The organism is Nitrobacter sp. CN101, assembly GCF_055390255.1.
Genome location: NZ_AP038833.1, coordinates 3,428,579 through 3,881,700 on the forward strand (window position 1 = coordinate 3,428,579; position 453,122 = coordinate 3,881,700).

The following is a 453,122-nucleotide window of genomic DNA, read 5'->3' on the forward strand; positions in this document are numbered from 1 at the left end:
CTGAGATTGTCGCGTCTCGTCCGCAGTGAACGCGCCAGCGGCGGGTACTTGATGTCGTTGGGATCGGAAACGAGCGTTCTCTTCTCTTCCGCCAGAATGTCGCAATCGAGTTGTCGGGCCGTCCCGTCGAGGTCGCTAATCAACGAGGCTACCTTGGCATCGTCGGAAATGCCGTCCGTCTTAAAACCGAAGCTTTGTGCCATTTGAGTACTCCTGACTGCACCGCCTTGATGCAACTCGAAGGCCCAACCCGGGCCTTTAGCACGACTTGGCAAGAAGGCTGCCAACTCAATGATCGAACGGCTGCCATCAGGTCATGTGCGGTTTTCTTCCGTGCGGCGGAACAGGAGATCGCACGCGCTGGACGACGCCGCGTCGGCTGCTACTAGGGCGATGTCGGATTCCACCGCCGGCTCGCACTCGAGATGGACGCGTGGCGAACGCTCCGACTCTTCGCAATGCTATCACGCGCATGTGTTAGAACGCCTTGATGACTGTTATAGACTGTTAAGGTTTCTCGCTGTTAAACGGAGACTGCGAAATAAAGCATGGAGGGCAACATGCTAGTCCCGAATAACGGCCATTGGGGAAGATCGAACAGCAGTCCGGGCGGCTGGGCTATGGTAGGCGCGGTTGTGGTGCTGATGGCTAGCCTCGTGTATTTCACGAACGGACGAAGCGGCCAAGCGATGCGTCATGGGCACGAGCAGCATGCTGCGGTTCACTTTCACAGATAAGCTTGAGCCCTGGGCACACGGTCAAAGCCGCCGGCCTGTGGCGCGAACTGAAGCTGCCCAGCTCGGTCCGATCTCCTAGCAATGAGGGGTAGACGAAAGCTCGCTTGAACCTTTTACCAGGTTCGAGCGACCTCATCATTGCTGGGGTATTTCAGAGTCCAGTGTGTATTAGCCAACGCCCCGGCAGCGAACATACTCCGCTGCGCGGCGTTGTGCACTGAACCGCCGAGGCGATTCCTGAGCGCTACCGGCTGGCGGACGCAGGTTGTTATTGGGCTCGTCGCCATCGCCAGAGCACCACGCCACCACACCCGCAAATGACGCCTGTCGAGCTGGCAACCCAATCGAGCACTCCTGCATGGCGCCCCGGGACCAACAACTGTCCGACTTCGAGGAGGGCGGCGTAGGCGATCATCGCGCATGCCAAACTTAGGAAGCGCACTCGCTGATAGGCGAGCGAAACAGCAATTGTCGCGAGGAGATAGGCAAAGACATGCTCGATGCGAGGGTTAAAACCCGTTCGGATCATCTCTTGTCCCGGCGTCCACGATGCAGCCATCAATGCCATGATGCAGAACCAGGCAAATGGCCTCAAAGCCGCGTTTATGAAGGCGGAGATATGACCCGGAACTTCGCGCTCATTCATGGCGGATTTTCCATTTCTGGGTACTGGCCTGTTTCCGGCCTCAGTGGCCTAAGTTGAAAACGCAGTGGCCTAATTTAGGTTTTGCTGGTGTGGTCGTGGTGCACCCGCACTCTGCGAGAGACATCAATCGCCTCAGTGGGCGGCCTCTTTCGTTTGTTGTAGCACCTGCGTTGCAGACTGAAACACCTCCGGATCGGCAGCGTAAGTTCACGGTAATTCAGGGTGGGAAGCAGGGATAAAGTTGCCCGGTCGGGGATCATTGCTTTGGTTGCGGTGTAAATTACCGCAACCAGGCTTTCGCCGATTCGCAAGACCGGCCGCCTTTTATTTAATGGGATTAAATAGTTATGGCGAAAACGCCCCTAACTCCGGCCACCCCAAAGCAATTGAAATTTGATCTCGGCATTCGAGTTGAGCGCGACGTTGGGGGTATCGAAATGGGCATCCTTGATAACGGGATGCCGTACTTAACCCAACGCGGACTCTCAACGATCTCCGGGGCTGCGCGATCAACCATCCAAGAAATCACAAAGGAGTGGGAGGATAGTTTTGGGGATACCATCCAACCTAAAGGCAGGCTTCACGTTTTTCGTGAGTATTTGGCTGCAGCTGGCTATAACGAGCCTCAACTTTACATGGAAATTCTGAAGGACGGCAGCCCACACTACGCCTATCCGGAACTAGTCTGCATGGCGTTTATCGAGTTCTTTGCGTTCGAGTCACAACGGCCTAATCAAACGGCGCTCGCAAACTATCGGCGGTTGGCTCGTTTTGGTCTTCAGAAATTCATCTACGAGGCCTTGCACTATGTCCCCGTTGATCGATGGACATACTTCAACGACAGGGTGAGTCTCCTCAACGACAGCGCTCCCGATGGATATTTTATCCTATTCAAGGAAACGACCGGTTTAGTGGTCGATCTCATAACAGCGGGACTGCCCGTCAACGACAAGACAATCTGACATCAGTGTTGGATTGCATTGGGGCCGTCGATGGACCGACAACGAGCATGACGCAAAGTTTGGTCAGCGAATTAAATTCGAACATGACTACCCTGGTTATTATCCTCAATCAGCAAGCAACCCACAGAAGCCATGGGCATACCCTGATGCCGCTCTCGGCGATTTTAGAGGTTGGTTTCGACGCGATTATCTCCGGACCAAGTTTCCTTCATATATCCTATCGAAGGCCCCCACTTTAATTGGAGGGCAGGATACGGCAGAGCGTATAGCGGCGATCTTCGAGGCTCCGAAGATCGAGAAATAGTAACCTGCTAGGTGGCCTACTTTGCCTCAGCGAGTGGCCTACTTCGGCTACTACCCCGCTCCGGCGGGGTTTTCTATTTCTGACCACGCCTACGCCGGCTAGATGATGAGACGCGCCGAAAGAGCGTTCACCGCCACAGCGCTCCCACACCTATTCGAACGCAACTCCAATTCGGCTCTGCTTGATCCAGAGGATTCGGCAATTGAGCACGACGCGACCATGCTCGGTCACAAGCTGAAACCGGTCGGGGACGCCGCCCGGATTCTGAACATCGATAGCAGCTCCATGAGCGGAGATATTTATGATGCTACAGCCGATGCTCATCCGACCGGCGCATATTTGCGCGGGGTGCTCAACTCCTGTCCTTTTCCGATCCTCGGTCATGACGACCTCCCTGCCGCCGAATTAGGGCAAAGGGGAAGTGGCAGAACAAGTACGCGAATCCGTACCGTGTGATCAACTCATGGGCGGCGATGATCCGCACGCGATCGCCGGTCAGGTGCGCTCAGAAATGGAACGATACCTTTGCGATCTGGAAGCGAGCAGCGGAGCAACAGGACAACGTCATTAAGGCCGCGCGGCGCGTTCTCATTGCAGGTTTCACGCATTTTTAGATTATCTTGTTGGGTTAAGCATACGGCAACTTGTTCGGGGACTACCCGGAAATTTTGATGTCGCTGGCGTAGCCTATCGCCCAATCTTCTTCGTCACGATTAGGAATGTAAGCGTGCGTTTGGCATCAACCATGGATATCGTTCTTATTTTATTGTCTATCAGCGCATTGATCGGCACAATCGCAGGCTTGCGCTTTAAAATCTTTGTCCTTGTGCCTATCTCGTTGCTGATTGTCCTGGTCTCGGCCGCTGTTCTCCGCACGCATGGTTTCGGGCCCGGGAGTGGGATTGCCATCATAGTCGCGGGTCTGGTTGTGAACCAGGCTGCCTACGTCCTTATTCAGATTGGCCTGGGGGCCAATGCTTCTCACCCATCACTTGATGACGTAACCGACGGCGAACCAACCTCCGACCGCAAGCAGGCTGTCGATGATGATCACGGCGATCAGAAGTCGCTCCCATCCCGGCCTCTTCTTCCGCCCAAACATTAGCGTGCGGCGTATTCCCCGATAGTTACTGTACCATTTTCGCTTGAAAAATGGACGTGTTGCATCCTGGTGAGACAATACTTGGGTCATAACAAAACACTTTGCGTTGTGATTTCACTGAACGGTCAGTTCAAAGCAAAGCGAGTGCCACATTCGTTCGTGATGGAAGCACTGGGGGAAAAGACCCTGATGCTCGGGGCCATTAACGAAAATTCCAGCGAACTAGGGAATCCCTCGTAAGAGGCTCGATTGACCCACCCCCCCGCTCCCGGCGGGGTTCTCTATTTCTGGCAACGGCTACACCAGCAAGATGCAAACCGCCGCCACAATGACCCGTACCTACTCAAAGGCAACTCCAATTTGGTTTTTCTTGATCCAGAGGACTCGGCAGTTGAGCACGACGCGGCCATGCTCGGTCACAAGTCGAAACCGGTCGGGGACGCCGCCCGGATTCTGAACATCGATAGCAGCTCCATGAGCGGAGATATTTATGATGCTACAGCCGATGCTCATCCGACCGGCGCATATTTGCGCGGGGTGCTCAACTCCTGTCCTTTTCCGATCCTCGGTCATGACGAGCACCAAATTTGAGCCGGCGCTTAGATGCGCAACATCCATTTATAGTTTTTCAGTCCGGAATGATTTCACGGTCAGGTGAGCCGAGGTAAACAAGCCGCGAGTTCGACCGGGCGGATCGAGACCAACGACATGCTGAGCAAGCTGATGGCTGCGGTGGTGGATGGGAATACGCACGCGGACCTATAGCATGCCCACCATCAACATCATGGGCGCGCAATGATCCGCGCGTGATTGCCGGTCGGGTGCACGCCGAAATGGACCGATATCTTCGCGATCTGGAAGCCGAGCAGCGTAGTTATCTGAGTGATTGAGACGGCGCTGCATTGATCAGACAAAAGCGCGTCACCGCGCCTTTCCATTTTGCCTATCATCTGCGGCGTGCCCAACTGGGAGCGGACGGCGGACGTCCGCTTTAGTGCGCATAACGGACTGAAGTCGGACATTGCCCCATGTCCGAAAAGGGCCATCAGCGGACACCTCCTGACGCGCTATCGCGCATCATGTTCATACACGCACCACCCCCGGCATGTTGTAGCTTCCGTCGATTAGCGCCGTGCCGGGGCCGTAGAAGCGGGCCGCGAACTGGAACCCGCCGCCCTTCGGCGCGGGCAGCCAGTTCTTCAGCTGGTTAGCATCCTTCGGCTCGTCGTTCTGTATGTAGATGACGAGTTTGCCGCCCTCGGTGTACAGCTTGCCACGCTTGAGCATGTAGCTGTTGATCGAATAGCGGTTGATCGGATTGTCGACGAAATAGCCCTCGTGATTGTAGAGCGGCATTTTCCAGAACTCTGTTACCGGAAGCATGTCGTTGAGGTCGAAGGTGATGGTGTAGCGGTGATCGCCGGATAACGGACGGCCCTGGGAGTCGTTAGCGCTGAGCGCCGCCGTGTGCGAGCGGGATGGAACAGGGCCGAGAACAGCGATCAGCCCGCATCCCGCACGCAGTACCCAATCGGTGTCCTTGTAACCGAGGTCGGTACTGAGCCGCCATCCTTTCATATCCTTGCCCAAGCCAAGGAATGCTTGCGTCGCCTCCTTGCGCCCCTCTTCGATGCCCGCATTGATTGCTGCCACGATGGCGGGCGAAAGCCCGGAAGGGTCGAACGGCGAGCCGGCCTTCAGACCGAGACGCTCGAACCGCGCGAAGGCGGTACGCTCGTGATATCCGTCCTCCTGTTTGGTGAAACTATTGTCGTTTAACACCAGGCTGACCCAGCGCAGAAAATCGACGCCGGCGAGCTTCCCAGGCTCCTTCACAGTCTCCATGCCAGGATAGGTGGGATAGTTGCCCTTCACGACCGGCACGTCTTCGGCACGGACCGTCTTGCGGCCTGCGGCTTCCCACGCGCCAAGCGACATGATCGTGATGCCGTCCTGGATTCCATTGACGATCCTTAGTTCGTCGGCTGTGTCATCCGTCAGTGCGATGCGCGCGGTCACGGCGACAAAATCCGACGGCGACTGTGTAATTTCCGCGCCGACAAAGCCGGTCGGCATCTTGCCGCTCCAGTTCGGCCCGATCAGCAAGCGTTTCAGAGCACCTGGCGTATTGAACTGACTGCCGATTATCATCGGCCACCAGCGTGCATAGTTGTCCGCGAACTGAAGGCTCCAGTAGTGGTCCCTGATTTCGGGGACCGTCACCACGACGGGCTCTTTGGACAAATCGAGCATCGCCGTGCCGTAGAGCGTGGTGGCGTTTGGTGTTGTAGCGAAGTGATCCGAAGCCACGATTGGCTTGCGGTACCAGAACAGGCGATTGAGGCCGACATACTGGGGGCTTTGCTCTTTTTGCACTGTGTTGTAGCGCAAATGATAGATCGCGACCGGATGCATACCCCAGAGGAACGCCTCCTTGGCGATGGGCCGCGCCTCTTCGGACGTGAGCGATGAAGCGGTCTGCGCGATTGCTGATTGCAGCGTAAGAGGCACAACGCCAGCTGCCGTGAGCGCAGCAATGGCTTCCCTACGGGTTCGATGCATCCTCACCTCCATCATGGTCGTCGACATTGCTTGATTCTAGGAGCGCCCTTTTCCAATTCCAATGGGTCCGGCGTCGGATTGAAGTTGGTTCCATGCCCGCTTTGGGTCATTCGCGTCGCTTTTGGCACGTCTGCCGCATATCCGGTTGCGGGGTGATCTCGGAAGTTCCGGTTGTCCAATTTTACCGGTGGAAGGCATCGGTTTGGCCGTGATTCAAGCGCGCCGACGAATTTGAAGATCGAGTACGGCAATGCAGCTATTCCAGCGGAGGCGAGTGAGACGAACAGCCGCTGCAATGACTTCGCTACGTCTCCCTTCACTTCGGCTGGTGTGATTAGTCACAGCGCGCTCAAATCAACTCGGCACTTCGCCGAACGCTTTCAGCAAAACCGCGTCTGCAAACTCACCGCATCCTTGATCACCGGTACGGCTAAATGCCACCGCTCCGATATGTCCTCAGTCCGCGCCATTCGCTCAGCACTTCGTATCGCCGCATTCGCGCTTGCGCATTCGCTGACCTCGCGCGGCTCAGGACCGTCTTCGCCAGCACCGAACGGCAACACGACGTAGTAAGTTACATCGGCCATAACGCGGTCACCTGAAACGCCCAGGCAAACACGATCGCTAGCGCTGCAACCCAACCGGCCCGTTGAATAATCCTCCGATCACGCCACGACAGTCGCTTGAAGTCGCGTTCGTTCGTCAGTTCATAGTTATCTTGCGAGCGCCAACCCATCACTCTCATCCCGAATATCGGTGGAAGAGATCGCGTCCCTATCATGTAGCACTTGAAGATAACTACATTCGAGCCCACTGGGGCTTTATCGATGCGGTTTGCAAAATGAACAGCATCCCATTTGACGGGACAGGCGAGCGCATCGAACGCGACGGCTCATGGTGCGTCTACGAGTTCGCGGTACAGTTAGACGCGATTCAGTTTTGGGACCGCTTCGACGGCCGCTGGCTTCGCGGCGAAGAGTTCATTTGTCCAGATCGGCCGAAGGGCTTGCCGAAGCTTCGCGAGCCGGTTGATACAGATCGGTTTGGAAGACGACCGGCAGGCCGGTAAAAGAGACGCCAAGACCTCTCCTTGATCACAGCAATTGCCCACTCCGCGCTTGATCTTTGACGACCAGTTCCAGAATTAACCCAGAACGCCGACATAAAGCTTAACATCAAGCGATCGTTGTGCGCACCCCATGAGATGCTAGGTTTCTTTCACCGGACATTGCCCTCAGTCCGGGTCTACCCCGGCGAAGTCGTCGACCGATCATATTCCGCTCGGCGGCTTCGTTTTATGCGGATTTAGCTCAGCGGCAGAGCGGCGCGTTTTACGACGCAGGTCCATGTTCGACTCATGGAATCCGCACCATTCCATTTGATGCAACCGAATGGCACATTCAAAACGACGGGACATTCCACCATTCTGAATAGGCGAGCCTATTCGCAAATGATATCCGAACGACGAAATCAAAAGGACCTAACCTTGTGCAATTCACCTGCCGCGCTTCACCAATCTGCGCGGTAGTCTCTCTATTTTGACTTTGAGTGCTGCGACTTCTGCGATCTATGTTTGACATCATCCGGCGCTGTGACGGAAGGAGCCTGCTGCGAAAGCTGATCAAAGCGTTTGTTCAGATTTCCAACGTCCGTCTGAAGAGCGTCTATCGTCGTTTTGACGGACTCAGAATTTGCCGTTGCGGCGCTGTCTATCTTTGTCTTGAAAGCGTCGAAATCCGCCCCCTTGAAAGTGCCCAACTGCGTTTGTATTGCCGCGAGCTGGGACCCCAGACCCTTAAGTTGTGCTTCGAGCTGAGAGGTGTCGAATGCCGGGGGATTCTTCATCTTGGATTCGACCTCTACCAAGCGCTTATCAAGCATGGCGACCGCATCTACTTGGGGAGACGCGACTTGTGCCTTTGCCTTCGGAGCTTCTGCTATCGGTTTCGACGGAAGCGCGTTGCCGCTGCTCCAAACCAAACCCACGCTGCCCGCGACAAGCAAACAGACAACGGTCATGGTCAAGATCATCAACCTATTGGCGCGGTCGTGTTCGTTCATCACGGCACCCTCCGTTCAAGCCAAGCTCAAAGTATGACCGATCTACGACATTTGTATAGAGTGCGCACGCATCTTCGGCGCGGCGCGAGGGCTCAGATTGGATGCTTCGTCGACGTGAGTTTATGCTGACCCCATCCAGAATCGCTTGATGCCAAAAGTCTACCATCGGCGCGAAGATCGGATAAGGAAAACCTCATGCTGGCGATCTCTATCTCAAGATTTAGGCGTCTCTTGATCGCAGCGATTGCCATGCTGGTTTCATCGCCCGCACTCGCGAGCACAATCACCGGGCAGGCATCCGTCATCGACGGCGACACACTCGAAATTCATGGGCAGCGTATTCGCTTATCAGGCGTGGACGCGCCCGAGTCCGATCAGCTTTGTCGTGGCGACGATAGCCTACAATATCGCTGCGGGGCCAAATCAGCTAACGCCCTTGATAGCTATATCGCGGGCAGGCCGGTTAGCTGCAAGGGCGTGGATGTTGACCGATATCGGCGCGTTGTCGCGATCTGCTCTGTCGGCGGACAAGACATTGGAGAGTGGATTGTACGATCGGGGTTGGCGCTTGATTGGCCTCGATACTCAAAAGGAAAGTATGCCAGCGCTCAGAAGGAAGCCAAGCGCGCGGGTCGGGGTGTCTGGGCTGGTAGTTACGTTGTGCCGTGGGACTACAGGGCGTGCAGGTGGGGCGGTGGGCGGCCGAGCGGGTGCTCGGATGAAACGAAAGGCGATTAATTCAATGAGTCAGCTATTTGAATCGTCACCTCGTGACTAACCCTTAGCGCTCAACGTTGACGCACATTGAACGTTCTCGACAGCAGCACCTTTCCCTTCTGACCAATCGTCATCGTCCAATCACCTTCCAAACGCGGGTCGGGATCATCATCGATACCTGTGTACCAATACCACGGCCCGGGAGGCGGGGCTTTAAGAAGCGGATTCTTTATTACAATGGTAGCGCGTTCGACCGAACCGTCTTCGCGCACTCTCGGTCGAATAATGGTTTGTTCAATTTCTAGACGCTGACCCGTTGGTGGCGTCGGAAAATACATCTTGTAACCAAAAGATACCCATTTACCCAAAGGAACGTCATTGCGGCGTTCCATGCTCGAAACATCAAAGTGTTCGGCATACAGAGATCGACCATCCCTGTCGTGGTCTCGGACATAGGTCTTACTGTTGGATTTATGAATGAGACCCCAGTCTTCGACCTTTGTAATCTGTGCGAAGCCCTCATCGGTGAATACCAACAGGTCAACACGTCCGTCCGTTCGAGCAAAGCCTTGAATATCAGCGCTTGCGGTTCTGGCGCGCTCAAGAATGGCGGAATTGGGTTGCGCACCCAGTCCAGCCTTTTGCGCAAAAGCTGCGGAAGCTTGTCGCGTGCGCGATGTCATCTGACCATTTGGCTCGCCGACTTCAAAGCCGAGTTGGTTCAACCGAAACTGAAGCTCAAAAATCTGATCCCGAGATAATTGTTGGCCAGAGGTCCTCTGCTCCAAAGCAGGCCGGTTGAGTGGAGCGCTAATCGTAAGGCTGCCCTTGTAGCGTTGAAATTCAAATATCTGAGGTGGGACTGATTCTGAAGGCTGAACACCATCCTTGAGGCAGCGAGCGTTGATCGTCGCCGAGTACGCGGTCCCGGACGAGGCGGTATCCTTCTTGGTTCGAATGGTTGTGGGGAGGCAGGTTCTCCCTCCCTCTCTCTCACTAAAGGTGAAGCCCCATTTTTCGATGGAGAGAATGTCGGTACATTTGCCTTCGTCCGTCCAACTCGGAATCGTGTACTTGGTTTTCCCCTCGAACGTGGACGGACTGCACCATTCGCCAACAAAGTCGATGGGCATTTGTATTTCGGTTGCGCCAGCTTGGCTGCAGACGCCTACGATCGCTGCTATACAGGAAAGTCTCACCAGTTTACGCATCGTCATCCGTTTTCCTCAAAGCAGGCTCAACAGACTTTACCGCGTAGCGCTTCTCTTCGACCGCAACGGCCGCATCGTCCGTTTTTCTAACGGCGGACCTTAGCCCAATATGCGATAGCTTTCAGCTCTGGGATTAGCGCCTTTACCAAAACTCATATCATCCCTAAAGTTCATTTCATTCCGTCTGCATCGAGCAGCGACATTGAGGAATTTTTGAATGTCGGGTTTTGCAAGATTTCCCATTTGGATAATTTGCGCAATATCGATATCAACCGCTACTGCGAATGCGCAAAGCGGCATTTACAAAAGTACATTAGCTGACTGCATGGCCGCCGGTTACGACCATGGTAAATGCGTGGATTACAGCTTTTGCATCGAAAGCCAGATGCGTCGTGACTTCACTGCAGCACAACAGTTAGATTATCTCGCCAACCCTAAGAAGCCAAGTTTCGCTGAATGGACGGAGCGAACCAAAAGGTATTGCATTGATGAAGCGCGCCTGCCTCCGGAAACTCCGGCAGCAAAGGTTGTGGCCAATGACCCCGAAAATACATTGTTAATATTGACGACAGCCGGGCTAATTAAGATTGCTTTGTTGCCGAACGCGTTTCCGAGACACATCGCGGGTCTCAAAGAGCTTGTTAGAAACAAGTATTATGACGACCGATCATTCGCCTTTAACGATATCAAGACTGATAGCATTGCCATACCCTATGATCCGGACCATAAGGCGATCACGATTTCCGAAGAGTCGTCTGGCGCCACCCTCGATCTTGGCGACGTCGCGATGCTCAACGATGGACACTTTTTCATATCCCGCCGCTACAACCAAAACCGCTTCGCTGTCGTTGGCCACGTAGCGGATGGCCTGCCCGTCCTCGGCAGCTTGAAAGCGCCTGATACTTCCAATCCAGTCTTTGGCTATCCGCCGCATCTGTATTTCGAGCCTGACCGAGTGTTGGCTGTACGGATTGCAGGTGACGCCAATTCTTCCGATATCGCAAAACTGGAGAATGGAATGAGCGACCGCATAGCGGTTCGGGCCAAGAAGAACGCCGAGCACGCAAGTCAGTATGGAATTGAAATGGGTCGACTGAACCAGATAATAAATAGCGTGCCCGGCAATTGGACCGCGACCCTAAAATCACCGGCTGGTCACGATGCGACGAGTACCTGGAAAATTACGAAAGAAGCCAACCCGATGGCTTCTTCTAAAATGACTTTATACTCGGCAGTTTCCGTGCAGGTTACAAACCAAGATGACAGGGAAAATAGCGTCCCTAACCGATTACAAGGCGCTATTGAGAAAGAGGACCTATCAGTTGGTGGATACTACAATCTTAATCTTGAGTCGGCTCCTGTCCGCTGCCGTGTCATCTGGAAACTCCATGCCAAAAGCCCGACGGAGTTCGACGGTGTTTGGAAAGCGGACCCTTTAGAGAAAAGATTTCTTTGTCCCAAAGCTCGTTCCGGGAGCGATTTGACCGGCACTATGCTTTTACAAAAAGAATGACTTCAAGTTGCCGGCACGTGAAAGACCGACCTATTGGCAAGTCCCATCGGGGCCAGAAAATCCTGTGGTGAGACCGTCATCGACTGAGCTGCGTTGTCCATCATAGTTTTGTTGGTTGCGCATTGCTTGCTGGAACTGATCACGTTTGCAAAGTCCCCACGTTCCTACTCTGGCGTTAGCCTGATTTACCGCCTCTACTCTTGCGATCTCTTCTAAGCTGTGAACGGCAGATGAACTTCCGCCTTTTGCGGCCTTATTTAGCCATTGCACTCCAAGCTGCTTGTTCTTTCCGATACCCTGTCCATTCCAAATCATTTCACCGAGGGCTGCCTCGGCTTCAACAAAATTCATTTTGGCAGCGCTGGCGAAGAATTGAACGGCTGCAGCCTCATCCCTTTCGACGCCCTCGCCATCCTTCAACAAGATCGCATAGACGTACATGCCAGGAGGGTAACCAGCATTAGCGGACTTTGCAGCCTCAGACGCGGCAAGCTCAACTTGATGAGCCGCGTAATAAGCCCGACTCAACCTGAAATGATCCTGCGGCGTAGCAAGAGGTGAAAATGCAGCCTCAATGCATGAAGGGAGAGCTTTCGACAGATCAATTTTATTAAGGTCTATGCCAGACGCTTCATGACCGCTTTCCAAGGGATCAGATGCAAAACGAGAACACTGTTCCGCCGAAGTTTCGGCGCGGGCCTGACCCAGCATACAAGCGAGGCATAAAGAAACGAACAGAATTATTCGCATTGTCGCGCCTGATAAATTACCGAGTTAATGAGTAAGTCTGCCATGTGTCCATCCTCTCTCAATTACTGCCGCTTCACCAGAGCGCCAACCCACGTTGAGCCTCGTCGACACCATGTGCGCAGTCGCGGCGAACGGTGGTCGAATTTAAATCCCCGCAGATTGACCAATCGAACAGGCTCATCTGCGTCGTCCGGACAAGGCCAGCTCCACGCCCGTAGCAGGGCTTTAATCTGCCATGCACCTCCGTTCGGATATCCGCCGCACGGACCTGCGAAGCTCGTAGCGAAGCGGACAAGCTCGCGCCCGCATAGTCAGGACAGACTGCGTGCTGGACCAGCCCAGCCCACGCCGATGCTGGGGGACCACTTAACTCGGATAATGCGATATCTTGAAGTCCGACGCGCTGGGCTGCGACTCGTATTCGACCATCGTGGGGCGGTAAAGCGCTTCGCGAAGCAGGTTCGCTGACACGGCACTGCACCGCTGCTTATTGTGCAACGAATGGACCCGAGATGGTTGCCGCCACCACTCAGAATGGCGCGCTAAAGCAGCGTCACCGCTAGACCGTCCAATAGTGCGGATGCGGATAGGATCGCGCGCGATCGCCCCAGTCGAAGGTCTCGTCGTCAAACTCAGACGGGCCAGCGCGCAGGTCACCCATCGTCAACTCGGTTTCATAGACCTGGCGCTTTGCATCATATTTGAGAGCGCTCCACAGGATCGGATAATGATGGTGGCTGCTGAGCAACCCACCGGTTTTGATCACCGCGTAAGCAACCGTTCCGCTCACCTTATCGAGCATCAAGCGCTCGATTATGCCGAGCTTTGCGCCATCCCAACTATGAACAGCGACGTGCTCCACGCGATCACTGGGAACCATGGTGTGAGGCATGGCTTCCTCCCTGTTCTGTTGCGTTTTGGGAATTATAGCGCGAACGAACCCGGCGCGCCTGCCGTATTGACACCAACCCACCCGCCGAGTTGCCGCAGCCGGACCCACCTTTGAATGGAGACGACTCGAGGCAATCGAGCCGGCCGTGGGCGCAAGACTCCCCCGCGTACACGCTCTCCTATGCGACAAATCGCCACGTGCGCACCCCATCTAACGGCCTCGGATGACGGATGGCCAACGGATGAATGCCCACACCCCTACCCACACCCCGACGAGAAGTACGACTATCGGCAGCGGGTTAAATTTTATCTATGTACTTGATTTTGTTGGTACAGTTGGGTGGGCTCGAACCACCGACCTCCTGTTCCACAGACAGGCGCTCTAACCAACTGAGCTACAACTGCATCATGCTCGCGCGCCCAAAACGCAATGCGAACGGGGCGGAAACTAGGTGCAACGCTCCGCTTTGGCAAGGCCACAACGATCCGTTATCGCGCACCGCCTAGTCGTTTCAGACAGCAATCCTTTGGTCGCTGCATCTTATCGCGAGCTTTGGCTCCACGGGAGTCGGGCGTGGGCACAGGCCGGATCTGATCGCGGCGGAAGCGACACTGAAAATAGCAAACCCGGACCGAGTGGCCCGGGTTGATAGATTTAGCGCGGACAGGCGTTTATCAGACGGTCGGTTGGAACAGTTTCGACGCGCCAGTCCTGATCGGCTCGGCGGTCTCCGCCGCAATTTTCTGGGTCAGTTCGGTCAATTCCTTGGCCTGGACCGCGAACGTTCCGAATTGATTGCGGGTATGGGTACTCCATAATTCGGTCGCATCAGACAACGATTTCGCGCCGACCAGGGCCTGCAAAAAATCGAAGCTGGCATTGGTATTGGCCTGACCGAAATCGAGCAGCTTAGCGGAATAAGCATGCGCCCCTTTAGTTGCAGCGTTAAACACGGCCTCAACAGCGCCGTTGCCGTCCTGCGCGGCTTCCTTGAACTTCGCGTAGTTATCGCGCGCCTGCAAAACACCCTTTTCGGCGAATGCACGCACTTCCTCGGGAACTTCAAAAGCCTCGGTTGGATTAGCCATGGCAGTCATCCTTTGCAGTTGGGAACGCAGTGTGACCTGCAACGACGATCGTCCTGCAACTCAGCTTGATTGCGAACTGATCAGGCCAGCATCTGATCCACTCTTACCATGACTTCCTTGTGCGGCGCAACAATATATTGCGACGCAAAACTTACCTCGCCGAGCGCGAAAACTCGAATAGCGGCCTTGGCCCCTTAGACTTGAGGCTTGCGGGTTCCCAAGGCGGCCCGGCCCATGCTCTGCCCTATTTCGCTGGCCTGCTCGGTCAAGGCCTTCATTTGACCCTGCACATACTCAGTATTCAGCCGCATCACCTCCGCGAGATCCCTCGCGCGGAGAAGTTGCTCGGCATAGTCCAGTGATGCGGTCATATTCTGCTGGGCAAAGGAGATTGCCTTGCTGCTGATATCTCGAACGCTATCGCGAACCGCCTCGTTGCGACCCTCGATCGAATTGGCGGTTTGCTGGGCACCGTCGAGAAAACTCTCAAGCGCCTTGCGTGCCTGCTCGAAACCTGCCTCCGCTAGCGACTGCATCTCGTTCGAAACTTCAAAATGCCGTCCCTGGTTGCTCATGGTCGCCGCTCCCTGTGGTGGTTCTTTCATGGGTCCCGGTCCTCCGGTCCCCGCACCACTCAACGTGCCACCGACCGCGGAGGTCCCATGACAACGGCCAAATTAAGGTTATCCCGGCTTTGTGCCGGGGATTTCAGGAGAGCCGCCGTGGACCTCCGACATGGCGGACACGATACTGACGATCTGTTAGGACTGCGGCCAATGAAAGCCGACATGCGCAGCCGCCGAAGGCAAAAGCCCAAGACATCTGACACGCGGTGCCCATGAACAGCGCCGATTTCCAGTTGCAGGGTATGACCGACCCACGGCTGGCCGTTCATGCGGCGGGTGCCCTGCCCGCGTGGCTGTGGTCGCTGGACGGCGCCTGCATCCTGTGGGCCAATCCGGTGGGCGTCTCTATTGTCGGGGCAACCAACACCTCCGCTCTTGCTTCACGACACGTCGACCCTGACGACCCGCGCCGACGGCAGGTGGTTCAGCTCGCGCGCCGTCTGCCGCCCACCGGCGCAGTGCAGCTAGAACGAATGCGGGGCTATGCCGGTCTAGGAAGCCTTCTCACCTGCGCCTGCTCGCGGCTCGAAATTCGGGGCGTTGGCAGCGCCATCCTCGTGAGGGCCGCTGAGCCGGCCGGTCGCAGCATGCCGCTGGTCGAACGATTGCAGCGACTGGTGGATGGCGTCGATATGCCGGTGGCTGCATTCTCGCGCGACGGCCGGTTCGTCGCCGCCAGCAACAGGGGCCGGCCGCTGTTCGGCATTGGCAGTCTCGCCGAGGGCGGGCTCAATGGCTTGCGCGATAACGCACTACGCGAGGGTCGCGCCGAGACCTCGGTCGGACTTTGGCGGTTGGTGCTGCAACGTGTCGGAAGCGGCGACGACATTGGACTTGTCGCCCTGCTGGAGCCGAACGTCTCAGATCGCTCTTCGACTCACCCGGCACCGTTGCCTGAACCGGAGGCCGAATTTCCATTGCGGAACACGGCGACCGTTCCGCCGCCCATGCAAGCCGTCGAGTCGCCGCCCGAGCCGGATAATAGTCCGTCGCGTGATTTTCCACCGCAGAGGCGCCACCATCCCTTGCGCTTCATGTGGCGGATGGATGCCGAAGGCCGCTTCTCGTTCGGATCCGACGAATTCACCCGCATCATCGGAATGCGAACAGCCTCAGGATTCGGCCGGTTGTGGAGCGAGATCACGGACGTATTCGGATTCGATCCTGAAGGCCGCGTTGCGAAAGCGGTCGAAACCCGCGACACTTGGAGCGGTATCACGCTCCTTTGGCCCGTCGATGGATCGGATGCACGTTTGCGTGTCGAATTGTCGGGGCTTCCGATCTACGACCGCTCACGCAATTTCGTCGGCTATCGTGGCTTCGGCGTCTGCCGCGATCGGGAGGGTTTGGCGCGGCTCGCAGCAAATCGGCGCCACGAATTTTCGTTCAGCGAGACCTCCCATCCGCCGCCGGCGGGCCCAGCGGGTTCAGCCGACACCGAGCCCTCCGAACTCTTGCAACAACCAACAGAACCGGACACCACCGTGGAAACGCCCAAGAATGTCCTGCCGTTCAGGCCCCCGGTCGACTTGAAACCGCCTCCTCTCACGCCTGTCGAAAACAATGCCTTCAACGAACTGGCGCGCCAGCTCTCGGCCCGGTTGGAGAGCGAGCCCGACGCCGCCGAGCCTGGAACTAACGCCGAGCAGCCGGTTGTGCAGGCACCGTCCGAAGTCGCCCAAACGCAGGTGGATGGATTGTCACCGCCCGAACCGACTCCGCAAGCCACCATGGCGCGCGACAGCCTCATCCTCGACTTACTTCCAGGCGGCGTAATGATCCACCGAGCTGGCCGCGCACTGTACGCTAACCCGGCGTTTCTCGCGCAGGTCGGCTACAGCAGTCTTCAGGCGCTGCAAGAGGCCGGCGGACTCGATGCCCTCCTGGTCCAAGCCGACTTGCCCGCTGCCGACAGCACGCCGCCCACCGGCTCTCCCGTCACGGTCTCGGCAACGCCACCGTCGGGCGCACCGCAACAGCCGATCACCGCCCGGCTTTTCGTGGTCCCCTGGGATGGCGAGCCCGCGCATGCGTTGATATGCGGCGGTGCATCGGCGCCCTCTCGCGTCGGCCATGCCAACGCCGAGGAGCTTGCCACCATCGTCGACACCGCTGCCGAAGGCATCCTGATGTTCGACGACGGCGGACACATCACTGCTTGCAACCGCAGCGCCGAAGCGTTGTTCGGACAATCCGGCGACAGTCTCACGCAGCGCAATCTCGCCGATCTCTTCGCGCCGGAAAGCCAGGGCGCGGTGCGCGACTATCTCAAGGGCCCCGTGGACGACTCCGCAAGCCTGCTCGATCACGGCCGCGAGGTGTTGGGCCGCGTGGGCGCGGACAGGCTGATCCCGCTAGCGATGACGATGGGCCGGACCCAGACTGAAGGTCCCAACTTTTTCGCCGTGTTCCGCGACCTGTCGCAGTCAAAGAAAATCGAGACCGAGTTGTCGCAGGCGCGACGGCAGGCCGAGCGCGCAGCGAATGCAAAAGCCGACGTGCTGGCGCGGATCAGCCACGAAATCAGAACGCCGCTGAACTCCATTATCGGGTTTGCCGAGGTAATGATCGATGAAAAATTCGGCTCGCTCGGAAACGAGCGCTATGTCGAGTACATGAAGGACATCCGTGCTTCGGGCGAACGCATCATCGCGTTCATCGACGACCTGCTCGACCTGTCGCGGATCGAGACCGGCAAACTTGATCTCGCCTTCGTGAACCAGAATCTCAACGAAATCGTCGAGCAATGCGTCGCCGTGATGCAGCCGCAGGCCAATCGCGAGCGCATCATCATACGAACCTCGCTTGCGCACACGCTGCCGCCGATCGTCGCGGACGCACAGGCGCTACGTCAGATCACGCTTAATCTCATCGGAAATTCGATCCATCTGGCCAATGCCGGCGGGCAGGTGATCGTCTCGACGACAATCAATGACTTCGGTGACGTGGCATTGCGCGTCCGGGACACCGGACACGGCCTCAGCGAAAACGAGTTGGCCGCGGCGACGGAGCCATTCCGCACACCGGCGCCGAGCGATCAGGCTTCGAAGAGCGCAGACGTCAGCCTGTCGCTCACCAAGGCGTTGGTGGAGGCCAATCGTGCCCAGTTCCACATCAAAACGGGGCCACACTCCGGCACGCTGATCGAAGTGGTATTTGCGCAAACAAACGCGCTATCCTAGAGCGTTTTCGAGCGAAGTGGAATCCGGTTCGCGTGAAGAAAACGCGTCAAATCTATGACTGAAACCCTGCGGCCGGGTCTGTAGCGCCTGACGCCATCGAATATCGGCTTCTGGCCGCTATCGCGCACCGTCCTCAGGCGCTCTGCAGCGCGACGCCGAATTCGGCTTCGGTCTTGGCCCTGACCTCGTCCAGCGTGACGCTGTCGGCGAGCTCGATCAGCGTCATGCCATCCTTGCCGTGCTTGTCGATGGTAAACACCGCAAGATCGGTAACGACCATATCGACAACCCTTTCGCCGGTCAGCGGCAGCGTGCACCGCTTGAGCAATTTGGGGCCATCCTTGGCGGAATGCTCCATCACGACGACGACGCGCTTGACACCGGCGACGAGATCCATCGCGCCGCCCATGCCCTTGACCATCTTGCCCGGGATCATCCAGTTGGCAAGATCGCCGTTCTGGGCCACCTGCATCGCTCCGAGGATCGAGAGGTCGATATGGCCACCGCGCACCATGCCGAACGAGTCGGCCGACGAGAAATAGCTGGAGGTCGGCAATTCTGTGACGGTCTGCTTGCCCGCGTTGATAAGGTCGGGATCCTCTTCGCCTTCATAGGGAAATGGACCCATGCCGAGCATGCCGTTCTCGCTCTGAAGCTGAACGTCGATATTGTCGGGAATGAAGTTTGATACCAGCGTCGGAATACCGATTCCGAGATTGACGTAATAACCATCGCGCAATTCCTTGGCGGCACGCCCTGCCATCTGCTCGCGGGTCCAGGCCATGGGGCTCTCCTGTCATATTGTTGTCGTTGCAAGGAGCTTATCGGAAGCGATCCAGCACTGTCCTGAGCCTAGAAGCGCCTATGCCGCCGGACGTGGACGGGTGTTGCGGAATTCGATGTGCTTCCTGGCGCTCCCCACCTCGACGATGCGCTTGATGAAGATGCCGGGAGTATGGATGTGATCGGGATCGATCTCGCCAGCGGGTACCAGATGCTCGACTTCTGCGATGGTAACCTTCGCGGCGGTCGCCATGATCGGGTTAAAGTTTCGCGCAGTCTTGCGATAGACCAGATTGCCAGCGGTGTCGCCCTTCCAGGCGTGGACGATGGCGAGATCGGCGAATAGCCCTCGCTCCATAAGATATTTCTGGCCGTCGAATTCCTTCACCTCCTTGCCCTCGGCAATGAGGGTGCCGACGCCGGTTTTTGTGTAGAACGCCGGAATGCCGGCGCCGCCCGCGCGAATGCGCTCAGCCAACGTGCCCTGCGGATTGAATTCAAGTTCCAGATCGCCGGCAAGATACTGCTGGACGAAAAGCTTATTCTCGCCGACGTAGGACGAGATCATCTTCTTAATCTGCCGCGTTTCGAGCAAACGGCTCAGTCCGATGCCATCGACGCCGGCGTTATTGGACACGAAGGTCAGATTTTTGACTCCAGAGTCACGAATGGCATCGGACAACGTTTCCGGGATGCCACACAAGCCGAATCCACCGGACATGATCATCATGCCGTCCCTGAGAAGACCATCGAGGGCCGATTTGGCGTCGGGGTAGAGTTTGTTCATAAGCTGCGACCTGCAAGGAGGAAGGCGCCGCTTAACGGCGCGCGGGCAGGGTTAAAGGGAAGTATTAGGCAAAATCCTCGTGGGGCGTCAATTGGAGCTATGGCCGGCTTGGCGGAACGAATTTGACATTCGCTATTCACATTTGCAGCAGCAAGACTCCCGCCGTAGCGGCATGTAAATGTCAAAATCGGACTGTCGGCGGCCTTGAAAGCGTCAAGAAAACCAATCAAGTTGCGGGCGCTGCCGGACGACGTTCGACCGGCCGGCAAGCGTCAACCAACCCCGGACATGTCATTGACGATGGCCCAAGGAATGAAGCGCCTGGGAATATCGGTCGCGGCCATTCTGGGAGTTGCGGTGGTCGTCCTGTCGGGGCTGATCTCCATGTCGCGACTGCTCGACCACGACGCCTTGCGAAACGCCGTCGAAAGTCAGATCCGCACGGTGACGGGACTCGACTTCGTCGCAGATGGCCGCATCGACGTCTCGGTTTTTCCCGGCAGCTATGTGTCCTTCCATGGTGTCCGCATCAAGGGTAGCGACGCCGAGGCTCCCGCACTCAGCGTCGATGTGCTGACCGCCAATCTGCGCCTGATTCCGCTTCTCATGCAGCATTTCCAGATCGACGACGTCATGATGCTGCACCCTCACATCCGCGTTAAGCGCGCTGCCGACGGCCATAGCAACTGGACTCCCTTCGTGGAAACGATTGCGCGAAATATGAAGCCCGGAGCCGACAGCCCGGTCTCGTTCTCGGAAATCCAAATCCAGAATGGTGAACTCAGCTATGAGGATACGGCCGGTGAGATTTCCGAAAACCTCCGCGACCTCGATCTGTCGCTGGCATGGCCCTCGATTTCCCGCTCGTTCGCAGCGACAGGACAGTTCGACTGGCGCGGCGAACGCGTCGACGGCAGCATAAGCCTCAGTGATTTTCTCGCAGCGCTATCGGGCGATCGATCCGGCCTGAAGATCAAGGTCGCCAGCGCACCGCTGAAATTCTCGTTTGACGGTACGGTCGCCAACCCGATCAGTTGGATGATGGAAGGTACGCTCTCCGCCGATAGCACTCGCTTGCGCGAGGCGTTGCGCTGGATCGGACAGCCTCCTCCCGGCGACGGCGGGTTCGATCGCTTCGCGCTCAAGGCGCGCGCCAGCATGATCGGCTCGTCGGTCGCGCTCACGAACGTCAACGTCGAAATCGATGGCAATGCCGCCGAGGGCGTAATGACCTACGCCAATAACGGACGGCAGACCCTGCAGGCCACGCTTGCCGCCGGAACGCTGGATTTCACCCCTTATGTCAAGACGATCCGGCTGCTCGCCGGCGGAGCCCGCGACTGGAACCGGCAACTGTTCGATCTGCATGCGCTGTCTGCCACCGACCTCGACATGCGGCTTTCGGCGGCAAAGGTCATCGTCGGCTCCACTAGGCTTGGCAAAACCGCACTCGGCGCCAACCTCCGCAACGGATCGCTCGCGCTCAGCATCGGCGAAGCGCAAATTTATGACGGTATCGCGAAGGGATCGTTCGGCATCTCGCACGCCGAGACGGCCGCCGATGTGAAGGCGCAGTTTCAGCTGATCGACGTCGATCTGCAAACCTGCGTCAGCGATCTGTTCGGCACCGGCCGGCTCTCCGGGCGCGGCAACCTGAATATTTCGCTTGAGGCCAAGGGATCGAGTCCGTACGGGCTGGCGCAATCGCTCGACGGGACGGCGGTTCTGACCGGCCATGACGGCGCGATCAGCGGATTCAATGTCGAGCAACTGCTGAAGCGGCTGGAGCGGCGGCCGCTCTCCGGCGGCGGAAATTTCCGCAACGGAAAGACACCATTCGACAAGCTGAATATCGCCCTCGATTTCGACGACGGGGTCGCCGTCGCGACGGACGTGCGCGTCGAAGGGCCGGCAGCGCGTCTCACCCTGACCGGCACTGCCTCGGTGCCTTCGCGAGACTACGATCTCAAGGGCGTCGCGAGCCTGACGTCGTCAGCGGGTGCCGACAATTTCGAGTTACCGTTCGTGGTCCAGGGACCATGGGACGATCCGCTGGTCTTTCCCGATCCGGAAAGCCTGATACGGCGGTCCAAGGCGTCGGCACCGCTGCTCGACGCGGTCAGGGACCGCAAAACCCGCGACGCGGTTCGCTCGGTGATCGAGCATCTAACGGATCAGAAGGCAGTTCCCGCGGCAACTGTTCCGGATACCCCGACCGGGTCCGGAACGTCGCGTACAAACTGACGTCGTCCGCAAGCCTCTTCCTCAATCCCAAGCCCTTCTTCAACCAACGTCTACAGGGGTGCGGCGCTTTCGCCTTGCCGGCTCGAGAGTTTCGAAGCCAGCGACGCGGCCACGATAACCACAGCGATCGATCCGACGATCAGCGTACAGATCGCATTGATCTCCGGCTTCACGCCAAGACGCACCTCTGAATAAATCCGGATCGGGAGCGTTGTGGACCCGGGACCGGTGGTGAAACTCGCGATCACCACGTCGTCCATCGACAGCGTAAAGGCAAGCATCCAGCCCGCGATGACCGACGGCAGGATCAGCGGCATCGTTACCTTGACGAACGCCCGGAGGGGGTCGCAGCCCAGGTCCATCGCAGCTTCCTCCAGGCTTCGATCGAGCGATCCGAGCCGCGACCGCACCACCACGGCAACGAAGCACATGGTCAGCGTCGTATGCGCGATCGTGACCGTCCAGAACCCGCGCTGCGCATCGACCGCAACGAACAGCAGCAACAAGGACAGTCCGGTGATCACCTCGGGCATCACCAGCGGGGCGTACAGCATTCCCGCGAACAGCCCGCGTCCATGGAAGGCGCCGGCACGCGTCAGGGCGACCGCAGCCAGCGTTCCCAGAACGGTAGCGGCCGTGGCCGACACTGCGGCAACCCGCAGGCTCATCGCAAGCGCGGACAACATCGCCTCGTCGTTGAAAAGTTCAACGTACCAGCGCACGGACCATCCGCCCCAGACCGTCACCAGTCGCGAGGCGTTGAACGAATAGATCACGAGAACAACGATAGGCAGGTACAGAAACGCCAACCCGAGCGCGAGCGCGGTAATGTTGAAAGGCGACAGTCTGGCGAGCACGGGCCTTGCCATCATCGCAGTTCTTCCAGCTGGCGACGCTGCACTCGCTCGTTAATAAGAAGCGGCGCCAACAGCAGCACCAGCAGCACGACGGCGATCGCCGACGCCACCGGCCAATCGCGGTTGGTAAAAAATTCCAGCCATAAGGTCTGCCCGATCATCGGCGAGGTTGACCCCGCGAGCAGATCCGGAATCACGAACTCGCCAACAATCGGAATGAAGCACAGCAGCGCGCCCGCGCCGATACCCGGCAGCGACAACGGCACCGTCACCAGCCAGAACGTGGTCAGACGCGAACCGCCGAGGTCAGCGGAAGCCTCAAGAAGCGCGGGATCCATTTTGGCCAATGTCGCGTAGAGCGGCAGGATCATGAACGGCAGATAGGAATAGACGATTCCGATATACATCGCCGCATCGGTGGACAGCCACACGACGGGAACGCTGACGAGGTGCAGCGCCATCAGCATGTTGTTCAGGATGCCATCGTGCTGGAGAATGTTGATCCACGCGTAGACGCGGATCAGAAACGAAGTCCAGAACGGCACGATCACCAGGATCATCGCAATCGGTTGCCAGCGTGCCGGCAGGCGCGACATGCCGTAGGCGATGGGATAGCCGACCGCGAGCAAAATCGACGTCGATATCAGGGCGACGACAACGCTTCGCAGGTAAGACAGGACGTAAAAATGGTCCGACGCAAGCAGCTTGAAATTTTCAGGCGACAGCGCCGCGATGGCTGCCTTAAGGGCAGCTATGCCCTCAGCCAGATCAAACACGGGCAGATAAGGCGGCTGCGCCATCACCGTGTGCGACAGGCTGATCTTGAGCACGAAGCCGAACGGCAGCAAGAAAAACAGCAACATCCACAGAAACGGCGCAATCGCCGCCCTGCGCGCGGAAACGGAGAAAAGACGTCGCCCGTTCATCGGTCAAGTACCATGCAATCGTCTGGCGCGAAACACGCCACCACGCGCTCCGCCTTATCGTAGGCGTCAACCTCCCGCCGAACGTTGTTAGCAACCGACGCGGACAGCAGCGCGCCGCGATCGAGCCTGACCTGATAGCGAGTCTGACCGCCAAGATAGCTGATGCCGGCAATGACGCCTTCCATGCGGTTGATCCCGGCCGCGTGGCCCGCATCGGATGTCGCCTCGCCTCGCGACAAGCGAACCTTCTCCGGGCGTATTGCAACGCAGACCTGATCCGTCGTTAGCGCCTGCACGGGTGCCGCAGCCGTCACCTGTCCCGCTGCTTGCGTTGCGACCGTTACGCGGTCGGCGTCGCACGACTCCACTTCGCCATCGATGATGTTGATTCCGCCAACGAACTCGGCAATCCAGCGAGAGTTCGGCGCTTCATAGAGCTGGCGCGGCGTCGCCACCTGTTCCAGACGCCCGGCATTCATCACCCCGATGCGATCCGCCATCATCATCGCCTCCTCCTGATCGTGAGTGACGATGATGAAGGTCATGCCGAGTTGGCGCTGCAGCCGCATCAATTCGGCTTGAGTGTTCTCGCGCAGTTTCATGTCGAGCGCGGCCAGCGGTTCATCGAGCAGCAATAGCCGCGGGCGTCGCGCGAGCGCGCGCGCCAGCGCCACGCGCTGCTTCTGACCGCCCGAAAGCTGCTCCGGCTTGCGCTTTTCCATGCCCTCGAGACTCACCAGCGCCACCATCTCCGCGACGCGAGCATCGATCTCGGCGCGCGACAGGCTCGCCCGCCTCAGCCCGAACGCAATGTTGTCTCGCACGGACAGATGGGGAAACAGCGCGTAGTTCTGGAACATCATGTTAACGGGACGCCGATGCGGCGGAACGCCGGATATGTCTTGACCACCGAGACGGATGCGCCCGCTGTCAGGCGTCTCGAACCCAGCCAACATCCGGAGCAGCGTGGTCTTGCCACAGCCGCTTGGCCCCAGCAGCGCAAAAAACTCCCCCGTCCTGATATCGAGTGACAGGCGATCGACAGCGGTAAACCCGCCAAAGCGCTTGACGACGGCATCGACCTGCAACAGCGGCAGGTCGGACGGAGCGACCGCATCGAAGGTAGATCTCGCTTCTTTCGTCATTCCATCCCGTCTCGTTTCGCGATGAAGGCTATAGCGTTTTCGAGGTGGATACCGGTTAGCGTCAAGAAACGCATCAAAACACAAAGATAGAGCCCCGCTTCTGATTCCATCAAAAGCGAAAGGCTCTAGCGATCCGATTCCAATGATCGCATCATCTACTTGCGAATATCGAAATCCAACGATCACCGGCAATACACGTTGGCGGCAGGGTTTTGGATGCGGCATTCGGGCTCGGAGATTGCACTCGCTCTGGCAATGCCCCTCGGGGTAACCCATAGATCGGAATATTGGTCGATGGTACAAACCTGTATCTTCGCGCCTGATTGAGGTTGGCTGGCAAATGCGCCCTGGATTGCCACAACCGATCTCTCATGATTAATGGTCCCGCTAGAGCATGATGCCGAAACATGGAGACCGGTTTTCGGACAAAACAGGCTCAATCGAAAGAGTAAAACAGAGTTCAATTCAACTCCGTTGAATCGGATTCCAAACGACGCACCGGCGCGAATTACGCGGGGCGATCAGAAAACAGTCCGGATTACGAATGGACAGGGTTGAATGCGTGGTCGTGGGCGCAGGCGTGATCGGGCTTGCGGTCGCGCGGCAGCTCGCGCGATCCGGCCGCGAGGTTATCGTTCTCGAAGCTGCGGACAACATCGGAACGGAAACGTCGTCGCGCAACAGCGAGGTGATCCACGCCGGTATCTACTATCCCGCCGGCAGTCTGATGGCGCAGACTTGCGTCAGCGGACGTCCCGCCCTCTACGCTTATTGCCGGGAACACGGAATTCCACACCGCACCTGCGGGAAGCTGGTGGTTGCGACCACCGAACGTGAGGTCGACAGGCTGTGGGCCATCAGAGCTCACGCGGAGGGCAATGGCGTCGAAGACATACAGTTCCTGAGCGGCGGCGATGCCCGCGCGCTCGAACCGGCGCTGCACTGCGTGGCCGCGCTACTATCTCCGTCGACAGGCATTATCGACAGTCACGCCTTAATGCTGGCCTTGCGCGGTGACGCCGAGCGGGACGGTGCGACGTTCGCATTTCTTACCCCCTTGTTGGGCGCCAAGGCGACGCCTCATGGGCTGGAAATCGAAACCGGCGGCGACTCGCCGATGACACTCGCCTGCGATCTGCTGATCAATGCCGCCGGCCTGAGCGCGCCGGCGGTGGCGCGCCGTATCGAAGGCATGCCCGGAGAGCGGATTCCACCGGCCTATCTCGCCAAGGGAAGCTATTTCAGTTGCAGCGTCCGTGCGCCGTTTTCACGCCTGATCTATCCGGTCCCGGAGCCCGGCGGCCTTGGCGTGCATCTCACGCTCGACCTTGCCGGCCAGCCCCGCTTCGGCCCCGATGTGGAATGGATCGAGATACCGAACTATGACGTCGATCCGGGGCGGGCAACCCAGTTTTACCCGGCGATCCGGCGCTATTGGCCTGACCTGCCTGACGGTGCCCTGATCCCCGCGTATTCTGGAATCCGTCCTAAGATCGTGCCGCCGGCGGTTGCGGTGCAGGACTTCATGATCGAGGGGCCCGCAGACCACGGCCTGACCGGGCTGATCAACCTGTTCGGGATTGAGTCGCCCGGCCTGACCTCGTCACTTGCGATTGCCGACCATGTCGCTGCCTTGGCCGTGAAATAGCGAACAAGGCTATTTAAAACAGGCAACAGCTATCGAGCGGAGCGTCCCCCTTTGGGCGATAGCTGGCACTATCGTTTGGGGCTCCGCCCGCGCGAACCGGCAGCAGCAGCAAAACGGCTACTGACTCCATGACCCTAAAAGTGAGAGGAGAGGTCGAGAGTTTAGTGGACGGTCCCGGCTGTGGAGAACTTGAGTCGTTCGATCTCGTCCTTGAGCATCAGTTTTCGGCGCTTCAACTCGGCAATCCTCGTGTCGTCGGTAGAAAGATGCCTGAGAGCATCGTGCAATTCGCTTTCCAGGATTCGATGTTTCCGTTCCAGTTCAGCGAGATGCGCCTGAATTGCCATTCGAACCTCCTAGGTGAGATTAGACCCCCAGATTCGCTCCGAACAGTAAAGTCTACATGAATGGCGACGACTGTCGATGGGACAGAAAGGCCCGTCGATCATATTTGTGAGATTCCAAAATGAACCCGCCCGCATGGAACCCGGCGACTTGCGCGCAGCGCGGGCACGGGAGATAATTCGCGGATCAGAAACTCCCCAACCCTTCGCAAACTCTTCGCGATTCAAGTCAGTACGTCATCATGACCGACGAAGAAGAGCGTGAACTCGGAGCCGAGCTCGCCCGTCTGCAACAGGAACACCGCGACCTGGATGCCGCCATAGATGCGCTGCATCAATCGCCTGCACCAGATCTGCTGCGGCTACAGCGGCTAAAGAAGCGCAAGCTACAGTTGCGTGACCGCATCTGCTTCATCGAAGACCAGATCACGCCGGATATTATTGCCTGAACGCCGAGCGCCCCCCGCGGTCGTCGGAGATGAACGTCAGTGCCTCCCCAACCGGCCGCAAGGCATGGCCCGTTCAACGACAGCGCCGCTGCGCCTTGCGAACATACATTTCGCAATCGGCCTGCTCCAGCGCGCTCGCCTTCGATGTGCGGTCCGAGCATGGCGACCCCGATCGAGGCTCCGGTTGTGATCGCCTCTCCACGGAAAGTCAGTGTCAGCCGGTCGATGGTTTCTTCGAGCATCGACGCCTTCGCTTTGGCGTCGGTCTCGCTGAGATTCCACAATAGCACCGCGAACTCGTCGCCGCCGAGCCGCCCTATCAGGTCGGAGGATCGCACGTCTCGCGACAGTGCCCCGACCACGGCTTTCAGCACCGCATCTCCCGCCGCATGACCGAAGGCGTCGTTGATGGGCTTCAAGCGATCAACGTCGAGCACGAACAACGCACCGCTTGCATGATAGCGTCGGATATAGGCTACCGAGCGGTGCAGCTCGCGTTCGAAGCCGCGACGATTGAGAACGCCCAAAAGATGATCGGTATCCGCAGAGGCCTCAAGATCCGCGATCCGCGCCTGGGCCGCCGCGAGCCGGGACTTGAGGCGGCGGATGGCCGCCCTATCATCTGCCGCCAGGTCAGATTTTGCCGTTTGGCGCTTGGGTCCGAGCGCTGCCAGCTGCGCGGCGGACGCTGCCTTATGATGACTAGCCTTCCGCTTGACGGTCGGGGACCGAGCCGCTTTAGGTGTCTTTTTCATCGTCGCAAGGCTTGCCGCCGTTCACCAAGAAAGGATAGTTCATTCCCAGCTGCTTGCCTCGTCAAGACGCCTTCCTATAATTCGGATCGATTTCTGGATTCCCGAACAAACAAATAGATAAATGACCGCCGTTGTCGCCATCATCATGGGAAGCCAGTCGGATTGGGAGACCATGCGCCACGCCGCGGAAACGCTGGCCGCGCTCGGCATCACCAGTGAAAGCCGGATCGTCTCCGCGCACCGCACACCTGAAAGACTGTTTACATTCGCCAGGGGCGCCAAGGCCGAGGGGTTCAAGGTCATCATCGCGGGCGCAGGCGGCGCGGCACACCTGCCCGGCATGACGGCATCGCTGACGGAACTTCCGGTGCTTGGCGTGCCCGTCGAGTCCAGGGCGCTTGCCGGGGTCGACTCGCTCTATTCCATGGTGCAGATGCCGGCCGGCGTTCCAGTGGGAACGCTCGCGATCGGCAAGGCCGGCGCCATCAATGCGGCGCTGCTGGCGGCAAGCGTGCTGGCGCTCAATGACCCATCGCTCGCTGGCCGCCTTGCCGCCTGGCGCAAGCGGCAGACGGATGCAGTAGCCGAGCGCCCGGAGGAAACAGCGTGATTGGTTCTCGGCGGCCGACGCTCAAACCGGGAGGCACCATCGGAATTCTCGGCGGCGGTCAGCTCGGCCGGATGCTGGTCTTGGCGGCAGCACGCCTCGGCCTCAAGTGTCAGGTGTTCTCGCCGGACCCGGACTCCCCGGCGTTCGACGTTGTGCAGAACGCTACCTGCGCAGAATACGCCGACGTCGAGGCACTGGAATTGTTCGCAGCCGATGTTGACGTGATCACCTATGAATTCGAGAACGTCCCAGCGGCCACCGCGATGATCCTCGCCGCACGTCGGCCGGTGCTGCCCGATCATCGTATCCTGGAAACGGTGCAGGACCGTTTGCTTGAGAAAAAATTTGTCGCGGGTCTTGGGATCGGTACTGCCGCCTATGCCGACGTGGCGTCGGCGCAGGGGCTTCGCGAAGCAATCGACGTCATCGGCCTTCCCGCCGTGATCAAGACCCGTCGCTTCGGATACGACGGCAAGGGACAGGCCATCATTCGCACGGGCGACGATCTTGATCAGGTGTGGGACGATCTCGGCACCAAGTCCGCAATCGTCGAGACCTTCGTGCCGTTCGAGCGCGAGATTTCCGTAATCGCCGCGCGCGGTGTCGATGGGCGTGTCGAATGTTTCGACGTAACCGAGAACGAGCACCACGATCACATCTTGAAATATTCACGCGCGCCGGCCGCGATTCCTGATGCGCTCGCCGTGCAGGCTCGCGACACGGCAGAGAAAATTGCTGTTGCCCTTGATTATGTCGGTGTGCTGGCCGTGGAAATGTTTGTGGTGCCCGGCGCGAGCGGGCCAACGCTGCTCGTCAACGAGGTCGCACCACGAGTCCACAACTCTGGTCATTGGACGCTCGATGGCGCCTCGGTCTCGCAATTCGAGCAGCATATTCGCGCAGTCGCCGGCTGGCCGCTCGGCAAGCCAGTCCGGCAGGGTAGCGCCGTCATGACAAACCTGATCGGCAAGGACGTCCTCGATTACGGGCGGTGGCTCACCGTGCCCGGCGCCGCCGTTCACATCTACGGCAAGGGCCCCCCGCTCCCCGGTCGCAAGATGGGGCATGTGACAGAGGTGAAGCGCCGCGACTGACAACGGTGCTTACGCCGAAACGCTCATCATGCCCGGAGACGAATCTTCGCATAGGAGAGGATTGCCGGGCCAAGCCCGGCAATGACGCTCAGGAATAACCCGCTACTTTCCCGCGACGACGCCTTCCGGCTCAGCGCTGAGCCCACGATAGACCACGCCGCCGATGATGCCGCCGATCAGCGGTGCTACCCAGAACAGCCAGAGCTGCTCCAGAGCCCAGCCGCCGACGAACAGTGCGGGACCGGTGCTACGCGCCGGATTCACCGACGTGTTGGTCACGGGAATGCTGACAAGGTGAATCATCACCAGCGCAAGTCCGATCGCCAGCGGCGCGAAACCCGCCGGAGCCTTGCCGTGGGTCGATCCCATGATGACGAACAGAAACATGGCCGTCATTGTCACCTCGGTGATAAAGCAAACCATGAGGTTATAGTGACCGGGCGAGTGCTCGCCATAGCCATTCGATGCGAAACCTTTGGTTACATCGAATCCTGCCGCACCGCTGGCGATCACATAGAGCAGCGCCGCGCCAGCGACCGCCCCGATCACCTGCGCAATGACGTACGGCACCACCTGCCCTGCCGGAAACCGGCCACCGGCGGCCAAACCCACTGTGACCGCTGGATTGAGATGACAGCCTGAAATATGCCCGATCGCGTAGGCCATGGTGACAACGCTCAGACCGAAAGAAAAAGCCACGCCCAGCAACCCGATGCCGACTTCCGGAAACGCGGCCGCGATAACCGCGCTGCCGCATCCCATAAACGTCAGCCAGAAAGTGCCAATCAGTTCGGCCGCGTATTTCCTGACATCCATGACACGCCCTCCTCGGTTGCGGGGGGATCACACCACCCGGATACAGGTCCCATAGAAACCCGATATGAGGCTTTCCTAAACCCCCAATGGTTGTTCTTTGGGGGAATTCCACCTGAATTTTCGGCTTTTTCCCCGCACCCAACAAATCGCCTATGGTGGACATCCGTGCCTTGATCTGATACATCGGCGCCCTTGACGCTGAGGGCTTGGCCTTTGTCGGCCTTCCGCTGTCTGAAAAATTCTTACCGTAATTGAAAGAGGATGCCGCGTGCAGGTTCTCGTTCGCGATAACAATGTCGATCAAGCTCTCAAGGCGCTGAAGAAAAAGATGCAGCGTGAGGGAATTTTCCGCGAAATGAAGCTCCGCGGCCATTACGAAAAGCCCTCGGAAAAGAAGGCTCGCGAAAAGGCCGAGGCCGTGCGCCGCGCCCGCAAGCTCGCACGCAAGAAGATGCAGCGCGAAGGTCTGCTGCCCATGAAACCGAAGCCGGTTTTTGGCGCCGGACCCGGAGTCGGCCGGGGCGGTCCAGCCGCTGGCCCTCGTGGACCGCGCTGAACAATTACTGCAAGTTCGATATTGAATTCAGCGCGGGCTTTAGGCCCGCGTTGTTATTGCTGCATGCTGATTTCTGTGACTACCGCGGCAGCACTGTCTCGACGACCGCTTTCGCGGCCGAGAGCATATCGTCGGCGACAGTCTGAGCCCGCGTCGCCGGCGCTGGCTCGTTGGCCTTAAGATCGAACGGCCGAGATGCTTGCGGGATATTTTCAGGGGGAACCGGCAGCCGCGCACGGTCGGCCTGGTCCAAAGGCGTCCCCTCCCCAGCTCCGGCCGAATCAAACCTGCTTGTTTCCACTTTGGGCGTAGACGCCTGGATCGCTGATGGAAGCGACTCCGCTGCCTGAGGTGCGGCATGCGTGACCTCTTGGTGTCGCGAAGGCGCGACCGACTGACGATCGGCATCCTGCTGCGCTCGATGAGGCCCCTCCGATCGAGGACGCACCGCCTCGACCTCCAAGGACGCCTCGGTCGGGTTGTGTAGCCGATCGATCGCGGCCCGCGCGAGATCGTTGGCATCTGCGGGCGAAGCTGCTTGTGCTGGAGCGGCCGGCATCGGCCTGACCTTGGCAGCCTTCTCGCGCTGCGGCGCTTGGTGCTTTTTCGTGTCGGCCAGCAAACTCGCCGCCCGCTTCTCGGCAGGTTTCGCTGCGGCAGCCTCGGATGGAATCTTCTCAGGCTGGACATTCTCGTCGGGCGCCTTGGCGCTTTCTTTCCCGGAATTACCGGCCGCCCGGACCTTGGCCTCGGAATCGGTGTCGCCCGCTTTGTCGGAAGTCGCGGCCGACGCCGCAGCCACCGGCGGCGTATCCGGCTTGACGGCGATGTAATGGTTCACAATGTAGGCGGCTGCCACCGTCGCAATGATGGAAGGCAATATTTTTTCAACAAAGTATTTCAGCATGATCGGCTTCTCCCGCGCTGTCTGTGGGAGAGTTTTTGGGCCGATTAAGGGATCAATCGCGACGGATCGGAGGCAAGTGGCGTTTCTTCACCATTTCGTGTTGCTTGATCCGGCGATTTGCCGACCTGTTGCGAGGGATCAGGGTGTTCAGGAGCGACGGTGAAGTCGTAACCCGACCGGACCCAAGCACGAAAGCGAAACCACCAGCGCGGTAAAATCCACGCCGGCAGCGGCATTTGGAAAGTTATCTGGCGCGCTTACTGGCGCTCTTTTTTGCTTTCTTCGCCTTTGCCTTCTTCACCTTTACCTTCTTCGCAGCTGTCTTCTTTTTGCTGGCAGTTTTCTTTCTGACGGTCTTCTTGGCAGCGAGAAAGGCACCGACTTTCTTCGCGGAGCGTCCGACCTCCCCAACCGCGGCGCGAAGCCGTGCCGGCGTCACCTTGAACTTCTTCGACCAGTAGCTGACTTCATAGGATTGGGTCAGCGCAATCAGTGCCCGGTCGTTCGTCGCACGTTTTTGCAGCTTGAGGTAGGCTTCGACTGTTTTGGCAGAGCGGCCGACAGCCTTAACTGCGGCCTTCAGCTTTAACGGCGTGACTTTGAATTTTCCGGACCAGTAACGAACCTCGTAGGCCTCACCCAACGCGATCAAGCGACCGTCACTTCCGCCGCGCTTCGCCTTGTCATCCGCCATACCGGCCTCCACTGTTGAATACCGCCGAATTACATCCCCTTGACGATATTCTCCGTCATCTTCTTGGCGTCGCCAAGCAGCATCATGGTGTTATCCCGATAGAACAGTGGATTATCGATGCCGGCATAGCCCGATGCCAGCGAGCGCTTGATGAACATCACCGTGCCAGCTTTCCAGACCTGCAACACCGGCATGCCATAGATCGGCGAAGACTTATCCTCCTCCGCCGCAGGGTTGGTCACGTCGTTGGCGCCGATGACGAAGGCCACGTCGGCCTGCGCGAATTCCGAATTGATGTCCTCGAGCTCGAACACCTCGTCGTAAGGCACGTTGGCCTCGGCCAGCAGCACGTTCATGTGGCCGGGCATCCGGCCTGCCACCGGATGAATCGCGTACTTCACCTCGACACCCTCCTTCTTGAGGTTGTCGCCCATCTCGCGCAGCGCGTGCTGCGCCTGCGCCACCGCCATGCCGTAGCCGGGCACGATGATGACCTTCTGTGCGTTCTTCATGATGAAGGCGGCGTCATCCGCCGAGCCGAGCTTGGCTGGCTTCTGTTCACCGCTGCCGCCACCGGCCGCAGCCGTCTCACCGCCGAAGCCACCCAGGATCACCGAGATGAACGACCGGTTCATGGCGTGGCACATGATGTAGGACAGGATCGCGCCGGAGGAGCCGACCAGCGCGCCCGTGATGATCAGTGCCGAGTTGCCGAGCGTGAAGCCGATGCCGGCCGCAGCCCAGCCGGAATACGAGTTCAGCATCGAAATCACGACCGGCATGTCGGCGCCGCCGATTGGGATGATCAAGAGCGCGCCGAGCAGAAGCGCCAGAATCACGATCAGCCAGAAATCGAGCGCGCTGCCGGACATCACCAGCCCGACGATGAAAAACGCCAGCGCGAGTCCGAGCACGATGTTGATGATGTGACGTGCCGGCAGGATAATCGGAGCGCCGCTCATGCGACCCGACAGTTTCAAGAACGCGATCACCGAGCCGGTGAATGTCAATGCGCCGATGGCAACGCCGAGCGACATCTCGATCAGACTCTGCGCATGGATGTTGCCGGGTGTGCCGATTCCGAAAGCCTCGGGCGCATAGAACGCGCCGGCGGCCACCAGCACCGCCGCCATGCCGACCAGCGAGTGGAACGCCGCGACTAGTTCCGGCATCGACGTCATCGGCACCCGGCGCGCGATCACCGCACCGATGCTGCCGCCGATCGCAACACCGAGGATCACCAGCACCCAAGCCACGGCGTCGGCGGGCGGATGCGCGGCGAGCGTGGTCGCGACCGCGATCGCCATGCCGGTCATGCCGAGGAAATTGCCTTTCCGACTGGACGCCGGACTGGACAACCCCCGCAGCGACAGGATGAACAAAACGCCGGCGACGAGATAAAGAAGCGCGGAGAGATTGGCGTTCATGGCGTCTGCTATCTCCCGGGCATTCCGTCATGCCCCGTCTTGCGTCGGGCATCCCGGCTTTTTCTTATCAATAGAACGCGGACATTCTGGTCATCCGCACGAAGACGCGCTTCAAGCGCACGCCCGATCATCACGACTTCGCTTGCCGACAATCGTCCCATCGCGGATCGGCCTACTTCTGCTTCTTCTTGTACATCGCCAGCATTCGCTGGGTGACGAGAAAGCCGCCGAAGATATTCACGCAGGCAAAAACCAGAGCGACGAAACCGAAGGCCCGCGCCCAGCCCGAGCCTTCTGAGATCATGCCGACGCCGACGGCGAGCAGCGCGCCGACCACGATCACCGACGAGATCGCATTGGTGACCGACATCAGCGGAGTATGCAGCGCCGGCGTCACCGACCACACCACGAAATAGCCGACGAATACGGCTAGAACGAAAATCGAAAGCCGAAAAACAAAGGGATCGACGGCCTGCACGACATGTTCCATGGAGGCATTCCTATTCGTCGTTTCCGAGCGTGCGAGAGGCGTGAATGGCAAACCCGGAAATGAACGCGCACGTCGTGTTCTCCGGAACAATCCGCTGACCGGCTGGGCTCATGATCATCATGCGCTTTTCGGCTGGAAATTCGGATGAATGATCGCGCCATTCCGGGTCAGCGCGGTGGCCTTGACCAGTTCGTCGTCCCAGTTCACCGCAAGCGCCTTGGTCGTCTTGTCGACCAGCGTCTCAATGAACGAAAACAGGTTGCGGGCATACAGGCTGGACGCCGAGGCGGCGACGCGGCCAGCGACGTTGGTAAAGCCGATGATCTTCACACCATTGAGATCGACGACCTTACCCGCCTGGACGCCCTCAATGTTACCGCCGCGCTCAACCGCGAGATCGACCAGCACCGAGCCCGGCTTCATCGAGCGCACCATCTCCGCGGTCACGAGCCTCGGCGCCGGGCGTCCGGGAATCAACGCCGTCGTGATGATGATGTCCTGCTTCTTGATATGTTCAGTGGTTAGCGCCGCCTGCTTGGCCTGATACTCTTTCGACATTTCCTTGGCATAGCCGCCAGCGGTCTGCGCGTTCTTGAACTCCTCGTCCTCTACGGCGAGAAATTTGGCTCCGAGGCTTTCCACCTGTTCCTTGGTGGCGGGACGCACGTCGGTCGCGGTGACCACGGCGCCGAGACGGCGCGCGGTGGCGATCGCCTGAAGGCCGGCAACGCCGACGCCCATGACGAATACCTTCGCAGCAGGCACGGTGCCAGCGGCCGTCATCATCATTGGAAATGCGCGGCCGAACGCCTCGGCGGCCTCGATGACGGCCCGATAGCCGGCCAGATTTGCCTGGCTGGACAGCACATCCATTACCTGGGCGCGCGTGATACGCGGCATCAGCTCCATTGCGAAAGCCGACACGCCGGCATCCGCGATCTTTTTTAGTGCAGCCTCGTTGCCGTAGGGATCCATGATCGCGATCACCAGAGCGCCACGCTTGTAGCGCGCCAGCTCGGATGCCTCGGGCCGCCTCACCTTAATAACAAGGTCGGCGTCTTTCACGGCATCGGTACTTACCACCGCTCCGGCGGCGGTGAAGTCCGAATCCGGCACACCCGATTTAGTTCCGGCGCCCGGCTCGATTGCGACATCCGCGCCGAGCGCCTTGAACTTCTTCACTGTATCGGGTGACGCGGCAACCCGCGGCTCCGACTCATCGATTTCCTTCGCAATCGCAATCTTCATGATGCCCCCCGCAGCCAACGGCCACGCACGACTAAAGCACCAGCCAGGTTGCTAGCAATGGAAATCCAGAACGGTCAGAAAGGTCGACCGGACAATCAGGTGAGGAAAATCGCCATCAACGAGACAATGGTGATCACGGCCGCGGTGCCGATCGTCCCAATCTTGATGAAAGCATTATATGTTCCCTCGTGCGCCGGGTAATCCATGCCGTCCGCCGTCGAGTAAACGATTTCGTTATGATCTGACACGTCAAGTCTCCAGCCAGGGTTGATCTTGCGATGGAGGAATTAGCGCAATCAGAGGGACAGAGCAACGGTGCGGCGGTCACCTTGGCGAAGTCATCGCACCTTTATGTATAAAATATACAAATCCGGCCCCTCGAACTCGCCGGAAGCCAAGTTTTCCTGGCTTACGGCCCGCCCTTCGCCTGATGATTTCAACGGATAAAGGGGCAGCACCCCGCCTGTCCGGAACCAGACCTCCCTTCCGGTTGCCTTACGCGTCTGTCGCGGTGGGCCGTTCGCGCCCTAAAGAATCCGCTTCCCGCCAGAAAATACACGCTACGATTGTAATTCAGCTCGGTGCCGGCTTCTGAGACAAGGCTGCGCCATTTTGCCGCGCAGCGCGGCGGCCGGCGAGCCAACCTATCCCATCCTCTCAAGCTCATCGATCATGCCGGCTATCACCGATAATCCGCCATCCCAAAATTGTGGATCCCTGGCGTCGAGCCCGAACGGCCTCAGCAGTTCGGAATAGTGCTTGGTGCCGCCGGCCGCGAGCATCGCCAGATAGCGCTCGGCGAAACCATCGGACGCGTGTTCATACACTGCATAGAGCGAGTTCACGAGGCAATCGCCGAACGCGTAGGCATAGACATAGAACGGCGAATGAATGAAGTGAGGAACGTACATCCAGAAGGTCTCGTACCCCGGCTTGATTTCGATCGCGGGACCGAGGCTCTCGCCCTGTACGCCAAGCCAGAGCTGACCGATGCGCTCTGCGGTGAGTTCGCCGCTCTTACGCTCGGTATGAACCGCGCGCTCAAAGGTGTAGAACGCGATCTGGCGCACCACGGTGTTGATCATGTCCTCGACCTTGCCGGCGAGCAGCGCCTGCCGTTGCTTCGCGTTCTTGGTCTGCGCCAGCAGGCGCTTGAAGGTCAGCATCTCGCCAAAGACTGACGCGGTTTCCGCAAGCGTCAGCGGCGTCGGCGCCATCAGCGCGCCGTTCTTTGCAGCCAGCACCTGATGCACGCCGTGCCCCAGCTCATGCGCCAGCGTCATCACATCGCGCGGCTTGCCCTGGTAGTTCATCAGCACGTAGGGATGCGCCGACGGCGTGGTCGGATGCGAAAACGCTCCCGGCGCCTTGCCAGGGCGCACAGGCGCGTCGATCCACCGGTCGGTAAAGAATCGCTCGGCAATGCCGGCCATCTCTGGCGAAAATTCGCCATAGGCGGACAAAACCATCTTGCGCGCATCGGTCCAGGGGATGACGCCGGTGGCGGCGAACGGCAGCGGCGCGTTGCGGTCCCAATGGGCGAGCTTCTTCTTTTTGAACCAGCGCGCCTTCAACGCATAATAGCGATGCGACAATCGCGGATAGGCCGCGCGCACCGAGGCCACCAGCGCATCCACCACCTCGCGCTCGACGCGGTTGTTCAGGTGGCGCGAATCGGCGACGTCGTGAAAGCCGCGCCAGCGGTCGGAAATGTCCTTATCCTTGGAGAGCGTGTTGGTGATGAGCGCGAAGGTTCGCTCGTTGGCCTTGAACGTCTTCGCCAGCGCCTGAGCGGCCGCTTTCCGCTTCTCCGGCGAGCGATCCTGCAACAGGTTCAGCGTCGGTTCGATCGCAAACTCCTTGTTCCCGACCCTGAATCGTAACCCTGCAATCGTCTGGTCGAATAACCTGTTCCATGCCGAGTAGCCGGTCTGCGACTTCTCATGAAAGAGCTGCTCGAGCCGATCCTCAAGCTGGTACGGCTTGTCTTTGCGACTATCCTCGATCCAGGGGCGATAATGCCCGAGTTCCGGCGCCTGCATGGCGCGCTCGATCACGTCGTCGTCGATACGGTTGAGCTCCAGCGGGAAAAATAGCAGATGTAGCGACGCAGCCGTCAGACGCTCCGAGACGTCGCCATAGAATTTCGAGATCGCGGGATCGATGCTGTCGCCAGCGTGTATCAAGCCTGCAAAGGAACCGAGCCGGCCCGCGAGATCGTCAATCGCCTCATAGCGTCGCACGGCTCCCGCAAGCCATACGCCGCCTTCAGGGCTCGACGTTTCCGTCGCGAGCTTGCCCTTGTAGTCTGCCTCGAACGCCTTGCATTCAGCATCGATCCTGTCGAGATCGCGCGCGACCTCGGGCGCATCAATCCCGAAATAGAGATCCGCGAGATTCCACTCCGGCAGACCTCCCGATTTCACGGCAACCGCTTTTTTGGCCGGCTTGCGGTGGGAGGCGGGTTTACGAGCAGTAGCGGATTTGCGTGAGGCGGAGGAAGTACGCGCAGCCATTATCGATCCAGACTTTCTCTATGAATACCGATCAACGGGAGAGCAGTTACGACATCATGATGGCACGGCGGCAAACCTTAAGAGCGAATTAATCACCGTCCGCCAGTGTGCCTCGATTCGGTACAGATAGTTGTAGTGCGCGGGGAATGCCATGACTGCCACGATTTTGATCGCCGACGATGACGCGGTGCAGCGTCGTCTCGTCGAGAACATGGTGCGGCGGTGCGGCTATGAAACGATGGTGGTCGAAAGCGGCGACGCAGCCGTCGCCGTAATGACGGCGAGCGACGGACCGGTAATCGATGCTCTTGTCCTCGACCTCGTGATGCCCGGCCTCGATGGCATGGGCGTGCTCGCGGGAATCCGCGAGGCCGGCCTCGCCATCCCCGTCATTGTCCAGACCGCACATGGGGGTATCGACAATGTGGTTTCGGCCATGCGTGCTGGCGCACATGACTTCGTCGTAAAGCCGGTCGGCATCGAGCGTCTTCAGGTCAGCTTGCGCAATGCGCTCAACGCCAGCGCACTGAAGAACGAATTGCAGCGCGTCCGTCACAGCCGTGAAGGTCGCCTCACCTTCGCCGACATCATCACCCGCAGCGAGACCATGGCCGACGTGATGAAGGTCGCGAAAAAGGCAGCAGGTTCGTCAATCCCGGTGCTGATCGAAGGCGAGTCCGGTGTCGGCAAGGAGCTATTCGCACGTGCTATTCACGGCACCAGTGACCGCAGCGCCAAGCCGTTTGTCGCGGTGAACTGCGGCGCTATCCCGGACAACCTCGTGGAGTCGATCCTGTTCGGTCACGAAAAGGGATCATTCACCGGCGCGACCGAGCGCCACACCGGCAAATTCGTCGAGGCTTCCGGCGGCACGCTGTTTCTCGATGAAGTGAGCGAGTTGCCGTTAGCCGCGCAAGTAAAACTATTGCGCGCGCTGCAGGAAGGCGCGGTCGAAGCGGTCGGCGGCCGCAAACCGGTCAAGGTCGACGTCCGCATTATCTCAGCCACCAATCGGCGGCTGCTGGATCGCGTCAAGGCCGGACAGTTCAGGGAAGACCTGTTCTATCGCCTGCACGTGCTGCCGCTGACGATCCCTCCGCTTCGGATGCGGCGCGACGATATCCCGAACCTGCTGCGGCACTTTCTGGCGCGCTTCTGCGCCGAGGAACACCGAACGATCAACGGCATCAGCGGCGAGGCGATGGCGGGGCTGTCGCAGCTCAACTGGCCCGGCAACATCCGCCAACTCGAAAACGCTGTTTACCGCGCGGTCGTCATGAGCGAGGGCCCGCATCTTGGCCTGTCGGATTTTCCGTCAACCGGTTTGCAACCCGCTACGGACATTCACCCGGATACGTACGCCGAAGCTGGCGAGCCACTGATCATGGAACCGGTTTCGCCGCGAACAGCATCGAACGTCGTAAACGGTAACGACATACCCCTTGCGCCTACGCCAGATCCCGGCAGCCTGCCATTGTTCACTCAAGACGGCGAAGTACGCCCACTCGAGGAGTTGGAAGCCGACATTATTCGCTTCGCAATCTCGCATTACCGCGGACAAATGTCCGAAGTGGCGCGCCGATTGAAAATCGGACGATCCACGCTTTACCGCAAGCTCGATGACATCGCCGCGAAAAATGGCATCGTCGCCGAAGAGGAACAGTAACGAGCTCAAGTGCGTTTTAGGTAAGTTCGGCGCGCGCATTCGAACCTGATCACGCGAGAGTGCGCGCGGGCGACTGAACCGTTGCGGCGTAGTGACAGACCAACGGAAAATACGCGTCAAAACAACACATCGCGTTGCCAACGATGTTTTTTTGAGGTCAGTTTGTCGTGAATCGCGGTTTGCGGCGTTGGCTGCCCGAATTCAGGCGTGCGAGTAGCAGCATCCGGGTGTCGTGAAGGCCAAACAAAGCCTCGACGGACACAGGACAAAAATTCACCAGATTGTTCCGTGGGGACAGTTTCACCCGAGGGTGCGAGAATGCGAGACTACCCGACTAACCGGACAGGATTCGATCGGATCCTGACAGTGCTTGCAGCCACCTTTTTAGCAGTTTCGACCTCGGCCGCATTTGCCCAGGTGGATGTCGCAAAAAAGAGCGCCTCCGAGCTCGCAATCGACGCAGCCATTCCCACGCCCGAGCCAGCCAACGTTCCGCCGCCCACGGCAGCCGATTTCAAGGCGGATGATGTGCCGCCTGCACCACCGGTGGTCCGCGAGTCGAAGCCCGGCGATCAAAAGACCGAGACGCGCGCAACCGATCCGAAGCCTGCCGATTCAACGGCAGCCGACACGGCCACCTCGCACTCTGACACAACTGCGAACGCAACCGCGTCTTCCGATGCGAAGCCCTCGAGCGTCCAGCCGGGCCCAAACCCCGAGACCACAGAAACGAAGCTTGACGAGCCCAAGACTACTTCCGCCAAACCAGATGACGTCACTGCGGCTCCGTCAAACGGCATCAAGACGAACGAAGCGACGAAGGATGAGCCGAAGAAGGACGCCACCGCGACGATCACCCCCGCGGCCGCGCCGCCTCACGCGGAGACCGGCGCCGCGACGGCCACCGATCAGCCGAGCGAACCAGTGAAGGCCGTGAACAATGTCCCGCCTGCGGATCAGCCGGTAGCCGAAAAGCTGCGCCCATTGCTCGATACGGAGGCGACAAAATTCTTTGACCGCAAGGCCGAGCGGGCAGCTATCGAGAAATTCTACACGGCGCGGAGCTATGCGCCACTATGGACCGAGGGCGGCACACTGAATGCGCAGGCCAAGGGTGTGATTGCGCGTCTCAGGGACGCTGCGGCCGACGGCCTCAATCCTGCCGATTATCCGGTGCCCAACTTTACTGCGGCGTCATCGCCCGACCAGCTGGCAGAAGCCGACCTGAAGCTGACCGCGAGCATGATGGACTACGCCCGTCAGGCCCAGAGCGGCCGAATGCATTGGTCGCAGGTCAGCGCTGATATCCAGTATCCCGAGCACCCTGTCGATCCCGAGCAGGTTTTGACGAACGTCACCACCGCCAAGGATTCATCCGCAGCGCTCGACAGCTACAACCCACCGCATAAGCTATATCGGGAGTTGAAGCAGAAACTGGCCGAGTTGCGTGGCGTGGGCGATGGCCCCGTCACACAGATCGCGGACGGCCCTGCGCTTAAATACACGCCGGAGCGTGGCAAGAAGCACCCCGCCGTGGTGATGGAAGATCCCCGCGTGCCAATACTGCGCGCGAAACTCGGCGTGACCGAAAACGCCAATGACACGCATTATGACGCGAAGGTTGCGGCCGCCGTCCGAAAATTTCAGGCGAATGCTGATCTCAAGGCGACTGGCGTGCTTGACGAGCGGACGGTCAAGGCGATCAACAGCCCGAAACGGGATCGCCAGATCGACAACATCATCGTCAACATGGAGCGCTGGCGCTGGTTACCGCGCGAGCTTGGAGTTCCATCGCTGGGCGACGCCTATGCCATCCTGAATATCCCGGATTATTCGCTCATGGTGATGCAGCATGGTGCGCCGATCTGGACCACCCGCGTCGTCGTGGGCAAGCCGGGAGTCCATGCCACGCCCCTTCTGACGGAGACGATGAAGTACATCACCGTCAACCCGACATGGAACGTACCGCCTTCGATCATCTACAAGGAATACCTTCCCGCCTTGCAGCAGGATCCAACCGTGCTGGAGCGCATGGGTCTCAAGCTGGAGCGTGATCGCAGCGGCGGAATTCACATTTCGCAGCCGCCAGGCGAGCGCAATGCGCTGGGCCGCATCCGCTTCAATTTTCCAAACAAGTTTCTGGTGTACCAGCACGATACGCCGGACAAACACCTGTTTGCAAAAGAAACGCGCGCCTTCAGCCACGGCTGCATGCGGGTTCAGAACCCCGACCAATACGCCGCTACGTTACTCAACATCGCCCTTCCGCAAGAGCATTACACGCCGGAAAAAGTCCGGAGCATGTATGGCCGGAACGAGTTTGACATCAAGTTCCCGACTCCGATTCCGGTGCACATCACCTATCAGACCGCGTTTGTGGACCATGCCGGCAAACTGCAACTTCGCGCAGATGTCTACGGCCGAGACGCCAAGATTCTGGCACTGCTCCAAAACTCCAATGGGCGCGATCTCGAAACGGTCATCGCTCATGCCCAGCCGAGTTATTCCCGTCCCAGGGGGAATATTCCGCAGCAAGGCGTGGCCTTCAATGAAAACCGCGGGTTTGGTGGTGGTTTCGACAACAGCGGCCCATCGTTCTTCGAGCGGCTGTTCGGTGTCCAGACCCCGCCTCCGCAGATGGACGACCGTCGCCGGCGGATATACGGGCGCTAACTCGCCTTTCACGAGCCCTCGAAAGCGGATTACTTGATTAAAAACAAGGGCGTCATCACCTGATGGCGCCCTTTTAACGTTAACCACTATCCACCCCTTCTCGATGACATGGCTCTTTTTTGCCACAGTCAGCGAGCTAATTAATCTTTAGAGCAGGAAGGTTAAGGTAAATCGGCGTTAACCGTCCTGCCCTACGACTTGGCTTATGCCCTTTCACATGGGGTTTTCGTGGAAGGGCTTTCCGACTTGATCGTCTTCCGGGTGGGCTCATACGTGCTTTCTGGTTTTGCACGCGGCTTGAAATCGTTGTCGATTTCACGGACGGGCTTCCGCATCGGCCTGTCGTCGCTTCTTTTGCTTGCAGGTGCTGGATCGGTGCATGATGCCACGGCGCTGAATGAAACGCGCACGCTGTCCTTTCATCACACCCATTCCAACGAAGACCTGACCATCACCTTCAAGCGCGACGGCCGCTATGACGAAGGCGCCCTGAAACAGCTCAATCACTTTCTCCGCGACTGGCGCAGCCAGGAGCAGACCACCATGGATCGCCATCTCTTCGATATCCTCTGGGAGGTCTATCGCGACGTCGACGCCAGGCAGCCGATCAACATCGTCTCGGCCTACCGCTCTCCGGGCACCAACGCCATGCTTCGCCGCCGCTCCAAGGACAGCGGCGTCGCGCGATTCAGCCAGCACATGCTGGGGCACGCGATGGACTTCTTCGTTCCCGGCGTGTCGCTCGAAAAAATCCGGTTCGCCGGACTGCGCCTCCAGCGCGGCGGCGTCGGGTTCTATCCCAAATCTGGTTCGCCATTCGTTCATCTCGATACCGGACATGTGCGACACTGGCCGCGCATGACCCACGATCAGCTAGTGCGTGTCTTCCCGAACGGCCGCACCGTACACGTTCCCTCGGACGGCAATCCCCTACCGGGCTATCAGATGGCGATGGCTGACATCGAAAAGCGCCGGCAGGCGGGTGAAGGGGGTACCGCGAACAGCAAGCCATCGAATTTCCTGATGGCGCTGTTCCGCGGCAAGTCGGCCGACGAAGATGACGAATCTGACGGCCCCCCGTCGGCGGAGCCAGATCAGCCAGTCGCCTCCGCGGCACCCACAGCCTCAGCAGTCCCGGTGCCGCGGCCGAAACCCGGGGCCTTCAAATTAGCCTCCGCCGACGTACAGTCAATTCCGGCGCCGCCGCCCGCCAAACATGCGGCGGACGGCAAACCTCAGACCCCCGCCGACATCATCAATTCCCGCGGGTTCTGGGATGAAATTCCGTCGGCCTCGAAGCAGGTCACGCCAAAGCAGGTTTTAGCCGCCGTGAGCGCGCGGCAGGCGGTCTCCGCAGCCGACCAGCAGCCGACCGACAATGTCTCTGATGCCTTACAGGCGCTCGCCTATGCGTCAGAGAATGACGTCCGCCGCGCGCGAATAGTCGCGGCGACGGCATCGATCCCGCCCATCCGGCCAGCGACCCTCCCCGCACGTAACCCGATGGCGGTGGACAGCGTGACGACCGTCGTGGCCAAAAGCGCTCAAGGCCAAAAGTCCAGCGTATCGATATCCCGCCGTTTAGCACGGGCGACTGCACGCGACAGCGACGCATGGATGCGTGCGATGATCCTTTCCCCGAGCGCGAGCCGCACAATGTTGGCGACGGTCATCGGCGAGCAGGACATGACGTTGATGCAGGTCTATTTTGATAAGCCGGACCGGATGATCACAATGGCTTTCTCAGACGATTCGCAGATGGGTCTGATCTGCGATCGATTCACCGGATCGGCCGTTGCCAAGTTGACCACGACCGCGCTCGTGGTGCGAGCGGCCTCGCCGCGCTAGGCCGCCGGCTCAAACTTCAAGCCCTTTCTCCAGGCCCAAAAGTCTCGTTTTGGGGTAGAGGCGACGCCTCGGAATCAAACGTCGACGTCTCACCTTGACTTAGTTCGGACATCACGACGGAAACATTTTCCCGGTCAGTTCGGCGAAATTGCCCACCCGTGATATCCCTGAAGGCAGATCGATTGGCGCAACAATACCAGTATCGAACCAGTAAACGTGCTGAAATCCGGCCGATGATGCTCCCCCTACGTCAGCCTGTAAGTCATCTCCCACAAATACCGCAGACTGCGCCTCAACACCGATCCTCGTCAGCGCATCTTCAAATATCCGCGGATTTGGCTTGCGCAAACCAACTCGTTCCGAGATGACTACTGCATCGACCATACACCCAAGTTCTAGGGCGTTAACTACGGCAAGCTGCATGTCTGAACGACCATTGGTAACGATGGCGAGTTTGAAGGCGTTCTCCCGAAGCTTACGCAAGAGCTCAGTTGCTCCTTCTCGCAGTCGGCACGACTTCGGAAATGAGTGCAGATAGTCCTTTAGAAGGCGTTCGCTGGCGTGTTGTGCTTGCGGAAACTCGCGGCCCAAGTCTTGATAGACTTGGTCCTTCCAAACCCGCCCACGCTGTTCGAGTTCTACAAAGCGTTCTGCGAAACGTGCTGCATCAGATGCTTGCATCGCCAGAAGTCGCCGTGCCTGAGAAGATATGAAAACTGGAATGGCGGCGGTACGATCGTGAAGAGTGTCGTCGAGGTCGAACAAAACAGCGCGCCGCAATTGCATCTCCTTTGCTGGGCCGAATCAGTCCCAGCACAGGGTAGCGGAGGTGCTGGGATCGGATTACCCCAGTTCGCACACCTCTTCTGGGGCTGCGCTTAAGTCCGACGACATCGTCGTCAGCTTCTACAGCTATAGGAATGCCATAAGGCCGCGCGATCCGAGCGGCCAGCCCCAGGCTGTTCGTCCTGCCGCCCTACAGTCTCGCTCCCAATCCGGTCGAGCAGGTCTTTGGTAGGCTGAGCCCATCGCTCCGAAAAGCAGCTGAACGAATCGTCGAAGCCACATGGAAGCGCACGTCGTCACCTTGCTGACCGCCGCCCAGCACCAACTACTTCGTCAACGCAGGATCTGCCTCAACGTGAGACAATCATGCTCTAAACACCCGTTTCACCGTTCGGACCGACGAAGGCGATACGGACCATGTTCGTCGCGCCCGGCGTGCCGAGCGGCACGCCTGCCACGATGATGATACGCTGGCCTGCCTTGGCGAATCCGTCGCGGAAAGCGATAGAGCCGGCCCGATCGACCATGTCGTCTTGGTCGTGAGCGTCTTCCGCGACCACGCAATGTACGCCCCAAGCCACGGCCAACTTACGCCCCGTCGCAAGGTTCGGGGTAATGGCGACCACCGGCGGCTTCGGGCGCTCGCGCGCCATACGCAGCGCTGTCGAACCCGAACTGGTCCAGCATATGATCGCGGAGAGATCGAGCGTCTCTGCGATCTGCCGGGCGGCGTCAGCGATGGCATCGCCAACGGTAGACTCCGGCTCGGGGCGCTGCGCGTTGAGCACGCCCCGATAGATCGGGTCGCGTTCCACCTCTTCACCGATCCGGTTCATGGTCGCGATGGCTTCGATGGGATATTTTCCGGCCGCGGACTCGGCGGACAGCATGATGGCATCAGCGCCTTCGTAAACCGCCGTGGCGACGTCGGAGACTTCGGCGCGGGTGGGCACCGGCGACAGGATCATCGATTCCAGCATCTGCGTCGCGATCACCACTGGCTTGCCGGCACGGCGCGCCATCCGCGTCATCTGCTTTTGCAGGCTGGGAACCTGCTCGAGCGGCAATTCGACGCCGAGGTCACCGCGCGCGACCATCAACGCATCGGCCATTTCGATGATTTCAGGCAGCCGGTCGATCGCTTGCGGTTTTTCGATCTTGGCCATCACTGACGCACGGCCGCGGATCACCTTCTTGGCTTCGGCAACATCGTCTGCTCGCTGCACGAAGGACAATGCAATCCAGTCAACGCCGGCTTCCAGCGCCGCATCGAGATCGGAGCGGTCCTTGGGGGTCATCGCCGACACCGGCAAATCGGTATCGGGCAGGCTCACTCCCTTTCGGTCGGACATCCTGCCGCCGACGACAACGCGTGTCACTGCGCGCTCGGGCGAAGTTTCCTCGGCAATCAGGCGGACCTTGCCGTCGTCGAGCAGCAAGGTGTGACCGGGTCGCAGCGCCGCCAGGATTTCGGGATGCGGCAGATGAACCCGGGTTCTGTCTCCGGGACTGCTGTCGGAATCCAGAACGAAGGTTTCGCCGTTGCTCAACTGGATCGGGCCGTCCGCGAATGAGCCGAGCCGGAGCTTGGGTCCCTGAAGATCGACCAGAATACCGATCGGACGACCGTAGCTGCCTTCGACGTTGCGGATCGTGGCCACCAGTTCGCGCATCTTGTCATGCGTGGTGTGGCTCATGTTGATGCGGAAAACGTCCGCTCCAGCCTCGAACAGGCGGCGCACCATCGCGCTCTCGGATGAGGCGGGTCCGAGGGTGGCGAGTATCTTGATCCGGCGTAAGCGTCTCATGGCTTGCGTCCGGGCAATGCGCCTGGCGTCAGTCCCGACGCGCCCGGAGACGTTCCGCCCGTGGAATCGGGCGCGCCCGGCATTTCACCTTGTGGCAACCCAGGCACGCGCTGTGGCCCATGTTCGCCGGACTCCGTCAATTGTACGGTCCACGCACGCTGATCTCCGGTATCTATCTCGAAGAAGCCGGTGCGGTCGAAGCCTCTGGCGAGACAATTGTCGGTGCCTTTGATTGTGAATTCTTTATCGCGCGAGCACATGAAAGCCTGTCCCGACCATTCGCCGCCGTGGTCGTAATCTAGAGCATAAATATAATAATAACGTGCGATGAGCGTGCCTCGCAGCAGCGTCTCGCAAGCATGCGATGAAACATTCCACCAGCCCTCGGTGGTCCAGCCATCCGCGTCCTTGTAGCCAAGGGCGATGCCGACGCGGCTGGAGGTATTATTGCAGAGCCGAAAGTCTGCAGCTGCGGGCGCCGACCACAGACAGACGACGAGGATGCCGAGGGCAGGCAAGAAGCCCGCGATACTCGCGCGCGGCGAGAACGTGGGAAAGAGGGGGTGGTCTGATGTGGTCATTAGCCGGGCAAATCGTTTCGCCGTGATTTCGCGTGACCTGCTGCGCCTGTCAACGGTTTGAGCTGGCTTTTCACGTCAAGGTGCTCATTTTCCGGCCTATGAACTCCTATTTGCGCCGCGATATGGTAAAATCCGTGACACGCTCAATTCAACTCAGACAGGCTATGGCGAGATCAGTGCATGACCATTGATGACAGAACGAGAACCGAACTGGAAGCTGCGGTATTCCGTCGGCTGGTCAAGCATCTACAGTCCCGTAGTGACGTTCAGAATATCGAATTGATGAATCTGGCCGGTTTCTGCCGTAACTGCCTGTCAAACTGGCTCAAGGACGCCGCTGACGCAAATGGCGCTGTCATGACCAAGGACGAAAGCCGTGAGGCGGTGTACGGCATACCCTACGAGACCTGGAAGGCAAAACATCAGGGCGAGGCAACGCCGGAGCAACTCGCAGCGATGAAGAAGAACCCGGGCAGTCACTGATTCGTTGGCGAGCGGCCTGTGGGTCGCTGTGGATGAGCGAGATGTCGCCTTGACGCCGAGCACGCCGCTCGGGAGTGTCGAGTTTCATTCAAATGTGACGGGCGGCCGGCGTATCCGAGCTCACAGTCCCAACGTCATCTTTCATAGCAGTCATCGTTCATATCAGGAGTAACAGGATGGCCATCGCTGTCGCCGCCACGGAAGAACCCGCGACCAGATTCGCGAAGGACCAGCTCAGGGCCATCATCGAGCGCATCGAGCGGCTGGAAGAAGAAAAAAAGACCATTTCCGACGACATTCGCGACGTCTACGCCGAGGCCAAGGGCAACGGATATGACGTCAAGGCGCTACGAACGATCGTGAGAATGCGCAAGCAGGACGCCAACGAGCGTCAGGAGCAGGAAACGATCCTGGAAACCTATATGCACGCGCTTGGAATGCTGTGAGGCGCGGGCGCGGTAAGCTGTCGACCTCCGGACTTGGTCGACCTCCGGACTTGCAGGAGTGTCGCGTAGAGTATCTACGGTTGCAATTTTAGGGCCCGTGCCCGGGTTTTCTATTCTGGCGTGATCGGCCAGGATCGAAACGGCTTACCTCGACCTCGTCCCTTATCCTCATAATCCACAGGAACGCGAATCGGCCTGCAGAAATTATTCACGTTCTTGGTGGAAAGTGGGACGACTTCAACCGGAGTGGAATCAGATGAGTTTTGAGGCAGGCGAAGCCGTTATAGATGAGATCGTGGCGTCATGCGACGGCGACATGCGCGGCGCGCTGATGGCGCTCCTGATGATTAACGAGAAACTTGAGGATGAACTGCAACGGCTTTATGCGGCAGTCCGCGAAGGCAATACGCTGCATTAGTGGCCTTCCTCACCGCTGCCCTTCATACTTGCACTGTTAGTCGATCGGGCGATCGTCAATGACTATCTTGGTTTAAATCCAGCGCTGGAGCGTAGCGAAACGCCCTGGGTTTCCGCCCCGGCGATCAGATATCGCGCCCTTCGACCTTCTCAGTCAGGCTCTTGACCAGTTCCTGCACTCTCTCGAGATAGGGATTGATCGCGATCGCCTTCCGGAAGGCGTCAAGCGCGCGCTTGTCGTCACCGAGCTCTTGCATGACCACGCCGAGACCTGCAAGCGCTCCGAAGTGGCGCGGCTCGCGGCTCAGTACCTGCTCGATATCCTCAAGCGCACGCTGATAGTCGTTGCGCATGTAGTGCAGGGTCGCACGCCGGCTCCATCCCTCAATATACTCGGGATGCAGCTTCAGAACCGCGTCGAGCAGCTTGAGCGCGACGTCGAGTTGTTTGGCGTCCGTCGCCGTTTTCACGCGTTGCATCAAAAGCAACGTCGTGTCGCTTGAAGACTGACTCCACAGCGCCAGGATTTGGGCTTCCACATGTCTGGCGCTCTCCTGGTCCGGCGCGGCCTTGAGAGCTCCCAGCAGAAAATCGAGTCCGCGAGCCGTTTCTTTCGGGCTTTTCGGCAGCCTCGATGGCGGCCGCGGCAGATCGCTTGGCCGAGTGGCCTCAGGCGGCGTGGCCTGCGGAGAGCTGCGCGGTGGGGCTTGAGCGGACGCGACGGCCGGCACCAGAGCCCCAGCGAGGGCAAGCATCGTTAGGACACAACCGATCGCGGAGATTCTCTGTTGCATTCACAAGCTCCGGAAATCGCGCGAGCTTGCCGAGTCTACACTACAGCGGTTCTCCGATCCACGGATCGATCCCACTCCGGCGTCATACTGAAGGGCTCGACCTTCTTCGCGATCAAGCCAAGCGTGAGGACAATCGAGGTGTTTTCCTCAACGTAGGACGCTATAGACACAATAAACCCCGGCAAAGCCGGGGTATCAACGAGCTGTGATAACGATTTACGGACGACGTGCCGTAACGGAATGTGTGTGAATCAACCCTGACGAGCCTTGAAACGCCGTTGTGTCTTGTTGATCACGTAAACCCTGCCCTTGCGACGAACCAGACGGTTGTCGCGATGACGGGAGCGTAGGGATTTCAATGAATTACGGACCTTCATGGAAACGTTCCTGATCTTTCAAAGTCCGTGTACGAAGGCCGAAAACAGCAAACGCAAGGCTCGCGGACAAACCGCTCGGGACGCGCGGTTCTAGGCCATCGTGCCGGGGACTGTCAATCCAAACAACCACCTGCATGTGAATTTCCAGCGTGCTGATCCTAATTTTCATGTCAGGCCCCCACACAAGCGTAAGCTAGGCGTGTGCGAGACGGGGCAGCCAAGCAGCCGCAAAACCAGATTGGACGGAGAACTTTCTCGGCAGTAGCATCTTCAAGCGCGCGCCGATGGCTCGTAGCGAAAACAAGGAACATCGCGAGAGCCAGACGGCGACGGACACATGTTTGGAGGTCCGTTATGAAATCGCACCGACTTCCCTTTGAAAACAGATGGACTAACGGCGAGCGCGCTTGGCAGTGGCATTGTGAACTGGAGCGGCTGGGAGTGTCCACGGTCAGGACCATGTTCGCCGATCATGAAATACATCGAAGCAGGAGGCAGGCGGTCGTATACGATATCCCGCCGGAATTTGTCCGGGACTGGCTGGCATTCCACGACCGGGACAAAACGAGGCGGCAGCGCCTTTGGCAACTGATTTTCGCCGTGGTGGCAATCGCCGCATTGGCGATCGCGGCGGCGGCCTTCCTGCGAAACATGACTTGAGTCCACCGACACCTTCGCAGCAGCAGGTTCCCGTCGATTCAATCTTGAATTGCTTTATCAAGGTTAACGATGCGCGGACATTCTCCGGTGCATAACCGGAACGATCCCTCGTGCGGCCATACACAAAGTCTCACTTTGGCCGCCAGCGAGGGGGGCTCAAATATGACCGACACAACCAAGCAGGACAACCAAATCGCGGAAACGCCTTTCGGCAAGCGAAGGATGAAACCCCGCGCCTGCATTGTCGAAAGCAAGCATCACGTACGATCCCTGCTCAGCGAAGCCCTCGAAGAACAGGGTTTCATTCCGCATGCCTGCGCAACGCTGGACGACCTCGATACTTCGTTGCGTTCCGATTTCCCCGACGCCATTGTCATCAGCTTCTCGATGAACGGCCTGGCGGTTTCGGACATCTTGAACCTGCTCGCGGTGCGAGCCTGCGCCGCAAGTGTGCTGCTGATCGGCCGGCCGGATGCGCCTGCCGTCAAGGCAGCCTGCGAGCTCGGAAAAAGTTTGGCGCTCGACCTGCTGCCGGTCCTGCCGACGCCTTTCAGCGACAAGGACCTGCACGCACGGGTCGCCGCCCTGGTGCCGGCCGAACCCCCATCACCACCGGTCGATGTGGCCGAGGCGCTCGGCGCCGGCTGGCTCGAACTCTGGTATCAACCCAAGATCAACGCGCGAAGCCTTTCGCTGGGCGGCGCTGAAGCACTGATCCGGATGCGCCACCCGAACTGGGGGATCGTGCCGCCAAGCCATTTCATTCCCGATGCGGATGATCCACACTTCCGCGCGCTGTCCGACTTCGTCATTGGCCGGGTTTTCCAGGACTGGCGCTATCTCGTCGCCAAGTCGGGGAGCATCCATATCTCCATCAACCTGCCCCTTGCCTTCTTCACGGACGCCAATGCCGTCGAAGTCCTGCGCATGCAGTTCCCGAATCATCCGGCCTTCGACGGCCTGACCGTGGAGGTTGATGGCAGCGAAGTCGTGCAGAATTTACCGCTAGCGGTAGAGGCTGCGCATCGGCTGCGGTTTCACAACATTGGCCTGTCGATCGATGATGTTGGCACGGAATGGCCGGCACTGGCCGCGCTGAACGAATTTCCATTCGCTGAGATCAAGCTCGATCGCAAATTCGTGGACGGCAGCTCTTCCGCGCGGCTCAAGCGTTCTGTCTGCCGCCAGATCGTCGATCTGGCCAAGAGCCATGGCGTCAAGACGGTGGCTGAGGGCGTCGAGACCCGCGACGATTTCCTGGCGATGCACGGCATCGGTGTCGATTTCATCCAGGGTTTTCTGTTCGGCAAGCCGATGACCACCCGGAAATTCGCACGCAACAGTCGTCAACGTCCGGCCTTCGTTCCTGTGGCCTGAAGTGGCGCGTATGGTCGGCGTCTGTCAGCACGGCCAGTGACTATTGGTGACTGCCTGCCTTCACCACACCTCCAGTTGCTCTTGCCGCGATACCATCGCTGGTCGCCTCGGCATTGGACTCGAACACCGCGCGGCACGGCCCAGCGAGCTGAGATTGATTCTGCCGCAGGCAGGCGACAATACGGCCAACGTCGGGAATCTCGCTGCCGCATAACTTGAAGACGTCCGGCGTGCAGGCCATCCTTTGGGCGAACGTGCCGCGATATTCTTCCGCGTGCGCGGCGGCCGCGATGCAGCCCGCCAGAATTCCGGAAAACAGGACAACTCCGTGCCTGAGCATGTGTCACCTCGTCCAATGCTTCACACGCCGAGACCTCCTCAAACCTTTGAGGCGACAGAAAGGTTCGTTTCAGGCAATAAAATGGGGGTAGCGTGACTTTGTCGAATGCGTCCGCGCTCGGTCGCTGCACAGCACTCTCCGCTATGTTATGTCGCGCGACGGGACGCACTTCCCTTGCGTCGTTTTGGACGGGCGAGTTGATCGGCAAGATAATCGACCAACACATCGACACGCGCCGGCCGCGGCCCGCCCGGCGGCATCACCAGATGAACCGCCCCCTCCACCTGCTTCCAGTCCTTCAGGAGGACTTCGACCTTCTTCGCGGCAATGGCATCGCCGACGATGAATTCCGGCAGGTCGGCGATTCCGAGTCCGGCGATGACTGCGGGCAGCAACGCCTCGCCGTTATTGACGCGCAGTTGACCGGATGGCCGCACGGTTGCCTCTTCGCCGCGCGCATTGACGTAGCGCCAGATTCCGGGCGTCGACAGATAGGCGTAGCCGAAGCAGCGATGCTGAGCGAGATGCATCGGATGCGTCGGCCTACCGTGCGCCTTGAGATAGGCCGGCGACGCAACGGTATGACGCGGCATCGGACAGAGCCGCCGCGCTAGCAGTGACGAATCGGGCAAGCTGGCGATCCGCACGCCCAAATCGAACCCCTCCCCGATCAGATCGACCATCGCGTCGCTGAAATGAAGATCCACCGAAACCTCGGGATACATCTCAAGGAAGCCAGGCAGCAGCGGTGCGATCACTTTGACGCCGAACGTCATGGGCGCCGCCAGTCGCACCAGACCGCGCGGCACTGTTGATCGTGCCAGCGCCTCGCTCTCGGCCGCTTCACCATCTGCGAGCAGCCGCGCGGCGCGTTCCGACAGATTCTTGCCGGCATCCGTCAGCGCCAGACGGCGCGATGTCCTGTTGAAAAGGCGGGCGCCGAGCCGCTCTTCAAGCCGACTGACGGCCTTGGAAACCGTCGCTTTCGACAGACCCAGATCGGCCGCCGCACCAACGAAGGACCGCAGCTCGACAACCTTGGCGAAGATCGCCAGCGCCTCGAAATCCGGAAGTCTCGCCATCACGCCGCCCTGCCCACCATGGGTATTTTTTAGAAACAATGAGTTTCAGTAGTTTCTATTTATATACTCATCCGGGAGGCATATTCCAATCCTCGAGCAAGGCCGGTCGGCAGCGCGGCAATGGGAGCCGCAAGGCCCGATGGTCACACGGATAATTGGAAAGGACAGGTCATGATCGAACTCAGACCCTTCAACAAACTCGGCTGCGCCGATCACGGCTGGCTGAAGGCCAAGCACCACTTCTCGTTCGCCAGCTACTATGATCCCAAGAACGTGGGGCACGGCAGCCTGCGCGTATGGAACGACGACGAGATCGAGCCGAACAGCGGATTTCCGCCTCATCCCCACGCCAACATGGAGATCATCACTTACGTTCGCGAAGGTGCGATCACCCATCAGGACAGCATGGGCAACCGGGGCCGCACCGAAGCGGGCGACGTGCAGGTGATGAGCGCGGGCTCCGGCGTACGGCACTCCGAATACAATCTGGAGCCTGTGAAAACCACGCTGTTCCAGATCTGGATCGAGCCAACGAAAGATGGCGGCGAGCCCGCCTGGGGTGCAAAGCCGTTTCCGAAAGGCGATCGCTCAGGCAGCTTGGTCACGCTCGCTAGCGGATTTAAGGCCGACAGCGATGCGTTGCCGATCCGAGCCGATGCGCGCGTGCTGGCCACCACGCTGAAGGCCGGTGAAAGCACAAGCTATCCGGCGGACAGAACACGCAATCTGTATCTCGTCCCCGCGGTGGGCGCGGTCGACGTCAACGGTGTGCGCGTCAACGCCCGCGATGGCGCCGCCATTCGCGACGAAGCGACCGTGAACATCACCGCGCTAGAGGATTCCGAGGTGGTGCTGGTCGACGCGGCTTGAAGCCGTCCACCCAGCGCAGCGAACGCGGATGCGCGGCTTGATCGCCGCGCATCTCCCCTCAAACGCAGAGACCCGAAATGGCAAAAGTTCTCGTTCTTTACTATTCCGCCTATGGGCATATCGAGGCGATGGCAAACGCCGTCGGGGACGGCGCCCGGGAGGCTGGAGCCACCGTCGATGTCAAGCGGGTGCCCGAACTCGTGCCCGAAGCCATTGCGAAGGCAAAACACTTCAAGCTCGATCAGGCCGCGCCGCTGGCGAGGATCGATGACCTCATCAATTATGACGCAATTGTCGTTGGCACCGGTACGCGGTTCGGACGGATGTCATCGCAGATGGCGAGCTTTCTCGATCAGGCTGGCGGCCTGTGGGCCAAGGGCGCGTTGCACGGCAAGGTCGGCGGCGCATTCTCGTCGAGCGCGACCCAGCATGGCGGCCAGGAAACCACGCTGTTCTCGATCATCACCAATCTTCTGCACTTCGGCATGACGATCGTGGGTCTCAATTACGGCTTCGCAGGCCAGATGGGCGTCAAGGAGGTTACTGGTGGCGCGCCCTATGGCGCGACCACCATCGCCGACGGCGATGGCAGCCGCCAGCCGAGCGCGAACGAACTCGCAGGCGCGCGCTATCAAGGCAGGATGATCGCCGAGACGGCTACGAAACTGCATGGCTGAGATCGCCGCAAGCCGAAGGGTTGCGGCTGCCGTGGCCAAGACCCTGCCGGTCGTGTATCAGACCCCGGAAACACAACCCACTCACGGAACGCGCCTTGAACCAGAATTCGACCATCAAGCCATTTCTCGAAGTGCTTTCGGGCCGCCGTCAGGCCGTGCCGCCGATCTGGATGATGCGGCAGGCGGGCCGCTACCTGCCGGAATATCGCGAGCTGCGCGCGAAAGCCGGCGGCTTTCTCGATCTCTGCTTCACGCCGGAATTCGCGGCCGAAGTGACGTTGCAGCCAATCCGCCGCTTCGCATTCGACGCGGCGATCATCTTCTCCGACATTCTCGTCATTCCCTACGCGCTCGGGCGCTCGGTGCGCTTCGAGGTGGGCGAAGGCCCACGGCTCGATCCGCTGGATACGCCGGACAAGGTCGCAGCGCTTTCGCGCGAAGCCGACATGACGAAACTAGAGCCGGTGTTCGAGGCGTTGCGGCGCGTCAAGCGCGAGCTCGATTCAAAAACAGCGCTGATCGGTTTCTGTGGCGCACCGTGGACGGTCGCGACCTACATGGTCGCCGGACAGGGCACGTCCGATCAGGCGCCGGCTAGGATGATGGCCTATCGCCACCCCGACATCTTCGCAAAAATCATCGACGCCATCGTCGATAACTCGATCCGCTATCTGCTCGGCCAACTCAACGCCGGCGCGGATGCGCTGCAAATTTTCGACACCTGGGCGGGGGTGCTGCCGCCGCGCGAATTCGCGCGCTGGTCGATCGAACCCACCAAACGAATTGTCGCAGGGGTACGCAAGCAAGTTCCGGACGCAAAAATTATCGGATTTCCCCGCGGCGCAGGCGCCCTATTGCCATCCTATATCGAGACGACCGGCGTCGACGCTGTCAGCATCGACTGGGCCGCAGAGCCGTCATTGATCCGGGACAAGGTCCAAAGCCGCGTCGCCGTTCAGGGCAATCTCGATCCGTTGGCGCTGATCGCCGGTGGTGCGGCGCTCGATCGCGCGGTCGATGACGTACTGACGAATTTTGCCGCTGGTCGGCTGATTTTCAACCTCGGCCACGGCATTCAACCGGAAACGCCCATCCCGCATGTCGAACAGATGATCCGTCGGGTGCGCGGGAGCGACGGGCGCCAATAGATCTTTGCCAATGTTCGTCGCGGGCCGAACCGTATGGCCCGTCGGCTGTGGGCTAGGCGACCGAATGGCCGTCACTTAGTATAGGGGCACAAGGACCGCAGCGACAACGATCCGAAGCGGTCCTCCAGCGAGGAGGACGCTCCCGCTTTTTTGATGAGGAAAACGATCCGTCTTTCCGCACGTTCGGTGATTTCCACGGAATCGCCGGTCTCCCGGATCAGGTTCGGAATATCGATCACCGACAGCGGGTCAGTGCAATGCACCTCCAGCCGTTCACCAGGCGTCAACGATTTCAACGCCTTACGGGTTTTGAGCGCCGGCATCGGGCACTTCAGCCCGGTCAGATCGAGTTTCGATATCAGCATGGGGCAAACATGGCGAATCCCGATGCGACCGTCAACCGGGGGACTGCACGTCCGTCTTACATTGGCTCCAATCCTGTTCCGATTCGGGGGGTGTGTTCCGGCTGATCACGTCCTATTGTCATGCGCACCGGATGTCCCATGACCAGTACCGACGCAGCCTCTCCCTTAGATTTTCCGCCGACTCCCGCTGTCATTCTCGCCGGCGGGCTTGCGCGGCGCATCGGGGGCGGCGACAAGCCGATGCGCGAAATCGGCGGACAGACCATCCTGAACCGCGTCATCGCGCGATTAGCACCCCAATGCTGCGGTCTCATCCTCAACGCCAATGGCAATCCCGCTCGGTTTGCGGCGTTCGGCCTGCCAGTGGTCGCCGATAGCGTGGCGGATTTTCCCGGGCCGCTTGCCGGAATCCTTGCCGCTCTCGACTGGGCAGCGGGGCAGCGATCGGGCATCCAATGGATCGTGAGCACCCCGGGCGATTGCCCATTCCTGCCACGCGATCTGGTGGCTCGGCTACATAACGCGCGGGGCGAACAGGATGCCGAACTTGCGGTCGCCGTTTCGGACGAGCGGGCGCATCCGGTGATCGGACTGTGGAATGTGAGGCTGCGCGACGAACTGCGTCAGGCGCTGACATCCGAAGGCGTCAGAAAGGTCGATCGCTGGACCGCACGCTACCGGCTTGCCGCGGTTTCATGGCCGACCGCGCCGTTCGATCCGTTCTTCAATATCAATACCACCGACGATCTTGCCGAAGCCGAGCGGCTCGTGGCGCTGGACGCCACCGCCGCATGAGACCGCCGCAAGCCGAACGTTTTCACCCTCAGCGGTCTCCGCCGGCCATAGCCTGACCTGTCTCCTGCCTGCGCGGCAGCTTCCAGTTCGGCCGGATGAAATGGCAGGTGTAGCCGTTCGGAAAACGCTCCAGATAATCCTGATGCTCGGCCTCGGCTTCCCAGAACGGTCCGGCCGGCTCAACCTCGGTGACAACATAGCCAGGCCAAAGACCGGACGCATCGACATCGGCGATGGTTTCTTCCGCGATCCGCTTCTGCTCGTCGCTCGTGTAGAAGATGGCCGAACGGTAGCTCGCGCCCTGATCGTAACCCTGACGATCCTCCGTGCTGGGATCATGAATCTGGAAAAAGAACTCCAGCAGCTGCCGATAGCTGATCGCTTTCGGATCGAAGTTTATTTCGATAGCCTCGGCATGATCGCCGTGGTTGCGATATGTGGCATTCGGCACGTCGCCACCAGTGTAGCCGACCCGGGTCGAAATCACGCCGGGATACCGCCGCAACAAAGCCTGCATACCCCAGAAGCAGCCGCCGGCAAGGACCGCGCGTTCCGTGGAAACCGTCATACCCGTCCCTCTCCCTGCTACTCCTGGTATCGTCCCGAAACTCTATCCGGGGTACGCATCCTTTCAAATCCGAAACTCGCCTCACGGCACAGCCTTCCGTAGCAAACTTCGGATTCGAAACATTGGCTGGTATCATCAACCGCCACCCACGTTACACCTGATCTGGATATGGGGCAGCCGGCGATCAAGCCGGTTTCAGGCCGGTCTTGCAAGTCAACACGGAAGGCGGGAGGACTTAAAGCCACCGCAAGGCGCACCACAAAACGGCGGCGGACGGACTATCCTGCCCATCGCATATTCAGGCTATCCTCGCAACCCGGATTCCCCAGTTGCATCACAGCACAGTACCGAGCTATTCGGAGAGTCCTCGAGACCTATTATTTGAGCCTTCAAATCAAGATGAGGACTGGGATGCCGATCAAGCTGGACGACACGAAGTTTGCCTTGGACGATCACGCCCCTTTGGGGAAGCTGTGGGGCAGACTGTTAATCGAGGTCGTGGATACCGAAACCGACATCAGACAGACCGTGCACCTCGAGGTTCTTCTCGAGAACGGCGAAAGAATCAACTTTCTCCAGTATGAAAAACTCGCCCGTCAAGAAGCCAAGAAGCTGCTCAATCAGGTCGCAGAGCAACTGTAATCCCCAGCGTCCGTTGAACGGATAATCTCCGCTTTCAAGCGCGCCGGGCCAGCGTTTCGTTCTGTATACCCGGGCGAGGTCTTTCATAATCGGCCTCGACGGAGTTCCTTGCTTGTGCATCGCCCAATACTTGCCAAGTTTGGGCGATGTCACACGTACCCGAGTCTCGTGACGAAAGGGCAGGTCTCGAGGAACGTTTTTTCCGTTTCCTCCTTTGCGCGTGGCCGAGACGCGTCCGGACGATCTGTACGGTTCGCTGCAAGCGCGCTGCAGCATGGTCCGCGGTCGGTTCCAGCATCTGCCCGTGATGGTGTTCGTCCATATCCGACCGCAGGTTCCGCTTTCAATCCGCATCGTCCCAGGATCGATTTGGTCCATGCCGGAAAATTGATTGGCATTGATGGTGACTGCGCGAGAAAGTGCAGGAACTATAATGTGTCGTCGATGTTAAGGCCGCAAATGTGTGATGCGAATTTGAGGAGCCTTTCATGTGCGATTACAGCCTGCATCACGTCTCATCGCGGCCTGCCCAAGTAGCTGACAAGCTGGTTACAATGGAGCTTGCGCGATCAAAGGCGCGTGGCTTTGCCGCCGTTGGCGAACTCGGAACCAAGCTTGTTGTTCACGATGACGCGCCTCAGGTAGCGGTCTGCCTACTTCCCGGAACGGAACTCGCTTTTGACGCTGCCGTCGAACATGATCGCGCTTTCAGTCCTAAAGTTTTGGGCGTGAGAATTTTTGGCAAGGTCCGCGTGAACTACAAGGTCGCCAGCTTTCGACAGGTCGACTTGGATGATCCGTACGTTCAACATGACGCCCTGGAATTCCCCAACGGGCAGGTTGTAAAGATCGACCGCCTGATAGCCGGTCAAACCGCCACGGTCCTACAACTGCCGGCCGTCTCACCGCGCAGCGACAACGACCATGAGCATGCTCACGCCAGACCTGTTGTCCCCTCGCATATGACCCGTCTCGTTTTGAACCGGGCGCCGCAGGAGTTTGGAGTGACGTCGATCCTGGTGCCCAACCAGGGCATGGCGACGTTATGGGACGCTTTCCGCAGCACGGCTATCAATCTCCAGCTCGTGTTGGCGCAAGCACTCCGGCGTGCGACTGCTCGTAAGCCTGATCTTGCGGAATTGCCTGAAGCGGGCCTCCATAGCAGCATGCCCGTGGTGACGTTACCGCAGAAACTCGCAAATCCGATGTCGGACATGAAGACCAAAGTTAAGTCTGCTGCTTAGCTGTCTTCTGCTTAGTCCACGTCAAGTAGCCGGACTGAGGCGCGGACGAAGTCTTCGTGGTGAGCCTGCGCCCCGAAGATATTCATGTAGCGAGGAATTGCAGGAGACTGCAGCGAAGCGATCGTCGTTCGCGCGGCAACAACAACGCAAGAGCAAGCCCGTCGCCCTGCTGGCCATACGGGAATATAGGGGCCGGGAATAGGGACGCATCTCGCGGCGAGATACGCCCCACTAGGAGTTTCGCACTAGCAGTCGCGAAGACGAGACACGCAAGCACGGAATAAGAACCACAAGCACGATCCAAAGCCAGTAAGCACAAACCGATACAAACCGATAACGCTGGGGGACAACGAGAACGAGCCATAGGACCGAAGGAGTACAGACATGGACATCCGAGCTCAAGTTTCGATGGTCTTTCACTTGGACAAGTGCATCGGTTGCCATACCTGCAGCATCGCGTGCAAGAACATTTGGACCGATCGCAAGGGCACCGAGTACATGTACTGGAACAACGTGGAGACCAAGCCGGGTACGGGTTACCCGACACGTTGGGAAGACCAGACCAAGTATCGCGGCGGCTGGGTGGTTGACGGTCAGAGGCAGAAGAGCCTTCGGCTGCGGCTGCAGGGCAAGTGGGGAACGCTGACCAACATCTTCTACAACCCCTATCTGCCGACGCTCGACGATTATTTCGAGCCCTGGACCTACGATTACCAGAACCTGATCAGCGCACCTTTGGCTGACGAGCAGCCGACTGCGCGGGCGATTTCGATGGTGACCGGCAAGTACATGGACACGATCGAGGCGGGACCGAACTGGGACGACGACCTCGGCGGTTCGCAGGTCTACGCGAACAACGATCCGAACCTTGACGCCGCCTCCGATGAGGAGATGCGTCAGATCAACGAGATCAACAGCACGGTCTTTTTCTATCTGCCGCGCATCTGCAATCACTGCCTCAATCCGGGCTGCGTTGCGGCGTGTCCGCAAGGCGCGCTCTACAAGCGCGGCGAGGACGGCGTTGTGCTGGTCAGCCAGGAGCGCTGCCGAGCTTGGCGTATGTGCGTGTCCGGCTGCCCCTACAAGAAGACCTATTTCAACTGGTCGACGGGCAAGGCCGAGAAGTGCATCCTGTGCTATCCGCGTCTGGAGAGCGGCCAGCCGCCGGCGTGCTTCCACTCCTGCGTGGGACGCATCCGGTATATCGGCCTCGTGCTTTACGATGCGGACGCGATCGAAGAGACGGCTAAGTCGCCGCAGGATCAGCTGGTGATGGCACAGCGCAACATCATCAAGGATCCGTTTGATCCGGAGATCATCGCGGCTGCAAGGGCCAACGGGATTCCCAGTGCGAAGATCACTGCGGCACAACAGTCGCCGGTCTACCAGTTCGTCAAGAAGTGGGGTATCGCGCTGCCGCTGCATCCGGAGTTCCGCACGTTGCCGATGCTGTTCTATGTGCCGCCGCTGGGGCCGGTTCTGGCCAAGGTGGAGAACGGCGTGTACGACAACATTGCTCACGAAGCGCGGCTGGGACCGTTGATGAGCTCGCTCGAACGATCACGCGTATCGCTCCGCTATATGGCGAGCTTGCTGGCGGGCGGTAATGAGGACATCATCCGCGGCGTCTACAAGAAGCTGGTGGCGGTGCGCGTCTACATGCGTTCGAGGAAGGTCAAGGACATTCCGGACGAGGAGGTGCAGCGGGCGCTGGCGGAAGGCAAGACCACCGCGGCGGAGGTCGAGGCGATCTGGCGGCTCACCTCGATGCCGACCTTCGAGGAACGCTTTGTGGTTCCACCGATGGAGCGTGAGACGGCGGTTGATGCTCTGTTCCCGCAGCTCGATCCGGTCTCTCACAACTATCCGATCCGCAAGGGTGCGGTCGGCGTCGGCTTCCACACCGATCCGGCAAGAGGACCATAGGCCCTCTTCCCGCACGGCAAGGCGCGAGACGGTTCCGGGTTATGTAGTCGGAACCGCCTCGCGGAAGTCGCCCAGGCACAGCACGTGCACTGTTTATGATCTTTGCTTATGATTTCTGTTGAGCGTGTGTGAACGCACGTGACGGTTGGTTCGCGCAGTAGCGTCCATCGGCACACAGGTGGATATCATTCACCATGAGTCAGTGAACTCTGAACGACGCATCACCCTCACCGCCTGCAACACCGACTCCGTAACTGGTCATGAGTGCTTTGCGCGCGTCTTCAATACGTCCAGCCTTGAACAAGACGTTCGCCAGCTTGCTGAAAATGTCCGGCACGCCCGGTTGTAGCCGAATCACCTCACGATACGCATTGGCGGCGTCGAGGTATTGACCCATGGCTTCGCAGGATTGCCCAAGCAAAAGCCACGGCTTGTAGGTATCAGTTCTCATCCGGGTGAGAAGCTTGAACACACGTTTTGCCGCTACGTGATCGCTCTTTCCTGCAAGAAGCTGACCGTAACGATGGAGCGTGTTTTCGTTTCGCGGATCGGTCTCCAGAATTTGACGATATGCGCGTGTTGCTTGATCGATCTTGCCTTCTTGATGAAGATCTGTCGCTTTCTTCAATGCGTCTGGGAGAGTCCGCACATCAAGTCTCCCGCCCAGATTGGAGCCGCTTCGCGTCGCGACAACGTAGCAATGAAGCCGTTGCTCCTTGACGCCGAATGAATATTTGTAGCGTTCGTTTCCACGAAGAAAATCGTAACGCTTCATTCCACAGGAAATGGCATAGCGAATGCTATGGCCGTGCAGGATAAGCCCAGGCTGCGGACCTGCAAAACTTTCGTCTCGTCCTGTTATGTAAAACAGAAGCGATTTTTTTTGCTCGTCCATCAGGATCGCGAGAGCGGCAAGGGGACGCTCGCCAAGCCAAAGCCTAGGCAGCAAGAGTAGCCCGCGTTCAAAGCTGCGCGAAAGCATGCCACGATGCCCACGGACAAGACTATCCGTAAGCTTGCCTTTTCTGGGTCGCCATTTGGTTTCCGAAAAACGAAGAAGCGTATTCAGGTCGGCCGCCACCGTTTCCTTGGTCGCGTGAGTAATGCGATATTCGCTATTGGTATCGGCCGCACGCAACAAGCGGCGCAACTTCTGCCGCGTGTTGGAGCTGATGGTTTCAAGATACGCGTCCCAGTCTTCCGGCAAGTCCACATATGGACAAATCGAGTTGTCGACCTGATCCGTCTTGTTGACGCGATCCGTCTGACTGATTGTGAACTTTGATTGAGAGAAGCAGGAACGAGTTTGCTGAACCGAACATCCGAACCGCAGAAATTATCGAGAACAAGATCGGCCCAGTTCATACGCTTGATTTGCTGCGCAAACGCAACAATCGCATCGGCCTCGGACTCGGGAATCGAAATAATCCCAGTGTAGTCTGCGGCGTGGCTACCAGCCATTCTAAGATCGTTGAACAGACGCCCTGTGGCGTCGATTCTCGTATCAAGCCGAAGTGGTCTGCCCCCTGAAAAGTGGTCCTCCCTGAATTAGGCTATTAGCCGTTAGAGAGGACATTGGAATGCCCCAGAAGAAGCACAAGGCGGAAGAGATCGTCGCGAAGCTGCGCCAGGTCGATGTTTTGCTTTCACAAGGCAGATCGGTTGGCGAAGCGGTTCGTTCGATCGGCGTGACGCAGTTCACGTATTACCGGTGGCGCAAGGAGTTTGGTGGCCTGAAGGGCGATCAGGTAAAGCGCTTGAAAGAGCTTGAGAAAGAGAACGACCGGCTGCGCAAGGCAGTGTCGGACCTGACGCTCGAGAAGCTGATCCTGAAAGAGGCTGCCTCGGGAAACTTCTGAGCCCTTCCCGCCGTCGCCGCTGCGTCGACCATGTCATGGTGAAGTTCTCCGTCTCGGAGCGCTTTGCCTGCAAGGTTCTGGGCCAGCATCGCTCGACCCAGCGCAAGAAGCCGCAAAGCCGACCGGATGAAGAGGCATTGACGACCGACATCATCAGTCTGGCCTTACGCTACGGCCGCTATGGCTATCGCAGGATCACGGCGATGCTGCGGTCCGAGGGTTGGACGGTGAATGCCAAGCGTGTCGAGCGTATCTGGCGGCGGGAGGGGCTGAAGGTTCCTCAGAAACAACCGAAGAGAGGCAGACTCTGGCTGAATGACGGATCGTGCGTCCGGCTTCGGCCCGAGCATCCAAACCATGTTTGGTCCTATGACTTCGTCGAGGGCCGGACCCACAATGGCAGGAAGTTCCGCATGCTCAACATCATCGACGAGTTCACCAGAGAATGTCTGGCGATCCGGATTGATCGCAAGCTCAACTCGACCGACGTCATCGACGTCTTGTCGGACCTGTTCATCCTACGCGGCGTGCCCGGCCACGTTCGTTCTGATAACGGGCCGGAGTTCATCGCCAAGGCAGTGCGAGAGTGGATTGCAGCTGTCGGCGCCAAGACCGCGTTCATCGAGCCCGGAAGCCCTTGGGAGAACGGCTACTGCGAGAGCTTCAACTCGAAGCTTCGCGACGAACTGCTCAACAGTGAGATCTTCTACAGCCTCGCCGAGGCCAAGGTCATCATCGAGGCATGGCGGCGCTACTACAACACCGAGCGACCACACTCATCGCTCGGATATAAACCGCCGGCGCCAGAGGCCATCGCCTGGCCTTCAAAGCCAGCCGGATCGCTTCCGCCAGCAGCGCAAGCAATGGCCGAAAAGCCGATTATGCATTAAGACTGAAACCGGACCACCTCATAGGGGCAGGCCAGACGCGCTCGACGAAGTTGGCCCTCGTGGAGTAGTATGGTGCGATTCCGAAGAGTCCGTTCAGGCCGTAATCGCCGCTGTCATAGTAAAAGCCGCGGATAAAAAGACCATCGGCGCCGCCGCCGGCCGGTTGAATAGCCCTGACCGAAGGATCGTTAGCCAGCACATCGCGAATCGTCCGCGCTTGCTGATTCTCCATGAGTTCAGCAGTATAGCTCGTCTGATTGAACGGCGTGTCCATCACGCTGCGGTTGCCGAGCATTCCAAGGCTTGCGCCTGTTGCAACCTGGCCACCGGCGTAGACGGGCGGCACGGTGCCGACCGTACCAGTTGAAGGCACCACGTAAGGGACAGGCGCCGTCTCGCGCGGCGCGGGTGGCGGCCACCCGTCTCTGGACGGGACTGGCTGTTCGGGTTCGTGACCGCTTGGCCGACTGTTGTGCTTTCGGCTTGGGTGCGACAATCGTCACAGGCGGCAAGTTGGACTGCTGCGCGCGCGCGGCTTGAATGACGCCGGACGAATCCACAGAGACGACGAAATAGCTCACCGCCCCCAGCGACGCTATGCTCACGATCGTCTTGGCTGAGAGCTCTCGCATGGTCCCCGTCCCCCTATTCGCTAAGCAATCCGAACCCCAGCGGGCTCGTAACATGAGAAATGATTCTGACGAAAGGATCGGGAACTAGAAACTATCAAAAGTTGTGAGAGGCCTTCTACTACTTCCACTTTGGTGCGCGTGCAGATTCACGATTCGGAATTGCTCCTGCTCGACACAACTAGACGCATTTTAGATTGCGACTGCAGACGAGAAGTCACTTCGGCGTACGAGCGCAGGACGAGAATTGGGCGGATTGAATGACCATTCGAAAATGGACCATCGCAAATGCAAGGGGCACCCCGCAGGGTGCCCCTTTTTTGCATAAGCTTGTTAACGGGAGGTCCTCAATCACATCCTGCAGGCAAGCCTTCGCGCCGCAGGATTAAAGCCAGTTTAGCGGACTGGTGATTGAGGGCCAACCGCAAGTCTCAAGGTATCCGATCCCACTTTAGTGCGACATGAAAACGGGAACGGTCATCGCCGAGAGCATTCCGCGCGTCACGCCACCGAACACAAATTCACGCAGGCGAGAGTGTCCATAGCCGCCCATCACGAGCAAGCTCGTCGAACCGCCAGCAACATACGACAAAATGGCATTCGCGACGTCCCTATCGGCTGCCGGTATCGTTTTCACGTTGACCTTGATATCGTGTCGAGCGAGATGCTGGCCGATTTCAGTTCCTCGAAGTACCTGCTTATTCGCGGTCTTTTCATCTTCAACAATAAGCAGCTCAACAGCGTTGGCTTTTTTCAGAAACGGCAACGCATCGTTGATGGCACGCGCCGCGGTGCGACTTCCATCCCAACAGCACACAACCTTCTCAAGCTTCAGAACTTCCCGCTGGTTGCTGGGAACGATAATAAGCGGCCGGCCGGAATCAAAGAGCGTCGTTTCAATTAGAATGCTGTTATTGATGCCCTTGTGATCATCGGATTGCATGACGATACTTAAATCAAAACACCGCGCCACTTCTGAAAACGTCTGAGGTGTTCCTAAAACGAGACGCGATTCAGTTGAGAGTTCGCCGCGTTTCATAGCCAGTTCAAAACGCTCTATTGCACCGCGCGCCTCTGCTTCACTCTCGGCAAATATATCGCCAAGAGCATCCGCGGGAATGTTCGCTTCGAAGTTAGATATAACGGCCGTCAAATGGGCGGAGAAAAGTTCGGCTACCGAAGCAGCAAAATCACGGGCGATATCCCGCGAGGGATCGCGCTCCAGATGAAGAATCATGTCTTTAGGCATAGAATTCGCTCTCCAATCTGAACCACCCCCCGCAGAATTATGATATCGAGCATCAAAGCAAGGTCAAAGCTTCAAACCTTCGAAGGTTTTTGCGCGATGCCTGGCGCCCTATCGAAAGCATGATCGATCTTCCCGAGACGAGATATGGTTTATCGTCCCGACGGAAGCAAAATAAGCATATAAGAGGTTCGTATGGCACACCGCCAGTAGCGGCGAGACTTCGCGGAAAATAAATGTATCGTTTCTAACCTTCCTGCGATCATTTTGGATCGATCAATCCTCGCCGGCCCTCCGTGCGGGAACCAGTGCATGCCGAGGTCATGTGGTGAGGACGCTGATAATCGACAACTACGATTCGTTTACCTACAACCTGGTGCACTTGATCGCAGAGATAAACCAGGAAGAACCCCTGGTCGTCCGCAACGATGCGATGACATGGCACGAACTCTCGCAAAGACGATTCGATAATATCATTATCTCGCCAGGCCCGGGGCGGCCCGACCGGACGGCGGATTTCGGCTTATCCAAGGCTGCGATCGAAGCGGCCGCCGTTCCCTTGCTTGGCGTATGTTTGGGACATCAGGGCATTGCCGTCGCGTCTGGCGCATCGTTGGCGCGGGCTCCATCTCTCGTCCACGGCCGCACATCCAGAATCGTGCACCGGGGGTCCGACCTCTTCGCGGACATGCCACCATTGTTCAATGCGGCCCGCTATCATTCTTTTGTGGTCCAGCGTCCTCTCCCGTCCACTCTTGAGGAAATTGCTTGGACCGAAGATGGCCTCGTCATGAGCATCGCTCGTCGGGGGCGGCCGCAATGGGGCGTTCAATTTCATCCGGAATCGTTTCTCACAGAAGACGGCCGGGTCTTGCTACGAAATTTTCGCGACCTTTCCTTTCGTTTCATGGGAAAAACCTCAACGCCACCGCCCGCAAGGCCGGACAAGCGGCGTACGACGGTGCCTACTGCCACGTCTCGCAAAGCATTCTGGCTCGAAATCTCGCGCGCGATTGACACCGAAGCGGTGTTCTGTTCGCTCTTTGCCGATCAGCCCTTTGCCTTTTGGCTCGACAGCAATCTTGCGGGGTCGCCGCTGTCACAATGGTCGTATATGGGAGATGCATCGGGGCCACATGCGGAAACGGTGCAGTATAACAGCATCGACCGAACGATCCTTATCGACGATGCTCGCGGGCGCCGAACCGAGAACGTCGATATATTCGAGTATCTTCAAAGGGAGCATCCGAGCCGGCCGCAATCGCCGCCGCCATGTCCTTTCGTCGGCGGTCATGTCGGGTGGTTTGGTTACGAGCTGCGACATGATTGCGGCTCGCCGACCACGCGGCGGGCTGCAACACCCGACGCCTTGTGGATCCGTTCCGACAGGTTCATCGCCGTAAATCATCTCGACGAAAAAACCTACATATGTGCGATCGATAGCCCCGGGGAAGCCGACCGCGCGCAGCATTGGATTCGTTCCGCACTTAAGCGGATCGAATCGGCGAACCGCCCGCCCCTGAATTTCCCTGACGTGATCGACCGGAGTCCGCTCGCGTTCGCCATGAAGAATGGAAGAGCGAGCTATCTCTCCAAGGTCGCCCGCTGTCTCGATTTGATCGCGCAAGGAGAGACTTATCAGGTCTGTTTGACCAGCGAGCTTTCCTGCACCGCCACAGTTGAGCCACTGCGAGTTTATCGCGCAATGCGAGGCGTCAATCCCGCGCCGTTTGCTGCGTTTCTCAAATGGCCCGGCGGAGCAGTCCTGAGCGCCTCGCCTGAGCGATTTCTTGCCGTCGATGCAGACGGCAACATCGAAGCAAAGCCGATCAAAGGAACGATCCGGCGCGCCGCCGATCCGATTGAAGACAAGAAGCTGGTCGAAATGCTGCGGACCGATCAGAAAAACCGGGCAGAGAACGGGATGATCGTCGACCTCTTGCGTCACGATCTGTCCCGCTGTTGTGAGACCGGCACCGTATCGGTGCCAAGTTTGTTTGACGTCGAAACATATCAGACCGTCCACCAGCTGGTCAGTACGATACGCGGCGTTCTGAAACCGGAGCATACGCTCATTGACGTGCTGCGCAGCGGCGCATTTCCGGGCGGATCGATGACCGGAGCGCCCAAATCCCGCACTCTTGAGCTCATCGATCAGTTGGAGCAGCGCGCCCGAGGTATCTATTCTGGCTCACTCGGCTGGCTGGGTGATGATGGCGCTGCTGATCTGAGTATCGTGATCCGATCCATCGTGCTGACAGATGGACGGTTCTCTATCGGTGCGGGAGGCGGAGTAGTTGCGGAATCCACCCCCGAGGGAGAATTTGAGGAAATGCTCTTGAAGGCCGAAGCTTCGATCCGATCAATCGTCATCGCCACATTTGGAAGCTTCAGCAAAGATCAATTTCGTCTGCTGGATTCCAGCGAAAGCACAGCGCAAGGCTGAGCACATCTGACGATCGCACATGCCACGGAAAAGCTGGTGTGCACCCGCTGGCCTTGCCTTCGTGGCCGGAATTTTCCGGCTGCGAAGATATCCTTCGCCGGCGGCATGACATGGACGAGGACCGCGGCGGCTCGACAGGGATAGCGTCTTTTATCCACACGCCTCACCTTGTCCACTGTGCTCGGCTGACGGCCTGAGACCTTTGATGGCGAGGCGTCATGAGTAGCAGTGAGGAGGTCCATCGAGGTTCGGATTGTAATCAAAGCACTTCTATTTTGTGAATCAAAGCACTTCTATTTTGTGAACGGAAACGCAGCTTGTGTGAACTATCGATGACAGCAGTTTAACAACACACCGAATTTCATCATCACCAACATTGGGAAAGCGCATCAGGAGTCGAGCCTTGAGATTTGCTTTCGTGATCTGCGCGGACACCGCGGCGCACATGTTGAGGAATTGCAATGAGGACGGGTTCGAATGGTGAATATCCCGCATCCCCGGGTCGCCTTTGGTGATTTGCCTGATCAGTTCAATACCGACGCAGACGAGGTCAGGCTCCCTCGGAAGACGCTGGCCGGTCTTCTTGATTTGTACATCTCCTCCTGGGATTTCGACGAAGATTGGTATCTCACAACTTACCCTGACATCGCGGCCGCTGTCAGCAGCACCCGGTTTGCATCGGGGTGGGCACACTTCAGATCGGTAGGATACCTTGAGGGGCGTCTCGGTTCTCCGACGATTGTAGACAGCGAATGGTATCTTGAGACCTATCCCGACGTTGCTCAAGCAATGCTTGAAGGCAAGATAGCCAGCGCTGCGGAGCACTTCGAAAACTTCGGATACGCAGAAGGCAGGCTGCCGTCCAACCCTGGCGTAGATGCACGGTGGTACGCCCGCCGCTACATGCACGTTCGCAAGCTCAATGAAGAGGAGAAACACGCGCACGACGACTTCGTCACGCGCGGCTACCGCGGGTTGGCGCTACCCGCTCCGCCCCGCTAAGCTTTTTGAGGGATGAACATGTTAGAAGCGCCGCTGCTTCCTGTAGCTCTTCGCAATTTTGACGAATCTCGATATCTGGAATCCAATCCACACGCGCGCCACGCGTTAACATCGGGCGAAGCCGCCAGCGCGCTCGATCACTATCTGCGATTCGGCATCGACGAGAACAAGCATTCTACTATCCGCCGCGAGCCGGGCGCTGTGGCATGCTCGGTCGAACGATACTTGGTCTCAGAGTCAGGGTTCTGCCTAATCATCGGCTGGCTCGCGGATGAAGGCTGTGAAACTCCGCGAATGAAGCTGATCGGGGGCGATTTCACTGTCGAGTTACCGCGAACCGCATGTTTTAGGCAAGCCCGGAAAGACGTCGAGCAACACATCCGCGAGGGCGCCTACGACTATGGGTTTGTTGGGTTCGGTCAGTCTCCCTCGAAGTCTCTTTTGAAGCAGCCACTTCTGTTTCAGGTGGCCTCCCTGACTGGGACGTTCCAGACAAAAATTACTCCAGATATCGTGTCAGACAAGCGTCTTCTAAATACGTTGTTGCAGATCATCGCTACCTGTGAATCTCATTCTGGAAAACAAGCGTCTCTGAATAGCTTTCTATGCGGAGCTTCGGGAACAGCTCTCATTCAGCTGTTTCGCTCTCATGTCGCATCCGCCGTGTCTAACTCTTACGTTGAGCGATTCAGGCCGCGCAAGGTATCAAGCTCATTTGTGACGGTGCTCTTTGGCTCGACCGAGCCGATTAAGCTTCAGCCGATGTTATTCCGGGAAGCGGGGATCGATTTCGGCGAATGGATCTACGTCTGCAACTCGCCCGAGGACGCGGACGAGGTGTTGCGGTACGCGCGCCTCATGTCGGACCTTTATGACGTGATGATCACTGTCATTGCTTTGGGAGATAACGCAGGCTTTGGCGCCGCAAACAATGCAGCCATCGATCACGCCGCAAGCAACCGCATCTTCATTATCAATCCCGATGTATATGCAATCCCCGCTTATGCACGCCAGATGAAGCAAGTTCTGGCGGATACCAAGCTGGGAAAGACGCTCTGGGGCGGATTGTTGTTCTATGACGATCACAATCTCATGCATTCAGGCATGTTCATCGATAAAGATGAGTTCGTCCGACGCAATTCTCTGAACCGCACCGACGACTCGGTGCTGGCACCATACGGACGCCTGCTGCGAGTCGAACATTTTGACAAGGGCGTGCCATTTTCCGAACCAGAATGGCAGAAGCCCAGGGCTGTACCCGCGATAACCGGCGCCGTAATGGCTTTTGAAAAGCCAATGTTTGAAAAGCTTGGAGGATTTTCTACGCGCTACATTTATGGCCACTACGAAGACGCCGACCTATCACTGCGTTGGAACGCTTCGAACGGGCCTGTTTGCGTACACCCGCAAATCCGCCTTGTGCATTTGGAAGGACAGGGTTCGCGCGCTCGCGGCGAAGAATATCGCGGCGCCTCCATGGCGAACCGCTACTTCTTCACCGCCGAACATGGCGCTTACTTCGACAAGCATCTCGCTAAGACAAGCAGGCGGACGCCATGAAAATTGTCTACGTTAGCTATCTTCATCCTTCAATAGCGCCGGGTGGCGCTCAGCAGGTGGCATACGAGATGTTTCAGGCTAGCCTGAAGCGAGGACACGATGCCTATTTTATCGCAGCGCTCGAAGCCAATCACGATCAGATCTACGGCAAACCCGGCGCCCCCATCGTCCCTGTCCAGGGCGAAGAACGGCAGTACTTTTATTTCCCGCAGTACTACGATTTCCTCCACCTTTCAGTTGGAGATTGGCGCTCGATCCAGTTCTTTCGTGAATTGATCGAGCGGATCAAACCAGACGTCATCCACTTCCATCACTACCACCGCGTCGGCGTGGAATCGATTCGTGCGGCCAGGATTGCGGCGCCTGACGCAGTCATCTGTTTTACGTTCCATGAGATGATGGCGATATGCATGGCGGATGGCCAGATGGTGAAGAGAGGCTCACGCGATCTCTGTCGATCGGCCTCTCCTGTTTCGTGCAACAAATGTTTCCCGGACCTTCGCCCCGAGTTTGTGACGCTGCGAGCCGCTCGTCTGAAGGCCGCTCTCGGGGAATGTGACGTTTTTGTTTTTCCATCCGAGTTCATCGCCGAACGATACGTTGAGTGGGGGCTACCTCAGGAGAAGTGCGTCGTCATACCAAATGGCCAAACAAACCTTGGTACGACATTCGACCGCAGTCAGCATTCGCGGCAGGTCAATCGCTTTGGCTTTTTCGGACAATTCATCGACAACAAGGGCGTAGACGTCATATTTGATGCCCTTCTGTTGCTTGGTAGAGAGCAGCGGCTTCCGGCACAAGGCATCGTCGTCGAAATAAATGGCGGCAATAAGCACTACGCATCCAGTGCCTATCTGGATCGGATCAATCAGCAGGTCGAAGAACTCCGCAAGTCCCAGTTCGGCAGGATCACCGTGCGTGAGAATGGAGCCTATGGTCGTGATCAGTTGGCCGAAAGGATGGCATCGGTTGACTGGGTGATCGTTCCGTCGACGTGGTGGGAGATCTTTGGTCTCGTTGTCTCTGAAGCGTGGATGTTCGGCCGGCCGGTCATCGCTTCCGCAATCGCGGGTCTGAAGGAACGAGTGATCCCGCAAAAGAACGGGTTTACTTTCTTGCCACGTGACGGCCGGTCCCTGGCAGGTCTCATGTCGAATCTGGTCGGAAACGAGCAGCAATGGATCGCAACAAACCGATCCATTGAACAGCCCTGGAGCGAAGACGAAATGCTGGACGCTCACCTGAGCCTTTGGAAGGAATTCTCACCTACTGTTTACGATCGTCGGCAGTCTGAGGCGGTGGCGGTCTAAGGCACGGAGGGACGGATCATTTCTTTCCATGAGCAAGTTTCAAACCGAAAGCAAGGCATCCGGTTCATGTCCGCAGCCATCGGCCTTTGCGACTCTCAGCAACACCTAAAGCATAAGATCGTCCTGGCGAGTATGAGTAAGCGAGTTCACACGTGAATCTAGCCGCACCTCTATTCAATAGTTCGCTTCCGGCAATCCGAACTTCGATCGCTGGGATATCCAATGCGAAATACGAACAGCTGACCGACGGTTCCAAGGAGATCTACAAACAGGTCCTGCGCATCTTCGAACGCCATAAGCTCGAATACTTCTTGTTCGCTGGCGCAATCGTCGGATACGTCCGAAATGGTCGTATGCCCCCGTGGAATGATGATCTGGATGTTATCATTTTCGAAGATCAGATTAAGATTTTCGAAGACAGGATCCTGCCGCTACTGCGAGAATGCGGCTACGCTTGCTGGCCGGTGGCAGCGCCCTATGCCGGCGGAGGGTACCACATCCTGGCATTACAGCAGGACGCAAACTCCCGTAATGCCTCCATCGAACTCGCAGACGGAATACAGGTCGTAGTGCCATGGGCGCAGATAGACGTATTCTACACAAGCGTTGATGAAGCGGGCTTTATAAGAAACCTGTCAAACTGGGGCATGTACCATACAAAGGAAGTTCCCGAAGCATGGGTGAGGCCGGGCACCTTTGTCCACTTGGATTCCTTTCGCGCTCGTGTCTTTAGCAACTACGAGGATGACATCTGGCACGAGTACGGGAACGTGGCCAAAAATATCGTTGTTCATTCCCACGATAAAGTCGCGCTCAAGTTGATGGGGTCCGACTGGGAGAAGTTCGAATTTGACTATGATGCTTTACTGTCTACGAGTGTAAGAGGCATACCACCGAGTTTGAGCCGAACGCGGCTTGCTGAATTTGTACCGGGTGCGGGCCAGCGGATTGAAGCGTCAGCTGACGCAAACTTCGACACCATTGCGAAGATGGTCTGCGAAGGTGGGTTTAGCGAAGTCACCCTGACCGGGGCTGACCAAAGCTTCTGGGTCTTGGATTTGAAACGTTTATTTCCAAGCGTAAAATTGGATGTTTTGATCAGTACTGAGAAGGAGGCGAAACGGGCGGTTCACCTGCGGCGATTCATCGATAGTGTAAAATGTTCCGATCCGGCAGTTCGTAAGATCTACGAGGATTGTCTGCTCGCCACCGATGCCACTTTCAACTCAAAGAGGGGTGATTCGACATGACCAACGTAATCACCTACGGAACCTTTGATTTGTTTCACGTGGGCCACGTTCGCCTGCTGCAGCGCCTGCGAAGCCTTGGAGACCGCTTGATCGTTGGATGTTCCACCGACGAATTCAACGATATCAAAGGGAAGAAATCTGTAATCCGCTACAACGAACGCGCAGAGATCCTTTCAAGCTGCAAGTATGTCGATCTGGTGATACCCGAAATGACATGGGAGCAAAAATGCAGCGATATCCAAAAGCACGACGTCAGAATATTCGCCATGGGCGACGATTGGGTTGGAAAATTCGATCATCTGTCTGCGGAAACCGGCTGCATCGTGACCTATGTGAGTCGAACATCGAATATTTCTACGACCGATATTAAAGGCTATTTGCGAAAGATTGATAACGATACGATCGCGTCGATGAAGAACAAGATCGATCATCTGCGTGCGCAACTGGAGAAGTATTAAGCGTTCCAACCTGGGCCAAGTGCTTGGACCCGTCCCGATCGTCGGATACGGAAATGAGAAAGCAGCGGCTTTTCGTTCGCTCAACAATTTCAGTTCTCTTACTGCTGTTCTCAGGAGCCTTTGGCATCCTATCAGCAACCGAGATCTGGATCGCGCCTCAAGCTTCCGTCCCTCCCTCTCCCCTCAATCGCGCAGTTGATTTTCTGGATATGTTCAAATCTGACGCCCCTTGGCGGAAGACGGCTCAGGTCATAAGCGTTTTCAAGCTCTACGGCTCGTATCTCGAACATGCCCCTCAGGATCAAGTGAACCTGATCGTGGAGAATCTCAGTAGTCGTCATATTTCGATCGCGGTTGAAGCGGGAGTAATGAACACCCCGGTGGCGAAGCCGGCATGTGGGGGACCTGGGGTAGAAGGTTACTCGACGATCTCCCGTGCGAAGTTGATTTCAGAAAAAGTCAAGAAGGCAGGAGGCTCGATCGCGTATGTCGCAATGGATGAACCACTCTGGTTCGGGCGCTATTACAAAGGGCTTCCCGGTAAGAAACCCGGATGCCGGCTCTCGGTAGAGGGGGTCATCGATCTCGTGATGCCCGTGCTTCGGGTCTATCGCGACGAATTCCCGACGGTGATGATCGGAGATATCGAACCGAGCGGCGTCGCATATCAGCCGGAATGGGAAAGTGAGACGCGACGATGGTTTCGCGGGCTTCGCGAACGTCTGGGATCACGTATCTCGTTCATGCAGTTGGACGTACCGTTTTCCGCCGGCTCACAACAGGTAGCCGCTGCGCTACGTTTTTATGATCAGCTGGAGGCCTTGCGTGCAGAGAACTTGGTAGGAGCTGTCGGCATAATTTATAACGGACTACCGACTGACCGCACCAACAGAGAGTGGATCGACAACGCGAAGAGCCATATCAAATTTTTCGAGGACGACCATAAGCTTCGCCCCCAACAGGCGATCATTCAATCGTGGGCACCGCGTCCAACACATGCTTTGCCGGAGACGAATCCGGAGAGCCTCACGAATCTGGCTCTATACTACGCCTGCCAGCTTCGTGGCCGTAAATGAAGGCTTCTCGCGCGCTCATAGTCAATCAAACGTGGCGGAAGTAATCAAAGGCAGTTGGTGATGGCAGGAAAGACGATCATCCACGGCGGAGGCCAGATAGACGGATATACACAAACGAATTCGATCGAAGCAGTCCTTGCTTCGCTCGCGTCTGGCGAGAGGCAGATCGAGCTCGATTGCGTCAAGTTGGCTGACGGCTTCGCATTGGCTCACGACGAAGCTGAAAGGAGATTCTACGGGGTAGAAAAGAAGTTCGCATCAATAACTCAGGATGAATTTCAGCGCCTGCGGGTGTTCGAAAGATTCAATCCTGTTACGTTCGATATGGTCGAACGACTGTTAGAAATTCTACCAGACACAAAGATAATCATCGACGCGAAGTTTCCGGATTTTCAGTTTCCCGATTTTTTGCAATTTTTGACAAACTGCCACGGATCTCTTCTGGACCGGCTATACTATCAGGTCTATCGACGTGAATGGGTTGATTTTTGTCGCCCGTTCGGAATCCGAAAGGTCGTGATAGCTTTGTGGAAGCACTACGACTCGGATCCCTACTCAGACGAGGCCTATGACTTCGCTCGCTATGCCGCATCAGAGTTGGATGCGCTCGGAATAAGTGTCAGATGGAAAATTCCTGGCAAGCAAGTCGAAAATCTTCACCGTGAGGGTATGACGCGCCTGACAAGTTTGGCCGACGTATACTTCCACGGCCAGGACATCTCTCTGTGTCGTGAGAAAGAACTGCTGGATGCAGGAGTCAATTTTTTCAGTTCATATTCGCTTGGCGCGTTACCGGACAGGTTCAATGCAAAATCTTACAAGAAGAAGCATGCCGATCTGGCACATTTGAGTGACATAGGTGCGGGTTGCCACTACCTGGAATTTGGCGTTCGGGAAGGCAGAGCAATTTAAGTCACTCCAACATACTAAAACCTTGGTGTAAAAGAGAAGAGACAGGTGATCCGCGCCGCACGCTTTTTCTCGACGCTTGACGCGCTGCCGTCCATGAATTCGTCGAATAACTCACTGATCGCCGGTCGAAAACAAGAAGCGGCAAGGGGTTTGCTCATCTTCGATCCTGTTTGCCGAGATCCTTAAATGACCACCTTCTCGATCGCCGAGCACGCCGCTCCCATCTGGCCGGCCGTCGTCGTTTCAGCGATCCAGCGATTAACCTCAGTCAAATTGAGTGCGTTGTCTCGGTGTATCCGTAGCTGGGCATCGGCGGAGCTGCCCCGCTCAAGTATTCTCTTGCAGTCCTCCAACTCCCGTTGACACGTAAGCTTCGCCGCATCTTCGGAAATTTGCTCAATCAGCGTCGATAGCACGTCGTGAATTTCGACCGGACCGTCTTTTCCCACAAACATACAGCTTATTCCATAACGTTGGGCTCGCCACTTGTTCTCGACCGCGATCGCACGATCGACACCCGTCACTCGTTTTGACAGCTCGGGCCGCTCGTAGAGGTAACGCGCAAGGGAGCGATATAGCGCCGCGATTGCCACAGCGTCGTCAACGTAAGTGCACACGTCAGGAGCACGCAGCTCCAGTGTCGGGTGTCGTGAAGATGGACGCAGTCCCCACCAGACATAGCTTTCGTCCGGCATAACGCCCGATTTGACGAGGGCAGCGACGTACTCTTCGAATTCCTGCTTGTTCTCGAATAGTTCAGGAAGGCCGCTGCGGGGTAACTCGTCGTAAGCGGCGAGTCGATAGCCCTTCAGGCCCGTGTCGGCCGAATTCCAGAAGGGAGAGGAGGTCGAGAGTGCAATGAAAATCGGGAGGTAGGGGATCATCGCACGCATCACCGCGAACCGCCGGTCCGCGTCGGGCAATTGCACGTGAACGTGCATCCCGCACAACATGTTCCGATGTCCAACCGCTTTGAAATCTTCGATCATCTCTTCATAACGCACCTTCGGACTGGGCTGCGAAAGCCGCCAGGAAGCTGTCGGGTGCGTAGCCGAGGCCATGATGATGAATCCATATTGAGATGCAACGGCCGCAACCTCGCGACGCAAAAACTTCAATTCCTCGCGAGCGTCATTGATATCACCATGGATGTTCGTGGCGACTTCGAGCTGAGCCTGCAACATCTCCCGCGTGGTCAGGCCGCCTGTGGACCAATTTGCAGCCTCGAACAGCTCATTGGGCGTCTGCATTGCGACTTCGAAGGTTTCTCTGTCCGCCAGGAAGTATTCCTCCTCGATACCGAACGAATACTCGCTGACTTCCTTACGCCCAGCGGCCGATCGGATGATGAGGTGACCGCCGTCGCGACTGAGGTTGAGACGCAGCGTTTTGAGTATTTTCGGATCAAGCTGCATGTGCCTGCAACCACGCTTCGAGAACAGCGGCCTGCCATAAGCGCGAGTGGTCCTTTGGGCTCATTTCAGCTTCGGGGTGTTGCAACATGTGATCGATAAAATCGTACCGATACAAACCTCTTTCCCTCGCTTTGGCGGATGTCATCGTATCGCGGACGAAGTCGAGGAACGGACCGTTCAGGTAACGCAGGGAAGGCAGTGGAAAGTACCCCTTCGATCGGTCGATGACCTCGCTCGGCACATAGCGCCGAGCCATTTTTTTGAGGATGTGCTTGCCGCCACCGCTGACTTTCAGTGCCGCAGAGAGGCGCGACGCAAGCGGGAGCGTGTCCAGCGCTTTGTTTGCATCGATCTGTATTTGCTCGTGCTTTGTCCCGAACCGTTGCGCGATAAGATCAGAATATCCGCACATATGTTGTCGTCGGAGCTCCTCGCGCCCTATTTACCTTTACCGGCGCCTGCGACAACTGTTTGAGCCGACCAGCGTTCCTTCCCGAGCTGCCTTAGTTCAGATGGGAGAAATGGAACGATATCGATTGAGCCTGACGCGGCTCCGATCAACACATGATTGGTGGGAACCTCCTCCCATCCGGATTCCCTATCGAGGGGCTCGGATGCGACAACAAGTCCATCGCCGGCGGTCCGGTAATACAACGAGTTGGCACTATCGTTCTCCGCAAACCTGAACGCGAACAGGTCGTGACCATTGGTCAGTGCCGATGTAAAGCGCACAGGCTCGCGGTAATCCTCTTCGTTCACCAACTTGCATAGTTCGGACATTACCCGGCGCGTTGCACCCACGGGATCTTCGACAAGCCCCGCGCCCATCATGGCAAGGAATACTGCCTCTGAGTCGGTCGTACCGAGCCGCGAAGGATAGAACTCGTCGGAAATCATACTTTCTACCCTCCGCCGGAGCCGGTTCCAGCTACCGATGAAGCCATTGTGCATGAACATCCATTGGCCGCACACGAACGGGTGGCAGTTCTGCCGCGTCACCGCCGTACAGGTCGCCGCCCTGACATGAGCGAAAAACATGTGAGACTGCAGATGGCGACAGAGGTAGCGCAGATTTTCGTCCGACCACGCCGGCCGCGTCTCCCGATAGAGACCGGGTTCCGGATGAATACCGTACCAGCCGAGACCGAATCCATCTCCGTTCGTTCGAGCGGTGGCCTCAAGCGAGCGCAGACTTTGAGCGATGAGAGAATGAACGGGCTCTGTGACGTATTGTTCGAAAGCCCGAGTCTCTCCTCGATAAGCGATCCACCTGCACATTGATGAGCCTTTTCTTCCACGTGTCAGGAACAAAGTCACAAACGTTGCTTAAGGAACAGTACGGGGCTTCAAGTTCCCTCTGCCGGAACAGCACGAAAATCCGAAATGCCCCCTTGCCTCATAGACATGGTGGGCTGGCGAGCCTACTTGGTTTACGGCCATCTCCAAACGAGATTGCGGCATTTGTTCGGACTGGTCGCTCGCGCGGCGCTGACGACCAAATCCATGCAATGCGGGGGAACGCCTGCGGGTTGCCGATCGTCGTCCTGACGGCTGGATGCAACCGAAGAGAGCTTCACCCCGACCGTCAGCAGTTTCGACACGCCGGGCAATTTTCTGGTCCGCAACCAGAAGGGAGTCTTCCGCACCTGGCTGTTCAAGCGGAATCCAACTTCTCTCTGAGCTTGAACCACAATATGCCGGACAGACAGCAGAAGCTCACGGCGTTCGCGATGACGATAACGACGTCGCGCTTGAGAACGCCGTAAACACCCACGCCCCCACGCCGGTGGTAAGAATGCTGAACATCAGGAGCGACAGATCCCCCGCCTTGCCGGTTTGCCAGCATTTCTTCAGTTGGGGAAAGTACGAGATCGATGTGCAAAAGGCTGCGAAGAACCCGACAAGGATAGTGGTGTCCATACGTCGCGGTGGTTCCTTTATCGGAACTCAAGAAAAGATTCCTTGTAGCGACACAAAGAATCTCCCAACTTGTCAAACTAATCTCAGCACTTTTCTGATCAGTTTACAGAACCAAAAGGCAGGATGGAGACGGTTTTACCGACATCGTCCAGAATGGTAATGCACATCCCGTTATCGGTCAGGTCGGGCGTATCACCCAGCATCTCTCGAGCCAAGAGTGTTCCGTACATAACGGCCTCCTCATGGGTCTGCAAGGGAACCGTGATGGGTTTCGATTTGCGCTCGGCTAGGTCTGTGATGATGTAACTGAAAATCGGCATGATGAGCGAATACCGCCTAGGTTCGTTGTTGTTAAAGGAGCGATGAGTTCACAAGGACAAGCAAAGAGGACCGCTAGAAGGCGTTGATTTCTTAAGGCTGATAAGTTGATGCCCGTTCGTGGGACAGGCTGTTGCTTTTGCTATTGATCGTTTCTTAGACCATCACGGGCTCCACCGCCAGCCGGATTGCATCGGCCTCCTCACGCGGATGGACATATTTTATAGGCTTCGACCGGCAACATCGGTCAAAGCCAAAGAGCGAGAACAAACGAAAACGCTCCCGCTTCCCGACGCGCGCTCTCGCGCGCTCCCTCGCATGCGTCCTAACCGTCCCCGTGACTATCGGCGCCGCAATTTACACCCTCGAAAAGGAGCGGACCGCGAGGAAAATTGTTGCCCGTCCAACAAGGGAGTTTCCTATGGCAACCGACAACCCACGTTCTACCGCGCAGATAGCCGGCCACCCTATCCATCCAATGGTAATAGCTTTTCCCATTGCTTGCTTTGTGTTGGCATTCGCTTCCGATGTTATGTCCTTTGTGCGGAACGGTTCTGGCCAGAGCACGTTCGCGCAAGAGCAGGCAAAGAAACTCAGATTGATCTACAAGGCCGGGAGACTGGATGGGACGTCGCTGAAAAGTTTGCTCGGCAGAATGATCTCGATATCCAAACCGTCTTCTGTACGAGCGCGGACGTAGTTTCCATGCAATTGTTGGTTGATCGCTAGATCCAGAAGCTTCGATCCGAAGCCGCTTTCGGCCGCATCAGAATGGCCGGTCTGCACTGGAGCCTTTTCCGTCCACTTGATACGCAGGCCGTCGATATCGCGACTGATATGGACTCCCAAAATGCCGTCGGCATGCTTCAACGCACCATATTTGGTGGAGTTAGTCGCCAGCTCGTGGAAAACGAGAGCCAGCGGTGTAACGGTTCCACCATTGACGAGGGCGTCATCACCGCCGACCGTGAAATGTTTGTCTCCCGCACTCTCATAAGGCCGAAGCAGAGCGCCGATAAGTTCCTTTAATGAAACCGATCCTCCCCGTGCAACCGACGTTGTGCGCGCGGTGCGGACAAGACCATGCGCATGATGCAATGCCGTGAGCCGGCTCCTTAGTATGTCTGCCAGCGGTTTCATCTCGGGTTTGTCACGAACTGATAAGCTGATTAGCCCGTTGACCAGCGTGAACAGATTTTTGATCCGGTGATCGAGTTCATTGGCCACGATCTCACGCTCAGCCGCGAGGTGTCTAAGCTGGTTCAGCATTTCATTTCGTGTCGCAGTCGTCGTGGAGATGACGAGAGGGGCCAGAGAAATAAGTGCAGCCCCCATGCTGATCGACAACACGAGCGATTGGTCGACATGTGAAACGTCAATGTAGCCCAGAGTTGTCGCTATGATCACCCATATGCAAAAGACAAAGGTCAGCAAGGCCGTCAGGAACACGCGATAGGAAATTGCGCACCAGAGAAGGGCTGGTACAGGGAATGCGAGGGCGCCCATTCCTCCGAAAAAGAGTCCCGTAACGGCCGAGAGGACCAACACAATAATCGGCGCTTGATCGTGAAAGGTCGAATGCGGCAGTTGAAGGCGCGCCCATTTACGGCCTTCCGGGTAAGACAGGATCATCGGCAAAAAGGCGAGCTGGTTTATAAGCTCAACTGAAAACCAGTATCGAAAAGAGCTGACCGCTGCCGGATCATAGAATAAAGGACCGACCAGGATCGACCCAACAATTCCAGCGAATATGGATGCGGCGCCGACCGCAAAAAGAAGGTAAAAAACCGAGGTCCGACGCTTCAAACGCTGGTCAGCCGGATCAACCCTGGAGAGCACGACATGGCCGACCGCCACGATACCGAAATTGTATGCAGCCAGCCCTGCACTCGTTATAGGGCCGTATTCGATAACTGGAACCGCAATAACAAATCCGACAAGACAGGCGACCCATCCCAGGGGATGCGCCAATAAAGGAAAGCGCACGAGCATGCCAAGCATGAATGCGTTGGCAGGCCAGATCAGCGACAAGACATTGTCGTTTGCCGTGCGAAAGCCGAAAATGCAGAGTACGGAGTACGCTGCGGCAAAAATGAGAAAGTAAAGCCATTCCGAGCGCGGATTGGTCGCAGTCTTGAACCAGCTTATCATCGTTACGGCTTTGGATCTCAGCTTCCTGCGCCAGTCTCAAGCTTAACACTGCACAGTGTGTCAATTGGGATTTATCAATTGAGCGTTGTGCCGAGTACTTTTGTACTCTCCCGAACCGCGGCAGCGATACTGCCCCGAGTTTTCGTCCGCTCCACACACCTGATGGGAACTTCTCAAGGGAGTCGATCAGAACTGGCCGTTCCTGCAGGAAATAGGAACAGGCGGGCAGCTGATACAATGGCGTGCCATTAAAAAGTTCCCGACGCGGCAGCTTGCGGCGATGTGTCATGTCAATCTGTACACGAAATTCGAACGCCCACAGGCTCAGGCGGGCGGCAAATTCTCAGAAGGCGTGAGCAGCGCGACCGGCAGGCTGGCGAACAGCTCGCGTGCTAGAAACGACCCTTGCGACAGTATGAACTCACGTCCGCTGAACAGCTCTGACCATCGCTGCGGAACGACCTCAGACGATAGAGTCAGAGTGCAGTCGCCCCATGTATCTGCCCCATGCCCACGGGAGGGGTACAAAGCCACCGCGGTCACCAGCGCGCTATCTTCGCTGGTGCGCATGAAGGCACAGAGGCGATCTGCCTGCGGACCTGTGCCGTGGAGCGCTTCGTACGAACCGTGCATGAAGAGTTCCGGTTCGCGACGGCGCAACGCCAGCGTCTCGGCAATGAGGCGGAGCTTTAAACGACCGTCACGCCAGTTTTCCAGAAGCTCTGGAAGATCACCCCTGCCCGATTCCACGGATGCCAGTGATGCTTTCCGGATGTCGTAATCAACGGGACGACGATTATCTGGATCGACCATGCTGAAGTCCCAGAGTTCCGCGCCCTGATAGAGATCGGGCACACCGGGCGCCGTGAATTTCAGCACAACCTGAATAAGGCTGTTGAGAGCGCCAAAGGTAGCCACGCGCTGCTGAAACGCGGAAAAAGATTCCAGAAAGGGATTGGTTCGCGACGTGTCCAACGCGTAGCGAATGAACTCTAATACGGCGTCTTCGTATGCGACGTTTGGCGCAGCCCAGGTCGTATGGACCTTAGATTCACGCATGGCTTTCGTTATGGCGCCTTCAATCCGCTGGCGAAAGGCATCCACTTCCACTGGATCGAGCTGGCCCGCTGAAAGTTGGGCCGGCCATGCCCCGAGCAGGAGTTGATAGAACGCATACTCGTCATTGCGATCTGGCGGCGCCGCGTCCGGATTTCCTGCGTTGCGTGCCCGGAGCATCCGGCTCCAAAGTGCAACGTGTTGGGCCCATTCGTCCGGTATCTCCGACAGCACCGCCAGCCGCGCCCGCGTATCCTCGCCACGCTTGGTGTCATGCGTGGCGGTACTCAGCATGGCATGCGGCGTTCGTTTCGCCCGCTGGACATTGGCGTGATGGAAGGCGGATATGCTTACGCTGAACTGGTCGGGGTGGCCGCCGACCTCATTCAGCGCCAGCATCCGGTTGTAGCGGTAGAAGGCGGTATCCTCGAGGCCCTTGGCCATCACGGGACCGCTATATTGTTGTGCGCGCATTGCGACGCGAACCACCTCCACGCGGCTGAATCCGCTACGCGGCTCGGCAACGAGGTCGCAAGTCAGGAGTTGGTGGAGGAAATCGAAAACGCTGGGGTCCAAGGCAGCACCATTGCGGCGGGCCTGAGCCATGGCCCAATCGATATCGCGGCGGTCTGCTTGGGTGGGCACGCTCCGTCCGTCAACATATGTTCGGTAGACGGGAAAGACGGCGATAATTTCTTTTAGCGCCCGTTGCAGGACGTTGTTGGTGAAGTCAGCGGTCCGCGGATTCGAGCGCGCCACCCGCGCGGCCTCCCTGGCCAGCACGTTCAGCTCGCTCGCCATCTCGTTCTCCATGATCCGCATCTTCGAATCGCGGACGATGGCGCTGAAGGAGGCCCGTTCACCGGTGAAGTCGGCGTAAAGGCGCGTGAGGTCCTCCTGACCCGCAGGATCGTTCAGCAGACCGGTGACGAGGTTAGCGAACTCGTAGCCCGTCGTCCCTTCGACATCCCAGTCATCACGCAGGTTTTCATGCGGCGCGAGGATCTTCTCGACAACGAGATAGAACGGACATGGCGCCTTTTCCCGCAGGCGCAAACAATACCCTTTCGGATCGAGAAGACCATCGACGTGATCCAGCCGGATTCCGTCGAGCACTCCTTGTTCGAGCAAGCGGAACACCAGCGAGTGCGCATGGTCGAAAAGCTGAGGGAGCTCCATCCGGATCCCAGCCAGATCATTAATGTTGAAGAAGCGGCGGTAGTTGATGTCGTCGGCCGCGACACGGAAATGGGCTGCGCGCCAGTGCTGGTCGCGGATCAACGCGTCAAGTTTCGACCAGCTTTGCAGTTCGCCAATCTCGCCGTTGAAACGGTCCACTGCGGCCTGGATCGCGACCGCCAGATCGGGGTTTTCTCTGACTGACCCGGCCAGCTCCAATTTGAGATCCGAAGCCCGGCGGACGATATGCGGCCGCCATGTCGAGATGTGCGCAAACGCGTCGCCAATGCGCTCCAGGTCCGGATGGTTATCGCCGAGGACGCGCTCGTAGTGAAGCGGGCTGATCGGAAGCTTGTGGTTGTCGTATGCCCACACGGCCAGCGAGCCGGCTTCCGCATCGAACCTGAGTTGGAGCGCACCCGACTGGAGTTCAGCACCGTACTGCTCGCCCAGGAAGGGGACCAGCAGTTTGCCTTGCAGGTAGCGGCGATCCGACTCCCAATCGATGTCGAACCAGCCTGCGAATTGCGAATCCGGGCCCCATTCAAGCACGTCCAGCCACCAGGGATTGTCCGCACCGCCCACGCCCATATGGTTCGGGACGAAATCAAGGATCTGGCCGAGACCGTTCTCCCGGAACGCGGCAACCATCCGCTCAAAGGCTGAGGTATTTCCGAGCTCAGGGTTCAGTTCGGTGTGGCTGACGATGTCGTAGCCATGCGTGCTGCCGGGGCGAGCCCGCAGATAGGGTGAGCAGTAGACGTGGCTTATTCCCAACCTGGCGAGATAAGGCGCGAGCGCCGCCGCTTGGTCGAAGCCGAAACCCTTGTTGAGCTGCAGCCGGTAGGTGGCGCGTGGGATCGGCTTGCGGTCAGGCTGGCCCTGTCGATCAAGAGTCATCCGGTATATCCACCGCCAATTGGGGGTATCAAAAGAGGGCCGGTACGTTGACCTGATCGACGAAGGTTGCCATGCGGTCGGTGATAGCCTCTTTCAACTTTTGGATGTTGCAAGAGTTCCCTACGCAAAGCCCGAGTGTCTGTCGTGCTTAGGCGAATTGCGCCGGCAAGAGTTACCCCCATCTGAAAGAAACGGGAGGCGCAGTCCCTGCGCGCATCCTACCGGTTATGTCCCGCAGAAAGTCTGCCGAACTTCTTCCTCCGGTTGGGGCGGCTTCGCATAGTCAGCAAACTTCGGCTGGTCGTCGAAGGGATGCGCCAGCACCTCGACGAGTTCGTGAAACTTCTCGAAGCGTCCCGCTTCAGCGTCCCGAATGACCGCTTCGATGCGGTGATTGCGCGGGATGAACATCGGATTGACGGAAAGCATCTCGGCGCGCCTCGCTTCGGCCGACCGCTCTTCAAGCGACAGGCGTTCCCGCCATCGTCCAGCCCATTCGTCGAAAGCGGATGGGTCTGTGAATAGCCCCCGTACGTCTACATCACCTTTGGCATGGGCGGCTACCTCGCAAAGGGCGCGGAAGGTCAACGTGAAATCCGCATCATTCTCCGCCATCCGGTCCAGGAGATCCGACGCGAGTTCGAGATCGCCTTCCACCGCGCGCGCGAGGCCGAGCTTCTGACGCATGCCTGCAAGGTACGCGGCATTGAAGTGATCATCGAAGCTAGCGATCGAGGCATTTGCAGCTTCAATCGCCTTGTCACCGCCATCCGCTATCAGCGGTAGCAATGTCTCGCCAAATCGGGCCAAATTCCATCCCACGGCGGCGGGCTGATTTGCAAACGCATAGCGTCCGAACTGGTCGATGTAACTGAAAACCTTGTCAGGCCGGTAGGCGTCGATGAAAGCGCACGGCCCGTAGTCAATCGTCTCGCCTCCAATCGCGGTGTTGTCAGTGTTCAGAACACCATGGATGAATCCAACAAGCATCCACCTTGCCGACAACCGGGCCAACGCCGCGACGACCGCGTCGAAGAAAGCCCGATATGGGTCCTCAGCCAAGCGCGCTTCCGGGTAGTGCCGGGCGATCGCATAGTCGGCCAGCGCGCGAAGGTTTTCGATGTCCCCCCGCGCGGCAAAGTACTGAAACGTGCCGACGCGCAGGTGGCTCGACGCAACGCGGGTCAGGATCCCGCCCGGCAGCGGCCGCTCGCGCATGACGTTTTCGCCGGTCAACACCGCGGCGAGCGAGCGTGTTGTAGGAATGCCAAGCGCGGCCATGGCCTCGCTGACGATATATTCGCGGATGACGGGACCGAGCGCGGCGCGGCCATCACCGCCCCGGGAAAAGCGGGTTCGGCCAGAGCCCTTCAGCTGAAGGTCGAATCGCTTGCCCGCAACGTCCACGACTTCGCCAAGCAGAACGGCCCGCCCGTCGCCGAGCTGGGGCACGAAGTCTCCGAACTGGTGCCCTGCGTAGGCTTGCGCGATGGGTTCGGATCCAGACGCGATCTCATTGCCAGAGAGGACAGCGACGCCTTCCGGGCTCTCGAGAAACTTTGGATCGATGCGCAGTTGGCAAGCCAGCGCGTCATTCACGCGCAAGAGCTTCGGCGCTGCTACCGCTAACGGTTTCACGCGTTGATAAAACGCCTCCGGCAACCGCGCATAGCTGTTGTCAAACGGAATGGGCCCTGCCGCGTCCGCGGACGTAGAACTTTCTGCAAGCGATCTCATGATTCTAAAGTCGTTCCTCTGTCCCAAAAAAGCAAGGTTCACCCGTTCCGGCCCCGACGTCTCAAACCCAGCGCATTGGCGCCAAGAGCAAGAATCGGCTTAAAAGTCCTTCTCCTGCAAACCTTCTTCTCGCAACGAAAATTTGGGAACGAACTCAAGCCTACGCATGTTCTCCTCCGCAAAGTTGGAAGAGCGCGATCATGGAGGCGCCAAGTGACGATGATTGACTGGCTCAAGAAGCGCTTAACGAACATCAGCTCAGCGCCCGACTCAGTGGCTTATGAGTTCGGCGGCGTTCAGGAATGGCCACTCGACTACGGCAACGATCAGCGGCTGGCCGAACTGCTCGCCAGTCGTCCCGCAAAGATTTTGGGACGATCTGGGCGCCGCGCCAAGCTTTAGCTGCTGGCAGCCCGCCTCGGAAAACGCCCGGATGGTCCGCACTCCGCGACGTATTAGCCTTGGTTGGTGTCACGCTGTGGTGGCTGAGGATTGTTTTCGGGGTTCGTATCGTACTTGGATATTCGCGTAATGAGCCCACTAGTAGTAAGCGGTTGCAGATCTGACTCCAAGCTATCAGCGATCTCCTTCGCATAGACCTCTTGACCCTCCACATAGAGCGTGAAGGATTTCAGATATTTTTCCTTCTTTGTCGGGTTCTGAATCGTTGCCTTGGTCCATTGATAAAGCGGATAGCCTTCGATGCCGCACTCTTCTGCTGCGGCGACATACTCGGAAAATGCATCGAACTGAGATTTTGGCACCGCGCGATGTCTGGCGAGAATATCCAAGAGGCGCGTTAGCGCCGGTTCTTGTACGTTTCTTCGTATCGATTCCGCGATGACCGAATCGTTTACATCGAACCTGACCTGATACTGCAACTGAGGAGCCATGCTACTCGTCTCGTTCTCTGATCGCCCCTCGCCACAAAGCCTAATGCTCGCTCATAACTATGTCCAGTAAGGAACCGGCTAACTGTACTGCTTGATCGGTGGAGGCAAAAAGCGCTTCGCACGGTCTGTGCGTTAGAGGCGCTTGCCGCAAGCCTCTTCAGGTATGGCAAGCGACTGGCGCTGGGTGAATTCGGTGTCGGACAGAGCCGTGAGGAAGGCGATCAACTGTTTCGCCTCGGCTGCCTCGTACGTCAGGCCGTGCTTGGCGAGAGCCTCATCGAGCGTCTGCGCCGATCCATCATGCCACCAGGGGCCGGTGAGCGCGACGTTGCGCAGCGATGGCGTCCGGAATTTGCCACGGTCGGCGTCGATCCCGGTCTTCTCGAACAGCCCCTGATCGGGGAGCGCGGGATCGGCCGGGCCAAGCCGGTGCATGGACAAATCCGTGAAGTTCGCTCCCGAATGACAGGCCGCGCAATCGCGGGCGAACAGCGCTGAACCAGCTTGTGCATTCGGAGTGAGCTGCTGCCGGTCCCAGGCGCTGCCATAAGAGATGAGCGTACGTTCGAAGCTCGCCAGCGCACGCGCCACGTTGGGAAAGTCGATGCGACCGCTGTTCTCGGGAAAGGCGCGGGCGAACATCGTCTGATAGCAGCTATCGCGTCCAAGCCGTTTACCGATCTCCGCTTCGCGCCCTGCCATGCCCATCTCGACCGGATGAGCGCCGAATACCGGGGTCGCCGCCTGCGTCTCAAGCGTTGTGGCTGCTGGATCCGCGAAGTTCAGCGGTATGAACCAGGCGACGTTGGCCAGCCCGGGAACATTGCGTCGCCCGGACTCGTCGGTCACTCCAGGATGAGTGCGATTGCCATCGGCGAAAGCGTGCTTCTGCTCGTGGCAAGTGGCACAGGACATCGAGCCGTTAGCCGAGAGATCAGCATCGTAGAATAGACGCCGCCCAAGCTCGACCTTGACAGTGGTCATGGGATTGTCGGCTGGAATCGGCGGCGCCGAAACGACGGCAGGCAGCGTCCAGCGCCATGTTGAAGTCTCTCGCGGTAGAAATCCGGCTGACAACAAACTTGTCAGCAGGAACCCCGCTGATAGCAACAGGAATGAGAAGCGCCGCGTCTGCACGGGATCAGGGCAAGCGCGCGAGCAGCACTGTCATCTGCGGCTGGCCATTGGCCGATATTTGCAAGACGTAAGGGCCGGGGGTGAGAGGATAATCCACCATCTTGCGGATTCCGGTGCAGTTCGGCCCATGCCCATGCGCAGTCGATTTCACGGCCTGCTCGTCCCGCACGAGATCGATCCAGGCGGCCGAATCGAGCGCCACCCGGTAGGTGCCGGCCTCGTGCACATAAATCAGCACAAGACCGCCATAGCTGACCGAGCCGCCCGGCTTCTCCGGGCGCAGCGGGTAACGCACATCAGGCGTCTGCAGCAAAGTGAGGCTTGCGGCCTGGCCGATTGGCAGGCGCGCGCGTGAGGTGCTCGTCTCGGTCTCCGCCGCCTTTAATTGGAACGGTGTGGTCCAGGGCGCCAGTTCGCCTGTCGGCACGACCGGAGCAGCACAAACCGGCGGCTTAGCAGCTTCCTGTGCCTCGATCGGCCCGGCTGCAACGGCGGCGAGGCCGAGCGCGCTCAGCGCCAGACCCCATGAAATCTTCCTGCGCATGTTTGCCTCTCGTCACCATTACCTGATTTATATTTGTATGAATATGACGCGTCGGCATTCGTAGCGCCGCACGCCTGAGGGCCAGTATGCATCTTCTCGCCGCACTGCCGCACCAAGCTAAAATATGGCCCGCACCTTCGCGTAGAAGGTGCGTCCTGGCTGCGGCAGTCCCCACACCAATTCGTAGTTCTGGTCGAGCAGATTCCTCACGCCGCCGGCCAACTCGACATTCTCGGTGACCTGGTAGTTGACGTTGATGTTGGCGAGCGTATAGGCCCCGGTGCGGATATAGAGATCGGGAAAGGCGGCGCGGATCGGCGCGTTCGGTCCCTGCGTGCCGACGAGGACATCGCTCCAGCGGTCGCTGGCGACCTCCAGATTCGGCGTGATAGCAAGCGGCTCGATCGGCCGCCATGTGGCATAGACAAACGCCTTCTGGGTCGGCACCCCGACCGGCCTGAATCCGGGAATTGATACGTCGCTGACGTTTCGCTCGATAAAGGTGTAGTTGCCGCCGATCATGAACTGCGCGGAGAGTTGCGCTTCCAACGACATCTCGAAACCGTAGAAGTGGCCTTGGTTGATGTTCTGCGTCTGCGACTGTGTCGGGCTGACACGGACCGCCTGAATCAGATCGCGCACGTCGCTGTAGAAGATCGCAGCCGTTCCCTTCAGGTTAGAAACAATCTGACCCTTCCAGCCAAGTTCGTAATTGGTGGCGCGTTCCGGACCCAGGTTGGGATTCGGAATCGCATTGCCAAAGCGCTGACTGTAAAGCTCGAAGATGGTCGGAAAGCGCGCGCGGTCAGATACGCTGAAATAGACCTGCTTGGCCTCGCTGTAACGCCAGATCGCTGCCGTTTGCCAATTCAAGGCATCGGCGCCGCCTTTGGGATACTCGTATAGTCCCCTTATGTCGTCGTACTCTTCAGCCTTGTCGATCTGATATTTGTCATAGCTGACACCCCCCACCAAATCGACGTTCGGGGTGACATGGAAAGTGTCTTCCAGCGCCGCCGACCACGTCGTCTGGTTCTGATGCTGCCACGGCTCGGTGGTATTAAAAACAGGACTGGTCGGACGGTTGTCATTCTGCTCGGTATGAAAATCCTGCCGATAGTGGAATGCCGCCTTCAACGTGTTCATCGGAATCAGTTCGGTGCCGGCCTCGACCGAGCCGCCGCGAGCGTTGTCGTTATACTGGCTGTTGAAGCGGCCGGGATTCGATTGCGACCTATAGGTGATGTCGTCATACGCCGAGAGCGCGTTGTAAAACTTGTTGTAGAAAAGTTTGGTCCTGAGATAGGAGGCGTCGCCGATCTGCGTGTTCGACAGAAAGGCCAGATTCTCGACATTCCATGCCGGCCAGAGCCAAAAGCTGTTCTGACTCGATGGCGGGTTGTTGTAGACATTCAGAGGCGCACCCTTGGAGCCGGACTGCTTGGTATAGTTGATGCTGTATTCGTCGGTGGCGTTGGGCGTGTAACCAGCCTTGAGGTTGACTCGCCAGTCCTGGGTGTCCGATCCGTTGCGCCGTCCGCCATCTTCCAGCGAGCCGGGGTAAGGACCCTGCGCTGGATATGGCGAATAGCCGCGCGATAGCGACCAGAAATTCTGGTCGAGTTGGTTGACGCTGCCCTGAACGTAAAAATTCTCCTGGCGTGAGCCGATCCTCGCGTAGCTGTTCCAACCCTGAAATGCTCCGCGATTGTCGAACATCGTGCCAGCGCGGATTTCAGACTCGAACGGCTTGACCGGTTTAAGCGACACCAGGTTGATGGCCCCGCCCATTCCGCCCGGCCCGTCCAGCACCGAAGCATAACCTTTTTGAATTTGGATCTCGGAAATGTCGCCGGTGAGGAAACGGCTAAAATCGAGCCGGTTGTCGGCTGGAAGATAGAGGCGCACACCGTCAATCATCAACGGTACCTGCCAGCGGCCAAAACCGCGCACGAAAATGTCGGTCTCGTTACGCTGGCCGGCGGACGATAGCGTGCCGTTAACACCCGGTACCAGGTTCACCGCCTGATCGAGTGTCTGCTTTTCGAAGGTCCACATCTGCTCGCGCGTCACCGTTGAACCGCCGACGCCGCCCCCGCCCGCACCCCCGTTCCCGCTTCCTCCGCGTGCCGCGCCCGAAACGTAGATCTCACCGAGTTGATAGACTCCGTCACGATCTTGGCCACGATCTTGCGCGCCCGCGCCGACCGTCATCGCAACAATCGCTACGGACGACAGGAGCGCGCCCCTGCCAATGAAATCCATTGATAGAATCATGGTCACCCCAAGCAATCGCTATATTTATAAAAAATATCGATACCGAGGATGGAGGTAAAAATCTCAGCGACATATTGACACATATATAACGACTGAGTTGAGCGACTCTTGCGCCGGATGTTTCAACCGGCGCGCGCAGCGGCCGCCTCGCTATAGTGGCACGGGTATTACCGTACACATCTTGTGGATAGCGGATAGCGCGACGTTCTCACTGTTCGCTTAGACCCCAGCATTGTCTCGATTTCATATCGGCGGACCTATCGAAATCAAAAAATACGAAAAGGCCCAGACGAGAAGCGCCGAGGCTCGACTACGGAAGTCTTTTTGTCATCGTAAAGGGATTGAACCCACGTTCCGCGAGGGCAGCCCACGAAGCTGCGCCAAGATGTGACAAACGGAAATAGAGTCGCGGCTTGGTCGGGTCGGTGTCCAACACGAACCCGGTCGGTAACTCGCGGACAGTCGAGGCATAGAACCCACCATCTGGCGACCTCTGTGATTCGATGACAGCCATCAACGACTCTGCCCTCTCAGTCTTGCCGAGCAATTTCATCAAGAGAGCCACTTGGCCCGTCCCTTCGGTCCACACACCGTCCCGATCTTCACCATAAGAAAAGCCTCCGCCAACACTCATTCGCTGTTCGGCGGTCGTCATTGCCGATGCAAATTTCCCGGCCGCTCCGTGAAGCGCTGTTAAAGGCCAGATCTGAGCATCCAGAGCCAAAATCGGATTGTGCGTGACGCCGTCTTCAGCTGTCCCTGCGGCGAAACAGGCGCATGCCGGATTCCACATCGTATTTACGAAGTACTCAGCAACCGTTGCCTTATCGCGCCAGCGCGAATCGCCTGTACGGATCGCAAGAAGGCCAAACGCAGCGGCGAGGTCAGTATTGTGTTCGGTCGATTTCCACGTCCGCACTTCCGGCGTCGGTTCGTGCCCAAACGTACCGCCCGTGAAACCGCCAGTACCGCGCGCATCGGCCCATTGCGTGACCCAGGCGCCAAGCCGTGCTGCACCATCGCGGAACCGAGAGCCGGTGTTCGCATCATCAATCGACAGCAACGCCAACATGGCCCATGCGATGTTACCAACATCGCTGCCCACCTGATATCGATCCTCTAACCATTTGTTCTGAGTATTGTCCCACCACCCTGGAAGTTTGACGGGGCCATTCGCCACCACACCCGCGGCGTAAGCGTTCCTGAGCCGTCCATCGTGCCAGGTGCGGTCGTTATCGATGGCCCAAAGAACCGCCGAGCCAATCCGATACGCTTTGTCCTGCTCACCGCAACCGACCAATGCGATGGCGGCTACCGCATTGTCATAGAGGTAGGCAGCGCCATGCAGAGGCCCCGATTCGACGGTCGGATAGCTGGACAGGAACAACGGCCCCGACGGCGGTGCCTTATCAATCAGACCAGCGAGGTATCCGCACGCTGACGCCTTTGGTGCTGCTAAAGCCTGTAGCGGAGCGGCGGCCATCATGATTGCGAAAGCCGCAACGACCCAGGTGTGAAGGCAGAGCCCGCGACAACGGGAAGAAAGCCGGTCAGGATCGAGTAAAATCATCGTGCCTTCATCTTCAATAGCAGCTTATGGCCCTTCTCGGACCTCGCACAATGTCGGCTTTTGTGCCGTTGTTGGGGACAAACGGACATCAAACGCGCCGCAACCAAGCTTCCTGATTTTACGAGGACACTGCCTCGTCAAAAGGCGTGGAGACCGCGTCAGCGCGCTACGATCAAACCTCTACTGGTTACGACGACCCAGCGACCGTCCTGCTTGCGGATCGCATCGACACGGCCGAGCCCCGGCACCGGATCGCCGGTATGAACCTCGTAGACGCCGCTCCGGCCTTCTATCAAAGCACTGCCATCCATGACGTCGTGCAAGACCCAGCCCTGGACTGCGGGCAAACGCGCGATGCTCGGCTTCGGCGCCGGTAGCGGCACCGGTTCGGCAGCCGGAATAGAGCCTGTCACGTTCGCTGCGGCGGTGGTTGCAGGTGCGGCCGGTGCTGCCGGCGCCGCGGCCGAATGCTGCTTGTCCAGCGCCTCCTGGAGTTTCGTCAATCTGGCCGCCGAGTCCGCATTCGCCTTCTCAATCTTACCCAGACGATCGTTGACCTTGGCGAACTGGCCGACATCGCCCTTGGTCGAACGATCGATGCCTGTTTTTAACGTGGCGATTTCGGATTCGAGCCGTCCGATGGTGCCTTCCAATGCCTGGGTACGGTCCGCAATCGCCGACGACTGTTGATCCGCAGTGCTGTGGCCGAGGCCGGATGTCGCGAGCGAACCGCCGATCGCGCCAATAATCGCGGCCAATGCCGCTATCGCTGCAATGGCGGTGAAACGCCGTTTGCCGAACCGGCCCAATGTCTGCGCGCCGCCGGCTGCCGTTGAATTCTGATCGTGGCCCGCGCGGTCCCATGCCTCGCGGTGGAACGGCGCGACGATCATTGTCTTGCCGGTTTCTCGCAGAGCGTCGGCCTTCGAAGCTTCCATCTCAACGTCGGGTTCGACCCGAGAGACTTCCGTTCTCGGCACTTCCGTCTCAACCGCGGGCTCGATCCGAGGTGCTATCGGCTTAGTGTCGTCGGGCGGCGGCACGGACAATTCCTGCCCAGGCACGAGTTTCGAAGGCTCGGCGCGCGACGACTCGTCCCCTGTCCCGCTGAATTCGATACCGTGCTCACCGGTGGTCCGCTCAGACGAATGGTCGCTCACGTTAGAAACCTCCATGACAGGTTGACCATCTGGTAACTTCATTGCTTGCGGAATCGTTACCTTCGGCACCATTGCGGAAATTTTAGGATTTTTTCCGACCGACAAGGCGGCTTAACTGAGTCAGCAAATGTCCCGGCCGCCATCGGTGCGAGAGTAATGGCGACGCCAATCAGATCACGACCGGCGCGTCAGGAAGCTCATTTGGGCCGGTCCCCTGCTTTGGGAAATGGTGTGCAAGTTGTCGCGAGATGGCTTCGATGCCCGTAACGGCTCCCGCCTCGAAATGACCTTGCTTGAATTCAGCCTCCATCTTGGCACAGACGGTCTTCCACACCGCTTCGCCGACCCTGGCGTGAATGCCGCGATCGGCAACGATCTCGACATCACGGTCGGCAAGCAGCAGATAGACTAGAATGCCGTTGTTGTGCGCGGTATCCCAGATCCGCAGATGCGCGAACACATCAAGCGCACGCGCCGGCGCCGGCTGATCGCGAAACAAAGGGATGCCATCGAGCGCGCCTTCAACGGCAAACACCACCTGACCCGAATGGGTCGCCTCTCCGGCGCGGATAGCCCGCTCGATGACCGCCATCACGTCCGGTGGGAAATGCTTTCGCACCCGCCAGCGGCTCCCGAGCAGATGCTTACCGATGCGTCCGATGCCCATGCCTACCAGCTCCCCGATGCGCCGCCGCCGCCGAAGCCGCCGCCACCGCCGCTAAAGCCGCCACCGCCCGAGAACGATCCGCCTCCCCTGCCGCCTCCGACCCACGTGCCGCCGCCCCGGCCCGCGCTCGAAACAATCACATCGCCGAACAGCGTGAAGATGAAAGCAAGCCCACCGGCAATGCCGGAGACAACGAGCGATCCGATGAACAGCCAGGCCAGGAAACCGACGATTCCCCCGACCGCCACCGAACCGAATAGCCGGCCGAAGACACTCCGGAAGATCCCACCGAGGACGAGAACGCCGACGATGACAAAGGGATTGAAGATATCCTCGATGCTGAAATTGTTCGCGTACTGTCCCTGTGGCTTTGGCGCAGGTAGCGGCTCGCCGTCGATCACGCGTAACATGCGATCGACGCCGGCCGAAATGCCGCCGGCAAAATCGCCGTTCCGGAACTTCGGCACGATCTCTTCGTCGATGATGCGCTTCGAGGTAAGGTCGGTCAGCGCGCCTTCGAGGCCGTAACCCACCTCGATCCGCAGCTTGCGATCGTTCTTGGCGACGATGAGGATCGCGCCGTCATCGACCTTCTTGCGGCCGATCTTCCATTGTTCGGCAACGCGGATCGAATATTGCTCGATCGTTTCCGGCTCGGTGGTCGGCACAATCAGCACCGCGACCTGACTGCCCTTGCGGTCCTCGAACGCTTTCAGATCTTGTTCGAGCGACGCCTTCTGATCGCTGCCCAGCGTCACGGTCTGATCGACCACGCGGCCGGTCAAAGGCGGCACCGCCACATCGGCGAATGCTGCGCCGACCCAACACAGCATCAGCGTCAGCAGCGCTGCCTTCAGGGTACGCATCATCGCCACCGGCTACGCCGGCTACTTCGGCGCGGCTGGCGCCGGATTGAAATCGACCTTCGGCGCGGTCGAGATGTCCTTTTCGTTATCAACCGTGAAATTCGGCTTCGTTTTGTAACCTAACGCCATGGCGGTCAGGTTGGTGGGGAACGAGCGAATGGTCACGTTATAGTCCTGTACCGCCTTGATGTAGCGGTTGCGCGCCACCGTGATGCGATTCTCAGTACCTTCGAGCTGGCCCATCAGATCGCGGAACAGCGTATCCGACTTGAGCTGCGGATAATTTTCGGTGACGACCAAAAGGCGCGATAACGCGCTGGAAAGCTCGCCCTGGGCGGCCTGGAATTTCTGAAACGCGGCGGGATCGTTGAGCACGTCTGGAGTCGCCTGGATGCTACCCACCTTGGCGCGCGCGTTGGTGACGCCAAGCAGAACATCTTTCTCCTGTTGCGCAAAACCCTTCACGGAATTGACGAGGTTCGGAATCACGTCGGCACGACGCTGGTATTGATTGACCACTTCAGACCAATCGGACTTGATCTGCTCGTCCTGCGACTGGATAGCATTGTAGCCGCAATTGGTCAGGCTCAGAGTTGCGAGCGCCGCCAGCACCGTCAAAAGCTTTCGCATCATATGTCTCCTGCCGACAACAGATTGGGAAACGTCGCGCGACCTCTCGGCCGTACAGCCGGAAGGTAGCAGATGCTAAGCGGGCCAGTCCTGTCAAATCCCTGCCACACGCGGAACTCGCCTGTTCGCCGAACCTTTCCGCCGCGCGGTATAATTCGAGGCATGATGACGACGGATATCGCGACACGAACCTAACCAGGTGTAAGCCGATGCATCTTCAATGGGGCGCGTCGGGATTCCAGCCGAGGACGACCAGCATCACGAAAAAGCCGACAACGTACGCGACCGCGATGGGCCACCCGTGCCTGACCCATAGCCCAACCGATTTCGCCTCGGGATACATGTTCGACAGCGCCACGCCTGCGGAGGAGCCAAACCAGATCATCGAGCCGCCGAAGCCGACAGCGTAGGCGAGAAAACCCCAGTCATAGCCGCCCTGCTTGAGCGCAAGCGCGGTAAGCGGGATGTTGTCGAACACCGACGAAACAAAGCCGAGGCCGAGCGCCGTGGGCCACGACGACGCCGGCAGCTTCTCGACCGGCATCATGGAGGCGGCGGTCACCAGCGCCAGAAGAAAGATCGTGCCCTTGAATGTTTCGGGCATGACCTTCCAATCCGGCGCGCGCAAGAAGGCTGTCAGCAAAATCGCCGCCCAGACAGCGAGCCCGAGCACGGGAAGCGTATCGAGCAACGCCGGGAATTTTAGATTGGCGGTCACATTCGCCGCCAGCGCCGCGATGAGGATGGCTGCAACGATGACGACTCTCGCGCCGTCCACGCGCAAGCCGCTCTGCGGATCTTTCACGACCGGCGAGAAGCGATGCTGTCGCATCGCGGCCGGAATCGCAAAGATCGCGAGCGCCACGATGGACCCGATATATGCCTCCAGCACACTGAACGGGCTGATGCCGTCAATCCACATCATCGTCGTTGTCGTGTCGCCGACCACACTTCCAGCGCCGCCGGCATTGGAGGCCGCGACGATCGCGGCCAGATAGCTGATGTGAACCTTTTCCCGAAAGACATGGCGCGCCACCGTGCCACCGATCAGCGCACCCGCGATGTTGTCGAGAAAGCTCGACAGAACGAAGACTATGATGAGAAGGACGACGCCGCCTTTCCAGTCATCGGGCAGCACGGCTGGCATCTCATCGGGAATCCGGCTCTCCTCGAAGTGCCGTGACAGAATGGCAAATCCCATCAGCAGCAGGAACAAGTTGGCCAACATGACCCACTCGTGGGTCATGTGATTGACAAGGCCAGCCACTCCCGTGCCGAACTTGAATCCGGTAAAACCGATCTTGTAGCCGACGATCACCGCAAGACCGATCAAGGCTATAAGAAGCGTATGGCGGTGAAACACCGCAATGCCGAGAAGAATACACGCAAAGAAAATGAAATCGAGGGGTATACCAACGATCAGAATCGGATCGGCCATCGTATTCTCAAATATTTCAGCGTCGACAAAGTGAGATCCGCACAGCGGACTCACGCGGGGGCCGAGGAAGGTGAAACCGGATCGCTACCGCAACGAATTTCGATCGTCTTCGCCTCTGACCTCGCGGCATGTGATCCCATGCCGGCTTGAGACGTTGACGGATAAATCAAACCGTCATCCGCTGACGAAGCGGCCATACTTTCCGCGGGAAAACAACAGCGCTTCATCCCGGTTGTAGCTATAGGCTTCTACGGCGCCGAGGAAGATGACGTGATCCCCGCCGTAATAACGATCGACGGTTCGGCATTCAAAGGTCGCAACGCTGTCCGCCAGAAGCGGAGCGCCGCCGAGACCTGGCTTCCAGTCGGTCCCCTCGAACTTGCGGCTTGACGGCTGCGCAAATTTATCCGCAAGCCCATGCTGGGAAGTTCCGAGGACATTGACCGCGAAGTGGCTCGCATTCTGGAATACCCTCATGTTCCGGGAATAGATCACTAGACTCCAGAGCACCAACGGCGGATTCAGCGAGACCGACGCGAACGAGTTGCACGTCAACCCGTGCGGTTTTCCTGCCTCGTCGGCAGCCGTGATGATGGTGACTCCCGTTGCATAAGTCCCGAGCGCGTTGCGGAAGTCACGCGGATCGAGAGTAGACTCCCCGCTCGCCAGCTCACGGGCCGGGTCCGGCGTATCGGGAAGTTCAGGACCGTCGGTCATCAGACGCCTCACAACGTCAGATTCTGTGACGGCAGCCCGAGGGCGACCCGGCCGTAATCCGTGCCCGCAGCATCGAAGTTGAATGCGATATGAGAGTTGATCGCGTTCGCATCGCGGAACTGGCGCTGCAGCGGAGCGCCGGCGAACAACCCGCGCGCGCCGCTCGACGCAAACAGCAACGAAACCGCCTCGGTGCACAGAGTCACAGCATAAGCGCCATCGCGCCGCCATCCGGTTTTTACCACCATGTCGGGGACAAGCCCGCGCCGCGCATCGGACATCGCTCGGATGCAGACCGAGCGCATGACCAGACGAGCGGCGTCGATCTTCGCGGATGCTTCGGCAATCTTGATCTGCGTGGACTGAAGATCGCCGAGCATGGCGCGACTGTAGGTGGTTGCGCGGTGCCGTGCGACCTCGATGTAGTCTTCGAGGCAGCCCTGGGCGTTACCAAGCGCCACCCCGGACAGCACGAACGGAAACAGCGCGAAAACCGGCAGGGCATAAAGCGGATTCGCATTGACGGCACTCCCGGGCGATGGACCACCGGCGATGTCCTCGACCGACAAGGTCATCCAACCTTCGACGAAGACATCGTCGACAGCAACGTCGTTCGAGCCCGTTCCTTTCAGGCCGGCGGCGTTCCACATGTCGATGATCCGATAATCTTCGCGGGGAATCAGAAAAATCCTGTACTCAATGCCATCGGCTTCATCATCGGATAAAACGATCCCCGCCAGCATGTTCCATGCACAGCAATCGACTCCGGACGAAAACGGCCAGTGGCCTTGCAGGCGGTACCCGCCCTCGACTTTCCTGGCACGGCCGGAAGGAAACACGAAGGATGACGCGATCAACGCGTTCGCATCCTTGGTCCAAACGGCATCCTGCGCGCGGCTGTCGAACATGCCGAGCATCCAGTGATGGCTCGCAAGGTTGGCCAGCGTCCAGGCCGCGGATGCGTCGGCCCTGGCAATCGCCTCGGCGCAGTCGACGAGCGCCACATAGTCGAATTCAGAGCCGCCGACCCGCTTCGGCTGCAGGATTCTGAACAATCCGGCCTCGTGGAATTCCTCCTCCGTCTCCGGCGGCAAGCGCCGCAACTCCTCGGTCCTGGCAGCCCGGTCACGCAGATCCGGCACGAGTGCTCGCGCCCGCGCTATCAAAGCCGCATAGGCATGATTGTCTGCATCAGACCCTGCCGGATTTGCAAGCGTGCCGGGATCGATACCTGCCATTCGACAATCCCCTGAAATTCGGCTGATCGACGTCACCCATGCAGCAGGCTTCGTGACCACTCCTTTCTAACTACAAGCGAGCAAGAGGAGGATCAACAACAGATGGCATCCGCCGAATCCGGCGGTTACTGCGCGGCGCCCCTGTGAGATTTTGCAATGAGCCCTTTGTCGAGTTCGATGCGACAGCCCGAGCTAGGGCTGGAGCGGTTTTTGAGCATGCAGGCGGTGATCCGGCCGATGTCCGGGATTTCGGAGCTGCACAGGCGGAATGCATCGCCCGTAGACTGTCGTTTCAGCGGTGAATGCAAAGCTCGGGCTCGCCAGCGCGGTCAGGGAAGTCGCGACAGCCAGGATCGTGGCGATTTGACAGACGGTTTCGGTGTGAACGACGGTCATCTGAAGCCCTTTGAGCTGGCCCTTAAGTCTGCGGCTGTTGTCGAGGCCGTACCCTGAACCATGGACAGACCGTGAGGTAAGTCACTCAAGAAATATGCAAGTTACATCAAGGGAATACACATGATACGCCCTGCGCCGACAGCGACCGCCGTCAAAGCACTGCGACAAATTGGCCTGTGGCCCGAGAGTTGTCCTTACGCCCCCTCTCATCGAACAACGTCGTCAAGCAATACGAGGCGCTAAAGGCCAAGTCATTTCAAGCGAAACGCGGCTGAACCGTCCTACATACAATAGGCGGAATTCAGCCTATTGTAGCTTAAGCAAACTTGCGCGCCTTTACGCGCACTGCACGGCCGGACCAGAAACGGAAAACCGTTATGGTCGGCTCCGCCATTCCTTTCTGGAATGCTGCATCGTCAATCCTCTGCAGTTTCGATAGGTAAAGAGCATGAAGACAATCCGCGTGGCAATTTTCTTCATCATCTTTTTATCCTGGATGCCTCTGCATGCCGCGACACCCGCGCCGGCGCCGGCACCGGGGAATGGCAAACCGGCGAGCCCGGCTGCTGCACCTCCCGCTCCCGCAGAGGATCTGCCGTCCGTCCCGGCGCCGGAGTTTCCGCGAGCGCAATCGAAACTCGACGAGTGGAAGCAGACGCTCGATCAGGTCGAGGCGACGCTGCGCGCCAAAGTCATTCACGACACCATGTTGAACGATCTTCGGGATCGATCCGCGACGGCGCAGCGCGAAGCACGCGAGCTGATATCGAGAATTACGCCTCGCCTCGAGGCGGCAAGCGCGCGCGCCGCCGAACTCGCGCCAAGCCCTGAAGCCACCGCTCCACAGCCCGACGACGTGAAACTCGAACGGGCCAAACTGTTGGCTGAGATCGCCGCAAGGCAAGGCGTCATTCAACAGGCCAAGCTCATCAACGTGCGAGCCCAGCAAACGATCGACGCGATCTCAGATCGGCGGCGCGCGGTATTCAACGAATCCGTGCTGCAGCGCTCCGCCAGCCTCGTCAATCCCACGTTCTGGCTCACGGCCGCGAACGCAGCTCCGATTGCCGCCGGCCGCCTGGTCGATCTGCTCTCCAAGTGGGGGCGCGTGCTATCGTCACAGCCGCTTCGCGCCGCGTCCGGCTTTGTTATCGCCGCCATCGTCGTGCTCGGATTCTTCCTGTCACCGGGCAGGCACTGGTGGTCAAGATGGACGACGCGCGATCCCGAGATCGCCAATCCCAGCGCGCTGCGGAAGACGGGTTCCGCGGCCGCGATCGTGTTCACCGATACGGCGCTTACGGCCGTCGCACTGCTTGTGCTGTACCAGGCGCTCCTGACGCTCGAGGTTCTCCCCGGCGACGTGACGCCGATCGTTCAGGCTCTGTTTCTGGGGATCACCTTCGGGTTCTTTTTTATCCGGCTGACCAGCGCGGTCCTCGCACCTGGCCGCCCATCATGGCGCCTGATCGAACTGGACAATGCCGCGGCCGACGGCCTGATTTCCTACTCGGTGCTGCTCGCCATGGTCACCGCGGTCGGCATCGTTCTCGACGCGCTCAGTCTGGCGATCGCATCGCCAATCGAGCTTACGATCGCAAGCCAGGCGATACTTGCAATCACGAAAGCGCTGCTCTTCATGGGCGCGCTGCGCGTTGCGGCCGCCACCGAAGCCGAGGAGGAATCCGCCGCACCCTCCTCCGCCCAAAGATCCGCGTGGCGCCTGCTGATTCCGATCGGCTGGATGATGGCCATGGCCGCCATTGTCGGGCCCCTCGCAGGATATGTCGCATTAGGCCGGTTCATCACGATCGAAATGGTCGTGATGATCGTCGCGCTCATGAGTTTCATCCTCCTGAGCCGGTTCTCGGCGGTTCTTATCAATACGACATTCGCTTTTAGCGGCGCGGTCGGCCGTTTTCTGCGGCAAACCGCCGGCCTCGGGAGCGGCGCGGTCCGCCAGATCGCTGCGGTGCTCGGCGGCCTCATCCAGCTATGCCTGATTGGACTTACCGCCTTTTTTATTCTCACGACGTGGGGAATTCGTTCCGACGACGTCGTCACGTCGATGTCGTCGGCGTTCTTCAGCTTTCAAATCGGCAACATCACCATTTCGCCGTCCCAGATTCTCGGCGCGCTTGCGGTGCTCACCATCGGTATCATAGCCACACGCGCGCTCAAGCGATGGCTGGAGGAGCGTTTCCTTCCTGAAACAAATCTCGATGTCGGCGTTCGCAGTTCGATCGGCACCGGCGCGGGCTATGCGGGGGTCATTCTCGCGACCCTGACCGCGCTGTCGTACGTTGGACTCAATTTGCAGAACGTCGCTATCGTGGCCGGCGCGCTATCGGTCGGTATCGGATTCGGACTGCAATCCATCATCAACAACTTCGTGTCCGGCCTGATTTTGCTTGTGGAGCGCCCGATCAAGGTCGGAGATCGCATCGAAGTCGGTACCCGCATGGGTGTCGTGAAACGCATCAACGTGCGCGCCACCGAAATCGCCACATATGATAACGTCTCGGTGATCGTGCCAAACGCGGAACTGATCAGCGGCCAGGTCGTCAACTGGATGCATGGAAGTTATTCGGCTCGTCTGTCCGTAACGGTCAGCACCTCCTGTGACGCGAACCCGGACAAGGTCGTCGAAATCCTGCTCGACATCGTCGCGCACCACCCCCGCGCCCTGAAGTCGCCTGAACCGTTTGCAATTCTCAACAAATTCGGTCCCGACGCGCTGGAGTTTGCGGTCTTTTTTCACGTCGCGCATATAGGCATCGACGCAGGAGCCGCCAATGAGGTCAGACTCGAGATTCTCAAGCGCTTCCGGACGGAGGGAATCGCGCTTCCGAACGCTCAACGGGACCTGTATATTGGCGACCTCGATCGCATCGAAGCTTTCGTGCGCGACCTGGCCGACAGCGCACGCTCCGGAGCGTCAGGACGGCGGATAGGTTCATTGGAAAGCTGACGTTCACCATCGAATGATGTATAGTTCGGCTTCCGTATCTTCGATCGTGAAATACCGAGCGTGAAATGCAGGCTTTATCCGACAGATCACTACCCTCACTGAGTTTGCGAATCGATCTGGATCCAAAGGGCCGCATCGGACCAGGCAAGATTCAACTGCTCGAAAGCATCCATACTTGCGGCTCAATTTCAGCCGCCGGACGTGCCATGGACATGTCCTACAAGCGCGCCTGGGATCTCGTCGATGAAATAAATCGCATCTGCCGGCAGGCGGCGGTCGCGCGGCAGACCGGCGGCAAGAACGGCGGCGGCGCGGTCCTGACCCCCTTCGGGGTCGCCCTGGTCGCTCGCTATCGCAAGATAGAACGCGATGCCGCCAGCGCGGTCCACAAGGAACTCGAGGCGCTGCGAAACGACATCCGGCACCCGAAGAAAAGCTCGGAACGAGACAGGGACGCCAAGGCTCGTTGATCGAGCCGCGCCGTAACGCCGAGCGGCCCACGTTTGCCGCACCGGCCGGCCGCATTCGGCGCTCATTTCCCCTGCTTCCCCGCCTGCAGCGCTCTGGCCTGATTTCGCCCAACGTGATATACTAAAAAATACAACGACGAAGAGCAGGCGGCCCGAGAGGTGATCGCAGGCCTCTCGGATCCGCCGGGGAATCGTTGACAAGCTCTGCTGCGACGTAAGAAAGGGACGGATCATGTTCGATGCCCAATGCGACCTCGCCGCTCTGGTCTATACGGAGGGAGAGAGCCCCGATGATGTCCTCCATGAATTTGCCTCCGATCTGAACGAGAGCGGCCACCTCGCGGTGGGCATTGTTCAGCTTGGTCGCCACCGCATTGATGCCGATCTGTCAGCAACGCTGATCCCGACCGGCGAGCAGCTTCGGCTCCATCAGAATCTCGCGCATGACCCGGCGAGGTGCCGGCTGGACATCGAACGGTTGACGAACGCAGGCGAACGAATTGCACGGACTCTCGACGACGGCGGGGACATCCTCATCGTCAACCGATTCGGCCGGCAGGAGCGTAAAGGCGGAGGCCTTGCCCATCTGATCGAGCGCGCGCTCGACGCCGACATTCCGGTCGTGATCGCGGTGCCGAGCCACTATTTTGCGGACTGGATCACATTTGCCGGCGGCATGACCGTCAAACTGCGTTGCGACCGGAAATCGCTGGATGCGTGGTGGAGACTCGTGTCGGCACCTACTGGCAGCCTGCGTCCACCGGACCATTTGACGGTCTGTGAAGTTATCAAATAGGCTGCTCGTTCCTCAAAGCCGCACGCATGATCGCGTGCGTGCTTGCAAGATCGAATTGAGGCTTGTCTGCCCGCTTAACTTCCTCGACACGATAACTCCTTGACACGACGGCAGCGTTTCCTTTGTAGGTGCCGCATGCCTGACCTTGTAATCGCGGTGGACGTCGGATCGAGCAGCGCGCGCGCAGGCGTATTCGACGCAGGCGGCCTCCTGCTGGCGCGCGCCGAAGCTCCGTTTGCGACCGCATATCCCAAAACCGATCATGCCGAGCATAGTTCGGATGAGATCTGGGCAGCGGTCTGCCACGCGGTACGCGGTGCCGTTGCGGCCGGACACATTGCTGCCGAAGAGGTCAAAGGCATCGCCTTCGACGCCACCTGCTCGCTCGTCACCCTCAACCGTGGCGGTCGGCCGGTTACGGCCTCCATCACCGGCGATGATCGCTGGAACGTGATCATGTGGGCCGACCATCGGGCCGCGGCAGAAGCGGATGAGATCACCGCCACTCGCCATCGCGTGCTTGACCACGTCGGCAATGTGATGTCGCCGGAAATGGAAATTCCGAAGCTGCTTTGGCTGAAACGACATTGTCCCAATGCCTGGCGCCGCTACGGGCTTATGCTTGACCTCACCGACTACCTGACCTGGAAGGCGACGGGCCGGGTCGCTGTCTCCACCTGCACCGTAACATGCAAATGGACTTATCTCTCCCACGAGCGGCATGGCTGGCAAAGCGATTTCCTGTCGCAAGTCGGGCTCGGTGACTTGCAGGATAGAGCGTCGCTTCCCGCCTCGACGCTGCCGATCGGAACAAGTGCCGGTCCACTGACTGCCGAAAGCGCCGACCAGCTTGGCCTGCCCCGCGGCTGTGTTGTCGGCGTCGGCGCAATCGATGCCCATGCCGGCGGTATCGGCATGCTTGGGAACCTCGACCCACCCGGCCTCAACGAGACTCTCGCCGTGATCGCCGGCACATCCTCATGCCACATGGCGGCCTCGCCCGACCCGAGGCAAATTCCCGGAGTATGGGGTCCGTATTACGATGCGATGCTGCCGGGCTACTGGCTGAATGAAGGTGGTCAATCCGCCACCGGTTCGTTGCTCGATCACATTCTCGACCTCCATGCCGAAGGCAGATCGCTTGGAGCGGACCGACATGCGGTGATGGCGGCACAAATCGAAGCAGCGCTGACGGAAAGCGGATTCACGTTTGTCGAGGATCTGCACGTGCTGCCGGACTTTCATGGCAACCGCTCGCCGCTCGCCGACCCGGAGTCAGTCGGCGTGATCCACGGACTACGCCTTGACGCCTCACCCATGTCGTTAATGCGGCTTTATTTCGCGACCGCTGTCGGCATCGCGCTAGGAACACGGCACATCATCGATGCCCTGAACGACGCCGGCTATAACATCGCCCATATCCGGCTGACGGGAGGCCATGCTGCGAGCTCGCTGCTGGTCCAGCTCTACGCCGATGCCGCAGGTGTCGCGGTTTCCCTGCCCGAACAACCAGACGGCGTGCTGTTGGGAACCGCATGTGCCGCGGCAGCCGGCTGTGGACTTTATCCATCGGTTACGGCGGCCGCAGCAGCAATGACCCGGATCGGTCGAACCGTGCAGCCAGCCCCTGCGGCGCTCGATTTCTTCGACCGGCGCTACCGCGCGTTCTTAATGATGCACGAACATCGCCGGGCATTGTCGCAGTTCGTGTGATGGGCAGCAAGATGCAGGAGCCTTCCGCTTTTCATTGAAGCGGTGAAAGGCTCTAGCGCTGCAACCGGACGCCGAGCATCACCACAGTCGCCACCGAACTTGCGCCGACAATATTCGAATCCAGCAGGTCGCGGCGCACCTGGGCCTTGATCTGGAATTCGCGGCTCAGCCTGTAAATGAGCTCCCCGGAAACCGAGTAAACTTGGTCGGAACGAGTCGACCCCTGATACTCTTGCGTCCCATAGGTGAACCTGCCGACCGCGGTCAGCCAGCGCCGGAAATCGTGATTGACCTCGAAAGTGTAGGTGCGTGTCAGCACGCCGGAGACACCCGCCACCATGGATTCATCGACGAAGGTCACTGTGGTGAACCTCGCCGTGGTCAGCGGCGTCGCGAACCAAACCAGCGACCCGCTGGTGAGCAGGCCGGTCAACTGACTGAGACTCGGGTCTGCATAGTTCCGGGCGGTATAGCCGACAGAGGCTTCGCCAATCAGTAAACGTGTCAATTCAAAGCTGGACCCGATCTTGGCGTAGCCGCCACGGGAGTCGCGCTGGAAGCCATTGCGATCGAATTGCGTGTCGCGGATTCGCGTGTCCGCCTCGACTTCGCCGAACGGCTTTAAGCCGGGCAATAGATCATAGCTCGCGCGCGCCACGGCGCCGTATTGATTGAAGTTGCGGTCATCGTTGGACGTCGATGTACCGTCCGTCAATTGCGAGTACTGATACATGGTGCGGTCTGCCATTCCGTTCAGCGAAACCTGCAGCCGGCTGAAGTCGTGTTCGATGCCGGCCGTTCCCCCGGTCGTTGCAAAGATCGGATACCTTATCAGACCGGCCTGGACGTTGGGACTGCCGGGATTGTCGGTGCTAACCCGCAATCGCACTTCCGAATTTATGCGGGTATCGTACCTGACGTCGAGACGTCCATCGACCCTGCCGATGAAGTCCGGCCGATCCACGTTCGTTGGCACCGATACGACCGACTGAGCCGAATTATTGACCCCCGGCGGGAAAGTTCTGCCAAATCCGGTGAAAGATCCGCGAAAATCGACAAGGAGGGAGTGTCGCGACCAGTTCGATGCAGCCACGAATTCGGGCGACAGCATATAGAACGCCGAGCCCTCCGGCCTATTGAAGCGACCGGGATTGGTGTTGTAGCCACCCCAAAGCTCGACTGCCGACTTCACGAGAAAGCTGCCGACGTAATTGCCCACGGCGCCGAACGGATCGTCATCGCGCTTCAGGCGGCGGCGCGTGGGCTGCCCCTCGACCCTCCCGGCCATCGCCGGGGCAAGCGGAGTCGTATTGGCGGTCGATGACGGCGGGATCGATAACGGCGGTGGTGGCGGAACGGGAACAAAGTTGCCCGGCCCCGGCGGTTGCTTCGGTTTCGGCGTGCCGGGATAAAGTTTCAGCTTCTTGCGCCGGCGATTGAGCGAATCATAGCCCGTGTCGTCCGCACCCGCCGCGGCGGGGATGTCGTAGGTGGGAATTCTGCCGATGCGGGAGGGAGCCATTGTTGACGGCGTCAACGCCACATCGCCGCCGGCATCCCCGGTCCGGCGCAAGGAAGGCTCCTGCGCTTGAAAAAGCCCGCCCCGAAGCGGAGTGACGGCATCGCCGGTGAGTGTCTGGGCCTCAACAGTCGCGTACCCCGGAACGATGAGCGCGAGGCAAACCAAAACCGCACGCCAGGTCGGCGCGCGCTGGCAAAAGCCCGTCGCTGGACCGGTAGACACGATCCCGAAAACTCCAAACAAAACATAAACTTAAAAAGCTCGCCTGAAGCGGGCGCGCTATCGTTAATGGAGTTAAAACAATTATGGTTAACGGGCCGTTGAGAATGCGAAGCTGCATCGCATCGCACAAGCAGGCGTGCTAAGCACAACGATCGGACCAAACATTGCTTCCGTGTCTCAGCGTGGAACCAGCATGACCTCATTTGAATCACGCACAGTGACACCCGCCATGACCGATCGGGCGAACGCCGCGATCGAGTCCGCATTGCGGACCTTCGAGGCGGAGGCTGGCGGCGTGGCGGCGCTTGCCGCGGCGCTCAGATCCGATCTCGGCCCCGCGTTCGCTGCTGCAACGGACCTGATCCGCAACGCCAAAGGACGGCTGATCGTCACCGGTCTCGGCAAGTCTGGCCACATTGGCCGCAAGATCGCTGCGACTTTTGCCTCGACCGGGACGCCTGCCTTCTTCGTCCATGCGGCGGAAGCCAGTCATGGCGATCTTGGCATGATCACTCCCGATGATGTCATCATGGCGCTGTCCTGGTCGGGCGAGCAGCCGGAGATGAAGAATCTCATCACCTATGCCAAACGTTTTCGCATCCCCCTGATCGCCATGACCGCCGAGCGCGACTCCACACTGGGCAAAGCCGCGGATGTCGCGCTGGTGCAGCCCAAGGCGCGCGAAGCCTGTCCGCATAACCTCGCGCCGACAACATCCTCGCTGATGCAACTCGCGCTCGGCGATGGACTCGCCATCGCGTTACTGGAGGGCCGAGGCTTCACCTCGGTCGACTTCAGCGTTCTGCATCCCGGCGGCAAGCTCGGCGCACTGTTGAAATACACCCGCGACCTCATGCACAGTGGCGACGCCCTGCCGTTGAAGCCGCTCGGCACAAAGATGTCAGATGCTCTGGTCGAGATGACGTCAAAGGGGTTCGGCTGCGTCGGCGTCATTGACGGCCAGAGTCACCTGGTCGGGATCGTCACCGACGGCGACCTACGCCGTCACATGGGACCCGACCTGATGACTGCTCGCGTCGACGATGTCATGACGCCCAATCCGAAGACGATCGGACGCGACCTCCTGGCGGGCGAGGCGCTCGAGATCCTCAACTCGTCGAAGATCACAGCGCTGATCGTAACCGATGGGAAAAAGCCGGTCGGCATCGTGCATTTGCACGACCTACTGCGCGCGGGCGTGGCTTGATCATCAAGCGAAGGAACCCCTCGCGGGGCCTTCCGAGCACTCTGCGGGGTCCGTCGCGCGCTACGGCGTAGCATCCACTGTCAGGCTCGCGCCGTTCGCCTTCACAATTTTCACCCGGCTGCCGGCCGGTGCATCCGGTCCTTCGATCCGCCAGATCGTATCGTCGATCCGCACCGTGCCCGTCCCATCCACGATCGGCTTCTCCAGCGTGAACACGCGCCCGACCAGCGCATGAGCACGCTTGTTGAGGAACGGACTGTCGCCGGCGCTCGAATTCGAGCGTGCCACCCGACGCCATAACGGCACCGCGGCGACTGCGAACACGGCAAACATCAAGAGTTGCGTTTGCCACGCTGGATCAATCAGGAACGACAGCACACCAACTAGAAATGCAGCCAGCCCCAGCCAGAACAGGAACACGCCCGGCACCAACAGTTCGAGGCCCATCAGAACGACGCCAAAGATCAACCAGTTCCAGGTTCCCAGCGACGCGAACATGTCACCCATAAACGCTCTCCTTCGCCCGGTTTATCCTATCCCTGCGAAGGGACCGAGGCCGGCGCACCCGCATTGGGCACCGCCCCCCTCCGTGCAGTCGCCGTAGCCGACGCCGCGCTCTCGCCGAAAGTTGCTTTCGCGATCTCGCCGATGCCGGCCAGGGACGCCAGCATGCTGGTGGCTTCCATCGGCAACATCACAATTTTCTGGTTCGGCGAGTTTGCAAGCTGACCGAACGCCTTGATGTACTTATCAGCGATGAAATAGTTGAGTGACGCTACGTCACCCTTCGCGATCGCCTCGCTCACCATGCGCGTCGCCTTGGCCTCGGCTTCCGCCGACCGTTCACGTGCTTCGGCATCGCGGAAGGCGGCTTCCTTTCGGCCCTCGGCTTCGAGAATCTGCGACTGCTTCTGCCCCTCGGCCTTGAGAATCGCCGACTGGCGCTGGCCTTCAGCCTGAAGGATGTCGGCGCGTTTTTCCCGCTCGGCCTTCATCTGGCGGCCCATCGCCTGCACGAGATCAGCAGGCGGCACGATGTCCTTGATCTCGATGCGGTTGACCTTCAGACCCCACGGAGATACCGCGGCATCGACGACGCGAAGCAGCCGCTCGTTAATCTCATCACGATGCGACAGCACCTGGTCGAGGTCCATCGAACCCATCACCGAGCGGATATTGGTCATTGTCAGCGTCACGATGGCTTGATTGAGGTTCGCAACCTCGTAGCTTGCCTTGGCAGCGTCGAACACCTGGTAGAAGGTGACGCCGTCGACGGTGACGGTGGCATTGTCCTTGGTGATGACCTCCTGCTTGGGAATTTCGATCACCTGCTCCATCATGTTGATCTTGCGCCCGACGCGGTCGATGTAGGGAACAATGAGATTGAGCCCGGGATCGAGCGTTCGTGTATACTTACCGAACCGTTCGATGGTCCAGTCGTGACCTTGCGGCACTGTTTTGACTCCGGCCAACAGCGTCAGGATCACGAGCGCCACCAAAACAATCGCAAAAATATCGAACCCGGTCATGAAACGCTCCCTGCGAGGCACCGTCCTTCAAGAACGCAATGCGCCCGCGCCACCCGCATAATGCAAAGCTGTGAACTCCCGGTTAGTCGCCACCGATAGATGTAAGGTTCGACTGAGCAAAATCGAGAGACAACAGAAACCATGGAGATCATGGTTTCTGGGTTCGCGCGCAAAAAGGGAGACGCACGCTTTAGAACGACTACAGACTTAACACCGTCGTTCCCGAATCCGGCTGCGGAGAACCGAAAATACCGGTGATCAGGATCAGCGCTCTGTGCCTTCGGAATGCAGGATGCAGCCTAGATCCAGCCCTGAAGCTCGCGCAGCACCAGCTTCCGGATAACATCCATACCTGGATCGCTGTCGTTCAGGCAGGGAATCGCACTGAACTCCTCACCGCCATTGTGGCGGAAGATTTCCGCATTCTCCTGCGCGATTTCCTCTAGCGTTTCCAGACAGTCGGCCGAGAAGCCAGGCGTGACGATGGCGATACGCTTAACGCCGTCCTTCGCCAGTTTCTCAACGGTCTTGTCGGTGTAGGGCTGCAGCCATTGATCGAAGCCGAATCGCGACTGGAACGTTAGCATCAACTTTTTCGCATCAAGCCCCATGCGTTTACGCAGGGCCTCGGTGGTCGCCACGCATTGCGCCTGATAAGGATCGCCCTTGTCGACATACGCCTGCGGCATTCCGTGGAATGACGCCATGATGATCTCGGGCGTGAACGAGAGCGAGGCGATATGCCTCTCGATCGAAACCGCCAGCGCGTCGACATAGTCGGGATCGTCGTAGTAGGGTGGCGTCACCCGCAGTGTCGGCTGCGCGCGCATCTCGCCGAGCACGCGAAATGCCTCGTCGCATACGGTGGCCGTCGTCGCGGCCGAATACTGCGGATAGAGCGGCACTACAAGTAACCTGTCGCAGCCCTGTGCCGTCAGCGCCGCGATGCGCGAATGCATCGACGGATTACCATAACGCATCGCCCAATCGACGACGACGTGCTCGTGGTCCGTGATCGCAGCCGCGAGCTTGTCGGACTGCGCGCGCGTAATGGTCTTGAGCGGCGACTCGTTCCGCTCGGTATTCCAGATCTTCAGGTAGTCGCGCGCCTTGCGGCGCGGACGGGTATTCAGAATGACGCCGTTCAGCGCCAGCTTCCAGATCAGGCCTTGCTTCTCGATCACGCGCGGATCGGACAGGAATTCCTTCAGATAGACCCGCAAGCCGCGCGCATCGGCGGTGTCGGGTGTGCCGAGATTGACGAGCAAAACGCCAACGCGCTCGCGCGGCGCACCCGCCGCGGTCCGACCCTTACCAATAGGAATAACGACCGTCATACCGTCTGGATTCGCGCGCCTGCCCGTTCTTGTCAAGCCCGCGCATCTGCCGATACTGTTGCGAAATTGACCGCGAAGGGGATTGCCATGACGATCGCCGAATGGTGCATCTTCGGTGCGGTCATTCTGTACCTGCTGACGATCGTACCGTTCAAGGCGCTGGGCTCTCCCGGTTTCGACAACGGCCGCCCGCGCGATCCGGGATTTTACGACGATCCGCTGCGTGCCCGAGCGCTCGGGGCGCACCTCAACGGCATCGAAACCTTTCCGTTTTTCGCGGTAGCCGTGCTGTTTTCGGAGTTTCGCGCCGCGCCTCAGCATCTGGTCGATGAACTGGCGGTCCTGTTCCTGATCGTGCGCGCCGCTTACGTTTTGACCTATATCGGCGACCGTCCGACGCTGCGGTCGATCCTCTGGAGCATCGGCTTTGCCATCAACACCACAATCTTCTTCCTGCCGGCAATCCGGCACTGGCTGCCTTCATGACACGCGCGCAGGCGGATCGAGTAGCGTTTTCGAGCGAAGTGGATACCGGTTCGCGTGAAGAAAACGCGTCAAAACAACACCTAGAGCTTCTCTACGCCGCCTGCGGCGTTTCCAGCAACCCACGTCGCCGCAACAGCGCCTCTGGCTCCGGTTTGCGGCCGCGGAAGGCGATGTAGGCTTCTGCCGGATCGCGGGAACCGCCCGACGAATAAATATCATCGTGCAGCCGCTTAGCCGTCTGCTGATCGAAGATGTCGCCGGTCTCCTCGAAGGCTCCGAACGCATCGGCGTCCATCACCTCCGACCACATATAGCTGTAATAGCCGGCCGCGTAGTGATCTCCGGAGAAGATATGGCCAAACTGGGTCGGCCGGTGCCGCATCGCGATTTCCGCCGGCATCCCGATCTTTTCCAGCCCGGCCCGTTCGAACGCTCCGACATCGGAAATCGCCGAGGCCGGCTGGCTGTGAAACTCCAGATCCATCAGCGCCGAGGCGACGAATTCGATGGTGGCAAAACCCTGATTGAACTGCCGCGCCGCAAGGAAGCGCTCGAGCAGATCGTCCGGAAGCGGCTCTCCGGTCTGGTAGTGTTTTGCGAACTGTCGCAGCACTTGCGGCTGTTCCTGCCAGTGTTCGTAGAGCTGTGAGGGCAGTTCTACGAAATCAGTAAACACGCTGGTGCCCGACAGCGAGGGATAAGTGACGTTTGAAAGCATGCCGTGCAGGCCGTGTCCGAACTCATGGAACAGCGTGCGCGCATCGTCCGGCGACAGCAGCGCAGGCTGGCCATCCGCACCCTTGGCGAAATTGCAGACGTTGATCACCAGCGGCGCGACGTCGCCGTCGAGCGTCTGCTGGTCGCGCAGCGTCGTCATCCAGGCGCCGGACCGCTTCGAGGCTCGTGCGAAGTAGTCGCCGTAGAACAGCGCCTGATGCTTGCCGGCCGCATCCATCACTTCCCAAACCCGGACGTCCGGATGCCAGGTCGGAATGTCCTTGCGCTCCGAGAAAGAGAGCCCGAACAGCCGATGCGCGCAATCGAAGGCCGCGGCGATCATGCCCTCCAGTGTCAGATAGGGCTTGATCGCGGCATCGTCGAAATCAGCGCGGATCTGGCGCAGCTTTTCAGCGTAGTAGCGCCAATCCCAAGGCGCGAGCGTGAAGTTGCCGCCCTCCTCCGCGATCAAGCCCTGCAAGGCATCGCGGTCGGCAAGCGCCCGCGCGCGGGCCGGCTTCCAGACCCGCTCCAGAAGACCGCGGGCGGCTTCCGGCGTCTTGGCCATCGAGTCCTCAAGCCGATAGACGGCGAAACTGGGGTAGCCAAGGAGTTGTGCGGATTCCTCGCGAAGCGCGAGAATCTCCACGATGGTTGCGTTGTTGTCGTTGACGTTGCCGTTGTCGCCGCGGGCGGTGAATGCCTTGTAGACTTTCTCACGCAGATCGCGGCGGCGCGAGCTCTTGAGAAACGTCTCCACCGAGGAGCGCGAGGTGGTCACGATGGCCTTGCCGGGCAGCACGCGTTCCTCTGCCGCGGCGCGCGCCGCTGCAGTGAAGCTGTCCGGCAGGCCGTCTAGATCATCTTCGCCGAGTTCGAGGAACCACTCCTGTTCGTCGCGGAGGAGATGGTGGCTGAAGGTGGTGCCGAGATGAGCCTGCCTTTCGTTGATCGCGGCCATCCGCGCCTTCGCGGCCTCGTCGAGACCGGCGCCAGCCCGGTGGAAGCGCGTGTAGGTGCGCTCCAGCAGTCGTAACTGTTCGGCCGTCAGTCCGAGCGCGGTGCGATTCTCGTGGAGTTGCGCGATGCGACCGAACAGCACCGCGTTCATCATGATCGGGTTCCAATGCCGCGCCAAACGCGAGGAGACATCCTTGTCGATCTCGAGCAGCTCCGGATTGGAGTGCGCCGACACCAGATTATAAAATATTGCCGAGACCTTCGCGAGCAGCCTGCCGGAGCGTTCCAGCGCGATGATGGTGTTGGCGAAGTCCGGTGCCGACGGATCGTGGGTGATAGCGGCGACCTCGGCGGCATGGTCGATGAACGCCTGTTCGAAGGCGGGCAAAAAGTGTTCAGGCCCGATCTCGCCGAACGGCGCGGTCTGGAAAGGCGTCTGCCACGCCTTCAGCAGCGGGTTGTCCGGGCCTGAGGCGGAAACGATAGGCGACGATTGAGGCGTGTCTGACATGGCGGTCCTGCTTTCGCCTGTTGCTGCACTTTTTTGCCGCGATCCAAAGGCACCAAAACTATAACACGCGATGGGGCTCTTTGGGGCTTTTGGCGCTTGCCGCGGCAGGCATTTTCGGAGACATTGCGGTCGCAACGGGATTCTCCGACATGGGCTCACAACCAACCCCTTCCGCCACACGCCAGATCATCTGGCCCAGCGTCATCACCGTCATTTCGGCTGCGATACTGATCGGCGCGGAAGTGTTCGGCGCAGCGTTCGCTGGCGGCTGGGCGCTCGCGATTCTGTTCGGACTGAGCGAGACGGAGGGCCATATCCTGCAAGCGGTGCTGTTCGTGATCGGCGTGTTCGTCATGATCAATTTCATCCGCGCCGCCCAACGCGTCGAGCCCTTCGTACGGCGAGCCTGAGACAAACCGCTGCGGCACAGGGTCAACCTGCATCCTTGGTACGCATCATCCGGCGTTTCATTAAACAACTTTAAACTCTTCATCATCGGCACACGAACGCGTCTATCGACGACGGCGTGGAGAAACAGCTTCGCTCCAAGAAAATTGTTGCGAAGCCTGATCAAAAGACTTATCTCTGCTCCTGCCCAATTTCGCACGTGCCTGTGGTCGTGTGTCAGTCGGTGGGTATCCGGACAAGAGGCCGGACAGCCGCCAAGGGTGAAGTGGCCGAGGGTCGCTCAGTCGATTGAGACTGAGAGGCCAGCATCTCTCTCCAGGGATGCCATTGAAGGCGCTTTATTCCTTGCAACCGTGACTGGCAGCCGGAGGCGAACCGGTGCACCCCGCTCTCAACGGGGGACGCGACTTAAAGCAACGACGGATCGGGCTTTTTTGGTCTCTACCGGCTTTCCACCGCCGGCGCGGGCTACTGAAAAGGCTTGTCCTTCATTGCCAGGTGTGCGGGCGGGATCATCCCACCCAATCCACGGCAGCACAGTTGATCTGAGCTCAAGGCGTTGTCGCGTCTCCATCGTGCGACGACGCCAGAACGTTCAGGCCGACGTCATTTTGAACGAGTCCGTCGCTGGACCGTTTGGAGGGTGCTATGACCGAACGCATTCGGGAATTCCTGCGCGACCGTCGCAGCAAAGGAGACGATACCGAGCCCTGCCTCGTGGTCGATCTCGACATCGTGCGCGACAACTACCAGACCTTCGCGAAGGCGTTGCCGGACTCGCGCGTGTTCTACGCCGTGAAGGCAAACCCTGCACCCGAGGTGTTGAGCCTGCTTGCCTCGCTCGGGTCGTGCTTCGACACCGCGACCGTCGCCGAAATCGAAATGGCGCTTGCTGCCGGCGCGACGCCGGATCGCATCTCCTTCGGCAACACCATCAAGAAGGAGCGCGATATCGCGCGCGCCTATGCGCTCGGCATTCGTTTGTTCGCGGTGGATTGCAATGCGGAGGTCGAGAAGATCGCCCGCGCCGCTCCGGGGGCGAAGGTGTTCTGCCGCATCCTCTATGATTGTGCGGGTGCCGAGTGGCCGCTGTCGCGCAAGTTCGGCTGCGATCCGGAGATGGCGGTCGAAGTGCTCGATCTCGCCAAACGTCTAAGTCTCGAGCCGGTGGGCATTTCGTTTCATGTCGGCTCGCAGCAGCGCAAGGTGAAAGCTTGGGATCGTGCTCTGACGATGGCCTCGCAAGTGTTCCGCGACTGCGGCGAACGTGGCATCAACCTGACCATGGTCAACATGGGCGGGGGCTTTCCGACGAGGTACCTGAAGGAAGTTCCGCCGGTCGTGCAGTACGGCCGGTCGATTTTCCGCGCACTGCGCAAGCATTTCGGCAATCAGATTCCTGAGACCATCATCGAGCCGGGCCGCGGCATGGTCGGCAACGCCGGCGTGATCGAGACTGAGGTTGTTCTGATCTCAAAGAAGAGCGTCGGTGACGAGAACCGCTGGGTCTATCTCGACATCGGCAAGTTCGGCGGCCTCGCGGAGACCATGGACGAATCGATCCGCTACGCAATCAGAACGCCGCATGATGGCGCCGAGATGACACCGTGCGTGCTGGCAGGCCCGACCTGCGACTCCGCCGACGTGCTCTACGAGAAGCAGCCGTATCCATTGCCCGTGACGCTCGAGATCGGCGACAAGCTGCTGATCGAAGGCACCGGCGCTTATACGTCGACCTACTCTTCGGTAGCCTTCAACGGCTTCCCACCGCTGAAGACCTATCACATCTGAGCGCAAGCTCTTCCTCTCCGTTCGCGGAGAGCTGAAAGAGAAACCGGAAGCCGGTCCACCGGCTTCCCCCCATCACAATGATTGCTGACAAACTCCGCGCGGCTATTCGAGTCGCCAGAGTGGGGATGACGCGCCATGAATGCTGTTCTCAAGAAAATCGCCGCCCACTGCGAAATTTCTTCCTTCGCGATCCGCGCCGAGCGCCCTTCCGACGTCGCCGCGCGCGAAGCATTGCTCGACGCAAGCTTCGGCGACGGCCGCCATGCGCGGACCTGCCAGCGCCTGCGTGAGGGACGGAATCCGGCCGAGGGTCTCGCTTTAGCGGCGGTTAGCAACGGCAAGCTGATTGGAACAGTGCGGCTGTGGCACGTCAGCGCCGGGGGCGTCGCCGCGCTGACGCTCGGTCCTCTCGCGGTCGCTGCATCCCATCGCAAGCTTGGCGTGGGCGCCGCATTGATGGAGCGCGCGCTCGAGCTTGCGCAGGCGCACGGCCATGGCGCCGTGATCCTGCTCGGCGATGCGCCGTATTACGCGCGCTTCGGTTTTTCGGCGTTCAAAACCGGCAGCCTTCTCCTGCCCGGCCCGTTCGAGCGCGACCGACTGCTGGCGGTCGAACTGCGCGAGGCTGCACTTGAAGGCGCTTCTGGCCTGATCGTCCCGACAGACGCCCGGGTTTCGAAAATGCGGCGAGCGCACGCCCGGGAAATTGCGCGGCCGATGCCGTGCGCGGCATGAACGCATCACGACCGACGATGCTCGTTTCAAGAGCGGGCGCGTGCAAACAACGCTTGCGCCGAGGACGGAATTCGACAAACGCCGTGCTCTCGCCGAGGGATACAATGCCCTGGTCCAGCCGGAGCATTGACTTCCACGCGGATCGCCCTACGTTGGCATGATCATGTCGAACGTTTGCAATAATCGTTTGTTGCTGCGCGCTGGTCACCTTCACGCAGGAAGGTGACCCGGGCGGACGTGTGCCGTCCGGGATTATCCAAGTTCGACCGCATTCCCACCTGACCATTGTTTCTTAGGCACATCGAGCGATGCCTTGCATCGCAAGTTGTGCCGCCGTCGTGGGTGATCGTCTAATCAACAGACGATCACTCGATACGACCAACTCGCGGTGAAAAGACATGCTCGACAATCTGCAGATACGCCTCCCCGCCATCGCCATTAGCGCACACGATATCGATCGCTTGCGGCACCTTGCCGAAGCTGCGATGGAGAAACATCCCACGACGGCAGAATTTCTCGCCCGGGAAATCGACCGCGCCGAAATCATTCCCGCAGGTCGCTCCGTCATCGACGACATCAGCGGCCTGAGGCGCAAGGTCAATCTCGTGACGATGCAATCCGAAGTGACGTTCGTCGACGACATCAGCGGCGAAAAGCGTAAAGTCGTTCTTGTTTATCCGGAAGACGCCGACGTCGATGCCGGCAAGATCTCGATTCTCACACCTGTCGGCGCGGCCCTTATCGGCCTGTCTACGGGACAGAGCATCGAGTTTCAAACCCCTTCCGGCGGATGGCGTTCGCTGACCGTGATCGCTGTCTGGTCGCACTGGCCAATGCCGGACCGTAAATAGCAGTAATGCGCCTGTCTCCACCCTATTAGGGGCAGGCGCATTGCGAGCCGCGTTGTCCAGTTCGCTTCAAAACGCTATAGACTTGGCGCATGACGGGCGGCCACCATAATGACCATTCCCATCATGCTTGTCATGGTCATGGCGGGCATGGTGACCATGGTCAGATCACGAATTTCGGTCGCGCCTTCGCGATCGGAATCGGTCTGAATGCGGCCTTCGTCCTGATTGAGGCCGGCTACGGCTTCGTTGCGAATTCCACTGCGCTGCTCGCCGATGCGGGACACAATCTGTCCGACGTGCTTGGATTGCTGGTGGCGTGGATCGCAGCCGTGCTGTCGCGGCGCCCGCCGACGCCGCGTCTGACCTATGGCCTTCGCAAAACATCGATCCTGGCGGCGCTCGCGAATGCAATCCTTTTGCTGATCGCATGCGGAGCGATCATGCTCGAGGCGATCCAGCGCCTGATCCATCCCGAGCCGATTGAGAGCCTGACCGTGATCGTCGTCGCCGCCACCGGAATCATCATCAACGGCATCACCGCGTGGCTGTTCGCATCGGGCCGCAACACCGATCTCAATATTCGGGGTGCCTATCTGCATATGATGGCAGATGCCGCCGTCTCGTTCGGCGTGGTTCTGGCTGCCACTGCGATCATGGCGACGGGATGGCTTTGGCTCGATCCGGCGATGAGTCTCGTCATCGTTGCGGTCATCGTCGCGGGCACATGGAGCCTTCTGCGCGAAAGTACCGCGATGACGCTGGCAGCCGTACCTTCGAGCATCGATCCGGCCGCGGTGCGCGCCTTCCTCGCCGGACATTCCGGCGTTGCCTCGATTCACGACCTTCATATCTGGGCGATGAGTACCACCGAAACAGCGCTGACCGCTCACCTTGTCATGCCGGCTGGAAACCCAGGCGATGCCTTCTTGATCGAAACTTGCCATGAGTTGCAGCATCGATTTGGAATCGGCCATGCCACGCTGCAAATCGAAATATCCATCGACGTCGAATGCGCGCTAGCGCCCGACCATGTCGTATGATTATGACATCTATGATCACATGACCGCGGCATGACATCGCGGAACCGCGCTGGGCCTTGATTTCATCGGCGTTTTATCGTTTTCAGGGATGCTCAGCGGCCGCTTTTTCCGGCCCGCAATTTCCCGACAACCTGGAGATATATGATGTCGTCCAATGCTTCGTCCGTGCATGCACGCATCACCGGGCCGATCGTCATGATCGGATTCGGTTCGATCGGAAAAGGCACTCTGCCGCTGATCGAGAAGCATTTCGAGTTCGACAAGTCGCGATTCGTCATCGTCGATCCGCATGCGGACGACACGCTGGCAAAAAAGCACGGCGTCAGATTCATCAGGCAGGCCATTACCCGCGACAACTATCATGATGTTCTGGTTCCCCTGCTGACGGAAGGCGGCGGTCAGGGCTTCTGCGTCAACCTGTCGGTCGATACCGGCTCAGTCGACCTCATGACCATGTGCCGCGAGATCGGATCACTTTACATCGACACCGTGGTCGAGCCTTGGCTCGGATTCTATTTCGACAAGAGCGCCGGCCCCGAAAAGCGTTCCAACTACGCGCTGCGCGAAACGCTGCTCGCGGCCAAGCGCAAGAGCGAAGGCGGCACCACCGCGGTTTCCACCTGCGGCGCCAACCCCGGCATGGTGTCGTGGTTCGTCAAGCAGGCGCTGCTCGACATCGCGCGCGATACGAACACAGCGTTCAACGAACCGAAGAGCCGCGAAGGCTGGGGCCAGCTCGCGCACAAGCTCGGCGTCAAGGGCATTCATATCGCCGAGCGCGACACCCAGCGCTCGAAGACGCCGAGGCCGATGAATGTATTCGTCAATACCTGGTCGGTGGAGGGATTCGTCTCCGAAGGAATGCAACCCGCCGAACTCGGCTGGGGCACACATGAAAAGTGGATACCCGAAAACGGCTGCAAGCACGACACTGGATGTCAGGCCGCGATCTATCTGCTGCAACCCGGCGCCAACACGCGCGTGCGCTCATGGTGCCCGACGCCAGGAGCACAGCACGGTTTTCTGGTCACGCACAACGAGTCGATCTCGATCGCCGACTACTTCACGGTGCGCGACGGCCAGAAGGTGATCTATCGCCCGACCTGCCACTACGCCTATCACCCGGCGAACGACGCGGTGTTGTCGTTGCACGAGATGTTCGGTGCGGAAGGCAAGATGCAGCCGAAGTGGCACATCCTCGATGAAACCGAGATCGTTGACGGCATAGACGAGCTTGGCGTGCTGGTGTACGGTCACAGCAAGAACGCCTATTGGTTCGGCTCGCAACTCTCGATCGAAGAAACCCGCCGCGTTGCGCCTTATCAGAACGCCACCGGCATGCAGGTCTCATCCGCGGTGTTGGCCGGCATGGTTTGGGCGCTGGAAAATCCGGAAGCCGGCATCGTCGAGGCCGACGAGATGGACTTCCGCCGCTGCCTCGAAATCCAGCGTCCCTATCTCGGTCCTGTAAAGGGCTATTACACCGACTGGACACCGCTGACCGATCGCACCGGACTCTTTCCGGAGGACATCGATACAGCGGATCCGTGGCAGTTCAGGAACGTTCTGGTTCGGTGATTCCATACCAGACACGAGAGAACAGCTAGCCGATACGCAGGCAGGATGTTTCGTCCTGCAGCTCTTGATGTCCGTTAATAGGTGGAGCGACCTTCTCTGCCGGCGCGGGAGGCAGCGCCGGTTGAGGGTTTGCGTGCCCCGCCTGATCAGCATTGGGCCGCGCAGGTTCAGGCGCGGGCGTCGTCGGACGGGTACCGCCCGGCTTTGATTCGGCCGGACCATTCTCTTTGCCGGCAGGCACAGGCGAGGTTTGCGGCGACGTAGCCTGCGCGATCACAATCTTTTCCTGCGCGAACGACAGCGAGATTTCGGGCACCATCATCGTACCGATCGCGACGATCAGCACGATCGCCAAGCCGGCTTTTGCATCGTTGTCTCTTCTCGTATCGCCGTTGCGCCCGCTCACCGCCATAGGTCCACCCGCTATTTGCACAAGACCAACAACTCGCCGCGCGCAAAGTTCCCTCTCGAGACCGACCCCAACCTCGACAAGCCTCGCAGCCTGACGCGAAGCATATCCCCGGGCTTGACCCGAGGATGGATACCGGTTCGTTCGAAAACGCTTCAGCTAGAGATCGACCAGCCCCGCATCGCCGTTCTGCAGGGCAAAAGCCAGCATCGTGCCCTTCGCATTCCATGCCAGCGCTGTGACAGCTGCACCACCGTCGTGGCGGACGACAACCTTGGCGCCGTTTGTGATCCGCACCATCAAGATGATGCCGTTCTCGTAGCCGGCGGCCAGAAAGTCCTGGGTCGGATGGCAAGCGACCGCAGTGACGCGGGTCTGCAACGGAGCCAGCATAACCGGCTCCTTGTCCATCGGGCCGTCTTTGCTGGCAAAGGGCCAAACCACCACCCGGTCCGCGCCAGATGTCGCCAGAAATTTTCCAGCCATGGCCCATGACATGGATTTGACGCGGCTGGGATAGCCGGTCATTTGCATATGCTGCGCATCGGCCAGCCGCCAACCATGCAGCGCCGGCTCGTGCATGGTGGTGACGATAAACCTGCCGTCGGGACTGAAGGTGACGCCGAGATGCGAGCCGGCCCATTCCAGCCGCTCTGGCGCAGCCGTCATGTTCGGAAACCACAGTGACACGCCGTTGTAGTGCGCAAGCGCGAGTCGTAAGCCCTTCGGCGCGAACGCAAGTCCTCCAACACTCGAAGGTGCTTCGATCGACTTTTCCTCACCCCTAAGGCCGCGCAAGAAAGCGGTCTTGCCAGCGGACCATGCAAGCGCGCCATCGTGGTGGACCGCGACGTTGTCGATCCAGCGGCGCTTTGCGTCGGTCACGAGAACCGAACTCTCGCCATTCATGTCGAGCGCGACAACCTTGCCGTCGTCGCCACCCGTGACGATCCGTTTACCATCCGAAACCGACGACAGGATCGCGCCGCCATGAACGGTCACCGCGACCTTCTCGCCGTCGCTGGCAACGAGCGTGATTGTTTCCTCGTCGCCGACGAACGCGGCGCGATCACCGATGAAGTAAAGATCTGCCACCGGCGAGCCGATGGTGACGGGACGCACGCGCTCGCCAATTGAGGCCATCGCGTGCTGCTGCTGAGCGGTGTCTTTCATCACGCTGCGATGCAGTTCTGAAAGCCTTCACGGATCAAGGCTTCCGGCAATTCGCGGCCAATGAAGACGACACGACTCTCCCGCTTCTCGTCAGGCTTCCATGCACGCTGGCGGCTGCCCTCCAGCATCATGTGGACGCCCTGGAAGACGTAGCGATCGTCGTCGCCGCTAAACGCCATAATACCTTTCGAGCGCAGAATCTTTTGTCCCTCCGCCGCCAGGAGCTCCTGCAGCCAAGGCATGAACTTGTCCTGCTCGAGCGGCTTGTCCGAACGCAGCGACAGCGACTGCATCTCCTCGTCGTGATAATGCTTATGGCCGTGGCCATGATCGTGATCGTGATGATCGTGACCATGATGGTCGTGGTCGTGATGGTCATGATCGTGGTGGTGGTGATGGTCGTGACCGTCATTCTCGAGGAAATCCGGCTCGAGCTCGAGGATCCGGTCGAGATCGAACGCACCGCGTTCCAGAACATCCGACAAAGCCACTTGGCAGCGCTCGGTGCGATGCAACTTGGCATAGGGGTTGATGCCGCGAATCCGCGCTTCCACCTCGGCCAGCTCCGGCGTCGACACCAGATCGGTCTTGTTCAAAACGATGACGTCGGCGAAGGCGATCTGGTTTTTTGCCTCGGGCGCATCCTTCAGCCGCTCGCTCAGCCACTTGGCGTCGGCCACCGTCACCACGGCATCAAGGCGCGCATTGTTCTGCACGTCCTCGTCAACGAAGAAAGTCTGCGCTACCGGCGCCGGATCGGCAAGACCCGTGGTCTCGACGATGATGGCGTCAAACTTGCCCTTGCGTTTCATCAGTCCTTCGAGAATACGCACCAGGTCGCCGCGCACCGTGCAGCAGACGCAGCCATTGTTCATTTCGAACACTTCCTCGTCGGCACCGATGATCAGATCGTTGTCGATGCCGATTTCGCCGAATTCGTTGACGATCACAGCGTATTTCTTGCCGTGATTTTCGGACAGGATGCGGTTCAAAAGCGTGGTTTTGCCGGCGCCGAGATAGCCTGTCAGCACGGTTACGGGAATTTTTGTCGAGGCGGAGGCGTTTATATCAGACATCAATGAACTCGGGGCTGTTCCGCTCTCCTTGCGGAGGGAGGTGGGGTTCAATAGCACGCGCAGCACTCGGCGACCACACGAGCCGCTTCGCGATCCTTCCTGGGGAAGGCAAGCCCGCGACTATTCCGCCAGCGCGCTCATCAACGCCTTTATATTATGCCGGACCATGGCAATGTAAGTGGGGGCGTCGCCCTTTTCATCGCTCAAACTGTCGGAATAGAGCGTCCCCCCGACCCGTGCCCCGGCCTCAGTGGCGATTTGGCTGATCAGCCGCGGATCGCTGAGATTTTCCAGAAACACGGCCGGAATTTTTGCGGTCCTGATCTGCGTGACCGTGGCGGCGATATCGCGCGCGCTCGCCTCACTGTCGGTCGATACGCCCTGCGGAGCGATGAAAGCGATGCCATAGGCCGCCTCGAAATAGGTGAAGGCATTGTGGGCCGAGATCACTTTGCGACGCTCTGGCGGAATCCGGGCCACTGCCTCGCGAACCTCCTGATCCAGCGCATCCAATTTCGCGAGATAGTCGGCGGCGTTGTCCCGATAGACCGCTTCGCCCGCGGGATCGGCCGCAATCAGTGCATCTCGAATATTAACGACGTATATTTTGGCATTGGCAACGGACTGCCATGCATGAGGATCTGCCGAACCCTCACCGTGCACCGTTTGACCGGCATCGGCCGCGCGCAATGGGACACCTGTGGTCGCGAATACGATCGCCGCGTTGCCGCCGGAGGCCTGCACCAGCCGCGGCAGCCAGCCTTCGAGGCCGAGGCCGTTGACAATGACCAGCCTCGCGGCCGCGACCTTTTTGGCGTCTGCCGGCGTCGGGGTAAACACATGCACGTCGCCGCTCGTCCCGACCAGCGTTGTGACACCGGTCCGCACGCCTCCAACAGCCCGCGCGAAATCGCCGAGAATCGAAAAACTCGCGACCACCGCAATCCGGTCATCGCTGTGGAGGTCATCGCTGCGGTCTTGGGCGCGGACGGGCGCGAGCGCTGCCAACACGATCGCGATCACCCATATTCCGAGACGAGACCGCGCCATGACGTCCACCATCACGCTTCGAGATGGGGCGCGGGAAAAAGCTGTCGCAGAATCCCGCCGACGCGTCCGAACAGCACAGACACGACATAAAACGCCGATGCCACCAGGATGATTGCCGGTCCCGAAGGCACCTTGCTGTGAAACGACAGCACCAGTCCGGCATAACCGGACAGCAGCGCGCTAACGACAGCGATCATCATCATGCCGGTAATGTCGCGCGACCAGAACCGGGCGATGCCCGCCGGCAAAATCATCAGCCCGACTGCCAGCAGGGTGCCCATGGCATGGAAGCCGTTGACGAGGTTAACGACGACCAATCCGAGAAATGCCAGGTGCGCCGGCGCACCGGCGCGGCTCACCGTGCGCAGAAACACGGGATCGACGCATTCGATCACCAGCGGGCGGTAGATCACCGCAAGCACCACAAGTGTCACGGTGGCATTAACCGCGATCACCATGAGCGTCTGGTTGTCCATCGCAAGGATATTGCCGAAGAGCACATGAAGCAGATCGATGTTGGTGCCTTTGACCGACACGATGGTGACACCCAACGCCAGCGACGCGAGATAGAAGGTTGCCAGCGAAGAATCCTCTTTCAATTCGGTGACGCGCGATACCACCCCCGCCAGAATCGCCACTGCGAACCCAGCAATTAATCCGCCGACGGTCATCGCGAACAAATTGAGGCCCGACAGCAGGAAACCGACGGCCGCTCCCGGCAGGATCGCGTGCGCCATCGCATCGCCGACAAGACTCATCCCCCTCAACATCAGGAACACGCCGATTGGCGCCGCCCCTAGCGCAAGCGCGATCGCCGCCGCTAGCGCACGGCGCATGAATTCGAAATCAGCGAAGGGAGCGACCAGCACGTCGTAGATCATGATGCCTCAAGCTGCGCGCGGCGGAACGTGCGCTGCGCAGGCAGCAGCGCCATCGTCGAAAGCTTCACACATCTGCCGGGCCAGCGACAGGTTGTCGGCCGTCAACGCCTGCGCCGTTGGTCCCCATGCCACCGCGCCGCGCGCCAGCAGCAGGGTCTCCGGAAAATTCGTACGTACCAGATCCATGTCGTGCAGCGCCGCGACCACCGTGCGCTTCTCCTCATGCCAACGCCGCACCAGAGCGAGCAAATCGGCCGAAGTCTTGGCGTCAATGGCGTTGAAAGGCTCGTCCAGGACGATCACGCCGGCATCTTGCAACAGCACCCGAGCGAACAGCATGCGCTGCATCTGCCCTCCCGACAGCGTGCCGATGGGGCGGTTTTCAAATCCGTTCAGGCCGACAACCGCAAGAGCTTCAACGATCCGCCGACGTTCGCGCCTGCCGAGTCCGCCGAACGCGCCGGTGGTTCGCCACAATCCAGAACCGGTGAAATCGAACACCGAAATCGGAAAGCTGCGATCGATCTCAGCGTTTTGTGGCAAATAGGCAATATCGCGGACGTCGAGATCGCCGAAGGCGATCGATCCCGCCAGCGGCTTCAGGATGCCGACGATGCCGCGAAACAGGGTGGATTTACCCGCACCGTTTGGACCGACGACCGCCAGCAGCGCGCCGGCCGCGATCTCACCGCTCAGATGATGCACGGCCGGATGCCGCTCATAGCCCAGCGTGACGTCACGAAATTGCAGTTGCGCTACCATCTCACGGTTGTCAGCAGTACGGCCGCCCAAAGTCCGACGCTGACCGCAAGCGCCGTTCCCAGCCGAGCAACCAGCGCCATCCGCAGGATCGACCACGGCACTGCCTGGGCCGGATGCGGCGAGGATGGTCCATGGGCGTGCCCCTTTGGGTGTCCATGCTCGTGAGCTTGACCATGGACGTGAGTGTGAGGAGGAAGCACCTGATACGCTTTCCGGCCCCGGACGAGACCAGGGAGCCAAATTGAGAAGTCCATGACCGTTATATTATAACATCACGGTTGGCTAGCAGGCAAGCCGGTGGCTTCGCGAACGGGGCGTCCAGCAGTCGTCGCGCTATGTCAGATGGACGGAGCAGCGCGAGACCGGCAAACAGGCCGAACGACCGATCCCGACCACGTAGATGGCTAGCCAGCCGATCTCGCCGTGTTCGTACAACAGCGGTATCGAGCGATGATGCGAGAAGGTGACGCAGCAGACCTCGCTGCGTCCAATCTGAAACATTGATGAGAAATATAACGAACGGGCATACCAACAAAAAAGGCGGCACTGCCATGCCGCCTTTCATGAGATTTTCCGCCTATAGATCAGACGGCCTTGGAGAACAGTTCGTCGACGTAATCCCAATTCACGAGATGATCGAGGAACGCTTTGAGATAGTCCGGACGGCGATTGCGGTAGTCGATGTAATAGGAGTGCTCCCAAACGTCGCAGCCAAGAATGGGAGTCGCGTTGTGAATCAGCGGATTCTCGGCGTTCGGCGTCTTGGACACTCCGAGCTTACCATTCTTTACTTGCAGCCACGCCCATCCCGAACCGAACTGCCCGGCGCCAGCCGCGGCGAAGTCAGCCTTGAACTTATCCAGACTGCCAAAATCCTCGATGATTTTCTTCTCCAGACGACCGGGCAGTTTGTTGCCACCGCCATTGGGCTTCATCCAGTTCCAGAAATGCAGGTGGTTATAGTGCTGACCGGCGTTGTTGAAGACGCCCACGGCCGCGCTCTTGCCGTATGAGCTTTTCACGATCTCCTCGAGCGACTTGCCCTCGAATTCGGTCCCCTTGATTGCGTTATTTCCGTTGGTCACATACGCCTGATGGTGCTTATCATGATGATATTCCAAGGTTTCTTTGGACATATGAGGCGCAAGCGCGTCATGGGAATACGGCAGGTTCGGAAGCGTAAAGGTCATGGGTTATTTGTCCGAATTGGTGGGAGATTGAAATTGAGACCAGAGAAAACCCCCGATCAGGAGTTTCCTTCGCCAGTACTACAATAGCCGTTACATACCATAACTTGAGAGTGGTCAACGCTGGGTATGCCAGTCTTGCAGGCCGCATATTCACGAGACGCGCAGCTCGCTGCTAACCCACCTCCTGCTGTTCAAAGAACTTGCCGCACGTATGACGTTGCATCACTCGGTTTTTTTGTTATGCCACCTAGGAAACTCTGGAGGTTGTCATGCTCGTGCGATCCGGCTTTGTCATCGCAGTTTTTGCCGCCATGTTATCTGTCGCCGGCGCACAGACACCGGCCGACCCCACCGGCATCTGGTTAACACAGGCGGGCGATGCCAAGGTTCGTGTCAGCAAATGCCGCAGTGGAATTTGCGGCGTCATTGTCTGGCTACGCAACCCGATCGATCCCGCGACCGGAAGACCTGCCGTCGATGACAAAAATCGTAACCCCGCGCTGTCCAAGCGACCGATGATCGGACTGTCGCTGTTCCATGGCATGTCGCAGACCGAATCTAACAAATGGTCCGGCACGATCTACAATGCCGATGACGGCAACTCCTATGCCAGCAACGTCTCTGTCGCGAGTCCCGGCGCGCTGCGCGTGGAAGGCTGCGTCGGCGCGTTGTGCAGCGGAGAGGTCTGGACGCGCTCTCACCGCTGAAGAACAAACGACCGACCTACCCTCGCCTTCAAAGCCTCGCAGCGCGCAGCCGCAGCGCGTTGCCGACGACGCTCACCGACGACAGCGCCATGGCAGCGGCGGCCACGATCGGGGACAACAGCAGGCCAAGAAGCGGATAGAGAACTCCGGCCGCGATCGGAATGCCTGCCGCATTGTAGATGAAGGCGAAGAACAGGTTCTGCCGAATATTGCGCATTGTCGTCTCAGAGAGACGGCGGGCGCGAGCGATACCCATGAGGTCGCCCCCGAGCAGCGTCACGCCGGCGCTCTCCATGGCAATGTCCGTCCCGGTGCCCATGGCTATGCCGACATCGGCGGTGGCAAGCGCCGGCGCATCGTTGATGCCGTCTCCAGCCATCGCCACGACACACCCCTCATCCCGAAGTCTTGCGACGACCGCGCTCTTCTGCTCGGGAAGAACATCCGCCTCGACATCGGCAATGCCAAGCTGCCTGGCGATCGCATAGGCGGTGGTGCGATTGTCGCCGGTCAGCATGATGACCTTAATGCCGTCTTCTGCCAGCGCTTTCAGAGCCGCGGGCGCTGACGCTTTCACGGGATCGGCAATCGCGAGCAGCCCCGCCAGCTTGCCATCATGTGCGATATTGATGACGGTGGCACCGTCGGCGCGCAGATCTTCGGCCAATGCCGCCATGCCGTGAACGGCAACATTCCGGGATTCGAGAAACGCGGCTGAGCCGATCAGCACAGTTTTTCCCGCGACCTTTCCAGTCACGCCCTTCCCGGCCGGCGCGTCGAACTCCTGCACGTCGTTCAGCACCAGATTGCGGTGCTTCGCCGCAGCTACGATGGCGTCCGCCAGCGGATGCTCGCTGGATCGCTCGACGCTTGCAGCAAGACGCAGCAGATCGTCTTTCTCGACACCTTCCGCTACCTCGATTGCGACGACCTTGGGCTTGCCCTCGGTTAAGGTGCCGGTCTTGTCGACCACCAGCGTGTCGACCTTCTCCATGCGCTCGAGCGCTTCGGCGTTCTTGATCAGGACGCCAGCCTGCGCGCCGCGTCCCACGCCCACCATGATCGACATTGGCGTGGCGAGCCCGAGTGCACATGGACAGGCGATGATCAGCACGCTCACCGCAGCAACCAGACCGAACGCCAGACGCGGCTCGGGGCCAACGATGGCCCAGACCGCGAACGCCACCGCAGCCGCAGCGATGACGGCGGGCACGAACCAGCCGGCCACCCGATCGGCCAAACGCTGGATCGGAGCGCGGGACCGCTGCGCCTGCGCTACCATCTGTACGATCCGCGACAACAGCGTGTCGCGTCCGACCTTCTCAGTCCGCATGACGAAGCTGCCAGACCGGTTGATGGTGCCAGCGATCACCCGTGCCCCCGCTTCCCTGGCAACCGGCATGGATTCACCGGTCACCATGGATTCATCGAGCGACGAGCGACCGTCGACGATAACACCGTCCACCGGCACCTTTTCTCCGGGTCGAACCCGGAGCCGGTCACCGACGGCCACGTCGTCAAGCGCCACGTCGTGATCCGCGCCCAGCTCATCAATGCGGCGCGCGATCTTCGGTGCAAGATCGAGCAGCGCCTTGATGGCTCCCGACGTTGCCTCGCGCGCGCGCAACTCAAGCACCTGCCCGAGTAGCACCAGAACCGTGATGACCGCCGCCGCCTCGAAATAGACCGCGACCGCGCCGTCATGCCCGCGAAAGGCCTGCGGGAATATCGCGGGCGCGAAGGTGGCGGCAAGGCTGTAGACGTAGGCGACGCCAGTGCCCATCGCGATCAGCGTGAACATGTTGAGATTGCGCGTCGTCAGCGATTGCCCGCCACGCAAGAAGAACGGCCAGCCGGCCCAGATCACCACCGGCGTCGCGAACGCGAGCTGAATCCAGTTCGATAATGTTTGCCCGATCCAGCCATGCGCTCCGGCAATATGCGCACCCATGTCCAACGCGATCACAGGCAACGCGAGGATCAACCCGATCCAGAACCGGCGCAACATATCCGCGAGTTCAGGATTAGGCGCGTCGTCCAGGGACACAAGTTCAGGCTCCAGCGCCATGCCGCAGATCGGACAGGCGCCGGGGCCAACCTGGCGGACTTCCGGATGCATTGGGCAGGTGTAGATGGTGCCTTCCGGCACATCCGCCGGCGGCGCCTTGGACTTGTCGAGATATGACTGCGGCGCCGCGGCGAATTTGGTTCGGCAGCCGGCAGAGCAGAAATGATAGGTCGAGCCATGATGATCGAAGCGATGCTTGCTGGTCTGCGGATCGACCGTCATGCCACAGACCGGATCGAGAACTTTTACGTCGGCCGCATGGGCGGCCTGACCATGGTGTTGCTCGTGATGACGTGCGTGAGCGTCATGGGTATGTGCCGTCGCAGCTTCCCCACCGCAGCAACTCGCCTCACTCGATGCGGCGGGGGGTGACGCAGTCTGCTTCTCCGCACTGCAGCCGCAGCCATCTCCATTTTGGGACTTTGCTTGCCCTGCTGTGTTCATCCGGACCTCCGCAGTCCCCTTGCATCATATACCCCATGGGGGTATATACGCGGCATGCGCGATAATATCAAGATATCCTGCCGAAAGCGCCTCAGCCGGATCGAGGGCCAGGTCCGCGGCCTATCCCGAATGGTGGACGAAGACCGCTATTGTATCGACATCGTGACGCAGATATCCGCGGTGCGCGCCGCGCTCCGGCGCGTCGAGGAGGAAGTGCTGAAGGATCATGTGGCGCATTGCGTCGAGCACGCGATCACAAGCGGCAACAAGGCCGATCAGCGGCGCAAGATCTCCGAGTTGATGGCCGTCATCGAGCGGACGAACCGATAGTTGAAGAGATATTGCCGGCGTCCACCCGGTGCGCGAGATCGGATGCGCCAGATCAGATCGATGCGGTATCTGAATCTTCTCGAAGTCGCCCTGCCCAATACATTCTATGTTGCAGCTTCGCCTTCACGGGCCGGGACAGGACGGACACCGATGCAGAAATTCCCATCCTCGATGAAATTCCCACCGCGTCGCTTTCGCGGGAGCGCTCATGACAGGACGGCACCGTTTTTGAATGGGGCGGGACAGCGAAGTGACAAAGGAGTTGTCCGTGTCGATATAGGGATCGGCTCTGCGCAATCCGCCCGGGTCGATGCCGATGAAGGATGCGAAGAGCGAGGCAATAGCCTTCCAGTCGTGAGCATAGGAATAAGCGAGCTGTCGGATCTTGGTACGAACCTGCTGCAGCGGAGGGTGAACGGTCCGTGCTTCGCCCAATACCAGGCTCCATTCGAAGCCACCCAGGCGGAAAGCCGACTCTTACAAGGAGTGGGCTACGCGCACTTCGCGATCCGGATATTATTTGCCACGGGCGCGAGCCGCGGTTCGTGCAGGAGAATGCGTGGATTCATGAATCGGTTTTTCAACGTATTCACTCGATCCCGGCTTATCGTCCGGAAAATCTGCCGAAGCAATCTCGAATCGTCCCGCTCGCGATCGGATCGGCAGCACGACCGGCGAACGGATAGATCCTGAAGCCCGGAATTTCCGATGCACCTGCCGCACTGCAACCGTAGCAGCGCGCCGTAAAAGCCGCGCAGCTAAAACCACACCCGCCTTCGCAAACCATAGGATTTCTGCATCGACCAGCACGCGAGACCTTGGCACAGCACCGAGATGTGGCCTGCTGCCGGTTTCGTGGACACCGAGATAAACCGAAGCCGCTGCTTCACCACATGCGCGGTGACGCCGATCTGGCCGCAATCCTCCGGTTTGTGGCGGGCAAGAAAAACCCCGACGTCCTTTCGGAAGTCGGGGTTTTGGACGACCTGCTATCGCAGGCATCGGTGGTTGCGGGGACAGGATTTGAACCTGTGACCTTCAGGTTATGAGCCTGACGAGCTACCGGGCTGCTCCACCCCGCGTTAAACTTTTGCTCGCCCTCGAAATCATGCCGGGCAGCAATCCGTCGACACCTAGGCGCCGATCAATTCTCGTCCGGTAGGTGACTGAGAAGGCAACTCGGGCGAACGCCCTAGTGCGAAACCACGTGTACCAATGCACACTCGCTTTGGAAAGGGCTGCGCCTCACATTTCCTGACTTTTATAGGTCCGGACGACAGTTCATTTCAAATTCGATTGGCTTCCTCGATGATACGACTCAATTCTGTTCACGCGCAGCGAAACCGCATTTTAGAAACGAGGTTATACCCTCTCGCCTATCTCCCTCGGCATGCGATGTTAGGCTACGCGCCGGCCGCTCCGTAAATTTCAAATCGAAGCACTACTGGTGTCCGAATCCGAAATCAACATCGGCAAATGCAATCCGCGCGGACGATCCATATGACCCTCAGCGAGAGTTGAGCGCTGGAATCAGATCGCGGGCGAGTTTCCTAACGAGACCGATAAACGCTGCCGTCCAAGCCAGCAAAGCCACATAGACGCATACATCCGCGATAGGCCGTAGGAACTCCAGCCTCATGGCACTGGACATCTCGTAAGTGCAGACGGTGTACATCCCCAATGGAAAGACCGCACTCCAATACGCTGGGTCGTACCTGAGAGGGAAACGCCGATAAACATGCCGCCATACAAACAGGACGATAAGAAGCGGTATCCACCACGTGCCGGCAGCCCAGAAGAAAATCGTAAACCCCTTGAGAAAGGGAAGTAGCTCCTCAAGGAACCACGCATCCGCCGCATTCTCAATCAGCACCGAGCCAGCAAGCGTTGAGATAGCCATCGCTCCCATGTTGATCCAGTACGAGGGCACGAAATCGGCAGGCGAGAACTTAAAAAACATATAGCGATAGAAAATAAGCGAGATGATCGAGATGTACATCATGCCGCCCCACAGCAACATCGAAAGCGCCAGAAAATTGACGTCGAGCCGGAGGGGTTGATGAATATGTCGTGCGAGTAGCGCGCTCAGGAGAGCGATCGCCTGGGTCGAAACAACCGCAAGCAACCAAGCCCCGGTGATTCCCTGATCAATGGTCGGCTTGGCTTCCATAATCGTCAGGTTTGCAAAAATTGTGTAGGTCAGGATAATCCAAAGGAGAATACCAAAAATCCAAAGTCCCATGGCAACGTCTAATGCGCCAGCGAGTATGAATTGGTTCGCCATCACCCCCGTGGCAGCCACCGCGGAAAGGAATCCAGGCGCAGAACGATGGTCGGTGAGATCGACAATCAGTGCTCGACGGTAGCGTATGAGTCGCCACGACGTGAGAATCCAGAGCGCTACAAATTGTGTTGTATTCAGCCAAAGAAGAGCGACGGCGATCGGATGAAATCCGGCCCGCTCCGAAGCAATGGAGACGATCCCAGTAGCCATCACCAACGCAAAATAGGCTGGTGAAAGGCGGCGGGCGCCGCGCATGCGAAGCCGAAAGCGACGTTTAGGTGAGTCGAACGGCTGCACTAGACTTCACTAACCTTGGGCTTAGACACCGTTGTGACGCCACACCGCCCCCCTTTCCCGGGGGCGGTGTGAATGGTTGACAGGCAAACCTCTCAGGATCGCCTAGATAAAGGATTCAATGGGCAGGAACGGCTTCGGCGATCTCAGCACTGATCGGCTTCACATTCCTGAAGCCAACTCGCGAGAACGAAACATAAAAAGCCGCCATATTCATTAGTGCCCAGACAACAAAGCCGAGCGTGTACCCCCCTAACAGGAAGTTGCTGGCTGCCAGAACAGCGGTCATCGTGAAACCGCAAGCCGCGCCGGCAGCTTTGGCCAATCCACTGACTGCGCCAACTTGTTCAAAGTACATCGGGATTAGCTTGATGACCACTGCCGCTGACGCGCCCGACAGCAACGCCAGCCCATAAATGGCGACCAACTCCAAGCTCAGTGACATCTGCAAAGCCATCAGCACGGCAAGAACAGACATGGCACCGAACATCCAAGTCAAAAGGGAAAAAACCTCATAACGGTCAGCCAGCCAGCCCCCGAGCGGTCGGGTAGCTGCCACGCAAACCACCAGCAGCGGCGTGTAAAATGCCACTGCCGAGGTCGCTTCCACGTGCCAATGATCGACGAGATAGGTCGGCATCGTCGACGCGAAAAACACCAAGGTGCCGAACGCCACCCAATAAAGGCCAGGCACCAGCCAAACAACGACGCCCGAGCGGTAGACAGCCAAAATCTCCCGCGTCGACGTATTCTTAAGCTTCTTGTGCGGCGCATCAGACGTGAAAAACATGTAAACCACCGCCATTAACAACGTCGGAATGGCGAAGATCGGGAATATGATACGCCAGCCATCGGGATCGTTCGCATCTGCAACGCTCGTTATGACGAACGTAACAGCCATCATACCAAAGGTAATCCCGATATTTCCCAAGGCAAAAAGGCCCAAGGCCATACCCTGTCTGGACTTGGGATACCACGACGACACGTGAGCGTTACCCACCACGAAGGTCGCACCACCAAGTCCTAGCATCGACCCCAGGAATAGGAAGGAATAGTAGCCCTCCGCAAAGGTTCCGAAAATCAGAACCACTGAAAGGCAAACCAACAAAATCGTAAACACAGTTCGGCCACCGAACTTGTCAGTCCAGATACCTAGCGGAATACTGACAGCAGCGGCGAAAAGCGGCTCCATCGCAGCCAAAACAAGCACTTGAGTGCTCGTGAAATGGTACCACTCAATCAAAAATGGGGCGAGCGCAGAAAACATCCCCCAAATAGCGAACCCAAGCGAAAACGCTAAGGTCGAGATCCACAGCACCTTCGCATTGCCTTGCGGCTCGCTTGGCGTATCTACCTTGCCAACTGAATGTTCCACCGGTAGCTCCTACCTAAGAAATAATCTATCTAGCTGATTGCGTTGCTTCTCAAAAATCAGGTTAGTACCCGGATCCTGACCTTAGGCTACCGGCTCGCCGCGCTGCTAAGCCAACGGGATCCGCTCTGCTCTAACTTCTCAACCGACACGTCAACTCATAATTCTCGCCGGCGAGCGAAACTCGCCGGCGAGAATACTTTTTTCTCTTTTACCAGAACGTAACTATTACGCCAAGCGACTAGTGGGCAGATCTCACAGTGTTTCTGATCTGGATCTGGTACGGCCGCCACAAGTACCAGAAGGGGAACATGATCAAATGCACGAGCCGCGAGAACGGAAACAGCGAGATCACCAAGAACCCGGTAAGCATGTGCGCTTTAACAGGAAGCGGCAGAGCCGACACATAGTGAGTTTGCGGATTCAGAGATACCAGCGAAATCAACCACGGCACCGCAGTATCGATGTACCAGTCAGCTCCCCAGCGGTAAGCCAGAGAAACCCAGAAACCAAGTGCGACCTGTACAAGCAGCGCGACCAGCAATATGCCGTCCATCGGGCTGGTAACGGCAAGAATCCGCTCCGTTGTGAATCGGCGCACAATCAAAACGCATAGGCCTATCAGCGCAGCAAAACCGAATGCAAAGCCAATCAGCTCGACAGTGTATAGTGCTGTCGGCGTAGATGTAAGGCTTGACCACATACCAGGAACAAGAAACCCGATCATATGGGCCAGCAGGACAACTACAATACCGTAGTGCCAAGGCACGGAGCCCCAAAACAAACGGCGGTTCTCCAGAAGCTGGGACGACAACGTTGAATAAGAAAACCGATTTGTGCGGTAGCGATGAACACCACCGATAACCGCCACCACGATCGCCAAGTATGGCAGAACCGCGAACAGGAATACGTCATACATAGAATTTGCCTCCGTCACACATGGGATATTCCTCTCACGCTCGCCAATCCAGCAGGTCGTCTGCTGCGACCTCCGCAAGTGGCTTATACACCTTGAAATGCTGCCGGCCGGCTTGGGTCCAGAATACGACATGCGTTTCTACTGGCGGGCAGCCCGGATCGGAACAAGGAAGTTCCGACACCATGATCGTCTCGTCCTCGTCAAGATTGAATCGCTCTCGGGTCCAACCAAGGACGCGCTCCTGCTCGGCTGAGCGGTCAGCACCCTTCTTCGTCATACCCTCACTTAGCAAAAGCCGTAATGAGTCGAGCACTTGATGATATGGGTGCGCGCGTTTCTCCGCCTCTTCCACATCATAATCTTCGCTCATGGCCAGCAAAAAGCCACCCTCCAGCACATCGCCCTGGCCTTGGCCCTTGAGTTGTTTACGATCGTCTTCCTGACTCTGCCCCTCAACCAATTTTCGTGCTTCGCGCTGCTGCGCCTTTAGCTGCTTTCGCAAATCACGATCATCCAGCTTCGCACGCTCAATTCCAGTATCGCCATCAATGTCCGCTGGTCCGTGTTGATGACTTTCAGTTTCCGGCTTCGTCGTCATACGCTCAAGTGCCGGCAACAGCCCTTTGCTCAAAAGAGCATCGACGTCCTCGCCCTCGTTCTGCGCAGCGAACCGCAATACGATCGACAGGCGGTCAGGCATTTCCGAAGCATCGGGCTCAAACCCACTTACGCGATAACTTTTTTTAAGTTCGACCAAAAAAACACTGCGTTTGTAGTTTTCACCGAAAAGCTGATAGCCCACATAAGGATGGCATATTGAATTCAGATCAAAAAAGCCGCTATAAACTTCCTGCAGCTTTCCTACCGGCGTCTGCTCGGCAAAATCGCGGAAGCTTGCCAACAAAGCCGCGGCTTGAGGCTGCACAGATTTCACCAGCGCCACGCATTCGGCAGCCTTATGCTCTAAACCTGCAACAGGATAATCGAGGATGTCAGCAAACAACCTCAAAACCTTGGCGCGGTTCGAATACAAAACCTCTGCACGATGCGAAAAACGACTCATGATTTTTTATGTCGAGCCTTAGGATACTGAACACATTATATAAGACAGTCTTCCTATTTCAGACCATCTTAGAACCACGCGAGGCGGTTCCGACTACATAACCCGGAACCGTCTCGCGCCTTGCCGTGCGGGAAGAGGGCCTATGGTCCTCTTGCCGGATCGGTGTGGAAGCCGACGCCGACCGCACCCTTGCGGATCGGATAGTTGTGAGAGACCGGATCGAGCTGCGGGAACAGAGCATCAACCGCCGTCTCACGCTCCATCGGTGGAACCACAAAGCGTTCCTCGAAGGTCGGCATCGAGGTGAGCCGCCAGATCGCCTCGACCTCCGCCGCGGTGGTCTTGCCTTCCGCCAGCGCTCGCTGCACCTCCTCGTCCGGAATGTCCTTGACCTTCCTCGAACGCATGTAGACGCGCACCGCAACCAGCTTCTTGTAGACGCCGCGGATGATGTCCTCATTACCGCCCGCCAGCAAGCTCGCCATATAGCGGAGCGATACGCGTGATCGTTCGAGCGAGCTCATCAACGGTCCCAACCGTGATTCACTAGCAATGTTGTCGTATACGCCGTTCTCCACCTTGGCCAGAACCGGCCCCAGCGGCGGCACATAGAACAGCATCGGCAACGTGCGGAACTCCGGATGCAGCGGCAGCGCGATGCCCCACTTCTTGACGAACTGGAAGACCGGAGACTTTTGCGCAGCCTCAATCTTCGAATCCGGAATCCCGTTGGCCCTTGCAGCCGCGATGATCTCCGGATCAAACGGATCCTTGATGATGTTGCGCTGTGCCATCACCAGCTGATCCTGCGGCGACTTAGCCGTCTCTTCGATCGCGTCCGCATCGTAAAGCACGAGGCCGATATACCGGATGCGTCCCACGCAGGAGTGGAAGCACGCCGGCGGCTGGCCGCTCTCCAGACGCGGATAGCACAGGATGCACTTCTCGGCCTTGCCCGTCGACCAGTTGAAATAGGTCTTCTTGTAGGGGCAGCCGGACACGCACATACGCCAAGCTCGGCAGCGCTCCTGGCTGACCAGCACAACGCCGTCCTCGCCGCGCTTGTAGAGCGCGCCTTGCGGACACGCCGCAACGCAGCCCGGATTGAGGCAGTGATTGCAGATGCGCGGCAGATAGAAAAAGACCGTGCTGTTGATCTCGTTGATCTGACGCATCTCCTCATCGGAGGCGCCGTCAAGGTTCGGATCGTTGTTCGCGTAGACCTGCGAACCGCCGAGGTCGTCGTCCCAGTTCGGTCCCGCCTCGATCGTGTCCATGTACTTGCCGGTCACCATCGAAATCGCCCGCGCAGTCGGCTGCTCGTCAGCCAAAGGTGCGCTGATCAGGTTCTGGTAATCGTAGGTCCAGGGCTCGTAATAATCGTCGAGCGTCGGCAGATAGGGGTTGTAGAAGATGTTGCTCAGCGTGCCCCACTTGCCCTGCAGCCGCAGCCGCAAGCTCTTCTGCCTCTGACCGTCAACCACCCAGCCGCCGCGATACTTGGTCTGGTCTTCCCAACGTGTCGGGTAACCCGTACCCGGCTTGGTCTCCACGTTGTTCCAGTACATGTACTCGGTGCCCTTGCGATCGGTCCAAATGTTCTTGCACGCGATGCTGCAGGTGTGGCAACCGATGCACTTGTCCAAGTGAAAGACCATCGAAACTTGAGCTCGGATGTCCATGTGTATACTCCTTCGTTCCTATGGCTCGTTCTTATGACTTCATTTTTCGATTGTCGTTGCGCACTTATCTGTTGCCGTTCTCATCGACAGTGTCGGGCGCAGGTGGTTTTGACGATTCAACGCCTCGCTTGCGACGTGAATCCACCGTCGCTTGCGCGGCAGCCAACGCAAGTCCATCACCCATGCTCGCTATTGTCGGATCGATATGCTGGTGTCCCGCCGGAGTTGGAGCGTCGCGTACCGTCACGATGCTACCCTCAAACTCGAGCGTCATACCGGCAAGCGGGTGATTCGTATCAACTACTACATACCCGTTATCCTCATCGACCTCGGTAACGATCACATTTTCAACTCGACGTTCGTCGTCGCTGTGCGCAAGAAAACACATTCCCGGCTCAATTTGATCTACACCGCCAAACGTTTCAGCCGGCACTCGTTGCTGCAACGCCTTGTCGCGCTCTCCGTAAGCCTCTTCAGGCGGCAACGTCACTTCAAACCGTTCGCCCGCAGCCTTACCCTCGAGCGCACGCTCAAGGGCAGGCAGCAGACGTCCACTCCCGTGCTGATATTCCAACGGTTCATCGCCCCACACAGCTGACCGAATGTGACGAATTTGACCGTTAGTCCGCAGAGTGTAGTTAATGGTCACGTATTTCCCGACGCTAACCCGCTCAGGCGCACCGAAATGCGCCGGAGCCGATTCATGATCGTGATCATGGTCGTGATCATGATCATGATCGTGATCATGCGTCGCGATATCGCCTACCATTCCAACTTCTCCATCTTACGCACGACGACATGGGTGTCGCGTGTGAAGATACCAGTCGGTCCCCAGTAGTTAAAGCCGTATGTAAACTGAGCATATCCACCGGCCAAGAACAATGGGTTGATACGAGTACGCGTCAGACTGTTGTGCCCACCGCCCCGCCACTTGCGTTCCTGCGACTTAGGAATGTACACCGTACGCTCAACTGCGTGGTAGTACATGCAAGTGCCCGGCTGAATTCGGCGGCTCACGTTGGCGCGCGTTACGACCACACCGTTGTCGTTGTAGACCTCGACCCAGTCGTTATCCTCAATACCGACCTTCTCCGCATCTCTATCATTGATCCACACCGGATCCATGCCACGAGATAGCATCAGCATACGGTGATTGTCTTTGTAAGTAGAGTGAATATTCCACTTACCATGCGGTGTGATGTAGTTCAGAACCAACGAACGATCATCAACCCGACTCTTAACAATATCACCGGTCTTGCGCGGATTGAGCCGCGGCTTGTAAGTCGGAATATGCTCACCAAAGTCAAGGTACCACTGGTGATCGAGGTACAACGACTGGCGACCAGTCAGCGTACGCCAAGGCACCAAACGCTCGACGTTCATACACCAGGCGGAATACGCACGACCATCGTTGGTCATACCCGTCCAGCAGGGACTTGTAAGAATTCGTCTCGGCTGACGCGTCAGATCGTAGAAGGTCGAAGAGACGCCCCTAGTGGGCTCCGCAATATCGACTAGCGGCAGACCAACATGATGCTCCTCGTTATGGAAGCCCTGATAGCAGACCTCGCCGTTTGCCTCTGGCGCACACATCAACAAGGTGTTGCACGCGTCAAGCACATCTTCCAGACTTGGATACCGCTTGCCACCCCATTCCACACACCGCATATGCCTCGCATCAGGCATCGGCATGACGGGATTATCAAGCATCTGGTCGTACTGCTTCTTGATCGGAATGTTCACACCGACCGCAGAAACGCCATCCTCGCGAGCCTTCGGACCGAACGAAATGAACTTGTTATACAAGTTCGCATAATCTCGCTCGACCACTCGTACGTGCGGGAATGACTTGCCCGGCACCGGCTTGCACTCACCTTCAGCCCAGTCGAGGATCTCCGGCTGAGCCAGCTCATCAGGAGTATCGTGCATGAGTGGCTGAACAACCACGTCCTTAACCGGCTTCGAGAACGCTAGCGGAGCCAACTCACTGACCTTTTTGGAGATCAGCTTGAAGATTTCCCAGTCCGTCTTCGATTCCCACACCGGTGGAACCGCTTGCCCAAGTACGTGCAAGAACGAGTGCAAGTCTGTCGTATTAAGGTCGTTCTTCTCATACCAGAAGGCAGTCGGAAGCACGATGTCAGAATAAAGTGACGTTGTGTTCATACGGAAGTTAAGATCGACAACCAAGTCGTACTTTCCGCGTGGCGCCACGTCACGGTACTTCACCGTATGCGTTTTGCCTTTAGCACGGTCCTCGGCAATCGAGTTATCGTGAGCTCCGAGATAATGCCGCAAGAAGAACTCGTGGCCTTTAGCGCTCGACTGGATCGCGTTACCGCGCCAGATGAACCACATCCGAGGCCAACTCTCGTCAGCATCCGGATCATCGATCGCGAAGTTCACCTTCTTACTGGCGACCTGATCGACGACGTGCGTGACGATATCCTCAGTGCTCTTCGCACCCGCACGCTCGGCTTCAGCGGCCAATTCGATTGGGTTACGGTTGAAGTGCGGCGTGAATGGCATCCAGCCAGAACGCACCGACTTCGCTTCCAGGTCTATCGCATGACCCTTAGCCCATCGCGGATTCGGCGCAGTCAAGCCGTACTCCGTAAACTCCTGCTCGTAGCGCCACTGACAGCTATGAGCATAGTGCCAAGTTGACGACTGCACGACGCGCGGTGGCTTGGTCCAATCGAGCGCCATCGCAATCGTATTCCAGGGCGCAACGGGAGCAAGTTTTTCCTGACCGACGTAGTGGTTGATACCGCCGCCGTTGACACCGCAGCAACCGCACAGGATCAAGGCGACTGTCGCAGATCGGTAACAAAGGTTATTGTAGTACCAGTGGTTGGCGCTGGCGCCCACGATAACCATGGACTTGCCGTTCGTGAGTTCTGCGTTGGTCGCAAACTCCCGCGCGAACCTTATCGCCGTCTCACGGCCGATACCGGTGTGACGCTCCTGCCAAGCTGGCGTATAAGGCGCGTCCTCATCGTCGTAGCTGGTTGCAAACGAGCCTTCCAGACCGCGGCTATGGCCGAACTGAGACATCATGATGTCAAAGCCGGTCGCAACGAGCACCTCGCCCTTGTCCGTAGCGATGCGCTTAACCGGAACGCCGCGCGAAACGACGCTACCATTCACGAAGTCATCGAACCCAACCTGCACCACACCATCGGATTTATCGATAAAGCTCAACACCGGATCGATCGGACTGTTATCCAACGTGTCTTCAGCAGACAGATTCCACTTACCATGCGTAGAACCCCAACGGTCACCGACCTGGCCCTTGAACGCACGAGGCTCACCAGTGCCGGCATCAAGCACCAGCATCTTCCAGTCGCCGTTCTCGACGTCCTGATAGCGTGCAACACGCTTAGCGCGCAACAACCGGCCTGTCTTGTAAGTGTTCCCATTGGGCTCCAGTTCGACAAGGAACGGAAGGTCAGTGTAGCGCTTCACATAATCGATGAAGTACGGAACCTGACGGTCGATATAGTACTCCTTGAGGATAACGTGGTTGGCCGCCATCCAAAGAGCAGTATCCTGACCCGCTTGAAGCGGAATCCACTCGTCGCAATACTTAGCGATCTGACTGAAGTCAGGCGAGAGAACCACAAATTTAGTACCCTCGGTCCGCGCCTCTGCAATGAAGTGCACGTCAGGGGTACGCGTCATGTTCATGTTCGCAGCCATCGAAACAATGAACTTACTGTTGTACCAGTCTGCGCTTTCGCACACGTCGGTCTGGTCGCCCCAAATCTCCGGGAACGACGTCGGCAAGTCGGCGTACCAGTCGTAAAAGCTCATGTTTACGCCGCCGAAAAGCTGAAGGAAGCGTGAACCCGCAGCATACGACAACATCGACATGGCCGGAATGGGCGAGAAGCCCATCACCCTATCCGGACCCCACTTACGGGCCGTATATAGAGCAGCCGCAGCAATCAGCTCGACCAGTTCCACCCACTTGGCACGGCGGAAGCCACCCTTGCCGCGCGCCTTCTGAATGCGAAGCCGCTTTTGCTCGTCTCCAACCAGGGAGGCCCAGGCCTGCACCGGATCAGGATTTGACGCCTTGGCTTCTTTCCAAAGGTCGTAAAGAGGACCGCGGATATATGGGTACTTCACCCGGATCGGGCTGTAGACATACCAAGACGCAGAGATACCACGCTGGCATCCACGCGGCTCGTAGGGCGGCAGACTGCGCTCAAGGAGCGGATAGTCAGTCTGCTGCATTTCCCAGGTGATGATTCCGTCTTTGACGTAGATCGCCCAGGAGCAGCCACCGGTACAGTTAACGCCATGCGTACTGCGGAAGACGTTATCGTGAGACCAGCGGTTGCGGTAAAACTCTTCCCACTTGCGCTCCCGGGGATTAACGAGGTCAAGTATCCAGCTCATCAGTGTCTCCTCGGTGCGTTCGTCCGGCCGCGCGGCCTATTACTATTACCGTCAGTTCCCTTAAACCTTCCGATCCAACCGTCGGAATACATACCCGTAAACCAACCGCCGTGGTAGGGACCCGTGCTTCGTCCGGTCGTAGGCGTAGCCATCATCGGCCGCCGTACACCAAACTTCAGGCGATTCCGCCATCTGAAACCAGCGATCAACAACAGAATCACAGCACCCAAGCCAGTCAACCCTGCCAGCTGCCAGATTGCTGAAGCCGTACGTACGGCCAACCCTTCCTGAGCAAGGAAGGCAGCAACGTCTGCCCGCTCCTGCGGAGTCGGCGGCTGCTTCGTCCAGACTGCTTTCATGGTCGGCGTAGGCAGACCAGCCAGCCAGGAAGACAGTCCGCTAGCTCCACCAAGTCGCTTTGCCACAGTGGTCAAATCAGGAGCAAGCGCACCACCACCGAAAGCTCCGAGGCCGCCGGTGCTGTGACACGCCATACAAGGAGGACCGCCATTAGCGAAGCGATCATTACCGGTGAAGAGATCCTTGCCCTTTTCGGCATCACCCTTGAGGGCCGGCGCCGCAGCAGCTGAGGACCCTCCACCGCCACCCGTCTCCAGGAAAGCAATGATGTTGTCGACCTCAGCAGTGGACAACCCCAGATTGGGCATCTCCATGCCGTTGTATTTACCGAGCAGCTCAACCGCGACCGGATCTTTCTTAGCGATCATCGCGTCCGGCTTAGAGATCCACTCATGCAGCCATTCGGAAGGACGCTTTTTCGTAACGTCTTTCAGGTCGGGACCAACAAGATCCCCCCCGCCTATGCTGTGACATGCACTGCACGTCTTATCGTCGAATAATTTCTTACCGGCCGCTGCATCGGCTGCGTTAGCCACTGTCGGCAACGCTGCCCATATGGCTGTCGTAGCTAGCGCAACAACGGGCATAAATCGCCACGACGCTAGGGGCTTTTTGCTCATGATCCCTCGTCCTCAGATCCATATGATCGGGCGGGCATTAAGTTTTGTTAGATAACAGACGTTTCCCGCTCGTGACCCGTCGTTCTCAGACCCACATGATCGGCGACGGTAGGTTTATGCTAGACTAGAATCGTTAGAAAGCGCAAGGGCGTTGATCCTCGAAATGAGCATTTTTTTCGTCTTACGGAAGCAGTGTTGGAAGAACACGACCAACTATCTTTTGTTTCCGATTCAATGACGCAGTGCACCCTCAGATTATGCTTCCTGTTCAGCTAGCAAGCCCATCTACAATGAACAGATATAATGAACAAACCACCTACGACGAGACGCGCCAGACTCAATATTCGGCAAGCAGGCTGGCGGTGGTCAGCGATCTCGTAAGAAGCTGTTTGCTCCACCGCTCCACCGCTCAACCGCTTGCACGCCGGTTCATTTTGTCGCGGCCCGTCGGGACGGTGACCGAAGCATCAACCAGATTCCTGGAACCTGATTGTCGTGACGAGACGAAGACCGTTAAAGGCAACCCAAGTACCAAGGTCGCCCAAGTCCGACCTCACTGCGGCGGCTGTCCAGCAATCCGTATTCAGTCCGAATTACATTGAAGCCCGGCACGGAATCCTCGATCATGCGTCGGAATGTCCCTCCCCACGCCTAGGAGACTATCATGGCTAAGTCGCGCTTGCCCGCGTTCCTGCAGGACCATCCGGGTCTTGGCAGTTTTGGCAACGTGGAAGTGCCGCGACTGAAGCTGCTTCAGGCTTCATCGCCCGAACTTGCCCAAGCCGAGGACGCAAAAGAAGGTGAGTTCTGGCACAGCCTGCTGGGTCGCAGCATCGGATCGTCCATTCGCATCTGCCCGGTTTTTATCAACTGGTGCTTCATTTTATGGCGTCCGCGGGAAGCCGGCGGCGGAATTCTTGCGCGTGCGGACGATAGCAAACATTGGGCTCCCGCCGATGCTGAATTTACGGTCAAGCTCAAAAGTGGCGATGAAGTCACGTGGAGAACTGGCCGCACGGTGACGGCATCGGGTCTGAATAAACGGGGCAGCTATAATCCGAACGATCCCAATTCACCGCCTGCCGCCACGCGCTTGTATTCGGTCGTATGTTCGTTTCCGGATCACCAAAATTGGCCGCCCGCGGTGGTGAATTTGCAGCGAACGTCCGAGAAGGCGGCGACCAAGCTGATCGATCAATTGAAAGTCCTTCGCGCGCCGTCTTTTGGAGTCATTTTGGAGATGGCCTCCGTTAAAGATGAGTCTCCATCCGGCGAGTTCTATAACTACGCGTTCGAGCTTTATGGGCCGGTGGAAGACAAACCGTTCTACGAGGAAAACTCCAGGCAATACCGTTTTTTCATCGAGCACGGACTCAAGGTGAAAGACCTGGAGGGCGCGCAAGATGACTAGCTTGACGAGATCGTACCAACTTTGATGCGCTCGTGAGGGGATCGTTCCAGATCGAGCCCGCTCTACCGGTGTCTTCCGACAGGCATGAATGCGCCGATCGCGCGTATGATTTGGCGCAAACGTGGATTCCATAGAAACACAAGTGCACGTGGATCAGGCAAGCCGACGCTCAGCCTTCGGGCGGTTACGGGACATCGCTTTTGCACCTGGAGAACGGATGCTCTCCGGTTTCTCTGGTTTGGACAGGTCGCGATGGCCGATCCTGTGGATTGTCTGCTTCTTCCTGGTCCAGGCTGTGCCTGCGACGATTATCCGCGCTGCCAACCTTGAGGAAGGACGCATTATCGCCATCGCGCGCGGGGCCTTGGAAGCAGGTCATGGGCTGACCCCCTTCGTCTACGGCGAACGGTTCGCGGAGCGACCGGTTTTATTATCCTGGATAGCTGCACTCTTTGGCGAAACAACTGGCGGCGTCACGCTATGGTCGCTGCGCATCCCCCACCTTTGCTTTTTCCTCGCCGGAGCGTTGCTGATCTACAGTTTGCTCAGATCTGTTGCTGGCAAGAGTGCCGCGATTTTCGGCGCACTTTGCTGGATCAGCATGCCCGTTGTCGCGCCAAAATTCATCAATGCCGAACCTGACGTCGTTCTCTCGGTCTTGCTGTTCGGCGCGTTTTACGTGTGGTGGCAGGGAACTCGCGATGAGAGACTAACCATCGGACGATGGCTCTGTATCAGTATGTTGATCGCACTTGCCGGCCTGACGAAGGGGCCGCAGGAAGTTGCTTATTTCACTCTTGGTGTTGGCGCTTACATCCTTTTGAAACAGCGCGATCAGATTCCAGCATTTGTCGCGGCGAACATTGGCGCCGGGTTAATCATTGGGGCCTGGTATGGCCTCGTTTATAAGCCGGGTGATGTCGGTACCTGGGAAGCCCATTCGCGTCTGACGCAGACGACTACCGGCCTGACGACGATTCTCGGACATATGGATTTCGCCAAGAGCCTGGCTGTTGAGTTCCTGCCGGGCTCCATCCTGATAGGCCCCGCAATCATGATCGCCGTCCGCAGATGGCGAGATAATACTCAGCATGACCTGCTGCTTGCCGCGGTCCTTTACTCTGTCGCTTGCACCTTCGTTCTCCTGGTCTGGCCGGGCAAAGTGGCTGCACGTTATGCGATGCCAGGAACCATGACGTTAGCAGTGATTTGTGGGCTGATGTTTGAGAACTGGCGCCACAGCCATCCCAGGGTCATCGTGTCTGCACTGGTCGTGACCTGTATGATTTTTGGCGGGCTGCTGGTTAGAGGCTGGATGGTGATGCCCATCGCTCTGCACCTCTTTCAGGAGAGCCGTCTGGCGGGCCAGGCGATCGCTGCCGCCCTTCAGGAGCGACCTCTCTACATAGCAAACGGAGATTCGACCGATCACAACATGCTGGTTTACGTGAGAGAACCAATAAGCGCAGTCGCGTTAGACGATCTGGCTAAACTGACCACCTCGGCCATCGCAGTTTTACGTCCCGAGCATCAGCGCGCCGTGCTTCAGATGAGGCCCGAGTTGCAGTTTGTCGAAAAGGGTAATGTCGTCTCCGGTAAAACTCGCTACAACATCGTCGAGATCATCCCTCCAGGATGAACCATGCAGATTTCACGAGCGGTTGCGATCATGTCAGTCTCCGGTCCGACACACTGTCCGCGGCGGCAGTCACGTCCGCCCAAATTCGGACCTTCGTCGGCTACCATCCGTTGTCAGACGGACGGCGGTTCGTAGGCGCAACCTGCCTTCGACCTCCAGCGCAGATAAACGACGGCACGATGATAATTCATCAGTATTTTCAAAGTCTTGTATAGCTACTGCGGTCATCCCAGCGACCCCCCCTGCGATTTCAATTGACCTCGTGGCCCTACTCAGTACTCTCGAAAGACTTGAGTATGCACCGTCTGATTTTGTCACGGACCGCGGCAGCCTCTCCCTGTCCGAAGACCAATTGATATGCTCGGTAAGCTGACGATTGACGCCCTGCCGTTTTATAGCGGCGTCGCCATGGCAGGAGCGCTGACCGTCGTGTGCGGCGCACTGGGCGTGGTCGCAATCATCACGCGGCTCGGTCGATGGCGGTTTCTGTGGTCTGAATGGCTGACGAGCCTCGATCACAAGAAGATCGGCATCATGTACGTGATTCTGGCGCTGATCATGTTGGTGCGCGGCGTCGTTGACGCACTGATGATACGCACCCAGCAAGCATTTGCATTCGAACCGCACGGCTATCTGCCGCCGGACCATTTCAATCAGATCTTCACGTCCCATGCCACGATCATGATGTTCTTCGTGGCGATGCCGTTTGTGCTTGGCCTGTTCAGCATCGTTATTCCGCAACAGATCGGTGCGCGCCGGGTCGCGTTCCCGTTCATGAATGCCGCAGGCCTATGGCTGACAGCATCAGGCGCGACATTGGTGATGATCTCGCTCGTCGTCGGCAGATTCTCTTCCGCCTATTGGACCGCGTATCCGCCCCTATCTGGCGTGCAGCTCAGTCCGGACGTCGGCGTCGATTACTGGATCTGGGCAGTCTTGCTCAGCAGCGTCGGCTCGATACTGGCGGGAATCAGTTTTCTCGTCACGATCGTCAAACGGCGCGCGTCAGGGATGCGATTGATGATGATGCCGCTGTTCACCTGGACGGCGCTATGCACCAGCATACTGATCATCTTTGCCTATCCATCCCTGATTGTTGCCGCTGCGCTGCTTGGCCTCGACCGTCATCTCGGCACGCAATTTTTCGCTGGCAGCGACGGCGTCGCGAACTATGTCAGCCTGTTCTGGATCTGGGGACATCCACACGTCTACATCCTGATTTTACCGGCTTGCGGCATCTATTCGGAAGTGGTGGCAACATTCTCGGGAAGGCGATTGTTCGGCTATGCGCCGCTTGTCTATTCCATCATCGCCATCACCGGACTGTCGTTAGTCGTCTGGCTGCACCATTTCTATACAATCGGCTCTGGCGCCGACGTGAACGCCTTCTTTGGCCGCGCGGCTCCGCTCATTGCCGTGCCCACTATCACGACAATCGTCTGCTGGTCGCTCACGATCTATCGCGGCCAGGTAAAATTCTCGGTGCCGATGCTTTTTACGCTCGGGTTTATCGTCACGTTCCTCATAGGCGGTATCACGGGCTTTTTGTTCGCGGTGATACCGCCTAGCATCCACGACACCACGTTCCGAGTGGCCCATTTCCACAACCTGCTGATCCCCGGCGCGTTGTTCGGCTATTTCGCCGGCTATCAGTACTGGTTCCCAAAGGCGTTCGGCTTTCGTCTTGAGGAAAAGTGGGGCAGACGGGCCTTCTGGTGCTGGATCGTCGGCTTCTGTCTGGCCTTCATGCCGCTGTACATTCTCGGCTTTATGGGAATGCCGCAGCGCCTCAATCGCAGCGACGTCGCCGATTGGCAGCCATATCTTATCGTCGCCCAGGCCGGCGTCCTCTTCATCGTATGCGGCGTCGCCTTCCTGGCCATCCAGATCGGCGTCAGCATTCGTGACCGCAAAGCGCTTGCTGCCTCAAGCGACGATCCATGGAACGGCCGGACACTCGAATGGGCGACCGCCTCCCCGCCAGCGACCTACAACTTCGCCGCTGTGCCGCACGTGGAGGGCATTGATCCGTGGTGGACCCTGAAGCAGGCGGGAACTTTGGACCACAGGTCCGCGCGCTTTCATGACATCATCATGCCCGGCAAGAGCAGCGCGGGAATCATGCTTGGCGCGATGTCGTTCGTGTTCGCCTTTGCAATGATCTGGCAAATCTGGTGGCTGGCCGCCGCTGGCGGGCTAGGCATTTTTGCCGCGGTACTCTCGCAGACGTTCCATGATCATGCCGGCCAACGTATCCCCGCGAGCGAAGTCGAGGCGATCGAAAGCCGGCGTGGCGTCTCGCCTGCACTCGGACGTGGGGCGCGGACGTGACAGATGCCGTCATCACCGCCGATCATGGCGATGAAACCAATGCCGAATCAGCCCAACGCGCTATCGAGGAGAAGACCTACGGCTTCTGGCTCTGGCTAATGAGTGATGCGATTGTCTTCGCGCTGCTGTCCGCGATCTTTGTTGCGATGGCGCGAAATACCGCAGACGGATCGACCCACACGTTATTCCTGCTTCCCCGCATCTTCGCGGAAACCATGCTCCTGCTGGCAAGCAGTGCGACCTTCGGCTTCGCCAGCGTTGCGATATCAGCCGGGCAGCGCCGGCGCGCGATCGTCTGGCTGGGGATGACCTCTATTTCCGGGCTCAGCTTCGTCGTCATGGAGATCTCGGAGCTTTATGGCATGGCCATCGCCAATGCCGGCCCGTGGCAAAGTGGCTTTCTTTCTGGTTTTTTCGCTTTGATCGGCACCCACGGAGCCCACGTCAGCTTCGGCCTGGTTTGGATTGTCTTGCTGGGATACGAAATCGCATTGCGCGGACTCACCCCCATCGCCGCCTCGCGCCTTTATCGCCTGGGCCTGTTCTGGCATTTCCTCGTTATCGTCTGGATCAACATCTTCTCATTCATTTACTTGCCCAGGCTTCTCTAGCATGGCAGCAGCGCCGCAATCGTCTGAAAGGTCAAACGTTTACGTCGTGGGGGTGTCTCGATGAAATCGTACCTCGTCGGCGTCGTTCTCGCGTCGATGCTGACCGTGATTCCATTCGGCCTCGTCGCCACCCGCACGTTGCCTCCGACACAAACCTTGGTCGTCATCGCCCTCGCTGCGGTTGCGCAGGTCGTTGTCCACTTGCGGTACTTCCTGCATCTCGACTTGAAATCATCGTCGCAAGACAAACTGATCGCGCTCTGCTTCGCCGCTATCGTGCTCTTTGTCCTCGTCGGCGGTACGGTTTGGATCATGTTGATCGGTTCCCGCACGGTGTAGTCGGGTGATGCCACCGCAATATCTTAAAGGCCCGCAAAACTGACGACGATCGGAGCGCGGCCACCTTGATTGCATCCGCGATCGCCAGCGATACACAGACAGGGTCAAGGATCGAAGGGTATTGGCCAGCTTGCCAGCGCTCGAACCCTGGCCCTCGGTGTTGTCGAGTGTCGGCCAGTTAGGACAACATTCGGATCACAGCCGCTCCTTTTGCTGACCTGTAGCTCCGACATGCTTGAACAGCCCCTGTCGGGTAGCCCCGCTTGGAAGGGCTTGCGGGCCGCACGTTTTGAAACGCAGAGCCGGCGACGGAACGAAGCGACATCGTGTCTGCGAATGGGGAGACATCCGAGGTCGATACGCATTGAAACGCTTACTGTTGGAGCCCGAGACGCTTTATCGACCGCGCTCGCGGTTTGGGCGAGCCGACATCCCTCAACAATTCCACAAGAACTCGCAACTCTCCTACCAAAACAATCAGTTGCGTGGTCGCTCGGTCAAAAGCCGCCGAAGCGATCCGAATCGGTCCAGCACATCACCGAGATGTTTGCAGAGATCATCACGCCGACGACATATGAACGGCAAAGCATCCGTGGCGATTCGGAGAGAAATTGCGAGCTACGTCGAGCGGTGCTGGCTGCGCCACCAAAAGCCGAAAGTGAAAAGCACAGCTGCCGCGAGACCGAACCAGGTGATGGCGTATTGAAGGTGATCATCTTTCAAATGCACATCGAGCGGGCCAGGCTTGGGAACGCCGCTCGCAGGTGCCGGCGTCTCAAGGTCGATGTAAAACGGTGCGACGTTTCCCCAGCCAAGAGCCTGTGCCATCGCGCCTATGTCGCGCGAGAACCACAGCCGCTTGTCGCGACTGGCAGACGCAGTCAGGGCGCCAGCTTCTTCCGGGAAGCGGAGATAACCCGTCATCGCCACGGACTGTCCCGTCACCAACGGTTTCACCGCACGATCCTGCTGGTTGCGATCCTGCGTGGTGTTCTGCACGAAGCCCGTATTAACAACGAGTACGCTCCCGTCGGCCAGTCGCGCGGGCAGGAATGCCCACGTGCCAAGCCCAACATCCGGGCGCACAGCCGAGCCGGAGCTGTAAACCATTGCGTCGGGTCGCGCTTCGTAGGTCGCCGAAAAGCTCACTCGGCGAAATTCATCCCTGGCCGACGATAATCTCGCCCAGTCTGCCGGCGGGTACAAGGCGATGGGCGCGGTGGTCAATCGCTCGGTGAGCGCTGCTATCAGCGCGTGCTTTTCGGACCCGCGCCGCAACTGCCAGACGCCAAGACCGACGAGCACGGCGACCATGACCAGCGCAACGAGGCCGAGGCCGAGACCGGCGCTGCTACCGCGACGGCGGGGGGCATTCATGGACGATTACGAGAGACTACGCGTCCCTCAGCAGCCTTGTGATGGAACTGGAGGCTGATCAGGAGCGATTTCATTGCGCGCAAGGGCCACAGCGTCACAGCGAGGACTGTTGGGATCCAGAGGGCTGCGTGGATCCAGAGGGATGGCTGATACTTGACTTCGACGACGAGTGCGGCGGCGACGACGATGAAGGCGCAGTCCTGTTCGCAAGCCTCGCAGGAGGGCCGCAGGGTCAGGAATCCGGAGAAGAGTTTTCCCTTGCCGCAGCGCGGGCATTTGCAGGCGAGCCCGCCCAGGATGGTCTGGGACAATGTCGGCCGAGCGAGATGGGACATCAGCGTTTCTTCCGAAAGAGAAAAGGGCGGCCCCCGTCGGCCGCCCTTGATCTTGATGTATTGAGCGGGCTGGTCCCGGTCAGTGCGCGGCGTGCGCCATGGCCGCGGCGCCGTTGCCCCAGACATAGATACAGACGAACAGGAACAGCCACACCACGTCGACGAAATGCCAGTACCAAGCGGCGAATTCGAAGCCGAGGTGCTGGGAGGGCGTGAAGTGGCCCGCATTGGCGCGGAACAGGCAGACGATCAGGAAGATCGTGCCGACCAGCACGTGGAAGCCGTGGAAGCCGGTCGCCATGAAGAAGGTGGCGCCGTAGACGTTGCCGGCGAAGCTGAAGGCGGCGTGATGATACTCATAGGCCTGCACGCAGGTGAAGACGGCGCCGAGCGCAATGGTCAGGATCAACCCCCACTTCAACCCCTTGCGGTCGCCATTGAGCAGGGCATGGTGCGCCCAGGTCACGGTGGTGCCCGAGGTCAGAAGGATCAGGGTGTTGAGCAACGGCAGGTGCCAGGGATCGAAGGTCTGGATGCCCTTGGGCGGCCAGACACCGCCGAACAGCGCGTCGCGCGTCATATGCACGGGATCGCCCGGGAACAGCGCGGAGTTGAAGAAGGCCCAGAACCAGGCGACGAAGAACATCACCTCGGAGCAGATGAACAGGATCATGCCGTAGCGATGGCTGATCTGCACCACGCGGGTGTGATCGCCCTTGTGCTGGGCTTCGCGGATCACATCCGCCCACCAGCTCGCCATGGTGTAGAGCACGCCGATCAGGCCGGCGCCGAAAATGATCGGAGCCGCCGCGGTCAGATGATGCATCCACAGGATCGCGCCGACGGCCATGATGAAAGCCGCGGTCGCGCCTACGATCGGCCACGGACTCGGGTCGACCAGGTGGTAATCGTGCTTGACTTGCGCCGTAGCCATTGCGGTCTCTCTCCGTTAGCGGTGCCGGCGGTATTGGGCACCTATTGATCTCAAAACAAAACGCGTCGGTAACAAAACGCGTCGGCCCTCAAAGCTCAGATGCTTCCCCCTGGCCTGTCCGGCTCGTTGGCCGCCACCGGCTTGGGCGCGGCCTTCTTCACCGGAAAGAAGGTATAGGACAGGGTGATGGTATTGACGCCGTCGTTCTCGCTGTCGGCGGCGAAAGCCTGATCGACATAGAAGACAACGGCCATCTCCCGCTTCTCACCGGGCGCCAGGGTTTGCTCGGTGAAACAGAAGCAGTTGATCTTGGTGAAATAGGATCCGACTGTCAGCGGCGTGACGTTATAGGCCGCCTGCCCCATGGTGGTCGCCGCCACCTCGTTGGTGATGGTGTAATGGACGGTGGTGACCTCGCCGACCCGGACCTTTATCTCGGTCTGTTCCGGCTCGAACTTCCAGGGCAGCCCGCCGGAGACGTTGGAGTCGAAGCGTACGGCTACCGTGCGCTCCAGCGGCTTGGACCGGGGGGCCTCCCCCGCCACCTGCGTCGTTCCGTTGAAGCCGGTGACGCGGCAGAACCAGTCGTAGAACGGCACCGACGCATAGGCAGCGCCGACCATCAGGGCGACCACCAGGCCGCAGGCGGCGCCGACCTTCACGTCGCGACCAACGCGCGACGTCGCCTTCGGCCGGGCCGAGGCTGCGGTGGCGGGTTGCTGCGGGTGCTGCGGCGCGTCCGTCATCTCAAATCACATCGGACGGACGAGAACGCCCGGCCCCTTGATGAAGGTGACCGCGAAAAACAGCAGGACCATGAGCCCCAGCGCCCAGGCGATCGCGATCGACCGTTCGCGCCGGCGCTTCTTCTGGGCCTCGGTGAGAACGATCCCGTCTCCGTCCGGCTTGTTGTTGCTGTCCATCGGTCCATGCGCCCTCTACCAGATCAACGGCGCGATGGCCTTCGCAACCACATCGAGCAGCAGAACGGCAAACAGCGCGAACAGATAGAGGATCGAAAAGGCGAACAACCGCCGCGTGGCGCGCAGCGCTGTGCTGCCGGTGCGATGGCGATAGACATTGATCGCGAACACCAGCATGCCGGCGCCGAGGATCAGCGAAGTGACGCCATAAATCCAATCGAAGTAGCCAAGCGGCCAGGGCGCGGCGGCGACCGCCACCAGCACGATGGTATAGAGCAGGATCTGCAGCCGGGTCGCATCGGGACCGGCAACCACCGGCAACATCGGCACGCCGGCGCGGGTGTAGTCGTCGTTGCGGAACAGCGCCAGCGCCCAGAAATGCGGCGGCGTCCAGAAGAAGATGATCAGGAACAGAAGCAGCGGCTCCACCGACAGCGACCCCGTCGCAGCCGCCCACGCCACCACCGGCGGCAGCGCACCGGCGGCGCCGCCAATCACGATGTTCTGCGCGGTCCGCCGCTTCAGTCCCATCGTGTAGATCACAACATAAAAGAAGATCGTGAAGGCGAGCAGGCCACCGGCATACCAGTTGACCAGAGCGCCGAGCGTCATCACCGAGAAGAACGACAGCGTGAGGCCGAACCCCATCGCCTCGCCGCGGGTGATGCGGCCGCGCGGGATCGGCCGGTTGGCCGTGCGCGACATCAGCACGTCGATATCGCCTTCCAGCGCCATGTTCAGCGCGCCAGAGGCACCGGCTCCGACCGCGATGCAGAGGATCGAGATGAAGCCCAGGACCGGGTGAACATGGCCCGGCGCGATCATCAGCCCAACCAGCGCGGTGAAGATCACGAGCGACATCACCCGTGGCTTCAGCAGCGCGAAGTAATCGGCGACACTCGCCTCCGAGATCCGGGGCGGCAGTTCAACGGCTTTTTGATCAACAACCGACACGATACACCCGCTTGTTGGGTGCGCGGCGCGTCGAGCGCGCCGCGCACAGTCACATTACTGCACCTTCGGCAGGGTGGAGAACTGGTGGAACGGCGGCGGTGACGACAGCGTCCATTCCAGCGTGGTTGCACCTTCGCCCCACGGATTGTCCGCCGCCTGCTCCTTGCGAGCGAAGGCGTCGACCAAGCCGTAAAGGAAGACCACAGCGCCAAACCCAGCGATAAAGGCACCGTAGGACGAGATCTCGTTCCAGCCCGCGAACGCATCCGGATAGTCGACCGAGCGCCGCATCATGCCCTGCAGCCCAAGGAAGTGCTGCGGGAAGAACAGGACGTTGGCGCCGATGAACATCAGCCAGAAGTGCAGCTTGGCGATGGTCTCGTTGTACATGTAGCCGGAGATCTTCGGGAACCAGTAGTACCAGCCCGCGAAGATCGAGAACACCGCGGCAATGCCCATCACGTAGTGGAAGTGCGCGATGACGTAGTAGGTCTCCTGCATCACCCGGTCGACGCCCGCATTGGCCAGCACCACGCCGGTCACGCCGCCAACCGTGAACAGGAAGATGAAGCCGATCGCAAACAGCATCGGCGCCTTGAACTCGATCGAGCCGCCCCACATGGTGGCGATCCACGAGAACACCTTCACGCCGGTCGGCACCGCGATCACCATCGTGGCGGCGACGAAGTAAGCCTGCGCCGTCGACACCATGCCGACCGTGTACATGTGGTGCGCCCACACGACGAAGCCGATGCCGCCGATCGCGACCATCGCATAGGCCATGCCGAGATAGCCGAAGATCGGCTTCTTCGAGAACGTCGAGATCACATGGCTGATCATGCCGAAGCCCGGCAGAATCAGGATGTACACCTCGGGATGACCGAAGAACCAGAACAGGTGCTGGAACAGCACCGGATCGCCGCCGCCGTCGGCAGCGAAGAACGTGGTGCCAAAGTTACGATCGGTCAAAAGCATGGTGATCGCGCCCGCCAGAACCGGCAGCGACAACAAGAGCAGCCACACCGTCACCAGGATCGACCAGACGAACAGCGGCATCTTGTGCAAGGTCATGCCAGGTGCGCGCATGTTGAAGATCGTGGTGATGAAGTTGATCGCGCCCAAAATCGAGGAGGCGCCGGCCAAATGCACCGCGAGGATCACGAAATCCACCGACGGTCCGGGATGGCCGCTCGTCGACAGCGGCGCATACAACGTCCAGCCCGTGCCCGCGCCCGACGCGCCCGGCTCACCTTCCACGAACGTGGAGGTCAACAACAGCGCAAACGCCGCTGGCAGCAGCCAGAACGAGATGTTGTTCATGCGCGGAAACGCCATGTCGGGCGCTCCGATCATCAACGGCACGAACCAGTTGCCGAAGCCGCCGATCATCGCAGGCATCACCATGAAGAAGATCATGATCAGGCCGTGCGAGGTCACAAAGACGTTGTAGGTATGCGCAGGATCAAAAACCTGCACGCCGGGATACATCAGTTCCGCCCGGATGCCCATCGACATCAGGCCGCCGATGATCCCCGCGACGATGGCGAACACCAGGTACATAGTCCCGATGTCCTTGTGATTGGTCGAATACGCAAAGCGCCGCCACCCTGTCGGGTGGTGCGCATGGTCGCCATGATCGTCATGGCCGTGGTCGTGAGCATGTGCTGCGGTTGTTGCCATTGTCTAATCCTGTCTTTCGTCCCTTGAAGTCCTTCGAACGAACCTTGGCGATGTCCCTTGGGGCGAACGTCCCTTTAGCGGTTGTCGCCCCGTCGAAATCGCCCAACGCGACGCCTAGCGCATCACGTCGGCAGCTGACGCCACCGCGTTCGCCGGGTTCGAGGCAAACTTCTTCTTCGCGGTTTCAATCCAGGCCGCAAAATCCTGCTCGCTCACCACACGAACCGCAATCGGCATGAAGGCGTGATCCCGCCCGCACAGTTCCGAGCACTGGCCGTAGAACACGCCCGTCTTGGTGGCCTTGAACCAGGTCTCGTTGAGACGGCCCGGGATCGCGTCCACCTTGATGCCGAACGCCGGAACGCCAAACGAATGAATGACATCGGCCCCGGTCACCTGAACCCGGACAATCTTGTTCACAGGAACAACCAGCTCGTTGTCCACCGCAAGCATCCGCGGCTGCTTCTCATGCGCCATCAGCGAGTCAAACTCGAACTTGCCGTTGTCCGGATACGCGTAGCTCCAGTACCACTGCTTGCCGACCGCCTTCACCGTCAGATCGGCCTTCGGAAGGTCAAGCTGCTGAAACAAAAGCCGGAACGACGGAACCGCAATGCCAACCAGGATCAAAACCGGAATGATCGTCCACGCAACTTCGATCATCGTGTTGTGGGTCGTCTTCGACGGAACCGGATTGGCCCGCGCGTTGAAACGCAACATCGCCACAACCAGCAGACCCGTCACAAACAGCGTGATCAGCGTGATCACAATCAGAAGCCCGCTATGCATGCTCGCGACGCTCTCCATGACAGGCGTCACACCCGTCTGAAGTCCAAGCGCCCACGGATGCGGCACACCCAGCTCCTCCGCCGATACCGCACCACTCGCGGCAAGCGCCGCTCCGCCAAACGCTAATCCCAGAAACCGGCGGCCAAACCGGCGGCCAAACTGGCCCATCGACATCTTCATGCCGCTCGCGCTCCTTGTCATAAACCCGCACAAGCACCTGACGGCCTTTGATACGGGCCTAACAAGCGCGTTACGTACCGGCCGTTTTCTTAAAGGAGTATATTTTAAGATGCAAGCGCCGTTCATGCTGCTGTGCGGCAACAACGAAAACGTTCCAATCGCGAGAACTGATTGCATCTTTGCGCAGTATCAAACATCTCGTCGAGGTTTTTACGTCGATACGTCATCTCGATCGTACGATCAGCGACCGCAAATCTTCTTACTCTTTCTTGACCATGTGCTGAATTCTAGTCATCGACGCAAGCGGTGGCGGCGTTGCTGAAACATTTACCGAAGCGCAACGCGGCGCCTCGGCCCCTTGGAACTTGATCACAACTTGAACTTGATCAGAGCATGTCTCGTTCGCAAGCTTTGACAAACTGAGGATGCGGATGCCGAATGACATCTCCTGTCCTGACTTCTCTCGTATCTCTTGTCGTGACGCTCGATCTTGGAGCAATGTAAAATGCTCAGCAGACCACGGACCGCAAATGCCGTTCGCCGGACAACCGCTTTGGATCACTCAATTCTACACTGGTAGCCACCCATGACGATTTGTATGCGATCCATCGCTACCGTGCGCAGCCGGTTCACAAACGAGGTGCGAATATCTCGCCGCGACATCGTCGCGGAAATCGTCGTGCGTGAGGATCTTGCGGAGGCGCTGACTGGCATTGAGGAATGGTCGCATCTGATCATCCTCTTTTGGATGGATCAGCTCGCCGGCAAGCCTGTCCCATTAACCACGCACCCTCGGCATCGCACCGACCTGCCGGAAGTGGGTGTATTCTGCGCCCGCGGCCCGGAACGACCCAATCCGGTTGGACTGGCCGTTGTCGAGTTGCTGAAGCGCGACGAAAATATTCTGACCGTCAAGGCTCTGGACGCCTACGACGGCACTCCCGTGCTCGATATCAAACCCTATGATGCATTTGACGCCATCACCGAACTTCGAGCGCCGCAATGGTGGATGACAGCAACGGGCCGGTTAACGCCGTGAGCGACACCGACTTTTCATGAGAACATCGCTCGGCACTCACCCGACGAATGTACTCTATGGCTCTATGGCATGGGCGATCAACGCGACCGCGGGCCCGTCGGAGCCGACTGGCGCCATTGTCGCGACAAGCTAATGAGTCGTTCCCGGGAAATCGTCCCGCCGTGATAGACCGCGCGCGACACGGCGTTCGCGCCGAGCACGGCATCACCAAATTCGTGCCTTCGCAAGAAGGGATGATGCGGCAGATAGATTTGCACCATCGCTCTGTATTTTCCCATGTCAGACGCCGAGAGCCTGACACGGCCGGCGCCCTCGAGCGGCTTCGACTCGATATGTTGTGCAAGGAGCGCCAGTTGCTCCTCTACATCATAAACCGCGTTCGGCAACGAGGACTCGCATTGATCTCTCATCCGATCACGCAACTTGTCCTGTTCGCGGCACAGTATCTCGTACAGAACCGCCTCGACCACTCCCCATGCCTCGCGGCCACGGTTTGCTTTAAGGTTTCTGGCGACGGTTGTGAAATCGTCGATCACAGCTAGGATCGACCCTACCGCAGCAAGCAATGGCGCGTAGCCCGCGAATACCTTGCCTCTTCCATCGTGCCACAGTTCGCCCGCCGACAAGCCAAGCGCAGATTCGATCGCATCAAAGAAAGTCGATATGAAATCCTCCGCGAGGTCCGGATGCTCCAGATAGTGTGAGCCTGGCCTGGCGGCCGCCTTGGCATAAGCGTGGATAAGTTGCCGGGCCCCCTCTTTGTCGTAGAACTCGACGTTGGCCGTGACGTGCTTAACTCCAGGCGCGGTACGTTCAAATTGCTGTCGCGCCAGCTCGATCGACTCGAACCGTCCCAACAGGACCAGTTTGGGCCTTGATGTAACACGTCGGTCTCTCTGCAATAATTCGACACTTGATCCGAGAAACTGCTCGATCCCGGTCTCGTTCGACAGCAATCTCCCTTCGTCAAGAGCGTCGACAATGACGGGAATCCGCCCCTCGTGAAACGCCGCTATCGGTTCGCTCTTATCGGCGGCCTCCAGATCGGCCAACAGGGCATGGAGCGATCCGGCGGAAACGGGCACCTTTGCCAGATCGAGAATCGGGATCTCGAGCTGCGCTGACAATTGTCTTGCCAGCGTACTCTTGCCGGTCGCTGCAGACGCCTCGATCAAAATGATCTCCTTCTCCAGAACCGCCCGATCGCCCTCCTCCGTTTCGAATCTCGGTGGCACAAACGGGGTCGGCGGCTCCGCGATGAAGAGAGATCCGGTCTGGTCAAGCTTCGGAAAATGGACGGGCCGGTTCAATGCATCAACGAGTACGCTCAGCGCGGTATCCGGCATCAGATGACCTCTTGGGGTGAAGGTGGCACGTTTACAATCGCAAACCTTCGGGTTCAATGAATAATCCGCTGCCGAAGGCCAACCCTGCGCAACACGCTCGACCCGGCCGTGGAATGCGCCTCCTCCCAAGTCGAGGGCTTGACGCAATAGTCGGATGCAATTCGCTGAGGCATCACCAAAACGATCACTCGTAGCGAATAAGGCGGCCAAGCGTCCGTTGTTGCTCCGCAACATAGTCGTATATCCGTCGCTGCCTCATTCCGGAGTAATTGACGGTAATAGTGAAGCACGGGAACGAGCATAACCGGCGTAAAACGAACCCGACGGGATTGTACGCCGGCACGAATCCATGTCATACTAGGCTATGCTTAAAGGTTGGAAGATCAGCACCGTGAGGCCGGGCAGAGGCGCCAGCGGCGCGTTACGCCGGGAATACATCCTTGTCGCCATCGCCGACAAGGACGCGGCTGTTCGCGCGGTCAAGGAGACCCTCCCTGACGCGGAGATCAAGGTCGATTCAGAAGCCACTCCGGAGCTTCTTGCCGAATATCAGGTCATCGACGGCGAAATGGTTGTGCTCGCCGACTGAGCTGATCCGGGAAGGGCATGCTCGCATCCCCTCTTGTAAGCAGCGAATTGCAGAAGCCTGAGAATGCGGTGCGAGAATAGTTCCGCGATCATAAGGTTGTAGCTGACAGCCGATTTGGCGCTTTTGGATGGATCAGCCATAAGCGAGCCGAGGTTTATGTTCGGCGTTTACGATATTTGTCGTTTTGGTTGCGAGACGGGTCCAAATGAGGTTCCGTAAGGCGCCGGGATCTCCAAAATTCTTCACGGCAGCAGAGAAAAATAGTTTCCCACGTCGATCGACGGCGCGGCGGGAGCAACGGGCCCGGCCAGAGCCGGCGCTATTTCAAGACACATCCGGATCAGGTGTCGATCGCCCTCATGGACAAGCCGTACTCGCCTGTGATTAAGGCTGATGTCGGAGCCCCAGAAACACCTGTCTTAGGAGAAAATAGCCGATGCGATACCGCACCAACCAGGGACTGCTGATAGAGGCCGAAACGTCGGCCGGTGCAATCCGCCGCCTGCGAGAGTCGAGCTGGAACGAACAGAACCTCAGCGATGAGGCGTACATGGAAGCGGTTGCGGATCGCATGTTCCAGGAGGGTATCCACGTTTCAACGCTCAGCCCGGACATGTTCATTGCCGGGTTATTGAGGGGCGGACTACTCACGCGCGAACCGGATGATACGCAGCCGGATGCGGCGAACCAGGAGGCCGATCGCAAGTAGGGCAAAAAATCGGCTGGCTTCGGTGCCAGCCTGGCAGGCTCGCCAGGAAAATTGTTACGCTCTGACGGGTGTCCGTGGAGCGAGCACCCGAGAAGTCGGCCCCCTTCGTGCCTCTTCTGCTTGCTATTGCGCAGACCCACACCAAGCCTAGCTTCAGCGGAGCGCGAGATCCGGCAGCCCGCGCAAAATCAACGTCGGCGCTCAAAGCAAGCGATGGCCGCCAAACCAACGCGAGGGAACAATCCCTCGTGATGATTGATGCAAAGAGGCTGGGTGCCTATATAGGCGAACCAGCGGAGGAACAAAATGACTGACAAAATCCCGGTCACCGTGCTGACCGGCTATCTTGGCGCCGGTAAAACCACACTGCTCAACCGTATCCTTTCGGAAGAGCACGGAAGAAAATACGCCGTTATCGTCAACGAATTCGGGGAAATCGGCATCGATAACGACCTCGTCGTCGGCGCAGACGAGGAAGTGTTTGAGATGAACAACGGTTGCATCTGCTGCACCGTGCGCGGAGATCTCATGCGCATCCTGGCCGACCTGATGAAGCGGAATGGCAAATTCGACGCCATCATCGTCGAGACCACGGGCCTCGCCGATCCGGCGCCGGTGGCACAGACCTTTTTCGTCGATGAGAATGTCGGGAAGAAGACCAAGCTCGACGCGGTCGTGACCGTCACCGATGCCAAGTGGCTCAATGACCGGCTCAAGGACGCTCCGGAAGCCAAGAACCAGATTGCCTTCGCCGACGTGATCCTGATTAACAAGACAGATCTCGTTTCGCCCGACGAACTCAGCGAAATCGAAGCGCGCATCCGCGGCATCAATCCTTACGCGAAGTTGCACAGGACACAGCGAGCGCAGATCCCGCTCAACGAGATTCTAGAACGCAACGCCTTCGATCTCGACCGCATTCTTGATATCGAACCGACCTTCCTCGAAGGCAAGGACCATGATCACGATCACGATCATGACCATGACCATCATCATCATGGCCATGATCACGACCATCATCATGACCATGATCACGACCATCATGGCGGGCTCAAGCACTACCACGACGAGGAAATGCAATCGATTTCGCTCAAAACCGACAAGCCACTCGACGCAGACAAATTTTTTCCTTGGGTCGAGGATCTCGTGCAGAAGGAAGGCCCGAATATCCTGCGCAGCAAGGGCATTCTTTCCTTCAAGGATGAGGATCGGCGCTTCGTATTCCAGGGCGTGCATATGATTCTCGACGGCGACCATCAACGGCTCTGGAAGGAGGACGAAAAGCGTCAAAGCCGGATCGTTTTCATCGGCCGCAATTTGCCCGAACAGATGATCACCGAAGGGTTCGAGAGCTGCGTCGCTTAAGCGAGGCCCGGCCGCGTGCTGTCACGATGAGAGGGTGCGGCACGGGCCGCACGTTGCGATGATTCTGGATCGATCGCCCCAAGAAACGCGATCGATCCCATTACTCTAGACCGGGATGCGGACGGTTAAACAGTAAAACACGTCCCCTCATCCCGGCCCAGTTGCGGGCGTACGATTGTTGACGTCCTGTCTAACCGTGCCGACGATGCCTGGCGCTTGGACGACTTGCCGTTTTCTCAACGCGGATGCCGCAAAGCGGCCGGAGTCGGAATACGCACCGGACGCAGTGGATCGATACCGGGAAGAGCGGCCGCAATTGACATCGAGCGAAGTCCTTCCAAGCCGAGAACCTGGCACCTCGCGAACAAGTTTGATGGCGCCAGCAAGGATTGAAAATTCCGAGGAGCCAATCACTGCGAGTCCTCACTTGTTTTTCGTCCGCTGGTAAAGATGCCCTGCGCGAAAGGCTGCCCGAGCGCCAGTGAAACGGGCTTGTAGGACGATGCTCAAGTAGAGGATTCAACACTGTTGAATCAGGCTCTCCTGCGTGCGTTGCAGATCGCGACAACGGTCGACAGGGCTTGTGAGGATGTTGGTCCCGGACGAGGGCAGCCCTGGCTTCAGCAAATCGCAAAAGCCGAAACGGGCAATGAGCCAAGTATCCGCAAGGCCGCGCTTGTTACGAAGTCGATCGCGGATTGCGTACGATTACACGCGATGCAGCCGCGCGCGCCATGCAGCGCAAGCGTCGAGGCTCAATCAGGGTGCTGAACTACGCGAACCCTACTGATGTCTATTCGCCCTTCGAAAACACTGAAGCCGAGCTTCAGCGCCGATGACCGGGCGAATAAACAATCTTCTGAGAGCTTGCGATTAGAGCAGCGCCAGAGAACGAGGGCGGTTGCAGCCCACCAGCTATGGCGCTTATGGTTCCTCGGAGGGCCTGGAAAAAATGATAAGCAAAAATCCGACCACAGCCATCGCCGCGCCGTAATAGACCCATTCGGTATGCCTGACTATGATGCCATCGGCAGGATAGCCGTAAAAGCGGAAGCCCTGCCCCATAAAGCCCAGTCCGGCGATCAAGGTGATAACTCCGACGATTCTGAATAGAGCGTGCATTCTAAGGCGTTATCCCGGATTATTGAATGAGACCAAAAGCGAGTATGCCATACTATGCGGCCTCGGCCTTCGCTTCAACTCCATTTACGATCGGGACTTCTTCCTCCCCAACACGGTAAGCCCGCATTGAGGAGAGGTCATCTTGGTGAGCTATTCAATCAGTGAGAAATTGGCGTTCATGTGCGCTCTGGATGAAGCCTGAAGAGGTTGTCTCGGTTTGAGCGAGACCACTGATGGTGGCTTTGAGTACTGTAGGGTCAGTGCCCAGTTGTAGATGTGTGTCCACATTGGCAGATTCTGAGGTCGACGATCGAGGTTGGTATCCCCGAGCGTAGGCCCATGCCCTGAGAGCGGCCTGGATGAATCGCTTGGTTCTGGCGCGTACTTATTGTTGCTCGAGCTTATCCCGGCGCAGGCGGAGCTGATTGTTGGCGACGTGCAGCAAGGCCCGTCCCATAGGGCTCTTTGTGACTGATAACGCTCAATTGCGTCGTCAGGACGATGTCACCAAAGGCGCGGCGCGAGGATCGTGAACTTGACATTGAAGGAGCTTAGCGAGCACCGTATTGCCTGTGCTAGGCGCTGTGCTATGGCCCGCTTTCGTCAAAGCTGCATCATCGCGCCCCAATCATCGCACCTCGGACTTCTGACTGGTCGTGTTGTCGCTTCGCGCTTTTGACCCGATGCGTTATCGCAACAGATATCGGTGCGAGCATGTTGTTCTGGTTGCTGCCTGACAAAGGTCAGAACCGTGTGCGATTGGGAAGAGAACTAGAACGCGATCAAAGCCGCTCGACTCCCGCGTTCATATCCGAGAGATTTTGAGCCGACGTTTCCTACGTTGGCGCTCACATGAACTTATCGGTCGGGATGAACTCGCGCCGCTACGCGTTGCATCGTGTGTTCGGCTTTCGCGTACCCATCGCCGCGTGGTTGGCACCGCCCCATTCATAAGTCTGACCGTCTTGATGACGAGTTCGGTCAGCGAAGACTTGCGGTCACCATCAACCACGAGGGCAGAGCGTGATACGCATCGCCCTATCGACGGGGTCCCATCACCTATCTTCTGTTATTGCTCGTTCGGTCGCATGCGCAACCATCTGGCGCCACGCTTTCACCAAAAAAATTAGCGCCCGCTTCTCCGCGGGCGCTAATTGATTTCACTAAAGCGCTCAGCCCTGTCAACTAAACAGCAGTCGAGGCAACTAGACAGACGAACCAGCCCTGATCTTCTTCTCTGGAGAAGCAGCCGTCGATGTCACTGTGGGCACGCCGTTCTCGAAGCTTACCTCAGCACCCATGCCTGCCGCCATTTCACCTTCAAGAATCGAAGGCTGCTTCGGCGCGGTGAGACGCTGGAACGACTCTGTCAAAGCGCTCGACAGGTCAATGGCCCTGCCACGGACTGAATCCCACAACATTACCATGCCCTGGTTAGGCACGAACATTCCTTGCCTGGCAGAGCGGTTCAAGGCCAGACGCGCATCGCGCGCACGCCGACGTCCGGTATGCTCGTGTTCGTGTTCGTGTTCGTCCTGAGCATTGACCGGCAGCTGCAATACCGTAGCGGTCTGCCCCGCCACAAGCTGAGCAACCTTCAAAACCTGTCCATTCGGAAATTCCAGTGCGTCGTGCTGGACGTACGGATTATCCGTATCGACTTTACGGAAGCTCGCGACCTTGTGATCAACACGAGCTTTGCCCGCAAACTTTATCCCAAGAAAGCTCCGGTGTTGCTCAAACTGAACATTCTCATCAAATGCGAGTTCCGTTCCAGGTAGCAAGCAGACCGCCAGCTCAGGCGGGCTGTCATGAATTACAAGCTTGGGACCGAGCTCGCCCACGGCGGCAAAGCCGCGCACGTTCGATTTTGCGAGCTCCATAGTGACCAGCTTATCGGCGACCTTGGCAGGCCGCGAAGAGACGTGATGCAGACTGTAGTCGCACATGAAGGGCTCCTCTGGTTGGGACTACGCATTACCGCACATCAATACAATACCAACGATGTGAACTCGTTCCGCCAAACTTCCTACCTTGACGGCTGCGCATTAAGTCCAGCTAATCCAACCATGCTAAATTGGTACAGTCCAAAACTTACCATGGTAGCGACGTTCGCGTCAACTCAATTTCCCCAGCCCACTTCGTCCATCCGAAGCACAATTCTGCTTTAAAATCAGCGGGTGGGGCCCACGCGCTCGACCAAATCCCTACTGTAGCCCACAGGCAAAAGCCGGGACATGGTTAGAATTGCTCCAGAATTTCGTTCCACTAAATTCTTCTCGGCGATCGCGCCGGGGGAACTCGATCCCGTAAGAGTCGAGATGCGGCGTGTTCCGTGGCCGAACACATTCTTGCGATCACTCACGCCCCCGTGCAATCTCGTCTTAAAGGCTGGTCGCGGCTTGGCGGCACAATGTCGAGATGCCGCAAGGCTAATGCTGCTTGCTGCTTGGATAAGGCGGGCAACTACGCTATGTAAGTTAAATACGCTGGCCTAGGAACTCCCAGTCGGCGAGCCGCTTCAAGAGACGTGCGGCGGAAGACATATCCGAATTCGAACCTAGCGAGCCGAACTGGGTGGACCTGGGTCAAAGCTTGGCGCGAGCTTTCGCCACAGCGCAGGAGTTTTTGACATGATGAACGAGGCGAATGTGGCTGGAACCGAAAGCGCCTGCCTGGTCGAGGCTCGCGCGGGTGACGCGACGGATCACTCCTCAAACACTCCGCCTGACGAAATGGCACGGATGGGCGAAGAAATCATCGCCGCGCTCAAGACGGTCTACGATCCGGAAATTCCGGCTGATCTCTACGAGCTTGGTCTGATCTATAAAATCGCAATAGACGACGATCACGTGGTCAGTATCGAGATGACACTGACCTCCCCAAATTGTCCGTCCGCGGCGGAAATACCTGGCCAGATAAAGAACGCGGTGAAAGGGGTTTCGGGCGTGCGCGATGCCATGGTCAACATCGTCTGGGAACCGACGTGGGACGCCAGCCGCATGTCAGACGAGGCGCGCACCGTCCTCAACATGTGGTGATGGCCCGCGCGGACTCGGAATTGATTCGTAAACACATCGCCGGCACCGATCGAGCGATCGATATTCGCCAGCGGTTCATTTCTCCCTCAGCATGCAGTGTGATGGCTCGGCCTCGCTAACCTGCAGAGCAGCCCGGAACCTTTAGAAAAGGGACCTTATCAGCGGCCCGGCAGCGGCCGGATCGACGCAAAAAACAGATCTTTAAGACCGAAAAGGGAAGCTTGCATTGCAGCCAGCCCCTGCAATCGCAGCTAGTGGCCCATCGCTTGGCCGTCTCAGTGATTTACGGACTAGACCATAGCGATAGAGAGCGAGTGGCAGCCGTTAGCGTCAATTCGTAACGGCGTATCCGCTTCCGCTAGCCGCCTACCCTCGCACTAGACTCGCTGCGAGAGGTTCTCGAGGAAATCAAAGCTGCGGCAATGATCTGCCCCAGCCTTCTCTTGGCCTCGACTTTCTCTTTGGCAAAGTGCAACGCCCGCCAGCAGGAGCCGGCGGGCGTTGCGTTTGACTCACTCTGGCGGTGACCCCGAGCAGAATGCTCGCGAGCGCCATCGAGTTCGGGTCATGCAAGCCTTTTAAATCCCGAGGCTTGCATGCAAGACGGCCTACTTCGGTAGCGCCGCCGGACTCTTGGAAAGGGTATTGAGATAGGCAACCAAGTCAGCGCGCTTGGTCTCACTCTTCAACCCAGGGAAGCCCATGGACGTGCCCTTGGCGTAAGCCTTCGGGTCATCCAGCCACTTGTTGAGTTCGGCAAAGGTCCACTTGCCGCCAGCCTTGCCCTTCAAGGCAGCTGAGTAGTTGAAACCTTCCTCCGAAGCGATCGGCCGATTGACAACGCCATAAAGGCCCGGCCCAACCTTCTTGCCCTGGCCTTCCTCGATGGTGTGGCAACTCTGGCACTGCTTGACGAGCCCGGCACCGCGCTCGGCAGAGGCACTGGCTAGCACCTTGTTGAACGACTCCGCGTCACCGGCGCTCGACGCGGCTGCGGTTTCCTTGGCCTCGGCCTTATGGCTGGCTTCAGCGTGCGACGACTCTGGCGCGCTGAACGATTCGTCGAGGATGCGTACCGTTTGCACAAACAACAATGTTCCCAGCAGCGCGCCGAGAATCGCGTTGGACCGGTTCGAATGCACTGTATCACTACCAGAGCTCATTACTAAAATACTCCCAGCGGTATGAAGGAGCCAAAGAAACCCGGGAGGTCCCGGACGAACTGAAAAGATCGATGGCTGCGGCACCCCCGGCTCATCAATCTCGAACAGCCCCACTCTAGCCCGTTTCGCGTGCCTAAAGGGAGCGGCGGGCACACCCATACCAAATAGATGTATATCGTGCAACGGATTCGGCCCGGCGTTGAAGGCCGCCGGATCTTGCCCTGCGAATGCCGCTTTTGACTCGCGCTCTTGGGCCTTTACTCTTGTATTATCCTCAGCTTGCCCACATTCGCATGCAGTCGAGATGCGCCCTCATGTTGCAGCGCAACTGCAAGATCGATGGTGATGGATTTGAGCGAGGCGGCGGCGATCACAGCCAGGGTGCAAGTTTGTCCATTGCAATGAGTTGCTCGACTTCGATGCGCGGGCGGACCACCGCATACTGGTCTTCTTTGACCAACACCTCGGGGATCAGCGCGCGGGTGTTATAGGTTCCTGACTGCACTGCTCCGTAAGCACCGGCGGTCATGATCGCGAGAAGGTCGGCGGCTTGCGGCTCCGGCAGATTGCGCTCGATCGCCAGATAATCTCCTGTCTCGCAAACCGGACCGACCACATCGGCAACCATCACCGTGGCATCCTTGGATGCTGCGCGCACCGGCATGATCTGATGATAGGCCTCGTATAGCGTCGGGCGAATGAGGTCGTTCATGGCCGCATCGATGATGACGAAATTCCGGGCATTGCCATGCTTCACGTAGATTACGCGCGTCACCAGTATGCCGGCATTGCCGACGATCATGCGGCCCGGCTCGAACATCAGCGTGCAGTCAAGATTATGGGTCACGCGCTTGACCATGTCGGCATAGGCAAGCGGTTCTGGCGGCGCCGATCGGTCCTCGTAATAGGGAATGCCGAGGCCGCCGCCAAAATCGACATGCGAGATGACGTGACCGTCGGCGCGTAGCGTGGAGACAAAATCCGCCAGCAGACGGAAGGCTGTTTCCATCGGACCGAGATCAGTAATCTGGCTGCCGATATGCATGTCGACGCCGGTGACCTTTATTCCGGGCAGCTTCGCCGCTCTGGCATAGACTGCACGCGCCTGGGTGATCGGAATGCCGAACTTGTTCTCCAGTCTGCCCGTTGAAATCTTGGCATGAGTGCCTGAATCGATGTCAGGATTGACACGGACTGATACGCGCGCGGTGCGACCCGTTTCAATCGCAAGCCGGGACAGCAGGTCGAGTTCTGGTTCCGATTCAACATTGATGCAAAGAACGTCCGCGGCCAAAGCCGCGCGTAGTTCGGATTCGGTCTTGCCGACGCCCGAGAAGAGAATCTTGCTCGCCGGAATGTCCGCAGCGAGCGCGCGCTTAAGTTCACCGCCGGAGACGACGTCGGCTCCCGCTCCGAGCTTTGCCATGGTTCGCAGCACCGACTGATTGGAATTCGCCTTCACGGCGTAGCAGACCAAATGGTCGGTCCCTGCGAAAGCCTCGGCAAATACGCGGTAGTGCCGTTCCAGCGTAGCCGTCGAATAACAATAGAACGGCGTGCCGACGCCCTCGGCGAGCATTGAAAGATCGACGCCCTCGGCGTGGAGCACGCCGTCGCGATAATCGAAGTGGTGCATAAAACTAGTTTCCCGAGTCCGACGTTCGCTTCACCAATGTCGCACCTTCCCTAGGGAACTTCGGATTCAGAAGGACACCGGTTGCGCTTCTGTTGTGATCTCGGCTCATAGGAGTGCAGAGATCATGAGGCAAACGTCTGAACCGCCACGGCCGCATCTCAACGGCTGTCGAGCAGCGGGTCGAGGATGAAGGATTTCTTGGTGCCCTTGGACGCAGCCGGATCACTGTTCATCCCGTAAGACGGATCGAACAAGTTGCCCTTGGCCGCAGCATCGCGGGTATGGTCCTCGGCCGCCGCTGCAGCACGCGACTGCTCTGACGCGGTTGGCGGCAGATCGAGGCCACCCTTGCGCCCGCAACCGGCCAGCACGAGCGTAGCGGCTGCCAGAAAAACCAGTGCCCATCTCGCGGAGACGGAGCTTGAAGTGCTGTTCACGGCGATTTCCCCAATCGGCGGCACCATACAAAGAATGCCCTGCCCTGGCGAGCCCCGGAGGTCCAGAAAAATTCGAGTCGACTTTGGATCAGCCCAATTTTCGCTATTTTTCCAGCCGCTTGAGCCAGGCCTCGGCTTGCGCGTGAACATTTTTCGGCGCGGTCCCACCGTAGCTCGTCCGGCTTTTCACCGATGCCTCCACGGATAGCACCATAAGGGCGTCGCGGGTGATGCGCGGCTCCACCTCCTGCATCGCAGACAGCGGCAGCTCATGCAGGGCGACGCCCTGCTTCGATGCAGCGGCAACGATACGCCCGGTGACGTGATGCGCATCACGGAACGGCATCTTCAGCGTCCGGACCAGCCAGTCTGCGAGATCAGTCGCGGTCGCATAGCCGTCGCCGGCCGCGGCCTTCATCCGCGTCTCGTCAGGCACGAGGTCGGCGACCATGCCGGTCATGGCGCGGATCGCCAGCGAGAGCGCGCTGAACGCCTCCATCGCACCCTGCTTGTCTTCCTGCATGTCCTTTTGATAGGCCAGCGGCAATCCCTTCATCACGACCAGCAGCCCCGTGAGCGCTCCGACGACGCGACCGGTTTTGGCGCGCACCAATTCGGCAGCGTCCGGATTGCGCTTCTGCGGCATGATCGACGAACCCGTGGTGAACTTGTCGGAAAGTCGCACAAGGCCCACCAGCGGCGAGGTCCAGATCACCATCTCCTCCGCGAAACGCGACAAGTGCGTCGATGCGATCGCCGCGGCCGATAGTGTCTCCAGAACGAAATCGCGGTCGGAAACCGCATCAAGCGAATTCGCCATCGGGCGATCGAACCCGAGTCCCTTCGCGGTGGCATGGCGATCGATCGGAAAGGATGTACCCGCCAGCGCGGCCGCTCCAAGCGGGCTCTCGTTCAAACGCTTGCGCGCATCGGCGAAGCGCCCGCGATCACGGGCTGCCATTTCGACATAGGCCAACAGATGATGACCGAAGGTCACCGGCTGAGCGGTTTGCAAGTGCGTAAAACCCGGCATCACCGTCCCTGCAAACTCCAGCGCGCGCGTCGCCAGAACCTGCTGAAAGGCATCGAGCGCAGCGTCGGTCTCGTCGATGACGTCGCGAACATAGAGACGGAAATCGGTCGCGACCTGATCGTTACGAGAGCGCGCGGTATGCAATCGTCCCGCCGCGGCACCGATCAGTTCCCCGAGTCTGCTCTCCACATTCATGTGAATGTCTTCGAGCGCTCGCTTGAAGTCGAAGGAATCGTTGCGGATCTCTGACAAAATCGTGTCTAGACCCTTGCCTATTTTTTTTGCATCATCCGCCGCGATGATGCCTTGAGCGGCAAGCATCTCAGCATGGACCTTTGACGCGGCGATGTCCTGAGCGTAGAGGTGGCGATCCACGTCGATTGAGACATTGATCTCCTCCATGATCGCATCGGGTCCTTCGCCGAACCGGCCGCCCCACATCTTGTTGCTCATGCCGCGCGCTCATTTTCATCATGCTTGCCGGACGATCAATCCCGTCCGGTTGGTGTAGTCGTCTGAAGCCGACGCCTGCATACCCGTATCTTATACAGGATGACAAACGATATGACCGATACCCCCACGCCGCCTCATCGCGCCGAAAGCAGGCTTCCCATAGGCCCGTTGGTCGCAGTCGCTATCGTCGTAGGGGTTACGGCCACGCTTTTAGGTATCGGGCACCTCAGGAACGCGAAGTCCGCCGCTCACGCCTTCGTACCCTGCGGTACGGCGGTGGAACTGTCCAAAAGGCTCGCCCCGCAGGCCACAGGCGAAGTGGCTTCCCTGACCATGGCATCGAAACCACGTCAGATGCCGGACCTGGCCTTTACGGATGGCGACGGCCAACCCAGGAAGCTTTCGGACTGGCAAGGGAAGATCGTTCTCCTGAACCTATGGGCAACCTGGTGTGTGCCCTGCAGGACGGAAATGCCGGCCCTAGACCGACTTCAGGGCAAGCTTGGCAGCGATAAATTCGCCGTGGTCGCCATCAATATCGACACCCGCGACTCCGACAAACCGAAGGCTTTTTTGAAAGACGCCAACCTGACTCATCTGGGCAATTTTCATGACGACAAAGCGTCCGTTTTTCAGGCGCTCAAAAGCGTTGGCATGGCGGTCGGCATGCCTACCTCGGTGCTGATCGACGGCCACGGTTGCGAAATCGGCAACATGGCCGGACCGGCTGAATGGGACAGCCCCGACGCGATCAAACTGATTGAGGCATCGTTGGCGCAATAAGCCCGGTTCACCACTGACCGGCAAGCACAACAACGAACGGACGGGTCCAGATGCCCGCAGCTGCGGCTCCCCTGAGCGCAACGGAAAGGAATTCCCATGCAGTATGTTGACGGATTCATCGTTCCGGTGCCGAAGAAGCGTCTCAATGCCTACCGCACCATGGCACGTAAGGCCGCCAAGGTCTGGCGCGAACACGGCGCGCTGGATTATCGCGAATGCGTGGCGGAGGACGTCAAGGTCGGCAAATGGACGTCGTTTCCGCGCAGCGTGAAGCTGAAGGCGGGCGAAACTGTGGTGTTTGCCTGGATTACCTACAAGTCGCGCAAGCATCGCGACAGGGTCAACACCAAGGTGATGAAGGATCCGCGCCTCGCCGACATGATGGATCCGAAGGCGATGCCGTTCGATGCCAAGCGTATGATCTATGGCGGCTTCGAGGTATTCGTCAGCGCGTGATCGACGCAGATGCAAAGGAAGAATCCAATGACAGGACATGGTCACTTTCACTGGACTGAATTCGTCACCCGCGACCCGGAAAGATTCAAGACATTCTACGCCCGAACGGTCGGATGGACCTATGAGGCACAGACCCAACCGGATGGCGAATGCTACTGGGTGGCGCTAGCGAATGGCGAGCCGGTCGGCGGAATCTTCCCTACCAACCGTCCCGGCCTGGAGGGCGTTCCCGATGGCTGGATGCCGTATCTCGCCGTCGACGACATCGATGCGCGCGTCGCGAAGGCGGTGGCCGCCGGCGCACAATTGATGAAGCCGATTTTCGATATTCCAAATGTTGGCCGGCTGGCGATCCTGATGCAGCCGGGCGGCGTCGGTGTCGGCTGGATCACACCGACACAGAACCAAAGCCCGAAATCGACCTAAACTGAAACGTCGAGATGACCGCCGATGCCCGGCGCGTTGTTCGTTGCCGGGCTGGTCTGCGATGGGACGAGCAACTGAAGCACCTGCGCCTGGGCGTCGAGGCTCATCTTCATGACCCGGTTCGCGATCTGCGATTGCGTATTGGCCGCCATCATGCCGGCCGCTGCCGCAACTAAACCTACATACATGTGGACAGCTCCACGGCCCGTTCTAGAGGCGTTTTCGAGCGAAATGGATACCGGTTCGCGTGAAGAAAACGCATCAAATCAAAACATAGAGTCTTTCACCGTTTCCGTGAAAGGGTGCAAGACTCTAGCGAACTACGGTTAACAAATCCTAGCGGAACGGCGGAGCGATCAGCGCGTGGGAACCGGCTTTTCACCGCGATAGTCGTAGAAGCCGCGCTGGCTCTTGCGCCCGAGCCATCCAGCCTCAACGTACTTCACCAGCAACGGACAGGGCCGATACTTGGAGTCGGCGAGTCCTTCGTGCAGCACCTGCATGATAGACAGGCAGGTGTCGAGCCCAATGAAGTCGGCGAGTTCAAGTGGACCCATTGGGTGATGCGCGCCGAGCCGCATGGCGGCATCGATCGCCTCGACGTTGCCCACGCCTTCATACAGGGTGTAGATGGCCTCGTTGATCATCGGCAGCAGAATGCGGTTGACAATGAAAGCCGGAAAGTCCTCCGACACGGCAATCTGCTTGCCGAGCTTAATGACGAATTCCTTGGCCGTATCGAATGTCGCATCGCCGGTCGCGATGCCCCGAATGAGTTCGACCAACTCCATCAGCGGCACGGGATTCATGAAATGAATGCCGATGAACTTTTCCGGCCGGTCTGTCGACGCGGCCAGCCGCGTAATCGAGATCGATGAGGTGTTGGAAGCGACGATGGCCTCCGGCTTGAGCACCGTGCACAGATTAAGAAAAATCTTCCGCTTCACTTCCTCCTTCTCGACGGCGGTTTCGATCACCAGATCGCAATCCGCCAACCCGTCGAAAGTTTGGGTTTGCGAAATCCGCGAAACCGCTTTTTCGCGATCGTCGTCGGTAATGATCTTCTTCAAGACCTGGCGGGACAGGTTCGCGTTGATCGTCGCCATGGCCGAGTTGAGCTGATCGGCGGAAACATCGTTGAGCACGACGTCGAACCCCGAAAGAGCGGTCACATGCGCAATGCCGTTGCCCATCTGGCCCGAACCGATCACGCCGACTTTTCTAATCATTGCCGCATCTCGTCATCTCACCGGTCCTGAACCGCGCAGACCGCGGCGCACTCCATTCTTGCACAAACCCCGGCTGAAGTCCGTTGCTCCGGGAGCACTCCTTGGATCATCGTTAGCGGTCTAGCTTTCCCAGTTCTTCCGTAAGTTCAGGAACCGCCTGATACAAGTCAGCCACCAGGCCGTAATCCGCAACCTGGAAAATAGGCGCATCCGCGTCCTGGTTGATCGCCACGATGACCTTGGAGTCCTTCATACCGGCGAGATGCTGGATCGCACCGGAAATGCCGACGGCGATATAAAGGTCCGGCGCCACTACCTTGCCCGTCTGCCCGACCTGCCAGTCATTTGGCGCGAAGCCCGCGTCCACGGCGGCTCGCGACGCACCAACGCCGGCGCCGAGCTTGTCCGCCAGCGGCTCGATATACTTGGTGAAGTTGGCGCTGCTTCGCATGCCGCGGCCTCCGGAGACAATGATCCTCGCCGAGGCCAATTCCGGGCGATTATTCCTGGCAACCCGCTCGCTGACGAAACTCGACAGCCCCGGATCAGCCACCGCGACGATGGTCTCCACGGAGGCGCTACCGCCCTCACCGGCCGCGGCAAAGGTCGATGTGCGCACCGTGATGACCTTCTTGGCATCCCTGGACCTGACCGTCTGAATCGCATTGCCAGCGTAGATTGGCCGCTCAAAGGTATCGGGCGCGACTACCGTGATGATTTCCGAGATCTGCATCACGTCGAGCAACGCCGCAACGCGCGGCATCACATTCTTGAAGCGAGAGGTTGCCGGCGCAATCAATGCATCATAACCAGACGCCAAGGAGCGGATCAGCGCGGCGAGCGGCTCGGCGAGATCGTGGCCATAGGCCGGGTTATCCGCAAGCAGCACTTTCGCGACGCCCTTCAGTCTCGCCGCGCTCTCGGCGGCGCCCTTGGCGTTCTCACCCGCGACAAGCACCTCGACCGGCGAGCCGAGCTGAATGGCAGCGGTCAGTGCCTTGCTCGTGACATCCTTCAGCGACGCGTGGTCATGTTCGGCGATCAGCAACGTGGTCATCAGATTACCCCGGCTTCGTTCCTGAGCTTGGACACCAGCTCGGCGACATCCTTGACCTTGACGCCCGCCTTGCGGCCCGGAGGTTCGGTGGTCTTGAGGATTTCAAGGCGCGGCGCGAGATCGACGCCGTATTGGTTGGCAGCCCTCATAACGATCGGCTTCTTCTTGGCCTTCATAATGTTCGGAAGACTGGCATACCGCGGCTCGTTGAGCCGCAGATCAGTCGTCACGATCGCCGGCCTTTTCAGCCTGACCGTCTGCAGCCCGCCATCCACTTCACGTGTCACATTGAAATAGGTCCCATCGACCTCGAGCTTTGACGCAAAGGTTGCCTGCGCCCATCCAAGTAGCCCTGCCAGCATCTGGCCGGTCTGATTTGAATCGTCGTCAATGGCCTGCTTGCCCAGAATAATCAGCCCAGGGCCTTCCTCTTCGACAACCGCCCTGAGGATCTTGGCAACCGCCAGCGGCTCGACAGGTTCATCGGACGTGACAAGGATGCCTCGGTCGGCGCCCATGGCGAGACCGGTGCGGATCGTGTCCGCGGCCTGAGACGGGCCAATCGACACCAATACGACTTCGGTGGCCTTGCCGGCTTCCTGAAGGCGCAAAGCTTCCTCCACCGCGATTTCGTCGAAAGGATTTATCGACATCTTGACGTTCGCAAGCTCGACGCCAGATCCGTCGCCCTTGAGGCGAATCTTCACATTGAAATCGACGACCCGCTTGACCGGCACCAGAATCTTCATCGACCTCTCTCGAACCGAGCGTTGGTTGGATCAACCGCGAGTGTGAGCTTCGGCGCGGAACCTAAAGGTCCGGTTTCCAGTGGTCAACGCGGGAAGGCCAAAAAACGCAGCCTCAATGGTCCCGGCGCAGCCAGGAAGCTATCGGGTCGTGATCATCTATTTTGACCGGGCACCCAGAGCACGTCGCCCGCGCCCTTGGCGTTCATAAAACGGCTGGCCACAAATAGAAAATCCGACAAACGGTTCATGTATCTTACGGCGGCATCGCTGACCGGTTCACCGGGCTGCGCAGCGAGTTCCACCATCATGCGTTCCGCGCGGCGACAAACGGTTCGCGCCGAATGGAGATACGCCGCGGCGGGCGTTCCCCCTGGCAGCACGAACGATGTCAGATCGGGCAGCCCTGCATTGAGGCTGTCGATATCGTTCTCCAGACGCACGACCTGGCTGGACACCACGCGAAGCCGCTCGGCTTTGCCCTCGCGTTGAGGCACCGCAAGGTCAGCGCCGAGATCGAACAGATCGTTCTGAATGCGGCCTAACATCCCATCAAGATCGGGCGCGCCGGAAAGATGCAGCCGGACCACGCCGATCGCGGCGTTGGTCTCGTCAACAGTCCCGTAGGCGCTGACACGGAGATCGTATTTCGGGCGTCGCTCACCGGTGCCGAGCGCGGTCGTGCCGTCGTCACCTGTGCGTGTGTAGATTCGGTTGAGAACGACCATCGGTGCTCCGGTGCCAGGCTATCAATCCGTCACTGCCCAAGCATCCAGATCGTGACCATGGTGAGGATGATCGCAACGAACTGCAGGACAACCCGCATTCGCATAAGCTTCTGCGAGAGGTTGGGACTACCGCCCCGCATCATGTTGACAAGACCCATCACCAATACAGTAGCGACCGAGGCCACCGCGACGGGAACCAATACCATGCTGAAAAACACTGTCATGGTTCATACATATCATCGCAACCGCGGCTGCGCCATTGTTGGCAACGAGATTCAATTCCACGCAACAATCTGGTCTTTTATGTATTGATATCAGATAGTAAACGGTGCCGAGGTGGCGCTCCTCGACGTTGTCAGGGTGAAACGTGAGACAAATCCGATACCTCTGTCTGGTCGGAACGGACGCCTTCTACACGTTTCTTGCCGACGACGGCTGGGCAATCGCAAGCCATATCGCGCTATCGGCGCTGATGGCGCTATTCCCGTTCCTGATTGTCCTGACGTCCCTGGCGGGCTTCTTCGGATCCAAGGGGCTCGCCGACCAGGCGGCAGACCTGATGCTACAGATTTGGCCGGATCAGGTCGCCAATACGTTGTCGCGCGAAATCCATGACGTGCTGACGACATCGCGCGGCGATGCGCTGACAGTCGGTCTCGTGCTCGCGGTCTACTTCGCATCGAACGGCGTCGAAAGCCTGCGGGTCGCCTTAAACCGCGCCTATGCGGTGATCGAGATGCGCCGCTGGTACTGGCTCCGACTGGAATCGATCGGATATACGCTGGTTGCCGCGGTGACAACGTTGGCGATGGCGTTCCTGATCGTGCTAGGTCCGTTGATCATCGCCGCCGCGAAACGCCATATCCCGCTGATCGTCGAATCGAATGAGAGCCTGCTCAACCTCGCCCGCTATGGCATTACCATCCTTGCGATGTTTGCCGCGCTGCTGATCCTGCACGCGTGGCTGCCGGCGGGTCGGCGATCCTTTCTGCAGATCATCCCCGGCATCATCTTCACCATGCTGGCCTCACTGATGTCGGGCGTCGGCTTCGGCCTTTATCTTGCACGCTTCGCCAACAATTACGTCACAATGTATGCGGGCCTCGCATCGGTCGTCATCGCGCTGGTGTTTCTCTATTTCATCGCCGCGATCTTCGTTTTCGGCGGCGAACTGAACGCGGCGATCATCAAGTCGAGGTTGCCGCGCGGCGTTTCGCTTCAAGCAGCGCAGTCGCTAAAGCCCGAGGAGAAACAGGCTTGACCAGAAACGCGTTGCCGCCGGCTGCGCGTGATGCCGCCTCATCGTCGCTCCTGCCGGATACGCCGATGATGGCAACGCGCCCCACGGGCGCATCAAGCGCCCGGATACGTCCGATCGCCTCAATCCCAGTGATCCCAGGCAGCACCATATCCATCAGCACTGCATCGAATCCTCCTTGCGCGATGCGCTGAATGGCATCCTCGCCTCGTCCGACGAACTCGGCCTGATGACCAAGTTCGGTAAGAATTGTGTTGAGCACGACGCGCCCGAACGGATTATCCTCAACGCTGAGAACGCGGAGTCCGCTCGAAACATCCGAAGACCTATCGAGGTCGTCGCCAGGCTGTATCGCTACCGGTCCCTCGGCTGGCGTCAGCAGAACGGTGAAGGTGAACGTGGTGCCGCCGCCGCGCCGCTGCGTCGCCATAACATCTCCGCCCATCGCGCGCGCCAGTTGCTTCACCGAGGAGAGCCCGAGGCCGGCGCCGCCGAAGCGCGATGCGATAGAGACATTGGCCTGCGAGTATGGCCGGAACAGCCGCCGGATTTCGGCGAGAGACAAGCCGATCCCGCTATCGGATACCACGAAGGTCACGCCGATTTGTTCTCCTGACCGCCGCGGCGCCGTAACCTTGAGGACGACGTCACCCTGCTCGGTAAACTTGATCGCATTGTCGATGAGATTCTCCAGCGCCGCGCGCAGGCGAACGGCATCGCCGGTCACGAACACCGGCAATCTGTCTGAAATTTCGACAGCAGAGCGCAGGCCCTTGGCCGTTGCGCGGCCGGCCAGCGAATCGCCAGCGTTGCGCGCCAGCGCTCGCAGATCGAAGAAATCCTGCCGTCCGCCCGGCGCCGAACGGCGGCTTCGCGCCGCATCGACGAACAACGTCGCCAGACTGGCGAGATGGTCAGCGCCGGCCTTAATGGTCTCCACCCAGCGTCGCTCGCGCTCGCCGAGATCGGAGGTGGCGAGCAGATCACTGATGGCGAGAATCCCGGTAAGCGGTGTACGCACCTCATGCGCAAACGCGGCGAGCGCATCCTCGACGACGCCAGACGTTGATTGAGAAGACGGCCGCCCGGTCTTTGCAAGCTTCGAGGACTTCTTCAGAGCCCGCTTTTTCGCCGGTCGCCTTTTAGGCTTCGGCGACCTGCGCAACCCGCGCGATGTCGGCGCCATGATTTTGCTTTCCCCACCCCGCGCCAGCATGCCACGGCTCGAACGCGCGAGTCACGTCGGGGATGGTTTGTCGTGCAAAGATGCTTTACGGCCAACCAACGCAGCCGCGTTGCGGCAGTTTCAAGGCAGGCCGACAAAGCTGCGGACCTTCCCGGGCGTCATTCCGCGGATGCGTAGCTCCCTCAACCCGATCGCCTCTGACGACTTGGACAACTTCTTCCCGTCGCTATCGCGGATTAGATCGTGGTGGTTGTAAACCGGCTGAGGCAAGTCCAGGATTTTTTGCAGCAGCCGGTGCACGGCGGTCGACCCGAACAGGTCCTGCCCGCGCATCACGTCGGTAATCCCCTGGAGCGCATCGTCGATCACAACCGACAAATGATAGCTGGTCGGAATGTCTTTCCGGGCGAGAATGACATCACCCCAGACTTCTGGCCGCGCGAGAACTTCGCCGGTCTCCCCGTCCGGGCCGGAGCCCCGCTCGATCCACGTGAGACGGCCTGCGAGCCGGCACGCCGCCTCCATATCCAGACGCAACGCGAAGGGCGCGCCGGACCGCAGCCGCCGTTCGCGCTCAGTGGCCGCGAGCGATTTCGCTGTACCCGGATAAAGTGGTACGCCATCGGGATCGCGCGGCCAGGCGCCATCTACTTCGCGAGCTTTGACGAGCGCCGCAATCTCGGCGCGGCTCTCGAAACTCGGGTAAAGCACTCCAAGCATAGCGAGGCGGTCGAGTGCTGCGCGATAATCGGCAAGGTGCTCGGACTGCCGCCGCACCGGAATCTCCCATGAAACGCCAAGCCAGGCGAGGTCTTGGTAGATCGCCGTTTCAAACTCGGGACGGCACCGGGTTGCATCAATGTCCTCTATCCGCAGCAGAAATCGGCCTTTCCTCCGCTGGGCGGATTCAAAATTCATGAGCGCCGAAAAGGCGTGTCCGAGATGCAGAAAACCGTTCGACGACGGTGCAAAACGGAGAACGGGTGGCGGCATTGATCTTTGCTTGCATAACCGACCGTGACGCTGAAGTACTAACGAATGACGGTCCGCCTGGAAACCCAATCCGACCTTGACGACGCGGTCAGCGCGTTGGTGAAGCAGGATTCGCGGCTGAAACCGATCCTCGCGCGCACCGGCCTTCCCGCCCTGCGCCGGCGCGAGCCTGGTTTCGAAGGTCTCGCCGCAATCGTCTGCGGCCAGCAATTGTCCACCGCAAGCGCCGGCGCGATCTGGGGACGACTCAGCGCCGCCTTCGAGCCATTCCATCACGACGCGATTCGCACGGCGCGCGTCGACCGACTCGGCCGGCTGGGATTGTCGGCGGCAAAGATCGCCACGCTGAAGCTGCTCGCGCGCGAGATCTCGGCGAGCCGACTCAACCTGGACGTGCTCGCCGAAGAGGATGCCGACGCCGCCCATGCGACGCTGGTCCGGCATCGCGGCATCGGACCGTGGACCGCGGACGTTTATCTGCTGTTCTGCCTTGGCCATGGCGATGCCTGGCCGGCCGGCGACGTCGCGCTCCAGGAGGCGGTCAAGGTCGGCCTCGGGCTGACGAACCGGCCGACGCCGAAACAGATGGCGTCGCTCGCGGAGCCATGGCGACCCTTGCGCGGCGCTGCAACGCATTTGTGGTGGGCCTACTATAAGGTTATCAAGCGCAGAGAAGGTATCGTTCCCGAACCGAAGTAGACGGGTTATGTTTGGCTTCGGCAGCGCGGGCGACCTGCGCTCGTGCGCAAGATGGGAACTTATCGACCGAACGCAGATTATACCGACGGGCTGTAAAGTTAAGCGTCGGGAAATGCCAAAAAACCATAATCATAATAACAACAAAGGCCTGTTCGACAGCGAGCATCGGATTCTTGTTCAAGGGGTGATCGACTACGCGATCTTCATGCTGGATCCTACGGGGACCATCATCAACTGGAACGCGGGTGCGGAACGTATCAAGGGATATCGTCCCGACGAAATCATCGGCCAGAACTTCGCGCGTTTTTATACGGACTCAGACCGCGCCGCCGGGCGACCGGCCCGGGCTCTAAACATTGCCAGTTCCACGGGGCGATACGACGAAGAAGGTTGGCGGGTCCGTAAGGACGGTTCCTTTTTCTGGGCCAGCGTCATTATTGACGCCATTCGCGACGACTTCGGAAATCTCATCGGTTTTGCAAAGGTCACGCGGGATATCACGGAACGCCGTGAGGCCCAGCAGAAGCTTGAGCGCGTGCAGCGGCAACTCGCGGAATCGCAGAAGATGGATGCGCTCGGCCAGCTCACGGGCGGGGTCGCTCACGACTTCAACAATCTGCTGATGATCGTCAGCGGCAACATCCAAACATTGAAAAAGATTGTCGAGAGCGAACCGAAAGCGCTGCGGGCGGTTCACGCCATCGAGACAGCAACCAAACGCGGGGCCACGCTCACCAGGCAACTCCTGACGTTCTCCCGGCGACAAAGCGTCAACCCCTTGCCGACCGATGTCTCTGAACGCATTCAATCAATCACCGACGTTCTCCGGAGCGGCCTTGGCAAGGCGATCACCCTGCATATCGACACGCTCGACGACGCGTGGCCGGTCACGATCGATGCAACCGAATTCGAGACGGCGCTGCTCAACCTGGTCATCAACGCGCGCGACGCTATGACCGATGGTGGGCAGGTCATCGTGAAGGCGAGAAACATAACCAAAATGGACGAGCCCGAAGGACGCTATGTCGCCATCTCAGTTGAGGATACCGGAGACGGTATTCCGACAGATATCCTTGCAAAGGTGTTCGACCCGTTCTTTACGACGAAACCCGCCGGAAAAGGAACGGGTCTCGGATTATCACAGGTGCATGGTTTCGCTCATCAAGCCGGAGGGCATGTCGGCATCGAGAGCGAGCTCGGTTATGGTACCACGGTTACGCTCTATCTTCCGCCCACCGAAACGCTTTGCGCAGAGGAAAGCGGGTCGAGCCGTCGCGGCACGAGAGCGAGAGGTGGCACCGTCCTGCTCGTCGAAGACAATCCGGATGTCGCGGAGGCGAGCGCGGGACTGCTTGAACAGCTTGGCTATCGCGTGCGAGTCTCCAACAATGCAGAGGCTGCGTTGTTAGAGATCGAGCGTGATGGTATCGATTTGGTCTTCACCGATATCGTGATGCCGGGAAAAATAGATGGTCTCGGTCTGGCCAAGATGCTCCGCGCGACGTATCCACACTTGCCGGTGTTGCTGGCCACCGGCTACAGCGAAGCTCTTGCTGGACGCAAGCTGGACTTTCACGTTCTTCGAAAACCCTACGAAATTCATGAGCTGAGCCAGGCTCTCGCCAAGCTGTCCTCCTAGCGATTCCGCAACAAGGGTTAGCGGTTTTTGCTTCTTGCCGCGCCGGGGGTGGAGCAGGCCCAGACCAGCTGACAAGCTGGCCCAGCAGAAAAGCCGGGCTTACGCTCTTCACAATCCCGTCACGCTGACTGTACTATGCCATCGTAAGCCGCCTCAAAGCCGATGCGGCCAAACATGGAACTGGAGCGTGCTTCGCAAAAGTGCCGGTTTGCGATCAGAGTGCGCTCAGTCATAGATATTGGATGCATTTTCCGCGGCAAACCGGCGTTTCACTTTGTCGGGAAAAGTGCTCTGGAGGCGCTAATTGAACGCGCATGTCTCGCAGGGCAGCTGGCCGGTGCTGGTCCTGAACGCAGACTTCCGGCCGCTGAGTTACTATCCGCTGTCTCTTTGGTCGTGGCAGGATGCGATCAAGGCGGTGTTCCTCGATCGCGTCAACATTGTTGAACACTACGACCGCGCGGTGCGCAGCCCCTCGTTCGAAATGCAGCTTCCGAGCGTGGTGTCGCTGAAGTCTTTCGTGAAGCCGTCGACCCACCCCGCCTTCACCCGCTTTAATGTATTCCTGCGCGACAGGTTCATGTGTCAGTATTGCACAGCTGTCGAGGATCTCACCTTCGACCACATCATTCCGCGCAGCAAGGGCGGTCAAACCACCTGGGACAACGTTGTCGCTGCCTGCTCACCGTGCAATCTGCGGAAGGGCAACCTGACGCCACAACAGGCCGGGATGTTCCCGCGTCAGGCACCATTCGCGCCGACCGTGCATCAGTTGCACCGAAACGGCAGGTTGTTTCCACCGAACTATCTGCACGACAGCTGGTTGGACTATCTCTATTGGGACACCGAACTCGATCCTTAGCCGCAACGTCGCCATGCCGCTTTCACGGAGAACGCCTGGCCCACAAGCTGATTGCTCGCATAAGGCATTACTACATCTTCTGATGCCTACGAACGGCTGTCCGCATATGCACCGCACGGAGAATCCGCATGGCTTCATTGACCGAATGGAAGGTGCCAAGCTCCGCCCAGCCGCGTCCGGAGGACTACCGCTTCGATCTGGACCGCGCGCTGTCCACCGTCGTCGGACTGCATTCTATTGTACCGCCCGATGCCCTCACCGCGGACACCCTCGGCACCGAGCGCGCCGGGAATGGCGTCGTGATCGCCGATGGCCTCGTTCTGACGATTGGCTATGTCGTCACCGAGGCGGAATCTGTATGGCTGCATCTTGCGGACGGCCGCGTGGTGCAGGCGGACACGGTTGGCGTCGATCGGGAAAGCGGCTTCGGTCTGGTACAAGCCCTCGGTGATCTCGATCTTGAACCGCTGCCGCTAGGCTCGTCGGCCGCCGCCAAAGTCAATGACCCGGTCGTGGTCGCCGGAGTCGGCGGACGGTCCCGTTCGCTCGCGGGCCAGGTCATCTCAAAGGAGGAATTCGCCGGCTACTGGGAATACCTTATCGACGAAGCCATCTTCACTCGCCCGGCGCATCCCAATTGGGGCGGCACCGGCCTGATCTCGGCAGCTGGCGAATTGATCGGGATCGGCTCGTTGCAGCTCGAGCGGGAGGACGCTCGCCGGAACGAGCATCTCAATATGAACGTGCCGATAGATCTGCTGAAGCCCGTTCTCGACGACCTGCGGAAGTTTGGGCAGGTCAACAAGCCGGCCCGACCCTGGCTCGGCATATTCACCGCCGAGATCGAAGACAGGGTGGTCGCCGTCGGCATCGTGCCAAAAGGACCGGCAGACCGCGCCGAACTGCGCGCTGGCGACGCGATCCTTGCGGTGAAGGGAGAAAAGGTGTCGGACGCGGCCCAGCTCTATCGCAAATTGTGGGCGCTGGGTCCCGCCGGCGTCGATGTGCCGCTGACGCTCCATCGCGAGGGAGACACCTTCGACGTGGTGATAAAATCCACCGACCGTGCCCGGATGCTGAAGAGGCCAAGACTTCACTAAGCAAGGCTACACTAACCGAGGCTCCGCTGATCACGGCGTCGTGCGCCTCATGACGCTGTCTTGTCGGAAGCCGCGCCAGTCCGCCATCTGACTTTTATTGCGTTGATGCGTTTGGAGAGATGCCAAGCAGACCTGAAAGGCGCGCGCGGGGAGCCGCGAGATCGGCCAGCGTATATCCTTCCAGAACCTCCATGAAAGCCTGTTGCGCCCGCTCCAACGCGCGCTTGAGCACGCAGCTGGGATTGATCATGCAGGGCGCGTTAAGCGGCTTCAAGCACGACACGATCGCCATATCCGGCTCAGTCGTACGAATGACCTCTGCCAGCCCAATCGTCTCGGCGGGCTTGGCGAGGCGCAGTCCGCCGCCGCGGCCGCGTACGGTTTCGATATATCCCGCTACCCCCAATTGATGAACCACCTTCATCAAGTGAGCCTCGGAAATCTTATAGCTCCCAGCAATCTCTGCGATTGTCGACAGCCCATCGGACCTGAGCGCGAGATACATCAGTACCCGCAATGCGTAGTCCGAATAGGTGGTGAGGCGCATGCAGATTTTCCCGTGACGACGGTCACGCAAAAGCTATATTTTAGATATTGCTTTTGCGCAACTGCACATGTATGGACATGCTGACTTTTGTAAAGGAGCGTTTCATGCGCGAGAACGCCACGATCAGTGACACCGTCGCAAAGCCTTTCCTGCTGCCGGGGACGGTCGTCTGCAACGCTCTCGGAATCCGCAATAACTCCGGGGATTATTCCCACCTGGTCCGCATGTTGGTTAATTCACTGATTTGGACAGTGGCCGGAGTCATCGTCATGGCTTTTCTCGCATGACACTCGTGTCCGACAAGATGGATCACGTGACCGAGGACGGCATTCGCCAGCTCGTCGACGCTTTTTATACGAAGGTGCGCGTCGATTCCGAGTTGGGGCCGGTTTTCGAGAACAAGATCAAGGATAACTGGCCCCACCATCTTGAGAAGATGTACGCGTTCTGGTCGTCGGTCATGCTGACCACCGGCCGCTACAAGGGCAACCCTATGATGAAGCACATGGTGATACCGGGCATGAAGCCGGAGCTGTTCACCCAATGGCTCGCACTGTTCGACGAGACCTGCTGTGAACTGTGCGACGAGCCGATCCGCGCAGCCTTCAAGGAAAAGGCCGAACGCATCGCTGAAAGCCTGAAAATTGCGGTGTTCTACCGGCCTGACCGGCCGTGGCCGCCGCAGGCTTCCACGAATGTGACGTGATCCGACGAACTGACGCTACACTAGAGTCCAATTCAACTGCGTTGAATCAAACTCTGTTCATTCTTTCGATTGAGCACGATCTTATCCGAAAATCGGTTTTGCGCTGGTGCGGTCCTTCGGGTCGGGATCATGCTCTAATCGTTGCTTTCATTTTGTCTTCGTAGCCGCTGCTTTGCGCGCATCCGCGATGGCCTGACCGAACTGCGTCGTGGTCAATACGCCAGGCACACGGAATTTCCCGATAATAAACGCGGGCGTTCCGTTGAATCCGAAGGCGATCGCCTGATCATTGTTACGCTTCAGAATGGAGTCGATCGCGCCGGCGTTGGCGACCATGTCCTTGGCCGCGCGATCGACATCGATCTTCGCATCTGCCAGCAGTTCGCGAACGTGCGGCTCGGTCAAACGTGAACTGGTACGGATCAGAGCTTCGTGCGCGACAACGAATTTACCCTGATACTTGGACGCCAACGCCAGACGCGATGCATAGACCGAACTGGGACCAAGGATCGGCCAATCCTTGAGAATCAGCCGAACCTTGCCGTCGTCATGCACCACCTGAGCAAGCTCCGGCGCAAGCTTGCGGCAATAGGAACAGTTGTAATCAAAATACTCGACGATCGTGATATCGCCATGCACGTTGCCCGCCGCCGGAATCTCCTGATCGCGCAACACTTGTGCTTCAGTCAGAACTTCGTCAGAGGTCTCGGCAAGCGTCGGCGCGCGCGTCAGACCTGCCGTGACCACTCCCAGGCCGAAGGCCCGCAGCAGCCCGCGTCTTGTCGAATTGCCGGACGTGTCCTGCGATTTTGGCATGATCGATCAGACGCCCTTGAGCCGCTTGCTACATTCGCTGTAGTAGCCGCCGCCCTTCATGATCCATTTCAATCCGCCATTGGCGTTGGTGGTCTTGTTGGCCTTGTATTGATCAAGGCAAGTGTGCCTGCGCCCCTTGCCAGCTGATTCGCTAGCATATTTCGGCGACACCGCCGATGGGAAAACCGCGTTGCCGGCTGACGTAGCCGAAGGAGCTGCGGTCTTGGGCGCTGGCGTCTCGGCTGCCTCCGGGGCAGTTGCCGCCGCTCCGCACTGAGCCTTGCGGAAGTCGTTCCACTTCTGACCGTTGAGCGTGCCCGCTGATTTCGCGGCCTGATACTTTGCGCTGCACTCCTGCGCGGTCAGTGCTTTGGCGGGCAGTACCGAAAGTCCAAGCAGACCGGACACCGTCGCGGCGCCCAGCAGTTTCAAATAACCTGTCATGTGTTTGTCCTTCCCGGACATCGAGGATGGGCCGACATCCTAGCGTCGCCGACGGCCGTTTCAACGCCGCGCCCGGACTGACTCCAAAAAAATGCTTCATGTGGGGATCGGCTCAAGGCCGTTCAGCCACCGTTCAGGCCGGCTCCGCGACGTTGAAGCCGTTATCAACCTGAGGAATTTTTCATGACCACGTCTTCCCGCTTCATCGCGATCCTCGCTGGGTCTCTGCTGCTCGGCGGCACGGCATTCGCCCAGACTGCCGCGCCTACCGCACCCGCAACGCCCGCACCGACTTCAAAGATGGCGCCCGCCACCAAGAAGGTCCAAAAGCCGCGCACCGCAGCTTCGCTCGAATGCTCGAAAGAGGCCACCGCCAAAGGCCTGCACGGCAAGGAACGCAAGAAATTCCTCTCCGGGTGCAAGGCCAAAGCGGCCAACCCGAACTGATCCGCTCGCCCGATAGTGTCGACAGGTCACCCAACCTGCGACACTATCGGGCTTGCCATCCGCCAGCCTGATCAAAATGTTCGACCGCAAGCGAGTCCGGGGTCGGTTCGCGTAAAGAATGCGGCTCAAAACAAGCTACTGGAGCCCTACCTTGATGCCATCAAGGCTGGATGTCGCTGGAGCGCGATGAGCGGGATGCGAGCGGAAAGCCGCGACACACTTTTCATCCCGTACTGCACAGAGTTTACCTGACCTTGCCTGCCAAAGCTGCGATGCCCCACCCCGAGATTACCGCCATCAGCAGCGAGATCAGCGCATTGTAGCCAGCCAGCGACAGGCCGAGGAAGCGCCACTGCACCTGGTCGCAACGCACCACCTTCACTCTATCGAGATTCTCAAGCAGACTTCCCTTGCCCAGATCGAGCACCGTTCCGCTGCACTCGGTCGGCCCCAGCCAGAAGCCCCATTCCACCCCGGCGTGATAGGCGCCGAGCCCGGCGTTGACCAGCACAACCAGCGTAAGAACGGCGAGAGGCGGTATAATGAGGCAACGTGGTGCGCCCTTCGCGAGGGCAAATGCCACGAGCAGGCCGAAGGGGACCGCAAAATAGTAGGCATAGCGCTGCTCTAGACAGAGCGGACACGGCAGGATCTCCAGCACGATCTGAAAGAACCACGCGCCTGCGATTGTCGCCGCGGCGATGAAGGCCACGGCCAGCGTCGCCGCGAAGGCGGTTTTTCTACCGACTCCGGAGGCGGATTTCACGACAGCATCGAGGGTCACGGCTTCCTCCGGCGAAGTACTTGGATTGCACCATGCGTCCTAGCTTGCGAGCCTTGCCGCTGTCGAGCCGGCAGCCATCACACTGCAGTGTTTCGAGACCAAATGATCCTGTTGACGGAGGACGCTTGGCGCACCGGGTTGACCGGCAGGGATCGGCCGCTATAGTCCGCCCCGCTTCGCAAGACTACCGCCTCACTCGGCGCATGACTCGCGAATGCCCCTGTGGCGGAACTGGTAGACGCGCTCGACTCAAAATCGAGTTCCGCAAGGAGTGCTGGTTCGATTCCGGCCAGGGGCACCACGAAGCAGCTCCCAGACGTTCATCACCGTTCGTGATCACACAAAAGGCTGCGAAATCGAGCCCGTTGAGGTTCTGGCGCTCCTTGAGCCGGTCGAGGCAGCCGGGAAATTGGAGACGGCAGCCCGTGTCCGGGGCACTATCGGCGCGGTGTTTCGGCACGCCATCCAGACGACGCGGGCAAAGGCCGGTCCGACGCAAGTATTGCGAGGAGCCATTGCCACGCATGAGGTCAAACCACGCGAAAGCCGCAGGACACAGGTCCCAGATGGCTGCCGCCACAGCTGCTATATCTCACGAGGATGAGGCCACCTCGCGCGGCTGTGTGAGATGTCGGCGCCTCGAACGATGGTGGCCAAGCGATCCGGGGCCGGAGCACCTTATGGCTCACGTGGTCCTTCGAATTCGCTTTCGAAGCGCAGATGCTTCACGCTTCGGCCATGACGCCGCACCAGTTTGAGGGCCTCTATCCCAACCCTGATGTGCGTTTCAACATAGTTTGCGGTCACAACCAAATCCAACGCTTCGGTTTTCACACCCTCAGGGATCATAGGCTGGTCGGAAACGAGAAGCAGCGCACCGGTCGGGATGTGGTTAGCGAATCCGGCGGCAAAGATTGTTGCAGTCTCCATGTCGATCGCCATGCTCCGTGTGCGACGCAACTTCTCCTTGAAAGCATCATCATGCTCCCAGACACGACGGTTCGTTGTGTACACGGTGCCTGTCCAATAATCATGACCCAGGTCGCGGATCATGGTTGACACTGCGCGTTGCAGTTGGAATGCGGGCAGCGCAGGAACCTCCGGCGGCAGGTAATCGTTCGAAGTGCCTTCGCCGCGAATGGCCGCAATGGGCAGAATGAAATCGCCAGTCTGATTCTTGCGTTTCAAGCCGCCGCACTTTCCGAGAAATAGAACAGCCTTCGGGGAAATGGCGCTCAGGAGGTCTATCACGGTCGCGGCATTCGGGCTTCCCATGCCGAAATTGATCAAGGTAATGCCATCGGCAGTCGCGTTGGGCATCGGTCGATCCGTCCCCTTGATCGATACCTCGTGCTGAGCGGCGAACCACGCGACGTAGCCGCCGAAATTCGTCAAAAGAACATATTGTCCAAATTCGCCAAGCGGCGTGCCCGTGTAGCGCGGCAGCCAATTTTCGACGATGTCCTTTTTCTCTTTCAGTTTCTGCTCCCACGTCAGATAGGACCGATATCCGAAGCTGAATGCGAGTTTCCGCTGAAAGACACGGAATGGATCGTCAATCAGCCCACGAATCCTGCGGCTAGCAACAATGCTTCATTAGCTGATCCGAGACCGCACGCATACCGCGAAACGTTCATGCGTGGGATTCGCAGAGAGGGACCAAGGGCGGGCGCTGGTCTAAGTGGAGGAAGACGATGGATGGGCCGAAGGGAAAGGCCCGTAGCCTTCAAGCGGTTGTGAACCGCGCTATGTCCACTAGTGCGCAGAACTCCGCTTTCGAATACGCGATGGTGACTCATCACCGCACGGATCGCGGCTCATATCGGTGATGAGAACGCCCGATTGCGCTCCCGCCTTCCTCTCACGGACAGGAGCGTGCCATGCAGATCCGGCGTCGTTTCAAGCAGACCACATCGCTTCAGGACCGTCTTTCGGACTTCATCGCGGGCGCACAATCTGAGGCGGACGATGGGCCGGGCGGTGCGGATCACTACGAGTTGCTGAAGAAAAATCGGCAGGCCGAAACCGCCGCAAACATCGAGAGATGGGCGACCTCGCCCGAACTGCAGCCGCCGAAGTAATGGGAACGGAGACGGGCCCTCGACGTTGTCTACCCGCGATGAAGTTTGACAGACTTTGCCCGCCGCGGCCCTCGAGCCCGGCGGGTTTTTCTTGCCGCGCGATAAGTTGTGGTACGAAACAATCGCTTTGCGCCGGCGTTGCAACGCATGTCGCGCTATTTCCTTATCGCTATGGCAGGAGGCTTGGCGGCGCTGATCGCGCTGCTGCTCGGCTTAGGCCCGTTCTCCAAGCAACAGACGCCAAGCGGAGAGGTATCTCCCGCGAAGTACATTTCTATCCCTGACTGAAACGAGAGATACGCTTTGATACGCAGGGTTCAGCTTTTTACGGTGGATCGGAAATAAGAGAGATCAGAACCAATCGTTTGGTTCTCTCCGAAACTACTTCCGGCTTTCAAGCTGACCCTCGTAGCACTTATCGATTTAGCTTCTCCGATAACACGTGTATTTTAAGGTCGTTCGCGTAGACCGCATAAACGAATTGGCGAGAGAAATGGCGTTGGGCTTTGCTTCTTAGAGGCTTGGAAACGTCGCGGGCAACCGTCTAGCTTCGACTCTCCGGCTCAGCCCCGCCTCGTCAGGTAGGCTATGTAATCGGGGTCCCAACCTTTCATATGCTTGAGCAAAGCCTGGCGCCGCTGGTCGGGCATGCCGGGGCCGTGCTCGAGGAAGTCCTGAATTGCCCTCTTGAACTCCTCCACCTGCGGCTCCTCTCCCGTGACCAGGTCGCCGTACTCCGCCATGATGTCCAGCACGCGCTCTTCTATGTCATTCATCGCCACGGTCCTCCCAACGCTCCCGTCCATAACCGCGCGCCTGTGCGGCTAGTTCCGCTTGCTCCGGAAGTCATTGAACGAAGCATCGATCAGAAGGAGCTTGTCGAGCACGATCAGCTGCCGCTCCTCTCGCGTGCCGGGTCCGCTCTCGAGAAACGCCTCCAGGGTGTCCTTGACCTGCTGCACCTTCGCGTCCGTGCTTTCGGGGCCGTCGCTGAACCGCGCCAGTATCTCCTGAATCTGCCGTTCGTGATCGTCGCTCATCTTCATGCTCCTGATAGCCTGTTTTCTTAGATAGGGGGCACCCGCTACGAGGCTAGTCCTCCGTTGAAAGCGGCGCACCTTCACACATCGATTGCCCATAGCAGAAGGCACTCGCGGAATTCGAGGGCTTTCTGCGTTATCGGTCTACGGCCTTGGACACCAGTAGCGAAGTCGCATTTGCCAACTACGGCAGCGCGGCGCATTTCATGGGCCGTCACTTGCTTCACGCGGTCATACAAACCGTCAGTATGTTGGCGAATATCAAGGGGCAGTCCCGGGTGCTTCGCGTAACCGAACCGGCTTCTTTTCCTGCGTCCAATACACCCAAGGACTTCTACCGCGCGTTGTTTGCGGTTGCCCAACCGAACATGCTGCGGACATGCCCAATTCGAATGGCCCAAAGCGGACAACGGGCCAACACGCAGCGTGCCGCGTCTTACCACCAGCCTCCTTGCATCGGAGGGAAGAACTGACCGCCGCCCCTGCGCGTATTGCTCGGGTGGGGATTCGGATTGCGCTGGAAAAAGAAGCCGAAGCCATCGTCTCCCTGCGGGCTACCGTTGTTCCAGCCGCTGTCGTCCGCCACGAGGACCTCGCTCGGCTTGCGCGTGATGAAGCCGCCCTGCGGCTGGTCGCTCAGCACCGCAACAAACTCGGTGCGATAGTTCGTCTCTTTGCTCAGCGGCTCGTCGGAGACGACGATTGAGGATCGCGGCAATGCGGCCGGCGCGATGCGATCGAGGACTTCCTTCGGGATGGTGATGCGGTCGAGCGCGTTTTTGGCGTCATCCCCAGTCTCGATCGTGACGGCGGTCCAGCGCAGGCCCGCATCGTTGCGCGCCACCGCCGTGAACACGTGCGTGCCCAGTGGTGTGCCGGGATCGCGGATCGTGACCGGGACCTCGATTGTTGCATCGAATACCTCGCCGCCTCCGTCCGGTGCCGGTTCATGTGTGTTGCGCCGAACGTAAAGCGTTTGCGTCGCCCGACTGATGTAGATCGAGACCGGCTCGAGCGCGAGCTTCGCGTCGAGCGCCGCCTTGGCGATACCGCCCTTTTTTGTCTGAGCCGCCTTGGCCGCTTCCTTTGCGGTGTTGGCTGTGTCGAGCTTTGATTTCGCGTCTGCCTTGGCGGCGTCTAACTGGGTCGCCAACTCCGCCGCTTTGGCAACGGCCTTTTGCTTACGGTCTTCAGCCTTCGTCCTGGCTTGATCGGTCTTGGCCGCGGCCAGTGCCTTGTCGGCGGATACAACTGCGGCGTCGGCCCGGGCTTTGAATCGCTCCAGCTTGCGCAGAGACGCTGCGAGCGGTGCCACCTCGCGAGCCGCTGTGGCCGCAATCTTTTTGGCCTCATCGGCCGCCTTGGCAGCCTCGGTGGCTTCGCGGGCGAGCCTCTCGGCAGTCGCTGGAGCATCTGCGATGATTTCCGCCTTCGGCATGAAGAGCGATAGCGTCGGATGAGAAAAGTTGACCGGGGCCGCATCGTCCGGCGAGATGATCACGCGCATCCCGATCCGCGTCTTGTCAAACAGCTTCTCCGCAAAGCCATAGGGCATTCTCACGCAGCCATGTGAGGCCGCATGACCAGGCAATGGCCCGCCATGCAATGCAAGGCCGTTCCAAGTGATGCGCTGCATGTTCGGCATCCAGGCATCGTCATACATGCTCGAGTGGTGATCCTTGTCCTTCTCTACGATGGCGAAGACGCCGGCCGGCGTCTCGCGCTCCTTGATGCCGGTCGATACCGGGGCGCGCAGGATCCAGCCCTCGGTGTCATAGAACGTGACCTGCTGGCTCTTGATGGACACGATTGCCATGATCGGCTCGCCTGCCTCGCGCGGCGCCGTGGTCTCGGCGGGTTGCGCGCGGCGCACCTGTTTCGCCGTGGCTTCAGCAATCGGTGCGATCAGCGCGGCCATCGCCGCGAACATCACGACGGCCGAACGTCCCCAATGGTGCATCGCCACTGTAGATCGCACCAACGTCAATCGATTCACCATTCCATTCCCCGTCGCAACGCATGTCCGCTACCGTGACCGATCTCACAGATAGCCGACTCGTGAAAAACAAGCATGCTCGCAGCTGAAATTGGCACAAAACGGACAAAGAGCGTTCGCAAGCCTTCAGTTGCACACAGGCAACACTTCGGGGAAAAGGACCCGGTCTGCCCGGTTACGCCATTGCGCGGCTATTTCCTTCCCGAAACAATCGTCGCGTCCACATCCTCGGCTATGTAATCCGGTTCCGATGAGGCTGGCATGATGAACCCGCGGCAACTTTCAACGCTGACGCCCGCCTTGCTATGGGTCGTTTTCGCGGCAGGTATTTACGCTCTGCTTGCGATGGGATCAGAGGCACGCCAGACCACGGGCGGAGCGACACCCACTATCAGCACGCCTTCTTCCTCCGCTGCACAGGAACTCACCACTGCATTGCAGCCGAGCTCAATGTCTCGTCACGATCTGAGTCAAACCGATCAGCAACCCCCTTCGAAATCTCATGTGGCGATGACCGAACTCTCGCTTGCGGGAGATATCGCCCACGAACCGATGGCACCTGTCGAAATCTCGCCTGCCGAACCAGCGTCCGTGCAAATTGCAAGCGCGAACCCGTCGGATATCGAACCTGTCGATATCAACAAAGCCACGAAGTCCATCGAGATGGTCGACGAGTGCCAAGTCGTGGACATCTGCGTCGATCGCTATCTGTGGGCGCTTTATCAGCGCACGCCCAAGGAAGATACTATCAGTATCCGTGAATGGAAGAGCGTCACGATCAAACGGAAGGGCAAGAGGGTGAGTGTTTCCAGAGCCTTCACCAAGCTTGTCGATCAAAATTTCGGGTGGAAGGATCCGAAGGCGGCGGAACGCGTCGGCATGTCGATGATGGAGTATGTGATCGGCGGCATGGACCGGAGCTTCAAACTAAAATTGTTTCGTATGTTTCATGCGGCGGAGGCAGCGGGGCTTTCGCCCGGCATCACCAGCGCATTCCGTGACGACTACCGCCAATCGATCGCAAGCGGCCTCAAGGCGGCGAGCAACAGGTCGTATCATGGCGGCAGCTTGCGCGGTGGCTACGGGCATGGGCTCGCGGCCGATGTGGTGAGCGTCGAAGGCGGAACGCGCAATCAGCGATTTGCTTCCTCGGAAAGATTTTGGAAGTGGGTCGATGCGCACGGGAAGGAGTTCGGAATCGGGCGCCCATATCTCGGCAGGGACCCGCCGCATGTCGCACCGGTCGACGGCCAGGAATATGCGAAGCATAGCGGCGGTACAAAACAAGCGGCATCGGACGCCAAGGAGACCGGCCTGAAGAAGAAGGCGAAGGGCGTGGCCACACGCGATCACTCACGCCGCGCCAAGCGCCCGAGAACTGCAGTCGCCTCAAAGCCGAAAGCGAGCTGAGTGGCTTGGCCGATATCAGGCTCCAAATGAAATCTGGGAATCCGTAGCGTCCGTTGCTGGCCCTCTTCGGACCTGACGCGGTGTCGAGGTTGAGCCCAAGGCCCGGATAAGGAAATTTGCATTGTCGTCGCCGGCCCGACGGAAAGGTTATTGTAAAAAATATTCAAATATAATCAGATAGTTATTACATAATTCGTTTCCCGCCAGAGCAACAGAAGCTTCTCCGCTACCGTTCGCTCAGGGGCTGTGGGTATGCCCTTTCACAGCCGCAACAGATACCCAGACAGGTCCACGCGACTGGGCCGTTGATGTTCAGCGACAGCCTAAATATGCACCCTATCTGGAACGCCGCGGTCCGAGCTATATATTTCCTGCGATACCAACATTGGAGTGAATAATGAAAAACGTAATTGCAGTAGCTGCCCTGGGCATCGGGCTGGCTTTTGGTTCGGCTTCCGCTTCGTTCGCCGACAATGTCGACGGTGGCGCTCATCCGCGGAGCGGAGTGCCCACCGTCGCGGAGCACGGAGCCAGCACCGCCAAGGGAGTAAGCAGGTCCCAAACACCGCATGTGTCCGACACAGACGGCTATCATATGAAGCAGAATCATACGACGAAACATAAGAAGAAGAAGAAAAGCAAGAAGTAGGCGGACTCATCGACATTGATGATCTACTGGTCGCGCGAATTGTAGCGCGGCCAGTTCACGTCACCCATCCCGTTAGTCGGCTGATGCCGAAGCGGAGTGTGAGCCAACCAAGGCACGCGGGCCGATGGCCTGTCTACGAGTGATGACCTTCCCCGGCAGTCAGCTCGCAGAAGACCCCGGTTTCGTTCCAAACGAACGCCTTTTTTCGAACCTTTTTTGGGCTCGGACCGGGGGAACGAAAACGACGATCTCCGACTTTGCTCCCCGTGTTTAAAGGTCGGAGGAGAAATTTATGGCCCGTTCGTTGATCAGAGCCGCAGCGATTTCAGTTGCGCTGATATTGCCCGCATCGGTCATGGCCCAGGGTGTGGTTGGAGGTATGGAACATGGCGCGCGCGAGGGTGATCGAGCAGCGGGTCCGGTCGGTGCCGTGGTCGGTGGGGCCGTCGGGGCCGTTACTGGCGGTGTAGCCGGCGTGCTCGGCATCGATCAGCGTCCGCGCTTCCGGCAATACGTGGTCGAGCAGCACCATCCGTCATTTCATTATCGTGAACCGATGCATGTTGGCGTCGTCCTGCCGGATAGCGGCCTCACCTACTACGATGTGCCTGCCGAATATGGTGCGCCGCACTATCGATACACCGTTGTGAACGACCAAACCGTGCTGGTCGATCCGCGGACGCATAGCGTGGTCGAGATCATTGACTAGGTGATCGATCCGGCCGGCTGCCGGGTGTGCCCGCTCGCTTGCTTGACCCCTGAAGACTTGCTTCGAATGGAGACCACCGGACTTCCCAGCGGGATTCCGTTCGAGGTGAGTGCCGGCTTGAGGTGCCTGCTGTCATCTGCACGAAACTCCGGCGGCCGCTTTGATAGAGCCGTAGTTAGCTGCAGTGCAAGCGTCGGCATCCCCCCAACCGAGCAAATGCCATTGAGATCACCAAGAGAGGGAGGCTATTATTGATCCGGGACAAGCCGAACGGAAGGTACGACCATGACCAACGAAGACCAGATCACTGGCTTCATCAAATACCGGGGAAAAAGACGGATATACACGGCAGACTATGAAGCCGACAAAGGTGACGATTTGGTCCGCCTGTTTCCTGAGAACTTCACGGCTGCAGTGCCTGCGATCAAGAAACTGCCGGATTTATCGTACGAGGAAACCGCGCTCTACCTGTTAAAAAAAGTTATCGACGAAGAGATCGAAAAGGCCGTGGGACAGTCCAGGCCTTTTTATTCGTGAACGCATTCCCCGCCTTGACGATATTGCCAAGACGCTATCTGCCGAGAGGAAATGAAGCCGCATCTGAAAAGCCGATAAATCGAGAACTTTCCACCCTCATTGCGGATCGGTCCTGATGCATCCAGGCAGGATGGAGAGATGAAAAGGATCGAAAAAGAAGACCAAAGACGCGGGACCGTCACCTATCAATTAGACGACGGTCGTTACGTGACGCTCGATGAAAACGCTGTGGCGCAATTTGGAGCGGATAATCTCATCCAATGGCTGGGTATCGAACGTGTCCCAGTCATGCACCACGGTCGTCGTGTCGGGACGCTCCCGGCAGACTTTGAACCTCTCAACGCCAAAAATATCCACCCCGGTGATTTTAGGCGCGAAGGCGATGGTTGGGTTGCAGAAGAAAAGCTGGCTCTGGAGGACCTGGACGCTGTCGTGGGATTTGAGCGGGATAAATGACTCAATCAGCTTCCTGATAGCGGTTCCAGCCCTATGATTCCGGGACGTTCGCCCTAGATTCGGGCCCATGGACCTTTCTCTCCGCCCTACTCTCAACGCCGGCGACAAGTTGGCAAACGATTATTGCGTGATCCACGACGGCCGACCGGTCGGCCGGATCAGGCTCGCGGGGGAACGGTCACGGCAGAGTGTTGCCGCGTGGGAGTGGTGCATCAATCCGCCTCTTCCCGCCGTGGTGCAGCGGCAAGGCTGTTGGCCTTGAGGGCCGGAAGGAGGAGTTCAGGGCCGCGTGGGCGCGGTTCTATGCGTCTCTGACGCCTGAGCGGATCAGGCGCTGGCATCTCATTGAGGACATGGGCACGTCGAATGAGTGGTGGCTGGAATAAGCCGGTCCCCTTGCCGATCAAAACCGGTGATGCAAGGTCTACGTAGGACCATCAACCGCCCCTAGCCGCCTTGATCGCGGCAACATCGATTTTCTTCATATGCATCATCGCTTCAAACGCGCGTTTTGCTTCAGCGCCGCCGGCAGCCAGCGCCTCGGTCAGTACGCGCGGCGTGATCTGCCAGGAGATGCCCCATTTGTCCTTGCACCAACCGCAAGCACTTTCCTGACCGCCATTGCCGACGATGGCGCTCCAGTAGCGGTCGGTTTCTTGCTGATCGTCCGTGGCGATCTGGAATGAGAAGGCTTCGTTATGCTTGAACGCTGGTCCGCCATTGAGCCCGAGACAGGGGATACCGGCCACTGTGAATTCGACTGTCAACACGTCGCCAGCCTTGCCGGATGGGTAATCGCTGGGAGCACGGTGAATGGCACTCACCGAGCTGTCAGGAAAAGTCTCGGCGTAGAACCGGGCTGCAGTCTCGGCGTCCTTGTCGTACCATAGACAGATCGTGTTCTTGGCGACGGTCATTGCTTGTCCTTTGCTTTTGAAACCACACCCCCGGTTCCCATGCATTTGTGGTCGGTTCACAGCCGCCTTAGCGAGATACGCGAACGTAGAATGGCATATGACGTTCCTCCAGCAACACGCGATCTACAACCAGGGTGCACCCAGTCGCGGTCAACAATCTCGACCTGAGCTTCGTCAAGAGGAACGCCGAAGACATAAAAGCCCCGTATGGTAGCCTTTTCGCGTCTTCAGAGCTTCAAGAATGAGCGGACGGGTTGGCTGGAGCGCGAGGAATCGAGTTCACGCTCTCCCGGTCGAACGGAATATCTGATGCTGCTCGGCAAAACCGCTCCGCGTCATGCGATCATGCTGACGAGTGCTTCTGAGGAGATCAGGAGCTTTCCGCCCTCCACCTTCAGCGCAAAGGTGCGTACAGAACCCTCGTCGGCCCCAACAGCCATGCCTGTCTCGAGCGAGATGACCCAGTTATGCAGCGGACAGGTGACCTGAGCGCCGTGCACGATCCCCTGGCTAAGCGGGCCTCCCTTGTGTGGACAGCGGTCCTCGATAGCGAAGAAGCGATTTTCGATAGTGCGAAACACCGCAATCCGCCCCTGCGGCGTCGCTACACAGCGCGCGCCGCGAAGAGGGATATCTGCCGTTTGGCCAATAGCAATCCAGCTCATCGCGCTCCCCCCGCCGCAACCGGAAAACCGATAGTCGCCATCGGCCGGAATTCGTGCTTGTCCTTGCCCGATACCCGTTCGGACCATGGATCGACCTGCGCGAATTTCTGCGAGAAGACAAAGCGTTCGAAATAGGCTTCGCGCCTCTCGCGATCGTCCAGAATCTGGCGGCGGATCTCGTCAAGACCGACGCGCTTGGCCCACTTGTAGATACGCTCAAGATAGCGCGCCTGCTCGCGATACATCTGGACCAGCGCCACGATATGTTCCAGCGCCTCGTCCTCGGTTTTCACCAATCCCAAAATTTCCGTGCCCTTGATGTCGAGGCCCGCCGCGCCGGCGAAATGGATCTCATAGCCGGAGTCGACGCAGATCACGCCGACATCCTTGCAAGTCGCCTCGGCGCAGTTGCGCGGACAACCCGAGACCGCCATCTTGACCTTGGCCGGAGTCCACGAGCCCCACATGAATTTCTCGATGCGGATGCCGAGCCCGGTCGAGTCCTGCGTGCCGAAGCGACACCAGTCGGTGCCAACGCAGGTTTTTACTGTGCGCAAGCCCTTGGCATAGGCATGACCCGAGACAAAACCGGCTTTGCCGAGATCAGCCCACACCGCAGGCAGGTCTTCCTTCCTGACGCCCAACATGTCGACGCGCTGGCCGCCCGTGACCTTCACGGTGGGAATGTGGAATTTATCGACCACGTCGGCGATGGCGCGCAATTCCTTCGCGCTGGTGACGCCGCCCCACATGCGCGGTACAACCGAATAGGTACCATCCTTCTGAATGTTGGCATGGACGCGCTCGTTGACGAAACGCGACTGATAGTCATCGGCGTATTCGTCCGGCCAGTCGCATACGAGATAGTAGTTGAGCGCCGGCCGGCACTTTGCGCAGCCGCATGAAGTCTTCCATTCCAGTTCCTGCATGACGGCAGGAATGGTCTTCAAACTCTTCGCCTTGATAAGCCGGCGGACATCGCCATGTCCGAGCGTGGTACAACCACACATTGGCTGCACGGCGCCGGGATTGTAGCCGTCGCCGAGCGTCAGCGTCATGAGTTGTTCGACGAGACCCGTGCAAGAGCCGCAGGATGCGGATGCTTTTGTGTGGGCGCGCACGTCGTCGAGCGACGTCAGGCCTTTGGCCGTGATGGCCGAGACGATCTTGCCCTTGCAGACGCCGTTGCAGCCGCAGATTTCTGCATCATCCGGCAAGGCTGCGACCGCCGCCATAGGATCGAGGGACGTGCTCCCCTGACGGGATTGACCGAAAATCAGCGTCTCGCGCATCTCCGAGACATCTGTCCCCTTGCGCAGCATATCGAAGTACCAGGCGCCGTCCGCGGTCTCGCCGTAAAGGACCACGCCGACAATGCGGTTGTCCTTCAGCACGAGCCGCTTGTAGACTCCCGCGCCCGAATTCCGCAGCACGATATCTTCCCGATCAGGCGCGTCGGTGAAGTCGCCCGCCGAGTAAAGGCTCACCCCGGTCACCTTTAACTGGGTCGCTGTTTCGACGCTGCGGAACGTCGCTTCGACTCCTGTCAAAGTCTTCGCCGCGACTTTGGCCATGTCATAGAGCGGCGCGACGAGGCCATAGCAAATGCTGTTGTGCTCGCAGCATTCGCCGAGGGCGAGGACATTCCTATCAGAGGTCAGCATCTGGTCGTCCACGACGATGCCGCGCTCAACATGGAGGCCCGCATCGGTTGCGATCCGCGCCTCCGGGCGGATGCCGACCGCCATCACCACGATATCCGCCGGATAAAGGGTGCCGTCATCGAGCAGCACCGCTTCGGTTCGCCCGTGGCCAAGGATCGCGTTGGTCTGTGCCTTGCAGTGAATTTTGATTCCGCGGCTCTCCAGTTCCTTCTGCAAGAGATAGCCCGCCGCCGCGTCCAGCTGGCGCTCCATCAGGTGGCCCATCAGATGCAGGACCACCACCTCCATACCATGGAGCCTGAGCGCCGCCGCGGCCTCCAGTCCGAGCAGACCGCCACCGATGACGACAGCCTTGGCGTCCTTTTTCTTGGCTGCGGCCACCATCGCCTGCACATCGTCATAGTCGCGAAATGCCATGACGCCCGGCAAGTCCCGCCCGGCAACGGGAATCATAAAGGGAGCGGATCCGGTCGCAATCACTAGCCTGTCGTAAGGAGTTTCGCTGCTCGCCGAGTGCACCGTCTTCGCCGCACGATCGATGCGCGTAATCGTCTCGTCGAAGCGGCATTTGATCTGGTGGGCGTCATACCAAGCCGCATCATGCGTGACGATCTGATCGAACGACTTCTCGCCTGCCAGCACAGGCGACAACATGATGCGGTTGTAATTTCCGCGCGGCTCCGCTCCAAAAAGGGTAATGTCGAAACGTTCCGGGTCAGCTTCGAATAGGTGCTCGAGCATCCGTCCGGAGGCCATACCTGCGCCGACGATGACGAGCTTCTCTTTCTTGTTCATCTTGATTTGCTCCGTCGTCCTTAGCTAGCGAGAGCCGTCGCAGATCACTAACGCAAGACTCGTGCCAGTCCTAAAAATGCACTACGCTGCCCTCAGAACATTGCCGAGATCGACCGCACCCAGAAACGACCGAGCACAGGATCGCTCGCTACGGGAGCAGATGGTGCTGAAAGATTGTGCAACGCAACATCGGCTATCAGGGACGTCCGCCACCGCCGTTAACTCTTAGGCAAGTATGGGAAGCGCTGGAGACAGTCACCTTTGGCTTGCCTGCCTTACACTTTTCATCTTGCCGCCTTGCTGAGGTCAAACCCAAAGCCTTCATCTCGACATATAGACCAGCCGGAACCCGGCCGCGCAACATGTAACCTGGAACTCAAATGCTATTCAGATCACAACCTGCTGGTCCTCAAGCCGATCCGCACGACGCGATAGCCGCGCAACTTCGCGACTTGGCGCCGCGAATCACGCGTGATCCTCAAATTGAAGCCAATCACGAGCCGTCACAGGTTGAAGAGACGTCGCTATCGACGGCACCATCCCTGCCGGCAAGCGAACCCTCGTTCCACCCTGCGCCGTCGAACGACAACGTTGACGCACTCCTAAAAGATATCCCCCGCGCACGGTCTTATCGCGGTGTCTTAACCGTGCTGTCGGCCATCTGTATCGGCGTTGCCGCAAGCGTGGCCTGGCATTCCTATGGTGAAGAGGCCAAACAGAGGCTTTCGAGTCTTATACCGCATCTTTCAATGGAGGCTCCTGCCCCTACGCAGGGCGTAAATGCAGTTGAAGCGCAGGACACGGCGACCCAAGCCGCCGCGCCTCAACCAAATGCCGAAGCGGAACCTGCGCAAGAGACTGCGACCGCAGCCCAGCCATCAACACCGTCGACGGATCCCGTCACGCCCCCGACGCAAGCTGCACCAACTCAAGCTGCGCTTCCGGCCGAAATTGCACAGTCGCTTGAGTCAAACGCAAGCGAGATTGCTGCGCTGAAAAGCGCGGTCGAGGATTTGAAAGCCAGCCAACAGCAACTGCGCCGAGAGATCGCAACGGCCGCAGAGCGCGAGGCTCACCCCAAGCCCCCCGTGCAGCACCGGGCTAAGTCTGTTCCACCAAAGCCACAACGCCCCTCGCCTCAAGCGGCAACATACAATCCTCCTCATCCGTCCCCTTCGCCGCCATCGGCGACCGAAAGCCGGATCCCCCCGCAACGCGACGCCTACATTCCGTCCCAAGCGCCGGTACCCGCCCGACTTCCGGCACAGCCTGGTGACGACAGCGCTCCCCGTCCGCCGATGCCGGTGCGGTAAACGACGCAAGCCCGAACGCGACGCAACTGGCCGGCATCGCGACATGCCGGAGTAACCGGTCCGGGCACGCAAGGGATTATCCCCTGTGGAACATGTGCGCCGGGATCGCGTTATAGCCCGTCCTTCTTTACTGGCGGGGGTATCGGATGGCTCGGTCAAACAGTGCTCCGGCAACCGCTTTATTTCCCGGCTTGATCACCATTGAGCTGACGGTCAACGGCACCAAGGAGAAGCTCGATATTGCTCCTTGGACAACGTTGCTCGATGCATTGCGAGATCGTCTTGGCCTCACGGGCACCAAGAAAGGCTGCGACCATGGCCAATGCGGTGCATGTACGGTGCTGGTTGACGGCCGACGGATCAATTCCTGCCTGACGCTTGCGGTGATGAGGGACGGCGCCGAGGTGACCACCATTGAGGGTCTTGCGACCGATGGTGTCCTCCATCCCGTGCAGCAAGCGTTCATCGATCACGACGCGTTCCAGTGCGGTTACTGCACACCGGGACAGATTTGCTCGGCGGTCAGCCTGATCGCCGAAGGCAAGGCGAAGACGCCCGATGATATTCGCGAACTGATGAGCGGAAACATCTGCCGCTGTGCGGCCTATCCGAACATCGTCGCTGCGATTCAGCAGGCCATGGATGCGTCATGAACAATTTCCAGTACTCGCGGGCAACGGATGTTGCTGACGCCCTGAGCCAGATTGCGGCTGATGCGTCGGCAAAGTTTATTGCCGGCGGCACCAATCTCGTCGACCTGATGAAATACGACGTCGAACAACCCAGCCGGCTGATCGACATTTCGCACCTTCCTCTCGCCAAAGTCGAGGAAACGACCGACGGCGGCGTGCGCATCGGTGCGCTGGTGCCGAATTCCGATCTCGCCTGGCACCCACTGGTGGTGGAACGTTATCCGCTGCTCTCAAGCGCTATCCTCGCCGGCGCCTCGGCCCAACTGCGCAACATGGCGTCCACCGGCGGCAACCTGCTGCAGCGGACCAGATGCTTCTATTTCTATGATGTCGCGACACCATGCAACAAACGCGAGCCCGGTTCCGGCTGTTCGGCGAAAGACGGCATCAACCGGATCAACGCGATCCTCGGCACCAGCGATGCCTGCATCGCCACCCATCCCTCCGACATGTGCGTCGCGCTGGCGGTGCTTGATGCCAGGGTGCATGTCGCCGGCCCCAACGGTGAGCGCGCCATTGCAATGGCGGATTTCCATCGCCTGCCCGGCGATACGCCGCAGCGTGACACCAATCTCGATCCGAAAGAAATCATCACGGCCATCGAACTGCCGGCGCAGGGCTTCAACACGCACTATACCTATCTCAAGATCCGGGATCGTCTGTCCTATGCCTTCGCACTGGTCTCTGTGGCGGCGGCGCTCAAGATGGATAACGGAACGATTCGCGACGCGCGGCTGGCGCTCGGCGGCGTTGCCCATAAACCGTGGCGGAATCCGGAAGCCGAAGCGGCATTGAACGGACAGCCCCCCACTCACGATACCTTCGCTCGCGCGGCCAATGTCGTTCTTCACGGGGCCAAGGGTTTCGGTCACAACACCTTCAAGATCGACCTCGCCCGGCGCGTCATCATCCGGGCGCTGACGCAAGCCGCGAACGGCACACCGCAATCTCAATCGGACAAGAAAATCGCATGAGCCGGTGCTTCACCCTCATCAACCGAGCACGACCATGACGACCTATATCGGTACGGCGACATCGCGCGTCGATGGGCGCGACAAAGTCACGGGCGCCGCTCGTTACGCCGGCGAGTACGGCGCACCCGATCTTGCACATGGCAGCGTGGTCGCTTCGACCATCGCCAAAGGCCGTATCAAGCGGATCGACACCAGCGAAGCCATGAAGGTGGATGGCGTCCTCGTCGTCCTCACTCATGAAAATCGGCCGCCGATGGCCGATAGCGACAAGGCATACGAGGATGAAGTCGCGCCCGAAGGCTCGCCCTATCGTCCGCTTTATGATGACGAAATTAAATTCAACGGCCAGCCGGTCGCGCTAGTGCTGGCGGAGGACTTCGAGACCGCGACTTACGCAGCGTCTCTCGTGAAGGTCGACTACGATGAGCAACCGCATGTCACCGATCTGGAGCGCCAGCTCGCCAACGCCGTCGCGCTCGATCCACCGGCCAAACCGCGTGGCGACGCGGCCAAGGCGTTCGTAACGTCGGATATCAAGCATCAGGCCGACTATTCCGTGCCCATCGAGCATCACAATCCGATGGAGCTGTTCGCATCGACCGCCGTGTGGCACGACGGCAAGCTCACGGTTTACGACAAGACGCAAGGGGTACAGAACGTTCAGCGCTATCTATGCGGCGTGTTCGAGACCAGGCCCGACGAAATCCGTGTGATGTCGCCGTTTATGGGCGGCGGCTTCGGCTCCGGTCTGCGGCCGCAGTATCAGGTGGTGCTCGCGGTGCTAGGCGCCCGCGTGCTCAAGCGCTCGGTCCGCCTCGTCCTGACGCGGCAGCAAATGTACATGATCGGCTATCGCCCGGCGATGGTTCAGCGTATCCAGCTCGGCGCAAAACCGGACGGCACGCTGAATGCGATCACACACGACGCCACCACGATGACGTCGCAATACGAGGACTTTTATCGTAATGAGACGACATGGTCCGGTCTGCTCTACAAGAGCGAAGCCGCCAGTTACGCGCACAGCCTAGTCCGCCTCGATCTTCCGACAGCGTGCGACATGCGCGCGCCGAGCGCGGCAACCGGCGTTTACGCGCTCGAAGCGGCGATGGACGAACTTGCGGTTGCGCTGAAGATGGATCCGCTCGAACTGCGGCTGAAGTGTTATTCGGACAGCGACCAGTCTACCGGCCTGCCCTTCAGCAGCAAGAACCTGCGCGAATGTTACAGCCAAGGTGCGGACGCGTTCGGCTGGAACAAACGCAGTTTCGAGCCTCGATCGATGCGTGATGGCAACGATCTGATCGGCTGGGGCATGGCCACGGGCATCTGGGAAGCGCTGCAGGTACCTATCACGGTGCGGATCACGCTGACTGGAAACGGCCACGCCGAAGTGGCGTGCGCGACGTCGGACATCGGGACCGGAACCTACACGATCATGGCGCAGGTCGCCGCCGATATGCTCGGCCTTCCGATCGATAACATCACTGTCAAGCTCGGGGACTCGACGTTGCCACCGTCTCCTGTCGAAGGAGGGTCGTGGATCGCCGCGTCGGTTTCGAACGGCATCGTTACCACTAGCAACGCCATCCGCGATGAACTCCTGAAGATGGCGCAGGCCATGCCGAACTCGGTGCTGAAAGGCGCGCAGGCCGACGACGTGGTGCTGACCAACGGCTCGATCATGTCCAAGACGAATCCGCGCAGCACCGTCATGGTCGCGGACGCCATGCGTCAAGCTGGCATCGAACGCGTCACTCAGGAAAAGGCCACAGAATTTAAGAAGGGAGGCAAGCACGCCCACAACACTCATTCAGCAATCTTTGCCGAAGTAAAAGTAGACGAGCAGTTGGGAGTCATACGCGTCACTCGGCTCGTCAGCGCGGTCGCTGCGGGACGCATCCTCAACCTTAAGACCGCGCACAGTCAGGTGATGGGCGGTATGATCTGGGGCATGGGAATGGCGCTGCACGAGGAAACGCTCATCGACCACCGCTTCGGCCGGATCATGAATGCCAATATCGCCGAGTATCATGTGCCGGTGAATGCCGACGTCCACAACGTCAAGGTGATCTTCGTCGATGAGCAGGACGACATCGTCAACCCTATGGGCATCAAAGGGTTGGGCGAGATCGGCATCGTCGGCGTTCCTGCGGCGATTGCCAACGCTGTCTATCATGCCACAGGCAAACGGGTGAGAGATCTTCCGATCACTCTCGACAAGTTAGCACGAGACGCCTAGGCGCAGGTCATCTGCGTAGCTAGCGAGCGCAAGCCGACAACTTCTTGATCTCATATACTGAAAGCAACGAGACCGAACTTTGCTCGCAGGTTCTTTTTTTCCGACTTTGATAAAGTCTTCCCGTCGCAAGCGACATGAACTTCTATATGAAAAAGGCCGCCCGCTGGGGCGGCCTTACCATGGCTAAAGCAGCCCATCAGGTGCCGCCGCTGTATCCGGTTTTCTCTTGGCCCTGAGGCTTATTGTCAGGCATATCTTCCTGGACGCCCTTCCGGATTTCGGCCTTCTGCTTGGTTTCCGTCTGCTGGCTTGCCTTTTGGCCTTGATCGCGCTTCTGGTCCGGATTTTTCTCATTCGGGTTGGTCATTGGAGAACTCCTTCCTTTGTAAAGGACAATGGGTTCCCCTCTAGATTCGTTCCGATGAAACTTCGTGTTGGCAGTTTATCCTCACAAACGTCAAAGAAAGAAAAGCGACCGCGCAAGCACAACGGTGCAACGTCAATTCGTCATGAAGCAGTTCGCAGGACGCTAATGTGCAGGGAGCGCCTCTCTCTGACGGCGACATTTCTGACTTCCCTATTTCTGTCGCGGCTGGATCAATTCCTGGCCCACCGAGACAAATTTCGTTCTAACTAATAAAGGTCAGGCAATCTTTCGCGGTAGCCCTCCGTAACTCTGGCGCAACTCGCGTGAGGATGCGGATCAGAAGCTCACCCGCACAATGTTCTTCAGCGCCTCATAAACTGGCCGAGCCCGTTGCCGTTGAGATATTCGATCGTCAGTTCGCGGGCTGGCTCGTCACCTGCTCGTTTGAAAGTAACCGACGACAACGAACCGTCGGTTTGGTTTTCGCTGGAAGGGCGGACCGAAAACACATCACCATCCCAGTGCGTCAGCTCATAGGGTTGGCTCAAATGGCCGATCTCTAATTCTAGATGACCATTTGCATCGACGATCTCGGCGTCTCCGAAGTAAGGATTGCCGTAGCGACCAACATAGGATGAAGAACGCGCAGCCGGTGCTGGCGCGGTGAGTGGCGACTTGCCGACGAGATCGCCCGCCGGCGCCGTGAGCTGCGTCATAGCCGCGCCATAAGCAGCAAACCAATCCCGCGTCACCATCCCGAACTGGACAATATCCGTGAAAGAGGTGCCGACCGCCTCCGCTGCGCCACCTGGTTCTGCATTGGTCAGCACGACAATTCCAATCCCGGCCGAGGGGATGATCGCGTAATAAGTCCCGGCACCCAGCGCGAAGGCTCCGGAATGACTGATCGTTGTTCGGCCCGCCGGCGTGATTCCGACGCCGAATCCATATCCGTACAGGCTGGGCCTCGCATCGGCTGAAGGGGAGTGAATAGAAACGACTTCGGCCGTCATGGCTGGAAGCAGCGCATCTGCCGGAATGATCTGCCGGCCTTCGAATTCGCCGTTCTGCAGCACCAACGCTAACCATCGCGCAAGATCGTTTGCCGACGAGCTGACGCCGCCTGCGGCTGACTGCGCATCGGGCCGGCGTTGATATTTGGGCTGGAAGCCGTTGCCGACCTTTACATGTCCAATGGCGCGATTGGTCTGCTTTTCGAAATCAGCAAAGCGCGAGCTGGTCGCGCTCATGCCGAGCGGTTTGTAAAGAACCTCTTCAGACAGGCTTTCCCAGTCCTTGCCCGATGCGGCAGCAACGGATTCCGCCGCCGCCATCAACCCGAAGTTTGTATAGGCATAGACGTCCCGGAAGCCGCGAAGCGGTAGCAAACGCAGGCGCTCCAGCACGGTTCGACGATCATAGCCGAGATCCTCGAGATCATCGCCGGCATGCTGCGGCAAGCCCGAACGATGGCTGAACATATCCGCAATGGTGACATGCTGTGTCACCCACGGGTCCATCAACTCGAACCAGGGCAAGTGCGCTTGGACAGGCGTATTCCACTTGACAACGCCCGCACCGACCTGGCAGGCCACGACGCTAGCCGCAAGGGATTTCGAAAGCGATGCGATCTGAAAAACGGTATTCGCGTCAATCGGCTGGTTCTCGCCGACTTTCCGGACGCCAAAGCCCTTCGCGTAGGCGACCTTGCCATCATGGACCACCGCGATCGCCATGCCCGGAATGCCGCTCTTCTTCATGACGTCACCGACGATCGCGTCGAGGCTCGTGATCGCCTTCTCGATCTGACCATTGGTAATGGGTACGCCGGAGGTCTGAGGCGGTGAAGTCTCCGCAAAACTCGATGTTGTCGCGCACGCCCAGACAAGACACGAAGCTACCAGCTTGACGAGGATTGCTCTCAGGCGAAATGCGACAACAGATTTCTGCAAGAACATATGCGGCCTTCAGATGTTTGTACCGTCACTTTGATGCATGATGACGTTTGCGATGACCATCGGTCCACTGCAATCACAAACGCGAAGGCTTTCATATCCTTTCAGAGATGAACCTCGGGCAGACGCGATGCCCGCCTGCTGCGTCGCGTATGGGGTTACGAGCGGGTTTATCTCAATCCCAAGGGCGAGCGCCGGTAGCCACTATCGCGAGCCTCATTCCTGCACACGAAGCTGCCGGTATTTCCCGACGCATAGCGTCGTTGGCCTTTTAGGTAATAGCGTTCTTTTCTGAAATCGAGCCAGACGATCGTATCGCCGGGACAATTGCGTTGCGCTTGGGATTCATACCGGAACGGCGTGAGAGACTGCGCGATCGCGCCATTTGCCGCACATGAAATGAGGATCACAAGGGCAGCGGAATAACCGTAGAAGTTTAACCGCATGTCCTGCATGTTTCGTTGACCTCGAACCGCGAAGGCCCAGCTTCAACGTTGATAAATCTAGAGAATTTCGCGCAACCGTTGTTTGTTTTGTATCAGGTTTTTGTATTTTCACAAGTCAGACGGTTACTCCGCAGCTCAGAGGGACCGCCAGAGCCCGTCGGGACCATGAGCTCTCGACTTTTAACCTACGATTGAACAGGCGAAGCACCGCGCAGCTTTGCGAATAGTGCTGCGTTGCGCTCAGTTCGCTCCTGCCGCACAGTTTCGATTTTAATCACCGCTTCTCGGAACGACTCCCTGGGCGTGTAATGCTCAGGTCGTTCCGGGAGGGGAATCTTGTATTCCCGGCAAAGTGCGTCGATCAAATCCAGCGCCTTCAATCCGAGTTTCGACCAGTGCTCTTCACGATACTCATAGTATTCTGAGTAGTGCGGTGGGAACGAAAAGTCTGCCGTGGAGGCAAGCCCTTCTTTGATGCCGTCGAGTTTGTTCGGCATAGAGAGCAACTCGAACATCAGACTTCGCGGAAGCGCCTTGTAGTCGCCGTCTGCTGGAAGCGTGAGCGTCGGGTCAGCCACGGTGTTCTCTGTGATGCCCTCACTATCCTCGGTGAGAGGGTCATGGACTGCATTGTAACACGCGGCCACCAGAGCATCCAAAACAAGCACAAGACGCATGGCGAGGTACTCTGCATCTTTGCGCTGCTTGGTCGCAGCAAAGCGCGCTTCTTTGAGCCACGCTAACAAGGTGGCCGTAAGTTGCCCGACTACGGCAATAAGGCCTCCCAGCGCCACCTTACCAATGTCAGACTTCCAAAATTCGAGCATAACATTCTATTCCCCTGTTTCGCTGTCCTCCTCGCTGCTTCAAAAATTAAAGCGGCCAGCGAAAATTACTGGCCTGCCCCTATGAGGTGGTCCGGTTTCAGTCTTAATGCATAATCGGCTTTTCGGCCATTGCTTGCGCTGCTGGCGGAAGCGATCCGGCTGGCTTTGAAGGCCAGGCGATGGCCTCTGGCGCCGGCGGTTTATATCCGAGCGATGAGTGTGGTCGCTCGGTGTTGTAGTAGCGCCGCCATGCCTCGATGATGACCTTGGCCTCGGCGAGGCTGTAGAAGATCTCACTGTTGAGCAGTTCGTCGCGAAGCTTCGAGTTGAAGCTCTCGCAGTAGCCGTTCTCCCAAGGGCTTCCGGGCTCGATGAACGCGGTCTTGGCGCCGACAGCTGCAATCCACTCTCGCACTGCCTTGGCGATGAACTCCGGCCCGTTATCAGAACGAACGTGGCCGGGCACGCCGCGTAGGATGAACAGGTCCGACAAGACGTCGATGACGTCGGTCGAGTTGAGCTTGCGATCAATCCGGATCGCCAGACATTCTCTGGTGAACTCGTCGATGATGTTGAGCATGCGGAACTTCCTGCCATTGTGGGTCCGGCCCTCGACGAAGTCATAGGACCAAACATGGTTTGGATGCTCGGGCCGAAGCCGGACGCACGATCCGTCATTCAGCCAGAGTCTGCCTCTCTTCGGTTGTTTCTGAGGAACCTTCAGCCCCTCCCGCCGCCAGATACGCGCGACACGCTTGGCATTCACCGTCCAACCCTCGGACCGCAGCATCGCCGTGATCCTGCGATAGCCATAGCGGCCGTAGCGTGAGGCCAGACTGATGATGTCGGTCGTCAATGCCTCTTCATCCGGTCGGCTTTGCGGTTTCTTGCGCTGGGTCGAGCGATGCTGGCCCAGAACCTTGCAGGCAAAGCGCTCCGAGACGGAGAACTTCACCATGACATGGTCGACGCAGCGGCGACGGCGGGAAGGGCTCAGAAGTTTCCCGAGGCAGCCTCTTTCAGGATCAGCTTCTCGAGCGTCAGGTCCGACACTGCCTTGCGCAGCCGGTCGTTCTCTTTCTCAAGCTCTTTCAAGCGCTTTACCTGATCGCCCTTCAGGCCACCAAACTCCTTGCGCCACCGGTAATACGTGAACTGCGTCACGCCGATCGAACGAACCGCTTCGCCAACCGATCTGCCTTGTGAAAGCAAAACATCGACCTGGCGCAGCTTCGCGACGATCTCTTCCGCCTTGTGCTTCTTCTGGGGCATTCCAATGTCCTCTCTAACGGCTAATAGCCTAATTCAGGGAGGACCACTTTTCAGGGGGCAGACCATACTGACGAGCATTCGGGCCATCTTCCCGCTTCCACTCCTCAATTAATGCGTCAACCGTTACGTTCGGTCGAAGGATTTGCCCGCCGCGAATGTAACTTGCACTTTCACCTGATATTGATGAGTTGTAGAAAAGGTCCGGAGCATCGAAGTGGCGTTCGGAGTGTTCCCAATTAGTGAATGATTCCGGTAAGAACCGGGTCAGATCGAACTTCCGATACAGAGCGTATCCACCTACTGCCATAAATTCCGCCAACGGCTTGGCCTTGATCAGCACGAGTGTTCTACCGTGGTTGAAATCACCAGCGCCAGCGTCGCGAAATACCTTGATCACTTCTTCTAGGTCACCCTCCGAATTTAGGCGACAATACGCGCTCCGCTCAGCAATGAAATGCAAGCCAAGCGAGTGAACAAGCTGCTGACTAAGCTCAATCGGCGGATTGTAATTTGACATACCGTCAAAGGACCGCCGAAATACAATCGGCTCTGCCCTATGAAGCGGGTGCTCTTCAGGTAGGTCGAAAGGCGGTTGAAGGTACATCCTGTGTCCCTGTCCTCCGCCCCACGCTTTCTGAATGCACCACGCTTGATCGACGTAAAAGCTAGTATCGTACAGCTTGTCCTTGTCGGGATTGGCGAGGTTTGCCACGCGCGCAAATATCGAAATGATCAGCAAGCTTTGGAAGCTCGCGTAAAGGATCACGAAGTCATGCTCTTCCTCTGTCAAGAGGCGCACGCCATCTCGTTCTGCCCCTAGAAGCCAATCCTTGTCGGGTCCAGAGGGACTTACATGGACAGCGCTAAGGCGCTCATAGAACTTTCGCTCTTGCATAGGGTCTTTCCAGTTGCTCACCACGGACCTTGTGAGAGTCTTCCGCAGCAAGCAAGCCAATGCATTGTGGAGTGCCTGTGCTTATGAAGCGGATGTTGCGTATGTACACAAAATGATCTAATGTTCATTAGGTAAATATGTGTTCATAGGATTATAGTCATGGCGTCGGGAAAATTCGTTTCTTACCTTCGCGTGAGCACCGACAAGCAAGGGAAGAGTGGCCTTGGCATTGAAGCCCAGCGGGAAGCCGTCACGAGCTATCTCAATGGTGGCCGGTGGACGCTCATGGCTGAATACGTCGAGACGGAGAGCGGGAGGAAGTCGGACCGCCCTAAGCTGGCAGCTGCGCTCTCACACGCGAAGGCCATCGGGGCCAAGCTAGTCTTTGCAAAGCTAGACCGCCTCACACGCAACGTGGACCTCTTACGCTCCCTTGTGGCTAGCGATGTGGACCTCGTGTTCTGTGACCTTCCCAGCGTCCCTCCAGGCCCCATGGGCAAGTTCCTGCTGACGCAGATGGCATCCGTGGCTGAGCTGGAGGCGGGCCTGATCGGTGAGCGCACGAGGAAGGCATTGGCCGCTGCAAAGGCCCGAGGGGTAAAGCTAGGCAACCCCAACGGTGCGCGTGCCCTTCGTGGAAAGCAAACCGGCAACGCTGAAGCAGTCGCTAGGATCAAGGAGAAGGCCGCACAGCGCGCTTTGGACCTCCAGGGGATCATTGCGGGCATCAAGCGCTCAGGCATCACAAGCGTTCGTGCCATCACTGACGAACTGAACAAGCAGGCTATCAGCGCACCTCGTGGTGGCGAGTGGCATCCAACCGCCGTCGCACGGTTGCTCAATCGCTTGCCTAAGCCTGCTTAGCCAGTCCATTGCCAACATTCTAGAACGAGCTTGAGAGAGGAGCATTCATCATGACAGTAGGAACGGTTTTAGCGTTGCTCGGTGTCGTCGCAGTGTCATTCGAAGCACCTGTGGCCGCTCCGGTACTTTGGGTGCTGGCAATCTGCGTGATGTGGCACGGCGGGTAGAGGTCGACCTCGCAATCTGAAAAATTTGGGTCCCCTATTCACACCGGACCCTAAATTCCCCGCCCTGCCCGGCCCAGCTTCAAACTATTCGGCTTTAAGGGCGCGCCGCCGCCAGACTTACGGCTGCAGTGTCATGGTCTCAGCCCGTAGTGCAAGCGCGGGTGGGCCTTCGGTGCTGACTAGCGCTCCCTAGCGGACCAAGACGACTGAGCCGTTTCAAGGTGTTGGCCTGAGGTGAGACCCGGAGGCGTTCCACGGGATTCTTATACTTTCCAATACGCGTGGCTCACCGTTATGAGAGCTGTCGCTTCAATTTCAACTAATCGGGACTCGGCGATCCAACCACTGAGCGCCCGGGTTGTGTGTGGAGGCCGTAGTCGTGAATAAGTGACTCGCTGTTCTCCGAGGTAAGGCGCACACTCTTCAAATCACCGAGCGGCTCTTGGCTTTTATCGGTGACGAGAACGCCGTTTGCGCTCCCGCCGCCTACTCAACCAGGGAGCATCGCCATGCAGGAGCATGATTCCGTTTACGGGAAAACCTTTCAAGATCGACGGGCCGAGGACGCCCGCCGCCTTAGAGAGGAAGCTTCAAAAATCCCTGACGGCACGGCTCGCAATCTTCTTGTGCAGCAAGCTTTCATAGCAGAAACCGCTGTGAATGTGGACCGGTGGCTATCATCCCCGCAGTCGCCGAAAAAGGTCCCCATAATGCTGCATGTGGCCGATGCGCTTCGGCGGGCCCGTGCGCTTCCGGTTGGCGCAGCGAGGAACGACCTTCGCCAGTTAGTAAGAGGATTGCGGGACCTTCACCGTGCAGACGACGCCGAACGGCCAGCCTGATTGTCACAGGCATTTCAAGGGTCACAAACGCGAAGGGTAGGGCGTGACGGCTGCGAAAGCAGTTTCCCCCGTACCCCGTCCGCGAGGCCACCCCTTGCGGCAATGGGAGGAGGGGTTCAATCTACGGCCTTCTCTGATACGGACCACGCCTCATGATTTCGATCCCATTGGTACTCGTATTCGTTGGTGCCATGCTGTACTTCGGGGCGAAGACCGTCCTGGGCTGGATGCGGCCAAAGCGCCGTGAGTGAGACGCTAGGCCGCGTGCTCTTTGCGCTTGGCGACCTTGGCAATCGTCGCGCGGCTGCATCCGATGGTTTCTGAATAGCGCTTTATAAGGTACGCTACCCAACTGGGTCCCATCGGCCTCAATTTGCGCAGAGCCTCATTGATTTCGTTGGGTATTCCCGAAGTCATCAAGCACTTAGCTGGTGAACGGTTGCACTTATAGACCAGAGGGCTGCCGTCTGATGCGCCCGACCTCGAATTACAGCGAACGCCCTTATTGAAATCGTTCGGAAATCCCGAATCTATCAAGCACTTAGACGCCAACGTACCGGCATTCTGACCGAAGGCGCAACTCTCCATCTGCCCATCTGCGTCCGTATCGTCGCGAGCACAGACAGTGCAATCCCGCGCGGCGCAAAATGGCTCTATTTGAGCACCTTCCGCTTCGATACCAAACACTTACCCGGGTTCAGCGCCCACTTCTGTAGGAAAGCGCTTCTGTACCCGAGGAGCACGCAGGTCCCACCGATGGACCACACAAGCTGCTCCTCGCCTCACCACATCCAAACTCAAACCATCAAGTGAACGAACCATCATCATTGCAAACAGGGCCATCACAAGCCCCGGACTTCAAGCAGGTCCGCAGTTACCTTCGCAGCATCAGCCAACGAGAAGCCCTCGGTGATTTCATCAAAGCGGGCTGGACTCCATCCGAGCTAGCGGAGTTCGCACGTCAAATCTTCCTCGCACCCGGCAAAACCTTTCCGACAGCCGCGTCCTATCAATACGCGATGGAGAAGGGCTGCGAGCATCCGTTTGCGAAGGAGACCTTGGTGTCCCTTCGTGCCCCAGGCTTCACCATGCCGCCATTCAGTCGCCCTGAGCCGAAGGAGTACGACTGGGACGACCCTGACAATCCGAAGCATTCGGCTGAATTAAGAGCCGAAATCGAATTGATGGCGCGTCTCTGGAGAAACCGTGAAGCTAGTTTCCGAGAAGAGCCGTGGCCCAGCGAGTACCCACCGATACCAAGGCTGCTCTGGAAGCGTCTCTTCCGAATACGCAATCGCTACCACTCGCTCGAGAACACCCTGCAGTTCCAAGGGCTACTTGGATACAGCGCGCCTTACACCGAAGAAACGGCGACAACCAACGCACCTACGAGCACATCGGATGAATGCTGCATCTGAGATAATTTCATGCGCGGTGGAAGAACATGGACGTGCAGCGTTGATGTTCTCGGGAGGACTGGAGAGCTGCCTTTTGCTCCACCTAGCCTCCCCTTGGCGCGAGAAGGTCACTGTATATGCGTTGCGCACCAATCTAGACTTTCCGCATATGATCGAGTTCGTCGACCAGAAATTGACGGACTGGTCTCACCGAGTGATCCAGGTGGACCTTACGGCCTCCTTTCAGCAGTACGGGCTTCCTTCCTCGGTGGTGCCCGTGGATCACATGCCGGATATGGCGCAGCGGCTTGCGTTCAATCAGCGGCAGCCATTGATCCAGCCGTGGCTCACGTGCTGCTTCATCAATCGCACAAAGCCTTTGCTCGACGCGGTCCACGCTGATGGATTGCGTGCCGTAGTGCACGGTCAACGCGCTGGGGATTTTGAGAAGCTACCTACGACGGGCCCGAAGATGCCGTCTCATCCCGAATTGGAGCCTGTGTATCCCCTTTGGCCCATGTCTCGGACTGAGGTGTTCGAAACTGTGAAAGCGCTGGGTATCAAAATTCCCTACCACTACAAGGAGTATCCATCATCCTTAGATTGTTCGGTGTGCCCTGCGTCTCTTACGTCCGAGCGGCGCGCTTGGATGTCACAGCGCTATCCTGCGTTTCTTCAGGGCGCTGAGGCTCTGGAGAAAACAATACGAGGGGCTGTCATGACTGCAATGGACGCTGACAACACCTCCTGTTCACGAGAGGAAACACAGAAGATTAGCTGTTGAAATTAGTTGCCAGTTTGGCGGCTATTGGGTCGCTCGGCTAAACGACGTGCTACTCCCCGCTCGCTGTAATGCGGAACGGAGGAATATCGCGATGGAGACCCCGAGCAGCCCAACGTTGATACCAAAGGACCAACGCATGTTTCGGCGGCTTTATGCTGCCCTAAAGCTGCTGATCCCAATGCACCGTCGCATAACGACGACTCAAGCGAGGACCTTTCTTCACGTGGCTTTTGAAGAGGGACTGAGCGTATCAACCCTGGCAACACGCTGCGGTGTGCGGACTCACACCATCTCCAAGCACCTTCGTGACCTTGGACCTATCAACCGCCGTGGTGAACCGAGCTTAGGTCTGATCGAGGCAATCCAAAAAGCCCATCACGACCAGAGGGAATACTTCGTGATCCTCACGCCTCGGGGAGCATCGCTAGCTCGAAAGATGTTCGCGATCATGCGCCATGGGTTTGCCCCTAGTGACCCACCACAGCTCCGGTAACGAATGCCGAGGAATTCCTAGGTAGCCCAGGGATGCCTGGGAAGCCTCAGGATGCGTGTTGCATCCTTGGATGCACCAAACAAGCTATCGCCTACCAGAACGCCTCAGCGAGTCTCCCTGATCCCGTGTGCTGTGGTGACACTAGTAGGTCCTAAGGTATCCACGGGGAGCCCCTGGTGGTTACACCGGAGCCTCCTCAGTCATCGCAGTGGTGTACCCGGGTTTAACCGTTGCGTACTTTGGGAAGCCTTGGTGTGAACACCAACAACACCAAACCTCTGAATGCCCCTCAGAGGGCTCAGGGGACTCACTGATGCGTTTTTTATTGTTGATGGTGTTGGGGAGTACCAAGGCTTCAAATCGAGTCCTGAGGGCTCCCTGAGGCCTGCTTAGGCCCTCTACTTAGCTAGCACCCACCCGGTTTGTAACTTTATTTGCAGCGTAGCTGAACGCATCAGTTCTCCGACAATCTCCCCCTCAAGGCCAACCTTAGTTGTTCTCTTAGAGAGAAAGGGGGGAGCTTTCTTCAATCATCAAATTCCGACACCTCCTAACCGTCCTTTGGCCGGACCCATGGTCGTGTCAATTCCGAGTACAGGATAATTCTGCTTATGCAGACCTCCATAGACCAGCACGGGCTCGCTCTCGTGCCGTCGCAACTCTTCCTGAGCCGTATGGTTCAACACTGGTCCCAAATCTCTAACGGCAAGATGCCCGATACGCCGGTCCTGCGAGAGGCTTGGTCCATTTTCGATATTTGGTGCCGAGACCTCATCATCAATAATGCAAGCAACAACCCGTTCAAACCTTCAGTGGTCCTTCCGTTGCCTACAGGTTCAGGTAAGACTGAAGGCACGTGTGTTTACGCGGCGCTCCAAGCCGATACCAACGCGAAATGCGAGAGTAACCCTGTAGGTGTTCTGATCATAACACGACTGATCAAGGACGCTGAGGGATTGGTAGCCAAAATCAATTCCATTGCTGGGCGCTCGGTAGCGGTCACCAGCCACACAGACCATAAACTCAAGTCATCCGAGATGTCCCGTGCGGACGTTCTGGTGATTACCCATGCGGCCTTTATGCGTGCCTGCTGGTCTTTTGGTGCTGGCAATGAGAGCCGATGGGATGCTTATCATTCATGGGATGGTGGCAAGCGTCATCTCATTGTGGTGGACGAGGCGCTGTTGAACTCCGTGAGCCACCACAGGGTCACCAGCAAGGATATCGAACTGGTGCTGCGAGCAATCCCGCACGAGAAGAGAGACAATTTCGGCGGTGCCATTAAGACGCTCACCATGCTGCAGGACTATCTTGATAAGCAAGAACAGAAACATGTCCCCGGCGATGATCAGACCGTGCCGCTTTGGGGAGAGGGCTCACCGCGACATGCCTTGGAAATTGCGGCCCTACGGGATGCACTAGGCTCTTCGGAGTTCGACCCCAACCTATTCGCGGAGGACGCCGCACACAATGTCTCGACTGTCCTTGAGGCTGCTCAGGTGATGTTGGAGGAGTTCGCCTACTATCGTCACAGCGGCGCTCAACATACACTGAACTCAGCCCGCTACCTTATTCCTAAGGGAATGCCTGGGGTGCTCGTGCTCGATGCTACCGCCCGCTCTAACATGACGTATGAGCTGTTGGGCGGTGGCGTGATGCTCGCTGACGTGCCGTCCGGCATCCGCAATTACGACAACGTCACTCTGCACGTGGCACGCACCACCTCGGGCATGGGCAAAACGAAGATGGAGAAGACCAAACACACGCGAATGCCACGCTTAGCTGCTGAATTGACCAAGGAGCTGGGCAAAGACCGCAAGGTCTTCCTTTGTGTTCACAAGTGCGCAAAGGATTTGGCGCTCACGTACAGCACCGACGCCTTGCCTCTTGGCCTGCCCCTATGAGGTGGTCCGGTTTCAGTCTTAATGCATAATCGGCTTTTCGGCCATTGCTTGCGCTGCTGGCGGAAGCGATCCGGCTGGCTTTGAAGGCCAGGCGATGGCCTCTGGCGCCGGCGGTTTATATCCGAGCGATGAGTGTGGTCGCTCGGTGTTGTAGTAGCGCCGCCATGCCTCGATGATGACCTTGGCCTCGGCGAGGCTGTAGAAGATCTCACTGTTGAGCAGTTCGTCGCGAAGCTTCGAGTTGAAGCTCTCGCAGTAGCCGTTCTCCCAAGGGCTTCCGGGCTCGATGAACGCGGTCTTGGCGCCGACAGCTGCAATCCACTCTCGCACTGCCTTGGCGATGAACTCCGGCCCGTTATCAGAACGAACGTGGCCGGGCACGCCGCGTAGGATGAACAGGTCCGACAAGACGTCGATGACGTCGGTCGAGTTGAGCTTGCGATCAATCCGGATCGCCAGACATTCTCTGGTGAACTCGTCGATGATGTTGAGCATGCGGAACTTCCTGCCATTGTGGGTCCGGCCCTCGACGAAGTCATAGGACCAAACATGGTTTGGATGCTCGGGCCGAAGCCGGACGCACGATCCGTCATTCAGCCAGAGTCTGCCTCTCTTCGGTTGTTTCTGAGGAACCTTCAGCCCCTCCCGCCGCCAGATACGCGCGACACGCTTGGCATTCACCGTCCAACCCTCGGACCGCAGCATCGCCGTGATCCTGCGATAGCCATAGCGGCCGTAGCGTGAGGCCAGACTGATGATGTCGGTCGTCAATGCCTCTTCATCCGGTCGGCTTTGCGGTTTCTTGCGCTGGGTCGAGCGATGCTGGCCCAGAACCTTGCAGGCAAAGCGCTCCGAGACGGAGAACTTCACCATGACATGGTCGACGCAGCGGCGACGGCGGGAAGGGCTCAGAAGTTTCCCGAGGCAGCCTCTTTCAGGATCAGCTTCTCGAGCGTCAGGTCCGACACTGCCTTGCGCAGCCGGTCGTTCTCTTTCTCAAGCTCTTTCAAGCGCTTTACCTGATCGCCCTTCAGGCCACCAAACTCCTTGCGCCACCGGTAATACGTGAACTGCGTCACGCCGATCGAACGAACCGCTTCGCCAACCGATCTGCCTTGTGAAAGCAAAACATCGACCTGGCGCAGCTTCGCGACGATCTCTTCCGCCTTGTGCTTCTTCTGGGGCATTCCAATGTCCTCTCTAACGGCTAATAGCCTAATTCAGGGAGGACCACTTTTCAGGGGGCAGACCAAGCGGCTGACATAGATCACAAGCGCGTAGAGGGCCGCGGACACGACAAGAACCGCATAGAAGAAGATCGCGGGCGTGCGCAAAGGAACACCCAGAATATCCGGACCCATCACATTGCGAATCCCTTCATAGCCGTTGAGAAACTCGACGTTGGCCTGCACGAAGAAGTAAAAGCTCACTGCGATCGCGAGCGTGATCATCAGCAGATAGATCTCGCGTGTTCGTACCGCGACGGCACCGATCACGCCCCCCGCAATAGTCGAGAATACAAGCGCCAGAGCGATGGCAAGCGCATAAGAAAGCTGGAGACCATTGGCCGGTATGGCATCCGGCACCGTCACGGCTACCGTGTATCCGGCAACGCCCGCGGCAACTATCTGGGCAAGCGAGATGAACCCGCCATAGTGAGCAAGAAACGTAAGCGAGAGCGCCACGATGCCGAAGACCATAGCCCGCACGAATATGTTGACCGTCCAGAAATCCGGTAGCACCGCCGGCAGCGAGACAAGGACGATCAGAAGAAGCGTCGACGTCAAAGCCGGCGAGGCCAAGACTCGCCCGCTGAACGCTGCAGCTGTGGAAACCGCATCACTCATGAGAACTTTCTTCCCAACAGGCCGCAAGGCCTGAATGCGAGCACTGCCACCATGATGAGTAGCGTGAACATCACGGAGTAGGCCGGAAACAACGACTGTCCGAACTGCTCGGCCATGCCGAGCAGAAGGGCACCAAGCGCCGTCCCGGGCAAGGATCCCATGCCACCCACGATGACAACCACAAGTGAGGTCAGCAGGAATTCGATATCCTTCTCCTGACCGAAAGGTTGTGCCGTGCCGCCTACAACCCCGGCCAAGCCGGCGAGAGCAGCGCCGATTGCAAAAACGACAACAGAGACGAACGGGACGTTGACGCCTTGAGCCGACAGCATGGCGCGATCATCGACACCGGCGCGCACGACGATGCCGAGCTTGGTTCGCTGTAAGATCAGCCAGAGGCCGAAACCAACGCCGATCGCCACCACCACCTGAAACAGGCGAAAGGTTGAATACTGACCGCCTTGCACGAACGGGACCGGCACCGACCCAAACAAAATGTCGGGCGCGTAGAATTGCTGACTCAGTCCGCCAAAAATCGCCAGAAGCTGGTCTGCAACGATGATGGAGATTCCGATCGTCACGAGCGTCTGGCGCAACTCTTGACCCTGCATCCAACCAAGAAAGACAACCTGCAGCACGATGCCAAGAATCGCCGATGCGGCCATGCCAACGACCAGAGCTACGATCCAGGCATATGCATTTCCGTCATCGTAAAGCGGATAAAAAACAGCGACGCCGGCGTAGGCGCCGACAAGAAACAGCGTTCCGTGCGCCATGTTCACCGAGCGCATCAGACCGAAGATCAGCGAGAATCCGATCGCCACAATGAAGTAGAGAGCGGATACGGTAAGACCGTTGAGCGCCACCGTGAGAAACAATTCGAGGTTCAAGCTTCACGCTCCACCAATCGGACTCATCGCACGCTGTTTTTGTGCGCGCACGTTTTATAGCAAACAGACCGCAGATTTATTTTACGTATTTTGCTTGTTGTTAAGTAATCTTGTCCGTCTGACTATTCGGCGCTCATACATAATCTTCTTTTGAGATCGGACGTGACGCCAATCAGATTCGAGCGCTCAAATGGCAACCGGCGTTACGGAAGCCAATGCTTCTTCGGACTCGGTCCTGAGAAACAGGTGGCGTTTCAGACGTAACGGACACCATCGACGATCCTGCTTTAGTATCTCGCAATTCAACCGGTCGATTTACGGGGTGATCGATCGATGATCGCAATTTGCAAATGGGCGCGCATCGACATGCTCTTCGCAGGATACTCGCGGGGCTGATGCTGAAAAAAAACAATTACCAAACGTTTCAACGATCAAATCGCGGTCATTCGCTAGTTATAGCTTTCTGCGACAGAGTTATTCTTATTTTTCCAGGCAGCTTGACCCCCGTTCGAACGCGTGGCTCGATTGCAGGAGTACTTGGCACAGTCGTTGAAACGGATAACACGTCCATGGCCGACAACTACATTATTGAAACGTCTCAAGGCGCGGCGGGCCTAGTCGTTCGCAGCGGTCGCGGTTTCATGTTCTTCTCAGCCAAAAAGGAGTTTGACGTTCTTGAAGGCCAGCTGTTCACGAGTCCCGCGCGAGCCGTCAAGGCTGCGATCGGACACGAAACGAGGCGAGGAGCTCGGTTTACGACATCCGCGAAATAAAGCGCGATGTTCTGCGTTGGAACGTCAGTAAGCCACAAGACGTACGGCCGGCGCTTCTCGCTATCTCAGGCCTGTCATGACAGAGCTCACGCCGCTTCTTGGACTGCTCTTCGACGATGCTTCGATTACCCTCGACGACAAGTCGCTGTTGCCTCAGGCAATCCGGCGTAACGGTCAGGAGGAGGCGGTCGGTCGCCTCAGCGGGGAAATGCAAAGTATCGCTAGGCAGCGTTCACGCTCATGCGATTGTTCGCCCGCCCATTGCCTGAGAATTCTCGGGCTAACCGACCCCGTAGCATAGCTAGAACCGCTGCCTCCTGGTAGCGATACTGCTTTCTGCCTTTCGCGTCGCGGCCCGTGTCTTGAAGAATGTGCCCATACGCAAACTTGATGCGATAGCCAACTCTTACGGACGATTTCAATCCTGCCTCAGACTTGGCCCTCCGTCTGGCGTCATATGCCCTTGCGCCGAGTGCGCTGGAGCACCTTGGACACAGTCGTCTCGATTGTCAGCTCGATATTCGGGTGAAGCGCTAAATGCTGATACCAATCCGAATAGTTTATTAATGTTCGTCCCTTAGCGCCTAACGTATGAATGGCTGGTTCACATCGAAAGCCGCCGAACCCTCGGTTCAAAGCTGGGCCCGAGTGATCCTGCTGACGATCGCCGGGACGCTCTGCTGCGTCGTCTTGGCCTTTACGATCGACAGCTACTCCTTCAAGGAAGGCGTATGGAGATTAGGGACCAGCCCCGAGAATGATGTGATCATTCCCCTGCTGATCGCGCCGCCGTTCTTTTTCTACCTTCTCAGCAAATTGCGCCAGCTGGCAATCGCACATAAGCAACTGACAGTCATAGCCTCAACCGACGGCCTGACATCCTGTTTCAATCGCGCTGCATTCACGACCCTGGTAGACGCCTATCTTGAACGGGTGATCCAGCAGGAAAGGCGCTGCGATGGCGCGCTGCTAGTCATGGACGTCGATCACTTCAAAAACGTCAATGACAATTTCGGTCACGATGCAGGCGACGAGGCTCTCAAACTGATCGCTCAAAGCATCAGATCGACGCTGCGCGAAGTAGACCTTGTCGGTCGCATGGGCGGCGAGGAATTTAGCGTGTTCCTTCCAGGCATTGCCTCGGACCGGGCCGTCGTGGTCGCCGAGCGAATCCGGGAAACTGTGAAGGCTGCGGAATTTTGCTTCGAAGGGGTTTCCTGCGATCTCTCGATCAGCATCGGCGGAGCGACCTTTGTCCAAAGAACATCGTTCTCGGAGCTATACAAGCTCGCCGATAAACAGCTCTACGATGCAAAGCGGAAAGGGCGAAATCGAGTTGAGCTTTGTCAGTTAGCCAGCAGCGCTCCACTTTCAGCTGCGCATTGAACAAATCAGCGCGCGTATGACGAAGCGTATATGCGCCGCTGTCGGCCATAGCCAGTGTCATAGCCAAGTCTCGACTTGCGCAGCAGCCCGCTGGCGCATCAATCCCTATACAGACCTGGCGATCGTGCGCGAGCCGGGGCAAACGCAGAGCACCCTGTTCTGCGCTGGCCTCCTAAAAGCCAAGCATGCACTGCTGCGTTGTCACCTCGGCGCCGGGCCAGGCTGGGAGTTGATCGCGTAAATATCTGCTCGTCAGGTATGCAGGTGTCAAAAACCCGCTAAAATTCAAAGCAGGGAGCGAACGTGGCTTTGACGTAGCGGTTAGGGCATTCCAACGACCGCACGCATCGCTGTAATATCAGTCTCCGTGCCCGCAAACATCATCAGCGAAAACGCCACATCCGTCAGGTCACGCCTCAGCAACTAATCTACGGCTACAATCGAACCCTCGACCTCGCCGAAGCCGACGCGATAGCCGTCGCCCTGACACCAGCCGCGAATGCGGAGCGAGTCGCCGTCTTCGAGGAACGAACGGCGCTCGCCACCGTCAATCTCAAGCGGCATGGTCCCATTCCAGCTCAGCTCCAACATGCTGCCGCGCTCGGCCTTTTCGGGGCCGCTGATGGTGCCTGACCCCAAAAGATCGCCGACATTCATTGCGCAACCTGAAGAGGCATGATGCACGAGCTGCTGCACTGACGACCAGTACATGTATTTGAAATTGGTCCGGCAGATTCTGGCCGACTTTGCCATCTTCTCCGTTCGTAGGTCTACCTCGAGCCGTATGTCGTAATTGTTCGGTTGTGTCTGGTGCAGATAAGGCAACGGCTTCGGATCCTGCGCCGGACCATGAACCCGAAACGGCTCCAATGCCTCGCGCGTCACGATCCACGGGCTGATCGAGGTGCCGAACGCCTTCGCCTGAAACGGCCCCAGCGGCACATATTCCCATTGCTGGATATCGCGCGCGCTCCAATCATTCAGCAGCGTGAAACCGAAAATCATTTCTTCTGCTTGCTGTTCGGTCAACATCTCGCCGATCGCAGAGCCCTGCCCGATTACGACGCCCATTTCCAGTTCGAAATCGAGTCGCTTACACGGGCCGAAGTTCGGAAGCTCCGCCGTTGGCGATTTCAACTGCCCGCGCGGGCGGCGGATCGGCGTGCCGCTGACCACGACGGTCGATGCCCGGCCATTGTAGCCGATAGGAATATGCAGCCAGTTCGGCAGCAGCGGATTGGTCTTATCGCGGAACATGGTGCCGACATTGGTGGCGTGTTCCTTCGAGGAATAGAAATCAGTGAAGCCTGCGACGCGGATCGGCATGTGCATTCGCGCGAGATTCTGAGGTGCAAGCGCGCGCATGCGCAAATCCGTGTTGTCGCGCAGTTCCGGATTATCATGACGCAGCAATTCGCTGATCCGTCCGCGCGTCTGCGACCACATCTTCGGTCCGAGCGCCATGAAGGCATTCAGCGAAGGCTCTGCAAAAACTCCGCTAACCCCGCCGCAACGGATCAGACCGGCGGATTCCAGCACGGCGAGATCGAGAATCTGATTGCCAATCGCCACGCCAACGCGCAACTCCGGCTGCTTCGGTGTTGAGAACATCCCGTAAGGCAGGTTTTGTATCGGAAAGTCGGATACCGCATCGACTTCAACGAAGGTGCGGAGCTTGGGATCGTTCGGGTGCATTTTTTCATCCGGATTGCTCTTGCTTACTATTCTGCGCGGCGCTCCCGGCCCAGTTCAGCAGCGGCTTCGGAAAGTCTCGTCGAGATATTTAATGATCGCAATCGACTGCGCCAGTTCAGGATCAGCGCTGACCTCGGCAGCCAGCCGGTTCAGCCGAAATGGCACGAATTTGAACAGGTCGATCGTCGCAACGGATGCCGTGTCGGCGGCAAGATTCATCGGCACTTTCATAGTTGCAGTTGCGACCATTTTAGCGATGGTCTAGCCTCTTTGCCAGATTTTCAACTGCGACGGAGCTTGATCCGGAGCGACCATGACCCAGCGGTCTGTCAGGCAATTTGCTTATCGCCCGCACCCCGATCAGGAGCGCACTGAAGGTAAAGCTGCGCACCATCCGGTCATCATCGTCGGTGCCGGGCCGATTGGCCTCTCACTCACGATCGATTTGGCACAGCGCGGACAAGCCGTCGTGCTGCTTGATGATACAGACAGGATCGGTGACGGGTCGCGGGCGATCTGTTTTTCCAAGCGATCGTTGGAATTGTGGGATCGCCTCGGTGTCGGCGAACGGATGGTCGAAAAGGGAATTGCCTGGAAAGTCGGCAAGATATTCCTCAAGGACGAGATGATCTACCGGTTCGATCTGTTGCCCGAAGAAGGGCACAAGATGCCGGCTTTCATCAATCTTCAGCAGTACTATGCCGAAGCTTATCTGGTCGACCGCGTTCAGGAATTGCCGCTGATCGATCTGCGCTGGCGAAACAGGGTCGTTGGCCTAGAGCAGCACAACGACCACGCCGTTGTTGAGATTGAGACTCCGGACGGACGATACAAACTGAAATCTGATTTCGTGATCGCCTGCGATGGCGCACGATCGGCCTTGCGGGGTTTCGTGGGTGCGGAATTTTTCGGCGAATCCTTCAACGATCAATTTTTGATCGCAGACGTAAAAATGACGGCCACGTTTCCAACCGAACGCTGGTTCTGGTTCGACCCGCCATTCCATTCCGGACAGTCCGCGCTGCTTCACCGCCAGCCTGACGACGTGTGGCGCATCGATCTGCAACTTGGCCCAGACGCGGACCCCACCGTCGAACGGCTTCCGGAGAATGTGCGGCCGCGGATCGAACGCATGCTGGGACACAAGGAATTCGAATTCGAATGGATATCGATCTATAAGTTTCAATGTCGGCGCATGCAGCGGTTTATTCATGGACGGGTTATCTTCGCAGGTGACTCCGCTCACCAAGTCTCCCCGTTTGGGGCACGGGGTGCGAATTCCGGGCTCGAAGATGCCGAAAACCTTGCCTGGAAGCTCGCTCTCGTCTTGCGGGGCAAGGCCGCGGTTTCTCTGCTTGATAGTTATGAGAGCGAGCGCAGCGCAGCGGCGGACGAAAATATTCGCGCGTCGACTTGCTCGACAGATTTCATTGCCCCCCATTCAAACCACGAACGGCGGATGCGCCATGCCGTGCTTCGACTTGCCAAGGAGGTCGATTTCGCCAGGTGCATGGTGAACGGCGGACGGCTAGCAACACCGTCAACTTACAATACGCCATTGTCTACGAGCGACGTCGACACATGGCGAGCCGGCCCACCTCCGGGCGCGCCGATCGTGGACGCGCCTTTGACGACTACGAACGACGACCGTATTTATCTTACTGAAGCTTTCAAAGCAGCCTGCGACAATTTTGTTCTGCTGGAATCCGGAAACGGATCGGCTCTCGATCCGCTTGATTGTCACTGCATCAGCATCGGACCCAATGCACCACTCCGCGACACATCCGGACTGTTCGCGAAGCGCTATGATGCGTCCGATGGGGCCGCCTATTTGCTTCGACCGGATGGATACGTTGCGGCGCGGTTCAGACATCCCACGTTACCTGTAGTGCAAGCCGCAATCGCGCGGGCGAGTGCGCTAATCGAGGGCATGCCATGACGCTTTCGACGCAGTCCAACTTTCCTGACCCGGACGCCGCTTATCGCCTGGTGGTCGAGGCGCATCGTGGCCTGAGCGATGAGCAGAGCGCGTCGCTCGATACCGCCCTCGTTTTGATTCTTGCCAATCATATCGGGGATGTAGAGGTCCTTCGCGAGGCGGTTTTGCTAGCAAAACGACGCCTCGGGAATGATCAGTGCGGGTGAGTGGAGTTCGAAGACGAAAGAAAACAAATGAGCGCCAAGGGTTTCGCTTCCACGACCGATACGGCGGAGAAGAAAATCACATTCTCCGAAATCGGCCCCGACATCTATGCGTTCACCGCCGAGGGCGATCCAAATACGGCGGTCATTGTCGGCGACGACGGCTGCATTGTGTTTGACGCGCAGGCGACGCCCGCGATGGCTAGCAGCGTCGTCGAACGCGTCAGGACCGTAACCGACAAACCCATCAAGTATGTTGTTCTATCGCACTACCATGCCGTGCGCGTGCTCGGCGCTTCTGCATATCACGCACAGGGAATCGTCGCCTCGAAAGAAACGCACAGGCTGATCGAAGAGCGTGGACAACAGGATTGGGAATCTGAGTTCGGCCGGTTTCCACGGCTATTCCGTGATGCCGCAAGCATCCCGGGTCTGACTTGGCCGACACTTACGTTCGAGACTGAGATGACAATCTATCTCGGCAAGCGCGCGGTGAGGTTGATGCATCTGGGTGCCGGCCACACATCCGGAGATATCGTGGCATGGGTCCCCGATGCGCAAGTGATGTGCTCAGGCGATCTGATCGAATACCATTCCGCTTGCTATTGCGGAGATGCCTATTTGCGTGAATGGCCGACGACATTGAATGAAATTCTTAAATTCAATCCCAAGGCAGTCGCTCCCGGCCGCGGCGACGCCCTCAGTGGTCAGTCCATCACACGGGGGGCAATAGCGATGACACGTGATTTCGTCACCGCATTGTACGGCTCGGCAGAATTGTCCGTCGCCAAAGGGCACAGCCTGAAGGAGACGGTCGCCGCGACACGCGAAATCATGGACCCGAAATTCTCGACCTTCGCCATTTATGAACACTGCTTGCCGTTCAACGTCTCCCGGGCTTTCGATGAGGCATCGGGCATCGACAACCCGGTGATCTGGACCGCGGACCGTGACCGCGAGATGTGGGCGGCCATTCAAGGAGGATAAGGCGATGAACACCAATTTCGCTCCTGTCGCCGTCAATCGCAGCAGTGCCAACGTGACGCCCGGCTATATGTCGGGCTTTGGCAATAGCTTCGAGACCGAAGCACTACCGGGCGCATTGCCGATCGGTCGCAATTCACCTCAACGCTGCGCCTACGGATTGTACGCCGAACAACTGTCCGGCTCGCCGTTCACCGCGCCGCGCGGCGCCAACGAACGCTCGTGGCTTTATCGTATCCGTCCCTCGGTTCGTCATTCGGGACGTTTCGTTAAGGTCGATGCAAGACTCTGGCGCACAGCGCCGTGCCTCGAGCACGACATGCCGATCGCGCAACTGCGCTGGGGTCCTACGCCCATCCCAGAGGACGAGCTGACTTTCGTGCAGAGCGTGCGGACGATGACCACCGCGGGCGACGCCCACACCCAGGTCGGCATGGCCGCGCATATCTATCTCATTACGAAATCCATGGTCGATCAGCATTTTTACAATGCCGACGGCGAGATGCTGTTCGTACCGCAGGAGGGTAGCCTTCGCTTCGTCACCGAATTCGGCGTGATCGATGCCGAGCCGCGCGAAATTGCCGTCATTCCGCGCGGCGTCAAGTTTCGCGTCGAAATTCCATCCGGCCCTGCGCGCGGCTATCTGTGCGAGAACTACGGCGGCGCGTTCACGCTGCCTGAACGCGGACCCATCGGCGCGAATTGTCTTGCCAATTCACGCGACTTTCTTACCCCCGTCGCCGCTTATGAGGATAGCGACAAGCCCACTGAGTTGTTCGTGAAATGGGGTGGAGCGTTATGGTCCACGGCTCTGCCTCACTCACCGATTGATGTCGTGGCGTGGCACGGCAATTATGCGCCCTATAAGTACGATTTAAGGGCGTTCTCGCCAATCGGTGCAATCGGCTTCGATCATCCCGATCCATCGATCTTCACCGTGCTGACATCGCCTTCGGAAATCGCCGGCACAGCGAATATCGATTTCGTGATTTTCCCGGAGCGCTGGGCGGTCGCGGAAAACACGTTTCGTCCACCCTGGTATCATATGAACATCATGTCCGAGTTTATGGGCTTGATCTACGGCGTTTACGACGCCAAGCCGCAGGGATTCCTACCTGGCGGCATTAGCCTGCATAATTGCATGCTTCCTCACGGGCCCGACCGCGAGGCGTTCGACCATGCCAGCAATACCGAGCTCAAGCCCGTCAAGCTAACCGACACGATGGCCTTCATGTTCGAAACACGCTTCCCGCAGCGCGTGACCGAATATGCCGCAACATCCGACGCGCTGCAGGACGGCTACGCGGATTGTTGGCAAGGGCTTGAGCGCCGTTTCGATCCGACCAGGCCGTAAGGTGCAACTCGAGATGAACAACAGCGACGCTTTGCTATACGGATACTTCCGGTCAACCGCAGCCTACCGCGTCCGCATAGCGCTCGGCCTCAAGGGATTGAGCGCGGAGACCAAATTCGTACATTTGCGCAAAGGCGAACAAGCCCAGCAGGCCTATCGCGACATCAACCCGGCTGGACTGGTGCCCTATTGGATCGAAGGCGACTTTCGTCTCGCTCAATCACTCGCGATCATCGAATATCTCGATGAAACGCACCCGGCTCCCCCTCTGCTGCCATCCAGCCCGAAAGCACGCGCTATCGCGCGCGAAATCGCACTGGTGGTGACAAGCGACATTCATCCCATCGGAAACCTTCGTGTTTTGAATCGGCTGGCCGAAATGGGAGTCGATGAGGCCGCCCGCACAACATGGTCGCAGCACTGGATCAAAGTCGGATTCGAATCAATCGAAGCCCGTCTTGCGCACCTGCCGGGGCCATTTGCGCTCGGTGAACAGCCGACGGTAGCCGATATTTGCATTATCCCGCAGGTGTTCAATGCGCGACGTTTCGGTGTTGATCTTTCTCCATACAAACGAATCCTTGAGATCGACGCGACAGCCTCGGGTCTCAAAGCATTTGCCATGGCCGAACCAGGCCGTCAGCCCGACGCAGAATAGACCTCGAAAAAAAGGAAAAAATTATAGCTAATTGACAGGCATTTCCTCGTTCAGAGCCAAGGCCGCTGGTGCTTAATGCAACACGTCCGCGTCCGATCAATCGGAACTCCGCCAGATTATTGTTAAACGTTTCGCCGTAATCTGGAGGGAGAAGTGATGGGAGAATGATTGTGGTTCAACACTCTCACGGGCAGAATGATCTCGGTGAGGTAGAGGTAGTCAAATCCGAAACGGGATTCATTCACTACGCGCTCGATGTCACGGCCATCGTGGCCATTACCAATGTTCAGGGCACAATCACACACGTCAACAATAAATTCTGTGAAATTTCGGGCTATTCGCAGCACGAACTTATCGGGCAAAATCACCGACTCCTGCGCTCGGATGCTCATGACAAGGCGTTCTTTCGCGAAATGTACCGGCAGATCGCCCGAGGGCAGGTATGGCGCGGCGAAATCTGCAATCGTCGAAAGGATGGGACAACCTACTGGGTCGATACGACTATCGTTCCCCATCTGAATGCCGCCGGCAATCCGGATAGTTACACATCTATTCGCTTTGACGTTACGAGGCGCCATCAGATTGAGGAGGACTTGCGCCAAGCCGTCAGTACAGACGCCTTAACCGGCACTGCCAATCGAAGACGGTTTCAGGAGTATCTGACAGCCACGCTCGAACTGAGCAATTCCATTCACACTTCGGTTTACCTGGCCCTGATCGATATCGATGCCTTCAAAGAAATCAACGATACGTTCGGCCATGTTGCTGGCGATAATCTCCTCAAAAATTTTGCAGAGCGGCTTCGCGCTTTTGAGGCGGAGGATATTTTCATTGCCAGGCTTGGCGGCGACGAATTTGGAATCGTGATATCTGACAAGGCGTGTGCAGATGTTCCAGCTCTTTTGGACGAGGTGCTGGACAGTATCAAACAGCCTGTTTGGCTAGGTGATATTAAACACCGATATACGGCTAGTATTGGCGTGGCCGCCTTTCCTATGGATGCCAAGACACCTGATGGGCTTTTCAAGGCCGCCGATATGGCGCTTTATCACTCAAAAGCTTCAGGGCGAGATCAGCGCCAATGTTTCGCACCGCGCCTCCAATTAGCAGTCGAATACAAAAGCGCGTTGCTGCAGGCTGTTGAGGCGGGTCTCGATCGAAACCAGTTCAGTCTCCACTATCAAGCTGTTGTACCAACCGTTCCCGGCAAGTCGATCTCGCTCGAAGGCCTGCTGCGATGGCAGCATCCCGAGCGCGGTCTCCTCACGCCCGGTGCATTTCTACCGGAGATCAATGATCCTGGGCTGGAGTCGGAAATCGGAATGTTTGTTGTCGAACGAGCATTCAAAGACATGGCATGCATACTGGAGGAAAGCCTTCCTGTGGACCGCCTTGCCATTAACGTGGCGAATGCGGATTTTCGATCCGACCGGTTTGTAGATCGATTTTTCGAACTTTCGGCCCAGACCGGCATCTCACCCGACCGGTTTTGCGTCGAGGTCGTTGAACAGGTATTTCTGGGGACCAATTTCCAGAGCTTTCAAGACCGCCTATTACGTCTGCACGATGCCGGCGTCGAACTCGCGCTCGATGACTTCGGAACAGGCTTTGCGTCCCTTACCCATCTCCGGCGCATACCGATCGACCGTGTCAAAATAGACCGAGGGTTCATTTCCAGCCTACCAGCGAGTGGAGAAGACTTGGTCCTTGTCAAAGGTATTATTGATATCGCCCATGCTCTCGGTAAATCCGTAACGGCTGAGGGAATCGAGACTGAAGAGCAGGCGACGCTTCTTCAGCAACTCGGTGCCGACGGCCTTCAGGGTTGGTATTTTTCCAAAGCCTGTACGATGGAGCGCTTGCGTTACGTGCTGCTCCAGCTGTTGCGCAGGTCGAGATATAGCGATAATCCGCTTCAAATAGTTGCGCCTAGGAGTGCTTAGAACCGATCCCGTCTGCCAGCCCTTTGAGGTCATATCATCGCTTCAGCTTCTTTCGGGTTAAGTTGCCGCGCCAGAACTGTCCGCCGTCAGATGATCTGACGGACTATTTGGACCAGCGGGACTAGAGGCTGCTGCATAGCTTTGCTCCGATCCAGATACGGCGCTTTCGGCGATGAGGTTTGCGGAGGGGTGATCGATAGTGCAGCGACGAGTGGCAGGCATGACACTCGATACCAATGAGTTTGCAGCATTCGCTTCGAGATTGTCGCCTACGATTTCGCTTGAGTTTGAATTTTCGAGTGCGGCTGCAATTCAGCAGGATTATGCTCCGATGCTCGAAGGCATGGTTCTTAAGCGGTTTATGTCGATGAACCGGGCAGGCAGAGGGAGACTCATTGCATGCATTTGATGACACTGGAGCGCTTCGCCGGTTGCCTGGGGCAAGGGTTCGACGTCGATTTTGGAACGACATCGGTTGCCTTGACGTTGTCGGAAGCGCGCCCCTTGTCGCAACACGGCTTCGCGGCCACGATGCGGCAGCCTTTCTCTCTACTGTTTCGCAGCGAATCGCCTGTTGTCCTTCCGCAGAAGATCTATCGCATGACGAACGCGACCGTCGGGCCGATCGAGATATTCATCGTGCCGGTGGCGCGCGATCGGCAAGGGATCGTCTACCAGGCGATTTTCAATTGACGGCAGGCAAAGCAACCTGTCGCGTTTCTGGAGACCATACCATCCGCGCGCAAACCGGTTCTTCGCGCGCAACCTCGCGAAAGCCCAGCCTGCGATAAAACCGCTGCGCCCCTTGATTTTCACAGGCAACGTGAAGCACGACGCTCGCGGCAGCCGCGGCTTGCGCGTGTCGCTTAAGGGCTCGTATGACCGTGGATCCAAGACCGGCATTGCGCCGCTCCAATGCAAGACCGATATCGACGATACGCCAATGGTTATGGCTAGCGTCGAGATAGAGCCGGCCGGCTGGTGTCCCTTCCCACAGGATCATCAGGAAATCCGCCTGCGGAAAAGTTGCGACATAGGAACGATGCTGGAGATCGAACTGCTGGTCCAGAAGTGCGCGCACCTGTTCGGCAGACCAGCCGAGCGACGCGAACTCGTCGATGCGGAACGAGCAATACAGTTCGCGCAGGAAAGTCAGGTTATCGCGCGTGGCGCGCCGAAACGTGACTGGCTTGGCGCAGACAGGAATATTGCCATCGCGCGCCGGAAAATCCGGCAGGGCCGGCGTATCAGGCAACGGCGTCGCCAAACGATGGAAAGACGCCAGACAGTGCGATGCAGAAATTCATGGCGAGGTAAGGCTGCCGGTTTTCGTGCGGCTGGTTTCCGCCCGCCACGCCACCCATGCTGGGTGAGAACTGCGTATTCGCTGTGCCGCTCGAACTGAAAGGCGTGCTGTTTTGCGGAACGACGAGCGATGAACCGTTGGCCGGCGCGCCCGTGCGCTTGCTCGTGTCGGTCTGGTTGTAGACCGTGAATGGATGAGAATGCGACGGCATCTGGTCCGCCGTTAATGTCACGCTGTTTTCACCGAAGGCTTCACCGATACTACGCGGCGTCAGACCCGCGCCCTGGCCTTGATTGCAGCCGGTGCGGCCGGCGAAGTTCGGCAGCATAAAGGTCGTCGTGCCGTCCCCGCCATACGCCGTACCGAGGAGGGAAAAGAGCGCTGTATTCTGCCGAATGGCCAAAGTTGCTCCGTTGCACAAAGCCCAGTTACGGGGTGCATAGTTGAAGCCGAATATCTGGATCTGACCGATGAATGGTTCCATGGCGGCTGCACCTTCGAAAGTTTGGATAGGGCGGACGAACTTAGCCCTGGCTCGGGAAGATTCCGTTATAGGCGATGCAGAACTGTACCGTCAGCGTCGGCATGAGATTATCATGTCCAACATTGCCGCCGGCGACGGAAGTCGATGTTGGAGCAGTCGTGGCGGCGGCGGCGCCAGTCACATCGTTGGTATACATGGTATCGCCCGAGACCGCTCCGAACTCGACCTTCTGCGTGATCTGGTCGGAATTGGCCGCTCCGGTTGTCGCGACCATCGGATGATCGTGTTGCGGTATTTGCGTCGATAGCAGGGTGACCAACTCGCTTCCGCCGACCTCGCCTAGAATGTGCGGCGATAGTCCGGGGCCGGAGCCGTAGTGAATCGGAACTCGGCTGCTGAGGTTTGGCAGCGCGAAGGTGGTCACGCCATCGCCGCCATAGGTTGTCCCGATCAGAGTGAAAAGCACGTCGTACTGAGAGATCGGTTGGAGCGAGCCGTTGCAGGGAAGCCAGCCATTCGGAACGCGGGAGAAGCCGAGCAGCCGGATTTCTCCAACATAAGGATCACTCATTGTCCGCTCTCAAATCAGTTAAACGTGCGTATCAGGTTCGGGAAGGGAATATCCCCGTCAGCGCGATACAGAAATTGATCGCGGCGTAAGGCTGCATATTAGGGTGCGCCTGATTGCCGCCAACCGGCGCAATGCTCGCTGTAGCCAGGGTGACCTCGGCGGTTCCGGCGGGGCCGTAGATCGGCGCGCTGTTCGTCGCATAGAGCGCATTCGCCGGACTGCGTTGACCGCTCTGAGCGTTCGTGCCTGCGCATTGATGGACGTGCGACGGCAATTGCGCTGATGTCAGCGTGACGTTTTCCGTGCCGCCTTTTTCTCCGAGCGCATACGGAGAAACCGGCCAGTTCGGATCGAGGGACGGACCGAAGCCCACCGGCACTCGTCCGCGCAGGTCTGGAAGGGCGAACGTAATTGTTCCGTTGCCGCCATAGACTGTGCCCAATAGGCTGAATAACGCTTGGTTTTGCGCGATCGGCAGGATCTGGCCATCGCACTGGGCAAGGCCCTTCGGTGCGAAGGGAAAGGCGACCGGCATCACCTGGCCCATAAATACTTCTGACATGCTGCCCCCGAGCATTGGCGATGTCGCATATGCCAGCGCCAACGTATTCTAGCAGTTTTGCGCAAATGCGGGAACCTTGCAAGCATAACGTTTGTTCACTTGTTTTTCTATAAATGCGCGATATTTTCCCTTTTGAACTGATACTTGGCTCGTGTACAACTTCCACTTGTCGCACGGGACCGACGTCGATAGGCCGCAATGTTAGCGGGTCCGGTCGGGATTGAGCTTAATCGTCCCAAGATCATTGCAGCGGACGTTTGCCGAGCCTTCCAGTGCGACACCTGCGATGCAGGAAGGGCGGGGGCAATGATGGACGACCGATCTAGACGCCTGCGCTTGTTGTGGACCTCGAGGGAAACTTTCCGTCGCCTGCTGTCTGTCCTGGCGCGGTCACGGCTCATTCACATGCCGTGCCTCTGGCTCGCGCTATCTGCCTTGATCCTAGCGATGCCGAATGCGGCCAACGCAGCGTGCGGTACACTCAATGTGCCCGACGCGAACACCTCGCCCGCGACCTCGCCGATGGCGTCCGGCGGCTCGATCACCATCACGCTCGGTACGCTCTGTGATCCCTTTGGACTGAACCCTTATCCGGATACTGTCGTCGCTCCGTTCTCGTCGCCTCCGTCTCATGGCACGGTGAGCGTCCAGGCTGGCGCGGGCATCGTTACCTACACCAACAACGGCGACGGTGCGACCAGCGACAGTTTCGTCCTGACCGATGCAAGCGACAACCCGTTCACCATCAACGTCGCGGTCGCCGTTCCCACGAGCCCGATCACTGTCTCACCCTCCTCGCTGCCAACACCGAACGTTGGCGTCCCATATAGTCAGCCGCTGAGCGCGAGCGGCGGCACGGCGCCATACGGCTTCGTCCTGACCAGCGGCTCTCTGCCGCCAGGCCTGACCTTTGCCGGCAACACCGTCTCGGGCACGCCCAACCAGGCCGGCTCCTATTCGGCCACCTTCACCGTCACCGACAACGCCAGCCTGACAACCACAAAGTCCTACTCAGTGACCGTACCCAACCCGTCGTCCGGGATCACGGTCGGGGCGCCGCCCGTCGCCAACCTGAACGCACCCTACAACCACAGCCTATCTGCATCGGGCGCGCTGGCGCCTTATACCTTTTCGATCCAGAGTGGCGCGTTGCCACCGGGCCTCTCGCTGGCCGGCGGCGTCATCAGTGGTACGCCCACCAGCGTCGGCACCTACAATGTCGACCTTGTCGTCACCGACAGCAGCCCCAACCTGGGCGGGGCATCACCGGGGCCTTACTTTCGGGTCGTCCCCACCTCCATCACGGTGCAGAACGTGCCGCCGGTCGCGAACCCCGTCAGCGCGACGGTGAGCTACGGCAGCACTAACAACCCGGTTACGCTCAACATCACGGGCGGTACGCCGACGTCGGTGGCCGTCGGTACGCAGGCCACCCACGGCACGGCGACCGCCGGTGGCACGTCGATCACTTATACGCCGACTGCCGGATATGCCGGCCCGGACAGCTTCACCTACACTGCCACCAACGGGGCCGGAACGTCCGCGCCGGCCACGGCAACGATTACGGTGTCACCGCCGACCATCACCTACGCCCCAACGAACCCGCCCGCCGGCACCGTCGGCGTGGCCTACAGCCAGTCCATCGCGGGCGCGAGCGGCGGCACGGCGCCCTATACCTACGCGCTGGCCTCCGGCGCCTTTCCTGCAGGCATCACGCTGCAAAGCAACGGTACGCTAAGCGGTACGCCGACCGCTGCCGGGACTTTCAACTTCACGGTCAGAGCAACGGACAGTTCGACAGGAACGGGTCCGTTCTCATCGGCCCCCGCCAATGTGACGGTCATTATCAATGCCGGGGCGCCGACGGTCAGTTCGGTCGCACCGAACAGCGGCTCGACGGTCGGCGGCACTTCGGTCACGATCACCGGCACCGGCTTCACGGGCGCAACGGCGGTGACATTCGGTGGAACGGCGGCGACGGGCATCACCGTGGTCAATGACACGACGATCACTGCGTCGACGCCGGCGCACGCGGCGGGCGCGGTCGCGGTCGCGATAACCGCGCCCGGCGGCACCGGCTCCCTTCCGAATGGTTTCACCTATTCGGCTTTGGCCCCGTCGGTCACCTCTGTCGCGCCGAACACCGGCCCGGCAACCGGCGGAACGTCAGTGACCATCACCGGCACGAGCTTCACAGGCGCAACAACCGTAACTTTCGGCGGCGCAGCCGCGACGGGTGTCACCGTCGTCAACGACACCACCATCACAGCAACAACGCCGGCACACGCGGCGGGCCCTGTTGCGGTCGATGTAACCGCCCCCGGCGGTACCGCTTCCCTTCCGAACGGTTTCACCTATTCGGCTCCCGTGCCGACGATTACCTCGGTCGTGCCGAACAGCGGTGCAGCGGCCGGCGGAACGGCAGTGACAATCACCGGCACCGGCTTCACTGGCGCAACGGCGGTGACATTTGGCGGAACGGCAGCGACCGGCGTCACCGTGGTCAATGACACCACGATCACCGCGACGACCCCGGCGCATGCGGCGGGCGCAGTCGCGGTCGCGGTGACCGCGCCAGGGGGCAGCGCCAACCTACCGAACGGCTTTACCTATTCCGCGCCCGTGCCGACAATGGCCTCGGTCGCACCGAACAGCGGTCCGACGGCCGGCGGCACTTCGGTGACCATCACCGGCAGCGGCTTCACGGGTGCAACGGCGGTGACGTTCGGCGGAACAACGGCAACGAGCTTCACCGTCAACGGCGACACCACGATCACGGCGACCACGCCAGCGCACGCGGCGGGCGCAGTCGCGGTCGCGGTGACCGCCCCCGGCGGTACCGCTTCCCTTCCGAATGGTTTCACCTATTCGGCTCCGGTACCGACGGTAACAAGCCAAACGCTTCAACTCGCCGCCGGCGCATCGGGAACGGTGAATTTGACGCAGGGAGCGACGGGGGCCCCCTTCACCGCCGCCGCGATCGTGACATCACCGCCGGCTTCGGATGGCACCACGAGCATTGTGCAGAACGGCGCCCAGTGGCAGCTCGTCTATGCTTCTGCAGTAAGCGCCGCCTCGACCGTCATCGTTCGCTATACGCTCTCAAATGCATCGGGAACGTCGGCACCCGGCACGGTGACGTTCACGGTCGTCGCACGCCCGGACCCCTCGCGAGACCGCGAGGTCATCGGTTTGCTTAACGCCCAGGCGCAAAGCGCCAACCGTTTTGCGCGGTCGCAAATCACCAACTTCCGCGACAGGCTCGAACAGCTTCACGACGATTCGAGCCGTGAAGCGACATCGATGAATGTGCGGCTCGGCGCCCCTCAAGACCCGGCCGATCCGAACGCTTTGGGTTATGCCCGGGAAACCAGTCCCTATGATCCGACCCGTAATGCATTCGCCTACGCGCCAAACGATACCGGCAATTCAAGGCCGGCAAGCAAAACGCCGCCGCCCAAGAGCGGGTCGCCGAGCGACCTCGCCCTGTGGACCGGCGGGTTCGTTAACTTCGGCACGACGAACAGATACAATATCGGCCTTGGCCACACGCTGATCGGCGTCAGCGGCGGGGCGGACTACCGGTTCTCGCCCGGATTTACCGCGGGCATCGGTCTTGGCTACGGACGCGACTCGGTCGATGTCGGCACCAACGCTACGCGGAGTAACGGCCAGGCTTTCAGCACCGCCATCTACGGCAGCTACCACCCACGAAACAACGCGTTCATCGACGGCCTGCTCGGCTATAGCGCGCTGGATTTCGGCAGCGGGCGGTTCGTAACGTCGACCAGCGGCATGGCGACCGGCGATCGGTCCGGCAACCAAGTGTTCGGCTCGATCATCAGCGGTTACGAATACAAGAACAACCGTCTCCTTGTGTCGTCCTACGGCCGCATGGAAGCCGCGTGGACACAGCTCAACGCCTTCACTGAAACCGGCTCTGCTTCCTACGATCTCACCTTCGGCAAACAAACCCTAAGCATGCTGGCGGGCGTCGTGGGAGTGCGTGCCGAATATGCCTTCCTTCGGGACTGGGGCATTCTGAAAGCACGCGGCCGGCTGGAATACACGCACGACTTTACCGGCTCGAGCTTGGCGAGCATGGGCTATGCCGATCTCAAGAACGGCCTGCCTTATACGCTCGGCATTAATGTCTTCACCAGAGACTACGTCGCGGTCGGCCTCGGCTTCGACGCCCCGGTCGGCAACGGTGCCACGCTCGGCTTCGACTACACCACCGCGCTCGGCTTTCAAGGAACGACCCAGATCCACAACTTTGCACTGCGATTGGGCGTAAAGTTCTAGAGTTTGATGGATTTAGGTTTGGTCATATCCGACGTTTGCGACCACCAGCGCAATGCGGAGGACATCAACCGACTCCGGCATCTGCCCGAGCACGACGATGCCGATCAGCGTGGCGGCAGCAATGACAGCGTGAGCGCACGTTCGAGGGCTACACCGTCCGCATCGAGCCAAGGAATCGAACTGGCTCCCCTGCTCCTGACGGCGCGTTCATCCCGATGTTCCGTCTGTATTGGCCGAAGGGAGAACCCTCCATCGGTACTTGGTGGCGCCCGTCATTCAGAAGAGCTGAATCGAGTTGGATCAGCACTCGACGCAGTTCCTCCGGCTTCTTTGATCAGCGATGCGTAGAGCATGCCGCCCTGTATGGGCATCAATATGCCGTAGAGGCCCGTCAGCCCGACGACCGCCGCCGTGAACCCGGCCTTGCTCGGCTCCGGTCCATAGACCGTGCCGGGCGTGATCCAGCCTCCGGCGTTGAAGCCGGTGTTGCCGACGAAGCCCGCCCAGTCCTGGTCCTCGTCGTGGTTCTGCACGAGACTGCCGATCACCGGCGCCTCCCAAACGATGTTGATGATCATCTCGCCCCAGGGCGAGAATTTCTTCCAGCCTTGCAGAAAGCCTTTCGTGACGCCTTCCTGGTATTTGCACAGCCCCACATCGACGAAGGTCTTGATCGTGCCCACCGCCATGACCGCCGTGTTCATTTTCACATCCCATGTCGCCTTCGTGCCACCGACGACCTGCCCGGTGATGTCCGGGGCCACATAGGGCAGGTAGGACACCGCGTAGAGCGCCGCAAACACGACCGAATCCTGTGTCTCCGCTTTCAGCGCGCCGAAAACCACGACCCCGATGGAGCCGATCGTCGCCGCCAGCCCGCCGGTGAGATCCAGGATAGCGGCCAACCGGTTGGACACGGCCTGCGGCGAGGCCGCTTGCGCGCCCAATCCCTCCGCGCGCGCGGCAAGCGTCGGCGTCTGCTGGTTCTGATACAGCGCCTGGATATCGGAGAAGCTCTGCGCATCGATCAGCGAGGTCGTGAAGCTGTCGTCAGGGAAACGCGTTTCCTGGGAAACGATTTTGACCACGATCGTCACCGGGATCGCCGCGATCAGGCAAGCGAGATCGAGCAGGCTGAGCTGGTCGCCGCCACTGATCTTCGAGTACAGCCAGGACAGAACCGGAATGTCGAGCGGTGCGTCGAGGAAATCCGCCACGCCTTCCGCCAGGGCGGCCAGGATGTCGATGATCGCCACCGTCAGCGTCTCGACCGTCTCAAGCAGCAGGTCGAACAGGATAGCCACGACCTTCTTCACCGCTTCCAGCGGCGTCATCGTGTGGATCTCGTCGATGACCTGGGTCTTGATCGCCTTGTAGGCGGACTTGAAGTTGTCCTCCTCGGATCGGAACGCCTCGGTCAGCGCCGCCATCAACTGGTCCGCGACGCTGCTGCCCGGCGCTGCCGGCGAGTACGAGGTCGCGGCGCTGCTTCCGCTGGACTTGACGTGTTGAGCGCCGTAGTTCGCCTGCGGGGTCGAACTTCCTTGCGGCGGCGCGTTGTTTTTCGACAGGCTGGCCGCGCTGACGTTGTTGTCGGGCACCAATCCGGCCCAGGTGTCGACCACGTTCTGAACCTCGGTGAAGCCGGCCTGGATATCCGCCTTGACCGTCGCGATGCTGGCGATCGCCTCGGCGATGTAGCATTTGAAGATGTTCTTCAGCACCTTGTGGGTGCGCACGATGTCGTTCCACGAGAAGATGAAGCCGACCCATTGGACGATCTTGTCCCAAGCCACCTTGATCGCGTTCAGGATGAACTGGATCCCATGAGCGACGTCGTCGATGGCCTCCATGACGAAGTGATACAGCTTCTCGCCGATCTGGATGAAAAAGTGCGTCACGTCGCCGATGGCCTGCACGAAGAACTTCTTCACCTTGTCGATCGCGTGTTCCAGCCACTTGAAGATGTCGCCCGCGAAGGCCTCGATCGCGCCGCCTATGCCGCCCAACTTTCCGGCCGGCAACGCAGTGGCCAGCCCGGCCGCCGCCATCTGCTGCGATCCTTCGAAGTAGGAAAGGTTGCCATTGTCGAATTTGATGCCCCACACGCTTCCCTGGGTGGCGTCGAAGGGCTTTGGCGCGGCGGCCGTCCGCGACAGCAGCGACTGCGCGCCGCTGGACGATGTTCCGTTCTGCGGCAGCGTCGCAGCGGTTTTCACGAACTGCGCGATTCCCTGAGCCACCGCGTCGGTATTGCCGGAAGCTGTTCCCGCGGGCACCAGCGGCGTGGTGTTGCCATTCTCGTCGGTGACCTGCACCGCCGCCAGTTGCGCGCCGTTCTGGATGCCGCTCATGCGGTTGATGGTCGCCAGCATCGGGTTCACGTTGACGAGCGATCCGTCGCCTTGCGCCAGGTTGAAGCAGATCGCGCCCAGCGTCTGCGTCTCCTGCACGATCGTCACCGACCCTTGCATGTCGGCGGTCACCGGCAACGCTATCGTCGGCGAAAGCTGCATGTACACATCTTCGATGTAGACGCCGCAGGGGCTGGTCGAGGTGATCGTAAACTGCTGGCCGACGAGAGGGAGCTGATTCTCGTCCACCACCGCGACGCGCGTCGTGTAGGTGTAGAATTCGCAGACGTCGTCGATCGACAGGGCCGGCAGCAGGATCGACGACTGCCGCCATTGCGTGGTGACCGGATCCTGCTGCAGCTTCACCACTTGCTGGCCGCTGGTGTGCGAATAGAGCACGCTGGCGCCGGTGCTCAGATCGAGCATCGTGGCCAGCTGATCGACGCCGGTCAGCAGGGGAATGGGTGCCGACCACCCGGTGGGGTCCGATTGTGAGCCCAACGCGCAGCGCGAATAAAAGACGACGCCAGCGTCCGTGCGTCCCCAGATACTCAGTTGATTGCCGGCCAGGTTGGCCCCCAGCGACACCACATCGACGATCGAGTCATCGGAGATGATCTGGATGCCCGAGGCGCCGCTCGCCTGACCAGCCGCCGGGAACAGGTAAATGCCGCCCGTCGCAGCGACATAGAGATCCGTGCTGCCACCGGCGCCGGTCGGCGTGGTCGACAGCGCCGAAGCGCCTGCTGGAACCGTCAGCTTGGTAGCCGGTGGCGGTCCCGGGAAAATGCCGCGCCACGGCGTGAACGTCAGCGATACGCCACCGCTCAGCGAGTAGAGCTGGTACAAACCGCCATACTGGGCTCCGGCCGGAGCCCCCGTCGCTATATCGTTCAGCGTGTCGAAGTTTTCCGGATTCGGGAATACGGTCCAGACATTCGAGGTCGCCGTCAGGTTAACGATGTAGTCCTGGATGAAGCCGGTGCTCGCGCTCACTAAACCGGCGAGTACATAGCCCGCCTCCGCAGAATCCGGTCCATCAGGAATTGTCACATAGGCCAGGTTGAGTACCGTCTGGGGATTTGTGCTGTCGTCATAGGCGCGCGCGACCCAGGTCCGATTGGCCGATGACTGCATCCAGGGCGCATTGGGAGCATTCGACAACCCGCTCATCACGAATAGCGCATCGCTGTTAGTCTCGGCCACGTGCACGATCTGCGCGATGGTGATGTTGGCTGTCGTTGGGTCCTGCGCCACGGCGAACGACTTCGCCGAGATCGTCTGCCCGGGGAAATTCGCCCCCAGCTCCGTCGTGAGATCGATGGGGGTCCAGCCCGTGGCGACCGCGGTCTGCTCCGCGTTCAAATACAGGATGCTTGTATCGCCGATGCCGAAAAACAGCGACAATCCGCCCGAGCTTTGCAGCACATCGAACGCGGATTGGTCGGACAACACTTGGGCCGCCTTGTGCGACTTCATCAATTCGGTGGACGGGTTCAGTGTGAACATGGCGGTTCTCTCTTCAAGCGTTCGCGGTCTTGGCGACCTGGGCTCGGTGCGGCGCAAAGCGGCCAGGGGTCTGTCGAGATTCAGGCTTGAGGAGCCGAAGAGTTTTTCGAGAACCGAAGCGAGTACACATAGAGGTACGTAAACATCGGAAAAGAAAAACGCCGTTTGCAGGCCCTCGGAACCTGTAAATGAATAGACCCTAGACCGAGGCGGGCTCGGCCGCTGCGGGGGTCTGGTAGGTAATGTCAGCCGCCAGATCGTCGGTGGCGGTGAACGTTGTATCCTTGAACAGGAACGTTCCTCCGCCAGGAAACACAAAATTGTTCGCGCCCTGGATCGCTGCCACCAACGCCGGCTGGATACTGTTCATCACCTGCGATTGCACAGTCCCGCGAATGTCGCCGGGATCATCGACGAATTGCTGGAACGCGCCGCCGACACTGCTAAAGAACTTGTCCCACGCACTCTGATGTTCCGGCGCGACGGTGGGAGGGCTGCTGAAATTCGCATTCTGGATCGCGTAGTTCAGCTGACCGTTGTTCGACGGGTCCATTTCGAGCAGCAAGTCGACGCTCCAGGCGTAGGTGGTCGGCGGCATGATCACGTCGAACACACTGCCCATCACCGAAGAGTCGGTCTGCGCGGAAACGACCGACGAACCCGCGATCGTCACCAGCGGCCCGCTCAAGCTCACTGAACAGGTTGAACTGTAGGTCAGGGTCACCGAGCACGTTCCTCCGACGAAGCTAGTGTTGTCGGAAGCTTGCGGTGAGGCGTAGGAGAAGTTCGCAACCACGCCGTCTTGTGGCGGATTGACCGGGGTGAACGTGTGGCTGACCCCGGCATTGAGCTGCATGGTCTGGTCGTACACAGTCTCGTTGCCGTTGGCCTTCACATAGGCCACCGGCGAGATCGATTGCAGGATCGGACTGAGCTGGTTGATCAGGAATCCGACGTATAGCCCCGCTACGGATCGCCATGGCGCCTTGTTCGAGCGGAATATCGTTGCTGTCGACATCCACGAAGTTGAACGGAAATCCATCCGGCGGCTGTGGCGGCAGCGCCCTCCCGCTCACCATCAGCAGGTAGTTGAGGGTATCGGCTTGCGGATCTGAGTGTTGCCCGTTCGCGTCGGTATAGGGCGAGACGCAGAAGTCGAGTGCCGTCGGCATAAAGGTCGGAACCAACGCGGTGTTCAACCCCGCAGCCACCACCGAATAGCCAAAAACGATCCCCTTCTGCGCCTGCAGACTGGCCAGGTAGCTACGCATGATCCCCTGAAAGATGCTTTCCGCGAAGGTGTTCATGCCGTTTATGTTCTGAAGCGAGTCGAACACGGCAGTATTCAGGTCGATATAGAGCTGCTGGATCGAGAAGATGTTCGGGTCGAGCCCAGTGGTAGCTTTCTGAATGGTCGCCTGTGCCGAAGCGGGCAAATTCGACAGAGCCGCGCTCACTTGGCTCAGGTTCACCTGAAAAGAAATGATCCACGGGCTGCCGCCCTGCTGCGTGATGTCGAATGTCGGGGCCACCGTCGACTTGAACTCGGCATTGCTGAAGGTGATGTTGTAGAGCACCGTCTGCGGTCCGATCTGCGAGTTCAGGACCACCATGTTCACCGGGTTGCCATTGGCGTCGAGCGTGTAGTCGAGCGTCCCGGTGAAGATATACACAGCGTTTTCGGGCGTCGTCGGCACGTAGTTGCCGTTGTTGTCGACCGTATAGTAGAGAGCCACCTGCTTCTGGAGCGTGCTCAAGAAGACGGCCAGCATCTCGTTGATCGTATCCTGGGTGACCGCAACCACCGTGTCGTAGCTCGTCAGGGTAATCTGGCTCAGGCCCATTGGATTCGCCTACTTTCGATGCGCTGATTGGCCAGACCTTAACTACAGACGGTTTCCTAAGGACGGAATCGAAAGTGTCGAATTTATTCGAGTTAAATCACGATGATTTTCGACACATGACTTTGGGCTTCCTTAAACGAACGACACAGGGTCAGCGGGTGAAGGTGCCCGCAATCAGGGAATTGCGCACTTAAGCACGCGCTGTCTTTTTATTCATCGGTTTGTCCGCCGACGAACCGTTCAAAAGTGTTATCGAAACCGCGGGCAGGCTCATCGCCGCTGCATAGCTTCCCGGATTCATGCGCCAGTACAGAACGACAACAACGGCGACTGAAGCGAGGTGCAGCAGCCAGCCGGCCATGAAGCTGCCGGTGAGATCGTGCAACATCGCGACGATCCATGGCGGCAGCGCCGTGATCAGGAAGCCGCCGCCCTGCATCAGCGCCGACAGCGCCCCGGCCTCGGCCGGATCGGCTAGGTGGTCGAGCGCCACGATCATCGATATGGCGAAACAGCCTCCTAGTCCCGCGCCGAGCAGCATTGCCGAGGCGAGCGGCGCCACCTCGGGCCAGAACGCCAGCGCAGCGAAGCCGGCCGCCTGCATCGCCAGCGTTAGCCACAGCCACGGCCGCCGGTCCTCGCCCTTGGCGAGCATGGGTAGCACAAGCGCCGCGAGAGCCTGGCACGCTGCCATGATCGCCAGCAGGCTCCCGCTGGCTGCGGCGCTCCATCCGTGCTCGCGATAGAAGGGAGCCAGCCACGCCACGACGGTCGAGTAACCGCCATTGACGAGGCCGAAGCACGCCATCAGCAGCCAAACGCGCGGCCGCCTCAGCAAGACCATCGCACTTGCGCGGCTCTGCCGCGCGATGGTGTCGCGCGGCAGACAAAACGCCGCCAGCGACAGTGCTAGCACAGCCGGAACGACCATCCAGGCAAGGCCGACGTGCCAGTCTCCGGCGGCTGCCGCGATCAGCGGCGCGGCCTGCGCGCCGAGCGCACCGCCGCCCATCAGCATCGCCGAGTAAAGTCCCATGACGACGCCGACATGACGCGGGAACTGCTGCTTGATGATGCCGGGAAACACCGCCTGAATAACCGCCACGCCCAGACCGAGCAGCGCCGCCGTTCCGACCATCTGCCAGCCGTTCGTCGCGAACAGGCGCAGGCCAGAGCCGAGGACGAGCACCACGAGGGAAACGATAACCGAGCGCCGCGCACCGATGCGGGACTGCAGGAAAGGCCCGGCAAAGGCGAATATCCCCATCAGGAGCATCGGCACCAGCGTAAGCAGCGAGATGCCCTTCAGGTCGAGGCCGGTCTGCGCGCTGATATCGGCTGCCAGCGGCCCGATGCCTGTGATGAACGGGCGCAGATTGAGCCCGACAAGGGCGACGGCCGCGAGCAGCAGGACACGGCCGGTTGTCGTTGCGCGTGTCATTGCCCTACCCTCCGCTGCGCGCTTGCGCCCATTGTTCATAGAGATCCGTCTGCTCCTCCGGCCGCACTGGCACATAGCGGATCGCTATGGATTGCTCAGGGAAAGGTCTGGCAAGGTCTTCGTAAACCGCCGCGCTAGAAAGCCCGAACGGTGCGCCATCTTCATTGGAATAGGCGTAGAATACCTTGTCGACGCCGGACAGCCGCATCGCTGCCATGCACATCGGGCAAGGGTGACCGCTGGCGTAGACGGTGCAGCCGCCGAGGTCGGGCGACCCGAGCTTGCGACTGGCAGCACGGATCGCTGTCATCTCGGCATGTGCGGTCGGGTCGTTAGCCGTGTGGATCTCGTTCACCCCGGTAGCGATGGACAAGCCGTCCCTGACCACCACTGCGCCGAACGGGCGGCCGCCCGTGCCGATATTGGCGCGGGCCAGTTCGACGGCTTCGCTTAAGAATCTCACTGCATCGCTCGCCGCGTCGCTCATCTTGTCATTCATGGCGCCTTCCTTCGTCAGTGTGCTCCGGCGACGGCGAGAATCCGCTCGATCGCATCGTGGCCGTACGCGCGGGCGTGCTGGAGCGGCGTCACGCCCTTGCCGTCGGCCAGATTGACATCGGCCCCGGCCTTGACGAGCAGATCGACGATCTTCTGGTGCCGCTTGCCGCCGTCGCCGAGGATGATCGCCTCCAGTAGCGCGGTCCAACCGAGCCTGTTGACGTGATCGACATCGACTCCCGCTTCAATCAGCGTGCGCACCGTCTCGACATGACCGCGCTCCGAAGCCGGTATGAGCGCTGTGCCGCCGTAGCGATTGACGCTCTTCAGGTCGGCACCGTGCGCCAAAGTCATCTTCAGGATGTCGAGATGGCCGCGCGCTCCGGCATAGAGATACGGGCTGTCCTCGATCTTGTCCTTGGCGTTGACGTCGGCGCCAGCCTCGATCAACGCCCTAGCCGCCTCGATTCCGTTGACGTGGGTTGCAACCAGCAGCGCGGTCGCTCCGCTGTCGTCGCGCGCATCGATCTGCACGCCGTCCGCGAGACGTATTTTAATGGCGGCGACATCATTCTTGCCCGCCGCCAAAAACAACGAGGTTCCACGCATGGTCTCTCCTGCCGCAACGAGAGGGGCGGCCGTCAACAACAGGGAAGCGACACCTACAAGGACGGAACGTCGAAGCATCGTCTGTTTCCTGTGATGATGGAGTCAGGTTGCCTGCCCCACGTGATCGCCGAGGTTGCCAGCCATGACGTCGAGATAGGACGGGAAGCATGTATTTGGAAATTAAATATTCAGATCAACTATATTATGGTTATAAATGATCGATCGTTCCAATCCGTAAGCCTGCTCCAAGGTGGAAAATGCTCGATCCACGACTTCTTCGCGCTTTCACCGCCATCGTCGACGCGGCCAGCTTCACGCTGGCGGCGGAACGGCTGAACATGACGCAATCCACCATAAGCCAACAGCTCGGCCGGCTCGAAGACGCGGTGGGATTGAGGTTGGTCGACCGCGCGGCGCGACCGGTCGAGCCGACGGCAGCCGGCGAACGACTCCTGGGTTATGCCCGGAGAATCCTGGCTCTCCAGCAAGAGGCGGAATCAGCTCTCGGCGATCCGGCCGGCACGACATCCATCCGTATCGGCGTTCCCGAGGATATCGTCAGCGCCGCGATGGCAAAAGTGTTCGGCGACTTCGCGAGGCGCCACCGTGAAATCCAACTGGACGTGACCGCCGGCTTGAGCCGCGATCTGACCAGGCGCTATCGCGCCGGCGAGTTCGACATCGCGATCGTCAAGGAGGCCAAGGCGGAACCCGATTGCCGCGCGACGTTCCCCGAAATCATGGCATGGTTCGAACGCACTGACGCACCTGATGCGTGGCCCAATCCGATCCCGCTGGTCGCTTTTCCCCCGGGCGGCCTTTACCGAGAGGCAATGTTCGAGCGCATCGAGCGCGAGCAGCTTGGCTGGTACATCGCCTTTTCCGGCAGCAGCCTTCACAATGTGCTGGTCGCGGTGGAGGCCGGGCTCGGCCTGTCCCTTCTCCCGAGGAGCGCGACAGTCGGATATCACGTTCGGCAATATGCGCCTTTCGGCACGGAGCCTGCGATGGCCGTCTCCATCTACGCCTGGGAACGCGCAGGACCCGCGTCGGAACTGGTCGAGCAGATGGAAGCGATCCTCGCTGCCAGATGCGCCCGGCGCACATAGGATACTGCCTTAGAACAACAACATGCATTTCATGTCAGCCGTCCAACAAGCCGGCAGCAGCTCGTATTTAGAATCCTGCAACCCTAACGGCGCGCTCCGTTTAGCATGCTCGCGGCCCCTCCTTCGCCGCAACGCCTTCCGAGCATTTCTTTAAGCGCTCGATGATCCATCGCCCGGCCGGTCCTGGAGGTTCGCCTTCCCGATAAACAGCAAACATGGGAAGAGGCAGCCCTCCAGGCGGCGCCTCTTCGATCGAAAGCTCGGCGAGCCGTCCTTCGGCAATATCCCTTGCCACGGTGTGCAGGGGCATGCCCCCAAATCCCAGGCCACTGACAAGGAAGGCATGTTTCGCAAAGAGGTCCGCCAGGCGCCAGGTAGACGGCGACATCACGCCGATGTTGCGGCCTTCCGTGAGCGTGGATCGATCCGTCAGGACCAGCTGCACATGCCGCGCCAACTCCTCTTTCGGGATAATGCCACGGTAGGATGCAAGAGGATGGCTCGCTGCAGCAACCATCATCAGTTTGACATCGAACAGGCGCTCCTTGATCAAACCGGTTGGAAGCGTCGGCAGAGAACCCACAACACCAAAACTCGCTCGCCCATCCAAAACCGGCTGCACCGCGCCACCGAGCGCCTCGACATAGAGACGCAACGGCGTCGCCGGAAACTGGATACGAAATTCTCGCGCAGCCTCGGCGATCACCTCTATCGGCAGAAACACGTCGAGGACAGCCGTCAACTCGGCCTCGAGCCCGCCAGCAATCCCCTTCGCCCGCGCCTTCATGGCGTCGACGCCGGTGATTACCGCGCGCGCATCCGCCAGCAGGACAACACCTTCCTTCGTCAGCCTGGGATAACGCCCCGCACGATCGAACAGCACGACGCCAAGCTGAGCCTCCAGACTCAGAATCGCTTCGCTCACCGCTGACTGGGTTCTTCGCACGCGGCGCGCTGCGGCCGAAAAGCTGCCTTCATCGGCAGAGGCCACGAACATCCGCAACTGGTCGAACGACACGCTTTCAAGCATCGATCACTCCATCGGTGCAGCCGATAGATAATATCAAAATATACTGGCTCCACCCGATATAAACCATCCCTCATATTGTGCGTGAAGGCAACGCCGCTGCCCAAGCAGCCGAAGGAGCACACGATGACACTTCGCATCCACACATTCACGCCGGTCCGTCTCGGACGCTACGTCTTGCAAAACCGTCTGGTCATGTCCCCGATGACCCGAAGCCGCGCCAAGCCCGACGGCACACCGGGAGACCTCGCGGCCGAGTATTATGCGCAGCGCGCCGGCGTCGGCCTGATCGTCGCGGAAGGCACGCAGCCTTCGGACGACGGGCAAGGCTACCTGACGACGCCGGGCATCTACACAGCGGCGCACGTCGCGGGATGGAAGAAGGTGACAACGGCCGTGCATAACAAAGGCGGTCGAATCTTCATCCAGCTCATGCATGCCGGGCGGATGTCGCATCCCGACAACACGCCGCACCATCGCCAAGCTGTTGCGCCATCCGCAATCGCACCCGCATCGCAGACGTTCACCGCAACAGGGATGCAGGAGATTCCGGCGCCGCGCGCATTGTCGACTGAAGACATCCACCAGACCGTTGCCGACTTCCGTCACGCGGCGCGCGCGGCCATTGAGGCTGGCGCCGACGGCGTCGAGATCCACGGCGCCAACGGCTACCTCGTTCAGCAGTTCTTCGCCCCGAACGCCAACACGCGCACCGACCAATATGGCGGCTCGATCGAGAACCGCACCCGCTTCGCGATCGAAGTCACCAAGGAAATCGCAGAGGAAATCGGCGCCGACCGGACGGCCATCCGCCTGTCTCCCGGATCACCCCTCGGCGGACTCGACGAGGGAGCGAGCGGTCCCGATCTCTATCGCCATCTCGTCGCCCAACTCGACAAGCTCGGCCTTGCCTACATCCACGTCATGCACAACGGCAACGATAGACTGATGGCCGACCTGCGCGCGCGATGGAAGCAGGCGCTGATCCTGAACAGGCCCGGACGCCCGCGCGAGCAAATCGGCGCTGATGTGGCTTCGGGACTGGCCGACCTTGAGGCTTACGGCCAGATGGTGCTGGCCAATCCTGATTTCGTCGCGCGGCTCAAGAGCGATGCGCCGATGAATCAGGCGGACCACACCACCTTCTTTGGCGGCACCTCACAAGGCTACACCGATTATCCCGCGCTTGAGGTCGCCGCCGCCTGAGCCTCGCGACGTTGTCCGTCACAGATCGAGCTGCGCAGCGCGGGCAGTTCAGGACCGCCAAGCCCCAACTCAATAGAACGTTCCAATTCCAGGAGCCATTGCCATGAGCATTATCCGCTATCTTCCCTTCGCCGGTCGGCTGATGATCGGTCTTCCCTTTGCAATGAGCGGCTTGAGCAAGCTCAGTGCCTATAGCGCCACCACCGCGATGATCAGCGCGGTTGGCTTGCCAATTCCGCCGCTTGCCTATGCGGTGACCGTGGCCGTCGAGCTTGGTGGCGGCCTACTTCTCATTGCCGGGTATCACGCCCGCGCCGTCGCCGCCGCCCTTGCCCTGTTCTCGATCGCAGCGGCACTGTCGTTCCACAGCAACTTCGCCGACCAGAACCAGACGATCCATTTCCTCAAGAACGTGATGATGGCAGGCGGGCTTCTGCAGATCGCGGCATTTGGCGCCGGCACATTCAGCATCGACAACCAGCGCAAGGCCGGTGGCATAGGTTCAAGCCTCGCAGCGACCGCCTGACCACCCGCCACGACGTTCTTACTCGGGGTTTCGACCGTGACGAACCAAGTCCGATCGCAGACATCACATTGGGACCGTTACCCCGTCGTCGAGGCCGCCAACCCGCCGCGAAGTGTCAAGCGCGACGCCAACAGCGTGCGCAACCTTCTCGCCACCATCACCACGCCTGCCGTCTTGGTCGGGCACTCGCATGGCGACATGGATATCAGCGGCGCAGCGAACGACATGGCAAACATGACCTACGTTGTCGCCTTCGGAACGGTTCAGCCGGGCAATCAAAGCAATTTCGACGAATAACTTTGCTTTAACTTCCCGGGCTGCATCGCCATTCAGGCCTTTTGAAAATCGTTCAAGGAACTTAGTTTCGTTAAAGGAGTACGCTAACGTTGGGAGAAATCATTATGAAAATGCTTTCGCTCTGCGCGATGGCAATAATCTGTTTTGTTGTCCTATCGCATACCGCAAACGCGCGATCGGCTTATGATGGTTCTTGGGACCTCGTCTTCGTGACGCAACGAGGCGCGTGCGATCCTACCTACAACTTCACCGTCAATATTTCTAACGGAGTTGTGACGCATCCTAATCTCGTAAGGTTCAGAGGATACGTCACGAAATCTGGCGCGGTTCGCGCTTCGGTGACCGTTCAGGATAAATACGCCTCCGGCTCCGGCCGACTCTCCAGTGTTTCTGGCCGCGGGACATGGAACGGCCACGCGGGGAATGAGCGATGCTCGGGCTACTGGGCCGCGCAACGAAGTTGATATCTTCAAGCCCCGGCATCTTGCCGCCGACAGTGCCTATGGCTCGGCAGCGAACCCCGCTTGGCTAGTCAAGGAGCGGCAGATCGATCGAGTCGCATATCCCGATGTTCGGCAAGTTGAACCGGACCGACGGCACATTCTCGCGATCTGACTTCGTCGCGGATCGCAACCATTACACCTGCCCGCAGGGCAAGTTGCTGGTACAGTTCAGACGGACCTACGCAACACCGCGCTCAGGCATCACCAAGGATGGGACGCGACTCTACCGCGCGGGAGCAAGTCCGACTGCCAGGGCTGCACATCCAAGGAACGGTACTGCCCGAACACGCCGCAAAACACACCTGCTACTTCGCGCTCGCTCCTGCAAGAAAAGGGAGGCGTCTTGCTGAGAATCGTCGCGGCTACCGCGTATCCGAACTCGCTCCACGTCTTCGGCGAGGCGTTTCGATGTAAACGTGCCATGACGGCGACGCAGTTATGAAGGATGTTGCGTCGTGTCGGCCGTACCGCGGCGGGAGAAAGTTGACGCAATCCAGCGCACCAAGACATAGAATAGAGGCGTGAACACGAGGCCAAACAGCGTAACGCCAAGCATTCCAAAGAAGACGGCGGTCCCGAGAGCCTGTCGAAGTTCGGCACCTGCGCCGGTGGCGATCACCAATGGTACGACGCCAAGGATGAACGCAATCGAGGTCATCAGGATCGGGCGAAGCCGGGTACGCGCCGCCTGTACTGCTGCATCCCAGCGACTGGCGCCGTCATTCTCCGCTTGCCGGGCAAATTCGACGATGAGAATGGCATTCTTTGAGGAGAGGCCGATGAGCACCACAAAGCCGATTTGAGTGAGGATGTTGTTGTCCATGCCGCGCAACAGCACGCCGGTCACTGCCGCAAGCAGGCACATCGGCACAATCAAGATTACTGCAAGTGGCAGCAATACACTTTCATATTGTGCGGCCAGCAATAGAAACACGAACACCACCGCAAAGCCGAATGCGACAACGGCGGTATTTCCAGCAACTTTCTCCTGCAAAGCGATCTCGGTCCATTCGAAGCCAAAGCCGGACGGCAAGTTCTTGGCGAGAATATCTTCCATAGCACCGATCGCCTGGCCGGTCGAAAACCCTGGGATCGTGGCACCTTGCACCTCTGCGGCGGGAAAGAGATTGTAGCGCGGGACGCGGTACGGCCCGGTAATGTCGCGGAAAGTCGCAACCGCACCAAGCGGCACCATTTCCGCCGCGTTCGAGCGGGTCCGTAAGGCTTCCACATCGCGCGTCGAAAGCCGGAATGGGTTGTCGGCCTGCGCTGTCACCCGATAAGTGCGCCCCAGAATGTTAAAATCATTGACATAGGTCGACCCCATATAGGTCGACAGCGTGTCGAAGAAACGCGATATCGGCACACCGAGCATTTCGGCCTTCGTACGGTCGATGTCGGCAAAAACCTGCGGCGTCGAGGCGTTGAATAACGTAAAGACCTGAACGAGCCCAGGAGTCTTATTGGCCAAACCAGTGATCGCATTGACGACTCGCTCAAGCGCACGGGGGCCGCGACCGCCGCGATCTTGGACATACAATTTAAAGCCGCCGCCCGTGCCGATGCCGGGGACCGAAGGTGGTGGAATGACTAGAACGAAAGCCTCGCGCAACGCTTGCATCTGCGCGCGCAGATCATCAAGGATCCTTTCAGTCTTAAGCTTATCTTTTTCCCGTTCTTCAAAAGGCTTGAGAGTGACGAAGATGACGCCGGAATTGGGAGCGTTGGTGAAAGTCGCGCCGTCGAACCCGGCGAAAGTCACGGTGTGGGCGACTCCTGGCCGTGATAAGAGACGGTCCGACGCCTTGCGCATAACGGCGTCGGTGCGTTCGAGACTAGATCCCGGCGGCAAAGTGATGGCCGTGATGAAATAGCCACGATCCAGCGGTGGGATAAACCCAGACGGCGTGCGAGACATTTGGAAGTAGGCCAGGCCAATCAGACCGACATAGACTAGGAGCATCAACGCCACGACTCGCACGATCCGTCGTGTCAATCCCGCATAACCGTTCGAAAGCTTCTCAAACCCATTGTTGAATACGGTAAAGAAGGCATTGAACGGTCGGCCGATGGTCATCCAAAAGCCAGGCTTTTCCTCATGATCATGCGGTCGCAGAAACAGCGCAGCTAGCGCTGGCGATAGCGTCAATGACACGATGGCCGAGATGATCGTGGAAGACGCAATGGTGATGGCGAATTGTCGATAGAACGCGCCGGAAATGCCAGTGATGTATGCGGTGGGAATGAATACAGCGCAAAGAACCAGAGCAATTGCAACCAGTGCGCCACCTACCTCATCCATGGTTTTGTGTGCGGCGTCACGCGGGCTCAGGCCCTGGCGAAGATAACGTTCGACGTTCTCTACCACGACGATAGCGTCGTCCACTACGATGCCAATAGCCAAGACAAGTCCAAAGAGAGTCAGGTTATTCAGCGAGAAACCAAAGGTGGCCAACACGAAGAACGTACCGATCAGCGACACCGGAATAGCGACCACAGGAATGATCGCGGCGCGCCAGGTCTGCAAGAAAAGAATGATGACGAGTACGACAAGAACCAGTGCTTCGAACAAGGTCTTGATCACCTCGTGAACTGATTGCTCGATAAATTGGGTGGTGTTGTATGCGATGCGGTAGCTAAGACCGGGGGGAAAATTCTTCGCAAGGTCGTCCATCGTCGCGATTACAGCGGCTGCGGTCTTGAGCGCATTTGAGCCGGGACGCTGGTAAATGCCGACTCCGGTTGCGACCTTGCCGTCAAGATAAGCATTCGTGGTGTAAGTATAAGCGCCCAGTTCCACACGGGCGATATCCCGCACGCGCGTCACCCGGCCATCCTGATCCGTCGCGACAATGACCTCGCTAAACTGCTCCGGACTGGAGAGCCGACCCAATGTCTGCACCGCCAGCTCGAATCCAACCGGCGACTTCGCGGGCGGCTGATTGATCGCGCCAGCGGCAACCTGAATATTAGCGCCACGCAATGCGGTGATCACATCGCTCGCGGTCAAACCGCGCGATTGCACTTTGGCCGGATCAAGCCAAATGCGCATGGAATAGTCACGCGCGCCGAACACGATCGTATCACCAACCCCGTCGACCCGGGTTAGCACGTCTTTAATATTGATAGTCGCGTAGTTCGAGATATACGCTTGGTCGAGCGTGCCATCGGGCGAAATCAAATGAATCACCATCATCAGGTCAGGTGACTTCTTTTTGACGGTTACGCCGATACGCTGCACCTCTTCCGGCAAACGCGGCAACGCGATCGAGACTCGATTCTGCACCAAGACCTGCGCGTCGTCGATATTTGTACCGGGTTTGAAGACGACGTTAATCTGTGTCGTGCCGTCGCCCGTCGATTGCGACACCATGTAGATCATGTTGTCGACGCCGTTGATCTCCTGCTCTATTGGCGAAGCCACCGTATCCGCCGCGATATCCGCCGCGGCGCCAGCATACGTCGCCGTCACCTGGATAGTGGGCGGAGCGATTTCAGGATATTCAGTAATCGGAAGCGCGCGAAGAGCGATCGCACCAACAAGCGTCACGATAATTGAAAGCACGCTAGCGAAGATTGGTCTGTCGATGAAGAAATGAGAAAAGCGCATTCGAACCTCACCACCCCACGCCGAGCGACGCTTATTTCGCGGCGGCCTTGATCGTTCCGTCCTCGGCCTCGACCTTTTGTCCGGGCCGCGCGCGGGCTAAACCTTCGATCACGATACGGTCATTTGGCGCAAGGCCCGAGCGAACGACGCGCAGTCCATCGACGATCGGGCCCAGTTCTATTTTCTTGACGCCAACCGTGCCGTCTTCAGCGACCGCGAATACGATCTTGCTCGCCTGATCGGACACGATCGCGCTATCCGGAATCAGGAATGCTTCGCTGTTTCCGCCGTACAGCCGCAGCCGTCCAAAAAAACCCGGCGTCAGCAATCCATCCTTGTTATCGAAGATGGCACGACCGCGAATCGTACCTGTCTTCGGGTTAATGGCGTTATCGACGAAATCCATTCGGCCCGTGTGCTTGAAATCAGTCTCGTCGGCGAGACGAACGGAAACCGGGTTCTCCACGTCGCGCGACGATTGTCGCCCTCCGGATGCAGCAAGACGCAGGTAGTGCAGAAGATCAGATTCGCTGCCATCGAATATGAAGTGAATGGGATCAAGCGAAACAATTACGGTCAGCAACGTCGCCCCGCTCTGCCCACCCGTGATTAGATTTCCGGCATCGACGCGCCGATCGGAAATACGCCCGGCTATGGGGGCGCGGACCTCGCTCCATTCGAGGTTGAGCTCGGCTTGTTTGAGCGCAGCTTCTGCCGCGCCAACTCCGCCTGCGGCCTCGCGCTGCGTGGACCTTCGCGTGTCGAACTCACGCGCGGTTAAGGTCTGATGGCTGATTAGCGGCGCCCCCCGCTCCACGTCGGCCGTGGCGATATCAAGCTTGGCTCGCGCACGTTCGAGATCGGACTTAGCCTGATCGACCGCGAGTTTATAGGGCCGCTGGTCGATCACGAACAGGAGATCACCTTCTTTGACAATCTGACCGTCCTTAAAATGAATGGAGTCTATGAAACCGGAGACGCGTGCACGAACAACGACTGTCTTCAGCGCTTCGAACCGACCAGTGTATTCATCCCATTCGGTAATCGACTTCTGAATTGGTTTCGAAACGGTGACGGATGGCAGCGGAGGAGGATTGGTGCTCGCCGCCGGTTTGGCGTCACAACCGGAAAGCAAGCCGGCCAGCAACAAGGCAAATATTAAAAATGGAGCTCGTACCATCAGAGCCACCTCCAACACGCGTCAGTCCCAGCGAGTGTTTCGAAATATTGTAGTGAAAGCGAGTCCATTTTCAGTTTGTTCATTCTGCACTCACGGCCACGCCATCCGTAGTCGTCGCATTGACGGCCAGAGCGGCTTCTTAGCGGTTGAGGTTCGTGACGATAACGGTCCTGTCTTGCAAGCGCGCGATCTGACTTTTGGATCGGCCGGTCCTGCTTAACGCCCCCAACCATGAGGCAGCGGTAGCTAAGGAGGGTGGGTCAATCACGCATGGGCAGCAACGCACTAACCGTCGCCTGAGCGAAAAGGTGAGTACGCGGGCAGGTCATTTTTACAACCAACCACTGACGGATGTATGATGCACCTACTCGAAGGTTTCCGGATCAAGAAAGCAGTCAGTCCGTGCAGAGAGGAAGTTAGGCAGCCTTCCGCAAGCGTGTCGCGGTGCATGCTGTCCTTTATCCGCAGCCTTTCGGGTTGCAAGCAGAATGGAATTGGGGACGGGGACCTCAGTTAAACGACCCTCAGAGGTTGATTACGGACTCCCCGCTGAACGGTGGGTATGTCCAGGCCACATACAAATACGATGGTGGACCTTGGGGAATCATGTTTCCGTTCGTCAAATGGCAATACTACGAGGGCGGTCAGAAATTTGAGCGCAACGCCCCGAGAAACCTCGTCAATGACTGGGAGTTTGGCGTGGAATGGCAAGTTACCAAAGCAATTGAGCTCACAGCTGAGTATCACATGATGAATCGTACCGACGTCCTGAATACCCCTTACAACCAATTCAGGGCTGATGCCGTGAGAGTCCAGGTCCAGTGGAATTACTGACTCTTAGAAAAGCTGCCCGATCATTCCTGCGCGGCGCCTGAACCGGAAGGGCTTGGTTGTGCTCTTCAGCCGACATCGGCGGGCAGACACGAAAGGATAATTCCCGCAACCTATGAGGGCGAGTGTGATTAAAAACAACAAATACAGCAAGATGGCCTTTGGCTCGTCCGGCGGTTGCGGGCCATTGGGCTCTAAACGCGCGTGAGCGGCATGTCCGAATATCTCGGCGGGGCCACGGTCCTGACCCTAGACGAGAGCCGCGTGGATTACTTAGCCCGCTTTTCATCGAGGCGGCGACGCCACGAGTACTACTCGAGAGTGACCTCTCCGGATTAGACCCCACAAAAATGCAATCGCAGCGATTCGATATCCTTTCAGCTCTTTTCTTTGCAGCGCCCGCACTGAATCGGGGCGTCGGCCGGAGACTTTCGGCATTTCAATTGCCTATGACCATGAAATGGACTCGCGGAGGCGAAGCTGAATGCACAAAAGCCCGCTATTGGCGGGCCTTTCGTTAATTCTTCGGAGATTTCCAGAAAAAATCAGACTGCATGGCTGGCGATGCCAGTGATGCGCAACTAAATCTCCCTCGAAACTCGCTGCCAACAGGGCTTTACAGGGAATTTCGTCAGTTTAGCCCGTGAGAGACTAGATAAGATAGTAAGCGTCCATTTCTCGCACCCTTGTTCGATCGTTAGCGACCCCGATCTGTTCCTGTCTTCAATTTGAAGATGGAGAGAACAGCATGACGAGCGAACATCGAGGGTGGAGGCGTCAAGGCGAGGATTTTTGGCGGGCGCATCACGAGGCATGGACGCGTAGCGACTTGAATCAACGTCAATATTGTGAAGCGCACGGCATTCCGCTCAAGGCGTTTGGCAACTGGCGATCGTTGTTTAAAGTGGAGCCACAGCCGCCCAAGCGGAAGCTGTTGTATCGACGACGCCCCTTAAGTCCTCCCCTTAGTCCGCCGTTAAGTCCCCTCGTAAGTCCGGGGTCTTATCCCTCCTCGACGGCAGCGGAGCCCATTGTTCCAAGACCACGTGAAGGGCATCGGCGACGGTTCAGCGAAGCCGACAAGCGTTGGATTCTTGAAGAGATGATACGGTCCGGCGCGAGCGGCAGCGAGATCTCGCGCCGCTACGGCATCGCTCCGCGCGTTCTGCGCCGATGGAAGCAGGACGTTGCCGCAGCGAAAGAGCTGGGCTTCGTCACTGTGCAGATCGCCGACGGAGCGACACCTGCGGCCGAGAGGGCCATGCCATGACGGCCTTGCTTCCTCCAAACGTAAAGGTGCACCTGGCTCTGGGCTACATCGATATGCGCAAAGGCATCGACGGTCTCGCGATGCTGGTGCAAGGCGTCCTGCACCAGGATCCATTTACCGGACATCTGTTTGTCTTCCGAGGTCGCACCAGGGCCAACCTTATCAAGATCATCTACTGGGATGGCACCGGCTTCTGCCTGTTCACAAAACGGCTCGAGCATGGTGTCTTTCTGTGGCCGCCGAGCATTGCGCCTGGCGAAACGCTGTCGTTGACCTCAGCACAGCTGTCGCTGCTGATCGAAGGTGTCGATTGGCGCGCGCCTGAGCAACGCTGGCGTCCGGCAATTGCCGGATGATCTGCGACCGATTGACTCGACGATGCAAGAAATGCGGCGAGAACGGTGCGAGTCAGTTAGATTCTTCTCGTATGAACGTCGATCTCGCCGCACTGCCCGACGACGTGGAGACGCTGCAAAAGCTGGTGCGTTCGCTTGTAGCCGAGCGCATCAGCCTCAGCAAGGCGAAGGCCGAGATCGAACGGCTCAATCTCATCATCAAGAGGCTGCAGCGCAACCAGTACGGCCGCCGGGCTGAGCGGCTCGATGACGAGCAGTTGCAACTCGGCTTCGAAGACCTCAACGCCGATCTTGCGCGCGTCGAAACTAGCCTTCCGCCTCCGCCAGCCGAGAGCCGTCCCCCGAGGACCCAAAGCGAGCGCCCGAGCCTGCCGGTGCACTTGCCCCGCGAGGATGTCAGGCTCGATGTTGAGCATCAAACCTGCCCTTGTTGCGGCGGCATACTGCACTTGATCGGCGAAACGACGAGCGAGATGCTCGACCATGTGCCGGCGCGACTGCGGGTCATCCGCATCGGCCGGCCGCGCTATGGCTGTCGGGCCTGCGGGACTATCCATCAAGCGCCAGCACCAGAGCGGCCGATCGCCAAGGGGCTGGCCTCCCCGGCTCTGCTCGCCCATGTTCTGGTCTCCAAATACTGCGATCACCTCCCGCTCTACAGGCAGAGCCAGATCTTCGCCCGGCAGGGCGTCACGTTGGACCGCTCGACCTTGGCGAACTGGATCGGCGGCGCCTGCTGGTGGCTGGAGCCCCTTCAATCCAAGCTCGCTGAACACATCTTTGCATCGCAGAAACTGTTCGCCGACGACACGCCGATCCCGGTACTCGATCCCGGCCGCGGCCGCACCAAAACTGGCCGGTTGTGGGTGTACGCCCGCGATGACCGGCCTTGGAACGGACCGGATCCGCCAGCCGCGGTCTATCTCTACAGTCCGGATCGCAAGGCTGAGCGTCCCGCTGCTCATCTGGCCAACTTCAGCGGCATCGTTCAGGTCGACGGTTATCCCGGGTTCGATCGGCTTCGCGACGGCGGTACCATCCAGCTCGCAGCTTGTTGGGCTCACGCCAGGCGGAAGTTCTACGAGGTGCAGCAGGCGACCGCCTCGCCTGTCGCGACCGAAGCGCTGCGACGCATCGCCGAGCTTTACGTGATCGAGGCCGCCATCCGCGGCCAGACCGCGGAAGCACGGCAAAGCATGCGTCGATCAAAGTCGTTGCCTCTGGTCACGGCGATGAAAGCATGGCTCGAAATGCAACTCGCCCAAATCCCGCCGCGCGGCGGGCTCGCCAATGCCACTCGCTATGCCCTGAGCCGCTGGGATGCTCTTTGCTGCTTCCTCAATGACGGCCGCATCGAGCTCGACACTAACACCGTCGAACGCGCCATTCGTCCGGTCACGCTCGGACGAAAGAACCACCTGTTCGCCGGACCAGATGGCGGGGCTCAGCGCTGGGCCACAGTCTGCTCCCTCATCACCACGGCAAAGCTAAATGACGTCGAGCCCTTCACCTATCTCAAGGACATCCTTGAACGCATGTCGGCCGGTCATCCCATGAGCCGGCTCGATCAGCTCTTGCCATGGAACTGGCGCCCGGCAACTATCCTCAACTAAGATAACGTGTCAGGAATAGACGCTTACCGTTGAGCCGTTGAGTGGCTTCGAGGTAGGCGTAGAATTCTTGCACGCTTGTTTGGGGCGCGCAGGATCTGTTCTCGTTCTCCATTTTTTTGATGGGGAGAGTGAGATCGCGAACGAGAACGGAGCTTGGACACGTCAAGGCGAGGCGTTCTGGCGGGCGCACCATGAGGCTTGGAAGCGTAGCGACTTGAATCAGCGTCAATATTGTGAAACGCAAGAATATTATGACAGATCGTTGATGCGTTGTACATTTAAATTGATGTTTGATACTAAATTTCATATGGTTAAAGCATATTCACTGATCGGAGTTGCCAGAATTCATGATTTCCGCCAGTCAACTCAGGGCCGCCCGTGCGCTCTTGAATATAGATCAACGGCAAATGGCTGAACTGGCAGATCTTTCAGTTCCGACTATTCAACGCATGGAAGCTAGTGACGGCGTCATCCGTGGCAATGTCGATTCCCTGATGAAACTGGTTTCAGCTCTGGACAACGCGGGCATCGAGTTGATTAGTCCGGATGGTCAAAGCTTGGCTGGCGGTCGGGGCGTCCGGCTCAAGGAACAAGTCACGAAGCCAAAGATAAAGCAACCAAAGCCTTTCTCGTCGAGGCCCTTGGAACGAACTCGATAATCTGAAGTGGCCTCCCTGAAGTATGATTTTCGGATGTCCTTTGCGGGCGTCAAACCTTCACTGAGCGCTTCGCTTGAGGAGTGGTTAACGCCATCGGCGCGACGTGGGCCGGGATTGCCCGCCGCTTACGCTCGTATCCAGCCAGCCTTGCGCGGTTCTTCGCTCAATGAATGCGCCCGCGTTCACCACCGTACGCTCCTGCGCAAACAATGGGCACGGGCGCATCCGTCGTTTCACGTCCCGTAGCTACGACGCCCACAACTCCAGTACTGTTTCGATCGACCCGCTCGTCGTCCATGATCGACGTCGAATCATGGTGATGTAGCGAGTCAGAACTCGCTAATCAGGCTATTTTGATCTGCTACTGTTCGAAAAATTGGTCATTTTCGGACAGAAAAACGGGGTGCGGCCACAATGGCTGATCTCCGCAGGGCTATCGCCTTCTCTTGTCCGTCAATTGCTCGACAACGGCAGGCTGCGACGTCTCGAACACGCGACTGGCAAGAACGTCGGACGCTACTACCGACTGGACATCGTCGACAGACAGGATGGCGTCCTCGTCCGCGACCAGGCGATTGGCCTGACGCAAGCGAATACGATCCAGCGCGTTGCGGATCGAGCGTGCGTTGGAGAACAAGGGCTGCGCCTTGCGCAACGCGATGTAACGTACAAAGGCGTCGCGGGCGTCAGAGGTGAATTTATAGTTCATGTGACGCAGCATCACCTCCGCGATCGCGAGCAACTCCTCGTTGGTGTAGTCGGGGAAGTCGATGTGATGGGCGATGCGCGAGCGGAAACCGGGATTGCTGGAGAAGAATTTTTCCATACGGTCGGCGTAGCCGGCGAGAATTACCACCAGGTCCTCGCGTTGCGACTCCATGACCTGAAGCAGTATCTCGATGGCTTCCTGGCCGTAGTCACGCTCGTTGTCGGGCCGATGAAGGTAATAGGCCTCGTCGATGAACAGCACACCGCCCATCGCCTTTTTCAATATCTCCTTGGTCTTCGGCGCGGTGTGGCCGATATACTGTCCGACCAATTCATCGCGCGTGACCGACACGACATGGCCACGGCGTACATAACCCAGCCGATGGAGAATATCGGCCATCCGCAAGGCAACGGTGGTTTTGCCGGTACCGGGATTTCCGGTGAACGACATGTGCAATGTCGGGATCTCCGACGTCAGTTCCATTTTCTTGCGTATCCGCTCGACGAGGAGCAGCGACGCAATCTCCTGGATTCGTGTCTTGACCGGCTTGAGACCGATCAGCTCTTGATCGAGCTGCTTGAGTATCTCGCCGATTCCAACGGCCTCGAGTTCCTCGCGAAGGTTGACTTTTTCTTGCATCGAAGATGGTCCTGATAACCTCGGTCGGGAGCTTCTTTTTTACGACCGCTCGCGAGAAAACCGTTCGGGGAGAAAGGCTCCGCCGTCACGAGACGACGGAGCAGTACATCCGGGCTGGACGACCGAAAGGATAAATCGTCCAGCCTTAGCCGGTGGAATCATGATGAATAGCGCTGACCTTCGGAACGTTCGGCCACCGCATAGGAAGTCGTGGTGTATCGGACGTTGCGACCATCGGATTCCTGGCGCTCGAGCCGGAAGCCCGGCTCGTTCTTGGGCCTGTTGACGATGAACGAGATCTTCACCGACTCCCAGCCAGGACTGGAATCGAACCCGGAGATCCGGATGTAGCGGTCGCCATAGACCTTCCGGCACTCCTTCAGCTCCATCAGCACGCCTGCCGCGTCCGGCAGGTCGAACATCGGCAAATTCCACATTTCCCAATAGGTATTGCGGGGATGCGGATCGTCGGTGAACTCAATGTTCACCGCCCACTTCTGGCTGAGGCAGTACTGGATCTGCCGGGAAATCTGATCGTCGGTCAGATCGGGCAGGAACGAAAAACAACCTTGAGTAATACGCATGATGTCCTCCATTACGCCGCAGGAACGGCGGTCGGCACGTAGTCGGGAGCGTCGGTCGAGGCGTAGTCGAAGGTGACGTCCTTCCACACCTCAAGCGCCTGCTTCAGCGGCGTGCAGCTCGCGGCTGCCTTGGCCAGGATCTCCGGCCCTTCGCTGACGTAATCGCGACCTTCGTTGCGAGCGAGGATCATCGCTTCCAGCGCCACACGATTCGCTGTCGCACCGGCCTGGATGCCCATCGGGTGACCGATGGTGCCGCCGCCGAACTGCAACACCACATCCTCACCGAGGTGCTGGATGAGCTGGTGCATCTGGCCGGCATGGATGCCGCCGGAAGCGACCGGCATCACCTTGTTGAGGCTCGCCCAGTTCTGGTCGAAGAAGATGCCGTGTTCGAGCTGGGTCGGGTTGTACTCCTCGCGGCAGATATCGTAGAAGCCGCGCGTGGTAAGCGGATCGCCTTCCAGCTTGCCGACCACGGTTCCTGCGTGGATATGATCGACGCCGGCGAGCCGCATCCATTTGGAGATGACGCGGAACGACACGCCGTGACTGCGCTGCCGCGTGTAGGTCGAATGACCGGCGCGATGCAGATGCAGGATCATGTCGTTCTTGCGCGCCCAATTCGACATCGACTGGATCGCGGTGTAGCCGATCACCAAGTCGATCATGACAACCACCGAGCCCAACTCTTTCGCGAACTCAGCGCGCTCGTACATGTCCTCCATCGTCGCCGCAGTGACGTTGAGGTAGCTGCCCTTGATCTCTCCGGTCGCTGCCTGGGCGCGATTGACCGCCTCCATGCAGTAGAGGAAGCGTTCTCGCCAGTGCATGAACGGCTGCGAGTTGATGTTCTCGTCGTCCTTGGTGAAGTCGAGACCGCCTTTCAAGGCCTCATAGACCACGCGGCCGTAATTGCGGCCGGACAGGCCGAGCTTCGGCTTGACGGTGGCGCCGAGCAGCGGCCGACCGAACTTGTCGAGGCGCTCGCGCTCGACGACGATGCCGGTGGGCGGCCCCTTGAACGTCTTAACGTAAGCAACGGGCAACCGCATGTCCTCGAGCCGCAAGGCCTTGAGCGGCTTAAAGCCGAACACGTTGCCGATGACCGACGCGGTGAGGTTGGAAATCGAACCGGGTTCGAACAGGTCGAGATCGTAGGCGATATAGGCGAAGTACTGGCCTTCCGCCCCCGGTACCGGGTCGACGCGATAGCACTTGGCGCGGTATTTTTCGGCTGCCGTGAGGCGGTCCGTCCATACCACGGTCCAGGTCGCCGTCGAGGATTCACCAGCCACCGCCGCCGAGGCTTCGATCGGATCGACGCCATCCTGAGGCGTAACCCGGAACAGGCAAATGACGTCAGTGTCCTTCGGCGTGTAGTCCGGCTCCCAATAGCCCATCTTCTTGTAGGACATGACGCCGGATTTGTAGCGGTCCTTACCGCGAACGGTCATCGATTTTTCGTTTTGGACGTTCATATATCTCTCCTTCTTCTCTCTGTGATCCGCGAAAGTTCCGGATCGAATGTCACGCCGCGGCAACGGCCGTATCAGCGATGCTTGGATCAAGTTTGCCCGTACGATAGAGCTCGGCCATCTCAGCCCGTGGGTTCACCTTGATTTTTGAGGCATTTCCCGCTGTGCAGCGATCGGCTCCTTCTTGAAGCTCCATCCGGGGATTGGCGTGAGTCTGACGATCACCACTCGCCAGGAGATACGCAGGCCTTGCGTGGCTATGCGCTTCGCGATCGTGGCCTCCTCCCGACATCGAACTGGACACCCACTTGATCGCGACCATCGGGCTTCCGGACTAGCAGCGAGCGACCTGGCGCGGCCTTCCTCGAAAAGGTCGATCAGCTAGGCAACTGAAGCATAAAACATCGTATCTTCAAATGAAGAATTAATGTCTTCAACCAAACACATAGTGCCTTAAACAGAATATTCAGTGTTTTTTATAGCTATTCACGTGCTTAGAATATAAAAAATGATATACTAAACACCAATTGTTATTTCTTATATAATGCATCAGACTCGCTTATGTATCTGACACTCAGACAGCTCCAGATCTTCGACGCTGTGTTGCGTCGGCGGAGCTTTACGCGCGCGGCCGAAGCGCTGCACCTCACCCAGCCGGCGGTCTCAATGCAGATGCGACAGCTGGAAGAGCAGATCGGCGTGCCGCTGTTCGACCACGTCGGGAAAAAGATCCACCCCACCGACGCGGGTCGCGAGTTGCATCGCCACGCCACGCTCATCGGCGCCAAGATGCGCGATCTCGAGTCTGCGATGGAGGAGTTCCGCGGCGTCCATCGCGGAGAACTCGACCTCACCGTGGCGAGCACGGCCAACTACTTCATGCCAAAGCTCATCGCAGCTTTCTGCGCCTGCCATGCCAGGGTGCAGGTCCGGCTGCAGGTGTCCAACCAGACGCATATCCTCAAGACGCTATCGGCGGCGAACCAGGACCTGGCCATCATGGGGCAACCGCCAGAGAACGCCGAGCTCGTCGCGCGCGCGTTCCTCGACAACCCGCTGGTGGTCATCGCTTCGCCCGAGCATCCGCTGGCCGGACGCCGGAAGATTCCGCTAGTGGAATTGGGTCATCAACCGTTCATTACCCGCGAGCCCGGCTCCGGCACGCGCAACGCCGCGGAGCGTCATTTTTCGCGTCTTGGGGTGGAATTCCACTCGGTGATGGAGATGAGCAGCAACGAGGCCATCAAGCAGGCTGTCGAAGCCGGGCTGGGGCTGGGCATCCTGTCGCTGCACACTCTGGAATTGGAGTTGGTGACACGCCGCCTGGTCACCCTCGATGTGAAGAGTTTTCCCATCGTGCGGCAATGGTTCGTCGTGCATCGCAAGGGTAAACGCCTATCGGCGGTGGCGCAGTCCTTTCTAGCGTTCATCACCCAGCAAGCGCGGCCGCTGGCCTCGCCCAAGCAGTCATCGATCCACTCAGGGCTACAAGCCTTTCGTCTTCAACAATGAGCGCGCCGCTCGTTGCCCAGGCTCAGGAGGATCTCGTCGCATGAATGCGATCAAACTGCATCCGCTGAAAAAACTGGAAATCATTCTCGCCGGCGAGCACAAGGAATTCGCTACCGACTTGCTCAACCGCGCCGGGGTGAAGGGTTACACCATTGTTGGCAATCTGTCGGGCAAGGGCAGCCACGGCCTGTACGAAGGGCACCTGATGTTCAACGAGGACGACGTCCTCATCATGATCATCGCTGCGGTACCGCAAGGCTTGGCCGATTCGCTGCTCGATGGTTTTCAGCCGTTTTTCGACACCCACTCAGGTGTGATTTTCGTCAGCGACATCCAGGTCTGCCGCCCGACCAAGTTCATGGTGGCCTGCCCTCATGAGGTGGCCCGGTTTCAGTCTTAATGCATGATCGGCTTTTCGACCATGCTTGCGCGGCTAACAAAGCCCAGCCGGATGTCTCAAAACCGGGCTGCATTACAGAGGATCGCGGATATGAACACGCGTAAACGCCTTCAGTCCCTGCGACGAGAAGCCAGCCCGGTTGCTGTGGCGGCTCCCGAGGCGACGGCCATGCCCGATCATCCGGCGTGTATGATCGGCGGCGGGCAGATGTGCGAGCATGCGCTGGTTGATCGCGATCTCAATCGCATGCTGTTCGATTACGAACGGACCGTGCGCTCGCGTTTTACCCGCATCGTCGATGTACTCAAGCGTATCTCGACGTATCAGCACGACGAGAATTTTATCGGGCGGGCGCAGCAGCTTACCCGCGAACAACTCGGCTTCGATCTTCCGACGCAGGTGCTCGAGGACGCCTGGGTGTGTGGGCTGGATTTGTCCACGCTGCATTCACGCTGCATATTCAGCTCTTTGAAGTTGAGCGTCGATAACGCGCCGACAGAGCAGGCCGGCTGGCGCCAACGTCTCCCGCTCGATGAGAATTTTCTGCGTTCGTGCGGCTACCACACCGTGGACATCAGCCCGTGTTCCGACGGCCGGCTGCAGGGCGTCGGCGCCTATGTGCTGCGCATTTTGCCTGGGCCAAATGTGCGGGTGAAGGGGTATGCCGGTGCACTGTTTAATGTCGAAGCCAATGTGTCAGACTGGGCAGAGCGCGAAGTCAAGCGATTGTCGGGGGCTATGGTCGATGGTGACCGCCTGAACTACCTCAAGATCGCCGTTTATCATTTCAGCAGTTCCTCGCCCGACGGCCAGGGTTGCGCTGCTCACGGCAGCAACGACCGTCAGGCCATAGAGGCGGCACTGCAGCGCCTGCACGAGTTGCGAGCGGCGGTCGACCAGACTTTCGGCGCGGGCGCCGCGCCAGATGTGTTGCTTATCGGTGTTGACACGGATCTGGATGCGCTACGCATCCATCTGCCCGACGGCTTCGGCGAAGTCAACGTGCACCGCTACTTCGACACCGCGCAGGTCTACCGCGACACCCTCGGGCTAGCGCCCGATGCCGCGCGGGCGCATATCGCCGAGACCGTCGCCGTTGCCGAGGGCATGAATGACGGGAGCCAGGGCACCGGCCGAATGCACGAGGGTATGCGCCGCCTGGTGCTGGCGCTGGCTGAGGCCAACCTATCGCAAATCGAATACGTCATTGAGCACCACACCGGGCGCTACGCGACCATCGGGCACGACGAGGAGTACATCATCGCCGGGGAGAAGCTGCGGCCGCTGCAGCTGCGCAATCTGTTTTATCTCGCTCACCTCAACACCATGGAGGAAGGCGCGCCGGACATGGATGTCGGGATTGATATCTTCACCAAGCTCAACGCCGCGCACGGTCTGCCCGTGCCGGTTCTGGTGCATTTCGAATATGATGCACGAGTTCCCAAGTCGCGCGAGCGGGCGATCGCGCGGGGTCGGCGGGTGCGTGACGCGATCGAGTCGCGCTACCCAGTTCTGGCCACCCGGGGTCTGCTCAATTGCGCGATTGCGGTGAGCGAACGTGGCGGCGACGAGCGCTGCGCTTTCGTCGCCGACGACGCTGTCGACGATCATTGAGGACGTATGAGCCATGAAGATCATGCGTGTAAGTACCACCCTCGTGTCGACCAATCGCATCCATGCCATGGGTCATCGTCCGCTGCTTGTCGTGCAGGAAACGCCGAATGGACCGCGCAGCGTCGCGGTCGATGCCGTCGGCTGCATCCCGGGCGACTGAGTAATTTGTGTCAGGTCCTCCGCGGCGCGCGATGCGGCAGGGGCCAAGAAATTATCCGTCCGATCTGACCATCGTCGCATCACGGGCTAGCGTCGGCATCTGTTCCTGGCTGCCGAGATCGACCTTTAGGCGGCTCACCGGTGCCTCAGCTGCCCCGAGTTATTCCGTCTGCTGGGAGGTGCTCACCCCGGAGACATCCTCCTCGTAGAGCAAGTGGACCGCCTTACCGCCACCGACTGGGACGGCTCAAGGCTGAGCTTACCGCCCGCCGTGTTCGGGTGGTGGCGCTAGACCTTCGACCTCGTGGATGATGGCAACCACCTCCACCGATGATTTCACCAGCCGCATGTTTGAGGCCATCAACGGGATGCTTTTAGACATGCTCGCTGCTGTTGCCCGCAAGGACTATGATGATAGCTATCGGTCAGTCATGGAGCGCAGAGAGCCACCGGATGCAGCCGCGCAACGATTGCGAGGTGGCCAAGCGTCAAGAGCGAGCGGCCTAGCGGCGGCCCTTTGGCCGCACCCAGTCCAGGATTTTCCCCGCTGCGAGAAACAGAATAACGCCAGCAAATACGAGTGTGAAAAGGATCGAAATCATGGGGCATGGTCCGCACAGGAGAAGGTTGTAGACACCCTCCCTCCACCGTTACCACAAAGCGGGGACCTCGCGAACGGGGGCACGGGGGAAACCCCCTTCGCAGCCGTCACATCCAAAACGCGGGCGTCAAATGTTTGCACACCGACTCCTCGGTGACGGCTGAACCGTTTTACCGGAGTCAGGGATACAAGGTCACTGAATACTGCCACCATTGCTGAACGGTCGCTGGTCAGTGGCATGTGTAACGATGAAGAAGATGCTCTGACATGCGGGTGAGCCAAGCGGATTGGAAAGCATAAGCAATCCTTGGAAGGCTTTCTGGTCTCACCTCCGACTAACACACCTACACCACCCCATCTCAATGCACTGCCTATCGCGATCCGGCTCGTGCGGCGCTTGCGTAGCAAACGCCCTTCCCAGAGGCTCACCACCAACATGATGATCGTAGTGAGCGAGCCCATGGTGAGCATGGTCGATCAGAGGGTAAGGGCGCGGTCAATAAGACGGAGGTCGAGAAAACCAGTGTGTTTCGTCGGAGCTCCGTTCCGACGCCGATTGACACACCAGCGCCATCATCACCACCAATCTGGCATTCGGCGAATGGCTCAGCGTCTTCGACGACGCCAAGATGACACCCGCGTTGCTCGACCGGATCCCCATCATTGCAAGATCGTCGAGACCTGAAACGAATCTTGGCGCTTCAAGAGTCACTCACAGAACTAAAGCCGAAAACCTGATCAAGCTGCGCAACCACGACCAGCTTCGCCTGATCGGGTGCTAATCGGCATGCCCTTCGGCACCTCGAACTGGAGAGAGCGTTGCGCCGATGATGTCTAATATATTTAACCTTATGCTTGATATATTAGTTAGTAGGTATAGATGTTCAATACGGATCTTGGCAAACTTTGAGGGGATAAGCCCGCTCGGCATCTGCGCTGCCTCTAAGGGTGTGGTCTGGACGGCCGCGGCCCGATAGTCGCTTTTGGTGCGCTTGCTAAGAGGTGGACGCGTCACGCATCGCATCACGTCTCGGGTAAAATGGCTTGCATTAGCATTGCGAGTTGGCTCGGTCAGTTACTGTCCCGCTCGGAGCGCAGAAAGCTAGAAATGGTAATCAATGACAAGGGATTCACGCAAAGATGCCTTCACCATATTCCACTGGGTTGTTGTGCCGATGCCCGCGCTGCGGCAAGGGGAAGCTCTTCGACGGATTCATGACGTTGAAGCCCGAATGTAATTCGTGCGGTCTGAATTTCAGCTTCGCAAACGTCGGCGACGGGGCCACCATATTCGTCATAATGATCGCGGGTGCCATCGTCGTCACCGCCGCTCTATTTACTGAAGTCAAATATCAGCCGCCGTATTGGGTTCACGTGGCGCTTTGGATTCCGTTGATCCTGATCGTGACGCTTTGGCCGCTGCGGGGGCTGAAGAGCCTCCTTGTATCGCTGCAGTATCACCACAAGGCATCGTAAAGCGAGGCTCATCCCCCGCGCCTACGAATAGCTCCGGACGTAGGCCTGAACGTTTATTCCGCTCAAGGCGTTTGGCAACTGGCGATCGCTGTTTAAAGTGGAGCCACAACCGCCCGAGCGGAAGCTGTTGTATCGACGGCGCCCCTTAAGTCCTCCCCTTAGTCCGCCCGTAAGTCCGGGGACTTATCACTCCTCGGCGGCAGTTCAGCGACAAGCGCTGGATCCTTGAAGAAATGATGCGGCCCCGGGCGAGCGGCAGCGCGCGCCGCTATGGTATCACTCCGCGCGTTCTGCGCCGATGGGAACTCAACGAGTTTGATCGCACTTGGCCAGCGAACCTTGAGCGTCCGATCTCTATTCCTTCCCCGCAGTGGGCAAAGACGACACCGACCGCCATTCGCTCGGCGAGCGTCCGGTCAGCTTTTTGAACGCCCGGCTGAAGGCCGCTTCGGATTCGTAGCCGACCGCTTCGGCCACCGCGGCGACCTTGGCGTTGGTGTCTGTCAGCTGTTTGGCCGCGAGCTGCATGCGCCATTGCGTCAGATATTGGATCGGGGGATAGCCGGTCAGGTGCGCGCAGCGCTCAGCTAGCGCCGAGCGCGATGCGCCCGCTTCGGCAGCTAGCGTCTCGAGGGTCCAGGCGTTCGCCGGCCGAGCGTGCAGTAGGGTCAACGCGCGGCCGACGAGCGGATCGCGCAGGCCCGCCAACCACCCCGTGTTGCTGGCGAGCTGGTCCATATGCATGCGGATCACTTCGACGAACATCAGCTCCGACAGGCGGTTGAGAACACTCTGGCTACCGGCGCGCTTGCTGTTCGCCTCCCTCGTGGCGAAGCGAATGAAATTATCGAGCAATCCGTCCGACGGGCCCGCTGTCCCGCCCCCACAGCGGATAAAGCGCGGCAGCGAATCGAGCAGCGGATTGAACGGGCGCACGTCGCAACTGAAAAAGCCGCAGATCAAATGGGCGTCGCTTGGGCCTCCGCTGCCGGTCGTAAGCTTGAACGGCAACGCATTGTCGTCGGCCGGCCGCCGGTGCAAGGTCCAGTCTGGCTCGGCGCGCATACCAGGTTCGCTCGACAACGCGTGACCGTTGCCGTGTGGCAAGACGGCAATGTCGCCTTGCCTAAGCCGGACTGGCCCGAAGCTGTCGTCATCGACGAGCGATATCCAGCACGTGCCTTGCGTGACCACGTGATACTCGATCGCATGCTGCGCGCCGGGCGTAACGTCTTTGGCGATCTGGGCCGAAGGCGGCGCTTCCGCGACCCACGGCGACGTCGCGGTAACGTCGAAGAACACCGAGCCGGTCAGGCGCACGGCCGACAGCAGTTCCGACAGCACGTCCGTGCTCATAGGCAACGTTCCAAAGCCGGCCTGGAGGCGGGCGGATGGCAACGATAACAAGTCTGGACGCGCGAGCAAGAAGCTCGGTAGCCCAGTCATTCAATCAAAACGACGCAGACGGTATCAACAGGTGCACTTGCAAAGGCTCCCACGGCCGCATGCCCGCGAATCTCGCTGCTAGGCATGCCGCGTGGCGCCCTATCGTCAGGGAGGACCACCATGACTACCGTCATCGATTGCCATTCGACCGCTGCTAAGGCCACACCGGACTTCGAAGCCCTCAAGGGCAAACAGCACGCCGCCTGGTCGTCGGGCGATTACGCCCGCATCGGCGTCACTCTTCAGATCGTCGGCGAAGAGCTGGCCGAAGCGATGGATCTGCGTGCGGGACAGAAGGTGCTCGATATCGCCGCGGGCAACGGCAATGTCACGCTGGCTGCAGCGCGGCGGTGGTGTCACGTAACATCCACGGACTACGTGGAACCGTTGCTCGATCACGGCCGCCAGCGTGCAGAGGCGGAAGGCTTGCGCATCGATTTCCGCATCGCCGACGCTGAGCATCTGCCATTCGAGGATGGATCGTTCGATGCCGTTGTCTCGACCTTCGGCGCTATGTTCAGCCCGGACCAGCATAGCACCGCGTCCGAGATGTTGCGGGTGTGCAAGCCCGGCGGCAGGATCGGCCTGGCCAACTGGACGCCCGACGGCTTCATCGGCCAGATGTTCCGCGTAATCGGCAAGTACCTGCCGCCGCCGACCGGGGTCAAATCGCCGGCTTTATGGGGCACGCGCGCGTGGGTAGATCAGACATTCGGTGCCGCCGCGTCGGTGATCGCTGCCAAGCCGCGCATATTCAACTTCCGCTACCACTCGCCGCATCACTTCCTCGACATCTTTCGCGAATATTACGGGCCGCTGCTTAAAGCGTTCGAGGCGCTCGACGCATCTGGCCAGAAGGCACTCGCGCGCGACATACTCACATTGATCGGCGATATGAACCTGGCGAGCGATGGTACCATGGTCGTGCCAGGCGAATATCTCGAAGTCGTCGTGACGCGACGGTGAACGCCGGACACGACCGGAGCAGCAATCCACACGATGGCAAGCCAGTGCCGAGTGCTACTGAGATTCAACAATTACCACGGTCGTGAGATGATCATCACGCCGACGTTGGAGAAGCGCGAAGTCTTAATTTCGCGAGCCCGACCGAAGCCCCCCTCGTTACGAGGACCCGCTTAACGGTGTGAGGTTGCCGCCCGCGTTCGCGGGAGGAAAGTGGCACTGGCCCCGGTCATAAGCAAACCTGCACACCCCGTCGAAATCGGCGGGGTGGTGCGTCGCCGGCCGCCGATCTAGTGGACCACAAGAACCGGAATATGCGCAGTAGAAACAACCTCGGCAGTCTGGCTGCCCAAAAGGACCCTCTTGATTCCACGGTACCCGTGCGAGGCCATGACGATCAGATCACAATCATGCGTTTTCGCTGCATCAACGATAGCTGCGGCCGGTAAGGCATTTGGGATATGGAGCGTCTCGACCGTCAGTCCCATTTCTTCTGCTGCCGCTTTCGCTGCGGAAAGGATAGCTTCTGCATGCCGTGTGTTGGCATCTTTAAGCCGATCCGGGTCCATTCCCGCCATGCCCCATCCGCTTGCGCTGATGGACGGAACTGGAAATGGCTCCGTCACAGTGATGATTGTAACCTTGCTGCCGTTTTCGTCGGCCAGCGCCAGGCCATGGTCGACACCTTTCTGTGCCAGTTCGGAGCCGTCAGTGGAAATGAGAATATGAGCGTACATGGGTAGTGCCCCTCGCACTCAGAAATCCTGCGACGATCATAGCAATCACATCTGACCTCAACAAGGAGCTGCTGTGCCGGCCGCTTGGTTGTCGCAGTTTGACAACGCGCAATGCAGCCATTGTCTTTTGCTACGGCCTCGTGCGCTTGCGTGTGTGGCCTTGAACCTTTGTCAGGTTCGATCGACTCATTTATCGTTGGGGATTTCAGGGCCCAGTGTGTATCAGCCAACGCTGCCGGCGAGCATATTCTGCCGCGCGGCGCTGTGTGTTTTGTGGCGTTAGCAGCCAAAGCAAAAACCGTCGGCGCGTAGCTCTGCATCAATCCGCGGGCGCCCTCCCTGCGGGCACGACTTCCAACGCCAGTAGCAGCGAAAGCCCGCCCTCTACCGACGCACGAGGGTCTCGGACCGGATGATGGTAAGAACCTTCAGGATTGAGGGCGACGCCGGTTCCAGAAAGCTGTGTCCCACCGCGCGGCGGCCGCATAGCGAGCCGCAAGGGCTGGCACGTAATCAGCAAAGCCCTGCGCCGCGATCATCGCGTAGCGCTTGCGAGCGAGTTCATCCCGGCCGTCAATCATATCCGACGCCGCATAGGCGGCGAGGATGCCCGAGCGCAGCGCGTGAACGATCCCGCGCGACGACAGCGGATCGGCGGTGAACAGGGTATCGCCCGCTGCGACCCACCGCTCGCCCGCAGCCTGATCGAGTGTGGCTGTCCCCGCTGACTTTACCAACCTTGCGGTTTCGTGTGCATCAGGCGGCACAAGCGGCGCGATAAACCGTGTTACCGCCAAGGCGCGGTACCAGTGTTTTGACTGGCGCAGTTCGCTGCCCAGATCCGGATCGGTCAGACATGACACCACCCGGCATTGATCGGGCAAATCGGCGCTGTACCACCAGCCCTCAGGGCGAGCCTCGATAACCATTCGGCAATCGCCCGGCGCGCGGTCGAAGAAGCGGGTATAGGCCACAAGGTGGCTGTGAACCCGAAGCTTCGCGCCAAAGGACCTGGCGAGCCTCCAGTTGCGGCCAGTTGCCCAGATCACGGCGCTGGCGAGAATCTCTCCATCAGCCAGATCGAGCCGCCAGGCCCGGTCTTCGCGAACCGCCGAGCGTACCGCGCTCCCGATTCGCACCTCGGCGCCCGCTGCGTTCGCCGACCGTACTAGCAGCCGATCGAACCGCGCCCGGTCGAGTTGCCAGCCGGCGCCCTGAGCGGAGAACATGCTGTGCCGCTCGTGCGATGTTTCGCCACTCCATGCCGCAACGACCGCGCGGCTCCTTACAAACGCCTCGGCCACGAACGATGTCCAGACGTCGAGCTGGCGCAGTAGCCCTTGCGCCACTGCCGGCAAAATCTCGCCTGGTTTCGGCCGCTCGTGCCACCCCGCCTCCAGGAGCACGACGCGCTTTTGGGGCGCGTGGCGGCGCAGTGTCAGAGCCGCCGCAGCGCCCGCCGGCCCGCCGCCTATGACAGCGAAATCAACCTGCTCGGACGGCATAGAACGATGCCACCACTCCTGCGGGGTTGGTGCTGCCGCCGCTGCCCGAATGGGGTATAGTGCGCACCACCGAGCCAACGATCGCAGGTACTTCGAGCCGGTCAGTGCTATTCGGCCATACAGGCACAAGCCAGCCGATATAATCGTAGATCCATTGCTCGCCGTCGACCACGCCCTTGCCCTGGAAGCGCACCTGCATGGGCGAACCGAAGCCAAAGCTGCCACGTAGATTGAGCGACCATCCAGGTCCGCCAATCGTCCCCGAAAGCTCGGTTTCGGACTGCTCCACGATCGCCAGCGTGCCCTCGCCGAAGAGCAGGTCGTTGGCTGCCTTGCCGAGATCTGGATCGTTGAGGAAGCTGCGATAGCTCCAGTTGCCGACAAAGGGATTGGTCATTCGTCATTCTCCCGAGTCTTCGACGCAGATGTATTTGACGCCAGGCGAAGGCTGATCGAGGCCTCCCCCAGGGTTACGGACGACGAAGCCGAGTTTCGACCACTCGCTCACCATCTTCAGGTCGCCGGCCAGCGTCTGCGGAATGCCGCGCGCCCAGCTGCGCAACTGGAAATCGCTGCCGACAGGATAGTAGACCTGCATCGGCCGGTGCGCCGGCCACCACAAGGTCTCCCAAACGCGCCGCTCGCGCTCCAGCAGCTTGTTGCCGACGCTGTCGGGATAAAGAACGTTCCATTCCTCGTAGGTGACGTCGATGGTCTGAGTAGAGCATTCGTTGAAATCGGCCTGCCACGGCAGCCCGCTGAGCTTAGTGAGATCGCCAGGCTGCAGCCCGATATCGAAATCGCTGCCTTGCGACAGCGGGTCGGATGCATAAGCGATGTAGCCCTCTTCGCTAACGCCCGCCCCCCACCGATTAGCATTTTCCTGCGCCGCGGTCAGAGCGAAACTGTACCATTCAGGGTCAGCCTTGATCCGGTAGGGCTCGCGCCAGATCGCCGGGTTGCGGATGATCCATGTCACTTCGCCCCCAGGGCAGAAAGCGCCGCCGAGCCCGTTCGATAGCACGCCCTGGTCAAGACCGCGGCCGCCTGGCACATTCCAATCCTTGTAGGGCTGCCACGGATCGATCGCCGGCGCGAAGCCCGCATCCACTTCGTCGATGAAGACGCCAGCTGCCCATTGTCGCAGCAGGAAAAGCTGCGTGTCCGTCAGTCGCAGAAACTTGCTCACCGTTTTGTTGGTGATCGGATTATCGCCGGCAAGCAACGGCATCAGCGGCAGGTGATAGGTGCGCGTCGCGGGGTTGGCGTCGAGATGGAACAGATTCTCCTCGCCGGGTTTGCGCAGCAGATCGAACAGATATTGCCGCGCGGAGCGGCCGGGATCGGTGACGGCATCTTTCGCCGCCACGGCAAGCGCACGCTCAAGCAACTGGCCGGAGCGGTATTCGAGCGCCAGCCGGCGCAGAGCTGCTTCAATCGGTTCATCAGGATCGGTACTTCGGTCCGGCTCGGCTGGTTCCTGCCGCGACGAAGATCGGGCGAGCGTCAGCTTCCGCTTGGGCGGCGGCGCGGCAACCGCAGCGATGCGCTCAATCACGCCGGCGACCGCCGCATCGAAAGCGTTGCGTGCCTTCACGTAGGCGGCGTCAGCTTCTGCGTCGTTGTCGGCGAAGACCTTTTGCCAGCGCGCGGTGTAGGCGCGTGGCGTTTCACCATTGTCAGGTGGGCAGACCGTCGCGGTGAACGTCGCTGCCGCCATCCTGAGCGCAGCAGCGACATCGCCGACCACGGCATCATCCGCCGCGCCGGGGGCCTGCGTCGCATCGAGCAGCATAAGGCTCGGCTCGACTGCGACCTCAAGGAGACGCCCGCTGACATGATCGTCCTTTGAACGCGCCTCCTTCTGCGCCAGCGCGCGCGGCGCGATCCGTGGCGGGATGCACAGCCGATAGGGGTCGAAAGTTCCCCGGCTCGACTGGTTGTGCGGAAAGTTCGATAGCTGGAGGATGTTGGTGAAGTAGGAGAATTCGTCGGCGCGAAACAGGATCGGCCAGATGTCGCGCCAGAACCACGGGCGATAGGCTGGGTTCCACTCAACCGATCCCGCCTTCCAATGAAGCAAGGCCGCCGTATCGGTAGGATCAATCTTCTGCGGCGCGTCGAACGTTCCGGCGGTGCCGTACATATCGGTGCGATAGGCAAATTCGCGGATCGACATGTCCTCGACCACATCTTCAAGCGTGATCATGTCGAGCACTTCCGGCGCGTAGCGCGGATAGCCGACCAGCACCCAGGCCGGATATTCGACATCGATGTAACGTAGTGCCTGGACGCGCTCCTCCATCATCACCAGCCGCGCCATCACCGGTCCGTCCGAGATGTCGTCGAACCAGCCATCGCTGTTGGCGTAGGTCTCGATGCGCGGATGGCCGAACCCGCTCAGGAACGAGCCGCTGTTGCCATGCCCGCCAAGCACCAGCAGCCGTCCGTTGTCGTCCGTCATCATTTCGCCGAGCGTGTCGATGTCGTGCGGCACCATCCCGGTCGGCGGGAAGGTGGCGGCGTAGGCCGGATTGGCGTCTCGCCCGAAGCTCGCCTTGCGCCGCGCCGTACAGTCAACGGCCTGGGGACCAGCATCGATGATCAGTTTTTGCCGCTCCACCGGATCGGTGATGGCGGCATTGCGCAGTGGCGTGTCTGCGGGGTAGCCGGCCTCGCCGCGTAGGCCGTCGAACGTGAACCATGCCGCCTTCTTGTTGGCGAGCTGAACGCGCCACTGGATATCGACCAGCTTGCCACGATTGCCGCCACCCTCGACGTGATCGCCGATCTTGAGCGGGATGCCTTGCGGATTGGCCGCGTCATAGACGAAGATCTGGAAACGCGCGGCCTGGCGCTTAATGCGACCCTTGTTGTCCTTGAAGTGCTTGATCGGTGCATCGCCTGTGGCAGCGTTGCCGTTGGCGTCGCATTCGATCGGCAACTGTGCCGGCTTTTCCGGCGAGATACAGAAAGCCTCGGGGCTGTCGCCGAGCCGGGCGATGCCGATAGCCGGGTGGATGCGATAAACTATTGGGTCGGCCAAATTGATTTCCCCCTGCGCCCGCGCCGGCCGCGTCATCGATTCAATCGAGAAAGTTGAGCGAGACCCCGTCGAGCCTTAGCAACTCGCGGTCTTCCTCATAGGAGGCGCCGATCACAACCAGGATCACCGTGAGGCTGGTGGCGCCGGCCGCGATCAGCCGCCGTGCCGCGCGGGTCACATCGATGCGGTGGTTGCGCGGCGTGTTCATGCTGCGCTCGCGAAGATCGAACTTGCGGTTCTCCGCTGGCGGAATTTCGCAATGTCCTGGCCCGCCGAAACACTCACCATGGCCGAAGACTGCGGCGTAGCCGGCATAGCCCGACACATCGAGCGGTGTACTGGCGTCGGCATCCGGCGTGTTGAGAAACACGCGGATGAAGCATGAGCGCGGCAGTTGTGGCACGCGGTGCAGCCGCACTTCGGCCGAGCGGAAAGTCTTCGTTGCATCGGGTACGGCAATCGGCGCCGAGACGAAGCGTCCAACAGGATTGGTCAATCCTACCGGCATGAGGCATCCGCCGCGAACATACTCATAGCCGAAGCGATTCATGTCGAGCGTATCGCGCACGGCGTAGCTCCACGGCGTGAGAGCAGAATCGAGATCGGCCGGCAGGCCATCCGGGTGATCCTGCTGCCAGCGCCACCAGAGCCGGTCGATATTCGCGTGCACGGGCCAGAAGATCGGGTCGTAGGACGCGGTCAGGTTCGAGAACATGTCGCCGAACTGGGGCTCCGAATAGAGATCGTCGCGCTGGTGGAACTTGCGGCCGGCAACGCGCACCGCGCTGTTGCGGTCGGCGGGAGCATCGGTCGTGAACGCCGGGTTCATGCCTCCGGTCCAGATATGCATCGTGTTGTGCGGGTTCTGGTCCAGGAATCCGAAGCTGTCGACATAGAGGCTGCCGCCGCCGAAATCGCGGAATGTGCGCAGGCTGAGAATCTCGTCGATGTCTTCCTGTGCCGGATAGTGGTAGTGGATGACCGTGTTGATCGTGCCTTTACCGAATTGGCCGGAATAGCGCAGCGGATACCAGAGCGAATTGGCTTCGAGCAGCGCGTCAATCAGCCTTTTGCGGTTCTCTCCCTCCACATAGTCCTTACCGCAAGCTGCGCTGACCGCATCATAGACTTGCGTCGGATTGGCCCACAGTTGGCCCACCAGCGTGTTGACCTTGGCCGGGAAGCCATGATCGCGCAGGAAACGAACCGAGGCATCCGTCAGGAACCCCTTGAATGCATCGGGAAGGATCGCGCCATCGGCCGGGTTCTCCGGCTTGTAGCGCGGGGCCGGAAAATCCCACCACGGCATAGTCACATCCGGGCAAAAGTCCTGCAGGGCCTGCTCGAACTCATAAAGATACACGCGATGCCATGGCAGGAAGCGCTCCCAGCCATGCTGACAGTGGTTCTGGTGGATCAGGGCCAGATTGTTGTAGCTGCGCTTGTCACCGATCCATTTGTTGAGCTTGTAGAGTTCGCGAAATGAGTAGCGCAGCCGCTCTTTCTGCGGCTCGTCCAGCACATCGACATCCATTCGCTGCCGCAACTCGCCTTTGGCGTAACGCCACGCCGCCGGATCGGATGCCGGATCGAAGACAGGACCGGCAAGTCCCTTTACCTGGATGCGAGCCTCGGTCGCCACGCTCACTTCACCGGCGAGCGCAACCGACCCGATCAGCCCCTCGGGACAACCTTCCTCGATCCACGTCTCGATCCGGTCGATGTCCTCATCGGCGACCGGCGAGCCACCCCAGGGCAGTCGAGGAAACTGCTTCCCGTCAAATGGTGGCAGTCCGCGCAGCCCGCGGATTAGCGCCGATCGCGCACCACGACCCTTGGCATCGCTTTTACTGCAGCAGGTGGTGGTGAGCGGTGCGACCAGCGGCATCCCATACAACTGGAGCGCCAGGAATCCCGGTAGCGTCAGCCCTGTCAGGCTGCCCGGTCCCTTGGTACCACCCGCCGCCACGAGAATCGCTTCAACATCGCTCCATGTAAATGGCGCAGGCAAATCTGGCTGCTGCGCTTCACTTGTGGCCACTGTGACCACCCATCCGCATCTTCCCTTCCGTCTGCACCGCGTCACTCTGCGCAGCGGTGTTCACCTGATCAGGAAGCACCACGGAAACGTTCTGCATCATGCCCTGGTCCTCATGATCGAGGATGTGGCAATGCAGTACGTATTCGCCGATGTAGCGCTGGTAGCGGGTGCGGACCTTGATCGTGTAAATGCCGCCGGGAGCCGACGCTGGAGGGATCAGGCTTTTGATCCACAGCGTATCCTTCCAGACGCCCCTGAGCCCCGGATATTGCGGATCGGGGGGCGTGCCGCCAGCATCGTCTATCGCACCCGGTGCGCTGACATCCTTGCCGTTGGGATCGAGGATCGAGACGATCTGGAACGGATTGACGTGAATATGGAACGGATGGCTGACGAAATGCGACTGCAGCGTCCATTCCTGCGCTTTGCCGAGCGGCAATGAGCGGTCGATGCGGGTTGGATCATAAGGCTTCACATCGGCCGTGTTGAGCGTGTTGCCAACTTCGAACTTTACGTCCGGTCCCGTCGTGTCGATGAAAAAGGTCAGCTCTTGTGTACCGCTACCCTTCACCTCCTCGTCGGTGATGTCTGGGTGCGGCGTGAAGCTGGTGAACTTTGTTCCTTTTTTGAGATCCGCAATCACCGTCGGCTTGATGTCGTCCGGCATGTTGGCGTTGGCCAAAGCCAGCAGCTTGCCGTTGATGTGGGATTCAATGTCCTTGACCGGCGTTCCCGCGGCGACGTCAACCACCGCCAGCAATCGCGGTCCGACATCGAGCCCGTTGACCGCACCCGATTTCGGTGCGGAGGAGTCGATCACGCAGTACCTTCCGGCTTCGGGAAACGCGACAAGCGCGTCAAATCGGTAACCAGGCTGGAAGGTCGCGAGCTCGGTCATTTGCCCCGCGCTCATCGTCAGGCCGTCCGCCGCGACCAGCATATAGGGGATCGGCGTGGTGCTGCATGTATCCTTGATGAAATCGGCAGTGGCGTCCGCCTTCAACAATGTTTTCGTTCCCGGCTTCAGCTTGCCGTCACGTACCTTGAAGAATTGCAGACTGATGGTATCGCGCACGCCGGCATGGATCATGCGCCAGCGCTCGATCTGGCCCTGCTTCGCCTTCAGTGGATTGTCGGGATCGAAGACAAGTCCGTTGAGCGAGGTATAGCGACCGGACGCGGGCCAAGTCCCCGGACCGAACTGATCATAACCCTCGATGCCGCCGACATCGCCCGGATCGCAGATATAGCGGCCATCGGCATCCTTCTTGATCGGGCCGAGTTCGCCCGGCTTGGCTGCAGGCCCGCGGCAGGCATACTGAATCTGCTGCATCACCAGCACCCGCTCCGGGATCGCCGAAGTCGGAATCAGTGTATCGAGATCGCCATGCGCGGTTGAGGTCGGTTTACGGTCGCCGCGAATGATGAGAGCGCCAGCCATACCGCTTGAGACTTGTAGCGCAGTCGAGCCATGGCGGTGGGTGTGGTACCAGAAGGTGCCGGACGGATGATCCGACGGGATATTGTATTCGTAGGTGAACTGCGTCTGCGGGTTGATTGACAGCAGGACGTTATCGCTGTTGCCGGTTGGGCTGACCCACAGCCCATGACTATGAAGATTGGTGCCGTTGAAGCAGTGGGGGATGTCGGGCATCTGCGCGCCCGGCATGCAGCCGGGATCGCCAGGTTGCGGCCCCGCCGGCAACGTGTTGTCGAGGTTGATGCGTACTGTATCGCCGGGAACGGCCTCGATGGTTGGCGACACATAAGGCGCCTTGGGATCGACGCCCTTGCCGGTATAGCCGCGCAAATGGACTTTGTCGTATCCGCCCTTGGACGGATTGTAGATCTGGTTATCGATATATTCGATCTTGAGATTGAGCTGGCGATCGCCGCGCACGGGCTCCGTGCTGCCGGGCAGCGGCGCGGCCGGTGCCATCTTCTTGAAAGTTGGCTTGGCAATCGGCGCCCGCTCGTCCTGCAGCACAGGAGGATTGACGATTTGGGCGGCTGCGGGAAACGCCGCGACGAGCCCCAGGCCACTGACGAAAACACCCGCGAAAAATCTGGCGTGCGCCGCCGATCCGCCACGCAACATGGGACCTCCCTCAACTGCCTTTAGGTTGAATTTTATATTTATTACCACCTAAAGTATAGTGCGCTAAATCTGGAACCCTGTCCAGATTGAAACGCACTAACGTCGGCGATAGCCGCAACTACTTGTTCAGTGCCGACCGGCTGAACCAGCTGAGCCACAACGATGGGAGGTTCGCGGCTTCTGTACAGGCCCGATGTCGGATTGCAGTTCCAGGAGGTCTTGCTGGACGGCGCGTGCCGCGATGCGCTCGATCGTCCGATAGCTTGAAACCAGAGAAACACCGAATGGCGTCAGTACTGATCCGTCGCCTTTGTTACCACCGATGTGTCGATCCACGGCCTTGCGGCCGCATATGTGATTGATCTCGTCTACCAGATCCCAGGCTTGTTTGTACGACATATCCATTGCGCGCCTGGCCGCCGAGATCGAGCCGCAGGCTTCGATGGCCTCAAGCAGTTCAATTTTGCCGGGGCCGATGCGAACATCCATCGCAAGATCGATGCGAAGAGACAGGGAACGCGGGGACGTCGCGTGCTTATGCATATCACGGTCCGCTTCAATCGATTTTATGAGCCGAGACGTCGGCTCACAGCCGTTGCTGCCGACGTTGCCGAGGCAAGCCGAACATCGTGTCCTGCTGAATTCAGACGACAGTCTGGTCGGCCCGCTTCCGCGGTTTTGTTCCGTTGAAGTTACCATGCGGCTCGGAGGTTTCGAGCGTGCCGGCCTGGGCCGAAGCGATCAGTTCCTTGGTGCGACGAATTTCCGCGGCGGCGCGATCGAAATAGCTGTCGAGCGGGTCGTAAAGCAGAACGCCCTTCTTCAGCGTGATTCTGCGTGATGGCCGATTTTCTCCGGACCGCTATGGATAGCCATCTGCGGATCTTTTAGCTGAACGGTAAATCGAATCGGAGAATTGACCGCCCCCGGGCAAAACGCGCCGGCGGTGGAGAGGGAGACCAAATCTATAGGTATCGCCCTCATTCACATACGTTCGCTGACGTTCAAGAAACACCCGCATTACAGGCGCAAACTGTGCGTCGGAGTTCTCGCGCATTCGTTCTAATCAATCTGGACGGCTTTGCCCTCCTCCTTCCACAGGCGCTTGCTGGCATTTCACCGGGCAACGTGTGGATCAACAGGCTCCGGAAATCCTGATGACCGCGGCCAGGCACGATACGCAACTGGTGCATCGAACACGGCATTGGTCGCCGGGTTGGTGGTCGTCAATGGTTTGTCAGCAAGGTTGCGCTCTTTCGCCGAGGGCACTCAAAGAATTGATGATATTTGTCCATTTTATCATCAGTTTGTATAAGCCATTAACTCACCAACATAGTTCCTCCGAACCTTGCTACCTAGGCTCAGGACTCATTGATCAGAGCCAAAAGATGACGGCTGCAGCGATGCAGATGGCAGACATGAAGGTATGTGAGCATCGATCGTAGCGGGTGTGGATGGCGGCGCCAGTCCTTGAGCCTGCCGAACGCATTTTCGATCTTGTGTCGTTGGCGATAGAGCATGCGGTCATGTTCGATCGGCTTTGCGCGGCTGGCCTTCGATGGGATGCAGGCCGTGATGCCGCGGGCCGCGAGCGGCTGGCGGAACCAGTTGGCGTCGTAGCCCTTGTCGCCAAGCAACTGCTTCCCGGGCGGCAGCGCATCGATCATCAAGGCCGCCCCCTTATAATCGCTCATCTGGCCTTCGCTGAGCAGCATGATGACAGGGCGTCCCTGACCGTCGCAGACGGCGTGCAGCTTGGAGTTCAAGCCGCCCTTCGTGCGCCCGATACATCGGGGAACAGGTCCTTTTTTAAAAGACTGGCGGCGGTGCGATGCGCCTTCAGATGCGTCGCAGACCGTTTCTGATGACGAAGACGATGCCGCTGATCACCCGTCGATCGTCAACCCTCGCAATCCCGTGCGACAGCGGAAAATACGGCTCAATCCGGCGCATCTGCGCCTCCGACAGCAACAACAAATCGGCCATGGCGATGTCCCCCAAACATCGCCATTGAATCAACCCGCCAGTCCTCTCGCAACAGATTTAATGGGTCCTGAGCCTAGCTATTGCGGCTGATTACAAAAATGCACGTAGGTGAAGTTTTATGATTGGCTGGGCCCCGCCGCTCCTTAAGCGGGTGTCACCGATCCGGTGCAGCTCATGGAGGTTAAAGTGAGTGACCAAAAATCCGATGCTTTGCCAAGGCTTGCTCCCGGTACTGTGACGCACCTTGTCACCCACTTCGCGGAAGTTTATGGGGCCGAAATACGCCGATATCAGACATGTGCTGGCACCGCCATGAGCTTCGGCAATCGCACCAGATTGTAAGCGGCGGCTGCGAAGGTGAAGGCCCATCCGACGCGGTCGCGGCCACGGAAGCGGGTCTTGTCCTGGCGGGCAACCATCTTGATCCAGCCGAACGCTTCCTCAATGCGCTTGCGGAGACGCTGGCTGATGGCATAGCCGCGGTGTGCCGCGTCGTGCGCCCGTCGATCGCCGAGCTTCGGCTGCTTGTGTTCTGCGCCACGTGCGGCGTCACCTTCATCGCGCGCAACTCGTTGACGAAGTCCTCCGTGTCATAGGCCTTATCAGCGCCAAGTGTGATGGCCAGGGGCCGGTCGGCGCGAGGTTCGATCATGTGCAACGCCGCCACCCGCTCGGCATGTCCGCCGGCCAGCGTCAGGCAGGCGTCGACCAACAGGCCATGGCGGTTCTCCATCAGCCCATGACCCATGAAGCATAGCTTCGCCTCCTTGCCCTTGCCCTTCTTGTAGAGCCTTGCGTCCGGATCGGTGGTCGAAGCATGCGTGTCGTTAGTCCGCTTCTCGCCGTGGAAGTCGGCTTCGGCATTGCGCCCGACGCCGCCGGCCGGCGGCTCGCCAGAGCCGTCCTTCGGTTTGACGCTCTTCGTCGAAGCCCAGGCCTCGATCAGCGTGCCGTCGACCGAGAAGTGATCGCTCGACAGCAGCTTCTCCACCTTGGGCTGGGCCAGCACCGCACTCAGGAACTTGGCCGCGATGTCGCCCTCAAGCAGCCGGTCGCGGTTCTTCGAGAACACCGAATGGTCCCAGGCTGGATCGTCGACGCCGATGCCCACGAACCAGCGGAACAGAAGGTCGTATTCCAGCCGCTCCATAGGCAACCGCTCCGAGCGGATCGAGTAGAACGCCTGCAACAGCATCGCCCTGAGCAACTTCTCGGGTGGGATCGACGGCCGCCCGAGTGGCGAATACAGCGCCGCGAACTCCCGCTCCAAAGCGACAAGCGCTTCATTCACAATTACCCGGATGGCGCGAAGCGGGTGATCGCGCCGAACCCGCGCCTCCAGATCAACGTAGCTGAACAACTCGCCAGTCAGATTGTCACCACCGCGCACCCATCAGATCCAAATCGCTTCAAAGCCAATGAATCATGCTCACAGCTCGGCCGCGACTGGCCTTTTTCAACAGCCTGCTAGGCACAACTATTTGAAGCGCATTATCGCTATATCTCGACCTGCGCAACAGCTGGAGCAGCACGTAACGCAAGCGCTCCATCGTACAGGCTTTGGAAAAATACCAACCCTGAAGGCCGTCGGCGCCGAGTTGCTGAAGAAGCGTCGCCTGCTCTTCAGTCTCGATTCCCTCAGCCGTTACGGATTTACCGAGAGCATGGGCGATATCAATAATACCTTTGACAAGGACCAAGTCTTCTCCACTCGCTGGTAGGCTGGAAATGAACCCTCGGTCTATTTTGACACGGTCGATCGGTATGCGCCGGAGATGGGTAAGGGACGCAAAGCCTGTTCCGAAGTCATCGAGCGCGAGTTCGACGCCGGCATCGTGCAGACGTAATAGGCGGTCTTGAAAGCTCTGGAAATTGGTCCCCAGAAATACCTGTTCAACGACCTCGACGCAAAACCGGTCGGGTGAGATGCCGGTCTGGGCCGAAAGTTCGAAAAATCGATCTACAAACCGGTCGGATCGAAAATCCGCATTCGCCACGTTAATGGCAAGGCGATCCACAGGAAAACTCTCAACGGCGAGAAACGATCAAACGACAGACAATCCAACTTCGGCGCTTGCAGGACCGCAAAATCGCCGCATAACATCAACCAGAGGCCGACACTCCGCTAGAGCGATACGCCTTCTGTGCCAAATCTGCTGACGACGGATATCCCTCATGTCTCGTTTCGGGGTTTCTTCCGATAGACGTTTGTGGGACGCCGCTATTAGCCTCAGTGGGCCGGCAAGTCCGGATGCCATGCTGTAATTTCGGAAACGACTTGATGGTAACGGTGAAGTGCAGGATTGAGTGCGTGATGACTGTTTCGCGCTGTCTTGCCCGCGCCCTCTCAGCGGACCTACCTGATGGTAACAAGCATGACATCTGAATAAAAGTCCATATTCACCAGCCGTTCTCATTCATGAAACGCGGGAGATATCGATGTCCGATCTGGTCGTGATTGTCTATCCGTCCGAAGCAAAGGCAGAAGAGGTTCGGCAGCGCCTATTATCTCTTCAAAAGGAATACCTGATCACGATCAACGATGCCGTGATCGCAGTGAAGGGGGCCGATGGCAATGTTAAGCTCAACCAGCTTGTTAATACGACCGCAGTAGGGGCCGCTTCGGGCAGTTTCTGGGGACTTTTGGTCGGTCTTGTCTTCTTGAATCCGTTGATCGGCGTGGCTGTCGGAGCAGCATCGGGGGCGCTCGGAGGAGCGCTATCGGACTTCGGCATCAACGACTCCTTCATGAAGCAGCTTTCGGGAAAGATCGATGCCGGGAGCGCAGCTCTGTTTTTGCTCATCAAGAATATGACAGCGGACAAGGTGCTGCGAGAAATCAAGGACTCCGGCGGAACGGTCCTGCAAACGTCGCTCGACGATAACAAGGAGCAGAAGTTACGCGACATCCTCGCAAAGGCCGCGGCTTCTGCGCCGCCAACACCCTCAGCCGGGTTCGGCTAACGATGGGAAAGCTGGAGCGACGTTGTCATTATTCGAGAGAAAGATCGTCGTCGTTGGACGGCTGGTGCGAGGCGTGCCTCTTATGCGCAAGTGGTCAGACGCTTGCGCATAACGAGCTGACAGTCCTGAGTTATTAGGTGTTTCTGCTCTCATGTTGAGCGTCGTGCTTCGGAATCAGTCTGCGGCCGTGTATGTTGAACTGCTGGCCTAATCCGGAGGGCCCCAAACGGACGACGCCGATCGCAGCGTCGCACTTCCTGACCGTTGAAATATTGTTGTGAAACTGCGCGTGATCAAAGTTCCCACCCGTGGGGGAGTGCCCATGTCGGATTCAGCTAAAGATAGAGATATTCTTGATCGGCGCGACTTCATGACCGGCTCCATCGCTGCTGCTGGGGCGGCGGCCATCGTCATCGGGGAAGCCGCCACCGCGACCGCGCAGCAGACCTCTGGAAAAGAGGAGGCGAGGGGCGGGACCATCTATACAGGTGAAACGGTTCAGGAAAGAAAGGTTGTCAGCCGGCTTGATGTTGCGGATCTCGAGCCCGGAAAAAAACACCAGCTCTATTTTCAAGGTGTGCAGGCGCCGGGCGGCCAGTACTGGTACGTGTCGGTCGTCGTCGCCAAGGGCGCTCGACCCGGCAAGCGTTTCACGTTGACTAGCGGTGTTCATGGCGATGAAATGAGCTCGATCCGCACGGTGCAAGCCGTGATGGAGCAGCTCGATCCGAAACAGATGTCCGGAACGGTCATGGCAGTGCTGGACATCGCGCGACCGGCCTTGGAGAGCATGCAACGCCGGTGGCCCAATTCTGGGCGCGGCATCGGCCTCATCGACATGAATCGCGAGTGGCCGGGAAACGAGAACGGGGCGAGCGCCACGAGTCGTCACGCCGGCCTTCTGTTCAACCGGCTTCTGAAACCGAATTCCGACCTTGCGATCGACTTCCATACCGGAGCTACGGGTCTGGAAATCGCTGCGTTCATTATCGGCGATCGCAGCATCCCCGACGTGAAGACCATGACGGACCTCTATCCCGTCGGGCAAATGTGGGACGATGCGGCCTATCCCGGTGTTCTGCATAATGCGTTCGTCGACGCCGGCATCCCGTGCTTCACACCTGAAGTTGGTGCCGCGCGGATTCTCAATGGCGACATGATCGCCCTGTTTGTCGAAGGCACCACGAACGTTCTGAAACATTACGGTGTGATCGGTGGCGCGATTGGGCGAACCGCGGCGGATGCCGGCATGAAGATCGGTAATGGGGCAGCTCCGATCATAGCAATCCACGGCGGTCTCGTCGAATATCTGGCGAAGCTCGACGAGGAGGTTAAAGCCGGCCAGAAGATTGCCGTGCAACGAAACATGTTCGGCGAGACCGTTGCAGAATACGTTGCTGCGCAGAACGGGATAATGGCGGCCTATCGCACCGACTCGATGTCGGAGCCAGGGAACATATTGGCGTTCATTATGGTCCGCGAGCCGGATAATCCTGCTCGGCATGGTGTGCATGCCGATACTGAACACTCTTATCCAGAATAATGGATCGTCAAGATATGGAAACAAGGGTGCCGAGGTTACCACGGCGACGGCGGATGACTCTCGCTAATGACGATTTCGCCTCCACTAAATGAGGGGCAGTCGATGAACGACACCGTGCCAAATCCGAGTCGATTTGAAACCGGTCACAGCGTCCAGCTTCTCCTTGCGGTCTTTCTGATAACCGCTGCGCTTTACCTTGCGCGACCATTGTTTGAGCCCATAGCCTTCGCACTCTTCGGTATGGCGCTCGTTTGGCCGATTCAAAGGGCACTTGAGGCAAGGCTTTCGAAGTTTGCCGCGTTGTCTCTCACTATTCTTCTGACGCTTGTCATCATGCTCGTGTTCACGATGGCTATCGTCTGGAGCATTGATGACGTGGTCCACTGGACAATCGCCAACATCGCGAGCATTCAAGCCCTTTACGAGCGATGGACCTTGTGGTTGGCCGATTACGGAATTTTCATCACGGAAGGGGTCGGTCAGTACGATGCCAGTGCGTTCGTCGGCATCCTTCGGACGATTGCATCTGGAGCGAATTACTTTTCCGGGTTCAGCATTGCTGTATTTCTCCTGCTGACGTTTGGTCTGACGGAACTGGACGATTTCAGAACGCGACTGGACTCGCTGGCACCCAAGATCGGGCAGGATATTTGTCGAACGACTGCAGAGATCGCCGGGAAAATTCGCAAATACATGATGATACGAACCACGGCCAGCATAGTAACGGGCTTGGCGGTCTTCGCTTTCACGTTCTCGATCAGCCTCGACCTGGCAACCGCCTGGGGGATCATCTCGTTCGTATTGAACTATATTCCATATGTCGGCACGCTGGTTGCGATTGTTCTCCCGGTGCTTTTCGCCAGCGTGCAGTTCGAATCCTGGCAGATGGCGCTATTTGTATTCTGTAGCCTGTACCTGATCCAATTTCTGATCGGAAGCTATCTAGAGCCGATCATCGCCGGCAGAACTCTCGCGATATCGCCGTTCGTGATGCTGGTTGCATTCTTTTTCTGGGCATTTCTCTGGGGAATACCAGGTGCGTTCATAGGCATTCCCGTAACAATCGCGCTCCTGACGATTTGCGAACAACATGCCTCACTGAACTGGCTGGCGAAATTGCTTTCATCGGGTTGAGGCGGTCACGCCGGCAAACGACAGCTAACATCGCGTGGGGCAGCGGCTGAACGCTTCCTTCTCTCGGTTGGTAATGGCTCCATCGCGCTCCGCTGCGGACGCTGAGAGGCGTCTGACCAGGACTTCTGCTGATTTTATTCCACGCTTCCTAGGGAAAATCCCTGATGGGCAAGACGGGTGTCCGCATCTAGGGTTCTGGGTCACTCGAGGTGGAGGCGATCATGAGAATTCGAACTGTCTGGGGTGGCTTGATTTTTAGCGGATTGATCGCCGCAGTTCCTGTGAGCCCGTCTTTGGCGCAGTCGAACGGCCATGGCGTATCCCCAACAAAGAAATCCGCCATGCATACTTCCGAGAACGTGGCCCGTCATACACACCATTCGAGCAAGCACCGCTATTGGCGGCATCGCGGCGGCAAACACCCACACTTTGGCAGCCGTCGTATTCGCCGTTAAAGTCGGCTCCGATTTCAGATGTGTCGCCGCTCGGCAGGCTGACCGATTGATGAACGACATGAAAACAGGCAGAATGTTCCCATCGGCGATAATCCCCAGCAAGCCGCGCGAATCGTCAATGAGGCACCGATGGATGAAATTGAAGCTACACGAGACGATCGAACGAACCCTTCGGTGGCGCGGTCACCGGTGACCCGCTTCGTTAGGGAGCAGTTTCCTTTTATCGTTGCGCTGGTGTTGTCTATCGCCGGGGTCGCGTATACGAACGCGTCGCGCCAACCCCTCGTCGGTTATTGGGAGTTTCTGGCGCTCGCGATCGGCGTCACCGGCGTGATCAGCAAGTGGTCACAGGTGCACAGCAAAGAGGCACGATGGCAACTCGTCTGGACCCAAGCGCTACACTGGATCGCTGTCTTAGTTGCGATGAACATCATATTGCTGTCGGGCGTTAGTCAATTTCTGGCGACACCAGCAATCAGTCTTGTTCTCCTTACGCTGCTTGCGTTGGGGACATTCCTCGCGGGCGTGAGCCTTCTGTCGCTGCAGACCGCTTTTCTCGGTCTTGCGATGGGCGCAGCGGTTCCAATGATATCCTGGCTGAAACAATCTATTCTCCTATTTCTGCTGGCGGCTGTCTTTCTGATCGGCCTCGGCATCACGTTCTGGTTTCGCAATAGCGGTCAAACGAGCGCCGCATCCAGCCGACACAAAAGCCCCGATGAGATTTAGATGATGATGAGTCAGCGTCTCGCGACCATTTGCGTGTCTGCTTTGATTTGCGTCGTTGCTCTTCCCGCCCATGCGGAGAGATTTAGGGTCGGCAGGCTTTTGTGCGCCAGTACACCGCGCGTTGGACAAGTTTTCGGCTCGGCGCAGGACTTGCGTTGCGTATTCCGGGCGGGAAACTCGGGGCGGCAGTACGTTTACGAAGGGAGGATCCGGCGCGTCGGTCTTGACCTCGGAGTGACCAGCGGAGCTGTCCTTTCGTGGGCCGTTCTTGCTAGGAACTCACGCATCGGTCCCGGCACACTGCGCGGCAATTATGTGGGTGTCAGCGGTAATATCGCATTTGGGCCGGGCTTTGGGGCCAACGCACTGATCGGTGGATCCCGCCGCACGATCATCCTCCAACCGCTATCGACCGAAAGATCGGTCGGGCTGAATTTCGCGGCAAGTGTTACCAATCTGACGCTCAGTTCAAGTCGGGCACGTTAGATCGGTGCACAATCCAACGAATGTTCCACCGTGCGAATGATCGCCCCAGGGCATCATATAGGTCTGGTGGCGGATCGATCTCATCGCAGCCGTGTTCGCAACTCCCTTTGCAGCGATCGCAGAGGTTACATAATTACGAGGGGCTTCATGGGAGCTGCAAAAGTAGTGAGTGCGCCCCGCATCATGGTGGTCTGCCCCCTGAAAAGTGGTCCTCCCTGAATTAGGCTATTAGCCGTTAGAGAGGACATTGGAATGCCCCAGAAGAAGCACAAGGCGGAAGAGATCGTCGCGAAGCTGCGCCAGGTCGATGTTTTGCTTTCACAAGGCAGATCGGTTGGCGAAGCGGTTCGTTCGATCGGCGTGACGCAGTTCACGTATTACCGGTGGCGCAAGGAGTTTGGTGGCCTGAAGGGCGATCAGGTAAAGCGCTTGAAAGAGCTTGAGAAAGAGAACGACCGGCTGCGCAAGGCAGTGTCGGACCTGACGCTCGAGAAGCTGATCCTGAAAGAGGCTGCCTCGGGAAACTTCTGAGCCCTTCCCGCCGTCGCCGCTGCGTCGACCATGTCATGGTGAAGTTCTCCGTCTCGGAGCGCTTTGCCTGCAAGGTTCTGGGCCAGCATCGCTCGACCCAGCGCAAGAAGCCGCAAAGCCGACCGGATGAAGAGGCATTGACGACCGACATCATCAGTCTGGCCTTACGCTACGGCCGCTATGGCTATCGCAGGATCACGGCGATGCTGCGGTCCGAGGGTTGGACGGTGAATGCCAAGCGTGTCGAGCGTATCTGGCGGCGGGAGGGGCTGAAGGTTCCTCAGAAACAACCGAAGAGAGGCAGACTCTGGCTGAATGACGGATCGTGCGTCCGGCTTCGGCCCGAGCATCCAAACCATGTTTGGTCCTATGACTTCGTCGAGGGCCGGACCCACAATGGCAGGAAGTTCCGCATGCTCAACATCATCGACGAGTTCACCAGAGAATGTCTGGCGATCCGGATTGATCGCAAGCTCAACTCGACCGACGTCATCGACGTCTTGTCGGACCTGTTCATCCTACGCGGCGTGCCCGGCCACGTTCGTTCTGATAACGGGCCGGAGTTCATCGCCAAGGCAGTGCGAGAGTGGATTGCAGCTGTCGGCGCCAAGACCGCGTTCATCGAGCCCGGAAGCCCTTGGGAGAACGGCTACTGCGAGAGCTTCAACTCGAAGCTTCGCGACGAACTGCTCAACGGTGAGATCTTCTACAGCCTCGCCGAGGCCAAGGTCATCATCGAGGCATGGCGGCGCTACTACAACACCGAGCGACCACACTCATCGCTCGGATATAAACCGCCGGCGCCAGAGGCCATCGCCTGGCCTTCAAAGCCAGCCGGATCGCTTCCGCCAGCAGCGCAAGCAATGGCCGAAAAGCCGATTATGCATTAAGACTGAAACCGGACCACCTCATAGGGGCAGGCCAGTCCGTGCAAGAAAGATCTCATATTGGCTATATGCCATCTGCCCCTGTTCCGAGCATCATACATGCACCCGCCTCATTGCGGGGAACATCAGGTTAACGACCTAGTCGACGACAAGGATTCCCATTCGGTCTAGTACTCATGCTTCCTGTGGTTTGCGCGATGTGGGATTGTCGGTCCCCTCGCGCGCGCCGAACCACGCGATATAAAGCGTCGGCAAGAACACGAGCGTCAGGACCGTTGCAACCAGCAAGCCGCCCATGATCGCGAATGCCATCGGTCCCCAGAACACCGTCGGCGCGATTGGAATCATGCCAAGCACAGTCGATACGGCGGTCAACATGATCGGCCGAAACCGAGAGCTGCTGGCGTCAACCGCTGCATCCCACGGCGACTTGCCCATGGTGCGCTCGGCGTCGATCTGACCGATTAGAATGACCGCATTCTTGCTGATCATGCCGAGAAGCGCGAGCACACCGAGAATCGCGACGAAGCCGAGTGGCCTGCCGGACAGCATCAACGCTGCAACGACACCGATCAGGCCGAGCGGCGCAACGCTCAGAACCATGAATAGTCTCGGAAAGCTCTGGAGCTGCACCATGAGGACCGTGAACATGACGAACAGCATCACGGGCACCACGGCTAGCACGGATGCCTGCGACTTCTGGCTCTCCTCAACCGTGCCACCCACGACCACGTTGTAGGACGGGGGCAGCGTCTTCTTGAAGTTCTCGATCGCCGACGACAACGACGTGACGACGCTTTCCGGCAACTTGTCGCCGACGATGGCAGCCTGGACCGTCAGGGTCGGGATACGATCCCGCCGCCAGATGAGCGGGAACTCCTGGTCATATTCAAAGGACGCAAACTGGCTGAGAGGAACGGTTTGTCCGCTTGGCAACGCCACTTGCAGATTGCGCAGGCCATCGAGCGAAACTCTCTGCTCGTCGGTCGCGCGCACCACCACATTAACCAGATAGATATCATCACGGACCTGGGTGATGGGTGTGCCCGTGATGACTGCGTTCAGGACGGTCGCGATCGCCTGCGAGCTGAGACCGAGAAGACGCGCTTCGTTCTGGTCGACGCGGATCCGCACCTGCCGATCGGGCTCCATCCAGTCGAAATTCATCTGCTTGGTGTCCGGACTGGACGCAACGATCTGTCCGACCTTGAGCGCTATCTCGCGTACCCGTTCCAGGTCAGGCCCACTGACCCGATACTGGATCGGCCATCCAACCGGTGGTCCAAGCTCGAGCGGCGAAACGAACGCAATGGCCTTGGGAAATTCCTGCGCCAACAGCTTCTCGAGCTTCGAATGCAGGCGTTCGCGTGCGGCAACGTCCTTCGCGATCACCACGGTCTGCGTGAAGAAGTCGTTCGGGAGCTGGACGTTGAGGGGCAGATAGAAGCGAATAGCGCCGCGTCCGACATAGGTGCTCCATCGCGCCACATCGGGATCGGCCATAAGCGCGGCATCCAGGCGCTTCGCGGCGGCCTCGCTCGCGTAGATCGAAGCGTTCTGCGGCAGGCTGACATCGACCAGTAGTTCCGGACGATCCGACGACGGAAAGAACTGCCGCGGAATCAATGGCATCGCAAGAACGGAGGCAACGAAGAGCGCCACCGAGATCGCGATCGTTAGCCATTTGGCGCGCATCGCGAACGTCAGGAAGCTCCGGTACATACCGAAAATCCTACCCTGATCCGCCGAACTGCTCTGCTTGGGCGGAACAAGGATCGCAGCACCAAGCAGTGGCGTGAAGATGACCGCAACGAACCAGGACACCAGCAGCGCGATTGTAACCACGGCGAAAAGCGAAAACGTGTATTCGCCGGCCGAGCTTGCCGCAAAGCCCACCGGGATGAAGCCCGCGATCGTCACCAGCGTGCCCGCGAGCATCGCCATCGCATGGGTTCTGTACGCGAAGGTTGCCGCCTCGATCTTGCTGGCGCCCTCCGCCAATTTGGTGAGCGTCGCGTCGGTCGTCGTCATCGCATCGTCGACCAGCAATGCAAGCGCGATGATCAGCGCGCCAAGCGATATTCGCTGCATGTCGATGCTAAGCAAGCCCATGATCGGAAACACGATCGCTAGCGTGAACGGTATGGCGAGCGCGATGATCAAGCCGGGTCGCACGCCGAGGCTAATGAAGCTCACCACCATAATGATGGCGATTGCCTGAATCAGCGAGACCATGAACTCGCGGATGGCGTGGTCGACCACGACGGGCTGGTCCGCGACCAGGCTTGGCTCGATTCCGATCGGGAGCTCCGCAGTGATCTGTGCCATTGCCTTTGTGATGTTGGCACCGAGCGCAAGGACATCCCCGCCATCCCGCATGGCGATTGCAAGTCCTATTGCCGGCTTGCCGTTGACCCGAAACATCGGATGGGGCGGGTCGGTGTATCCGCGCCGCACCCGCGCAATATCGCTCAAGCGAAGCATGCGCCCACCCGCGGAGAAGTTGATGTCGGCTATATCCTGCTCGGACTGGAAGCTGCCCGACACACGAATCGAGATGCTTTCCGCGCTCGTGGCGATCGTTCCCGCCGGACGCACGATGTTTTGCGACTGGAGCGCCGCAATGAGGGCGGACCGATCGACTCCGAGGGCCGCAAGCTCTTTGGTGGAGAACTCGACGAAGATCACCTCGTCCTGCTCGCCCAAGAGCTCGATTTTCGACACGTCAGGCACGAGAAGCAGCTTTGAGCGGATATCCTCGACGTGATCGCGCAGCTCACGCTGGGAAAATCCGTCGCTGGTAAAGCCGTAGATGATACCGAATGTATCGCCGAATTCGTCATTGAACCCGGGCCCGATCACACCGGCGGGTAGCGTATGACGCATGTCACCGATCGACTTGCGCACGTGGTACCAGGTGTCGGCGACCTCTTTCGCGTTTGCGCTCCCGTTCAGATTCACGAAGACGGTCGAGACCCCCGCCCTCGTGAAGCTTCGTAGGAAGTCGAGATGCGGCGTCTCCTGCAGGCGTCGTTCGAGACGCTCCGTCACCTGCTTCATGGTGTCTTCCACGGATGCGCCGGGCCAGGCGGCCTGGACGACCATGGTCTTGATGATGAAGGCGGGATCCTCGTTGCGGCCCAGCTTGAAATAGGACAGCGCACCGGCGACCACCGCGATGATCATCATGTAGACGACCAACGAGCGGTGCTTCAGCGCCCAGTCGGAAAGATTGATTCTGTTCATTGTTCCGACCCGAGAACGCGGACCTTCTGACCCGGATGAAGCGCCTGGACGCCGGCGGTAACGACGATCTCACCGGTGTCAAGCCCCTGAGAAATGACCACTTGAGCTTCATCGAACCGAAGCACGTCCACGTTGCGCACCGCGACCGTATTGGTAGCCGGATCGACGATCCATACAGCGGGGCGCTGGTTCATCCTGGTCAGGGCGGACGATGGAATATCGATCATCGGCCCCGCACTCGTGCTCACCCGCCCGACAACCGTCGCGCCCAGCCGCATCGCCGGCGGGGGGTCGGTTAGCCCGACCCTGACCTCGAAGGTCCGCGTCATGGCGCTGGCCTGCGCGGCGATCTCGCGAATGCGCCCTTTCGCGTTTATTGTCGGATCATCAGCCAGGCTAACTTCGACCTCCGGATCGGCGGATGCCGACCTGACCAATTGGGAGGGGACGTCGAAGACCGCATCGCGGCCGTCTTGCCGCGCGATCCTCGCAATCATCTGCCCGACCTGGACCACCTCGCCGGCCCCCGGGCCGGTGGCGGTTATCACGCCGGGCGCATCGGCCGTCAGTTCGGTGAAGCCGACGAGATCATGTGCGGCACTGAGTTGCGCTTCCGCCGCGTCAACCTGCGATTGCGCGGTTTGCTGCGCCTGGGTCGCAACTTCGAAATTGGCGCGCGTTGTCCAGCCCTGCGCCAGGAGCGTTTCCTGACGGGTGAAGTGGTTGCGCGCCTGCGTCAACTGCCCCTGGGCCGCAGCAAGAGCTGCCTGAGCCTGACGGAGCCCATTCAGCTCGTTCTGCGGCTCCAATCGCGCCAGCACCTGGCCTGCTTTGACCCTGTCGCCAACCTTGGTGTCGTTGTTCAGCAGCCGCCCGGAGATTCGGAACGCAATGTTCACTTCATCTTCAGCTTCGATCCGTCCGGAAAACGTCAAGGGTGTCGTGACCTTGCGCTTTTCCACGGTCGACGTGCGCACTATTCGCGGGGCGGGTGTGTCATTCTTAGCCTCTTCTCTCCCGCAGGCTCCCAGCGTCAACGCACATGTTGCGACCACGAGTGCCATCGTCGGGATTTCGTAAGGGATCGTTCGAGCGCCGCGCGTAACCATGATGAGCCCTTCCGGTTTCCGGAAACATGCCATGCGGCCTCCGGAGGCCCTGGCGGCATCCCCGGTACTTTCCGCGGCAGTTTCCCGGTAGCCTTCCCGAAATGAGCGACCTCGCCCATCGGTAAATCTACCGGTGGCACCGGATGCAATCTTGGTCAGCCGTGGGACGCAGGCAAACATCGGACGCTGACGCGCGGCCGCAAGGCACCCAGGGTCGAGGTTTAGGGAATTCCTGAGGTTTGATCAGGCAATCACCTGATACCCCTGCTCCCATCAACGGCTGCATAGTGGGCAAAGGTCCAGAAGGGATTATTGAGGCTTGTTAAGGTCGCGAGGTCACTCGACGTAACTTTGACGCCGAGTGTGAGACCACTAGCGATCACCGAGACGCCGGAAATGGAGCTGAAGACGCATGGGGTTACACGCGGCTTTCCGAGCGGCATGGTTCCTCTGCCTCTGGCTCGTGCTTGCGGGAGCTGATCCTGCAGACATTCCTGCCGCGGCCGTCGCGGTCACCGCCGCGACCTGGACAAGTTTGCGTCTGCTCGAGCCCGGCACCTCGCGGCGCTCGCTTGGCGCCATCTTCCAACTGGCGGTGCTCTTCCTGTACCACTCCATCGTGGCCGGAGCGGACGTCGCAAGGCGCGCCCTCGATCCCCGGCTGCCCCTGCGCCCGGGATTTGTCAACTATCCAACCGGCCTGCCGCGTGGCATGCGCCGCAACGTATTTACGACGCTTACCAGCCTGCTACCCGGCACGGTGCCGGCCGGAGATGAGGAGGGACAGCTCATCTATCACTGCCTCGACGTTGAACAGCCCGTGGCAGCAGAGCTTGCTGCAGAGGAAGCGGCCTTGGTTCGAGCGCTCTACAATGACTGAGTTCCTGACTGCCGCGGTCGGCTTCATTCTGGCCTTGCTGGCGCTCGGGCTGGTGTCGATTCTGCGCGGGCCGGGAGACGCTGACCGCATGATGGCGACGCAACTTATCGGGACCGGCGGTATTGCAACGTTGCTGCTGCTCGGTACCGTCAGCGCCGTACCGGCGGCAATCGACGTAGCGCTGACCTTGGCGCTTCTCGCCACCTTCGCATCCATCGCGTTCGTCAAGAAGGGGCTCTCCCGCCTCGAAGCCGATGGCTCCGCATCGACGGAGGTTGAATGAGCGTCGTACTCGACATGATGACTGTGGCGGCGGTGGCGGCGGGCGCGTTCTTCTTTTTGGCCGGCACGGTCGGCCTGCTTCGCTTTCCCGATACGCTGACGCGTCTCCACGCGCTGACCAAGGCGGATAATCTCGGCCTCGGTCTCGTCGTGCTCGGGTTACTGCCGCAGGCAGGGAGTGTTCGCGATGGGTTGAAGCTGGTCAGCATCTGGTTACTCGTGCTGCTCGCGGGTGCGACGGTTTCGCAACTGATCGCGCGCACTGCGCGCCAGGGCGAATCGCGCAGATGAGCATCACGACCATCTTCGAGATCCTGCTCGCCGCGGTGGTGCTGGGCCTCGGCATCTGGACCATCGCCGTGCGCGAGACCTTTTCGGCGACGGTGGGTTTCGTCACTTACGGACTGCTGGTCGCACTCATCTGGGTACGGCTCGAGGCCGTCGACGTGGCGCTGACTGAGGCCGCGATCGGCGGAGGGCTCGGCGGCGTATTGCTGCTGGGCGCGGCCGCCCGGTTGCGGGATGCCGACCTAATGGCGGGGGAGGCGCCGGGCAAAATGCTGCGCGTGAGCGCGGCTGTGCTATCGGTGCTCACGGCCGCTGCGCTGGCGGGAGCGGTCCTGCTCCTACCCGATCCGGCTCCAACGCTTGCTCCGGCCGCTCTTGCTAATTCCTGGGCGACGAGTCTGGCCAACCCCGTCACCAACGTGCTGATGGCGTTCCGCGCCATGGATACAATGCTCGAAAAAGTCGTGCTCTTGCTGGCCATCATCGGCGTCTGGTCGCTTGCACCTGACATCGCCTGGGGTGGCCATCCCGGGCCGCGTCACCAGGCGGATCCGCGTGGCATCCTCGCATTTCTCGCGCGCCTGTTGCCACCGGTCGGCATTGTCGTCGGAGTCCATATCCTCTGGACCGGCGCCAACCATCCTGGCGGAGCTTTCCAGGGTGGCGCGATTCTCGCGTCCATGTGGCTACTGGTCATCATGGCCGGGCTAACCGACACGCCACCTGTAAGCCGCCGATGGCTACGGTTCATCCTTATTGCCGGGCCAAGCCTGTTCCTGGTCGTCGGCCTTGGGGGACTCTGGTTCGGCACCGCATTCCTTTCTTATCCGCCGTCGATGGCCAAGCCACTGATCCTTGGCATCGAGGTCGCGATGATCCTGACGATCGCAGCAACCCTCGGCCTGCTGCTTGCTGGCGCGCCGGAACGGAGTGCGAAGCTATGAGCGCAGTGACCGTGTTCGGATTGTGTGCCGCAGCTGCGGTCGGACTTGGGCTCTATGGCGTGATCACCAATCCGCAGCCACTTCGCAAGATCATCGCCTTCAATCTGCTCGGCAGCGGCGTATTCCTTCTGTTCGGCATCGTTGGACGGCGGGGTGCAACGGCGAGCATCGGCAATGACCCGGTACCGCAGGCCCTGGTGATCACCGGCGTCGTCGTCGCGTTTTCCGCAACCGCCTTGGCGATCGCGCTGCTGCTGCGGTTGTTCCAAACAACAGGCTCCACTTCGTTGCGCATTGGCGTATCGCCGGGCGCCGGCTCCGACCCGTCCGGTGGCTGATGCTGCCTCCCGCCCCTGCGCTTGACGCCATGACGACCACGAGCGGTTTCCTGCTGGTGCTGTCGATCGTCGTCCCGGTCGCAGGCGTCTTACTGGCCTTCATTCTGGGCGACCGCTACGTCAAGCTGGTCGCCTGCGGGATTGTCCCGCTCGCGTCGGCGATTGCGATGGCAATCCTCTTCGCGCTTCCGCAGAGCAACGGCCCCCTCGTTTATCTGCTCGGCGCCTGGCCGCCGCCACTCGGAGTGGCGCTGCGTGCGGACGGATTGTCGGCAGTGATGCTCGCTGCGACCGCAGTCGTAGTCTCAGGGGTCGCTATCTTTGCCGCTTCCGATTTCTCACCAACTTCGACCCAAGCCCGCACGCCATTCGCGTTCTGGATCTTGCTGCTGGCGATCTGGGCGGCGCTGAACACGATCTTCCTGGGTGGGGACCTCTTCACCCTCTACGTTGCCCTGGAACTGCTGACATTCGCCGCGGTGCCGTTGGTTTCGCTCGACGGCCGCGCCGAGACGCTGCGCGCCGCGATGCGGTATCTGCTCTTCGCGTTGCTCGGCTCGGTTCTCTACTTGATGGGCACGGCACTCATCTATGGTCTCTACGGCACGCTCGATATCGTGCTGTTGTCGCGTCGCGTCGGCGCAGAGCCGATCTTGCTCGTCGCAGCCGCGTTAATGACGACGGGTCTTCTGGCCAAGACCGCGCTGTTCCCGTTGCACCTTTGGCTGCCGCCTGCCCACGCCGGCGCACCGGCGGCCGCCAGTGCGATCCTGTCCGGCCTAGTGGTGAAAGGATCTTTCTTCATCGCCGTTCGGATTTGGTTTAACGTCATGCCTGGCCTGCCTGGCTTCGCCGCCACACAGTTGCTCGCCGCGCTGGGAGCCGCTGCGATCGTGTTCGGGAGCGTCGTGGCGCTGCGGCAGGAACGCCTCAAGCTTCTGATCGCCTATTCGACCCTGGCCCAGATCGGCTATCTCTTCCTGATGTTTCCGCTCGCGTTCGATGCCGCGGGCCGGTTTCAGAATGGTGGCGCCCTGGCTGGCGGTCTGCTTCAGGCCATCTCTCACGCCACCGCGAAGGCCGCGATGTTCATGGCTGTCGGATCGATCTACGCGTCGCTCGGCCACGATCGCATCACGGCGCTGCGCGGTGCGGCAAGGGCTCTGCCCCTAAGCGTTCTGACCTTCGCGCTAGGCGGCATCGCGCTGATGGGCGTACCGCCGAGCGGCGCATCCCTTGCGAAGGATCTACTACTCCGGTCTGCCGCGGACAACGGGCAGTGGTGGTGGGGGATCGTGCTCCAGACGGGCGAGATGTTTACGGCTGCCTATGTCGTGCTGGTTCTGGCTCATGCACTCGCGCCCTCGGACAAGCCGATCGCCTTGGCCGGCTCCAAGCCGCGCATTCGGGACGCAGCGCCGCTTATCCTGGCGCTATGCTCGCTATTGTCGGGCCTCGTGGCTTGGGGGTCATACCTACCGATCCCGCACGACATAAGATCAGACCTCCCCAGCCTCGGGACGTTTTCCAAATTGCTTTTCCCTGTCCTGGGAGGAGCGATCCTGGCGATCCTCCTCAGCCCCTGGCCGCATCCGCTCGCAGCTTCGACCGCCTCGAAGGCCCTCATGATCGTGGCCGGTCCCTTCCGACGCGGTGGCCTCGCCCTCGGCACCCTTGTCGAAAAGGGCAACGAGGCTCTTTGCCAGTGGCCTGCGGCAAGCATCTCCCTTCTCCTGCTGGCGCTGATGTTTGGCGCGTTGATGCTCGCGGCCATTTGAGAAAACGGACACGTGATCTCCAACGACACGCGGATCGTGCCGATCGGACGATCGGGAACGTTCATCCCCGCGCCGGAGGGATTTTTGGGATATCCCACAAACGAACCCTCGACTGGTCTCGGCCATCGCGCCCGCGCGGCGTCGTTTCGGTCGACAGGGATCGATATAAAAAAGCCAGGGGACTTCCATGTCCGACCTAGAGCATTTTTCGATTAGGTTGCGTTCGTATCCAGCGGCGGCGAGATAATCTTGACATTCATCGGGTGAGAAGCGTTTGAGAGCGTTTGCGATTGCTTGCCAGAGGTCTGTCATGGTGCGCGCGGCAGCGGTGCGCAACAACGCCTTCAATTTAGAGAAGACCATCTCGATCGGGTTAAAGTCCGGACTGTAGGGCGGGAGATAGAGCAGGCTTGCTCCGGCCGTCTGAATGGCCTCTCGAACGCCATGGACCTTGTGAGCGGGCAAGTTGTCCATGATGACGGTGTCGCCCGGCCGCAGCGATGGGACGAGCCATTGTTCGACATAGGCCAGGAAAGCATCGCCATCCATGGGGCCGTCCAGAACAAGCGGAACGATCAGACCGTCGGAGCGCAATCCAGCGGTGAATGTTGTCGTCTTCCAATGTCCGTGTGGGACGGCAGCACGGCATCGCTCGCCGCGTGGCGAGCGCCCGTAAAGCCGCGCCATTTTGATGTTGGCGCTGGTTTCGTCGATGAAGACGAGGCGCTCAACGGCGAGAGCTTCCTGGCTTATGGTCTGCCCCCTGAAAAGTGGTCCTCCCTGACTTAGGCTATTCGCCGTTAGTTGAGCTGCCCCGTTTTGTGGTCCAGATGTCAGGCAATTTCTCGAGCTGTTTGAGTTTGTCGTGCGAACTCGTTCGGCGTCAAGTTGCCGAGCGAGGTGTGGGGCCGATCATTGTTATAGTGGCACCTCCATTCCTCGATCCGTTCGATAGCGTCGGCCATCGACAGGAACCATGAGGCATTCAGGCACTCCGCCCGGACGCGACCGTTGAAGGCTTCGCAAAACGCATTGTCCGTTGGCTTTCCGGGTCTCGAGAAGTCGATCTCGACGCCATTGTGATAGGCCCACTGGTCGAGCATCTTGCCGGCGAACTCGGGGCCATTGTCGCAGCGAAGGGTCTTTGGCTTGCCGCGCTCCCTTGCCAGCCGCTCAAGAACCTCGACGACCTGGAAGGCCCTGAAGTTCGTTCTCGGAACGATCGCAAGTGATTCTCGGGTGTGGCAATCGACAACGGTCAAAAGCCGGAACGGGCGGCCGTTGAACAACGCATCCGACATGAAGTCCATCGCCCAGCAGTGGTTCACGGCGGCGATCTTTGGCCGATCGGAACGATAGCGCCAGGCCCGTTTGCGCTTCGGCGTTTTTATCCTGATCGACAGGCCTTCTTCGCGATACAGCCGGTAAGTGCGTTTGTGGTTCAAGCGATAGCCCTCGCGCAGCAGCAGGACGTGGAGACGCCGATAGCCGTAGTGCACCCGGCTGGCCGCCAGGTCCTTAAGCCGAATGCGCAGCTCGGTTTGCGGATCGCCGCGCGACTTGTAGCGTTGTGAAGAGCGATGAAAGCCGGTCGCTTTGCAGGCCCGTCGTTCGCCAATATCGTAGACCTTCTGCAGATGGAATACGACCTCACGTCGGACGGCGGGCCTCACCATTTTTTTCGCAGGACGTCCTGCAACATCGCCTTGTCCAGCGTCAGATCCGCCACCACACGCTTCAGCTTCGCGTTCTCGTCCTCAAAGCTGCTTCAGCCGCCGGATCTCGCTCACGCCCATGCCGGCATAGACTTTGATAAAATGTCGGCTCCGAGACCCCCATCTTCCGGCAAATCTCCTCGATCGTCGTCCCGCTCTCTGCCTGCCTCAACGCAAAGGCAATCTGTTCCTCCGAAAACCGCTTCCGTTTCATGGCATCCGACCTCCGTGGGGTTCAGAATGCCCGAAAAAATTGCCTTCAACATGAACCAGCTTCGTGGGTCAGGATCATTACGAGCAGGTCTTCGCCAAGCTCAAGACCCTGCTCCGAAAGGCGGCTGAGCGAACCGTCGAAGCCACATGGAGGCGCAGCGGCGCCTTATTGGATCGCTTCACCCCGCAGGAATGCGCCAACTACATCGCCAACGCCGGATACGCTTCGACATGAAACAATCATGCTCTAGTGGCGATCGTCTATCCATCGGAGGCCAAGGACGTGCGTCAACGGCCCATCAAATTGCAGAAGGGGTATCTGATCTCCATCAATGACGCCGTCATCGCCGTAAAAACCGATTCCGGCGACATAAGCTCAACCAGTTCGTCAACACTACGGCGATGGGTGCGGTCTCGGGAAGTTTCTGGTCGGCGTGCTCCTCGTCAACCCGATCATCGGCGCCGCGTCTGGCGCGTTGACGGACTTCGGCATCAACGATGCCTCCCCGGCAACGCCGCCCTGTTCGTGCTGATCAAAAACATGACGGCGGAGAAGGTGTGCTCAAGGAAATCCAGAACGCCGGTGGCGGCGGGCTGAAGACGTCCCTGGACGTAACCAAAGGAGAAGGTCCTGCGCGACGCGCTGACCAGTGCAACCGACCGGTCGGCGACCTGAACGATCGACTCGCTTGTCAGCGTCGGCCTCCGGCGAGGCGCAGCAGCATCATGAACAAGTTGATGAAGTTGAGGTAGAGTGACAGGGCAGCGATGACGGACTTGCGGCCAGCCGCGGTCTCGTCATCCCTGCGGTCATACATCGCCCTTATCCGCTGCGTATCGTACGCGGTCAGGCCGGCGAAAACGCCAACGCCAATGACCGAGATCAGCCAATCGAGTCGGCTCGACCCCAGGAAGATGTTGACCAGGCTCGCGATGATCACGCCGACCAGGCCCATGAATAGGAAGGTGCCGAACCCGGACAGGTCGCGTCTGGTGGTATAGCCAAAGAAGCTGAGTGCACCGAACATCGCCGCCGCGACGAAGAAGACCCGTGTGACCGAGGCACTGGTGTAGATGTGCAGCAGCGTCGAGAGCGACACGCCGACCATGCCGGCATAGACGAAGAACAGAAGCCGTGCGGTAGAGGCCGACAGCGTATTGATGCGCGCGCTGATGAAAAACACCAGTAGGAGCGGCGTTAAGATGAAGACCCACATCAGCGGATTTTGCAGCAAAGCGTCACCCGTGAGCTGATAGGGCAACCCCGCAACGGCGGCCGTCAAACCGACGCCCGCCGCCATGTAATTGTAGATCCGCAGCATGTAAGCTCGAAGTCCGGCGTCGATCGCGAGCGCACTGCCATCGGAGGCCGACAAATCTCCGCCTAATCCGATGGCATGCGTTACTTCTTTCAGATCGTCGACTAGCCCCTCGCCGGATCGGACCAGATATGAGTATCCCGACGAGGACACCGCTTCTCCACGCAAGGCGCATTGCGGCCGAGCTCACGAAGGCCGGAGAATTCTTCCGGTCGAGCTTCGTGCTGGTCGCGCGGGTTGCCATTCACGGACGTCGCCTCGCGATCGAGACGCCGCCCCTTCGCGGAGACCTAGCAGGCTGTTGAAGAAGTGTTCGGTCTGGCTTTGAGGATGGCTTGATCGCCGTTGTGATAGGCGAATGCGATCTGGATTGAGCCGTTGAGCAGTTTGGCGTGGCCGTGAGACGGCGCGGTCATGCTGGCACCGCCATGAGCTTCGGCAATCGCACCAGATTGTAAGCGGCGGCTGCGAAGGTGAAGGCCCATCCGACGCGGTCGCGGCCACGGAAGCGGGTCTTGTCCTGGCGGGCAACCATCTTGATCCAGCCGAACGCTTCCTCAATGCGCTTGCGGAGACGCTGGCTGATGGCATAGCCGCGGTGTGCCGCGTCGTGCGCCCGTCGATCGCCGAGCTTCGGCCGCTTGTGTTCTGCGCCACGTGCGGCGTCACCTTCATCGCGCGCAACTCGTTGACGAAGTCCTCCGTGTCATAGGCCTTATCAGCGCCAAGTGTGATGGCCAGGGGCCGGTCGGCGCGAGGTTCGATCATGTGCAACGCCGCCACCCGCTCGGCATGTCCGCCGGCCAGCGTCAGGCAGGCGTCGACCAACAGGCCATGGCGGTTCTCCATCAGCCCATGACCCATGAAGCATAGCTTCGCCTCCTTGCCCTTGCCCTTCTTGTAGAGCCTTGCGTCCGGATCGGTGGTCGAAGCATGCGTGTCGTTAGTCCGCTTCTCGCCGTGGAAGTCGGCTTCGGCATTGCGCCCGACGCCGCCGGCCGGCGGCTCGCCAGAGCCGTCCTTCGGTTTGACGCTCTTCGTCGAAGCCCAGGCCTCGATCAGCGTGCCGTCGACCGAGAAGTGATCGCTCGACAGCAGCTTCTCCACCTTGGGCTGGGCCAGCACCGCACTCAGGAACTTGGCCGCGATGTCGCCCTCAAGCAGCCGGTCGCGGTTCTTCGAGAACACCGAATGGTCCCAGGCTGGATCGTCGACGCCGATGCCCACGAACCAGCGGAACAGAAGGTCGTATTCCAGCCGCTCCATAGGCAACCGCTCCGAGCGGATCGAGTAGAACGCCTGCAACAGCATCGCCCTGAGCAACTTCTCGGGTGGGATCGACGGCCGCCCGAGTGGCGAATACAGCGCCGCGAACTCCCGCTCCAAAGCGACAAGCGCTTCATTCACAATTACCCGGATGGCGCGAAGCGGGTGATCGCGCCGAACCCGCGCCTCCAGATCAACGTAGCTGAACAACTCGCCAGTCAGATTGTCACCACCGCGCACCCATCAGATCCAAATCGCTTCAAAGCCAATGAATCATGCTCACAGCTCGGCCACGACTGGCCTTTTTCAACAGCCTGTTAGGTCGCGCGGCCAGTTTGAGGAGAATTCGTCGCGGCCGCAGCGTGTCACCCTGGAGACATTCGTGACTTCGTCGATCAGAGTCTCTCTCAATTGGCTGTTGCTGGATTTTCAGTCTCAGCATCAATGCCGAGATTCATACCGCTGGAATGAAGCGGCACGAATTGCCAAGACCGCCAAGGCCTGTGTCCAAATTGCGCTGGGCATCGCTGTTAAATACCCACCTTCAAGGCTTCGCCGAATCCACCCTCTTCCAGGTCTGATCGGGATCGAACAAACTGATGCGATTGGCGAGTACTTCCGTGCTTTTACCAAGATCCTTTTGATAGACAGTGCCGGCGTGATTGACCATGAAGGTCATGACACCAGAGTTTCCGTATTCGGCAGGATAGGCAATCAGCGCGAAACCACCGATCATCTTGTGCTTGACGACGTAGTCAAGTGCGCCTCCCGGTGCATCCGGCCCCTGCGCCCTCAATATTCGAAAGACGTAACCGTGATACGGGGCGCCTTGCCCATCAACCTTATAGCCCTCTGATGATGCCCGCGCCGCCAGCTCACCAAGCGGACTTGGATCGCCATCGTCGCGCCAGAAAAGGCCATCCTTCTTGCCTGGGGTGCTGACAATGCGTTGCGCGTAAACGCCAACACCTTCGCCTGTACGATCTTTCTCGGCATATTCGTTCTGGGCATCCACGAAGGCGAGAGAGGCCTGAATCGCATCCAACTCATTGCGCCCAATGCGGCGATAAAGAATCTCAAGACGTCCGGCGGAGGTGTCGAATTCCCAGCCGCTCTTGCTGTTGACAAGTGGAATTGGGAACGAAAATTCATCGGCGCCCAAAATGAGCGTAGCTTTCTTGTTTCCCTCAGCCTTGATCGAGTGCTTGGCATCGTAAGCGGAAAGAAAACGCTCACGTGTCTCTTTGTCAGCAACGCTATCACCGGATTCGACCACGTCTTCGGCACGACTGCCAAGGACTTTCAGAATGGCGCTTGTCGTGCCGGTCTTGACCGCCGCCGCCAATCCCGCCGCCGCATCTTCCGGCGAAGAAAAAGCCTGCTGAGCCTGACTCACGCCGACCGACAGCGCGACAACGATTGCTATCGCGCCTGTCGAAGCGGCGCGGGACATCCACATTGATGTGATCATGGCGACACCTCGCGCAGCGCAGGAATTTTTGCGCCTCCAGCAAGCCAGTCGCTGTAGGTTCGCAGCTTCAATCCAAGCTTCTCATAGTAGACTCTGAGGTAACCGTCGCTACCACGGGTCACGGCTTGCGGCATCAGATTCTGCACTTCCTGCGCGATCACACCAACATATGACTTGCTGCTACCGAGATAGCTGAAGCGGTAGTAACCAAGGCCGTTGGTAAGATAACCCAGCAGTACGAGGTGGTGTTTCAGTTGGACATCGGACCGCCGTCCACCGCCGCCACGGAAGCCGCCACCGCCACCCCGGAAGCCACCGCCACCGCCGCGAAAGCCGCCGCCGCCATGAAAGCCGCCTCCACGGGCAAATCCACCGCCACGTCCGGCAAAGCTGGCAGCACCTCCTCCTCGCCCGCCAAGGCTTGCATGACCGCGAGCCGAAGCCGCGGAAGCAGCCCTGCCCGACGATATGTTCATGGCACCGCCACGATTGCCGCCACCGCGCGCCGCGCCGCCAGCACGGTTGGCAGCCCTGTTACCTGCTTTGGCACGGTCGCCACCGCCGCCCCTGGCGCGATCGGCTGCGCCCGGTCGATTTCCACGATCGCCGCCCGGCCGGTCGCGTGAGGCCGCACGGTCGCCTGCACGATCTCCGCCGCCAGGTCGATCCTGTCCTGGACGAAGCACCTGCTGCCCACCGCGGCCCCGAAAATCCATGCGGTTCGATGCGCCAGCCCTCAGATTGTTGTTGCCGAAGCGCTGCTGAACATTCGCGTTATTGTACCGCACACCCTGACGATGCACCGAATTGTGCTGCCAGCTGTTTCCGACGTTATTTATCCGATTGTAGTGGTTGACGTAGAGATTGCGGTTACCCCAATTGAATCCGCCACCCCAGTAGTTACCCCAGCGTCCGATAGCCCAGCCTGCACCGAACGCGAGCCCCGTCGCGATCACACCCGCGCCGATATAGGACGGATACCCGAAGTAATAGGGTGGATACGCTGCATAGGGCCAAGTTCCGTAAACCGCGGCGGGATCGTAGTACGGCACGTACATCGTGTTGGGGCTGGTCGACTCGATGACAATCGCTTGCTTGCCTTCTTGCGCTTGAACGCTCACCTTTTGCTGCTTGGTGGTAACCAGCTTCTTGTTGTCATAGGCTTTGGAGCGAAGGCGTTGGATTGCATCCATGACATCGGCTTGCTGCGCGAGAACGGCATCGCCGAGACTCTTGGTCCAGTCGATCTTGTCGCTCATCATTGAAATGACATCTGGAGTGCTTGAAAGCGCTTTGACGCTGTTGTCCCACGATTGCTTTTCAACCTCCTTCTTCAACGCATCACCTTTCAGGGTTTTGCGTTCCTTGAGCCAGCGATCGGCCTGCACGACCTCCAGCGGATAGGTTGATGCCGCCAGTACATTCGCCAGCAGTTCATCGGGATAGAGCGCAATCGGGGTAGCCAGCGCCTCGAGTTGCTCAGGTTTCAACAGCTCTGCATCGGGCACAGATTTGGTGGCTTGCTGCGGCGTACCGTTTGGATCCGGCGGATTATCGGCCGTTTGGGCCGAGATGGCGATCGGATCCGCCATTAGCAATGCGAGCGCGATCAGGGCCTTACCGCAGCGAAACATCACACCTCTCCTCGGGTTCCTCGCTACAAAAATGGAGCAAAGCCGAGCTCGTTCTTTGATAAAGATCAACGAAACGAACAGCACCGTTCTTCTGCGGGGCGAGGGTTGCCTGGCTGCAAGTCTCAGACCGAAGTAGCTTGATCCTGAAGAATTGGAAGCCTAAGCGTGAAAAGTGCGCCGCCGGGTGACTGATTTGCCGCAGAAATCTGTCCGTGATGTGCTTCGACAATAGAACGGACGATTGCAAGTCCCATACCCATGCCCTGCGGTTTCGTCGTGAAAAACGGATCGAAAACCTTCGCAAGATCGGCGATCGTGATACCGGGGCCGGTGTCGCTGATACTGACTTCCGCCCAAGCGCCCGAGCGCCTTGTGGTTACGCTGACTTCTCGCTCTATTGCCTCCGCTTCGGATATTGCATCCATCGCGTTGATCATCAAGTTTAGAAAGACTTGTTGTAAATGAACAACGTCTCCCATGATCTTCAGGTCGATCGATTCCGTACTACATTTCAATGCGATATTCCGCTCACTGCCGACGGTCGCGATAAACCCCATCACCTGCTGTACCGTCTCGTTCAAGTCGATACAGGTAATCTCAAATGGTGTTTTCTTCAGCACGCTGCGTAGCCGACGTATCACCTCGCTGGCGCGCTGATCGTCACGCCTGATGTCAGCAAGAATTTCCTTCACCTCATCGAGATTCGGTGAGGGACTCTTCAGCATGAGCTCGGCTGTCTCGGTGTTGGTGAGAATCGAACCAAGCGGCTGGTTCAACTCATGCGCGATAGAAATCGTCAGCTCTCCGACGGTCGAATTGCGGTTGATATGGGCAAGATCGGTCAAGCGTTGGAGCGATTCGACTTCGGCAAGACGGCGACGACGACGCTCATGCAGCAGTCCGCTGATCAATGCTCCCTGAATCAGAATTACGGTCGCAATCAATAACAACTGCCAATGATTGACCTCCCATATGCGGGGCTCGCGAAACAAGACTTCGCTTCCTGGAGGCAGGTTGCTCTCGCTGATACCCCAGCGCTGCATTTCGCGCCAATCGAACTTCGGATTGGAATACTTGATCGCAGCCGGCCTTATATCGCGAGGTTTTTCTCCGTTCAGAATACGTATCGCCACAGCGGCTGTGAGCCTGCCAATTTCGATAACGGAATACATCGGCCCGCCGACAGTCTCATTGCCAAAAAAACCATCGTCGTAAGAAAAAATCGGAGCATTGGACACTGCGTGAAGTTGCTGAAGCGCGGTATTCCCCTCGTAAGAGACTCCAGTTGAGTCGACGTTCATCAGATGCCAGAAAATAGCTGTTTTCGGCGGCAACGTTTCGCTTTTCTTCAGAAAATCCTGGAACGCAATATCATTGGGCCAGATGAACTCAACCTTCTTCTGGACAGATGCCGCGTCCTTGCGGAGTTCGCCGAGCCAGAATTTCTCGCTGGACGACGTTCCGTTCAAAACGACAATTCGCTCCGTGCCGGGAAGAACACGAAGGATCGTCTCGAAAGAAAGACGAAAATCGTGAGAAACAGCAATGACGGTGTCACTATCCGGCAAATCCGAGAACTGGATACGACGTTGCTCGACCGCTGTCAGTATCAAGGGAATTTGAGTGAACAAATGTCGGCGGTGATGCTGAACAAAATTCGAGGCAGGAGCGCCGATGGCAATGACAATATCCGGAGGGCGTTCGGAATAGAGCGCATTCAGGTAGTCAATAAACGGTGGCCCAGGATTTTCATCGCCAGAACGTGCGGAAACCATCGAGTGGTCCTGAATATCGATCTGCCACGGCGACAACTGCTCCAGATTCTCCCGAATGGCTTTGGCATACGTCCCCCATGGTCTGAAATCTCGTCCAAAGGAATGCAGGATCAATACCCGTTTGATCTCGCGAGTCTGACCGCTGCGCGCAAACTCGGACGGGATGATCGTCCAAACCAGCAGACAGACACATAGACGGGTAACAAGACCCAGCCAGGATGGGTTAGTCGCTGCCATCGGGCGCGTCCATTCATCCTCGTACCCGGCTGCCCGAACGACTGTCTTGCAGCACGTTTCAGTGCAGGCGCACTACCGTCAACGGTCTCAGCCGAGCCGGACGAGACCGTCAACCAAAGCGTCGCGATCCGACCGTGGGCTTCCACGACCTCTACGCAAGTGGCATCATAGTATGCGCCTGTGGCACTGACCGCAACACGCCGTGCAGTCGCAAATACAGCGCGCCGACCCACATAAGTCGGCAATCAGAAAGATGCCCATCACCGCTAACAAACACCGGTTGCGCTCGCGGTAGCAAGATAGAAAAGCACATGGTGCGGCGCCATGGAATGTATCGCTTCGTTCAACTCTCCTCTCCCCGACTTTGGCCTCAGACTTTAGCGTGCCCGGCAACCATGGATGCGAATTTGTTGATTTGAATCAAGGTAACGACGTCGACCCGGCCTAGCCTCGTCATGACAATACATTCGCCAGGAGTTTCTCGTCATGCCAGGCAGCATCGATGACCTCATCCCCAGCGCGCAACAGATCCGGAAAGAAGCGGCCCTCAAGGAAGCCGAAAAGGCGGATCAATATGCCCGCCTGGCAGCTGCCGCCCAAGCCGAGAAACATGCACTGATCGAGCGGCTCAGTCGTTCATCCGGCAAATCCGAGGAGGAAAAAATCCAGCTCGCCTCGACCGTCATCCAGCGAGCAGTCCGAAACGGACTAACCGAAGTGCAGGTGTATCGGTTCCCCAACTCGCTATGCACGGATAAAGGCCGAGCCATCAATCAGCAGGAGGCCGGCTGGGAGAACACACTGACGGGGATTCCGAAAGAAATATTCGAGCTCTGGCGCGACTATCTGAAACCGCGGGGTTATCGCATCAGTTACCAGATTATTGATTACCCCGGAGGTGTCCCTGGCGACATCGCCGTCACTATCTCCTGGGGAGACTAGGAACGGTTGGTGGAGCTTGGTCTGAAGCAGCGGAAGGTAAGCATGTCAGCCGACGCGGACACGCCACGGATGAAGCGCAAGGTCTATGAAAAAGAGCTGGAAAAGCTCCAGGTCGAGCTTTGCTATCTTCAGGAATGGGTGAAGGCAAACAAGATTCGAGTCATCGTCCTGTTCGAGGGCCGGGATGCCGCCGGCAAGGGCGGCACGATCAAGGCGATTACGGAGAAGGTCAGTCCGCGCGTGTTTCGCGTTACCGCCTTGCCAGCTCCGTCCGACCGGGAAAAGGCACAATTATTTTTTCAACGCTACATGCAGCATTTTCCGGCTGCAGGTGAAATTGTGATCTTCGACCGGAGTTGGTACAATCGCGCCGGCGTGGAATATGTGATGGGCTTTTGTACACCCGCCGAGCACAAACGATTCCTTTCACTCTGCCCCCAGATGGAGAAATATATCATCGAAGGGGGCATCATCCTGATCAAACTCTGGCTTGAGGTCGGAATGGACGAGCAGGAGCGTCGCTTCAAGGCGAGAATCGACGATCCGCTGCGGCAGTGGAAGTTGAGTCCGATGGATACTGCATCTTACCAACGATGGTACGACTACTCAGAAGCGCGGGACCTGATGCTGAAAGCAACCAGCACGAAGCAATCGCCATGGTACATCGTTCGCTCCGACGACAAGCGTCGAGCCCGACTGAACTGCATCGCGCATCTGCTGGAGTTGATTCCGTATAAACGGATACATAAAAACAAGGTCAAGCTGCCAAAGCGCTCCGCGAAGAAGCGCCTTGACGACCAGGCGGGCCTGCGTGGGATGACGTTCGTGGCAGAACATTACTGAGTGGACCAGGTCGCCTACTGCGCGGTCCGACTGGTTCGCATCTGTTTCAAGCTTATCGATACCCCGCCGACAGCGACCGACATTTCGGCACCTACCCTCGGGCCACTCAGTTGCAAAATCACGCCATTGGCGTTTTGCAATTGAACTCCGCCCGCGCCAACCGCTAAGGCGCCCCCGGCTCCGACGGCGGTGTACCTGCCCTCTATCGAAGCCGGCCCTTTCAGATTAAGGGCTCGTCCAACAAGTTTGGTCGTCGAGGCTCCGATCGTAAAGCCGACACTCATGCCCGAGACAGTGAATGGATAGTGAGTGCCCCGGAGCGTCAGTACGCCCTCGCCGCCACCGACTCCTACAACAAACCCGCCTTTGGTAAAGATCACCGCAACGCGCCCTGTTTCAGCGCGAGCGGCCGTACTGATGGCAGCCGCGCCCACGAGCAAGACTAACAAGGCGGAGCTCGCGCTAAATTTCTTCATGATATCTTTTTCCCTCTTAATCTCGTGACACGACTGGCCAAGCTGCGGCAAATGCCAAACTGCATCATGCAACTTGGTGTCAGGCACATCCAGCCGGAGATCCTTGGCTGCAGGAGTCACCGGGTGCTGGAGCATCGGGTTCGACCACCGTCAACTCGGGAGGAACTTACTATCCAAGCGGCCGTTCGTCCCGGAGACCGGATTGTTTGCTAACATTGTCCTCGCTCAACACGCTGTCGAGCGTACGGATCCATTCGCTACTGTCCGTCTTCTCCGCCAACCCTTCTGCTCGCAGCAATTCACGCAACTGCGCGTGAGCGCCGACAATGCAGAACGTTATTTGACGCGACGCCAGCTCATCATGAAGATCCAGTAACATTCGCGCACCCGCCAGATCGATGTAGGGAGATGCCGAAAGATCGCAGGCAACCAGCCTGACGTCAGAGACCATTCGCAGCTTTTCCAAAACGGCCTCCAGAATCGTCTCGGCATTGATGTAGAGCAACGAGGCTTCAGGGCGGAACGCAATGACGCCAACCAGCGGCGTCACGCCCTCATGCCTGATGCTGTCGGAATAGCGGCCCGATCCAGGAAGCCGTCCGAGAAACGCTATGTTGGGCCGCGACGCTCGGATAAGCAGTAGGAGGATGGATGCGAGAGCTGCAAGCAGAACACCCTGGAGAATCCCAAGCAGCAAGACGGATACGAGGGCAATGGCCGCGGCATAAAAGTCGATACGACTCACTTCCCACATGCGAAGCAGCGCGCGGACGTCGACCAGTCTGTAAACTGCAGCAATGACAACTCCAGCCAATACTGCTCGCGGAAGGTTGGTCAGCAACTCCGTAAAGAAAAGCAGGCAGAGCGCGAGGGTTAGCGAGCAAAATAACAATGCCAGGGGCGTTCGCGCACCAGCCGTGTCATTGACGGCGGACTGCGACAATCCACCTGCGACGGGATAGCCGTGACCGAATGCAACTGCGAGGTTGGCAGCCCCAAATCCCAGAAATTCTTGTCGGACGTCAATACTATATCCATGCTTCGCCGCAAAACTCCGCGCCGCCGAAACGCCTTCTATATAGGCCAGCAGCAGACACCCGGCTGCTATTGGAAATAATTCCTGGAAATCTAGCATTCCGAAAGTTGGCACCTCGAAGGCAGGCAATCCTGGCGGTATCTTCCCGGTGACAGGGACACCCATTGCCGGAAGCCCTAACAAAGTTGCCATCAGAATCGACAATGCCAACACCATAAGTCCGACGGGTCTGCCCGTCAGGAATCGCTCGCCAAGGAGCAGGAGCACGACCGACGCAATTCCTATTGCCAATACAAGTGGATTGATGTTGCCGATCTGACCTGCAAGCCGAATTGCACGGTCAACGAAGTTGTGCCCGCCACCAGCTACGCCGAACAGGTTCGGTAACTGACTCACTATAATTGTAAGCCCCGCCCCCGCCTTGAAGCCGACAAGAATGCTGTCGCTAACTAGGCGCACAAGAACGCTCAGCTTGAAAAGCCAGGCAATCAGGCAAAGCAACGCCACAGCGAATGCCGAAAGACTCGCGATCTGAGCGAAACGCATCGCGTCTCCCCCTGCCAGGGCCCCGACACTGCTGGCGATCATGAGCGAGATTGCGGAGGTCGGACCGACAGCAAGCTGGCGGGATGACCCCATGAGAGCATAACCTAAACCGCCAAGCAGATAGCCATAGATGCCCACCTGCGGCGGCAACCCGGCAAGGCCCGCATAGGCCAATGACACCGGGATCGCGTAGGCGGCGAGGGTCACTCCGGCGATGGTATCATAACGCAACCAGGACAATCTGTATTCGGCAAGCCACGTCAACGGCGGGAAAACCCCTATCCAACCCGCTCGCTGAAACGCGCGCAACGTCATAGGTGTTCCTTGTTGGGATGTATCTCGCGGCGAAACAAGACGATCAGCAAGGCACCCGCCGGGAGACCAGGAACGAGATTGGGTACGCCCTTCGTTGCACAGACGTCCACGGCCGCCCTACACGAGTTGTAGCAAATCCTGACGGCATAGGCGGCGCGTCGAGCCCGACGCGGATTGATCTGGATCAAGCTCTCGACGAATTTCCTGAATATCCGAGATGATCAAGGAAATGCTCCTGGAAGGAGCTGCGGCCGGAATTACGACGTCGTTGCCACTCGATCGTTTCGCTTCCATCGGCAAGAGCGCGGCGAGCAGACATTCGAGCAGGACGCCAACAAACGAATCAACCGATCGCGCTAGAATGACGCTTCCCGCACTTTTTCGACCGGCTCGATTAGCGATCTTGCCGAAAATGGCTTGGTTAGGTACGCGATACATCCCGATTCGATTGCGGCTGAGCGTTTTGCGTCACTGTCGTTTCCGGTAATGAAGATCACTGGCAGCTCGACACCTCTGCCGGCGAGTTGGCGACGCAAGTCTATGCCTGATTCTTTGTTCAGATCGATGTCAAGGATCACGCAAAAGACGTCGTCGAAATCTGCATGACGCAGCAGCGCAGCGCCGGATCCGAACAGTGTTACGTTAAAACCGTGCTCCCTCAACAACCGCTTCATGCCTTTGAGCATTGACGGATTATCGTCGACGACAAGAATTGACTTTGGATTTTGGCATCATCGGCCTCTCAGGAAGCTGATGAAGGCCCATCGCGCATTCGTTCAGATGCCTTGTCTGCTAATATTCATATTGTCCTTTCGTACATGGTACGCGACGTAAACGTTTTTTGCGAACAAAGGCTATCTGCTTGAATTTTCGTTTGGACCGATCAACCCAAGCCGTTCCGCGATCAAAACCAGTTCTGCGAGCGAGTGCACTCGCATCTTTTCCATCACTTCATGGCGATGCGCTTTCACAGTGCGTTCGGTTGTTCCAAGTTCTCTGGCAACTTGCTTGTTGATCTTTCCGCGCACGATCAAATCGAAGACCTGTCGCTCGCGGGGCGTCAATCTCGTAAGAAGTGCGAGACTCGCATCAAGCTTGCTTCGTTGGCTGCGGACCGACTCATGGCGCGCCAAGGCGCGCTCGATCGCCCCTATCAGTTGCTCTGATGATACCGGCTTGATCAGGAGATCTTCGGCACCTGCTCTGATAGCTCGTACGGTCGTCGGAATGTCAGCATAGCCGGTGACGAAGATGACAGGCAACATCGAATGAAGCTCGATGAGACGGCTTTGCAATTCTAGCCCGTTCAGTCCGGGCATTCGAACGTCGAGCAAGACGCAACCGGGTCCTTCAGAGCCCTGCAGACGATCCAGCAGTGTCTGAGCCGACGAATGCTTCTCAACTTCATAGCCAGCAAGCTTCAGGCGGCGTTCGACTGCTGTACGAAACGAAGCATCGTCGTCCACAATATAAACAACGCTAGACAAGTCCGCCTCCCAGCCGCCACCCTGGCCGATATCGGGCTCCCAGAATCACCCAGGGCATTTGCAGCCCAAGGGGTCCGGTTTTCATTTTTTCGGACATCCTATTGCAGACCTGTCCCTAGGTACAATGTCCCTTCAGACAATGGTCAAGAAACAGGTCTTAGCGGAAGCTTCTCGGCCACGGCAAAAAGCCTTCCTCCCACGGAAACATATTCTTAGAGGCAGACCATATCCAACAACCAGTTACACAGGAGTTGGCCATGTTTGTCCGCATCACCAACGATTTGGCGTATCGCGCCATCTCTCTCGGCGAACTCGGAATAGCGGGTGATTCAAATCAAAAAGTAAGTTTAAACGAATTTACCTACAAGAAAGGCTCTGAAATCTATGGGGAAAAGGAGCCTGCGGACTATGTCTATCAGGTCAAGGCGGGCTCGGTGCGAAGCTACAAATTGCTTCCAGACGGTCGCCGCCAGATCGGTGCGTTTCACCTCGTCGGCGACATCTTCGGACTGGAAAACGGAAGCGAGCATCGGTTTACGGCAGAGGCGATCGTGAACACCACGGTTCGCTTGATCAAACGGCGGAGCCTCGAGATGATGGCAGAGAGCGATGCCATGGTCTCGCGGAATCTCCTCGGCATGACCACGGAAAATCTGGAGCATGCCGAAAATCACATGCTCCTGCTCGGCCGAAAGACCTCTCTGGAGCGGGTCGCGGCCTTCCTGGTCGAGATGGATCGACGACTTGCAGCAGCCGGCGTCATGCCACTGCCGATGTCGCGGCGCGACATTGCCGACTATCTCGGGCTGACGCTGGAAACGGTATCGCGTGCCCTATCGCGACTGCATGAACTCGGCATCATCGGTTTCATAGGCACCAATCGACGTCAGATCACCCTTCTGAATCGAAGGCAGCTCGCTACCCTCGATCTGCAAAACTGACTCCTTGAGCGCCGATCGACGCGAGGATCTCGCGATATACCGGAAATGGGCGGGACGATGGACCTCATGAGTGGTGCGAAGCGCGTTATCGTCGCCATGCAGCACGCCGCGAAGAGGCATTCGACCATCGTCAACGGGTGCATCCTGCCGCGACTTCTCCCGTGAGTTTAGCATCGTCACGTTCCAGAAATGCTTGCGTTCCGACGTCCCCGATGCTGACGAGATTGCGCGCCGTACTTCGATTGTCTGGCATCCGAAGTTCAGGAATCATGATGCTCTCTCATGCCTAACACCCGGCGATGGCCTCTCCAGCAGCAACGACAGCGTGTGCTTCGCAATCATCAACTCCTCGTCGGTCGGTATGACGTAAACTGGTATGCGGCTGTCAGAACCGGATATCAGGGGCACGTGGCGGGAATTTCCGATGGGATCAAGCGTAGCGCCAAGCCACCTCAGTTGATCGACGATGCGGGTCCGAATTCGCATCGAGTTTTCGCCGATACCGGCGGTAAAGACGAAGGCGTCGAGACCCTGCAGCGCGGCTGCTAGCATGCCAGCATGGAGGCCGACCCGATAGACGAAATAATCAATCGCCAGTTTTGCCTTGGAATCCTCGCTCGCCTCCAGTTCGCGCATATCGTTGCTGACGCCCGAGATTCCCTTCAGTCCGCAATCCCGGTAAAGGAAGTCCTGTACTTTAGTAGGTGACATTCCCTTCTCTGAGATCAGATAGAGCACGACACCGGGATCGATTTGGCCTGGCCGCGTTCCCATAGGTAGCCCGTCGAGTGCCGTGAACCCCGTGGTACTCTCGATGCTGAGTCCACCCTTCAACGCGCACATCGAGGCTCCACTGCCGAGATGAGCAACGATCACCCGCCCCTTGGCGATCTCGGGCGCGACGTGCGGCAAAGTCTTCGCGACATATTCATATGAGAGACCGTGAAATCCGTAACGCCGCACACCCTCGGCATATAATTGGTGAGGAATTGCATAGTGGTCAGAAACAGCGTCATGCGTGCGGTGAAACGCAGTATCGAAACAAGCCACCTGTGGGAGTGTTGGAAAATTAGCGAGAAGTGACCGGACGGGAGCCAAATTATGCGGCTGATGAAGCGGGGCCAGCGCTACAAACCGCTCCAGCTGGGCTACGACGCCATGATCGATCAGCACCGGCCCGACGAAGTCCGGACCGCCGTGGGCGATGCGATGACCGACAGCCATCGGGCTAATGCGGAGTTCATCCCGCAGCCATCCGCCAGCAACGCCCATTGCGGCTGAGACGTCCGAAACCAATTCGATCGGATAGGCACGGTGGGCCAGTGGTTCGCCACGCACGCCGCTCGCACGTAGGCGGGGACGGCTGCCAATTCCGTCGATCTGGCCATTGATCTGCCGGCGTAGCCTCCCTTCTCCTTCGATCGAATAGATCTGAAACTTAACGCTTGAGGAGCCTGCATTGACGACGAGAATAGTATCCATAGCGATCACGCGGAAACTGTTGAAGTTTTCTAACGTCTAGCACTCGCATCGAGAGCCGCAGCGAGTCGGCCTGGTAACTTCGATCACACATGGCTTGCCGGCGGCTTGCGGGTAACGGCTGATGACACTCTCGATCAACATGCTTCGGCGCGCGATACGCCTGATCGTTTGTCCAGGTATCAGCTCGGGCAGGAAGCCGATCAGATAGCCGGGAGGACCTATTTTCATCGCAACGCCAATTTCGTTGTCTGCCCTGATGTCTCGACCTCGCTATCGTGCAATTCATTCAATGAGCATCGAGGTATCGAGCGTTGATTTAGGTCAACGTTCGATATTCAGCCCGACAATGGCGCTGTATCGGCGCGATCGCTACGTATCCAGGCCACCGTCAATTCCCAGGCCAGAGAAAGAATGATCGGTCCGACAAAGAGGCCGACCATTCCATGCGCAAGCGTTCCTCCGATCACCCCGACAAAGATGACGAGTGTCGGAGTGGTCAGGCCACGCTTCATTACCAGCGGTTTCAAGATGTTGTCGATTACGCCGACGAGCCCCAGGAACACGGTCAGCAGAAGCGCTGTGGTGAAATCCTTGTCCGTCCATATCCAAATGACCACGGGAACCAGGACGATTGCCGCGCCGACTTGAATGATCGACAGGATCATAACTGCGAAGGCCAACAAACCGGCGCTTGGAATACCTGCCAGCTTGAAGCCAATGCCGGCCAATAAGGACTGGATGATTGCGACGCCGATGACGCCCTGGGAAACCGCGCGGATGGTCGCACCCGCCAGTTCGAGGAAATGTTCGCTCTGCTCAGGCACGATGCGATAGAGGAAGCTCTTGCCTGCCTCTGCAAGCTGCGAACCGTAGGGGAAGAGAAACCCGGCCAGCGCTACAGACAGGATAAACTTCAGCAAACCCATGCCGGCATTGCCGGCAAGAGCTAGCAAAACGCCTGCCAGTGGCTTCAGATAAGGAGCCACCTCACGCAAAGCAGCTCGAATGTTGCTGGATGCCTGATTCCAGAACTCGTAAAGACTCGGGCCGATGAGCGGCCAGTTATTGATGCTTTCCGGCGGGGATGGAATCACGAGGTTACCAGCACCCAGATTTCCAGCGAACTCCTTCACTCCGTCCAAGGCACTCAAGCCAAGCCAGGTTGCTGGTCCGATGACAATTCCGAGATTGATGAGGGTGAGAATTGCCGCTGCGAGCTTTGGACGACAGCCAAGAAGCTTGGAAAGAAAACTGAAGACAGGATAGAGCGCAACAGCAAGCACGATGCTCCAGGCCAAGACAGGCACAAAAGGCCGGATCAGAAGGATCGTCCAGTAGATCAGGAAAGCAAGCAACCCGAGGCGGATCACAAGCTGAATGACGTCGTCTCCGGGCAAGTACTGGCGAAAGGTTTTCAAGGACGACCTCTTTTGAGGGCGAGCATATCGTCGCCAAGCTATCGGCCGCAGGTCAGCCTGGCGTCGGCAATCGCGACCTTGCAGGTCAAGCCGCGCAGCACGCTTGTCTTGTTTGCATCTGTTCCCGCTTGCAAGCGGGCCGCGATGAGCGTGGTGGCCGGCTGCGCCGTTGTCGCAACGGCCCATATTGGGGAAGGAATCGCATCGCCGGCTTTGATCTAGATCAACTGTCTATCGACGGCCGCTCTCCGGCGTACCCACCAATCCTATTCCGTCAAGATAGCTATTCGGCCGTGTAATGAGCCCCGATGAGGGTCTCATGCTCATCTCTCGTCAGGAACAATTGGCCTAACGTTCCAGATGTCGCGACAGTACTCCCGGATCGAGCGGTCGGATGAGAAGCGACCGACTCGCGCGCAGTTCAGAATGGACATGCGCGTCCATGCGCTCTGATCGGAGTACGCTCGACCGACGCTTTGTTGGCATTCCACGTAGGCCTGATAGTCGGCTAGCAGCATGTAGTCGTCGCGGGTGATCAGCGATTCGACGAGAGGCTGGAAGAGTGCGCGATCACCATTCGAAAAGAACCCCGAACTGATGAGATCAATCGCTTCGCGCAGCTCCGAATTTGATTCGTAGAATTCGCGCGGCGCGTAGCCCCCAGTCTTCAATCGCTCGACCTGTGCGGCCGTCAGACCGAACAGGAAGAAATTCTCGGGACCTACGGCGTCGCGGATCTCGACGTTGGCGCCGTCCAATGTGCCAATTGTCAATGCCCCGTTCATGGCGAATTTCATATTGCCTGTGCCAGACGCCTCCTTGCCTGCTGTGGAGATTTGCTCTGACAGATCCGCGGCGGGATATACGCGGTGACTGTTTTTGACGTTGAAGTCCGGCAGGAACACCACCTTGAGAGCCTGAGAGACGACCGGGTCCTGATTGACGGCTGTCGCGACTGAGTTAATCAGCTTGATGATGAGCTTGGCCATGCGGTATCCCGGAGCAGCCTTGCCGCCAAAGATGACCGTTCGGGGAATTTCCGCGGCGCTGGAAGCACGCCTTAGTCTGTTGAAAAGAGTGATCAGGTACAAAACGTTCAGGTGCTGACGCTTGTACTCGTGCAGCCGCTTGACCTGAATGTCGAAGAGCGAGCGCGGATCAACGATGACGCCGGTCCGTTCCTTGATGAGAGCCGCCAGCACACGTTTGTTATCGGCCTTAACGGCTTGCCAATCTTTCTGGAAGTCGGCGTCTACAGCTAACGGCTCGAGGTGTTCGAACTCCTTCTCCAAATCTGCTAACCATCGGTCACCAATCTTCCGGGTAATCAGAGCGCTCAGGTTCGGGTTGCTCAGAGCGATCCAGCGGCGCGGCGTCACACCATTGGTCACATTGAAAAATTTTTCCGGCGCCACTCTGTAGAAGTCGCTCAGCACCGTCTGCTTCAGAAGCTCGGTATGGAGGGCCGCGACACCGTTAATCGCGTGGCTGCCTACGCTGGCGAGATGCGCCATGCGTATATATTTTCCTCCCGTCTCGTCGATCAGCGAGAGCCGCCGGAGGAGCTGATCATCGCTCGGATAACGCAGCCGAATATCGTCCAGGAAACGACGATTGATCTCGTAAATGATCTCCAAATGGCGCGGCAGCAGTCGGGCAAACAACGGTAGCGGCCATCGCTCAAGCGCTTCGGCCAGAAGCGTGTGGTTCGTGTAGCCGCAGGTCTGCTGGGTGATAGCCCAGGCCTGATCCCATTCCATCGCGTGTTCGTCCACAAGGAGCCGCATCAACTCGGCGACGGCGATAGAGGGATGCGTATCATTCAACTGCGCGGCCCAGTATAAATGGAACTCGTGGAGCGGCTTGCCGCGCAAGATGAGCAACCGGATCATGTCCTGGAGCGAGCAGGACACGAAGAAGTACTGCTGCGACAGCCGCAGCTGTTTCCCGGCTTCGGGTTCGTCATTCGGATATAGAATCTTGGTGATGGTTTCCGATTCAATCTTCTCGTCAACCGCCCGGTAATAGTCGCCGACGTTGAATGCTTCAAAATCAAAAGATTCCGTAGCTTCGGCCTTCCATAAGCGCAGCAGATTTGTGGTGGGCGCACGATAGCCTGGGACCGGCGTGTCGTAGGCGACGCCCTTGACCACTTTCTCAGGAATCCAGCGTACGCGCCAACAGCCGGCCTCGTCGCGGTAGCGCTCCGTGCGTCCGCCAAGCTTCACATCGAACGCGATCTCGGAGCGAATTATTTCCCAGGGATTACCAAAGCGTAGCCACTTGTCCGTCAGTTCGATCTGCCAGCCGTCACGGATCGCTTGATCGAAGATCCCGAACTCGTAGCGAATGCCATAGCCGATCGCAGGAACGTTGAGCGTCGCGAGCGAGTCCATGTAACACGCGGCCAATCGGCCAAGACCCCCATTTCCTAACCCGGGCTCCTCCTCTTGGTCCAAAAGGCTCGATAAATCGCCCTGCCCCACTCGCGACAACGCATCCTCTACTGCTCGCCAAATACCAAGATTGACGAGGCTATTTCCAAGATGCGGACCGGTCAGAAATTCCGCAGAAAGATATGCAACGACCTTGGCGTCCGGATTCGTTTCGGTAATGGATTCCAACGTTGCTACGTAGCGCTCCATCATGCGATCGCGAACGGTGTAAGCGAGGCACATGTACCAGTCGTTCCGTGTCGCGTATCGTGGCAGTTTTCCAAGAAGGCAGTGCAAATTCTCGATTAAGGCTGCGGCGATTGCATCCGCACCGAGTCCGGTGCGAACGTTCGTGAGAGCGATCGGGCTGGACGAGTTGACTCCGGAATGACTCGCGGTTGCAGATCCCATAGGTCCGTCCTCCATGCTTGGCCCAACCGTTATCCCCCCTCAAGACACCAGATCATTTGCAATCATCCTCGAACACGGTTCTCAGCGGCATTAACGCAACGAACAGGCTACGGACTTCAGGCGATAATGTCGACAACGGCTCCTCCGGCATCAATCAGATGAGTCCGTTCGATGCCGGCCCGGGACATCAGCGTTCGTATCCGCAATTGATCCATCAGGCTGAAGGCCGTGGACAACGCATCCGCAGCCGTGGCGGTTTTTGCAATGGTGGTGACGCTCCGATAGAGATGGCCGCAAGTCCCCAACACCGGATTGAAGGGATGATTGAAGCGGCCTGCTGGATCAAACCGAAAGCCTTACGCACCGGAGGTCGAGACAGCGCGGTCGACGATTGGAAGCTCGCTCTTGATTCGCGTAAAACAGTCCCTGCGCGGAAAGCCTTCGCGGAATGGGCCAGATGTTGGCGAATTCGCCGCTCACAGCGGCACCTCCCCTCATTTTCAGGCGCAATCTATAAATATCTATAAATAGAGAAGATTGTTCAGTTGAACTAGATCAAAGGGACGCCAACCGTGCCGTCTAAAAGATCAATCGATTGACGATTTATGACGTTCGCGGGAAGGACTGAATCTGAAAGACTGATTGGTCGGCCTCTCACATTCGCGAACGGAATCAGCAGCAATCGTCAATTTCCGGGCGGGGTTCGCAGAACTCGATGCCCAAGCCATCGCCGAGGCACTTGCGGATGCGAACTTGACGGAGGCGAAAAATTCCGGCGATGAGGAGCGGGTCGATCTGTTACAGCGCCTCGCGATGAAAGCGATAGCCAGATTGGCCTGGTTGCGGTCTATGGCTGACTGAACCCTGAATGCTTTATTTCGGCATAGGATCAGGACCACCTCGTATCCCACCGCAAACGCGACGATCTTGATCGGTTCTCTCCAAAACCAGATCGCGAGCGCAACAAGTTCGGGATAAGCCGCAACGTGGCTACAACTAGTCCACCATCGCCTCCCCGCAGTCGCGTTCTGCAATCGCTTTTCGACGTGACGTTCGATTTCGCTGCAGCCCTGACTGGACTGCCTAACCTGATGACGGCAGCCGACGTGTGCTTTTCGATTTCCTTCGCGCGCTCGGGCGCCGAGACTTCTTTGGTTTCTACCTGAGGTTTGAAAGCTGCCCACTTGCCAACCTGAGTCAGTTGGCAGATTGTGGGTAACTGGTCAGCCGTAGATCAAGATCAGTTGGATTCGAATAAAAGACTCGATCCGATCGACAGCCGGGGGGTTCTTATGGCGGCTCGCGTGAAGATCTGGTTTTCCTGCCTGTTTCTCGTTTCATCCGCCGCTCTGGCGCAGCAGCCACCCACTATTCCAGTAAGCGTCGTGCCGGCGGAAAAGACGGCATTGGCCGACACAACCCGTTTCGTGGGCAGGATTGAAGCCATTGAGCGCGTCGACGTGCGCGCGCGCGTCACCGGCTTTCTGGAGAAGGTCGAGTTCAAGGACGGCGACCGCGTGAAACAGGGCGCACCTCTCTATCAAATCGAGAGGGGGCCGTTCGAGGCCGCGGTCCAACAGGCAAGGGCGGCCGTCGACAAGACGCGCGCTCTTCTGGAAAATGCCAATATCCAAAAACGACGCGCTGATGAATTGATAAAGACGAGCGCAATCTCCCAGGCCACACGCGACGACCGCACTGCATCCGCGCGGGAGGCCGAAGGGAATTTTGCTGCCGCCGAAGCGGATCTCAAGACGGCAGAGATCAACCTCGCCTACACCGACATTACGTCGCCGATCGATGGACGGATCGACCGAACTGCTGTCACGCGCGGCAATGTCGTCGGGCCGAATTCGGGCGTGCTGACCACGATCGTCAGCTCTGACCCGATGTACATCGTCTTTCCGGTCAGCCAGCGCGAATTTCTGCGGCTAGCGGAAGAGGGGCGCGGTGCCGGGAAAAAAACCGCGAAGGACTTCAACGTCAGCATTCAGTTTTCAAACGGCGCGACCTATGGCGAGAAAGGGCAGATCGATTTTGTCGACGTCAAAGTCGACCGGGCGACCGACGCGGTAACGGTGCGCGCCAAGATCGCTAACCCGAATGGCGAACTTGTCGATGGCCAACTCGTTCACGTCGCCGTCGAGAGCGGCAAACCCGAGGAGCGAGTCGTCGTCCCACAGGCCGCCCTGATCGCCGACCAGCTTGGTACCTACGTATTCGCCATCGAGGACGGCAAGGCCGTGGTCAAACGGGTCAGGCTCGGACCTATGAAGGGTGGCTCGGTCGTCGTCCTCGAAGGATTGACCGGTGGCGAGATGGTTGTCGTTCAGGGCGTGCAGGGCCTGAGACAGGGCGCCGCCGTCACGGCTTCGCCGGCCCAGCCCCCTGTTCGCGGGCTCTAGCCATGCTGTCATCCATCTTCGTCGAGCGTCCGCGTCTGGCCGTTGTCATTGCCGTTGTCACCGCCATCGCCGGGCTGGTCTCGCTGCTTGTGATTCCGATCGCGCAGCTTCCGAACATCGTTCCGCCGCAAGTCTCGGTAACCGCCGTCTATCCGGGCGCGTCCTCGCTGGTCGTCGATTCCACGGTCGCTCAGGTGATCGAATCCCAGGTCGTCGGCGTCGACAAGATGATCTACATGAAGAGCATCTCCGGCAACGATGGTAGCTATTCGTTGTTGGCTTCGTTCGAACTCGGCACCGATCCCGATATCAACACGGTCAATGTCAATAACCGTGTTCAGATCGCACTCGCCAAGATGCCGGAAGAAGTCAAGCGATCGGGCATTACGGTGAAGAAGAAGTCGTCCGCGCTTCTCGCCGTTGTCGCGGTGTATTCGCCGACGCAGGCCTACGACGAACTGTTCCTGTCCAACTACGTCACGATCAATCTGCTGGACCAGATCCGGAGCACACCCGGTGTCGGCGACGCCCAATTGTTCGGTCCGCAGGACTATTCGATGCGGGTCTGGCTCAAGACGGATCAATTGACCGGCCTTGGGCTGACCACCAGCGACGTGATCTCGGCCATCCAAACGCAGAACGTGCAGGCGGCCGTCGGGCGAATCGGTGCGCGTCCGGTCTCCGACGACCAGCAACTCCAGCTCAACATCCAGACCAAGGGAAGGCTCTCCTCAACGAAGGAATTCGAACAGGTCATCATCCGGAGCAATCCCGACGGATCGGTCCTGCGCCTCGGCGATATCGCCCGCCTGGAACTCGGCGCCGCCAATCTGGACAGGTCGACGCGCCTGAACGGCGCTGCGGCGACGCTGATCGGAATCTATCAGACTCCCGGCGCTAACGCCCTCCGGAGCGTCGACGCGCTCAACAAGCTATTGGCGAACAATGCCAAGTCGTTTCCGGAAGGCGTGGCTTGGAAGGCCACCTATGATCCAACTGTTTTCGTCAGGGCGACGATCGAGAAAGTAAAACACACCCTCCTCGAAGCCGCCCTGCTGGTGCTGCTCGTGGTCTTCATCTTCCTGGGGAACATCCGCGCCACCTTGATTCCAATGATCGCCGTTCCCGTCAGCCTGATTGGCACCTTCATCGTGCTCAACGCTATCGGGTACTCCGCCAACACCGTGTCGCTTCTCGCGATGATCCTGGCGATCGGCATCGTGGTGGACGACGCCATCGTGGTGGTCGAGGCAGTCGAACAGACGATGGAGGCGCATCCCGAGCTGTCGGCCGGAGAAGCAACCAAACTCGCGATGCAGGGCATCTTCGCGCCCATCATCGCAATCACACTGGTGCTGCTCGCGGTGTTCGTGCCGGTCGCCTTCATTTCCGGGATTTCCGGCGAATTGTTCCGGCAGTTCGCGGTCACGGTTGCCGTCTCCATGTTCCTGTCGGCTATCAACGCGCTGACGCTATCGCCGGCTCTCTGCGCAGTTCTGCTGAAGCCTCATCACGGACCGAAACGCGGCTTGATGGGGAGGTTGAGCCGGGGAATCGACGTCGTCCGCGATGGCTACGGTTTGGCCGTTGCGCGGCTGGTTCGGCTTGCAGTTGTGGGGATCGTCGTCGTTGTGGCAGCGTTTGCCGGCATTGGGCTGCTTGCGAGGGTGACCCCGACCGGCTTCATCCCTTCCGACGATCAGGGTGCATTCTTCGTTGTCGTCCAGCTGCCCGACGGCGCCTCGATCGGGCGCACATCGGAGGTGGTGCGGCAAGCCGAGGACATTCTCAAGAAGGAAAGCTCGATCGCCGATGTAAGCTCGATCATCGGATTGAACTTCGTCGACAATTACTCCCAGCCAAACTCCGGCTTCCTGATCGTCACGCTCAAGAATTTTGAAGAGCGTACGAGAGCTACCGAAACGTCCGATGCGATCATCGCGCGGCTCGCACCCGCGCTGCGCAGCGTAAGGGGAGGCAGCGCCGTTCCACTGGCGCCGCCGCCGATCATCGGCCTCGGCACCGGCGGCGGTTTCAGCTACGTGCTGCAGGATCTGCAAGGCGGCGAACCTGCCAACATGGCTCAGGTGCTGCGCGGGCTGGTGATCGCAGCGAACCAGAACCCGCAGCTCTCGCGGGTATTCACGACCTTCTCGGCGACCAATCCATCGGTGTTCCTGGACATCGACCGCGACAAGGCGCGCATCCTCGGGATTGAAATCAACTCGATATTCCAGGCGCTGCAGACCTCGCTCGGAGGCTTCTACGTCAATGACATCAACCTGTTCGGTCGTACCTGGCAGGTTCAGGTGCAGGCGGAGAGCGAGGACCGTTCCTCCGTCGAGGATATCTACCGCATCAATGTGCGCGGCAAGGACGGACAGATGGTTTCACTGCGCAGCCTCGTTGAGGTGCGCATCGCGCTCGGCCCGCAGGGACTGATCCGCTACAATAATACACGTGCCGCGACCGTTCTGGGTGGGCCGGCTCCGGGCGTGTCCTCGGGGCAGGCGCTCGCCGCGATGGATGCGGTGGCGGCGAAGACATTGCCATCCGGATATCGGGGGTCGTGGACCGACATCTCGTTCCAGGAAAAGCGGGCGGAAGGGCAGACCCCGGTTATCCTCGCGTTCGCGTTGTTGTTTGCATATCTCTTCCTTGTCGGGCTCTATGAGAGCTGGACCATACCGGTACCGGTCTTGCTGTCAGTCTCGGTCGGCGTGGCCGGCGCCTATCTGTCTATCCTACTCGCCGGGTTGACACTGGACCTGTACGCACAGATTGGAATGATCGTTCTGATCGGCTTGGCGGCGAAGAACGGCATTCTGATTGTTGAGTTCGCCAAGGCGCGGCGCGAGCAAGGTCACCCGCTGCATCAGGCAGCAGTCGAAGGCGCACGGTTACGATTTCGGCCGGTCATGATGACGTCGTTTGCCTTCATTCTAGGACTCGTTCCCCTCGTCATAGCGTCCGGCGCCTCCAAACTTGCGTTTCGCAACGTCGCCACTCCCGTCTTCGGCGGTATGCTGGCGGCATCGCTGATCGGAGTCTTCGCTATCCCTCCGCTGTATGTTCTTTTCCAAGGCCTTCGCGAGCGGATCAAGGCAAGGTTTGGAAGCAAGCCGGGTTCGCACACAACCGCCGCAGACCATTGAGTCTTGTCGTAGCACTTCCCTCCTAACGTCGACCGACCCTTCACCGCCGCTAAGCCTATGGAATTAGCGCGAGGAGTATCCATGAGTGAAAAGTTCCCCTGTCAATGCGCGTGGTTTCTGCCCCGCCTTATCCTTTTCCTTTGAAGCGGAAGACGACGGGCAGCGTGAAGCTCAATCCTTCGTCCGCTATCAGCGGCGGGGGTGGCGGCACCGGATCGGACCGGTGCATCATGGCAAGTGCGGCGTTGTCGAAGACCGGATCACCCGATCCCTTCACGATGGTGGCCGACACGACATGGCCGAGGCGATCGAGCACGAAGTTGACGAGAATCTCGACGTTTTTCTGGATGTGTTCAGGCGGATAGCGCTTGTGCTTGTCGAGATGAGCCACCAATTCCTTCTGCCAGGTGGCCAGGATTCGGCGCGCGCTTGCGCCGGTGCCTTGCTGCGGCGCGACCGAACGCTCCGATTCCTGGGCATTCTCAACGCTCGGCATCGCGGTCGCTTCAGAGGCCGCCGATTCCTGCGAGGCCGTCGTCGGCTTCGCAGCCTTTTCGGGGTCGTCATCGACCGGCTTTTTTGAGTCGGTCTCGGTGACGATCCGATCCGGTTCAGCGGTCTCCGTCGGCGTGTCCTTGGGCAGATCGGTTTCCTTCTCGACCGCCTTCTGCTCGGCAAGCGCGGGCGAGGCGACGGATGCGTCGGTGTCCGGTCCGGGCGGAAGGTCGGTCGCCTCCCGATGCGGCGAGGACAGATCGAGTCCGATCTCGATCGCCGGCGCGCCGAGATCATCGTCCGACTCATCGGTTTGCATGTGAGCCACCGCCAGCGCCACGCAACCGAGATGGATCACGAGCGCGGCAGCCGCTGACAAAGCCCAAAGACGGCGGGACGGCGGTGGCTCTGCGATGATCTCAGACATGGTCAGGGCTTTGCGCTAGCCGCGGCCGGAACGGACTGGGCGTCCGGAACACCCTCGAGCGCAACCAGCTTGATTTTCGTGAAGCCGCCCACGCGCAGGATCTCCAGCACGTCCATCAGGTCGCCGTAAGGCACCGCGCGGTCTGCCCGCAGAAAGATGAAACTGTCCTTGGTTATGTTCGGCGTGCTGTCCAGCGTCCGCACCAGATCGACGCGCTTGACCATGGTCTCGCCGATGGCGACGGCAAGATCGGCCTTGATGCTGACATAGGTCGGCTTGTCAGGCTTCTTCTGCGGTGTCGCACTCGACGTCGGCAGGTTGACCGGAAGATCGACGGTCGACAGCGGCGCCGCCACCATGAAGATGATCAGAAGAACCAGAATGACGTCGATGAACGGCGTGACGTTGATCTCGTGCGCTTCAGCGTAATCCTCGTCGTCGTCGAGGCCGCCTTCTGCAATCGATGCGCCCATCGCCTACTCCGCCGCGCGCGACCGCGCCCCGCCGATCGAACCGACATGCGTGCGATCAAGATCGCGCGACAGCAACCGGCCGGCCGATCCCGATGCGCGGCTGACCAGCTCGACGTAGCCTTTCGTCAAGCGTGCGAAGTGATTGTAGATGATGACCGCGGGAATCGCCGCGACCAGACCGAGCGCCGTCGCGAGCAGGGCCTCGGCGATACCAGGCGCCACCACCGCGAGGTTCGTGGTCTGCGACTTCGAAATCCCGATGAAGCTGTTCATGATGCCCCATACGGTGCCGAACAGACCAACGAACGGGGACGTCGCGCCGATCGTCGCAAGCAGCCCCATGCCGAGCCGGATGTGGCGGGATTCAGCGCGGACGATTTCAGCGAAGTTCGACGCCGCTCTCTCCTTGATGCCGGCGTCGCTGGAAATTCCGGCCGACAGCCGCGCCTCGTGCATCGCCGACGCCAGCAACGACGCCAGCACGCCATCCTTTGCGCCAAGCGCCAGCTGCGCTTCCGCCAGCGAGCGTGACTCGCTGACCTCCGTCAGCGCCGCGCCCAGTTTGCGCCGCGCCAGCGACAGCTCCACCATTTTCGCGATGCAGATCGTCCACGTCACCAGCGAGGCAAACGCAAGACCGATCATCACCAGCTTGACCACAATATCGGCCGACATAAACATCGACCACGGAGACAGGTCGTGAGGTGACGCCTGCTCCAGCAGGTTAGCGCCGGCGTCACCGGCGGGGGACGGCGCGGCCTCAATGGAAGACGGTCCCGATGCGCTGGAGACCGACGAGGGCGCATGAACCGTCGTTGCCGGCGCAGACAATGCCGGCGTCTGCGCGGATGGTGCCGTCGGATGCGGCGCACTGGTCTGCTGCGCAATCGCGGGGGAAACCAGCGACAAGACAGTCAGCGTGACCGCAAGCGAAATCGTCCTCAGCGACGCTCTAAACATCACTGCGTTCACATCTCGGCTCAACAGAAAACAAGATCATAGATGCCGACCAATTTACCATTTCAGGGATCATCAGCCCAAAGCGTTCGACAAGGCTCTGTAGCGCCGTCCAGATCGAAAAAACAGGCTGCGTGTACGGGCACTCCTACCATGCTCCGCTATCAGAAAAAAGACGATACAAAAGCTAGAGCGCAGACCGACGGCTCGTCCTTGGAAACCGTGGTTTTCTTCGACGACCACCTGCCGTCATACACTTCCCGGTACGATAGAAAGCGTTGTCGACAGATCGGTGCAAAAACACGCAGGGCATTGTCGGCGCAAATGCAGAATAATGTCCGTCAAAGCGCCGTAGCGATACAGCGGCGAGAAAATCTGCGCCGATTTGAAATTACAATGGCCATGAGAGCTGCTATCAACACATAGGATTGGTCGCCACTTTATCGATACCGTCATCCGCGACGAACTCCTTTACCAACGAACATCCCCGCTTTTCGAGCCACAGTTCGATCTCGATTGCGGTAACGATTCCGACACCGGGCTCCATGAGCAGCTCCTCACGGGTGTAGGAGGAAGCGATCCTAATAAGGCGTTGGACTCGGTTGCCGACTGTTCTTCCGCTGAGATGAGCATGGCGACCGTTCAACAGCGCAATGACAGCCCGCCGGGAGAGATCGCGGCGCATGACTCCCGTACGTATTTTGGGACCGAGCGCACGGACATCCGCCTTCGATATGTCGAGCTTGCGAGCAATTTCGGTCCGATCAAGTCCCATCGTCAACAGCACAGCGATTTCGTCACGTAGTTGATCCAGGACCTCGCCCCAGGAATATCGGCCGGGAGCGAACTTCCGAGACGATTCAGATTTCTGAGCGGCAGCTGGATGCAGATGCATAAGAGTTGACCTTCCATTCCATCATCGGCCTGATCTTCGCGTCTTACGCGCAAGCAATTTTCAAGAATAAGCGAACCGGAAGTGACGGTTTTAGCATCGACCGATCGAGATCGATTCACCCTCGCGGATGACCTGGCTATCCAACCAAGACAATCACCCATCTAGGGCTGCCTTCTTCTAAGTTGGTCAGTTGTCCCGACGTTGCTTTCGTGCGGCATCAGCGGCAGACAACAGCGCCGAGGCTAACTCTTCTGCCATTTTCGGAGGCACAGCGTATGGCGCTGCCAGAGCGGTAGAGCCATCGAGAATAACAAACACATACTCCTGACCGGGGACGTTCGAAGCCGACCAAGATTGCAGCCCTCGAAAGCTAAATACTAGTTTCTGCGGTCGTTGCCTGATCGACACCTCTTGTTTGACTCTTCCAAGCGATGCCATAAGCGCGTCCAAATGGTCGGCGGGCATAGATACCGTAATCTGCTCGCCCCACCTGCCATCGAACGTCAAACTCAACGATGAGCCGTCTACGGTGACGTTATGGTTTCGAAGACCAAGTATCTCGCTCATCGAACAACCACCATTTGAACAGCCGATGCTCGGCGCCACGACTGCTTCAAACGGTCAGAATCTCGCTGTGGCCTGCAGCCGGAACACACGCGGTGATCCTGGAGTGATGTTGTTGTTCCCGTCTGCTGTCGAGTAGTATTTTTGATCGAACAAGTTCTCGATGTTCAGCTGAGCGCGCCACGTCGGGTTCAAAGTCAGGATGACTGCGGCGTCAACACGCGTAAATTCCGGAAGGCGGACGGTGTTGTCGGATGAGGCAAAGAAGTTCGAATAATGGATCACTCCTATGCCACCAGCCCACATGGGATCGAACTGATATTTGTTCCAGACAGAGAAGGTATTGTAAGGAACCAGCCCTACGCGGTTTCCGGCAACGATTGTTGCCGAAAGATTGTTTGCAATCCGCGCATCCGTGTAGGAATACCCACCAGTGACCTGCCATGCATCTGTGATGTAACCGGCAAGGGACGCTTCAAAGCCTCGCGTTTTGGTCTGCCCGTTGAGGAGAAAAAACCCGATATTGACTGGATCCGCGATACGTTGGTTGGTCCGGTCGAGATCATACACTGCCGCAGCGAACTGAAGGCGAGGCACGATATCGTATTTGACCCCGATTTCGGTGTTCACAAATTTTTCTGGCGGTGCGATCACCAATCCGGGATTGAGCGCGCTGAATTGGTCTCCAGCGCTCGGCAGGTACGACACACTATAGCTGCCGTAGATCGACAGATTGTCTATCGGTTTGTAAACGATACCCGCACGCGGCGACACAAGATCGTCGACCCGGCCTAGCACCACGCCGGTCCGCCGATCTCGTGACGAGAGGTCGAAATGATCGAACCGCACGCCAGCGATCAATTGCAGATAGCGGGTGATTTCAATCTGATCCTGAAGGAAGGCTGCGCCAAGATTGAGGTTGTAGGTATTGTTTGCATCCGTAGTGCCGTTGTTTCTGAACGTCACGGGGACATAGGAAACAGGATTTCTTGGATCGACAGTGATCGTCGTATCCACGCCGTTGAAGAAGCCGGTTTGACGATAGTTCAGACCGCTCTGACGACCGAGCTCTTCTCCGAACAGGACCGTGTGGCGCGTCCAACCGGCATCGAACTTGTAGGTTACGTCTGTCCGATTGAAGAGGTTGGTTCGGTCCGTTTCGTTATTGTAGGATGAAAGATTGCTGGATGTACCAGCAAGGTTAACCGCGCCCGCATTGGCGCCGCCACCCGGAAAAACGTTCTGATAGAACTTGTTGTAATTCGCCGCTTGAGTAGCGTTACGGACCGTGAATCCGTTTTCGAAATCGTGCTCGATAATCGCCATACCAATATCGACGTCAGCGATTGAATAGCTCAGAAGAGGATTGCCAAAGTACGTCGATTGCGCCGTTTGGTATGGAAAACGCGGAAAAGCGTTGCCTGGGCGGATCTGCGAAGGGATACCACGATCAACCGTCCGATTATCGTGCAGGTGCTCATAGCTCAACTTGACCGTCGTGGTATCGTTTGGTGCAAAAGTGACGGTCGGATTGACGGCCCAGCGATCGAGATGGACAAAATCTCGGTAGCTGCTCGTGTTTTCATACATTGCATTGAAACGGGCCGCCCAATTCTCATTGATGGCCTGCCCGATGTCGGCCGTCATGCGCGCGCCCGGATAGGAATTTCCCCAGACCGTGAACTCCCGAATCGGCGTGCCATCGGCCTCCTTCAACACTCGGTTGACCACACCGCCACCGCCGCCGCGTCCGAAGATCATGGCATTGGGGCCCTTCAGAACCTCAAGCCGCTGAAGGTTGTAGACGTCGCGGAAATACTGCACGTCGTCCCGAATTCCATTTGTGAAGAAATCCGCATTGCTCCGCTGCCCTCGGATTACGAGGTCGTCTCGATGGGATTCGCCTTGATGGTAGATCACGCCCGGCACGTAGCGCGTGGCCTCGCCGATCGACAGGATGGCTGTGTCCTTGATGAATTCCTTCGTCAGCACGGTGACCGACTGGGGGATGTTGATGAGAGGTGTGTTCGTCCGTGTTGCAGTGGTCATGCTCTGGGTGATGTAACCAGATTGCCCTGTTTTAGCGTCCTGGCTGTTCACGCTCGGCATATGTTGAGGCGTGGGCGTGGGCGCGGAAACAGCAACTTGCCGGGTCGGCCTGGCGGTTCTCGGTGCAGCAGTTGACGCGCGACGACGCCGGGTCTGTGTCTGTGTTGGCGCATCAATCGTCACCTTCGGCAAGGTCGTGTCGGACGATCGCGATTCTTGTGCAAACGTGGTGCCGCCGTCCGCCAACATTCCGGCGCCAAACGCGACCACGGCACTCGTTGAAAGAAGAAATGAGCGCCGACCAAAGCGCGCGACCCAGCAACCTACGTTAGTCATCACGATGTATTCCCCCGAACCCCGATAAATTCCCGCATGCTTCTGCAAGAGTAGAATTAGGTGAAGATTAGACCAGATTTAGAATGTCTCTAGGCCACGATCAAGCCTATTGATCGAGCCCGAAAACCCGCTCTAAGCGAGTGGACGTTCGCAAATAGCGATTGACTTTCGAACCCAACCCACAAGCCAACGGTTACAATGCGCCTGCTATTGATCGAAGACGATGCGATGTTTGGCAAAGCGCTGGTCCGAGGCCTTGGGCAAAACGGCATGACTGTGGATTGGATCCGCGATGGGGCCGACGGGTTAGCTGCGCTGACGCGCGCAGAGCACGCCGCCGCGCTACTCGATATCGGGCTTCCGGAGATGTCGGGATTCGAAATCCTGAAGGCAATGCGACGCAGCAGGAGAATGCCGCCCATCCTCATCATAACGGCGCGAGATCACGTAGAGGATATTGTGACAGGCCTCGATCTCGGCGCCGACGATTACCTCATAAAGCCGTTCGACCTTCGTACCCTGCTGGCCCGGATTCGAGCCGTGGTTCGACGAACAAATGCTCGAACAAGCGCATTGATGACCAGCAAGGACATCACTTTACATCCATCCACTTACGTCGCGACCTTCCGAGACGTCGAAGCAACGCTGTCCGCCCGTGAGTTCTCGGTGTTGTATGCTCTGATGGAGCATCCCGGAACCATTCTGTCCCGCTCGCAAATTGAAATGCGAATTTACGGCTGGGGCGAGGAAATCCAGAGCAACGCCGTTGATGTCGTCATACACGGCCTACGAAAGAAGTTCGGCAAGGACTTGATCCACAACATCCGTGGAGCGGGCTGGGTGGTCATCAAAGGCGAGTCATGAATTCGCTGCTGAGGACAATACTCGCTCCGATCACGGCATTGCTGGCAGCTTTCTGCTTGGCTGCCGCAGCCGCATCTTTCGTCTTAGTAACCTACGAAGCTAACAAGTTCCTCGATGCTCAGTTGCAGGAAATTGCAATCAATACCAGTAAAAAAACGCCAATGGACTTTGAAACGGAGGATGAAGACCGGCTCGTGGTCCGCGTCTGGGATCTCTCTGGGGCCATTGCTTACCACGGCGGACCTTCAGTCGACATACCTTGGACGCACCGACCCGGCTTGGCCGATGCTGTCGTAGATGGTCAACTGTGGCGAGTCTATCGATGGAGCACTGCCCACCACAACGCTCTGATTGCTCAAGCCTGGAGTGCCCGCCGCGAGATTGCGGCGTTTGCTGCCACGGGCGCCGCACTTCCTTTGCTACTGGCCGTGCCGCTCGCATGGCTTCTGATACGTTGGTCCATCGGACGAACCCTGCGCGAATTTCACCGCCTATCATCCGCAATCGGCAACCGAAGCCTCGAGGTGCGCGAATCCCTTCAGCCCAAGGATATACCGACCGAGATCGTTCCGCTCATTGCAGCAATCAATCAACTTGTGGAGCGCTATCGTCAGGCATTGGAAACCCAGCAACGTTTTGTTGCCGACGCCGCTCACGAACTCCGGACACCCCTTGCAGCGCTGCAAATACAGACCGACAATTTGCTAGCATCTGATCTCAGTGAACAATCCAGAGAATTGGCAAACGAGCTCGGTGATGGGGTACGACGATCGTCTCATTTGGCACACCAGTTGCTGGAAATGGCCAGATCTGAAGGCAGTCCAGCGGTCCGCAATCGAACAATCGACCTTGCCGCTCTTATCACCTCAATCTTGACAGAGTTTGTCACCTCGGCGTGTGCAAATGGGATCCATCTCGAGAGAGACATCGTAAATCACGCATCAGTTGATGCAGACGATATCGCGGTTCGAAAGATTTTGTCGATTCTTATCGACAATGCGATTTGCTATTCATCGCGGGACAGTGTGGTCACGGTTAAACTCTCTCTCACTGAAAATCAGCCCCGAATAGATGTATTGGACAGCGGACCCGGCATCCCCAATGATGTCATGCCTTTCATCTACGATCGTTTTTATCGAGGCGCGCCGCAGGAGATTGAAGGGAGCGGTCTTGGTTTGGCGATCGCCAAAGCGGCTGCGGATCGCAACAACATCCGGCTGGTCCATCAGAGACGAGCAGACGTTCAAGGCACAGTCGCCACAATGATTTTCAACCAGTGTTCTGCGTAGACGACAGTATCCTTCAGCGCGAGTCGGCCTGCGTTCACGCTTCACCCGGGACACCCGAAACTCACGATTTTCGTTCGTAGAATCGATGACCCCATGATCTACTTTTTTCTTTTTGTTGCAGCGCTTACTGCGTTTTCTCTCAGTGCATTTTGTGGCGGTGGCGCCGGATTATTACTAATCCCAATCCTTGGCTATGCACTCCCGCTAAGCCAGGTGCCAGCAGCGCTTACCCTTGGAACAGCAACAAGTTCCTTTTCCAGAATCTGGATATTTTTTAACGTCATCCGTTGGGATATCGCCAAGTTGTTCTTGCCGACGGCTATGTTGGGAGTGATTTTAGGCGCGAAGATGTTGAGCTATCTTCAACCGATGTATCTGGAGTTGTGCATCAGCCTATTTCTAATCTCCAATCTTCTTTGGCTCTTTAGAAAGCAGGAAACAAAACATACCGCATCCGCATCGCTCACTGTTCCACCGTGGCAAATCAGACTGGTCGGCCTTTTGGCAGGTTTCATTTCTGGTCTGACAGGTGCGGTTGGTGTCCTGTTTAACCGGTTTTATTTTCGCTGCGGTTTAGACAACGATGAAATCATCGCCACCAGAGCCGCGAATGAAGTCCTACTCCATTTGATCAAGCTCTATCTTTATGCGTCATTGGGCTTGTTTCATCTCAAAACCATAGAAATCGGCTTGCTCGTGGCGCTGGCCGCTGTTCTCTCCTCTGGCTTAATGAAATTCGTCTTGCCTAGAGTATCCAGGGGACTGTTCATGCGAGCTGGATATACTGCCATGGTACTTTCTGGCGTATTGATGCTGAACCGTGCGGTTGTCGATATTAAACTTGCAAATGATCCCGATCTAATAGTGACTATCAAGGCTAAAGAATTAAGCGCTCGCTTAACTTGGAATACCTTGGTCTATCTTGCGGAGCTTAGGTACGACGAAGGCTTGGAAATCGAGAACGCTGTTCCGCTGTCATCTCTTTCGCTCGATCGACAACGCTACGTTCAATCTTTGCAAGACGGCGCCGAAAAAATCGGTATCGAAAAGGTGTATGCTCTGAAAGGAATATCGTATGAAGCCTATTATTTTGATCGCCAGAACCGTTTGATTAGCAAAATCAAATTCGACTGAGAACATCGGTCCAGGTGGCGCAGAGAATTGAAGCGGCTAAGCTCGCTGCGAGCGCAATTTGAGAAAAATTCACCGTCTATAATCTGCCCCTCGCTACCATGTTGCGGCTATCGCATCATGTTGAACTGGCGCATTCGAAACTGTCCATGGTGCGCGAGTTCGTCCGCTTCACGGTAGCGGTAACGAGGACAACGAAGCCGCTGCAATTGAAAAATTGGCCTCGCGACTCCGCGGCTGCATGATTGAGCCGGCGACTACTGTGTTGGCGCAGGCGTTGTTGCAGGCGACGCTGGAGACGATGATGTAGTCGGACTGAATCCGCCGAACATATAAATGAGCGCTATAGCGAGAAAAATCGCTGCGGCGAAGCCCATCGCTCCGAGGCTTAGGGCTCTCCGATTTCGTAGTCCTCGAAGCATTTCCGTCGCCCCCCAAAATCAGAAAATGACATGCGCCGCATTGCGACCCAACGTCCGGAGCGGTCTACTGCTGCTTACCCCAAATGAAGAACAGTTGAGTAAGTCGCAGCTGTAAGGTGCATCTAATTGATATATTTACGTAAATTCCAGCGTCATTCTCGCTATCGTCATCTGGTGCGGGTTCGGATCGGTGTGTCTGCTTCGTGGCGCCAAAGCCGACATGTCGATCAAAACCGTCAAGAAGTAGATTTGGGTCGCGACCTGCGTTGATGTGCGGGCCGGGGGCCGCCACCGGAGAGGCAATGCCGAAGCGGTCGCAAGGGCGGCTGGGGTGTCTGAGCGGCAAATCAAAGACGCACGGCGATGTCTCACGTCCTCTAGTAATTCACCCAATATCTCGACGCGCAGATAGCCAAATAAAATGCAGCCAAAAGGCCAAAAAGACCACTTGCAAACAAGAGGCCACCCTCGATCAAAAGATCACGGAAAGCTGGCGCAGCGTCTTGTTCTATCGCCAGCGTGATCCGCTTGCGCCTTTTGAGAGCAAGTACAGCGAAGGCATATGAAAGGCCCGCTGTAGTAGACACATACGCTATCTGTCCTATCACCTTGCGTCTCCTTCAATGTGGTCGGGTGCTGATTGCAACCAGCCTAGCACATCGCACATCAGGTTTGGGCTATTTTGCTCGTCGCGAGCTTCGACAAAAACCCGCCGGCAAGGGAGACCCACCGGCGGGTCTTTGGTCGGAGACCACAGCCCATCCCGGATGACCTAAGATTGGGCTGCGCACCCCGTCCGAACAAATAATAACCGATGCATCCCGCAGCACAAACTCACTGAAGAGTGAGCAACCAACATCAGAGATCGGAATTAGAATGGTCTTACAGGTCGCGGCAAGGCCAGGTTGCTTGCCCTTGCGTCTGGTCTTGATCGTGATCGTTTCCGAAGGGACGAACTCGCGCCTTCCGGCGGTCAGAGATCAGTCCACGAAAGGGAGACGACGAACATGGCCACTTATTATCCTATCGACGACACCTCACACCAACGACCAGGAGCGGTCGCCGCAGACGGACAGGTGATCCGGCACATCAGCTTCTCCGACCTGCTTGATGCGTTGCGGCTGGGCTGGGAAGACTTCAAGGCGGTTCCCAGCCACGCCATCGTCCTTTGCGTTATCTATCCCATAATCGGAATTCTGCTGTGGCGTATGGTGCTCGGCTACTCGGTTTTGCCGATGATGGTTCCGATCGCCGCCGGCTTTGCTCTTATCGGGCCATTCGCGGCGCTTGGACTTTATGAACTGAGCTATCGGCGCGAGCTCGGTATGGACGCGTCAGCCTGGCACGCATTCCGCGTGCTGCGGGCGCCATCGTTTGGATCGATGCTTGGACTGGGCGCGCTGTTGCTCGCTATTTTTGTCGCTTGGGTGGTAACGGCGCACGCGATCTACGTGTCCACCTACGGCGATATCCCGGCTTCGGCAATTCCCGACTTCTTCACGCAGGTCTTCACCACGTCCGAGGGCTGGCGCATGATCATGATGGGCGTCGGCGTCGGGTTCCTGTTCGCGGCCGTTGCCTTGTGCATCAGCATTGTGTCGTTCCCGCTGATGCTTCATCAACACGCCGACATGAGCGATGCCATTCTGACGTCGATGCGCGTGGTCGCGAAGAATCCAATCGCGGCCGTGGAATGGGGTCTGATCGTTGCTGTCCTGCTGACGCTCGGGTCGATTCCCTTCTTCCTCGGTCTCACGGTCATCATGCCGTTGCTGGGTCATGCGACGTGGCATCTCTATCGCAAGGCGATCGAGAGTCCTTTAACGTCGTCAGCGCATGAGCCCGAGCAAATTGAGAGAGAACAGCGTTACGCGGCCGATTTCCCGTCCGTCTTGTTGCCCCCTTACGGGCGCAAGCACCGGTTCTTCGATAGTTCGGATTGATGGAAAGAGGTTCGCTCTCGCAAGAGCCGTCTCGATGGCAATCGAGGCGGCTGGTGCGCGCGGATCGCTCAACACAGACTCCAACCGATCATCGTCTTCAGATAGTCTTGGAAAGCCCCGCTCCGGCGGGGTTTTCTATTCCGGCCGCAAATGCGCTTCGATCAACTCACGAGCTGTTTCGTAGACATGTTGCACAGCAGGATCGGCACCCTGTTGCATTTCAAGCAACATCAGGGCGTTTTCATAAATCTCCGTGGCATCTTGCTGAGTCAGGACGCCGCGGTTGACCAGCGCAGGAATGAGCGACGCCAGAAGCGATGACGAAACCAATTCGGACGCGGCAACAGATTCGAGCGGGTCTAGGTCAGGCACTTTTCGCCTCCAGGGTTGCGGCTCCGCTATTGCTTTGACGTGGGTTTTCTAAGTGGGGCTGTCAATTACCGAATTTGATGCATCCGTTAGCAGGAGCTTACCGTTATCCACGCTGATCAAGCCGCGCTCTGCAAGCAACGTCAAATCATCGCTCGATGGCGCGAGCAGCTTGCGCCCCGCTCGGATGTCACGCAACACCCAGCGAAGTCTGATTGCGGTATCAATGGGGAGGTCGTGGAGAGATCTCGGCCCCGCTGGTTGGCCTTGGCCTTCATCATCGCTCATCGAATCCCCTTGCGCGTCCTCGGCGGGGTTTCCAGGTTCTGTGCCGAAACGGTACTTGCAAACCGCCGTCCGCATCACCGATCACTTATTCGTAGGGAGATCGCAGATCCCCGTGCCCCGAATAAAAGCCCATTCTCGTAGTGTCTACGGTCATGCAGCTAAATCGATGATCTCCGGCGCCAAGCGCGACAAACGTCAGCGTTTGCGGAACCAAGCTGCGGTGTCGCTGCGATACGACACGAGCCCGTGTACGAAGATGGCACCTTGTTTGCCGCTCGATTCTCTCCTACTTTGACCGCAATGAGCCACAAGCGGCACCTCCGATTTCTCCCTCTCGCAAGAACACTCATGTTTCTGGCGGTGGGTGCGCTTTTGCTTCAGACTATGTTGATGTCGATTTCTCAGGCTTCGGCTGCCTCTGGCGTACTGCCTGAACCAGCCGTTGTCCTGAACGGTTCCATGCACTACCACGGCCACCTCGCAGGTCATGTGCATGTCCATCATGGTGACATCGCCGAGGGCCACGTTCACAGCCCAACCGATCACGACCATGATGGCGCCCTCCCGCCTTCGTTCTGCATGCTGTTCTGCGTGTCCGTTACCATTCCGACTGCACCCATTTTGGCTGATCCGTCTGGGTTTGTTGGCGTTGCCCAACTGCCTCCATCGGAGCGCGCGGACGGCATCGATCCGGGCGCTCTGATCCGCCCGCCAAGTACCCCCAGCATCGCGTAGTCCGGGCGGCCCTTTCGGCTGCCGCAAATTCGCGTGTCTGAAGGGGTTTTCAATGTTCCTGAATCAATGCTGCCCGCGTGGGCAGTTCGTAAGGCTTGGCGCCATTGGATTTGGCTGTCTGTTTGCCTTCGTGCTCAGTCTTTCTGTTTCGGCCGCCCATGAGGGGCACGATCATGGCGACGATCAAAAATCGGCAGCCGCCTCGTCTGCGTTTCCTCGGGTGACGGCGCAATCTGATCGCTACGAGGTCGTCGGTATCCTGAAGAACGGCAAGTTTTCGATATTCGTCGATGACGCGGTGTCCAACCAACCGGTCACGGATGTCACCGTGCAGGTCACGATCGGTGACACGGAAGCCATCGAAGCCGAGCGAGGCCCGAACGGCTATACAATTCCCGCTCCTGATCTGGTCCGTTCCGGATCGACGGAGATGATCTTCTCGATCAATGGTGGAAAAGGTGACGACCTGCTCGTCGATTCCTTTACCCCCTCCCAGCCGATCGAACCGAACATGCGGCGCAATTCGACACGGTTTTCTCCGATGGGGACCGCGGGATCCCTTGTTTTCGCGGGAATCATCCTCGGGCTGCTGTTCGGCTATCTGAGACGTCGAGGACGGCGCAACGCGTCCTACATCGCCGGGCTGACATCTGGAGCTTGCGTGTTTCTGGCAGCCGCCGCATCCGCCGGATTGCAGAACGCAGGAATGTCGGCCAGCACGCCACAGCTACAAGCTCAAAGCGATGCCCCACGACGGCTGCCGGACGGCACCGCGTTTGCTGCCAAACCGACGCAGCGCCTACTTGATATTCGCACGGCTACCGCCGAGCCCCGAACCGCACGGCCAGCATTTAACTTGATTGGCCGCATTATCGGCGATCCAAACCGCAGTAGCATTGTCCAAAGCATTTACGGCGGCCGCATCGTCCCCAACGACGGAACGTTGCCGCGTATCGGGCAGAAAGTCACCAAGGGAGAAACGCTTCTCCGGATCGAACCTTATCTGCCCGTGGCAGACCGCACGACGATTTCCGAGAAGATGGGGGAAATCGAGCAACTCATCGCGGTCGCCGAAACCAAGATCAAACGTCTGCGGCCATTGGTTGAACGCGGTGCGGCACCGATGGGGCAGCTCAACGATCTTGAGAGTGAACTGGCAGGATTGCGGGCCCGACGCGAGACCATACGCAACTCTCGCGGTGACTATGAGCTTTTGCGGGCATCGACCGATGGCGTCATCACAGCGGCCAAGGCCGTGCCTGGTCAGGTCGTTCAGGCGCAAGACATTCTGTTCGAAATCGCCGATCCTCAAGGACTCTGGGTCGAAGCATTGGCCTACGACGAGCTTGATCCCGCGGGTCCTGTCCAAGCGACGGCGTCAGATTCGGACGGCACCTCGTTTCTTTTGTCCTATCTCGGAACCAGCCGCGCCCTGAGACAGCACGCGACCGTGGTTCATTTCTCCATTCCGGAACCTCTTTCGGGCCTTCGCATCGGCCAACCCGTCACCGTGCTCGTCCAGGGCGGCAGGGTGAAGCAGGGTTTGATCTTTCCACGCGATGCCGTGGTGAAGAGTAACAACGGCGAGAGCGTCGTCTGGGTGCATGTCGCCCCTGAACGTTTCGAGCCGAGACCCGTCCGGATAGAGCCGCTCGATGCCAAAAACATAATCGTCACAGCCGGCCTCAATGCCTCCGATCGGGTCGTCGTGCGCGGCGCGGACCTCATCAACCAGATCCGCTAGGAGCCATCATGTTCAAGCTCATCGTGCAGACAAGTTTGCGCAATCGCCTGTTCGTACTGGCAGCAGCGGCAGTCCTGATCGCTTACGGCCTGTTCGTGCTTCCGCGCATCTCGATTGACGTCTTTCCGGATATCAACCGACCGACAGTCAGCATCCTGACCGAGGCGGAGGGGCTTGCCCCGCAAGAAGTCGAGCAACTCGTCACGTTTCCAATCGAAACCTCGATGAACGGCATGCCCGGCGTCCTCCGCGTCCGTTCAGTCTCCGGCGTAGGGCTTTCGGTGGTTTACGTCGAATTCGATTGGGGCGTCGATGTCTACCGGGCGCGTCAGTTCGTTTCGGAACGCCTCGCGCTGATCCGCGAGCAATTGCCCACATCCGTGAATCCACGAATGGGTCCGGTCACCTCCATCATGGGCGAGATCATGTTGATCGCGCTCACCACGGAGGGCAAGGCGTCGGCGATGGACGTGCGTGAGATCGCCGATTTCGTGGTCAGGCCGCGGTTGCTCGCCATTCCGGGCGTCGCTCAGGTCATCCCCATCGGCGGCGAGGTTCGGCAATATCGGGTGACGCCGAACGTTGCCACGATGCAGGCCCTTGGCGTCACACATGAACAGATCGAGCGAGCTGTTACACGTTTCGGCACCAACACCGGTGGAGGATTCGTTGATCAGCACGGCCGGGAATTCCTAATCCGGAACGTGGGGCTAACGAGGAAGATCGATGACCTTGGCAATACCGTTGTTGCGGGCCGCGACCATCAACCCATTTTGCTGAAGCAAGTGGCGCGGGTCGATTTCGCTCCGCGCGTCAAGCGAGGCGATGCCGGCTACAACGGCAAGCCAGCCGTCATTGTAAGCGTCCAGAAACAACCCGCGTCGGATACCGTGGTACTGACCCGCGAGATCGAAGCCACACTGCGAGATTTGCAGCTTACGATGCCTGCTGGAATCTCCGTCACAAACGTCCAGTTCCGGCAGGCCACGTTCATCGAGACCTCGATCCGCAATGTCGAGCGAGTCCTCGTTGAGGCCTCGATCGTCGTCGCCGTGATCCTCTTCATTTTCCTGCTCGATGCGCGTGCGACGGTCGTATCATTGACCGCCATCCCGATATCGATCCTGGTGACCGCTCTGGTTTTCGGCGCCTTCGGACTCACTATCAACACGATGACGCTCGGAGGCCTCGCGATTGCGATCGGCGAACTGGTTGATGACGCTGTCGTCGACGTCGAAAATATCCTACGACGGCTTCGGGAGAACCGCGCGCAGCGCAATCCCCGACCCGTTCTCGAAGTAATCGCGCAAGCGAGCCAGGAGATCCGCTCCGGCATCGTCTATGCAACGATGATTACCGTTCTGGTTTTTGTGCCGTTGTTCGCGCTTCCCGGAATCGAGGGGCGGCTGTTCACCCCACTCGGTATCGCCTACATCGTTTCCATATTGACGTCTTTGCTGACGTCGGTGACCGTTACACCCGTCCTCTCCTACTATCTGCTCTCTGGAAAGGCTCGTTCGCGCGAGCGCGACAGCATCATCGTGCGAATGCTGAAGCAAGGCAATCGGCGGCTCCTCGCCTGGGCGTTCGATCGCTGGAGACTCGTTCTCAGCGCAGTCAGCATTGCGGTTCTGGTTGCTGGATATGCCGCGGTCATGTTGCCGCGCAGTTTCCTCCCGCCCTTCAACGAAGGCACGCTGGTGCTATCCCTTCAGTACAATCCGGGCATTTCGCTAGTGGAGTCGAATCGTCTCGGCCTTTTGGCCGAACAGCTTCTGTCGCGCGTGCCGGAGGTGAAATCAGTCGGACGCCGAACCGGCCGTGCCGAACTCGATGAACATGCCGAGGGCGTGCATTACAGCGAGATTGATGTCGATCTGACTCCATCGACACGGCACAAGACCGATATCTACGCTGACATCCGGGACAAACTGTCAGCCTTACCCGCCTCCGTCGCAATCGGACAGCCAATCAGCCATCGGCTTGATCATTTGCAGTCCGGCGTTCGCGCCCAGATCGTCCTCAAGATCTATGGGCAAGACCTCGATACGCTGCGCCAGTTGGCGGAAACCACCCGCCAGCGGTTGTCACCAATCTCCGGGCTGGTCGATCTCCAGGTGGAGAAGCAGGTGCTCATTCCGCAGGTACGGATCCAGGTTGATCACGAGCGCGCCGCCCTCCACGGCCTGACGCCTGCGGCAATCACGCAGGCACTGGACACCCTCTCGAATGGTCGCAAGGTCTCGCAGATCGTCGACGGCAATCGACGCTTCGATGTCGTCATGCGTTTGTCCGATCAGAACAGGTCGACCAGCGGCCTCCGGGATCTCCTGATTCCGACGTCGTCCGGGTTCATCCCCTTAAAGGAGCTCGCGGAGGTCACCGAGACCGACGGACCGAACCAGATCCAGCGAGAAGGCACGCAACGCAGAATCGTTGTTTACGGAAACGGCGACGGACGCCGCGACATGACCGAGATCGCGTCAGACATCCGGCGCGCCTTGGCCGAGATCAGCTTCCCGCAGGGTTATACGACCAACCTCGAGGGAGCGTTCCAAGCACAAGAGGTAGCGGCATTGCGGATTGGCATTCTGTCGTTGGTGTCGCTGTCGATGATTTTCATCGTTCTTTACGGGCGATACCGATCGGTTGCGCTAGCGTTCATCATCATGGGTGGCATCCCCCTGGCGTTGATAGGTAGCGTGATCGCCTTGACCATCACGAGTGAGCCATTGTCGGTCGCCTCCATGGTCGGCTTTATCACACTCGCGGGCATCTCGGCCCGCAACGGCATCTTGAAGATATCCCACTACGTCAATCTTGCGCTTCATGAGGGTGAACGCTTCGGCCGCCGCCTGATTGTGCGCGGCAGTCTGGAACGGTTGAGTCCCGTTCTCATGACGGCGCTTTGTGCAGGCCTTGCACTGACGCCTTTACTGTTCGGCACCAATGAGCCTGGCCGAGAAATACTTCATCCCGTTGCTGTCACGATCTTCGGCGGTCTGCTGAGCGCAACGGCCCTCGATACCGTCGTAACGCCTGTCCTGTTCCTGTTATTCGGCCAAAAACCCTTGAACCGCCTTCTGACCGAACACACCGCAACTTCCGAACTAGCGGAAGCCTTCTGACCCTCACCCAACCCCAAACAGAGAAATGCAATGCAGAAATATATCTTCCTGGCCATGATCGTCACCCTGGCAGCCTCTGTCGGCCCAGCTACGGCCCAAACGAAGAAAGGCAATAACGACGGTCCGGTCGTCACCTCGCAGGGACATGCGATCGAGTTCGTCCACAAGGGAGGGGAGATGATCTTCTATATCGGTGATCATGATGGATCGCCCCTGCCGACCAAGGAGATGAAGGGCCGCGCAACGGTCCAGCAAGGCGGCAAGACTGTCACCGTGCAGCTCAAGCCAGTTGATCCTAACATGATGGTCGGCAAGGCCGAGACCGAACTGGCGCCGCAAGTGCGGGTCGTGTTCTCGGGCAACGTGCACGGTCATTCCCTAACCGCTCGATATACGGTCGAATAAGCGATTGTTATTGCGAGAGTAGCCGCAAAAATGGTCGGCGACTGCCTCATGTCCCGCGCCGTTCGTTTCTTGTGACCATGGACCTGATCCGGGCGTTGGCAGCGATCGCGCTGCCATTCGTAATGCAAGTCTGCTGGCCTCATTTGGCGAGCGGGATGCGTGGAAATGATCTACTTCGCGTGAGCGCAGAAGCGCGCGGCGTGTGTCCGGCAGCCGTCCACATGGACCTTGCTGGCGGTGCGATATCGAGTCCATTGACTTGCTGCCGTTTGCACGAGCACGTCAACGGCGGAAGTTGCTGGGAATAAAGAGGCAGCGGGCGACAAGCCTGCGAACCGCCCGACGTCGGAACGCTGACCGGCGTCGAAACCACGGGAGGGAGCACATGGAGACGGCACGCTCGATGACGGCTGGTAGTCCGCTCAAGCCGTTCTACAAGCATCTCTACGCCCAGGTGCTCACCGCCATCGTGCTTGGCGTCCTGCTGGGGCATTTCTACCCGCATCTCGGAGAGGCCATGAAGCCGCTGGGCGACGGATTCATCAAGCTGATCAAGATGCTGATTGCGCCGATCATTTTCTGCACCGTCGTGCACGGCATCGCCGGCATGGACGACATGAAGAAGGTCGGGCGCGTCGGGATTAAAGCACTGGTCTATTTCGAGGTCGTCACCTCGCTCGCGCTAATCGTAGGCCTGATCGTAGTCAACATCCTGCAGCCCGGCGCCGGCATGAATGTGGACACCCACGCGCTCGATACCAAGTCGATCCAAGTCTACACCACGAAGGCCGGCCAGCAGGGTACGGTTGAGTTCCTGATGCACATCATCCCCAATACGGTGGTGGGGGCCTTCGCGGAAGGCGAGATCCTGCAGGTTCTGTTGTTCGCGATCCTGTTCGCCTTCGGCCTGTTCATGATGGGCGAGCGCGGCCGTCCCGTCCTGGCTTTTATCGACATCGTCTCGCATACGTTCTTCGGGATCGTCGGCATCATCATGAAGGCGGCGCCGATCGGTGCATTCGGCGCGATGGCGTTCACCATCGGAAAGTACGGCGTGGGCGCTCTGCTCCTGCTAGCGAAGTTGATGGCGTCCTTCTATCTGACCTGCGTGATCTTCGTGATCTTCGTGCTGGGCGGGATCGCGTGGCTCGTCGGCTTTAACATCTTCAAGTTCATCAACTACATCAAGGAAGAACTTCTAATCGTGCTCGGAACATCGTCATCGGAGTCGGTGCTGCCGCGCATGATCGAGAAGATGGGAAATTTGGGCTGCAAACAGTCGGTCGTCGGCCTCGTGATCCCGACCGGCTACTCCTTCAATCTGGACGGCACCTGTATCTACCTGACCATGACGGCTATCTTTCTTGCGCAAGCGACCAATACCGAACTGACTCTTTGGCAACAGCTCGGCATCATCGGCGTGTTGCTGCTCACCTCGAAAGGCGCCGCCGGTGTGACCGGATCTGGGTTCATCGTGCTGGCCGCGACGCTCGCGTCCGTCGGCACAATTCCAGTTGCCAGCATTGCGCTGATCCTGGGGGTCGATCGCTTCATGTCCGAGGCGCGTGCGCTGACCAACTTGGTTGGCAACGGTGTCGCCACCGTCGTGATTGCCAAATGGGAGAACGCGCTCGACGAAGAGCGCATGCACAGGGTACTCGATCAGAAACCGGAACTCGAAGCGTCCGAGCCCGAAGTCGCCATGGGGCCGCCCGATCCGTTGCTGCCGCAGGCACCGACCACCCATACCACATCCTGAGGCAGCGCGCGTCCCCAGCTTCTTGTGTGGCTTCTTGATCGACGACCTCAGGCCAGTCGAACATTGTCCGCGTTAACCGTATCCCCAAATCTTGTCGCGTAACCGCGACGGCGGATCAACTTCTGCCGCTAAGCCGCCCCATTGGATCTTTGCAATATCTCTCGACCTTTGGGAGTTTTTTCCGACGGCCTTTGAGTAAGGCTTTCCTCTTCGGGAGCGTGAAATCAGATGAAAGTGGCTCTCGTCCTTGTTGGTCTCGATACACTCACCACAATGAAATTCGAGACACCGCCGTGCACGACAAAGCGGATGAGCGAGCCGTCCGCTGATGGACTATCCCAAGCATTGAATCTTTCAACGCGATGGCAAACCTAGCCCAACGATTCATTTGGATCGAGCTTGCCTGCGGCAACTCGCGGACCCTCGCACATACGTCCGAGCAAACAGGCCGTATTGATGAAATACGGCCACCTCGTCCCGACGAGCGTGGGTACGTTGTCGCGGCGAGGGACTGGCTGTCGGCGGAGTCCATCACGCTCGTTCTTGGAGTGGCAATTGGTCTGGCTTTCGTCGTAAGTTTCGTCCTGTTTCGTGACACCCAATTGAACGGGACAATCGACAAGGCGGTCACGAGGGCTTTGGTCGAGCGCATTATTATCGCCGAGTCTAATGGTGACGCGAATGCAAGGAACAAGCGCTCGAGCGCGACGGGTGCCGCCCAGTTTGTTGACGACACGTGGCTCGAAGCCATTCGTAGGCATCGACGCGATCTGATTGCGGGGCGCAGCAAGAAGGAAGTTCTGGAGTTGCGGCGAGATCCCGAGCTTACGCGAGAGATTGCCGCGCAGTTGATCGACGAATATGCCGCGATGCTAGACAAGCGCGGTCTGCCGATTACGCCCGGTTCTCTTTATCTTGCCCATTTCGCGGGACCCGCGGGCGCCGTGGCGCTATTGTCCGGCGCAGAAAATGCCGATGCTGCTTCCCTTATGGCTACCGCTGACGCGACGGGTCGGACGACACGCGAAAAAATCGTCAACGCCAATCCGTTCCTCAAGGTGCTAACCGCCGGCGACATCAAGAGGTGGGCCGACCGCAAGATGACACCGATCAATTCTCCAGGGCGCTTGTGAGAAGTTCCACCCGCCGCGCTAGTTCCTCGGAGAAGGGCGTTTTGAAGAGGATGCCCTTGGAAATTTCGTTGTCACGCTTCATTTGCTTGGCGGTGTCCATGCCCCCGCCATTGATGGAAGCCTGAGACTTGACCCGGCCTTTGGAAGCTTGAGACTCCTCGCTCGTGGCTGTTACCGGCGGCATTGCCATCTTGCTCGGCGACTCCGCGGCCGCCGATGAGATGAAGCTTGCCGACCGGGACTTCGTAGGCAAGGGTAACTCCCCGAGCAGCGCCTTGCCCTTCGGCACCGTCTTGCTACCTTTCTTCCGCTTGGCCATCGGTACCGCCGAGGTCAGGTCAGTCCGACCCGGCGTTCGAGCGCCAGGTCGGCCGCTTTTGTCAGTGGATTACGGAGCTTGTTTCGTCGTGGAGAAGAAAGAGACCATCGCGCATCACGAGGCAGGACACGCCGTGATCGCACGCGTGCTGGACATCCCGGTAAGCTACGCGACCCTCGATGCACTCGACGGCGCTGGCGCCGTCGTGACGACGTCCAGCGCGACCCACCTCGCCCTGGACGACCTCGAGACGCCGGAGAAGTATGCCATTGTCGCGCTGGCCGGCCCGCAGGCCCAGCATCACTATCGTCCCATGTCCCTCGCGGCCCAGAATCACGCGTGCGAGGGTGGTTGGCGCGTGGATCGCGCCAACGCGACCAGCCTCCTGGCGATGCTGGTTTTGCGGCAGCACGGCAAGCCGGCGGTGCCGGGCAGCTACGTTGAGTTGGACGGCCCCGAGACAGAGGAGTTCAGCCGCCTATTCAGCCGTACAACCCAAAAGACTGCCGATCTGGTCGAGGAAAACTGGCCTGCAATCCAGCGCGTCGCTGCGGCCCTGCTAAGCCGTCCCGGGCTTACCGAAGACGATATCGACGCCCTAATCGCGGCGCACGACAACTAGATCCTAATGCATATTGGCATCTCACGGCCGCGGCGCACGCCTGTTCGAGATAGCGCACAATTAGAATGGGAGCGTCACGTGCGAAAACCAGCGTGTGACATAATCGACAATCTCCGCCACTCGCTTCACGACTGGCGGGATTAGAAGCGCTCCACCTGCAGCGACCGCCGTTCCGGCCGCCACGCCGAGGGTCTTTCCAAAATGGCCCACCATGTGCAGGGCACACCTGCGCAAGCAATGCTCGCAGCTCGTCCAATCGATCTTGAATCGCGCGGCGTTGAGAAACGTAACCGCCGCGATGATCGTCCGGCGCGTGAACGCGTACATCTCTCAAAACGAATTATAGCTTCTTGTGGCGATCGGCGAGCGCGGTCAGGCGTGCGCGCCCAATCCTTCGAGTTGCGCATCGACGAATTGCGTAAGTTGCTGCCTGAGATTTGGCGATGGTACGGCGACCATGCGGTCTTCGAGCCCGAGCGAAATGATCCCGTGCGTGGCTGAAAACATGGTTCGCGCGATCAACAACAGCTCATTGGGATCGCGCTTCGATAAAAGCCGCGAGAGCGGCGAATACATCAGCGCGAACGCCTCCATGACCATATCGAGAATATCTTTGGGAAATGGGCGGTTTTTCTCCATACGATGCTCAAATAGCGATCGGAGCAGATTCGTGTGCTCCGCGGCGAACTCGAGATAACCGGTCGCCAAACCATGGAGCTGGGCGCGCGGATCGTCGCTGGGAACCATGCGTAGTTTCGATGTGAGCAGCTGAACCGTCTCGCGGTTCACGGTCAGAATCAGGCCGTCAAAGTCACCGAACTCATTGTAAACGCTCCCAATCGAGCATTCCGCGGCTTCGGCAACGTCTCGAACTTTCAATGAAATCAGTCCCTTAGACGCGATAACGCGCCTTGCGGTATCGAGCATCAGTGTGCGCCTGCGACTTTTTTTCTGATCGCGCAAAGATTCTTCTTGAACAATGTTCATTTTTCCCGTACCGATTTTTGAACAATGTTCAAAATAGCAGGAGGCCCTTGAATATGCAAACGGTCGTTCTTGAAAACATAGCTCTTACCGCTGTCGACGATACCCATGCCCTCGCGACCGGCGTCGGCAGGATTGCTGTCAAACTCGTCATGAAGCTCCTCCTATCTCCAATCGACCGGATGGCCCAAGCCAGCGACGTTGCGGGCGTGCTGGTCCACCGCCGCAAGCGGCAGCAGGCAGGAAAACGACGTTGCCCGTTTTCTTTCGGCCACCTGAAACACCTGACGTGAGGCCGACCGATGCGCCAATCCCTCTTCCGACTGTTCGACATACTGAGTGACCTGTATCGGCAATCGTTATCCCCGATAACAAGCCTGAATCGTTCACTGGCGGCGGCTCATCAGTCTCACATTGCGGCTCGGCGCGCGCTTGCGATAGCGATCGCCGAGGAAGCCCGGGAAGCAGATCGCCGCCGCGTGCTCACGATCAAGACACAGGATCTGGAGCAGCGTGCCGTCGAAGCGCTCCGGGCCGGCCGCGACGATCTGGCAACGCAAGCTGCCGAAGCAATCGCAGCAATATCCAGCGACATCCGTGCCACGGAGCAGGCTTCAAAGCATTTCGCTGCGGAAGTTGCCCTCGCTCGCCGCGAGGTCGATGCTCAACGCCGACGTTTATCGGATCTCGATCGCGGCCGCAGAATGGCCCGCATCGATAGCGCTCTGACCGGCACCATCCACGGTTCGGAAACGGATCTTGACAGCTTCAGTGAAGCGGAAGTCGCGTTGGAGGCAGTCAGGGCAAACAACCAAAACGCTCGTGCCATAAGGCACGAAATGTCCCGACCGGCCGAGCATCTGATCGAGCGGATGTCGGAAGCCGGATTTGGTCGTCCAACCCATATTCGCGCATCCGATGTTCTGGCGCGACTTCGCAAGGCTGCCGAGCAGCCGGTTCCAGCTTTGATTGAATCCAACCTGAAGTCTTAACGAAGGAGCTACTATGTCACAGCATATGACGCATTCCGATCGTCCCACCAGCGCATGGGTCAACTTTTCCTACATCTGCTTCGTAGCATCTGTCCTGATGGTGGGTGGGGGTATTTTCGCGCTTCCGCTGGATTGGTGGACACGCGCCTACTTCGCAATGGGAATGGGGATGTTGATTCAATCCTGCCTAACGCTCGCCAAGACGGTTCGTGACCTTCACGAGAGCAGCCGCATGATCAACCGGATTGAGGAAGCGCGGACGGAAAAGCTTTTGAGCGCCGAGCGGGCTTGACACCAAAGTCTCTAAACCGCGGCACACCCGTCAAACTTGCCTTTTTGCAATTCAAAGCCATCACAGGAAGCCAATGATCCGGGAACTGATGTCATCACGCCGTTTTGCGCCGTTGTTTTGGGCTCAATTCTGCGCCGCGCTAAATGATAACGTTTTGAAGAACGGCCTTGTCATCATCCTGCTGTATGGGGCTGCGACAACGCAGGGCGGCGGCACTCTGGTGACGATCGCCGGCGCGGTTTTTATTTTTCCCTTCTTCGTACTCTCGGGCCTTGGCGGCGAACTCGCAGACAAATACGTCAAGTCCGTCGTGGCGCGACGGTTGAAGTTCGTAGAAATTTTCGCCGCCGCTTTTGCTGCTGTCGGATTCTTCCTGCACTCGATCCCGCTTCTATTCCTGGCGCTTTTTATGTTCGGGACCGTTGCCGCGCTTTTCGGCCCGGTGAAATACGCCATTCTGCCTGATCAGTTGTCGGTCGGAGAACTTGCGACGGGTAATGCGCTGGTGGAGGGCGCGACTTTTCTCGCGATCCTGATCGGCACCATCGCTGGCGGCTTACTGGTCTCCAGTACGGCCCATATGGGCTGGGTCACCTCCGCGATCATGCTGCTTGCGTTCCTGTCATGGGCGTTCGCTTCCCGCATACCGATCACGACGCCATCGGCGCCTGAACTAGCGATAACAGCCAACCCCTGGACCTCGACCCTTCGTCTGCTCAAATCACTTTATGCCGAGCGGCGGCTCTGGGATGGCATGCTGATCGTGTCGTGGTTCTGGCTGGCCGGCGCCATCGTGCTGTCGCTGCTGCCCACTTTGATAAAGGATATCATCGGCGGCACCGAGACTGTCGTGACAATGTGCCTCGCGATCTTCGCCATTGGCATTGCCGCGGGTTCGCTGTTTGCCGCCCGGCTTTCGCATGTGAAGCCGAACCTCGCGCTGGTCCCGATCGGCGCGATCGTAATGGGCATTTCCGGCCTCGGCATCGCATGGGTGGTGGGTCACGCCACGCCGGCCTCCGGGGTCACGCCGATAGCCTTTCTTACCTCGGTTGATGGCCTGTGGATCGTTGCCGACTTCGCGATCTTCGCCTTCGGTGGCGGCCTGTTCGTTGTCCCCTCCTTTGCCGCCGTACAGGCGTGGTCTATGCCGGCCGAGCGCGCTCGCGTGATCGCGGCCGGCAACATCCTCCAGGCTGGCTTCATGGTGGCGGGCTCGCTGATGGTCGCGCTGGTTCAAGCTGCCGGGCTTTCGATCGCATGGATCTTCTTTGGCCTCGCGCTCGCGTCCTTCGGCTCGATCTTCTTTGTTCTCAGTAAATGGGGCAAGGAAGGCGTCCGCGATTTCGGTGCGCTGTTGTTTCGAGCGCTCTTTCGGGTCGAAGTACGGGGGTTGGAAAATCTCCCCGAACCTGGCACCCGCATGCTGATTACCCCCAACCACGTCAGCTTGGTCGACGGCCCGCTGGTACATGCGACATTACCGATTGACGCCAGCTTCGCGGTCGACACCGGAATCGCAAAGGCATGGTGGGCCAAGCCGTTCCTTCGACAGATCAGACACTACACCATGGACCCGTCCAGGCCGCTTGCAGCACGCGACCTCATCAAGCTTGTCGCGTCCGGCGAGCCGGTCGTCATCTTCCCGGAAGGCCGCATCACGGTCTCTGGCTCTTTGATGAAGGTTTACGACGGTACCGCAATGATCGCAGACAAGGCGGACGCCGTCGTGGTGCCGGTGCGGATCGAAGGCGCCCAGCGCTCATATCTGAGCTACCTGAAGAACGGTGAGATCAAGCGCAGTCTTTTCCCGAAAGTCACGATCTCCATCTTGCCACCGGTGAAGCTGGCGATTGACCCCCTCTTGAAGGGTAAGGCGCGGCGCAATGCTGCCGGTAGCGCTTTGCAGGACGTCATGATCGACGCCATGGTAAAGAACGCGATGCTGGACCAAACGCTGTTCGATGGACTGGCACACGCGCATCGCGATCGCGATACCGGCAAGCCTATTATTGAAGACGCGCTTGGCACGTCCTTGACCTACCGTAAGTTGATCCTTGGCGCGCAAGTATTGAGCCGCAAGCTCGAACAAGGCACATCCATCGGCGAGAATGTCGGCGTGCTGTTGCCGAACTCGGCCGGTGTGGCGGTCGTATTCATGGCGCTTCAGACCATCGGCCGCGTGCCGGCGATGCTGAACTTTTCGACCGGCATCTCGAACGTGCAAGCGACGATGAAGGCGGCGCAGGTTCGCACTGTCCTCACGTCGAAAGCGTTCGTTGAGAAAGCCAAGCTCGACAAGCTCGTGGCGGCGGTCGCAGGCGAAGCCCGCGTGCTCTACCTCGAAGACATCCGGGCCGGGATTGGCTTTGCCGACAAGCTGGCCGGCCTGTTGGCCGGGTCCGCGCCCCGAGTTGCGCGCAAGGCCGATGACCCGGCGGTCGTGCTGTTCACGTCCGGCTCGGAGGGGACGCCCAAAGGTGTGGTGCTGTCCCATCGCAATATCCTCGCCAACGCATCACAGGCAATGGCGCGCGTCGATGCCAACGCCAATGACAAGGTCTTCAACGTCCTGCCGGTGTTCCATTCCTTCGGGTTGACCGGCGGCATGATGATGCCCCTACTGACGGGCATCCCGATTTTCATGTATCCGTCGCCCCTGCACTACCGGATCGTGCCCGAGTTGATCTACCAAACCGGCGCCAGCATCCTGTTCGGAACCGACACCTTCCTCGCGGGCTACGCACGTTCGGCTCACGCTTACGATTTCCGCTCGCTGCGGCTGGTGCTCGCGGGCGCGGAAGCCGTCAAGGACCGGACGCGCCAGATCTACATGGAGCGCTACGGTTTGCGTATCCTGGAAGGGTACGGCGTCACCGAAACCGCGCCGGTGCTCGCCATGAATACGCCAATGGCAAATCGCCCGGGCACGGTCGGCCGGTTGTCGCCGCTGATGGAGGCGCGCCTCGATCCTGTCCCTGGCATCGAGGAAGGCGGACGTCTTTCGGTTCGCGGCCCGAATGTCATGCTCGGCTATCTGCGTGCGGAGAACCCGGGCGTGCTGGAGCTCCTGCCGGGCGGATGGCACGATACCGGCGACATCGTCAGCATCGACACTGCCGGCTTTATCACGATCAAGGGTCGCGCCAAGCGCTTTGCCAAAATCGCCGGCGAGATGGTTTCGCTGTCGGTCGTCGAAACGATGGCGACCGCCCTCTGGCCACAAGCAATTTCGGTCGCAGTTTCGATTCCCGACCAGCGCAAGGGCGAGCGGATTGTGCTGCTCACGACCCAGAAGGATGCCAACCGTGCCGCGATGCAGCGCCACACCAAGGCGTCAGGACTATCGGAATTGGCTGTCCCCGCCGACATCTGCGTAGTGGACAAGATCCCACTGCTTGGCTCTGGCAAGACCGACTACGTGGCGGCGACAGCGCTCGGCAAGGAGACGGTACGGATAGCCGGGCGCGAAGTAGCGTGACTGATACACCTTCATCAGGTGTAGTTCTCCTCCATGGCCTGGCAAAAACGCCACGCTCATTCAGGCGAATGGAACGAGCGCTGCAAAAGGAAGGCTTCGCGACGCTGAACCTCGCCTATCCGAGCCGAAAATATCCGCTGGAGGTACTCGTCGAAAATGTTCACGCTGCTATTCATCCGTTTGCTATGCAGACGGACGCGCTTCACTTCGTCACACACTCCATGGGTGGACTACTCGCGCAATTCTATCTGGCAAGATATCGACCGATCCGGCTACATCGCGTCGTCATGCTCGGCCCACCGAATGGCGGCAGCGAGGTCGCGGATTTTCTAAAGGAAACTGCGCCTTATCGTGCATTTTATGGACCTGCCGGCCAGCAACTCGGGACGAGCCGGCTGCAATCTTCCGAGCGGCTTCCGTTGCCGGATTATTCTGTTGGGATCATAGCGGGAAACAAAACGATCGATCCGATCTCGTCCTTCTTTATTGTACCGCAGCCAAATGACGGCAGAGTTTCGGTAAAGAGCACCAGACTAAAAGGCATGAGCGACCACATCGTACTTGGCGCAACGCACTCCGGTTTATTGAGACACCAGAGCGCGATCAATCAGACTCTTTCCTTTCTGCGTGATGGCCGATTTCTCCGGACCGCTATGGATAGCCATCTCCGGATCTTTTAGCTGAACGGTAAATCAAATCGGAGAATTGACCGCCCCCCGGGCAAAACGCGCCGGTGGCGGAGAGGGAACCCGCCATAATCGGGTGATGCTGTTGCGTGATATTGGACCTGCGCAGCCTGATCTGACGGATGTTCACGGAGCTTTTCCGGTCGCGAGCATTGTTAGGGGACCCGCGGTTGCTGGAAACTTTGCGTAGCATCGGTGACCACCGCCTCCCGAGACGGGACAGCTCATCGCCCCGAGTCCAGTTCCTTGGGTAGAGCTCGCGTGCCGGCCCGCGCAGATGATGGCTTGCACCCGCAGCAGATGATGGCTTGCACCCGCAAGTGAGTCACGCTTTACCCCTCCTATGGGTTTCTACCGACCTCGGAATGCGTGGTGAGCCGTTCGTTCGTCTGGCTTGTGATGAACTCGATTACCTTCAAGAGCCCGCATAAAGAGTTGCTTATGCAATTGGCGTCGAACTCATCTCGAATTCCTATACGCGTTTGCGCTAGCCACTGAGACACCCGGAGTATGTCGAGAGCTAACGGGCATTTGCCGTTAACGGGCGTCCTCGTTGCACTTGAATGCAAACATGGAACTCGGCCTCGACGTGTCAATCGCGGAGTAAGGAAGATCATGAGGCGCGCTTGGACTTGTCTGAAAGAAATAGATGCAATGATTCGTTGCTCGATCCTGTTGGCCGCGCTGTTCTCCGGCCCCGCCTTCGCACAGGATGCCGTACCAACAGCGTCTGTGGCCGATGCGCCGATCTGTACCGACCGGCCGACCAAGTCCAACTTCGCCTGCACGGTCCCCAAGGGGCTGGTGCAGATCGAAGCGGATGGTTTTACCTGGCTGAACAACACCGCCGGAGGTAACCGGACCGATCAGCTGCTGTTCAGCAATCCCACCGTGAAGTATGGCCTGACCGATAGCTCTGACATCCAGCTGAACTGGGTACCCTTCACGCGGGTGCGGACCGGCGATGCTGTCGGCAATGTGTCCACCCAGTCGGGCATCGGCGACGCAACCGTGCGGTTCAAGCGGCGGCTCACCGGCCCCGAAGGCGACTTTCAACTCGCCGTTCTGCCGTTCGTGAAGTTGCCCACCGCACCCGCTGGTATCGGCAATGGCAAGGTGGAGGGCGGCATGGCCGTGCCCATCAACATCAGTGTGCCAGACGGCTGGACGGTGACGCTGGGACCGCAACTCGACGTTCTTGCCGACTCTGATGGACAAGGCCGGCATCTTGGCGCGACGGGGCTCGTGAACGTCGCGAAGCAGATCGGCAAGTTCACGATCTACAATGAAATCTGGACCAGCCAGAATTTCGATCCTGCCGGGACCGTACAACAATACAGCTATGATATGGCTTTGGTCTGGCTACCGCAGCCGACGCTGCAGTTTGATATCGGCGTCAATATCGGTCTCAATCGCAACACGCCAGCCATAGTAAGCTACGTCGGCGTCTCCACACGCTTCTGATGAGGTTGCCATGCTCGTGCATCTTCGCCGAGCGATGACCGTGTGGTGCTGTACACGGCATTATCGGTCTTTGCTAAGCGACCATCGCGCTATGGAAGGCAACCCCATCTTGTGCCTGACGAAGCGCCCGGAGCGCTTCCGCATTTCTCAATCTGCGAGCGACCGCAGCGAGCACGTTCAGATCTTCGCCGGATGTCGCTGTCGGCAGAAGAAGCAGAAACACGATATCCACGGGCTCCCCATCGATAGCCTCGAAATCAATCGGCTTCTGAAGGCGCGCGAGTACGCCAAAAGCGCTCCTAAGACCCGGAATCCGTGCATGGGGAATGGCAACCCCGCCGCCTACGCCGGTCGACCCAAGCCCTTCGCGCTTTAATATCTCGCATGAGATCGTCTTCTCATCGAAGCCGACGGCTACAGCCGCACGAGCGCAAAGATTGCTCAACAAACCGGTTTTGGTTGACGCCTGGACGTCCACGAGAGTGTTTTTCTCCGAAAGATAATCGGCAAGTTGCATTGCGTTTTCCATATTGTTTTTCTATCGCAAGCGATGATCGTGGCTGTCAGTCCGGTGAGCGAAGCCGATAGCCGATCCCGGTTTCGGTTAGAATGTATTGAGGGCGCTCAGGGTCCTTTTCGATCTTCTGTCTGAGCTGACGGACATAGACGCGTAGATATTGCGCGTCTGTCATCGAATCCCATAGCTCCCCGAGCAGAAACTTGTGTGTCAGCACCTTACCCGCGTGCTGCACCAGGACACGGAGCAGATCATATTCCTTGGGCGAGAGCTTTGCCTCTTTTTCGTCCATTTTAACAATGCGCCGAACGAGATCGACGGAGAGGTCACCCACCTTAAAGATTGGGCGTTCGCCCTGCGCCTGAAGCTGGTGGCGCAGTGCCGCACGCATGCGTGCGAGCAACTCTTCCATTCCAAACGGTTTTGTCAGGTAGTCATCAGCACCGCAATCGAGTGCCTGGACCTTCCCAGCTTCGTCGCCGCGACTTGAGAGGACCACGATCGGAACGAATTCGCTGCGGGCGCGGATCATCCGCAAGAGTTCGTGTCCCTGGATGTCCGGCAGCCCGAGGTCGAGAATGATCAGATTGGGCTCCTCCTTGAGCAATTCCAGTGCGGTCTTCCCGTTCGGCGCCTCGATGATCTGGTAGCCTTGTGTCGTCAATCCCATGCGCAGCAGCTTACGAATCGGCGGTTCATCATCGATGATGAGAACTTTGGATGCAGGTGCGTTCATGCTGCGGTATCCAACGGCTGGGATTGGAGTGGAATCGGCAGGCGGATGGTGAAGGCTGCACCCGACCGGTCTGGCCGATTAGCCGCGACGATCGTGCCGTTCATCGCCTCGACGAAACCGCGCGAAATGGCCAGTCCAAGGCCGGTTCCAGCGCGGACCTGATCTGTCTTCTTCGCGCGGTAGAACTTGTCAAAGATATGCTCGAGATCAGCCTGTGGGATGCCATTGCCTTCGTCGACGACCTCGACAGATACTTCATCGCCATCGCACCAACTCTGAATGCGGATCGCCGTGTCCGGCGGGGCATATTTTGCAGCGTTGTCGAGGAGATTGAACAAGACTTGCTCGAACAGAACCGCATCGATTCCAACCATCGGAAGCTCAGGCGCCAGTTGCACATCGACCCGATGATGAAGAAGAATCTTGTTGGCGCGCCGCAGCGCGCTGCCGATGATCTCACTCACATCATGCGGAGCCAAGTTCGGCACGACCGCTCCAGACTCAAGCCTGGTCATGTCGAGAAGATTGGCGATGAAACGATTGAGCCTTTCGGACTCGTCGATAATAGTCGCGAGGAGATCCGCCTTTTCGATCTCGCTCAACTTGCCCGACAGATCGCGCAGCGTTCCGGCCGACCCCAGAATCGCCGCAAGCGGCGTCTTGAGGTCATGGGAGATCGAGGTGAGCAGCGCCGACCGCAACCGATCGGTCTCGACCGATCTTTTGACGCGATCCATATCCTCGACCAGATGAACGCGCTCGATGGCCAATGCGCTCTGGTCGATCAAAGCGTCCAGCAGTCGGCGCTGGTCGGGCGTGAACAACGGCCCTGACCGATCGCTATCGATACCCACGACGCCGATGGGGCCGCGACCTGTGCGCATGGGCAGGAATAGCCATTTAGCCCCGGGCAGCGTGTCTGAGGCGCGACCCGCGGGACGGTCATTCTGCCACGCCCATTTCGCTGCACCGATGTCCGCTTCGTCCAGCGTATCTTCCGGTGGGTAGCCTGCCTTCACGACAATGCTTCCCTCCTCTGGCAGGAGGAGGACCACCCGGACCTTAAGCATCAACGCGGTCTGGTAGGCAGCGGCCCAGAGCACGTCATCTAGCGTGCCGACGCCCGCAAGCTTGCGGCTGAAGGCGTACAAAGATTCCGTGGTGCGGGCGCGTGTTGCCGCCGCAATGGCCTGAGTGCGGACCCTACCAGCGACATTGGAGACGAACACCGCCATGATAACGAAAAAGGCAAAGGCGACGATGTTCGTCGGATCGGAGATCGAGAATGTATATAATGGCTCCATGAAGAAGAAATTGTAGCTAAGGGATGCCGCGACGCTGGCCAGGAGAGATGGCCAGAGGCCGAAGCGCACGGCAACGGCGACAATCGCCGTCAGAAAGACGAGATCGACGGTCTCGATGCCAACGAGTGGCAGGATCAACTTTCCGACCGCGAGTGCCCCGGCGACCGCCGCAAGCGACGCCGCAAAGGGGAGCGGATCCGCAAACTTTGGCTTCGGCGTGGTCTTCACAGATTTCTTCGAAACGATCTCTCCTGAGGTCTCGTCACCACCGATCACATGGACGCTGATGCTTCCAGAGCGACGAACCAGGTCATGCACGATCGAGCCATGCAGGATTTCGAACCAGCGCGAGCGGGTCGACTTACCGACGATGATATGGGCGGCGTTGCTGGACTGCGCGTATTTGACTATGTCGTCGGTGATCCGCCGGTCGCCACCTGGGATGGTGTTGGCATCGCCGCCCAACGTCTGCGCGAGGCGCAGCGTATCGGCGATACGATCTCGCTCCTCCTCGGTGAGCTGGAGGCTCCGTCTGCCTTCGACCGACAGCGCGATGAATGATGCATGCAGGCGGTCGGCGAGGCGTTTGGCGTAGCGCACGAGTCCGGCGGCGCGGGGATCCTCGCTGACGCAGACGAGCACGTGCTCGCCGGCCGGCCATGGACCCTGGATGGCACGCGACCTCATCTCGGTGAGGAGCTGCTCGTCAACGCGCTCCGCGGTACGACGCAGCGCAATTTCCCGGAGTGCCGTCAGATTCGCCGGCGAGAAGAAGTGTTGCAGGGCACGCTCGGCCTGCTTCGGAACATAGACCTTGCCGTCCTTCAGGCGGTCAATCAGGTCGTCAGGCGTGAGATCGACCAGCTCGATGGCATCCGCCTCGTCGAAAACGATATCTGGAATGGTCTCGCGGACACGCACATGGGTGATCTGCGCGACCACGTCATTCAAGCTTTCGATGTGCTGGATGTTGACCGTGCTGTAGACGTCGATGCCGTGGCTCAAGAGCTCCTGCACGTCGAGATAACGCTTCGGATGGCGGCTGCCCGCAGCGTTGGTGTGTGCGAGCTCATCCACGAGCACGATCTGCGGCAACCGCGCAATGACCGCATCGATATCCATCTCGTCGAGATGCTGCCCGCGATAGTCGGTCTGCCGGCGCGGAATGACCTCGAGGCCTTCCAACAGGGCGGCCGTCTCCTTGCGGCCATGCGTCTCCACCACACCCACGACAATGTCATAGCCATCGTTCTTACGGGCGCGCCCTTGCTGGAGCATTTCGTAGGTCTTGCCGACGCCGGGAGCGGCGCCGACGAAAATCTTCAGCTTGCCGATACGTCTATCCTCACGCCGGGCAGCCTCCAGGAGGGCCTCCGGCGACGGACGTTGATCGTTATCGAGATTCTGTTCTGCCATCAGGTTCTCCCGGATGGCCCACGCGGCCAGTCGACTCTTATCGCGCCACGGCCTCATCCAGGGCAAGGTCGAGGGCGAGAACGTTCACGCGCGGCTCTCCGAAAACCCCCAGAATCCGACCTCGGATATGCTGGTTGACCAGCTCGCGGAGCTGAGCCTCCGGGAGGTTTCGCGCCTTCGCTACGCGGGGAACCTGGAAGAGCGCTGCCTCCGGAGAGATGTCCGGATCGAGACCGCTGCCCGTGGTCGTCACAAGATCGATCGGAACCGGCATACCGGGGTTCTCCTGCCTGAGCTTTTCGACGTCGGCCTGTACGCGCTCGATGAGCGCCTTGTTGGTCGGGCCTAGGTTTGAGCCCATCGAATTGGCCGCATTGTAGGGTGCCGGAACGGTCTTGGAGGAATCGGCGGGATCAGGACCGAGAGTCGCCGACGGCCGCCCGTGGAAATAGCGTTCGCTCGTGAATTGCTGCCCAATCAACTCCGAGCCGATGACCGCACCGTTACGCTCAATCAGGCTTCCTTGCGCCTGATGGGGAAAGATCGCGCCGGCGATCCCCGTCATGGCGAGAGGATAGATGAGGCCCGTGATCACGGTAAGTGTGATCAGGAACGTGATGGCGGGACGGATTTCTCTCAGCATGATGTCTCTCCTCAGGCGAGGTGCAGGGCCGTGACCATGAGATCGATGGCCTTGATACCGATAAAGGGGATGATGACGCCGCCCAGGCCGTAGATCAGCAGATTACGGCGAAGCAGCGGGGCGGCGCCAATTGCCCGGTAGGCCACGCCTCTCAGGGCGAGCGGGATCAACGCGATGATGATCAGCGCGTTGAAGATGATCGCCGACAAGATCGCGCTTTGCGGACTCGCGAGATTCATGATGTTGAGTGCGTTCAATTGTGGATAGAACGCGACGAACATCGCCGGGATGATGGCGAAGTACTTCGCCACGTCGTTGGCGATGGAGAAGGTGGTCAGCGCACCGCGCGTCATCAGGAGCTGCTTGCCGATCTCGACGATCTCGATGAGCTTGGTCGGGTTAGAGTCGAGGTCGACCATGTTGCCGGCCTCGCGGGCCGCCTGGGTGCCGGTGTTCATGGCAACGCCAACATCGGCCTGGGCAAGCGCAGGCGCGTCATTGGTGCCGTCGCCGCACATCGCGACAAGCTTGCCTTTGGCCTGCTCGTCGCGGATCAGGCGCAGCTTGTCTTCGGGGGTTGCCTGAGCGAGGAAGTCATCGACACCCGCCTCGGCCGCGATCGCGGCCGCCGTGGTCGGGTTGTCGCCGGTGATCATGACCGTGCGGATACCCATGCGCCGCAGCTCGGCGAAGCGCTCGCGAATGCCTCCCTTGACGATGTCCTTGAGATGGATGACGCCGAGAAGCCTGCCATCCTTTGCTACGGCAAGCGGAGTGCCGCCGGATTTGGAGACGGCTTCGGCAATCGCGTTGACCTCGCGAACGACGTCGGCACTCACGGCTGACTGCAGGACCCGCACAGCGCTACCCGCGGCCAGCGTTGGCGAGCCGTTGAGATGGCTGAGAATCGCGTCCACCGCGCCTTTGCGAATCCACGAGCCGTCAACCTCCATGCCGCTCATCCGGGTCTGGGCGGTGAAGGGAATGAACTTGCCGTGCAGCTCGGTCAGGTTGCGCTCGCGAATACCGTGCTTTTCCTTGGCAAGCACGACAATGGAGCGACCCTCGGGAGTCTCGTCCGCGAGCGAGGCAAGCTGCGCGGCGTCCGCGAGTTCCTGTTCGCTGACTCCTCGAAGGGGCTTGAACTCGGCAGCCTGCCGGTTGCCAAGCGTGATCGTGCCGGTCTTGTCGAGCAGGAGCGTGTCGACGTCGCCGGCCGCCTCGACCGCACGGCCGGACATGGCGAGCACGTTGAAACGCACAAGACGATCCATGCCGGCGATGCCAATGGCCGACAGCAGCGCACCGATCGTCGTCGGGATCAAGGTCACGAAGAGTGCGGTCAACACCACGACGGAGATAGCACCGCCGGCATAGGCGGCATAGCTCGGGATCGTCACGGTCGCGAACACGAAGATGATGGTGAGCCCGGCCAAGAGGATGTTCAGCGCGATCTCGTTCGGCGTCTTCTGCCGCTCGGCGCCTTCCACAAGCCGGATCATGCGGTCGATGAAGGTCGAGCCAGGTGCGGCGGTGATCCGCACGCGGATCCAGTCGGACAGCACCTGTGTGCCGCCCGTAACAGCCGAACGGTCGCCGCCGGACTCACGGATGACGGGTGCAGATTCGCCAGTGATCGCCGCCTCGTTGACAGAGGCCACACCCTCGATCACCTCGCCATCGGAGGGAATGGTGTCGCCGGCTTCCACGAGCACGACATCGCCAACCTTGAGGCTCGTGCCAGGAACCTGTTTGGAACTCTTGCGGTCGGTCCCCGTGAGAAGCTTAGCCTGGGTTTCCGTGCGCGTGCGCCTCAGCGAGTCCGCCTGTGCCTTGCCGCGGCCCTCGGCGACGGCCTCTGCGAAGTTGGCGAACAGGACCGTGAACCAGAGCCACAAGACGATCTGGAACGTGGAACTGACGTTCTCCGCGCCCGTCACGATGTCCTTTGCGAAAAAGATCGTTGTGAGCGCCGAAACGACGGCAACGACGAACATCACCGGATTTCTAGCGAGACTCCTGGGATTGAGCTTCTTGAAGGATTCGCCCAACGCAGGACCAAGGATGCGGGCGTCCATCATGCTCATGGGTTTCGACCGGCTCATATGAAAAACTCCAGCGTGTGGTTCGTGGGCAGGCCGGCAAGAGAAGACTTCAGGCCGGCGCAATCCATTGAATGACGGCGAGAACGGCGATCACGAGTCCCATGATCATCAGCAGTACACCGAGCAGACCGATAATGATTCCGGTCACACTGGCTGACGCATTCTCGTTGGCTCCATCGATCATGACGGGCTGTCAAAATGTCTGCCCCTGGATCATCGAGATGTGATCGACGAGCGGCCCGAGTGCGAGTGCCGGGAAAAACGTCAATCCGCCGATGATGACGATGACGCCCACGACGAGGCCAATGAAGAGGCCGCTGGTCGTCGGAAACGTTCCGGCGGACTCGGGTATGGACTTCTTGGCGGCGAGCGAGCCGGCTATGGCCATGGCCGGGACGATCATGATGAAGCGTCCGACCAGCATCGCGATGCCACCGGTGATATTGTAGAAAAGGATATTCCCGGTGAGCCCGCCGAAGGCGGAGCCGTTGTTGGCAGTCTGCGACACGAAGGCGTAGAGCACCTCGCTGAAGCCGTGCGGCCCGGGATTCGCGATCGAGGCGACGGCCGTGGGATAGACGACGGCAATAGCTGTCCAGCCGAGATACATCAGCGGCAGGATCAGGATGGCGAGCATGGCCATCTTGACCTCCTTCGCCTCGATCTTCTTGCCGATATACTCAGGCGTCCGCCCGACCATCAGGCCCGCAACAAAGATCGCAATGACGACGAACAGCAGCATGCCATAGAGACCGGCGCCGACGCCGCCGATGATGATTTCGCCGAGTTGCATGTTGATCAGCGGGATCATGCCGCCGAGCGCGGTGAAGGAGTCGTGCATGGCGTTGACGGCGCCGCAGGAGGCCGCGGTCGTGACCACGGCGAACAACGCCGACAGGGGGATACCGAAGCGAACCTCCTTGCCTTCCATGTTGCCGCCAGTGAGGCCAAGTGCGTTCAGGCCCGTCGTTCCGGACGCCTCCGCCCAGTAGCAGACGATAACGCCGGCCACGAACAGGATGCTCATCACGGCAAAGATCGACCACCCTTGACGGCGGTTTCCGACCATGCGGCCGAACATGCTGGTCAGTCCCGCGCCGATGGCGAAGATCGCCACCATGTGGATCAGGTTGGTGATGGCGTTCGGGCTCTCGTAAGGGTGCGCGGCGTTGGCGTTGAAGAAGCCGCCGCCATTGGTGCCAAGATGCTTGATCATCATCTGCGAGGCGACCGGCCCTTGCGCGATCGTCTGCTTGGCGCCTTCGAGCGTGGTCGCTTCCACATATGGGTTGAGATTCTGCGGCACGCCAAGCGCTACAAGGACGATCGCACCGGCCACGCAGATCGGCAGCAGGATGTAGAGCGTCGAGCGGGTGAGATCGACCCAGAAATTGCCAACGGTCCGCGACGATGCGCGTGTAAAGCCACGGATCAGGGCCACCGCGATCGCCATGCCCGTGGCGGCGGACAGGAAATTCTGATGCGTCAGCCCGAGCATCTGCACGAGATAGGACATCGTGCTCTCGCCGCCATAGTTCTGCCAGTTGGTGTTGGCGATGAAGCTGACCGATGTGTTGAAGGCGAGATCTGGAGCGACAGCCGTCATGCCCTGCGGATTGAGCGGCAGGAATTCCTGAAAGCGCATGAGCGCGTAGAGGAACAGGAAGCCCGCGACATGAAAGAACAGCATCGCGATCGTGTACATGATCCAATGCTGCTCGCGGCTCTCATCGATGCCGGCAATGCGGTAGAGGCCGATCTCAATTGGGCGTAAGACTGGCGACAGGAAAGTGCGCTCGCCGTTGAAGACACGGGTCATATAAGCGCCGAGCGGAGCAACCAGCGCGACAATGATCGCGCAAAAAATCAGGATCTGAATCCAGCCGTTGGCAGTCATGACATGCTCCTCAGAACCGCTCGGGCTTGAGCAACGCGTAGGTGAGGTAGACGAGCAAGCCCGCAGAAACGAGGGCAGTAAGCGAGTAATCGAAGATCATGGAAGCCCTCTTAGAGCTGGTCGCAGGCGTAGGTGTAGGCAACCGCCAGCGCGAAGAACCCGAGGCCGATGGCCAGCATGAAGACGTCCAGCATTTGCCTGCTCCTGCCGAGTGAACTGTTTTGAGCTGTCACGCGCGCTGACAGCGCTCAGTCTGTACGTGCCACCACAGCGCATAGGAATTCGAGAGGGAACGTGGCTCCGCGGTATAGGAATTCCATAAAGATCAGCGCGCACTCTTTCCTGGCTCAGAGGGTACCGGTCGCCAGCCCGCTGCTGCCGCGCCGCTTTCCCCTGAGCGCAGACAGCCGTCTTCGCCGCCGCTGGGCTGGATCCCTAAATCTTTTCTTGATCGGAGATGGACGAAAGAGTCTGTTTGGACTTGCGGCCCTCTGCGGCCATCTCATCTATTGAGGCGCACTGGCAGCCATACGGCGCGGGGCTCTCTTTGGCCATGCACCCACCAATTTCGATGAGGCTGCGGAATACGGCTTGACTGCGTGCCTGGCGCGATTGACGATCTTAGTCATCGCCATGCCGCATCAGTGACATGGCTTCTTTATTTTGCGCTTATGAAATTACCTCGCCTCCCGTCTCGATTTCCTATGTCGAGATGTGCACCTTGCCGAGTGTCCGACGATACTTTGCGGACCAACGTTTTACTCAAGGAGGCGCCCCATGTCGCTTACAGTTCATCTCGCAAGCATGCCCCGTCGGTCGGGAGCAAACGCCGCAGCACAGCCGATTTCTGAGAAGTCGCTGACTGTGGAGCCGCACGGGGCCCCCGCTGTGATCAAGCGTGTTGGCAAGACTCTGGTCATGCTGACCGGCGTCGTTGTCGTTATCCGCGCGATCACTGCATTCAAAATCTGGATGTGGTGACCATCGGATCTCAATGACCGGCAAGCCCAGCTGATGAACTTCGGATCGATGGTTTGAGTCCGATGTCCAGGCACGTTGCGGCCATCATGAGATCCGAAAACACCTCCCCATCTGGTACGCCGATGGATCGGAGAGCGTAGACGTCCACAAACGCACGAACGCAAGTTCTATCGAAAAATACAATGCCTATCGCCGCGCAAACAACCTCATCCCGTTCTGCGAGGGTGATTGGAAACGTGCCGCCTCCGAGACACCCAAGTCTCTGGCTCCCTGTTGGAAAGACATGCACCATGAACAAGCAAGAACCTCCGAGTACGAGCAACCTCTCGCACACTTTTCTGTTGGTTGGCCAGAATAGCAGCGGCCAATGGATCGTCCGCAATCAGTGCGGTAGTCGCGGCGGTCTGTTTGTTGATCGCGCTCACGCCATCAAGTTCGCGATGTTCGAGAGCGTACGTCGGCCGCAAGCCGTCATCATGGTTCCTGGCGTGCTTGAGCTCGATTTGAGCATCAATCCGAACGCAATAGTGCGGCCCGCGTCGGGGGTCGTGGGGACTGAGTTGCAGCGGGCGGCATGAGGCGCCCATGTAGTCGTCAAGCCATTTCACGTCTGGCGTGACGAGGATATCTTGGTTCTCAAAGTCCATGAACTCTGTAGCTGGTTCAATGCTTGACAGTTCACGGAGAGGTGCGGTTTCACGGACGCCGATCAGGAGAGTTTGGAAGACGTACGAGAGCCGGAGGTATAACTAAGAGCGACGGATCTCATACGTCATTTGGGGGCTGTGTGCGGACACTCGGGTTCATCGTAGCCGACCACACTGGTCAGTTTTCTCCATGATTTCAAGAACGGACAAAATCCGAAAATATTCATCAGGCATCGGAACACCGAGCAAATTCGACCTCGGTTGCCAGCCGGATTAGGTTTCCGACAGGGACAGCCGGTCTCGGCGGAAATTTTTTGATCTTGGGACGCAAGGTGCGCGCATACTCTTGTGATATCCGCTGGGTCTTTCCAATTCCTTAGATCGGTTTCTGTTGAATGTGAGAGTTGATTCTCATGAGCTCCGGATACGCTTTCAGCAAAGCCTTTAAGCCCGGGTAGTCCATCTCGGCCGCATGATGATCTTCAATCAAAAGTTTGGCGAGTTTGAAGTCGTCGTCGGTGTCGACGGTGATACGCCAGTCGCTGAGATCTTCTTCATCCGCGCAGTACTCGTGGCGAATATCCGGTATCGACGTGCGAATATAACCTGTCACATGCTCGCGCTCGGACGGAAGCTTGGCATTCTCCGCGGCGAAATCGAGTGAGCGTCGGGAAAAAATTTCGAAATCCATGCCGCGAGGGTAGGTCCGCTTTTCGCCATTCGAGAGATAAATGGACTCGCTCTTCAGGCCCGAATAGATGTCGAGGCCGGCGCGAATCACGTCTGGACAGATGAGTGGGCAGTCCGACGTCACGCGGATCACGTGGCGCGCCTCGTGTGCCCACGCCGCGCCTCGGTAACGTTCCAGTACGTCATTCTCACTGCCACGAAATACCGGAACGTCGAGTGCGGCGCAGAGTTCGACAACGGGAGTGTCGGAGAGATTCGTTGTCGTCGCGACGATCACGGGCACGCCGACGTCGGCGAGACGATCGAGATGCGTTTCAAGAAGTGTGCGTTCCCCGGCGCGCATCAAGATCTTGCCCGGAAGGCGGGTACTCGTCATGCGCGCCTGAGTGATGATTACGACTTCGTTTGGCATCGTAGAAAACCGCTAGCTGCTGTTCCGTTTTACGACCCCTGGAGTATCTCGCATAGTCGACAGCAAGCCGCTCCGCACCAACCACGAGCCAATATGTGCGAGTGCAGATCGCAACGACCCGCTGGTGCTATTTGGCTGATTAGTCAGGCCCGCTTTTCCATCAGGAACCACGTCAGGTCGTCAGCAGGGAATGCCGGGTCTCGATGATAGATAAACCCGTAATCGACAAGCGTTAAATCAGGGTACTTGTCCATCATCTCGCCGGCAAAATCCCGCTTCCACAAACGCCCGCTGTGACCGCGATAGCTGATCTCGACCACGTAGGGATTGTAGTACTCCGCCACGAGTACATAACGATTGCTGGCCTCATGGAGCCTTTCATAGGCCACCGGCAGCATGTCAGGATTGAGATGGATCAGAACGCCTGCGGTAAACGCCAGATCGACGCTCGACCACCCGACCGGTTCGAACAACGTCGTATTGGAAGCAGCTATTCCAGGTATCGTCGCCAGCCTTTCGAAGGCCAGGCTGTTTATTTCGATGGCTTGGAACGTTGCGTATGGAAGCAGGGTCTTGAGGGCCAGGATATTAAGACCGATGTTGGCGCCAAGCTCTCGAACCGACCGGACGTTGCTGCATCGCTGGACAATCCGGGCAAACATCGCGGTCTTGGCGGCCAGCACGTCCTGACTTTGATTCCGCTCGATGTAATGGTCGCCAAACTCCCCGGCCCAGAATTCCTCCTGTGCTGTGATCTGGGTCATATGTGCTGGTTCCCCTTGAAGTTTCACGTCACTACTACAACTAAACCGAGCAGCGGATCATTGCATGCTCTCGTCACGAACCTGCTGAAGACCAACGTTCCTTTCATTGGCTCCGGGCGCGCAGGAGAGTAAACCCTCCGGCAATGTCAGGCGAGCCGCGGAAAAGGCAGATGGAAGGGCTATGATGGATCGCGAGCTGGTCAAGGCTCATTGGCGGGACTGGGCATCGAAATTCGGCACCGCGCTCGGCGCCACCACCAGAACCGGCACCGCGAAAATGCTCGAGATCGACGCATTGGCGCGCCGGATGTCTGCGATCGGGCTCGGCGATGCGCCGGCACACGTTCTCGAAGTCGGCTGCGGCAATGGCTTGAACTGCTTCGGCCTTGCCGCAAAATTCCCGCGCATGCAACTCGACGGCATCGACTATACCGCGGAAATGATCGACGCTGCGCGTGAAGCCGCCGTTGCCAACGGCTTTCAGGACAGGTCCAGTTTCCGAATCGGCAATGCGCTCGAACTTTCGGCGGCCTCGGGATTGCGGGCGCAATACGATGTCGTTTTTACCGATCGCTGCCTGATTAATATCGAATCGGTCGACCTGCAGATGCGTGCCATCACCGACCTTGCCGCGAGGGTGCGGGAGGGTGGACATCTGATCATGATCGAGAATTCGATGACGACCTATGATCGGCAAAATCATTGCCGCACCCTGCTGGACCTGCCCGCGCGCACGCCTGCCGCATTCAACTTGTTCTTCGACGAAACATGCATTCTGCCGCACCTCAAAACGCTCGGCCTTGAGGTCGAGATCGAGGATTTCATTTCGCTTCACGACCTGATGCTCTATGTGCTGGTCCCGGCCATCAATGGGGGCACCGTAGATTACGACCATCCGCTGGTCCATGCAGCAACCCTGCTCAACATAGCGGTATCGGCGGAGACATCGAACGCATTCGGCGCCTTTGGGCAAGGCCGGATGTTTGTCTGTCGGAAACCTTGATGCCGGAAACTAACGCCAGCCCGCTCCACGGCGGCCTCTTTCTGGATCTTGACGGCACGCTCGCTGACAGCCTGCCGGCGCTGAAAAACGTCTATTATTCCTTTCTCGCCTCCTTCGGCGCGAGCGGCGACGAGGTCGAGTTTCAGCGGCTCAACGGACCGCCGCTTGGCGAGATTATCGAACGGCTGAGAATGGCTCACAAGCTGCCCGGAACACCGGCCGATCTCCTGCAAAAATACTCGGCCATGGTGTTGCAGGCGCAGCAGAGCGTGCGGCCCGCTGCCGGCGCACATGAATTGCTGGCGCACGCCCGCGCATGCGGGTTGAAGATCGCCATAGTTACGTCGTCACCTAAATTGTCCGCGCAAAGATGGCTCGCATTCGGAGGGCTTGCCGACGAGATCGACGATGTCGTCGGCGGCGATGAGGTGAACGTAGGCAAGCCCGCTGCCGAACCCTACATCACGGCATTGAGGCGGCTGAATTGCTCGGCCGCCCTGTCGCATGCCGTCGAGGATTCCCGCATCGGCGCGATGTCGGCAGTTGCCGCGGGGCTAAAAACGTGGGCATTGGCGCCGCCGAACAATCGCGCCGGGTGGCCCGGTCAGGTCGTGTTCATCGAACGCCTCACCGATCTCCTTGGAAGAATACCGGCATGCTGAATGTTCATCTGCTTCAGTCGGAGCCGAGAGTAACGCTGGGAGCGGCAGCGCCAACCATCGGCCCGGACATCGAGGCACGCGTGGATGAAATCTGGCAGCGCGAAAAGGAGCTACGCTCCCACGATCTCCACAACGGGCGATTGTTCAGCGTCGATTATTGTGACGCCAAAACGATCGTCGGCTGGATTTCGGAGTACCGCTACTTCCTCGCACAACGGCGCGAGCCGAGCCTTCATGCCGCGCTGAGGATCAAGCCGCTCGCCGTTACAGGTATCCTATCTTGTCCGGATGGCGTCTTATTCGGCCGGCGCAGCGCTCGCTCCGAGATGGACGCCGGGTGCTGGGAGCTGGTGCCGTCCGGCGGCGTTAACGACGCGGCAGTCGGGCCGGCCGGACAGGTGAGCCTCGAACGCTGCATTCTGATCGAACTCGAGGAAGAAACTGGTATCGGAGCGTCCGAGCTGTCGGCGCATTCCAGAGCCGTCGCGCTTGTCGAGGATCCGCAAAGCCACGTCACCGACGTCGGAATCATGCTCGCGACCGCCTCCCCGGCTGCGCAAATCCAGCGCCGCTTCGCGGCGCTTGAGAACCGTGAATATTCTGAACTTGAGATCGTTGCACCCGCGGAGTTGCGGGCGTTTCGGCGCGACCGGGCTGGCTCGCTGGGCGCTGTTTCCGCCGCACTTCTGGATGCTCTCATGCAAGCCGGCTTATAATACTTATGCAAATCGTCAAAACCCGCGGCAGCCCCGATGCAGCTTTGATCTGCGCCGCGCAAACCTCGTAAACCGGCTGCCGAGGCGGTCGTTTCCGCCAAGCGGCAGCGTTGCTGCGAACCGAGACTTCCAGTTCGCACCAGGAGCGTAAATTGTGATGCAGAGCCCGGAACTCATCATTGCGGGGCGCAAGATCGGCCCGGACTATCCTCCTTACATCATCGCCGAACTGTCGGCGAACCATAACGGCAAGCTTTTGAAGGCGCTGGAGCTGATCGAAGCCGCCGCCGCCACCGGCGCTGACGCGATCAAGATCCAGACCTATACGGCCGACACGATGACCATTCCTCACGATGGCGAGGAGTTTTTGATCAAGGGCGGCCTGTGGGACGGCTACAGGCTCCACCAGCTCTACCAGCAGGCTTACACACCCTATGAATGGCATGGGAAAATGTTCGCGAAGGCGCGTGAGCTTGGAATCACGATCTTCTCCAGTCCCTTTGATGAGACCGCCGTCGATCTGCTCGCAGGGCTCGATGCTCCCGCTTACAAGATCGCATCGTTCGAGGTGATTGACCTGCCGCTGATCAAATATGTCGCCAAACGCGGCAAACCGATGATCATCTCGACCGGGATGGCCAATCTCGGCGAGATTCAGGAGGCGGTCGAAACAGCTCGCAACAACGGCGCCGGCGGTATCGCGCTGCTGCACTGTACCAGTGCCTACCCGGCTCCCATCGAGGAAGCGAATGTGCGCACGGTGGCGCATCTCGGCCAGACCTTCAACGCCGTGTCCGGCCTTTCCGATCATGCGCCGGGCTCTGCCGCCTGCGTCGCCTCAATCGTGCTGGGCGGCTCCATCATAGAGAAGCATTTTACGATCTCGCGCGCCGACGGTGGTCCGGACGCCGCGTTTTCGCTCGAACCGCACGAGTTCAAGCGACTGGTCGACGATTGCAAGTCGGCATGGTCGGCGCTCGGATCTGTCGGCTATGGCCCCGTCCAGAGCGAGAAGGCCAACATCCGGTTTCGCCGTTCGATCTACGCAGTCAAGCCGATCAAGGCGGGGGAGCCTCTGACGAGGGAGAATATCCGCGTCATCCGGCCCGGCTTTGGCCTGCCGCCAAAGCATCTACCCGATGTCATCGGCCGCACCGCCGCGCGCGACATCGCCTATGGTGAAGCGCTAAAGTGGTCAGCGATCGCGTGACGGTCCCGCCATGGCGCCGCTAACGTCGGTTGAATAGAGACCGGAAAAGATTAATCCTACCGCTTCAAACTAACCACGGGAAATGCCTCTTTCGAAACCAGCATTGGCAGATCATCTTGGAGAAACGACTTGAGATTTATGAAGAGGGGATCCTCTTCCAATCTGAAATTCGACAACGCCAGCGTCGCGCTCCGAAAATATTCTTCAGGAGCCCAACGTTTGTCGGGAATTAAAATCGATTTGCTGCGAAATACCTGGAGCATGCAGTAGGAATAAGCCACTGCGCGCCGGCGCTGATACTCCGGCATCGACCAAGCCTTTTGCGACACATCTAACAGGATGCTCCTCAGAGCTTCCATGCTGGATGCCTCCTCGATGATACCAAGGCCGGAAAACTTGTCTTCGCCCGTCGCGATCATTCTATGTCCAGCCGCGGCCAATTCGTAGAGAACCGTTCCACGAACCGTCAGACCGGCGTCGCAATGCTTCATGACCTCACCAGCGCTGAGGGCGCCATCTGCGAATCCGATATTCCTGATGTCGGCACAGTATTTACGCAGCGTATCCCACGAACCTTTCCAATCATGGCTGTCGTTCAGCGGATGCGGCTTAATAATCAAGTTGAGATGTGTCAGTGACCGCGCAAGATCGACGACGTCGACAACAGCTTGCCAGTAATCGTCCGAGAGTTGCCCGGGCCGCGTCAGCGGGGCGTCCTGAAACACATGCGCAAATACACAGACCGTAGGATTCTCGGGGTTGACACCGCAGCTTTCAAGGAATGCCGCGCGAGAATCCGGCAGCTGATCAACAACATCACGGTTCAATAGCGGCTCGATAGTCCGCGCCAGCGTGCCTTCAACAGCGTCGCCGAACAGGTCAAGCCTGGGATCATCCAGTAAAGCTTGATCGAAAACGTACCTTTCCAGCATCTCCTTCCAGTCGCCGGGAAGACCGGACGACAAATCGGTCAGATCCCGATATCGCGTAACAGCAATCGGGATGTACTGTTCTACTAGGAATGTTGACGCGCCGTGCATGGCCGTAAAATCAGCCAGCTGTCCCGATACCGAATAGCAAATGTGCCCCAATACACTCGCTCGAACCGGGGACTTTCCAAACATCATGGGAAGGGCTTCGTAGTCGGCCAACACGAGCTTTGCAACTGCGATCAGTTCGTCGCTCAGATAGTCGATGGTGCCGAAGCCAAATCGTCTCAGAAATTCATTGTAAATCAGAAGGCCGCATCGTGGGGATTGCGGTTCTGACAGTGAGCGAATTGCTTGCCGGAGCGAGGATCCCGACTTGCCTTGCAGTCGCTTGCGAAGGTCACTCTCTGCATTGGCTGACCAAACCGGATCAGACAGGAGACGATTGCGAAATTCGGAAATATTGCAGAAGCGACTGACGCCAAACGAGCGAGCGAGCGCCTGGTTCGCTTCAATGTATGCCTTTTGAACATCACCAAAGTCATCAGCGAAAATTCCGACGATTTCACCTCCCCACACGTGCTGTATGCACTTCGCAACGACGCAATTTGCGAACAGGTGAGAGTGCAAATTGTCGTTGTGATAAAGGTCGAGAATTATGATGCAATCAGACTTGAGCGGGGCAGACTTGGGCGGGGTGGAGGATAACCAGAATCGTCGATTTTCTTTTAGAAACTCGCTAATATTCATGGCGCCACGAAGACCCCTGCGATCTGGTTTTCAAATTTCTGATCGCGCAAACCAACCCAAAAAGATCACGTTCTATAAGCAGCTCTCCATCTGAGGTCCAGTCGGCCCAGTCCTCCCACAGCGTTTTTGAAGAATGACTTCTTCGCACTTAAGGTCTGAAAAAATGGAAGGGTCATACGTCACAAGCCAACCGTCCTGTCTTGCTCTGAGACCGAACGTTGGATCTCCGGTCGGAATCTCAAAACACAACAATTTAGATCCTCAAGCTCCGATCGCGTGGGATAACCGTTCCATAACGTAATCTTGCTGTTCAGCGCTCAAGTTTGGATGAATAGGCAACGTTAGTGCGAAATCGTAGTATTTTTCGGCAGTCGGAAAATCGCCACGGGAGAATCCCAAGGCCCGGTACCATGGTTGTAGATGGACCGGGATGTAATGGACGTTGACGCCGATACCTGAAGAGCGCATCGCTGCAAAAACTTCGGCGCGAGTACGCCTTACGGTTTCATCCAGTTCAATGACATATAGATGCAACGCCGAGAGAGTGCCCTCCGGCACGAACTGGCGAATCACGGGAAGACCGGCAAGCCCTTCGTGATAACGCGCCGCGATCGTGTGCCGCCGAGCAACGAATTCGGCGAGACGATCAAATTGCCTCACGCCGAGCGCCGCCTGAATGTCGCTCATACGGTAGTTGAAGCCGAGCATCACCTGCTCGTAGTACCAAGGGCCTTCGGGAACGGCGGTCATATCAGCGGGATCGCGCGAAATGCCATGGTTGCGCAGCAGGCGCATGCGATGGGCGATCTCGGCAGAACGCGTGGTCGCCGCACCGCCTTCTCCTGTTGTCACAATCTTGACGGGATGGAAGGAAAAAACGGTAACGTCAGCGAGTTCGCTCGAACCGACGGGCCTATTCTGGTAGTATCCGCCAACAGCATGGCTCGCATCTTCAAGGATACGGAAGCCGTATCGGTCCGCCAACCGGCGGATGGAGGCAAGATCTGCGGACGTACCGGCGAAGTCCACTGGAACGACAACCTTCGGCAAGGTGCCGTTGCGTTCGGCCGCTTCGAGCTTGGCGGCCAGTGCCTCGACGTCCATGTTTCGGGTCCTAGCATTGATATCGACGAAATCGACGATCGCTCCGCAGTAGAGACCGCAGTTGGCGGAGGCCACAAAGGTGTTCGGCACCGTCCAGAGTCGATCCGATGGCCCGAGCCCGAGCGCAAGACAAGCGACGTGCAGCGCCGCAGTTGCTGATGAAAAGGCTACCGCTTCGGGCGCGTCGACTGCCCGCGCCAACGTCTCCTCGAACCTAGGGACCATCGGCCCTTGGGTTAGGAAGTCTGACCGAAGGACTTCGACGACCGCCTCGACATCGACGCTAGAGATGTCCTGACGACCATAGGGAATCATGTCTTGGTCCGTTCATAGAATTCCCGGATTTGTTCCACAGAGTAACGGACGGGGTTTGTACCGGAGTTGTACTCGAAACCCCGCGCTACAAAAGCACCAGTCTCACCGAGACGGTTCTCCAAATAATCATAGCCGCGATCGTGGAACTTGATCGACGGCCGCATTACATGCCGCATTACATAATGATCCCTGAACTCGAGCGTCAAATGGCTACTATTCGCAGGGCACAATATCTCGTGCAGCTTTTCGCCCAACCGGATACCAGTCAAGTTCTGTGGCAGGTGCGGCGCCATCGCCGTTGCAAGGTCGACTATCCGGATCGACGGCATCTTCGGTACGAAGATTTCGCCGCCATGCATACGTCGGAAGCACTTCAGAACGAAGTCGACGCTTTCCCGCAACGAGATCCAGAAACGAGTCATGGCGGTGTCGGTGATCGGCAATGACGTCGCGCCTTGCACTATCAGTTTTTCAAAAAATGGGACCACCGATCGGCGCAAGCCGGCAACGTTGCCGTAGCGCACGACCGAGAAGGTGGTACGTCGTTTGCCTGCCATATTGCTGGCAGCAATGAACAGTTTATCCGATGCAAGCTTGGTGGCGCCATACAGGTTGATCGGATTAGCCGCTTTATCGCTTGAGAGCACGACCACCTGCTCAACGTCGTTGGCAAGCGCGGCTGCCACAATGTTCTCCGCGCCATAAATGTTCCCACGTATCGCTTCGATCAACCGCTCGCGATCACGCACATCGCCAATTAGCCAGCGAATGCAGGGCGCGTTTACTTCCTGCTGCATCTCGAATTGCTTGAGCTCATCGCGTGAATAGAAAACGAGGCGCGCCAAGTCGTAGCGCTCGAGCAGTATATTCGCAAATTTGCGCCCGAAGGAGCCTGTACCGCCGGAAATAAATACGGATTTGCCGTTGAACACCTGGACCTCTCTTTATCTGGGAGTGGCGTAACCGAAGTCCGCGCGATGTCAATGACGGGCCGGTCAGACTAAATCAACGAAGTGGCAAGTGACGGCGTGTGACGACCGCGCCATAGATTTGATCCCGATCGCGGATGAGGTATTTTGGGGCATCATCCCAAGGGAAGGCCTCCGTTATCTGACGCGCAATCCACTCCGTTGTCGGATTTGCTGCGACGTTGTGGCCGCCAAGCATTACACTTGGCGAAACGCTGTCACTGACCTCGGCACAGCCGTCGCTGCCGATCGAAGGTGTAGATTGGCGCGCGCCCGAGCAATGCTGGCGTCCGGCAATTGCCGGATGATCCGCGACCAATTGACTCGATGATGCAAGAAATGCGGCGAGAACGGTGCGAGTCAGTTAGATTCTTCTCGTACGAACGTCGATCTCGCCGCACTGCCCGACGACGGGAAGCGCTGCAGAAGCTGGTGCGCTCCGCTTGTAACCGGTCGGGGAGCGCGCTGGTGAGACGTTCGAACCCAAAGACGGACGTCCATTCATTAAAAGGCAGATTGCCGGTCACCAGCGTTGCGCCGCGTTCGTAGCGCTGGCTGAAAACCTCGAACAGCAGCTCGCGGAGGGGCCGAGATAGGATTGTCCGAGCGTCACACGTCAAGCGTACCACCATCGCAAAAACGGCTGCTTGCAGCCGGCTCGGTCAGCAGAATGGGTGTGGTGCCGGGTTCAGCGCCTTCCTCCGCCAATGTCGAAGCCTCCAGCTTCCGCGAAACTCCATTCCGAAACCGCAATGGAGTGGCTGTAGACCTGCCGCGACGGCGCGGACGACATGAATGGAGGCGCTCGCCACGTCGGGCGGGGTAAGGTCGGCCACCGCGATCTCGACTCCATCGCCGGCCAGACGGGCCGCCAATTCAGCAAGGCTCGGAATCGGCTCGTCATGGCTCTCCACCTCCGGTTCGTAGCTCGGCGCGTTTCGAAGAAACGCCAACTCTTCCTCTCGCTTAGGCAAATAATAACAAGCGTGGTCGAGAAACTGGCCGCAGCGCACCTCCTCTGGACGCATTGGCCGCGGTCCACTTCCCTCTCGCAGCATCTTCATCAGGCCGAAGCCCGAGACGGCCTGCTCCAGCATCGCCCCTCGGGCCGCATGCCGGAGACAGGGATGCGCCGCCGCAGTGGCGGACAGGCCGGGCCATGACCGTCCGTCTCCCATGGCTGTGCACAGAACCACCGGAGTCTTTCCTGCGCCCTCGAGCAGGTAAAATGCGACAGAAACGCCCGCGGACATCAGTTCGCCGGCGATGTCGCGGGTCTCGGCATCGCAGAGATTGAGCGGCAGTTGGCGCCCCGGGTCGCGGCAGAGCCACGCGACCATGACCGCGTCCCGCTCAATGAGCTCCAGAACGGCCCGCATCGTTGCACTTTCCAAGTCCGCTCCAGCGGCTAGCCCGTTCGAGGTGACCTGCGCGACGAAATCCGAAAACACGGACGGAAATTTGTAGTACAGTTGACTGGCCAGTACCCACGTCTTCGTCCCGGTTCGCAAATTGTTCGCCAACCTCCAAAAATGAACTGCCTCGCGATCGAAGGGCGCGAACGGAAAGCCTTCGGCGGCATATTGCGCCGCATCATACATTCCAACCCGACGCGGATCGAGCACTTGGCCATCGAGCTCGGCCATACGGGCTTGGACCAGGGTATCAAGATCGCAGCGCGAAGCGGCATATCTTTCGAACGCCTCTCCGATCGCGCTGAGCATTGCTGTCCCTTCCGCCATCCCCTTGCCAGACGCCGGCTCCGGTAGGGTAGGATCGGTTCGAAACGCGCAAAAAGGGGCAATCTCTGCAACCGCAACAAAAGCTTTGCGCGCGAACTGCGGCAGCTCCCGGAGGACCGGCCCGACAATCGGCCCTGTTTCCGGATCGATCCAGTCCAGGAACGCCGTTCGGATCGTCTCTACGTTAGGCTCGTCAGCGGTGGCCGAAAGGTCCGGCCGCGGCAGTGCCGGACCATCCGTTCCACAGGTCTCGCACCAAGGCATCGGAACAAAGCCATGGCGCGCTGAGGTCTGCCCGTGCACCTCGACGAGCCGCACATGCGCGCGCAGCGACGTTTCAGCGGCCGACCGGAGATAGCGCCGGACCTCCACCGCAACCGATTGCCCGAAGGACCGCGCCACGTCCCACGGCAGAGGTGGGAAATTCGCAACCGTCAGACGATCGGCGCGCGCCACCGCCTCGGGATCGGGGCTATGCGCACGGCGCCGCTGACGTGCACAGAGCCAGCAACCCGCGGTGCCTGGAAGGGAGATCGGGCCGATGCAACCCCGCGTGCCGACGATGTCCGCCCCGAGAAAGGCGATCCTGACAGCGCGGCAAGCGCGCTCCAGCTCGACTTGCCGTCCTACCCTGACCGGGGCCAGCGCGCCGACGACGAGGTCCACATCCGGAGGTAAATCCCATTCTCCGTCGGCGCATGCGTGCAAGCGGGCGATGCAATCCGGGGCCATGATTTTGACCCTGCTGCACAGAGCCTCCAGACTGGTTGCCGCGTCGCAATTGCCACTCGGCTCAGGATACCAGAACGACAGGTACGCTATCCCCGAATGGGCGAGTTCTTCGGCCAAGGCCGGCACCCAATCGGCATCGCCAGCAATGAGCACATGGCCCTCGCGTGGGCGCGGCGCCTGCGTCGCAGCACTTGCAGCATCCGCCACGCCCGCCATCTCAAGCAACTGGGTCAGTTCAGTGTAACAGGCCTCCATTCGGCCGCCATGCGGCCGAATCCCGTAGACTTCTCCAGAAATCGGATCGGCATAGGCCAGAAGCGCCTCGATCATCTCCCTGACCGTTTCGCTTCGGATCAGGATCGGGCCGGCTACGCCGATGAGCAGAACCCCGTCCGGCTCTAGATGAATACGGTCCCGCGTGATCCGCATAACCGTTCTCCGAACCGGCTCACGCCACCGCTTACGCAGCCTCGGCCGGATCAGTCGCCGAATCGGTGCGACTGAAAGCCGCCACTAGGAGCAGCCGTTCCGCCATATTGCGCTTGGAGCTGGGGCAGGGCACTCGGCCCTCGATCCATTCCTTCGGACATGCGCCTCCACAGACAGGAAGCATTCGGCAGCGGCTGCAGCCGAAGGCGCCGCTCTGAACTTGATCGTTGAAGCTACCAAGGACGTCGCGCGTCGTGCCTCGCTCGCCGCTCATGACATCACCAATGGCAAATCGGTTTGGCGTGCCGTAGCTCGGCACATAGGAGACCTCGGTGCAGTTGAAGAGCGTGCCATGCGCATCGACCAGGGCTCCCTGCGGCTGCACCGCAAGGCAGACGACATGCTGCACCTTGGGGACGAGCGGCACCGAAAAGCCCAGCCGTTTCATCTCCACGAACCAGGACAGCTCCATGCGGGCGTAGTCCTCCGGGTCAAGGCTCCGCCGATGGGCATCATTGCCCCAGGAGTGGATCGGCGCCGTATAGAACTGGACCGCACGGTGCAGCCCCTCGTCATGCAGGCGCTGCAGCAGCCGTACAACATCGGGCGCATTCTCCCGGTCGACATTGCAGCGGACCTTGATCTCCACCGGATCGGAGCCAATCGTATCCGCCAGCGCTACGAGGTTCGCAAGGATCTGGTTGAAAGTCGGTTTACCGGATTTCGTATGCCGTCGCCGGTCGTGGTACATCGCAGTTCCATCGAGCGACACGGTGATAGACACAACCCCGAGTGCATTTACTAGCTCAGCGCCTATCTTCCGTGACATTGCCAATCCGTTGGTAACAATGCTCGCCCGGTATTCAACATTCCTTTCTTCCGCAATTCGTCGAAGCTGGGGCGTCAGAGAGCGCATTTGCACAAGCCCGGAAAGCGGCTCGGCGCCAAACCAGCAGAGGTTCAGCTCTGCAAACTTCCCGGCATCCAGTCTGTCTCGGACGTCCCGCAGAATGGCCGTCTCGTTCTCTATGCTGAGGTTTCTTCGCTCATGCGTCTGGCCACAGTAGCCACAGCCGAGCTGGCAATGCGCGGTCGGCTGGATTACGTAATTCAGATGAGTATTGGTCCGGATCGCCTCGCGATTGCGCGATAACACAGCCGCTAGTTCGTCCTCCGCCTGCGGCACGAGTATTTCCGCTTCCGACAACTCGGTCCGGGTCTTGGCGTTCAGTTTCTCGAATGCGCCCGACCGCAAGACTTGCCAGATCGATAGCGGCAACTCGAAAACGGCGCCCGTCCGGGTGGCGAGAACCACTAAAAGGGGTGCGTTATTCTCAGAGAATATAGGTGATACGACAATATATGAGGACAGCTTCTGCATGATCGGGCCTCATTAGCAGCTAAGCACGGTTATCAAACCGAGCAGCCTACCCGCATCAAAAACGTCCGGCGGAATAACATTGGCTTCCGCCGGACGAGGCGAACGGACTTACTTCCGGCCCCCGGCTTTCGCCGCCAGCGCAGCTTCGGCACCGCCGCAGCCGCTATTCTGACAACCAGTGTTCTGGTCCGACAGCGCCTTAAGCCGGCTCAACTGAGCCTCGGAAAGGTTTGACGCCGCTGTGCCGGTTGTCATTTGTTCTACTGCTTTACCCAAACTCAGTTTTGCACTGGAAAGCGCTTCGATAACGGAATCGAGATCTTCGGCCATTTTGCAATCCTTTCAAATTGAAGACGCCCATCGCACCCGGCGCCGAAAACAAATAAATAATCTTCTCCAAAACCAGCACCGTTGTGCTCCGTGATGGACCGCTCCATTGTATGCGATTACTTATGATCAAGCTGTGATGCCCCATGATCAGATTTAGTGCGTTAAATGTTAAAAATGATGTCCTCGACATACGCTGTAACAATTCGGCGACGTGATCGAGATCAACACAGCCCCGTTCGTTGAGCACCACGGCGAGTGTAGCGGCGGCGGAGTGCCGAGGTAATGACCGGTGCCGCGGGCGCATCACATGCTCGGTGAAGATCGGCCCCGGCGTAGATTTATTTATGCTGTCTTCGGGAGTTGGGCACAGCTGAGGTGGTGATCCACCTGAAGCAGTTGGGCTGTGGATGTCTGCGGTGCCGATCGCGCGCCGATGACGAACGACACGGCTTTGGGATTCGCGATCTCCCTGCGCTGATCAGACGCAATCTGCAAACGCTGTCCTCGCCGCGGCAAGATTTCTGATGACTTCAGCAATTGTTCTGCAGGCGCTTTCGGATTTCTGCTTTATCTTCGCTGTGCCTGTCGCAAATCAAATCGAATATATTGGTGATGCAGGCCACCCAGGATTGGAAGGCGAAGAACACCCCCTGCTCTCTGAACCGTGCGCGATACGGGCGCATTGTTGTCCAACGATTGGTGCGCGCGCGTCTCATTATAGTAGTTCATGTAAGACAGCAGCACGTGACGAAGATGCCGCTCGCCAAAGACAACAACATGATCAAGGCATTCCCACCGGATCGAATCGATCAGCCGTTCAGCATATGCGTTTTGCCATGGCGAGCGCGGCGACGTCGGTCGATCACGAATGCCCATGGATCGAACTCTTCGAATAAAGATTTCGCCATAGGCTCCGTCCCGGTCGCGGATCAGATAGCGAGGGGCCTGCTTCCAGCCGTACGAGCAACCGAAATGAGATCGTCGGTACGACGAACAGATCCATCGCCGCGATGTCGTCGGCATGAAAGTCCGTCGGCGCTTTCAATAAATTCCCGACAGATGGCGTTCCCGACTTTACGAGCGGCTGTCTGAGAATTAGCCTTGCGCCAAGCGACGGCTAGGGAGACAGCTCGCGATGAGATTTCTGGTGATGGCAGTGGCGGTGCTGGCGTTGTTGGCAGTGCCTGCACAGGCCCAGATGGGAGGCGGCAAGCGTGGGCATAAGGGCGGGGGTCCTGCAGCCACAGGCAATAAGCCCAAGGTCGACGAAAAGGCCTATCAGGAGGCTCTCAAACGCATTCCCGATTCCAAGGAAAAGTACGATCCATGGGCTGTGACTAGGTCGCCTGAAGCTGGAAAGTCTTCGAAGAGTGCGCAATGAAACCATGTTTATGGGTGGGATTACCTATCCGAGCCTGGCGAGAACTGTGTCGTCGGCAGGCTGGTATGCTCTGCTGGTGTCCGCCGATCATCGAGGGATGACCGCCGTCGCCTCCGGCCAGCGTTCAACACGAACCTCTTTGGATTATGCCTTGCGTCGCCATCGGGCATGCCTCAAATCCGACATCGCGCCAGTTCCTAAAAGGGCCACAAACGGACTCATGCATCACATCTCGGGAACCTGAGGCTCCGGCCATTTTTGAGGTTGATCCCGAAGGACCAAGGACGGTGCCGTTCCCATTGCCCCCGCGTGCAATACGGCGTGACAATCGGCGCGAGGCTATGGAACCGTCTGCGGCGGACAACAGTTTACCCCGCGACGAAGCGGAGTGGCGCCGCCGGATTTTGATGGTTCAGACGGTGCGGTGCGTCTCCTACTTTCTAGACCGAACCATCGGCGGACTTGGGGGCGAAGGAAAGGACATGCGCGCCTTGATCCTGGCATTGTCCATTCTAGCGATCATCAATAGCGCGCACTTTGCTATGGCTGGTCTGAGCAGCACGCCTCGCGAGACGTTGATACCTGCCGATACAGCGATCGCTACCGACGAAGCGACTCAGAAGACCGAGGAACAGATCGGCCTCACCAAAACAAAGCGCCGTGACGTGCAACGTAGGCTAACCAGGCTCGGGTTCGACACCAAGATCAATGGGAAGTTCGACGAATCGACTCGCGCCGTTATCGCGCGCTGGCAGGAGAAAAACGGTTACCCTACGACTGGCTTCCTCAACGCCACCCAGCATAAGGTACTAACGGACACCAGCGCGAACGCTGGCAAATCTGGCCATCAACACCGTCGTCGCGCTGGGGGCCGTGCCCGCTATTCGCGTGGTGTCGGCGGTCCAATCGGCGCGATCGGCGGCGCTGTGCACGGCGTAGGGCGTGCGGTGGGCGGACTGTTCCGCAGATGACTCGTCTAGCCTCAAGATAGTTGGAAACACGCCTACGCAGCCTGGCATTTTGTAAGACGGCTATGACGATTGACTCGCCAAGGGCGAGCTCATGTATCGGGGCATGCGCAGTGGTGGGGCCAGAGGGTGGCGTCGGAGATGGTCATTCGCGTCGATTTTGATATGTCAGCAGCATGTCCGGTTATGGGGTAATCTTGGAGCAACGATTGTTTCACGGTTGAAGGCACAGCCTAAATTTCATCTAAGCAACCAACGGGGGTCTCGGATCATGTGCTCTCTACTTGCTGATTTGAATGGGCTGCAATAAAGCCCGCGCCAACAGCGGGGCTTTTTCGTCAGTCTCTGGAAATGCGAAAAATAACAGACTGGGTGGCGGCGGACGCAGTCGGATGCGAACCGGTCTTTCGAGCTTTACGGGAATTAACAGGGCAAAAATGCAAATTTGATCGTTTTCGCGCGTGTGGTCCGGCGAACAACGGCGTGTTTCTAGGGACTTACGCTATTAATTCCCGCGAAAATTGGAACGGGAATTTGTGACGCGAGGTACGGGGAATGAATGCTAGACAACGCGAAGAACGGCAGTAGTCGCGCTGAATTTATCGGCATCCCACATCTGGACTTGATCGACGCGCTAAATCGTTTTATTGGCCGAGGGCCTGAGACGGGTGTCGATGATGCGGCATGGGTCGTTGCGCCACTCCGTTGTGAATAGAGAGCCGGCATGGGTCGGAGCTATTCTTAAGGTACCTCGACGCTGCATGGGCAGATTGCGTGGTTTTCGGTTTTCACCGGAGCCGCGCTTTTTTATGCCGGCTCTAAATCGAGGAGCAGTCCATGCCCCGTGAGTATTCCGTCGGTTACAAGAAGCCTCCCGTCGAGTATCGCTTCAAAAAGGGCAATCTCGCCGCGCGTCGCAAGACGAGCCGGAAAGATAAAGTCCCTGATCTCGTCAGTCACCTCAACTCAATCGCCCCTTTGACACGGACAGAGGCGGCAAGCGTGTCAAGGTGCACCCTTTCGGGGCCGCCCTGCTCTCTTTGGTTAGAGAGGCGCTGAAGGGCAAGCCGAGCGCTATCAAGAAGGTTATCCAGATCGTTGAAGGGGCAGGCTTGTTTGAACCGCCTCCCGGCAAACAAACTCATGGGTCCCTCGTTGCGCCGAAGAACCTCGACCTGCATTCCTTCTGCATCTTGCTGAAGATCCTGGGCGCGCCGCCTTGGGAGCCCGGGATGTTTGAGGCGGCGCAAGCCGAATATCAGCAAGATCAAGCGCAGCTCGATGAATTACGTCGTCAATTTCTGAAGGGGCAGGACAATGGCTAAGACTGCGAGCGGCCGTAAGCCGCCCCCGGTCGAATACCGCTTTCTCAAAGGCAAGTCAGGCAACCCGCGGGGCCGGCCAAAAGGGGCGATCAGCCAGCGCTCGATCGTGCGGCGGGTCGCCCTGAAAAAGGTTCGGGGGTCTTATGACGGCGAGCCCGTTTACCAGACAATCCTTGAGTGCATTTTGGACGTATTGAAACGAGAGGCCGCACGGGGAAAGCCGTCCATGACGGCCGAATCGTCGAGGATTTTGAACAAACTCAGTCCACCGCCGGAAGACCAACGGGGCGGCTTTCTGGTGGTTCCGGCTACTTTGACTGCCGAGGAATGGATGGCTCAGGCTGAAAAGCGCAATGCAGAGGCCCGCGATCCTTCGCTCCCCCACGAGGCGAACCAAGAACTCGACGCCACGGTCACTGTTTTTTCGAAAGATCAAGCGCTGGTCGACGCAGAGATCAAGAAAGCAAGAAACGGCCTGCCGTCCCCGCTTGGAGAGGCTATGCTGACCTTCAAGAGAAAATGGGGTTGACCAGGCGAATTAGCCGGCGCGTCTCACAAGACGCGCCGACATCGCAGCGGACGCAGCCTGCACCTCACCAAAACCTGTTGACGCCGAGGTCAATCGGATAGCCAAATCTACCTTCACTTCTCATGCCGACACTGCGTTGCACTGCGCTGATCGCTTTTTGCGACAATCAGATCAAGCCGGGCGCGAGTTATTCGAAAAGGAAATATCGCGGGTTGCATCTGCGTATATAGGATTCGTCCTTTAGCAGGCTGTTGAAGAAGTGTTCTGTCTGGCTTTGGGGATGGCTTGATCGCCGTTGTGATAGGCGAATGCGATCTGGATTGAGCCGCCGTCGAGCAGTTTGGCGTGGCCGTGAGACGGCGCGGTCATGCTGGCACCGCCATGAGCTTCGGCAATCGCACCAGATTGTAAGCGGCGGCTGCGAAGGTGAAGGCCCATCCGACGCGGTCGCGGCCACGGAAGCGGGTCTTGTCCTGGCGGGCAACCATCTTGATCCAGCCGAACGCTTCCTCAATGCGCTTGCGGAGACGCTGGCTGATGGCATAGCCGCGGTGTGCCGCGTCGTGCGCCCGTCGATCGCCGAGCTTCGGCTGCTTGTGTTCTGCGCCACGTGCGGCGTCACCTTCATCGCGCGCAACTCGTTGACGAAGTCCTCCGTGTCATAGGCCTTATCAGCGCCAAGTGTGATGGCCAGGGGCCGGTCGGCGCGAGGTTCGATCATGTGCAACGCCGCCACCCGCTCGGCATGTCCGCCGGCCAGCGTCAGGCAGGCGTCGACCAACAGGCCATGGCGGTTCTCCATCAGCCCATGACCCATGAAGCATAGCTTCGCCTCCTTGCCCTTGCCCTTCTTGTAGAGCCTTGCGTCCGGATCGGTGGTCGAAGCATGCGTGTCGTTAGTCCGCTTCTCGCCGTGGAAGTCGGCTTCGGCATTGCGCCCGACGCCGCCGGCCGGCGGCTCGCCAGAGCCGTCCTTCGGTTTGACGCTCTTCGTCGAAGCCCAGGCCTCGATCAGCGTGCCGTCGACCGAGAAGTGATCGCTCGACAGCAGCTTCTCCACCTTGGGCTGGGCCAGCACCGCACTCAGGAACTTGGCCGCGATGTCGCCCTCAAGCAGCCGGTCGCGGTTCTTCGAGAACACCGAATGGTCCCAGGCTGGATCGTCGACGCCGATGCCCACGAACCAGCGGAACAGAAGGTCGTATTCCAGCCGCTCCATAGGCAACCGCTCCGAGCGGATCGAGTAGAACGCCTGCAACAGCATCGCCCTGAGCAACTTCTCGGGTGGGATCGACGGCCGCCCGAGTGGCGAATACAGCGCCGCGAACTCCCGCTCCAAAGCGACAAGCGCTTCATTCACAATTACCCGGATGGCGCGAAGCGGGTGATCGCGCCGAACCCGCGCCTCCAGATCAACGTAGCTGAACAACTCGCCAGTCAGATTGTCACCACCGCGCACCCATCAGATCCAAATCGCTTCAAAGCCAATGAATCATGCTCACAGCTCGGCCGCGACTGGCCTTTTTCAACAGCCTGTTAGGCCCTAGCAAACGATTGGCATGACCGCTCTGAAGGAAGCGAATGATGGACGGGAAGCAAGGAACGTCATCAGGAAAAAACGCCATTGAATCCTCAGTCGACAAGCAGCGCGAACGTGCGCCGGCATCGAAGCCGAAGGCAGGCAGCCCGAGGACCGATGGCGAGAAGCAGCCCGACAGCATCTACGACCACTTTGACAAGAACAGCTTTCGCTTTTGGGAGCGCGAGATTTCCAGGGGACGATTCCCCACCTCGCCCGAGCTTACCGAACTTCTGAAGAAAAACAGCGGCAATCCCGTTCCGGATTGGCTCGTTCCGATCATTGAGCGCCGAGATGAATTAAGGTGGCGTACCGGCCGCCCCCCGAAATCTGCCCTCAACGAGATGCATCACCAACAGTGGCTTCGGCACAGTGTTCGCCGTGTCAAAGGGTAAGCCAGAACCGGTCTGCGATTACGCCGGGTTCGCTCCGTTCGGTTTCGGCTATCGACGCTGTCCCGGCGAGCAACTGACAATCGCCGTGTTCGCGGATTTTCTCCGCAAGGTGTGGCGCGACAAGATCGTCTTCCACAATCTAAATCAGCCGAGACCCGGAAGGGTCCCCGTCGGGCCGGGTGCGGTGATCGACGACAACATGGGCTTCTCACGGTCTGAGTAGCGCATCTCATCGAAACCCGTACCGGCTATGCGTCGGCGCGATTGCAGGAAGGGCGATGCAGGCGGGAAGCATGCGTGCGGCGAAGCGACGGTGGATGTTTCTGTGCGGAGTCGCTGCGGTCGTGTGTCCCGGTGCGGACGCCCGGGCCGGGTCGGCGCGTGATTACCTCAATGCGCCGGTCGATACTTGGCTAGTCAACTATAACGCGGGGTATACGACGTCCGTGATACCCGCGGATGGCACGGATACAGTCCCTGGTGTTCGCTCGAACGTGTTCGCACAGTCGATCGTTCTCACTCGCATCATGGACTACTGGGGGCGTACCGGAGGCTTCTCGCTTGTTCTACCTTACGCGCTCATAGACACAAGCGCCGGCCCAATCCGCGCAAGCACGAATGGCTTTTCCGATATCGGCTTCCTTTGGCAGATAAACATCTTTGGTGGACCAGCGTTGACGCGCGAGCAATTTCAATTCTTTATCCCGCAGACCTTCTCAAGCTTTCATCTTTTGGTGACAACTCCGCTCGGGACATACAATCCGACCTCTCCGATCAATCCTAGCGCTAACCGCTGGATGATTTCTCCCACCGTCAATTTCAGCTACACGCCGGATCAAGGCTGGACCTGGATCGAGACCTACGTCTCGGGGCGATTTTTCAGCGACAACCACAATTACCTTGTGAGCGGAGCGCAAACGCTTTCGCAGAAGCCGGTCCTGCGGCTCGAGGAGCACTTGAGCCGCAACGTCACTGACGGTTTATGGCTTTCCTTGGATGCCTTTTACAATCTCGGGGGAGAGAATAGCATTGACGGCGTTGAGCAGAACAATATGGCAAATACGCTAAGAATCGGCGGCGGAATGGGACTGCGCCTGTGGCGTGGCGCCGATCTCGCGCTGAACTACGAACGTGTGGTCGCCAAACCAGCAAGCCAGCCCTACTCGCAGACCGTCCGACTTACCGTGAGGCAACTCTGGTAGGTCCGTGCTTATTTCCGCGCGGTTCGCCACACCAAATTGGAAGCACGGCTCATGTCCGTTGCGGGTCAGTCGCGACCGGCGCGACACGGCGGCGAGTCCGGCCAACTCCTCAATGCCACGATTGTGTTGAAGAAGTCGCCATCTGATCTGGAGTGATCCAAAGTTCAAACAGATAATATGCGCCCGATAAGACAAAAGGACTCATCAGTCGCGAACTTATTGCTGTCCCACCATCCAGACCGTTGTCATTGTGATGACAATCGCGATGAACTGAAGGAGGACCCGCATTCGCATAAGCTTTTGCGATAGGTTGGGACTACCGCCGCGCATCATGTTGATCAGACCCATGAGCAGTACGGCAGCGACCGCAGCCACCGCGATCGGAATCAAAACGTTGCTCAGGAATAGCGTCATGGTAATAGCGATCTCACGCTCGCTTAATGTAAGTAACTGAGTGAGACGGAAGTGGTTCCGGGCAACCGCGCGTTCTTTGGCCCACAGCCCTGCGCCCTGCGCGGCCCCAAAACTCGCTCTTGACGGCTGCAAGACTATTCGCGGCCGCCCGTCCGAATGGCTTTTGAAGCGCGGCGGACGCAACGAAGTCGCGCTCTTGGCAAGCCCGCCCGCAAACCTTCGGCGTTGATCCCGATATTACATCTTCGGACGCGGATCATCCTTTGGATTGATGTAGTTGATGCCCCATGGACCGGAGCTGTTGAGCTGAATAACCGTGGCGTCGTCGGCGAAGAACGAGTGCACCGAACGAGCGGGCATAGCAAAGAAACTACCCGCGGGAAGAACCTGAGCTTTGTCGTGATCGTCTGTCGTTCCCATTCCCAGCCGCGCTGCTCCCGAGAGCACGGTGACGATCTCTGGCTTGGGATGAGTGTGCGGCGCAATGTGATAGCCCTTTGGCACCTTCAGCCGAAGAGCAAACAGACCTTCCTTGCCCGGGTCGCCATACAGCACTGCCGCCTGCGCACCCTGCGGGAGGGATGATGGCGCTGGTCCCCACACGATGTCCTGGGGCGCAAACAACTTGTGCTCGCCTGTCTCTTGGCCAACGGCGCTGCCGGCCAGCGTTGTGAGTCCGATAGCCGTTGTCGCAACAATGTTGAGAAGAGTATGCCGATTCATTGTGGCTTCTCCTTTGACATAGGCGCTGCCCGTGAACGGCTACGCGCCCGGCGCAGATGCGAAAGTTCAAATCAGACTGCTCAGCCGAGCAGCCTGCCTCGCCGAAACATGAAAATGCCGGGAACGAAACTTCTGGCCACCGCGAGAACGCCACTCTCGCAGTTTTCCAACGCGATCTTCTGGGCAAGCATCACGTCACCGATCGGCAGCTCACCCATTGTTCGAAAACACAGCCCTAGCCTCGGGTGGCCTGTTTCGTCGACCTCGCAAACGTTCGTCATGGTGCCGGGATAAATCCTATACCGCCTGCCCGTGTCGCCACCGACGACTTCGAAGTATTCCTTTTCCGCGAACTGCATCCGTTGCACCGGTGACAGCCACTCCCGCAGAAGCCCCAAAGACCGGCCCTCCGCAGTTCGCTCGGCCCCAAGTCTGATGAAAAGCGCCCTTACGGCTCTTATACGCGAGCGTTCGCATGGTGGAAGTCGCGACATGGCGCTGACCGTTTCTACCCGCCGACCAGCCTGGGGAAGAACACGGTTTCTTCCGCGTCCGGGTCGAACGATCGGATTTGCGAGACCTGCCCTGCACCGGTCCGGACCGCGGCGGTGAAGCCGACCTTCGTCAGCTCGCGAAATCGCTGCTCCGCCTTAGCCAGTTCCTGTGCGTCATTCGCATTGAAAAAGTTCCGGCTGTCGCCGGTAGGGTCCATCACGATCTGGATTGCCATGATCGTCCTCCTCGGATGCTAATAGCCAAGGACCTTGATCAATTATCCGGCTGAAGCTGCGGAACTTCAAGAAAATAGATTCGTCGCGAACCTAAAATTCGGAACGTCGGCGCTCGTGCTGATCGATCTTGACCGTTTCAATTACCTAAACGATACGTTCGGCCACGAGGCCGGCGATGCATGCCTGCGCGAGATTGGGATGCGCTTGGGACAGGCTTTCAGCAACGCCGGCTCGATCGCCCGGCTGGGCGGCGACGAGTTTGCACTCATCCTGAGCGCTCCAGCAGCTCCCGCCCGAATCTTGCGTTTGCTGCAGGAAACCGTCGTGAGGCTGCATCAACATTTTTCTGGAATGGTCTTAGCCTTAGAGTTGGCGCTTCGATTGGAGTTGCCCTCGTCGGCCGCTCGCATCGCCGGCGGATTACCGAATTGTTCGCAGAGGTCGACATGCGCTGAAATGCGCCCGGCTATCTCGGCGGCGCGTGACATCGGCGCGTCCTTGTTCAATGACAAATGGGTACGCATGCCGTTGTAATAGCTGATGTACGACAGCAGCACGTGGCGCAGATGGCGTTCGCCGAAGACCACGACATGATCAAGCATTCCCTAAGGATCGATCCGTTCCGCATACGCATTTTGCCACGGTGAGCGAGGAGACGTCGGACGGTCTCGGATGCCGATCGACCGAACCAGGCGGATAAATATCTCACCATAGGCTCGATCGCGATCCCGGATCAGGTCACGAGGGATTTGCTCCCAGCCACACACCTCCGTCAGTTGGCTGGCGATCTATTCGGCCGTCGGATGCGCGGTCACTCCAAACCACAGGATCTGCCGCCAGCCATGGCCCATGATCAGCAGGCCGTAGAGCTGGACGAAAGGCGATTGTCGGCACCACGAAAAAGTCCATCGCGGAGCGTCGCCTATTAAAAAATTCGCTGTACGGGCCAATCACCGTTCGCCTCGTTCTTGTACCCCAACAGCTTACTTGGATCGATCGGCTAGGCCGAACGAAAGGCACTGGACATTAGTCACTTCGCGAGTCGCGCCATTAGCCATGCGCGTGCTGCGGACAAGCCTCGACTTCTATTGTTACGTGACTAAGGCCCCGCAACCCTCCGAGCCGCCGCTTGTACGTCTTCGGCGGCAGCGGGTTGTCCGAAATAACCGAAATGATCGCGGCCCGATGTCCTGGCCCCACCTGCCACAGGTGAAAATCGGTGACACGATCACCCTTGGTTTCGATTCGCTCGCGGATCGTCATTTCGAGATTTTTGTCCGCGCTGGCATCCAAAAGCACAGCTCCAGAATCTCGGATCAAACCATAGGCCCAGCTACCGATGACCAGACTACCGAAGATGCCAACTAAAGGATCGGCCCAAGTCCATCCAAAGTACATCGCGAGCACCAGCGCAGCGATTGCCAGCACCGATGTGGCCGCATCTGCCAGTACATGGACGTAAGCGGCACGGAGATTGTTATCGTGGTGATGGTGCGAATGATCGCTTCCATGATGATGATGGTGAGAGTCTTGAAGAAGCCATGCGCTGGCGATATTGACCGTTAATCCCAGTACCGCAACCACTATCGCTTCGCTGTAGGCAATCGTGACCGGGTTAAAGAGCCGAACCACACTCTCGTAAGCAATCTGCATGGCTATCATCGCAAGCATGATTGCGCTCGAAAAGGCGGCAAGCTCGCCGAACTTTCCTGTGCCAAAGGCAAATCGCGAATTTTTGGCATGCCTGCGAGCCAATAAATAGGCTAACCCTGCAATGCCCAACGCCGCTGCGTGCGTCGCCATGTGCCAACCGTCTGCCAACAATGCCATCGATCCAAATATGGTACCAGCCACGATCTCGCCGATCATCATTGACGCCGTAAGCGCCACGACAATCCAGGTTCTGCGCTCGTTCTGGGCGTGCTGATCACCGAGAAAAACGTGGCCGTGAACCCATTGATCTATTGAATGTGTGTGCATGTCGACTCCCACGCGAGGCATTCTCTCGCTCTTCCGAACCTGCGCGTCTTAAGGCCATCATTATCAGATCATGCCGCTAGGCGCTAAAACAGCCCCTCTGAACTCCCAGAACGCAAAAGGCTTGATGACTAATCGCACTGTGTCGGGAATGGCCGTTTCGCGAGCTTAAGCGTTCGAGAGCGGCTTCAAGAAAGCAACTTGTTTCAGCGGTTCCGTTAAGGCAGTCTCAATCGGTGTGACCGATAGATCCCGCCGACTTAAGAGGGCGTCCCATGGACAAGACTGTCCACACGCATTCTCGGGTACCGGTTCTCGATCTGTTGCGTCTTGCAGCCGTGTTAGCCGTTGTCCTTTACCACTATGGCTTCTGGGGGCCGATCTCAGCGAGCGGCATTTCGCAGGTGGCCTTGCCCGCATTGGCGCCGGCCGGACAATACGGATTTCTCGGTGTGTCGGTTTTCTTTGCCATCAGCGGCTTCGTCATTGCGTACTCGGCGGAGGGACGGTCCTGGATCGGTTTCATCATCGCGCGCTTCAGTCGCATCTATCCGACATTTGTTCTCTGCATGACATTGACGTTTACGGTCATGCTGGCGGTTGGCGTCGGGCATGTCACGCGCTCACAGTGGCTCGCCAACCTATTCATCGCCGCGCCATTCCTCGGCCAGCCCTATGTCGACACCGTCTACTGGTCGCTCGTGATCGAGGTGGTATTCTATGGATGGGTCGCGCTGTTCATGATGTTGGGCTGGTTTCCTCGCCACATAGATGCGCTCATCCTCGTCTGGCTCGCAATCACGTTTGCGAACGAACTGACGATCGATGCACCGATCTTCGAGAAGGTTTTCATTGCCGACGATAGCGGATTCTTCGTAGTCGGCCTGCTGATCTACCAGCACTACCGTGGACGTCGCGGGACGCGATTCTGGAGTCTGTTCGCCCTTGCAATGGGAACGGCGATCTTTCAAGCAACGCACAAGCTGGAGCGGCTCGGTGCGCATCCGGATAATACGTTCGACCCGAGAGTCGTGGCAGCCATCTGTGTCGTCGCGCTGCTCGGCGTATTCCTCGCGACGCGCATCAAGCGTATCCCGCTCCCTGCCGCCGTTGTGCTCGCCGCCGGTGGAATGACTTATCCGCTGTATTTGTTGCACATGCAGATGGGTTACGTGATTTTCTCGGCGATGGAACCACATGATCATGCTGCAATAGCCGTCACAACAATCGTCGCAGGCATTGCACTTCTTGCGTGGGCCATCTGGTGGTTTGTGGAGCCGTGGATGCACCGATTTGTCAAATCCAAGTTGACCCAACTCACCGCCCGTTTCGGATGGTCTTCGTCTGGGCCCCACGCCGATGGCTTTCCTAGTTGTCAACGGCCGACGCTTGATCCACCGGTAGCACCTTAGCCAATGGCAAAAGCCGGCATCTATGATGCGATCACCAATCTCGCCGCGCTCAGGCTTTCGCCTGAGGACCGGCTTTATCCGCGCTGGGTCGCAATCATCGGCCTGATCGTATGCCTGTTCCTCGCCTTCTGGGTACCGGTCACGATCTGGGTTGTGGGCCCTGGCCTCATTCTCATCGGGCTGACTTGGATAACTCTGGCGCCGCGCCTTTGGACAGCAGCGAATAGGAGCACGCTTTCATGAAACAGTCCTGGTGGTTCTCTCCCGGCGAATCGACCTGGGCCATTTTCATCCGCTTGGCGCTCGCTGGTGTATTCATCCCCGAAGGCCTGCAGAAACTGACGCATGCCGACATTCTCGGTGCCGGCCGTTTCGTCAAGATCGGCATTCCCTGGCCAGAATTCTTTGGGCCGTTCGTTGGCGTGATTGAAATGCTGGCGGGGATCATGTTCATGATCGGCTATGCTTCGCGCGCGGCGGCCGTGCCGATCATCGTCATCATGATCGTGGCGATCATCTCCACGAAAATCCCAATCCTGTTAGGCCGCAACTGGTGGATATTCAGCCTCCGCCACCTGGATCGCTATGGTTTCTTGAGCTTCACTCATGAGACGCGCACCGACTGGGCAATGCTGATGAGCGCACTCTTCATGTTGCTGTCCGGATCAGGTCGCTGGTCGCTCGATGCGCGCGCTTGGCGACCGAAGTTCAGCCAGCGGAATACATTAGCTGATGGTAAGAGATGACAACGGTTTTGTGAGGCAGGAAATGCAGAATTGCACTCATATATTCCCGAGAATGGATAATCGGCAAAGCTGCCGCTTGAACGGTCGTTGCGTCGCATTACGCCGAGTGGGGGCCGCCTCAGTTTTTTGTGCCTGAGGTCTTGTCGAGTGCTGCGCGTAGGTCTTTGGCGAGCTTGATTGCATCGTCATTGGCCAAAAAGTGCATGAAGAAGAGCCTTGGCTGCTCGTCCAGCATGATTCCGATCGCCACACTGCGAAAGTTACGAGGAGATCGTCAGGTCCTTCATTTGCACTCCAAAAAGGAGAACCAATTCGCAAGCTCGGTCTGGCGTATCGCGTCACTAACAATATCTGCGTCCAGTCCGAGACGCCATGCGATGTCACGCCGCTTTGGGTCTGCTTCGAGCGCGGACAGGTCGGCTGCATATCGTTCGAGTTCAGCAAGATCAGCGAAAAAGCCCTCGTCGACCAAGGTCTGGCCGTAACGACGGATCACGGAGGCAACGTCGTGCAGACGATATTCCGGATGATACTGCACCCCCCAAAATACGCCCCGTCCGAAGCGGATCTCCGCTGCCTGAACCTCGCAGATCGCATTTCGTGCCGTGATGACGGTGTCCGCCGGAAGACGGGTAACGACATCGCTATGGATGGCCGGCGCGTCGAATGCCGCGGCGCGACGCGCATGCATTGGATGTAGGTGCCCCTCCGTGGTCAGCGTGATCTTGCGCGCGAATGCCACTTCCCGACCCGCGGGATTGAGCCCAACCTCCCCTCCTGCCGCCACTGCCGCAAGCTGCAATCCCCAGCACGACCCGAACATCGGAATCCCGCGAGCAAAGACCTCGCGGACAAACTCGATCTGCCGCATCGACTCGGCTTCGCACTGGTAAATGTTGAGCGACGAGCCGGTGATGGCAACGCCATGATAGGCATCGATTGGCTGAGGCGGCGAAGCGCTTTCGTCAGTTCCAAGATAAATATCGACCGCCGCTTGGGGGGCCAGGGTTCGGAGTAGATCGGCGTAGCTCTCGCCCGGAGTCGTCCCCGCAGTTTGCCCAATCCGGCGGCGGCCGGATGGAGGGTTGCCTTCAAGAACCAATAACCGCAGCAAGGCCTATCCCCCGATGTCACCGCGGATCGCGGCTAGCGTGAGTTGCTCGAACTCGGCTTCGGTCAGTGACCTGGGATTGGCGCTAGCGGTCGGATCCTTGACCGCATCTTTCGCAATCGTTCCGGCATCTGCTTCCTTGACGCCGAGCTCCGCCAGCGTATGCGGTACCCCAAGATTCTTCCGCAAGGCCATAATCCAGTTCAGCACAGTATCGAAATCACGGCCCGGCAGGTCGAGTGCGCGGGCAATATGCGGGATCTTGTCGGCGATAGCTTTCCTGTTGCACACCATGACGTAGGGGAAGATGACACCGTTGGTGAGACCATGGTGCGTATCGTATCGTGCGCCGACGGGGTGCGACACCGAATGGATCGCGCCGAGCCCTTTCTGGAAAGCTGTGGCTCCCATCGACGCCGCCGCGAACATGTAGGCGCGAGCTTCCAGGTCGTTACCGTCAGCGACGGCGCGTGGCAAATAGGTGTCGACGATCTTGATGCCCTCCAGCGCCACACCATCGGCGAGCGGATGAAAGGCTTTCACACAATAGGCCTCGAAACAGTGCGCCAGCGCATCCATGCCCGTCGCCATGGTCAGGAACGGCGGAAGGCCGACCGCGAGCTCCGGGTCCTCGACGGCGACCTTCGGCATCATCAAGGGGTGAAAGATGATTTTCTTTTCGTACGTTTCTTCGCGAATGATCACGCTTGCGCGCCCGACCTCAGAGCCGGTACCGGCGGTGGTAGGCACCGCGATGATGGGGGCGACACCGTCGGTGCAGGCCCTTGTCCACCAGTCGCCGACATCCTCGAAATCAAAGACCGACCGCGACTGGGCCACCATGAACGCCACGCACTTGCCGACGTCGAGTGCCGAGCCGCCGCCGACCGCGACAACGCCGTCGTGACCACCCTGCTTGAACGCCACAACGCCGGCCGTCAGGTTGGACTCGACTGGATTACCTTTGACATCGGAGAAGATGCTGATCGGGATTCCCGCCTCGCGCACGCGCCGTGCGATGCTCGCGATCATGTCAGACTTGGCGAGTCCTGCATCCGTGACAAGCAATGGCCTGGTGATGCCATGAGCCCGGCAGAGATCCGGCAACTCGGCGATGCGCCCGGGCCCCGCAATGACGCGCGTCGGAAAATTCCAAGCTCCAGTGATTTGAACGTGCATGGACGGCTCTCAATGCTTCAGTCGGAGATGATATGATTTGGGCCGGGACATCGTTCACGATATCACTCTTGGAAGCGTCGGGTTTCAGATGATCTCAAAATAACGGGCAAGTTCCCAATCGGTGATCGCCTTGCGGAATTCGCGCTCCTCCCATTGCCGTGTCATGGCAAAATGCTCGACGAAGAGCTCGCCGAATAATTCCCGGGCAATGACAGATCCAGCGAGCCGATCCGCAGCCTCCGACAATGTACGCGGCAACGCGCGAGCAGCTGCATGCTTCATGTCATAGGCATTACCGGTGATCGGCTCATCAGGCTCGATCTTGTGCTCGATGCCCCAGAGCCCCGAGCCGAGCGCAGCGGCGATGGCCAGATACGGATTGATGTCGGCAGCGGCGATTCGGTATTCGACGCGCTGGCCCGACGGCGATCCCGGTATCACGCGCAAGGCGCAGGTGCGATTTTCGATGCCCCAGGTGGCGTCGGTCGGAGCCCAGAAACCCGGGATCAGTCGCGAATAGCTATTCACGGTCGACGCGACCATGGCCAGAAGTTCAGGCAGAAGCGCCTGCTGGCCTCCGACGAAATGACGCATGGTGTCGGACATGTAGCCCGGACGACCGCTTTCGTGGAATGCCGGCTTGCCATCGGCACCGCGCAGCGACAAATGCAGATGGCCGGACTGGCCGGGATAGGCATTCGACCATTTGGCCATGAACGTCACCATCTTGCCCTGACGTTCGGCCCATACCTTGGAGAAGGTCTTGAACAGGACCGCGCGGTCGGCGGCCGCGAGCGCATCCGTGTACTGGATGGCGGCTTCCAGCACGCCGGGGCCCGTTTCCGTGTGAAAGCTTTCCAGCGGAATGTCCATCTCGTCGCATAGCGCGAGCAGTCCGCGATTGAGATCCGCCTCGACCGACGAACGCAGTACGGAATAGCCGAACCAGCCGGGCGTAAGGTTTTTCAGATCGCGAAAGTTCTTCTCCCTGATGCTGTGCGGTGTCTCGTCGAAGACGAAGAACTCGAATTCCGCAGCGACCATGGCGGCAAATCCCATCTTGGCCGCCCGATCGATCACGCGCTTCAGAAGTCGCCGAGGGCAGAGCTGCGCTGCCGCGTCATCAAACTCGCCGAGAAAGAACAGCATGCCCGGCTCGGTCGGCAATTCGCGGCAGGTGGCGGGGTCAATGCGGGCGGTCGCATCCGGAAATGCAGTGTGCCAGCCGGTGAAGGTCGACTTGTCATAGAGCTGGTCACTGGAGTCCCAGCCGAAGATCACATCGCAGAACTTGAACCCCGATTCGAGCGCGTTGAAAAACTTGTCCCGCGCCAGATACTTGCCGCGGATGACGCCGTCGAGATCGACTACGCCGAGCTTGACGTGAGACAGACGGCGCGCCTCGATCAGCGCACGGGCATCTTCAGCATTCTTTACGCTTCTCGCATCCATGGACTGTGTCTCGGTTAGCGTGGCGGCGGATGAGCGTTTGGTCAGACCGGGCAGATCTCCTACAACTCATCTTCACACGCCGTGACGAACATGTCCGCATTTTCCTTGCTGAAGCAGAGCGGCGGCCGAATCTTCAACCTGCTGTCATACGGGCCAGACCCACCGGTCAGAATGCCTGTGTGTGCCGAAAACCTCATCAGAGTTGATGATGCGACGGAATCTCCTAAACTGGCGAAATGATCGGGCTGCAAGCTTCTCTCATAAGACGGAAGCATCGCGCGATTCGGCCTCACGTGCCAGCCGGATTAGGTTTCCGATAGGGACAGCTGCGGCGTGATCGCGATTGAATGCTGGATTTGTCGCACCTATCATCCGCTAACGTGACAAAGCCCACCCCGCTATTCTTGGACCTGATGCTGGTAATTCAGGCTCAGGGCAAGCATAGTTGCGGCATTGGATTCATCGGCGTCGATGATGTGGACTCCCCCCGGTCAACGCCGGTGATTTGCGGAAATGTTGTTCGGACAACCGGAGTCCCGCCATGTCTCCCAGCGAATTACCCCCCCGACACACCTTCGATTCCGCCGAAATGGGCGTCATCGCGCATCTGTACCGCGGCGAAGTCTATCGCTCGACGATCTGGCGAACGCGGCTCGACCACACGACCAATTGGTCGATCGTCACGATGGGCATCGCGCTGTCGACGACCTTTTCGACCCCGGAGGCGTCACCCCTACCCCTTATACTGGTGGGGCTGCTGCTTGCCGTGTTTCTCGGCATGGAAGCGCGGCGCTATCGCTATTTCAATGTCTGGCGCGCCCGGACTCGCTGGCTGGAGATGAATTTCTATGCGCCAATATTCACCGGTGAGGCGCACGACGATAGCTGGCAGGTGATTCTCGCGCGCGACTACACGGCGCCACGCCACCACATATCGTTTGTCCGCGCGGCTGGGCGGCGTTTGCGTCGAAACTACGTCTGGATTTTCGCCATTCAGGCAATCGCCTATTACGGCAAGATAGCCATCCATCCGACGCCTGTGGCGACCCTGGCCGAATATTCCGATCGCGCCGCCGTCGGACCGATTCCCGGCTGGATCGTTCTGATGACAGGCTTTGCCTACTATTTCGGTTGGCTGGCGCTCGCGCTTGGCACGATGTGGCTCGACCAACGCCAGCACGACGCCAAGGGCGACAATGTGGCGATGGGTTAAGCAGGAGGTGGGACGCCTGCCCAACCCGCCATGGGTCGGGCGATCGACTTGACGCCAAAGCGTCCACAATCCTTGTGTGTGCCGAAAACCTCATCCGAGTTGATGATGTGACGGAATCGCCTACCCATCGATCTTTGGACAAGGATGCGCCGGTTTCTCGCCCGGTTCAGCGAACCGGTGTGATCAGTTCACGCGCCATCCTGGGCGGACTTCATCATCGCTACGCCCGTGTTTAAGTTTTCGGTACACACAACGGACACCCTGAGCAGAAAATTGCGGGGAGATATTCGTAGGTCGCGTCTTATGCCACCGTCGTTCCAGTTCATCGGAGGCGAACATTTCAATCTGCCACGGACGCAAACCGTGCGATATTACGGTTGTATACGCTGTCGTTGAAGGACTTGCCAAATGACGGTTTCATTGAGTTCGCGTATCGAACGGTTCAAGCAGGGAAAAACACTCCGACACAAGACGCCGCGTGAAGCACATGCAGAATTGACGGGATCACCGTCGCGCAACGCCGTTGCAATCCTCGCCGAGAGCGATCCCGATCGGGTCCAGGAGCTTGTTCCTGAGCGCTACGCACGAATGTCACTCAATCCGTTTGCATTTCTGCGCGGGGCAGCCGCCGTCATGGCGACAGATCTTGCCACTCAACCGATGGCTGGAATTTCAGTCCAGGCCGGCGGCGACAGCCATTTGATGAACTTTGGCGCCTTCGCCACGCCCGAGAATAACATCCTGTTTGACGTTAACGATTTTGACGAAACATTACCTGGTGTCGATTTCACCGTCGACCTGAAGCGTCTCGCGGTCAGCATTGCGGTTGCGGCGCTGACCTCGGGTGCACCGAAAAAACAGGCCCGAGCAATGGCAGCCGCAACTGTCAGAGCCTATCGATTACACATGATCGCACTTGCCAAGCTATCCCCATTGGAAATCTGGCACAGCCGAATTGACCTCGAAAAGGAAATCAACCGGATCGGCAATGGCAGTCTGCGTCGCAAGCTTTCAGGTGTGATCGCCAAGGCGCGCGGTGAAGGTCTGTCAAAGGACGATAATTTCCCGCACCTCGTTAGTGGCGATAGTCCGAAGATCGTCGACAAACCGCCGACGATCTTCCATCTCAGTCCCAAGGCCGACGCACAGCACAAACTCGATGTCGAACGTGTGTTCTCCACGTATCGGAAAGAGCTAAATCCGGATCGACTACGGCTGCTCGATCGCTTCGTCATGAAGGATCTCGCATTCAAAGCGGTGGGTGTGGGATCCGTTGGTACGTTCTGCTGCGTCGGGCTGTTTCTGACTGGAGACAACGAACCGCTGTTCCTTCAAATCAAGCAGGCGCAGAAATCCGTGTTGGAACGGCTTGGCGACCGACTTGAATACAAGGGGCACCAGGGCCGCCGCGTCGTGCAGGGCCAGCAGATGATGCAGGCCGCCAGTGACATCTTTCTCGGCTATACGCAAGACGATGCCTCCGGACGTCAGTTTTATGTCCGAACACTGAAGAATCGCAGGCTTGGTGGAATCAGTGAGATCAGCGAAGGAGAGGCTCTCTCGGACTACGCTCAGTTATGCGGCCGCACGCTCGCACGCGCGCATGCCCGGTCGGGCGATCCAGCCGCAATCGCCGGCTACATGGGGAAGACCGCAACATTCGATGATGCTATCGCATCGTTCTCGATGGCTTATGCTGACCAGACGATCTTAGATCACGCCGCCCTTATTAGGGAAAAAAGCCTGGCGAAATCTGTCAGGGCGAGCAAGCCCACAAAAGCAAAAGCTGCCTAGCGTCACAACAAACCCCACAGCGGAGTGGATTGCGCGTCAGATCAGCCGTTCGGCGTATTGTAGGTTAAGTCTCGTTCAACGCCTGTGCGATGTCCGCAACCAAATCCGTCGGATTTTCGATGCCTATCGACAGCCGGATCGTGGACTCGAGAACGCCCATTCTTTGGCGGATGTCAACCGGAACGCCGGAATGGGTCATACTTGCGGGCAAACTGGCAAGCGATTCAGTTCCGCCAAGGCTGACCGCTAGCTTGAAAATTTGCAGTGAGTTCAAGAACTTTTGAGCCGCGACTTTGCCGCCAACAATGTCGAAGGAAAAGGTGGATCCCGCACCGAGGCATTGCCTCGCGAAGACACCTCCGGCCGGGGAAGCCTCTTCGTGGTGACCAAGATAGTGCACCTCAGCCACTTTGGGGTGGTCACGCAGGTAATCCGCCACGACCCGCGCGTTCCGGTCAGCTTTCTCCATCCGAATGCTCAGTGTCTCGAGCGACCGGTTGATCATCCAACAGGAATGGGGGTCCAGTTGGGTGCCGATGGCACCTCGCAACGCTTTGACGGTTTTCATGAGCGCTTTTGAGCCAAGCACAGCGCCCGCGATCAGGTCGGAATGGCCGCCGACATATTTGGTCAGCGAGTACAACGACAGATCCGCGCCGTGTTCGATCGGCCGCTGAAACACCGGCCCGAGCAAGGTATTGTCACACGCGACGATAGGCGTATTCCCCTGGGCCCGGCCGATCATCTCGGCGACACGCCGTACCATCGCTATATCGACTAGGCTGTTGGTGGGATTGGCCGGTGTTTCAATAAAAATCATCGCGACCCGGCCTTTGTGCATCGCGTCCTCTGCTGCCAGTCTGACCACGGCTTCGTCAATGCCATCGCTAAAGCCCAGTGCGCCGATGGAAAGGCTCGCAAGCGTCTTCGAAAACAGAGTTTCGGTTCCCCCATAGAGCGGTTGTGAGTGCAGAATGACGTCACCAGGGCGGACGAACGCGAGGATCATGGTCGAAATCGCCGCCATGCCGGACGAAAATAGCGCGCAGTTCTCGGTGCGCTCGTAAACAGAAAGCTTGTCCTCGACGATCTCACTATTGGGGTGATTGAACCGGGAATAAACCAGACCAGCGCCCATCCCCTCCGGAGGCTCGCGCCTACCTGCGACAAAGTCGAAGAAGTCCTGTCCGTCCTCAACTGTCCTAAAAACAAAAGTCGAGGTCAGGAATACCGGTGGTTTGATCGCACCTTCCGATAGTTGCGGATCGTAGCCGTAGGTTAGCATCAGTGTTTCTGGGTGCAACATATGGTTGCCGATGTGGGTCTTCGACGGAAACGGTTTCACCATGGCCTGTCCTCGCTGGCTGGATTCAGAGCCTCGCATCCCCCGAAAATCTCGAGCACGGCGTCCGCCGCTACATCGTCAGACTGGGCAGATCGAGCCCGTTGGCATGGGCACATGCAATCGCACTTTCGTAGCCCGCGTCGGCATGACGCATAACTCCCGTCGCTGGATCGTTCCAAAGCACCCTCTCGATGCGGCGCGCAGCTTCCGGAGTTCCGTCGGCGACAATCACCATGCCGGCGTGCTGCGAATAGCCGATTCCGACGCCCCCGCCGTGATGCAGCGAGACCCACGTGGCTCCGCTGGCACAGTTGAGTAACGCATTGAGCAGCGGCCAGTCGGACACCGCATCCGAGCCGTCGCGCATCGCTTCGGTTTCACGGTTCGGGCTCGCCACCGAACCGCCATCGAGATGATCGCGACCGATGACGATCGGCGCCTTCAGCTCGCCGCTCGCCACCATTTCATTGAACGCCAGACCCAGCCGGTGGCGATCGCCAAGGCCGGCCCAACAGATCCGCGCTGGTAGCCCCTGGAACTTGACCCGTGCTCTGGCCATGTCGAGCCAGTTGTGAAGATGCTTGTCGTCCGGCATCAGGTCCTTAACCCTGGCGTCGGTCCGGAAGATATCTTCGGGATCTCCCGAGAGAGCCGCCCACCGGAATGGTCCTATGCCTCGGCAGAACAGTGGACGGATGTAGGCCGGGACGAAGCCGGGGAAATCGAATGCGTTCTTCAACCCCATGTCCTTCGCCATCTGTCGAATGTTGTTGCCATAGTCGAACGTGGGAATATCCTGGGCGTGAAAATCCAGCATGGCCTGGACGTGGTCGACCATGGAGGTCTTGGCTGCCGCTTCGACCGCTTTCGGATCGGCCTCACGCCTGAACTCCCACTCGGCGAGCGTCCAGCCCTTCGGCAGGTAACCGTTGATCGGATCGTGCGCGCTCGTCTGGTCGGTGACAATGTCGGGTCTTACCCCGCGGCGAACCAGCTCGGGAAAAATATCTGCGGCATTGCCGAGCAGGCCGACCGAGACCGGTTTCTTGCTCTGCGCCGCCTGCACAATGATCGCGAGCGCCTCATCAAGCGTGCCTGCTTGACGGTCGAGGTAACCCGAGCGCAACCGCCTCTCGATGCGGCTCGGCTGGCATTCGATCGCAAGCATCGACGCACCGGCCATCGTCGCGGCAAGTGGTTGGGCGCCGCCCATACCGCCGAGACCCGCCGTCAGGATCCACCTGCCCGCGAGGCTGCCGCCGTAATGGCGTCGCCCCACCTCGACAAACGTTTCATACGTCCCCTGTACGATGCCCTGGCTGCCGATGTAGATCCACGATCCGGCCGTCATCTGCCCAAACATCATCAGCCCGAGCCTGTCCAGTTCATTGAAGTGATTGAGCGTGGCCCAGTGCGGCACCAGGTTCGAATTCGCGATCAGCACGCGCGGCGCATCGGCATGAGTGCGGAAAATTCCGACCGGCTTGCCCGACTGGACGACCAGCGTCTGGTCGCCTTCGAGCTTGCGCAGCGCGGCAACGATCCGATCGAAACTGTCCCAGTCGCGGGCTGCACGACCAATCCCGCCATAGACGACAAGTTCGCTCGGCCGTTCGGCAACGTCCGGATCGAGATTGTTCATCAGCATTCGGAGCGGCGCTTCCGTTAGCCAGCTCTTGGCGCTGATCTCGGACCCGTGCGGCGATCGGATCGTACGGTCGTTGTCCAGTCGGCGGTTCATCACAAATGACCTTACCCGGCAAGTATTGGAAACGGGTTCTTCTCGAGTACCGAAATCGCGGCGGCCGGCAATGCGCCGGCTGCGACCAGCACCGTTGCCTTGGCGAGATCGTCGGCCATGTAGCGATCGGCACCAAGCACCGGCACCTGCTCGCGCAACACTGCAATAACAGCCGCAAGCGCAGGGCTGGTCGAATGCGGCCAACGCTGCCCGATGCCTTGCGCCGCAACCAGCAATTCAATGCCGAGTATGGTGGCAAGATTGTCCGCCATATCCGACAATCGGCGCGCAGCATGCGCAGCCATCGACACGTGATCTTCCTGGTTGGCACTGGTCGGAGTCGAATCGATCGAGCAGGCCGAGGCGCGTTGCTTGTTCTCGGCATAGAGCGCGGCCGCCGTCACCTCGGCAATCATGAGGCCGGAGTTGATGCCCGGCTCGGGGGTCAGGAACGGCGGCAGCCCGAAATTCAGCGCGGGATCAATGAGCGTGGCGATGCGTCGCTCGCTGATCGCACCGATCTCCGATAATGCCAGCGCAATCTGGTCGGAGGCAAATGCGACCGGCTCAGCGTGAAAATTTCCTCCCGAGACGATCTCTCCGGTCTCGACCAGCACCAGCGGATTGTCGGTGACGGCGTTGGCTTCGATCGTCAACGTGCGGGCGGCTTGCATCAGCAGGTCAAGCACAGCGCCGGCCACCTGCGGCTGACAGCGCAGGCAATAAGGATCCTGCACGCGCTCGTCGCCTTCGAGATGCGAGTTGCGAATATCGCTCCCTGCCAGCAACTCGGTCAGGACCGCGCCGGCTGCAATTTGGCCTGCATGCCCTCGCAGTTCTTGGATCTCCGGGCGAAACGGGGCCGTAGAAGCCATGGCCGCATCGACCGACAGAGCACCTGTCACCAGCGTCGCGCAGGCCAAGCCATGGGCGCGCAACAAGCCGGAAATGGCATAGGCCGTCGAAAACTGCGTACCGTTGATCAGAGCGAGGCCTTCCTTCGGTCCGAGGGTCAAGGGCGTGAGATCGGCGGCGGCGAGCGCGTCGAGGCCAGGTACAAGCTCGCCACCGACCAGGGCCTGACCTTCGCCGATCATGACAGCCGTCATATGCGCAAGGGGGGCCAGATCACCAGACGCTCCCACCGATCCCTGCTGCGGCACGAGCGGATAAACGCCTCGCGCCAGCATGGCCTGGAGTTGCTCGATGACATCGCGGCGCACCCCCGAAGCGCCTCGCCCCAATGCGACGATCTTCAGCGCCATCATCAGGCGAACAATCGCTTCGGGCGTAGGAGGTCCTACCCCGCAGCAATGCGATACAATGAGATTGCGCTGCAGCAGCGCCGTCTGGTCGGGCGGAATGCGTTTCGACGCCAGTTTTCCGAACCCTGTATTGATGCCGTATGCCGGAGCTTCCGCACCCGCGGCCTCTAAAACAATAGCCGATGCTGCCTCGACGCGCGGCCAGAATGATGTATCGAGTACGACGGCCGCGCCCGCAAGCACTTGCGCCAGATCGTCGAGGCTGACCCTTCCGGGCGAAACAACAATGGATGCGCGGTCGCTCATCGTCCCATCCATACCCGGCTGTGCAACGGGTTGAAGCCCATCCGGTAGATCAGCTCGGCCGGCCGGTCGATATCCCAAATCGCGAGATCGCACCATTTGCCGGCCTCGAGCGTACCGGTCTCACCGAGGAGACCCAGCGCACGCGCGGCTTCCCGCGTCACGCCGGCAAGACATTCGGCAACGGTCATCCGGAAGAGCGTCGCGCCCATATTCATGGCCAGCAGAAGCGACGTGAGCGGCGAGCTGCCGGGATTGCAGTCGGTGGCCAGCGCCATGTTCACGCCGTGAGCGCGGAACAGTTCGACCGGTGGCTTCGTCGTCTCGCGAATGAAATAGAACGCGCCCGGCAGAAGGACTGCCACCGTACCGGCCCGCGCCATGGCCGCGACGCTGGCGTGATTTGTGTACTCCAGATGATCGGCAGACAAAGCGGAAAATTCCGAAGCAAGCGCCGCTCCGCCGAGGTTCGACAGTTGATCCGCATGCAACTTGACCGGCAGTCCAAGCGCCTTTGCCGCACGGAATACCCGCGCCGTTTGATCTCCCGAAAAAGCTATGCCTTCCATGAAGGCATCGACTGCGTCGGCTAACCCGGCCTGCGCCACTGCCGGCAGCATTTCGCGGCAAACAAGGTCGATGTATCGATCTTTGTCGCCATCGGCTTCTGGAGGCAGTGCGTGTGCACCAAGAAACGTCGTCCGGATGGTGACCGGCCGGCTGCGGCCTACCGCACGTGCAGCTGACAGCTGTCGCATCTCGGTTTCGGTGTTGAGCCCATAGCCGGATTTGATCTCTACCGTCGTCACGCCCTCGCCGATCAGAGCGTCGAGCCTTGGCAGCGCGCTGGCAACGAGTTCAGCCTCGCTGGAGGCCCGCGTCGCAGCGACCGTCGAGACGATACCGCCGCCCGCACGCGCGATCTCTTCGTAGCTTGCTCCCAGTAGCCGCAGCTCGAACTCGTGCGCACGGTTTCCGCCGAAAACCAAGTGGGTATGACAATCGACCAGCCCAGGCGTGATCCACCGCCCCGCGCAATCGATCCGGTCAGCGGCATCGGCATCCGGCGAAAAGTTGGAACGCTCGCCCGCGAAGACGATGCGGCCATCGCGCGCCGCGATCACGCCCCGCTCGATCACACCAAGATCGGGTAGATCCGCCCGAACGGTGACGAGCCGTGCATTGTGCCAGACACGATCGAAGCGCTCGGCCATGCAGCTCCCTCAACGGTAGAAGCTTGAGGGTCGATATGTCCATACATATGATCGTGTCGATGCTCTGTCCACCGGTTTGGAAACATGTCCGCGCTGCATTTCGCATCAGCACTGCTTCCCTCCGGGTGGGAGGATGACGTGCAGGTGGTCGTGACGGACGGGACCATCACCAAGGTTACGATCGGCACGGCGCCGGGAACCCACGATGAACGCCACCAGCTGGCAATCCCGGGAATAGCGAGCTTACACAGTCACGTATTCCAGCGTGGCATGGCTGGGCTCGCCGAAACGCGCGGCAATACTGCGGATACGTTCTGGACGTGGCGCCAGACGATGTATCGGTTCGCGCTGGACATGACTCCCGAAGACATCGAAGCCGTCGCAACATTGCTCTATGTCGAGATGCTCGAGCAGGGGTATACGCGCGTCGGGGAGTTCCACTATCTCCATCACGACCACGACGGCAGGCCCTACGCCAACCCTGCCGAGATGGCGACTCGAATTGCGCGAGCCGCCGAGATCACCGGCATCGGGCTCACACTGCTGCCGAGTTTCTACGCGCACAGCTCCTTTGGTGGAGCCGTACCACATGCCGGCCAGCGCCGGTTCATCTGCTCGATCGACCAGTTCGCCAAGCTGACTGCCGCCACACGGATGGCCGTCCGCGCATTGCCCGGAGCCAATGTCGGTATCGCTCCGCACAGCCTGCGGGCCGTGACGCCGGACGAATTAGCTGCAATCGTGCAACTGGCCGAAGCCTGTCCGGTTCATATCCATGCCGCCGAACAGATCAAGGAAGTCGAGGAATGCATCGCCTGGTCGGGCCGGCGGCCGGTTGAATGGCTGCTCGAACATGCACCCATCGATCAGCGCTGGTGCCTTATCCATGCGACCCATATGACCGCGACAGAAATCGCCTCGCTTGCCAAGAGCAGCGCAGTCGCCGGGCTCTGTCCGGTTACCGAGGCGAGCCTCGGCGACGGCATTTTTCCAGCCCGCGAGTACCTTGATGCGGGCGGCCGGTTCGGCGTCGGCACAGATTCCAATATACTGGTCGGCGTCGCCGACGAACTGCGTCAGCTCGAATATGGCCAGCGGTTAAAGCACTGGAGGCGCAATGTGTTGTCTGACGGTCCGGGCACCTCCACCGGTCGGGCACTACTCGACACCGTGCTAGAGGGCGGCGCACAGGCGCTCGCGCAGCCGACCGTCGGACTCCAGGCAGGCGCACGCGCGGACATCGTGACCCTCGACACCATGCATCCGTCGCTCGCCGGGCGCAGCAGGGATGCCGTCCTCGACGGCTGGATTTTCGCAGCAAATGCGGGTGCCATCGCTTGTGTCTGGGCGGGAGGAGACAAAGTCGTCGAAGGTGGGCGCCACCGGCTCCACCAGAAAGCGCGCGACACATTCAACGCAGCCGTGCGAAGGCTCGTGGTATGAGTCCCTCCACAGATCGCGACAAACTCCAGGCAGCCGACAAGCCGACGCTGTACAAGCAGATCCGTGTGTGTGCCGAAAACCTCATCCGAGTTGATGATGTGACGGAATCGCCTAAGCTGATGGAATGATCGGGCTGCTCTGTTTCGCTTTGGCCGTCCTGACCTCGCCGTTCAAGCCGTGCCTTCACACAGCGGCGACGATAACATCAAGTACGCCAAGCCCGGCCGCAGCGACATCTTTCCGTAGGGTTACGCACTAGGGACTGCGCACCCCTCGGCCCTCCTCGTCCCTAGTCGTTCATGCCCCCCCCCCCGCTCCTCAACGAGCTAGCGGTGTTGGTTTGCGGCGCACCATCCAAAGCTCATCTTTGGGGTTCAGATTGCGTCGCGGGGTGCGGCGGATTGCGGCTGCGGTTCGACTCTGCACGGCTCGAAAGCGCGTGGTACAATTCCGGTATGAGTGCGGACGAAGCATTCCTGCGGCACCTCCTTAGCGGCATCGTGCTCCAGCCCGAGCACATACGTCTCGTGCGCTCGGTAGATGTGCGCGGGATCCTCTTCCGCGTCTCATTGGCCAAGTCCGACATGCCGCTCCTGATAGGGAAAGCGGGACAGAGCATCCATGCGGTGCTGCAATGAGCAATCACATCCTGGTTTTTTACGGTTCTTATCGTTCTGATCGGATGGGTATCCGCCTCGCCGAATTCGTCGTTGAACGGTTGCGGCGCCGCGGCGAAGTCGTCGAGCTGATCGACGCCAAGGCGGTCAACCTTCCGATGCTCGACAGAATGTATAAGGAATTTCCATCGGGAGCAGCGCCCGAGCAGCTCCACCGGTTGGCCGGAAAGATTCGCGATGCCGATGGCTTCGTATTCGTCACCGGCGAATATAATTGGGGTATCCAGCCGGGACTGAAAAACCTGACAGATCATTTTCTCGAGGAGTGGTTTTGGCGTCCCGCTGCGATCGCAAGCTATTCGGCAGGACGCTTCTCCGGTGCACGCGCCGCAATCGCGTGGCACGGCACACTTTCCGAGATGGGCATGGTGGTGGTTTCAAGCACGATCGCGGTCGGTCCCATTGCACAGACCCTCGCGGCTGATGGCGCTCCGCTGGGTGCGGGTGGAGAGGCTCTCGAAAGGGCGTTTCCGCGCTTTGCCGACGATCTGATGTGGTGGGTGGAAGCGGCAAAGATGCAGCGACAACGCAAGAAACCGCCGTATTGATCGCTGGTTGTCGCGACGGCGTCGCACATGTCCGCCCCGGAATCGTTATAAACGATGAACTGGCTTATATTGGGAGCGTCGGCGAGACTGTCCAACCAGACTGGATATCACGCGTGAATTCAGTCCAACCGCGAAGGAGAGGCCGATGAAATCGCTTTTGCTGCTTACGGCGAGCGGTCCGCTGCTCATTCTCACGTCGCACGAGTCCTTGCACGCTCCGAAGCTTCTCGAGGAGCTCAAGCACAAAGGGATTGGCAAGTTCGTCGCCTTTGATGTTCCAGTGTCGCTCGCTAGGCAGCGCTACGGCGGGCATTTTCAAGCTGTCGAGAGCGGTCTGCACGAGACCGATGATTTGAGAGTGCTCGACCTCAACGGCCAGCGGGTCTTTCAGCTCTTTCGTTTCGATGAACTCGGTGCGCCGATCCTTCAAGAACAGCTGTGACCTGGTTTTATCTTGAAGCATGATCCGAAGACGGCGATCCCGTCAGCGTGGTTACGAATGGACGTTTTCCAACCCTGCGACGTAGGGGCCCTCCTCCGCGCCATAGACTTGGCCACACGGGTCTGGCCAATCTCGATGCCAACTTGAGAAGCTCACCATGGATTCTCGGCGCTCCCCACAACGGATTGGCGATGCTTGTCTCGCGGATCAGCCGGGGAATTTCTACCGGCACACTTTTGAAACACGCTGCGACTCCAAGCTGCGACTCCAAAAGGACTGGCGCAATTGCTTCGGTGGGTGCATGCTTCAGCAGCTAGACGGTTGCCCCGACCGCACGGACGCGGAGGGTCGGTGGTCGGGCTGCGAGGAGGGTTGGCCATGCGTCATAAACCACTACTCGATAGTCAGGTCGCTTATACTACGGGCGTGATCGGTCTTGGGTTGCTTCCCTTCGCTATGGCGTTTGCCGCAATCCTCATTCCGTGATCGCTAGAGCATTTTTCGAGCAGTTGCGTCGTATCCAGCGGCGGCGAGATAATTTTGACATTCATCGAGTGAGAAGCCTTTGAGAGCAGATAGGGTCGCTCAACAATTGAGCGACCTCAATCCCGAGCTTGAGCAGTTCACCATGGATACGCGGCGCGCGCCAAAGCTGATTTTCGATGCTCATCTGCCGGATCAGCGCGCGCAGCTCCCTGTCGAAGCACCGCGTTCTCAGCTTCAAGCCGCAACTTCGACTTGAATGGCGAGGCCAAGACGGCCAGAGCGAAACAAAGCAGCCCGATCATTCCGTCAGCTTAAGCGATTCCATCACGTCATCAACTCGGATAGGGTTTTCGGTACACGCACCTTGCGAGCACGCGTAAAACAGGTGGTTCACGACATCAGCTCAAGCGTGGACTTGAGTGCGACCAGGAAGCGTGCAGCCTCGCCGCCGGTCACGATGCGATGGTCGAAGGTGAGCGACAACGGCAGCACACGTCTCACCGCAGGCTGCCCCCGATGCGCAACTGCCTGCTGGGAAATCCGTCCGGCTCCTATGATTGCGACCTGCGGTGGCACGACGATCAGATTGGCAAACCGGCCGCCGATCATCCCGAAATTCGACAGCGTAATGGTCGCGTCGCGCAGCTCTTCAAGGGGTATCGAGCGCGCGATTGCGTCAGCCCGCAGGCGGTCGAGGCCGGCCCGCAAGTCCGATACGCTGCGCTCTGCGACATTGCGCAACACGGGAACGATGAGGCCGCCCTCGGTATCGACGGCGATGCCGAGATCGACGCGCGCGATGAGGCGCCGTTCTCCCGTGCCGGAATCATACCAGGCATTGAGCGCGGACTCTGCCTTGCAGGCGGCAGCGACGGCCCGGACTAGGCGGATCGTCACATCCTCGCCCGTCGGCCAATCGTCGATATCGGCTTCATCAGTTACGGTGGCGGGGACGATTTGCGCATGGGACGCAGCCATGCGTTGGGCCATCGCGCGCCGCATGCCTCGCACGGGTTCGGCGCAGCCGATTTGGAGCATACCCTTCGCAGCCCGCTCGACATCGGCCCGTGTGACGGTGCCTTCGGGTCCTGTGGCCTCGACGCTCTCAAGATCGACATTGAGCCTGCGCGCGAGCGCGCGCACGGCCGGAAACACCTGAGGCTGCTGTTGCCCGGTCGTCCACCCGGAGGAGATTCCCGCCGGAGGCGGATGTTCGCCGCCGCCGAGTTCGCCGACAATTGTGCCAGTGTCCTGTTCGGCGCCTTCGGCGAATTCGATCAGCGGCATGCCGACTTTCACGATATCTCCCTTGGTGCCAAACACGTGAGCGATGCGTCCGCTCGACGGCGAGGGAATCTCAACGACCGCCTTGTCGGTCTCGACGGAAACGAGCGGTTGATCGGTGACGACGTGATCGCCTTCGTTGACATACCAGGCGACGATCTCCGCCTCTTCGAGACCTTCTCCTAGATCCGGCAGCATGAACTGGCGCATAGGACAAAGTCCGTTGAGATTCAGCTGAACTGGCACACCTTGCGTGCCCCTGTGACGATGCGTTCGACCGAAGGTATATAGTATTGCTCGAGGCGTGCCATCGGAATGACGGTGTCGTAGCCGGTGACGCGGGTTACAGGCGCGAGCAGCGAGGACAGGCCACGCTCGGCTATAAAGGCTGCGATCTCGGCTCCGAATCCGCCGGTGCGTGCCGCCTCGTGCACGATGAGGCAACGTCCGGTCTTCGCGATCGATCTGAGCACGGTGCCTTCATCATAGGGCCTGAGCGTGGCAATATCGATGACCTCGGCAGCGATGCCTTCGGCGGAGAGCGCATCGGCCGCGGCCACGGTCTCTTTTACCGCCGCGCCCCAACTGATCAGCGTGATGTCGTGCCCCTCCCTCAGGACGAAGGCACGATCCAGCTGCAAGGCTTCGCCATCGTCCCGCACCTCGCCTTTCGCCGTGCGGTACAAGCGCGTTGGCTCCAGAAACACCACCGGATCGGGATCGCGGATCGCGGCGAGGAGAAGTCCATAGGCGCGTTCCGGCGAAGAGGGGATGACAACGCGCAAGCCGGGAATATGGGCGAGCATCGCCTCGGTGCTTTCGGAATGATGCTCGGGCGCACGAATGCCGGCCCCGTGCGGCGTGCGCAGAACCATCGGACAGGTGAGCCGTCCCCGGGTGCGGTTACGCATTCGGGATGCGTGATTCACCAGTTGATCCAGGCAGGGATAGATAAACCCCATAAACTGGATCTCGCCGACGGGCTTTAGCCGCTGCGCCGCCATGCCGACGCAGAGCCCGCTGATCAGCAGTTCAGCAAGCGGCGTATCAAGGACGCGCCCCGCTCCAAAGCGCTTCTGCAGGCCCGCAGTCGCGCGGAAGACGCCTCCGTTGACGCCAACGTCTTCGCCAAGCACGACCACATCGGGATCGTCCTCCATCGCGCGTCCGAGCGCCAGGTTGACGGCTTCCACCAGCGTTACCTCAGGCATCGTGCTCTCCCGCGAGTTCACGGCGCTGCGCGGCATAGACCTCGGGCAGATCGGCATAGAGATGATCGAACATGGTTTCCGGCCGGCGTGGTGCCATTGCCAGATAGCGCTCGACAGCCGCCTCGACGCGCTCATGGCATTCGGTGGCGAGCCGTTCTTCGTCTGCTTTGCCCCACATTTTTTGACCCACAAGATAAGCCCTCAAGCGGGCAATCGGCTCTTCCTTCCAATGAGCCTGGACTTCGTCAGCCGAACGATAGCGTGAAGCGTCATCGGAGGTCGTATGGTCGCCGAGGCGGTAGGTGACCGCCTCGATGAAGTGGGGGCCATTGCCGCAACGGGCTGCGGCAATGGCCTCTTCGACCGCGGCGCGCATCGCCACTACGTCGCTGCCGTCGACCTGCTCGCCACTGAATCCTGCGGCGATAGCTTTCTGCGCCAGTGTTTCGGAAGCGGTCTGCAGTCGCAGCGGCACCGATATAGCCCATTGATTGTTGGTGGCAACGAACACGACGGGCAATTTGTGCACGCCTGCAAAATTCATCGCTTCGTAGACGTCGCCTTTCGAGGTGGCGCCATCGCCGAACAGGCACACGGCGACACGCGGCTCCTTGCGCAGCCTGAAGGCATAGGCGACGCCGGCGGCATGAGGCGCCTGAGATCCCACGGGAACGCAGAGTGGAAAATCGTGGACCGGTCCCGAGAAACAATTGCCTCGTTCGTCCCCGCCCCAGAACAGCAGGATCTCTTCAAGCTTGACGCCGCGCCAAACCAACGCGCCATTGTCGCGATAGGAGGGCAACAGCACGTCTTCTTCCCGCATCGCACTGGCTGTCCCAACTGATACGGCCTCCTGGCCGAGCGAAACGGCATAAGTCCCAAGCCGGCCGGTGCGCTGCAATGCAACAGCCTTTTTGTCGAAGAGGCGCAGTAGCACCATTGCCCTGTAGAGCGCGATGAGCAGGTTGGGATCGGATGCGAAAGCGGGGAGCGGCCGGGTTATCGAGCCATCTGGCGCGAGGTAGTTGCGATGGCGCACCTCAAAGCGCGCAATCACGGGGAGATCTTGGTTTACCCGTCGGCTGGCCACGCTCTCGCTCCCGGAGCGATTGTGTCTTCTACAACATAATCAGTTGGTGTTTGTGCGGAGACCATGCAAGTTCCCTTTATGCGCCCCCTGTCGTTGCTGCACTGTAGGTTTTCTGGAATCGATCGACACGATTGTGGAAACGACGCAGCGACGGTGACCTGACTGGGCTTTTTTGGACCAAGCGATGTGAGAGAGTTGGCTTGGCAAAGGAGCTTTTCAGATGCCGACGAAGCGGTTTAGCTCGGAGCAATTGTCATAGTGCTTCGCCAGACCGCAGTTTTGATGTCGCAGGGCAAGACAGCGGCTGTGGCGTGCGGGAAAGCCGGGATATCGCAGCAGAGTTATTGCCTCTATGGACGGCTCTCCCATTGCAGGTAAAAGTCAAGCAGTTACGCGTTCAACTAGGCAACGACATTTCACACGCTACGCGCCGACGCCCTGATCTCAAACCTCACGCTAAGGTTTTGGCGAGAGAGTTGTGCCTTGAGGATACAGATCACAGGGGCTCGGCATTTCTCACATACTGACCGCTGCGTGGATGGCACGGCAATATTGTGCCAGACCGTCGTGCGAGACCACGAATTGTTTCAATGGCTGTTCGCTTTTCTGAAGCTCGCCGGCGTGCCTCGCACCCTCAACGATCTCTACTGGGTGATGTCAGACGAATCATGCGGGCCATTAGCTTGACCATCGTCACGTAAGCTTGATTAAGTCTGAGCAAGAAATTGAGAATAATCCTATATCCTTCGGCATTGAGACGCGTTGCTGCCAGCAATCCGTTGCCGTTGTCTTTTCCCGGTGAGGATTTCGCTGGTATGGCCCGAAACAACTGATTTTGGGGAAAAGGACGATGCGCATAGCAACGGGGCTAATCCTAGCAGGCGCAATCGCTGTGAGTGCCGTTGGCGCAGTATGGTTGAAGTTTCCAACTCTGCGCGCCAGTAGCGTACCGAGTGCCGCGCCGGATCACACTGCCGCCTCGGCCCGCGTGCCTGCGATCACTTCCGTTCCCGTCACAGATCCCAGCCCTGCAAAGGCAATCGTTCTGCCGCCCCCACCTCTCCCCACTGCGCAACCGGCAAGAGCCGCTTGCAACAATCCGAGCGCGCTCGGCGTCGCACGCACAGTCGAGATCGACACGACAGGCGGCCCTGGATTTGGCTTCGAGCATTTCAAGCAGCTCGATTTCCTGCGCGACAAGGAAGTGGTCCTGACGTTTGACGACGGCCCATGGCCGCTCAATACACCTGCCGTCCTCAAGGCACTGGCGGATGAATGCACGACCGGCATTTTTTTCTCGATTGGCAAGCACGCGACCTACCACCCGGAAATCCTGAAGCAGGTTTACGCAGCCGGGCACACCGTCGGATCTCACACATGGTCACACGCCACCCTCACCAATAAGAAACTCACGGAGGCTCAGCGCAAGCAGGAGATCGAAAAAGGCTTCAGTGCAGTGAAGTGGGCCTTGGGCGGTGTTTCGCCGGCCCCGTTCTTCCGCTTCCCAGCACTGCAGCATCCGCCGGAAGTGGTGGCCTATCTCGGCGAGCGCAACATCGCGATATTCTCCTGCGATCTCGACTCCTTCGACTTCAAGGCACGCAATGCGCAAGCCGTTATTGATGTGACGATGAGGAAGCTCGACAAGCTCGGCAAGGGCATCATCCTGATGCATGATTTCCACAAGCACACGGCCGAAGCCTTGCCTGAGCTCCTGAAGCGGTTGAAAGCCGGCGGATACAAGGTCGTGGCGATGCGCTCCAAGGCTCCGGTACAGACCCTGCCGCAATACGACGAAGAGCTCTTGAAAGACGCGAAGTTGCCGACCGTAAGCTCCCGGCCGGTGTCCAGCGTCGTCCAGACGATTTCAGAATAAGATCCTGTAACCGACGGCGGCGGCTAGTGCGGCATATTGCCAGGAAGAGCGCCCTTGTCGGGCGATCAACCTGGGCTGCGTTAACGCCCTAAACTTCGCCAGCCGTTCCCCTCCGTTGAGGGAGACGGATTCGAAACGGCCCCGCGGAGGAGACTTGATAACTCGATAGAATTCGAAACCGTACGGATCGCGATGGTACGAAGGTTCTGGAGAAAATCGCATTCTCCGGCCCCTGTGCCTGCCGCAAATCAAATCCGGACATATTCCAATCCGCCGAGAATTGAACGACAAAGAATGTGCCCAGCGCGGTCGACGGCGCGCGATACCGACGCATCGACTGCAGCACATGACGATATCGGCGCGATCTTGTTCAATGACAAATGGGTGCGCGTGCCGTTGTAGTAGCTCATGTACGAGAGCAGCACATGACGAAGATGCCGCTCGCCGAAGACAACAACATGATCAAGGCATTCCCTGCGGATTGATCCGATCAGCCGTTCGGCGTATGCATTTTGCCAGGGTGAGCGAGGAGACGTCGGGCGATCTCGAATGCCGATGGACCGAACCCGACGCATGAATATTTCGCCGTATGCGCCGTCTCGATCCCGGATCAGGTAACGAGAAATTTGTTCCCAGCCACACGCTTGAGTGAGCTGATTGGCGATCCATTCGGCCGTCGGATGCGCGGTCACTCCAAACCACAGGATCTGCCGCCGGCCATGGCCCATGATCAGCGACCCATAGAGCAGTCGGAACGAGATTGTCGGCACCACGAACAGGTCCATCACCGCGATACCGCCAGCATGGTTACGAAGGAACGCCTTCCATCCTTGTGACGGAGGGGCCCTCCTCCGCGCCATATACTTGGCGACGCTGGTCTGGCCGATCTCGATGCCAAGCTTGAGAAGCTCACCATGGATTCTCGGCGCTCCCCACAACGGGTTGGCGAGGCTCATCTCGCGGATCAGCCGGTGAATTTCCAACGGCACCGTTGGTCGGCCGCAGCGGCGTCGCGATTTCCAGCGCCAAGACGATCGGAAGCCCGCGCGGTGCCAACTTATAACAGTGTCCGGCTTAACGATCGCAAGCGCACGACAGGTCTGAGGGAACAACCGATAAAGACCAATGAAAATCAGTCGGTCAATTAGGCTGAAAGCAAGCTTGCGAGGCGCCCCTCGCCGAAGCACATTGATTTGTTGCCTCAATACCAAAATCTCGGCCTCAAGCATAGCTCGCGACCGGAAAAGATCCGTGAACATCCGCCAGATCAGTCTGCACAGGTCCAACATCACGCAACAGCATCACCCGATTCTCAACCAACTACCAGCCGGATATGGTTTACGGTAGGGACAGGCACTCGGCCCGCCCCATGAGCTTTTTGACGATCTTTCGATGATTCCCGACCTTTCCCGGTGCCGCTGCGATCAGACAGGTCTCTATCCCACGGACGCCTGCTTCCCCTCGTGGGCTTTGTGGAGCTTTCGTCAATGGGCGGTCATGTCTTCGTTTCGAACGCAACCCCGTTTGCAGAAATCAGTTCTCGGTTCGACACGCTTAGTCCATACATTGCCATCGGCGCCCGCTTTTCCGGTGCCAGATGCTGGGATGAAGGCAAGGTGCGGCAATGCTAAGGGACGATCAGGATAGTGGGGGCGGCCCTCACCGCCGTACAAGTCGGAACGTGCTCGGCGAGCCGTTTCAACTTTGTTCGATCAGGCCGATGACGGGGTTTTATCGGGACGGCTGCTGCGACACTGGACCAGAAGACAATGGCAGTCACACGGTCTGCGTCGTCGTAACTGCAGCGTTTCTCGATTTTTCTGTATCGCGCGGCAACGATCTTTCGACTCCATTACCGGAGTTCGGTTTCCCAGGCCTGAAACCCGGAGACCGTTGGTGCTTATGTGCACCCCGCTGGCAGGAAGCATTCCAAGCAAACCGAGCACCGCGAGTGGTCTTGCGCGCCACTCATGAGTGGTGCGCTGACACATTGCTCGCTCGCCGATCTCAAACGCTTTGCAGTAGATCTAGCGTGACCACCCAACCGTGTCATCAACATTACAAGTGACGTAGCCGAGTTTATCAACACTGCGCTGAACTTTGATACCTCATGTCAACAAATCTCGTGCGTGCACTGATCCTGTTTGGCGTGAGGGTCCAAGCCCTAGTCTCGGAAAGGGGGAATTAGTGGGAATTTCGAAGAGACGTCGGCTCTTTCTGGACGAACCCGATCAGTTCCGCTGCAGTCTTGACGGACGTGGGCGTCGCAGCCCAGGCATGCCCTAAAAGCCCTTCGATGATATAGTTCCAAAACTGTTTGATCGCGAGCTGACTCGCTAACAACTCTGGAAGGCACGCCGCGTGAGCGAATCCGTGTGGTTATTGATCGTCTCACTCGCAGCAATGGTCAGCGGGGTCGCTGTCGGTTCATGGCTGCGCGACCGCCTTCCGGAGCATCATCTCAACGATCAAGCCATCAGTGTTATCAAGTCAGGCGTGGGATTGCTCTCAACACTGGCAGCTCTCATTCTTGGTCTGCTGATCTCGACGGCAAAGATTTCTTATGATTCAACCGCATCCCAGCTAAATCAGATATCATCCGATCTGGTTTTGCTTGACCAATTGTTTTCCGAATACGGCCCGCTGGCCGACGGAGCGAGGGAAGCCTTGCGGCAGCAATCCGCAGCACTGGCAAATAACATTTGGGCTCCGGCAAGCAAGCTGGGACATCACGCATTCGTGGCGTCGGACGCATGGAAGCGCTTCTCGGCTACTATCTATCAACTGCCAAATGCGACCGAGCAGCAACGCCAGTTCAGGAAGCAGATCGACGACGTCATAAGCCGCGGCGCTCAGGCTCGCCTACACTTGTACACCGACTCGGGCAGCACGCTTCCAGTACCTTTTCTGGTACTTCTTATTTTCTGGCTCGCCGTCATCTTCGCAAGCTACAGCATTCTCGGAGTCATCAATCCGACTGTAATGGTCTTCGTAGCTCTCTTTGCATTGTCAGCAGCGGGCGCTTTGTTTCTCATTGCTGAACTAAACACGCCCTTCAGCGGGCTCCTGAAGCTACCAGAGACCCAGATCTCGCAAGCCCTGCCATCTTTATCGAGATGATCACTTAACGTTACAAGTAAGATCTAGACGATGGAATGTCCTCGGTCGACATCCGAACCGCCTAGCAGGCTGTTGAAGAAGTGTTTCGTCTGGCTTTGAGGATGGCTTGATCGCCGTTGTGATAGGCGAATGCGATCTGGATTGAGCCGCCGTCGAGCAGTTTGGCGTGGCCGTGAGACGGCGCGGTCATGCTGGCACCGCCATGAGCTTCGGCAATCGCACCAGATTGTAAGCGGCGGCTGCGAAGGTGAAGGCCCATCCGACGCGGTCGCGGCCACGGAAGCGGGTCTTGTCCTGGCGGGCAACCATCTTGATCCAGCCGAACGCTTCCTCAATGCGCTTGCGGAGACGCTGGCTGATGGCATAGCCGCGGTGTGCCGCGTCGTGCGCCCGTCGATCGCCGAGCTTCGGCCGCTTGTGTTCTGCGCCACGTGCGGCGTCACCTTCATCGCGCGCAACTCGTTGACGAAGTCCTCCGTGTCATAGGCCTTATCAGCGCCAAGTGTGATGGCCAGGGGCCGGTCGGCGCGAGGTTCGATCATGTGCAACGCCGCCACCCGCTCGGCATGTCCGCCGGCCAGCGTCAGGCAGGCGTCGACCAACAGGCCATGGCGGTTCTCCATCAGCCCATGACCCATGAAGCATAGCTTCGCCTCCTTGCCCTTGCCCTTCTTGTAGAGCCTTGCGTCCGGATCGGTGGTCGAAGCATGCGTGTCGTTAGTCCGCTTCTCGCCGTGGAAGTCGGCTTCGGCATTGCGCCCGACGCCGCCGGCCGGCGGCTCGCCAGAGCCGTCCTTCGGTTTGACGCTCTTCGTCGAAGCCCAGGCCTCGATCAGCGTGCCGTCGACCGAGAAGTGATCGCTCGACAGCAGCTTCTCCACCTTGGGCTGGGCCAGCACCGCACTCAGGAACTTGGCCGCGATGTCGCCCTCAAGCAGCCGGTCGCGGTTCTTCGAGAACACCGAATGGTCCCAGGCTGGATCGTCGACGCCGATGCCCACGAACCAGCGGAACAGAAGGTCGTATTCCAGCCGCTCCATAGGCAACCGCTCCGAGCGGATCGAGTAGAACGCCTGCAACAGCATCGCCCTGAGCAACTTCTCGGGTGGGATCGACGGCCGCCCGAGTGGCGAATACAGCGCCGCGAACTCCCGCTCCAAAGCGACAAGCGCTTCATTCACAATTACCCGGATGGCGCGAAGCGGGTGATCGCGCCGAACCCGCGCCTCCAGATCAACGTAGCTGAACAACTCGCCAGTCAGATTGTCACCACCGCGCACCCATCAGATCCAAATCGCTTCAAAGCCAATGAATCATGCTCACAGCTCGGCCGCGACTGGCCTTTTTCAACAGCCTGCTAGCCGCACGGCGAGTGTTTCCAAGTCAAAGTCGCTCTACGCCGACGGAACGCCGCAGGATCGCGTGCAGTATCTGGAAACCAAACTGATCCTGAAGCCGGACCGCTTTAAATCTGTCGAGAGTTTCCGCGAGTTCGGCAAGATCGTGAAAAGGGTAGCGAAACAGACCGAGCTCGGTTTCACCAAGAATTAAGAATGCAGCAGCCGGTCCAGAAACCTGTAATGTCAGCGTGCTGGGGCACCCGCAGCTTATGGTCCACGCCTCGCTGAAACTTGTGCATTTCGTTCATCCTTCCTGCATATAAGGCTTAAGGCAAAGTATTTCTCGCCAGTCCATGCATTTCTAAAGACCATGCCACTCGTCTTTGACTTAGATCAAAGCAACCGCCCATCGTGGATGTTCTCGAAGGAAACTGGACTCAAAAAGGAACCTAAACATGAGTGATCTAGTCGTGATCGCGTTTCCTACGGAAGAAAAGGCTGAAGAGGTTCGTCAGAAATTGCTGACGATGCAGAAGGAATATCTGATTGAGCTCGGCGACGCGGTGATCGCAGCGAAGGATGCTCAAGGCCGTGTCAAACTCAACCAGCTACTCAACACTACGACTACGGGTGCGGTTTCGGGTGCTTTTTGGGGAACACTTATCGGCCTGATCTTCTTGATGCCGCTGGCAGGGGCTGCACTTGGCGCAGCATCCGGTTCACTTAGCGGATATCTAACGGATGTCGGCATCAACGACAAATGGATGAAAGAAACTGCCGCCGCAATTCAGCCTGGGACTGCTGCGCTCTTCGTATTGGTACGTAAGGTCACCGCCGACAAAGTGTTAGAAGGTCTAAAAGGTGAAGGTGGAACGGTGTTGAAAACATCGCTCGATCATACGAAAGAAGTGGCGCTCCAAGCCGCGCTAGCGGGCGTTCAAGCGGCTACTCGTTGATAGGAAGCTAATCGGAGGCTGCCGATTAGTGCGAACGATCAGGGGGTAGATCGGCAGCCTTGCCAGATATTTCCTAGCGCCCTGCGTAGGCGTTAGGATGACATTGTCACGTTGTTGAGCTTGCCGGCGCTGATCTGCGACCACCAGTGTCGATCATGAGCAAAATCAGCTACGCAGGATATCGCTTCCCACCCGTGATTATTCAGCAGGCCGTCTGGCTCTATGCTCGGTTTACCCTCAGCTTCCGGGATGTCGAGGACCTGTTGGCTGAGCGCGGAATCATGGTGTCCTATGAGACGGTGCGCCGCTGGGTGAGATACTTCGGACCGACGATCGCAGCTGACTTTCGACGATGCAGGCCCAAGCATCATTCGACTTGGCATCTCGATGAGGTGTTTATCAAGATCGATGGCCGGTTGGTCTATCTATGGCGCGCCGTCGATGCCGAAGTCCTCGACGTTGTTGTCCAGTGCAAGCGGAAATTGCTGCGGAAACTGCTCAAGAAAATGGCCTTTGTTCTGGACAAGCTTGTGGCCGACGATCTTCGATCCTACGGCGCGGCCGCCCGTGAGCTTGGACTGTCTCGTCGCCATGAACGCAGGCGATGACACAATAACCGAGCGGAAAACTCGCATCACCCGACCCGGCGACGGGAGCGCAAGATGCAGCGGTTCAAGAGCGCGGGATCAGCCCAACGATTTCTGTCCGTCCAGGCCGCCTCCTACAACACCTTCAACGTCCAGCGTCACCTTATCTCAGCGAAGACACACCGGGCATTCCAAGCCTCGGCCATGCAGACGTGGCGCGAGGTGACTGCTGCGGCGTGATCGCGATTGACCACTCGCCGGGATTCAACGCAATGCATTGTTGATCAGGTTTGCAAGCCTGGCCGCCGCCAGCGCGGCCCGGCTCAAGGCAATATTGCGGGCGTTCGTTTCACGGGTCAGCAGCACCGGGTTTTTGCCTAGGCTCACGGGGGCTACGTAAACGTATTCCTTGGCCACTTCGGCGCTCTCCTCGATCCACTTCAACGGGTCGGCGATCTTCGCCGCGGCATCACTGACATCCTGGTTGTCGAGCCCTTCCTTGTCCTCGGCATCGAAGATGGCGCCCGCGGGCGAGACGTAGCCACCGAAGATACTGTCCCAGCAGGCATGAAGCGCCATCGGCTTGCCATTCGCCGGAATGACCTGCTCGGCGTTGCCGCCTGCATCACCATTCGGAATCTGTTGGGTGAACCGGCCAATCCCGTGCAGTGGCTGATGCGCATCGCCGACCAGGTGAAGGATCCAGACAAGATCATACGATCTCACATCGTCCGACGCGCCGGAGGCGGCCGGGAGCACCGCCATCATCAGGTTGAGCTGCGTCACCAGGTCAACGGAGGCCGGCCGCCGACATCGCCACCCCGTCCGGCGAGAAGTGGATGTCCTTAAAGTGCCAGTAAGGATGCTGGTTCCTGTCGGCATACCCGATGTTCTGGCCAGCCGTCGGCTGTCGACTTTATCGCGCGTGTAATTATATTCCTTGGTTTTGATGTCATCCGCCCAGGTGGCGGCGTGAACGAATGCATACAGCTTCGCGGTCTTGCGGTCCGTGATGCCGGCCGTCCATTTCGGATAGTCCGGATTTAGCCGAAGCAGGATGTCCACCTTGTTTTTGACCGGCTGGTCGAGCTGCTTGTAAGCAACGTAGGCGATCTGCATGTGGCCGCCGTCCCACCAGGCCAGGGATGGGCTGGCGGAGCAGCCGATGACCAGGCCGATCACCGAGGCAACCAGCACGGGGAAGCGGGCGAACGATGTCATGGAGTTTCTCCGCGGTCGGCTGATCTTCGTCGAGAAAAATTTGAACATGGCGAGTTATCGTGACATCGGCGATCGAGAGGTCCAGCAAAATTTTTTGGTCCGAGCGTGTGGAGCCTCATAAAACTGCAACACGCCTATCGTGCCGAGAGGCCGTCACGGCCAAGAATCTGATCAGGTTGCGGCCCTCCCCGCCCCAACTTGATGTATCGGACCACAGAAGGGGCAAAGGTTCGCGCGAGCGGCTCAGCTTGCCCGGTCTCGGGCCTCAGATCGATCATTCGAGGATTAATCATTGAGCTGGCAATTCGCTTGCCTTGCTGGCGAAGTCCAGTTGGGGCAGTCCAGCATCGGACTTCAAAGTTAATATTATCATTTTTTGGGATAATCCCGTCTCGGGATCAGCTTGCTGTTGGTGACTGCCCGCAAGCAAGCCGGCCTGACCCAGCATGAGCTGGCCCGCCGCTTGAAGCGGCCTCAGTCCTTTGTCGCCAAATACGAGGGCGGGCGAGCGGCGAATCGACGCCGTCGAGTTCGTTGTGATCGTGCGGGCTATTGGCGCCGATCCCATCAAACTGCTACGAAATCTGATGGCCGGCAAGCCGCCTGCCAAGCCTCGGCACTCGCCGGCGAAATAGCCCAACCTCCCCATATTTAGGCCCCCTGCGATCATATCGTGATCCAGCGTCTCCGCTCTTCCCCACTAGATCATCCAGGTTTCGCTCGACTTCCCGCGGCAGCAGAGCGGTAAGGGGTCCAATTTTTTCGGAGGACCCGATGGAGCGGGCCAGTATTGAGACAGCGATCAAACTCATCACTGCCGAGATTCACAGCAAACTCGGCAGTAACACGCATTGCCAAGGCCGTCGAGGCCTGTGTCCAGAACGGCGCTATCGCTGAGGGCATCGAGGTCTCAATGGATATCGAGCAACTCATTTATGAAGCCGGGCGGCTCCATGACGCCGCCTCACTGCTTGACCGCATAAGACAGAACTCACTTTAGCGGTGATGTACCGACCTTACTAGCCGGAATTTCGCAGCAAGTTTGCGCAGCGGAAGGAGTAAGGTTTTGAGTTCAATCGGTGCAAAGCGAAGGATGAACCTGGAGCGGGAGAATGCGCACCGCCGGTTGCTGGGCCTGGGCCGCAGTCATCGTTATTGCGATGACGGCGGCAAGGGTGAACAGACGTGTTCGTGTGAGATTTTCTGAGATCATCGACTAAACCTGATTGGAACGGCGAGTGTGATTGAACCGCCGCCGACATCGGGCGGCGGGGCGGGAACGGGACTGGCGCGGCGCGGCAGCGAGGCGGCTTCTGCGTCGAGCGCGGCATCGCCGGCCGAGCGCACCAGGCGTGCCGACAGCACGCGGCCGGAGCGGTCGATCGTGAACGCGACCGTCGCAACACCTGCACCCGCCGCACCGGACGGGAAACGCTTGTGGCGGTTGAGGTGCGCCATCAGCGCGCCGCGCCAGGAGCTCGGCGACATCGACGAGGCCATACCTTCCGCCGGCGCGGCGGCGCGATCGGCGCGTTGCGCCTGTGAACTCTGCGGCGCGGTGGTGCGCGGCGCCTTCTTCTTTTTCTTCTTCGGCTTCGGTTTCGGCGGCTCCGTCTTGGCCGGCAGCACCACCTCCGCCTTCTCCACCTTCGGCGTCGGCGGCGGCTTGAGCTCGGCCTCCTTCACTTCCGGCGGCGTCGGATCTGGCTTCTCCTCGACCGGCTTCTCCGGCTCGGGCTGCTCCTCCTCGGCCTCCTCCATCTGCGGCCCCGGCGCGATGTCCTGCTGCGGCACCTCCGGCGCCACCGCCAGCGGCGCCAGCTCCATCATGATCGCGGCCGGCGGATCGCCCGGCGTCTCGGCCTGCGCCGGCCAGTGCAACGCCAGCCAGATGCCGCCGGCGTGCACCGCGACCACCGCAAGCCCGGCCGCGGTCCAGCGCAGCGCCGCGGCCCTGGTCACCGCGCCTTCCGGCCGCCCGTCCGGATCGTGCCAGTCGATCCTCATGGCTTGGTCGCCGCCGCTGGCGCGCTGCTACCGGCGGCCACGCTACCTGCTTGCACCTGTCCGGTATCCTCCAGCCCAACCAGCGCGATCTTGAGATAGCCGGCCTCGCGCAACAGGTTCATCACCTTCATCAGTTCGTTGTAAGCCACCGTCCCGTCGGCGCGCAGAAACACCCGCTGCTCGCGGTCATTGCTGGTCTGCTGATCGAGCGTTGCCTGAAGGGTATTGCGCGGCACCTCGTCGTTGCCAAGTGCCAGCGTCAGATCCTGCTTCACCGTCAAAAATACCGGCTTGTCGGGACGCGGCTGCGGCTGTGCATTCGACACCGGCAGGTCGACCGCGATATCCACCGTCGATAAAGGCGCCGCCACCATGAAGATGATCAAAAGCACCAGCATCACGTCGATGAACGGGGTGACGTTGATTTCGCTCAGCTCGTCGATGCCGCCGTCCTGCGGGTTCTTCAGAGATACCGCCATGAGGGCTCACTCCGCAGCGGAGCGGCCGCGCGACAGCGGCACCACGGACGGTCCAAGCCCCCGCTCCTGACGTTCCAGGTCGCGCGAGATGTGCTGAATGATCTCGCCGGAGGCATCCGACAGCAGCGCCCGGTAGCTCGAAAGCGCACGCGCGAACACGTTGTAGATGATCACCGCCGGAATCGCGGCGACGAGCCCGAGCGCGGTCGCAAGCAAGGCTTCGGCGATGCCCGGCGCCACCACCGCAAGATTGGTGGTCTTGGAATGCGAGATGCCGATAAAGGAGTTCATGATGCCCCACACCGTGCCGAACAACCCGACGAACGGCGCGGTGGCCCCGATCGTCGCAAGCAAGCCCGTGCCGCGGGCGATGTCGCGCCCCGACTTGGCCTCGATACGCGACAGCGCGATGGCCAGACGCTCCTTGATGCCCTCAGAGGACAGATCGTTCGAGCGCCTGCATTCGTTCTCCGCCGCCTCCATCAAATCAGACACCGGACCCTTGCCGGTCCACCCCTCAGAAATCTCTGCCCGTGCCGCCGCAAGAGTGTCAGCACGCTCCAGCTTGCGCAAGCAGCTCTGTGCACGCCGCCGCGAAGCCGCCAGATCCAGCCCCCGCGCCAGCCAGATCGTCCACGTCACCAGCGACGCAAACGCAAGCCCGATCATCACCGCCTTCACAATGATGTCGGCCTGCATGAACATGCCCCACGGCGATAGGTCTTGCGGAAGCGTGGAGGACGAGGCATCCGGTGCTGGCGCGGCAGCTGGCGCAGCGGATTGATCCGACGGCGCGGCCGTAGCCGTCTCAGAAGATGGCGATGCAGCCGCCGCCTCCCCGGACGAAGATTCAGCCGCAGGCGCACCCGAAGAAGAAGACGGCGTGGGCGATGTCACCGACGACGACGGTGTCGTTGGCGATGCGGACGATGGCAGCGCGGACGGCTGCGTCGGCGTCGATGCTGCTTGGGAAGACACCGGCACTGACGATGATGGCTGCGTCGGTAACGCCGACCGCGGTGAAGGCTGGGTCGCGGGATGCGCCGACGGCCCAGATCCCGCCGCAGCCGCAGCCGAGTGCTCCCCCTGCTGCTGCGCAGCCGCCGGTGCCGCAATCGCCAGAACGGCGAGCGCGACGACAAACCCAAGACGTGTCGCCCTTGTTACAAATCCCGTCATGATTCCCCGTTCCTTGTTCCTATTGACTTGACAGCGCCACGACAGGATCAAGCCGCGCCGCGCGAAACGCCGGCATAACAGCGCCGATCACAGCTTCATTCGATTCAGTCTTTGTTTGAACGCTAACTTCCGTTCGATCTGCAACGCGAAGTTGAGAAGCAAACAATATCCGCCGATGCTCATCACAAAATTCCAACGCTGTGCCGTCTTGCATCCCATGCAATCCTATCGTTATATGTATATGTATATATCCTTACTTGCAGCCTAGGAAGACCAGATGCCGTATGACCGTCGTCATAAGCGTTACCGGTTTCGCAGATTGCTTACATTGTCGATTCTGGTGGTTCTGTGCGGAAACGCATCGGCTCAAGACATTCAACTCCCGACGATCGATGTGCAGGGTCGCCCGGACAGCAGCGCAAATGCTGACGTCACTCGCGATTACAAGGTCAACAGCGTTGAACTCGGCCCCTTGGGCAAGCGACGACTGATCGACACTCCGTTCTCGGTCAACACAGTGTCAGAAGGTTTCGCTGAGAATCAGCAGATCCAAAGCGTGCGTGAAGCGTTCCGCTTCATCCCTTCGGTTCAGGGCGAGAACATTCGTCCGCAGACTCGCGGTGTTCAAGCGAGCGTCGTGCAAAATACGCGAATCGACGGCTTGAATATCGCTGCAACGACTGACTATCCAATCGAACAATTCCAACGCATTGACGTATTGAACGGCCTCGCTGGCGCATTGTTTGGCCCGGCTCAACCGGGCGGCACCTTCAACTACATCATGAAGCGCCCGACCGCCGAACCATTGCAACGTTTAACGGCGGGCTATCTTTCGCAGGGCCAGTGGCTCGCGCACGCGGATCTCGGCGGCTTCGCCGACCCGGAGCATCGCTTCGGCTATCGATTGAACCTTCTCGATCAGGATGGCAAGAGCTACGTCGACAACAGTCGACTAAAGCGTCAGCTCGCCAGTTTCGGGGGCGATATTCACTTTAGCCCCGACACGGTCCTCGAGACAAATGCGAGTATCTATCATTACAAGACAGAAGGATTTCCAGGAACGTTCGCTGTTGCAAGGAACGTCCTCTTTCCGGCTGCTGTCGACCCGACTCGGGTTGGTTATGGCCAGCCGTGGGGAGGCGACGACAATGTGACAACGTTTCTGAGTGGCCGCATCAAGCATGATATCAACGAGAACTGGAGCTTCTCCGCAGGGGTCTCGCGCAACACGAGCGATCGCGCTTCCACCGTTCCAACAAATACGATCACGAACAACGTTGGAAATTACGTAACGACCGCAGCGACGACGACCTTTAGCCTTGACACAGTCGACAGCAATCAAGCCGCCCTGAACGGCCGTTTCGAGACAGGTTCACTCAAGCACGATCTGGTTCTCGCCACCAACGGCTTCTCTTGGGATCGCTACAGGCCGTTTCAGATTGGCGCAATCACAGCTGGAAGCGCCAACCTCAACAATCCGCTGATCTATCCGGAGCCGAATTTTCCGGATTTCAAAAACCGCTACAGATCCGTGAACACCTTCCAGCAGTCGCTAACGCTGGGTGACACTATTGCTCTCAACGATCAATGGTCCGTGTTGGGCGCTGTTAGCAACAGCTGGATCGACACCCATAACTACAATTCGGTTGGCAGCCTCACGAGTGCATCCAATGATAATGGGTGGAGCCCGCTCGGCAGCATTATGTTCAAGCCACGTAAAGACATAACGACCTATTACACCTATGCGGACAGCTTGCAGCAAGGCGACAGCGCACCGGCTGGCACGGTCAATCAGGGTGAGACTCTGGCCCCTTATCGAAGCAATCAAAATGAGCTCGGCGCAAAATTCGATTTCGGGCGCTTCAACTTGAATGCCGCGCTCTACAGAATCGAGCGACCTTACGCTTACACCGGAACGGATAACGTTTTCTCCGTGAAAGGGACACAGATCAATCGTGGAATTGAACTGATGGCATCAGGTGCCATCAACGATGAATGGACCGTGTTCAGCGGGATGACGTTCATTGACCCTCGGCTCTACGATACAGGATCGCCTCAAACGGACGGCCGACGAATTCTGGGCTTGTCTCAGTTCGTCGCGAATTGGTTCGTCGAATATCATGTTCCCACTGTTCAAGGACTAACATTCACCGGGAATGTCACCTATGCAACAAACCGGCCCACGGACTACGCGAACACAACGTTTGTTTCAGGCTACGCTGTGCTTGATCTTGGTATGCGCTATGCGCAAACCATTGCCGGCAAGCCGGTCACGTTCAGGTTCAACGTTTTCAATGTCACGGATCAGTTTTACTGGGCCAACGTGACGCCGGCAGCTCAGAATGGATATAACGCGACCGGTTCAGCCACCGGTATGTTGGGTGCGCCGCGGACTATTCGGCTTTCGCTACAGGTTGAACTATGAAGGCTCGATGTATCGCAGCCGCATGTGCGAGCGTTTTAACCCTGGCGGCAATCGGCACATACCGGGCGGGCGCGCAGAAACCGACGGCCCCATTGCGGGTGTTTGCAGCTGGAAGCACACGCGGCGTCCTCCCTGCGATCGCAGAAGATTATACCAAGGCGACGGGTCAGAGAATTGAATTCACGTTCGACCCGGCAGGCCTGCTTCTGAACAGAATTCGGAAGGAAGGCGGCGCTGATGTGTATGTTTCCGCCAACATGGTACATCCGCAGCGGCTTTTCGAGGAGGGGACCGGCACGCGTCCGGTCATTTTCGCCAGAAATCGACTATGTGTGACCGGTCGCGCGGAGCTGGGTCTCACGCAAGAAAATCTGCTCGATAAATTGCTCGAGCCGTCCATAAAGATTGGAACGTCGACGCCCGGCGCCGATCCCGGCGGTGATTACGCTTGGCTACTTTTCGATCGAGCGGATACCGTTCGGGCAGGCGCGAAAGAGGCGCTCATCAAGAACGCGCGGCAGCTAGTTGGCGGACCAACCAGCCCTAAATTGCCTGCGGGCGAAACAGCGATTCATTATTATTTCACACGGCACGTGGCGGACGTCTTTATCGGCTACTGCAGCTCACATACAAAGATCAGTGTCGGAACGGAAAAACCACCGGATGTTCCGATCACGCGGGTCGAAGTGCCTCAACCACTCGCCATGCCTATCGACTACGGGCTGACCATACCGTTGACGAGCGGCGATGCCGATCGCAGGGAAGCTGCATATCGCTTCGCGCTTTACTTGGTGTCTCCAGATGCGCAACGGCATCTTTCGGAATATGGTTTCCTTCCGGGCGGCGGGCTTTAATCAGAATTTAAATGCATAGCGAAGCAGTTCGCGCGACACACCTCCGGGGTGACGTGGCATGTGTCTTCTAGCGACGCCGACCAAGTCGTCTGGTACTGATGTTGCCACGGCCTGGTGGTATTAAGATAGGGCTGCTCGTACGGTTTTCATATTCGGCATAAGATTTGAGTATCCGGCGCAGATACGCCTCGCCCAGGACAATGATAGGTCCACACACTCACGCCAGATCGATCCAATCAGCCGTTCGGCAAAGCCATTCTGCCAGGGCGACGCTTGTGTAATAGGCCTATCCCGGATGCCCATGGCGCGCAATCGGCGTGTGACAACCGCGCCATACCGCGCCATAGATTTGATCGCGATCGCGAATTATGTAGCGCGGCGCTTCATTCCACGGGAATGCTTCTGTGATCTGGCGTGCAACCCATTCCGCCGTCGGGTTGGTTGTGACGCCGATCCAGACGAGATCTCTGCGATCAAGCCGGATGATGCCGAAGGCATAGAGTAGGTCGAAGCCGATGGTTGGAACAACGAACAAATCCATCGCGGCGACGTCCGGCGTGTGGTTTCGCAGAAAGGTCCGCCATTCCTGACTTGGGTGCCCGCGTCGTTTCACCATATATTTGGCGACACTTGATTGAGCGACGCTAAACCCGAGCTTGAGCAGTTCGCCGTGGATGCGCTGCGCACCCCAATGTATGTGGCCAACAAAGAGCAAATCCGCGCCATGATAGACGGCACCGATACAGAGGTAGGACGCATTGGCAATGTTGCTGTAACACGGGCTCGCAACCTCATGGTTTTAGCTGTGCCGGAAAATTGCATCGGCGAGCTCGAACCAGGATTGACCGGATGTAAGAAGGCTGGCGCTTAGGGCGCTGATCAGACGAACAGTCTTCGATGATTGGGTGCGGGTGATCGCGCACAGCTCCCGCGGCGTGGGGACTCCTATTGCCGACGCGTAGGCATCACTTCAAGTTGAGAACCGCCTCATAAAAGGGTGGTTACAATTTCGGGGTTGTCCGCATCCGTGACAGCATTGAGGTGAATGCTGTCGCCTTCCAAGCGAACGGTGATGCCCTCCACCTTGACGAGTGGCGACCACGACCGCTTGTTCAGGATAGCGCCGGTCCTGTCCATTAGCCCGACAACAGCGCCCGACAGTGCGCCATCGTCATATGCAGTGGAATTCGCTTCAGCGGCAGCCGCAAAGACGATCCGGCCATCGGGAAGGACCGCCGCGTCGTTGAAGCCCAGCGGTACGCCTTTGCTGACACCAAGATCGACCTTTCGTATATCCGGCGGGGGAAGCACCACAGTCGGGTTAGACAAAAATTCCAGCATCGCATCCAAGGGATAGGCAACAATGGCATTGACGGCAGTACCGGTATTGCCGCGCTGAAACAGAAGAAACTCATGGCCGCGGATTGCCGCGCCTTCGAGGTTGGTCTCTTTGAAATAGGCATCAAGCGGCGTAAAGAGCGGCGTGAGGTCCGCCACCCGGCTGGCGAGAGCATTTCCATCCGCACCGAGGGTGACGACAACTCCGCGCCTGCGATTGGCCCGCGAACCCGAACCTAACGCCAGCAGAGCACCATGCGGACTTCCGGCATTTGGCGGCAACGCCAGCAAGATTTCAAAATCCGGCTTCTCCTTCTTTCGGGCAGCCGGTGCCTCGGGCAGGCGGCCATCTAACAGCCTAAACAGTTGGCCGGGTTGGTCGCTGCCGACTAAAAAACTAGGCTCAGGACTCATTGATCAGAGCCAAAAGATGACGGCTGCGAGCAAACTCGTTGTCGTCTTCATCGAAGAACTCAAATAAAGATGATGGGAGTCTAGCCGCTACCGCCTGGGGGCCGTTCCCGACTGCCCCAATAGCTTGGCGGTCTCTTCCAGGTTCCCGATAGTGTCGTCGGAGAGCAGCTTCGGCGAGCCAGCTCGTCGCGATCAAAATCGAGCGGTAATTCCTGATCCTTGGCAACCTGCGTAAAGTCCTTCACGGCTGTGTGTGCCGAAAACCTCATCCGAGTTGATGATGTGACGGAATCGCCTAAGCTGGTGGAATGATCGGGCTGCTCTGTTTCGTTCTGGCCGTCCTGGCCTCGCCATTCAAGTCAAAGTTGCGGCTTGAAGCTGAGAACAAACGAACCATGATCGCTGGTTCTTTATCCGGCTGTATCGCTGGTTTCCGTCGATCCTGCAGGTTCTCAGATCGCGCCCACTGGGAGGGCGACCTCAGATCGAGACGGAGCTGCGCACGCTGATCCGGCAGATGAGCATCGAAAATCCGCTTTGGGGAGCGCCACGCATCCACGGCGAACTTCTCAAGCTTGGGTTTGAGGTCGCTCAATCAAGCGTCGCCACGTACATGGTCAAACGGCGAGGACCGCCAAGCCAAGGGTGGCGGACTTTTCTCCAACGCGCTTCGGTGTTGTCCGCGATCAAGGATCGCAGCCGGTATCGAACAGGACGTGGCCCTGGGCATGCCTGAGCAGCGCGGAACACCGACAGCTCGATGGTGTCGCCCTCGGCCGCACCGGTAATGTAGGCGCTCCGCCGCGGCTGGGGCGTGAGGGCTGACCTCTTAAAATTTACATCTTAACCAAACATTAAACATACGTTTGCGGGCGCGAAATGACGCGCCTAGCGTACGGCCAAGGGCTGTCAAACAAACAAAGAATTGGAGCGTGCCATGACCTACAGGAAGCTTGGAGCGCTTGCTACCGTCGGCGCGATCGCGCTGGCGTTTGCGACCAATGAAGCGATTGCGCAAGCGGGCGGCGCTGGTGTCGTAGCCGCGCCGCAGGCGGGAGCCACGGTGCGGGGAGCGCATGCGTTCAATGGACTGCACGGGTTCCGCCATCGCGGTAGGGGCGTCGGCGGCTATTTCTGGCCCGGCTATGGCTATGATTATGGCGCTTACGTACCCGCTGCGGGGCCGATCACGGCGCCGTTCGCCGGACCGACCGAGGTCCGTTACACTACCACTTACGACGTGCCCTGGAACTGGGCGCATCGCTTTCCTCCAAATGTGATACCGTCGGATCGGCCCTACGTGCCCGGCTGCGGCGAGGAGAGCGTCGCCGTCGGCGGCGGCAAGACGGTCAACGTCATGCGCTGCTACTGAGGCGTAAGCGGCGTTTTCAGGCCACGGCTCGGAAGTCCGCGTTCGGTATGCCGACGGCAGCAGCTGATCGATGTCACGGTTGGGATGACCGTTGATGAAGGCATAGTCACGTCGTTGAGCTTGCCGACGCTGATCTGCGGCCATCAGTGTCGATCATGAGCAAACTCAGCTACGCCGGATATCGCTTCACCCGTGATTATTCAGCAGGCCGTCTGGCTCTATGCCCGGTTTACCCTCAGCTTCCGGGATGTCGAGGACCTGTTGGCGGAGCGCGGAATCATGGTGTCCTATGAGACGGTGCGCCGCTGGGTGAGATGCTTCGGACCGACGATCGCAGCTGACCTTCGACGACGCTGGCCCAAGCCTCATTCGACTTGGCATCTCGATGAGGTGTTTATCAGGATCGATGGCCGGTTGGTCTATCTATGGCGCGCCGTCGATGCCGAAGGCGAAGTCGTTGACGTTGTTGTCCAGCGCAAGCGGGACAAGCGGGCGGCACTGAAATTACTGCGGAAACTGCTCAAGAAATGGCCTCTGTTCCGGTCAAGTTTGTGACCGACGATCTTCGATCCTCGGCGCGGCCGCCCGTGAGCTTGGGCTGTCTCGTCGCCATGAGCGCGGGCGATGGCGCAATAACCGAGCGGAGAACTCGCATCAACCGACCCGACGACGGGAGCGCAAGATGCAGGGGTTCAAGAGTGCGGGATCAGCCCAACGATTTCTGTCCGTCCACGCCGCCACCTACAACACCTTCAACGTCCAGCGTCACCTCATCTCAGCGAAGACGCACCGGGCATTCCGAGCCTCAGCCATGCAGACGTGGCGAGAGGCGACTGCTGCGGCGTGATCGCGATTGAATGCTGGATTTGTCGCACCTATCATCCGCTAACGTGACAAAGCCGGCCAAAACTCTCCCCAAAATATTAGCGCTTGACGGGAACCCGGTCCGGGCGTAACGAGCCGTCGATCGCGTGCTCCCTTGTGAGGGCCGCTGTTGCCGTCTTGTGTGCGCACAACATGGCATCGGCCAGACGATATGAAATCGTCTCGCGAACGAAGCAGAAAAGGAAAGACTGATGAAGCGTGTTCAATCACGCTCGGAGTCCGCCTTTTCTGTTTTCGAAAAGGCTACTCCGAGCCAAAACTGGAGGAGCCAATGTCTAAGACCTTCAAGACTGATCCGCCGGACGCTGACAAGGAGTCGGAAAGTCGCGTAAGCCCCGTTGGGGAGGACGTGGCCGACGAGGACAAAGTTGGATATCGCCGACCGCCGAAATCCTCTCGATTCAAGAAAGGGCAAAGCGGTAACCCGCTCGGCTCCTCACGCAAAGCTCGAATGCGGCAACGTCAGCAGACCCTTCCGTTTGATGATCTCATCATTGCGAACTCGCACAAGCCGCTTCGCATCCGCGAGGGCAACCGCACATCCACCATTAGCACGAAAGAAGCGCTGCTACGAAAACAATCCGCTATGGGTCTCGCTGGCAATCGTCTAGCGTTAAACGCTTCTATCCATCAGATCCAAGAAGCCGAACAAAGAAAGCTCGCCGAGGTTACTGCTCACTACGTGACGTACCGTGACTATCAAGATCATTATCGCGCGAGGGCCAAGGCTTGCCGTGACCGCGGCCGCCCCCTTCCTCTGCCTCATCCCGATGACCTGCACTTTAACTATAACACCGGAAAACTTAAGCTCACCGGTCCGATAAACCATGACGAGCTCCATCGGCTTGAGAAAATACTTGAGGCCAGAGAGCTTTTTCTGAAGATGATCGAGGAACAACGTGCCGATGCCGAGGAGTGCGCTCGCCAAGGTTGTCCCTATTCTCCGAGCGACTTCGACTTTATCAACCGCCTAGAGAGTTACCTCAGAATCTTTGAAGACGAACTCGAAAAACGCGACTGGTTGCCTCGGGTCGCAGGCCGAAAGAAGACATAGGCGCTAGCACTTGTATTGCGACGCGTCCTTTTGAGCCTCCAACCGATTGGCATGACCGCTCTGAAGGAAGCGAATGATGGACGGTAAGCAAGGAACGTCATCAGGCGAAAGCGCCGCCATCGATCTTGAATCGACCAAGCAGCGCGAGCATGCGCTGGCATTGGCATCAAAGCGGACTCCAAGTCATTTCGAGACGCTTGGCGAGAAGCAGGCCGACAGCATCTACGATCACTTTGATAAAAGCAGCTTCCGCTTTTGGGAGCGCGAGATTTCTAAAGGTCACTTGCCAACGTCGGCAGAGCTTACCGAACTTCTGAAGAAAAACAGCGGCAGTCCCGTTCCGGATTGGCTTGTTCCGATCATTGAGCGCCGAGATGAATTAAGGTGGCGTACCGGCCGCCCCCCGAAATCTGTCCTCAACGAGATGCAACTGACGTTAGCGACCGCAAGGTATCCCCGCTACCTCGCTTGGCTGCGGGCGCGCCATCACCGCTTGGGTCTTCAGGGTTGGCCTACCATTCGCAATAAAGATTGGTGGACCGGTCCGCCGCATGAACGCGCGGCGCGAATGGCGTTACGGCGCGCGGAGCTTAGGTACATGACCTGGAGAACGTTTCTCAATGGGGTCGTTAACTACAATACGCCGACTTAATATGAATGAACCTGCGGTTTTTTGTGCCTAATAAGCTACCTCCTGTCACGGAGGTAAAGAATGAGCTCACTGTCGGCAAACAGATCCAACCTGACCATTGTTTATCAGGACATCGCAGCCCTTAATCCGCGCAAGAGCAATCCTCGAACCCACTCCAAGAAGCAAATCGACCAGCTTGCACGAGCGATCACAGAGTTCGGATTTACAAATCCGGTTCTGGTCGATGATGGCAACGGCATTATCGCCGGGCATGGCCGCGTCGCAGCCGCCAAGCTCGTAGGGATGAGCCAGGTTCCGACGGTGCGCCTATCGGCGATGAGCGAAGCCGAAATCCGCGCCTATGTGATCGCCGATAACAAGCTTGCGGAGAATGCCGGCTGGGATCGCAACCTGCTTGGGCTGGAGTTTCAGTATTTGAGCAGCCTCGACATCGATTTCGATATCAGTTTAACGGGGTTCGAGCTGCCGGAAATTGATCTTTTGATCGGCGAGCTCGACATCGCTAATTGCAACGAGCCTGCTGACACAGACATTCCGCTTCCCTCTGGTCCCGCTGTGACGCGGCTCGGGGATATCTGGCAAATCGGCAGCCATCGCTTGATCTGTGGCGATTCCACGCAACGGCAGACGTATCAGCGATTGTTGGGCGAAGCCCGTGCGCAGCTGGTCTTCACCGATCCGCCCTATAACGTTCCGATCGCGGGTCACGTTGGAGGCTTGGGCAGCGTGCAGCACCGGGAATTCGCAATGGCCTCGGGCGAGATGTCACAATCGGAGTTCACGGCGTTCCTGACATCTGTTTTTACGAACCTTGCGGAATTTTCCGTCGATGGTTCGATTCACTTTCAATGCATGGATTGGCGCCATATCGAGGAAATGCTGGAAGCCGGCCGGAATGCCTATCATGAACTCAAAAATATCTGTGTCTGGGCCAAAAATAATGGCGGCATGGGATCGCTCTATCGTTCTCAGCATGAACTCGTGTTCGTTTTCAAATCAGGGACTAGCCCTCACATCAACAATGTCGAACTCGGCAAGCATGGTCGCTACCGCACGAATGTTTGGAGTTACGCGGGCGTGAACAGCTTCGGTAACGATCGTTCCGACCTTGCGCTTCATCCGACGGTCAAACCCGTGGCGCTGGTGGCTGAGGCCATCCGGGACTGTTCGCATCGAAAAGGCATTGTCCTCGATGCTTTTGCCGGCTCCGGCACGACATTGATCGCGGCCGAGCAAACGGGCCGCCGCGGCTACGGGATCGAAATCGACCCGCTATATTGTGATGTCATTATCCGCAGGCTACGCACAGTTTGCCGCCTTGATGCCACCCTCGAAAGTGCAGGCAAGTCATTTCAAGAGATCCAGGCAGAACGCTCTGAACCGAGCTGACCTCAAAATTGGAGAGCCCAGATCCCGAATTATGAGGGGTCAACGCATACGATCGACCAGCGACCACATTTGACATCAAGCATCTGCTATTCGTTCCTTGTGCCCAAACGCTTATCGATGCGCCTTTAGGGCCGAGGCACCACCGCCTCGGGCGACATGCCACACCGCCGTGTCCAGCGTCAGCGCTGATGGGACTAAAGCGGCTTAACTGCGAACGGAGGACTTCTGGTTCATCGTAGCCTTTCAAAACTGCCGTCATTTCGAAACCGCTGGTAATAATCATCAAGCTCAGCCTGTGACGACCGGCTCTTGACCTGGACCCAGGCAGTCTCGTTTGTGGTCGGTTGGGTCAGCACCATATCCACATCGGCCTGATTCCCGCCCACGGCGCTTTGCCGTTGCCACCCTCCCCGGGCAAAGATCAAATCGATCAGGGTTTCGAAATCGCGCCAGTCGAGCCGGCAGATCATTTGCGACGCCAGATCAAGTTGGTCTTTGATCAGAGCTAGCGCCTTAGTTCTGAGAGGATCGACCTCCCCTCGAATGCGAGCCAGCAAATAATTTGCCTGCTTGACCGGCCGCGGCGAGGCAGATGCATCCAGCAACCAAGCGCGCCGATCTGCAGCAGAGCGCGCATGCTTTCCTTTGTCCGCCTCGCCATCAGGAGCAGTAGGACTATCTGACGGTGCACGGCGTGGTGCCGCCTTCAGATGTGTGTTCGCATTGGCACGCTCCTGACCGGCTGCAGCAGCCGCGAGGTCCGCAGCTTTGCGTGACCTTCATTCCCGGCACGCCGCAATTTGACTGGACCCGGCTGGACGAATTCTGCGGTGCAGTGGCCTTTCCGTGGCCCGCCATGGCGAAATTCGTGCAAATGAGGATCGCCGCAAAAGCAATCATGAGAGGCTTGAACATTCGACTTCTCCGTCATTGAGATAAATTTGAATTTGGCAGTCGCGCCCACACCTAATATGCCGGAGACCTGAGGGTATCTCCGACCTTATTACGATCGAGATAGTCGTTCGGCGCCTGGGTGGATGTGTTTCGTGTCCTGGCCTCGGCACTGGAATTTGAACTGGAAGTATTTGCACTAGATGTACTAGAACGTGACCTTGTAACGTCGCGAAGGTCCCTCATGTTGTTTTTGGCCTGGGCGAACACGTCGCCACACGATGCGGCAACCAGGACGCATGCGAGGCCGATGGCAATTGCAGATCTAACATTCATCGTCCCCTCCGTTTGAAGCAGCATGACGAGGCGAGATCGAGGTTGTCGATCAATCCTCGCTAACGATGCGATAATCTCCGCTGGGTTGGGTAACGGTTTGCTCTGATTCACCGCCGATTCTTGCGGCGCAACCGGTGCGGCACGAACCCTGGTCTCTCCAACGGAATGTTATGGTCTGGCTGCAGGAGTTCCTGAGGACGGTATAACCGCCGCGATAGAGGAATTCTCCGCAACCTGCGTTGGCAGATCCGATACCGACCGTAGAGACTACAAGTACGAGGGCTGCGAACTGCAGAAGATTTTTTATACTCATCGTTGTCCGCCGATAGAGACAACGTGAATGCTAAATACGTCCGCCGCTAATTGATTGACCCATTTGGGTCATGAATTCCGTTTCAGCGGAAGCGTGCGATAAAGTCCTGACATTAATCCCACGGTTTTATGGGTTTTGTGGGCAGTCACTTGCGCGCTGACAAATCTGTGCGACACCGAAACGCCCCCCTGGCGAAGCGGCTTCTCAGTTCCACGAGAGATAATCTACTTCGATCTTGCGAATCGCCGTTCGGGCTCATTAGGCGCTGATGCGCGTCACTTCTTCGGAATGAGGGTCGAGAGAGCTACGGCCAGTTGCGCCTGGCGGTTTGTCCCCGTCTTCAGGAAGACGGACTTCAGCTGATTGCGCACGGTCTCTTTCGAGAGCCGACGTTCGATTGAAAACGACTCCAGTTCCTTGCCGGTCGCGATGGCAACCGCAAGGCGGGACTCTGCCGCCGTCAGATCGAAAACATCGCGGATGGTCGCCACGGCGGCCGCGTGCGGTGCATCCGTATCAGATATCACCAGGATCGCGTGGAAGGCGGATAACGGGGATGTGGTGAGACCCGGAAGCCGCATTGGATAGATGACAAGCTTGCCACCTGATGCTTTAGGAAAGACGATAGGAGAAGTGGTTGAGGCTTTATGGCTCCACAGCAGAGTTCTGATCGAGCGAACCAGCAGATCGTTCGATTTATGATCGCGGCAACACACTCGTCCGGCAGAAATCTGGAAATCGTCTCCGATCAATCGCTCTGCGGCTGCATTCACACGCACCACGTGGCCCGATCTATCGAGCAGGAGCGCTGCTCGCTCCGAAAAATCAAAAGCATCCAGCGCAGCTTCGCCCTTGGCTAATCCCAACGCGGCACTGATCTGGACCACTGAATCGAGAGAATCAGACAATCTTGCGAGCCATTCCAGCTCCGTGGCGGAAAACGGATTTTGGCCAATGGTCCGCTGCAGACTCAGACACCAGACCATCTCGCCTCGACCCATGCGTACAGCTGCATAATCCCATAGGTTACACGGCGCCAAAAACTCCTGATAATATGGAGAGTGCTTACGGGCCTCAACCGATGTGGAATCGTCATCGGTCACGACTCCATTCCTGAGGAATTTCGACATGCCGCGATGGCGTTCGTCGCGATCGATCCAGCCGTCGCGCGTATAGACGTCGAAGGCCTTTTCCATGGATGCGCTGGCGCAGACGGCTGGCATGTTGCCGGCGATAGGAAGGAGCACCGCACCATAGGAGCCGGTGCATTTTGCCGCTGCCTCCAATGCTTCTGTCCAGCGAGAGGGGTCGATCGCCGCAAAAGTCAGGGCGGATACAAGCCGCTGCTGATCAAACGGATCCATTAGTCCGACGCACTTAAAAACTTAGCCCAATTGGGCCATGTTGCCTCACAAGCCTTGGATTATCAAGTTTGGCCAAGCCACGATCGCTGGCACCGTTCAAAAACGCTCAAGTTCGGAACGGAAAAGCCTGACGAGCGCCGGCAAACCTGCGTGAGTTTTCCGAGGGCAACTGGGCTCCGGTATAACGTGCCGACCACGGGTGATTCTTGAATGCTGTTCTGAATGCAACGCGATAGATGCCCCCCCGATCATACCGGAGAGTGAAATGAAACGCGTGCTTGCTCTCGTCACACTCCTAAGCTCTCTGTTATTTATCGGCATAGCGCTGCCACAGCCTGCCATTCTTCCAATGCCGGGCGCACCGCCGATGACCGGCCCCCCGATGGCCGGACGAAGTGGTCCCGCGCCTATCTGCAATGGACCACGCGGACCGGCGCCTTGCTATGTTATCCAGCAATGGATGCAGATGCAGCAACAGGCCGCGCAGATCCCGCTTTATCAGATCAAGGTGGATCCGGTGTCCGGCCCAATCTGCAACGGCCCGATGGGACCTGGACCATGCAATGCCGTCCGCCGGTGGATATTTTTGCAGCAGCAGGCACGCCAAATGTCGATGCCTGTCGTCGGTAATCAGGCCGGGATCGGACCTATTTGCGCCGGTCCCTTCGGGCTGGCGCCCTGCGCGTCGATCCAGCTCTACACCCTCGGGCAACGCGTGCCGGGAGACAGTCCTCCTTTCTTCGCACCTAACCAGGTGAGAGTGCTGAATTCAAACGGCGAAAACGGCCCGATGTGCAGCGGCCCAATGGGACCCGCCCCGTGCAGCCTGGTCCAGCAATACCTGTTGGACCAGTCCAACGGCGTTATTCCTCCGACGAGCAGCTTCAGCCTCCCACCCGACCTCAATGCCCGCGATCTGGCACGTCAGTGCGCCCAGCAGAGCCAGCTAGATATCACTAGGTTCTCCGGCTGCGTCGGCCAGCAAATCATTCTTCCGCCGGACAAGCAGGCCATCCTTGATTGCGCGATCTCAAGCCGTGACGCACAAAATTTTGCAAACTGCGCGGCGCCGCATTTCGGCATCGAGCTTTCGGATGACCAGCGCATCGCAGCAAATTGCGGTCTCCAGTCGCGCGGCGATGCGTCCGCCTTTGCGCGATGCGCTGCCAATTCCTGGAGCGGCCACCTTTCTCAAGACCAGAGAATAGCCGTTCAGTGCGCCTCAACCTCCAGCGGCAATGCATCGCGTTTCGTAAGCTGCGCCGGCGCCTCCTGGGCAAACCGAAACCTCTCTGAAGACCAGAAGGCCATCGTTCAATGCGTGACTGACGCTCGCGGCGACACATCATCGTTCCTTACATGCGCAGGCACCTCGTGGGCAGACCAAAACCTCTCGGCTGAACAGCAACAAGCCGTTCAGTGCGTCGCCAATGCCAGAGGCGACACGGCGAGATTCCTCGGCTGCGCCACTCCATGGGTCGTGAAAAACCTAACTCCCGGCCAACGCGCAGTTGTCCAGTGCGCCGTTAACTCGAGTGGTGACACCAGCAACTTCCTCGGATGCGCCGGCACATCCCTCGCCGGACAGAGCCTCACGTCTGATCAGCGCGCAATTGTTCAATGCGGAGCTTCGTCCAACGGCGATTTTGAAAATTTTGCCGGCTGCTCAGCCGGCTATCTGCTGGGCAAGCATGCCAGCCGCGAACAACAAATCGCTGTCCAATGTGCGGTCGAATCCCGCGGCGACTATGCGACGGCCGCGACCTGCGCCGGCGCCAATCTCTTCAACATGGGGCTCAACCAGGACCAGCAAATCGCGGTCCAGTGTGTCGTCTCGAGTGGAGGAATGCCCTACGCCGCCGCCGGTTGCATGGCCACGCGCTTCGCCATTCGCGAACTCACCACGTGCTTAACCAAGGGATTTGGTGGAAACGGCTGCTTCGGTGACAACAACGAAATCGTCGGCAAGAATGGATGGGTCGCCAGGAATCTAAAGCAGATTGCGGGCGGTCCAAACTCTGTCATTCGCAAACCTGACCAAATCTGGGGCGGCGACAATTCCTTCGTTCGCAATCCAAGCCAGATTTGGGGCGGCAGCAATTCATTCGTCCGCAACCCCTCGCAATTTTGGGGTGGACATAACTCGGTGTTCAACAACCCAAGCCAACTAGCCCCGAAGCCGGTCACACTCGGCACGGTTGGGGGCAAGCGCATATGCATTCCCTGGTGCTAGAGCGGATTCGGCTTAATCCGTTCATAACCAGCAGCGGCGAAGAAGTTGGTGCGTTCTTCCGGGGTGAAGGTCGGCAGCAATGCTGCCGAAGCGGCTCCATAGGCCGTTGACCAAACCCATCAGCATGATCGCCATCGGCGGCGTCCGCTACACCATGGTAGATTTCGTCCTGCAACCCCTCGGGCGTGCCGGGCTCCACCTTGTCCCGAACAAAAACGCGTAGAGCGTCTGCGTGATAGAAACACTCGCCGCTCGGCCCGGGCGCCGCAAGTTCTGCGGCTGGGCCGCCAACAACGAAGCGGCCGCGCGAAGATCCCTTAATGCAAGCGGCGGCAAGGTGCCACGCTACAACGTCATCACGTATGTCGTGCTGTCGGCAATCGCATCGCCCAGCGAGCGTCTCTCAAGAAATGCAGAGTTGAAACCTCGCTCAGCGGCCTTTGCTCTCTCCCTTGGCGTTCCGTGATGGTTCCTGCTGGCGAAGTTATCATCGCCCAAGCTCCGCATCGTGGAGATAAACACTTCAGACGGGAAGGACGGACGTTCGAGTCGTCGCAGGCCGGCAAAATAGCCGGAGAAGTAATCCGCCTGAAGCTCCGATCGCTTTACATTGGGCTGGCTCGCGTCCACGATGCCGAACAGGTCTCGCTTGAACTGCAAAATATGACCGAACTCGTGAGCGCATACGGTTGCGATCGCAGCGTCAGGATGCATCGGCAGTTTGCGCAAGTTTCCAAGTAATTCGAGACCAAACAGGACCGTGCCGTCGGCTCGGTCAAGCCTGGTCCGGGCTGTAGCGTAAGCATTCCGACTTGAAAAATCGTCGTAATATCCAAAGCCCGGCAGTGGCCTGCCCCTATGAGGTGGTCCGGTTTCAGTCTTAATGCATAATCGGCTTTTCGGCCATTGCTTGCGCTGCTGGCGGAAGCGATCCGGCTGGCTTTGAAGGCCAGGCGATGGCCTCTGGCGCCGGCGGTTTATATCCGAGCGATGAGTGTGGTCGCTCGGTGTTGTAGTAGCGCCGCCATGCCTCGATGATGACCTTGGCCTCGGCGAGGCTGTAGAAGATCTCACTGTTGAGCAGTTCGTCGCGAAGCTTCGAGTTGAAGCTCTCGCAGTAGCCGTTCTCCCAAGGGCTTCCGGGCTCGATGAACGCGGTCTTGGCGCCGACAGCTGCAATCCACTCTCGCACTGCCTTGGCGATGAACTCCGGCCCGTTATCAGAACGAACGTGGCCGGGCACGCCGCGTAGGATGAACAGGTCCGACAAGACGTCGATGACGTCGGTCGAGTTGAGCTTGCGATCAATCCGGATCGCCAGACATTCTCTGGTGAACTCGTCGATGATGTTGAGCATGCGGAACTTCCTGCCATTGTGGGTCCGGCCCTCGACGAAGTCATAGGACCAAACATGGTTTGGATGCTCGGGCCGAAGCCGGACGCACGATCCGTCATTCAGCCAGAGTCTGCCTCTCTTCGGTTGTTTCTGAGGAACCTTCAGCCCCTCCCGCCGCCAGATACGCGCGACACGCTTGGCATTCACCGTCCAACCCTCGGACCGCAGCATCGCCGTGATCCTGCGATAGCCATAGCGGCCGTAGCGTGAGGCCAGACTGATGATGTCGGTCGTCAATGCCTCTTCATCCGGTCGGCTTTGCGGTTTCTTGCGCTGGGTCGAGCGATGCTGGCCCAGAACCTTGCAGGCAAAGCGCTCCGAGACGGAGAACTTCACCATGACATGGTCGACGCAGCGGCGACGGCGGGAAGGGCTCAGAAGTTTCCCGAGGCAGCCTCTTTCAGGATCAGCTTCTCGAGCGTCAGGTCCGACACTGCCTTGCGCAGCCGGTCGTTCTCTTTCTCAAGCTCTTTCAAGCGCTTTACCTGATCGCCCTTCAGGCCACCAAACTCCTTGCGCCACCGGTAATACGTGAACTGCGTCACGCCGATCGAACGAACCGCTTCGCCAACCGATCTGCCTTGTGAAAGCAAAACATCGACCTGGCGCAGCTTCGCGACGATCTCTTCCGCCTTGTGCTTCTTCTGGGGCATTCCAATGTCCTCTCTAACGGCTAATAGCCTAATTCAGGGAGGACCACTTTTCAGGGGGCAGACCATATCCCCAAGCGAGCGCGCCGCGATTCCGAATAATCTCGTCGCAGGCGGCAACCTTCTTCTCTGTGGGTGTGCCCTTCGTGCCATCCGCTCCGTGGCAGAGGCGCCATGCCTTCTTTGTTGCCCCTGATTGATCAGCAATTGATGATGTCGGATGTTGAGTCGCAAGGACTATTGATACGGCTGCGATCAGCAAGACTCTGTAAAGAAGTTTCGTTGGCCTCAATGCGATTTCACCAATGAGCGTTGCGTCCCAATTCCGTTTGGCGGGGTCGCTCAGAAGCGAATAGCTAGTGCTATAGTTCATGGCACTTTTTCTCGGTGTGGCGGAACACTATTTTGGAGCGTTTCCGTACCGTTTGACGCATCGAACCTGTCCTGGCTGGCACACGATCCCAATATTTGAGCAGGTAAGATTTTCACCTGGCTTGCAACGACCGCAATTTACGCAGCTGTCAGTTCGCGACAGGCAATCTTCATCATTGCTCTCGGCCATCTTCCTTATTCGGATCTCTGCCCGACGGTCGTGAGCCTTTGACTGACGCGTTGCCCGCGCGGACAACCATCGAGGCACCCCATAGCCGTGTATTTCAACACGATCACTCTTCACAACGCTGTGGACGAGGTAGGCTTCAACCGCTGCGGCTCTGGCCCGGCTAAGTCTCATATTAAACCGCCGGCGACCATCCTGGTCGGTATAGCCTGCGACGGAAGCCCTGAGGCTCGGACATTCTTTCATTAGCGCCGCCGCGGTGGCCAACTTTGCGAGCTGGGCGCCCCCTATGACCGCCTGGTTCTTTGCAAAGTAAACCATAATCGGGGCATGAGCGGAGTCGGAATCGCACACAGCATGACCGCCACTCTTTCCATCTTCCGTCGAGGCAACAACGGCCGGTGCCAGCTCGAGTGTGGGCAGCGTTTTCGAATATTTCATGCAAGGTAGTGATCTCTCAAGATCAGTGTCACGGACCGATTTCCAAAGCGCCAACGTCTCCGGCCACGAATCGTTTCGTTTAAGCGCTCGAATGTCGTCGCTCGGGGAACAGGACTTCCCGGCTGAACAGGTGACTTGCTGTTGTACCTCTTTGATGATGATGAGGTTGCGCAAAGCACGGTGCGCAAAGTAGCCGGCCCCTGGCCCGACCCTCAACGCCTCCTCCAGCGGTTCACGATACTTGGGGTTCATGTCGGCAAGAATGGTGACGTCGCCTCTGCGATAGTCGTCGCGAAGCTGTCGAACCTGCTCGTCAGACACCTCGGATTTGTCCTGAGCATCGGTCGATCGGACCTGGCAGAACCTGATTTCGGCCGGTTTCAAACCAACAAGCTCAGGTGCAAGGGTTGCTTCTTTCGATGGTCTCCTGGCATCGCTCGTCGAGCCTTCGCCGTGACTTCCTGGAGGCGATTTGCCGGGATTGACTTGACTGACTTCCGCCACGGCAACTCCGGGTGCAGCAGGTCGCGTCCTCCATTTCCCTAGGCAAGCCTGAGCTGCACTTGCGTCATCATCACGAAATTTCACCCAACGATCCCTGATTTCGCCCCACTGACGTTTTGGGTCCGTCGGACTGTCGACCTTGAATTGAGAAATGATGGCATCCTTGTCGCACTTTCCGGACTCGCAGCGCGCTTGTTGATCAAGGGCCTGTATAATGGCCAGGTCGCGAAGGACGCGTGCTGCGGAGAACGCGCCGGCGGGACCGATCCTAAGTGCCTCAGTTATAACCGCTCCATTTTCAAGGCTCAGCTGCGAGAAGGCGACGGTCTCTGGCCTCCCCTTCGACATCCTCCGCAAGCGATCCAGATCGTCGACGCTGATGTAGTTAGCCGACTTATCCGAGGGCTCACAGCGCCGTTGATCAGCGACACCAAGATCACGCTGGTGATCTGCGGCTTGCGCTCCAGCGCAATTGGCTATGAAACAGAGGAAGATCGCACCAAGGATACGGCTGCGAGTCATCTGAGACCTATGGACAGCTGCTGTTCTCATCGCGTCTTGACCTTCATGACCAATGCGCAGCCAATCACTTGTCTTGATCGATCGTCGCTCCTGAGCCTTGATAACCTGCGGCCGCTGAGGCAGCATGGCCCATATGGGCTAAGTTTTTTGCGGCGAGGCAGGTTTTGCCGCTGCTTTGACGAATGGAAGCGTTTGATCGGCAGCGCATCACGTACGCTTTGACGGCAGCCGCGATTGATCCCGCTCGCTGGTCGGAGGCGCTTGAGACGGTAGCAGTTTGTACCCGTTCGTATGGTGCGCTAAGGCAAGCCGCCGAGAAGCGGCTTGCCGGCGATAGGGCGCGGGCGGCTAATGGCGACGAGGTGAGAGTGAGAGCTTAGCATGATATCATCACGCTAACGAAAGGGAGATGAGATGCCGGACGACGATATGAAAACTGAGCTCGAACGTCTCCGCAGGGAGAACGATGCTCTGAAGAAGGGAGCTTCAGAGGGCACCCGCATGAAGGTGAGTGACAAAGGTGGCCTCTCCGTTTACGGGATGGGACGTTTTCCAGTGACTCTGTATAAAGAGCAATGGTTGAAGCTTCTGAACATGTCCGATGAGATCCGCGCTTTTATTGCCGAAAATGAAGCGCGACTGAAGGCGAAGGATTAGGCCCGCCTCAAAGCTGGGGCTTGGGCGCGACTGCCACGGAACAATCAGTTGTCATCCGATAAACAGTTCCGAAACCATTCGCTCCGGCTGTCAAATCCGCTAACGATTTCGAAAATCGCTCGCTGCATAGTCTCCCGCGTCAACAAGAAACGGGGTTTGTTGTATGAGTGGGAATGCTGACCTGGAAAACGTGCGTCGATATCGCACCATCGCTTCGCTCTATCGTCAGACCGCAGCATTCCGTCCTGCGCAAAGATGGACGCTCCTTGCGCAAGCCTATGAATACGAGCGTCTCGCGATGACAGAGCTCGAAGCCCACTTCACCGGTTATGACAGCGCATCGTGGAACGTGGCGGCCACTGCGTGAGCGCGGTTGACGGTACTAAGAGCAGATCCAGGCAGAACTTGAGTCTGATGAATCGGTTGTGATTTCCATATCTCGGAGCGATATCTAGGCCGAACGCTCTGAACCTGGCTGACCTCAAAATTGGAGAGCTGGCTTCCAATTATCGCGGTTAATGCATTCGCTCAATCAGCCACCGAAACAGCCCAGCTTCTATTGCGGCGTCAGCTACCCGCTCAGCCGTCCAAAGATGCAAATCGACGGAGTCGGGCATCCTGAGGACTTTTGGCGCGCTGTGGTAGATAAAGAAACAGCGATGGAAACTGCCGTCGTTATGAAACCGCCGGACATAGTCATCGAGTTCCGCCTGTGTTGACCGGCTCTTGACCTGAACCCAGGCAACCTCGTTTGTGATCGGTTGCGTCAAGACCATATCCACATCGGCCTGATTCCCGCCCACTGCGCTTTGCCGTTGCCACCCTCCCCGGGCAAAGATCAAATCGATCAGGGTCTCGAAATCGCGCCAGTCGAGCTGGCAGATCATTTGCGCTGCCAGATTTCGTTGGTCCTTGATCAGGGCTGCGGCCTTCGTCCTGAGGGGATCGACCTCCCCTCGAATGCGGGCCAACAAATAGTTCGCCTTCTTGACCGCGCAAATCGTCATTTGATAGTTCGCGGTGCTCGTGAGCGCCGAACTGAGGCTACGGACCGTCAGCGGCTCGCCGTTGAGATCTGTGTTCGACCAACCCGCTCGCGTAGACCGATAGCGGGTCGGACCGCCGGGCAAAGGAGGCTCGATCTCAACCAC

412 protein-coding genes, 4 tRNA genes and 21 pseudogenes (2 of these 437 running past the window's edge) are annotated in these 453,122 nt (G+C 58.7%); 197 read left to right on the forward strand and 240 right to left on the reverse strand.

What is annotated here, in order from left to right; translation table 11 throughout:
- Together ACZ5IL_RS17185 and ACZ5IL_RS17190 are read right to left on the reverse strand one after the other, a co-directional pair.
- Positions 1 to 203 carry the 5' portion of a hypothetical protein gene (locus ACZ5IL_RS17185; RefSeq protein WP_464593360.1) on the reverse strand. The gene continues 61 nt to the left of window position 1, outside the view, so only the first 203 of its 264 coding nucleotides appear in the window; the start codon lies at positions 201 to 203; its stop codon lies beyond the left edge, outside the window.
- Between the two features lie 802 nt (positions 204 to 1,005).
- The gene (locus ACZ5IL_RS17190; RefSeq protein ID WP_464593362.1) at positions 1,006 to 1,383 is read right to left on the reverse strand and encodes a VanZ family protein; all 378 of its coding nucleotides are present in this window, start codon (positions 1,381 to 1,383) and stop codon (positions 1,006 to 1,008) included.
- Between the two features lie 689 nt (positions 1,384 to 2,072).
- Between ACZ5IL_RS17190 and ACZ5IL_RS17195 the strand changes: the two are divergent.
- Positions 2,073 to 2,649 (forward strand): annotated as a pseudogene (locus ACZ5IL_RS17195) (hypothetical protein).
- Between the two features lie 150 nt (positions 2,650 to 2,799).
- On the opposite strand, the gene ACZ5IL_RS17200 reads toward ACZ5IL_RS17195, so the two are convergent.
- A complete protein-coding gene (locus ACZ5IL_RS17200) occupies positions 2,800 to 3,033 on the reverse strand; it encodes a PilZ domain-containing protein (RefSeq protein ID WP_464593364.1) in 234 nt (77 codons plus the stop codon).
- 343 nt (positions 3,034 to 3,376) lie between these two features.
- Here ACZ5IL_RS17200 and ACZ5IL_RS17205 point away from each other — a divergent pair, with 343 nt between their 5' ends.
- A complete protein-coding gene (locus ACZ5IL_RS17205; protein WP_464593366.1) occupies positions 3,377 to 3,754 on the forward strand; it encodes a hypothetical protein in 378 nt (125 codons plus the stop codon).
- Positions 3,755 to 4,090: 336 nt separating this feature from the next.
- Here the strand turns inward: ACZ5IL_RS17205 and ACZ5IL_RS17210 are convergent, their stop codons facing one another.
- The 4 genes and pseudogenes from ACZ5IL_RS17210 to ACZ5IL_RS17225 all read right to left on the reverse strand — a co-directional run bounded on the left by ACZ5IL_RS17210 (position 4,091) and on the right by ACZ5IL_RS17225 (position 7,049).
- On the reverse strand, positions 4,091 to 4,369 hold the full coding sequence (locus tag ACZ5IL_RS17210) for a PilZ domain-containing protein (protein ID WP_464593368.1): 279 nt from the start codon (positions 4,367 to 4,369) through the stop codon (positions 4,091 to 4,093).
- A 465-nt stretch (positions 4,370 to 4,834) separates the two neighbouring features.
- Positions 4,835 to 6,340 carry a DUF1254 domain-containing protein gene (locus ACZ5IL_RS17215; protein ID WP_464593370.1) on the reverse strand — a complete coding sequence of 502 codons (1,506 nt, stop codon included), beginning with the start codon at positions 6,338 to 6,340 and terminating at the stop codon, positions 4,835 to 4,837.
- A gap of 327 nt (positions 6,341 to 6,667) precedes the next feature.
- Positions 6,668 to 6,900: pseudogene (locus ACZ5IL_RS17220) on the reverse strand (hypothetical protein).
- Positions 6,888 to 7,049, reverse strand: coding sequence for a hypothetical protein (locus ACZ5IL_RS17225; protein ID WP_464593372.1), 162 nt, complete (start codon positions 7,047 to 7,049; stop codon positions 6,888 to 6,890). The pseudogene ACZ5IL_RS17220 and the gene ACZ5IL_RS17225 overlap by 13 nt, the downstream one beginning before the upstream one ends.
- 105 nt (positions 7,050 to 7,154) lie before the next feature.
- Between ACZ5IL_RS17225 and ACZ5IL_RS17230 the strand changes: the two genes are divergently transcribed.
- Positions 7,155 to 7,382, forward strand: coding sequence for a hypothetical protein (locus tag ACZ5IL_RS17230; protein WP_464593374.1), 228 nt, complete (start codon positions 7,155 to 7,157; stop codon positions 7,380 to 7,382).
- A gap of 230 nt (positions 7,383 to 7,612) precedes the next feature.
- Positions 7,613 to 7,685, forward strand: a tRNA-Lys gene (locus tag ACZ5IL_RS17235).
- A gap of 161 nt (positions 7,686 to 7,846) precedes the next feature.
- On the opposite strand, the gene ACZ5IL_RS17240 is transcribed toward ACZ5IL_RS17235, so the two are convergent.
- Positions 7,847 to 8,374: a hypothetical protein gene (locus ACZ5IL_RS17240; protein WP_464593376.1), complete on the reverse strand. Its 528-nt coding sequence runs from the start codon at positions 8,372 to 8,374 to the stop codon at positions 7,847 to 7,849.
- Positions 8,375 to 8,569: 195 nt separating this feature from the next.
- On the opposite strand from ACZ5IL_RS17240, the gene ACZ5IL_RS17245 reads away from it, so the two are divergent.
- Entirely contained in the window at positions 8,570 to 9,112 is a 543-nt protein-coding gene (locus ACZ5IL_RS17245; protein WP_464593378.1) for a thermonuclease family protein, read from the forward strand.
- A 50-nt stretch (positions 9,113 to 9,162) separates the two neighbouring features.
- Here ACZ5IL_RS17245 and ACZ5IL_RS17250 read toward each other — a convergent pair whose 3' ends face one another.
- Positions 9,163 to 10,308, reverse strand: a complete 1,146-nt coding sequence (locus tag ACZ5IL_RS17250) for a peptidoglycan-binding domain-containing protein (protein WP_464593380.1) — start codon at positions 10,306 to 10,308, stop codon at positions 9,163 to 9,165.
- Between the two features lie 319 nt (positions 10,309 to 10,627).
- Here ACZ5IL_RS17250 and ACZ5IL_RS17255 point away from each other — a divergent pair, with 319 nt between their 5' ends.
- Positions 10,628 to 11,815: a hypothetical protein gene (locus tag ACZ5IL_RS17255; RefSeq protein WP_464593382.1), complete on the forward strand. Its 1,188-nt coding sequence runs from the start codon at positions 10,628 to 10,630 to the stop codon at positions 11,813 to 11,815.
- A gap of 30 nt (positions 11,816 to 11,845) precedes the next feature.
- Here the strand turns inward: ACZ5IL_RS17255 and ACZ5IL_RS17260 are convergent, their stop codons facing one another.
- The 5 genes from ACZ5IL_RS17260 to ACZ5IL_RS17280 form a co-directional block, all read right to left on the reverse strand.
- Positions 11,846 to 12,565, reverse strand: a complete 720-nt coding sequence (locus ACZ5IL_RS17260; RefSeq protein WP_464593384.1) for a tetratricopeptide repeat protein — start codon at positions 12,563 to 12,565, stop codon at positions 11,846 to 11,848.
- Between the two features lie 559 nt (positions 12,566 to 13,124).
- Positions 13,125 to 13,457 carry a PRC-barrel domain-containing protein gene (locus ACZ5IL_RS17265; protein ID WP_464593386.1) on the reverse strand — a complete coding sequence of 111 codons (333 nt, stop codon included), beginning with the start codon at positions 13,455 to 13,457 and terminating at the stop codon, positions 13,125 to 13,127.
- Between the two features lie 327 nt (positions 13,458 to 13,784).
- Positions 13,785 to 13,861: transfer RNA gene (locus ACZ5IL_RS17270), tRNA-His, on the reverse strand.
- A 270-nt stretch (positions 13,862 to 14,131) separates the two neighbouring features.
- Positions 14,132 to 14,554 carry a phasin gene (locus ACZ5IL_RS17275; RefSeq protein ID WP_079446079.1) on the reverse strand — a complete coding sequence of 141 codons (423 nt, stop codon included), beginning with the start codon at positions 14,552 to 14,554 and terminating at the stop codon, positions 14,132 to 14,134.
- 185 nt (positions 14,555 to 14,739) lie between these two features.
- Complete coding sequence (locus ACZ5IL_RS17280; protein ID WP_464596932.1) at positions 14,740 to 15,120, reverse strand: phasin; 381 nt, start codon at positions 15,118 to 15,120, stop codon at positions 14,740 to 14,742.
- A 263-nt stretch (positions 15,121 to 15,383) separates the two neighbouring features.
- On the opposite strand from ACZ5IL_RS17280, the gene ACZ5IL_RS17285 reads away from it, so the two are divergent.
- Entirely contained in the window at positions 15,384 to 18,353 is a 2,970-nt protein-coding gene (locus ACZ5IL_RS17285; protein WP_464593388.1) for a PAS domain S-box protein, read from the forward strand.
- Between the two features lie 133 nt (positions 18,354 to 18,486).
- On the opposite strand, the gene ACZ5IL_RS17290 is transcribed toward ACZ5IL_RS17285, so the two are convergent.
- Together ACZ5IL_RS17290 and ACZ5IL_RS17295 are read right to left on the reverse strand one after the other, a co-directional pair.
- On the reverse strand, positions 18,487 to 19,137 hold the full coding sequence (locus ACZ5IL_RS17290) for a 3-oxoacid CoA-transferase subunit B (RefSeq protein ID WP_464593390.1): 651 nt from the start codon (positions 19,135 to 19,137) through the stop codon (positions 18,487 to 18,489).
- Between the two features lie 78 nt (positions 19,138 to 19,215).
- Complete coding sequence (locus tag ACZ5IL_RS17295) at positions 19,216 to 19,923, reverse strand: CoA transferase subunit A (protein ID WP_464593392.1); 708 nt, start codon at positions 19,921 to 19,923, stop codon at positions 19,216 to 19,218.
- Between the two features lie 300 nt (positions 19,924 to 20,223).
- On the opposite strand from ACZ5IL_RS17295, the gene ACZ5IL_RS17300 reads away from it, so the two are divergent.
- Positions 20,224 to 22,167 carry an AsmA family protein gene (locus ACZ5IL_RS17300; RefSeq protein WP_464593394.1) on the forward strand — a complete coding sequence of 648 codons (1,944 nt, stop codon included), beginning with the start codon at positions 20,224 to 20,226 and terminating at the stop codon, positions 22,165 to 22,167.
- Between the two features lie 50 nt (positions 22,168 to 22,217).
- Here the strand turns inward: ACZ5IL_RS17300 and ACZ5IL_RS17305 are convergent, their stop codons facing one another.
- From ACZ5IL_RS17305 to ACZ5IL_RS17315, 3 genes are read right to left on the reverse strand one after another with little or no spacing between them, the layout of a single operon-like run.
- Positions 22,218 to 23,036 (reverse strand): ABC transporter permease subunit, encoded by an 819-nt coding sequence (locus ACZ5IL_RS17305; RefSeq protein ID WP_464596933.1) that lies wholly within the window; start codon positions 23,034 to 23,036, stop codon positions 22,218 to 22,220.
- Positions 23,036 to 23,950, reverse strand: a complete 915-nt coding sequence (locus tag ACZ5IL_RS17310; RefSeq protein WP_464593396.1) for an ABC transporter permease — start codon at positions 23,948 to 23,950, stop codon at positions 23,036 to 23,038. The genes ACZ5IL_RS17305 and ACZ5IL_RS17310 overlap by 1 nt, the downstream gene beginning before the upstream one ends.
- Positions 23,947 to 25,095 carry an ABC transporter ATP-binding protein gene (locus ACZ5IL_RS17315; protein ID WP_464593398.1) on the reverse strand — a complete coding sequence of 383 codons (1,149 nt, stop codon included), beginning with the start codon at positions 25,093 to 25,095 and terminating at the stop codon, positions 23,947 to 23,949. The genes ACZ5IL_RS17310 and ACZ5IL_RS17315 overlap by 4 nt, the downstream gene beginning before the upstream one ends.
- Before the next feature lie 544 nt (positions 25,096 to 25,639).
- On the opposite strand from ACZ5IL_RS17315, the gene ACZ5IL_RS17320 reads away from it, so the two are divergent.
- Positions 25,640 to 26,743, forward strand: coding sequence for an NAD(P)/FAD-dependent oxidoreductase (locus ACZ5IL_RS17320; protein WP_464593400.1), 1,104 nt, complete (start codon positions 25,640 to 25,642; stop codon positions 26,741 to 26,743).
- A gap of 161 nt (positions 26,744 to 26,904) precedes the next feature.
- Here ACZ5IL_RS17320 and ACZ5IL_RS17325 read toward each other — a convergent pair whose 3' ends face one another.
- Positions 26,905 to 27,090, reverse strand: a complete 186-nt coding sequence (locus ACZ5IL_RS17325; protein WP_079446071.1) for a YdcH family protein — start codon at positions 27,088 to 27,090, stop codon at positions 26,905 to 26,907.
- 284 nt (positions 27,091 to 27,374) lie between these two features.
- On the opposite strand from ACZ5IL_RS17325, the gene ACZ5IL_RS17330 reads away from it, so the two are divergent.
- Entirely contained in the window at positions 27,375 to 27,536 is a 162-nt protein-coding gene (locus tag ACZ5IL_RS17330; protein ID WP_464596934.1) for a YdcH family protein, read from the forward strand.
- 73 nt (positions 27,537 to 27,609) lie between these two features.
- Here the strand turns inward: ACZ5IL_RS17330 and ACZ5IL_RS17335 are convergent.
- Positions 27,610 to 28,291: pseudogene (locus ACZ5IL_RS17335) on the reverse strand (GGDEF domain-containing protein).
- Positions 28,292 to 28,412: 121 nt separating this feature from the next.
- Between ACZ5IL_RS17335 and purE the strand changes: the two are divergent.
- Both purE and ACZ5IL_RS17345 read left to right on the forward strand, forming a co-directional pair.
- Entirely contained in the window at positions 28,413 to 28,901 is a 489-nt protein-coding gene (gene purE, locus ACZ5IL_RS17340; protein WP_464593403.1) for a 5-(carboxyamino)imidazole ribonucleotide mutase, read from the forward strand.
- Positions 28,898 to 29,995: a 5-(carboxyamino)imidazole ribonucleotide synthase gene (locus ACZ5IL_RS17345; protein WP_464593405.1), complete on the forward strand. Its 1,098-nt coding sequence runs from the start codon at positions 28,898 to 28,900 to the stop codon at positions 29,993 to 29,995. Before purE ends, ACZ5IL_RS17345 begins: the two co-directional genes overlap by 4 nt.
- Before the next feature lie 102 nt (positions 29,996 to 30,097).
- On the opposite strand, the gene aqpZ is transcribed toward ACZ5IL_RS17345, so the two are convergent.
- Positions 30,098 to 30,811 carry an aquaporin Z gene (gene aqpZ, locus ACZ5IL_RS17350; RefSeq protein ID WP_464593407.1) on the reverse strand — a complete coding sequence of 238 codons (714 nt, stop codon included), beginning with the start codon at positions 30,809 to 30,811 and terminating at the stop codon, positions 30,098 to 30,100.
- Between the two features lie 268 nt (positions 30,812 to 31,079).
- Between aqpZ and rpsU the strand changes: the two genes are divergently transcribed.
- Complete coding sequence (rpsU, locus tag ACZ5IL_RS17355; RefSeq protein WP_079446065.1) at positions 31,080 to 31,367, forward strand: 30S ribosomal protein S21; 288 nt, start codon at positions 31,080 to 31,082, stop codon at positions 31,365 to 31,367.
- 79 nt (positions 31,368 to 31,446) lie between these two features.
- On the opposite strand, the gene ACZ5IL_RS17360 is transcribed toward rpsU, so the two are convergent.
- The 7 genes from ACZ5IL_RS17360 to ACZ5IL_RS17390 all read right to left on the reverse strand — a co-directional run bounded on the left by ACZ5IL_RS17360 (position 31,447) and on the right by ACZ5IL_RS17390 (position 38,649).
- Positions 31,447 to 32,274: a hypothetical protein gene (locus tag ACZ5IL_RS17360; RefSeq protein ID WP_464593409.1), complete on the reverse strand. Its 828-nt coding sequence runs from the start codon at positions 32,272 to 32,274 to the stop codon at positions 31,447 to 31,449.
- A 244-nt stretch (positions 32,275 to 32,518) separates the two neighbouring features.
- Positions 32,519 to 32,968 carry a DUF3606 domain-containing protein gene (locus tag ACZ5IL_RS17365; protein ID WP_464593411.1) on the reverse strand — a complete coding sequence of 150 codons (450 nt, stop codon included), beginning with the start codon at positions 32,966 to 32,968 and terminating at the stop codon, positions 32,519 to 32,521.
- Positions 32,969 to 32,997: 29 nt separating this feature from the next.
- The gene (locus ACZ5IL_RS17370; RefSeq protein WP_425908645.1) at positions 32,998 to 34,395 is read right to left on the reverse strand and encodes an NAD(P)(+) transhydrogenase (Re/Si-specific) subunit beta; all 1,398 of its coding nucleotides are present in this window, start codon (positions 34,393 to 34,395) and stop codon (positions 32,998 to 33,000) included.
- A gap of 172 nt (positions 34,396 to 34,567) precedes the next feature.
- Complete coding sequence (locus ACZ5IL_RS17375; protein ID WP_011314297.1) at positions 34,568 to 34,885, reverse strand: proton-translocating transhydrogenase family protein; 318 nt, start codon at positions 34,883 to 34,885, stop codon at positions 34,568 to 34,570.
- A gap of 117 nt (positions 34,886 to 35,002) precedes the next feature.
- The gene (locus ACZ5IL_RS17380; RefSeq protein ID WP_464593414.1) at positions 35,003 to 36,133 is read right to left on the reverse strand and encodes a Re/Si-specific NAD(P)(+) transhydrogenase subunit alpha; all 1,131 of its coding nucleotides are present in this window, start codon (positions 36,131 to 36,133) and stop codon (positions 35,003 to 35,005) included.
- Positions 36,134 to 36,228: 95 nt separating this feature from the next.
- Positions 36,229 to 36,381, reverse strand: a complete 153-nt coding sequence (locus tag ACZ5IL_RS17385) for an aa3-type cytochrome c oxidase subunit IV (protein ID WP_425908641.1) — start codon at positions 36,379 to 36,381, stop codon at positions 36,229 to 36,231.
- Between the two features lie 396 nt (positions 36,382 to 36,777).
- A complete protein-coding gene (locus ACZ5IL_RS17390; RefSeq protein WP_464593416.1) occupies positions 36,778 to 38,649 on the reverse strand; it encodes a M3 family oligoendopeptidase in 1,872 nt (623 codons plus the stop codon).
- Positions 38,650 to 38,800: 151 nt separating this feature from the next.
- On the opposite strand from ACZ5IL_RS17390, the gene ACZ5IL_RS17395 reads away from it, so the two are divergent.
- The 3 genes from ACZ5IL_RS17395 to ACZ5IL_RS17405 all read left to right on the forward strand — a co-directional run bounded on the left by ACZ5IL_RS17395 (position 38,801) and on the right by ACZ5IL_RS17405 (position 44,836).
- Positions 38,801 to 40,315: a sigma-54-dependent transcriptional regulator gene (locus ACZ5IL_RS17395; RefSeq protein ID WP_464593418.1), complete on the forward strand. Its 1,515-nt coding sequence runs from the start codon at positions 38,801 to 38,803 to the stop codon at positions 40,313 to 40,315.
- Positions 40,316 to 40,633: 318 nt separating this feature from the next.
- A complete protein-coding gene (locus ACZ5IL_RS17400) occupies positions 40,634 to 42,988 on the forward strand; it encodes a L,D-transpeptidase family protein (RefSeq protein WP_464593420.1) in 2,355 nt (784 codons plus the stop codon).
- Between the two features lie 273 nt (positions 42,989 to 43,261).
- Entirely contained in the window at positions 43,262 to 44,836 is a 1,575-nt protein-coding gene (locus ACZ5IL_RS17405; RefSeq protein ID WP_464596935.1) for a peptidoglycan L,D-endopeptidase MepK, read from the forward strand.
- 111 nt (positions 44,837 to 44,947) lie between these two features.
- On the opposite strand, the gene ACZ5IL_RS17410 is transcribed toward ACZ5IL_RS17405, so the two are convergent.
- From ACZ5IL_RS17410 to ACZ5IL_RS17420, 3 genes are all read right to left on the reverse strand, one after another.
- Positions 44,948 to 45,616, reverse strand: a complete 669-nt coding sequence (locus tag ACZ5IL_RS17410) for an HAD family hydrolase (RefSeq protein ID WP_464593422.1) — start codon at positions 45,614 to 45,616, stop codon at positions 44,948 to 44,950.
- A 377-nt stretch (positions 45,617 to 45,993) separates the two neighbouring features.
- Positions 45,994 to 47,430, reverse strand: a complete 1,437-nt coding sequence (pyk, locus tag ACZ5IL_RS17415) for a pyruvate kinase (protein ID WP_464593424.1) — start codon at positions 47,428 to 47,430, stop codon at positions 45,994 to 45,996.
- Positions 47,427 to 48,011: a DUF1036 domain-containing protein gene (locus ACZ5IL_RS17420; protein WP_309775226.1), complete on the reverse strand. Its 585-nt coding sequence runs from the start codon at positions 48,009 to 48,011 to the stop codon at positions 47,427 to 47,429. The genes pyk and ACZ5IL_RS17420 overlap by 4 nt, the downstream gene beginning before the upstream one ends.
- Positions 48,012 to 48,191: 180 nt before the next feature.
- On the opposite strand from ACZ5IL_RS17420, the gene ACZ5IL_RS17425 reads away from it, so the two are divergent.
- The 3 genes from ACZ5IL_RS17425 (at position 48,192) to ACZ5IL_RS17435 (ending at position 49,358) form a co-directional block, all read left to right on the forward strand.
- Entirely contained in the window at positions 48,192 to 48,494 is a 303-nt protein-coding gene (locus ACZ5IL_RS17425; protein ID WP_464593427.1) for a DUF1244 domain-containing protein, read from the forward strand.
- A 176-nt stretch (positions 48,495 to 48,670) separates the two neighbouring features.
- On the forward strand, positions 48,671 to 48,940 hold the full coding sequence (locus ACZ5IL_RS17430; protein ID WP_079446052.1) for a DUF2312 domain-containing protein: 270 nt from the start codon (positions 48,671 to 48,673) through the stop codon (positions 48,938 to 48,940).
- 256 nt (positions 48,941 to 49,196) lie between these two features.
- Positions 49,197 to 49,358, forward strand: coding sequence for a hypothetical protein (locus ACZ5IL_RS17435; protein WP_173815918.1), 162 nt, complete (start codon positions 49,197 to 49,199; stop codon positions 49,356 to 49,358).
- Between the two features lie 124 nt (positions 49,359 to 49,482).
- Here the strand turns inward: ACZ5IL_RS17435 and ACZ5IL_RS17440 are convergent, their stop codons facing one another.
- A complete protein-coding gene (locus tag ACZ5IL_RS17440; RefSeq protein ID WP_464593430.1) occupies positions 49,483 to 50,151 on the reverse strand; it encodes a tetratricopeptide repeat protein in 669 nt (222 codons plus the stop codon).
- A gap of 251 nt (positions 50,152 to 50,402) precedes the next feature.
- A complete protein-coding gene (ykgO, locus tag ACZ5IL_RS17445; RefSeq protein WP_011314284.1) occupies positions 50,403 to 50,528 on the reverse strand; it encodes a type B 50S ribosomal protein L36 in 126 nt (41 codons plus the stop codon).
- A gap of 354 nt (positions 50,529 to 50,882) precedes the next feature.
- Here ykgO and ACZ5IL_RS17450 point away from each other — a divergent pair, with 354 nt between their 5' ends.
- Complete coding sequence (locus tag ACZ5IL_RS17450) at positions 50,883 to 51,188, forward strand: hypothetical protein (protein ID WP_464593432.1); 306 nt, start codon at positions 50,883 to 50,885, stop codon at positions 51,186 to 51,188.
- Between the two features lie 162 nt (positions 51,189 to 51,350).
- Entirely contained in the window at positions 51,351 to 52,565 is a 1,215-nt protein-coding gene (locus ACZ5IL_RS17455; protein WP_464593434.1) for an EAL domain-containing protein, read from the forward strand.
- Between the two features lie 40 nt (positions 52,566 to 52,605).
- Here the strand turns inward: ACZ5IL_RS17455 and ACZ5IL_RS17460 are convergent, their stop codons facing one another.
- Complete coding sequence (locus tag ACZ5IL_RS17460; protein ID WP_464593436.1) at positions 52,606 to 52,905, reverse strand: hypothetical protein; 300 nt, start codon at positions 52,903 to 52,905, stop codon at positions 52,606 to 52,608.
- Positions 52,906 to 53,051: 146 nt separating this feature from the next.
- Positions 53,052 to 53,987 (reverse strand): LysR family transcriptional regulator, encoded by a 936-nt coding sequence (locus ACZ5IL_RS17465; RefSeq protein WP_464593438.1) that lies wholly within the window; start codon positions 53,985 to 53,987, stop codon positions 53,052 to 53,054.
- A gap of 171 nt (positions 53,988 to 54,158) precedes the next feature.
- Here ACZ5IL_RS17465 and ACZ5IL_RS17470 point away from each other — a divergent pair, with 171 nt between their 5' ends.
- The 3 genes from ACZ5IL_RS17470 to hemE all read left to right on the forward strand — a co-directional run bounded on the left by ACZ5IL_RS17470 (position 54,159) and on the right by hemE (position 56,682).
- Positions 54,159 to 54,857, forward strand: a complete 699-nt coding sequence (locus tag ACZ5IL_RS17470) for a pirin family protein (RefSeq protein WP_464593440.1) — start codon at positions 54,159 to 54,161, stop codon at positions 54,855 to 54,857.
- 77 nt (positions 54,858 to 54,934) lie between these two features.
- A complete protein-coding gene (gene wrbA, locus ACZ5IL_RS17475) occupies positions 54,935 to 55,534 on the forward strand; it encodes an NAD(P)H:quinone oxidoreductase (RefSeq protein ID WP_464593442.1) in 600 nt (199 codons plus the stop codon).
- 95 nt (positions 55,535 to 55,629) lie between these two features.
- A complete protein-coding gene (gene hemE / locus ACZ5IL_RS17480; RefSeq protein ID WP_464593444.1) occupies positions 55,630 to 56,682 on the forward strand; it encodes a uroporphyrinogen decarboxylase in 1,053 nt (350 codons plus the stop codon).
- Positions 56,683 to 56,753: 71 nt separating this feature from the next.
- Here hemE and ACZ5IL_RS17485 read toward each other — a convergent pair whose 3' ends face one another.
- Positions 56,754 to 57,047: a sulfurtransferase TusA family protein gene (locus ACZ5IL_RS17485; protein ID WP_009799148.1), complete on the reverse strand. Its 294-nt coding sequence runs from the start codon at positions 57,045 to 57,047 to the stop codon at positions 56,754 to 56,756.
- A gap of 138 nt (positions 57,048 to 57,185) precedes the next feature.
- Here ACZ5IL_RS17485 and mobA point away from each other — a divergent pair, with 138 nt between their 5' ends.
- Positions 57,186 to 57,842 carry a molybdenum cofactor guanylyltransferase MobA gene (gene mobA, locus ACZ5IL_RS17490; protein WP_464593447.1) on the forward strand — a complete coding sequence of 219 codons (657 nt, stop codon included), beginning with the start codon at positions 57,186 to 57,188 and terminating at the stop codon, positions 57,840 to 57,842.
- 28 nt (positions 57,843 to 57,870) lie between these two features.
- Here the strand turns inward: mobA and msrA are convergent, their stop codons facing one another.
- The gene (gene msrA / locus ACZ5IL_RS17495) at positions 57,871 to 58,410 is read right to left on the reverse strand and encodes a peptide-methionine (S)-S-oxide reductase MsrA (RefSeq protein WP_464593449.1); all 540 of its coding nucleotides are present in this window, start codon (positions 58,408 to 58,410) and stop codon (positions 57,871 to 57,873) included.
- 411 nt (positions 58,411 to 58,821) lie between these two features.
- Between msrA and ACZ5IL_RS17500 the strand changes: the two genes are divergently transcribed.
- From ACZ5IL_RS17500 to narH (ACZ5IL_RS17510), 3 genes are all read left to right on the forward strand, one after another.
- Positions 58,822 to 59,052, forward strand: coding sequence for a hypothetical protein (locus ACZ5IL_RS17500; RefSeq protein ID WP_464593451.1), 231 nt, complete (start codon positions 58,822 to 58,824; stop codon positions 59,050 to 59,052).
- A gap of 488 nt (positions 59,053 to 59,540) precedes the next feature.
- Positions 59,541 to 60,296 (forward strand): hypothetical protein, encoded by a 756-nt coding sequence (locus ACZ5IL_RS17505; protein WP_464593453.1) that lies wholly within the window; start codon positions 59,541 to 59,543, stop codon positions 60,294 to 60,296.
- 384 nt (positions 60,297 to 60,680) lie between these two features.
- Positions 60,681 to 62,222 carry a nitrate reductase subunit beta gene (narH, locus tag ACZ5IL_RS17510; RefSeq protein ID WP_464593455.1) on the forward strand — a complete coding sequence of 514 codons (1,542 nt, stop codon included), beginning with the start codon at positions 60,681 to 60,683 and terminating at the stop codon, positions 62,220 to 62,222.
- A 199-nt stretch (positions 62,223 to 62,421) separates the two neighbouring features.
- On the opposite strand, the gene ACZ5IL_RS17515 is transcribed toward narH (ACZ5IL_RS17510), so the two are convergent.
- Positions 62,422 to 63,435, reverse strand: coding sequence for a GNAT family N-acetyltransferase (locus tag ACZ5IL_RS17515; protein ID WP_464593457.1), 1,014 nt, complete (start codon positions 63,433 to 63,435; stop codon positions 62,422 to 62,424).
- A gap of 367 nt (positions 63,436 to 63,802) precedes the next feature.
- Here ACZ5IL_RS17515 and ACZ5IL_RS17520 point away from each other — a divergent pair.
- Positions 63,803 to 64,971 (forward strand): IS3 family transposase gene (locus ACZ5IL_RS17520; RefSeq protein WP_464592339.1). Its coding sequence is split into 2 segments (ribosomal slippage): positions 63,803 to 64,067 and positions 64,067 to 64,971, totalling 1,170 coding nucleotides; the frame shifts between segments, so codons are not numbered across the junction.
- Between the two features lie 34 nt (positions 64,972 to 65,005).
- Here the strand turns inward: ACZ5IL_RS17520 and ACZ5IL_RS17525 are convergent.
- Positions 65,006 to 65,603, reverse strand: a pseudogene (locus ACZ5IL_RS17525) (TonB-dependent receptor plug domain-containing protein); the annotation flags it as partial.
- Positions 65,604 to 66,051: 448 nt separating this feature from the next.
- Positions 66,052 to 66,849, reverse strand: a complete 798-nt coding sequence (locus ACZ5IL_RS17530) for a universal stress protein (protein WP_464593459.1) — start codon at positions 66,847 to 66,849, stop codon at positions 66,052 to 66,054.
- Between the two features lie 325 nt (positions 66,850 to 67,174).
- Here ACZ5IL_RS17530 and pabB point away from each other — a divergent pair, with 325 nt between their 5' ends.
- From pabB to ACZ5IL_RS17570, 8 genes are all read left to right on the forward strand, one after another.
- Positions 67,175 to 69,292, forward strand: coding sequence for an aminodeoxychorismate synthase component I (pabB, locus tag ACZ5IL_RS17535; RefSeq protein ID WP_464593461.1), 2,118 nt, complete (start codon positions 67,175 to 67,177; stop codon positions 69,290 to 69,292).
- A 477-nt stretch (positions 69,293 to 69,769) separates the two neighbouring features.
- On the forward strand, positions 69,770 to 70,294 hold the full coding sequence (locus ACZ5IL_RS17540) for a hypothetical protein (RefSeq protein WP_425908603.1): 525 nt from the start codon (positions 69,770 to 69,772) through the stop codon (positions 70,292 to 70,294).
- Positions 70,295 to 70,312: 18 nt separating this feature from the next.
- Positions 70,313 to 71,854, forward strand: coding sequence for a glycosyltransferase family 2 protein (locus ACZ5IL_RS17545; protein ID WP_464593463.1), 1,542 nt, complete (start codon positions 70,313 to 70,315; stop codon positions 71,852 to 71,854).
- Positions 71,851 to 73,164 (forward strand): glycosyltransferase, encoded by a 1,314-nt coding sequence (locus tag ACZ5IL_RS17550; protein ID WP_464593467.1) that lies wholly within the window; start codon positions 71,851 to 71,853, stop codon positions 73,162 to 73,164. The genes ACZ5IL_RS17545 and ACZ5IL_RS17550 overlap by 4 nt, the downstream gene beginning before the upstream one ends.
- 152 nt (positions 73,165 to 73,316) lie before the next feature.
- The gene (locus tag ACZ5IL_RS17555; RefSeq protein WP_464593469.1) at positions 73,317 to 74,414 is read left to right on the forward strand and encodes a LicD family protein; all 1,098 of its coding nucleotides are present in this window, start codon (positions 73,317 to 73,319) and stop codon (positions 74,412 to 74,414) included.
- Complete coding sequence (locus ACZ5IL_RS17560; RefSeq protein WP_464593471.1) at positions 74,411 to 74,872, forward strand: adenylyltransferase/cytidyltransferase family protein; 462 nt, start codon at positions 74,411 to 74,413, stop codon at positions 74,870 to 74,872. Before ACZ5IL_RS17555 ends, ACZ5IL_RS17560 begins: the two co-directional genes overlap by 4 nt.
- A gap of 53 nt (positions 74,873 to 74,925) precedes the next feature.
- Positions 74,926 to 75,948 (forward strand): hypothetical protein, encoded by a 1,023-nt coding sequence (locus ACZ5IL_RS17565; RefSeq protein ID WP_464593473.1) that lies wholly within the window; start codon positions 74,926 to 74,928, stop codon positions 75,946 to 75,948.
- A 60-nt stretch (positions 75,949 to 76,008) separates the two neighbouring features.
- On the forward strand, positions 76,009 to 76,860 hold the full coding sequence (locus tag ACZ5IL_RS17570; protein WP_464593475.1) for a PI-PLC domain-containing protein: 852 nt from the start codon (positions 76,009 to 76,011) through the stop codon (positions 76,858 to 76,860).
- Between the two features lie 182 nt (positions 76,861 to 77,042).
- Here the strand turns inward: ACZ5IL_RS17570 and ACZ5IL_RS17575 are convergent, their stop codons facing one another.
- The 5 genes from ACZ5IL_RS17575 to ACZ5IL_RS17595 form a co-directional block, all read right to left on the reverse strand.
- A complete protein-coding gene (locus ACZ5IL_RS17575; protein ID WP_464593477.1) occupies positions 77,043 to 78,275 on the reverse strand; it encodes a carboxylate-amine ligase in 1,233 nt (410 codons plus the stop codon).
- Positions 78,265 to 78,687, reverse strand: coding sequence for an asparagine synthase-related protein (locus ACZ5IL_RS17580; RefSeq protein ID WP_464593479.1), 423 nt, complete (start codon positions 78,685 to 78,687; stop codon positions 78,265 to 78,267). The genes ACZ5IL_RS17575 and ACZ5IL_RS17580 overlap by 11 nt, the downstream gene beginning before the upstream one ends.
- Before the next feature lie 26 nt (positions 78,688 to 78,713).
- Entirely contained in the window at positions 78,714 to 79,553 is an 840-nt protein-coding gene (locus tag ACZ5IL_RS17585) for a class II glutamine amidotransferase (RefSeq protein ID WP_464593481.1), read from the reverse strand.
- A 438-nt stretch (positions 79,554 to 79,991) separates the two neighbouring features.
- On the reverse strand, positions 79,992 to 80,195 hold the full coding sequence (locus ACZ5IL_RS17590; protein WP_464593483.1) for a SemiSWEET family sugar transporter: 204 nt from the start codon (positions 80,193 to 80,195) through the stop codon (positions 79,992 to 79,994).
- Positions 80,196 to 80,293: 98 nt separating this feature from the next.
- Positions 80,294 to 80,515: a hypothetical protein gene (locus ACZ5IL_RS17595; RefSeq protein ID WP_464593485.1), complete on the reverse strand. Its 222-nt coding sequence runs from the start codon at positions 80,513 to 80,515 to the stop codon at positions 80,294 to 80,296.
- Positions 80,516 to 80,991: 476 nt separating this feature from the next.
- On the opposite strand from ACZ5IL_RS17595, the gene ACZ5IL_RS17600 reads away from it, so the two are divergent.
- Positions 80,992 to 81,213 carry a hypothetical protein gene (locus tag ACZ5IL_RS17600; protein ID WP_464596936.1) on the forward strand — a complete coding sequence of 74 codons (222 nt, stop codon included), beginning with the start codon at positions 80,992 to 80,994 and terminating at the stop codon, positions 81,211 to 81,213.
- Here ACZ5IL_RS17600 and ACZ5IL_RS17605 read toward each other — a convergent pair.
- From ACZ5IL_RS17605 to ACZ5IL_RS17615, 3 genes are all read right to left on the reverse strand, one after another.
- Positions 81,117 to 82,664: a sensor histidine kinase gene (locus tag ACZ5IL_RS17605; protein WP_464593487.1), complete on the reverse strand. Its 1,548-nt coding sequence runs from the start codon at positions 82,662 to 82,664 to the stop codon at positions 81,117 to 81,119. The two genes, ACZ5IL_RS17600 and ACZ5IL_RS17605, sit on opposite strands and share 97 nt — an antisense overlap.
- A 324-nt stretch (positions 82,665 to 82,988) precedes the next feature.
- On the reverse strand, positions 82,989 to 85,799 hold the full coding sequence (gene treY, locus ACZ5IL_RS17610; protein WP_464593489.1) for a malto-oligosyltrehalose synthase: 2,811 nt from the start codon (positions 85,797 to 85,799) through the stop codon (positions 82,989 to 82,991).
- Between the two features lie 225 nt (positions 85,800 to 86,024).
- On the reverse strand, positions 86,025 to 87,536 hold the full coding sequence (locus ACZ5IL_RS17615; RefSeq protein WP_464593491.1) for a protein adenylyltransferase SelO: 1,512 nt from the start codon (positions 87,534 to 87,536) through the stop codon (positions 86,025 to 86,027).
- Positions 87,537 to 87,749: 213 nt separating this feature from the next.
- Here ACZ5IL_RS17615 and ACZ5IL_RS17620 point away from each other — a divergent pair, with 213 nt between their 5' ends.
- Positions 87,750 to 87,938 (forward strand): hypothetical protein, encoded by a 189-nt coding sequence (locus tag ACZ5IL_RS17620; protein ID WP_464593493.1) that lies wholly within the window; start codon positions 87,750 to 87,752, stop codon positions 87,936 to 87,938.
- A gap of 53 nt (positions 87,939 to 87,991) precedes the next feature.
- On the opposite strand, the gene ACZ5IL_RS17625 is transcribed toward ACZ5IL_RS17620, so the two are convergent.
- From ACZ5IL_RS17625 to ACZ5IL_RS17680, 12 genes are all read right to left on the reverse strand, one after another.
- Complete coding sequence (locus ACZ5IL_RS17625) at positions 87,992 to 88,429, reverse strand: hypothetical protein (protein WP_464593495.1); 438 nt, start codon at positions 88,427 to 88,429, stop codon at positions 87,992 to 87,994.
- Positions 88,430 to 88,561: 132 nt separating this feature from the next.
- Positions 88,562 to 89,413: a cytochrome-c peroxidase gene (locus tag ACZ5IL_RS17630; RefSeq protein WP_464593497.1), complete on the reverse strand. Its 852-nt coding sequence runs from the start codon at positions 89,411 to 89,413 to the stop codon at positions 88,562 to 88,564.
- A gap of 157 nt (positions 89,414 to 89,570) precedes the next feature.
- On the reverse strand, positions 89,571 to 90,110 hold the full coding sequence (locus ACZ5IL_RS17635; protein ID WP_464593499.1) for a hypothetical protein: 540 nt from the start codon (positions 90,108 to 90,110) through the stop codon (positions 89,571 to 89,573).
- A 117-nt stretch (positions 90,111 to 90,227) separates the two neighbouring features.
- Positions 90,228 to 92,387 carry a TonB-dependent receptor plug domain-containing protein gene (locus ACZ5IL_RS17640; RefSeq protein ID WP_464593501.1) on the reverse strand — a complete coding sequence of 720 codons (2,160 nt, stop codon included), beginning with the start codon at positions 92,385 to 92,387 and terminating at the stop codon, positions 90,228 to 90,230.
- Between the two features lie 310 nt (positions 92,388 to 92,697).
- A complete protein-coding gene (locus ACZ5IL_RS17645; protein WP_464593503.1) occupies positions 92,698 to 93,957 on the reverse strand; it encodes a hypothetical protein in 1,260 nt (419 codons plus the stop codon).
- Positions 93,958 to 94,115: 158 nt separating this feature from the next.
- A complete protein-coding gene (locus tag ACZ5IL_RS17650) occupies positions 94,116 to 95,117 on the reverse strand; it encodes a hypothetical protein (RefSeq protein WP_464593505.1) in 1,002 nt (333 codons plus the stop codon).
- Between the two features lie 169 nt (positions 95,118 to 95,286).
- Entirely contained in the window at positions 95,287 to 95,784 is a 498-nt protein-coding gene (locus tag ACZ5IL_RS17655) for a TPM domain-containing protein (protein WP_464593507.1), read from the reverse strand.
- A 2-nt stretch (positions 95,785 to 95,786) separates the two neighbouring features.
- Entirely contained in the window at positions 95,787 to 96,650 is an 864-nt protein-coding gene (locus ACZ5IL_RS17660; protein ID WP_464593509.1) for a TPM domain-containing protein, read from the reverse strand.
- A gap of 21 nt (positions 96,651 to 96,671) precedes the next feature.
- The gene (locus tag ACZ5IL_RS17665; protein ID WP_464593511.1) at positions 96,672 to 97,280 is read right to left on the reverse strand and encodes a LemA family protein; all 609 of its coding nucleotides are present in this window, start codon (positions 97,278 to 97,280) and stop codon (positions 96,672 to 96,674) included.
- Between the two features lie 217 nt (positions 97,281 to 97,497).
- The gene (locus ACZ5IL_RS17670) at positions 97,498 to 98,718 is read right to left on the reverse strand and encodes a citrate transporter (protein ID WP_464593513.1); all 1,221 of its coding nucleotides are present in this window, start codon (positions 98,716 to 98,718) and stop codon (positions 97,498 to 97,500) included.
- Between the two features lie 174 nt (positions 98,719 to 98,892).
- Positions 98,893 to 99,435, reverse strand: coding sequence for a flavin reductase family protein (locus ACZ5IL_RS17675; protein WP_464593515.1), 543 nt, complete (start codon positions 99,433 to 99,435; stop codon positions 98,893 to 98,895).
- An 8-nt stretch (positions 99,436 to 99,443) separates the two neighbouring features.
- Positions 99,444 to 100,673, reverse strand: coding sequence for an acyl-CoA dehydrogenase family protein (locus tag ACZ5IL_RS17680; RefSeq protein ID WP_464593517.1), 1,230 nt, complete (start codon positions 100,671 to 100,673; stop codon positions 99,444 to 99,446).
- An 844-nt stretch (positions 100,674 to 101,517) separates the two neighbouring features.
- On the opposite strand from ACZ5IL_RS17680, the gene ACZ5IL_RS17685 reads away from it, so the two are divergent.
- The 4 genes from ACZ5IL_RS17685 (at position 101,518) to ACZ5IL_RS17700 (ending at position 107,019) form a co-directional block, all read left to right on the forward strand.
- A complete protein-coding gene (locus ACZ5IL_RS17685; protein ID WP_464593519.1) occupies positions 101,518 to 104,040 on the forward strand; it encodes a DUF3772 domain-containing protein in 2,523 nt (840 codons plus the stop codon).
- Between the two features lie 65 nt (positions 104,041 to 104,105).
- A complete protein-coding gene (locus ACZ5IL_RS17690; protein WP_464593521.1) occupies positions 104,106 to 104,510 on the forward strand; it encodes a winged helix-turn-helix domain-containing protein in 405 nt (134 codons plus the stop codon).
- Between the two features lie 232 nt (positions 104,511 to 104,742).
- Positions 104,743 to 105,306 (forward strand): DUF2478 domain-containing protein, encoded by a 564-nt coding sequence (locus ACZ5IL_RS17695; protein WP_464593523.1) that lies wholly within the window; start codon positions 104,743 to 104,745, stop codon positions 105,304 to 105,306.
- Positions 105,307 to 105,441: 135 nt separating this feature from the next.
- Positions 105,442 to 107,019 carry an FGGY-family carbohydrate kinase gene (locus tag ACZ5IL_RS17700; protein WP_464593525.1) on the forward strand — a complete coding sequence of 526 codons (1,578 nt, stop codon included), beginning with the start codon at positions 105,442 to 105,444 and terminating at the stop codon, positions 107,017 to 107,019.
- 52 nt (positions 107,020 to 107,071) lie between these two features.
- Here ACZ5IL_RS17700 and ACZ5IL_RS17705 read toward each other — a convergent pair whose 3' ends face one another.
- Positions 107,072 to 108,763, reverse strand: coding sequence for an outer membrane beta-barrel protein (locus tag ACZ5IL_RS17705; RefSeq protein ID WP_464593527.1), 1,692 nt, complete (start codon positions 108,761 to 108,763; stop codon positions 107,072 to 107,074).
- A gap of 229 nt (positions 108,764 to 108,992) precedes the next feature.
- Between ACZ5IL_RS17705 and ACZ5IL_RS17710 the strand changes: the two genes are divergently transcribed.
- Entirely contained in the window at positions 108,993 to 109,970 is a 978-nt protein-coding gene (locus tag ACZ5IL_RS17710) for a KpsF/GutQ family sugar-phosphate isomerase (RefSeq protein WP_464593529.1), read from the forward strand.
- Positions 109,971 to 110,030: 60 nt separating this feature from the next.
- Here the strand turns inward: ACZ5IL_RS17710 and ACZ5IL_RS17715 are convergent, their stop codons facing one another.
- The 3 genes from ACZ5IL_RS17715 to hemH form a co-directional block, all read right to left on the reverse strand.
- Positions 110,031 to 110,477 carry an NfeD family protein gene (locus tag ACZ5IL_RS17715; protein WP_464593530.1) on the reverse strand — a complete coding sequence of 149 codons (447 nt, stop codon included), beginning with the start codon at positions 110,475 to 110,477 and terminating at the stop codon, positions 110,031 to 110,033.
- A 26-nt stretch (positions 110,478 to 110,503) separates the two neighbouring features.
- Positions 110,504 to 111,499, reverse strand: a complete 996-nt coding sequence (locus ACZ5IL_RS17720; RefSeq protein ID WP_464593532.1) for an SPFH domain-containing protein — start codon at positions 111,497 to 111,499, stop codon at positions 110,504 to 110,506.
- Between the two features lie 299 nt (positions 111,500 to 111,798).
- Positions 111,799 to 112,836: a ferrochelatase gene (gene hemH, locus ACZ5IL_RS17725; RefSeq protein WP_464593534.1), complete on the reverse strand. Its 1,038-nt coding sequence runs from the start codon at positions 112,834 to 112,836 to the stop codon at positions 111,799 to 111,801.
- Positions 112,837 to 112,923: 87 nt separating this feature from the next.
- Between hemH and ACZ5IL_RS17730 the strand changes: the two genes are divergently transcribed.
- Positions 112,924 to 113,322 (forward strand): MAPEG family protein, encoded by a 399-nt coding sequence (locus tag ACZ5IL_RS17730; RefSeq protein ID WP_464593536.1) that lies wholly within the window; start codon positions 112,924 to 112,926, stop codon positions 113,320 to 113,322.
- Between the two features lie 91 nt (positions 113,323 to 113,413).
- Here the strand turns inward: ACZ5IL_RS17730 and ACZ5IL_RS17735 are convergent, their stop codons facing one another.
- On the reverse strand, positions 113,414 to 115,510 hold the full coding sequence (locus tag ACZ5IL_RS17735; protein WP_464593538.1) for a M3 family metallopeptidase: 2,097 nt from the start codon (positions 115,508 to 115,510) through the stop codon (positions 113,414 to 113,416).
- Positions 115,511 to 115,659: 149 nt separating this feature from the next.
- On the opposite strand from ACZ5IL_RS17735, the gene ACZ5IL_RS17740 reads away from it, so the two are divergent.
- The 6 genes from ACZ5IL_RS17740 to ACZ5IL_RS17765 all read left to right on the forward strand — a co-directional run bounded on the left by ACZ5IL_RS17740 (position 115,660) and on the right by ACZ5IL_RS17765 (position 121,913).
- Positions 115,660 to 115,920 carry a hypothetical protein gene (locus tag ACZ5IL_RS17740; protein ID WP_425908548.1) on the forward strand — a complete coding sequence of 87 codons (261 nt, stop codon included), beginning with the start codon at positions 115,660 to 115,662 and terminating at the stop codon, positions 115,918 to 115,920.
- Positions 115,921 to 116,566: 646 nt separating this feature from the next.
- The gene (locus ACZ5IL_RS17745; RefSeq protein ID WP_464593540.1) at positions 116,567 to 117,709 is read left to right on the forward strand and encodes a type III PLP-dependent enzyme; all 1,143 of its coding nucleotides are present in this window, start codon (positions 116,567 to 116,569) and stop codon (positions 117,707 to 117,709) included.
- 135 nt (positions 117,710 to 117,844) lie between these two features.
- Entirely contained in the window at positions 117,845 to 118,444 is a 600-nt protein-coding gene (locus ACZ5IL_RS17750) for a GNAT family N-acetyltransferase (RefSeq protein ID WP_464593542.1), read from the forward strand.
- Between the two features lie 398 nt (positions 118,445 to 118,842).
- Positions 118,843 to 119,295, forward strand: a complete 453-nt coding sequence (gene rnk, locus ACZ5IL_RS17755) for a nucleoside diphosphate kinase regulator (protein ID WP_464593544.1) — start codon at positions 118,843 to 118,845, stop codon at positions 119,293 to 119,295.
- An 89-nt stretch (positions 119,296 to 119,384) separates the two neighbouring features.
- Entirely contained in the window at positions 119,385 to 120,335 is a 951-nt protein-coding gene (locus tag ACZ5IL_RS17760; protein ID WP_464593546.1) for a cation diffusion facilitator family transporter, read from the forward strand.
- A 141-nt stretch (positions 120,336 to 120,476) separates the two neighbouring features.
- Positions 120,477 to 121,913: a homospermidine synthase gene (locus tag ACZ5IL_RS17765; protein WP_464593548.1), complete on the forward strand. Its 1,437-nt coding sequence runs from the start codon at positions 120,477 to 120,479 to the stop codon at positions 121,911 to 121,913.
- Between the two features lie 25 nt (positions 121,914 to 121,938).
- On the opposite strand, the gene ACZ5IL_RS17770 is transcribed toward ACZ5IL_RS17765, so the two are convergent.
- From ACZ5IL_RS17770 to ACZ5IL_RS17805, 8 genes are all read right to left on the reverse strand, one after another.
- Positions 121,939 to 122,325 carry a hypothetical protein gene (locus ACZ5IL_RS17770; RefSeq protein ID WP_464593550.1) on the reverse strand — a complete coding sequence of 129 codons (387 nt, stop codon included), beginning with the start codon at positions 122,323 to 122,325 and terminating at the stop codon, positions 121,939 to 121,941.
- 156 nt (positions 122,326 to 122,481) lie between these two features.
- Positions 122,482 to 123,495 carry a WD40 repeat domain-containing protein gene (locus ACZ5IL_RS17775; protein WP_464593552.1) on the reverse strand — a complete coding sequence of 338 codons (1,014 nt, stop codon included), beginning with the start codon at positions 123,493 to 123,495 and terminating at the stop codon, positions 122,482 to 122,484.
- Positions 123,495 to 124,571, reverse strand: coding sequence for a CobW family GTP-binding protein (locus ACZ5IL_RS17780; protein ID WP_464593554.1), 1,077 nt, complete (start codon positions 124,569 to 124,571; stop codon positions 123,495 to 123,497). The genes ACZ5IL_RS17775 and ACZ5IL_RS17780 overlap by 1 nt, the downstream gene beginning before the upstream one ends.
- 120 nt (positions 124,572 to 124,691) lie before the next feature.
- Entirely contained in the window at positions 124,692 to 125,621 is a 930-nt protein-coding gene (locus tag ACZ5IL_RS17785; RefSeq protein WP_464593556.1) for a metal ABC transporter solute-binding protein, Zn/Mn family, read from the reverse strand.
- A gap of 11 nt (positions 125,622 to 125,632) precedes the next feature.
- A complete protein-coding gene (locus ACZ5IL_RS17790; protein ID WP_425908532.1) occupies positions 125,633 to 126,502 on the reverse strand; it encodes a metal ABC transporter permease in 870 nt (289 codons plus the stop codon).
- 6 nt (positions 126,503 to 126,508) lie between these two features.
- Positions 126,509 to 127,264: a metal ABC transporter ATP-binding protein gene (locus ACZ5IL_RS17795; RefSeq protein ID WP_464593559.1), complete on the reverse strand. Its 756-nt coding sequence runs from the start codon at positions 127,262 to 127,264 to the stop codon at positions 126,509 to 126,511.
- A complete protein-coding gene (locus tag ACZ5IL_RS17800) occupies positions 127,258 to 127,518 on the reverse strand; it encodes a hypothetical protein (RefSeq protein ID WP_464593561.1) in 261 nt (86 codons plus the stop codon). Before ACZ5IL_RS17800 ends, ACZ5IL_RS17795 begins: the two co-directional genes overlap by 7 nt.
- A gap of 330 nt (positions 127,519 to 127,848) precedes the next feature.
- Positions 127,849 to 128,454, reverse strand: a complete 606-nt coding sequence (locus ACZ5IL_RS17805) for a superoxide dismutase (RefSeq protein WP_425908529.1) — start codon at positions 128,452 to 128,454, stop codon at positions 127,849 to 127,851.
- Positions 128,455 to 128,723: 269 nt separating this feature from the next.
- On the opposite strand from ACZ5IL_RS17805, the gene ACZ5IL_RS17810 reads away from it, so the two are divergent.
- A complete protein-coding gene (locus ACZ5IL_RS17810) occupies positions 128,724 to 129,161 on the forward strand; it encodes a DUF2147 domain-containing protein (RefSeq protein WP_464593563.1) in 438 nt (145 codons plus the stop codon).
- Positions 129,162 to 129,189: 28 nt separating this feature from the next.
- Here ACZ5IL_RS17810 and ACZ5IL_RS17815 read toward each other — a convergent pair whose 3' ends face one another.
- Complete coding sequence (locus ACZ5IL_RS17815; protein WP_464593565.1) at positions 129,190 to 131,673, reverse strand: heavy metal translocating P-type ATPase; 2,484 nt, start codon at positions 131,671 to 131,673, stop codon at positions 129,190 to 129,192.
- Positions 131,674 to 131,727: 54 nt separating this feature from the next.
- Here ACZ5IL_RS17815 and ACZ5IL_RS17820 point away from each other — a divergent pair, with 54 nt between their 5' ends.
- Positions 131,728 to 132,003 (forward strand): metal-sensitive transcriptional regulator, encoded by a 276-nt coding sequence (locus ACZ5IL_RS17820; protein ID WP_079447773.1) that lies wholly within the window; start codon positions 131,728 to 131,730, stop codon positions 132,001 to 132,003.
- A 1,005-nt stretch (positions 132,004 to 133,008) separates the two neighbouring features.
- On the opposite strand, the gene ACZ5IL_RS17825 is transcribed toward ACZ5IL_RS17820, so the two are convergent.
- The 9 genes from ACZ5IL_RS17825 to ACZ5IL_RS17865 form a co-directional block, all read right to left on the reverse strand.
- A tRNA-Met gene (locus ACZ5IL_RS17825) sits at positions 133,009 to 133,085 on the reverse strand.
- 425 nt (positions 133,086 to 133,510) lie between these two features.
- Positions 133,511 to 134,584: a tellurite resistance/C4-dicarboxylate transporter family protein gene (locus ACZ5IL_RS17830; RefSeq protein WP_464593568.1), complete on the reverse strand. Its 1,074-nt coding sequence runs from the start codon at positions 134,582 to 134,584 to the stop codon at positions 133,511 to 133,513.
- A 115-nt stretch (positions 134,585 to 134,699) separates the two neighbouring features.
- Positions 134,700 to 135,956, reverse strand: a complete 1,257-nt coding sequence (locus tag ACZ5IL_RS17835) for an MFS transporter (RefSeq protein WP_464593570.1) — start codon at positions 135,954 to 135,956, stop codon at positions 134,700 to 134,702.
- Between the two features lie 238 nt (positions 135,957 to 136,194).
- Positions 136,195 to 136,872, reverse strand: coding sequence for a respiratory nitrate reductase subunit gamma (narI, locus tag ACZ5IL_RS17840; protein ID WP_079447822.1), 678 nt, complete (start codon positions 136,870 to 136,872; stop codon positions 136,195 to 136,197).
- A 34-nt stretch (positions 136,873 to 136,906) separates the two neighbouring features.
- Complete coding sequence (narJ, locus tag ACZ5IL_RS17845) at positions 136,907 to 137,935, reverse strand: nitrate reductase molybdenum cofactor assembly chaperone (protein WP_464593572.1); 1,029 nt, start codon at positions 137,933 to 137,935, stop codon at positions 136,907 to 136,909.
- 140 nt (positions 137,936 to 138,075) lie between these two features.
- Entirely contained in the window at positions 138,076 to 139,617 is a 1,542-nt protein-coding gene (gene narH / locus ACZ5IL_RS17850) for a nitrate reductase subunit beta (protein ID WP_464593574.1), read from the reverse strand.
- Positions 139,618 to 139,681: 64 nt separating this feature from the next.
- The gene (locus tag ACZ5IL_RS17855) at positions 139,682 to 140,386 is read right to left on the reverse strand and encodes an FKBP-type peptidyl-prolyl cis-trans isomerase (RefSeq protein WP_464593576.1); all 705 of its coding nucleotides are present in this window, start codon (positions 140,384 to 140,386) and stop codon (positions 139,682 to 139,684) included.
- On the reverse strand, positions 140,380 to 144,024 hold the full coding sequence (locus ACZ5IL_RS17860; protein ID WP_464593578.1) for a nitrate reductase subunit alpha: 3,645 nt from the start codon (positions 144,022 to 144,024) through the stop codon (positions 140,380 to 140,382). The genes ACZ5IL_RS17855 and ACZ5IL_RS17860 overlap by 7 nt, the downstream gene beginning before the upstream one ends.
- Positions 144,024 to 145,004, reverse strand: coding sequence for a c-type cytochrome (locus ACZ5IL_RS17865; RefSeq protein ID WP_464593580.1), 981 nt, complete (start codon positions 145,002 to 145,004; stop codon positions 144,024 to 144,026). The genes ACZ5IL_RS17860 and ACZ5IL_RS17865 overlap by 1 nt, the downstream gene beginning before the upstream one ends.
- A 664-nt stretch (positions 145,005 to 145,668) precedes the next feature.
- Between ACZ5IL_RS17865 and ACZ5IL_RS17870 the strand changes: the two genes are divergently transcribed.
- The 5 genes from ACZ5IL_RS17870 to cyoD all read left to right on the forward strand — a co-directional run bounded on the left by ACZ5IL_RS17870 (position 145,669) and on the right by cyoD (position 151,335).
- Positions 145,669 to 146,415 carry a hypothetical protein gene (locus tag ACZ5IL_RS17870; RefSeq protein WP_464593582.1) on the forward strand — a complete coding sequence of 249 codons (747 nt, stop codon included), beginning with the start codon at positions 145,669 to 145,671 and terminating at the stop codon, positions 146,413 to 146,415.
- 217 nt (positions 146,416 to 146,632) lie between these two features.
- Positions 146,633 to 148,054 (forward strand): ArnT family glycosyltransferase, encoded by a 1,422-nt coding sequence (locus ACZ5IL_RS17875; RefSeq protein WP_464593584.1) that lies wholly within the window; start codon positions 146,633 to 146,635, stop codon positions 148,052 to 148,054.
- Positions 148,055 to 148,411: 357 nt separating this feature from the next.
- Positions 148,412 to 150,385, forward strand: a complete 1,974-nt coding sequence (locus tag ACZ5IL_RS17880) for a cbb3-type cytochrome c oxidase subunit I (RefSeq protein ID WP_464593586.1) — start codon at positions 148,412 to 148,414, stop codon at positions 150,383 to 150,385.
- Positions 150,382 to 150,996 (forward strand): cytochrome c oxidase subunit 3, encoded by a 615-nt coding sequence (locus ACZ5IL_RS17885; protein WP_464593588.1) that lies wholly within the window; start codon positions 150,382 to 150,384, stop codon positions 150,994 to 150,996. Before ACZ5IL_RS17880 ends, ACZ5IL_RS17885 begins: the two co-directional genes overlap by 4 nt.
- A gap of 60 nt (positions 150,997 to 151,056) precedes the next feature.
- Entirely contained in the window at positions 151,057 to 151,335 is a 279-nt protein-coding gene (gene cyoD, locus ACZ5IL_RS17890) for a cytochrome o ubiquinol oxidase subunit IV (protein ID WP_464593590.1), read from the forward strand.
- Positions 151,336 to 151,953: 618 nt separating this feature from the next.
- Here cyoD and ACZ5IL_RS17895 read toward each other — a convergent pair.
- The 8 genes from ACZ5IL_RS17895 to coxB all read right to left on the reverse strand — a co-directional run bounded on the left by ACZ5IL_RS17895 (position 151,954) and on the right by coxB (position 158,507).
- Positions 151,954 to 152,712 (reverse strand): SURF1 family protein, encoded by a 759-nt coding sequence (locus ACZ5IL_RS17895; protein WP_464593592.1) that lies wholly within the window; start codon positions 152,710 to 152,712, stop codon positions 151,954 to 151,956.
- A complete protein-coding gene (locus ACZ5IL_RS17900) occupies positions 152,709 to 153,047 on the reverse strand; it encodes a DUF983 domain-containing protein (RefSeq protein WP_464593594.1) in 339 nt (112 codons plus the stop codon). Before ACZ5IL_RS17900 ends, ACZ5IL_RS17895 begins: the two co-directional genes overlap by 4 nt.
- Positions 153,048 to 153,126: 79 nt before the next feature.
- Positions 153,127 to 153,981, reverse strand: coding sequence for a cytochrome c oxidase subunit 3 (locus ACZ5IL_RS17905; protein WP_464593596.1), 855 nt, complete (start codon positions 153,979 to 153,981; stop codon positions 153,127 to 153,129).
- A 95-nt stretch (positions 153,982 to 154,076) separates the two neighbouring features.
- A complete protein-coding gene (locus tag ACZ5IL_RS17910; RefSeq protein WP_464593598.1) occupies positions 154,077 to 154,727 on the reverse strand; it encodes a cytochrome c oxidase assembly protein in 651 nt (216 codons plus the stop codon).
- Between the two features lie 6 nt (positions 154,728 to 154,733).
- Entirely contained in the window at positions 154,734 to 154,904 is a 171-nt protein-coding gene (locus ACZ5IL_RS17915) for a CoxF protein (RefSeq protein WP_079448469.1), read from the reverse strand.
- A gap of 15 nt (positions 154,905 to 154,919) precedes the next feature.
- Positions 154,920 to 155,858 carry a heme o synthase gene (locus ACZ5IL_RS17920; protein ID WP_464593600.1) on the reverse strand — a complete coding sequence of 313 codons (939 nt, stop codon included), beginning with the start codon at positions 155,856 to 155,858 and terminating at the stop codon, positions 154,920 to 154,922.
- Between the two features lie 54 nt (positions 155,859 to 155,912).
- Positions 155,913 to 157,538: a cytochrome c oxidase subunit I gene (ctaD, locus tag ACZ5IL_RS17925; protein ID WP_464593602.1), complete on the reverse strand. Its 1,626-nt coding sequence runs from the start codon at positions 157,536 to 157,538 to the stop codon at positions 155,913 to 155,915.
- A 114-nt stretch (positions 157,539 to 157,652) separates the two neighbouring features.
- Positions 157,653 to 158,507, reverse strand: coding sequence for a cytochrome c oxidase subunit II (gene coxB, locus ACZ5IL_RS17930; protein ID WP_464593604.1), 855 nt, complete (start codon positions 158,505 to 158,507; stop codon positions 157,653 to 157,655).
- A 586-nt stretch (positions 158,508 to 159,093) separates the two neighbouring features.
- On the opposite strand from coxB, the gene tsaA reads away from it, so the two are divergent.
- Entirely contained in the window at positions 159,094 to 159,546 is a 453-nt protein-coding gene (gene tsaA, locus ACZ5IL_RS17935) for a tRNA (N6-threonylcarbamoyladenosine(37)-N6)-methyltransferase TrmO (protein WP_464593606.1), read from the forward strand.
- Positions 159,547 to 159,623: 77 nt separating this feature from the next.
- Here the strand turns inward: tsaA and ACZ5IL_RS17940 are convergent, their stop codons facing one another.
- Entirely contained in the window at positions 159,624 to 160,892 is a 1,269-nt protein-coding gene (locus tag ACZ5IL_RS17940) for a hypothetical protein (RefSeq protein WP_464593608.1), read from the reverse strand.
- A 391-nt stretch (positions 160,893 to 161,283) separates the two neighbouring features.
- On the opposite strand from ACZ5IL_RS17940, the gene ACZ5IL_RS17945 reads away from it, so the two are divergent.
- The 3 genes from ACZ5IL_RS17945 (at position 161,284) to ACZ5IL_RS17955 (ending at position 163,555) form a co-directional block, all read left to right on the forward strand.
- Entirely contained in the window at positions 161,284 to 161,481 is a 198-nt protein-coding gene (locus tag ACZ5IL_RS17945; RefSeq protein WP_464593610.1) for a hypothetical protein, read from the forward strand.
- A gap of 436 nt (positions 161,482 to 161,917) precedes the next feature.
- Positions 161,918 to 162,190 carry a hypothetical protein gene (locus ACZ5IL_RS17950; RefSeq protein WP_079447859.1) on the forward strand — a complete coding sequence of 91 codons (273 nt, stop codon included), beginning with the start codon at positions 161,918 to 161,920 and terminating at the stop codon, positions 162,188 to 162,190.
- A gap of 306 nt (positions 162,191 to 162,496) precedes the next feature.
- The gene (locus tag ACZ5IL_RS17955) at positions 162,497 to 163,555 is read left to right on the forward strand and encodes a CobW family GTP-binding protein (RefSeq protein WP_464593612.1); all 1,059 of its coding nucleotides are present in this window, start codon (positions 162,497 to 162,499) and stop codon (positions 163,553 to 163,555) included.
- Positions 163,556 to 164,479: 924 nt separating this feature from the next.
- Here the strand turns inward: ACZ5IL_RS17955 and ACZ5IL_RS17960 are convergent.
- On the reverse strand, positions 164,480 to 164,641 hold the full coding sequence (locus ACZ5IL_RS17960; RefSeq protein WP_244553541.1) for a hypothetical protein: 162 nt from the start codon (positions 164,639 to 164,641) through the stop codon (positions 164,480 to 164,482).
- 1,241 nt (positions 164,642 to 165,882) lie between these two features.
- Positions 165,883 to 166,626 (reverse strand): hypothetical protein, encoded by a 744-nt coding sequence (locus ACZ5IL_RS17965; RefSeq protein ID WP_464593614.1) that lies wholly within the window; start codon positions 166,624 to 166,626, stop codon positions 165,883 to 165,885.
- Between the two features lie 684 nt (positions 166,627 to 167,310).
- Here ACZ5IL_RS17965 and ACZ5IL_RS17970 point away from each other — a divergent pair.
- Positions 167,311 to 167,718: a DUF59 domain-containing protein gene (locus ACZ5IL_RS17970; RefSeq protein WP_464593616.1), complete on the forward strand. Its 408-nt coding sequence runs from the start codon at positions 167,311 to 167,313 to the stop codon at positions 167,716 to 167,718.
- 608 nt (positions 167,719 to 168,326) lie between these two features.
- Here the strand turns inward: ACZ5IL_RS17970 and ACZ5IL_RS17975 are convergent.
- The 4 genes from ACZ5IL_RS17975 to argH all read right to left on the reverse strand — a co-directional run bounded on the left by ACZ5IL_RS17975 (position 168,327) and on the right by argH (position 172,440).
- Positions 168,327 to 168,881 carry a c-type cytochrome gene (locus ACZ5IL_RS17975; protein WP_464593618.1) on the reverse strand — a complete coding sequence of 185 codons (555 nt, stop codon included), beginning with the start codon at positions 168,879 to 168,881 and terminating at the stop codon, positions 168,327 to 168,329.
- Between the two features lie 370 nt (positions 168,882 to 169,251).
- Complete coding sequence (lysA, locus tag ACZ5IL_RS17980) at positions 169,252 to 170,517, reverse strand: diaminopimelate decarboxylase (RefSeq protein ID WP_464593620.1); 1,266 nt, start codon at positions 170,515 to 170,517, stop codon at positions 169,252 to 169,254.
- 158 nt (positions 170,518 to 170,675) lie between these two features.
- The gene (gene lptM / locus ACZ5IL_RS17985; RefSeq protein ID WP_464593622.1) at positions 170,676 to 170,981 is read right to left on the reverse strand and encodes an LPS translocon maturation chaperone LptM; all 306 of its coding nucleotides are present in this window, start codon (positions 170,979 to 170,981) and stop codon (positions 170,676 to 170,678) included.
- 76 nt (positions 170,982 to 171,057) lie between these two features.
- Positions 171,058 to 172,440, reverse strand: coding sequence for an argininosuccinate lyase (gene argH, locus ACZ5IL_RS17990; RefSeq protein WP_464593624.1), 1,383 nt, complete (start codon positions 172,438 to 172,440; stop codon positions 171,058 to 171,060).
- 99 nt (positions 172,441 to 172,539) lie between these two features.
- On the opposite strand from argH, the gene tlpA reads away from it, so the two are divergent.
- The 3 genes from tlpA (at position 172,540) to ACZ5IL_RS18005 (ending at position 174,105) form a co-directional block, all read left to right on the forward strand.
- Positions 172,540 to 173,223: a thiol:disulfide interchange protein TlpA gene (gene tlpA, locus ACZ5IL_RS17995; RefSeq protein WP_464593626.1), complete on the forward strand. Its 684-nt coding sequence runs from the start codon at positions 172,540 to 172,542 to the stop codon at positions 173,221 to 173,223.
- Between the two features lie 96 nt (positions 173,224 to 173,319).
- Entirely contained in the window at positions 173,320 to 173,679 is a 360-nt protein-coding gene (locus ACZ5IL_RS18000) for a DUF1428 domain-containing protein (RefSeq protein ID WP_464593628.1), read from the forward strand.
- 27 nt (positions 173,680 to 173,706) lie between these two features.
- Positions 173,707 to 174,105: a VOC family protein gene (locus ACZ5IL_RS18005; RefSeq protein ID WP_464593629.1), complete on the forward strand. Its 399-nt coding sequence runs from the start codon at positions 173,707 to 173,709 to the stop codon at positions 174,103 to 174,105.
- Here ACZ5IL_RS18005 and ACZ5IL_RS18010 read toward each other — a convergent pair.
- The 6 genes from ACZ5IL_RS18010 to ACZ5IL_RS18035 form a co-directional block, all read right to left on the reverse strand.
- A complete protein-coding gene (locus tag ACZ5IL_RS18010; protein ID WP_464593631.1) occupies positions 174,102 to 174,293 on the reverse strand; it encodes a putative motility protein in 192 nt (63 codons plus the stop codon). The genes ACZ5IL_RS18005 and ACZ5IL_RS18010 overlap by 4 nt on opposite strands.
- A gap of 168 nt (positions 174,294 to 174,461) precedes the next feature.
- Positions 174,462 to 175,334, reverse strand: coding sequence for a 3-hydroxybutyryl-CoA dehydrogenase (locus ACZ5IL_RS18015; protein ID WP_464593633.1), 873 nt, complete (start codon positions 175,332 to 175,334; stop codon positions 174,462 to 174,464).
- A 112-nt stretch (positions 175,335 to 175,446) separates the two neighbouring features.
- Complete coding sequence (locus ACZ5IL_RS18020) at positions 175,447 to 176,391, reverse strand: electron transfer flavoprotein subunit alpha/FixB family protein (protein WP_464593635.1); 945 nt, start codon at positions 176,389 to 176,391, stop codon at positions 175,447 to 175,449.
- On the reverse strand, positions 176,391 to 177,140 hold the full coding sequence (locus ACZ5IL_RS18025) for an electron transfer flavoprotein subunit beta/FixA family protein (protein WP_464593637.1): 750 nt from the start codon (positions 177,138 to 177,140) through the stop codon (positions 176,391 to 176,393). Before ACZ5IL_RS18025 ends, ACZ5IL_RS18020 begins: the two co-directional genes overlap by 1 nt.
- Positions 177,141 to 177,292: 152 nt before the next feature.
- Entirely contained in the window at positions 177,293 to 177,865 is a 573-nt protein-coding gene (locus ACZ5IL_RS18030; RefSeq protein ID WP_464593639.1) for a cob(I)yrinic acid a,c-diamide adenosyltransferase, read from the reverse strand.
- A 29-nt stretch (positions 177,866 to 177,894) separates the two neighbouring features.
- On the reverse strand, positions 177,895 to 178,089 hold the full coding sequence (locus tag ACZ5IL_RS18035) for a twin transmembrane helix small protein (protein ID WP_464593641.1): 195 nt from the start codon (positions 178,087 to 178,089) through the stop codon (positions 177,895 to 177,897).
- Positions 178,090 to 178,232: 143 nt separating this feature from the next.
- On the opposite strand from ACZ5IL_RS18035, the gene ACZ5IL_RS18040 reads away from it, so the two are divergent.
- Positions 178,233 to 179,126 carry a YihY/virulence factor BrkB family protein gene (locus ACZ5IL_RS18040; RefSeq protein WP_464593643.1) on the forward strand — a complete coding sequence of 298 codons (894 nt, stop codon included), beginning with the start codon at positions 178,233 to 178,235 and terminating at the stop codon, positions 179,124 to 179,126.
- Here the strand turns inward: ACZ5IL_RS18040 and ACZ5IL_RS18045 are convergent.
- Both ACZ5IL_RS18045 and gluQRS read right to left on the reverse strand, forming a co-directional pair.
- The gene (locus tag ACZ5IL_RS18045; protein ID WP_464593645.1) at positions 179,053 to 180,309 is read right to left on the reverse strand and encodes an ATP-binding protein; all 1,257 of its coding nucleotides are present in this window, start codon (positions 180,307 to 180,309) and stop codon (positions 179,053 to 179,055) included. The two genes, ACZ5IL_RS18040 and ACZ5IL_RS18045, sit on opposite strands and share 74 nt — an antisense overlap.
- 120 nt (positions 180,310 to 180,429) lie before the next feature.
- Positions 180,430 to 181,302, reverse strand: coding sequence for a tRNA glutamyl-Q(34) synthetase GluQRS (gene gluQRS / locus ACZ5IL_RS18050; protein WP_464593647.1), 873 nt, complete (start codon positions 181,300 to 181,302; stop codon positions 180,430 to 180,432).
- Positions 181,303 to 181,347: 45 nt separating this feature from the next.
- On the opposite strand from gluQRS, the gene ACZ5IL_RS18055 reads away from it, so the two are divergent.
- From ACZ5IL_RS18055 to ACZ5IL_RS18070, 4 genes are all read left to right on the forward strand, one after another.
- Positions 181,348 to 182,001, forward strand: coding sequence for a DNA-3-methyladenine glycosylase family protein (locus ACZ5IL_RS18055; protein ID WP_464593649.1), 654 nt, complete (start codon positions 181,348 to 181,350; stop codon positions 181,999 to 182,001).
- Between the two features lie 112 nt (positions 182,002 to 182,113).
- On the forward strand, positions 182,114 to 183,640 hold the full coding sequence (locus ACZ5IL_RS18060; RefSeq protein WP_464593651.1) for an ATP-binding protein: 1,527 nt from the start codon (positions 182,114 to 182,116) through the stop codon (positions 183,638 to 183,640).
- 304 nt (positions 183,641 to 183,944) lie between these two features.
- Positions 183,945 to 184,502 (forward strand): HNH endonuclease, encoded by a 558-nt coding sequence (locus tag ACZ5IL_RS18065; RefSeq protein WP_464593653.1) that lies wholly within the window; start codon positions 183,945 to 183,947, stop codon positions 184,500 to 184,502.
- A gap of 128 nt (positions 184,503 to 184,630) precedes the next feature.
- Entirely contained in the window at positions 184,631 to 185,602 is a 972-nt protein-coding gene (locus ACZ5IL_RS18070) for a S1C family serine protease (protein WP_425908449.1), read from the forward strand.
- Between the two features lie 94 nt (positions 185,603 to 185,696).
- On the opposite strand, the gene ACZ5IL_RS18075 is transcribed toward ACZ5IL_RS18070, so the two are convergent.
- Positions 185,697 to 186,149, reverse strand: a complete 453-nt coding sequence (locus ACZ5IL_RS18075; protein WP_464593655.1) for an RrF2 family transcriptional regulator — start codon at positions 186,147 to 186,149, stop codon at positions 185,697 to 185,699.
- A gap of 104 nt (positions 186,150 to 186,253) precedes the next feature.
- Here ACZ5IL_RS18075 and ACZ5IL_RS18080 point away from each other — a divergent pair, with 104 nt between their 5' ends.
- Positions 186,254 to 186,436 carry a hypothetical protein gene (locus tag ACZ5IL_RS18080; protein WP_158081546.1) on the forward strand — a complete coding sequence of 61 codons (183 nt, stop codon included), beginning with the start codon at positions 186,254 to 186,256 and terminating at the stop codon, positions 186,434 to 186,436.
- Positions 186,437 to 186,453: 17 nt separating this feature from the next.
- Entirely contained in the window at positions 186,454 to 186,855 is a 402-nt protein-coding gene (locus ACZ5IL_RS18085; RefSeq protein WP_464596937.1) for a group III truncated hemoglobin, read from the forward strand.
- A 147-nt stretch (positions 186,856 to 187,002) separates the two neighbouring features.
- Here the strand turns inward: ACZ5IL_RS18085 and ACZ5IL_RS18090 are convergent, their stop codons facing one another.
- Together ACZ5IL_RS18090 and ACZ5IL_RS18095 are read right to left on the reverse strand one after the other, a co-directional pair.
- Entirely contained in the window at positions 187,003 to 187,671 is a 669-nt protein-coding gene (locus ACZ5IL_RS18090; RefSeq protein WP_464593658.1) for a DsbA family protein, read from the reverse strand.
- A gap of 6 nt (positions 187,672 to 187,677) precedes the next feature.
- Positions 187,678 to 188,115 carry a hypothetical protein gene (locus ACZ5IL_RS18095; protein ID WP_464593660.1) on the reverse strand — a complete coding sequence of 146 codons (438 nt, stop codon included), beginning with the start codon at positions 188,113 to 188,115 and terminating at the stop codon, positions 187,678 to 187,680.
- Positions 188,116 to 188,298: 183 nt separating this feature from the next.
- Here ACZ5IL_RS18095 and ACZ5IL_RS18100 point away from each other — a divergent pair, with 183 nt between their 5' ends.
- Positions 188,299 to 188,562 carry a PsiF family protein gene (locus ACZ5IL_RS18100; RefSeq protein ID WP_425908441.1) on the forward strand — a complete coding sequence of 88 codons (264 nt, stop codon included), beginning with the start codon at positions 188,299 to 188,301 and terminating at the stop codon, positions 188,560 to 188,562.
- Positions 188,563 to 188,806: 244 nt separating this feature from the next.
- Here ACZ5IL_RS18100 and ACZ5IL_RS18105 read toward each other — a convergent pair whose 3' ends face one another.
- Positions 188,807 to 189,346, reverse strand: coding sequence for a disulfide bond formation protein B (locus ACZ5IL_RS18105; protein WP_464593662.1), 540 nt, complete (start codon positions 189,344 to 189,346; stop codon positions 188,807 to 188,809).
- Positions 189,347 to 189,562: 216 nt separating this feature from the next.
- Here ACZ5IL_RS18105 and ACZ5IL_RS18110 point away from each other — a divergent pair.
- Positions 189,563 to 189,647: transfer RNA gene (locus tag ACZ5IL_RS18110), tRNA-Leu, on the forward strand.
- Positions 189,618 to 189,950, forward strand: a complete 333-nt coding sequence (locus ACZ5IL_RS18115) for a phage integrase central domain-containing protein (protein ID WP_464593664.1) — start codon at positions 189,618 to 189,620, stop codon at positions 189,948 to 189,950. Before ACZ5IL_RS18110 ends, ACZ5IL_RS18115 begins: the two co-directional genes overlap by 30 nt.
- Positions 189,951 to 190,024: 74 nt before the next feature.
- Here ACZ5IL_RS18115 and ACZ5IL_RS18120 read toward each other — a convergent pair whose 3' ends face one another.
- Entirely contained in the window at positions 190,025 to 190,936 is a 912-nt protein-coding gene (locus tag ACZ5IL_RS18120; RefSeq protein ID WP_464596938.1) for an AMP nucleosidase, read from the reverse strand.
- A 290-nt stretch (positions 190,937 to 191,226) separates the two neighbouring features.
- Here ACZ5IL_RS18120 and ACZ5IL_RS18125 point away from each other — a divergent pair, with 290 nt between their 5' ends.
- Positions 191,227 to 191,427, forward strand: coding sequence for a hypothetical protein (locus ACZ5IL_RS18125; RefSeq protein WP_464593666.1), 201 nt, complete (start codon positions 191,227 to 191,229; stop codon positions 191,425 to 191,427).
- Between the two features lie 563 nt (positions 191,428 to 191,990).
- Here ACZ5IL_RS18125 and ACZ5IL_RS18130 read toward each other — a convergent pair.
- The 3 genes from ACZ5IL_RS18130 to ACZ5IL_RS18140 all read right to left on the reverse strand — a co-directional run bounded on the left by ACZ5IL_RS18130 (position 191,991) and on the right by ACZ5IL_RS18140 (position 194,466).
- Positions 191,991 to 192,203 (reverse strand): hypothetical protein, encoded by a 213-nt coding sequence (locus tag ACZ5IL_RS18130; protein ID WP_464593668.1) that lies wholly within the window; start codon positions 192,201 to 192,203, stop codon positions 191,991 to 191,993.
- A 48-nt stretch (positions 192,204 to 192,251) separates the two neighbouring features.
- Positions 192,252 to 192,467: a hypothetical protein gene (locus ACZ5IL_RS18135; RefSeq protein ID WP_139372926.1), complete on the reverse strand. Its 216-nt coding sequence runs from the start codon at positions 192,465 to 192,467 to the stop codon at positions 192,252 to 192,254.
- A 436-nt stretch (positions 192,468 to 192,903) separates the two neighbouring features.
- The gene (locus ACZ5IL_RS18140; RefSeq protein WP_464593670.1) at positions 192,904 to 194,466 is read right to left on the reverse strand and encodes a L,D-transpeptidase family protein; all 1,563 of its coding nucleotides are present in this window, start codon (positions 194,464 to 194,466) and stop codon (positions 192,904 to 192,906) included.
- A gap of 258 nt (positions 194,467 to 194,724) precedes the next feature.
- Between ACZ5IL_RS18140 and ACZ5IL_RS18145 the strand changes: the two genes are divergently transcribed.
- The 5 genes from ACZ5IL_RS18145 (at position 194,725) to ACZ5IL_RS18165 (ending at position 198,224) form a co-directional block, all read left to right on the forward strand.
- Positions 194,725 to 195,873: a M15 family metallopeptidase domain-containing protein gene (locus tag ACZ5IL_RS18145; protein ID WP_464593672.1), complete on the forward strand. Its 1,149-nt coding sequence runs from the start codon at positions 194,725 to 194,727 to the stop codon at positions 195,871 to 195,873.
- A 397-nt stretch (positions 195,874 to 196,270) separates the two neighbouring features.
- The gene (locus ACZ5IL_RS18150) at positions 196,271 to 196,522 is read left to right on the forward strand and encodes a hypothetical protein (protein ID WP_464593674.1); all 252 of its coding nucleotides are present in this window, start codon (positions 196,271 to 196,273) and stop codon (positions 196,520 to 196,522) included.
- 292 nt (positions 196,523 to 196,814) lie between these two features.
- Entirely contained in the window at positions 196,815 to 197,231 is a 417-nt protein-coding gene (locus tag ACZ5IL_RS18155) for a DUF1236 domain-containing protein (RefSeq protein WP_464593676.1), read from the forward strand.
- Positions 197,232 to 197,516: 285 nt separating this feature from the next.
- Positions 197,517 to 197,768: a hypothetical protein gene (locus tag ACZ5IL_RS18160; protein WP_464593678.1), complete on the forward strand. Its 252-nt coding sequence runs from the start codon at positions 197,517 to 197,519 to the stop codon at positions 197,766 to 197,768.
- Positions 197,769 to 197,906: 138 nt separating this feature from the next.
- On the forward strand, positions 197,907 to 198,224 hold the full coding sequence (locus ACZ5IL_RS18165) for a hypothetical protein (RefSeq protein WP_464593680.1): 318 nt from the start codon (positions 197,907 to 197,909) through the stop codon (positions 198,222 to 198,224).
- Positions 198,225 to 198,661: 437 nt separating this feature from the next.
- Here the strand turns inward: ACZ5IL_RS18165 and ACZ5IL_RS18170 are convergent, their stop codons facing one another.
- From ACZ5IL_RS18170 to nirB, 3 genes are all read right to left on the reverse strand, one after another.
- Positions 198,662 to 199,141, reverse strand: a complete 480-nt coding sequence (locus ACZ5IL_RS18170) for a VOC family protein (protein WP_464593682.1) — start codon at positions 199,139 to 199,141, stop codon at positions 198,662 to 198,664.
- 335 nt (positions 199,142 to 199,476) lie between these two features.
- Positions 199,477 to 199,806 carry a nitrite reductase small subunit NirD gene (gene nirD, locus ACZ5IL_RS18175; RefSeq protein WP_464593684.1) on the reverse strand — a complete coding sequence of 110 codons (330 nt, stop codon included), beginning with the start codon at positions 199,804 to 199,806 and terminating at the stop codon, positions 199,477 to 199,479.
- The gene (gene nirB, locus ACZ5IL_RS18180) at positions 199,803 to 202,265 is read right to left on the reverse strand and encodes a nitrite reductase large subunit NirB (RefSeq protein ID WP_464593686.1); all 2,463 of its coding nucleotides are present in this window, start codon (positions 202,263 to 202,265) and stop codon (positions 199,803 to 199,805) included. The genes nirD and nirB overlap by 4 nt, the downstream gene beginning before the upstream one ends.
- 380 nt (positions 202,266 to 202,645) lie before the next feature.
- Between nirB and ACZ5IL_RS18185 the strand changes: the two genes are divergently transcribed.
- The 4 genes from ACZ5IL_RS18185 (at position 202,646) to ACZ5IL_RS18200 (ending at position 207,483) form a co-directional block, all read left to right on the forward strand.
- On the forward strand, positions 202,646 to 203,578 hold the full coding sequence (locus ACZ5IL_RS18185; RefSeq protein WP_464593687.1) for a hypothetical protein: 933 nt from the start codon (positions 202,646 to 202,648) through the stop codon (positions 203,576 to 203,578).
- A 146-nt stretch (positions 203,579 to 203,724) separates the two neighbouring features.
- Positions 203,725 to 204,231 carry a (2Fe-2S)-binding protein gene (locus ACZ5IL_RS18190; protein ID WP_464593689.1) on the forward strand — a complete coding sequence of 169 codons (507 nt, stop codon included), beginning with the start codon at positions 203,725 to 203,727 and terminating at the stop codon, positions 204,229 to 204,231.
- Entirely contained in the window at positions 204,228 to 205,244 is a 1,017-nt protein-coding gene (locus ACZ5IL_RS18195) for an FAD binding domain-containing protein (RefSeq protein WP_464593691.1), read from the forward strand. The genes ACZ5IL_RS18190 and ACZ5IL_RS18195 overlap by 4 nt, the downstream gene beginning before the upstream one ends.
- A 34-nt stretch (positions 205,245 to 205,278) precedes the next feature.
- Complete coding sequence (locus ACZ5IL_RS18200) at positions 205,279 to 207,483, forward strand: xanthine dehydrogenase family protein molybdopterin-binding subunit (protein ID WP_464593693.1); 2,205 nt, start codon at positions 205,279 to 205,281, stop codon at positions 207,481 to 207,483.
- Positions 207,484 to 207,679: 196 nt separating this feature from the next.
- Here ACZ5IL_RS18200 and ACZ5IL_RS18205 read toward each other — a convergent pair whose 3' ends face one another.
- The 6 genes from ACZ5IL_RS18205 to ACZ5IL_RS18230 all read right to left on the reverse strand — a co-directional run bounded on the left by ACZ5IL_RS18205 (position 207,680) and on the right by ACZ5IL_RS18230 (position 213,140).
- Entirely contained in the window at positions 207,680 to 207,850 is a 171-nt protein-coding gene (locus tag ACZ5IL_RS18205; protein WP_464593695.1) for a hypothetical protein, read from the reverse strand.
- Positions 207,851 to 208,212: 362 nt separating this feature from the next.
- Complete coding sequence (locus tag ACZ5IL_RS18210) at positions 208,213 to 209,808, reverse strand: serine hydrolase (RefSeq protein WP_464593697.1); 1,596 nt, start codon at positions 209,806 to 209,808, stop codon at positions 208,213 to 208,215.
- Between the two features lie 167 nt (positions 209,809 to 209,975).
- Positions 209,976 to 210,251, reverse strand: coding sequence for a hypothetical protein (locus tag ACZ5IL_RS18215; RefSeq protein WP_464596939.1), 276 nt, complete (start codon positions 210,249 to 210,251; stop codon positions 209,976 to 209,978).
- 185 nt (positions 210,252 to 210,436) lie between these two features.
- Positions 210,437 to 211,078: a hypothetical protein gene (locus ACZ5IL_RS18220; RefSeq protein WP_464593699.1), complete on the reverse strand. Its 642-nt coding sequence runs from the start codon at positions 211,076 to 211,078 to the stop codon at positions 210,437 to 210,439.
- Between the two features lie 103 nt (positions 211,079 to 211,181).
- A protein-coding gene (locus tag ACZ5IL_RS18225; RefSeq protein ID WP_464593342.1) for an IS3 family transposase occupies positions 211,182 to 212,350 on the reverse strand; the annotation gives its coding sequence in 2 pieces (ribosomal slippage) (positions 211,182 to 212,086 and positions 212,086 to 212,350; 1,170 coding nt in all).
- A 28-nt stretch (positions 212,351 to 212,378) separates the two neighbouring features.
- Positions 212,379 to 213,140 (reverse strand): hypothetical protein, encoded by a 762-nt coding sequence (locus tag ACZ5IL_RS18230; RefSeq protein WP_464593701.1) that lies wholly within the window; start codon positions 213,138 to 213,140, stop codon positions 212,379 to 212,381.
- A gap of 264 nt (positions 213,141 to 213,404) precedes the next feature.
- On the opposite strand from ACZ5IL_RS18230, the gene ACZ5IL_RS18235 reads away from it, so the two are divergent.
- The 4 genes from ACZ5IL_RS18235 to ACZ5IL_RS18250 all read left to right on the forward strand — a co-directional run bounded on the left by ACZ5IL_RS18235 (position 213,405) and on the right by ACZ5IL_RS18250 (position 219,696).
- Positions 213,405 to 214,109: a recombinase family protein gene (locus ACZ5IL_RS18235; RefSeq protein ID WP_464593703.1), complete on the forward strand. Its 705-nt coding sequence runs from the start codon at positions 213,405 to 213,407 to the stop codon at positions 214,107 to 214,109.
- Positions 214,110 to 215,927: 1,818 nt separating this feature from the next.
- Positions 215,928 to 216,536, forward strand: coding sequence for a hypothetical protein (locus ACZ5IL_RS18240; protein WP_464593705.1), 609 nt, complete (start codon positions 215,928 to 215,930; stop codon positions 216,534 to 216,536).
- Entirely contained in the window at positions 216,520 to 217,299 is a 780-nt protein-coding gene (locus tag ACZ5IL_RS18245) for a phosphoadenosine phosphosulfate reductase domain-containing protein (protein ID WP_464593707.1), read from the forward strand. Before ACZ5IL_RS18240 ends, ACZ5IL_RS18245 begins: the two co-directional genes overlap by 17 nt.
- 1,104 nt (positions 217,300 to 218,403) lie before the next feature.
- Positions 218,404 to 219,696, forward strand: a complete 1,293-nt coding sequence (locus ACZ5IL_RS18250) for a DEAD/DEAH box helicase family protein (protein WP_464593708.1) — start codon at positions 218,404 to 218,406, stop codon at positions 219,694 to 219,696.
- Between the two features lie 18 nt (positions 219,697 to 219,714).
- Here the strand turns inward: ACZ5IL_RS18250 and ACZ5IL_RS18255 are convergent.
- The 3 genes from ACZ5IL_RS18255 to ACZ5IL_RS18265 form a co-directional block, all read right to left on the reverse strand.
- Positions 219,715 to 220,883, reverse strand: a protein-coding gene (locus tag ACZ5IL_RS18255) for an IS3 family transposase (RefSeq protein WP_464593342.1) whose coding sequence is annotated in 2 segments (ribosomal slippage) — positions 219,715 to 220,619 and positions 220,619 to 220,883 — 1,170 coding nt in all. Because the reading frame shifts where the segments join, the coding sequence is not laid out codon by codon here.
- A 33-nt stretch (positions 220,884 to 220,916) separates the two neighbouring features.
- Positions 220,917 to 221,543 (reverse strand): ABC transporter permease subunit, encoded by a 627-nt coding sequence (locus ACZ5IL_RS18260; RefSeq protein ID WP_464593710.1) that lies wholly within the window; start codon positions 221,541 to 221,543, stop codon positions 220,917 to 220,919.
- Positions 221,540 to 222,433 carry a branched-chain amino acid ABC transporter permease gene (locus ACZ5IL_RS18265; protein WP_464593712.1) on the reverse strand — a complete coding sequence of 298 codons (894 nt, stop codon included), beginning with the start codon at positions 222,431 to 222,433 and terminating at the stop codon, positions 221,540 to 221,542. The genes ACZ5IL_RS18260 and ACZ5IL_RS18265 overlap by 4 nt, the downstream gene beginning before the upstream one ends.
- Positions 222,434 to 223,797: 1,364 nt before the next feature.
- Here ACZ5IL_RS18265 and ACZ5IL_RS18270 point away from each other — a divergent pair.
- Entirely contained in the window at positions 223,798 to 224,592 is a 795-nt protein-coding gene (locus ACZ5IL_RS18270) for a GGDEF domain-containing protein (RefSeq protein WP_464593714.1), read from the forward strand.
- 423 nt (positions 224,593 to 225,015) lie between these two features.
- Here the strand turns inward: ACZ5IL_RS18270 and fahA are convergent, their stop codons facing one another.
- Positions 225,016 to 226,287, reverse strand: a complete 1,272-nt coding sequence (gene fahA, locus ACZ5IL_RS18275) for a fumarylacetoacetase (RefSeq protein WP_464593716.1) — start codon at positions 226,285 to 226,287, stop codon at positions 225,016 to 225,018.
- Between the two features lie 54 nt (positions 226,288 to 226,341).
- Positions 226,342 to 226,506 carry a hypothetical protein gene (locus ACZ5IL_RS18280; protein ID WP_464593718.1) on the reverse strand — a complete coding sequence of 55 codons (165 nt, stop codon included), beginning with the start codon at positions 226,504 to 226,506 and terminating at the stop codon, positions 226,342 to 226,344.
- A 94-nt stretch (positions 226,507 to 226,600) separates the two neighbouring features.
- Here ACZ5IL_RS18280 and ACZ5IL_RS18285 point away from each other — a divergent pair, with 94 nt between their 5' ends.
- From ACZ5IL_RS18285 to ACZ5IL_RS18320, 8 genes are all read left to right on the forward strand, one after another.
- The gene (locus tag ACZ5IL_RS18285; RefSeq protein WP_464593719.1) at positions 226,601 to 228,226 is read left to right on the forward strand and encodes an FAD-dependent oxidoreductase; all 1,626 of its coding nucleotides are present in this window, start codon (positions 226,601 to 226,603) and stop codon (positions 228,224 to 228,226) included.
- Positions 228,223 to 228,432, forward strand: coding sequence for a DUF2783 domain-containing protein (locus ACZ5IL_RS18290; RefSeq protein ID WP_079447923.1), 210 nt, complete (start codon positions 228,223 to 228,225; stop codon positions 228,430 to 228,432). Before ACZ5IL_RS18285 ends, ACZ5IL_RS18290 begins: the two co-directional genes overlap by 4 nt.
- Positions 228,433 to 228,459: 27 nt before the next feature.
- On the forward strand, positions 228,460 to 229,416 hold the full coding sequence (locus ACZ5IL_RS18295) for an MBL fold metallo-hydrolase (RefSeq protein ID WP_464593722.1): 957 nt from the start codon (positions 228,460 to 228,462) through the stop codon (positions 229,414 to 229,416).
- A gap of 4 nt (positions 229,417 to 229,420) precedes the next feature.
- The gene (gene hmgA, locus ACZ5IL_RS18300) at positions 229,421 to 230,767 is read left to right on the forward strand and encodes a homogentisate 1,2-dioxygenase (protein WP_464593724.1); all 1,347 of its coding nucleotides are present in this window, start codon (positions 229,421 to 229,423) and stop codon (positions 230,765 to 230,767) included.
- A 13-nt stretch (positions 230,768 to 230,780) separates the two neighbouring features.
- A complete protein-coding gene (maiA, locus tag ACZ5IL_RS18305) occupies positions 230,781 to 231,425 on the forward strand; it encodes a maleylacetoacetate isomerase (RefSeq protein ID WP_464593726.1) in 645 nt (214 codons plus the stop codon).
- Positions 231,426 to 231,589: 164 nt separating this feature from the next.
- Positions 231,590 to 233,368 (forward strand): putative bifunctional diguanylate cyclase/phosphodiesterase, encoded by a 1,779-nt coding sequence (locus ACZ5IL_RS18310; protein WP_464593727.1) that lies wholly within the window; start codon positions 231,590 to 231,592, stop codon positions 233,366 to 233,368.
- 220 nt (positions 233,369 to 233,588) lie between these two features.
- A complete protein-coding gene (locus ACZ5IL_RS18315) occupies positions 233,589 to 233,777 on the forward strand; it encodes a hypothetical protein (RefSeq protein WP_464593729.1) in 189 nt (62 codons plus the stop codon).
- Positions 233,768 to 234,061 carry a DUF6916 family protein gene (locus ACZ5IL_RS18320; RefSeq protein WP_425908374.1) on the forward strand — a complete coding sequence of 98 codons (294 nt, stop codon included), beginning with the start codon at positions 233,768 to 233,770 and terminating at the stop codon, positions 234,059 to 234,061. The genes ACZ5IL_RS18315 and ACZ5IL_RS18320 overlap by 10 nt, the downstream gene beginning before the upstream one ends.
- Here the strand turns inward: ACZ5IL_RS18320 and ACZ5IL_RS18325 are convergent.
- Genes ACZ5IL_RS18325 through ACZ5IL_RS18340 form a run of 4 tightly spaced genes read right to left on the reverse strand, consistent with a single transcriptional unit; the run spans position 234,054 to position 236,291 of the window.
- The gene (locus tag ACZ5IL_RS18325; protein WP_464593731.1) at positions 234,054 to 234,623 is read right to left on the reverse strand and encodes a GNAT family N-acetyltransferase; all 570 of its coding nucleotides are present in this window, start codon (positions 234,621 to 234,623) and stop codon (positions 234,054 to 234,056) included. The genes ACZ5IL_RS18320 and ACZ5IL_RS18325 overlap by 8 nt on opposite strands.
- Complete coding sequence (locus ACZ5IL_RS18330) at positions 234,616 to 235,158, reverse strand: phage tail protein (RefSeq protein ID WP_425908370.1); 543 nt, start codon at positions 235,156 to 235,158, stop codon at positions 234,616 to 234,618. Before ACZ5IL_RS18330 ends, ACZ5IL_RS18325 begins: the two co-directional genes overlap by 8 nt.
- Positions 235,159 to 235,198: 40 nt before the next feature.
- Entirely contained in the window at positions 235,199 to 235,729 is a 531-nt protein-coding gene (locus tag ACZ5IL_RS18335; protein ID WP_464593733.1) for a phage tail protein, read from the reverse strand.
- Between the two features lie 31 nt (positions 235,730 to 235,760).
- Positions 235,761 to 236,291, reverse strand: a complete 531-nt coding sequence (locus tag ACZ5IL_RS18340; protein ID WP_464593735.1) for a phage tail protein — start codon at positions 236,289 to 236,291, stop codon at positions 235,761 to 235,763.
- A gap of 405 nt (positions 236,292 to 236,696) precedes the next feature.
- On the opposite strand from ACZ5IL_RS18340, the gene ACZ5IL_RS18345 reads away from it, so the two are divergent.
- Complete coding sequence (locus tag ACZ5IL_RS18345) at positions 236,697 to 240,596, forward strand: IPT/TIG domain-containing protein (protein ID WP_464593737.1); 3,900 nt, start codon at positions 236,697 to 236,699, stop codon at positions 240,594 to 240,596.
- 272 nt (positions 240,597 to 240,868) lie between these two features.
- On the opposite strand, the gene ACZ5IL_RS18350 is transcribed toward ACZ5IL_RS18345, so the two are convergent.
- From ACZ5IL_RS18350 to ACZ5IL_RS18375, 6 genes are all read right to left on the reverse strand, one after another.
- Positions 240,869 to 244,459 (reverse strand): hypothetical protein, encoded by a 3,591-nt coding sequence (locus ACZ5IL_RS18350; RefSeq protein ID WP_464593739.1) that lies wholly within the window; start codon positions 244,457 to 244,459, stop codon positions 240,869 to 240,871.
- Positions 244,460 to 244,658: 199 nt separating this feature from the next.
- The gene (locus tag ACZ5IL_RS18355; RefSeq protein ID WP_464593741.1) at positions 244,659 to 245,183 is read right to left on the reverse strand and encodes a hypothetical protein; all 525 of its coding nucleotides are present in this window, start codon (positions 245,181 to 245,183) and stop codon (positions 244,659 to 244,661) included.
- 22 nt (positions 245,184 to 245,205) lie between these two features.
- Positions 245,206 to 246,303, reverse strand: coding sequence for a hypothetical protein (locus ACZ5IL_RS18360; RefSeq protein ID WP_464593743.1), 1,098 nt, complete (start codon positions 246,301 to 246,303; stop codon positions 245,206 to 245,208).
- Between the two features lie 190 nt (positions 246,304 to 246,493).
- Entirely contained in the window at positions 246,494 to 247,744 is a 1,251-nt protein-coding gene (locus tag ACZ5IL_RS18365) for a cyanate transporter (RefSeq protein WP_464593745.1), read from the reverse strand.
- Positions 247,745 to 247,748: 4 nt separating this feature from the next.
- Positions 247,749 to 248,243, reverse strand: coding sequence for a nucleoside deaminase (locus tag ACZ5IL_RS18370; protein WP_464593747.1), 495 nt, complete (start codon positions 248,241 to 248,243; stop codon positions 247,749 to 247,751).
- A 14-nt stretch (positions 248,244 to 248,257) separates the two neighbouring features.
- Positions 248,258 to 248,929: an ankyrin repeat domain-containing protein gene (locus ACZ5IL_RS18375; RefSeq protein WP_464593749.1), complete on the reverse strand. Its 672-nt coding sequence runs from the start codon at positions 248,927 to 248,929 to the stop codon at positions 248,258 to 248,260.
- A gap of 179 nt (positions 248,930 to 249,108) precedes the next feature.
- On the opposite strand from ACZ5IL_RS18375, the gene ACZ5IL_RS18380 reads away from it, so the two are divergent.
- Entirely contained in the window at positions 249,109 to 249,960 is an 852-nt protein-coding gene (locus tag ACZ5IL_RS18380) for a LysR family transcriptional regulator (protein ID WP_464593751.1), read from the forward strand.
- A 100-nt stretch (positions 249,961 to 250,060) separates the two neighbouring features.
- On the opposite strand, the gene ACZ5IL_RS18385 is transcribed toward ACZ5IL_RS18380, so the two are convergent.
- Entirely contained in the window at positions 250,061 to 250,990 is a 930-nt protein-coding gene (locus ACZ5IL_RS18385; protein ID WP_464593753.1) for a LysR family transcriptional regulator, read from the reverse strand.
- Between the two features lie 123 nt (positions 250,991 to 251,113).
- Here ACZ5IL_RS18385 and ACZ5IL_RS18390 point away from each other — a divergent pair, with 123 nt between their 5' ends.
- The 3 genes from ACZ5IL_RS18390 (at position 251,114) to ACZ5IL_RS18400 (ending at position 253,016) form a co-directional block, all read left to right on the forward strand.
- Positions 251,114 to 252,193 carry an alkene reductase gene (locus ACZ5IL_RS18390; RefSeq protein ID WP_464593755.1) on the forward strand — a complete coding sequence of 360 codons (1,080 nt, stop codon included), beginning with the start codon at positions 251,114 to 251,116 and terminating at the stop codon, positions 252,191 to 252,193.
- A 103-nt stretch (positions 252,194 to 252,296) separates the two neighbouring features.
- A complete protein-coding gene (locus tag ACZ5IL_RS18395; protein WP_464593757.1) occupies positions 252,297 to 252,719 on the forward strand; it encodes a DoxX family protein in 423 nt (140 codons plus the stop codon).
- A 36-nt stretch (positions 252,720 to 252,755) separates the two neighbouring features.
- Complete coding sequence (locus tag ACZ5IL_RS18400; RefSeq protein ID WP_464593759.1) at positions 252,756 to 253,016, forward strand: hypothetical protein; 261 nt, start codon at positions 252,756 to 252,758, stop codon at positions 253,014 to 253,016.
- Between the two features lie 939 nt (positions 253,017 to 253,955).
- Here ACZ5IL_RS18400 and ACZ5IL_RS18405 read toward each other — a convergent pair.
- Positions 253,956 to 257,129 carry an efflux RND transporter permease subunit gene (locus ACZ5IL_RS18405; RefSeq protein ID WP_464593761.1) on the reverse strand — a complete coding sequence of 1,058 codons (3,174 nt, stop codon included), beginning with the start codon at positions 257,127 to 257,129 and terminating at the stop codon, positions 253,956 to 253,958.
- A gap of 31 nt (positions 257,130 to 257,160) precedes the next feature.
- Complete coding sequence (locus ACZ5IL_RS18410) at positions 257,161 to 258,309, reverse strand: efflux RND transporter periplasmic adaptor subunit (RefSeq protein WP_464593763.1); 1,149 nt, start codon at positions 258,307 to 258,309, stop codon at positions 257,161 to 257,163.
- Positions 258,310 to 258,753: 444 nt separating this feature from the next.
- Here ACZ5IL_RS18410 and ACZ5IL_RS18415 point away from each other — a divergent pair, with 444 nt between their 5' ends.
- From ACZ5IL_RS18415 to ACZ5IL_RS18440, 6 genes and pseudogenes are all read left to right on the forward strand, one after another.
- A complete protein-coding gene (locus ACZ5IL_RS18415) occupies positions 258,754 to 259,143 on the forward strand; it encodes a porin (protein WP_464593764.1) in 390 nt (129 codons plus the stop codon).
- Between the two features lie 745 nt (positions 259,144 to 259,888).
- Positions 259,889 to 260,002 (forward strand): annotated as a pseudogene (tnpA, locus tag ACZ5IL_RS18420) (IS66 family insertion sequence element accessory protein TnpA); the annotation flags it as partial.
- Between the two features lie 240 nt (positions 260,003 to 260,242).
- Entirely contained in the window at positions 260,243 to 260,410 is a 168-nt protein-coding gene (locus ACZ5IL_RS18425; RefSeq protein WP_009798195.1) for a hypothetical protein, read from the forward strand.
- Positions 260,407 to 260,766, forward strand: coding sequence for an IS66 family insertion sequence element accessory protein TnpB (gene tnpB / locus ACZ5IL_RS18430; protein ID WP_009798194.1), 360 nt, complete (start codon positions 260,407 to 260,409; stop codon positions 260,764 to 260,766). Before ACZ5IL_RS18425 ends, tnpB begins: the two co-directional genes overlap by 4 nt.
- A gap of 71 nt (positions 260,767 to 260,837) precedes the next feature.
- A complete protein-coding gene (tnpC, locus tag ACZ5IL_RS18435; RefSeq protein ID WP_464593767.1) occupies positions 260,838 to 262,379 on the forward strand; it encodes an IS66 family transposase in 1,542 nt (513 codons plus the stop codon).
- A 347-nt stretch (positions 262,380 to 262,726) separates the two neighbouring features.
- Entirely contained in the window at positions 262,727 to 263,038 is a 312-nt protein-coding gene (locus ACZ5IL_RS18440; RefSeq protein ID WP_464593768.1) for a helix-turn-helix domain-containing protein, read from the forward strand.
- 433 nt (positions 263,039 to 263,471) lie between these two features.
- Here ACZ5IL_RS18440 and cbbX read toward each other — a convergent pair whose 3' ends face one another.
- The 3 genes from cbbX to ACZ5IL_RS18455 form a co-directional block, all read right to left on the reverse strand.
- Complete coding sequence (cbbX, locus tag ACZ5IL_RS18445; protein ID WP_464593770.1) at positions 263,472 to 264,386, reverse strand: CbbX protein; 915 nt, start codon at positions 264,384 to 264,386, stop codon at positions 263,472 to 263,474.
- Between the two features lie 158 nt (positions 264,387 to 264,544).
- Positions 264,545 to 264,970, reverse strand: a complete 426-nt coding sequence (locus tag ACZ5IL_RS18450; protein ID WP_464596940.1) for a ribulose bisphosphate carboxylase small subunit — start codon at positions 264,968 to 264,970, stop codon at positions 264,545 to 264,547.
- A gap of 11 nt (positions 264,971 to 264,981) precedes the next feature.
- A complete protein-coding gene (locus tag ACZ5IL_RS18455) occupies positions 264,982 to 266,451 on the reverse strand; it encodes a form I ribulose bisphosphate carboxylase large subunit (RefSeq protein ID WP_011316104.1) in 1,470 nt (489 codons plus the stop codon).
- Positions 266,452 to 267,009: 558 nt separating this feature from the next.
- On the opposite strand from ACZ5IL_RS18455, the gene ACZ5IL_RS18460 reads away from it, so the two are divergent.
- The 4 genes from ACZ5IL_RS18460 (at position 267,010) to ACZ5IL_RS18475 (ending at position 270,134) form a co-directional block, all read left to right on the forward strand.
- A complete protein-coding gene (locus tag ACZ5IL_RS18460; RefSeq protein ID WP_464593773.1) occupies positions 267,010 to 267,960 on the forward strand; it encodes a LysR family transcriptional regulator in 951 nt (316 codons plus the stop codon).
- Between the two features lie 40 nt (positions 267,961 to 268,000).
- Positions 268,001 to 268,360 carry a P-II family nitrogen regulator gene (locus ACZ5IL_RS18465; protein WP_464593775.1) on the forward strand — a complete coding sequence of 120 codons (360 nt, stop codon included), beginning with the start codon at positions 268,001 to 268,003 and terminating at the stop codon, positions 268,358 to 268,360.
- 189 nt (positions 268,361 to 268,549) lie between these two features.
- Complete coding sequence (locus ACZ5IL_RS18470; RefSeq protein ID WP_464593777.1) at positions 268,550 to 269,974, forward strand: carboxysome shell carbonic anhydrase; 1,425 nt, start codon at positions 268,550 to 268,552, stop codon at positions 269,972 to 269,974.
- A 13-nt stretch (positions 269,975 to 269,987) separates the two neighbouring features.
- Positions 269,988 to 270,134, forward strand: a complete 147-nt coding sequence (locus ACZ5IL_RS18475) for a EutN/CcmL family microcompartment protein (RefSeq protein ID WP_464593779.1) — start codon at positions 269,988 to 269,990, stop codon at positions 270,132 to 270,134.
- Positions 270,135 to 270,392: 258 nt separating this feature from the next.
- Here ACZ5IL_RS18475 and ACZ5IL_RS18480 read toward each other — a convergent pair whose 3' ends face one another.
- A complete protein-coding gene (locus ACZ5IL_RS18480) occupies positions 270,393 to 270,515 on the reverse strand; it encodes a hypothetical protein (RefSeq protein WP_464593781.1) in 123 nt (40 codons plus the stop codon).
- A 782-nt stretch (positions 270,516 to 271,297) separates the two neighbouring features.
- Here ACZ5IL_RS18480 and ACZ5IL_RS18485 point away from each other — a divergent pair.
- Positions 271,298 to 271,419, forward strand: a pseudogene (locus ACZ5IL_RS18485) (ATP-binding protein); the annotation flags it as partial.
- A 455-nt stretch (positions 271,420 to 271,874) separates the two neighbouring features.
- On the forward strand, positions 271,875 to 272,210 hold the full coding sequence (locus ACZ5IL_RS18490) for a DUF983 domain-containing protein (protein WP_464593783.1): 336 nt from the start codon (positions 271,875 to 271,877) through the stop codon (positions 272,208 to 272,210).
- A 354-nt stretch (positions 272,211 to 272,564) separates the two neighbouring features.
- Here the strand turns inward: ACZ5IL_RS18490 and ACZ5IL_RS18495 are convergent, their stop codons facing one another.
- Complete coding sequence (locus ACZ5IL_RS18495) at positions 272,565 to 273,566, reverse strand: AraC family transcriptional regulator (protein ID WP_464593785.1); 1,002 nt, start codon at positions 273,564 to 273,566, stop codon at positions 272,565 to 272,567.
- Between the two features lie 210 nt (positions 273,567 to 273,776).
- Here ACZ5IL_RS18495 and ACZ5IL_RS18500 point away from each other — a divergent pair, with 210 nt between their 5' ends.
- The gene (locus ACZ5IL_RS18500; RefSeq protein WP_464593787.1) at positions 273,777 to 274,622 is read left to right on the forward strand and encodes a class I SAM-dependent methyltransferase; all 846 of its coding nucleotides are present in this window, start codon (positions 273,777 to 273,779) and stop codon (positions 274,620 to 274,622) included.
- A 287-nt stretch (positions 274,623 to 274,909) separates the two neighbouring features.
- Here ACZ5IL_RS18500 and ACZ5IL_RS18505 read toward each other — a convergent pair whose 3' ends face one another.
- From ACZ5IL_RS18505 to ACZ5IL_RS18550, 10 genes and pseudogenes are all read right to left on the reverse strand, one after another.
- Positions 274,910 to 275,356 (reverse strand): universal stress protein, encoded by a 447-nt coding sequence (locus tag ACZ5IL_RS18505; RefSeq protein WP_464593789.1) that lies wholly within the window; start codon positions 275,354 to 275,356, stop codon positions 274,910 to 274,912.
- 428 nt (positions 275,357 to 275,784) lie between these two features.
- A complete protein-coding gene (locus ACZ5IL_RS18510; protein WP_464593791.1) occupies positions 275,785 to 276,861 on the reverse strand; it encodes an NAD(P)/FAD-dependent oxidoreductase in 1,077 nt (358 codons plus the stop codon).
- Entirely contained in the window at positions 276,842 to 277,258 is a 417-nt protein-coding gene (locus tag ACZ5IL_RS18515) for a hypothetical protein (protein WP_464593793.1), read from the reverse strand. Before ACZ5IL_RS18515 ends, ACZ5IL_RS18510 begins: the two co-directional genes overlap by 20 nt.
- A 3-nt stretch (positions 277,259 to 277,261) precedes the next feature.
- The gene (locus ACZ5IL_RS18520; protein WP_464593795.1) at positions 277,262 to 279,907 is read right to left on the reverse strand and encodes a LodA/GoxA family CTQ-dependent oxidase; all 2,646 of its coding nucleotides are present in this window, start codon (positions 279,905 to 279,907) and stop codon (positions 277,262 to 277,264) included.
- A gap of 40 nt (positions 279,908 to 279,947) precedes the next feature.
- Positions 279,948 to 281,948, reverse strand: a complete 2,001-nt coding sequence (locus ACZ5IL_RS18525) for a tyrosinase family protein (protein WP_464593797.1) — start codon at positions 281,946 to 281,948, stop codon at positions 279,948 to 279,950.
- On the reverse strand, positions 281,935 to 284,046 hold the full coding sequence (locus ACZ5IL_RS18530) for a multicopper oxidase family protein (protein WP_464593799.1): 2,112 nt from the start codon (positions 284,044 to 284,046) through the stop codon (positions 281,935 to 281,937). The genes ACZ5IL_RS18525 and ACZ5IL_RS18530 overlap by 14 nt, the downstream gene beginning before the upstream one ends.
- A 126-nt stretch (positions 284,047 to 284,172) precedes the next feature.
- Positions 284,173 to 284,535: a winged helix-turn-helix domain-containing protein gene (locus ACZ5IL_RS18535; protein WP_464593801.1), complete on the reverse strand. Its 363-nt coding sequence runs from the start codon at positions 284,533 to 284,535 to the stop codon at positions 284,173 to 284,175.
- An 886-nt stretch (positions 284,536 to 285,421) separates the two neighbouring features.
- Positions 285,422 to 286,032, reverse strand: a pseudogene (locus ACZ5IL_RS18540) (IS5 family transposase).
- A 290-nt stretch (positions 286,033 to 286,322) separates the two neighbouring features.
- Positions 286,323 to 287,422: pseudogene (locus ACZ5IL_RS18545) on the reverse strand (IS5 family transposase).
- A 19-nt stretch (positions 287,423 to 287,441) separates the two neighbouring features.
- A complete protein-coding gene (locus ACZ5IL_RS18550; protein ID WP_464593803.1) occupies positions 287,442 to 288,050 on the reverse strand; it encodes an EAL domain-containing protein in 609 nt (202 codons plus the stop codon).
- Positions 288,051 to 288,471: 421 nt separating this feature from the next.
- Between ACZ5IL_RS18550 and ACZ5IL_RS18555 the strand changes: the two genes are divergently transcribed.
- The 3 genes from ACZ5IL_RS18555 (at position 288,472) to ACZ5IL_RS18565 (ending at position 291,673) form a co-directional block, all read left to right on the forward strand.
- Positions 288,472 to 288,996, forward strand: coding sequence for a DUF1269 domain-containing protein (locus ACZ5IL_RS18555; RefSeq protein ID WP_464593805.1), 525 nt, complete (start codon positions 288,472 to 288,474; stop codon positions 288,994 to 288,996).
- A gap of 322 nt (positions 288,997 to 289,318) precedes the next feature.
- Entirely contained in the window at positions 289,319 to 290,539 is a 1,221-nt protein-coding gene (locus ACZ5IL_RS18560) for a M14 family metallopeptidase (RefSeq protein ID WP_464593807.1), read from the forward strand.
- A 102-nt stretch (positions 290,540 to 290,641) separates the two neighbouring features.
- A complete protein-coding gene (locus tag ACZ5IL_RS18565) occupies positions 290,642 to 291,673 on the forward strand; it encodes an AI-2E family transporter (protein ID WP_464593808.1) in 1,032 nt (343 codons plus the stop codon).
- Positions 291,674 to 291,860: 187 nt separating this feature from the next.
- Here ACZ5IL_RS18565 and ACZ5IL_RS18570 read toward each other — a convergent pair whose 3' ends face one another.
- Positions 291,861 to 292,016, reverse strand: a complete 156-nt coding sequence (locus tag ACZ5IL_RS18570; protein ID WP_464593810.1) for a hypothetical protein — start codon at positions 292,014 to 292,016, stop codon at positions 291,861 to 291,863.
- A gap of 241 nt (positions 292,017 to 292,257) precedes the next feature.
- On the opposite strand from ACZ5IL_RS18570, the gene ACZ5IL_RS18575 reads away from it, so the two are divergent.
- From ACZ5IL_RS18575 to ACZ5IL_RS18585, 3 genes are all read left to right on the forward strand, one after another.
- Complete coding sequence (locus tag ACZ5IL_RS18575; protein ID WP_464593812.1) at positions 292,258 to 292,857, forward strand: hypothetical protein; 600 nt, start codon at positions 292,258 to 292,260, stop codon at positions 292,855 to 292,857.
- A gap of 6 nt (positions 292,858 to 292,863) precedes the next feature.
- On the forward strand, positions 292,864 to 293,343 hold the full coding sequence (locus tag ACZ5IL_RS18580) for a DUF992 domain-containing protein (RefSeq protein WP_464596941.1): 480 nt from the start codon (positions 292,864 to 292,866) through the stop codon (positions 293,341 to 293,343).
- 252 nt (positions 293,344 to 293,595) lie between these two features.
- A protein-coding gene (locus tag ACZ5IL_RS18585; protein WP_464593814.1) for an IS3 family transposase occupies positions 293,596 to 294,764 on the forward strand; the annotation gives its coding sequence in 2 pieces (ribosomal slippage) (positions 293,596 to 293,860 and positions 293,860 to 294,764; 1,170 coding nt in all).
- A 171-nt stretch (positions 294,765 to 294,935) separates the two neighbouring features.
- Here ACZ5IL_RS18585 and ACZ5IL_RS18590 read toward each other — a convergent pair.
- Both ACZ5IL_RS18590 and ACZ5IL_RS18595 read right to left on the reverse strand, forming a co-directional pair.
- Positions 294,936 to 298,007: an efflux RND transporter permease subunit gene (locus ACZ5IL_RS18590; RefSeq protein ID WP_464593816.1), complete on the reverse strand. Its 3,072-nt coding sequence runs from the start codon at positions 298,005 to 298,007 to the stop codon at positions 294,936 to 294,938.
- Positions 298,004 to 299,116, reverse strand: a complete 1,113-nt coding sequence (locus ACZ5IL_RS18595; protein WP_464593818.1) for an efflux RND transporter periplasmic adaptor subunit — start codon at positions 299,114 to 299,116, stop codon at positions 298,004 to 298,006. The genes ACZ5IL_RS18590 and ACZ5IL_RS18595 overlap by 4 nt, the downstream gene beginning before the upstream one ends.
- A gap of 412 nt (positions 299,117 to 299,528) precedes the next feature.
- Between ACZ5IL_RS18595 and ACZ5IL_RS18600 the strand changes: the two genes are divergently transcribed.
- From ACZ5IL_RS18600 to ACZ5IL_RS18625, 6 genes are read left to right on the forward strand one after another with little or no spacing between them, the layout of a single operon-like run.
- A complete protein-coding gene (locus ACZ5IL_RS18600) occupies positions 299,529 to 299,996 on the forward strand; it encodes a Na+/H+ antiporter subunit E (RefSeq protein ID WP_464593820.1) in 468 nt (155 codons plus the stop codon).
- On the forward strand, positions 299,989 to 300,279 hold the full coding sequence (locus ACZ5IL_RS18605; protein ID WP_464593822.1) for an MrpF/PhaF family protein: 291 nt from the start codon (positions 299,989 to 299,991) through the stop codon (positions 300,277 to 300,279). The genes ACZ5IL_RS18600 and ACZ5IL_RS18605 overlap by 8 nt, the downstream gene beginning before the upstream one ends.
- Positions 300,276 to 300,569, forward strand: a complete 294-nt coding sequence (locus tag ACZ5IL_RS18610; protein WP_464593824.1) for a monovalent cation/H(+) antiporter subunit G — start codon at positions 300,276 to 300,278, stop codon at positions 300,567 to 300,569. Before ACZ5IL_RS18605 ends, ACZ5IL_RS18610 begins: the two co-directional genes overlap by 4 nt.
- Positions 300,566 to 301,510, forward strand: a complete 945-nt coding sequence (locus ACZ5IL_RS18615; protein WP_464593826.1) for an MnhB domain-containing protein — start codon at positions 300,566 to 300,568, stop codon at positions 301,508 to 301,510. Before ACZ5IL_RS18610 ends, ACZ5IL_RS18615 begins: the two co-directional genes overlap by 4 nt.
- Entirely contained in the window at positions 301,507 to 301,848 is a 342-nt protein-coding gene (locus tag ACZ5IL_RS18620; protein ID WP_464593828.1) for an NADH-quinone oxidoreductase subunit K, read from the forward strand. The genes ACZ5IL_RS18615 and ACZ5IL_RS18620 overlap by 4 nt, the downstream gene beginning before the upstream one ends.
- Positions 301,849 to 301,877: 29 nt before the next feature.
- Positions 301,878 to 303,626, forward strand: a complete 1,749-nt coding sequence (locus ACZ5IL_RS18625) for a complex I subunit 5 family protein (protein ID WP_464593829.1) — start codon at positions 301,878 to 301,880, stop codon at positions 303,624 to 303,626.
- Positions 303,627 to 303,848: 222 nt separating this feature from the next.
- On the opposite strand, the pseudogene ACZ5IL_RS18630 reads toward ACZ5IL_RS18625, so the two are convergent.
- Both ACZ5IL_RS18630 and ACZ5IL_RS18635 read right to left on the reverse strand, forming a co-directional pair.
- Positions 303,849 to 304,355 (reverse strand): annotated as a pseudogene (locus ACZ5IL_RS18630) (IS630 family transposase); the annotation flags it as partial.
- Positions 304,356 to 304,459: 104 nt separating this feature from the next.
- A pseudogene (locus ACZ5IL_RS18635) lies at positions 304,460 to 305,555 on the reverse strand (IS3 family transposase).
- 81 nt (positions 305,556 to 305,636) lie between these two features.
- Between ACZ5IL_RS18635 and ACZ5IL_RS18640 the strand changes: the two are divergent.
- A pseudogene (locus ACZ5IL_RS18640) lies at positions 305,637 to 305,789 on the forward strand (IS630 family transposase); the annotation flags it as partial.
- A gap of 15 nt (positions 305,790 to 305,804) precedes the next feature.
- Positions 305,805 to 306,230, forward strand: a pseudogene (locus ACZ5IL_RS18645) (DUF1269 domain-containing protein).
- A gap of 16 nt (positions 306,231 to 306,246) precedes the next feature.
- Here the strand turns inward: ACZ5IL_RS18645 and ACZ5IL_RS18650 are convergent.
- The 6 genes and pseudogenes from ACZ5IL_RS18650 to ACZ5IL_RS18675 form a co-directional block, all read right to left on the reverse strand.
- Positions 306,247 to 306,876: a Bax inhibitor-1/YccA family protein gene (locus ACZ5IL_RS18650; RefSeq protein ID WP_464596942.1), complete on the reverse strand. Its 630-nt coding sequence runs from the start codon at positions 306,874 to 306,876 to the stop codon at positions 306,247 to 306,249.
- A 287-nt stretch (positions 306,877 to 307,163) separates the two neighbouring features.
- Entirely contained in the window at positions 307,164 to 307,289 is a 126-nt protein-coding gene (locus tag ACZ5IL_RS18655) for a hypothetical protein (RefSeq protein WP_464593830.1), read from the reverse strand.
- A pseudogene (locus ACZ5IL_RS18660) lies at positions 307,286 to 308,379 on the reverse strand (IS5 family transposase). The gene ACZ5IL_RS18655 and the pseudogene ACZ5IL_RS18660 overlap by 4 nt, the downstream one beginning before the upstream one ends.
- Positions 308,380 to 308,683: 304 nt before the next feature.
- Positions 308,684 to 309,610, reverse strand: coding sequence for a DUF2950 domain-containing protein (locus ACZ5IL_RS18665; protein ID WP_464593831.1), 927 nt, complete (start codon positions 309,608 to 309,610; stop codon positions 308,684 to 308,686).
- Complete coding sequence (locus tag ACZ5IL_RS18670; protein WP_464593832.1) at positions 309,607 to 311,244, reverse strand: DUF3300 domain-containing protein; 1,638 nt, start codon at positions 311,242 to 311,244, stop codon at positions 309,607 to 309,609. Before ACZ5IL_RS18670 ends, ACZ5IL_RS18665 begins: the two co-directional genes overlap by 4 nt.
- 122 nt (positions 311,245 to 311,366) lie before the next feature.
- Positions 311,367 to 313,256: a sensor histidine kinase gene (locus ACZ5IL_RS18675; protein WP_464593833.1), complete on the reverse strand. Its 1,890-nt coding sequence runs from the start codon at positions 313,254 to 313,256 to the stop codon at positions 311,367 to 311,369.
- A gap of 486 nt (positions 313,257 to 313,742) precedes the next feature.
- Between ACZ5IL_RS18675 and ACZ5IL_RS18680 the strand changes: the two genes are divergently transcribed.
- Both ACZ5IL_RS18680 and ppk2 read left to right on the forward strand, forming a co-directional pair.
- Positions 313,743 to 314,198, forward strand: a complete 456-nt coding sequence (locus ACZ5IL_RS18680) for a hypothetical protein (RefSeq protein ID WP_079448107.1) — start codon at positions 313,743 to 313,745, stop codon at positions 314,196 to 314,198.
- 42 nt (positions 314,199 to 314,240) lie between these two features.
- Positions 314,241 to 315,041 (forward strand): polyphosphate kinase 2, encoded by an 801-nt coding sequence (ppk2, locus tag ACZ5IL_RS18685; protein ID WP_464593834.1) that lies wholly within the window; start codon positions 314,241 to 314,243, stop codon positions 315,039 to 315,041.
- A 14-nt stretch (positions 315,042 to 315,055) separates the two neighbouring features.
- On the opposite strand, the gene ACZ5IL_RS18690 is transcribed toward ppk2, so the two are convergent.
- The 4 genes from ACZ5IL_RS18690 to ACZ5IL_RS18705 form a co-directional block, all read right to left on the reverse strand.
- Positions 315,056 to 315,517 carry a hypothetical protein gene (locus ACZ5IL_RS18690; protein ID WP_464593835.1) on the reverse strand — a complete coding sequence of 154 codons (462 nt, stop codon included), beginning with the start codon at positions 315,515 to 315,517 and terminating at the stop codon, positions 315,056 to 315,058.
- A gap of 169 nt (positions 315,518 to 315,686) precedes the next feature.
- On the reverse strand, positions 315,687 to 317,414 hold the full coding sequence (locus ACZ5IL_RS18695) for a SulP family inorganic anion transporter (protein WP_464593836.1): 1,728 nt from the start codon (positions 317,412 to 317,414) through the stop codon (positions 315,687 to 315,689).
- 356 nt (positions 317,415 to 317,770) lie between these two features.
- Positions 317,771 to 318,100, reverse strand: a complete 330-nt coding sequence (locus ACZ5IL_RS18700) for a response regulator (RefSeq protein ID WP_464593837.1) — start codon at positions 318,098 to 318,100, stop codon at positions 317,771 to 317,773.
- 168 nt (positions 318,101 to 318,268) lie between these two features.
- Positions 318,269 to 318,901, reverse strand: a complete 633-nt coding sequence (locus tag ACZ5IL_RS18705) for a response regulator transcription factor (RefSeq protein ID WP_464593838.1) — start codon at positions 318,899 to 318,901, stop codon at positions 318,269 to 318,271.
- 257 nt (positions 318,902 to 319,158) lie between these two features.
- On the opposite strand from ACZ5IL_RS18705, the gene ACZ5IL_RS18710 reads away from it, so the two are divergent.
- Together ACZ5IL_RS18710 and ACZ5IL_RS18715 are read left to right on the forward strand one after the other, a co-directional pair.
- Positions 319,159 to 319,842 carry a helix-turn-helix domain-containing protein gene (locus ACZ5IL_RS18710; protein ID WP_464593839.1) on the forward strand — a complete coding sequence of 228 codons (684 nt, stop codon included), beginning with the start codon at positions 319,159 to 319,161 and terminating at the stop codon, positions 319,840 to 319,842.
- 36 nt (positions 319,843 to 319,878) lie between these two features.
- Positions 319,879 to 319,992: pseudogene (locus ACZ5IL_RS18715) on the forward strand (succinyl-CoA--3-ketoacid-CoA transferase); the annotation flags it as partial.
- 117 nt (positions 319,993 to 320,109) lie between these two features.
- Here the strand turns inward: ACZ5IL_RS18715 and ACZ5IL_RS18720 are convergent.
- The 5 genes from ACZ5IL_RS18720 to ACZ5IL_RS18740 all read right to left on the reverse strand — a co-directional run bounded on the left by ACZ5IL_RS18720 (position 320,110) and on the right by ACZ5IL_RS18740 (position 325,896).
- Complete coding sequence (locus ACZ5IL_RS18720) at positions 320,110 to 321,324, reverse strand: acetate/propionate family kinase (protein ID WP_464593840.1); 1,215 nt, start codon at positions 321,322 to 321,324, stop codon at positions 320,110 to 320,112.
- 36 nt (positions 321,325 to 321,360) lie between these two features.
- The gene (locus tag ACZ5IL_RS18725; protein ID WP_464593841.1) at positions 321,361 to 321,552 is read right to left on the reverse strand and encodes a DUF3141 domain-containing protein; all 192 of its coding nucleotides are present in this window, start codon (positions 321,550 to 321,552) and stop codon (positions 321,361 to 321,363) included.
- 107 nt (positions 321,553 to 321,659) lie between these two features.
- Entirely contained in the window at positions 321,660 to 322,742 is a 1,083-nt protein-coding gene (locus tag ACZ5IL_RS18730; RefSeq protein ID WP_464593842.1) for an AI-2E family transporter, read from the reverse strand.
- Positions 322,743 to 323,065: 323 nt separating this feature from the next.
- Complete coding sequence (locus tag ACZ5IL_RS18735; RefSeq protein WP_464593843.1) at positions 323,066 to 325,603, reverse strand: glycogen/starch/alpha-glucan phosphorylase; 2,538 nt, start codon at positions 325,601 to 325,603, stop codon at positions 323,066 to 323,068.
- Positions 325,604 to 325,704: 101 nt separating this feature from the next.
- Positions 325,705 to 325,896, reverse strand: a complete 192-nt coding sequence (locus tag ACZ5IL_RS18740; protein WP_464593844.1) for a hypothetical protein — start codon at positions 325,894 to 325,896, stop codon at positions 325,705 to 325,707.
- Between the two features lie 984 nt (positions 325,897 to 326,880).
- Here ACZ5IL_RS18740 and ACZ5IL_RS18745 point away from each other — a divergent pair.
- The gene (locus ACZ5IL_RS18745; RefSeq protein WP_464593845.1) at positions 326,881 to 327,993 is read left to right on the forward strand and encodes an efflux RND transporter periplasmic adaptor subunit; all 1,113 of its coding nucleotides are present in this window, start codon (positions 326,881 to 326,883) and stop codon (positions 327,991 to 327,993) included.
- Positions 327,994 to 327,995: 2 nt separating this feature from the next.
- Positions 327,996 to 331,148, forward strand: coding sequence for an efflux RND transporter permease subunit (locus ACZ5IL_RS18750; RefSeq protein WP_464593846.1), 3,153 nt, complete (start codon positions 327,996 to 327,998; stop codon positions 331,146 to 331,148).
- A gap of 127 nt (positions 331,149 to 331,275) precedes the next feature.
- Here the strand turns inward: ACZ5IL_RS18750 and ACZ5IL_RS18755 are convergent, their stop codons facing one another.
- The 6 genes from ACZ5IL_RS18755 to ACZ5IL_RS18780 form a co-directional block, all read right to left on the reverse strand.
- Positions 331,276 to 332,070, reverse strand: a complete 795-nt coding sequence (locus ACZ5IL_RS18755; protein ID WP_464592985.1) for a TonB family protein — start codon at positions 332,068 to 332,070, stop codon at positions 331,276 to 331,278.
- A 2-nt stretch (positions 332,071 to 332,072) separates the two neighbouring features.
- Positions 332,073 to 332,543, reverse strand: coding sequence for a TonB system transport protein ExbD (gene exbD / locus ACZ5IL_RS18760; RefSeq protein WP_464592987.1), 471 nt, complete (start codon positions 332,541 to 332,543; stop codon positions 332,073 to 332,075).
- 3 nt (positions 332,544 to 332,546) lie between these two features.
- Positions 332,547 to 333,503, reverse strand: coding sequence for a tonB-system energizer ExbB (gene exbB, locus ACZ5IL_RS18765; RefSeq protein ID WP_464592989.1), 957 nt, complete (start codon positions 333,501 to 333,503; stop codon positions 332,547 to 332,549).
- A 412-nt stretch (positions 333,504 to 333,915) separates the two neighbouring features.
- The gene (locus ACZ5IL_RS18770; RefSeq protein ID WP_464593847.1) at positions 333,916 to 334,395 is read right to left on the reverse strand and encodes a hypothetical protein; all 480 of its coding nucleotides are present in this window, start codon (positions 334,393 to 334,395) and stop codon (positions 333,916 to 333,918) included.
- Between the two features lie 186 nt (positions 334,396 to 334,581).
- Positions 334,582 to 334,962: a hypothetical protein gene (locus ACZ5IL_RS18775; RefSeq protein ID WP_464593848.1), complete on the reverse strand. Its 381-nt coding sequence runs from the start codon at positions 334,960 to 334,962 to the stop codon at positions 334,582 to 334,584.
- 54 nt (positions 334,963 to 335,016) lie between these two features.
- Positions 335,017 to 337,008 carry a TonB-dependent receptor gene (locus ACZ5IL_RS18780; protein ID WP_464593849.1) on the reverse strand — a complete coding sequence of 664 codons (1,992 nt, stop codon included), beginning with the start codon at positions 337,006 to 337,008 and terminating at the stop codon, positions 335,017 to 335,019.
- A 534-nt stretch (positions 337,009 to 337,542) separates the two neighbouring features.
- Between ACZ5IL_RS18780 and ACZ5IL_RS18785 the strand changes: the two genes are divergently transcribed.
- The 4 genes from ACZ5IL_RS18785 to ACZ5IL_RS18800 all read left to right on the forward strand — a co-directional run bounded on the left by ACZ5IL_RS18785 (position 337,543) and on the right by ACZ5IL_RS18800 (position 342,993).
- Complete coding sequence (locus ACZ5IL_RS18785) at positions 337,543 to 338,208, forward strand: response regulator transcription factor (RefSeq protein WP_464593850.1); 666 nt, start codon at positions 337,543 to 337,545, stop codon at positions 338,206 to 338,208.
- Complete coding sequence (locus ACZ5IL_RS18790; protein WP_464593851.1) at positions 338,205 to 339,497, forward strand: sensor histidine kinase; 1,293 nt, start codon at positions 338,205 to 338,207, stop codon at positions 339,495 to 339,497. The genes ACZ5IL_RS18785 and ACZ5IL_RS18790 overlap by 4 nt, the downstream gene beginning before the upstream one ends.
- A gap of 93 nt (positions 339,498 to 339,590) precedes the next feature.
- The gene (locus tag ACZ5IL_RS18795) at positions 339,591 to 340,631 is read left to right on the forward strand and encodes a sulfite exporter TauE/SafE family protein (protein ID WP_464593852.1); all 1,041 of its coding nucleotides are present in this window, start codon (positions 339,591 to 339,593) and stop codon (positions 340,629 to 340,631) included.
- A 1,426-nt stretch (positions 340,632 to 342,057) separates the two neighbouring features.
- Complete coding sequence (locus ACZ5IL_RS18800; RefSeq protein ID WP_464593853.1) at positions 342,058 to 342,993, forward strand: DUF2189 domain-containing protein; 936 nt, start codon at positions 342,058 to 342,060, stop codon at positions 342,991 to 342,993.
- A 135-nt stretch (positions 342,994 to 343,128) separates the two neighbouring features.
- Here the strand turns inward: ACZ5IL_RS18800 and ACZ5IL_RS18805 are convergent, their stop codons facing one another.
- On the reverse strand, positions 343,129 to 343,365 hold the full coding sequence (locus ACZ5IL_RS18805) for a hypothetical protein (protein WP_464592445.1): 237 nt from the start codon (positions 343,363 to 343,365) through the stop codon (positions 343,129 to 343,131).
- Positions 343,366 to 344,040: 675 nt separating this feature from the next.
- Between ACZ5IL_RS18805 and ACZ5IL_RS18810 the strand changes: the two genes are divergently transcribed.
- The 6 genes from ACZ5IL_RS18810 (at position 344,041) to ACZ5IL_RS18835 (ending at position 352,554) form a co-directional block, all read left to right on the forward strand.
- Positions 344,041 to 344,385: a hypothetical protein gene (locus ACZ5IL_RS18810; protein WP_464593854.1), complete on the forward strand. Its 345-nt coding sequence runs from the start codon at positions 344,041 to 344,043 to the stop codon at positions 344,383 to 344,385.
- 52 nt (positions 344,386 to 344,437) lie between these two features.
- The gene (locus tag ACZ5IL_RS18815) at positions 344,438 to 346,129 is read left to right on the forward strand and encodes an efflux RND transporter periplasmic adaptor subunit (RefSeq protein ID WP_464593855.1); all 1,692 of its coding nucleotides are present in this window, start codon (positions 344,438 to 344,440) and stop codon (positions 346,127 to 346,129) included.
- Positions 346,130 to 346,137: 8 nt separating this feature from the next.
- A complete protein-coding gene (locus ACZ5IL_RS18820; RefSeq protein WP_464593856.1) occupies positions 346,138 to 349,257 on the forward strand; it encodes an efflux RND transporter permease subunit in 3,120 nt (1,039 codons plus the stop codon).
- A gap of 30 nt (positions 349,258 to 349,287) precedes the next feature.
- Entirely contained in the window at positions 349,288 to 349,662 is a 375-nt protein-coding gene (locus tag ACZ5IL_RS18825; protein ID WP_464593857.1) for a hypothetical protein, read from the forward strand.
- A gap of 385 nt (positions 349,663 to 350,047) precedes the next feature.
- Positions 350,048 to 351,421: a dicarboxylate/amino acid:cation symporter gene (locus ACZ5IL_RS18830; RefSeq protein ID WP_464593858.1), complete on the forward strand. Its 1,374-nt coding sequence runs from the start codon at positions 350,048 to 350,050 to the stop codon at positions 351,419 to 351,421.
- Between the two features lie 362 nt (positions 351,422 to 351,783).
- Complete coding sequence (locus ACZ5IL_RS18835; protein WP_464593859.1) at positions 351,784 to 352,554, forward strand: lysozyme family protein; 771 nt, start codon at positions 351,784 to 351,786, stop codon at positions 352,552 to 352,554.
- On the opposite strand, the gene ACZ5IL_RS18840 is transcribed toward ACZ5IL_RS18835, so the two are convergent.
- A complete protein-coding gene (locus tag ACZ5IL_RS18840) occupies positions 352,532 to 352,873 on the reverse strand; it encodes a hypothetical protein (protein WP_464593860.1) in 342 nt (113 codons plus the stop codon). The two genes, ACZ5IL_RS18835 and ACZ5IL_RS18840, sit on opposite strands and share 23 nt — an antisense overlap.
- Between ACZ5IL_RS18840 and ACZ5IL_RS18845 the strand changes: the two genes are divergently transcribed.
- The gene (locus ACZ5IL_RS18845) at positions 352,866 to 353,495 is read left to right on the forward strand and encodes a hypothetical protein (protein WP_464593861.1); all 630 of its coding nucleotides are present in this window, start codon (positions 352,866 to 352,868) and stop codon (positions 353,493 to 353,495) included. The genes ACZ5IL_RS18840 and ACZ5IL_RS18845 overlap by 8 nt on opposite strands.
- A gap of 60 nt (positions 353,496 to 353,555) precedes the next feature.
- Here the strand turns inward: ACZ5IL_RS18845 and ACZ5IL_RS18850 are convergent, their stop codons facing one another.
- Entirely contained in the window at positions 353,556 to 353,822 is a 267-nt protein-coding gene (locus tag ACZ5IL_RS18850) for a hypothetical protein (protein ID WP_464593862.1), read from the reverse strand.
- 45 nt (positions 353,823 to 353,867) lie between these two features.
- Positions 353,868 to 354,422, reverse strand: coding sequence for a TetR/AcrR family transcriptional regulator (locus ACZ5IL_RS18855; RefSeq protein ID WP_464593863.1), 555 nt, complete (start codon positions 354,420 to 354,422; stop codon positions 353,868 to 353,870).
- A gap of 113 nt (positions 354,423 to 354,535) precedes the next feature.
- On the opposite strand from ACZ5IL_RS18855, the gene ACZ5IL_RS18860 reads away from it, so the two are divergent.
- The 6 genes from ACZ5IL_RS18860 to ACZ5IL_RS18885 all read left to right on the forward strand — a co-directional run bounded on the left by ACZ5IL_RS18860 (position 354,536) and on the right by ACZ5IL_RS18885 (position 361,394).
- Positions 354,536 to 354,772 carry a hypothetical protein gene (locus ACZ5IL_RS18860; protein ID WP_464593864.1) on the forward strand — a complete coding sequence of 79 codons (237 nt, stop codon included), beginning with the start codon at positions 354,536 to 354,538 and terminating at the stop codon, positions 354,770 to 354,772.
- Between the two features lie 9 nt (positions 354,773 to 354,781).
- Positions 354,782 to 355,471 carry a hypothetical protein gene (locus ACZ5IL_RS18865; protein WP_464593865.1) on the forward strand — a complete coding sequence of 230 codons (690 nt, stop codon included), beginning with the start codon at positions 354,782 to 354,784 and terminating at the stop codon, positions 355,469 to 355,471.
- A gap of 13 nt (positions 355,472 to 355,484) precedes the next feature.
- Positions 355,485 to 355,763 carry a YiaA/YiaB family inner membrane protein gene (locus ACZ5IL_RS18870; protein ID WP_374708883.1) on the forward strand — a complete coding sequence of 93 codons (279 nt, stop codon included), beginning with the start codon at positions 355,485 to 355,487 and terminating at the stop codon, positions 355,761 to 355,763.
- Positions 355,764 to 355,836: 73 nt separating this feature from the next.
- The gene (locus ACZ5IL_RS18875; RefSeq protein ID WP_464593867.1) at positions 355,837 to 359,244 is read left to right on the forward strand and encodes an acyl-[ACP]--phospholipid O-acyltransferase; all 3,408 of its coding nucleotides are present in this window, start codon (positions 355,837 to 355,839) and stop codon (positions 359,242 to 359,244) included.
- A gap of 68 nt (positions 359,245 to 359,312) precedes the next feature.
- Positions 359,313 to 359,924: an alpha/beta hydrolase gene (locus ACZ5IL_RS18880; RefSeq protein ID WP_464593869.1), complete on the forward strand. Its 612-nt coding sequence runs from the start codon at positions 359,313 to 359,315 to the stop codon at positions 359,922 to 359,924.
- Positions 359,925 to 360,584: 660 nt separating this feature from the next.
- Positions 360,585 to 361,394 carry a transporter gene (locus ACZ5IL_RS18885; protein ID WP_464593871.1) on the forward strand — a complete coding sequence of 270 codons (810 nt, stop codon included), beginning with the start codon at positions 360,585 to 360,587 and terminating at the stop codon, positions 361,392 to 361,394.
- 73 nt (positions 361,395 to 361,467) lie between these two features.
- Here ACZ5IL_RS18885 and ACZ5IL_RS18890 read toward each other — a convergent pair whose 3' ends face one another.
- The 9 genes from ACZ5IL_RS18890 to ACZ5IL_RS18930 form a co-directional block, all read right to left on the reverse strand.
- Positions 361,468 to 361,911, reverse strand: a complete 444-nt coding sequence (locus ACZ5IL_RS18890) for a PTS sugar transporter subunit IIA (RefSeq protein WP_464593873.1) — start codon at positions 361,909 to 361,911, stop codon at positions 361,468 to 361,470.
- A gap of 46 nt (positions 361,912 to 361,957) precedes the next feature.
- Complete coding sequence (locus tag ACZ5IL_RS18895; protein WP_464593875.1) at positions 361,958 to 362,647, reverse strand: response regulator; 690 nt, start codon at positions 362,645 to 362,647, stop codon at positions 361,958 to 361,960.
- Positions 362,644 to 365,367 (reverse strand): ATP-binding protein, encoded by a 2,724-nt coding sequence (locus tag ACZ5IL_RS18900; protein ID WP_464593877.1) that lies wholly within the window; start codon positions 365,365 to 365,367, stop codon positions 362,644 to 362,646. The genes ACZ5IL_RS18895 and ACZ5IL_RS18900 overlap by 4 nt, the downstream gene beginning before the upstream one ends.
- Before the next feature lie 37 nt (positions 365,368 to 365,404).
- Positions 365,405 to 366,010 (reverse strand): K(+)-transporting ATPase subunit C, encoded by a 606-nt coding sequence (locus ACZ5IL_RS18905; RefSeq protein ID WP_464593879.1) that lies wholly within the window; start codon positions 366,008 to 366,010, stop codon positions 365,405 to 365,407.
- 11 nt (positions 366,011 to 366,021) lie between these two features.
- A complete protein-coding gene (gene kdpB, locus ACZ5IL_RS18910) occupies positions 366,022 to 368,097 on the reverse strand; it encodes a potassium-transporting ATPase subunit KdpB (protein ID WP_464596943.1) in 2,076 nt (691 codons plus the stop codon).
- Between the two features lie 67 nt (positions 368,098 to 368,164).
- A complete protein-coding gene (locus tag ACZ5IL_RS18915) occupies positions 368,165 to 368,299 on the reverse strand; it encodes a hypothetical protein (protein ID WP_464593881.1) in 135 nt (44 codons plus the stop codon).
- A 9-nt stretch (positions 368,300 to 368,308) separates the two neighbouring features.
- Positions 368,309 to 370,012 (reverse strand): potassium-transporting ATPase subunit KdpA, encoded by a 1,704-nt coding sequence (kdpA, locus tag ACZ5IL_RS18920; RefSeq protein WP_464593883.1) that lies wholly within the window; start codon positions 370,010 to 370,012, stop codon positions 368,309 to 368,311.
- 10 nt (positions 370,013 to 370,022) lie between these two features.
- A complete protein-coding gene (locus tag ACZ5IL_RS18925) occupies positions 370,023 to 370,112 on the reverse strand; it encodes a K(+)-transporting ATPase subunit F (protein ID WP_464593885.1) in 90 nt (29 codons plus the stop codon).
- Positions 370,113 to 370,122: 10 nt separating this feature from the next.
- Positions 370,123 to 370,245: a hypothetical protein gene (locus tag ACZ5IL_RS18930; RefSeq protein ID WP_464593887.1), complete on the reverse strand. Its 123-nt coding sequence runs from the start codon at positions 370,243 to 370,245 to the stop codon at positions 370,123 to 370,125.
- A 544-nt stretch (positions 370,246 to 370,789) separates the two neighbouring features.
- Between ACZ5IL_RS18930 and ACZ5IL_RS18935 the strand changes: the two genes are divergently transcribed.
- Both ACZ5IL_RS18935 and ACZ5IL_RS18940 read left to right on the forward strand, forming a co-directional pair.
- Positions 370,790 to 370,993 carry a hypothetical protein gene (locus ACZ5IL_RS18935; RefSeq protein ID WP_464593889.1) on the forward strand — a complete coding sequence of 68 codons (204 nt, stop codon included), beginning with the start codon at positions 370,790 to 370,792 and terminating at the stop codon, positions 370,991 to 370,993.
- A 290-nt stretch (positions 370,994 to 371,283) separates the two neighbouring features.
- Complete coding sequence (locus tag ACZ5IL_RS18940) at positions 371,284 to 371,571, forward strand: hypothetical protein (protein ID WP_464593891.1); 288 nt, start codon at positions 371,284 to 371,286, stop codon at positions 371,569 to 371,571.
- A 445-nt stretch (positions 371,572 to 372,016) separates the two neighbouring features.
- Here the strand turns inward: ACZ5IL_RS18940 and ACZ5IL_RS18945 are convergent, their stop codons facing one another.
- Positions 372,017 to 372,742 carry a cytidylyltransferase domain-containing protein gene (locus ACZ5IL_RS18945; protein ID WP_464593893.1) on the reverse strand — a complete coding sequence of 242 codons (726 nt, stop codon included), beginning with the start codon at positions 372,740 to 372,742 and terminating at the stop codon, positions 372,017 to 372,019.
- Between the two features lie 143 nt (positions 372,743 to 372,885).
- Complete coding sequence (locus ACZ5IL_RS18950) at positions 372,886 to 373,506, reverse strand: pseudaminic acid biosynthesis-associated methylase (RefSeq protein WP_464593895.1); 621 nt, start codon at positions 373,504 to 373,506, stop codon at positions 372,886 to 372,888.
- Between the two features lie 184 nt (positions 373,507 to 373,690).
- Between ACZ5IL_RS18950 and ACZ5IL_RS18955 the strand changes: the two genes are divergently transcribed.
- The 4 genes from ACZ5IL_RS18955 (at position 373,691) to pseI (ending at position 377,097) form a co-directional block, all read left to right on the forward strand.
- Positions 373,691 to 374,509: a class I SAM-dependent methyltransferase gene (locus ACZ5IL_RS18955; protein WP_464593897.1), complete on the forward strand. Its 819-nt coding sequence runs from the start codon at positions 373,691 to 373,693 to the stop codon at positions 374,507 to 374,509.
- Positions 374,509 to 375,171: an HAD family hydrolase gene (locus ACZ5IL_RS18960; RefSeq protein ID WP_464593899.1), complete on the forward strand. Its 663-nt coding sequence runs from the start codon at positions 374,509 to 374,511 to the stop codon at positions 375,169 to 375,171. The genes ACZ5IL_RS18955 and ACZ5IL_RS18960 overlap by 1 nt, the downstream gene beginning before the upstream one ends.
- On the forward strand, positions 375,165 to 375,887 hold the full coding sequence (locus ACZ5IL_RS18965) for an NUDIX hydrolase (protein WP_464593901.1): 723 nt from the start codon (positions 375,165 to 375,167) through the stop codon (positions 375,885 to 375,887). Before ACZ5IL_RS18960 ends, ACZ5IL_RS18965 begins: the two co-directional genes overlap by 7 nt.
- 157 nt (positions 375,888 to 376,044) lie before the next feature.
- Positions 376,045 to 377,097, forward strand: coding sequence for a pseudaminic acid synthase (gene pseI / locus ACZ5IL_RS18970; RefSeq protein ID WP_464593903.1), 1,053 nt, complete (start codon positions 376,045 to 376,047; stop codon positions 377,095 to 377,097).
- Between the two features lie 56 nt (positions 377,098 to 377,153).
- Here the strand turns inward: pseI and ACZ5IL_RS18975 are convergent, their stop codons facing one another.
- The 8 genes and pseudogenes from ACZ5IL_RS18975 to ACZ5IL_RS19010 form a co-directional block, all read right to left on the reverse strand.
- Positions 377,154 to 378,776, reverse strand: coding sequence for a hypothetical protein (locus ACZ5IL_RS18975; RefSeq protein ID WP_464593905.1), 1,623 nt, complete (start codon positions 378,774 to 378,776; stop codon positions 377,154 to 377,156).
- 261 nt (positions 378,777 to 379,037) lie between these two features.
- On the reverse strand, positions 379,038 to 380,195 hold the full coding sequence (gene pseC, locus ACZ5IL_RS18980; RefSeq protein ID WP_464593907.1) for a UDP-4-amino-4,6-dideoxy-N-acetyl-beta-L-altrosamine transaminase: 1,158 nt from the start codon (positions 380,193 to 380,195) through the stop codon (positions 379,038 to 379,040).
- On the reverse strand, positions 380,192 to 381,127 hold the full coding sequence (locus ACZ5IL_RS18985; RefSeq protein ID WP_464593909.1) for a polysaccharide biosynthesis protein: 936 nt from the start codon (positions 381,125 to 381,127) through the stop codon (positions 380,192 to 380,194). The genes pseC and ACZ5IL_RS18985 overlap by 4 nt, the downstream gene beginning before the upstream one ends.
- A 482-nt stretch (positions 381,128 to 381,609) precedes the next feature.
- Positions 381,610 to 381,759: pseudogene (locus tag ACZ5IL_RS18990) on the reverse strand (ATP-binding protein); the annotation flags it as partial.
- Positions 381,760 to 381,825: 66 nt separating this feature from the next.
- Positions 381,826 to 384,066: a TOMM precursor leader peptide-binding protein gene (locus ACZ5IL_RS18995; RefSeq protein WP_464593911.1), complete on the reverse strand. Its 2,241-nt coding sequence runs from the start codon at positions 384,064 to 384,066 to the stop codon at positions 381,826 to 381,828.
- A gap of 31 nt (positions 384,067 to 384,097) precedes the next feature.
- The gene (locus ACZ5IL_RS19000) at positions 384,098 to 385,447 is read right to left on the reverse strand and encodes a radical SAM protein (RefSeq protein WP_464593913.1); all 1,350 of its coding nucleotides are present in this window, start codon (positions 385,445 to 385,447) and stop codon (positions 384,098 to 384,100) included.
- A 108-nt stretch (positions 385,448 to 385,555) separates the two neighbouring features.
- On the reverse strand, positions 385,556 to 385,777 hold the full coding sequence (locus tag ACZ5IL_RS19005; RefSeq protein ID WP_464593915.1) for a hypothetical protein: 222 nt from the start codon (positions 385,775 to 385,777) through the stop codon (positions 385,556 to 385,558).
- 567 nt (positions 385,778 to 386,344) lie between these two features.
- Positions 386,345 to 386,800 (reverse strand): integrase core domain-containing protein, encoded by a 456-nt coding sequence (locus ACZ5IL_RS19010; RefSeq protein WP_464593917.1) that lies wholly within the window; start codon positions 386,798 to 386,800, stop codon positions 386,345 to 386,347.
- Positions 386,801 to 386,912: 112 nt separating this feature from the next.
- On the opposite strand from ACZ5IL_RS19010, the gene ACZ5IL_RS19015 reads away from it, so the two are divergent.
- From ACZ5IL_RS19015 to ACZ5IL_RS19030, 4 genes are all read left to right on the forward strand, one after another.
- Complete coding sequence (locus ACZ5IL_RS19015; RefSeq protein ID WP_464593921.1) at positions 386,913 to 387,158, forward strand: hypothetical protein; 246 nt, start codon at positions 386,913 to 386,915, stop codon at positions 387,156 to 387,158.
- A gap of 341 nt (positions 387,159 to 387,499) precedes the next feature.
- Positions 387,500 to 388,129, forward strand: a complete 630-nt coding sequence (locus ACZ5IL_RS19020) for a peptidoglycan-binding domain-containing protein (RefSeq protein WP_464593923.1) — start codon at positions 387,500 to 387,502, stop codon at positions 388,127 to 388,129.
- Positions 388,130 to 389,319: 1,190 nt separating this feature from the next.
- Positions 389,320 to 389,451 (forward strand): hypothetical protein, encoded by a 132-nt coding sequence (locus ACZ5IL_RS19025; RefSeq protein WP_464593925.1) that lies wholly within the window; start codon positions 389,320 to 389,322, stop codon positions 389,449 to 389,451.
- Positions 389,444 to 389,980 carry a DUF5681 domain-containing protein gene (locus ACZ5IL_RS19030; RefSeq protein WP_464593927.1) on the forward strand — a complete coding sequence of 179 codons (537 nt, stop codon included), beginning with the start codon at positions 389,444 to 389,446 and terminating at the stop codon, positions 389,978 to 389,980. The genes ACZ5IL_RS19025 and ACZ5IL_RS19030 overlap by 8 nt, the downstream gene beginning before the upstream one ends.
- Positions 389,981 to 390,220: 240 nt before the next feature.
- Here ACZ5IL_RS19030 and ACZ5IL_RS19035 read toward each other — a convergent pair whose 3' ends face one another.
- Both ACZ5IL_RS19035 and ACZ5IL_RS19040 read right to left on the reverse strand, forming a co-directional pair.
- On the reverse strand, positions 390,221 to 390,349 hold the full coding sequence (locus ACZ5IL_RS19035) for a hypothetical protein (protein WP_464593929.1): 129 nt from the start codon (positions 390,347 to 390,349) through the stop codon (positions 390,221 to 390,223).
- A pseudogene (locus ACZ5IL_RS19040) lies at positions 390,346 to 391,439 on the reverse strand (IS5 family transposase). The gene ACZ5IL_RS19035 and the pseudogene ACZ5IL_RS19040 overlap by 4 nt, the downstream one beginning before the upstream one ends.
- Positions 391,440 to 391,564: 125 nt before the next feature.
- Between ACZ5IL_RS19040 and ACZ5IL_RS19045 the strand changes: the two are divergent.
- The 3 genes from ACZ5IL_RS19045 to ACZ5IL_RS19055 all read left to right on the forward strand — a co-directional run bounded on the left by ACZ5IL_RS19045 (position 391,565) and on the right by ACZ5IL_RS19055 (position 393,156).
- Positions 391,565 to 391,954: a hypothetical protein gene (locus tag ACZ5IL_RS19045; RefSeq protein ID WP_464593931.1), complete on the forward strand. Its 390-nt coding sequence runs from the start codon at positions 391,565 to 391,567 to the stop codon at positions 391,952 to 391,954.
- Positions 391,941 to 392,177 carry a hypothetical protein gene (locus ACZ5IL_RS19050; RefSeq protein WP_464593933.1) on the forward strand — a complete coding sequence of 79 codons (237 nt, stop codon included), beginning with the start codon at positions 391,941 to 391,943 and terminating at the stop codon, positions 392,175 to 392,177. The genes ACZ5IL_RS19045 and ACZ5IL_RS19050 overlap by 14 nt, the downstream gene beginning before the upstream one ends.
- Positions 392,178 to 392,247: 70 nt before the next feature.
- Positions 392,248 to 393,156, forward strand: coding sequence for a transporter (locus tag ACZ5IL_RS19055; protein ID WP_464593935.1), 909 nt, complete (start codon positions 392,248 to 392,250; stop codon positions 393,154 to 393,156).
- Between the two features lie 216 nt (positions 393,157 to 393,372).
- Here ACZ5IL_RS19055 and ACZ5IL_RS19060 read toward each other — a convergent pair whose 3' ends face one another.
- The 4 genes from ACZ5IL_RS19060 to ACZ5IL_RS19075 form a co-directional block, all read right to left on the reverse strand.
- Positions 393,373 to 393,570, reverse strand: a complete 198-nt coding sequence (locus ACZ5IL_RS19060; protein ID WP_464593937.1) for a twin transmembrane helix small protein — start codon at positions 393,568 to 393,570, stop codon at positions 393,373 to 393,375.
- Positions 393,571 to 393,807: 237 nt separating this feature from the next.
- On the reverse strand, positions 393,808 to 394,293 hold the full coding sequence (locus ACZ5IL_RS19065; RefSeq protein WP_425906630.1) for a cupin domain-containing protein: 486 nt from the start codon (positions 394,291 to 394,293) through the stop codon (positions 393,808 to 393,810).
- 80 nt (positions 394,294 to 394,373) lie between these two features.
- On the reverse strand, positions 394,374 to 394,691 hold the full coding sequence (locus ACZ5IL_RS19070; RefSeq protein ID WP_464593939.1) for a hypothetical protein: 318 nt from the start codon (positions 394,689 to 394,691) through the stop codon (positions 394,374 to 394,376).
- Between the two features lie 110 nt (positions 394,692 to 394,801).
- Entirely contained in the window at positions 394,802 to 395,023 is a 222-nt protein-coding gene (locus ACZ5IL_RS19075) for a hypothetical protein (RefSeq protein WP_464593941.1), read from the reverse strand.
- 34 nt (positions 395,024 to 395,057) lie between these two features.
- Between ACZ5IL_RS19075 and ACZ5IL_RS19080 the strand changes: the two genes are divergently transcribed.
- On the forward strand, positions 395,058 to 395,558 hold the full coding sequence (locus tag ACZ5IL_RS19080; RefSeq protein WP_464593943.1) for a GGDEF domain-containing protein: 501 nt from the start codon (positions 395,058 to 395,060) through the stop codon (positions 395,556 to 395,558).
- A 516-nt stretch (positions 395,559 to 396,074) separates the two neighbouring features.
- Here the strand turns inward: ACZ5IL_RS19080 and dmeF are convergent.
- The gene (gene dmeF / locus ACZ5IL_RS19085; RefSeq protein WP_464596944.1) at positions 396,075 to 397,004 is read right to left on the reverse strand and encodes a CDF family Co(II)/Ni(II) efflux transporter DmeF; all 930 of its coding nucleotides are present in this window, start codon (positions 397,002 to 397,004) and stop codon (positions 396,075 to 396,077) included.
- 272 nt (positions 397,005 to 397,276) lie between these two features.
- Between dmeF and ACZ5IL_RS19090 the strand changes: the two genes are divergently transcribed.
- From ACZ5IL_RS19090 to ACZ5IL_RS19100, 3 genes are read left to right on the forward strand one after another with little or no spacing between them, the layout of a single operon-like run.
- On the forward strand, positions 397,277 to 398,413 hold the full coding sequence (locus ACZ5IL_RS19090; RefSeq protein ID WP_464593945.1) for an acyltransferase family protein: 1,137 nt from the start codon (positions 397,277 to 397,279) through the stop codon (positions 398,411 to 398,413).
- Between the two features lie 3 nt (positions 398,414 to 398,416).
- Positions 398,417 to 398,656 carry a hypothetical protein gene (locus ACZ5IL_RS19095; RefSeq protein WP_464593947.1) on the forward strand — a complete coding sequence of 80 codons (240 nt, stop codon included), beginning with the start codon at positions 398,417 to 398,419 and terminating at the stop codon, positions 398,654 to 398,656.
- The gene (locus ACZ5IL_RS19100; RefSeq protein WP_464593949.1) at positions 398,653 to 399,159 is read left to right on the forward strand and encodes a DoxX family protein; all 507 of its coding nucleotides are present in this window, start codon (positions 398,653 to 398,655) and stop codon (positions 399,157 to 399,159) included. The genes ACZ5IL_RS19095 and ACZ5IL_RS19100 overlap by 4 nt, the downstream gene beginning before the upstream one ends.
- Before the next feature lie 118 nt (positions 399,160 to 399,277).
- Here ACZ5IL_RS19100 and ACZ5IL_RS19105 read toward each other — a convergent pair.
- From ACZ5IL_RS19105 to ACZ5IL_RS19120, 4 genes and pseudogenes are all read right to left on the reverse strand, one after another.
- Positions 399,278 to 399,394 (reverse strand): annotated as a pseudogene (locus ACZ5IL_RS19105) (DUF1259 domain-containing protein); the annotation flags it as partial.
- 48 nt (positions 399,395 to 399,442) lie between these two features.
- Positions 399,443 to 400,273: a type 1 glutamine amidotransferase gene (locus tag ACZ5IL_RS19110; protein WP_464593951.1), complete on the reverse strand. Its 831-nt coding sequence runs from the start codon at positions 400,271 to 400,273 to the stop codon at positions 399,443 to 399,445.
- 3 nt (positions 400,274 to 400,276) lie between these two features.
- Positions 400,277 to 401,449 (reverse strand): iron-containing alcohol dehydrogenase, encoded by a 1,173-nt coding sequence (locus ACZ5IL_RS19115; RefSeq protein ID WP_464593953.1) that lies wholly within the window; start codon positions 401,447 to 401,449, stop codon positions 400,277 to 400,279.
- Between the two features lie 84 nt (positions 401,450 to 401,533).
- Positions 401,534 to 402,901 (reverse strand): glutamine synthetase family protein, encoded by a 1,368-nt coding sequence (locus ACZ5IL_RS19120; protein WP_464593955.1) that lies wholly within the window; start codon positions 402,899 to 402,901, stop codon positions 401,534 to 401,536.
- A 541-nt stretch (positions 402,902 to 403,442) separates the two neighbouring features.
- Between ACZ5IL_RS19120 and ACZ5IL_RS19125 the strand changes: the two genes are divergently transcribed.
- Both ACZ5IL_RS19125 and ACZ5IL_RS19130 read left to right on the forward strand, forming a co-directional pair.
- Positions 403,443 to 404,114 (forward strand): DUF2270 domain-containing protein, encoded by a 672-nt coding sequence (locus ACZ5IL_RS19125; protein ID WP_464593957.1) that lies wholly within the window; start codon positions 403,443 to 403,445, stop codon positions 404,112 to 404,114.
- 408 nt (positions 404,115 to 404,522) lie between these two features.
- Entirely contained in the window at positions 404,523 to 405,908 is a 1,386-nt protein-coding gene (locus tag ACZ5IL_RS19130; protein WP_464593959.1) for a DUF2252 domain-containing protein, read from the forward strand.
- A 64-nt stretch (positions 405,909 to 405,972) separates the two neighbouring features.
- Here ACZ5IL_RS19130 and ACZ5IL_RS19135 read toward each other — a convergent pair whose 3' ends face one another.
- The 4 genes from ACZ5IL_RS19135 to hutI form a co-directional block, all read right to left on the reverse strand.
- A complete protein-coding gene (locus ACZ5IL_RS19135) occupies positions 405,973 to 407,256 on the reverse strand; it encodes a cystathionine gamma-synthase family protein (protein WP_464593961.1) in 1,284 nt (427 codons plus the stop codon).
- Positions 407,257 to 407,323: 67 nt separating this feature from the next.
- Complete coding sequence (gene hutU, locus ACZ5IL_RS19140; protein WP_464593963.1) at positions 407,324 to 408,994, reverse strand: urocanate hydratase; 1,671 nt, start codon at positions 408,992 to 408,994, stop codon at positions 407,324 to 407,326.
- Between the two features lie 11 nt (positions 408,995 to 409,005).
- Positions 409,006 to 410,565: a histidine ammonia-lyase gene (hutH, locus tag ACZ5IL_RS19145; protein WP_464593965.1), complete on the reverse strand. Its 1,560-nt coding sequence runs from the start codon at positions 410,563 to 410,565 to the stop codon at positions 409,006 to 409,008.
- The gene (gene hutI, locus ACZ5IL_RS19150; RefSeq protein ID WP_464593967.1) at positions 410,562 to 411,776 is read right to left on the reverse strand and encodes an imidazolonepropionase; all 1,215 of its coding nucleotides are present in this window, start codon (positions 411,774 to 411,776) and stop codon (positions 410,562 to 410,564) included. Before hutI ends, hutH begins: the two co-directional genes overlap by 4 nt.
- Before the next feature lie 84 nt (positions 411,777 to 411,860).
- Between hutI and ACZ5IL_RS19155 the strand changes: the two genes are divergently transcribed.
- From ACZ5IL_RS19155 to ACZ5IL_RS19175, 5 genes are all read left to right on the forward strand, one after another.
- On the forward strand, positions 411,861 to 413,219 hold the full coding sequence (locus ACZ5IL_RS19155; RefSeq protein ID WP_464593968.1) for a formimidoylglutamate deiminase: 1,359 nt from the start codon (positions 411,861 to 411,863) through the stop codon (positions 413,217 to 413,219).
- 455 nt (positions 413,220 to 413,674) lie between these two features.
- Positions 413,675 to 413,857 carry a KH domain-containing protein gene (locus ACZ5IL_RS19160; RefSeq protein ID WP_464593970.1) on the forward strand — a complete coding sequence of 61 codons (183 nt, stop codon included), beginning with the start codon at positions 413,675 to 413,677 and terminating at the stop codon, positions 413,855 to 413,857.
- On the forward strand, positions 413,854 to 414,444 hold the full coding sequence (locus ACZ5IL_RS19165; RefSeq protein ID WP_464593972.1) for an NADPH-dependent FMN reductase: 591 nt from the start codon (positions 413,854 to 413,856) through the stop codon (positions 414,442 to 414,444). The genes ACZ5IL_RS19160 and ACZ5IL_RS19165 overlap by 4 nt, the downstream gene beginning before the upstream one ends.
- A gap of 145 nt (positions 414,445 to 414,589) precedes the next feature.
- Complete coding sequence (locus ACZ5IL_RS19170; protein WP_464593974.1) at positions 414,590 to 414,886, forward strand: cytosolic protein; 297 nt, start codon at positions 414,590 to 414,592, stop codon at positions 414,884 to 414,886.
- Between the two features lie 592 nt (positions 414,887 to 415,478).
- On the forward strand, positions 415,479 to 415,628 hold the full coding sequence (locus ACZ5IL_RS19175) for a hypothetical protein (protein ID WP_464593976.1): 150 nt from the start codon (positions 415,479 to 415,481) through the stop codon (positions 415,626 to 415,628).
- A 134-nt stretch (positions 415,629 to 415,762) separates the two neighbouring features.
- Here the strand turns inward: ACZ5IL_RS19175 and ACZ5IL_RS19180 are convergent, their stop codons facing one another.
- From ACZ5IL_RS19180 to pdhA, 3 genes are read right to left on the reverse strand one after another with little or no spacing between them, the layout of a single operon-like run.
- Positions 415,763 to 416,866: a dihydrolipoamide acetyltransferase family protein gene (locus ACZ5IL_RS19180; protein WP_464593978.1), complete on the reverse strand. Its 1,104-nt coding sequence runs from the start codon at positions 416,864 to 416,866 to the stop codon at positions 415,763 to 415,765.
- 20 nt (positions 416,867 to 416,886) lie between these two features.
- Positions 416,887 to 417,867 (reverse strand): alpha-ketoacid dehydrogenase subunit beta, encoded by a 981-nt coding sequence (locus ACZ5IL_RS19185; protein ID WP_464593980.1) that lies wholly within the window; start codon positions 417,865 to 417,867, stop codon positions 416,887 to 416,889.
- Positions 417,860 to 418,924, reverse strand: a complete 1,065-nt coding sequence (gene pdhA, locus ACZ5IL_RS19190) for a pyruvate dehydrogenase (acetyl-transferring) E1 component subunit alpha (protein ID WP_464593982.1) — start codon at positions 418,922 to 418,924, stop codon at positions 417,860 to 417,862. The genes ACZ5IL_RS19185 and pdhA overlap by 8 nt, the downstream gene beginning before the upstream one ends.
- 883 nt (positions 418,925 to 419,807) lie before the next feature.
- Here pdhA and ACZ5IL_RS19195 point away from each other — a divergent pair.
- Positions 419,808 to 420,833: a polysaccharide deacetylase family protein gene (locus tag ACZ5IL_RS19195; RefSeq protein ID WP_464593984.1), complete on the forward strand. Its 1,026-nt coding sequence runs from the start codon at positions 419,808 to 419,810 to the stop codon at positions 420,831 to 420,833.
- Between the two features lie 248 nt (positions 420,834 to 421,081).
- Here the strand turns inward: ACZ5IL_RS19195 and ACZ5IL_RS19200 are convergent, their stop codons facing one another.
- The gene (locus tag ACZ5IL_RS19200) at positions 421,082 to 421,822 is read right to left on the reverse strand and encodes an integrase core domain-containing protein (RefSeq protein ID WP_464593986.1); all 741 of its coding nucleotides are present in this window, start codon (positions 421,820 to 421,822) and stop codon (positions 421,082 to 421,084) included.
- 731 nt (positions 421,823 to 422,553) lie between these two features.
- Between ACZ5IL_RS19200 and ACZ5IL_RS19205 the strand changes: the two genes are divergently transcribed.
- Positions 422,554 to 422,901, forward strand: coding sequence for a DUF2237 family protein (locus ACZ5IL_RS19205; protein WP_464596945.1), 348 nt, complete (start codon positions 422,554 to 422,556; stop codon positions 422,899 to 422,901).
- A gap of 335 nt (positions 422,902 to 423,236) precedes the next feature.
- The gene (locus ACZ5IL_RS19210) at positions 423,237 to 423,953 is read left to right on the forward strand and encodes a bestrophin-like domain (protein WP_464596946.1); all 717 of its coding nucleotides are present in this window, start codon (positions 423,237 to 423,239) and stop codon (positions 423,951 to 423,953) included.
- A 61-nt stretch (positions 423,954 to 424,014) separates the two neighbouring features.
- On the opposite strand, the gene ACZ5IL_RS19215 is transcribed toward ACZ5IL_RS19210, so the two are convergent.
- Positions 424,015 to 424,143, reverse strand: coding sequence for a hypothetical protein (locus ACZ5IL_RS19215; protein WP_464593988.1), 129 nt, complete (start codon positions 424,141 to 424,143; stop codon positions 424,015 to 424,017).
- Positions 424,140 to 425,233, reverse strand: a pseudogene (locus tag ACZ5IL_RS19220) (IS5 family transposase). The gene ACZ5IL_RS19215 and the pseudogene ACZ5IL_RS19220 overlap by 4 nt, the downstream one beginning before the upstream one ends.
- A gap of 28 nt (positions 425,234 to 425,261) precedes the next feature.
- On the opposite strand from ACZ5IL_RS19220, the gene ACZ5IL_RS19225 reads away from it, so the two are divergent.
- From ACZ5IL_RS19225 to ACZ5IL_RS19235, 3 genes and pseudogenes are all read left to right on the forward strand, one after another.
- Positions 425,262 to 425,504, forward strand: coding sequence for a hypothetical protein (locus tag ACZ5IL_RS19225; protein ID WP_464593990.1), 243 nt, complete (start codon positions 425,262 to 425,264; stop codon positions 425,502 to 425,504).
- A gap of 244 nt (positions 425,505 to 425,748) precedes the next feature.
- Positions 425,749 to 426,249, forward strand: coding sequence for a DUF1269 domain-containing protein (locus ACZ5IL_RS19230; protein ID WP_309774722.1), 501 nt, complete (start codon positions 425,749 to 425,751; stop codon positions 426,247 to 426,249).
- 155 nt (positions 426,250 to 426,404) lie between these two features.
- Positions 426,405 to 427,076 (forward strand): annotated as a pseudogene (locus tag ACZ5IL_RS19235) (IS6 family transposase).
- Between the two features lie 24 nt (positions 427,077 to 427,100).
- Here the strand turns inward: ACZ5IL_RS19235 and ACZ5IL_RS19240 are convergent.
- The gene (locus tag ACZ5IL_RS19240; RefSeq protein WP_464593992.1) at positions 427,101 to 428,057 is read right to left on the reverse strand and encodes a S1/P1 nuclease; all 957 of its coding nucleotides are present in this window, start codon (positions 428,055 to 428,057) and stop codon (positions 427,101 to 427,103) included.
- Between the two features lie 397 nt (positions 428,058 to 428,454).
- On the opposite strand from ACZ5IL_RS19240, the pseudogene ACZ5IL_RS19245 reads away from it, so the two are divergent.
- A pseudogene (locus ACZ5IL_RS19245) lies at positions 428,455 to 428,692 on the forward strand (helix-turn-helix domain-containing protein).
- A gap of 574 nt (positions 428,693 to 429,266) precedes the next feature.
- On the opposite strand, the gene ACZ5IL_RS19250 reads toward ACZ5IL_RS19245, so the two are convergent.
- The 3 genes from ACZ5IL_RS19250 to exbB (ACZ5IL_RS19260) are packed head-to-tail and all read right to left on the reverse strand — an operon-like array spanning position 429,267 to position 431,242.
- Positions 429,267 to 430,064, reverse strand: a complete 798-nt coding sequence (locus ACZ5IL_RS19250; RefSeq protein ID WP_464593994.1) for an energy transducer TonB family protein — start codon at positions 430,062 to 430,064, stop codon at positions 429,267 to 429,269.
- The gene (exbD, locus tag ACZ5IL_RS19255) at positions 430,061 to 430,543 is read right to left on the reverse strand and encodes a TonB system transport protein ExbD (protein ID WP_464593996.1); all 483 of its coding nucleotides are present in this window, start codon (positions 430,541 to 430,543) and stop codon (positions 430,061 to 430,063) included. The genes ACZ5IL_RS19250 and exbD (ACZ5IL_RS19255) overlap by 4 nt, the downstream gene beginning before the upstream one ends.
- Positions 430,544 to 430,549: 6 nt before the next feature.
- On the reverse strand, positions 430,550 to 431,242 hold the full coding sequence (gene exbB, locus ACZ5IL_RS19260; RefSeq protein ID WP_464593998.1) for a tonB-system energizer ExbB: 693 nt from the start codon (positions 431,240 to 431,242) through the stop codon (positions 430,550 to 430,552).
- Positions 431,243 to 431,364: 122 nt separating this feature from the next.
- Here exbB (ACZ5IL_RS19260) and ACZ5IL_RS19265 point away from each other — a divergent pair, with 122 nt between their 5' ends.
- The 3 genes from ACZ5IL_RS19265 (at position 431,365) to ACZ5IL_RS19275 (ending at position 435,001) form a co-directional block, all read left to right on the forward strand.
- Complete coding sequence (locus ACZ5IL_RS19265) at positions 431,365 to 431,724, forward strand: hypothetical protein (protein ID WP_464594000.1); 360 nt, start codon at positions 431,365 to 431,367, stop codon at positions 431,722 to 431,724.
- 275 nt (positions 431,725 to 431,999) lie between these two features.
- Entirely contained in the window at positions 432,000 to 434,147 is a 2,148-nt protein-coding gene (locus ACZ5IL_RS19270; protein ID WP_464594002.1) for a TonB-dependent receptor, read from the forward strand.
- Positions 434,144 to 435,001, forward strand: coding sequence for a substrate-binding domain-containing protein (locus tag ACZ5IL_RS19275; RefSeq protein ID WP_464594004.1), 858 nt, complete (start codon positions 434,144 to 434,146; stop codon positions 434,999 to 435,001). The genes ACZ5IL_RS19270 and ACZ5IL_RS19275 overlap by 4 nt, the downstream gene beginning before the upstream one ends.
- Before the next feature lie 286 nt (positions 435,002 to 435,287).
- Here the strand turns inward: ACZ5IL_RS19275 and ACZ5IL_RS19280 are convergent, their stop codons facing one another.
- On the reverse strand, positions 435,288 to 435,542 hold the full coding sequence (locus ACZ5IL_RS19280) for a hypothetical protein (protein ID WP_464594006.1): 255 nt from the start codon (positions 435,540 to 435,542) through the stop codon (positions 435,288 to 435,290).
- Positions 435,543 to 435,635: 93 nt separating this feature from the next.
- Here ACZ5IL_RS19280 and ACZ5IL_RS19285 point away from each other — a divergent pair, with 93 nt between their 5' ends.
- Complete coding sequence (locus tag ACZ5IL_RS19285) at positions 435,636 to 435,872, forward strand: hypothetical protein (RefSeq protein WP_464594007.1); 237 nt, start codon at positions 435,636 to 435,638, stop codon at positions 435,870 to 435,872.
- A gap of 116 nt (positions 435,873 to 435,988) precedes the next feature.
- On the opposite strand, the gene ACZ5IL_RS19290 is transcribed toward ACZ5IL_RS19285, so the two are convergent.
- The gene (locus ACZ5IL_RS19290; protein ID WP_464594009.1) at positions 435,989 to 436,753 is read right to left on the reverse strand and encodes a DUF6910 family protein; all 765 of its coding nucleotides are present in this window, start codon (positions 436,751 to 436,753) and stop codon (positions 435,989 to 435,991) included.
- Between the two features lie 937 nt (positions 436,754 to 437,690).
- Here ACZ5IL_RS19290 and ACZ5IL_RS19295 point away from each other — a divergent pair.
- The 5 genes and pseudogenes from ACZ5IL_RS19295 to ACZ5IL_RS19315 all read left to right on the forward strand — a co-directional run bounded on the left by ACZ5IL_RS19295 (position 437,691) and on the right by ACZ5IL_RS19315 (position 442,105).
- Positions 437,691 to 438,125, forward strand: coding sequence for a hypothetical protein (locus ACZ5IL_RS19295; RefSeq protein ID WP_464594011.1), 435 nt, complete (start codon positions 437,691 to 437,693; stop codon positions 438,123 to 438,125).
- A gap of 155 nt (positions 438,126 to 438,280) precedes the next feature.
- Positions 438,281 to 438,972, forward strand: a pseudogene (locus ACZ5IL_RS19300) (IS6 family transposase).
- A gap of 309 nt (positions 438,973 to 439,281) precedes the next feature.
- Positions 439,282 to 440,064, forward strand: coding sequence for a DUF5681 domain-containing protein (locus tag ACZ5IL_RS19305; RefSeq protein WP_464594013.1), 783 nt, complete (start codon positions 439,282 to 439,284; stop codon positions 440,062 to 440,064).
- A gap of 76 nt (positions 440,065 to 440,140) precedes the next feature.
- The gene (locus ACZ5IL_RS19310) at positions 440,141 to 440,716 is read left to right on the forward strand and encodes a hypothetical protein (RefSeq protein WP_464594015.1); all 576 of its coding nucleotides are present in this window, start codon (positions 440,141 to 440,143) and stop codon (positions 440,714 to 440,716) included.
- Positions 440,717 to 440,776: 60 nt separating this feature from the next.
- A complete protein-coding gene (locus ACZ5IL_RS19315; RefSeq protein WP_464594017.1) occupies positions 440,777 to 442,105 on the forward strand; it encodes a site-specific DNA-methyltransferase in 1,329 nt (442 codons plus the stop codon).
- A gap of 230 nt (positions 442,106 to 442,335) precedes the next feature.
- Here ACZ5IL_RS19315 and ACZ5IL_RS19320 read toward each other — a convergent pair whose 3' ends face one another.
- Positions 442,336 to 442,575: a restriction endonuclease gene (locus ACZ5IL_RS19320; protein ID WP_464594019.1), complete on the reverse strand. Its 240-nt coding sequence runs from the start codon at positions 442,573 to 442,575 to the stop codon at positions 442,336 to 442,338.
- Positions 442,576 to 443,920: 1,345 nt separating this feature from the next.
- A complete protein-coding gene (locus ACZ5IL_RS19325) occupies positions 443,921 to 445,009 on the reverse strand; it encodes a helix-turn-helix transcriptional regulator (protein WP_464594021.1) in 1,089 nt (362 codons plus the stop codon).
- A 265-nt stretch (positions 445,010 to 445,274) separates the two neighbouring features.
- Between ACZ5IL_RS19325 and ACZ5IL_RS19330 the strand changes: the two genes are divergently transcribed.
- Positions 445,275 to 447,242 (forward strand): hypothetical protein, encoded by a 1,968-nt coding sequence (locus ACZ5IL_RS19330; RefSeq protein ID WP_464594023.1) that lies wholly within the window; start codon positions 445,275 to 445,277, stop codon positions 447,240 to 447,242.
- Here ACZ5IL_RS19330 and ACZ5IL_RS19335 read toward each other — a convergent pair.
- The 4 genes from ACZ5IL_RS19335 to ACZ5IL_RS19350 form a co-directional block, all read right to left on the reverse strand.
- Positions 447,193 to 447,441, reverse strand: coding sequence for a hypothetical protein (locus ACZ5IL_RS19335; protein ID WP_464594025.1), 249 nt, complete (start codon positions 447,439 to 447,441; stop codon positions 447,193 to 447,195). The two genes, ACZ5IL_RS19330 and ACZ5IL_RS19335, sit on opposite strands and share 50 nt — an antisense overlap.
- Positions 447,442 to 447,587: 146 nt before the next feature.
- Complete coding sequence (locus ACZ5IL_RS19340; protein WP_464594027.1) at positions 447,588 to 447,971, reverse strand: hypothetical protein; 384 nt, start codon at positions 447,969 to 447,971, stop codon at positions 447,588 to 447,590.
- 151 nt (positions 447,972 to 448,122) lie between these two features.
- Positions 448,123 to 449,291, reverse strand: a protein-coding gene (locus ACZ5IL_RS19345; protein ID WP_464593342.1) for an IS3 family transposase whose coding sequence is annotated in 2 segments (ribosomal slippage) — positions 448,123 to 449,027 and positions 449,027 to 449,291 — 1,170 coding nt in all. Because the reading frame shifts where the segments join, the coding sequence is not laid out codon by codon here.
- Positions 449,292 to 449,688: 397 nt separating this feature from the next.
- Positions 449,689 to 451,314, reverse strand: a complete 1,626-nt coding sequence (locus tag ACZ5IL_RS19350) for an OmpA family protein (protein WP_464594029.1) — start codon at positions 451,312 to 451,314, stop codon at positions 449,689 to 449,691.
- A gap of 414 nt (positions 451,315 to 451,728) precedes the next feature.
- Here ACZ5IL_RS19350 and ACZ5IL_RS19355 point away from each other — a divergent pair, with 414 nt between their 5' ends.
- Both ACZ5IL_RS19355 and ACZ5IL_RS19360 read left to right on the forward strand, forming a co-directional pair.
- Positions 451,729 to 451,971, forward strand: coding sequence for a hypothetical protein (locus ACZ5IL_RS19355; protein ID WP_464594031.1), 243 nt, complete (start codon positions 451,729 to 451,731; stop codon positions 451,969 to 451,971).
- A gap of 163 nt (positions 451,972 to 452,134) precedes the next feature.
- Positions 452,135 to 452,338 carry a hypothetical protein gene (locus ACZ5IL_RS19360; RefSeq protein ID WP_079448495.1) on the forward strand — a complete coding sequence of 68 codons (204 nt, stop codon included), beginning with the start codon at positions 452,135 to 452,137 and terminating at the stop codon, positions 452,336 to 452,338.
- A 148-nt stretch (positions 452,339 to 452,486) separates the two neighbouring features.
- Here ACZ5IL_RS19360 and ACZ5IL_RS19365 read toward each other — a convergent pair whose 3' ends face one another.
- Positions 452,487 to 453,122, reverse strand: partial view of a restriction endonuclease gene (locus ACZ5IL_RS19365; protein WP_464594033.1) — the 3' portion only. It continues 339 nt past the right edge of the window; 636 of the gene's 975 nt are visible here — the last part of the coding sequence; its start codon lies beyond the right edge, outside the window; it ends in the stop codon at positions 452,487 to 452,489.

What these genes read in the sequence shown, in the direction of transcription:
- ACZ5IL_RS19355 (WP_464594031.1), top strand. Translation starts at nt 451,729, where the DNA reads ATGCCGGACGACGATATGAAAACTGAGCTCGAACGTCTCCGCAGGGAG.
- tnpC (WP_464593767.1), top strand. Translation starts at nt 260,838, where the DNA reads ATGAACGTCGATCTCGCCGCACTGCCCGACGACGTGGAGACGCTGCAA.
- lptM (WP_464593622.1), bottom strand. Translation starts at nt 170,981, where the DNA reads ATGGTGCCGCCGATTGGGGAAATCGCCGTGAACAGCACTTCAAGCTCC.
- ACZ5IL_RS18780 (WP_464593849.1), bottom strand. Translation starts at nt 337,008, where the DNA reads ATGACCACTGCAACACGGACGAACACACCTCTCATCAACATCCCCCAG.
- ACZ5IL_RS18720 (WP_464593840.1), bottom strand. Translation starts at nt 321,324, where the DNA reads ATGGATACTATTCTCGTCGTCAATGCAGGCTCCTCAAGCGTTAAGTTT.
- ACZ5IL_RS17720 (WP_464593532.1), bottom strand. Translation starts at nt 111,499, where the DNA reads ATGACCGGGTTCGATATTTTTGCGATTGTTTTGGTGGCGCTCGTGATC.
- ACZ5IL_RS17615 (WP_464593491.1), bottom strand. Translation starts at nt 87,536, where the DNA reads ATGAGATCGCTTGCAGAAAGTTCTACGTCCGCGGACGCGGCAGGGCCC.
- nirD (WP_464593684.1), bottom strand. Translation starts at nt 199,806, where the DNA reads ATGAGCTGGATTGCTATTGGCCAAACGGCAGATATCCCTCTTCGCGGC.
- ACZ5IL_RS17560 (WP_464593471.1), top strand. Translation starts at nt 74,411, where the DNA reads ATGACCAACGTAATCACCTACGGAACCTTTGATTTGTTTCACGTGGGC.
- ACZ5IL_RS17660 (WP_464593509.1), bottom strand. Translation starts at nt 96,650, where the DNA reads ATGCGTACCCTGAAGGCAGCGCTGCTGACGCTGATGCTGTGTTGGGTC.
- ACZ5IL_RS17530 (WP_464593459.1), bottom strand. Translation starts at nt 66,849, where the DNA reads ATGCCTAAAGACATGATTCTTCATCTGGAGCGCGATCCCTCGCGGGAT.
- ACZ5IL_RS18830 (WP_464593858.1), top strand. Translation starts at nt 350,048, where the DNA reads ATGGAGACGGCACGCTCGATGACGGCTGGTAGTCCGCTCAAGCCGTTC.
- ACZ5IL_RS18885 (WP_464593871.1), top strand. Translation starts at nt 360,585, where the DNA reads ATGATTCGTTGCTCGATCCTGTTGGCCGCGCTGTTCTCCGGCCCCGCC.
- ACZ5IL_RS18370 (WP_464593747.1), bottom strand. Translation starts at nt 248,243, where the DNA reads ATGAATGACAAGATGAGCGACGCGGCGAGCGATGCAGTGAGATTCTTA.
- ACZ5IL_RS17700 (WP_464593525.1), top strand. Translation starts at nt 105,442, where the DNA reads ATGCCTGACCTTGTAATCGCGGTGGACGTCGGATCGAGCAGCGCGCGC.
- ACZ5IL_RS18900 (WP_464593877.1), bottom strand. Translation starts at nt 365,367, where the DNA reads ATGGCAGAACAGAATCTCGATAACGATCAACGTCCGTCGCCGGAGGCC.
- ykgO (WP_011314284.1), bottom strand. Translation starts at nt 50,528, where the DNA reads ATGAAGGTCCGTAATTCATTGAAATCCCTACGCTCCCGTCATCGCGAC.
- ACZ5IL_RS18295 (WP_464593722.1), top strand. Translation starts at nt 228,460, where the DNA reads ATGAGCGCCAAGGGTTTCGCTTCCACGACCGATACGGCGGAGAAGAAA.
- ACZ5IL_RS18000 (WP_464593628.1), top strand. Translation starts at nt 173,320, where the DNA reads ATGCAGTATGTTGACGGATTCATCGTTCCGGTGCCGAAGAAGCGTCTC.
- ACZ5IL_RS17815 (WP_464593565.1), bottom strand. Translation starts at nt 131,673, where the DNA reads ATGAACACAGCAGGGCAAGCAAAGTCCCAAAATGGAGATGGCTGCGGC.
- kdpB (WP_464596943.1), bottom strand. Translation starts at nt 368,097, where the DNA reads ATGAGCATGATGGACGCCCGCATCCTTGGTCCTGCGTTGGGCGAATCC.
- ACZ5IL_RS18285 (WP_464593719.1), top strand. Translation starts at nt 226,601, where the DNA reads ATGACCCAGCGGTCTGTCAGGCAATTTGCTTATCGCCCGCACCCCGAT.
- mobA (WP_464593447.1), top strand. Translation starts at nt 57,186, where the DNA reads ATGACCAGTACCGACGCAGCCTCTCCCTTAGATTTTCCGCCGACTCCC.
- ACZ5IL_RS18960 (WP_464593899.1), top strand. Translation starts at nt 374,509, where the DNA reads ATGCCGGAAACTAACGCCAGCCCGCTCCACGGCGGCCTCTTTCTGGAT.
- ACZ5IL_RS18975 (WP_464593905.1), bottom strand. Translation starts at nt 378,776, where the DNA reads ATGAATATTAGCGAGTTTCTAAAAGAAAATCGACGATTCTGGTTATCC.
- ACZ5IL_RS18450 (WP_464596940.1), bottom strand. Translation starts at nt 264,970, where the DNA reads ATGCGTATTACTCAAGGTTGTTTTTCGTTCCTGCCCGATCTGACCGAC.
- ACZ5IL_RS18165 (WP_464593680.1), top strand. Translation starts at nt 197,907, where the DNA reads ATGAAAAGGATCGAAAAAGAAGACCAAAGACGCGGGACCGTCACCTAT.
- ACZ5IL_RS18655 (WP_464593830.1), bottom strand. Translation starts at nt 307,289, where the DNA reads ATGACCGCGCCGTCTCACGGCCACGCCAAACTGCTCAACGGCTCAATC.
- ACZ5IL_RS19315 (WP_464594017.1), top strand. Translation starts at nt 440,777, where the DNA reads ATGAGCTCACTGTCGGCAAACAGATCCAACCTGACCATTGTTTATCAG.
- ACZ5IL_RS17570 (WP_464593475.1), top strand. Translation starts at nt 76,009, where the DNA reads ATGGCAGGAAAGACGATCATCCACGGCGGAGGCCAGATAGACGGATAT.
- ACZ5IL_RS17360 (WP_464593409.1), bottom strand. Translation starts at nt 32,274, where the DNA reads ATGCTGAAATACTTTGTTGAAAAAATATTGCCTTCCATCATTGCGACG.
- ACZ5IL_RS19330 (WP_464594023.1), top strand. Translation starts at nt 445,275, where the DNA reads ATGAAACGCGTGCTTGCTCTCGTCACACTCCTAAGCTCTCTGTTATTT.
- ACZ5IL_RS19320 (WP_464594019.1), bottom strand. Translation starts at nt 442,575, where the DNA reads ATGATCTGCCGGCTCGACTGGCGCGATTTCGAAACCCTGATCGATTTG.
- ACZ5IL_RS18270 (WP_464593714.1), top strand. Translation starts at nt 223,798, where the DNA reads ATGAATGGCTGGTTCACATCGAAAGCCGCCGAACCCTCGGTTCAAAGC.
- rnk (WP_464593544.1), top strand. Translation starts at nt 118,843, where the DNA reads ATGCTCGACAATCTGCAGATACGCCTCCCCGCCATCGCCATTAGCGCA.
- ACZ5IL_RS18155 (WP_464593676.1), top strand. Translation starts at nt 196,815, where the DNA reads ATGGCCCGTTCGTTGATCAGAGCCGCAGCGATTTCAGTTGCGCTGATA.
- ACZ5IL_RS17965 (WP_464593614.1), bottom strand. Translation starts at nt 166,626, where the DNA reads ATGTGCGACTACAGTCTGCATCACGTCTCTTCGCGGCCTGCCAAGGTC.
- ACZ5IL_RS18615 (WP_464593826.1), top strand. Translation starts at nt 300,566, where the DNA reads ATGAGCATCACGACCATCTTCGAGATCCTGCTCGCCGCGGTGGTGCTG.
- nirB (WP_464593686.1), bottom strand. Translation starts at nt 202,265, where the DNA reads ATGAACAAGAAAGAGAAGCTCGTCATCGTCGGCGCAGGTATGGCCTCC.
- ACZ5IL_RS17550 (WP_464593467.1), top strand. Translation starts at nt 71,851, where the DNA reads ATGAAAATTGTCTACGTTAGCTATCTTCATCCTTCAATAGCGCCGGGT.
- lysA (WP_464593620.1), bottom strand. Translation starts at nt 170,517, where the DNA reads ATGCACCACTTCGATTATCGCGACGGCGTGCTCCACGCCGAGGGCGTC.
- ACZ5IL_RS17280 (WP_464596932.1), bottom strand. Translation starts at nt 15,120, where the DNA reads ATGAGCAACCAGGGACGGCATTTTGAAGTTTCGAACGAGATGCAGTCG.
- ACZ5IL_RS17290 (WP_464593390.1), bottom strand. Translation starts at nt 19,137, where the DNA reads ATGGCCTGGACCCGCGAGCAGATGGCAGGGCGTGCCGCCAAGGAATTG.
- tlpA (WP_464593626.1), top strand. Translation starts at nt 172,540, where the DNA reads ATGACAAACGATATGACCGATACCCCCACGCCGCCTCATCGCGCCGAA.
- ACZ5IL_RS18650 (WP_464596942.1), bottom strand. Translation starts at nt 306,876, where the DNA reads ATGCTGCGGATCTACAATTACATGGCGGCGGGCGTCGGTTTGACGGCC.
- tnpB (WP_009798194.1), top strand. Translation starts at nt 260,407, where the DNA reads ATGACGGCCTTGCTTCCTCCAAACGTAAAGGTGCACCTGGCTCTGGGC.
- ACZ5IL_RS17950 (WP_079447859.1), top strand. Translation starts at nt 161,918, where the DNA reads ATGCGATACCGCACCAACCAGGGACTGCTGATAGAGGCCGAAACGTCG.
- ACZ5IL_RS18940 (WP_464593891.1), top strand. Translation starts at nt 371,284, where the DNA reads ATGAACAAGCAAGAACCTCCGAGTACGAGCAACCTCTCGCACACTTTT.
- ACZ5IL_RS17710 (WP_464593529.1), top strand. Translation starts at nt 108,993, where the DNA reads ATGACCGATCGGGCGAACGCCGCGATCGAGTCCGCATTGCGGACCTTC.
- ACZ5IL_RS18950 (WP_464593895.1), bottom strand. Translation starts at nt 373,506, where the DNA reads ATGACCCAGATCACAGCACAGGAGGAATTCTGGGCCGGGGAGTTTGGC.
- ACZ5IL_RS18185 (WP_464593687.1), top strand. Translation starts at nt 202,646, where the DNA reads ATGCTATTCAGATCACAACCTGCTGGTCCTCAAGCCGATCCGCACGAC.
- ACZ5IL_RS17600 (WP_464596936.1), top strand. Translation starts at nt 80,992, where the DNA reads ATGGTAATAGCTTTTCCCATTGCTTGCTTTGTGTTGGCATTCGCTTCC.
- ACZ5IL_RS18800 (WP_464593853.1), top strand. Translation starts at nt 342,058, where the DNA reads ATGGCCACTTATTATCCTATCGACGACACCTCACACCAACGACCAGGA.
- ACZ5IL_RS17800 (WP_464593561.1), bottom strand. Translation starts at nt 127,518, where the DNA reads ATGGACTTCTCAATTTGGCTCCCTGGTCTCGTCCGGGGCCGGAAAGCG.
- ACZ5IL_RS18150 (WP_464593674.1), top strand. Translation starts at nt 196,271, where the DNA reads ATGAAAAACGTAATTGCAGTAGCTGCCCTGGGCATCGGGCTGGCTTTT.
- ACZ5IL_RS17745 (WP_464593540.1), top strand. Translation starts at nt 116,567, where the DNA reads ATGACCGAACGCATTCGGGAATTCCTGCGCGACCGTCGCAGCAAAGGA.
- ACZ5IL_RS17915 (WP_079448469.1), bottom strand. Translation starts at nt 154,904, where the DNA reads ATGGACAGCAACAACAAGCCGGACGGAGACGGGATCGTTCTCACCGAG.
- ACZ5IL_RS17690 (WP_464593521.1), top strand. Translation starts at nt 104,106, where the DNA reads ATGCAGGCTTTATCCGACAGATCACTACCCTCACTGAGTTTGCGAATC.
- ACZ5IL_RS17685 (WP_464593519.1), top strand. Translation starts at nt 101,518, where the DNA reads ATGAAGACAATCCGCGTGGCAATTTTCTTCATCATCTTTTTATCCTGG.
- ACZ5IL_RS18810 (WP_464593854.1), top strand. Translation starts at nt 344,041, where the DNA reads ATGTCGATTTCTCAGGCTTCGGCTGCCTCTGGCGTACTGCCTGAACCA.
- ACZ5IL_RS18725 (WP_464593841.1), bottom strand. Translation starts at nt 321,552, where the DNA reads ATGAAAATAGGTCCTCCCGGCTATCTGATCGGCTTCCTGCCCGAGCTG.
- ACZ5IL_RS19210 (WP_464596946.1), top strand. Translation starts at nt 423,237, where the DNA reads ATGGTCAGCGGGGTCGCTGTCGGTTCATGGCTGCGCGACCGCCTTCCG.
- ACZ5IL_RS17695 (WP_464593523.1), top strand. Translation starts at nt 104,743, where the DNA reads ATGTTCGATGCCCAATGCGACCTCGCCGCTCTGGTCTATACGGAGGGA.
- ACZ5IL_RS18855 (WP_464593863.1), bottom strand. Translation starts at nt 354,422, where the DNA reads ATGCTCGATACCGCAAGGCGCGTTATCGCGTCTAAGGGACTGATTTCA.
- ACZ5IL_RS17770 (WP_464593550.1), bottom strand. Translation starts at nt 122,325, where the DNA reads ATGGCGGTGAGCGGGCGCAACGGCGATACGAGAAGAGACAACGATGCA.
- ACZ5IL_RS19045 (WP_464593931.1), top strand. Translation starts at nt 391,565, where the DNA reads ATGGACGGGAAGCAAGGAACGTCATCAGGAAAAAACGCCATTGAATCC.
- ACZ5IL_RS18005 (WP_464593629.1), top strand. Translation starts at nt 173,707, where the DNA reads ATGACAGGACATGGTCACTTTCACTGGACTGAATTCGTCACCCGCGAC.
- ACZ5IL_RS17245 (WP_464593378.1), top strand. Translation starts at nt 8,570, where the DNA reads ATGCTGGCGATCTCTATCTCAAGATTTAGGCGTCTCTTGATCGCAGCG.
- ACZ5IL_RS17465 (WP_464593438.1), bottom strand. Translation starts at nt 53,987, where the DNA reads ATGGCGAGACTTCCGGATTTCGAGGCGCTGGCGATCTTCGCCAAGGTT.
- hmgA (WP_464593724.1), top strand. Translation starts at nt 229,421, where the DNA reads ATGAACACCAATTTCGCTCCTGTCGCCGTCAATCGCAGCAGTGCCAAC.
- ACZ5IL_RS18700 (WP_464593837.1), bottom strand. Translation starts at nt 318,100, where the DNA reads ATGCTCAAAGGCATGAAGCGGTTGTTGAGGGAGCACGGTTTTAACGTA.
- ACZ5IL_RS17435 (WP_173815918.1), top strand. Translation starts at nt 49,197, where the DNA reads ATGAGTTTTGAGGCAGGCGAAGCCGTTATAGATGAGATCGTGGCGTCA.
- ACZ5IL_RS17225 (WP_464593372.1), bottom strand. Translation starts at nt 7,049, where the DNA reads ATGGGTTGGCGCTCGCAAGATAACTATGAACTGACGAACGAACGCGAC.
- ACZ5IL_RS19135 (WP_464593961.1), bottom strand. Translation starts at nt 407,256, where the DNA reads ATGGTGAAACCGTTTCCGTCGAAGACCCACATCGGCAACCATATGTTG.
- ACZ5IL_RS19325 (WP_464594021.1), bottom strand. Translation starts at nt 445,009, where the DNA reads ATGGATCCGTTTGATCAGCAGCGGCTTGTATCCGCCCTGACTTTTGCG.
- ACZ5IL_RS18620 (WP_464593828.1), top strand. Translation starts at nt 301,507, where the DNA reads ATGAGCGCAGTGACCGTGTTCGGATTGTGTGCCGCAGCTGCGGTCGGA.
- ACZ5IL_RS19230 (WP_309774722.1), top strand. Translation starts at nt 425,749, where the DNA reads ATGAGTGATCTAGTCGTGATCGCGTTTCCTACGGAAGAAAAGGCTGAA.
- ACZ5IL_RS18820 (WP_464593856.1), top strand. Translation starts at nt 346,138, where the DNA reads ATGTTCAAGCTCATCGTGCAGACAAGTTTGCGCAATCGCCTGTTCGTA.
- ACZ5IL_RS17395 (WP_464593418.1), top strand. Translation starts at nt 38,801, where the DNA reads ATGACTGCCACGATTTTGATCGCCGACGATGACGCGGTGCAGCGTCGT.
- ACZ5IL_RS17740 (WP_425908548.1), top strand. Translation starts at nt 115,660, where the DNA reads ATGGGCTCACAACCAACCCCTTCCGCCACACGCCAGATCATCTGGCCC.
- ACZ5IL_RS17455 (WP_464593434.1), top strand. Translation starts at nt 51,351, where the DNA reads ATGACCGACACAACCAAGCAGGACAACCAAATCGCGGAAACGCCTTTC.
- ACZ5IL_RS19130 (WP_464593959.1), top strand. Translation starts at nt 404,523, where the DNA reads ATGACGGTTTCATTGAGTTCGCGTATCGAACGGTTCAAGCAGGGAAAA.
- ACZ5IL_RS17655 (WP_464593507.1), bottom strand. Translation starts at nt 95,784, where the DNA reads ATGGGCATCGGACGCATCGGTAAGCATCTGCTCGGGAGCCGCTGGCGG.
- ACZ5IL_RS18085 (WP_464596937.1), top strand. Translation starts at nt 186,454, where the DNA reads ATGGATCACGTGACCGAGGACGGCATTCGCCAGCTCGTCGACGCTTTT.
- ACZ5IL_RS18600 (WP_464593820.1), top strand. Translation starts at nt 299,529, where the DNA reads ATGGGGTTACACGCGGCTTTCCGAGCGGCATGGTTCCTCTGCCTCTGG.
- ACZ5IL_RS18025 (WP_464593637.1), bottom strand. Translation starts at nt 177,140, where the DNA reads ATGAAGATTCTGGTGCCGGTCAAGCGGGTCGTCGATTTCAATGTGAAG.
- ACZ5IL_RS17565 (WP_464593473.1), top strand. Translation starts at nt 74,926, where the DNA reads ATGAGAAAGCAGCGGCTTTTCGTTCGCTCAACAATTTCAGTTCTCTTA.
- ACZ5IL_RS18570 (WP_464593810.1), bottom strand. Translation starts at nt 292,016, where the DNA reads ATGGCGGATTTCTTTGTTGGGGATACGCCATGGCCGTTCGACTGCGCC.
- ACZ5IL_RS19240 (WP_464593992.1), bottom strand. Translation starts at nt 428,057, where the DNA reads ATGACATCGTTCGCCCGCTTCCCCGTGCTGGTTGCCTCGGTGATCGGC.
- treY (WP_464593489.1), bottom strand. Translation starts at nt 85,799, where the DNA reads ATGACTCTTGATCGACAGGGCCAGCCTGACCGCAAGCCGATCCCACGC.
- ACZ5IL_RS17190 (WP_464593362.1), bottom strand. Translation starts at nt 1,383, where the DNA reads ATGAATGAGCGCGAAGTTCCGGGTCATATCTCCGCCTTCATAAACGCG.
- ACZ5IL_RS18080 (WP_158081546.1), top strand. Translation starts at nt 186,254, where the DNA reads ATGCGCGAGAACGCCACGATCAGTGACACCGTCGCAAAGCCTTTCCTG.
- ACZ5IL_RS18030 (WP_464593639.1), bottom strand. Translation starts at nt 177,865, where the DNA reads ATGGTCGTTCTCAACCGAATCTACACACGCACAGGTGACGACGGCACG.
- kdpA (WP_464593883.1), bottom strand. Translation starts at nt 370,012, where the DNA reads ATGACTGCCAACGGCTGGATTCAGATCCTGATTTTTTGCGCGATCATT.
- ACZ5IL_RS19225 (WP_464593990.1), top strand. Translation starts at nt 425,262, where the DNA reads ATGAATCATGCTCACAGCTCGGCCGCGACTGGCCTTTTTCAACAGCCT.
- ACZ5IL_RS18460 (WP_464593773.1), top strand. Translation starts at nt 267,010, where the DNA reads ATGTATCTGACACTCAGACAGCTCCAGATCTTCGACGCTGTGTTGCGT.
- ACZ5IL_RS17665 (WP_464593511.1), bottom strand. Translation starts at nt 97,280, where the DNA reads ATGCGAAAGCTTTTGACGGTGCTGGCGGCGCTCGCAACTCTGAGCCTG.
- ACZ5IL_RS18860 (WP_464593864.1), top strand. Translation starts at nt 354,536, where the DNA reads ATGCAAACGGTCGTTCTTGAAAACATAGCTCTTACCGCTGTCGACGAT.
- ACZ5IL_RS17580 (WP_464593479.1), bottom strand. Translation starts at nt 78,687, where the DNA reads ATGTGCGGATATTCTGATCTTATCGCGCAACGGTTCGGGACAAAGCAC.
- ACZ5IL_RS18865 (WP_464593865.1), top strand. Translation starts at nt 354,782, where the DNA reads ATGCGCCAATCCCTCTTCCGACTGTTCGACATACTGAGTGACCTGTAT.
- ACZ5IL_RS17315 (WP_464593398.1), bottom strand. Translation starts at nt 25,095, where the DNA reads ATGACGAAAGAAGCGAGATCTACCTTCGATGCGGTCGCTCCGTCCGAC.
- ACZ5IL_RS17910 (WP_464593598.1), bottom strand. Translation starts at nt 154,727, where the DNA reads ATGACGGACGCGCCGCAGCACCCGCAGCAACCCGCCACCGCAGCCTCG.
- narI (WP_079447822.1), bottom strand. Translation starts at nt 136,872, where the DNA reads ATGTATGACGTATTCCTGTTCGCGGTTCTGCCATACTTGGCGATCGTG.
- ACZ5IL_RS17240 (WP_464593376.1), bottom strand. Translation starts at nt 8,374, where the DNA reads ATGAACGAACACGACCGCGCCAATAGGTTGATGATCTTGACCATGACC.
- ACZ5IL_RS18935 (WP_464593889.1), top strand. Translation starts at nt 370,790, where the DNA reads ATGTCGCTTACAGTTCATCTCGCAAGCATGCCCCGTCGGTCGGGAGCA.
- ACZ5IL_RS18870 (WP_374708883.1), top strand. Translation starts at nt 355,485, where the DNA reads ATGTCACAGCATATGACGCATTCCGATCGTCCCACCAGCGCATGGGTC.
- ACZ5IL_RS19000 (WP_464593913.1), bottom strand. Translation starts at nt 385,447, where the DNA reads ATGCAGAAGCTGTCCTCATATATTGTCGTATCACCTATATTCTCTGAG.
- ACZ5IL_RS17625 (WP_464593495.1), bottom strand. Translation starts at nt 88,429, where the DNA reads ATGGCTCCTCAGTTGCAGTATCAGGTCAGGTTCGATGTAAACGATTCG.
- ACZ5IL_RS18245 (WP_464593707.1), top strand. Translation starts at nt 216,520, where the DNA reads ATGAATGCTGCATCTGAGATAATTTCATGCGCGGTGGAAGAACATGGA.
- ACZ5IL_RS17595 (WP_464593485.1), bottom strand. Translation starts at nt 80,515, where the DNA reads ATGCCGATTTTCAGTTACATCATCACAGACCTAGCCGAGCGCAAATCG.
- ACZ5IL_RS17640 (WP_464593501.1), bottom strand. Translation starts at nt 92,387, where the DNA reads ATGATTCTATCAATGGATTTCATTGGCAGGGGCGCGCTCCTGTCGTCC.
- ACZ5IL_RS18785 (WP_464593850.1), top strand. Translation starts at nt 337,543, where the DNA reads ATGCGCCTGCTATTGATCGAAGACGATGCGATGTTTGGCAAAGCGCTG.
- ACZ5IL_RS17780 (WP_464593554.1), bottom strand. Translation starts at nt 124,571, where the DNA reads ATGTCTGATATAAACGCCTCCGCCTCGACAAAAATTCCCGTAACCGTG.
- exbD (WP_464593996.1), bottom strand. Translation starts at nt 430,543, where the DNA reads ATGGCGGTATCTCTGAAGAACCCGCAGGACGGCGGCATCGACGAGCTG.
- ACZ5IL_RS18925 (WP_464593885.1), bottom strand. Translation starts at nt 370,112, where the DNA reads ATGATCTTCGATTACTCGCTTACTGCCCTCGTTTCTGCGGGCTTGCTC.
- ACZ5IL_RS17275 (WP_079446079.1), bottom strand. Translation starts at nt 14,554, where the DNA reads ATGACTGCCATGGCTAATCCAACCGAGGCTTTTGAAGTTCCCGAGGAA.
- ACZ5IL_RS18580 (WP_464596941.1), top strand. Translation starts at nt 292,864, where the DNA reads ATGAGTCAGCGTCTCGCGACCATTTGCGTGTCTGCTTTGATTTGCGTC.
- ACZ5IL_RS18220 (WP_464593699.1), bottom strand. Translation starts at nt 211,078, where the DNA reads ATGCTCGAATTTTGGAAGTCTGACATTGGTAAGGTGGCGCTGGGAGGC.
- ACZ5IL_RS18680 (WP_079448107.1), top strand. Translation starts at nt 313,743, where the DNA reads ATGCCAGGCAGCATCGATGACCTCATCCCCAGCGCGCAACAGATCCGG.
- ACZ5IL_RS18795 (WP_464593852.1), top strand. Translation starts at nt 339,591, where the DNA reads ATGATCTACTTTTTTCTTTTTGTTGCAGCGCTTACTGCGTTTTCTCTC.
- ACZ5IL_RS17380 (WP_464593414.1), bottom strand. Translation starts at nt 36,133, where the DNA reads ATGAAGATTGCGATTGCGAAGGAAATCGATGAGTCGGAGCCGCGGGTT.
- ACZ5IL_RS18775 (WP_464593848.1), bottom strand. Translation starts at nt 334,962, where the DNA reads ATGAGCGAGATACTTGGTCTTCGAAACCATAACGTCACCGTAGACGGC.
- ACZ5IL_RS18405 (WP_464593761.1), bottom strand. Translation starts at nt 257,129, where the DNA reads ATGCGCTTTTCTCATTTCTTCATCGACAGACCAATCTTCGCTAGCGTG.
- ACZ5IL_RS18530 (WP_464593799.1), bottom strand. Translation starts at nt 284,046, where the DNA reads ATGTTGCGTGGCGGATCGGCGGCGCACGCCAGATTTTTCGCGGGTGTT.
- ACZ5IL_RS17715 (WP_464593530.1), bottom strand. Translation starts at nt 110,477, where the DNA reads ATGGGTGACATGTTCGCGTCGCTGGGAACCTGGAACTGGTTGATCTTT.
- ACZ5IL_RS19170 (WP_464593974.1), top strand. Translation starts at nt 414,590, where the DNA reads ATGAAATCGCTTTTGCTGCTTACGGCGAGCGGTCCGCTGCTCATTCTC.
- ACZ5IL_RS17970 (WP_464593616.1), top strand. Translation starts at nt 167,311, where the DNA reads ATGATGAACGAGGCGAATGTGGCTGGAACCGAAAGCGCCTGCCTGGTC.
- ACZ5IL_RS17230 (WP_464593374.1), top strand. Translation starts at nt 7,155, where the DNA reads ATGAACAGCATCCCATTTGACGGGACAGGCGAGCGCATCGAACGCGAC.
- hutI (WP_464593967.1), bottom strand. Translation starts at nt 411,776, where the DNA reads ATGGCCGAGCGCTTCGATCGTGTCTGGCACAATGCACGGCTCGTCACC.
- ACZ5IL_RS17605 (WP_464593487.1), bottom strand. Translation starts at nt 82,664, where the DNA reads ATGATAAGCTGGTTCAAGACTGCGACCAATCCGCGCTCGGAATGGCTT.
- ACZ5IL_RS18770 (WP_464593847.1), bottom strand. Translation starts at nt 334,395, where the DNA reads ATGCATCTGCATCCAGCTGCCGCTCAGAAATCTGAATCGTCTCGGAAG.
- ACZ5IL_RS19270 (WP_464594002.1), top strand. Translation starts at nt 432,000, where the DNA reads ATGCCGTATGACCGTCGTCATAAGCGTTACCGGTTTCGCAGATTGCTT.
- ACZ5IL_RS17955 (WP_464593612.1), top strand. Translation starts at nt 162,497, where the DNA reads ATGACTGACAAAATCCCGGTCACCGTGCTGACCGGCTATCTTGGCGCC.
- ACZ5IL_RS19155 (WP_464593968.1), top strand. Translation starts at nt 411,861, where the DNA reads ATGTCCGCGCTGCATTTCGCATCAGCACTGCTTCCCTCCGGGTGGGAG.
- ACZ5IL_RS18535 (WP_464593801.1), bottom strand. Translation starts at nt 284,535, where the DNA reads ATGGATGTTCGCATCGGCCCCGGCAAAATTGAACTGCTTGAGGCCATC.
- ACZ5IL_RS19020 (WP_464593923.1), top strand. Translation starts at nt 387,500, where the DNA reads ATGGAACCGTCTGCGGCGGACAACAGTTTACCCCGCGACGAAGCGGAG.
- ACZ5IL_RS18610 (WP_464593824.1), top strand. Translation starts at nt 300,276, where the DNA reads ATGAGCGTCGTACTCGACATGATGACTGTGGCGGCGGTGGCGGCGGGC.
- ACZ5IL_RS18250 (WP_464593708.1), top strand. Translation starts at nt 218,404, where the DNA reads ATGCAGACCTCCATAGACCAGCACGGGCTCGCTCTCGTGCCGTCGCAA.
- ACZ5IL_RS19250 (WP_464593994.1), bottom strand. Translation starts at nt 430,064, where the DNA reads ATGAGGATCGACTGGCACGATCCGGACGGGCGGCCGGAAGGCGCGGTG.
- ACZ5IL_RS17765 (WP_464593548.1), top strand. Translation starts at nt 120,477, where the DNA reads ATGATGTCGTCCAATGCTTCGTCCGTGCATGCACGCATCACCGGGCCG.
- ACZ5IL_RS18825 (WP_464593857.1), top strand. Translation starts at nt 349,288, where the DNA reads ATGCAGAAATATATCTTCCTGGCCATGATCGTCACCCTGGCAGCCTCT.
- ACZ5IL_RS18470 (WP_464593777.1), top strand. Translation starts at nt 268,550, where the DNA reads ATGATCGGCGGCGGGCAGATGTGCGAGCATGCGCTGGTTGATCGCGAT.
- ACZ5IL_RS17810 (WP_464593563.1), top strand. Translation starts at nt 128,724, where the DNA reads ATGCTCGTGCGATCCGGCTTTGTCATCGCAGTTTTTGCCGCCATGTTA.
- ACZ5IL_RS18055 (WP_464593649.1), top strand. Translation starts at nt 181,348, where the DNA reads ATGACGGTCCGCCTGGAAACCCAATCCGACCTTGACGACGCGGTCAGC.
- ACZ5IL_RS18505 (WP_464593789.1), bottom strand. Translation starts at nt 275,356, where the DNA reads ATGTACGCTCATATTCTCATTTCCACTGACGGCTCCGAACTGGCACAG.
- ACZ5IL_RS18995 (WP_464593911.1), bottom strand. Translation starts at nt 384,066, where the DNA reads ATGCGGATCACGCGGGACCGTATTCATCTAGAGCCGGACGGGGTTCTG.
- ACZ5IL_RS18455 (WP_011316104.1), bottom strand. Translation starts at nt 266,451, where the DNA reads ATGAACGTCCAAAACGAAAAATCGATGACCGTTCGCGGTAAGGACCGC.
- hutH (WP_464593965.1), bottom strand. Translation starts at nt 410,565, where the DNA reads ATGAGCGACCGCGCATCCATTGTTGTTTCGCCCGGAAGGGTCAGCCTC.
- ACZ5IL_RS17895 (WP_464593592.1), bottom strand. Translation starts at nt 152,712, where the DNA reads ATGAATGCCCCCCGCCGTCGCGGTAGCAGCGCCGGTCTCGGCCTCGGC.
- ACZ5IL_RS18745 (WP_464593845.1), top strand. Translation starts at nt 326,881, where the DNA reads ATGGCGGCTCGCGTGAAGATCTGGTTTTCCTGCCTGTTTCTCGTTTCA.
- ACZ5IL_RS19195 (WP_464593984.1), top strand. Translation starts at nt 419,808, where the DNA reads ATGCGCATAGCAACGGGGCTAATCCTAGCAGGCGCAATCGCTGTGAGT.
- ACZ5IL_RS18090 (WP_464593658.1), bottom strand. Translation starts at nt 187,671, where the DNA reads ATGCCAAAATCGCAGGACACGTCCGGCAATTCGACAAGACGCGGGCTG.
- ACZ5IL_RS18625 (WP_464593829.1), top strand. Translation starts at nt 301,878, where the DNA reads ATGACGACCACGAGCGGTTTCCTGCTGGTGCTGTCGATCGTCGTCCCG.
- ACZ5IL_RS18345 (WP_464593737.1), top strand. Translation starts at nt 236,697, where the DNA reads ATGCCGTGCCTCTGGCTCGCGCTATCTGCCTTGATCCTAGCGATGCCG.
- ACZ5IL_RS18790 (WP_464593851.1), top strand. Translation starts at nt 338,205, where the DNA reads ATGAATTCGCTGCTGAGGACAATACTCGCTCCGATCACGGCATTGCTG.
- ACZ5IL_RS18710 (WP_464593839.1), top strand. Translation starts at nt 319,159, where the DNA reads ATGTTTGTCCGCATCACCAACGATTTGGCGTATCGCGCCATCTCTCTC.
- ACZ5IL_RS18965 (WP_464593901.1), top strand. Translation starts at nt 375,165, where the DNA reads ATGCTGAATGTTCATCTGCTTCAGTCGGAGCCGAGAGTAACGCTGGGA.
- ACZ5IL_RS17325 (WP_079446071.1), bottom strand. Translation starts at nt 27,090, where the DNA reads ATGGCAATTCAGGCGCATCTCGCTGAACTGGAACGGAAACATCGAATC.
- ACZ5IL_RS18575 (WP_464593812.1), top strand. Translation starts at nt 292,258, where the DNA reads ATGGATGAAATTGAAGCTACACGAGACGATCGAACGAACCCTTCGGTG.
- ACZ5IL_RS17440 (WP_464593430.1), bottom strand. Translation starts at nt 50,151, where the DNA reads ATGCAACAGAGAATCTCCGCGATCGGTTGTGTCCTAACGATGCTTGCC.
- ACZ5IL_RS17215 (WP_464593370.1), bottom strand. Translation starts at nt 6,340, where the DNA reads ATGTCGACGACCATGATGGAGGTGAGGATGCATCGAACCCGTAGGGAA.
- ACZ5IL_RS18060 (WP_464593651.1), top strand. Translation starts at nt 182,114, where the DNA reads ATGCCAAAAAACCATAATCATAATAACAACAAAGGCCTGTTCGACAGC.
- ACZ5IL_RS18905 (WP_464593879.1), bottom strand. Translation starts at nt 366,010, where the DNA reads ATGCTGAGAGAAATCCGTCCCGCCATCACGTTCCTGATCACACTTACC.
- ACZ5IL_RS17785 (WP_464593556.1), bottom strand. Translation starts at nt 125,621, where the DNA reads ATGGCGCGGTCTCGTCTCGGAATATGGGTGATCGCGATCGTGTTGGCA.
- ACZ5IL_RS18195 (WP_464593691.1), top strand. Translation starts at nt 204,228, where the DNA reads ATGAACAATTTCCAGTACTCGCGGGCAACGGATGTTGCTGACGCCCTG.
- cyoD (WP_464593590.1), top strand. Translation starts at nt 151,057, where the DNA reads ATGAAATCGTACCTCGTCGGCGTCGTTCTCGCGTCGATGCTGACCGTG.
- ACZ5IL_RS17630 (WP_464593497.1), bottom strand. Translation starts at nt 89,413, where the DNA reads ATGACCACTGTCAAGGTCGAGCTTGGGCGGCGTCTATTCTACGATGCT.
- ACZ5IL_RS18235 (WP_464593703.1), top strand. Translation starts at nt 213,405, where the DNA reads ATGGCGTCGGGAAAATTCGTTTCTTACCTTCGCGTGAGCACCGACAAG.
- ACZ5IL_RS18100 (WP_425908441.1), top strand. Translation starts at nt 188,299, where the DNA reads ATGACCACGTCTTCCCGCTTCATCGCGATCCTCGCTGGGTCTCTGCTG.
- msrA (WP_464593449.1), bottom strand. Translation starts at nt 58,410, where the DNA reads ATGACGGTTTCCACGGAACGCGCGGTCCTTGCCGGCGGCTGCTTCTGG.
- ACZ5IL_RS17875 (WP_464593584.1), top strand. Translation starts at nt 146,633, where the DNA reads ATGCTCTCCGGTTTCTCTGGTTTGGACAGGTCGCGATGGCCGATCCTG.
- ACZ5IL_RS18365 (WP_464593745.1), bottom strand. Translation starts at nt 247,744, where the DNA reads ATGACACGCGCAACGACAACCGGCCGTGTCCTGCTGCTCGCGGCCGTC.
- ACZ5IL_RS19275 (WP_464594004.1), top strand. Translation starts at nt 434,144, where the DNA reads ATGAAGGCTCGATGTATCGCAGCCGCATGTGCGAGCGTTTTAACCCTG.
- gluQRS (WP_464593647.1), bottom strand. Translation starts at nt 181,302, where the DNA reads ATGCCGCCACCCGTTCTCCGTTTTGCACCGTCGTCGAACGGTTTTCTG.
- ACZ5IL_RS19030 (WP_464593927.1), top strand. Translation starts at nt 389,444, where the DNA reads ATGGCTAAGACTGCGAGCGGCCGTAAGCCGCCCCCGGTCGAATACCGC.
- ACZ5IL_RS18890 (WP_464593873.1), bottom strand. Translation starts at nt 361,911, where the DNA reads ATGCAACTTGCCGATTATCTTTCGGAGAAAAACACTCTCGTGGACGTC.
- ACZ5IL_RS18495 (WP_464593785.1), bottom strand. Translation starts at nt 273,566, where the DNA reads ATGAGCACGGACGTGCTGTCGGAACTGCTGTCGGCCGTGCGCCTGACC.
- dmeF (WP_464596944.1), bottom strand. Translation starts at nt 397,004, where the DNA reads ATGCACACACATTCAATAGATCAATGGGTTCACGGCCACGTTTTTCTC.
- maiA (WP_464593726.1), top strand. Translation starts at nt 230,781, where the DNA reads ATGAACAACAGCGACGCTTTGCTATACGGATACTTCCGGTCAACCGCA.
- ACZ5IL_RS17735 (WP_464593538.1), bottom strand. Translation starts at nt 115,510, where the DNA reads ATGTCAGACACGCCTCAATCGTCGCCTATCGTTTCCGCCTCAGGCCCG.
- narH (WP_464593455.1), top strand. Translation starts at nt 60,681, where the DNA reads ATGGACATCCGAGCTCAAGTTTCGATGGTCTTTCACTTGGACAAGTGC.
- ACZ5IL_RS18735 (WP_464593843.1), bottom strand. Translation starts at nt 325,603, where the DNA reads ATGGAGGACGGACCTATGGGATCTGCAACCGCGAGTCATTCCGGAGTC.
- ACZ5IL_RS17370 (WP_425908645.1), bottom strand. Translation starts at nt 34,395, where the DNA reads ATGAACGCCAATCTCTCCGCGCTTCTTTATCTCGTCGCCGGCGTTTTG.
- ACZ5IL_RS19065 (WP_425906630.1), bottom strand. Translation starts at nt 394,293, where the DNA reads ATGAATCGGCATACTCTTCTCAACATTGTTGCGACAACGGCTATCGGA.
- ACZ5IL_RS19310 (WP_464594015.1), top strand. Translation starts at nt 440,141, where the DNA reads ATGGACGGTAAGCAAGGAACGTCATCAGGCGAAAGCGCCGCCATCGAT.
- ACZ5IL_RS18475 (WP_464593779.1), top strand. Translation starts at nt 269,988, where the DNA reads ATGAAGATCATGCGTGTAAGTACCACCCTCGTGTCGACCAATCGCATC.
- ACZ5IL_RS19160 (WP_464593970.1), top strand. Translation starts at nt 413,675, where the DNA reads ATGAGTGCGGACGAAGCATTCCTGCGGCACCTCCTTAGCGGCATCGTG.
- ACZ5IL_RS17420 (WP_309775226.1), bottom strand. Translation starts at nt 48,011, where the DNA reads ATGACCACATCAGACCACCCCCTCTTTCCCACGTTCTCGCCGCGCGCG.
- ACZ5IL_RS17250 (WP_464593380.1), bottom strand. Translation starts at nt 10,308, where the DNA reads ATGACGATGCGTAAACTGGTGAGACTTTCCTGTATAGCAGCGATCGTA.
- pyk (WP_464593424.1), bottom strand. Translation starts at nt 47,430, where the DNA reads ATGAGACGCTTACGCCGGATCAAGATACTCGCCACCCTCGGACCCGCC.
- ACZ5IL_RS18045 (WP_464593645.1), bottom strand. Translation starts at nt 180,309, where the DNA reads ATGGCGCCGACATCGCGCGGGTTGCGCAGGTCGCCGAAGCCTAAAAGG.
- ACZ5IL_RS18145 (WP_464593672.1), top strand. Translation starts at nt 194,725, where the DNA reads ATGATGAACCCGCGGCAACTTTCAACGCTGACGCCCGCCTTGCTATGG.
- ACZ5IL_RS17400 (WP_464593420.1), top strand. Translation starts at nt 40,634, where the DNA reads ATGCGAGACTACCCGACTAACCGGACAGGATTCGATCGGATCCTGACA.
- ACZ5IL_RS18360 (WP_464593743.1), bottom strand. Translation starts at nt 246,303, where the DNA reads ATGGGCCTGAGCCAGATTACCCTGACGAGCTACGACACGGTGGTTGCG.
- ACZ5IL_RS19010 (WP_464593917.1), bottom strand. Translation starts at nt 386,800, where the DNA reads ATGCCGACGACATCGCGGCGATGGATCTGTTCGTCGTACCGACGATCT.
- ACZ5IL_RS18210 (WP_464593697.1), bottom strand. Translation starts at nt 209,808, where the DNA reads ATGTTCTTGCAGAAATCTGTTGTCGCATTTCGCCTGAGAGCAATCCTC.
- ACZ5IL_RS18095 (WP_464593660.1), bottom strand. Translation starts at nt 188,115, where the DNA reads ATGACAGGTTATTTGAAACTGCTGGGCGCCGCGACGGTGTCCGGTCTG.
- ACZ5IL_RS18510 (WP_464593791.1), bottom strand. Translation starts at nt 276,861, where the DNA reads ATGCCGTCCGAGCAGGTTGATTTCGCTGTCATAGGCGGCGGGCCGGCG.
- ACZ5IL_RS17260 (WP_464593384.1), bottom strand. Translation starts at nt 12,565, where the DNA reads ATGCGAATAATTCTGTTCGTTTCTTTATGCCTCGCTTGTATGCTGGGT.
- fahA (WP_464593716.1), bottom strand. Translation starts at nt 226,287, where the DNA reads ATGCACCCGAACGATCCCAAGCTCCGCACCTTCGTTGAAGTCGATGCG.
- ACZ5IL_RS19095 (WP_464593947.1), top strand. Translation starts at nt 398,417, where the DNA reads ATGGCAAAAGCCGGCATCTATGATGCGATCACCAATCTCGCCGCGCTC.
- ACZ5IL_RS17485 (WP_009799148.1), bottom strand. Translation starts at nt 57,047, where the DNA reads ATGCTGATATCGAAACTCGATCTGACCGGGCTGAAGTGCCCGATGCCG.
- ACZ5IL_RS18590 (WP_464593816.1), bottom strand. Translation starts at nt 298,007, where the DNA reads ATGAACAGAATCAATCTTTCCGACTGGGCGCTGAAGCACCGCTCGTTG.
- ACZ5IL_RS18280 (WP_464593718.1), bottom strand. Translation starts at nt 226,506, where the DNA reads ATGAATCTTGCCGCCGACACGGCATCCGTTGCGACGATCGACCTGTTC.
- ACZ5IL_RS17635 (WP_464593499.1), bottom strand. Translation starts at nt 90,110, where the DNA reads ATGCGCAGGAAGATTTCATGGGGTCTGGCGCTGAGCGCGCTCGGCCTC.
- ACZ5IL_RS18190 (WP_464593689.1), top strand. Translation starts at nt 203,725, where the DNA reads ATGGCTCGGTCAAACAGTGCTCCGGCAACCGCTTTATTTCCCGGCTTG.
- ACZ5IL_RS18390 (WP_464593755.1), top strand. Translation starts at nt 251,114, where the DNA reads ATGACACTTCGCATCCACACATTCACGCCGGTCCGTCTCGGACGCTAC.
- ACZ5IL_RS18515 (WP_464593793.1), bottom strand. Translation starts at nt 277,258, where the DNA reads ATGACCAATCCCTTTGTCGGCAACTGGAGCTATCGCAGCTTCCTCAAC.
- ACZ5IL_RS17295 (WP_464593392.1), bottom strand. Translation starts at nt 19,923, where the DNA reads ATGAACAAACTCTACCCCGACGCCAAATCGGCCCTCGATGGTCTTCTC.
- wrbA (WP_464593442.1), top strand. Translation starts at nt 54,935, where the DNA reads ATGGCAAAAGTTCTCGTTCTTTACTATTCCGCCTATGGGCATATCGAG.
- ACZ5IL_RS18290 (WP_079447923.1), top strand. Translation starts at nt 228,223, where the DNA reads ATGACGCTTTCGACGCAGTCCAACTTTCCTGACCCGGACGCCGCTTAT.
- ACZ5IL_RS18200 (WP_464593693.1), top strand. Translation starts at nt 205,279, where the DNA reads ATGACGACCTATATCGGTACGGCGACATCGCGCGTCGATGGGCGCGAC.
- pseI (WP_464593903.1), top strand. Translation starts at nt 376,045, where the DNA reads ATGCAGAGCCCGGAACTCATCATTGCGGGGCGCAAGATCGGCCCGGAC.
- ACZ5IL_RS18375 (WP_464593749.1), bottom strand. Translation starts at nt 248,929, where the DNA reads ATGCTTCGACGTTCCGTCCTTGTAGGTGTCGCTTCCCTGTTGTTGACG.
- ACZ5IL_RS18205 (WP_464593695.1), bottom strand. Translation starts at nt 207,850, where the DNA reads ATGACCAACCCGAATGAGAAAAATCCGGACCAGAAGCGCGATCAAGGC.
- ACZ5IL_RS17975 (WP_464593618.1), bottom strand. Translation starts at nt 168,881, where the DNA reads ATGAGCTCTGGTAGTGATACAGTGCATTCGAACCGGTCCAACGCGATT.
- ACZ5IL_RS17645 (WP_464593503.1), bottom strand. Translation starts at nt 93,957, where the DNA reads ATGATTTTACTCGATCCTGACCGGCTTTCTTCCCGTTGTCGCGGGCTC.
- ACZ5IL_RS17750 (WP_464593542.1), top strand. Translation starts at nt 117,845, where the DNA reads ATGAATGCTGTTCTCAAGAAAATCGCCGCCCACTGCGAAATTTCTTCC.
- ACZ5IL_RS17855 (WP_464593576.1), bottom strand. Translation starts at nt 140,386, where the DNA reads ATGGTAGGCGATATCGCGACGCATGATCACGATCATGATCATGATCAC.
- ACZ5IL_RS18335 (WP_464593733.1), bottom strand. Translation starts at nt 235,729, where the DNA reads ATGAGTGATCCTTATGTTGGAGAAATCCGGCTGCTCGGCTTCTCCCGC.
- ACZ5IL_RS18070 (WP_425908449.1), top strand. Translation starts at nt 184,631, where the DNA reads ATGGCTTCATTGACCGAATGGAAGGTGCCAAGCTCCGCCCAGCCGCGT.
- ACZ5IL_RS18955 (WP_464593897.1), top strand. Translation starts at nt 373,691, where the DNA reads ATGGATCGCGAGCTGGTCAAGGCTCATTGGCGGGACTGGGCATCGAAA.
- ctaD (WP_464593602.1), bottom strand. Translation starts at nt 157,538, where the DNA reads ATGGCAACAACCGCAGCACATGCTCACGACCACGGCCATGACGATCAT.
- ACZ5IL_RS19265 (WP_464594000.1), top strand. Translation starts at nt 431,365, where the DNA reads ATGCAGCCGCCGCCTCCCCGGACGAAGATTCAGCCGCAGGCGCACCCG.
- ACZ5IL_RS18330 (WP_425908370.1), bottom strand. Translation starts at nt 235,158, where the DNA reads ATGGAACCATTCATCGGTCAGATCCAGATATTCGGCTTCAACTATGCA.
- ppk2 (WP_464593834.1), top strand. Translation starts at nt 314,241, where the DNA reads ATGTCAGCCGACGCGGACACGCCACGGATGAAGCGCAAGGTCTATGAA.
- ACZ5IL_RS18880 (WP_464593869.1), top strand. Translation starts at nt 359,313, where the DNA reads ATGGAACGAGCGCTGCAAAAGGAAGGCTTCGCGACGCTGAACCTCGCC.
- ACZ5IL_RS18605 (WP_464593822.1), top strand. Translation starts at nt 299,989, where the DNA reads ATGACTGAGTTCCTGACTGCCGCGGTCGGCTTCATTCTGGCCTTGCTG.
- narH (WP_464593574.1), bottom strand. Translation starts at nt 139,617, where the DNA reads ATGGACATCCGAGCTCAAGTTTCGATGGTCTTTCACTTGGACAAGTGC.
- ACZ5IL_RS17870 (WP_464593582.1), top strand. Translation starts at nt 145,669, where the DNA reads ATGGCTAAGTCGCGCTTGCCCGCGTTCCTGCAGGACCATCCGGGTCTT.
- ACZ5IL_RS19125 (WP_464593957.1), top strand. Translation starts at nt 403,443, where the DNA reads ATGTCTCCCAGCGAATTACCCCCCCGACACACCTTCGATTCCGCCGAA.
- ACZ5IL_RS17450 (WP_464593432.1), top strand. Translation starts at nt 50,883, where the DNA reads ATGAAATCGCACCGACTTCCCTTTGAAAACAGATGGACTAACGGCGAG.
- ACZ5IL_RS18395 (WP_464593757.1), top strand. Translation starts at nt 252,297, where the DNA reads ATGAGCATTATCCGCTATCTTCCCTTCGCCGGTCGGCTGATGATCGGT.
- ACZ5IL_RS18010 (WP_464593631.1), bottom strand. Translation starts at nt 174,293, where the DNA reads ATGTATGTAGGTTTAGTTGCGGCAGCGGCCGGCATGATGGCGGCCAAT.
- ACZ5IL_RS19120 (WP_464593955.1), bottom strand. Translation starts at nt 402,901, where the DNA reads ATGGATGCGAGAAGCGTAAAGAATGCTGAAGATGCCCGTGCGCTGATC.
- ACZ5IL_RS17900 (WP_464593594.1), bottom strand. Translation starts at nt 153,047, where the DNA reads ATGTCCCATCTCGCTCGGCCGACATTGTCCCAGACCATCCTGGGCGGG.
- ACZ5IL_RS18215 (WP_464596939.1), bottom strand. Translation starts at nt 210,251, where the DNA reads ATGCGGTTAAACTTCTACGGTTATTCCGCTGCCCTTGTGATCCTCATT.
- ACZ5IL_RS17590 (WP_464593483.1), bottom strand. Translation starts at nt 80,195, where the DNA reads ATGGACACCACTATCCTTGTCGGGTTCTTCGCAGCCTTTTGCACATCG.
- ACZ5IL_RS18020 (WP_464593635.1), bottom strand. Translation starts at nt 176,391, where the DNA reads ATGACCACGTTGCTGATCGCCGAACATGACCACGCGTCGCTGAAGGAT.
- ACZ5IL_RS17905 (WP_464593596.1), bottom strand. Translation starts at nt 153,981, where the DNA reads ATGGCTACGGCGCAAGTCAAGCACGATTACCACCTGGTCGACCCGAGT.
- ACZ5IL_RS18665 (WP_464593831.1), bottom strand. Translation starts at nt 309,610, where the DNA reads ATGATCACATCAATGTGGATGTCCCGCGCCGCTTCGACAGGCGCGATA.
- ACZ5IL_RS19055 (WP_464593935.1), top strand. Translation starts at nt 392,248, where the DNA reads ATGCGTGCGGCGAAGCGACGGTGGATGTTTCTGTGCGGAGTCGCTGCG.
- ACZ5IL_RS19350 (WP_464594029.1), bottom strand. Translation starts at nt 451,314, where the DNA reads ATGACTCGCAGCCGTATCCTTGGTGCGATCTTCCTCTGTTTCATAGCC.
- ACZ5IL_RS17210 (WP_464593368.1), bottom strand. Translation starts at nt 4,369, where the DNA reads ATGGATGTTGCGCATCTAAGCGCCGGCTCAAATTTGGTGCTCGTCATG.
- ACZ5IL_RS18675 (WP_464593833.1), bottom strand. Translation starts at nt 313,256, where the DNA reads ATGGCAGCGACTAACCCATCCTGGCTGGGTCTTGTTACCCGTCTATGT.
- purE (WP_464593403.1), top strand. Translation starts at nt 28,413, where the DNA reads ATGACCGCCGTTGTCGCCATCATCATGGGAAGCCAGTCGGATTGGGAG.
- ACZ5IL_RS17880 (WP_464593586.1), top strand. Translation starts at nt 148,412, where the DNA reads ATGCTCGGTAAGCTGACGATTGACGCCCTGCCGTTTTATAGCGGCGTC.
- ACZ5IL_RS19015 (WP_464593921.1), top strand. Translation starts at nt 386,913, where the DNA reads ATGAGATTTCTGGTGATGGCAGTGGCGGTGCTGGCGTTGTTGGCAGTG.
- ACZ5IL_RS17795 (WP_464593559.1), bottom strand. Translation starts at nt 127,264, where the DNA reads ATGGTAGCGCAACTGCAATTTCGTGACGTCACGCTGGGCTATGAGCGG.
- ACZ5IL_RS18035 (WP_464593641.1), bottom strand. Translation starts at nt 178,089, where the DNA reads ATGACAGTGTTTTTCAGCATGGTATTGGTTCCCGTCGCGGTGGCCTCG.
- ACZ5IL_RS17300 (WP_464593394.1), top strand. Translation starts at nt 20,224, where the DNA reads ATGGCCCAAGGAATGAAGCGCCTGGGAATATCGGTCGCGGCCATTCTG.
- ACZ5IL_RS17265 (WP_464593386.1), bottom strand. Translation starts at nt 13,457, where the DNA reads ATGCCTCACACCATGGTTCCCAGTGATCGCGTGGAGCACGTCGCTGTT.
- ACZ5IL_RS18915 (WP_464593881.1), bottom strand. Translation starts at nt 368,299, where the DNA reads ATGATCGATGGAGCCAACGAGAATGCGTCAGCCAGTGTGACCGGAATC.
- ACZ5IL_RS17775 (WP_464593552.1), bottom strand. Translation starts at nt 123,495, where the DNA reads ATGAAAGACACCGCTCAGCAGCAGCACGCGATGGCCTCAATTGGCGAG.
- ACZ5IL_RS18310 (WP_464593727.1), top strand. Translation starts at nt 231,590, where the DNA reads ATGATTGTGGTTCAACACTCTCACGGGCAGAATGATCTCGGTGAGGTA.
- ACZ5IL_RS18750 (WP_464593846.1), top strand. Translation starts at nt 327,996, where the DNA reads ATGCTGTCATCCATCTTCGTCGAGCGTCCGCGTCTGGCCGTTGTCATT.
- ACZ5IL_RS17200 (WP_464593364.1), bottom strand. Translation starts at nt 3,033, where the DNA reads ATGACCGAGGATCGGAAAAGGACAGGAGTTGAGCACCCCGCGCAAATA.
- ACZ5IL_RS18490 (WP_464593783.1), top strand. Translation starts at nt 271,875, where the DNA reads ATGCCTTCACCATATTCCACTGGGTTGTTGTGCCGATGCCCGCGCTGC.
- ACZ5IL_RS19075 (WP_464593941.1), bottom strand. Translation starts at nt 395,023, where the DNA reads ATGGCAATCCAGATCGTGATGGACCCTACCGGCGACAGCCGGAACTTT.
- ACZ5IL_RS17390 (WP_464593416.1), bottom strand. Translation starts at nt 38,649, where the DNA reads ATGGCTGCGCGTACTTCCTCCGCCTCACGCAAATCCGCTACTGCTCGT.
- ACZ5IL_RS17585 (WP_464593481.1), bottom strand. Translation starts at nt 79,553, where the DNA reads ATGTGCAGGTGGATCGCTTATCGAGGAGAGACTCGGGCTTTCGAACAA.
- coxB (WP_464593604.1), bottom strand. Translation starts at nt 158,507, where the DNA reads ATGAAGATGTCGATGGGCCAGTTTGGCCGCCGGTTTGGCCGCCGGTTT.
- ACZ5IL_RS18350 (WP_464593739.1), bottom strand. Translation starts at nt 244,459, where the DNA reads ATGTTCACACTGAACCCGTCCACCGAATTGATGAAGTCGCACAAGGCG.
- ACZ5IL_RS19280 (WP_464594006.1), bottom strand. Translation starts at nt 435,542, where the DNA reads ATGGATTTGTTCGTTGTTCCAACCATCGGCTTCGACCTACTCTATGCC.
- ACZ5IL_RS18440 (WP_464593768.1), top strand. Translation starts at nt 262,727, where the DNA reads ATGATTTCCGCCAGTCAACTCAGGGCCGCCCGTGCGCTCTTGAATATA.
- ACZ5IL_RS17940 (WP_464593608.1), bottom strand. Translation starts at nt 160,892, where the DNA reads ATGCCGGATACCGCGCTGAGCGTACTCGTTGATGCATTGAACCGGCCC.
- argH (WP_464593624.1), bottom strand. Translation starts at nt 172,440, where the DNA reads ATGAGCAACAAGATGTGGGGCGGCCGGTTCGGCGAAGGACCCGATGCG.
- ACZ5IL_RS18130 (WP_464593668.1), bottom strand. Translation starts at nt 192,203, where the DNA reads ATGAATGACATAGAAGAGCGCGTGCTGGACATCATGGCGGAGTACGGC.
- ACZ5IL_RS17540 (WP_425908603.1), top strand. Translation starts at nt 69,770, where the DNA reads ATGGTGAATATCCCGCATCCCCGGGTCGCCTTTGGTGATTTGCCTGAT.
- ACZ5IL_RS17305 (WP_464596933.1), bottom strand. Translation starts at nt 23,036, where the DNA reads ATGGCAAGGCCCGTGCTCGCCAGACTGTCGCCTTTCAACATTACCGCG.
- ACZ5IL_RS18170 (WP_464593682.1), bottom strand. Translation starts at nt 199,141, where the DNA reads ATGACCGTCGCCAAGAACACGATCTGTCTATGGTACGACAAGGACGCC.
- ACZ5IL_RS18410 (WP_464593763.1), bottom strand. Translation starts at nt 258,309, where the DNA reads ATGGTACGAGCTCCATTTTTAATATTTGCCTTGTTGCTGGCCGGCTTG.
- ACZ5IL_RS19090 (WP_464593945.1), top strand. Translation starts at nt 397,277, where the DNA reads ATGGACAAGACTGTCCACACGCATTCTCGGGTACCGGTTCTCGATCTG.
- ACZ5IL_RS18340 (WP_464593735.1), bottom strand. Translation starts at nt 236,291, where the DNA reads ATGTCAGAAGTATTTATGGGCCAGGTGATGCCGGTCGCCTTTCCCTTC.
- ACZ5IL_RS18815 (WP_464593855.1), top strand. Translation starts at nt 344,438, where the DNA reads ATGTTCCTGAATCAATGCTGCCCGCGTGGGCAGTTCGTAAGGCTTGGC.
- ACZ5IL_RS19305 (WP_464594013.1), top strand. Translation starts at nt 439,282, where the DNA reads ATGTCTAAGACCTTCAAGACTGATCCGCCGGACGCTGACAAGGAGTCG.
- ACZ5IL_RS18840 (WP_464593860.1), bottom strand. Translation starts at nt 352,873, where the DNA reads ATGGCCAAGCGGAAGAAAGGTAGCAAGACGGTGCCGAAGGGCAAGGCG.
- ACZ5IL_RS18480 (WP_464593781.1), bottom strand. Translation starts at nt 270,515, where the DNA reads ATGTCTAAAAGCATCCCGTTGATGGCCTCAAACATGCGGCTGGTGAAA.
- ACZ5IL_RS17675 (WP_464593515.1), bottom strand. Translation starts at nt 99,435, where the DNA reads ATGACCGACGGTCCTGAACTTCCCGATACGCCGGACCCGGCCCGTGAG.
- ACZ5IL_RS18260 (WP_464593710.1), bottom strand. Translation starts at nt 221,543, where the DNA reads ATGAGTGATGCGGTTTCCACAGCTGCAGCGTTCAGCGGGCGAGTCTTG.
- ACZ5IL_RS18875 (WP_464593867.1), top strand. Translation starts at nt 355,837, where the DNA reads ATGATCCGGGAACTGATGTCATCACGCCGTTTTGCGCCGTTGTTTTGG.
- ACZ5IL_RS17255 (WP_464593382.1), top strand. Translation starts at nt 10,628, where the DNA reads ATGGCCGCCGGTTACGACCATGGTAAATGCGTGGATTACAGCTTTTGC.
- pseC (WP_464593907.1), bottom strand. Translation starts at nt 380,195, where the DNA reads ATGATTCCCTATGGTCGTCAGGACATCTCTAGCGTCGATGTCGAGGCG.
- ACZ5IL_RS18560 (WP_464593807.1), top strand. Translation starts at nt 289,319, where the DNA reads ATGTCGGATTCAGCTAAAGATAGAGATATTCTTGATCGGCGCGACTTC.
- ACZ5IL_RS17500 (WP_464593451.1), top strand. Translation starts at nt 58,822, where the DNA reads ATGCCGATCAAGCTGGACGACACGAAGTTTGCCTTGGACGATCACGCC.
- ACZ5IL_RS17575 (WP_464593477.1), bottom strand. Translation starts at nt 78,275, where the DNA reads ATGCAGCTTGATCCGAAAATACTCAAAACGCTGCGTCTCAACCTCAGT.
- ACZ5IL_RS19165 (WP_464593972.1), top strand. Translation starts at nt 413,854, where the DNA reads ATGAGCAATCACATCCTGGTTTTTTACGGTTCTTATCGTTCTGATCGG.
- ACZ5IL_RS18140 (WP_464593670.1), bottom strand. Translation starts at nt 194,466, where the DNA reads ATGGTGAATCGATTGACGTTGGTGCGATCTACAGTGGCGATGCACCAT.
- ACZ5IL_RS18690 (WP_464593835.1), bottom strand. Translation starts at nt 315,517, where the DNA reads ATGAAGAAATTTAGCGCGAGCTCCGCCTTGTTAGTCTTGCTCGTGGGC.
- ACZ5IL_RS17425 (WP_464593427.1), top strand. Translation starts at nt 48,192, where the DNA reads ATGACCATTGATGACAGAACGAGAACCGAACTGGAAGCTGCGGTATTC.
- exbB (WP_464592989.1), bottom strand. Translation starts at nt 333,503, where the DNA reads ATGTTTAGAGCGTCGCTGAGGACGATTTCGCTTGCGGTCACGCTGACT.
- ACZ5IL_RS18385 (WP_464593753.1), bottom strand. Translation starts at nt 250,990, where the DNA reads ATGCTTGAAAGCGTGTCGTTCGACCAGTTGCGGATGTTCGTGGCCTCT.
- ACZ5IL_RS18465 (WP_464593775.1), top strand. Translation starts at nt 268,001, where the DNA reads ATGAATGCGATCAAACTGCATCCGCTGAAAAAACTGGAAATCATTCTC.
- ACZ5IL_RS19360 (WP_079448495.1), top strand. Translation starts at nt 452,135, where the DNA reads ATGAGTGGGAATGCTGACCTGGAAAACGTGCGTCGATATCGCACCATC.
- ACZ5IL_RS18160 (WP_464593678.1), top strand. Translation starts at nt 197,517, where the DNA reads ATGACCAACGAAGACCAGATCACTGGCTTCATCAAATACCGGGGAAAA.
- ACZ5IL_RS18500 (WP_464593787.1), top strand. Translation starts at nt 273,777, where the DNA reads ATGACTACCGTCATCGATTGCCATTCGACCGCTGCTAAGGCCACACCG.
- ACZ5IL_RS17430 (WP_079446052.1), top strand. Translation starts at nt 48,671, where the DNA reads ATGGCCATCGCTGTCGCCGCCACGGAAGAACCCGCGACCAGATTCGCG.
- hutU (WP_464593963.1), bottom strand. Translation starts at nt 408,994, where the DNA reads ATGAACCGCCGACTGGACAACGACCGTACGATCCGATCGCCGCACGGG.
- ACZ5IL_RS17285 (WP_464593388.1), top strand. Translation starts at nt 15,384, where the DNA reads ATGAACAGCGCCGATTTCCAGTTGCAGGGTATGACCGACCCACGGCTG.
- exbD (WP_464592987.1), bottom strand. Translation starts at nt 332,543, where the DNA reads ATGGGCGCATCGATTGCAGAAGGCGGCCTCGACGACGACGAGGATTAC.
- ACZ5IL_RS17790 (WP_425908532.1), bottom strand. Translation starts at nt 126,502, where the DNA reads ATGATCTACGACGTGCTGGTCGCTCCCTTCGCTGATTTCGAATTCATG.
- ACZ5IL_RS17505 (WP_464593453.1), top strand. Translation starts at nt 59,541, where the DNA reads ATGTGCGATTACAGCCTGCATCACGTCTCATCGCGGCCTGCCCAAGTA.
- ACZ5IL_RS18315 (WP_464593729.1), top strand. Translation starts at nt 233,589, where the DNA reads ATGACACTCGATACCAATGAGTTTGCAGCATTCGCTTCGAGATTGTCG.
- ACZ5IL_RS19060 (WP_464593937.1), bottom strand. Translation starts at nt 393,570, where the DNA reads ATGACGCTATTCCTGAGCAACGTTTTGATTCCGATCGCGGTGGCTGCG.
- ACZ5IL_RS19290 (WP_464594009.1), bottom strand. Translation starts at nt 436,753, where the DNA reads ATGAGTCCTGAGCCTAGTTTTTTAGTCGGCAGCGACCAACCCGGCCAA.
- ACZ5IL_RS17670 (WP_464593513.1), bottom strand. Translation starts at nt 98,718, where the DNA reads ATGGCCGATCCGATTCTGATCGTTGGTATACCCCTCGATTTCATTTTC.
- ACZ5IL_RS18125 (WP_464593666.1), top strand. Translation starts at nt 191,227, where the DNA reads ATGCAGATCCGGCGTCGTTTCAAGCAGACCACATCGCTTCAGGACCGT.
- ACZ5IL_RS17730 (WP_464593536.1), top strand. Translation starts at nt 112,924, where the DNA reads ATGACGATCGCCGAATGGTGCATCTTCGGTGCGGTCATTCTGTACCTG.
- ACZ5IL_RS18695 (WP_464593836.1), bottom strand. Translation starts at nt 317,414, where the DNA reads ATGACGTTGCGCGCGTTTCAGCGAGCGGGTTGGATAGGGGTTTTCCCG.
- ACZ5IL_RS18945 (WP_464593893.1), bottom strand. Translation starts at nt 372,742, where the DNA reads ATGCCAAACGAAGTCGTAATCATCACTCAGGCGCGCATGACGAGTACC.
- ACZ5IL_RS19295 (WP_464594011.1), top strand. Translation starts at nt 437,691, where the DNA reads ATGACCTACAGGAAGCTTGGAGCGCTTGCTACCGTCGGCGCGATCGCG.
- ACZ5IL_RS18835 (WP_464593859.1), top strand. Translation starts at nt 351,784, where the DNA reads ATGGCAAACCTAGCCCAACGATTCATTTGGATCGAGCTTGCCTGCGGC.
- aqpZ (WP_464593407.1), bottom strand. Translation starts at nt 30,811, where the DNA reads ATGGATGTCAGGAAATACGCGGCCGAACTGATTGGCACTTTCTGGCTG.
- hemH (WP_464593534.1), bottom strand. Translation starts at nt 112,836, where the DNA reads ATGACGGTCGTTATTCCTATTGGTAAGGGTCGGACCGCGGCGGGTGCG.
- ACZ5IL_RS17545 (WP_464593463.1), top strand. Translation starts at nt 70,313, where the DNA reads ATGTTAGAAGCGCCGCTGCTTCCTGTAGCTCTTCGCAATTTTGACGAA.
- tsaA (WP_464593606.1), top strand. Translation starts at nt 159,094, where the DNA reads ATGACGATTTGTATGCGATCCATCGCTACCGTGCGCAGCCGGTTCACA.
- narJ (WP_464593572.1), bottom strand. Translation starts at nt 137,935, where the DNA reads ATGAGTCGTTTTTCGCATCGTGCAGAGGTTTTGTATTCGAACCGCGCC.
- ACZ5IL_RS17375 (WP_011314297.1), bottom strand. Translation starts at nt 34,885, where the DNA reads ATGGAACATGTCGTGCAGGCCGTCGATCCCTTTGTTTTTCGGCTTTCG.
- ACZ5IL_RS18565 (WP_464593808.1), top strand. Translation starts at nt 290,642, where the DNA reads ATGAACGACACCGTGCCAAATCCGAGTCGATTTGAAACCGGTCACAGC.
- ACZ5IL_RS18380 (WP_464593751.1), top strand. Translation starts at nt 249,109, where the DNA reads ATGCTCGATCCACGACTTCTTCGCGCTTTCACCGCCATCGTCGACGCG.
- ACZ5IL_RS19180 (WP_464593978.1), bottom strand. Translation starts at nt 416,866, where the DNA reads ATGCGCCAGTTCATGCTGCCGGATCTAGGAGAAGGTCTCGAAGAGGCG.
- ACZ5IL_RS17865 (WP_464593580.1), bottom strand. Translation starts at nt 145,004, where the DNA reads ATGAGCAAAAAGCCCCTAGCGTCGTGGCGATTTATGCCCGTTGTTGCG.
- ACZ5IL_RS17760 (WP_464593546.1), top strand. Translation starts at nt 119,385, where the DNA reads ATGACGGGCGGCCACCATAATGACCATTCCCATCATGCTTGTCATGGT.
- ACZ5IL_RS18320 (WP_425908374.1), top strand. Translation starts at nt 233,768, where the DNA reads ATGCATTTGATGACACTGGAGCGCTTCGCCGGTTGCCTGGGGCAAGGG.
- ACZ5IL_RS19005 (WP_464593915.1), bottom strand. Translation starts at nt 385,777, where the DNA reads ATGGCCGAAGATCTCGATTCCGTTATCGAAGCGCTTTCCAGTGCAAAA.
- ACZ5IL_RS17470 (WP_464593440.1), top strand. Translation starts at nt 54,159, where the DNA reads ATGATCGAACTCAGACCCTTCAACAAACTCGGCTGCGCCGATCACGGC.
- ACZ5IL_RS18670 (WP_464593832.1), bottom strand. Translation starts at nt 311,244, where the DNA reads ATGTTTCGCTGCGGTAAGGCCCTGATCGCGCTCGCATTGCTAATGGCG.
- ACZ5IL_RS19205 (WP_464596945.1), top strand. Translation starts at nt 422,554, where the DNA reads ATGACGGGGTTTTATCGGGACGGCTGCTGCGACACTGGACCAGAAGAC.
- ACZ5IL_RS18895 (WP_464593875.1), bottom strand. Translation starts at nt 362,647, where the DNA reads ATGAACGCACCTGCATCCAAAGTTCTCATCATCGATGATGAACCGCCG.
- ACZ5IL_RS19115 (WP_464593953.1), bottom strand. Translation starts at nt 401,449, where the DNA reads ATGCACGTTCAAATCACTGGAGCTTGGAATTTTCCGACGCGCGTCATT.
- cbbX (WP_464593770.1), bottom strand. Translation starts at nt 264,386, where the DNA reads ATGCAAGAAAAAGTCAACCTTCGCGAGGAACTCGAGGCCGTTGGAATC.
- ACZ5IL_RS17365 (WP_464593411.1), bottom strand. Translation starts at nt 32,968, where the DNA reads ATGGCGGATGACAAGGCGAAGCGCGGCGGAAGTGACGGTCGCTTGATC.
- ACZ5IL_RS18425 (WP_009798195.1), top strand. Translation starts at nt 260,243, where the DNA reads ATGATACGGTCCGGCGCGAGCGGCAGCGAGATCTCGCGCCGCTACGGC.
- ACZ5IL_RS17805 (WP_425908529.1), bottom strand. Translation starts at nt 128,454, where the DNA reads ATGACCTTTACGCTTCCGAACCTGCCGTATTCCCATGACGCGCTTGCG.
- ACZ5IL_RS18850 (WP_464593862.1), bottom strand. Translation starts at nt 353,822, where the DNA reads ATGTACGCGTTCACGCGCCGGACGATCATCGCGGCGGTTACGTTTCTC.
- ACZ5IL_RS17460 (WP_464593436.1), bottom strand. Translation starts at nt 52,905, where the DNA reads ATGCTCAGGCACGGAGTTGTCCTGTTTTCCGGAATTCTGGCGGGCTGC.
- ACZ5IL_RS18015 (WP_464593633.1), bottom strand. Translation starts at nt 175,334, where the DNA reads ATGATTAGAAAAGTCGGCGTGATCGGTTCGGGCCAGATGGGCAACGGC.
- ACZ5IL_RS19100 (WP_464593949.1), top strand. Translation starts at nt 398,653, where the DNA reads ATGAAACAGTCCTGGTGGTTCTCTCCCGGCGAATCGACCTGGGCCATT.
- ACZ5IL_RS17860 (WP_464593578.1), bottom strand. Translation starts at nt 144,024, where the DNA reads ATGAGCTGGATACTTGACCTCGTTAATCCCCGGGAGCGCAAGTGGGAA.
- ACZ5IL_RS18555 (WP_464593805.1), top strand. Translation starts at nt 288,472, where the DNA reads ATGTCCGATCTGGTCGTGATTGTCTATCCGTCCGAAGCAAAGGCAGAA.
- ACZ5IL_RS18595 (WP_464593818.1), bottom strand. Translation starts at nt 299,116, where the DNA reads ATGGTTACGCGCGGCGCTCGAACGATCCCTTACGAAATCCCGACGATG.
- ACZ5IL_RS18135 (WP_139372926.1), bottom strand. Translation starts at nt 192,467, where the DNA reads ATGAGCGACGATCACGAACGGCAGATTCAGGAGATACTGGCGCGGTTC.
- exbB (WP_464593998.1), bottom strand. Translation starts at nt 431,242, where the DNA reads ATGCAGGCCGACATCATTGTGAAGGCGGTGATGATCGGGCTTGCGTTT.
- ACZ5IL_RS18075 (WP_464593655.1), bottom strand. Translation starts at nt 186,149, where the DNA reads ATGCGCCTCACCACCTATTCGGACTACGCATTGCGGGTACTGATGTAT.
- ACZ5IL_RS17680 (WP_464593517.1), bottom strand. Translation starts at nt 100,673, where the DNA reads ATGGCAGGTATCGATCCCGGCACGCTTGCAAATCCGGCAGGGTCTGAT.
- ACZ5IL_RS19035 (WP_464593929.1), bottom strand. Translation starts at nt 390,349, where the DNA reads ATGACCGCGCCGTCTCACGGCCACGCCAAACTGCTCGACGGCGGCTCA.
- ACZ5IL_RS17320 (WP_464593400.1), top strand. Translation starts at nt 25,640, where the DNA reads ATGGACAGGGTTGAATGCGTGGTCGTGGGCGCAGGCGTGATCGGGCTT.
- ACZ5IL_RS19215 (WP_464593988.1), bottom strand. Translation starts at nt 424,143, where the DNA reads ATGACCGCGCCGTCTCACGGCCACGCCAAACTGCTCGACGGCGGCTCA.
- ACZ5IL_RS17820 (WP_079447773.1), top strand. Translation starts at nt 131,728, where the DNA reads ATGCGCGATAATATCAAGATATCCTGCCGAAAGCGCCTCAGCCGGATC.
- ACZ5IL_RS19185 (WP_464593980.1), bottom strand. Translation starts at nt 417,867, where the DNA reads ATGCCTGAGGTAACGCTGGTGGAAGCCGTCAACCTGGCGCTCGGACGC.
- ACZ5IL_RS18755 (WP_464592985.1), bottom strand. Translation starts at nt 332,070, where the DNA reads ATGTCTGAGATCATCGCAGAGCCACCGCCGTCCCGCCGTCTTTGGGCT.
- ACZ5IL_RS17310 (WP_464593396.1), bottom strand. Translation starts at nt 23,950, where the DNA reads ATGAACGGGCGACGTCTTTTCTCCGTTTCCGCGCGCAGGGCGGCGATT.